429 protein-coding genes, 10 tRNA genes, 1 other RNA gene and 2 riboswitches (1 of these 442 cut by a window edge) are annotated in these 461373 nt (G+C 69.3%); of the genes, 223 read left to right on the forward strand and 217 right to left on the reverse strand.

The features are described 5' to 3' along the window. Window positions 1-663: 663 nt before the first annotated feature. Entirely contained in the window at window positions 664-1455 is a 792-nt protein-coding gene (locus CXQ92_RS01765; RefSeq protein WP_104164766.1) for a BTAD domain-containing putative transcriptional regulator, read from the reverse strand. 421 nt (window positions 1456-1876) lie between these two features. Here CXQ92_RS01765 and CXQ92_RS01770 point away from each other — a divergent pair, with 421 nt between their 5' ends. From CXQ92_RS01770 to CXQ92_RS01785, 4 genes are all read left to right on the forward strand, one after another. Beyond that, window positions 1877-3424 (forward strand): hypothetical protein, encoded by a 1548-nt coding sequence (locus CXQ92_RS01770; protein WP_104164768.1) that lies wholly within the window; start codon window positions 1877-1879, stop codon window positions 3422-3424. 47 nt (window positions 3425-3471) lie between these two features. Next, window positions 3472-3771, forward strand: a complete 300-nt coding sequence (locus CXQ92_RS01775; protein ID WP_104164770.1) for a hypothetical protein — start codon at window positions 3472-3474, stop codon at window positions 3769-3771. A gap of 125 nt (window positions 3772-3896) precedes the next feature. Next, window positions 3897-4919 (forward strand): non-homologous end-joining DNA ligase, encoded by a 1023-nt coding sequence (gene ligD, locus CXQ92_RS01780; RefSeq protein WP_104164772.1) that lies wholly within the window; start codon window positions 3897-3899, stop codon window positions 4917-4919. Window positions 4920-5003: 84 nt separating this feature from the next. Then, window positions 5004-5387: a response regulator transcription factor gene (locus CXQ92_RS01785; protein ID WP_104164774.1), complete on the forward strand. Its 384-nt coding sequence runs from the start codon at window positions 5004-5006 to the stop codon at window positions 5385-5387. Window positions 5388-5403: 16 nt separating this feature from the next. On the opposite strand, the gene CXQ92_RS01790 is transcribed toward CXQ92_RS01785, so the two are convergent. Further along, window positions 5404-5895: a hypothetical protein gene (locus CXQ92_RS01790; protein WP_219815671.1), complete on the reverse strand. Its 492-nt coding sequence runs from the start codon at window positions 5893-5895 to the stop codon at window positions 5404-5406. Window positions 5896-6143: 248 nt separating this feature from the next. Beyond that, window positions 6144-6632: a hotdog fold thioesterase gene (locus CXQ92_RS01795; RefSeq protein ID WP_104164776.1), complete on the reverse strand. Its 489-nt coding sequence runs from the start codon at window positions 6630-6632 to the stop codon at window positions 6144-6146. A gap of 181 nt (window positions 6633-6813) precedes the next feature. Between CXQ92_RS01795 and polA the strand changes: the two genes are divergently transcribed. From polA to rpsA, 3 genes are all read left to right on the forward strand, one after another. Then, on the forward strand, window positions 6814-9462 hold the full coding sequence (gene polA / locus CXQ92_RS01800; protein WP_258069784.1) for a DNA polymerase I: 2649 nt from the start codon (window positions 6814-6816) through the stop codon (window positions 9460-9462). A gap of 86 nt (window positions 9463-9548) precedes the next feature. Next, window positions 9549-10865 carry a GNAT family N-acetyltransferase gene (locus tag CXQ92_RS01805; protein WP_104164779.1) on the forward strand — a complete coding sequence of 439 codons (1317 nt, stop codon included), beginning with the start codon at window positions 9549-9551 and terminating at the stop codon, window positions 10863-10865. Window positions 10866-11151: 286 nt separating this feature from the next. Next, on the forward strand, window positions 11152-12630 hold the full coding sequence (gene rpsA, locus CXQ92_RS01810) for a 30S ribosomal protein S1 (RefSeq protein ID WP_104164781.1): 1479 nt from the start codon (window positions 11152-11154) through the stop codon (window positions 12628-12630). 178 nt (window positions 12631-12808) lie between these two features. On the opposite strand, the gene CXQ92_RS01815 is transcribed toward rpsA, so the two are convergent. After that, complete coding sequence (locus CXQ92_RS01815; protein WP_104164783.1) at window positions 12809-13954, reverse strand: class I SAM-dependent methyltransferase; 1146 nt, start codon at window positions 13952-13954, stop codon at window positions 12809-12811. Window positions 13955-14028: 74 nt separating this feature from the next. Further along, complete coding sequence (locus tag CXQ92_RS01820; protein WP_258069657.1) at window positions 14029-15696, reverse strand: RecQ family ATP-dependent DNA helicase; 1668 nt, start codon at window positions 15694-15696, stop codon at window positions 14029-14031. 123 nt (window positions 15697-15819) lie between these two features. On the opposite strand from CXQ92_RS01820, the gene coaE reads away from it, so the two are divergent. The 5 genes from coaE to CXQ92_RS01850 all read left to right on the forward strand — a co-directional run bounded on the left by coaE (window position 15820) and on the right by CXQ92_RS01850 (window position 22137). Beyond that, window positions 15820-16794 carry a dephospho-CoA kinase gene (gene coaE, locus CXQ92_RS01825; protein WP_104164784.1) on the forward strand — a complete coding sequence of 325 codons (975 nt, stop codon included), beginning with the start codon at window positions 15820-15822 and terminating at the stop codon, window positions 16792-16794. 82 nt (window positions 16795-16876) lie between these two features. Then, window positions 16877-18952: an excinuclease ABC subunit UvrB gene (gene uvrB, locus CXQ92_RS01830; protein ID WP_104164786.1), complete on the forward strand. Its 2076-nt coding sequence runs from the start codon at window positions 16877-16879 to the stop codon at window positions 18950-18952. A 257-nt stretch (window positions 18953-19209) separates the two neighbouring features. Further along, the gene (locus CXQ92_RS01835) at window positions 19210-20298 is read left to right on the forward strand and encodes a TerC family protein (protein WP_104164789.1); all 1089 of its coding nucleotides are present in this window, start codon (window positions 19210-19212) and stop codon (window positions 20296-20298) included. Window positions 20299-20670: 372 nt separating this feature from the next. After that, entirely contained in the window at window positions 20671-21555 is an 885-nt protein-coding gene (locus CXQ92_RS01845) for a YhjD/YihY/BrkB family envelope integrity protein (RefSeq protein WP_104164793.1), read from the forward strand. 27 nt (window positions 21556-21582) lie between these two features. Further along, the gene (locus tag CXQ92_RS01850; RefSeq protein ID WP_146067356.1) at window positions 21583-22137 is read left to right on the forward strand and encodes a potassium channel family protein; all 555 of its coding nucleotides are present in this window, start codon (window positions 21583-21585) and stop codon (window positions 22135-22137) included. 76 nt (window positions 22138-22213) lie between these two features. On the opposite strand, the gene CXQ92_RS01855 is transcribed toward CXQ92_RS01850, so the two are convergent. The 3 genes from CXQ92_RS01855 to CXQ92_RS01865 form a co-directional block, all read right to left on the reverse strand. Continuing rightward, window positions 22214-23479, reverse strand: a complete 1266-nt coding sequence (locus tag CXQ92_RS01855; RefSeq protein ID WP_104166608.1) for an alpha/beta fold hydrolase — start codon at window positions 23477-23479, stop codon at window positions 22214-22216. 83 nt (window positions 23480-23562) lie between these two features. Beyond that, complete coding sequence (locus CXQ92_RS01860; RefSeq protein WP_104164797.1) at window positions 23563-24039, reverse strand: GNAT family N-acetyltransferase; 477 nt, start codon at window positions 24037-24039, stop codon at window positions 23563-23565. Window positions 24040-24096: 57 nt separating this feature from the next. Continuing rightward, a complete protein-coding gene (locus CXQ92_RS01865) occupies window positions 24097-26640 on the reverse strand; it encodes an RNA helicase (protein WP_104164799.1) in 2544 nt (847 codons plus the stop codon). Between the two features lie 49 nt (window positions 26641-26689). Here CXQ92_RS01865 and CXQ92_RS01870 point away from each other — a divergent pair, with 49 nt between their 5' ends. Continuing rightward, window positions 26690-27463, forward strand: coding sequence for a trans-aconitate 2-methyltransferase (locus CXQ92_RS01870; protein WP_104164801.1), 774 nt, complete (start codon window positions 26690-26692; stop codon window positions 27461-27463). A gap of 13 nt (window positions 27464-27476) precedes the next feature. Here CXQ92_RS01870 and CXQ92_RS01875 read toward each other — a convergent pair whose 3' ends face one another. Then, window positions 27477-28127, reverse strand: a complete 651-nt coding sequence (locus CXQ92_RS01875) for an MBL fold metallo-hydrolase (RefSeq protein ID WP_104166610.1) — start codon at window positions 28125-28127, stop codon at window positions 27477-27479. Window positions 28128-28255: 128 nt separating this feature from the next. On the opposite strand from CXQ92_RS01875, the gene CXQ92_RS01880 reads away from it, so the two are divergent. The 13 genes from CXQ92_RS01880 to secG all read left to right on the forward strand — a co-directional run bounded on the left by CXQ92_RS01880 (window position 28256) and on the right by secG (window position 42734). Next, on the forward strand, window positions 28256-28633 hold the full coding sequence (locus tag CXQ92_RS01880) for a GntR family transcriptional regulator (RefSeq protein WP_219815672.1): 378 nt from the start codon (window positions 28256-28258) through the stop codon (window positions 28631-28633). Window positions 28634-28718: 85 nt separating this feature from the next. Then, a complete protein-coding gene (gene uvrA, locus CXQ92_RS01885) occupies window positions 28719-31631 on the forward strand; it encodes an excinuclease ABC subunit UvrA (protein ID WP_104164803.1) in 2913 nt (970 codons plus the stop codon). A gap of 75 nt (window positions 31632-31706) precedes the next feature. After that, a complete protein-coding gene (locus CXQ92_RS01890; protein WP_258069658.1) occupies window positions 31707-32381 on the forward strand; it encodes an HAD hydrolase-like protein in 675 nt (224 codons plus the stop codon). After that, window positions 32368-33036 carry a 1-acyl-sn-glycerol-3-phosphate acyltransferase gene (locus CXQ92_RS01895; RefSeq protein ID WP_104164805.1) on the forward strand — a complete coding sequence of 223 codons (669 nt, stop codon included), beginning with the start codon at window positions 32368-32370 and terminating at the stop codon, window positions 33034-33036. The genes CXQ92_RS01890 and CXQ92_RS01895 overlap by 14 nt, the downstream gene beginning before the upstream one ends. A 93-nt stretch (window positions 33037-33129) precedes the next feature. Continuing rightward, a complete protein-coding gene (gene uvrC / locus CXQ92_RS01900) occupies window positions 33130-35166 on the forward strand; it encodes an excinuclease ABC subunit UvrC (protein WP_104166616.1) in 2037 nt (678 codons plus the stop codon). Between the two features lie 108 nt (window positions 35167-35274). Continuing rightward, a complete protein-coding gene (gene rapZ, locus CXQ92_RS01905; protein WP_104164807.1) occupies window positions 35275-36174 on the forward strand; it encodes an RNase adapter RapZ in 900 nt (299 codons plus the stop codon). After that, window positions 36174-37199 carry a uridine diphosphate-N-acetylglucosamine-binding protein YvcK gene (yvcK, locus tag CXQ92_RS01910; RefSeq protein WP_104164809.1) on the forward strand — a complete coding sequence of 342 codons (1026 nt, stop codon included), beginning with the start codon at window positions 36174-36176 and terminating at the stop codon, window positions 37197-37199. The genes rapZ and yvcK overlap by 1 nt, the downstream gene beginning before the upstream one ends. A 10-nt stretch (window positions 37200-37209) precedes the next feature. Then, window positions 37210-38190, forward strand: coding sequence for a DNA-binding protein WhiA (gene whiA / locus CXQ92_RS01915; protein WP_104164811.1), 981 nt, complete (start codon window positions 37210-37212; stop codon window positions 38188-38190). A 114-nt stretch (window positions 38191-38304) separates the two neighbouring features. Then, on the forward strand, window positions 38305-38934 hold the full coding sequence (locus tag CXQ92_RS01920; RefSeq protein ID WP_104120802.1) for a superoxide dismutase: 630 nt from the start codon (window positions 38305-38307) through the stop codon (window positions 38932-38934). 273 nt (window positions 38935-39207) lie between these two features. After that, the gene (gene gap / locus CXQ92_RS01925; protein ID WP_104164813.1) at window positions 39208-40218 is read left to right on the forward strand and encodes a type I glyceraldehyde-3-phosphate dehydrogenase; all 1011 of its coding nucleotides are present in this window, start codon (window positions 39208-39210) and stop codon (window positions 40216-40218) included. Window positions 40219-40230: 12 nt separating this feature from the next. Then, window positions 40231-41481, forward strand: coding sequence for a phosphoglycerate kinase (pgk, locus tag CXQ92_RS01930; RefSeq protein ID WP_104164815.1), 1251 nt, complete (start codon window positions 40231-40233; stop codon window positions 41479-41481). Window positions 41482-41613: 132 nt separating this feature from the next. Further along, a complete protein-coding gene (gene tpiA, locus CXQ92_RS01935; protein WP_104164818.1) occupies window positions 41614-42429 on the forward strand; it encodes a triose-phosphate isomerase in 816 nt (271 codons plus the stop codon). A 53-nt stretch (window positions 42430-42482) separates the two neighbouring features. Next, on the forward strand, window positions 42483-42734 hold the full coding sequence (secG, locus tag CXQ92_RS01940; protein ID WP_043445180.1) for a preprotein translocase subunit SecG: 252 nt from the start codon (window positions 42483-42485) through the stop codon (window positions 42732-42734). A gap of 92 nt (window positions 42735-42826) precedes the next feature. Here secG and pgl read toward each other — a convergent pair whose 3' ends face one another. The 6 genes from pgl to tkt form a co-directional block, all read right to left on the reverse strand. Next, window positions 42827-43645 (reverse strand): 6-phosphogluconolactonase, encoded by an 819-nt coding sequence (gene pgl / locus CXQ92_RS01945; protein WP_104164820.1) that lies wholly within the window; start codon window positions 43643-43645, stop codon window positions 42827-42829. After that, window positions 43635-44579, reverse strand: coding sequence for a glucose-6-phosphate dehydrogenase assembly protein OpcA (locus CXQ92_RS01950; protein ID WP_104164822.1), 945 nt, complete (start codon window positions 44577-44579; stop codon window positions 43635-43637). Before CXQ92_RS01950 ends, pgl begins: the two co-directional genes overlap by 11 nt. Beyond that, window positions 44576-46120: a glucose-6-phosphate dehydrogenase gene (gene zwf / locus CXQ92_RS01955; RefSeq protein ID WP_104164824.1), complete on the reverse strand. Its 1545-nt coding sequence runs from the start codon at window positions 46118-46120 to the stop codon at window positions 44576-44578. Before zwf ends, CXQ92_RS01950 begins: the two co-directional genes overlap by 4 nt. Before the next feature lie 2 nt (window positions 46121-46122). Further along, window positions 46123-47772, reverse strand: a complete 1650-nt coding sequence (locus tag CXQ92_RS01960) for a glucose-6-phosphate isomerase (protein WP_104164826.1) — start codon at window positions 47770-47772, stop codon at window positions 46123-46125. Between the two features lie 5 nt (window positions 47773-47777). Next, complete coding sequence (gene tal, locus CXQ92_RS01965) at window positions 47778-48887, reverse strand: transaldolase (protein ID WP_104164828.1); 1110 nt, start codon at window positions 48885-48887, stop codon at window positions 47778-47780. Window positions 48888-48951: 64 nt separating this feature from the next. Continuing rightward, window positions 48952-51138 carry a transketolase gene (gene tkt, locus CXQ92_RS01970; RefSeq protein ID WP_104164831.1) on the reverse strand — a complete coding sequence of 729 codons (2187 nt, stop codon included), beginning with the start codon at window positions 51136-51138 and terminating at the stop codon, window positions 48952-48954. Between the two features lie 342 nt (window positions 51139-51480). On the opposite strand from tkt, the gene CXQ92_RS01975 reads away from it, so the two are divergent. Beyond that, window positions 51481-52425, forward strand: coding sequence for a heme o synthase (locus CXQ92_RS01975; protein ID WP_104164833.1), 945 nt, complete (start codon window positions 51481-51483; stop codon window positions 52423-52425). 92 nt (window positions 52426-52517) lie between these two features. After that, window positions 52518-53417: a dihydrodipicolinate synthase family protein gene (locus tag CXQ92_RS01980; RefSeq protein WP_104164835.1), complete on the forward strand. Its 900-nt coding sequence runs from the start codon at window positions 52518-52520 to the stop codon at window positions 53415-53417. A 26-nt stretch (window positions 53418-53443) separates the two neighbouring features. Here the strand turns inward: CXQ92_RS01980 and CXQ92_RS01985 are convergent, their stop codons facing one another. From CXQ92_RS01985 to CXQ92_RS01995, 3 genes are read right to left on the reverse strand one after another with little or no spacing between them, the layout of a single operon-like run. Then, a complete protein-coding gene (locus CXQ92_RS01985; RefSeq protein WP_104164837.1) occupies window positions 53444-54415 on the reverse strand; it encodes a heme A synthase in 972 nt (323 codons plus the stop codon). A 4-nt stretch (window positions 54416-54419) separates the two neighbouring features. Next, window positions 54420-55205: an ABC transporter permease gene (locus tag CXQ92_RS01990; protein WP_104164839.1), complete on the reverse strand. Its 786-nt coding sequence runs from the start codon at window positions 55203-55205 to the stop codon at window positions 54420-54422. Continuing rightward, entirely contained in the window at window positions 55202-56146 is a 945-nt protein-coding gene (locus tag CXQ92_RS01995) for an ABC transporter ATP-binding protein (RefSeq protein WP_258069659.1), read from the reverse strand. The genes CXQ92_RS01990 and CXQ92_RS01995 overlap by 4 nt, the downstream gene beginning before the upstream one ends. Window positions 56147-56349: 203 nt before the next feature. Here CXQ92_RS01995 and CXQ92_RS02000 point away from each other — a divergent pair, with 203 nt between their 5' ends. From CXQ92_RS02000 to CXQ92_RS02025, 6 genes are all read left to right on the forward strand, one after another. Then, entirely contained in the window at window positions 56350-57171 is an 822-nt protein-coding gene (locus CXQ92_RS02000; RefSeq protein WP_104166620.1) for a metalloregulator ArsR/SmtB family transcription factor, read from the forward strand. Next, complete coding sequence (gene sufB, locus CXQ92_RS02005; protein ID WP_104164841.1) at window positions 57171-58643, forward strand: Fe-S cluster assembly protein SufB; 1473 nt, start codon at window positions 57171-57173, stop codon at window positions 58641-58643. Before CXQ92_RS02000 ends, sufB begins: the two co-directional genes overlap by 1 nt. A 2-nt stretch (window positions 58644-58645) precedes the next feature. Next, a complete protein-coding gene (gene sufD, locus CXQ92_RS02010) occupies window positions 58646-59983 on the forward strand; it encodes a Fe-S cluster assembly protein SufD (RefSeq protein WP_104164843.1) in 1338 nt (445 codons plus the stop codon). Beyond that, on the forward strand, window positions 59983-60342 hold the full coding sequence (locus tag CXQ92_RS02015; RefSeq protein WP_104164845.1) for a non-heme iron oxygenase ferredoxin subunit: 360 nt from the start codon (window positions 59983-59985) through the stop codon (window positions 60340-60342). Before sufD ends, CXQ92_RS02015 begins: the two co-directional genes overlap by 1 nt. Window positions 60343-60410: 68 nt before the next feature. After that, a complete protein-coding gene (sufC, locus tag CXQ92_RS02020) occupies window positions 60411-61172 on the forward strand; it encodes a Fe-S cluster assembly ATPase SufC (protein ID WP_104164847.1) in 762 nt (253 codons plus the stop codon). 67 nt (window positions 61173-61239) lie between these two features. Next, window positions 61240-61569, forward strand: a complete 330-nt coding sequence (locus CXQ92_RS02025) for a metal-sulfur cluster assembly factor (RefSeq protein ID WP_104120512.1) — start codon at window positions 61240-61242, stop codon at window positions 61567-61569. A gap of 158 nt (window positions 61570-61727) precedes the next feature. On the opposite strand, the gene CXQ92_RS02030 is transcribed toward CXQ92_RS02025, so the two are convergent. The 3 genes from CXQ92_RS02030 to CXQ92_RS02040 are packed head-to-tail and all read right to left on the reverse strand — an operon-like array spanning window position 61728 to window position 63716. Beyond that, window positions 61728-62393 (reverse strand): energy-coupling factor transporter transmembrane protein EcfT, encoded by a 666-nt coding sequence (locus CXQ92_RS02030; RefSeq protein ID WP_258069660.1) that lies wholly within the window; start codon window positions 62391-62393, stop codon window positions 61728-61730. Next, window positions 62390-63082: an energy-coupling factor ABC transporter ATP-binding protein gene (locus CXQ92_RS02035; RefSeq protein ID WP_258069661.1), complete on the reverse strand. Its 693-nt coding sequence runs from the start codon at window positions 63080-63082 to the stop codon at window positions 62390-62392. The genes CXQ92_RS02030 and CXQ92_RS02035 overlap by 4 nt, the downstream gene beginning before the upstream one ends. Continuing rightward, window positions 63075-63716, reverse strand: coding sequence for a biotin transporter BioY (locus tag CXQ92_RS02040; RefSeq protein WP_104164853.1), 642 nt, complete (start codon window positions 63714-63716; stop codon window positions 63075-63077). The genes CXQ92_RS02035 and CXQ92_RS02040 overlap by 8 nt, the downstream gene beginning before the upstream one ends. A gap of 167 nt (window positions 63717-63883) precedes the next feature. Between CXQ92_RS02040 and CXQ92_RS02045 the strand changes: the two genes are divergently transcribed. From CXQ92_RS02045 to CXQ92_RS02070, 6 genes are all read left to right on the forward strand, one after another. Further along, complete coding sequence (locus tag CXQ92_RS02045) at window positions 63884-65482, forward strand: ABC-F family ATP-binding cassette domain-containing protein (protein WP_104164855.1); 1599 nt, start codon at window positions 63884-63886, stop codon at window positions 65480-65482. A 774-nt stretch (window positions 65483-66256) separates the two neighbouring features. Then, entirely contained in the window at window positions 66257-66799 is a 543-nt protein-coding gene (locus CXQ92_RS02050) for a hypothetical protein (protein ID WP_146067357.1), read from the forward strand. Window positions 66800-66801: 2 nt separating this feature from the next. Continuing rightward, window positions 66802-68142 (forward strand): glycosyltransferase, encoded by a 1341-nt coding sequence (locus CXQ92_RS02055; RefSeq protein ID WP_104164859.1) that lies wholly within the window; start codon window positions 66802-66804, stop codon window positions 68140-68142. After that, window positions 68132-70006 carry a polysaccharide deacetylase family protein gene (locus CXQ92_RS02060; RefSeq protein WP_104164861.1) on the forward strand — a complete coding sequence of 625 codons (1875 nt, stop codon included), beginning with the start codon at window positions 68132-68134 and terminating at the stop codon, window positions 70004-70006. The genes CXQ92_RS02055 and CXQ92_RS02060 overlap by 11 nt, the downstream gene beginning before the upstream one ends. 131 nt (window positions 70007-70137) lie before the next feature. Further along, complete coding sequence (locus CXQ92_RS02065; protein ID WP_181033518.1) at window positions 70138-71853, forward strand: polysaccharide deacetylase family protein; 1716 nt, start codon at window positions 70138-70140, stop codon at window positions 71851-71853. Window positions 71854-71948: 95 nt separating this feature from the next. After that, window positions 71949-73544, forward strand: coding sequence for an endo-1,4-beta-xylanase (locus CXQ92_RS02070; RefSeq protein WP_258069662.1), 1596 nt, complete (start codon window positions 71949-71951; stop codon window positions 73542-73544). Window positions 73545-73623: 79 nt separating this feature from the next. Here CXQ92_RS02070 and CXQ92_RS02075 read toward each other — a convergent pair whose 3' ends face one another. The 4 genes from CXQ92_RS02075 to CXQ92_RS02090 form a co-directional block, all read right to left on the reverse strand. Then, the gene (locus CXQ92_RS02075) at window positions 73624-74637 is read right to left on the reverse strand and encodes an NAD-dependent epimerase/dehydratase family protein (RefSeq protein WP_104164866.1); all 1014 of its coding nucleotides are present in this window, start codon (window positions 74635-74637) and stop codon (window positions 73624-73626) included. A 308-nt stretch (window positions 74638-74945) separates the two neighbouring features. Further along, window positions 74946-75773, reverse strand: coding sequence for an SURF1 family protein (locus CXQ92_RS02080; RefSeq protein WP_104164868.1), 828 nt, complete (start codon window positions 75771-75773; stop codon window positions 74946-74948). After that, on the reverse strand, window positions 75774-76013 hold the full coding sequence (locus tag CXQ92_RS02085) for a hypothetical protein (RefSeq protein ID WP_104166622.1): 240 nt from the start codon (window positions 76011-76013) through the stop codon (window positions 75774-75776). A gap of 52 nt (window positions 76014-76065) precedes the next feature. Further along, window positions 76066-76491, reverse strand: a complete 426-nt coding sequence (locus tag CXQ92_RS02090; RefSeq protein ID WP_104164871.1) for a DUF3099 domain-containing protein — start codon at window positions 76489-76491, stop codon at window positions 76066-76068. A 206-nt stretch (window positions 76492-76697) separates the two neighbouring features. On the opposite strand from CXQ92_RS02090, the gene CXQ92_RS02095 reads away from it, so the two are divergent. Both CXQ92_RS02095 and CXQ92_RS02100 read left to right on the forward strand, forming a co-directional pair. Continuing rightward, a complete protein-coding gene (locus CXQ92_RS02095) occupies window positions 76698-77435 on the forward strand; it encodes a beta-ketoacyl-ACP reductase (protein WP_258069663.1) in 738 nt (245 codons plus the stop codon). Window positions 77436-77477: 42 nt separating this feature from the next. Then, entirely contained in the window at window positions 77478-78227 is a 750-nt protein-coding gene (locus tag CXQ92_RS02100; protein ID WP_104164875.1) for an SDR family oxidoreductase, read from the forward strand. 25 nt (window positions 78228-78252) lie between these two features. Here CXQ92_RS02100 and serB read toward each other — a convergent pair whose 3' ends face one another. Continuing rightward, window positions 78253-79137, reverse strand: a complete 885-nt coding sequence (gene serB / locus CXQ92_RS02105) for a phosphoserine phosphatase SerB (protein ID WP_104164877.1) — start codon at window positions 79135-79137, stop codon at window positions 78253-78255. A gap of 190 nt (window positions 79138-79327) precedes the next feature. Between serB and CXQ92_RS02110 the strand changes: the two genes are divergently transcribed. The 4 genes from CXQ92_RS02110 (at window position 79328) to CXQ92_RS02125 (ending at window position 82548) form a co-directional block, all read left to right on the forward strand. After that, on the forward strand, window positions 79328-80113 hold the full coding sequence (locus CXQ92_RS02110; protein ID WP_104164879.1) for an ABC transporter ATP-binding protein: 786 nt from the start codon (window positions 79328-79330) through the stop codon (window positions 80111-80113). A gap of 37 nt (window positions 80114-80150) precedes the next feature. Continuing rightward, the gene (locus CXQ92_RS02115; RefSeq protein WP_104164881.1) at window positions 80151-80981 is read left to right on the forward strand and encodes an RNA methyltransferase; all 831 of its coding nucleotides are present in this window, start codon (window positions 80151-80153) and stop codon (window positions 80979-80981) included. Between the two features lie 101 nt (window positions 80982-81082). Next, entirely contained in the window at window positions 81083-81340 is a 258-nt protein-coding gene (locus CXQ92_RS02120) for a type B 50S ribosomal protein L31 (RefSeq protein ID WP_104164883.1), read from the forward strand. A 95-nt stretch (window positions 81341-81435) separates the two neighbouring features. Then, window positions 81436-82548, forward strand: a complete 1113-nt coding sequence (locus CXQ92_RS02125; protein WP_104164885.1) for a biotin/lipoate A/B protein ligase family protein — start codon at window positions 81436-81438, stop codon at window positions 82546-82548. Here CXQ92_RS02125 and pepN (CXQ92_RS02130) read toward each other — a convergent pair. Both pepN (CXQ92_RS02130) and glgC read right to left on the reverse strand, forming a co-directional pair. Then, window positions 82533-85145, reverse strand: coding sequence for an aminopeptidase N (gene pepN / locus CXQ92_RS02130; protein ID WP_104164887.1), 2613 nt, complete (start codon window positions 85143-85145; stop codon window positions 82533-82535). The two genes, CXQ92_RS02125 and pepN (CXQ92_RS02130), sit on opposite strands and share 16 nt — an antisense overlap. Window positions 85146-85282: 137 nt before the next feature. After that, window positions 85283-86527 carry a glucose-1-phosphate adenylyltransferase gene (gene glgC / locus CXQ92_RS02135; RefSeq protein WP_104164889.1) on the reverse strand — a complete coding sequence of 415 codons (1245 nt, stop codon included), beginning with the start codon at window positions 86525-86527 and terminating at the stop codon, window positions 85283-85285. Window positions 86528-86661: 134 nt separating this feature from the next. On the opposite strand from glgC, the gene glgA reads away from it, so the two are divergent. Further along, on the forward strand, window positions 86662-87855 hold the full coding sequence (gene glgA, locus CXQ92_RS02140; protein ID WP_104164891.1) for a glycogen synthase: 1194 nt from the start codon (window positions 86662-86664) through the stop codon (window positions 87853-87855). Between the two features lie 527 nt (window positions 87856-88382). Here the strand turns inward: glgA and CXQ92_RS02145 are convergent. Then, window positions 88383-89129, reverse strand: coding sequence for a hypothetical protein (locus tag CXQ92_RS02145; RefSeq protein WP_104164893.1), 747 nt, complete (start codon window positions 89127-89129; stop codon window positions 88383-88385). A 371-nt stretch (window positions 89130-89500) separates the two neighbouring features. Here CXQ92_RS02145 and CXQ92_RS02150 point away from each other — a divergent pair, with 371 nt between their 5' ends. Continuing rightward, on the forward strand, window positions 89501-89785 hold the full coding sequence (locus CXQ92_RS02150; protein WP_104164895.1) for a trehalose-phosphatase: 285 nt from the start codon (window positions 89501-89503) through the stop codon (window positions 89783-89785). Window positions 89786-89824: 39 nt separating this feature from the next. Here the strand turns inward: CXQ92_RS02150 and CXQ92_RS02155 are convergent, their stop codons facing one another. Together CXQ92_RS02155 and CXQ92_RS02160 are read right to left on the reverse strand one after the other, a co-directional pair. Further along, window positions 89825-90253, reverse strand: a complete 429-nt coding sequence (locus CXQ92_RS02155; RefSeq protein ID WP_104164897.1) for a hypothetical protein — start codon at window positions 90251-90253, stop codon at window positions 89825-89827. Window positions 90254-90480: 227 nt separating this feature from the next. Next, entirely contained in the window at window positions 90481-90861 is a 381-nt protein-coding gene (locus tag CXQ92_RS02160; RefSeq protein ID WP_104164899.1) for a hypothetical protein, read from the reverse strand. Window positions 90862-91325: 464 nt separating this feature from the next. Between CXQ92_RS02160 and CXQ92_RS02165 the strand changes: the two genes are divergently transcribed. Continuing rightward, a complete protein-coding gene (locus CXQ92_RS02165; RefSeq protein WP_104164901.1) occupies window positions 91326-91601 on the forward strand; it encodes a hypothetical protein in 276 nt (91 codons plus the stop codon). A 27-nt stretch (window positions 91602-91628) separates the two neighbouring features. Here CXQ92_RS02165 and CXQ92_RS02170 read toward each other — a convergent pair whose 3' ends face one another. Further along, window positions 91629-92465 (reverse strand): GAF and ANTAR domain-containing protein, encoded by an 837-nt coding sequence (locus CXQ92_RS02170; RefSeq protein WP_258069664.1) that lies wholly within the window; start codon window positions 92463-92465, stop codon window positions 91629-91631. Window positions 92466-93463: 998 nt separating this feature from the next. On the opposite strand from CXQ92_RS02170, the gene CXQ92_RS02175 reads away from it, so the two are divergent. Continuing rightward, a complete protein-coding gene (locus CXQ92_RS02175) occupies window positions 93464-94654 on the forward strand; it encodes a glutamate--cysteine ligase (protein ID WP_258069665.1) in 1191 nt (396 codons plus the stop codon). A gap of 16 nt (window positions 94655-94670) precedes the next feature. Beyond that, window positions 94671-96059: a M20/M25/M40 family metallo-hydrolase gene (locus CXQ92_RS02180; RefSeq protein ID WP_104164906.1), complete on the forward strand. Its 1389-nt coding sequence runs from the start codon at window positions 94671-94673 to the stop codon at window positions 96057-96059. 396 nt (window positions 96060-96455) lie between these two features. Here CXQ92_RS02180 and CXQ92_RS18025 read toward each other — a convergent pair whose 3' ends face one another. Further along, a complete protein-coding gene (locus CXQ92_RS18025; RefSeq protein ID WP_181033519.1) occupies window positions 96456-96752 on the reverse strand; it encodes a hypothetical protein in 297 nt (98 codons plus the stop codon). 358 nt (window positions 96753-97110) lie between these two features. On the opposite strand from CXQ92_RS18025, the gene CXQ92_RS02190 reads away from it, so the two are divergent. Next, window positions 97111-98436, forward strand: a complete 1326-nt coding sequence (locus CXQ92_RS02190) for a hypothetical protein (RefSeq protein ID WP_181033520.1) — start codon at window positions 97111-97113, stop codon at window positions 98434-98436. A gap of 651 nt (window positions 98437-99087) precedes the next feature. On the opposite strand, the gene CXQ92_RS02195 is transcribed toward CXQ92_RS02190, so the two are convergent. The 4 genes from CXQ92_RS02195 to CXQ92_RS02210 form a co-directional block, all read right to left on the reverse strand. Further along, entirely contained in the window at window positions 99088-100002 is a 915-nt protein-coding gene (locus tag CXQ92_RS02195; RefSeq protein WP_104166626.1) for a DUF1963 domain-containing protein, read from the reverse strand. A gap of 430 nt (window positions 100003-100432) precedes the next feature. After that, a complete protein-coding gene (locus CXQ92_RS02200) occupies window positions 100433-101479 on the reverse strand; it encodes a Clp protease N-terminal domain-containing protein (RefSeq protein WP_104164908.1) in 1047 nt (348 codons plus the stop codon). Beyond that, on the reverse strand, window positions 101476-101721 hold the full coding sequence (locus CXQ92_RS18570) for a hypothetical protein (protein WP_104164910.1): 246 nt from the start codon (window positions 101719-101721) through the stop codon (window positions 101476-101478). Before CXQ92_RS18570 ends, CXQ92_RS02200 begins: the two co-directional genes overlap by 4 nt. A gap of 155 nt (window positions 101722-101876) precedes the next feature. Further along, entirely contained in the window at window positions 101877-102152 is a 276-nt protein-coding gene (locus CXQ92_RS02210; protein WP_146067360.1) for a hypothetical protein, read from the reverse strand. A gap of 412 nt (window positions 102153-102564) precedes the next feature. Here CXQ92_RS02210 and CXQ92_RS17750 point away from each other — a divergent pair, with 412 nt between their 5' ends. The 3 genes from CXQ92_RS17750 to CXQ92_RS02220 all read left to right on the forward strand — a co-directional run bounded on the left by CXQ92_RS17750 (window position 102565) and on the right by CXQ92_RS02220 (window position 105055). Further along, entirely contained in the window at window positions 102565-102765 is a 201-nt protein-coding gene (locus CXQ92_RS17750; protein WP_146067361.1) for a hypothetical protein, read from the forward strand. 695 nt (window positions 102766-103460) lie between these two features. Then, on the forward strand, window positions 103461-104213 hold the full coding sequence (locus CXQ92_RS02215; protein ID WP_219815673.1) for a DUF72 domain-containing protein: 753 nt from the start codon (window positions 103461-103463) through the stop codon (window positions 104211-104213). 434 nt (window positions 104214-104647) lie between these two features. Beyond that, window positions 104648-105055, forward strand: coding sequence for a RidA family protein (locus CXQ92_RS02220; RefSeq protein WP_104164914.1), 408 nt, complete (start codon window positions 104648-104650; stop codon window positions 105053-105055). A gap of 361 nt (window positions 105056-105416) precedes the next feature. On the opposite strand, the gene CXQ92_RS02225 is transcribed toward CXQ92_RS02220, so the two are convergent. Next, window positions 105417-106646, reverse strand: a complete 1230-nt coding sequence (locus tag CXQ92_RS02225; protein WP_258069666.1) for a GGDEF domain-containing protein — start codon at window positions 106644-106646, stop codon at window positions 105417-105419. Between the two features lie 379 nt (window positions 106647-107025). Here CXQ92_RS02225 and CXQ92_RS02230 point away from each other — a divergent pair, with 379 nt between their 5' ends. The 5 genes from CXQ92_RS02230 (at window position 107026) to CXQ92_RS02245 (ending at window position 109392) form a co-directional block, all read left to right on the forward strand. Next, the gene (locus tag CXQ92_RS02230) at window positions 107026-107397 is read left to right on the forward strand and encodes a DUF6226 family protein (protein ID WP_146067362.1); all 372 of its coding nucleotides are present in this window, start codon (window positions 107026-107028) and stop codon (window positions 107395-107397) included. A 133-nt stretch (window positions 107398-107530) separates the two neighbouring features. Continuing rightward, entirely contained in the window at window positions 107531-107860 is a 330-nt protein-coding gene (locus CXQ92_RS02235) for a hypothetical protein (protein WP_104164920.1), read from the forward strand. A gap of 344 nt (window positions 107861-108204) precedes the next feature. Further along, window positions 108205-108333: a hypothetical protein gene (locus CXQ92_RS18575; protein WP_258069807.1), complete on the forward strand. Its 129-nt coding sequence runs from the start codon at window positions 108205-108207 to the stop codon at window positions 108331-108333. Then, entirely contained in the window at window positions 108284-109039 is a 756-nt protein-coding gene (locus CXQ92_RS02240; RefSeq protein ID WP_104164922.1) for a GAF and ANTAR domain-containing protein, read from the forward strand. The genes CXQ92_RS18575 and CXQ92_RS02240 overlap by 50 nt, the downstream gene beginning before the upstream one ends. Window positions 109040-109107: 68 nt before the next feature. Further along, window positions 109108-109392 carry a hypothetical protein gene (locus tag CXQ92_RS02245; protein WP_104164924.1) on the forward strand — a complete coding sequence of 95 codons (285 nt, stop codon included), beginning with the start codon at window positions 109108-109110 and terminating at the stop codon, window positions 109390-109392. Window positions 109393-109755: 363 nt separating this feature from the next. Here the strand turns inward: CXQ92_RS02245 and CXQ92_RS02250 are convergent, their stop codons facing one another. Genes CXQ92_RS02250 through CXQ92_RS02265 form a run of 4 tightly spaced genes read right to left on the reverse strand, consistent with a single transcriptional unit; the run spans window position 109756 to window position 113667 of the window. Then, window positions 109756-110520, reverse strand: a complete 765-nt coding sequence (locus tag CXQ92_RS02250; protein WP_104164926.1) for an SDR family NAD(P)-dependent oxidoreductase — start codon at window positions 110518-110520, stop codon at window positions 109756-109758. Beyond that, complete coding sequence (locus CXQ92_RS02255) at window positions 110504-111238, reverse strand: FadR/GntR family transcriptional regulator (RefSeq protein ID WP_104164928.1); 735 nt, start codon at window positions 111236-111238, stop codon at window positions 110504-110506. The genes CXQ92_RS02250 and CXQ92_RS02255 overlap by 17 nt, the downstream gene beginning before the upstream one ends. Further along, a complete protein-coding gene (locus tag CXQ92_RS02260) occupies window positions 111216-112196 on the reverse strand; it encodes an NAD(P)-dependent oxidoreductase (RefSeq protein WP_258069785.1) in 981 nt (326 codons plus the stop codon). Before CXQ92_RS02260 ends, CXQ92_RS02255 begins: the two co-directional genes overlap by 23 nt. Then, the gene (locus tag CXQ92_RS02265; protein ID WP_104164930.1) at window positions 112189-113667 is read right to left on the reverse strand and encodes a four-carbon acid sugar kinase family protein; all 1479 of its coding nucleotides are present in this window, start codon (window positions 113665-113667) and stop codon (window positions 112189-112191) included. The genes CXQ92_RS02260 and CXQ92_RS02265 overlap by 8 nt, the downstream gene beginning before the upstream one ends. Window positions 113668-113814: 147 nt before the next feature. On the opposite strand from CXQ92_RS02265, the gene CXQ92_RS02270 reads away from it, so the two are divergent. Further along, window positions 113815-115320: a GntP family permease gene (locus tag CXQ92_RS02270; protein WP_258069667.1), complete on the forward strand. Its 1506-nt coding sequence runs from the start codon at window positions 113815-113817 to the stop codon at window positions 115318-115320. A 405-nt stretch (window positions 115321-115725) separates the two neighbouring features. Here the strand turns inward: CXQ92_RS02270 and CXQ92_RS02280 are convergent, their stop codons facing one another. Beyond that, window positions 115726-116064 (reverse strand): Lsr2 family protein, encoded by a 339-nt coding sequence (locus CXQ92_RS02280; protein ID WP_104164933.1) that lies wholly within the window; start codon window positions 116062-116064, stop codon window positions 115726-115728. Window positions 116065-116469: 405 nt separating this feature from the next. On the opposite strand from CXQ92_RS02280, the gene CXQ92_RS02285 reads away from it, so the two are divergent. Further along, complete coding sequence (locus CXQ92_RS02285) at window positions 116470-116865, forward strand: phage holin family protein (protein ID WP_104164935.1); 396 nt, start codon at window positions 116470-116472, stop codon at window positions 116863-116865. A gap of 75 nt (window positions 116866-116940) precedes the next feature. Further along, on the forward strand, window positions 116941-118011 hold the full coding sequence (locus tag CXQ92_RS02290; protein WP_181033523.1) for a hypothetical protein: 1071 nt from the start codon (window positions 116941-116943) through the stop codon (window positions 118009-118011). Between the two features lie 174 nt (window positions 118012-118185). Here CXQ92_RS02290 and CXQ92_RS02295 read toward each other — a convergent pair whose 3' ends face one another. Then, window positions 118186-118914 carry a hypothetical protein gene (locus CXQ92_RS02295; RefSeq protein ID WP_104164938.1) on the reverse strand — a complete coding sequence of 243 codons (729 nt, stop codon included), beginning with the start codon at window positions 118912-118914 and terminating at the stop codon, window positions 118186-118188. 883 nt (window positions 118915-119797) lie between these two features. On the opposite strand from CXQ92_RS02295, the gene CXQ92_RS02305 reads away from it, so the two are divergent. Next, on the forward strand, window positions 119798-121276 hold the full coding sequence (locus CXQ92_RS02305; RefSeq protein WP_104164942.1) for a glutamine synthetase beta-grasp domain-containing protein: 1479 nt from the start codon (window positions 119798-119800) through the stop codon (window positions 121274-121276). A gap of 156 nt (window positions 121277-121432) precedes the next feature. On the opposite strand, the gene CXQ92_RS02310 is transcribed toward CXQ92_RS02305, so the two are convergent. Further along, window positions 121433-121852, reverse strand: a complete 420-nt coding sequence (locus CXQ92_RS02310; RefSeq protein ID WP_146067364.1) for a hypothetical protein — start codon at window positions 121850-121852, stop codon at window positions 121433-121435. A gap of 270 nt (window positions 121853-122122) precedes the next feature. Further along, window positions 122123-122671: a TetR/AcrR family transcriptional regulator gene (locus CXQ92_RS02315; RefSeq protein ID WP_104164946.1), complete on the reverse strand. Its 549-nt coding sequence runs from the start codon at window positions 122669-122671 to the stop codon at window positions 122123-122125. Between the two features lie 57 nt (window positions 122672-122728). On the opposite strand from CXQ92_RS02315, the gene CXQ92_RS02320 reads away from it, so the two are divergent. After that, on the forward strand, window positions 122729-123580 hold the full coding sequence (locus CXQ92_RS02320; RefSeq protein WP_258069668.1) for an SDR family NAD(P)-dependent oxidoreductase: 852 nt from the start codon (window positions 122729-122731) through the stop codon (window positions 123578-123580). On the opposite strand, the gene CXQ92_RS02325 is transcribed toward CXQ92_RS02320, so the two are convergent. Both CXQ92_RS02325 and CXQ92_RS02330 read right to left on the reverse strand, forming a co-directional pair. Beyond that, window positions 123559-124206 carry a response regulator transcription factor gene (locus CXQ92_RS02325; protein ID WP_104164947.1) on the reverse strand — a complete coding sequence of 216 codons (648 nt, stop codon included), beginning with the start codon at window positions 124204-124206 and terminating at the stop codon, window positions 123559-123561. The two genes, CXQ92_RS02320 and CXQ92_RS02325, sit on opposite strands and share 22 nt — an antisense overlap. Beyond that, on the reverse strand, window positions 124203-125351 hold the full coding sequence (locus CXQ92_RS02330) for a sensor histidine kinase (RefSeq protein WP_104164949.1): 1149 nt from the start codon (window positions 125349-125351) through the stop codon (window positions 124203-124205). Before CXQ92_RS02330 ends, CXQ92_RS02325 begins: the two co-directional genes overlap by 4 nt. Before the next feature lie 159 nt (window positions 125352-125510). Between CXQ92_RS02330 and CXQ92_RS02335 the strand changes: the two genes are divergently transcribed. The 4 genes from CXQ92_RS02335 to CXQ92_RS02345 all read left to right on the forward strand — a co-directional run bounded on the left by CXQ92_RS02335 (window position 125511) and on the right by CXQ92_RS02345 (window position 128264). After that, on the forward strand, window positions 125511-126020 hold the full coding sequence (locus CXQ92_RS02335) for a DUF6326 family protein (protein WP_258069669.1): 510 nt from the start codon (window positions 125511-125513) through the stop codon (window positions 126018-126020). A 27-nt stretch (window positions 126021-126047) separates the two neighbouring features. Further along, on the forward strand, window positions 126048-126185 hold the full coding sequence (locus CXQ92_RS18030) for a hypothetical protein (protein ID WP_181033524.1): 138 nt from the start codon (window positions 126048-126050) through the stop codon (window positions 126183-126185). Between the two features lie 540 nt (window positions 126186-126725). Continuing rightward, entirely contained in the window at window positions 126726-127469 is a 744-nt protein-coding gene (locus CXQ92_RS02340; RefSeq protein ID WP_181033525.1) for a universal stress protein, read from the forward strand. Between the two features lie 468 nt (window positions 127470-127937). Next, window positions 127938-128264, forward strand: coding sequence for a hypothetical protein (locus tag CXQ92_RS02345; RefSeq protein ID WP_104164953.1), 327 nt, complete (start codon window positions 127938-127940; stop codon window positions 128262-128264). A 113-nt stretch (window positions 128265-128377) separates the two neighbouring features. Here the strand turns inward: CXQ92_RS02345 and CXQ92_RS02350 are convergent, their stop codons facing one another. After that, window positions 128378-130507: an acyl-CoA dehydrogenase gene (locus CXQ92_RS02350; protein WP_104164955.1), complete on the reverse strand. Its 2130-nt coding sequence runs from the start codon at window positions 130505-130507 to the stop codon at window positions 128378-128380. Beyond that, the gene (locus CXQ92_RS02355) at window positions 130504-131295 is read right to left on the reverse strand and encodes a TetR/AcrR family transcriptional regulator (RefSeq protein WP_104164957.1); all 792 of its coding nucleotides are present in this window, start codon (window positions 131293-131295) and stop codon (window positions 130504-130506) included. The genes CXQ92_RS02350 and CXQ92_RS02355 overlap by 4 nt, the downstream gene beginning before the upstream one ends. A 64-nt stretch (window positions 131296-131359) precedes the next feature. Here CXQ92_RS02355 and CXQ92_RS02360 point away from each other — a divergent pair, with 64 nt between their 5' ends. The 6 genes from CXQ92_RS02360 to CXQ92_RS02385 all read left to right on the forward strand — a co-directional run bounded on the left by CXQ92_RS02360 (window position 131360) and on the right by CXQ92_RS02385 (window position 138205). Then, on the forward strand, window positions 131360-132673 hold the full coding sequence (locus CXQ92_RS02360; RefSeq protein WP_104164959.1) for an acetyl-CoA C-acetyltransferase: 1314 nt from the start codon (window positions 131360-131362) through the stop codon (window positions 132671-132673). 2 nt (window positions 132674-132675) lie between these two features. After that, window positions 132676-134052, forward strand: coding sequence for a 3-oxoacyl-ACP reductase (locus CXQ92_RS02365; RefSeq protein WP_104164961.1), 1377 nt, complete (start codon window positions 132676-132678; stop codon window positions 134050-134052). Continuing rightward, window positions 134049-134957, forward strand: a complete 909-nt coding sequence (locus CXQ92_RS02370) for a MaoC/PaaZ C-terminal domain-containing protein (RefSeq protein ID WP_104164963.1) — start codon at window positions 134049-134051, stop codon at window positions 134955-134957. The genes CXQ92_RS02365 and CXQ92_RS02370 overlap by 4 nt, the downstream gene beginning before the upstream one ends. A gap of 154 nt (window positions 134958-135111) precedes the next feature. After that, window positions 135112-136062 carry a serine protease gene (locus tag CXQ92_RS02375; RefSeq protein ID WP_258069670.1) on the forward strand — a complete coding sequence of 317 codons (951 nt, stop codon included), beginning with the start codon at window positions 135112-135114 and terminating at the stop codon, window positions 136060-136062. 110 nt (window positions 136063-136172) lie between these two features. Continuing rightward, entirely contained in the window at window positions 136173-137453 is a 1281-nt protein-coding gene (locus CXQ92_RS02380) for a kynureninase (protein ID WP_104164965.1), read from the forward strand. An 11-nt stretch (window positions 137454-137464) separates the two neighbouring features. Further along, window positions 137465-138205 carry a M50 family metallopeptidase gene (locus CXQ92_RS02385; RefSeq protein WP_258069671.1) on the forward strand — a complete coding sequence of 247 codons (741 nt, stop codon included), beginning with the start codon at window positions 137465-137467 and terminating at the stop codon, window positions 138203-138205. 2 nt (window positions 138206-138207) lie between these two features. Here the strand turns inward: CXQ92_RS02385 and CXQ92_RS02390 are convergent, their stop codons facing one another. Continuing rightward, window positions 138208-138528, reverse strand: a complete 321-nt coding sequence (locus CXQ92_RS02390; protein WP_104164967.1) for a hypothetical protein — start codon at window positions 138526-138528, stop codon at window positions 138208-138210. 256 nt (window positions 138529-138784) lie between these two features. On the opposite strand from CXQ92_RS02390, the gene CXQ92_RS02395 reads away from it, so the two are divergent. The 5 genes from CXQ92_RS02395 to CXQ92_RS02415 all read left to right on the forward strand — a co-directional run bounded on the left by CXQ92_RS02395 (window position 138785) and on the right by CXQ92_RS02415 (window position 144169). Next, window positions 138785-138868, forward strand: a tRNA-Leu gene (locus CXQ92_RS02395). Between the two features lie 168 nt (window positions 138869-139036). Next, entirely contained in the window at window positions 139037-140788 is a 1752-nt protein-coding gene (locus tag CXQ92_RS02400) for an alkaline phosphatase D family protein (protein ID WP_104164969.1), read from the forward strand. Between the two features lie 350 nt (window positions 140789-141138). Then, on the forward strand, window positions 141139-141501 hold the full coding sequence (locus CXQ92_RS02405) for a cupin domain-containing protein (RefSeq protein ID WP_104166640.1): 363 nt from the start codon (window positions 141139-141141) through the stop codon (window positions 141499-141501). Between the two features lie 162 nt (window positions 141502-141663). Continuing rightward, the gene (locus CXQ92_RS02410; RefSeq protein WP_104164971.1) at window positions 141664-142965 is read left to right on the forward strand and encodes a M20/M25/M40 family metallo-hydrolase; all 1302 of its coding nucleotides are present in this window, start codon (window positions 141664-141666) and stop codon (window positions 142963-142965) included. A gap of 28 nt (window positions 142966-142993) precedes the next feature. Continuing rightward, complete coding sequence (locus CXQ92_RS02415) at window positions 142994-144169, forward strand: acyl-CoA dehydrogenase family protein (RefSeq protein ID WP_104164973.1); 1176 nt, start codon at window positions 142994-142996, stop codon at window positions 144167-144169. Between the two features lie 45 nt (window positions 144170-144214). Here the strand turns inward: CXQ92_RS02415 and CXQ92_RS02420 are convergent, their stop codons facing one another. Continuing rightward, entirely contained in the window at window positions 144215-144448 is a 234-nt protein-coding gene (locus tag CXQ92_RS02420; protein WP_104120479.1) for a DUF5703 family protein, read from the reverse strand. 40 nt (window positions 144449-144488) lie between these two features. Here CXQ92_RS02420 and CXQ92_RS02425 point away from each other — a divergent pair, with 40 nt between their 5' ends. Continuing rightward, window positions 144489-144755 (forward strand): hypothetical protein, encoded by a 267-nt coding sequence (locus tag CXQ92_RS02425; protein WP_104164975.1) that lies wholly within the window; start codon window positions 144489-144491, stop codon window positions 144753-144755. A gap of 52 nt (window positions 144756-144807) precedes the next feature. Here CXQ92_RS02425 and CXQ92_RS02430 read toward each other — a convergent pair whose 3' ends face one another. Continuing rightward, window positions 144808-145734 carry an aldo/keto reductase gene (locus CXQ92_RS02430; protein ID WP_104164977.1) on the reverse strand — a complete coding sequence of 309 codons (927 nt, stop codon included), beginning with the start codon at window positions 145732-145734 and terminating at the stop codon, window positions 144808-144810. 50 nt (window positions 145735-145784) lie between these two features. On the opposite strand from CXQ92_RS02430, the gene CXQ92_RS02435 reads away from it, so the two are divergent. Further along, complete coding sequence (locus CXQ92_RS02435; RefSeq protein ID WP_104164979.1) at window positions 145785-146609, forward strand: undecaprenyl-diphosphate phosphatase; 825 nt, start codon at window positions 145785-145787, stop codon at window positions 146607-146609. 23 nt (window positions 146610-146632) lie between these two features. Next, on the forward strand, window positions 146633-147907 hold the full coding sequence (gene mshC, locus CXQ92_RS02440; RefSeq protein WP_104164981.1) for a cysteine--1-D-myo-inosityl 2-amino-2-deoxy-alpha-D-glucopyranoside ligase: 1275 nt from the start codon (window positions 146633-146635) through the stop codon (window positions 147905-147907). Between the two features lie 51 nt (window positions 147908-147958). Here the strand turns inward: mshC and CXQ92_RS02445 are convergent, their stop codons facing one another. Continuing rightward, window positions 147959-148816 carry a PAC2 family protein gene (locus CXQ92_RS02445; protein ID WP_258069786.1) on the reverse strand — a complete coding sequence of 286 codons (858 nt, stop codon included), beginning with the start codon at window positions 148814-148816 and terminating at the stop codon, window positions 147959-147961. Between the two features lie 136 nt (window positions 148817-148952). Between CXQ92_RS02445 and CXQ92_RS02450 the strand changes: the two genes are divergently transcribed. The 18 genes from CXQ92_RS02450 to CXQ92_RS02535 all read left to right on the forward strand — a co-directional run bounded on the left by CXQ92_RS02450 (window position 148953) and on the right by CXQ92_RS02535 (window position 169891). Further along, on the forward strand, window positions 148953-149741 hold the full coding sequence (locus CXQ92_RS02450) for an HAD family phosphatase (RefSeq protein ID WP_258069672.1): 789 nt from the start codon (window positions 148953-148955) through the stop codon (window positions 149739-149741). After that, complete coding sequence (locus CXQ92_RS02455; protein WP_104164983.1) at window positions 149738-150904, forward strand: site-2 protease family protein; 1167 nt, start codon at window positions 149738-149740, stop codon at window positions 150902-150904. The genes CXQ92_RS02450 and CXQ92_RS02455 overlap by 4 nt, the downstream gene beginning before the upstream one ends. A 95-nt stretch (window positions 150905-150999) precedes the next feature. Then, window positions 151000-152070: a tRNA (adenine-N1)-methyltransferase gene (locus tag CXQ92_RS02460; RefSeq protein WP_181033526.1), complete on the forward strand. Its 1071-nt coding sequence runs from the start codon at window positions 151000-151002 to the stop codon at window positions 152068-152070. A gap of 136 nt (window positions 152071-152206) precedes the next feature. Further along, a complete protein-coding gene (gene arc / locus CXQ92_RS02465; RefSeq protein ID WP_104164987.1) occupies window positions 152207-153964 on the forward strand; it encodes a proteasome ATPase in 1758 nt (585 codons plus the stop codon). A 77-nt stretch (window positions 153965-154041) separates the two neighbouring features. Beyond that, entirely contained in the window at window positions 154042-155607 is a 1566-nt protein-coding gene (gene dop / locus CXQ92_RS02470) for a depupylase/deamidase Dop (protein WP_104166646.1), read from the forward strand. A 46-nt stretch (window positions 155608-155653) separates the two neighbouring features. Then, window positions 155654-155863, forward strand: a complete 210-nt coding sequence (locus tag CXQ92_RS02475; RefSeq protein ID WP_104166648.1) for a ubiquitin-like protein Pup — start codon at window positions 155654-155656, stop codon at window positions 155861-155863. A gap of 3 nt (window positions 155864-155866) precedes the next feature. Then, complete coding sequence (prcB, locus tag CXQ92_RS02480) at window positions 155867-156694, forward strand: proteasome subunit beta (RefSeq protein WP_104164989.1); 828 nt, start codon at window positions 155867-155869, stop codon at window positions 156692-156694. A 3-nt stretch (window positions 156695-156697) separates the two neighbouring features. Then, entirely contained in the window at window positions 156698-157432 is a 735-nt protein-coding gene (prcA, locus tag CXQ92_RS02485; protein WP_104164991.1) for a proteasome subunit alpha, read from the forward strand. Next, window positions 157432-158793, forward strand: coding sequence for a Pup--protein ligase (gene pafA, locus CXQ92_RS02490; RefSeq protein WP_104164993.1), 1362 nt, complete (start codon window positions 157432-157434; stop codon window positions 158791-158793). Before prcA ends, pafA begins: the two co-directional genes overlap by 1 nt. A 172-nt stretch (window positions 158794-158965) precedes the next feature. After that, window positions 158966-159940 carry an FKBP-type peptidyl-prolyl cis-trans isomerase gene (locus tag CXQ92_RS02495; RefSeq protein WP_104164995.1) on the forward strand — a complete coding sequence of 325 codons (975 nt, stop codon included), beginning with the start codon at window positions 158966-158968 and terminating at the stop codon, window positions 159938-159940. 31 nt (window positions 159941-159971) lie between these two features. Further along, window positions 159972-160367 (forward strand): FKBP-type peptidyl-prolyl cis-trans isomerase, encoded by a 396-nt coding sequence (locus CXQ92_RS02500; RefSeq protein WP_104164996.1) that lies wholly within the window; start codon window positions 159972-159974, stop codon window positions 160365-160367. Between the two features lie 120 nt (window positions 160368-160487). Continuing rightward, entirely contained in the window at window positions 160488-162476 is a 1989-nt protein-coding gene (locus CXQ92_RS02505; protein ID WP_104164998.1) for a YafY family protein, read from the forward strand. Between the two features lie 9 nt (window positions 162477-162485). Continuing rightward, window positions 162486-162848: a hypothetical protein gene (locus tag CXQ92_RS02510; protein WP_104165000.1), complete on the forward strand. Its 363-nt coding sequence runs from the start codon at window positions 162486-162488 to the stop codon at window positions 162846-162848. A gap of 37 nt (window positions 162849-162885) precedes the next feature. After that, the gene (gene tatA / locus CXQ92_RS18580; protein WP_258069673.1) at window positions 162886-163278 is read left to right on the forward strand and encodes a Sec-independent protein translocase subunit TatA; all 393 of its coding nucleotides are present in this window, start codon (window positions 162886-162888) and stop codon (window positions 163276-163278) included. A 69-nt stretch (window positions 163279-163347) separates the two neighbouring features. Then, window positions 163348-164133, forward strand: a complete 786-nt coding sequence (gene tatC, locus CXQ92_RS02520; protein ID WP_104165002.1) for a twin-arginine translocase subunit TatC — start codon at window positions 163348-163350, stop codon at window positions 164131-164133. Window positions 164134-164234: 101 nt separating this feature from the next. Next, the gene (locus CXQ92_RS02525) at window positions 164235-167057 is read left to right on the forward strand and encodes an RNA helicase (RefSeq protein ID WP_104166650.1); all 2823 of its coding nucleotides are present in this window, start codon (window positions 164235-164237) and stop codon (window positions 167055-167057) included. Window positions 167058-167105: 48 nt separating this feature from the next. Continuing rightward, window positions 167106-168746 carry an amidohydrolase gene (locus CXQ92_RS02530; RefSeq protein WP_104165004.1) on the forward strand — a complete coding sequence of 547 codons (1641 nt, stop codon included), beginning with the start codon at window positions 167106-167108 and terminating at the stop codon, window positions 168744-168746. Window positions 168747-169165: 419 nt separating this feature from the next. Continuing rightward, window positions 169166-169891 carry a polyprenol monophosphomannose synthase gene (locus CXQ92_RS02535; protein ID WP_104165006.1) on the forward strand — a complete coding sequence of 242 codons (726 nt, stop codon included), beginning with the start codon at window positions 169166-169168 and terminating at the stop codon, window positions 169889-169891. A gap of 68 nt (window positions 169892-169959) precedes the next feature. Here the strand turns inward: CXQ92_RS02535 and CXQ92_RS02540 are convergent, their stop codons facing one another. The 4 genes from CXQ92_RS02540 to CXQ92_RS02555 form a co-directional block, all read right to left on the reverse strand. After that, complete coding sequence (locus CXQ92_RS02540; RefSeq protein ID WP_043445375.1) at window positions 169960-170307, reverse strand: RNA polymerase-binding protein RbpA; 348 nt, start codon at window positions 170305-170307, stop codon at window positions 169960-169962. 206 nt (window positions 170308-170513) lie between these two features. Further along, window positions 170514-171446, reverse strand: a complete 933-nt coding sequence (locus CXQ92_RS02545; protein ID WP_104165008.1) for an SPFH domain-containing protein — start codon at window positions 171444-171446, stop codon at window positions 170514-170516. A 74-nt stretch (window positions 171447-171520) separates the two neighbouring features. Next, the gene (locus CXQ92_RS02550; RefSeq protein ID WP_104165010.1) at window positions 171521-171997 is read right to left on the reverse strand and encodes an NfeD family protein; all 477 of its coding nucleotides are present in this window, start codon (window positions 171995-171997) and stop codon (window positions 171521-171523) included. 102 nt (window positions 171998-172099) lie between these two features. Beyond that, on the reverse strand, window positions 172100-172990 hold the full coding sequence (locus CXQ92_RS02555) for a putative RNA methyltransferase (RefSeq protein ID WP_104165011.1): 891 nt from the start codon (window positions 172988-172990) through the stop codon (window positions 172100-172102). A gap of 71 nt (window positions 172991-173061) precedes the next feature. Between CXQ92_RS02555 and CXQ92_RS02560 the strand changes: the two genes are divergently transcribed. Continuing rightward, a complete protein-coding gene (locus tag CXQ92_RS02560; protein WP_104165013.1) occupies window positions 173062-175107 on the forward strand; it encodes a S9 family peptidase in 2046 nt (681 codons plus the stop codon). An 18-nt stretch (window positions 175108-175125) separates the two neighbouring features. Here CXQ92_RS02560 and CXQ92_RS02565 read toward each other — a convergent pair whose 3' ends face one another. Next, window positions 175126-175782 (reverse strand): peptide deformylase, encoded by a 657-nt coding sequence (locus CXQ92_RS02565; RefSeq protein WP_104165015.1) that lies wholly within the window; start codon window positions 175780-175782, stop codon window positions 175126-175128. 156 nt (window positions 175783-175938) lie between these two features. On the opposite strand from CXQ92_RS02565, the gene CXQ92_RS02570 reads away from it, so the two are divergent. Further along, window positions 175939-178326, forward strand: a complete 2388-nt coding sequence (locus tag CXQ92_RS02570; RefSeq protein WP_104165016.1) for an excinuclease ABC subunit UvrA — start codon at window positions 175939-175941, stop codon at window positions 178324-178326. On the opposite strand, the gene CXQ92_RS02575 is transcribed toward CXQ92_RS02570, so the two are convergent. The 4 genes from CXQ92_RS02575 to cls all read right to left on the reverse strand — a co-directional run bounded on the left by CXQ92_RS02575 (window position 178316) and on the right by cls (window position 181989). After that, entirely contained in the window at window positions 178316-179617 is a 1302-nt protein-coding gene (locus tag CXQ92_RS02575; RefSeq protein WP_104165018.1) for an alpha/beta fold hydrolase, read from the reverse strand. The genes CXQ92_RS02570 and CXQ92_RS02575 overlap by 11 nt on opposite strands. Window positions 179618-179698: 81 nt before the next feature. Next, window positions 179699-180163 (reverse strand): Clp protease N-terminal domain-containing protein, encoded by a 465-nt coding sequence (locus CXQ92_RS02580; protein WP_104165020.1) that lies wholly within the window; start codon window positions 180161-180163, stop codon window positions 179699-179701. An 11-nt stretch (window positions 180164-180174) separates the two neighbouring features. Beyond that, complete coding sequence (locus CXQ92_RS02585; RefSeq protein WP_104165022.1) at window positions 180175-180393, reverse strand: hypothetical protein; 219 nt, start codon at window positions 180391-180393, stop codon at window positions 180175-180177. A gap of 111 nt (window positions 180394-180504) precedes the next feature. Further along, window positions 180505-181989, reverse strand: coding sequence for a cardiolipin synthase (cls, locus tag CXQ92_RS02590; protein ID WP_104165024.1), 1485 nt, complete (start codon window positions 181987-181989; stop codon window positions 180505-180507). A gap of 347 nt (window positions 181990-182336) precedes the next feature. Here cls and CXQ92_RS02595 point away from each other — a divergent pair, with 347 nt between their 5' ends. After that, window positions 182337-183173 (forward strand): alpha/beta fold hydrolase, encoded by an 837-nt coding sequence (locus CXQ92_RS02595; RefSeq protein WP_258069674.1) that lies wholly within the window; start codon window positions 182337-182339, stop codon window positions 183171-183173. Between the two features lie 49 nt (window positions 183174-183222). Here CXQ92_RS02595 and CXQ92_RS02600 read toward each other — a convergent pair whose 3' ends face one another. Further along, a complete protein-coding gene (locus CXQ92_RS02600) occupies window positions 183223-183438 on the reverse strand; it encodes a transcriptional regulator (protein WP_104165028.1) in 216 nt (71 codons plus the stop codon). A 521-nt stretch (window positions 183439-183959) separates the two neighbouring features. Between CXQ92_RS02600 and CXQ92_RS02605 the strand changes: the two genes are divergently transcribed. Continuing rightward, window positions 183960-184493: a universal stress protein gene (locus CXQ92_RS02605; protein WP_104165029.1), complete on the forward strand. Its 534-nt coding sequence runs from the start codon at window positions 183960-183962 to the stop codon at window positions 184491-184493. A gap of 35 nt (window positions 184494-184528) precedes the next feature. Here the strand turns inward: CXQ92_RS02605 and CXQ92_RS02610 are convergent, their stop codons facing one another. Further along, window positions 184529-184705, reverse strand: coding sequence for a CsbD family protein (locus CXQ92_RS02610; protein WP_104165032.1), 177 nt, complete (start codon window positions 184703-184705; stop codon window positions 184529-184531). 719 nt (window positions 184706-185424) lie between these two features. On the opposite strand from CXQ92_RS02610, the gene CXQ92_RS02615 reads away from it, so the two are divergent. From CXQ92_RS02615 to CXQ92_RS02630, 4 genes are all read left to right on the forward strand, one after another. Further along, window positions 185425-185919, forward strand: a complete 495-nt coding sequence (locus tag CXQ92_RS02615; protein ID WP_104165034.1) for a universal stress protein — start codon at window positions 185425-185427, stop codon at window positions 185917-185919. Window positions 185920-185995: 76 nt separating this feature from the next. Continuing rightward, window positions 185996-186862 carry a lycopene cyclase family protein gene (locus CXQ92_RS02620; RefSeq protein WP_181033528.1) on the forward strand — a complete coding sequence of 289 codons (867 nt, stop codon included), beginning with the start codon at window positions 185996-185998 and terminating at the stop codon, window positions 186860-186862. Between the two features lie 426 nt (window positions 186863-187288). Then, window positions 187289-188836 carry a DUF4389 domain-containing protein gene (locus tag CXQ92_RS02625; protein ID WP_258069675.1) on the forward strand — a complete coding sequence of 516 codons (1548 nt, stop codon included), beginning with the start codon at window positions 187289-187291 and terminating at the stop codon, window positions 188834-188836. A 51-nt stretch (window positions 188837-188887) separates the two neighbouring features. Continuing rightward, window positions 188888-189787: a hypothetical protein gene (locus tag CXQ92_RS02630; protein ID WP_104165039.1), complete on the forward strand. Its 900-nt coding sequence runs from the start codon at window positions 188888-188890 to the stop codon at window positions 189785-189787. Window position 189788: 1 nt separating this feature from the next. Here the strand turns inward: CXQ92_RS02630 and CXQ92_RS02635 are convergent, their stop codons facing one another. Together CXQ92_RS02635 and CXQ92_RS02640 are read right to left on the reverse strand one after the other, a co-directional pair. Then, the gene (locus tag CXQ92_RS02635) at window positions 189789-190655 is read right to left on the reverse strand and encodes a universal stress protein (RefSeq protein ID WP_104165040.1); all 867 of its coding nucleotides are present in this window, start codon (window positions 190653-190655) and stop codon (window positions 189789-189791) included. Further along, on the reverse strand, window positions 190652-191146 hold the full coding sequence (locus tag CXQ92_RS02640) for a universal stress protein (RefSeq protein ID WP_258069676.1): 495 nt from the start codon (window positions 191144-191146) through the stop codon (window positions 190652-190654). The genes CXQ92_RS02635 and CXQ92_RS02640 overlap by 4 nt, the downstream gene beginning before the upstream one ends. 205 nt (window positions 191147-191351) lie before the next feature. On the opposite strand from CXQ92_RS02640, the gene CXQ92_RS02645 reads away from it, so the two are divergent. Further along, a complete protein-coding gene (locus CXQ92_RS02645; protein WP_104165042.1) occupies window positions 191352-192041 on the forward strand; it encodes a response regulator transcription factor in 690 nt (229 codons plus the stop codon). On the opposite strand, the gene CXQ92_RS02650 is transcribed toward CXQ92_RS02645, so the two are convergent. Further along, complete coding sequence (locus CXQ92_RS02650) at window positions 191989-193608, reverse strand: GAF domain-containing sensor histidine kinase (RefSeq protein WP_104165044.1); 1620 nt, start codon at window positions 193606-193608, stop codon at window positions 191989-191991. The two genes, CXQ92_RS02645 and CXQ92_RS02650, sit on opposite strands and share 53 nt — an antisense overlap. 260 nt (window positions 193609-193868) lie before the next feature. Between CXQ92_RS02650 and CXQ92_RS02655 the strand changes: the two genes are divergently transcribed. Then, entirely contained in the window at window positions 193869-194264 is a 396-nt protein-coding gene (locus CXQ92_RS02655) for a pyridoxamine 5'-phosphate oxidase family protein (RefSeq protein WP_181033529.1), read from the forward strand. On the opposite strand, the gene CXQ92_RS02660 is transcribed toward CXQ92_RS02655, so the two are convergent. The 3 genes from CXQ92_RS02660 to CXQ92_RS02675 form a co-directional block, all read right to left on the reverse strand. Beyond that, entirely contained in the window at window positions 194194-195117 is a 924-nt protein-coding gene (locus CXQ92_RS02660) for a universal stress protein (RefSeq protein WP_104165048.1), read from the reverse strand. The genes CXQ92_RS02655 and CXQ92_RS02660 overlap by 71 nt on opposite strands. A 994-nt stretch (window positions 195118-196111) precedes the next feature. Beyond that, window positions 196112-196540, reverse strand: a complete 429-nt coding sequence (locus tag CXQ92_RS02670) for a hypothetical protein (RefSeq protein ID WP_181033530.1) — start codon at window positions 196538-196540, stop codon at window positions 196112-196114. Further along, the gene (locus CXQ92_RS02675) at window positions 196537-196776 is read right to left on the reverse strand and encodes a hypothetical protein (RefSeq protein ID WP_104165054.1); all 240 of its coding nucleotides are present in this window, start codon (window positions 196774-196776) and stop codon (window positions 196537-196539) included. Before CXQ92_RS02675 ends, CXQ92_RS02670 begins: the two co-directional genes overlap by 4 nt. Window positions 196777-196998: 222 nt before the next feature. On the opposite strand from CXQ92_RS02675, the gene CXQ92_RS02680 reads away from it, so the two are divergent. The 11 genes from CXQ92_RS02680 to CXQ92_RS02730 all read left to right on the forward strand — a co-directional run bounded on the left by CXQ92_RS02680 (window position 196999) and on the right by CXQ92_RS02730 (window position 208224). Then, the gene (locus tag CXQ92_RS02680; protein ID WP_104165056.1) at window positions 196999-197268 is read left to right on the forward strand and encodes a BON domain-containing protein; all 270 of its coding nucleotides are present in this window, start codon (window positions 196999-197001) and stop codon (window positions 197266-197268) included. A 206-nt stretch (window positions 197269-197474) separates the two neighbouring features. After that, a complete protein-coding gene (locus tag CXQ92_RS02685; protein ID WP_146067366.1) occupies window positions 197475-197921 on the forward strand; it encodes a hypothetical protein in 447 nt (148 codons plus the stop codon). Further along, entirely contained in the window at window positions 197918-198109 is a 192-nt protein-coding gene (locus CXQ92_RS02690) for a hypothetical protein (protein ID WP_104165059.1), read from the forward strand. The genes CXQ92_RS02685 and CXQ92_RS02690 overlap by 4 nt, the downstream gene beginning before the upstream one ends. Window positions 198110-198300: 191 nt before the next feature. Then, window positions 198301-198428, forward strand: a riboswitch (SAM riboswitch). A 136-nt stretch (window positions 198429-198564) separates the two neighbouring features. Beyond that, window positions 198565-200226, forward strand: coding sequence for an ABC transporter substrate-binding protein (locus CXQ92_RS02695; protein ID WP_104165061.1), 1662 nt, complete (start codon window positions 198565-198567; stop codon window positions 200224-200226). Beyond that, the gene (locus CXQ92_RS02700) at window positions 200227-201159 is read left to right on the forward strand and encodes an ABC transporter permease (protein ID WP_104165063.1); all 933 of its coding nucleotides are present in this window, start codon (window positions 200227-200229) and stop codon (window positions 201157-201159) included. It begins immediately after the preceding gene. Beyond that, window positions 201156-202070, forward strand: coding sequence for an ABC transporter permease (locus CXQ92_RS02705; RefSeq protein WP_104165065.1), 915 nt, complete (start codon window positions 201156-201158; stop codon window positions 202068-202070). Before CXQ92_RS02700 ends, CXQ92_RS02705 begins: the two co-directional genes overlap by 4 nt. Further along, window positions 202067-203809, forward strand: a complete 1743-nt coding sequence (locus CXQ92_RS02710; protein WP_104165067.1) for an ABC transporter ATP-binding protein — start codon at window positions 202067-202069, stop codon at window positions 203807-203809. The genes CXQ92_RS02705 and CXQ92_RS02710 overlap by 4 nt, the downstream gene beginning before the upstream one ends. Beyond that, window positions 203806-205275, forward strand: a complete 1470-nt coding sequence (locus tag CXQ92_RS02715) for an LLM class flavin-dependent oxidoreductase (protein WP_104165069.1) — start codon at window positions 203806-203808, stop codon at window positions 205273-205275. Before CXQ92_RS02710 ends, CXQ92_RS02715 begins: the two co-directional genes overlap by 4 nt. 9 nt (window positions 205276-205284) lie before the next feature. Continuing rightward, entirely contained in the window at window positions 205285-206562 is a 1278-nt protein-coding gene (locus CXQ92_RS02720) for an acyl-CoA dehydrogenase family protein (protein ID WP_219815674.1), read from the forward strand. A 44-nt stretch (window positions 206563-206606) separates the two neighbouring features. Then, window positions 206607-207179, forward strand: a complete 573-nt coding sequence (locus CXQ92_RS02725; RefSeq protein ID WP_104165071.1) for an MOSC domain-containing protein — start codon at window positions 206607-206609, stop codon at window positions 207177-207179. 181 nt (window positions 207180-207360) lie between these two features. Continuing rightward, window positions 207361-208224, forward strand: coding sequence for a helix-turn-helix domain-containing protein (locus CXQ92_RS02730; RefSeq protein WP_181033531.1), 864 nt, complete (start codon window positions 207361-207363; stop codon window positions 208222-208224). Window positions 208225-208228: 4 nt separating this feature from the next. On the opposite strand, the gene CXQ92_RS02735 is transcribed toward CXQ92_RS02730, so the two are convergent. Further along, on the reverse strand, window positions 208229-209092 hold the full coding sequence (locus CXQ92_RS02735; RefSeq protein ID WP_104165075.1) for a helix-turn-helix transcriptional regulator: 864 nt from the start codon (window positions 209090-209092) through the stop codon (window positions 208229-208231). 205 nt (window positions 209093-209297) lie between these two features. Here CXQ92_RS02735 and CXQ92_RS02740 point away from each other — a divergent pair, with 205 nt between their 5' ends. From CXQ92_RS02740 to CXQ92_RS02755, 4 genes are all read left to right on the forward strand, one after another. Beyond that, complete coding sequence (locus CXQ92_RS02740; protein WP_104165077.1) at window positions 209298-209543, forward strand: LapA family protein; 246 nt, start codon at window positions 209298-209300, stop codon at window positions 209541-209543. After that, window positions 209543-210619: a glutaminase A gene (glsA, locus tag CXQ92_RS02745; RefSeq protein ID WP_258069677.1), complete on the forward strand. Its 1077-nt coding sequence runs from the start codon at window positions 209543-209545 to the stop codon at window positions 210617-210619. Before CXQ92_RS02740 ends, glsA begins: the two co-directional genes overlap by 1 nt. A gap of 69 nt (window positions 210620-210688) precedes the next feature. After that, window positions 210689-211117, forward strand: a complete 429-nt coding sequence (locus CXQ92_RS02750; RefSeq protein WP_104165079.1) for a DUF3054 domain-containing protein — start codon at window positions 210689-210691, stop codon at window positions 211115-211117. Window positions 211118-211151: 34 nt separating this feature from the next. Further along, a complete protein-coding gene (locus CXQ92_RS02755) occupies window positions 211152-211433 on the forward strand; it encodes an Lrp/AsnC family transcriptional regulator (protein WP_104165081.1) in 282 nt (93 codons plus the stop codon). Window positions 211434-211461: 28 nt separating this feature from the next. Here CXQ92_RS02755 and trpD read toward each other — a convergent pair whose 3' ends face one another. After that, a complete protein-coding gene (trpD, locus tag CXQ92_RS02760) occupies window positions 211462-212523 on the reverse strand; it encodes an anthranilate phosphoribosyltransferase (RefSeq protein WP_181033532.1) in 1062 nt (353 codons plus the stop codon). A 147-nt stretch (window positions 212524-212670) separates the two neighbouring features. On the opposite strand from trpD, the gene CXQ92_RS02765 reads away from it, so the two are divergent. The 4 genes from CXQ92_RS02765 to CXQ92_RS02780 all read left to right on the forward strand — a co-directional run bounded on the left by CXQ92_RS02765 (window position 212671) and on the right by CXQ92_RS02780 (window position 216965). Continuing rightward, window positions 212671-213309 (forward strand): heme-copper oxidase subunit III, encoded by a 639-nt coding sequence (locus tag CXQ92_RS02765; RefSeq protein ID WP_104165083.1) that lies wholly within the window; start codon window positions 212671-212673, stop codon window positions 213307-213309. An 85-nt stretch (window positions 213310-213394) separates the two neighbouring features. Further along, window positions 213395-214186, forward strand: a complete 792-nt coding sequence (locus CXQ92_RS02770; RefSeq protein ID WP_104165085.1) for a c-type cytochrome — start codon at window positions 213395-213397, stop codon at window positions 214184-214186. Between the two features lie 69 nt (window positions 214187-214255). Further along, window positions 214256-215278 carry a ubiquinol-cytochrome c reductase iron-sulfur subunit gene (locus CXQ92_RS02775; RefSeq protein ID WP_104165087.1) on the forward strand — a complete coding sequence of 341 codons (1023 nt, stop codon included), beginning with the start codon at window positions 214256-214258 and terminating at the stop codon, window positions 215276-215278. A gap of 1 nt (window position 215279) precedes the next feature. Further along, complete coding sequence (locus tag CXQ92_RS02780) at window positions 215280-216965, forward strand: ubiquinol-cytochrome c reductase cytochrome b subunit (RefSeq protein WP_104165089.1); 1686 nt, start codon at window positions 215280-215282, stop codon at window positions 216963-216965. Between the two features lie 115 nt (window positions 216966-217080). Here the strand turns inward: CXQ92_RS02780 and CXQ92_RS02785 are convergent, their stop codons facing one another. The 6 genes from CXQ92_RS02785 to CXQ92_RS02810 form a co-directional block, all read right to left on the reverse strand. Continuing rightward, window positions 217081-217872, reverse strand: coding sequence for a GntR family transcriptional regulator (locus CXQ92_RS02785; protein WP_104165091.1), 792 nt, complete (start codon window positions 217870-217872; stop codon window positions 217081-217083). Between the two features lie 113 nt (window positions 217873-217985). Then, a complete protein-coding gene (locus CXQ92_RS02790; RefSeq protein WP_104165093.1) occupies window positions 217986-218387 on the reverse strand; it encodes a cytochrome c oxidase subunit 4 in 402 nt (133 codons plus the stop codon). After that, on the reverse strand, window positions 218384-220111 hold the full coding sequence (gene ctaD, locus CXQ92_RS02795; RefSeq protein ID WP_104165095.1) for a cytochrome c oxidase subunit I: 1728 nt from the start codon (window positions 220109-220111) through the stop codon (window positions 218384-218386). The genes CXQ92_RS02790 and ctaD overlap by 4 nt, the downstream gene beginning before the upstream one ends. Continuing rightward, on the reverse strand, window positions 220111-220983 hold the full coding sequence (gene coxB / locus CXQ92_RS02800) for a cytochrome c oxidase subunit II (RefSeq protein ID WP_104165097.1): 873 nt from the start codon (window positions 220981-220983) through the stop codon (window positions 220111-220113). Before coxB ends, ctaD begins: the two co-directional genes overlap by 1 nt. Before the next feature lie 170 nt (window positions 220984-221153). Beyond that, the gene (locus tag CXQ92_RS02805; RefSeq protein ID WP_104165099.1) at window positions 221154-221534 is read right to left on the reverse strand and encodes an iron-sulfur cluster assembly accessory protein; all 381 of its coding nucleotides are present in this window, start codon (window positions 221532-221534) and stop codon (window positions 221154-221156) included. A 157-nt stretch (window positions 221535-221691) separates the two neighbouring features. Next, window positions 221692-223116 (reverse strand): dipeptidase, encoded by a 1425-nt coding sequence (locus CXQ92_RS02810; protein ID WP_104165101.1) that lies wholly within the window; start codon window positions 223114-223116, stop codon window positions 221692-221694. A 107-nt stretch (window positions 223117-223223) separates the two neighbouring features. Between CXQ92_RS02810 and CXQ92_RS02815 the strand changes: the two genes are divergently transcribed. Beyond that, window positions 223224-223814, forward strand: a complete 591-nt coding sequence (locus tag CXQ92_RS02815) for a DUF3043 domain-containing protein (RefSeq protein ID WP_104165103.1) — start codon at window positions 223224-223226, stop codon at window positions 223812-223814. Window positions 223815-223895: 81 nt separating this feature from the next. On the opposite strand, the gene CXQ92_RS02820 is transcribed toward CXQ92_RS02815, so the two are convergent. Further along, window positions 223896-224978: a quinone-dependent dihydroorotate dehydrogenase gene (locus tag CXQ92_RS02820; protein WP_104165105.1), complete on the reverse strand. Its 1083-nt coding sequence runs from the start codon at window positions 224976-224978 to the stop codon at window positions 223896-223898. An 86-nt stretch (window positions 224979-225064) separates the two neighbouring features. On the opposite strand from CXQ92_RS02820, the gene CXQ92_RS02825 reads away from it, so the two are divergent. Continuing rightward, window positions 225065-226099: an alpha/beta hydrolase gene (locus CXQ92_RS02825; protein ID WP_104165106.1), complete on the forward strand. Its 1035-nt coding sequence runs from the start codon at window positions 225065-225067 to the stop codon at window positions 226097-226099. Window positions 226100-226112: 13 nt separating this feature from the next. Here the strand turns inward: CXQ92_RS02825 and CXQ92_RS02830 are convergent, their stop codons facing one another. The 3 genes from CXQ92_RS02830 to leuA all read right to left on the reverse strand — a co-directional run bounded on the left by CXQ92_RS02830 (window position 226113) and on the right by leuA (window position 229480). Beyond that, entirely contained in the window at window positions 226113-226913 is an 801-nt protein-coding gene (locus CXQ92_RS02830) for an isoprenyl transferase (protein WP_104165108.1), read from the reverse strand. After that, complete coding sequence (recO, locus tag CXQ92_RS02835; RefSeq protein ID WP_104165110.1) at window positions 226910-227656, reverse strand: DNA repair protein RecO; 747 nt, start codon at window positions 227654-227656, stop codon at window positions 226910-226912. Before recO ends, CXQ92_RS02830 begins: the two co-directional genes overlap by 4 nt. A gap of 81 nt (window positions 227657-227737) precedes the next feature. Then, a complete protein-coding gene (gene leuA / locus CXQ92_RS02840) occupies window positions 227738-229480 on the reverse strand; it encodes a 2-isopropylmalate synthase (RefSeq protein WP_104165112.1) in 1743 nt (580 codons plus the stop codon). 228 nt (window positions 229481-229708) lie between these two features. Here leuA and CXQ92_RS02845 point away from each other — a divergent pair, with 228 nt between their 5' ends. Continuing rightward, window positions 229709-231667 carry a M13 family metallopeptidase gene (locus CXQ92_RS02845; protein WP_104165114.1) on the forward strand — a complete coding sequence of 653 codons (1959 nt, stop codon included), beginning with the start codon at window positions 229709-229711 and terminating at the stop codon, window positions 231665-231667. A 74-nt stretch (window positions 231668-231741) separates the two neighbouring features. On the opposite strand, the gene CXQ92_RS02850 is transcribed toward CXQ92_RS02845, so the two are convergent. The 5 genes from CXQ92_RS02850 to CXQ92_RS02870 form a co-directional block, all read right to left on the reverse strand. Further along, window positions 231742-233304: an LCP family protein gene (locus tag CXQ92_RS02850; protein WP_258069678.1), complete on the reverse strand. Its 1563-nt coding sequence runs from the start codon at window positions 233302-233304 to the stop codon at window positions 231742-231744. Between the two features lie 154 nt (window positions 233305-233458). Further along, window positions 233459-234388, reverse strand: a complete 930-nt coding sequence (gene era / locus CXQ92_RS02855) for a GTPase Era (RefSeq protein ID WP_104165116.1) — start codon at window positions 234386-234388, stop codon at window positions 233459-233461. Beyond that, window positions 234375-235685, reverse strand: coding sequence for a hemolysin family protein (locus tag CXQ92_RS02860; RefSeq protein WP_104165118.1), 1311 nt, complete (start codon window positions 235683-235685; stop codon window positions 234375-234377). Before CXQ92_RS02860 ends, era begins: the two co-directional genes overlap by 14 nt. Beyond that, window positions 235682-236155 (reverse strand): rRNA maturation RNase YbeY, encoded by a 474-nt coding sequence (ybeY, locus tag CXQ92_RS02865; protein ID WP_104165119.1) that lies wholly within the window; start codon window positions 236153-236155, stop codon window positions 235682-235684. Before ybeY ends, CXQ92_RS02860 begins: the two co-directional genes overlap by 4 nt. After that, window positions 236152-237186 (reverse strand): PhoH family protein, encoded by a 1035-nt coding sequence (locus CXQ92_RS02870; protein ID WP_104165121.1) that lies wholly within the window; start codon window positions 237184-237186, stop codon window positions 236152-236154. Before CXQ92_RS02870 ends, ybeY begins: the two co-directional genes overlap by 4 nt. 456 nt (window positions 237187-237642) lie before the next feature. Here CXQ92_RS02870 and CXQ92_RS02875 point away from each other — a divergent pair, with 456 nt between their 5' ends. Next, a complete protein-coding gene (locus tag CXQ92_RS02875; protein WP_104165123.1) occupies window positions 237643-238632 on the forward strand; it encodes a GerMN domain-containing protein in 990 nt (329 codons plus the stop codon). Between the two features lie 23 nt (window positions 238633-238655). Here CXQ92_RS02875 and CXQ92_RS02880 read toward each other — a convergent pair whose 3' ends face one another. The 3 genes from CXQ92_RS02880 to hrcA form a co-directional block, all read right to left on the reverse strand. After that, on the reverse strand, window positions 238656-239420 hold the full coding sequence (locus CXQ92_RS02880; RefSeq protein WP_104165125.1) for a 16S rRNA (uracil(1498)-N(3))-methyltransferase: 765 nt from the start codon (window positions 239418-239420) through the stop codon (window positions 238656-238658). Between the two features lie 2 nt (window positions 239421-239422). Then, window positions 239423-240553, reverse strand: a complete 1131-nt coding sequence (gene dnaJ / locus CXQ92_RS02885) for a molecular chaperone DnaJ (protein ID WP_104165127.1) — start codon at window positions 240551-240553, stop codon at window positions 239423-239425. A 118-nt stretch (window positions 240554-240671) separates the two neighbouring features. Beyond that, a complete protein-coding gene (hrcA, locus tag CXQ92_RS02890; protein WP_104165129.1) occupies window positions 240672-241685 on the reverse strand; it encodes a heat-inducible transcriptional repressor HrcA in 1014 nt (337 codons plus the stop codon). Window positions 241686-241861: 176 nt separating this feature from the next. Here hrcA and CXQ92_RS02895 point away from each other — a divergent pair, with 176 nt between their 5' ends. Both CXQ92_RS02895 and CXQ92_RS02900 read left to right on the forward strand, forming a co-directional pair. Then, window positions 241862-242725: a DUF3097 family protein gene (locus CXQ92_RS02895; RefSeq protein WP_104165130.1), complete on the forward strand. Its 864-nt coding sequence runs from the start codon at window positions 241862-241864 to the stop codon at window positions 242723-242725. A gap of 79 nt (window positions 242726-242804) precedes the next feature. After that, complete coding sequence (locus CXQ92_RS02900; protein WP_104165132.1) at window positions 242805-243221, forward strand: DUF4870 domain-containing protein; 417 nt, start codon at window positions 242805-242807, stop codon at window positions 243219-243221. A gap of 42 nt (window positions 243222-243263) precedes the next feature. Here CXQ92_RS02900 and hemW read toward each other — a convergent pair whose 3' ends face one another. Then, complete coding sequence (gene hemW, locus CXQ92_RS02905) at window positions 243264-244493, reverse strand: radical SAM family heme chaperone HemW (protein WP_104165133.1); 1230 nt, start codon at window positions 244491-244493, stop codon at window positions 243264-243266. A gap of 30 nt (window positions 244494-244523) precedes the next feature. Then, window positions 244524-246377: a translation elongation factor 4 gene (gene lepA, locus CXQ92_RS02910; RefSeq protein ID WP_181033533.1), complete on the reverse strand. Its 1854-nt coding sequence runs from the start codon at window positions 246375-246377 to the stop codon at window positions 244524-244526. 245 nt (window positions 246378-246622) lie between these two features. Between lepA and CXQ92_RS02915 the strand changes: the two genes are divergently transcribed. Next, window positions 246623-247153: a type II toxin-antitoxin system PemK/MazF family toxin gene (locus CXQ92_RS02915; RefSeq protein WP_104165137.1), complete on the forward strand. Its 531-nt coding sequence runs from the start codon at window positions 246623-246625 to the stop codon at window positions 247151-247153. 221 nt (window positions 247154-247374) lie between these two features. After that, window positions 247375-247635, forward strand: a complete 261-nt coding sequence (gene rpsT / locus CXQ92_RS02920; protein ID WP_104120398.1) for a 30S ribosomal protein S20 — start codon at window positions 247375-247377, stop codon at window positions 247633-247635. A 96-nt stretch (window positions 247636-247731) separates the two neighbouring features. Here the strand turns inward: rpsT and holA are convergent, their stop codons facing one another. From holA to CXQ92_RS02960, 8 genes are all read right to left on the reverse strand, one after another. Beyond that, window positions 247732-248745 (reverse strand): DNA polymerase III subunit delta, encoded by a 1014-nt coding sequence (gene holA / locus CXQ92_RS02925; RefSeq protein ID WP_258069679.1) that lies wholly within the window; start codon window positions 248743-248745, stop codon window positions 247732-247734. Window positions 248746-248833: 88 nt separating this feature from the next. Continuing rightward, on the reverse strand, window positions 248834-251413 hold the full coding sequence (locus CXQ92_RS02930) for a ComEC/Rec2 family competence protein (protein WP_104165138.1): 2580 nt from the start codon (window positions 251411-251413) through the stop codon (window positions 248834-248836). Continuing rightward, window positions 251410-252345, reverse strand: coding sequence for a ComEA family DNA-binding protein (locus CXQ92_RS02935; RefSeq protein ID WP_104165140.1), 936 nt, complete (start codon window positions 252343-252345; stop codon window positions 251410-251412). The genes CXQ92_RS02930 and CXQ92_RS02935 overlap by 4 nt, the downstream gene beginning before the upstream one ends. Before the next feature lie 80 nt (window positions 252346-252425). After that, window positions 252426-253295, reverse strand: coding sequence for a DegV family protein (locus CXQ92_RS02940; RefSeq protein ID WP_181033534.1), 870 nt, complete (start codon window positions 253293-253295; stop codon window positions 252426-252428). 54 nt (window positions 253296-253349) lie between these two features. After that, window positions 253350-255848, reverse strand: a complete 2499-nt coding sequence (gene leuS, locus CXQ92_RS02945; RefSeq protein WP_104165143.1) for a leucine--tRNA ligase — start codon at window positions 255846-255848, stop codon at window positions 253350-253352. A 301-nt stretch (window positions 255849-256149) separates the two neighbouring features. After that, on the reverse strand, window positions 256150-257667 hold the full coding sequence (gene glpK / locus CXQ92_RS02950; protein ID WP_104165145.1) for a glycerol kinase GlpK: 1518 nt from the start codon (window positions 257665-257667) through the stop codon (window positions 256150-256152). 69 nt (window positions 257668-257736) lie between these two features. Continuing rightward, a complete protein-coding gene (locus CXQ92_RS02955; protein ID WP_104165147.1) occupies window positions 257737-258480 on the reverse strand; it encodes an MIP/aquaporin family protein in 744 nt (247 codons plus the stop codon). A 139-nt stretch (window positions 258481-258619) separates the two neighbouring features. Then, entirely contained in the window at window positions 258620-260311 is a 1692-nt protein-coding gene (locus CXQ92_RS02960) for a glycerol-3-phosphate dehydrogenase/oxidase (RefSeq protein ID WP_258069787.1), read from the reverse strand. Between the two features lie 266 nt (window positions 260312-260577). On the opposite strand from CXQ92_RS02960, the gene CXQ92_RS02965 reads away from it, so the two are divergent. The 5 genes from CXQ92_RS02965 to CXQ92_RS02985 are packed head-to-tail and all read left to right on the forward strand — an operon-like array spanning window position 260578 to window position 264663. After that, window positions 260578-261486, forward strand: coding sequence for a sugar-binding transcriptional regulator (locus tag CXQ92_RS02965; RefSeq protein ID WP_258069788.1), 909 nt, complete (start codon window positions 260578-260580; stop codon window positions 261484-261486). Between the two features lie 57 nt (window positions 261487-261543). Next, the gene (locus CXQ92_RS02970) at window positions 261544-262371 is read left to right on the forward strand and encodes an aldo/keto reductase (RefSeq protein ID WP_104165151.1); all 828 of its coding nucleotides are present in this window, start codon (window positions 261544-261546) and stop codon (window positions 262369-262371) included. After that, window positions 262371-263243 (forward strand): alpha/beta fold hydrolase, encoded by an 873-nt coding sequence (locus CXQ92_RS02975; RefSeq protein WP_104165153.1) that lies wholly within the window; start codon window positions 262371-262373, stop codon window positions 263241-263243. Before CXQ92_RS02970 ends, CXQ92_RS02975 begins: the two co-directional genes overlap by 1 nt. Continuing rightward, the gene (locus CXQ92_RS02980; RefSeq protein ID WP_104165155.1) at window positions 263240-264385 is read left to right on the forward strand and encodes a glycosyltransferase family 1 protein; all 1146 of its coding nucleotides are present in this window, start codon (window positions 263240-263242) and stop codon (window positions 264383-264385) included. The genes CXQ92_RS02975 and CXQ92_RS02980 overlap by 4 nt, the downstream gene beginning before the upstream one ends. Continuing rightward, window positions 264382-264663, forward strand: coding sequence for a hypothetical protein (locus CXQ92_RS02985; RefSeq protein ID WP_104165157.1), 282 nt, complete (start codon window positions 264382-264384; stop codon window positions 264661-264663). The genes CXQ92_RS02980 and CXQ92_RS02985 overlap by 4 nt, the downstream gene beginning before the upstream one ends. A gap of 17 nt (window positions 264664-264680) precedes the next feature. Here the strand turns inward: CXQ92_RS02985 and CXQ92_RS02990 are convergent, their stop codons facing one another. Next, window positions 264681-265415: a TetR/AcrR family transcriptional regulator gene (locus tag CXQ92_RS02990; protein ID WP_104165159.1), complete on the reverse strand. Its 735-nt coding sequence runs from the start codon at window positions 265413-265415 to the stop codon at window positions 264681-264683. A 160-nt stretch (window positions 265416-265575) separates the two neighbouring features. On the opposite strand from CXQ92_RS02990, the gene CXQ92_RS02995 reads away from it, so the two are divergent. Together CXQ92_RS02995 and CXQ92_RS03000 are read left to right on the forward strand one after the other, a co-directional pair. Beyond that, entirely contained in the window at window positions 265576-266283 is a 708-nt protein-coding gene (locus tag CXQ92_RS02995; RefSeq protein ID WP_104165161.1) for a DUF2306 domain-containing protein, read from the forward strand. A 226-nt stretch (window positions 266284-266509) separates the two neighbouring features. Next, complete coding sequence (locus CXQ92_RS03000; protein ID WP_258069680.1) at window positions 266510-266665, forward strand: hypothetical protein; 156 nt, start codon at window positions 266510-266512, stop codon at window positions 266663-266665. Window positions 266666-266751: 86 nt separating this feature from the next. Here CXQ92_RS03000 and CXQ92_RS03005 read toward each other — a convergent pair whose 3' ends face one another. The 13 genes from CXQ92_RS03005 to pyrR form a co-directional block, all read right to left on the reverse strand. Continuing rightward, complete coding sequence (locus tag CXQ92_RS03005) at window positions 266752-268977, reverse strand: primosomal protein N' (protein ID WP_104165165.1); 2226 nt, start codon at window positions 268975-268977, stop codon at window positions 266752-266754. A gap of 25 nt (window positions 268978-269002) precedes the next feature. Beyond that, window positions 269003-270214, reverse strand: a complete 1212-nt coding sequence (gene metK / locus CXQ92_RS03010) for a methionine adenosyltransferase (RefSeq protein ID WP_104165167.1) — start codon at window positions 270212-270214, stop codon at window positions 269003-269005. Between the two features lie 46 nt (window positions 270215-270260). After that, complete coding sequence (gene coaBC, locus CXQ92_RS03015; RefSeq protein WP_104165169.1) at window positions 270261-271472, reverse strand: bifunctional phosphopantothenoylcysteine decarboxylase/phosphopantothenate--cysteine ligase CoaBC; 1212 nt, start codon at window positions 271470-271472, stop codon at window positions 270261-270263. Window positions 271473-271500: 28 nt separating this feature from the next. After that, window positions 271501-271761, reverse strand: coding sequence for a DNA-directed RNA polymerase subunit omega (rpoZ, locus tag CXQ92_RS03020; protein WP_104119687.1), 261 nt, complete (start codon window positions 271759-271761; stop codon window positions 271501-271503). A gap of 45 nt (window positions 271762-271806) precedes the next feature. Further along, complete coding sequence (gene gmk / locus CXQ92_RS03025; RefSeq protein ID WP_181033535.1) at window positions 271807-272376, reverse strand: guanylate kinase; 570 nt, start codon at window positions 272374-272376, stop codon at window positions 271807-271809. 10 nt (window positions 272377-272386) lie between these two features. Further along, window positions 272387-272725 (reverse strand): integration host factor, actinobacterial type, encoded by a 339-nt coding sequence (gene mihF, locus CXQ92_RS03030; protein WP_043445530.1) that lies wholly within the window; start codon window positions 272723-272725, stop codon window positions 272387-272389. Window positions 272726-272897: 172 nt separating this feature from the next. Beyond that, on the reverse strand, window positions 272898-273746 hold the full coding sequence (pyrF, locus tag CXQ92_RS03035) for an orotidine-5'-phosphate decarboxylase (protein ID WP_104166666.1): 849 nt from the start codon (window positions 273744-273746) through the stop codon (window positions 272898-272900). Beyond that, the gene (gene carB / locus CXQ92_RS03040; protein ID WP_104165173.1) at window positions 273736-277044 is read right to left on the reverse strand and encodes a carbamoyl-phosphate synthase large subunit; all 3309 of its coding nucleotides are present in this window, start codon (window positions 277042-277044) and stop codon (window positions 273736-273738) included. The genes pyrF and carB overlap by 11 nt, the downstream gene beginning before the upstream one ends. After that, complete coding sequence (gene carA / locus CXQ92_RS03045; RefSeq protein ID WP_104165175.1) at window positions 277044-278282, reverse strand: glutamine-hydrolyzing carbamoyl-phosphate synthase small subunit; 1239 nt, start codon at window positions 278280-278282, stop codon at window positions 277044-277046. The genes carB and carA overlap by 1 nt, the downstream gene beginning before the upstream one ends. Next, a complete protein-coding gene (locus tag CXQ92_RS03050; protein WP_258069681.1) occupies window positions 278279-278857 on the reverse strand; it encodes a hypothetical protein in 579 nt (192 codons plus the stop codon). Before CXQ92_RS03050 ends, carA begins: the two co-directional genes overlap by 4 nt. Continuing rightward, window positions 278845-280224 carry a dihydroorotase gene (locus CXQ92_RS03055; protein ID WP_258069682.1) on the reverse strand — a complete coding sequence of 460 codons (1380 nt, stop codon included), beginning with the start codon at window positions 280222-280224 and terminating at the stop codon, window positions 278845-278847. The genes CXQ92_RS03050 and CXQ92_RS03055 overlap by 13 nt, the downstream gene beginning before the upstream one ends. Further along, a complete protein-coding gene (locus tag CXQ92_RS03060; protein ID WP_104165177.1) occupies window positions 280221-281246 on the reverse strand; it encodes an aspartate carbamoyltransferase catalytic subunit in 1026 nt (341 codons plus the stop codon). Before CXQ92_RS03060 ends, CXQ92_RS03055 begins: the two co-directional genes overlap by 4 nt. Beyond that, on the reverse strand, window positions 281243-281830 hold the full coding sequence (gene pyrR / locus CXQ92_RS03065; RefSeq protein ID WP_104165178.1) for a bifunctional pyr operon transcriptional regulator/uracil phosphoribosyltransferase PyrR: 588 nt from the start codon (window positions 281828-281830) through the stop codon (window positions 281243-281245). Before pyrR ends, CXQ92_RS03060 begins: the two co-directional genes overlap by 4 nt. A 96-nt stretch (window positions 281831-281926) precedes the next feature. Between pyrR and CXQ92_RS03070 the strand changes: the two genes are divergently transcribed. Beyond that, complete coding sequence (locus CXQ92_RS03070; protein WP_104165180.1) at window positions 281927-283204, forward strand: PrsW family intramembrane metalloprotease; 1278 nt, start codon at window positions 281927-281929, stop codon at window positions 283202-283204. A 205-nt stretch (window positions 283205-283409) separates the two neighbouring features. On the opposite strand, the gene nusB is transcribed toward CXQ92_RS03070, so the two are convergent. The 13 genes from nusB to CXQ92_RS03135 all read right to left on the reverse strand — a co-directional run bounded on the left by nusB (window position 283410) and on the right by CXQ92_RS03135 (window position 296277). Further along, window positions 283410-283820 carry a transcription antitermination factor NusB gene (gene nusB, locus CXQ92_RS03075; protein ID WP_104165182.1) on the reverse strand — a complete coding sequence of 137 codons (411 nt, stop codon included), beginning with the start codon at window positions 283818-283820 and terminating at the stop codon, window positions 283410-283412. Beyond that, the gene (efp, locus tag CXQ92_RS03080) at window positions 283817-284380 is read right to left on the reverse strand and encodes an elongation factor P (protein WP_104050627.1); all 564 of its coding nucleotides are present in this window, start codon (window positions 284378-284380) and stop codon (window positions 283817-283819) included. The genes nusB and efp overlap by 4 nt, the downstream gene beginning before the upstream one ends. Window positions 284381-284513: 133 nt before the next feature. Further along, complete coding sequence (gene aroB / locus CXQ92_RS03085) at window positions 284514-285608, reverse strand: 3-dehydroquinate synthase (RefSeq protein ID WP_104165183.1); 1095 nt, start codon at window positions 285606-285608, stop codon at window positions 284514-284516. Further along, window positions 285598-286212 carry a shikimate kinase gene (locus CXQ92_RS03090; RefSeq protein WP_104165185.1) on the reverse strand — a complete coding sequence of 205 codons (615 nt, stop codon included), beginning with the start codon at window positions 286210-286212 and terminating at the stop codon, window positions 285598-285600. Before CXQ92_RS03090 ends, aroB begins: the two co-directional genes overlap by 11 nt. Continuing rightward, complete coding sequence (gene aroC / locus CXQ92_RS03095) at window positions 286212-287420, reverse strand: chorismate synthase (RefSeq protein ID WP_104165187.1); 1209 nt, start codon at window positions 287418-287420, stop codon at window positions 286212-286214. The genes CXQ92_RS03090 and aroC overlap by 1 nt, the downstream gene beginning before the upstream one ends. A gap of 32 nt (window positions 287421-287452) precedes the next feature. Beyond that, window positions 287453-288334 (reverse strand): shikimate dehydrogenase, encoded by an 882-nt coding sequence (locus CXQ92_RS03100; protein WP_104165188.1) that lies wholly within the window; start codon window positions 288332-288334, stop codon window positions 287453-287455. Further along, complete coding sequence (gene mltG, locus CXQ92_RS03105; RefSeq protein ID WP_104165190.1) at window positions 288335-289579, reverse strand: endolytic transglycosylase MltG; 1245 nt, start codon at window positions 289577-289579, stop codon at window positions 288335-288337. Beyond that, a complete protein-coding gene (gene ruvX / locus CXQ92_RS03110; RefSeq protein ID WP_104165192.1) occupies window positions 289576-290193 on the reverse strand; it encodes a Holliday junction resolvase RuvX in 618 nt (205 codons plus the stop codon). The genes mltG and ruvX overlap by 4 nt, the downstream gene beginning before the upstream one ends. Before the next feature lie 8 nt (window positions 290194-290201). After that, window positions 290202-292880 carry an alanine--tRNA ligase gene (gene alaS, locus CXQ92_RS03115; protein WP_104165194.1) on the reverse strand — a complete coding sequence of 893 codons (2679 nt, stop codon included), beginning with the start codon at window positions 292878-292880 and terminating at the stop codon, window positions 290202-290204. Window positions 292881-293054: 174 nt separating this feature from the next. Then, window positions 293055-293336 carry a hypothetical protein gene (locus tag CXQ92_RS03120; protein ID WP_258069683.1) on the reverse strand — a complete coding sequence of 94 codons (282 nt, stop codon included), beginning with the start codon at window positions 293334-293336 and terminating at the stop codon, window positions 293055-293057. 24 nt (window positions 293337-293360) lie between these two features. Beyond that, window positions 293361-293735, reverse strand: a complete 375-nt coding sequence (locus CXQ92_RS03125; RefSeq protein ID WP_104165195.1) for a DUF948 domain-containing protein — start codon at window positions 293733-293735, stop codon at window positions 293361-293363. Between the two features lie 158 nt (window positions 293736-293893). Further along, on the reverse strand, window positions 293894-294520 hold the full coding sequence (rpsD, locus tag CXQ92_RS03130) for a 30S ribosomal protein S4 (protein ID WP_043445565.1): 627 nt from the start codon (window positions 294518-294520) through the stop codon (window positions 293894-293896). Between the two features lie 287 nt (window positions 294521-294807). Next, window positions 294808-296277: a replication-associated recombination protein A gene (locus CXQ92_RS03135; protein WP_104165197.1), complete on the reverse strand. Its 1470-nt coding sequence runs from the start codon at window positions 296275-296277 to the stop codon at window positions 294808-294810. 95 nt (window positions 296278-296372) lie between these two features. On the opposite strand from CXQ92_RS03135, the gene CXQ92_RS03140 reads away from it, so the two are divergent. Next, a complete protein-coding gene (locus CXQ92_RS03140; RefSeq protein WP_104165199.1) occupies window positions 296373-297080 on the forward strand; it encodes an acVLRF1 family peptidyl-tRNA hydrolase in 708 nt (235 codons plus the stop codon). Window positions 297081-297121: 41 nt separating this feature from the next. On the opposite strand, the gene rpe is transcribed toward CXQ92_RS03140, so the two are convergent. The 5 genes from rpe to CXQ92_RS03165 form a co-directional block, all read right to left on the reverse strand. Continuing rightward, the gene (rpe, locus tag CXQ92_RS03145) at window positions 297122-297784 is read right to left on the reverse strand and encodes a ribulose-phosphate 3-epimerase (protein ID WP_104165201.1); all 663 of its coding nucleotides are present in this window, start codon (window positions 297782-297784) and stop codon (window positions 297122-297124) included. Between the two features lie 34 nt (window positions 297785-297818). Then, window positions 297819-299390, reverse strand: a complete 1572-nt coding sequence (locus tag CXQ92_RS03150; RefSeq protein ID WP_104165203.1) for an RsmB/NOP family class I SAM-dependent RNA methyltransferase — start codon at window positions 299388-299390, stop codon at window positions 297819-297821. Further along, on the reverse strand, window positions 299387-300331 hold the full coding sequence (gene fmt / locus CXQ92_RS03155; RefSeq protein WP_104165205.1) for a methionyl-tRNA formyltransferase: 945 nt from the start codon (window positions 300329-300331) through the stop codon (window positions 299387-299389). Before fmt ends, CXQ92_RS03150 begins: the two co-directional genes overlap by 4 nt. Next, window positions 300328-300945 (reverse strand): peptide deformylase, encoded by a 618-nt coding sequence (gene def / locus CXQ92_RS03160; RefSeq protein WP_104165207.1) that lies wholly within the window; start codon window positions 300943-300945, stop codon window positions 300328-300330. The genes fmt and def (CXQ92_RS03160) overlap by 4 nt, the downstream gene beginning before the upstream one ends. Before the next feature lie 93 nt (window positions 300946-301038). Beyond that, entirely contained in the window at window positions 301039-301914 is an 876-nt protein-coding gene (locus CXQ92_RS03165; protein ID WP_104165208.1) for a cytochrome, read from the reverse strand. A gap of 194 nt (window positions 301915-302108) precedes the next feature. Between CXQ92_RS03165 and CXQ92_RS03170 the strand changes: the two genes are divergently transcribed. The 5 genes from CXQ92_RS03170 to CXQ92_RS18585 all read left to right on the forward strand — a co-directional run bounded on the left by CXQ92_RS03170 (window position 302109) and on the right by CXQ92_RS18585 (window position 302930). After that, window positions 302109-302182, forward strand: a tRNA-Gly gene (locus tag CXQ92_RS03170). A gap of 52 nt (window positions 302183-302234) precedes the next feature. Continuing rightward, window positions 302235-302305 (forward strand) — tRNA-Cys (locus CXQ92_RS03175). 33 nt (window positions 302306-302338) lie between these two features. Further along, window positions 302339-302410, forward strand: a tRNA-Val gene (locus CXQ92_RS03180). Window positions 302411-302439: 29 nt separating this feature from the next. After that, window positions 302440-302513, forward strand: a tRNA-Gly gene (locus CXQ92_RS03185). Between the two features lie 165 nt (window positions 302514-302678). Next, a complete protein-coding gene (locus tag CXQ92_RS18585; RefSeq protein WP_104166670.1) occupies window positions 302679-302930 on the forward strand; it encodes an antitoxin in 252 nt (83 codons plus the stop codon). A gap of 101 nt (window positions 302931-303031) precedes the next feature. On the opposite strand, the gene zapE is transcribed toward CXQ92_RS18585, so the two are convergent. Continuing rightward, window positions 303032-304066: a cell division protein ZapE gene (zapE, locus tag CXQ92_RS03195; protein ID WP_104165210.1), complete on the reverse strand. Its 1035-nt coding sequence runs from the start codon at window positions 304064-304066 to the stop codon at window positions 303032-303034. Window positions 304067-304317: 251 nt separating this feature from the next. Between zapE and CXQ92_RS03200 the strand changes: the two genes are divergently transcribed. Continuing rightward, window positions 304318-305235 carry a sulfurtransferase gene (locus CXQ92_RS03200; RefSeq protein ID WP_104165212.1) on the forward strand — a complete coding sequence of 306 codons (918 nt, stop codon included), beginning with the start codon at window positions 304318-304320 and terminating at the stop codon, window positions 305233-305235. Next, the gene (locus CXQ92_RS03205; RefSeq protein WP_104165214.1) at window positions 305232-305672 is read left to right on the forward strand and encodes a SufE family protein; all 441 of its coding nucleotides are present in this window, start codon (window positions 305232-305234) and stop codon (window positions 305670-305672) included. The genes CXQ92_RS03200 and CXQ92_RS03205 overlap by 4 nt, the downstream gene beginning before the upstream one ends. Here CXQ92_RS03205 and CXQ92_RS03210 read toward each other — a convergent pair. Further along, window positions 305656-306924 carry a S9 family peptidase gene (locus CXQ92_RS03210; RefSeq protein ID WP_104165215.1) on the reverse strand — a complete coding sequence of 423 codons (1269 nt, stop codon included), beginning with the start codon at window positions 306922-306924 and terminating at the stop codon, window positions 305656-305658. The two genes, CXQ92_RS03205 and CXQ92_RS03210, sit on opposite strands and share 17 nt — an antisense overlap. A 97-nt stretch (window positions 306925-307021) precedes the next feature. On the opposite strand from CXQ92_RS03210, the gene CXQ92_RS03215 reads away from it, so the two are divergent. From CXQ92_RS03215 to CXQ92_RS03325, 23 genes are all read left to right on the forward strand, one after another. Continuing rightward, window positions 307022-307510, forward strand: coding sequence for a hypothetical protein (locus CXQ92_RS03215; protein ID WP_104165217.1), 489 nt, complete (start codon window positions 307022-307024; stop codon window positions 307508-307510). A gap of 14 nt (window positions 307511-307524) precedes the next feature. Beyond that, window positions 307525-307950: a peptide-methionine (R)-S-oxide reductase MsrB gene (gene msrB / locus CXQ92_RS03220; protein WP_104165219.1), complete on the forward strand. Its 426-nt coding sequence runs from the start codon at window positions 307525-307527 to the stop codon at window positions 307948-307950. 228 nt (window positions 307951-308178) lie between these two features. Further along, the gene (locus tag CXQ92_RS03225; RefSeq protein ID WP_104165220.1) at window positions 308179-309543 is read left to right on the forward strand and encodes a DUF6421 family protein; all 1365 of its coding nucleotides are present in this window, start codon (window positions 308179-308181) and stop codon (window positions 309541-309543) included. Next, a complete protein-coding gene (locus CXQ92_RS03230) occupies window positions 309540-310247 on the forward strand; it encodes an SDR family oxidoreductase (protein ID WP_104165222.1) in 708 nt (235 codons plus the stop codon). Before CXQ92_RS03225 ends, CXQ92_RS03230 begins: the two co-directional genes overlap by 4 nt. A gap of 7 nt (window positions 310248-310254) precedes the next feature. Then, window positions 310255-311334 carry a low specificity L-threonine aldolase gene (locus tag CXQ92_RS03235; RefSeq protein WP_181033536.1) on the forward strand — a complete coding sequence of 360 codons (1080 nt, stop codon included), beginning with the start codon at window positions 310255-310257 and terminating at the stop codon, window positions 311332-311334. A gap of 62 nt (window positions 311335-311396) precedes the next feature. After that, the gene (locus tag CXQ92_RS03240; RefSeq protein WP_104166674.1) at window positions 311397-312023 is read left to right on the forward strand and encodes a DUF3000 domain-containing protein; all 627 of its coding nucleotides are present in this window, start codon (window positions 311397-311399) and stop codon (window positions 312021-312023) included. Window positions 312024-312089: 66 nt separating this feature from the next. Continuing rightward, window positions 312090-313397 (forward strand): HRDC domain-containing protein, encoded by a 1308-nt coding sequence (locus CXQ92_RS03245; protein WP_104165224.1) that lies wholly within the window; start codon window positions 312090-312092, stop codon window positions 313395-313397. A 106-nt stretch (window positions 313398-313503) separates the two neighbouring features. Further along, window positions 313504-314742 (forward strand): acetyl-CoA C-acyltransferase, encoded by a 1239-nt coding sequence (locus CXQ92_RS03250; protein WP_104165226.1) that lies wholly within the window; start codon window positions 313504-313506, stop codon window positions 314740-314742. Then, a complete protein-coding gene (locus CXQ92_RS03255; protein ID WP_104165228.1) occupies window positions 314739-316865 on the forward strand; it encodes a 3-hydroxyacyl-CoA dehydrogenase NAD-binding domain-containing protein in 2127 nt (708 codons plus the stop codon). The genes CXQ92_RS03250 and CXQ92_RS03255 overlap by 4 nt, the downstream gene beginning before the upstream one ends. Window positions 316866-318313: 1448 nt before the next feature. Next, the gene (locus tag CXQ92_RS03260; RefSeq protein ID WP_104165230.1) at window positions 318314-319372 is read left to right on the forward strand and encodes an Ldh family oxidoreductase; all 1059 of its coding nucleotides are present in this window, start codon (window positions 318314-318316) and stop codon (window positions 319370-319372) included. A 29-nt stretch (window positions 319373-319401) separates the two neighbouring features. Further along, complete coding sequence (locus tag CXQ92_RS03265) at window positions 319402-320451, forward strand: sialic acid TRAP transporter substrate-binding protein SiaP (RefSeq protein WP_258069684.1); 1050 nt, start codon at window positions 319402-319404, stop codon at window positions 320449-320451. Beyond that, window positions 320448-321062 carry a TRAP transporter small permease gene (locus tag CXQ92_RS03270; RefSeq protein WP_104165232.1) on the forward strand — a complete coding sequence of 205 codons (615 nt, stop codon included), beginning with the start codon at window positions 320448-320450 and terminating at the stop codon, window positions 321060-321062. Before CXQ92_RS03265 ends, CXQ92_RS03270 begins: the two co-directional genes overlap by 4 nt. Before the next feature lie 10 nt (window positions 321063-321072). Continuing rightward, window positions 321073-322353, forward strand: coding sequence for a TRAP transporter large permease (locus tag CXQ92_RS03275; RefSeq protein ID WP_104165234.1), 1281 nt, complete (start codon window positions 321073-321075; stop codon window positions 322351-322353). A 33-nt stretch (window positions 322354-322386) separates the two neighbouring features. Continuing rightward, complete coding sequence (locus tag CXQ92_RS03280) at window positions 322387-323691, forward strand: enolase C-terminal domain-like protein (RefSeq protein ID WP_104165236.1); 1305 nt, start codon at window positions 322387-322389, stop codon at window positions 323689-323691. Between the two features lie 20 nt (window positions 323692-323711). Further along, the gene (locus CXQ92_RS03285) at window positions 323712-325199 is read left to right on the forward strand and encodes an aldehyde dehydrogenase (NADP(+)) (protein WP_104165238.1); all 1488 of its coding nucleotides are present in this window, start codon (window positions 323712-323714) and stop codon (window positions 325197-325199) included. After that, window positions 325196-326395 carry a fumarylacetoacetate hydrolase family protein gene (locus tag CXQ92_RS03290; RefSeq protein WP_104165239.1) on the forward strand — a complete coding sequence of 400 codons (1200 nt, stop codon included), beginning with the start codon at window positions 325196-325198 and terminating at the stop codon, window positions 326393-326395. The genes CXQ92_RS03285 and CXQ92_RS03290 overlap by 4 nt, the downstream gene beginning before the upstream one ends. After that, window positions 326392-327105 carry a GntR family transcriptional regulator gene (locus tag CXQ92_RS03295; protein ID WP_104165241.1) on the forward strand — a complete coding sequence of 238 codons (714 nt, stop codon included), beginning with the start codon at window positions 326392-326394 and terminating at the stop codon, window positions 327103-327105. Before CXQ92_RS03290 ends, CXQ92_RS03295 begins: the two co-directional genes overlap by 4 nt. 48 nt (window positions 327106-327153) lie before the next feature. Next, window positions 327154-327903 (forward strand): SDR family NAD(P)-dependent oxidoreductase, encoded by a 750-nt coding sequence (locus CXQ92_RS03300; protein WP_104165243.1) that lies wholly within the window; start codon window positions 327154-327156, stop codon window positions 327901-327903. 36 nt (window positions 327904-327939) lie between these two features. Beyond that, complete coding sequence (locus CXQ92_RS03305; RefSeq protein ID WP_104165244.1) at window positions 327940-328806, forward strand: fumarylacetoacetate hydrolase family protein; 867 nt, start codon at window positions 327940-327942, stop codon at window positions 328804-328806. Window positions 328807-328940: 134 nt separating this feature from the next. After that, window positions 328941-329888, forward strand: coding sequence for a zinc-binding dehydrogenase (locus CXQ92_RS03310; RefSeq protein WP_258069685.1), 948 nt, complete (start codon window positions 328941-328943; stop codon window positions 329886-329888). Continuing rightward, window positions 329885-330652, forward strand: coding sequence for a 2-dehydro-3-deoxy-D-gluconate 5-dehydrogenase KduD (gene kduD / locus CXQ92_RS03315; protein ID WP_104165248.1), 768 nt, complete (start codon window positions 329885-329887; stop codon window positions 330650-330652). Before CXQ92_RS03310 ends, kduD begins: the two co-directional genes overlap by 4 nt. 61 nt (window positions 330653-330713) lie before the next feature. Next, window positions 330714-331391: a bifunctional 4-hydroxy-2-oxoglutarate aldolase/2-dehydro-3-deoxy-phosphogluconate aldolase gene (locus tag CXQ92_RS03320; protein ID WP_258069686.1), complete on the forward strand. Its 678-nt coding sequence runs from the start codon at window positions 330714-330716 to the stop codon at window positions 331389-331391. After that, window positions 331388-332350, forward strand: a complete 963-nt coding sequence (locus CXQ92_RS03325; RefSeq protein ID WP_104165251.1) for a sugar kinase — start codon at window positions 331388-331390, stop codon at window positions 332348-332350. The genes CXQ92_RS03320 and CXQ92_RS03325 overlap by 4 nt, the downstream gene beginning before the upstream one ends. Window positions 332351-332858: 508 nt before the next feature. Here CXQ92_RS03325 and CXQ92_RS03330 read toward each other — a convergent pair. Then, a complete protein-coding gene (locus tag CXQ92_RS03330; protein WP_181033537.1) occupies window positions 332859-333911 on the reverse strand; it encodes a hypothetical protein in 1053 nt (350 codons plus the stop codon). Between the two features lie 1033 nt (window positions 333912-334944). Here CXQ92_RS03330 and CXQ92_RS03335 point away from each other — a divergent pair. After that, window positions 334945-335091 (forward strand): hypothetical protein, encoded by a 147-nt coding sequence (locus CXQ92_RS03335; protein WP_181033538.1) that lies wholly within the window; start codon window positions 334945-334947, stop codon window positions 335089-335091. Between the two features lie 10 nt (window positions 335092-335101). Here the strand turns inward: CXQ92_RS03335 and CXQ92_RS03340 are convergent, their stop codons facing one another. From CXQ92_RS03340 to ileS, 6 genes are all read right to left on the reverse strand, one after another. Next, entirely contained in the window at window positions 335102-336586 is a 1485-nt protein-coding gene (locus tag CXQ92_RS03340) for an MFS transporter (protein WP_104165256.1), read from the reverse strand. Window positions 336587-336873: 287 nt separating this feature from the next. Continuing rightward, window positions 336874-337839 (reverse strand): aldo/keto reductase, encoded by a 966-nt coding sequence (locus tag CXQ92_RS03345; RefSeq protein ID WP_104165258.1) that lies wholly within the window; start codon window positions 337837-337839, stop codon window positions 336874-336876. A gap of 61 nt (window positions 337840-337900) precedes the next feature. After that, a complete protein-coding gene (gene ndk, locus CXQ92_RS03350) occupies window positions 337901-338317 on the reverse strand; it encodes a nucleoside-diphosphate kinase (protein ID WP_104165259.1) in 417 nt (138 codons plus the stop codon). Between the two features lie 70 nt (window positions 338318-338387). Beyond that, complete coding sequence (locus tag CXQ92_RS03355; RefSeq protein ID WP_258069687.1) at window positions 338388-338834, reverse strand: DUF4233 domain-containing protein; 447 nt, start codon at window positions 338832-338834, stop codon at window positions 338388-338390. 8 nt (window positions 338835-338842) lie between these two features. Beyond that, complete coding sequence (locus CXQ92_RS03360; RefSeq protein ID WP_104165263.1) at window positions 338843-340246, reverse strand: folylpolyglutamate synthase/dihydrofolate synthase family protein; 1404 nt, start codon at window positions 340244-340246, stop codon at window positions 338843-338845. Then, on the reverse strand, window positions 340239-343547 hold the full coding sequence (ileS, locus tag CXQ92_RS03365; protein ID WP_104165265.1) for an isoleucine--tRNA ligase: 3309 nt from the start codon (window positions 343545-343547) through the stop codon (window positions 340239-340241). The genes CXQ92_RS03360 and ileS overlap by 8 nt, the downstream gene beginning before the upstream one ends. 394 nt (window positions 343548-343941) lie before the next feature. Here ileS and CXQ92_RS03370 point away from each other — a divergent pair, with 394 nt between their 5' ends. Further along, complete coding sequence (locus CXQ92_RS03370) at window positions 343942-345270, forward strand: cytochrome P450 (protein WP_104165267.1); 1329 nt, start codon at window positions 343942-343944, stop codon at window positions 345268-345270. Between the two features lie 40 nt (window positions 345271-345310). On the opposite strand, the gene CXQ92_RS03375 is transcribed toward CXQ92_RS03370, so the two are convergent. The 5 genes from CXQ92_RS03375 to CXQ92_RS03395 all read right to left on the reverse strand — a co-directional run bounded on the left by CXQ92_RS03375 (window position 345311) and on the right by CXQ92_RS03395 (window position 349844). Further along, window positions 345311-346105: an SDR family oxidoreductase gene (locus CXQ92_RS03375; RefSeq protein WP_104165269.1), complete on the reverse strand. Its 795-nt coding sequence runs from the start codon at window positions 346103-346105 to the stop codon at window positions 345311-345313. A 70-nt stretch (window positions 346106-346175) separates the two neighbouring features. Continuing rightward, window positions 346176-346826 carry a low molecular weight phosphatase family protein gene (locus tag CXQ92_RS03380; protein ID WP_104165271.1) on the reverse strand — a complete coding sequence of 217 codons (651 nt, stop codon included), beginning with the start codon at window positions 346824-346826 and terminating at the stop codon, window positions 346176-346178. A gap of 84 nt (window positions 346827-346910) precedes the next feature. After that, complete coding sequence (locus CXQ92_RS03385; protein WP_104165273.1) at window positions 346911-348335, reverse strand: FAD-dependent oxidoreductase; 1425 nt, start codon at window positions 348333-348335, stop codon at window positions 346911-346913. Continuing rightward, complete coding sequence (gene trxB, locus CXQ92_RS03390; protein WP_104165274.1) at window positions 348328-349314, reverse strand: thioredoxin-disulfide reductase; 987 nt, start codon at window positions 349312-349314, stop codon at window positions 348328-348330. Before trxB ends, CXQ92_RS03385 begins: the two co-directional genes overlap by 8 nt. A gap of 59 nt (window positions 349315-349373) precedes the next feature. Continuing rightward, window positions 349374-349844 (reverse strand): arsenate reductase ArsC, encoded by a 471-nt coding sequence (locus CXQ92_RS03395; RefSeq protein ID WP_104165276.1) that lies wholly within the window; start codon window positions 349842-349844, stop codon window positions 349374-349376. 292 nt (window positions 349845-350136) lie between these two features. On the opposite strand from CXQ92_RS03395, the gene CXQ92_RS03400 reads away from it, so the two are divergent. The 3 genes from CXQ92_RS03400 to CXQ92_RS03410 all read left to right on the forward strand — a co-directional run bounded on the left by CXQ92_RS03400 (window position 350137) and on the right by CXQ92_RS03410 (window position 352504). After that, window positions 350137-350421, forward strand: a complete 285-nt coding sequence (locus CXQ92_RS03400; RefSeq protein ID WP_258069789.1) for a helix-turn-helix transcriptional regulator — start codon at window positions 350137-350139, stop codon at window positions 350419-350421. 43 nt (window positions 350422-350464) lie between these two features. Next, the gene (locus CXQ92_RS03405) at window positions 350465-350887 is read left to right on the forward strand and encodes a low molecular weight phosphatase family protein (protein WP_219815676.1); all 423 of its coding nucleotides are present in this window, start codon (window positions 350465-350467) and stop codon (window positions 350885-350887) included. 81 nt (window positions 350888-350968) lie between these two features. Further along, a complete protein-coding gene (locus tag CXQ92_RS03410) occupies window positions 350969-352504 on the forward strand; it encodes an arsenic transporter (RefSeq protein WP_104165280.1) in 1536 nt (511 codons plus the stop codon). A gap of 14 nt (window positions 352505-352518) precedes the next feature. On the opposite strand, the gene CXQ92_RS03415 is transcribed toward CXQ92_RS03410, so the two are convergent. Together CXQ92_RS03415 and CXQ92_RS03420 are read right to left on the reverse strand one after the other, a co-directional pair. After that, complete coding sequence (locus tag CXQ92_RS03415; RefSeq protein WP_104165282.1) at window positions 352519-353856, reverse strand: MFS transporter; 1338 nt, start codon at window positions 353854-353856, stop codon at window positions 352519-352521. Between the two features lie 135 nt (window positions 353857-353991). Further along, window positions 353992-355509: a SulP family inorganic anion transporter gene (locus CXQ92_RS03420; RefSeq protein ID WP_104165284.1), complete on the reverse strand. Its 1518-nt coding sequence runs from the start codon at window positions 355507-355509 to the stop codon at window positions 353992-353994. A 146-nt stretch (window positions 355510-355655) separates the two neighbouring features. Between CXQ92_RS03420 and CXQ92_RS03425 the strand changes: the two genes are divergently transcribed. From CXQ92_RS03425 to CXQ92_RS03435, 3 genes are all read left to right on the forward strand, one after another. Beyond that, complete coding sequence (locus CXQ92_RS03425; protein WP_258069688.1) at window positions 355656-356078, forward strand: MerR family transcriptional regulator; 423 nt, start codon at window positions 355656-355658, stop codon at window positions 356076-356078. Between the two features lie 280 nt (window positions 356079-356358). After that, a complete protein-coding gene (locus CXQ92_RS03430) occupies window positions 356359-358380 on the forward strand; it encodes an acyltransferase family protein (RefSeq protein ID WP_258069689.1) in 2022 nt (673 codons plus the stop codon). Between the two features lie 125 nt (window positions 358381-358505). Beyond that, complete coding sequence (locus tag CXQ92_RS03435) at window positions 358506-358886, forward strand: hypothetical protein (protein ID WP_104165290.1); 381 nt, start codon at window positions 358506-358508, stop codon at window positions 358884-358886. A gap of 77 nt (window positions 358887-358963) precedes the next feature. Here the strand turns inward: CXQ92_RS03435 and CXQ92_RS03440 are convergent, their stop codons facing one another. Next, a complete protein-coding gene (locus tag CXQ92_RS03440; RefSeq protein WP_104165292.1) occupies window positions 358964-359368 on the reverse strand; it encodes a MerR family transcriptional regulator in 405 nt (134 codons plus the stop codon). A 176-nt stretch (window positions 359369-359544) separates the two neighbouring features. On the opposite strand from CXQ92_RS03440, the gene CXQ92_RS03445 reads away from it, so the two are divergent. Both CXQ92_RS03445 and valS read left to right on the forward strand, forming a co-directional pair. Then, window positions 359545-361068, forward strand: coding sequence for a SulP family inorganic anion transporter (locus CXQ92_RS03445; protein ID WP_104165293.1), 1524 nt, complete (start codon window positions 359545-359547; stop codon window positions 361066-361068). A gap of 87 nt (window positions 361069-361155) precedes the next feature. Then, window positions 361156-363780, forward strand: coding sequence for a valine--tRNA ligase (gene valS, locus CXQ92_RS03450; RefSeq protein ID WP_104165295.1), 2625 nt, complete (start codon window positions 361156-361158; stop codon window positions 363778-363780). Window positions 363781-363845: 65 nt separating this feature from the next. On the opposite strand, the gene CXQ92_RS03455 is transcribed toward valS, so the two are convergent. Further along, complete coding sequence (locus CXQ92_RS03455) at window positions 363846-364463, reverse strand: DsbA family protein (protein WP_104165297.1); 618 nt, start codon at window positions 364461-364463, stop codon at window positions 363846-363848. 210 nt (window positions 364464-364673) lie between these two features. Between CXQ92_RS03455 and CXQ92_RS03460 the strand changes: the two genes are divergently transcribed. Further along, the gene (locus CXQ92_RS03460; protein ID WP_104165298.1) at window positions 364674-366149 is read left to right on the forward strand and encodes a glyceraldehyde-3-phosphate dehydrogenase; all 1476 of its coding nucleotides are present in this window, start codon (window positions 364674-364676) and stop codon (window positions 366147-366149) included. A 54-nt stretch (window positions 366150-366203) separates the two neighbouring features. On the opposite strand, the gene clpX is transcribed toward CXQ92_RS03460, so the two are convergent. The 5 genes from clpX to CXQ92_RS03485 all read right to left on the reverse strand — a co-directional run bounded on the left by clpX (window position 366204) and on the right by CXQ92_RS03485 (window position 370920). After that, entirely contained in the window at window positions 366204-367496 is a 1293-nt protein-coding gene (gene clpX / locus CXQ92_RS03465; protein ID WP_104165300.1) for an ATP-dependent Clp protease ATP-binding subunit ClpX, read from the reverse strand. Window positions 367497-367658: 162 nt separating this feature from the next. Further along, complete coding sequence (locus tag CXQ92_RS03470; RefSeq protein WP_043445666.1) at window positions 367659-368333, reverse strand: ATP-dependent Clp protease proteolytic subunit; 675 nt, start codon at window positions 368331-368333, stop codon at window positions 367659-367661. A 46-nt stretch (window positions 368334-368379) separates the two neighbouring features. Next, complete coding sequence (locus CXQ92_RS03475) at window positions 368380-369006, reverse strand: ATP-dependent Clp protease proteolytic subunit (protein WP_306738385.1); 627 nt, start codon at window positions 369004-369006, stop codon at window positions 368380-368382. A 247-nt stretch (window positions 369007-369253) separates the two neighbouring features. Next, a complete protein-coding gene (gene tig / locus CXQ92_RS03480; RefSeq protein WP_104165304.1) occupies window positions 369254-370777 on the reverse strand; it encodes a trigger factor in 1524 nt (507 codons plus the stop codon). A 69-nt stretch (window positions 370778-370846) separates the two neighbouring features. Beyond that, a tRNA-Pro gene (locus CXQ92_RS03485) sits at window positions 370847-370920 on the reverse strand. Between the two features lie 114 nt (window positions 370921-371034). Here CXQ92_RS03485 and CXQ92_RS03490 point away from each other — a divergent pair. Further along, window positions 371035-371105, forward strand: a tRNA-Gly gene (locus CXQ92_RS03490). A 55-nt stretch (window positions 371106-371160) separates the two neighbouring features. On the opposite strand, the gene CXQ92_RS03495 is transcribed toward CXQ92_RS03490, so the two are convergent. Beyond that, a complete protein-coding gene (locus CXQ92_RS03495; RefSeq protein ID WP_104165306.1) occupies window positions 371161-372042 on the reverse strand; it encodes an Fpg/Nei family DNA glycosylase in 882 nt (293 codons plus the stop codon). Then, on the reverse strand, window positions 372035-372505 hold the full coding sequence (locus CXQ92_RS03500; RefSeq protein ID WP_104166680.1) for a ribose-5-phosphate isomerase: 471 nt from the start codon (window positions 372503-372505) through the stop codon (window positions 372035-372037). The genes CXQ92_RS03495 and CXQ92_RS03500 overlap by 8 nt, the downstream gene beginning before the upstream one ends. 217 nt (window positions 372506-372722) lie before the next feature. Between CXQ92_RS03500 and pepN (CXQ92_RS03505) the strand changes: the two genes are divergently transcribed. The 4 genes from pepN (CXQ92_RS03505) to CXQ92_RS03520 all read left to right on the forward strand — a co-directional run bounded on the left by pepN (CXQ92_RS03505) (window position 372723) and on the right by CXQ92_RS03520 (window position 377073). Next, entirely contained in the window at window positions 372723-375275 is a 2553-nt protein-coding gene (gene pepN, locus CXQ92_RS03505; protein WP_104166682.1) for an aminopeptidase N, read from the forward strand. Window positions 375276-375355: 80 nt separating this feature from the next. After that, entirely contained in the window at window positions 375356-375835 is a 480-nt protein-coding gene (locus CXQ92_RS03510) for an OsmC family protein (protein WP_104165307.1), read from the forward strand. Between the two features lie 111 nt (window positions 375836-375946). Further along, a complete protein-coding gene (locus CXQ92_RS03515) occupies window positions 375947-376582 on the forward strand; it encodes a mechanosensitive ion channel family protein (RefSeq protein WP_104165309.1) in 636 nt (211 codons plus the stop codon). 62 nt (window positions 376583-376644) lie between these two features. Further along, window positions 376645-377073: a globin gene (locus CXQ92_RS03520; RefSeq protein WP_306738475.1), complete on the forward strand. Its 429-nt coding sequence runs from the start codon at window positions 376645-376647 to the stop codon at window positions 377071-377073. Window positions 377074-377106: 33 nt separating this feature from the next. Here the strand turns inward: CXQ92_RS03520 and CXQ92_RS03525 are convergent, their stop codons facing one another. Continuing rightward, entirely contained in the window at window positions 377107-377763 is a 657-nt protein-coding gene (locus CXQ92_RS03525; RefSeq protein WP_104165312.1) for a hypothetical protein, read from the reverse strand. After that, window positions 377760-378233 carry a thioesterase family protein gene (locus CXQ92_RS03530; RefSeq protein ID WP_104165314.1) on the reverse strand — a complete coding sequence of 158 codons (474 nt, stop codon included), beginning with the start codon at window positions 378231-378233 and terminating at the stop codon, window positions 377760-377762. The genes CXQ92_RS03525 and CXQ92_RS03530 overlap by 4 nt, the downstream gene beginning before the upstream one ends. A gap of 186 nt (window positions 378234-378419) precedes the next feature. Between CXQ92_RS03530 and tesB the strand changes: the two genes are divergently transcribed. Continuing rightward, window positions 378420-379340, forward strand: coding sequence for an acyl-CoA thioesterase II (gene tesB / locus CXQ92_RS03535; protein WP_104165316.1), 921 nt, complete (start codon window positions 378420-378422; stop codon window positions 379338-379340). 105 nt (window positions 379341-379445) lie between these two features. Here the strand turns inward: tesB and ettA are convergent, their stop codons facing one another. The 3 genes from ettA to ssb form a co-directional block, all read right to left on the reverse strand. Beyond that, window positions 379446-381128, reverse strand: a complete 1683-nt coding sequence (gene ettA, locus CXQ92_RS03540; protein ID WP_104165318.1) for an energy-dependent translational throttle protein EttA — start codon at window positions 381126-381128, stop codon at window positions 379446-379448. A gap of 117 nt (window positions 381129-381245) precedes the next feature. Beyond that, window positions 381246-381410: a hypothetical protein gene (locus tag CXQ92_RS18590; RefSeq protein ID WP_258069690.1), complete on the reverse strand. Its 165-nt coding sequence runs from the start codon at window positions 381408-381410 to the stop codon at window positions 381246-381248. 413 nt (window positions 381411-381823) lie between these two features. Further along, entirely contained in the window at window positions 381824-382414 is a 591-nt protein-coding gene (gene ssb / locus CXQ92_RS03550) for a single-stranded DNA-binding protein (protein ID WP_104165321.1), read from the reverse strand. A gap of 239 nt (window positions 382415-382653) precedes the next feature. On the opposite strand from ssb, the gene CXQ92_RS03555 reads away from it, so the two are divergent. Next, window positions 382654-383634 (forward strand): glycosyltransferase family 2 protein, encoded by a 981-nt coding sequence (locus tag CXQ92_RS03555; protein ID WP_104165323.1) that lies wholly within the window; start codon window positions 382654-382656, stop codon window positions 383632-383634. Here CXQ92_RS03555 and CXQ92_RS17760 read toward each other — a convergent pair. The 4 genes from CXQ92_RS17760 to mptB form a co-directional block, all read right to left on the reverse strand. Beyond that, the gene (locus CXQ92_RS17760; protein ID WP_146067369.1) at window positions 383540-384307 is read right to left on the reverse strand and encodes a hypothetical protein; all 768 of its coding nucleotides are present in this window, start codon (window positions 384305-384307) and stop codon (window positions 383540-383542) included. The two genes, CXQ92_RS03555 and CXQ92_RS17760, sit on opposite strands and share 95 nt — an antisense overlap. 139 nt (window positions 384308-384446) lie before the next feature. Further along, window positions 384447-384519: transfer RNA gene (locus CXQ92_RS03560), tRNA-Arg, on the reverse strand. 68 nt (window positions 384520-384587) lie between these two features. Then, complete coding sequence (locus tag CXQ92_RS03565) at window positions 384588-385007, reverse strand: DUF3224 domain-containing protein (protein ID WP_104165325.1); 420 nt, start codon at window positions 385005-385007, stop codon at window positions 384588-384590. Window positions 385008-385056: 49 nt separating this feature from the next. Further along, window positions 385057-386577, reverse strand: a complete 1521-nt coding sequence (gene mptB / locus CXQ92_RS03570; RefSeq protein ID WP_181033539.1) for a polyprenol phosphomannose-dependent alpha 1,6 mannosyltransferase MptB — start codon at window positions 386575-386577, stop codon at window positions 385057-385059. A 260-nt stretch (window positions 386578-386837) separates the two neighbouring features. On the opposite strand from mptB, the gene orn reads away from it, so the two are divergent. From orn to def (CXQ92_RS03590), 4 genes are all read left to right on the forward strand, one after another. Beyond that, window positions 386838-387440: an oligoribonuclease gene (orn, locus tag CXQ92_RS03575; protein ID WP_104165327.1), complete on the forward strand. Its 603-nt coding sequence runs from the start codon at window positions 386838-386840 to the stop codon at window positions 387438-387440. 127 nt (window positions 387441-387567) lie between these two features. After that, a tRNA-His gene (locus CXQ92_RS03580) sits at window positions 387568-387640 on the forward strand. A 152-nt stretch (window positions 387641-387792) separates the two neighbouring features. Continuing rightward, window positions 387793-388965: an acyl-CoA dehydrogenase family protein gene (locus CXQ92_RS03585; protein WP_104165329.1), complete on the forward strand. Its 1173-nt coding sequence runs from the start codon at window positions 387793-387795 to the stop codon at window positions 388963-388965. Between the two features lie 5 nt (window positions 388966-388970). Beyond that, the gene (gene def, locus CXQ92_RS03590) at window positions 388971-389543 is read left to right on the forward strand and encodes a peptide deformylase (RefSeq protein ID WP_104165331.1); all 573 of its coding nucleotides are present in this window, start codon (window positions 388971-388973) and stop codon (window positions 389541-389543) included. 29 nt (window positions 389544-389572) lie between these two features. Here def (CXQ92_RS03590) and CXQ92_RS03595 read toward each other — a convergent pair whose 3' ends face one another. Next, window positions 389573-390865 (reverse strand): MFS transporter, encoded by a 1293-nt coding sequence (locus CXQ92_RS03595; RefSeq protein ID WP_104165333.1) that lies wholly within the window; start codon window positions 390863-390865, stop codon window positions 389573-389575. Window positions 390866-391427: 562 nt separating this feature from the next. Further along, window positions 391428-391826, reverse strand: an RNA gene (gene rnpB / locus CXQ92_RS03600) — RNase P RNA component class A. An 80-nt stretch (window positions 391827-391906) separates the two neighbouring features. Between rnpB and CXQ92_RS03605 the strand changes: the two genes are divergently transcribed. Continuing rightward, window positions 391907-392668, forward strand: coding sequence for a YaaA family protein (locus tag CXQ92_RS03605; RefSeq protein WP_104165335.1), 762 nt, complete (start codon window positions 391907-391909; stop codon window positions 392666-392668). A gap of 8 nt (window positions 392669-392676) precedes the next feature. Here CXQ92_RS03605 and CXQ92_RS03610 read toward each other — a convergent pair whose 3' ends face one another. The 3 genes from CXQ92_RS03610 to CXQ92_RS03620 form a co-directional block, all read right to left on the reverse strand. Then, the gene (locus tag CXQ92_RS03610; RefSeq protein ID WP_306738388.1) at window positions 392677-393648 is read right to left on the reverse strand and encodes a reverse transcriptase-like protein; all 972 of its coding nucleotides are present in this window, start codon (window positions 393646-393648) and stop codon (window positions 392677-392679) included. After that, the gene (locus tag CXQ92_RS03615; protein ID WP_104165337.1) at window positions 393645-394394 is read right to left on the reverse strand and encodes a zinc ribbon domain-containing protein; all 750 of its coding nucleotides are present in this window, start codon (window positions 394392-394394) and stop codon (window positions 393645-393647) included. Before CXQ92_RS03615 ends, CXQ92_RS03610 begins: the two co-directional genes overlap by 4 nt. An 86-nt stretch (window positions 394395-394480) precedes the next feature. Then, entirely contained in the window at window positions 394481-395323 is an 843-nt protein-coding gene (locus CXQ92_RS03620; RefSeq protein ID WP_258069791.1) for a Nif3-like dinuclear metal center hexameric protein, read from the reverse strand. A gap of 171 nt (window positions 395324-395494) precedes the next feature. Here CXQ92_RS03620 and msrA point away from each other — a divergent pair, with 171 nt between their 5' ends. From msrA to epsC, 3 genes are all read left to right on the forward strand, one after another. After that, complete coding sequence (msrA, locus tag CXQ92_RS03625) at window positions 395495-396019, forward strand: peptide-methionine (S)-S-oxide reductase MsrA (protein WP_104165340.1); 525 nt, start codon at window positions 395495-395497, stop codon at window positions 396017-396019. Between the two features lie 111 nt (window positions 396020-396130). Further along, window positions 396131-397066 (forward strand): cysteine synthase A, encoded by a 936-nt coding sequence (gene cysK, locus CXQ92_RS03630; RefSeq protein WP_104165342.1) that lies wholly within the window; start codon window positions 396131-396133, stop codon window positions 397064-397066. A gap of 45 nt (window positions 397067-397111) precedes the next feature. After that, window positions 397112-397699, forward strand: coding sequence for a serine O-acetyltransferase EpsC (gene epsC, locus CXQ92_RS03635; RefSeq protein ID WP_104165343.1), 588 nt, complete (start codon window positions 397112-397114; stop codon window positions 397697-397699). 77 nt (window positions 397700-397776) lie between these two features. Here epsC and gndA read toward each other — a convergent pair whose 3' ends face one another. Next, a complete protein-coding gene (gndA, locus tag CXQ92_RS03640; protein WP_104165345.1) occupies window positions 397777-399213 on the reverse strand; it encodes an NADP-dependent phosphogluconate dehydrogenase in 1437 nt (478 codons plus the stop codon). A gap of 229 nt (window positions 399214-399442) precedes the next feature. Here gndA and rlmN point away from each other — a divergent pair, with 229 nt between their 5' ends. Beyond that, window positions 399443-400669 carry a 23S rRNA (adenine(2503)-C(2))-methyltransferase RlmN gene (rlmN, locus tag CXQ92_RS03645; RefSeq protein WP_258069691.1) on the forward strand — a complete coding sequence of 409 codons (1227 nt, stop codon included), beginning with the start codon at window positions 399443-399445 and terminating at the stop codon, window positions 400667-400669. 100 nt (window positions 400670-400769) lie between these two features. Beyond that, window positions 400770-400845, forward strand: a tRNA-Val gene (locus tag CXQ92_RS03650). Between the two features lie 90 nt (window positions 400846-400935). Here the strand turns inward: CXQ92_RS03650 and CXQ92_RS03655 are convergent. The 6 genes from CXQ92_RS03655 to CXQ92_RS03680 form a co-directional block, all read right to left on the reverse strand. After that, entirely contained in the window at window positions 400936-401967 is a 1032-nt protein-coding gene (locus tag CXQ92_RS03655; protein ID WP_104165349.1) for an acyltransferase family protein, read from the reverse strand. 402 nt (window positions 401968-402369) lie between these two features. Next, window positions 402370-402582 carry a hypothetical protein gene (locus CXQ92_RS03660; RefSeq protein WP_146067370.1) on the reverse strand — a complete coding sequence of 71 codons (213 nt, stop codon included), beginning with the start codon at window positions 402580-402582 and terminating at the stop codon, window positions 402370-402372. A 46-nt stretch (window positions 402583-402628) separates the two neighbouring features. After that, complete coding sequence (locus CXQ92_RS03665; RefSeq protein WP_146067371.1) at window positions 402629-403225, reverse strand: hypothetical protein; 597 nt, start codon at window positions 403223-403225, stop codon at window positions 402629-402631. A 115-nt stretch (window positions 403226-403340) separates the two neighbouring features. Continuing rightward, window positions 403341-404276, reverse strand: a complete 936-nt coding sequence (locus CXQ92_RS03670) for an NAD-dependent protein deacetylase (protein WP_104166688.1) — start codon at window positions 404274-404276, stop codon at window positions 403341-403343. 23 nt (window positions 404277-404299) lie between these two features. Next, window positions 404300-404764, reverse strand: coding sequence for a redoxin domain-containing protein (locus CXQ92_RS03675; protein ID WP_104165355.1), 465 nt, complete (start codon window positions 404762-404764; stop codon window positions 404300-404302). A 3-nt stretch (window positions 404765-404767) separates the two neighbouring features. Beyond that, window positions 404768-405187, reverse strand: a complete 420-nt coding sequence (locus CXQ92_RS03680; RefSeq protein WP_104165356.1) for a DUF3052 domain-containing protein — start codon at window positions 405185-405187, stop codon at window positions 404768-404770. A 348-nt stretch (window positions 405188-405535) separates the two neighbouring features. Here CXQ92_RS03680 and aceE point away from each other — a divergent pair, with 348 nt between their 5' ends. From aceE to fabF, 6 genes are all read left to right on the forward strand, one after another. Next, on the forward strand, window positions 405536-408289 hold the full coding sequence (gene aceE, locus CXQ92_RS03685; protein ID WP_104165358.1) for a pyruvate dehydrogenase (acetyl-transferring), homodimeric type: 2754 nt from the start codon (window positions 405536-405538) through the stop codon (window positions 408287-408289). A gap of 115 nt (window positions 408290-408404) precedes the next feature. Next, window positions 408405-409721 (forward strand): CdaR family transcriptional regulator, encoded by a 1317-nt coding sequence (locus tag CXQ92_RS03690; RefSeq protein WP_104165359.1) that lies wholly within the window; start codon window positions 408405-408407, stop codon window positions 409719-409721. Between the two features lie 78 nt (window positions 409722-409799). Beyond that, complete coding sequence (locus CXQ92_RS03695) at window positions 409800-410765, forward strand: ACP S-malonyltransferase (protein ID WP_104165361.1); 966 nt, start codon at window positions 409800-409802, stop codon at window positions 410763-410765. Further along, window positions 410762-411817 (forward strand): beta-ketoacyl-ACP synthase III, encoded by a 1056-nt coding sequence (locus CXQ92_RS03700; protein WP_104165363.1) that lies wholly within the window; start codon window positions 410762-410764, stop codon window positions 411815-411817. Before CXQ92_RS03695 ends, CXQ92_RS03700 begins: the two co-directional genes overlap by 4 nt. Window positions 411818-411893: 76 nt before the next feature. Next, complete coding sequence (locus CXQ92_RS03705; protein ID WP_104118510.1) at window positions 411894-412139, forward strand: acyl carrier protein; 246 nt, start codon at window positions 411894-411896, stop codon at window positions 412137-412139. A 116-nt stretch (window positions 412140-412255) separates the two neighbouring features. Continuing rightward, window positions 412256-413491: a beta-ketoacyl-ACP synthase II gene (gene fabF, locus CXQ92_RS03710; RefSeq protein ID WP_104165365.1), complete on the forward strand. Its 1236-nt coding sequence runs from the start codon at window positions 412256-412258 to the stop codon at window positions 413489-413491. Between the two features lie 71 nt (window positions 413492-413562). On the opposite strand, the gene CXQ92_RS03715 is transcribed toward fabF, so the two are convergent. The 6 genes from CXQ92_RS03715 to CXQ92_RS03740 form a co-directional block, all read right to left on the reverse strand. Further along, window positions 413563-414066, reverse strand: coding sequence for a DUF3145 domain-containing protein (locus CXQ92_RS03715; RefSeq protein WP_104165366.1), 504 nt, complete (start codon window positions 414064-414066; stop codon window positions 413563-413565). Window positions 414067-414291: 225 nt separating this feature from the next. After that, a complete protein-coding gene (locus CXQ92_RS03720; protein ID WP_104165368.1) occupies window positions 414292-415224 on the reverse strand; it encodes a tyrosine recombinase XerC in 933 nt (310 codons plus the stop codon). Window positions 415225-415375: 151 nt separating this feature from the next. Next, on the reverse strand, window positions 415376-415999 hold the full coding sequence (locus CXQ92_RS03725; protein ID WP_104165370.1) for a methylated-DNA--[protein]-cysteine S-methyltransferase: 624 nt from the start codon (window positions 415997-415999) through the stop codon (window positions 415376-415378). Window positions 416000-416092: 93 nt separating this feature from the next. Further along, window positions 416093-417292 (reverse strand): DNA-processing protein DprA, encoded by a 1200-nt coding sequence (gene dprA, locus CXQ92_RS03730; protein WP_104165371.1) that lies wholly within the window; start codon window positions 417290-417292, stop codon window positions 416093-416095. Beyond that, a complete protein-coding gene (locus CXQ92_RS03735; protein ID WP_104165373.1) occupies window positions 417289-418824 on the reverse strand; it encodes a YifB family Mg chelatase-like AAA ATPase in 1536 nt (511 codons plus the stop codon). Before CXQ92_RS03735 ends, dprA begins: the two co-directional genes overlap by 4 nt. After that, window positions 418824-419189, reverse strand: coding sequence for a YraN family protein (locus CXQ92_RS03740; RefSeq protein WP_181033540.1), 366 nt, complete (start codon window positions 419187-419189; stop codon window positions 418824-418826). Before CXQ92_RS03740 ends, CXQ92_RS03735 begins: the two co-directional genes overlap by 1 nt. Before the next feature lie 183 nt (window positions 419190-419372). Between CXQ92_RS03740 and CXQ92_RS03745 the strand changes: the two genes are divergently transcribed. Beyond that, on the forward strand, window positions 419373-419675 hold the full coding sequence (locus CXQ92_RS03745; protein ID WP_146067372.1) for a hypothetical protein: 303 nt from the start codon (window positions 419373-419375) through the stop codon (window positions 419673-419675). 24 nt (window positions 419676-419699) lie between these two features. On the opposite strand, the gene CXQ92_RS03750 is transcribed toward CXQ92_RS03745, so the two are convergent. From CXQ92_RS03750 to ffh, 13 genes are all read right to left on the reverse strand, one after another. Continuing rightward, complete coding sequence (locus tag CXQ92_RS03750) at window positions 419700-420026, reverse strand: DUF2469 domain-containing protein (RefSeq protein ID WP_043445771.1); 327 nt, start codon at window positions 420024-420026, stop codon at window positions 419700-419702. A 7-nt stretch (window positions 420027-420033) separates the two neighbouring features. Then, window positions 420034-420786 (reverse strand): ribonuclease HII, encoded by a 753-nt coding sequence (locus CXQ92_RS03755; RefSeq protein ID WP_104165379.1) that lies wholly within the window; start codon window positions 420784-420786, stop codon window positions 420034-420036. Continuing rightward, complete coding sequence (gene lepB, locus CXQ92_RS03760) at window positions 420783-421631, reverse strand: signal peptidase I (protein WP_104165381.1); 849 nt, start codon at window positions 421629-421631, stop codon at window positions 420783-420785. The genes CXQ92_RS03755 and lepB (CXQ92_RS03760) overlap by 4 nt, the downstream gene beginning before the upstream one ends. Before the next feature lie 85 nt (window positions 421632-421716). Continuing rightward, complete coding sequence (gene lepB, locus CXQ92_RS03765; protein WP_104165382.1) at window positions 421717-422394, reverse strand: signal peptidase I; 678 nt, start codon at window positions 422392-422394, stop codon at window positions 421717-421719. A 9-nt stretch (window positions 422395-422403) separates the two neighbouring features. After that, window positions 422404-422763 (reverse strand): 50S ribosomal protein L19, encoded by a 360-nt coding sequence (gene rplS / locus CXQ92_RS03770; protein WP_104166690.1) that lies wholly within the window; start codon window positions 422761-422763, stop codon window positions 422404-422406. A gap of 214 nt (window positions 422764-422977) precedes the next feature. Then, complete coding sequence (gene trmD, locus CXQ92_RS03775) at window positions 422978-423766, reverse strand: tRNA (guanosine(37)-N1)-methyltransferase TrmD (protein ID WP_104165384.1); 789 nt, start codon at window positions 423764-423766, stop codon at window positions 422978-422980. Next, the gene (gene rimM, locus CXQ92_RS03780) at window positions 423766-424368 is read right to left on the reverse strand and encodes a ribosome maturation factor RimM (protein WP_104165386.1); all 603 of its coding nucleotides are present in this window, start codon (window positions 424366-424368) and stop codon (window positions 423766-423768) included. The genes trmD and rimM overlap by 1 nt, the downstream gene beginning before the upstream one ends. A 135-nt stretch (window positions 424369-424503) precedes the next feature. After that, window positions 424504-424749: an RNA-binding protein gene (locus CXQ92_RS03785; RefSeq protein ID WP_104119805.1), complete on the reverse strand. Its 246-nt coding sequence runs from the start codon at window positions 424747-424749 to the stop codon at window positions 424504-424506. Between the two features lies 1 nt (window position 424750). After that, window positions 424751-425155, reverse strand: coding sequence for a 30S ribosomal protein S16 (gene rpsP, locus CXQ92_RS03790; RefSeq protein ID WP_104165388.1), 405 nt, complete (start codon window positions 425153-425155; stop codon window positions 424751-424753). A 154-nt stretch (window positions 425156-425309) separates the two neighbouring features. Then, on the reverse strand, window positions 425310-426209 hold the full coding sequence (locus tag CXQ92_RS03795) for a VOC family protein (RefSeq protein ID WP_104165390.1): 900 nt from the start codon (window positions 426207-426209) through the stop codon (window positions 425310-425312). A gap of 54 nt (window positions 426210-426263) precedes the next feature. After that, window positions 426264-427331 (reverse strand): amidohydrolase family protein, encoded by a 1068-nt coding sequence (locus tag CXQ92_RS03800; protein ID WP_258069792.1) that lies wholly within the window; start codon window positions 427329-427331, stop codon window positions 426264-426266. Between the two features lie 63 nt (window positions 427332-427394). Then, window positions 427395-428102: an alpha/beta fold hydrolase gene (locus CXQ92_RS03805; protein WP_104165392.1), complete on the reverse strand. Its 708-nt coding sequence runs from the start codon at window positions 428100-428102 to the stop codon at window positions 427395-427397. 62 nt (window positions 428103-428164) lie between these two features. After that, window positions 428165-429748, reverse strand: coding sequence for a signal recognition particle protein (ffh, locus tag CXQ92_RS03810; protein WP_104165394.1), 1584 nt, complete (start codon window positions 429746-429748; stop codon window positions 428165-428167). Between the two features lie 184 nt (window positions 429749-429932). On the opposite strand from ffh, the gene CXQ92_RS03815 reads away from it, so the two are divergent. Then, the gene (locus CXQ92_RS03815; RefSeq protein ID WP_258069692.1) at window positions 429933-431375 is read left to right on the forward strand and encodes a glucose-6-phosphate dehydrogenase; all 1443 of its coding nucleotides are present in this window, start codon (window positions 429933-429935) and stop codon (window positions 431373-431375) included. A gap of 21 nt (window positions 431376-431396) precedes the next feature. Here the strand turns inward: CXQ92_RS03815 and CXQ92_RS03820 are convergent, their stop codons facing one another. The 5 genes from CXQ92_RS03820 to ftsY all read right to left on the reverse strand — a co-directional run bounded on the left by CXQ92_RS03820 (window position 431397) and on the right by ftsY (window position 435499). After that, window positions 431397-431879 (reverse strand): SRPBCC family protein, encoded by a 483-nt coding sequence (locus CXQ92_RS03820; protein ID WP_104165395.1) that lies wholly within the window; start codon window positions 431877-431879, stop codon window positions 431397-431399. Beyond that, the gene (locus CXQ92_RS03825; RefSeq protein WP_104165397.1) at window positions 431876-432241 is read right to left on the reverse strand and encodes a helix-turn-helix transcriptional regulator; all 366 of its coding nucleotides are present in this window, start codon (window positions 432239-432241) and stop codon (window positions 431876-431878) included. The genes CXQ92_RS03820 and CXQ92_RS03825 overlap by 4 nt, the downstream gene beginning before the upstream one ends. A 194-nt stretch (window positions 432242-432435) precedes the next feature. Then, window positions 432436-432774 carry a P-II family nitrogen regulator gene (locus tag CXQ92_RS03830; RefSeq protein WP_043445797.1) on the reverse strand — a complete coding sequence of 113 codons (339 nt, stop codon included), beginning with the start codon at window positions 432772-432774 and terminating at the stop codon, window positions 432436-432438. Further along, the gene (locus tag CXQ92_RS03835) at window positions 432771-434111 is read right to left on the reverse strand and encodes an ammonium transporter (RefSeq protein ID WP_104165399.1); all 1341 of its coding nucleotides are present in this window, start codon (window positions 434109-434111) and stop codon (window positions 432771-432773) included. Before CXQ92_RS03835 ends, CXQ92_RS03830 begins: the two co-directional genes overlap by 4 nt. Before the next feature lie 197 nt (window positions 434112-434308). Then, window positions 434309-435499 carry a signal recognition particle-docking protein FtsY gene (gene ftsY, locus CXQ92_RS03840; protein WP_104165401.1) on the reverse strand — a complete coding sequence of 397 codons (1191 nt, stop codon included), beginning with the start codon at window positions 435497-435499 and terminating at the stop codon, window positions 434309-434311. Window positions 435500-435574: 75 nt separating this feature from the next. Here ftsY and CXQ92_RS03845 point away from each other — a divergent pair, with 75 nt between their 5' ends. Beyond that, window positions 435575-436939 (forward strand): MFS transporter, encoded by a 1365-nt coding sequence (locus CXQ92_RS03845; protein WP_104165402.1) that lies wholly within the window; start codon window positions 435575-435577, stop codon window positions 436937-436939. Here the strand turns inward: CXQ92_RS03845 and smc are convergent. Next, entirely contained in the window at window positions 436936-440541 is a 3606-nt protein-coding gene (gene smc, locus CXQ92_RS03850; protein ID WP_104165404.1) for a chromosome segregation protein SMC, read from the reverse strand. The genes CXQ92_RS03845 and smc overlap by 4 nt on opposite strands. A 230-nt stretch (window positions 440542-440771) precedes the next feature. Here smc and CXQ92_RS03855 point away from each other — a divergent pair, with 230 nt between their 5' ends. Genes CXQ92_RS03855 through CXQ92_RS03865 form a run of 3 tightly spaced genes read left to right on the forward strand, consistent with a single transcriptional unit; the run spans window position 440772 to window position 445374 of the window. Beyond that, a complete protein-coding gene (locus tag CXQ92_RS03855) occupies window positions 440772-441797 on the forward strand; it encodes a 3-oxoacyl-ACP synthase III (protein ID WP_104165406.1) in 1026 nt (341 codons plus the stop codon). Next, window positions 441791-444412, forward strand: a complete 2622-nt coding sequence (locus tag CXQ92_RS03860) for an alpha/beta fold hydrolase (RefSeq protein ID WP_104165408.1) — start codon at window positions 441791-441793, stop codon at window positions 444410-444412. The genes CXQ92_RS03855 and CXQ92_RS03860 overlap by 7 nt, the downstream gene beginning before the upstream one ends. Further along, a complete protein-coding gene (locus CXQ92_RS03865) occupies window positions 444409-445374 on the forward strand; it encodes an NAD(P)-dependent oxidoreductase (protein WP_104165410.1) in 966 nt (321 codons plus the stop codon). The genes CXQ92_RS03860 and CXQ92_RS03865 overlap by 4 nt, the downstream gene beginning before the upstream one ends. A gap of 154 nt (window positions 445375-445528) precedes the next feature. Here CXQ92_RS03865 and CXQ92_RS03870 read toward each other — a convergent pair whose 3' ends face one another. The 5 genes from CXQ92_RS03870 to CXQ92_RS03890 form a co-directional block, all read right to left on the reverse strand. Continuing rightward, on the reverse strand, window positions 445529-446383 hold the full coding sequence (locus CXQ92_RS03870) for a C40 family peptidase (protein WP_104165411.1): 855 nt from the start codon (window positions 446381-446383) through the stop codon (window positions 445529-445531). Window positions 446384-446385: 2 nt separating this feature from the next. Next, window positions 446386-446595, reverse strand: a riboswitch (cyclic di-AMP (ydaO/yuaA leader). Between the two features lie 108 nt (window positions 446596-446703). Further along, complete coding sequence (mutM, locus tag CXQ92_RS03875) at window positions 446704-447666, reverse strand: bifunctional DNA-formamidopyrimidine glycosylase/DNA-(apurinic or apyrimidinic site) lyase (RefSeq protein WP_104165413.1); 963 nt, start codon at window positions 447664-447666, stop codon at window positions 446704-446706. Then, window positions 447667-448413, reverse strand: a complete 747-nt coding sequence (gene rnc / locus CXQ92_RS03880; protein ID WP_104165414.1) for a ribonuclease III — start codon at window positions 448411-448413, stop codon at window positions 447667-447669. A 73-nt stretch (window positions 448414-448486) separates the two neighbouring features. Further along, entirely contained in the window at window positions 448487-448690 is a 204-nt protein-coding gene (gene rpmF / locus CXQ92_RS03885; RefSeq protein ID WP_043445822.1) for a 50S ribosomal protein L32, read from the reverse strand. A 2-nt stretch (window positions 448691-448692) separates the two neighbouring features. Next, window positions 448693-449259, reverse strand: a complete 567-nt coding sequence (locus tag CXQ92_RS03890) for a DUF177 domain-containing protein (protein WP_104165416.1) — start codon at window positions 449257-449259, stop codon at window positions 448693-448695. A 117-nt stretch (window positions 449260-449376) separates the two neighbouring features. Here CXQ92_RS03890 and CXQ92_RS03895 point away from each other — a divergent pair, with 117 nt between their 5' ends. After that, entirely contained in the window at window positions 449377-449961 is a 585-nt protein-coding gene (locus CXQ92_RS03895; RefSeq protein WP_104165418.1) for a YdcF family protein, read from the forward strand. Window positions 449962-449983: 22 nt separating this feature from the next. Here CXQ92_RS03895 and coaD read toward each other — a convergent pair whose 3' ends face one another. Beyond that, window positions 449984-450454: a pantetheine-phosphate adenylyltransferase gene (gene coaD / locus CXQ92_RS03900; protein ID WP_104165420.1), complete on the reverse strand. Its 471-nt coding sequence runs from the start codon at window positions 450452-450454 to the stop codon at window positions 449984-449986. A gap of 78 nt (window positions 450455-450532) precedes the next feature. Here coaD and CXQ92_RS03905 point away from each other — a divergent pair, with 78 nt between their 5' ends. The 5 genes from CXQ92_RS03905 to CXQ92_RS03925 all read left to right on the forward strand — a co-directional run bounded on the left by CXQ92_RS03905 (window position 450533) and on the right by CXQ92_RS03925 (window position 454720). Further along, window positions 450533-451768, forward strand: coding sequence for an aminotransferase class I/II-fold pyridoxal phosphate-dependent enzyme (locus CXQ92_RS03905; RefSeq protein WP_104165422.1), 1236 nt, complete (start codon window positions 450533-450535; stop codon window positions 451766-451768). Next, window positions 451765-452589, forward strand: a complete 825-nt coding sequence (locus CXQ92_RS03910) for a spermidine synthase (RefSeq protein ID WP_258069693.1) — start codon at window positions 451765-451767, stop codon at window positions 452587-452589. Before CXQ92_RS03905 ends, CXQ92_RS03910 begins: the two co-directional genes overlap by 4 nt. A gap of 123 nt (window positions 452590-452712) precedes the next feature. Further along, window positions 452713-453054: a hypothetical protein gene (locus CXQ92_RS03915; RefSeq protein WP_104165424.1), complete on the forward strand. Its 342-nt coding sequence runs from the start codon at window positions 452713-452715 to the stop codon at window positions 453052-453054. Between the two features lie 176 nt (window positions 453055-453230). Next, complete coding sequence (locus CXQ92_RS03920; protein WP_104165426.1) at window positions 453231-453833, forward strand: hypothetical protein; 603 nt, start codon at window positions 453231-453233, stop codon at window positions 453831-453833. Window positions 453834-453955: 122 nt separating this feature from the next. Continuing rightward, the gene (locus CXQ92_RS03925) at window positions 453956-454720 is read left to right on the forward strand and encodes a YcnI family protein (protein WP_104165428.1); all 765 of its coding nucleotides are present in this window, start codon (window positions 453956-453958) and stop codon (window positions 454718-454720) included. 68 nt (window positions 454721-454788) lie between these two features. Here CXQ92_RS03925 and rsmD read toward each other — a convergent pair whose 3' ends face one another. The 7 genes in view from rsmD to CXQ92_RS03960 are tightly spaced (at most 38 nt apart) and all read right to left on the reverse strand, a layout consistent with a single transcriptional unit that may run on beyond the window. Then, a complete protein-coding gene (gene rsmD / locus CXQ92_RS03930; RefSeq protein WP_104165430.1) occupies window positions 454789-455361 on the reverse strand; it encodes a 16S rRNA (guanine(966)-N(2))-methyltransferase RsmD in 573 nt (190 codons plus the stop codon). A 37-nt stretch (window positions 455362-455398) separates the two neighbouring features. Further along, window positions 455399-456442, reverse strand: coding sequence for a sulfate/molybdate ABC transporter ATP-binding protein (locus CXQ92_RS03935; RefSeq protein ID WP_104165431.1), 1044 nt, complete (start codon window positions 456440-456442; stop codon window positions 455399-455401). Continuing rightward, on the reverse strand, window positions 456439-457284 hold the full coding sequence (locus CXQ92_RS03940) for an ABC transporter permease (protein ID WP_258069694.1): 846 nt from the start codon (window positions 457282-457284) through the stop codon (window positions 456439-456441). Before CXQ92_RS03940 ends, CXQ92_RS03935 begins: the two co-directional genes overlap by 4 nt. Further along, window positions 457274-458059, reverse strand: a complete 786-nt coding sequence (modA, locus tag CXQ92_RS03945) for a molybdate ABC transporter substrate-binding protein (RefSeq protein ID WP_104165433.1) — start codon at window positions 458057-458059, stop codon at window positions 457274-457276. The genes CXQ92_RS03940 and modA overlap by 11 nt, the downstream gene beginning before the upstream one ends. A 5-nt stretch (window positions 458060-458064) precedes the next feature. Next, on the reverse strand, window positions 458065-458469 hold the full coding sequence (locus CXQ92_RS03950) for a molybdopterin-binding protein (RefSeq protein WP_104165435.1): 405 nt from the start codon (window positions 458467-458469) through the stop codon (window positions 458065-458067). A gap of 38 nt (window positions 458470-458507) precedes the next feature. Then, entirely contained in the window at window positions 458508-460739 is a 2232-nt protein-coding gene (locus tag CXQ92_RS03955; protein WP_104166700.1) for an ATP-dependent DNA helicase RecG, read from the reverse strand. A 13-nt stretch (window positions 460740-460752) separates the two neighbouring features. After that, window positions 460753-461373, reverse strand: partial view of a DAK2 domain-containing protein gene (locus CXQ92_RS03960; RefSeq protein WP_104165437.1) — the 3' portion only. The gene runs 324 nt beyond the window's last position; 621 of the gene's 945 nt are visible here — the last part of the coding sequence; its start codon lies beyond the right edge, outside the window — the gene reads right to left on this strand; it ends in the stop codon at window positions 460753-460755.

Genomic DNA, 461373 nt, shown 5'->3' on the forward strand with positions numbered 1-461373 from the left:
CCGGGGTACATTGAGGCCATGGCCAGCGAAGCGATGATCCTCGACGTCGACGGGCCGGACGGCGTGCGGGCCGTCCGGGTGTCGAGCCGTCCCGGGCTTGTGAAGACTGCTCTGCACGAAGGCGCGAAGCAACGCCGATAATTGGTGATCAATCAGTACTGGTCCGTCCCACGGCAGTTCATTTCTATAGGTCGATCCAGCCTCGCTGAGCGTCGGCGCGTTGGCGGCTTTATTCCTTATGGCGGCCGTTGAAAAAGCAGGTAAGTGGGTTGTCGAAGGTTTGCCCGTCGCCTCGCGGAGGATTAGAAATTGGTTGCGAGAACTATTCTCCGATCACGAGGAGGGTACAGCGCCACTCGCCTTGGCGAACGCTGCCCCGCACAATGAAGCATACGAAATGATCTTTGCGGAGCCCGAGAATGCTTCTATTCGATAGTTTCGGTATGGAAGTGGAAACAGGTGATTACTCCTATCACCTCACATCATTGGTTAGGATCAGCTGATGGCCCCGGAGCATCTCCAGCAATTCCGATCGTGAACACTTCGGTCATCCGCAAATGGCAGGAGCCCCGTCATCCGCACGGCTTCCGGGCGAGGATAAGCTTTCACCAAGCATCTGGACGCGGCGTCGGTACCATGGCTACCTCTGATCCATCTATAGTGCTACAGACGGTGCGTCAGTGGCTTTCCGCGCTGCCGGGCGCCACTTATCGTGACTGAGGGCGCTTTCCGTGTGGTCGATTGTCCGTCAAGCGCTCGGGATACGAGCAGAGTCAGTGATTCGGAGGGGCGAAGGCCCATATCCTCATCAAGTTGCGTCTGATATCTCTGATAGGCGCGAACAGCGGCGGCGGGGTTGCCATGCTGCAGCTCGGCTGTGATGAGAAGTCGCACGGCTTCCTCATAGAGCGGTTCAATCTCCAAGGCAGCTTCTGCCGCCGCGCCTGCGGTTTCGCAACTGCGCTGGTCTAAATGCGTCTTCGCGATGATGGTGCAGGCGCGGAGGCAATCCCGTTGAAGCCGGTTCTGTTCAAGCATTACCCAGTCGTCGTACCAGCCCGGTAGCAGCCGTGCGTCACGCAGATCGCGCAGCAGGGACGCAGCCTTCACCTCTGGCCGCAGTGGCTCAAGGTCCGCGATTTGGGCTTGAAGCCTGTGGAGGTCCACGTCGACCTGGTCGCTCAGGGACAGGATGGGACCGTCATTGACGAGCAGTCCCGGAATCTGTCGAGTAACGACGTGCACACTGACCCGCAGGCTCTCCAAGGCCCTGGCGTCCGGATGGTCCGGCCACAGTAATCCTACGAGGTAACTTCGCAGGCACGGACCCTTGATGGCGAGAGCGGCGATAAGGCGCTGTTGCCGAGTTGCAACATGAACAAGGACGCCGTGGCGGTGAAGCCGCCACGCCCGAAGCAATTCGAGCCTCAGGACCCTGCAATCGGTGTAGTCCATGGGAACCTGATTTCGGTTCATAAGAACAAGAAACGGTGCGCTGATAACCATCCTCAATCGGATGGGTCGTGTCAATAGTAGAGGCTCTATCTCACCCTGTTCGCGTCACCCTGCTTCTACCATCGTTGTTCGAGAATGAATTTTCGAGAACAAATTCTACGATCACCTCCAGAAGTGTCAACAGCCGCCAACGATGTTGGTCAGATTTTTTCTCAGGGTATTTTTCAGAACATCCTCTGGGGGTATCATCCTTGTCGCCTGCGACCCTGGTTACGAGCAATGTCGACCGGGCCCCGAGCAGGTCCGGACTTTGCTGGGCGTCATCCGATCTGGTTGATAACGCAGCTGTAACGGCCCGTCGCTAGCGTGCGGAGAGCTGAGGCGATAGTGGGTATCACTGCACATAGCCACGGAGGTCGTGATGGTGGACGTATGGAAGCTGAACGGAAGGCGGCGACGGAACACCGATAACTTCGGGTGGACCCTCGATCCGACGGATCAAGCACTCGTCGTGAGTCGGAAACGGGCCAACGACCAGGAGTGGTTGCCGGACGCTCTCTGCGGCGAGGTCGGTCGAAGACTCCTCCTCGCCGAACTGCAGTTCAGTCGCTGGATGGTTCGACGCGTGGAGAAAGTCAGTTTCGATCAGGATCGTAACGTCACGCGCAGGCTCACGGTCGACTTCAATGTGCCGGACTACGCTCCGCTCTTCGTCGACAAGGTGGGTAACCGGTTCTGGCTCGTACCCCTGTCGCTCATGCGACGGCGCACGCTGGTGAACATGCGGATCACGGACGAGAACGATCACGTCCTGCCGACGCCGGGGATTCGTCTTGCGCAGCAACTCGACGAGTCGATCCTCGTCGCAGCGACCGCCACCGTGGCCCCTGGGCTCGACGAGCCGGACAAGGTCCGCGCCTTCACCCGTGAGCTCGTCGCAGGGTCACGCCGTCAGACGAAGGAGGCAATGGCGCTCTTCGAGGGCACAAAGCCAGGCTCGGAGGGTGAGGTCCCGCCACACCTGGTGCCACTCGTAGAGAGTCCTATCGTCCGAGCTGTTGTTCACCTCATCCGACGGAACTTCTCCTTGTACGTCTTCCTTCCCGTAGGCCAGCGGCATCGGCTGATAAACCTTGAGTTCAGCGAGCCCACAGGATGGACCCGGATGACGCCGCGCCTGAGCGCCGATGAGGAGGTGACACTGTATGTTCACGATGACCGACCGGCCATAGGGTCAGACGCCATGCGTAAGTGGCGGTTTCAGCAGGCGGGGCGGAAACTATCGACGGGTCTCCCTGCGGCCTTGGGACTACTGCCCACACGGATCCGGGTCCAGGTGCCGGGCGCCGAGAATGCGGCGAGCTACCACCTTGAGCTCACTGCCCCTGAAGGAGTGGAAGTCGTCGAGGCGCGCCTGCTGGCGGGACGACCGAATGGGGGACGACCGGATGATACTCACGTGCGCTATACCTCAGACCACGTCGTAGGGCACACGGCGACCGTGGGCCTCCATGCGGTCGAGGTCCCCAACGGTTCGCTCTGCCAGGCGCAGGTGGATTTCAGAGTCACATCGCGAGGTTGGCTCACCAATGCCGTCTTCTCGTGTGGGTTGGTTGCGGTGGTGCTGGTCTCCCTCGTGGTGCAGGCGTTGTCCGGCGGAACGTCATGGTCCACGGGCCAGATCACGAACATCATCGCACTGCTCATCACCACCGCTGCGGCGGTCGGTGCGGTGATCGCCCATTCGACCTTCTCGGGCGTTGCGGCCCGGATGGTGGCACGCCTCCGCGGTCTGGCCGCCGTGGCGGTCGCGCAACCGATCGTCGCTGCAGGGGCGCTGGCATTTGCGGAAGAGGTGGATGGCACATCGACGGTCCGACTTGACGGCGGCACGCGCGCTGTACTTGTGATAGCCACCTGCGCGGCACTCGTTGTCTGCGCATTGATCGTGATGGCCCTCGTCTTGTGAGCCTGAGATACGAACGCCGGGGCCTCGAAGTGGCATCACCGTGGGACATGACGGACGATAACAAGGAAGAGGAGCTCAAGCCGGACACCTTCGTGGCAGCACTCGACAAGTACGAATTCACGCGGTCTGCCATCGGGATCCTCTCGGCAGAGGGATGGCATGAGCGCTATGAATGGACTGATGACAAACAGGACGCGGTGGTCAAGGCGCTCGAGGACCTGGCGCCGAAGTCACCGGGGGAGCTTTCGACACGTGCGACGGACTGGCAGGATTCGGTGGGCGATGTCGGCGATGCGTGCCCTCACAGGGCACAACCCCGACAGCGCCGCGTCCTAAGCCGTCGATGATTTGAGTCATCGGCTTCGGATGCTGCGGAAGAGTGCCGTACCGGCGGGTCCGCCCGCCTTCCCCGGCTGAACGTGCGCAACCGCCCACCCGGCGCCGCCCGATCCAGCCGGGGTACATTGAGGCCATGGCCAGCGAAGCGATGATCCTCGACGTCGACGGGCCGGACGGCGTGCGGGCCGTCCGGGTGTCCAGCCCTTCCCGTGTCCTGTGGCCGCAGGCGGGGCTCACCAAGCTCGACCTCGCGCGGTACCTCGTGGACGTCGCGCCCGCGTTCCTCCGCGCGAACGGCGGGCGGCCGGTGTCGCTGCAGCGCTTCGGCGGCGACGTGGACGGCGACTTCTTCTTCAGCAAGAACCCGCCCAAGGGCGCCCCCGACTACGTGCGCAGCGTGGTGGTCACCTATCCCAGTGGACGCTCGCACCCGCAGCTCGTCCTCGACGAGCCCGCGTCCGCGGTCTGGGCGGCCCAGATGAACACCGTCGTCTTCCACCCCTGGGCCTCGCGGGCGGACACGCCGGACCTACCCGACGAACTGCGCATCGACCTCGACCCGCAGCCGGGCACCACCTTCGCCGACGTCATCGCCGCCGCCCACGCGCTGCGGGCCGTCCTCGGCGAGGCGGGCCTGGACTGTTTCGTGAAGACCTCGGGCAACCGCGGCCTGCACGTCTTCGCCCCGATCGAACCGGTGCACGAATTCCTCGAGGTCCGCCAGGCCGTCATCGCCGCCGGACGCGAACTCGAGCGCCGCATGCCGGAGAAGGTGACGACGGCCTGGTGGAAGGAGGAGCGCGGGGCCCGCATCTTCGTGGACTACAACCAGGCGAACCGCGACCGCACCATGGCCGGCGCTTACAGCCCGCGGGCCCTGCCCCACGCCCCGGTGTCCTGCCCTGTGACGTGGGACGAACTGGACGGCGTCGACCCCGCGTCCTTCACGATCGCGACCGTGCCGGACCGCCTGAGAACGCTCGGCGACCCGTGGGAGGACCTGCACGCCCAGCCGGGCAGCATCGACGCACTCCGCGGCTGGTGGGACCGCGACGTCGAGAACGGCCTCGGCGAGCTGCCGTTCCCGCCCGACTTCCCGAAGATGCCCGGCGAGCCCATGAGGGTGCAGCCGAGCCGGGCGCGCACCCGCGACTGAGCACCCGTCGTCGGCCGCGTCGAGGAGCAGCCCACGGGGTGCTGAGGGCGGCCCTGGCGGCCCGCACCGGAGTAAACTCGGGGGATGACCACCACAGATTCCCCCCGCACCGCCGTGGTCATCGAGGACGACGACGACGTCCGGGATCTGCTGCACACCGTCCTGACGGGATCAGGTTTCCGCGTGCACACCGCACCTGCGGGACTGGCCGGCGTGGAGATGGTCCGTCGGCTCAGGCCCGACGTCGTCACCCTCGACGTCGGACTGCCGGACATCGACGGGTTCGAGGTAGCGGGACGGATCCGGCGCTTCTCGGCGACGTTCATCGTCATGCTGACCGCGCGCGCCGATCCGTCCGACGAGAAGCGTGGCTACGAGGCGGGCGCCGACCGCTACCTGCGCAAACCCTTCCGCCCGGCCGAGTTGCGCCGGCACATCCAGGAGGGGCTCGCGGCGCAGGGGGCCTGAGCCCGCACGCCGTGGCTCAGTGGCTCCGCGCCCCCGCCGTACTCGTCAGGTCGGGCCGGTTCAGGGCATCGGAGGCGAGGCCTGTCACGGTGGCGAAGACGGCCTTGTGCAGATTGTCCACGACCTTCTCGCCGAAGGGCCACAGGGACGGCGCGGCCCCCGCGCCCGTCGCGTTCTCGAGCGTCTGGTCGAAGGCGAGGCGGACCACCGTGTGGGCTGCCGTCGCCGGAGCACCCCGGATGCCCGTGACGGACCAGACGCCGCGCAGCGCGCCCAGCGTGGCGCCGGTCAACCAGTGCATGGCGTGGTTCCAGACCGGGTAGTGGGCGGTGTTGCTCGTCGGGCGGCCGCAGAGGATCCGCAGCGTGCGGGCGGGGATGTGGGAGTCGGGCCGGCCCGTGACGCGCTGCTCCACGAGTTCGCCGACGGTCATGGCTGCTGTGCCCAGGAGGCCGGCGGCCGCGCCGCGGAGGGCGGCCCGGGCGAGGGCGGGTCGGCGGCCGCCCACTAGTCGTCGCCCCCTCGGGCGTCGTCGCCGAGGAAAAGGCTGCCGACGGCGAGGAGGGCGGCGGGAGTCTTCAGCGTCCTGTCGGCCATGGGGCCTCCGTTGGATCGGTCCGATCATCGGGCGGCCCGTCCGGTCGCCTACGCACCACGGTAGGGAGGGCTCCGCGCCACGGCAATGAACGGGTCGGGCCGGCGCGGGGGTTGCGCCCGTCGGGCAGGCCCTGTCCGGGGAGGACCGGCGCGGCCCGGTCAGCCGCGGTCGTCGCGGATCATGTTCGTGATGCGGGCCGTGGAGAGCCTCCGGCCCTGCTCGTCCGTCATCACCACCTCGTGCGTCGTCAGGGTCCTCCCGAGGTGGATGGCCGTGGCCGTGCCCGTAACGAGACCCGAGGTGATGCTGCGATGGTGGGTCGCGCCGACCTCGATCCCGACGGCGTGCCGGCCCGGGCCGGCATGGATCCCGGCCGCGAAGGAGCCCAGGGTCTCCGCGAGCACCACGTGGGCGCCACCGTGCAGGATGCCGGCCACCTGCTGGTTGCCCTCGACCGGCATCATCGCGACCACGCGCTCGGCGCTCATCTCCGAGAAGACGATCCCCATCTTCACGGTGAGGGCACCGACCCCGTAACGGCCCAGCCACCCGTGCATCCCGGCGGGGATCCCGGCGGCGACCAGTTCGGCCAGGCGCTCCTCGGACGGTGGCTGGACGGCGTCGGGCCGGGTGCGGTTGTCTGTCATGGGAACTAGGCTGGCACCTGTGAGTGAAACGACCAAACCTGCTGCCACCCTGACCATCGCACCTCCCGTGGAACACGCCGCCGGGACATCCACGGCGGCACCCACGACGGCGGGCGCGCAGGCTACGGAGCGCCGCAGCGACGGCTCACGCAACAGGCTCCTCGTCATCGACGGCCACTCCATGGCCTTCCGTGCCTTCTACGCCCTGCCGCCGGAGAACTTCTCCACCGATACCGGCCAGCACACCAACGCGGTGTACGGCTTCACGGCGATGCTCATCAACCTCATCAAGGACCAGCAGCCCAGCCACGTCGCGGTGGCCTTCGACCTCGACACCCCCACCTTCCGGTCGGAGGAGTACACGGAGTACAAGGGCGGCCGTTCCAAGACGCCCGAGGAGTTCCACGGGCAGGTGGACCTCATCATCAAGGTCATGGAGGCCATGCGCATCCCCACCATCTCGATGGACGGCTACGAGGCGGACGACATCCTCGCCACGCTGGCCAGCCAGGCGGCGGCCGCCGACTGGGACGTCCAGGTGGTCAGCGGTGACCGCGACGCCTTCCAGCTCGTCAACGACCGAGTCACCGTGCTCTACCCCAAGCAGGGCGTCACCAACATCCCGCAGATGGACGCGCAGGCCATCGAGGAGAAGTACTTCGTCCCGCCGCACCAGTACTCGGACCTCGCCGCGCTGGTGGGGGAGAGCGCCGACAACCTGCCCGGTGTGCCGGGGGTGGGTCCGAAGACGGCGGCCAAGTGGATCAAGCTGTACGGCGGCCTCGAGGGCATCCTCGAGAACCTGGACAAGATCGGCGGCAAGGTCGGGGACTCGCTGCGGGCGAACATCGAGGACGTGAAGAGGAACCGGCGCCTGAACCGCCTCCTCACGGACCTCGTCCTGCCGGTGGACCTGGCGGCCATGGTCTCGCAGCACCCGGACCGCTCCGCCGTGGAGGACCTCTTCGACTCGCTGCAGTTCAACACGCTGCGCAAGCGCCTCTTCGACCTCTTCGGTGAGGAGGAGAGCGAGGACGAGGCGGACGAGCAGCATGCCCCCGCCCACGAGATGCTCCAGGACGCCGCCGGCCTGACGCACTGGTTCAACGCCACCAACCAGGCGCAGGCGTCCCTCGCGCTGGCGACGGAGACGACGGCGGGTGCCACCGACGTCGTCGGGATCGCCGTCGTCACGAGCCTCCACGCCGCGTTCATCCCGCTCGAGCAGCTCGACGCCGACGCCGAGACGGTGCTCGGGGCCTGGCTCTCGGACCGGGATGCGCCCAAGATCGTCCACGACTTCAAGACCGTGTTCAAGCTGCTCTCCGCCCGCGGGTTCCTGCTCGCGGGGGAGGTCGACGACACCGCGATCTCCGGGTACCTCATCCAGCCGGACCGCCGCAGCTACGACCTCGCGGACCTCGCCCAGTACCACCTGCGCCTGTCCATCACGGCGGCCGCCACCAACTCCTCGGGGCAGCAGGCCCTCGATCTCGGAGGCAACGACGTCGCATCGCCGGCCGTGGTGGCCGCCTACGCCGCCCTGCAGCTCAGCGAGCACTTCGCCGGGCAGCTCGTCGAGCGCGGCGCGAACCAGCTCCTCGGCGGGCTGGAACTGCCCCTCGCCGAAGTGCTGGCCCGCATGGAACTCACGGGTGTCGCCGTCTCGGTCGAGGGGCTGGACCGGCTGTACGACGACTTCTCGACGACGATCAGCGCGGCGGGGGCGGAGGCCTACCGGATCATCGGCAAGGAGATCAACCTCGGCTCGCCGAAGCAGCTGCAGGCCGTCCTGTTCGACGAGCTCGGGCTGCCGAGGACCAAGAAGATCAAGACCGGGTTCTCCACCGACGCCGACGCCCTGACCGATCTCATCACCAAGACGGGCCACCCGTTCCTCGAGCAGCTCCTCGCGTACCGCGACGCCCTGAAGCTGCGCCAGACCGTGGAGGGCCTGCGGAAGGCGGTGGGGGACGACGGCCGCATCCACACCACCTACCTGCAGACCATCGCGGCGACCGGCCGGCTGTCCTCGACGAACCCGAACCTCCAGAACATCCCGGTGCGCTCCGACGAGGGGCGTCGCATCCGTGAGGTGTTCGTCGTCGGGCAGGGCCGGAACGGCGAGAAGTACGAGAGCCTCATGACGGCCGACTACTCGCAGATCGAGATGCGGATCATGGCGCACCTCTCCGGCGACGAGGGGCTCATCTCCGCCTTCCAGGAGGGCGAGGACCTGCACCGCTTCGTCGGCTCCCACATCTTCGGCGTCGCGCCCGAGGAGGTCACCAACGCCATGCGCTCGAAGGTCAAGGCCATGTCCTACGGGCTGGTGTACGGGCTGAGCTCGTTCGGGCTCTCGAAGCAGCTCAACATCTCCGTGGACGAGGCGCGCACGCTCATGCGCGACTACTTCGAGCGGTTCGGCGCGGTGCGCGACTACCTGCGGGGGATCGTCGAGCAGGCCCGCAAGGACGGCTTCACCTCCACCATCGAGGGGCGGCGCCGCTACCTGCCGGACCTCTCCAGCGACAACCGCCAGCTGCGGGAGATGGCCGAACGCGCCGCGCTCAACGCACCCATCCAGGGATCCGCCGCGGACATCATCAAGAAGGCGATGCTCGGGGTCGACGACGCGCTGACGCAGCGCGGACTGGCGTCCCGCATGCTGCTGCAGGTGCACGACGAACTCGTCCTGGAGATCGCCGAAGGGGAACGGGACGAGGTCGAGGCGCTGGTCCGCGAGGAGATGGGCGCCGCCGCGGACCTCTCCGTCCCCCTGGACGTCTCGGTGGGGACCGGGGCGAGCTGGCACGACGCCGCGCACTGATCACCGGACCCGCGACAGGTCCCCCCTCCGGTCCGCCCGGCGTCGTGCTGGTGCAGGCCTGCGGCGTCCGTCTAGGCTGGTGGACTGTGAGCCAGTACACAGCCCCTGCCCAGACCGCCCACCAGCCGGACCTCCGGACCGAGATCTTCACCGTCGGCGCCGACGAGGACGCCTCGACGGACGGCCGCTTCGCGAAGTGGCTCGACGGCGAGAGCATCGGCTTCCACGAGGGGACGCTCGATCCCGAGGACGTCCCGCACTACCTCGCGGCGTACCAGGCGGACCAGCGCGTGCTCTGGGGAGTGCATGACAACGCCCAGCCGGCCGAGGCCCTCGGCGCGGGCCACCCGGTCGCCACCTACGGCACCATGGTGCATGCGCTCAACGTCGGTGCCGCGCAGCTCGACGTCCACCAGATCACCGCGGTCACGGTCCGTCCCAGCCACCGGCGCAACGGGATCCTGCGGTCCATGATGACCCGCGACCTGCGCGAGGCGAAGGAGCGCGGACTCCCGCTGGCGATCCTGACCGCCTCCGAAGCCACCATCTACGGGCGCTTCGGCTTCGGCTGCGCCACGTTCACGCAGAGCATCGAGGTCGACGTGCGCGAGCGTTTCGAGGTCACGGCTCCGAGGACCGGCACGACGGCGCTCGTCGCCCGGGAACACGCCGTGAACCTCGCCGAGACGATCTTCGAGCGCTTCCAGGCCGTCACCTTCGGCTCCGTCGGCCGGCAGTACGCCGTCGCCCGGCGCATCTCGGGTGCCTGGGGCCGTGAGCGGCCCGTCGAGGACCGCGCCGTGCGGATGGCCGTGCACTACGACGCCGCAGGCGAACCCGCCGGATTCGTGAGCTACCGCTTCGCGGGCTGGGAGACCACGCCGTACACGATGAAGGTCGTGGACCTCGTGGCCTCCACGCCGTCGGCCTACCTTGAACTGTGGCGCTACCTCGGATCGCTCGACCTCGTGGAGCGGATCACCTGGGACGGCGCGCGCCGCGACGACGCCCTGCCCTGGGCGCTGCGCGACCGGCGCTGCTACCAGGTCAAGGGCACCGACGACGTGCTGTGGGTCCGGCTGCTCGACGTACCGGCGGCCCTCGGGAAGCGGTCGTACCGGGGGAGCGGCAGGATCGTCCTCGAGGTGCTGGACGACCACGGCATCGCCGACGGCTCCTACGCGCTGACCGTCGTCGACGGAGCCGGGGACGTCGAGCGGGTCGAGGCCGCCCCGGACGTCACCGTGACCGTCAACGCGCTGGGGTCCCTGTACCTCGGCGGGGTGCCGGCCTCCACGCTCGCGGCGGCCGGAGGACTGACGGCCCACACGGACGACGCCGTCGACGTGCTCGACACCCTGTTCGGACGCGCGCAGGAGCCCTACTGCATCACGCACTTCTAGGGCCCGCCACGCGCCTGTGCACCGTGCCGACCCGCCACCTCCGGGGCTCTGCGCTGCTTTGACGGTGTTGGACCCCGAGGCTAGACTGGACAGGCGCGTGGTGCGCTCTGATAGTTGCCGGTGCTGAACCGGCGGGCCATGAGAACGCACCAACATTCCTGGACCTCACCGAGGTCCTTTCCCATTCGTCCACATCCGGACACAGGAACCCGCAGCCGGCGTTGCCGGCACCGCGGGGGCCGGCGTGACCGGAGCAAGTAATCATCCACAACGGAGCCCCAACTACATGACCATCACCACCACCGAGAAGCAAGGTGCCCCCGTAGTCGCGATCAACGACATCGGCACCGCTGAGGACTTCCTCGCAGCGATCGACGCGACCATCAAGTACTTCAACGACGGAGATCTCGTCGAGGGTACCGTCGTCAAGGTCGACCGCGACGAGGTCCTGCTCGACATCGGTTACAAGACCGAGGGTGTCATTCCTTCCCGCGAGCTTTCCATCAAGCACGACGTCGATCCCGGGGACGTCGTCTCCGTGGGCGATCAGGTCGAGGCTCTGGTTCTCACCAAGGAAGACAAAGAAGGCCGCCTGATCCTCTCCAAGAAGCGTGCTCAGTACGAGCGCGCCTGGGGCGACATCGAGAAGGTCAAGGAAGAGGACGGCGTCGTCACCGGCACCGTCATCGAGGTCGTCAAGGGTGGCCTCATCCTCGACATCGGCCTGCGCGGCTTCCTGCCCGCGTCCCTCGTCGAGATGCGTCGCGTCCGCGACCTGGCTCCGTACATCGGCCAGCAGATCGAAGCGAAGATCATCGAGCTCGACAAGAACCGCAACAACGTCGTGCTGTCGCGTCGTGCGTGGCTCGAGCAGACCCAGTCCGAGGTGCGTTCCACGTTCCTCAACAAGCTCGAGAAGGGCCAGGTCCGTCCGGGCGTCGTCTCCTCGATCGTCAACTTCGGTGCGTTCGTGGACCTCGGCGGCGTCGACGGTCTCGTGCACGTCTCGGAGCTGTCCTGGAAGCACATCGACCACCCCTCCGAGGTCGTCGAGGTGGGCCAGGAAGTCACCGTGGAGGTCCTCGAGGTCGATCTCGATCGCGAGCGCGTCTCCCTGTCGCTGAAGGCCACGCAGGAAGATCCCTGGCAGACCTTCGCCCGCACGCACGCCCTGGGCCAGGTCGTCCCCGGCAAGGTCACGAAGCTCGTCCCCTTCGGCGCGTTCGTCCGCGTCGAGGACGGCATCGAAGGCCTCGTGCACATCTCGGAGCTCGCCGTCCGCCACGTCGAGCTGGCCGAGCAGGTCGTCTCCGTGGGTGACGAGCTCTTCGTCAAGGTCATCGACATCGACCTGGAACGCCGCCGCATCTCGCTCAGCCTCAAGCAGGCCAACGAGGGCGTCGACGCCGACAGCACCGAGTTCGATCCCGCGCTCTACGGCATGGCCGCCGAGTACGACGAAGAGGGCAACTACAAGTACCCCGAGGGCTTCGACCCCGAGTCGAACGAATGGCTCGAGGGCTACGAGAACCAGCGCGCTGCCTGGGAAGCCCAGTACGCCGAGGCACAGTCCCGCTGGGAGTCGCACAAGAAGCAGGTCGTCCAGCACGCGTCCGACGACGCCGCTGCGGCGAACGAGCCCGTCGAGTCGAACTCGACGAGTTACTCGTCCGAGCCCGTCGTCGCCGATGCCGGGTCCGGTTCCGGGACGCTCGCTTCCGACGAGGCGCTTGCCGCTCTCCGCGAGAAGCTGACCGGGGCGTAAGCTCCCGCGTCGACGCAGTACCGTCGAAGGCCCCCGTCCTCTGGATGGGGGCCTTTCCCGTGTGCGGGGTGCGCTCCACGGTGCCGGGTGTGCAGGTGTGGTGGGTCCGGGGCGCCACGACCCACCGGAGGTGCGCAGTCGAGGCGGGCCCGGACGCATGCAGACGTCGCCGGCGACCTTAGCGGCGGGTCGACGCCGTGACGGTGAAGCGGGACGAGCGGTCGAGCTGCCGCGTGGTGCCGATGACCCGCTCGAGGACCGGCCGGTAGCGGAGATGGCTGTTCCACACCGTGATGAGCTCCCCTCCGGGTGCCAGGACGCGCGCGCACGCATCGAAGAGCCGGTGGGCGACGCCGGCGTGCACCGTGCTGCCGAGGTGGAAGGGCGGGTTGAGGACGATCAGTCGCGCCGAGGCGTCCGGCAGCGCGGAGAGGGCGTCGTCCCTGCTCACGGTGATGCGGTCGGCCACACCGTTGGCAGCCGCCGTCGCAGCAGCGGACGCCGTCGCCGACGCGGACTGGTCCGTGGCGAGGACCCGGAGGTCCGGATGGGTCAGCGCCAGGAAGGCCGCGATGGCCCCGTTGCCGCAGCCCAGGTCGACGACGTCGACCGTTGCCGCCGCGTGCGTAGGGAACGGCCGGAGCCGGCGCAGGTGGGGGAGCAGCAGGCGTGTGCCGGGATCGAGCGCCGGCCCGCCGAACGTGGCCCCGTAGGCGAGGAGCTCGAGCGGACGGGCGAGCCCGACGTCGTGCCGTGCGCGGCGTGGGAAAGAGGACGCGCCCACCGGACGGGGGGCCGACGCTGTGAGGACCCGCGCCTTCTGCCGGGCGAGGCCCGCCGTGACGTCGCCGAAATGGCGGCCGAGGATCGCGTTCATCGAGAGGGACATGTGCTTGATGCGCCCTGCGGCCAGGACCACGACATCCGGCCGGGCATGGGCGGCGATGGTCCAGGCGATCTCGTCGAGCTCCTCGAGGGAGCGCGGCAGGCGCAGGAGGACGGTCGACACGCCGTCGAGCAGTCCCGCGTCGAGGGCGAGGGACCGGTAGGTGCCCTGGAGCCCCTGGTCGGCTGCGTTCAGCGCCAGTGCCCGCTCGTGGACCACGCCGTCCTGGAAGGCGCGGATCCCGCTCCGGCCGGAGAGGTGCGCGGCGCCGAGCGTGAGCGCCCCGTAGGCGTCGTTGATGGTCGCGATGTCTCCGGGGAGGCGGAGCCGTTCCGCGGACGTGTCGAGGAGCAGGCGGTCCGCGGCATCCACGGCCACCAGCTCGGGGGTGTCCAGGTCGGGTCGGCGGCGCAGGCGGTCGAGGCTGAACGGGGTCACCGGATCAATCCTAGGTGCCGTCCCGGCCCGGGCTCACGCCGGGACGGGCCGGCCACGGTTCCGTGCCCTCCGCCCTACGCCGTGGGGGCCACCGCGGTGAGGAGTTCCTTGTCCAGGACGAGGTCGACCGACAGCGTCTTGTAGCCCTCCGAGTCGAACAGGACGGTGATGACGCCGTCCTCGTAGCCCATGACGGTGCCGGTTCCCCAGTCGGGATGGTCCACCGGGCTGTCGATGTCGAAGGGGACGTCCTCGTCGTCGGGAGCCGGCGCCGCTGACGGCTCCGGGAGCCCGACGGCGTCCTCGCGCCGGGCGCAGTTCCCGCAGTTCCCACAGGCCTCGGCGAGGTCCTCCCCGAAGTAGCCGAGCAGGAACTGGCGGCGGCAGCCTCGCGTCTCGGCGTAGCGTCGGGCCATCTCGACGCGTGACTGGTCGATCCGCTCGCGGATCTCGGCCTGCTCCACCCCGCGCCTCACGGCGTCCTCAGCGGTCATCTTCCTCGCGCGGTACCCCTTCGCACCCTCCGCGATGCATTCGGACGCCTCGAGCAGGTTGAGGAGGCCGGTCAGCTTCCGGGGTGACAGGCCCGACAGCTCCTTCAATTTCTTGATCCTGACCGGCCTGGCCTGGGCGGCGATGAGCAAGTACAGCTCACGCAGCTGCGTGCGGTTGACGGACCTCGCGGCGAAGAAGCGCCGCAGGGACAGGTCCTCCGGGCGGTAGTGCAGGATGGCCCGGGCCTCGCCTCCGTCGCGCCCGCCCCGGCCGATCTCCTGGTAGTAACTGTCCAGTGAGTCCGAGATGTCCGCGTGGACGACGAAGCGCACGTCCGGTTTGTCGATGCCCATGCCGAACGCCGTGGTGGCCACCACGACGTCGACCGTGCCGTCGAGGAACGCCTCGTGCACCGCCTCGCGCTCCTTCCTGAGCTTCCCGGCGTGGTACGAGTCCGCGCGCACCCCCTTCTCCTGCAGCTCGGACGAGAGCCTGTCGGCGGCCTTCTTCGTCGCGACGTAGACCAGGCCCGGCCCCGCGAGCCCGAGGACCTGGTTGCGCACGGCGCGGAGCTTGTCCTCCTCCTCCACGTGGTGCACGGCGTCGAGGAAGAGGTTCGGGCGGTCGAAGCCCTCCACGAGGACCACCGGGCCCACCAGGCGCAGCCGATCCACGATCTCGTTCTGCACGGGGTGGGACGCCGTGGCCGTCAGGGCGATGACGGGGGCGCCCAGGTCGCGGAGGAGGTGCCCGAGCTGCAGGTAGTCGGGGCGGAAATCATGCCCCCACGACGAGACGCAGTGCGCTTCGTCGACCACCACGAGGGAGATGTCGAGGGCCCGGAGCCGCGCGGCGACGTCGTCCCGCGCGATCTGCTCCGGTGCGAGGAACAGGAACTTCGCCCGCGTCGCCTCGCCCTCGGCCGCGGCGGACCAGGCGTCCTCCACCTCGCGCTTCGTCAGGCTCGAGTTGATAACGCGGGCGCGGGTCGTGCCGGTGTGCTCGTTGATCGACGCCGCCTGGTCGTGCTGGAGCGCGATCAGCGGCGAGACGACGAGGGTGACCCCCGGGAGCGTCATGGCGGGCACCTGGTAGATGGCCGACTTGCCCGAGCCGGTCGGCATGACGCAGAGGACGCTCCGGCCGGTGAGGAGCGCGCTCATGGCCTGCTCCTGGCCGGGGCGCAGCCGGTCCCAGCCGAAGGCGGAGGCGGCGGTTTCCTGAAGGTCCTGCAGCGTGATCGTCACGATCCTCCTCGAACAACATAAGTAGGCTTAGCGTAGGGGGATGCTCCGACATTTCTCGTGGTGGGCAGCTCCGACGGGGGGAGCCTTGACAGCGCGCGGCGTGGCGCGGACTAGGGTTGGCTCATGCTGCGTATCGGACTCACAGGGGGCATCGCCGCGGGGAAGTCGGCGGTGGCCCGCCGCTTCGCCGAGCTGGGAGCCGTCCTGGTGGACGCGGACGTCCTGGCCCGTGCGGCGGTCGAGCCGGGGTCGGAGGGGCTCCGCGCCGTCGTGTCCGCGTTCGGGCCGGGGATCCTCGACACCGACGGTGCGCTCGACCGGCCCGCGCTGGGGCGCCTCGTCTTCGCCGACGCGGCCGCCCGCGAGCGCCTCAACGCCGTCGTCCATCCGCGCGTGCGGGCCGCGGCCGCGGCCCTCATCGACGGAGCGCCGGAGGACGCCGTGGTCGTCGAGGACATCCCGCTCCTCGTGGAGACAGGGCAGGCGTCACGCTTCCACCTCGTCGTCGTCGTCGATGCCCCCGATGCCCTGCGGATCGAACGGATGGTGGAGCGGCGCGGGATGGAGCGGGGTGAAGCCGAGCGGCGCATCGCGGCGCAGGCGTCCCGTGAGGACCGGCTCCGCGCGGCGGACGCCGTGATCGTCAACGATCGCGGCGTCGACGAGCTCCTCGCGGCGACGGACGGCGTGTGGCGGACGCGCATCGTGCCGTTCCGCGACAATCTGGCGGAGCGGAGGCCCGCGGACGGACGCGCGACGCGCCCGACGACGGGCCTCGCGGGGACCAGCGGACTCACCAACCGCGTCCGCGGGAAGCTGGACGCCGTCCTCCCGCCGGGTTGTTCAGTCGACCCGGACGAGGTCCCGGTCGACGTCCCGGACGAAGCGCGCGCCGTCGACGCGCAGGCGTCCCTTCGGGTCACCGTCCCGCGCGCCGGGGACGTCGGCGCGGCGTCGGACGCGGTGGCCGGGGCGGGATTCCCGAGGGACGAGCGCGCCGCCGGCCACGGAGGCGGACCGTCGACGGCGCTCCATCGGGCGGCCGACCCGGCGATCGACGTGACCGTGACGGTCGGCCCGGAGACGACCCCCGCCTGAGGTCCGTGCGAGGTGCCCGGGGGCTTTCAGCCGCGAGCAGATCGGCGGGGGAAGTGTCGGTGGCAGGGACTACCGTTGAGACATGAGTCTTGCGCAGGAAATCAAGCGTGTGGTCGCCCCGTTCGAGGTCATCAGCGAGTACACGCCGGCGGGCGACCAGCCCACGGCCATCAAGGAACTGGCGGAGCGCATCAACGCGGGGGAGAAGGACGTCGTCCTCCTCGGCGCCACCGGCACCGGCAAGAGCGCCACGACCGCCTGGCTGATCGAGCAGGTGCAGCGCCCCACCCTGGTCATGGTGCAGAACAAGACGCTCGCCGCGCAGCTCGCCAACGAGTTCCGGGAGCTGCTGCCCAACAACGCCGTCGAGTACTTCGTCTCGTACTACGACTACTACCAGCCCGAGGCCTACGTCCCGCAGACGGACACCTTCATCGAGAAGGACTCCTCCATCAACGAAGAGGTCGAGCGCCTCCGGCACTCCGCGACCAACGCGCTGCTCACGCGCCGCGACGTCATCGTCGTCGCCACGGTCTCCTGCATCTACGGCCTCGGCACGCCCGAGGAGTACATCAACAAGATGGTGACGCTGCGCCGCGGCGACCAGATGAACCGGGATGCACTGCTGCGGCAGTTCGTGGGCATGCAGTACACGCGGAACGACATGGACTTCCACCGCGGCACGTTCCGGGTGCGCGGTGACACCGTGGAGATCATCCCCATGTACGAGGAGCACGCGCTGCGGATCGAGTTCTTCGGGGACGAGGTGGAGAACATCTACACCCTCGACCCGCTGACCGGGAACGTGATCCGCGAGGAGGAGGAGATGTACGTCTTCCCCGCCTCCCACTACGTCGCGGGCGAGGACCGCATGACGCGGGCGATCAAGGACATCGAGGACGAACTGCAGCAGCGCCTGGCGGAACTCGAAGCGCAGAACAAGCTGGTCGAGGCCCAGCGCCTCCGCATGCGGGTGACGTACGACCTCGAGATGATGCAGCAGATGGGCTTCTGCAACGGCATCGAGAACTACTCACGGCACATCGACGGCCGCGACCCCGCCTCGGCGCCCCACTGCCTGCTCGACTACTTCCCCGACGACTTCCTGCTGGTCGTCGACGAATCGCACGTGACCATCCCGCAGATCGGTGCCATGTACGAGGGTGACTCCTCGAGGAAGCGGACCCTCGTGGACCACGGGTTCCGCCTGCCGTCCGCGATGGACAACCGCCCGCTGAAGTGGGACGAGTTCCAGGACCGCATCGGGCAGACGGTCTACCTGTCCGCCACCCCGGGCAAGTACGAGCTGGGCAAGGCCGACGGCTTCGTGCAGCAGATCATCCGCCCGACCGGCCTCGTCGATCCCGAGGTGGTCGTCAAGCCCACCAAGGGCCAAATCGACGACCTGCTGGACGAGATCCGGAAGCGCGTGGCGATCAACGAGCGCGTCCTGGTCACCACGCTCACCAAGCGCATGGCCGAGGACCTCACCGGGTACCTGCTCGAGCACGGGGTGAAGGTCGAGTACCTCCACTCCGACGTCGACACGCTGCGCCGGGTGGAGCTGCTGCGCGAACTGCGTATGGGGACCTTCGACGTCCTGGTGGGCATCAACCTGCTGCGCGAGGGGCTCGACCTGCCCGAGGTGTCGCTCGTCAGCATCCTCGACGCGGACAAGGAGGGCTTCCTCCGCAGCGCGACGTCCCTCATCCAGACGATCGGACGTGCAGCACGCAACGTGTCCGGGGAGGTCCACATGTACGCGGACCGCATCACGGACTCGATGGAGCGCGCGATCGACGAGACCAACCGGCGCCGGGAGATCCAGGTGGCCCACAACCTGAAGCACGGCATCGACCCCACGCCGCTCAGGAAGCGGATCGCCGACATCACCGACACGATCAACCGCGAGGACGCCGACACCCGCGCCCTGCTCGAGGAAGCCGGCAAGTCCCGGAAACCGAAGAAGGGCGCCGGGCGCCACGCAGGCCTGGCATCGGTTCCCGCCGAGGACCTCACGGACCTGATCCAGCAGCTCACGGACCAGATGCACGCGGCCGCCGCCGAGCTGCAGTTCGAGCTGGCCGGGCGCCTGCGCGACGAGGTGGGCGACCTGAAGAAGGAGCTGCGGCAGATGCAGTCCGCCGGGCACGCCTGAGTCCAGGCGGGCCGCTGGTCGCGGCCTGCAGGACCTCCAGCACCGTGTCAAGAAGGCCGGCGGAGGAGCACTTAGGGGGCTGGTTCGTCGGCCTTCCCGCTCGCCGGGTAGCATTATGCCGACGTGAGGGAGTATCCCTAAGCGCTACGGACGTCAGCACGCGGGGCACAACTGCCCCGCCGGGCGTAGCGGCCGGCCGGCTCGACCCGGCGGCGGAGAGACTCACGGCGACCCACAGCACCCCCGGAAGGTACTTCATGCCCGCATTGCCCGTAGCGTTCGAGGTCGGCACGTTCATCGTGCTCGGCCTGATCCTGCTGTTCGATCTGCTGCTCGTGGTCAAGCGCCCGCATGAGCCCTCGATGAAGGAAGCGGGACTCTGGGTCGCGTTCTACGTAGGCCTCGCCCTGGTGTTCGCCGCCCTGATGTTCGTCTTCACCGGGCCGGAGTACGGCGGCCAGTTCGTGGCCGGCTGGATCACCGAGTACAGCCTCAGCATCGACAACCTCTTCGTGTTCATCATCATCATGGCGCGCTTCTCGGTGCCCCGGAAGTACCAGCAGGAGGTGCTCATGGTGGGCATCATCATCGCCCTGGTACTGCGCGGGATCTTCATCGCCCTCGGTGCCGCCGTGATCGAGAACTTCAGCTGGATCTTCTTCATCTTCGGCGCTTTCCTCCTCTACACCGCCTACAAGCAGGCCACCGACGGGGGCGAGGACGAGGCGGACGCCGGTGACAACAAGCTCATCGCGAAGCTCCGCTCGGTCCTGCCGATGTCCGACTCCTACGACGGCAACAAGATCCGCACCGTGGTCGACGGCAAGAAGGTCTTCACGCCGATGCTGATCGTCTTCGTGACGATCGGCCTTACCGATCTCCTGTTCGCCGTCGACTCCATCCCCGCGATCTTCGGCCTCACGCAGAGCGCCTTCATCGTGTTCACGGCGAACATCTTCGCGCTCATGGGCCTTCGCCAGCTGTACTTCCTGCTCGGCGGCCTGATGACGCGCCTCATCTACCTCAAGCACGCGCTCTCCGTGATCCTCGCGTTCATCGGCATCAAGCTCATCCTGCACGCCATGCACGTCAATGAACTGCCGTTCATCAACGGTGGCGAGCACATCGAATGGGCCCCCGAAATCCCGACCTTCGTGTCACTGGCCGTGATCGTCGCCACCATCGTGGTCGCCGTGATCGCCAGCCTCATCCGCTCCAGGGTCACCGGCACGGCCACCGACGAGACCACGAACGAGGCCACGCACGGCGCGTCGGACGCCCCCGCGGTCGACGACGGGCTCGCCGAGGCTGCCGACGAGGCCGAGGTGCAGGGGCCCCGCCGCTAGGCTCCACCCGCAACCCGCGCGAGACGAAGGGACCCCGCACACCGCGTGCGGGGTCCCTTCTGTGTGCCGGCCGTCCCGGGGAGGAACGGCGGTGGCCTCGACAGCGGGACGGGCTTCTCACCCTGTCCACGTGATGCGGCGCCCGCCGTGGGGTCGTCCAATGGTGATGACCACGGAGTCGTTCCGGTCCCGCCGCTCGATGGCAGGACCGGAACCACCCGCCCCACGGACGACGCGGAGGACGATGTGGCCTCGAACCACAGGAAGCAGATCGCAGCACTCATGGCGGGAGGCCCATCCGCCCCGCCCTTCGGCGAGCATGACCCGGCCCTCGGGTCCGACGTCGAAGACATCGTGGAGTGAGGCGGGGCAGTGCCGATCCAGTTGCAGGCGAACAGGCTCATGCGGGCCGGCGTGCGCTCGACGGCGGGGCGCGTCGTGGTGCGCTCCCTCCGCGACCTCCGCGACCTCGAGCTCTTCGATCGGGCGATGACGCTCGCGGCCCAGGCGTTCACGTCCATCCTGCCGATCCTCATCGTGACCGGTTCGTTGCGGGGAAGCGTGAACCCGGAGGCGGACTCGCTCTTCGCCGAGAGTCTCAGCCTCGACCAGGACACGGCAGAACTCGTGCAGCAGTCCATGCCGGACCCTGCCGAGGGAATCACCTTCACGCAGGTCGCCAGTGTGTTGCTGCTGCTCATCGCCGCGACCGCCTTCACCCGGGCACTCGAGCGCTGCTTCCGCAAGATCTGGAAAACACCGAAGGTGGGCCTCCGTTTCGCCTGGCGCTGGGTCGCTGCGATCATCGCCATCGTCATCGGGCTCCTGCTGATCATCACCACCCGCAGCGTCGTGCGTGGCACGGGCGCCATCTCGGTGCTCGGATTCACCCTGGAGGCGGCGATCTGGTGCCTGCTGTGGTGGATCGCCTCATGGCTCGTGGTCAACCGCACCGTCAGCCTGCAGGCACTCCTGCCGGGATCGATCCTCGCCGGACTGGGAATCGCCGGGGCCACGGCAGTCGGCCGCGTCTACCTTCCCCGGGTCTTCGCGGCCTCGGCCGACGAGTTCGGTGTCCTCGGCCTGGCCTTCTCGTACATCGGATGGCTGTTCGTGCTCATGGCCGTGCTTCTCGCCTCGCTGACCGTCGGGCGCGTCGTCCACCTCGCCATGATCGGGCGACTGTGGAGCCACTCGGGTGAGAGGGCTGCACCTCCCACGGCATCGAACAGCCGCCACCGACATGGCTTGCGGTAGCTGGAATCGTGAAACGGCGCCTCCGCCGTGACTGATCCCGATCCGCGGGCAATGTCGCCGGCGAAGCGACGTCGCCTCATCGCGCTGGGACTGCTCCGCGCTCTCGGATCGGCGGTCGTGTTCGTCGCGCTCTACTTCCTCCTGCCCCTCGACCTCGTCACCGATGCGCCAGTGGTCACGCTCGTCATCGCGTTGCTGCTCCTGGTCGGCGTCACCACGTGGGAGGTGCGCGCGATCACCCGGGCGGCCTACCCGCGAGTCCGAGCCACCCAGTCGCTCGCCGTCACAGGATCCCTGTACCTGCTCGTGTTCGCCATCACCTATTTCGTGATGGCCGGCACCGAGCCGGACACCTTCGGCGCTCAGGGCCTGACCCGCCTCGACACCCTCTACTTCACGGTCACGATCTTCACCACCGTCGGCTTCGGGGACATCTCGCCGTCGAGCCCGCCGGCGCGCCTCGTCGTCATGGTCCAGATGCTCCTCAACCTGCTCGTGCTCGGCGCCGGGATCCAGGTTCTCCTCGGGGCGGTGCGGCGAGGACAGGAGGGACGGGCGCCCGTTTCGGACCCTGACTCCTAGGCCCTGCCGGACGTCCGCGGGAACGGATCCGGGCGAGCTCGGACGGTGGCCCGGGCGCGGGCGACGAGGTTCTCCGCTAGCTGCGCGCCATACCGAGCAGCCGCTCGAACATCGCCTCGCCGTCGTCGGCGATGCCGTCGTGGTGGAACTCGTCCGTCTCCCAGACTGCCAGGTTCCGTACCGACGCCGCCGTCGCCAGCGACAGGTCCCTGTCGACGTAGATGTCGTGGCGGTACACGGCGGCCGCGGCCGGGACGGTGTTGGTCGCCAGGACGTCCGCGTCGTACAGCGGTCCCCAGTCGGTCTTCCCCGCGAGGACGTCGGCGACCGCCCGCAGCGGGCGGAGCGCCGGGTCCTCCTCGAAGTACCACGGGTAGACCATCTCTCCGGTGAGGAGGACCTCGTCGGCATCGTCCCTGAACCCGGGGTACTCCTCGAGGACCCGCGCGGCGGACCACGACGAGGCGAGCCCCTGGCAGTAGATCGACTCGTGCAGCAGAGCGTAGAGCGGCTGCGCCGCCCGGCTCACGACGGCGTGGACCTGCTCGAGGAACGACGCCGACAGGCGCGGCCCGTCCGCCGTCGTCGTGAACGCGTCCTCCAGCAGGTAGTGGAGGCCGTGGACGCGCGTGTTGCCGCCGAGGAAGGAGCCGACCATTTGGAACCGCCGCACCGTGAGCCGCTCACCACTCGGGAGGAACTCCTCCACGCGGTCGAGGTGGCGGGCGATGCGCGTGACGCGGTCCCGATCCTCCGGGTACCACCCGAAGTACTCGGCGTTGCGTTCCTCGACGCGCGCGAACGTCGCCCGGTACACCCGGTCGGGCGAACCCGCCAGGGGTGCCAGCCCGCCGGTGATCAGCGCCCGTTCGACGCCCTCCGGCGCCTTCGAGAGGTACGTGAGGGTGCAGAAGCCTCCGTAGCTCTGCCCGAAGACCGTCCAGGGTCCGCTGCCCAGCCGACCACGGATGAGTTCGGCATCGGCGACGATCGAGTCGGCGCGGAAGTGGGCGAGGTAGTCGGCCTGGGCCTGCGGGGTCCGCAGGACGCCGAGCGTCGCGGCGTCGGCCGGCGTCGAGAGCCCGGTGCCGCGCTGGTCGAGCATGAGGATCCGGAAGTCCCGGGCCGCGGCCTTCATCCAGCCCGAGAGCTGCGTGGTGCGCACGCCCCGGCCGCCCGGGCCGCCCTGCAGGAACAGGAGCCAGGGGAGCCCGGCCACGTCGTCGTCGGCGTGTTCGGTGGAGGAGTACTCGCGGGCGAACACCTCGATGCGGGGGGACGCCGGGTCCGCGTGGTCGAGCGGGACCCGGAACACGTGGCCGGTGGCGCGCAGGCCCCGCATGACGGCGGTCCTGCCGACGGCGTGCTCCGCGGTGTGATCGGGAGCGGTCCCATCCGGGGCGTCCCGCCCGGCGGCCGGCCCGGTCACAGGGCGGCGACGTCGGCGAGCGCATCGCCCGTCAGCCGGAACGTGCTCCACTCGGACTGCGCCGCCGCGCCGAGGCTCTCGTAGAAGCGGATGGACGGCTCGTTCCAGTTGAGCACCGACCATTCCACGCGGGCGTAACCGCGTTCGGTGGCGATCCGGGCGAGGTTCGCCAGGAGCGCCTTCCCGTACCCCGCTCCGCGTGCCTCGGGCCGCACGTAGAGGTCCTCGAGGTAGATGCCGTTGACGCCCTCCCAGGTGGAGTAGTTGAGGAACCAGAGCGCGAAGCCCTGGACCTCCCCGCGGACCTCCGCCACGTGGGCGTAGATCGTGGGCCGCTCACCGAACAGGGCCGCTTCGAGCGACGCAACGGTGTTCCGGACGGCGTCCGGCTCCCGCTCGTAGAGGGCCAGGTCATGGATGAGCTGGAGGATGATCGGAACGTCCGCCGGCCGTGCTTCCCGAATGGTAGTCATTCCTCCAGCCTAGCCAAGGTGCAGGGCCGGAGGCGGCGCGGCCGGTGCGGGGCCGGGTCAGCCGGCCGCCGGCCCCCCGACACCGAGGATCCTGACGACCGGGCTGCCGGCGTCGTCGGATGCTGCGAGGTCGATCTCGGCGTTGATGCCCCAGTCGTTGTTGCCCTCCGGGTCCTTCAGGATCTGCCGCACCTTCCACGCGGTGGGGGTCCTGGTGATGAGCAGGAGGTTCGGCCCGCGGGCGTCGGGGCCGTCGTCGATGTCCTCGTAGTCGCCGAAGTAGCCGTCCAGGGCCTCGGCCCAACGATCGGCGGTCCAGCCGGAGTCGGCGTCGAGCGCGCCGAGCGCGGCGTCCTGCTCGTCGGCGAAGAGCTTGACCCGCTGGAACATCTCGTTGCGCACCATCACGCGGAAGGCCCGTTCGTTGGACGTGACGGACGGCGGCTCGTCCGGCAGGTCGACGGCGTCCACCGCGGCGGACGGGGTGAGGCCGGCCGCCAGCTGCGTCCACTCGTCGAGCAGGCTGCTGTCGACCTGGCGGACCAGTTCCCCGAGCCACTCGAGGATGTCGCTGAGGTCCTCGCGCAACGCCTCGACGGGCACGGTGTGGCGCAGCGCCTTGTAGCAGTCGGCGAGGTAGCGCAGGAGGATCCCCTCGGACCGGGTGAGGGAGTAGAACGCCACGTACTCGCCGAAGCTCATGGCCCGCTCGTACATGTCCCGCACCACGGATTTCGGGGCCAGCTCGAAGTCGCCGAGCCACGGCGCGGACGCGCGATAGACGTCGAACGCCTGCTGCAGCAGTTCCTCGAGGGGCTTGGGGTAGCTGACCTCCTCGAGGCGCGCCATCCGGGCGTCGTAGTCGATGCCCTCGGCCTTCATCGCGGCCACCGCCTCGCCGCGGGCCTTCTTCTCCTGCGCGTTGAGGACCTGGCGGGGCTTCTCGAGCGTGGCCTCGATGACCGAGACCACGTCGAGCGCGTAGCCCGGCGCCTCCGGGTCGAGCAGTTCCAGGCTCGCCATCGCGAAGGGGGAGAGCGGCTGGTTGAGGGCGAAGTTGGCCTGCAGGTGCACCTTGAGCCGTACGCGGCGGCCGTCCGGCTCGGGCTCGGGGAGCTTCTCGACGATGCCGGCGGTGACGAGTTCACGGTAGATCCCGATGGCCCGGCGCATGAGCGTGAGCTGGGACGCCCGTGTCTCGTGGTTCTCGGTCAGGAGCCGCTTGGTGGCCGTGAAGGGGTCGCCCGGCCGCTCGAGGAGGTTCAGCAGCATGGAATGGCTGACGGAGAACGACGACGCCAGGGGATCCGGAATGCTCTCCACGAGCCGCTCGTAGGTGGGCTTGCCCCAGGAGACGAAGCCCTGCTGGGGCTTCTTCCGCACCACCTGGCGCAGCTTCTTCTGGTCGTCGCCGAACTTCGACACCGCCTTCGCCATGGCCTTGGCGTTCTCCACGACGTGCTCGGGTGCCTGGACGACGACGGTGCCCGCGGTGTCGTAGCCCGCGCGGCCGGCGCGGCCCGAGATCTGGTGGAACTCCCGCGCGTTGAGCAGGCGCGTGCGGACGCCGTCGTACTTGCTGAGGGCGGTGAGGAGCACGGTGCGGATCGGCACGTTGATGCCCACGCCGAGGGTGTCGGTCCCGCAGATGACCTTGAGCAGGCCGGCCTGGGCGAGCTGCTCGACGAGCCGCCGGTACTTGGGCAGCATCCCGGCGTGGTGCACGCCGATGCCGTGGCGCACCAGCCGGTTGAGGGTCTTCCCGAAGCCGGCGGAGAACCGGAAGGTCGCGATCAGCTCCGCGATGCGGTCCTTCTCCTCGCGGGTGCAGACGTTGACGCTCATGAGGTTCTGTGCGCGTTCGATCGCCTCGGCCTGGCTGAAGTGCACCACGTAGACGGGAGCCTGCCGCGTGGACAGCAGTTCCTCGAGGGACTCCTGGATGGGCGTCTCGACGTAGTAGTAGTGGAGCGGGATGGGGCGCTCCACCGAGGTGACGGTCGCCGTCGCCCGGCCGGTGCGCTCGGTGAGGTCCTTCTCGAAGCGCGTGACGTCGCCGAGGGTCGCCGACATGAGGAGGAACTGGGCCTGCGGGAGTTCGAGGAGCGGCACCTGCCACGCCCAGCCGCGCTGAGGGTCCGAGTAGAAGTGGAACTCGTCCATGACCACGGTGTCGACGTCCGCCTGGGCGCCCTCCCGCAGCGCGATGTTGGCGAGGATCTCCGCGGTGCAGCAGATGATCGGGGCGTCCTGGTTCACGCCGGAGTCGCCCGTGATCATGCCGACGTTCTCCGGTCCGAAGATGTCGCACAGTGCGAAGAACTTCTCGGACACGAGGGCCTTGATCGGTGCCGTGTAGTAGCTGGTGCGGCCCTCGGCGAAGGACTTCAGGTGGGCGGCGATCGCGACGAGGGACTTCCCCGAGCCGGTGGGCGTCGCGAGGATGACGTTGTTGCCGGAGACCAGTTCCATCGCAGCCTCGTCCTGCGCCGGGTACAGGGTCAGGCCGCGGCCCGTCGCCCAGCCGGTGAAGGCCTCGTAGACCGCGTCCGCGGTGAGTCGGCCGTCGTCGTGCCGGGGGAGGTGCTCTTGGATCGTCATGATCCGTTCAGCCTACCGGTGCACGGTTCGGCGGAGGTTAGGGTGGGCCATGCGCTGGGATCCTGGACTGTACGCCCGCCACGCGGGACATCGTGGGCGGCCGTTCTTCGACCTCGTCGCGCGGGTGGGACATGATGCTCCACGCACCGTCGTCGATCTCGGGTGCGGCCCCGGCGATCTGACGGAGACGCTCGCCCACCGCTGGCCGGACGCGCAGGTGACCGGTCTCGACGCCAGTGTGGAGATGATCGACGCCGCGCGGCAGCGGCCGGCGCTGCCGAACCTGCGGTTCGAGGTCCGCGACCTGCGCGACTACACGCCGGGAGGCGACGACGTGATCGTCACGAATGCCGCGCTCCAGTGGGTGCCCGGTCACGCCGGCCTGCTCAGTCGATGGGCTCGGGCGCTCCCCGAGGACGGCTGGCTCGCAGTCCAGGTCCCCGGCAACTTCTCGGCACCGTCGCACGCGCTGATGCGCGACCACGCGGCGAGCCCGCGGTGGGCCGCCCGGCTCGAGGGCGTCCTGCGCCACGACGATGCCGTGGGCGGGCCCTCCGACTACCTCGGGCTCCTGCTCTCCGCGGGACTGCAGGCGGATGTCTGGGAGACGACGTACGAGCAGGTGCTTCCGGGGGAGGACGCCGTCCTCGGCTGGGTACGCGGCACCGGCCTGCGGCCGATCCTGGACGCGCTGTCCGCGGACGAGGCCGAGGAGTTCGAGGCAGGCTACGGGGAACTGCTGCGCCGGGCGTACCCCGCCGGGGAGCACGGCACGGTGTTCGGGTTCCGCCGCATCTTCGCCGTCGGGCACCGGTCCCCCTGACGGGTCGCCGCGGTCACCAGCCGCGCTGCTTCCACTCCATGAGCGATCCGCGCTCCGCGCCGAGCGTGGTGCCCCGGCCGTGGCCCGGGTGCACCACGGTGTCGTCGGGCAGGTCGTCGAAGATCCGCGTCACCACGTCCTCGTACAGGGACGCGAAGCGGTCGGCGTCGCCCTGGGTGTTGCCGAGGCCGCCGGGGAACAGCGAATCGCCGGTGAAGAGGTGCGCAGGCCCGTGGGGGTCGCGATACAGGAGCGCGACGGACCCGGGGGTGTGGCCGCGGAGATGGATCGCCTCCAGCTCGAAGCCCTCGAAGGAGCCGACGTCGTGGTGCTTCAGCGGGACGTCCGTCGGCACGGCGATGTCCGCGACGTCGTCCTCGCCGGCCGCGGTGCGGGCCATCGTCGCCTCCCGGACCTCCGCCAGCGCCCTGACATGGTCCCAGTGCGAATGCGTGGTGACGATCAGCGCCACGCGGGCCTCGGCGTCGGTGTCCTCCTGCGCGTCGGCGAGGAGCCCGAGGATGGCGGGGGCGTCGTCCGCGGCGTCGATCAGCACCTGGGCGCCACTCGACTTCGAGGTGAGCAGGTACACGTTGTTGTCCATCTCGGACACGGAGATGGTGCGGATCGTCACGTCGCTGAGGTCGTGCAGGGGCTCGGTCATGAGCACAGTGTAGGCAGGGCACCTCGGGCACCGGGGGGAACGACCCCGGGGTCGGGCCGCGGCGGCGGTAGGGTCTCAGGAGGACGGGCCGCCCAGGGCCCTCGGACCCGCGATGGAAGGGACAGGGCATGGAGCAGGGCATTCCGCGGTGGCTCAGGCTGGACGAGAAGAGCGCCGTGCCGCCGTTCGAGCAGATCAAGCAGGCCGTCCTCGGCGCCGCCCACGCGGGCAGGGCTCCCGTCGGCACGCGCCTGCCGCCCGTGCGCGGACTCGCCACCCACCTCGGAATCGCCGCGAACACCGTCGCCCGGGCCTACCGCGAGCTGGAGCAGGCCGGCGTCGTCGAGACCCGGGGCCGGGCCGGCACCGTCATCGCCGCAGGAGGCGATACCGCCCGCCGGCGCGTGGCCGACGCCGCCGACTCGTTCGCCGACGTCGTCCGCTCCGCCGGGGTGCCGGAGGCCGAGGCCGTCGCCATGGTGAGGGCGGCATTGCGCCGAGGGTGAACGGCACGCGCAGGGGCGCCGTACCAGCGCGGATCCGGGACTATTCGAATATGCTTTCGAACGGTTTTTCTCCTACAGTTATCTGGTGTCTATAGCAAATTCTCTTGAGCAGCACGCCCACAACCCGGAGCCCGCTCCCCAGGACCTGTCCCGGCTGATCGTCAAGGGTGCACGCGAACACAACCTGCGGAACGTCGACCTCGACCTCCCGCGTGACGCCATGATCGTCTTCACCGGCCTGTCCGGATCGGGCAAGTCCTCGCTCGCCTTCGACACCATCTTCGCGGAAGGGCAGCGGCGCTACGTCGAATCGCTGTCCGCCTACGCACGGCAGTTCCTCGGGCAGGTGGACAAGCCCGACGTCGACTTCATCGAGGGCCTCTCGCCCGCGGTCTCGATCGACCAGAAGTCCACCAGCAAGAACCCGCGCTCCACCGTGGGCACGATCACCGAGATCTACGACTACATGCGCCTGCTGTGGGCGCGCGTGGGACGTCCGCACTGCCCCGTCTGCGGCGAGCCGGTGGCGAAGCAGACCCCCCAGCAGATCGTGGACCAGCTCCTCGAACTCGAGGAGGGGACGCGCTTCCAGGTCCTCGCGCCGGTGGTCCGGGCACGCAAGGGCGAGTTCGTCGACCTCTTCCAGGAGCTCACGGCCAAGGGCTACTCGCGGGCCCGGGTGGACGGCAAGCTCATCCAGCTCAGCGACCCGCCCAAGCTGGGCAAGCAGTACAAGCACACCATCGAGGTCATCATCGACCGGCTCGTGGTGAAGAGCGGTATCCGGCAGCGCCTCACGGACTCCGTGGAGACGGCCCTCAAGCTCGCCGACGGCCGCGTCCTCGCCGAATTCGTGGACCTCCCCGAGGACGACGCCAAGCGCCTGCACGCCTTCTCCGAGCACCTGGCCTGCCCCAACGAGCACCCGCTGGCCATCGACGAGGTCGAGCCGCGTTCCTTCTCGTTCAACAACCCCTTCGGCGCCTGCCCCGCCTGCACGGGCATCGGGACCAAGCTCGAGGTCGACGAGGAACTCGTCGTCCCCAACCCCGACCTCAGCCTCGCCGAGGGCGCGATCGCGCCGTGGTCGCTCGGAACGGCGACCCTCGAGTACTGGACGCGGCTGCTCGAGGGCCTCGCGTCCGAGCTGAACTTCGACGTCAGGACGCCCTGGCGCAAGCTGCCGGACCGCGCCCGCGAAGCCGCGCTGTACGGCAAGGACCACAAGGTCGTCGTGCAGTACAGGAACCGGTTCGGCCGGGAGCGGAAGTACAGCACGGGCTTCGAGGGCGCCATCCAGTACATCCAGCGCAAGCACACGGAGACGGAGTCCGAGGCCTCGCGGGACCGGTACGAGGAGTACATGCGGGAGATCCCGTGCCCCACCTGCGGCGGTGCCCGGCTGAACCCGGCCTCGCTCTCGGTCCTGATCAACGGCCGCAACATCGCCGAGGTCTCCGCGATGCCGATGCGCGACTGCGCCGACTTCCTCGACAACCTCGTCCTGACCGGCCGTGAGGCGCAGATCGCCAACCAGGTGCTCAAGGAGATCCAGGCGCGCCTGACGTTCCTCCTCGACGTCGGCCTCGAATACCTCAACCTCGAGCGCGCCTCGGGCACCCTGTCCGGCGGCGAGGCCCAGCGCATCCGGCTCGCCACGCAGATCGGCTCCGGCCTCGTCGGCGTGCTCTACGTCCTCGACGAGCCGTCCATCGGCCTGCACCAGCGGGACAACCGCCGGCTGATCGAGACCCTGACGCGTCTGCGGAACCTCGGCAACACGCTCATCGTCGTCGAGCACGACGAGGACACCATCGCCGAGGCCGACTGGATCGTGGACATCGGCCCCGGCGCAGGCGAGCACGGCGGCGAGGTGGTGCACTCCGGCCTCCTCGAGGACCTGCTCACCAACGAGAGGTCACTGACCGGCGACTACCTCTCGGGGCGCCGGAAGATCGAGATCCCGGCGAAGCGCCGGAAGATCGACCGCTCGCGCCAGCTGAAGGTGGTCGGCGCGCGCGAGCACAACCTCGTGAACGTCGACGCCACGATCCCGCTCGGGGTGCTCACCGCCGTCACCGGCGTCAGCGGCTCGGGCAAGTCCACCCTCGTCAACGACATCCTCTACAAGGTGCTCGCCAACAAGCTCAACGGCGCGAAGCAGGTGGCCGGACGGCACAAGCGGATCGACGGGCTGGAGCACCTCGACAAGGTCATCCACGTGGACCAGAGCCCCATCGGCCGCACCCCGCGCTCCAACCCCGCCACCTACACGGGCGTCTTCGACAACATCCGGAAGCTCTTCGCCGAGACCACCGAGGCGAAGGTCCGCGGCTACCTGCCCGGGCGCTTCTCCTTCAACGTCAAGGGCGGCCGCTGCGAGGCGTGTTCCGGTGACGGCACGCTGAAGATCGAGATGAACTTCCTGCCCGACGTCTACGTCCCCTGCGAGGTGTGCCACGGGGCGCGGTACAACCGCGAGACGCTCGAGGTGCACTACAAGGGCAAGACCATCGCCGACGTCCTGGACATGCCGATCGAGGAGGGGGCCGAGTTCTTCGCGGCGTTCAGCCCCATCGCCCGGCACCTCAACACCCTCGTGGAGGTGGGCCTCGGCTATGTGAGGCTCGGGCAGCCCGCCACCACGCTCTCCGGCGGCGAGGCGCAGCGCGTGAAGCTCGCGAGCGAGCTGCAGAAGCGCTCCAACGGGCGGAGCATCTACGTCCTCGACGAGCCGACCACGGGCCTGCACTTCGAGGACATCCGCAAACTCCTCCTGGTGCTGCAGGGCCTCGTGGACAAGGGCAACACCGTCATCACGATCGAGCACAACCTCGACGTCATCAAGAGCGCGGACTGGGTCATCGACCTCGGGCCGGACGGCGGCTCCGGGGGCGGACAGATCATCGCGACCGGCACCCCGGAGCAGGTCTCGAAGAACGAGCGCAGCTACACGGGCACCTTCCTCAAGGAGGTCTTCGCGAAGGCCGCCGGGTAGCGTCTCCCGGCGCCCGCTCTCCGCGGGAGGGCATGGGTGACGCCTGCCCTCCCGCTGCTATGGCAAGCTTGGCCGGTGGCAATTACGCGTTCCCTGATCCTCTTCGACCTCGACGGAACGCTCGTCGACCCCGCAGGAGCCATCACCGGAGGGATCAGTTCCGCCCTCGAGCACCACGGATTCCCCGTCCCGCCCGACGACGCCCTCCAGGCGATGGTCGGGCCGTCCCTCGTCCACTCGCTGACCGCGACCGCCGGGGTGCCCGCAGCGCGCGTCCCCGACGTCGTCGCCACCTACCGCGCCGGCTACCTGGCCACCGGGATGGCCCGGAGCCGCCCCTACCCGGGGATCGCGCGGTGCGTGGAAGCACTGCTCGACGGCGGCGCGACCGTCGCCGTCGCCACCCAGAAGCCCGAGTGGCTCGCCGAGGAACTCCTCGCCGTCCAGGGGCTCCGACACCTCTTCTCCTCCGTCCACGGCTCGCCGCGGGACGAGGCCACGACGGCCGGCGGCAAGACGCCCATCATCCGGGCCGCCCTCGAGTACCACGGGTACGACGCCGGGCACGCGCGCCGCGCCGTGATGGTGGGCGACCGCCGCCACGACGTGGAGGGCGCCGCCGCGAACGGCCTGGCCTGCATCGGGGTGACCTGGGGCTTCGCCGCGCCCGGCGAGCTGCAGGCCGCCGGCGCGGCCGCCGTCGTGGACTCCGCCGACGCCCTGCTGGAGGTGCTCCGTGGGCATCTATGACCTGACGCGCAGCACCACGCGCGGTCTCATCGCCGGCCTGTGCCGGCCCACCGTCGAGGGGCTCCACAACGTGCCGGAGGACGGCCCGTTCATCGTCGCCCCGAACCACCTCTCCTTTCTGGACAGCGTGCTGGTGCAGGCCCTCACGCCCCGGCCGGTCGCGTTCTTCGCGAAGGCCGAGTACTTCACCGGGACCGGGGTGAAGGGCGCCCTCATGAAGGGGTTCTTCGAGGGTGTGGGGTCCATCCCCGTGGAACGCGGCCAGCAGGCCGCCAGTGTCCAGGCCCTCAGGACGCTGCTCGACCTCCTGGAACAGGGCGACGGCGTCGGCATCTACCCGGAGGGGACCCGCTCGCGGGACGGGCGGCTCTACCGGGGGCGGACCGGCGTCGGCTGGCTCGCGCTGACCACCGGAGCACCCGTGCTGCCCGTCGGCCTGATCGGCACCGACGCGCTGCAGCCGGCGGGCGGGAAGGGCATCCGGCCCCAGCACTTCACCCTGCGGATCGGGGAGCCGCTCGTCTTCGCGAAGACCGGGCCGGGGCATCCGCTGCCCGCGCGCCGGGGCGCGACCGACGCCATCATGGACGGCATCGCCGCACTCACGGGCCAGGAGCGCGTGGCCTCCTACAACCAGAGTCCCCCCGCCGAGTAGCTCGGCATTCTCCAACCGCTGCAGACCGCCCGAGCAGCGGTGAGCGGAGCACCGAGTGGGGCCGTGTCACCCCGCGGCCATAGGATGAAGGACGTGGCGAACCCAGTAACCTACCGGCCGAAGACAGGCGAGATCCCCCTCGACCCGGGCGTCTACCGCTTCCGGGACGAGCACGGCCGGGTCATCTACGTGGGCAAGGCGAAGAACCTCCGCTCGCGCCTGAACTCCTACTTCGCCAGCCCGCAGGGACTGCTGGCGAAGACGCGCCGCATGGTGTTCACCGCGGCGAGCGTCGAGTGGACCGTCGTCGGGAGCGAGCTCGAGGCGCTGCAGCTCGAGTACACGTGGATCAAGGAGTTCAATCCGCAGTTCAACGTGATGTTCCGCGACGACAAGTCCTACCCCTACCTCGCCGTGACCATGGGGGAGAAGTACCCCCGCGTGCAGGTCATGCGCGGTGACAAGAAGAAGGACACGCGGTACTTCGGGCCGTTCTACCCCGCGAAGGCCATCCGCGAGACCGTGGACACGATGCTCCGCGTCTTCCCGGTCCGCACCTGCAGCACCGGCGTGTTCAAGCGCGCGGAACGCACCGGCCGGCCCTGCCTCCTCGGGTACATCGACAAGTGCTCGGCGCCGTGCGTGGGACGCATCAGCCCGGAGGACCACAAGGCCCTCGCCGGCGAGTTCTGCGATTTCATGTCCGGTGAGGCGAAGAAGTTCATCGCCGGCCTCGAGCGGAAGATGGCCGAGGCGGTCGCCGAACTGGACTACGAGTCCGCCGCCCGCCTGCGCGACGACATCGCTGCCCTCCGCCGGGTGTTCGAGCGCAACACGGTCGTGCTCAGCGAGGACACCGACGCCGACATCTTCGCCCTCAAGGAGGACGACCTCGAGGCCGCGGCGCAGGTCTTCCACGTCCGGGGCGGCCGCATCAGGGGCCAGCGCGGCTGGGTCGTGGAGAAGGTCGAGGACATGGACACCGCGGACCTCGTGGAGCACCTGCTGCAGCAGGTGTACGGCGAGGGAAGCAGCAGCAACGAACAGATCCCCCGCGAGGTCCTCGTCCCGGTCCTGCCCAGCAACGAGGACCAGATGCTCGAGTGGCTGCGCGGCCTGCGGGGAGCCCGGGTGGAGGTGAGGGTGCCGCAGCGCGGTGACAAGGCCACCCTCATGGGCACCGTCGAGCAGAACGCCGCGGACGCCCTGCGCCTGCACAAGAGCCGGCGGGCCGGCGACATCACCACGCGCTCCGCCGCGCTGCAGGAGCTCCAGGAGGCGCTCGACCTGCCGCAGCCGCTCATGCGCATCGAGTGCTTCGACATCTCGCACGTGCAGGGCACCAACGTGGTGGCGTCCATGGTGGTCGTCGAGGACGGCCTGCCGCGGAAGTCCGAGTACCGCAAGTTCTCCATCACCGGGGACGCCGCACGGGACGACACCGCGTCCATGTACGACGTCGTCCACCGCCGCTTCCGGAACTACCTCGCGGGCAAGGACGGCGGGCCGCGTGACGCCGCCGCTCCCGACCCGGACGTCGACCCGGTCGACGACGACGCGTCGGTCCTCGAGCACCCCGACGTCGACGAGCAGGGTGTGCCCCTCAGGGACACGACGACGGCGATCACGCGCAACCGGTTCGCCTACCCGCCGAACCTCGTCGTCGTCGACGGCGGGCCGCCCCAGGTGGCGGCCGCGTCCCGCGCCCTGCAGGACCTCGGGATCGACGACGTCTTCGTGGTGGGTCTCGCGAAGCGCCTCGAGGAGGTCTGGGTCCCGGACAGCGAGTTCCCGGTCATCCTCCCGCGCGCGTCGGAGGGCCTGTTCCTGCTGCAGCGCATCCGCGACGAGGCACACCGCTTCGCGATCACGTTCCACCGCCAGAAGCGTGGGAAGTCCATGACGGCGTCGGCACTCGACGACGTCGCGGGGCTGGGACCGGCCAAGCGCAAGGCCCTGCTGAAGCACTTCGGGTCGGTCAAGAAGATCCGCGCCGCCACCGTCGAGGAGCTCGTGGGCGTGCCCGGGGTGGGGCCCGCCCTCGCCCGGACCATCCGCGCGTCGCTCACCACGGACGCGGCGGCCGCTCCGGCCGTGAACATGACCACGGGCGAGATCATCGAAGATTAGCTAGGCTGAGGAACGGCGGCCAGGTGCCGCCGGGAACGCACGCGGACATACACCCCAGGGAACGCCGGACCACCGGGAGCCCCGTCGAACCGGAACGGATCCATCACGATGACTGAGGCCATGAGCCTGACGCCGGTCAAACCCACCGAATCCGAGTTGCTGGTGGTGACCGGCATGTCGGGCGCCGGGCGCAGCACGGCCGCCAACGCGCTCGAGGACCACGGCTGGTACGTCGTCGAGAACCTCCCGCCCCAGATGCTCACTACGCTGACGGAGCTCGTGGCGCGCACCCCGCAGTCGATCCCGAAGCTGGCCGTCGTCGTCGACGTGCGCGGCAAGGAGCTCTTCAGCGACATCAAGGCGTCCCTGGACGCCCTCCGGGCCGCCGGCGTGCACCACCGCGTCCTCTTCCTGGACGCCGACGACAACGTGCTGGTGCGGCGCTTCGAGCAGGGCCGGCGGCCGCACCCCCTGCAGGGCGACGGCCGGATCCTGGACGGCATCGCCGCCGAGCGCGAGGTCCTGAAGGAGCTCAAGCACTCGTCCGACGTCGTGATCGACACGAGCCAGCTGAACGTGCACGCCCTCGCCACCGCGGTGACGGAGCTGTTCTCCGATGCCGGGCCCATCGTCCTGCGCCTCAACGTCATGAGTTTCGGATTCAAGTACGGACTCCCCGTGGACGCCAACTACGTGGCCGACGTGCGCTTCATCCCGAATCCGCACTGGGTGCCCGCACTGCGCCCGCAGACCGGGCTCGACGCCCCGGTCAGCGAGTACGTGCTCGGGGCGCAGGGCGCGGAGGATTTCATCGACCGCTACGTGAACGCCCTCGTCCCCGTCCTGGACGGGTACCGCCGCGAGAACAAGCACTACGCCACCATCGCCGTCGGCTGCACGGGCGGGAAGCACCGCTCGGTGGCCGTCACGGAGGAGATGGCGAAGCGGCTCGCGCAGCTGCCCGGTGTGCAGGTCTCGGCCCACCACCGCGACCTCGGGCGTGAGTAGTGGGGGTGGTCTCCGGAGCGCTGCCGCTCGTCCCGCCGGCCTCCCGCCGCTCGGGTGAGGGCCAGGGCGCCGGCCCGTCCGTCGTCGCCCTCGGGGGCGGCCACGGGCTGTCCGCGTCCCTGTCCGCGTTGCGTCTGCTGACGCAGGAGCTGACCGCGATCGTGACGGTCGCCGACGACGGCGGATCCTCCGGGCGGCTCCGGCGCGAACTCGGGGTGCTGCCCCCGGGAGACCTCCGGATGGCGCTGGCGGCCCTGTGCGACGACACCGACTGGGGCCGCACCTGGCGCGATGTCATGCAGCACCGCTTCTCCTCCCGGAACGGCGCGGAGGGATCCCTCCACGACCACGCCATGGGGAACCTCCTCATCGTCACGCTGTGGGAGCTGCTCGGCGATCCCGTCGCCGGCCTGCAGTGGGCCGGCGCCCTCCTGGGTGCCCGCGGCCGGGTCCTGCCCATGGCGAGCGTTCCCCTGACGATCGAGGGGGACGTGCTGAGCGAGTCCGGCGGGTCACTGCACGTCACGACCGTCTCGGGGCAGGCGAAACTCGCGGTCGCGGCGGACACCGGCAACGTGAGCAACGTGCGGCTGGTCCCCGACGACGCCCCGGCGTGCCAGGACGCCCTGGAGGCCGTGGAACTGGCCGACTGGGTGGTCCTCGGCCCCGGCTCCTGGTACACCTCCGTGCTGCCGCACCTGCTCCTGCCGGACCTCCGTGATGCGCTGTGCCGCACCTCCGCCCGGCGGTGCCTCACCATGAACCTCAGCAACGACACCCGGGAGACCCTGGGCATGAGCGCCATCGACCACCTCAGCGTGATCTCACGGTACGCGCCGGAGCTGACGGTCGACGTCGTTCTCGTGGACCCCTCGGTGGTGTCGGACCGGAGGGAGTTCGAGAGAGCCGTCGCCGGGATGGGCGGGCGCGCGGTCTTCGGTAGAGTGGGAGTTTCGACCGGCAAACCCGTGCATGATCCGCTGCGGCTGGCGACGTCCTACAACGACATGTTCGGGGAGATCTAGGAGTGTATCTGTGGCCCTGACCGCCGACGTCAAAGAGGAGCTGTCACACCTCGACGTCAAGAAGTCCTCGGTGCGCAAGGCCGAGGTGTCCGCACTGCTGAGATTCGCCGGCGGCCTCCACATCATCTCCGGCAGGATCGTCATCGAAGCCGAGGTGGACCTGGCGTCCACGGCCCGCCGACTGCGGGCCGCCATCGCCGAGGTGTACGGCCACAACAGCGAGATCATCGTGGTGACCGGCGGGGGCCTCAAGCGCGGCAACCGGTACGTGGTGCGCGTGGTCCGCGACGGGGAATCCCTCGCACGCCAGACCGGGCTGCTCGACAGCAGGGGCCGGCCCGTCCGCGGCCTGCCGTCCGCCGTCGTCAACGGGTCGACGGCGGATGCCGAGGCGGTGTGGCGTGGAGCGTTCCTGGCGCACGGCTCCCTCACCGAGCCCGGACGGTCCTCGTCCCTGGAGGTCACGTGCCCGGGCCCGGAGTCGGCCCTCGCCCTCGTCGGGGCGGCCCGCCGGCTCGACATCGCCGCGAAGGCCCGTGAGGTGCGGGGCGTCGACCGCGTGGTCATCCGCGACGGCGACACCATCGCAGCCCTCCTGACCCGCATGGGCGCGCACGACGCCCTCATGGTGTGGGAGGAGCGCCGCATGCGCAAGGAGGTCCGCGCCACCGCCAATCGCCTGGCGAACTTCGATGACGCCAACCTGCGCCGCTCGGCCCAGGCCGCCGTCGCCGCCGGCGCCCGCGTGGAGCGAGCCCTCGAGATCCTCGGGGAGGGCGTCCCCGAGCACCTGCGCTACGCGGGCGAGTTGCGCGTCGCCCACAAGCAGGCGAGCCTCGACGAACTCGGCCGGCTCGCGGACCCCCCGATGACGAAGGACGCGATCGCCGGGCGGATCCGTCGGCTGCTCGCGATGGCGGACAAGAAGGCCACGGACGTCGGGATCCCGGGGACCGATGCGAATGTGACCGCCGACATGCTCGACGAGTGACGCGAATGCATAGGATGGAACAGCAAGCCCGCTTCTGATCAGCGGGACGCCTGCCGTCCGGACCCATGGGTCCACCGACCGCGCGGGTACCGAGATCACTACATGGAGGACTACGTGAGCGAATACGTACTGCCGGATCTTGACTACGACTACGCCGCCCTGGAACCGCACATCTCCGGCCGGATCATGGAACTGCACCACTCCAAGCACCAGGCCACCTACGTCAAGGGCGCCAACGACGCCCTCGCGCAGCTCGCCGAGGCCCGCGAGAAGGGAGCGTACGGCACCATCCCGAAGCTCTCCAAGGACCTGGCGTTCCACGTCGGCGGTGTCATCAACCACAGCATCTTCTGGAAGAACATGTCCCCCGAGGGAGGCGACAAGCCCGAGGGCGAGCTCGCCGCGGCCCTGGACGACGCGTTCGGCTCCTTCGACGCGTTCCGCGCGCACTTCACCGCCGCGGCCACCTCGCTGCAGGGCTCCGGCTGGGCCGTCCTGGCCTACGAACCGCTGGGCAGGAACATCGTCATCGAGCAGCTCTACGACCAGCAGGGCAACGTGCCCGTGGGCACCATCCCGCTGCTGATGCTCGACATGTGGGAGCACGCCTTCTACCTGGACTACGTCAACGTGAAGCCCGACTACGTGAAGGCCTGGTGGAACCTCGTGAACTGGGCCGACGTCCAGACGCGCTTCCAGGCAGCACGCACCGGGGCATCCACCCTCATCACGCCGGGGGCGTGACCGCCCCGGCGTCCCGGTCGGTGGGCACCGCGCCCTCCGGTCGGGCCGCCGGCGTCACGAGTGCGTGCCGGGGGCCGCGCTGAGTAGAGTTGGAGCGGTGCAGGGCTTCGGTCCCGGCACCGCTCCGGCGCACGCCGCCTGTGCAGGACCCGCAGGACCAGCAGGACCCGAGAATTTCGGCACGAAGGTGTGCCCGGTACAGATTTATCCGTCGCCGGCATCGCCCGAGAGGGGTCAGCAAGGCGGCACCACCTATGAAGGAGATGGAAACCAGTGACTACTCGCGTTGGAATCAATGGCTTCGGCCGCATCGGCCGCAACTACTTCCGTGCGGCCCTCGAGCAGGGAGCGGACCTCGAGATCGTCGCGGTCAACGACCTCACCAGCCCCGAGGCCCTCGCGCACCTGCTGAAGTACGACTCCGTCACCGGACGCCTGAAGGCATCCGTCGAGGTCGACGGCGGCGACCTCGTCGTCGGCGGCAAGCGCGTGAAGGTCCTGGCCGAGCGCGATCCTGCGAACCTGCCCTGGAAGGACCTCGGCGTCGACATCGTCGTCGAGTCCACCGGGTTCTTCACCAAGGCCTCCGACGCGCAGAAGCACATCGACGCCGGGGCGAAGAAGGTCCTGATCTCCGCTCCCGCCTCCGACGAGGACCTCACCGTGGTGCTCGGCGTCAACGACGGCGACTACGACCCCGAGAACCACCACATCATCTCGAACGCGTCGTGCACCACCAACTGCCTCGGCCCCCTCGCCAAGGTCCTGAACGACTCCTTCGGGATCGAGCGCGGCCTCATGACGACGATCCACGCCTACACGGCCGACCAGAACCTGCAGGACGGCCCCCACAAGGACCTCCGCCGCGCCCGTGCCGCCGCGATCAACATGGTCCCCACCTCCACGGGTGCCGCCAAGGCCATCGGCCTCGTGCTCCCCGAGCTGAAGGGCAAGCTCGACGGCTACGCCATCCGGGTCCCCGTGCCCACCGGCTCCGCGACCGACCTCACGGTCACCCTGGGCCGCGAGGTCACGGCCGAGGAGGTCAACGCCGCCTACAAGGCTGCCGCCGCCGACGGTTCGCTCAAGGGCTACCTCTCCTACACCGAGGACCCCATCGTGTCCTCGGACATCGTGACCGACCCGGCGTCCTGCATCTTCGACTCCGGCCTGACCAAGGTCCTCGGCAACCAGGTGAAGGTCGTCGGCTGGTACGACAACGAGTGGGGCTACTCGAACCGCCTGGTCGACCTGACCGAAATCGTCGCCGCCAAGCTCTCCTAGGCGGTCCCGCCCATGGCATACGCATCACTGGACGACCTCCTCGCCGAAGGGGTCCGGGGACGCCGCGTCCTCGTCCGCTCCGACCTCAACGTCCCCCTGGAGGGCGAGGTGCCGGATCTGTCGGTCACCGACGACGGCCGCGTGCGCGCGTCCCTGCCCGTTCTGCGCAAGCTGAGCGAGGCCGGGGCCGCCGTCATCGTCATGGCCCACCTCGGCCGGCCCAAGGGTGCCCCCGAGCAGAAGTACTCGCTCGCGCCGGCCGCCGACGTCCTCCGGGACCTGGCGGACTTCCCGGTCACCCTCGCGCCCGACACCACGGGGGAGGGCGCCCGCAGTGCGGCCGCCGCCCTGTCCGAGGGGGAGGTGCTCCTGCTGGAGAACGTGCGCTTCGACGCCCGCGAGACCAGCAAGGACGACGCCGAGCGCGCAGCCTTCGCCCGGGAGCTCGCCGACCTGGCGGGACCTGACGGAGCCTACGTGGACGACGCCTTCGGTGCCGTGCACCGCCGGCACGCGAGCGTGTACGACATCGCGGCCCTGCTGCCCTCCTACCAGGGCGACCTCGTGAAGGCCGAACTCGTGGTCCTCGAGAAGCTGACGAAGGATCCCCAGCGGCCCTTCGTCGTCGTGCTCGGCGGGTCCAAGGTGTCCGACAAGCTCGCCGTGATCGAGAACCTGATCGGTACCGCCGACCGTATCCTCGTGGGCGGCGGCATGGTGTTCACGTTCCTCGCCGCCCAGGGCCATAAGGTCGGGGCGAGCCTCCTGGAGGAGGACCGGATCGACGTCGTGCGTGGCTACCTCGAGCGCGGAGCCCGGGACGGCACGCAGTTCGTGCTGCCCACGGACATCGTCGTGGCCGAGAAGTTCGCGGCCGACGCGCGGTCCGGCGTGGCCGCCGCGGACGCCATCGAGGCAGGCACCTTCGGGGCCTCCGGGATCGGGCTCGACATCGGGCCCGCGACGGGTGAGGACTTCGCCGCGAACATCGCCGAAGCGAGGACGGTGTTCTGGAACGGACCCATGGGGGTGTTCGAGTTCGACGCCTTCGCAGGCGGCACGCGCGCCGTCGCGCAGGCCCTCGTCGACGCCCAGGCGAACGGCGCCCTGACCGTGGTCGGCGGTGGCGATTCCGCCGCAGCCGTGCGCGGCCTAGGATTCGCCGACGAGCAGTTCGGGCACATCTCCACCGGCGGCGGCGCCAGCCTCGAGTACCTCGAGGGCAAGGAGCTCCCCGGACTGACCGCCCTCGCCCGCGACTAGCGGGACGGTCCGGGTCGGGCCGGCAACGGCCGTGACCAGCCGCCCGTCCGCGGGCGTACAGGAATGGCGGGATCCGCACGGCGTCTGCTGCGCGGATCCCGCTGCCATGGAACGAACAGATGGAGTACCACGATGACCACCTCGACCAACGGCGTCTTCGACCGCCGCCCGCTCATCGCGGGCAACTGGAAGATGAACCTCGACCACATGCAGGGCATCACCTTCCTGCAGAAGCTGGCCTGGACCCTGACGGACGCCGGCCACGACTTCTCGCGCGTCGAGGTGTCGGTCTTCCCGCCGTTCACCGACCTGCGTGGCGTCCAGACCCTGGTGAAGGGTGACACCCTCGACGTCGTGTACGGCGGGCAGGACCTCTCGCCGGAGGACTCCGGTGCCTACACCGGTGACATCTCGGGGCAGTTCCTCGGCAAGCTCGACTGCACCTACGTGCTCGTCGGCCACTCCGAGCGCCGGACCATCCACTCCGAGTCGGACGAGCTGCTCAACCGCAAGGTGCATGCGGCCTACCGCCACGGGCTGGTCCCGGTGCTGTGCGTCGGCGAGGGCCTCGAGGTCCGCCAGGCCGGGACGCACGTGGAGCACACCGTCGAGCAGCTCCGCCAGGGCGTCGCGGGACTGTCCGCCGAGCAGGCGGCAAGCCTCGTCGTCGCGTACGAGCCCGTCTGGGCGATCGGCACGGGAGAGGTGGCCGGTCCCGAGGACGCGCAGGAGATGTGCGCGGCCCTCCGCGCCGAACTCGGCTCGCTGTTCGACCCCGAGACCGCCGCGAAGACCCGCCTCCTGTACGGCGGATCCGTGAAGTCGGCCAACGTGGCGAGCATCCTGCGGGAGCGCGACGTGGACGGCGTCCTGGTGGGCGGTGCGAGCCTCGACGTATCCGAGTTTGCTAGTATTGTCAGGTTCGAACAGCATCTGGTGACAGACTAAGTTCCGTGCGCCGGCCGCTCCATCGAGCGGCTACCGAGCCTTGAAAGGGCCCCGTGGAAATCCTTCGTATCATCCTGCTCGTCCTGCTCGGGATCACCAGCCTCCTGCTGACCCTGCTGATCCTGCTCCACAAGGGGCGCGGCGGTGGCATGTCGGACATGTTCGGCGGCGGTATGACCTCGAGCATGGGATCCTCCGGAGTGGCCGAGCGGAACCTCAACCGCTTCACCGTGGCGCTCGGGCTGGCATGGGGCGTCGTCATCGTCGCCCTCGGCCTCATCCAGCGGTTCGCCGGCGAGTCCTAGGGACTCCCGCACTCCCTGTTCGACGACGAAGCCCCCGCTTCCAGCTGGAAGCGGGGGCTTCGTCGTCGGGGCGACCCTTCGGTCCCGTCGTCTCAGTCGGACGTCTCGTCGTCGTCGTGGTCGATGAGGCGACCGGGCAGTTTCTGGGCGGCGTCCTGGTCGATCAGCCACAGGGTCTTCTTCAGGCCCCGCGCTCCGGCGGCGGGAACCTGCACGTGTCCGGCCCCGGCCAATGCCAGGCCCACCGCGCCGGCCTTGTCGCTGCCGCTGACCGACAGCCACACCTCCTGCGCCGTGTTGATCGCCTCGAGGGTCAGCGAGACGCGCTGCGGCGGCGGCTTCGGCGCATCGGCGACACCCACCGTCGTCGCGCCGCGCGTGCGGATCCCGGCGAGCTCGGGGAAGAGGGACGCCACGTGCGCATCGGGACCGACGCCCAGCAGGAGCACGTCGAAGCGGGGCAGGCGGGGATCGGGCTGCACGAGGTCCTCGTCCGCGGCGCGTTCCGCCTGGGCAGCGGCTGCCAGCTGCTCGGCGTAGTCGACGGCGGCGCCGTCCTCGTCGGGGAACTCGTCCTTCGTGCCGAACTCGTGGATCTTCACGGGGTCGACGGCGATGCGGTCCAGCAGGGCCGTGCGCGCCTGGACGGCGTTGCGCTCGGGGTCCTCGGCCCGGAGGAAGCGCTCATCCCCCCACCAGAAGTGCACGTTGGCCCAGTCCACCGCGGTGTGCGCCGGCGACTCCGCGACGGCCTCGAGGGCAGCGGTGCCGATCGAGCCGCCGGTGAGCACCACCGTCGCCGTGCCCCGCTCGCTCTGCACGTCCACGAGGCGCGTGATCAGCCGGGCGGCGACGGCCGCAGCCAGGGAGCCCTGGGTGGGATGGATACTGACTTTCGGTTCAGCGCTCACTCGTTCGTACACTCCTCAGGTTGGTCCGGGCAAGGCCTTCGGTGATGACTTCGCCGAACACCTCGTCGGGGTCGAGGCGCCGCAGCTCCTCGGCCAGGCAGTCCCGCAGTCCGCGGCGCGGCAGGGAGATGCGCTGGACGGGCTGATGCGGCTGGTACAGCTCCGCGACGTCGTGGCCGGGGCGGTGCAGTTCGATGTCGCCGCCGCTCCGTGTCAGGCGCACGCGCTGGAGGCCGGTGCCCGTGGGTCCGGCGACGATGGTGACGGGGGCGTCGAGGGCCTTGGTGAGCCAGGCCGCCAGCAGCACGGTACTGGGGGAGTCGCACGCGCCCTCGACGGTGACCGCGGTGACGGGCTGGTCGCCCTGCAGCTGGTCCAGGACGGCAGCGAGCTGGATGCGCCAGTTGGTCAGGCGGGTCCAGGCGAGGTCCGTGTCGCCCGCCGCATAGGTGCTGCTGATGTTGAACAGCGCCGCCGTCGGGTCCTTCTCGTTGGCCGAGTCGGTGATCCGGCGGTGCGCGATGCTGCCGATCGAGGTCTGCGACGCGGCGTCGGGCACCCCGTGGGGCCACCAGGCGACGATCGGCGCGTCGGGCAGGAGGAGGGCTGAGACGAGCGACTCGTTCTCCTCGGAGAGCTCGCCGTAGCCGCGCAGGACGACGACCTCCGACGCCCCGGCGTCGCCGCCGACCCTGATCTGGGCGTCGAGGCGCGTCGGCTCGTCGGGGGACTCCCCGGCGAGGACGATGATGCGGCAGGGATGCTCCCGGCTCGCCTGGTTGGCGGCGTCGATCGCCTCCTCCTCGTAGCCGGAGCGGGTGATGACCACCAGCGTCAGCACGCGCCCGAGCGCGACGACGCCCCCGCTGTCCCGCAGGGCCATCAGTTCCTTCGACACCTTCGAGGTGGTGGTGTCGGGCAGTTCCACGATCATGGCCTTCTCCAGGTTCGTCCATCGGCTGCGAGCAGCTCGTCGGCGGATGCGGGTCCCCAGCTGCCCGGCACGTAGGCCTCGGGCTGCGCGTCGAGCGAGGCCCAGTACTCCTCGAACGGGTCGAGGATCTTCCAGGACAGCTCCACCTCCTGCTGGCGCGGGAAGAGCGGAGGCTCGCCGAGCAGGACGTCGAGGATGAGGCGCTCGTAGGCCTCGGGGCTCGACTCCGTGAACGAGTGGCCGTAGCCGAAGTCCATGGTGACGTCGCGGACCTCGGTCTGCGTGCCCGGGACCTTCGAACCGAAGCGGATGGTGACGCCCTCGTCCGGCTGCACACGGATGACGACGGCGTTCTGCCCGAAGTCCTCGTCGTGGTGGTCCTGGAACAGCAGGTTCGGTGCCCGCTTGAACACGACGGCGATCTCGGTGACCCTGCGGCCGAGCCGCTTGCCGGCCCGCAGGTAGAACGGCACCCCGGCCCAGCGGCGTGTGTGGATGTCCAGGCGCAGCGCGGCGAAGCTCTCGGTGGTCGAGTCGGCGGAGATGCCGTCCTCCTCGAGGAACCCGTTCACACGCTCCCCGCCCTGCCAGCCGGCCTCGTACTGGCCGCGGGCCGACCGTCCGGTGAGATCCGAGGGCAGGACGACGGCGGCGAGGACCTTCTCCTTCTCGGCGCGCAGGTGGTCCGCGTCGAAGGAGATCGGCTCCTCCATCGCCGTGAGCGCGAGGAGCTGGAGCAGGTGGTTCTGGATGACGTCGCGGGCCGCCCCGACGCCGTCGTAGTACCCGGCCCGGCTGCCGATCCCGATGTCCTCGGCCATGGTGATCTGCACGTGGTCGACGTAGTTCGCGTTCCACAGCGGCTCGAAGAGCTGGTTCGCGAAGCGCAGCGCGAGGATGTTCTGGACCGTCTCCTTGCCGAGGTAGTGGTCGATCCTGAACACGGAGTCCGGGGGGAACACCTCCTCGACGATGGCGTTCAGCTCACGGGCGGACTCGAGGTCGTGGCCGAAGGGCTTCTCGATGACCACGCGGCGCCACTGTCCGTCGTCGGGCTGCGCCAGACCGTGCTCCGAGAGCTTCTGGCACACCGTCTCGAACGCGTTCGGGGGGATGGACAGGTAGAAGGCGTGGTTGCCGCGCGTCCCCCGGCTCTGTTCCAGCTCCTCGATGGTCTCCCGGAGGTTCTTGAACGCCTCGTCGTCGTCGAAGTTGCCCTGGACGAAGCGGATGCCCGCGGAGAGCTGCTCCCACACCGTCTCGTTGAACGGTGTCCGGGCGTACTGCGTCACGGACTCCCGCACCTGCTCCACGAACTCCTCGTTGGACCATTCGCGGCGGCCGAAGCCCACCAGGCCGAAGCTCGGCGGCAGGAGCCCCCGGTTGGCGAGGTCGTAGATGGCGGGCATCAGCTTCTTGCGGGCGAGGTCCCCCGTCACCCCGAACAGGACGAGGGACGAGGGACCGGCGATCCGGCTCAGCCGCCGGTCGCGCGGATCCCGCAGGGGGTTGGCGGCTCTCGCCGTGGTGCTGTCAGGCATGCTCACCCGTTCTCGTGGTGACCCTCGCCGGATCCGGTGAGGGTGGAAATGGCGTCCCGGAGCTGTGCGACACCCGCCGTGCGGTCCGTCAGATGGAGGCGGAGCACGGGGCGGCCGTGGTCCGCGAGCACCTGGGCGTCCCCGGCGGCCTGCGCCGTGATGAGCTCCCCGAACGTGAAGGGGCGCTCGGGGATCGCGAGGTCGGCGCCGGCCACGCCGGTCAGCTGCAGGTACACGCCGATCGGCGAACCGCCCTTGTGGTACTGACCCGTCGAGTGCAGGAAGCGCGGGCCCCAGCCGAAGGTGACCGGCCTGCCCGTGACGGCGGCCAGCGGGGCGCGGACGCATTCGAGGTCCGCCTGGCCGTGACGGTCCAGGTAGGCCTGCACGGAGAGGTAGCCGTTCCCGGGCAGGGTGGCGAGCAGCGCCCGGAGCGCCTCGGCGACCGTTGTCGAGGCGCCGAGGAGCTCGGCGTCCCCCCGGACCTCGACCGCCCCGTCGACGAAGGCGGCCGGGGCCGGCTCCGGCTGGGCGTCCAGCAGGCCGCGCGCGGCCGTCTTGGCGGCCTCGACGTCGGGCTGGTCGAACGGGTTGATGCCCAGCAGACGGCCGGCGACGGCGACCGCGTACTCCCAGACGAACATCTGGCTTCCGAGGGCGCCGCTGACGGTGACGCGCGTGCCCTCGGCGAGCTCGTCGCCGGGGGCCTCGTCGATGGGGGCGAGGACCACGGGGAGGACGTCGTCCGCCACCTCCGCCAGTTCCGGGGCGTCGCCGGCGGCGACGACGGGGAGCAGGCCGGTGCCGAGCTTCCCGGTCGATTCGGCGATGAGCTGTTCGGCCCAGTCGGCGAAACCTGGCAGCCCCGAGCCGGCATCCGCGAAGACGATCTTGTCCCGCAGGGGGAGGGTCCCGCCCAGGACAGCGCCGAGCTGCAGCCCCACGTTGTCCTCGACGTCGTCGCCCAGGAACTCCGCGCTGTCCTCCGCGTCGGTGAGCAGCGTCTCGATGTCGGCACCCGCCAGGCCGGACGGCACCAGGCCGAACGCGGTGAGGGCCGAGTAGCGGCCGCCGACCTCCGGGTCGGCGGTGAAGACCTTCCGGTAGCCGGCCTTCCTCGAGGCCTCGTCCAGGGGCGACCCCGGATCGGTGACGATGACGATCCGCGAGGCCGCGTCGATGCCGGCGTCCGTGAACGCCCGCTCGAACACCCGGCGCTGCGAGTCGGTCTCGACCGTGGAGCCGGACTTCGAGGACACGACGATCGCCGTGCGCTGCAGGTCCTCCTCGAGGGCTGCACGCACCTGATCGGGGTCGGTGGCGTCCAGGACCACGAGCGGGACGCCCGCTTCCTTCGTGATGACCTCCGGCGCGAGCGAGGATCCGCCCATGCCGCACAGCACGATCCGGTCGACGCCCTCGGCCGCGAGGTCGGCGCGGAGCGCCGTGATCTCCGGCAGGAGGGCGCGCGAGCCTTCGAACAGGTCGATCCACCCGAGGCGGACCGACGCCTCGGACTCGGCGTCGGTGCCCCACAGCGTCGCGTCCTTCGCCATCAGGCGGGAGGCGAAGCGGTCCTTCACGAGGGCCGGGACGGCGGTCTCCACGGCTGCGAGTGCGGCACCGGTGGCGGTGAGAGCGAAGGAGCCCATGGGGATCAGCCCTCCGCTGCGTCGAGAGCGGCCTGCACGGTCTCGAGGAGCTCGGTCCAGCTGGCCACGAACTTGTCGAGGCCCTCGGTCTCGAGCTGGTCGACGACCTCGTCGTAGGAGATGCCGATCGCGTCGAGCCGGTTCAGGGTCTCGTTGGACTCGTCGTAGGTGCCGGTGACCGTGTCGCCCTCGATGACACCGTGGTCCGCCGTGGCCTCGAGGGTCTTCTCGGGCATCGTGTTGACCACGTGAGGCGCGACGAGGCCGGTGACGTAGAGCGTGTCCGGGAGGTTCGGGTCCTTGACCCCCGTCGAGGCCCAGAGGGGGCGCTGCGCGTTCGCCCCTGCGGCCTCCAGGACCTGCCAGCGCTCCGAGGAGAACTGTTCCTGGAAGATCTGGTAGGCGAGCCGGGCGTTGGCGAGGCCGGCCTTGCCCTTGAGCGCCGTCGCCTCGTCCGTGCCGATCGCATCGAGGCGGGCGTCGATCTCGGCGTCCACCCGCGAGACGAAGAAGGACGCGACCGAGGTGATCTTCGAGAGATCGTGGCCGTTCTCCCGGGCCTGCTCGAGGCCGACCATGAAGGCGTTGATGACGGCGCGGTAGCGCTCGAGGGAGAAGATCAGGGTGACGTTGACGCTGATGCCGGCGGCCAAGGTGGAGGAGATCGCCTCCAGGCCCTCGACGGTCGCCGGGATCTTGATCAGGACGTTGGTGCGCTGCACCTTGGCGTGGAGCCGCTTGGCCTCGGCCACGGTGCCCGCGGTGTCGCGGGAGAGCCGCGGGTCCACCTCGATGGACACGCGACCGTCGGCACCGTTGGTGCGCTTGGCCTCCGCGGCGAAGATGTCGCAGGCCTGGGCGACGTCGTGGGTGGTGATGTCGAAGACGGCCTGGTCGACGTCGGCTCCGGCTTCGGCGAGGGCGCCCACCTGGGAGGCGTAGGACTCGCCCTTCTTGAGGGCGGCCGCGAAGATGCTCGGGTTGGTGGTGACGCCGACGACGTTGCGGTCCTCGATGAGGTGCTTGAAGGCGCCCGAGTTGATGCGCTCCCGGGAGAGGTCGTCGAGCCAGATGGAGACGCCGGCGGCCGAGAGATCAGCTGTGGGGGTAGTCATGGTGTGTGCTCCTTGTCCGCTGCCGCGGAAGATGTGTGCTGGACGGTTGGAACGGGTGGGGTGGTTACTGCTGGTCGCCGGTCTCGGTGGCGCGGTGGCCCGACGGCAGGGCCGGGGAGCCGTTGGGCGCCAGGGGATTGGCGGCGACAGCCTCCAGGGAGTCCTTCGCCGCCGCCACGACGGCGTCGGCGGTGATGCCGAACTCGCGGTAGAGGGTCTTGTAGTCGGCCGAGGCACCGTAGTGCTCGAGGGACACGATGCGGCCGGCGTCGCCGACGATCCCGTGCCAGCTCTGCGCGACGCCCGCCTCGACGGACACGCGCGCCCGGACGGTGCGGGGCAGGACGCTCTCGCGGTAGCCGGCGTCCTGTGCGTTGAACCATTCGAGGCACGGCATGGAGACGACGCGTGCCGCGATGCCCTGCGCCTCGAGGGCCGTGCGGGCCTCCACGGCGAGCTGGACCTCGGAGCCCGTACCGATGAGGATGACGTCGGGGGAGCCGTTCGTCGCTTCGGCGAGCACGTAGCCGCCCTTCGCGACACCCTCGGCCGAGCCGAACGTCCCGCCGTCGGCGGCGCCCTCGCCCCGCTCGTAGGTGGGGATGTTCTGGCGCGTCAGGACGAGCCCTGCCGGGTTCTCCGTGTTCTCCAGGATGGTGCGCCAGGCGACGGCGACCTCGTTCGCGTCGCCCGGCCGGACGACGTCGAGCCCGGGGATGGCGCGCAGCGAGGAGAGCTGCTCGACGGGCTGGTGCGTGGGGCCGTCCTCGCCCAGGCCGATGGAGTCGTGGGTCCAGACGTAGATCGCCGGGACGCCCATGAGGGCGCCGAGGCGTACGGCGGGACGCTGGTAGTCGCTGAAGATGAGGAAGGTGCCGGAGAAGGCGCGGGTGCTGCTGTGCATCACGATGCCGTTGACGATCGCCGCGGCGGCGTGCTCGCGGATGCCGAAGTGCAGCACGCGGCCGTACTGGTTGCCGGACCAGGACTTGGTCTGGCGGCTCTCGGGGATGAACGACGGCGATCCCTCGATCGTGGTGTTGTTCGACTCCGCGAGGTCGGCGCTGCCGCCCCACAGTTCGGGGAGCGCGGGGCCGATCGCGGTGAGGACCTTGCCGGACGCGGCACGGGTGGACATGTCCTTGCCCGCCTCGAACGTCGGCAGGGACGCCTCCCAGCCCTCGGGGAGCGTGCGGGCCTGGATGCGCTCGAGCAGAGCCGTCTCCTCGGGGTGCGCGGCCGTCCAGGCGTCGAAACCCTCCTGCCAGGCGCTGTGCGCCTCGGAGCCGCGACGGACGACGCCGCGGGCGTGCTCGAGGACCTCGGGGTCGACGTCGAAGTGCTTCTCCGGGTCGAAGCCGAGGGCCTCCTTGAGGGCTGCGACCTCGTCCGAGCCGAGGGCCGAGCCGTGGATCTTGCCGGTGTTCTGCTTGTTCGGCGCCGGGTACCCGATGATGGTCCGCAGCGACACGATGCTCGGCCGGGAGGTCTCGTTCTTCGCCGCAACGAGCGCGGAGTACAGCTCCGCGACGTCCTCCACGTAGGCGCCGGTCTTCGTCCAGTCCACGCGCTGCGTGTGCCAGCCGTAGGCCTCGTAGCGCTTCAGGACGTCCTCCGTGAAGGAGATGTCGGTGTCGTCCTCGATGGAGATGTGGTTCTCGTCGTAGAGCACCACGAGGTTGCCGAGCTGCTGGTGGCCGGCGAGCGAGGACGCCTCGGACGTCACGCCCTCCTGCAGGTCGCCGTCGGAGGCGATGACCCAGATGGTGTGGTCGAAGGGGCTGGTGCCCGCGGGGGCGTCGGCGTCGAACATGCCGCGCTGGCGGCGCTGGCCGTAGGCGAAGCCGACCGACGTCGCGAGACCCTGGCCGAGCGGACCGGTGGTGATCTCCACGCCCTTGGTGTGGCGGTACTCGGGGTGGCCCGGGGTGAGGGAGCCCCACGTGCGCAGGGCCTTCAGGTCATCGAGCTCGAGGCCGTAGCCCGACAGGAAGAGCTGGATGTAGAGGGTGAGCGAGGTGTGGCCGGGGGAGAGGACAAAACGGTCGCGTCCCGTCCACTCGGGGTCCGAGGGATCGTGCCGCATGAGCTTCTGGAACAGGAGGTAGGCCGCCGGCGCGAGGCTCATGGCCGTTCCCGGGTGTCCGTTGCCCACCTTCTCGACGGCGTCCGCCGCCAGGATGCGGACCGTGTCGACCGCCTTCTGGTCGAGTTCGGTCCAGGTCAGTTCCTGCTCTTGCGTCTGCGGCACGTTTCCGGGCCCCTCTCAGTCCGGAACGGCCGGCGACGGGGACGTGCCTTCAGGCACGCCGTCGGGCTGGCCGTTCACCATTGAATGCTGCGATTGTCGAGCCCGTCGGGACAGCACTGCGCCGGGACCGCTTGTTCCGGGCACACTTCCGCAGCGGGCTTTCCAACCCACACTATCCCGTCCGGCCCGCCACGGGACGTGGGTGTCGAACAAAGTCGTCCAGCACGATCCGTGGTGGCGCGGAGGGCCTGATGGACGGGATCCCGCCGCCGATTTCTACAGGGCGTAAAAGGGTATGATGGACCTTGTCTTTTACCCCGGAAAAAACGAAAGTGTTGCCTTGTGAACACCCAGCAGGCTCCTGCTCCGGCACGTTCCCCGCAGGCCCGTCAGGGTTTCGGTCGCAAAGCGAAGGCCTATCTGGCGCTGACGAAGCCTCGCGTGATCGAACTTCTCCTGGTGACCACCCTTCCCACCATGATCTTCGCGCAGGGCGGGTTCCCGCCGGTCGGCCTGATCCTGGCGACCATGATCGGCGGCGCCCTCGCGGCAGGGAGCGCCGGGGCGTTCAACTGCTATATCGACCGCGACATCGACAAGCTGATGCACCGCACGGAGAACCGACCCCTGGTCACCGGTGAGGTCACGCCGCGGGAGGCGCTCGTCTTCTCCTGGATCCTCGGCGTCGTGGCGATCGCCGTGCTCTGGTTCGGGGCCAACCCGCTCGCCGGCATGCTGGGCGTCGCGGCGATCTTCCTCTACGTGGTGGTCTACACGCTCGTCCTCAAGCGGCGCACGTCGCAGAACATCGTCTGGGGCGGAGCAGCGGGCTGCATGCCCGTCCTCATCGCCTGGGCCGCGGTCACCAACGCCGTCGAGTGGCCCGCCGTCGTGCTGTTCCTCATCATCTTCCTGTGGACGCCCCCGCACTACTGGCCCCTGTCCATGAAGTACAGCGACGACTACAACGCCGCCAACGTGCCGATGCTCGGGGCGATCGCCGGGGCCCGCGCGGTCTCCGTCCAGGTGGTCCTGTACGCCTGGGCCATGGCGGCCTGTTCGCTCCTGCTGGTCCCGGCCGGCGCAGGCTGGGTCTACACGGTCGCCGCGGTGGCGGGCGGCGCCTGGTTCATCCGGGAAGCCCACCGGCTGCACTCGCTCGCCCACCGCGGAGAGCTGCACCCGAAGGCCGCGATGAAGGTCTTCCACGGCTCGATCAGCTACCTCACGGTCCTCTTCCTCGCCCTCGCCATCGACCCCTTCGTCGGCCCGGCAGTCCTCGCCTGAGGCGGCACCGCCGACTACCGGGTGCCGGTCACGGGGACCGGATCCCGGTAGTGCCGGCACGGATCGGCACTGCCGGCCCTAGGCTTGCACCCATGGACTTCACAGGCCTGATCGCCTACCCCCTCACCCCGTTCCTGCCGGACGGCTCCGTCTCCTACACGGACCTCCGCATCCTCGTCGACGGACTCTCCTCCTTCGGCGTCGACGCCCTCGCGGTGCTCGGCTCCTCCGGGAGCTTCGCCTACCTCGACCGCGGTGAACGGGCCCGGGTGGCGCGCACCGCCATCGAGGCCGTGGACGGCAGGCTCCCCGTGGCCGTGGGCATCAGCTCGGTCGGCACGCGCGAGGTACTCGAGGCCGCGACGGACGCGCAGGCCGCCGGAGCGGCCGGCCTGGTGCTCTCACCGGTCTCCTACGTACCGCTCACCGACGACGAGGTCCTGGCGCAGGTCCGCGCGGTGGACGACGCGACGGATCTGCCGATCTGCCTCTACAACAACCCGGGCACCACGCAGTTCGACTACTCGCTGCAGGTGGTCGCCGAGCTGTCGTCGCTGCCGGACGTCGTCGCGTTCAAGGACACCGCCGCGGACGCCGGGACCTTCAATGCCCGGCACTCCGCACTGTCCCGGCTCGTCACGGCACCGCTCAGCCACGGCGTGAGCGGGGACCTCCTGATGATGACCGGCGAGGTGTCGGCCGATGCCTGGCACAGTGGGCCGGCGGCGCTGCTGCCGAACTACTACTCCCGGCTCCGGGCGGCCGTCGTCGCCGGTGACCGGGCGGAGACCGAGCGTGTCCGGCGCGTCCTCGCGCCCCTCGTGGACCACGTCGCGGGACTGCGCAGGATCAGCGGCCTGCACCTCCTGGCCCGCGCCTGCGGCATCGCCGCGGGGGATCCCCGCCCGCCCCTGCTGCCGAGCCCGGGCTCCGAGCTGCGCGAACTGGGACGGCTCCTCGACGTCCTCGAGGCGGAGTTCGACGACGACTGACCCGGACGTGGGGTGCGGCGCTTCCGCTAGGAGACGGCCTGCGGCACCCTGGTCGCCGCCGCCGTCCCCGGCAGGGTCCGGGTCGTGGTCCCGGTGTACTGCGCGTGGACGGCCGCGGACATGAGCAGCGACGCGCCGAGCATGTGCAGCGCCACGAGGGCGATGGGCAGGTGCAGGAAGTGCTGCACGTACCCGATGGCGCCCTGCACCAGCACCACCGCGGCGAGCAGCACGACCGCCCTGCGCAGCTTCGCGTGGACGCCGGCCCGGTAGGCGACGACGACGGCGAGGGCCACCGTGGCGACCAGCAGGTACACCGGGAGGGCGTGCAGGCGCGTCATCAGGTCGGAGTCGAGGCCATTGCGGGCGGCACCGTGGTCGCCGGCGTGCGGGCCGGATCCCGTCACGACGACGCCGAGCAGGATCGTGATCGACGTCAGCACGGTCGAGGTCAGGAGCAGCTGGCGCAGCAGCGGCGGCGCGGCGGGCGGGCGCCCGGTCCGATACTGGTCCGTGTCGATCCGTGCACGGTTGACGAGCACCGTCGCGACGGCCACGAGGATCATGGAGACCACGAAGTGGAGGCCCACCACCCAGGGGTTCAGGTCCGTCCACACCGTGATGCCGCCGATGACCGCCTGCGCGGGGATGCCGAGGAAGAGGCCGATCGACAGGCGGAACAGGTCCTTGCGCTGCCGCCGCATGCCGAGCACGGAGACGATCATGGCGACGGCGATGACGACGAGCACGAAGGTCAGGAGCCTGTTGCCGAACTCGATGACGCCGTGGAAGCCCATCTCCGGCGTGGTGACGATCGAGTCGGCCGTGCAGCGCGGCCACTCCGGGCAGCCGAGTCCGGACGCGGTGAGGCGTACGGCCCCGCCGGTCACGACGATCGCGATCTGCGAGACGAGGGAGGCGACGGCCAGCCGTCGCACCACAGGGGTGGTGGTGCGTGGGAGGGCGCCCGTGAGGCGGGAGAGCGCGGGAAGAGTCATGCTGTCAGCTCCATTTGAACCAGCGGATGGCCGCCAGGCTAGCGAGGGCGGCCCAGGCCAGGAGCACGAGGCACGCGATGGGATCGAACACGCCGTCCGCCAGGGCGCTCCGGAGGCCGTCGCCCAGGGCGGCGGAGGGGAGCACCGAGATGAACGGTTCGGCAGCGTCGGGCAGGCTGGCCGCCGGGATGATCACGCCGCCCGCCGCCGCGAGCAGGATCCACACGAGGTTGGTGACCGCGAGCGTCGCCTCGGGGCGGAGCGTTCCGGCGACGAGGAGCCCGAGCGCGGTGAAGGCTGCCGAACCGAGGAGCAGCAGCAGGGCCGCGGGCAGGATCCCCGCCGGCTCCGGCGTCCAGCCCATCAGGGCTGCGGCACAGCCGATCACGACGAGCTGCACGGCGAGGACGACGGCGACCGCGACGGCCTTGCCGAGGATCAGCCCCGACCGGCCGAGCGGCGTCGTGGACAGGAAGCGCAGGACGCCGTAGCGGCGGTCGAATCCCGTGGCGATGCCCTGGCCCGTGAAGGCCGTGGACATCGTGCAGAGGGCGAGGACGCCCGGAGCGGCGACGTCGATCCGGTCCGCCCCGTAGGCGTCCAGCAGCGGCGTGATGACCAGCGCCGCGAGCGCCAGGAGCGGCAGCACGATCGCGAGGACCAGCTGCTCCCCGTTGCGGAGCATCGCCAGGGCCTCGTACGCGCCATGGCGCAGGACCCGGGTGGGCAGCGGGGCCGCGGCCCCGCGGGCCGCCGGGGTGCCGGCGGGGACCGGTGCGGAGAGGGTCATCGGATGCTCCGTCCGGAGATGTCGAGGAAGACGTCCTCGAGCGAGCGCGGTGCCATGGAGATGCCCGTGGGCATCACGCCGCAGGCGACCCACCACCCCGCCAGGCGGGCGACGTCGTCGGCCGTGAGCGGTCCGCGGAGGACGTACTGTCCCGGCTCCGTCTCACGCTGGAGCAGATGGGGGAGGAGATCGGGCGGGAACGACAGCCCGGGCACGGTCTCGAAGCGCAACTCGCGCGCGCCGTCGGCGTCGGCCGTGAGCTCGGCGACCGTGCCCTCGGCGACGGTGCGGCCGCCCTCGAGGATGTAGACGTAGTCGGCGAGTCTCTGCGCGTCGTCGAGCAGGTGTGTGGTGAGGATGACGGCCAGGCCGTCGGCACGGAGTTCCCTGATGAGCTCGAACACGATGGTGCGGGACTGCGGGTCGAGGCCGGCGCTCGGTTCGTCGAGGAAGACCACTTCGGGGCGTCCCACGAGGGCACAGGCGAGGGCGAGGCGCTGCTTCTGCCCGCCGGAGAGGCGCCGGATGGAGACGGCCCCGAACTCGTCGAGGCCCAGGCGCTCCGCCAGGGCGTCGACGGGCAGGGGATCGGCGTACATGGACGCGACGTGGCGCAGGAGGGCCAGCGGGCGCACCGACGGCGGGAGTCCGCCGTCCTGCAGCATCACCCCGACGCGCGCCCGCAGGTGCGGCGTGGCCCGGGAGGGATCGGCGCCGAGGAGGCTGACCCGGCCGCCGTCGGCGCGCTGCAGGCCCTGCGCACATTCGAGGGTCGTCGTCTTGCCGGCGCCGTTGGCTCCCAGCAGGACCGTCACGGCGCCGTGCTCGGCCCGCAGACTCACGCCGTCGAGCACGCGGACCATCCGGCCGTCGAGGGCCCCGACCGGGCCGAAGTCCTTGACGAGACCATCGATCTCGAGGGCGGGGGAAGATGTCGGCACCCGATTATTCTACGGCAGGTAGTAGGCGGGACGGCGGGCCCGATGGGTAGCCTCGCCTAAGTGGTGGGGCGGAATACATTAGGTCATGCTTATGTTGTGTATTTTGTCGCCGACGGAGGGAATGGACCGTGACCGCATCGCCCCGCGCCGCCGTTCCGGCGGCCGTCCCTCCTGACGTCCCCACGTCGGCGCGCACCGCCCAGATCGTCTCGCCGGACACCGACGAGCGTACGCGCGACCGGGTCCTGTCGGCCGTCCTCGAACGCGGCCCTGTCAGCGCGGCCGAGCTCGGCGACCGCCTCGGGTTCACGCCCGCCGCCATGCGGCGCCACCTCGACGCCCTCTCCTCCGACGGCCTCATCGAGGTCAAGCGCGTGCGTGGATCGACCACGGGCGCGGGACGCCCGGCCCGGCGCTATGTCCTCAGCCGGCGCGGCCAGGCCAAGATGGGCAACGACTACCTCGACATCGCCGTCGCTGCACTGGCGCAGCTCGGGGAGGCGGCGGGCCCGGAAGCCATCGAGGAGTTCGCCCGCACGCGGTTCGCCGGCATGGAGGAGCGCTACCGGCCGATCGTCGAGGCCGCGGGCCCCGACCTCGCCGCGCGGGCCCACGCCCTCGCCGGCGCCCTGACCACCGACGGCTTCGTCGGATCCACCAAGACGGTGGGCCTGCCGCCGGCGGGCGCACCGCGGACCGTCCCGGCGGCGACCCGCCCCGTGATGCTCAGCGTGCAGCTCTGCCAGGGGCACTGCCCCATCCAGGGACTGGCCTCGGCCTTCCCGGCGTTCTGCGACCAGGAGACCGGCGTCTTCGCCCGCCTGCTCGGCGTCGACGTCCGGCGGCTCTCCACCCTGGCCGGCGGCGGGCACGTCTGCACCACCCACATTCCCCTGGGACGCACGACGGCGGCCCCGGCCGTGCCGGTCGGCCCGGACGCCCCCGGACCCGCGAAGGCGGATCCGGGGACCGCCCAGCCCAGCAACCCAGCAACGTTATCCATCCATCAGCAAGGAAGGCCGTGATGACGGATCAAGTAGACCGCAAGCCAGCTGCATCGGCAGTGCCGGAGTCGGTGATCAGCGACATCCTCGAGAAGAACCCGGAGCTCGAGGGCATCGGGACCTACCAGTACGGCTGGGCGGACAAGAACGAGGCGAGCGACAACGCGCGCCGCGGCCTCAGCGAGGAAGTCGTCCGTGACATCTCCGCGAAGAAGAACGAGCCACAATGGATGCTCGATCTCCGCCTCAAGGGCCTCAAGTACTTCGACCGCAAGCCCATGCCCGCCTGGGGCGCGGACCTCTCCGGCATCGACTTCGACAACATCAAGTACTTCGTGCGTTCCACCGAGAAACAGGCGAACACGTGGGAGGACCTCCCCGAGGACATCCGCAACACGTACGAGAAGCTCGGCATCCCCGAAGCCGAGCGTGCGCGCCTGGTCTCCGGTGTCGCCGCCCAGTACGAGTCCGAGGTGGTCTACCACCAGCTGCGCGAGGACCTCGAGCGCCAGGGCGTCCTGTTCCTCGACACCGACACCGCGCTGCGGGAGCACCCCGAGATCTTCAGGGAGTACTTCGGCACGATCATCCCCGTGGGGGACAACAAGTTCGCGTCGCTGAACACGGCCGTCTGGTCGGGCGGTTCGTTCGTGTACGTGCCCAAGGGCGTCCACGTGGAGATCCCCCTGCAGGCCTACTTCCGCATCAACACGGAGAACATGGGCCAGTTCGAGCGGACGCTGATCATCGCGGACGAGGACTCCTACGTGCACTACATCGAGGGCTGCACCGCCCCGATCTACACCTCCGACTCCCTGCACTCGGCCGTCGTCGAGATCGTGGTCAAGAAGGGCGCCCGCGTCCGCTACACCACCATCCAGAACTGGTCGAACAACGTGTACAACCTGGTGACCAAGCGCGCCATCGCCCACGAGGGCGCCACCATGGAGTGGATCGACGGCAACATCGGTTCCAAGGTCACCATGAAGTACCCCGCCGTGTACCTCGTCGGAGAGCACGCCAAGGGGGAGACCCTGTCCATCGCCTTCGCCGGCGAGGGACAGCACCAGGACACCGGGTCGAAGATGGTCCACATCGCGCCCAACACCAAGTCCTCGATCATCTCGAAGTCCGTGGCCCGCGGCGGTGGTCGTGCCGCCTACCGGGGGCTCGTCCAGGTCCGCGAGGGCGCCAAGCACTCGGCCAACACGGTCCGCTGTGACGCGCTGCTCGTCGACACCATCTCGCGCTCGGACACCTACCCGTACGTGGACATCCGCGAGGACGACGTCACCATGGGCCATGAGGCCACCGTGTCGCGCGTCAGCGAGGAGCAGCTGTTCTACCTCATGTCCCGCGGGCTCCCCGAGGACGAGGCCATGGCCATGATCGTGCGCGGCTTCATCGAGCCGATCGCCCGGGAACTGCCCATGGAGTACGCGCTCGAACTGAACCGGCTGATCGAACTGCAGATGGAAGGGGCCGTGGGCTAGGAATGGCTGACACCACCCAGATTTCACCCGACACCACGTCCGAGGGAGAGCGGACCGAACTCGGACGGTCTGCCGACAAGGCACGCATAGGTGCTCCCTCCGGCACTGTGGACACCCGCGCCGTCATCGACGGCTTCACCGAGGAGGGCGAGAGCCTGCCCGGGGGCGACGACGGGGTCGAGCAGCTCGGCTTCAAGAAGCACAGCCACGGTAACGCGCCCGTGATCCCGGAGGCATCCCGCGGCGAGCGCCGCCGGTCCTTCGACCTCGCCGACTTCCCCGCCCTGACGGGCCTCGAGGAGGACTGGCGGTTCACACCGCTCAAGCGCCTGCGGGGCCTCCACACGGACGCCCTGACCGGCGCGGCCCCGGCCGTCGCCGTCACCGGTGCCGGCAACGTCACCGTGGAGACGGTGTCCCGCGATGACGCCCGCCTCGGCTCGACCGCCACGCCGGAGGACCGCGTCTCGGCCGCCGCCTGGAACTCCTTCACCGAGGCCACGGTCATCACCATCCCCCGGGAGACGGTGGCCGACGGCGAGGTGATGGTCGGCGTGACCGGGACCTCGCCCGCCGCCGCCGCGCAGCACGTCCTCATCCGTGCCGAGGCCTTCTCCAAGGCCGTCGTGGTCCTGGACCACACCGGGTCGGTGACGCTCGCCCAGAACGTCGAGATCATGGTGGGCGACGGCGCGGAACTCACGGTCGTCAGCGTCCAGGAATGGGACGACGACGCCGTGCACGTGTCCTCGCAGCAGGCGAAGGTGGGACGCGACGCACGCTACAAGCACGTCGTCGTCAGCCTCGGCGGCGACCTCGTGCGCCTCACGCCGTCGTCGATCTTCACCGCGCCCGGCGCCGAGGTCGAGATGTACGGCCTGTACTTCGCCGACGCCGGCCAGCACCTCGAGCAGCGGCTCCTGGTGGACCACGCCGTCCCGAACTGCAAGTCCCGCGTGACCTACAAGGGCGCCCTGCAGGGCCAGGACGCGCACACCGTCTGGGTCGGGGACGTCCTCATCCGCAAGGCGGCCGAGGGCACGGACACCTACGAGACCAACCGCAACCTGATCCTCACGGACGGCGCGCGCTCGGACTCGGTCCCCAACCTCGAGATCGAGACGGGCCTCATCGAGGGTGCCGGCCACGCCAGTGCCACGGGCCGGTTCGACGACGAGCACCTCTTCTACCTGATGGCGCGCGGCATCCCCGAGAAGGCCGCCCGCCGCCTCGTGGTGCGCGGCTTCCTCACCGAGGTCATCCAGCAGATCAAGGTCCCCGCGCTCGAGGAGCGACTCTCCGAGTCGGTCGAACGCGAACTCGCTGCAGGCAACCTCTGATGGCCGAGGCACCCCGCGGTGAACTGATCTGCAGCGTCGACGACATCCAGGTCAAGCAGGCGCTGCGCGTCCTCATCGACGACTACCCCGTCGTCATCGTCCGCGACTCCGACGGCGAGATCCACGCCCTGGGCGACACCTGCTCGCACGCGGACATCTCGCTGTCCGAGGGCGACGTCGAGGGGTGCGCCATCGAGTGCTGGGGCCACGGCTCCCAGTTCGACCTCCGCAGCGGTGCCCCGCTGCAACTCCCGGCGTACGAGCCCGTCCCGGTCTTCGCGCTGGAGATCCATGACGGCGACGTCTACGTCGACGTCACGACGGTCACCAACGGAGCAGCCGCACCCCAGTTCGGCTAGCGGCCGCCGCACCTCCCACCTACTTCCTGCACACCTCCTGGACAGCCAGGCGAAGGAGAAAGAACACGATGTCCACACTTGAAATCAAGGACCTGCACGTCAGCATCGACACCGAGCAGGGCAACGTCCCGATCCTCAACGGCGTCACGCTGACCATCAACACCGGTGAGACCCACGCGATCATGGGCCCCAACGGCTCCGGCAAGTCGACCCTCGCGTCGACCATCGCCGGCCACCCCCGCTACAAGGTCGACAGCGGCACGATCACCCTCGACGGTGAGGACGTCCTGTCGATGAGCGTCGACGAGCGGGCCCGGGCCGGGTTGTTCCTCGCCATGCAGTACCCGGTCGAGGTGCCCGGTGTCACGATGACGAACTTCCTGCGGACCGCCAAGACGGCCCTCGACGGCGAAGCACCGAGCCTGCGCCACTGGACCAAGGACGTCAAGACCGCCATGGCGCAGCTGCGCATCGACGCGGACTTCGCCCAGCGCAACGTCAACGAGGGCTTCTCCGGTGGCGAGAAGAAGCGCGTGGAGATCCTCCAGCTCGAACTCTTCCGCCCCAAGTTCGCGATCCTCGACGAGACCGATTCTGGCCTCGACGTCGACGCCCTGAAGGTCGTCTCCGAGGGCGTCAACCGCGAGCACGCCAAGGGGGAGATGGGTACGCTGCTCATCACCCACTACACGCGGATCCTGCGCTACATCAAGCCGGACTTCGTGCACGTGTTCGTCGCCGGCCGGATCGCCGAACAGGGCGGGCCGGAACTCGCGGACCGCCTCGAGGACGAGGGCTACGATCGATTCACGGCCCAGGTCGAGGCCTAGGACCACAGCATGACCCGGCGCGTCCTGCGCGCCGACCGCAGAACACCAGCCCGAGAGGAAGAGTTCGATGAGTGATGTGCAGCAGGCGCAGACCGCGCTGGATGACATCGAGGAAGCGCTGCGGGACGTGATCGACCCGGAGCTCGGCGTGAACATCGTCGACCTCGGTCTCCTGTACGGCCTGAAGTACGCGGAGGACGGCGCCCTCCTGATCGACATGACGCTCACCACGGCGGCCTGCCCGCTGACCGACGTGCTCGAGGAGCAGGTCGGCCAGGCGCTCGACGGCGTCGTGGACGAGTGGCGCCTGAACTGGGTGTGGATGCCGCCATGGGGTCCCGAGAAGATCACCGAGGACGGCCGCGACCAGATGCGGGCCCTCGGCTTCAACATCTGAGCGGTTCGACGGCAGCACGGGAGGGCGGTTCCAGCACTGGCTGGGACCGCCCTCCCGTCGTCCGTCGGGGTGTTTCGCCCTGGTGCGCGGGGTCGTGCACCGCGGAGGCAGGTCCTGACCCGCCTCCCACCGAGGCAGCGGCCGCCGGCCGGTGGAGACTACATTCCCGGCGCGGGCGCGGGATCCTCTTCGTCGTCTCCGTCGTCGTGGTCCCCGAGGCCCCGTGCCGTGAGCGCCTCGCCCGTCCTGTGCGCGTACGCGACCGCGCCGATCACGAGGGGAGTCACCGCGACCCGCGGGTTGCGTTCGAGGCCGCGTGCCTTCGCCGCCTCGCGGACATCGACGAACAGCCCGGCCAGGTAGGGGATGCTGCGCAGCATGACGGACAGCGCGAGGGCGAAGCGCTCCGGCTGCGCGCCCACGACGCGGAAGGGGCGGGCCAGCCGGGCCACGCCGTCGAGGATGTCCTGCGTGGGCGTCGTGAGGGTCAGGGCCCGCGCCGCGAGGAGGCAGGCGACGATCCCGCCCGACACGCCGAACGCCACGGTCCACCCCTGCAGCCACCCCTGGTAGAGCGCGAGGACGACGAGGACCGGTGCCGCCGGCAGGAGCATCCTCAGGATCCGCACGGGGGACAGGCGTGCCCCGACCACCAGGGCGCCGACGGTCAGGACCAGCGCGACGGCGGTGACGAACGGCGAACGCCAGGCCAGGACGATGCCCGCACAGCCGAGGGACGCCGCGGCCTTGACGGGGAGCGGCGTGCGGTACAGGAAGCCACGGCCGGGCTCGTAGAGGCCCATCGTGCTGCCGAAACCCCTCACGTGCCGCGCACCGGCCGTCCGACCAGGGAGCGATAGTACGCCACGGCCTCGGCAGGCACGCCGTCGAAGACGACGGCACCGCCGTCGACGACGAGGGTCCTCTCGGCCTCCAGGGCGAAGTCGAGGTTGTGGGTGGTGAAGACGACCTGCTGCTCCAGCCCGGCGATGATGTCCCGGACGAGGGCGTCGTTGCGCAGGTCCAGGAGCGTGGTCGGTTCGTCGGCCACGAGGATCCGTGGCTCCACGGCGAGCACGACGGCGAGCGCCAGGATCTGCCGTTCGCCGCCGGAGAGGTCGTAGATGCTGCGGTCGGCGAGGTGGTGCACGCCGAAGCGCCGCAGGACGTCCTCGGCCTGCCGGCGGCGCTCGGCGGAGGGGAGCTTCCGGGCGCGCAGGGACAGCTCCACGTCCTCGCGGCCCGTGGGCATGACGAGCTGCGAGAGGGGATCGGTGAACACGAAGCCGACGGTCCGGCGGACCGCGCGGCCCTCCTTCCGGGTGTCCCGGCCGAAGACGCCGACCGAACCGCTCGACGGGACGAGCAGGCCGTTGATGAGCCGCAGGAGGGTCGACTTGCCGGATCCGTTGGCGCCGATCACCGAGACCCGCCGCTCGCGCAGCGTGAGGCTCGCCTCGAGGATGGTCCGTCCGCCGTCCACGCGCACCTGCGCCCCCGCGAACTCAATCACGGGGTGCGCGCCCGGCGAGGAGCCGGGGGAAGGCGCGGTGCACCGACACGGCGATGACCGCGGCCAGGATGTTCTTGAACACATCGCCTGGCAGGTAGGCGGCGTCGACGATCACGGCATCCCGCAGGGGCAGCCCCGCGTTGACCACGAGTCCCGCGATACCGAGCGGGTGGATGGTCACCAGGCTCGCGGCGAGGCACGCCAGGAAGAGGAGGGGTGCCCGGAACCGCTGCCGGCGCAGGACGACGACGGCGAGGAGACCCGCGACGAGAGCCGCGAGGGGGAAGGCCACGAGGTACCCCGCGGACGGGCCGGCCAGGACGCCGAAGCCTCCGCTGAACCCGCTGAAGACCGGCAGGCCGATCAGCCCGGCCACCAGGTAGAGCAGGACGGCGGCCGTTCCACGTGCGGGCCCGAGGACGATCCCTGCGAGCATGACGCCGAGGGTCTGGAGCGTGATGGGAACCCCGAGCGGCCCCACCGGGATACCGGGTAGGATTGCGAGGGCGGCAATGAGGGCGGCGAAGACCGCGACCAGTGAGAGATCGGTGGCATCCCACCGTCGTCCGGACCGTCGTCCGGGTGATGGACTGCTCCGGACCGGCTCGGCGGCGGTCTTCTCGGCTGGCTGCATGGCACACGCTCCTTCAGCGGACCGGAGTCGCACCGGCTGATCCGGTGATTTGTCGACTTCCTCCAGCCGTCACTGCTTCTGTACCGAGACTAGCGCCGGTCATCAGGGGATCCCTTGTGGGATTCCTACAACAAACGCCGTCTCCGGCACCATTGAAAGGCCTCACCGTGATTAGCGTATCCAAGCTGGAGCTGCGGGCGGGTGCCCGCCTGCTCATGGACGATGTCTCCTTCCGCGTGGACAAGGGCGACAAGATCGGCTTCGTCGGGCGCAACGGCGCCGGCAAGACGACCCTCACGAAGGTCCTGGCGGGCGAAGCACTCCCCGCCGGCGGCACGGTGACCCGTTCCGGCGAGATCGGCTACCTGCCCCAGGACCCGAGGACGCCGAACATGGAGCAGCTCGCGCGCGACCGCATCCTCTCGGCCCGCAACCTCGACGAGGTCGTCGGTGAGCTGCGCCAGGCGCACGAGGACATGGCCAGCGACAAGACGTCGGTGCGCAACAAGGCGATGGCGCGCTACGACCGCATCGAGTCCGCCTTCCTCGCGGGTGGCGGGTACGCAGCGGAGGCCGAGGCGGCGTCCATCTCGTCGAACCTGTCACTGCCCGAGCGGATCCTCAACCAGCCCCTCAAGACGCTCTCCGGCGGCCAGCGCCGGCGCGTCGAGCTCGCCCGCATCCTCTTCTCCGGTGCCGAGACCATGCTCCTCGACGAGCCCACCAACCACCTCGACGCCGACTCCATCGCCTGGCTCCGGGAGTTCCTGAAGAACCACCAGGGCGGCCTGATCGTCATCAGCCACGATGTCGAACTGCTCGAGGCGACCGTGAACAAGGTTTTCCAGCTGGACGCCAACCGGGCGACCATCGACATCTACAACATGGGCTGGAAGCGCTACCAGCTGCAGCGGGAGACCGACGAGCGCGCCCGGAAGCGCGAGCGCGCCAACGCCGAGAAGAAGGCGCACGTCCTCATGGACCAGGCCAACAAGATGCGGGCGAAGGCCTCGAAGGCCGTCGCCGCCCAGAACATGGCCAAACGCGCCGAACGGCTGCTCGGCAACCTCGACGCGGTCCGCACCTCGGACCGCGTGGCCGCGCTGCGCTTCCCCGACCCGTCCCCCTGCGGCAAGACGCCGATGACGGCGGAGGGTTTGAGCAAGTCCTACGGTTCGCTCGAGATCTTCACGGACGTGGACCTCGCGATCGACCGTGGCTCTAAGGTGGTGATCCTCGGACTCAACGGTGCGGGGAAGACGACTCTCCTGCGGATGCTCGCCGGCGTCGACACCCCGGACACGGGCAAGGTCATCGCGGGCCACGGGCTCAAGGTCGGGTACTACGCGCAGGAGCACGAGACGCTGGATACGCAGCGCACCGTGCTCGAGAACATGAAGTCCTCGGCCCCGGACATGCAGGACGCCGAGGTGCGCGGCATCCTCGGGTCCTTCCTGTTCTCCGGGGACGACGTCGACAAGCCCGCGGGCGTGCTCTCGGGCGGCGAGAAGACCCGCCTCGCCCTGGCGACGATCGTGGCGTCCTCGGCGAACGTGCTCCTCCTGGACGAACCGACGAACAACCTCGACCCCGCAAGCCGAGCAGAGATCCTCGGGGCCCTCAAGAACTACAGCGGTGCCGTGGTCATGGTCAGCCACGACGAGGGCGCCGTCGACGCGCTCGACCCCGAGCGGGTCGTCCTGCTGCCGGACGGCGTCGAGGACCTCTGGAACGACGACTATCTGGAGCTCGTCACCCTCGCCTAGCCGTACCGGGACCAGCGACGTCCTCGCTGCGCACCCCGCGAGCGGCGGCCTCCCGCGAGCGGCGGTCTCCGGCCGGGCGGTGACGTCCCGCGCCCGTATCCCGGCACGGTCCGCGGCGCCCCTCCCGCCCGCCGTCGCGCCCGGGCGACCCCCGTCGGATGTGTCCTGACCGGCCCGGCCGGTGTCACGCCCGAGGGTCGGCGGGCCCCACCCGACCCTCGGGCGGGGGTCCCTTCGGACGTCCGCGAGCCACGTCTCGGGTGGGTTGGCCCATGCCTCGGAAACGCCCTTCCTCCGTGCAGCCGGGGGCAGTCGCCGCGCCCCTCCGCCGCGCCACGCCACGTCCCGCCCTCGAATTCGGCGACGCCTCGAGTCGCTGCCACCGCCCTCCGGGGGTCACAGCTACGGCCCGCGCGCGGCATTTCCCATAGGTACTCTCAGAAACCTTTTCGAGTATCGGCTACTCGTGTTTGGCCTTTAGGGGATACGTAACTTGGTCGTACCACCGGGCTGTGCAGCAGCTTTCCAAGGTCCAACTCTGAGGAGACTCTTCATGATCCCCCTCGATCGCAATGAAAACTCCGGGACGAACTCGGCGGGAGGCGCTGACACCGCCTCCCTGCGCCGTCGTCCTGCGGTTTCGGAAAGCGGAGTGCCGTTCGCGCTCCCCACCCGCCAGCCGCCGGGAACCGTCGCTCCCTTCGCCGGCAGGACCGGCGCGCCGGGCCCGAGCGCCGCAAGGATGCACATGCTCGCAGCAGGGGAGGAAGACCGATGACAAGTGTCGCCAGCATAGGCGTGGCCGCACCCGGGACTTTCGGCCGGGACGGTGCGATGTTCGAGGGCCTGCTCGACTTCGTCGCGCAGTTGAGCCTCGTGTTGTGGACCGTCGTGGTCGTCACCGTGATGATCCGTTTCGTCGGGATCCGCATCTACCGTCGTCGATACCGTCTGGCCGGTGCCGCGCCGGTGGACTCCGTCGCGGCGGAGCCCGCCGCGTCGCACCCCACGGCCGAGATCGACGCGATCCGGCCGACCGCCGGGCAGCAGGCCCAGACCGCACCGGTCGCCCACGGCCCGCTCACCGCTACCACCGCCGCGAAGGACGCAGCGCTCGTGCCGGCGGAGCCCGTCGAGAGCGGGCTGGTCGACGTCTCCTCGACCGGGGCGTTCACGGATGCCGTCGAGGTGGTCCTGCTGCCGGACAGCGTGCCGTCCAGGGTCACCCCGTCCGTCCAGATGCCACTCCACCCGCCCCGTAGCCGACACCCTGAACCGCGGTCCCCCGCGCTCGCGACCCACTCCGTCGAGGCCTGAGGATGGACATCGCGCTCGTCATCTTCTGGCTGTTCGCCGGCGTCAGCATCCTCTATGTGGTGCATTTCGGCCTCTATCTCGTGGGCGCGAATTTCTACGATATCTGGCAGCAGCGGCGGAAGGGCCTCAGCGGGGTCCAGGTACCGGTGGCGTACGAGCCAGAGTGCGCGGCGACCGCCATCTGGAACCGGCGTGCGGCACCCGAGGTGCCGGGCCTGGTCTCCGTCGTCATCGCCGCACACAACGAGGAGGCGGTGATCGTCCGGACGCTCGACTCCGTCCGGCGCAGCACCTACCGCTCGCTCGAGGTCATCGTCGCCGACGATGCATCCTCCGACCTCACCGGACGCCTGGTACGCGACTACCAGGTGCGGCATCCCGGGATGGACCTGCGCCTGATGCGGATGCGCAAGAACGTCGGAAAGGGCGCCGCGCTCAACGCGGCGCTCCGGCGGTATGCTCGCGGCCAGTTCGTCATGACGCTCGACGCCGATTCGATCATCCAGCCCGACGCCATCACGAACGCCCTCTCCTACTTCGACGACCCCTACGTCGCCGGCGTGGCCGCCAATGTCCAGATCCTGGAGGAGACGACCGCCCTCGGCATCCTGCAGCGGTTCGAGCACATGATCGGCTACCGCTCGAAGAAGCTGTACTCCCTGCTGAACTGCGAGTTCGTGGTCGGTGGGGTCGCCTCGACGTACCGGATGCGTGTCCTGCGCAAGGTCGACTTCTACGACACCGACACCCTGACCGAGGACATCGGCCTGAGCACGAAGATCACCAGCCTGGGCAATCGGCGCTTCCGCATGATCTTCGGAGCCGACGTGGTCGCGAAGACCGAGGGAGTGCTGACGCTCCGTGCCCTCGCGAAGCAACGTTTCCGCTGGAAGTACGGCAGCCTGCAGAACCTGATCAAGTACCGGGGGATGATGCTCAACCCGCACCGCCGGTACACCCGTACGCTGACCTACTACCGCATGCCGATGGCGATGCTCAGTGAGTTCACACTGCTCGTCTCGCCCCTGGCATGGACGTATGCGGTCTACTGGTCGCTGGTCACCCAGACGCCCGCCCTGATCATCGGCGCCTACCTGACCATCACCGCCTACACGCTGCTGACGGTCTGGATGGACGAGAACCTGACGAGGCGCGAGCGCGCCCGCTTGTCCATCTACGCGCCCACGGCGTATTTCCTGTTCTACATCATGGATCTCGTGCAACTGACCGCTGCGGTCCGCTGCATCGCGCGCTCGCGCGGCCTGGTCAAGCGTCCCGAGATCAACACCTGGAAGTCCCCGCAGCGGGCCGGGAGCACGGCGGTGGTCGCTCGTGCCGCATAAGCGCCGGCGGTTCGTCCGCATACTGCTCAACCCCCTCGTCGTCGTCTCACTGGTCGTGGCGCTGATGACCGCGGGGTGGCTGGTGTACACGGGCGGGCAGAGCATGATCGCCCAGGCGCGTCCCGGGGCGAACCTGCTCCCGCCCCTGAGCCCGTCGGCCGAGGCCACCCCCGGGTCGTCAGGGACGCCGACGGTCACTTCCGCGCCGTCACCCAATACGCTGTCGGTCCCCGACACCTCGTCCGCCACCGACACGCCGTCGACCGTCGACGCGGTGGCAGGCTGGAGCGTCGGCCACAGCGCAGACGCCGCCGCCACCTTGAACCTCGTCGACGGGCAGGTGGACGACCAGGCACTGAAGCTCGACGTCGGACGGTACGCCTCGGGCGACGTCACGCTGACGAGTCCGCGGGTGGAGGTCGACCCCGGGGAGACCTACCTGTTCAAGGCGTTCGTCTCCACCGACACGCATTTCACGCTGCTGGCGCGTCAACATCACACCGACGGGAGCACGACTCTCAGGCAATTGCCGAGCGTCCTCGAGCGGCCGGGCAACGCCCCGTTCTCCGTGAGCGACGCGTTCGACAGCGGGGACACGGTGACGGCGGTGGAGTACGTGTTCCGCCTCGCATCCGAGGGCAGTGTCCGGGTCGAGGGTGCCTACCTCGAGGCGGCGGAGGACGTCGCTCTCCCGCCCAGCACGCCGGCCGCCCCCAACCTCATACCCAACCCCGAGCTCGTCAGTCCCACACCGGGGGTACCCGCGTCATGGTCCCCCTACGCATCCGGGCCGTCGACCGTGGAGTCCGGGCGCGGTGACGACGAGGACGGCCCGTTCCTCTGGACCCGCATCACGAACTACAAGAGCGGTGAGGCGAAGTGGCAGTACCAGCCGGTTCCTGTGGCACCCGACCGGCGGTTCGAGTTCGGCGCGACCTACCGGTCCGAGCGTGAGGTGGACGTGCTCGCCGAGTTCGAGCTCGAGGACGGCGGACGCGTGTTCCGCAACCTGGCGACCGTGCAGCCGGCGGGGGAGTGGACGACCATCGGGGAATCGTTCCAGGTCCCCGACAAGGCGAAGACGGTCATGGTCACCCTGGTGTCCCACGGCGACGGGACCACCGCAGTGCGCGACTACTCGCTGACCGACATCACCAAACCGGGACCCCTCCGGTGGGACAAGCCGATGGTCTCCATCACCTTCGACGACGGCTGGGAGTCGGTCTACGACCGTGCCCTCCCGCTCCTCGACAAGCACGGCTTCCGGTCCACCCAGTACGTCAACCCCACGTCCCTCGAGACACCGAATTTCATGACAGCCGCCGAGGTGCGCGGCCTGCACGAGGCCGGACATGAGATCGCGGCACACAGCTACTCCCACGTCGATCTCACCTCGATCAATGCCGAGCGGCTGGAGGAGGAGATGCGAAGGAACGAGGAGGCGTTGAACGACGCCGGCCTCGGCACCGACAACCTCGCTCCCCCCTTCGGACGGTCCGACCCCCAGGTCGACTGGTATGCGAGCCAGTACTTCACGACCGTGCGGGGGACGGACGTGGGTATCAACACCCGGCAGAGCATCGATCCGTCCGATCTGAAGGTCTTCTACGTGACCGACGAGACCACGCCCGAACTGCTGCGCGAAGCGCTCGCGGAGACGGACCGCGTGAACGGCTGGCTCATCCTCGTCTATCACCAGATATCCACCCCCGAGTCGACCGGCACGCAGGACGACGACACCATCGTGGCGGACCAGAGCACCATCACCAGCGACGCCCTCGCTGCACAACTGCAGATCGTCGACGACAGCGGCATCGAGGTGCAGCCCGTCACTCAGGCGTTCGACCAGTTACAGGACCAGTAGTTCCCGCTGGTGGGATCCACCGCCGTCGGCCCAAGAGAAGAACGGAGAAGTTCATGACTAGATCCACATCTGGATCCTGCTTGGCGCGGGGGCGAGCCGGATTGCTGACCATCATGGTGGCGTTGGGGGCGATGGCTTCCACGCTGCTGACCCCCGGGGTGGCGAACGCGGTGGTGAACAACCCAGCGCCCTCGGCGCTGGTGTCGTTCACCTTCGACGACGGTTTCCGCAGCTCCATCACGGCGGCCGCGCCGACGCTCCAGAAGCATGGTCTCACCGGCACGAACTACGTGGTCACCGACTGCGTGGGCATGACGACCGTGCCGAACACCTGCCGCGCGGACGGCAGCGTGCCGTACATGACCTGGACGCAGATCAGGCAGCTGCAGACGCAGTACGGCTGGGAGATCGGATCGCACGGCAAGGACCACCAGTGCCTCGCCTCGACCGGCGACGTCTGCCAGGCCAACAAGCTGACCCCGGCCCAGATCGACGCGCAGATGGCGAACAGCAGGGCGGCCCTTGCCGCCCAGGGCATCACCGCGACCGCCTTCGCCCCACCGTACGGCGACTACGACCAGACGGTCCTGGCGAAGGTCGCCAAGTACTACTCGTCGATGCGCGGTTTCGCCGACGAGGGCGTGAACCTCTGGCCGCTCAGCGATTACCTCGTCCAGAACGTCGCGGTCGAGGAGGGCCTCGACACCGTGGCATCGCTCAAGGCGAAGGTCGATCAGGCCATCGCGGGCAAGACCTGGGTGGTGTTCACGTTCCACGACATCGTCCCGAACCCCAGCACCAATCCGGGCGACTACGAGTTCGGCACCGCCGAACTGGACGAGCTCGCCGCGTATGTGAAGACCAAGGTGGCGGCCGGACAGATCAAGAACGTCAACGTCTCCCAGGGCATCGTGACCGGCTCTCCGAACAAGATGCCGAACGCCAGCTTCAATGCCGGCATCGGCGAGGGTTGGCGGACGGACGCCCCGACGCGCGTCACGGCCGACGCCGGAGGCAACGGCAGCTATCCCGACCCCGCCCGGTCGGTGAAGCTGGTGTCGGGCACGGGCCCGACGCACCTGTTCTCCCCGCAGGTCGCCGTCACGCCGGGGACGAACTACCTGTACAAGACCTTTCTGAACGTCTCCGCGCTGACCTCGGGCGAGGTTGCGTTCTACGTCGACGAATACAACGCGGCCGGAGCCTGGGTTTCCGGGCAGTACCGTAAACGGGAGAACTCCCGATGGGTGGAGTCGCTCAACTTCACCTATACGCCGAGTTCGACGAACGTGGCGAAGGCCAGCCTCCAGGTGATCGTCGCAGGGACCGGCATCACGGCCTACCTGGACAACGTCGAGCTGCTGGAGCTCATCGGGGGCACCACACCGCCGCCGGTCACCAACCTCGTGGCCAACGGCACCTTCGACGCCGGCCTCGGCGGCGGGTGGAGGTCCGACTCCGCGACCGGTGTCGTGGCGGACGGTGCGGGCAACGGCGCCCCGGCCAACCCGGTGAACTCCGTGAAGTTGCAGGGCGGCACGACCAACAGGCACCTGTTCTCGCCGCAGGTCAACGTGACGCCGGGCAACTACAACATCTCCGCCTACCTCAACATCAAGACCCGCACCGCCGGTGAGGTCGGCTGGTACATCGACGAGTACGACGCCAACGGCAACTGGATCTCCGGGCAGTGGAAGCTCGCCAGTACCGCGATCGGCGTCTCCAACGTCGCCCTGACCTACTCACCGAGCACGACGAACGTCGCCCGGGCGAGCGTGCAGGTGTACGTGACCAGCAACTCCGGGGTGCTCGCGTACGTCGACGACGTGCGCTGGTGGCGGCCCTGACACTCGGACGCCTGCCAGCACGGACAGTGCTGGCAGGCTGTCTTCTGCTCGCGCTCGCGGGCTGCACGCCCGACGACCCGGAACCGGAGCCCGACGTGATCGTTGACCTGATCGACGAGGACTGGCAGCACACGCCGGGAGTGGCGTCCGACAGCGGAGGGCTGCAGGTCACGGCCACGGCGCGAAGCATCGTCGATCAGGACGGTGGAGGAGGGCAGCCGAACCCGCCGCTCAATCTGGCCGGCACGCATCTGGTGGCGGACGGAGACTTCTCCCTCAGCGCGTCGCTCACCGACGTGATCGCCGACGCCTCGTGGACCGTCTTCGACAGTCCGCCGGTGATCGCCGACGAATTCCGGCTGGAGCCATCGGGCCTGCGGCTCACCCTCCTCGACGACGACCTCGAGATCGCCGTCTTCGACGGTTCCCCCCAGGAGGACGTCACCAGCCCCCGGCCGGCGCACGAGGAGCACGTGACGGTCCGGGATCCCGAAGCCACGCTGGTGGTACGCCGGTCCGGCGACACACTCGAGATCGAGAGCGGTGGAGAGACCGTCTCCTCCCTGCCCCTCGGAGCGGTGTTCGAATCAGGGAAGCTCTGGCTGGGACTCTCGAGCGAGGGCGGCTCCTTCCGCGTCGGTTCCTTCACCGCGACCGCTCTGGACGGCGGCACCCTCACGACCGCGGAGCCGGCCGTGGTCCAGGCCGAGCAGGAGCCGGACGGGCTGCAGGCCCTGGCCTCGCAGAAGAGGCCGGATTTCACGATCGGCGCCGCGGTGGCGCTCGGCCCGCTCGCCTCGGACCCGGACTACGCCAGGGAGTTCGTCGGCAACTTCGGCGCGCTCACGCCGGAGAACGCGATGAAGCCGCAGTTCCTCTCGCCGCAGCAGGCCGTGTACACGTTCGAGGAGGCCGATGCGATCATCGCGATCGCCGAGAGCAAGGACCTGGCGGTGCACGGCCACACCATCGCCTTCACCGAGGCGATGCCCCGCTGGATGCAGGAGTTGCCCACCGGCACGGAGTGGGAGCGCCGAGCCAGCGCCGAGGCACTGCTCGACTACATCACGACCGTGGTGACCCACTTCAAGGGCCGCATCGACTCGCTCGACGTCGTCAACGAACCGTTCGACGTGGACCAGGGCACCAGCTACCAGCAGAACATCTGGTACCGGGTCTTCGGGCCCGGCTACCCGGCGGTCGTCTCCCAGGCCGTCTACGAGGCGGATCCGGACGTCAAGCAGTTCATCAACGAGAACGGGGCCGACGTCCCGGGGTACCGCCAGGACGCCCTGCTCAAGCTCGCCCTCGACACCAACGCGCAGGGCGGGCACATCTACGGCGTCGGCCTCCAGGCCCACGTCTACGACCTCGAGACCGACGCCATCTCAACCGAGGATCTCACGGAGACGCTCGAGAACTTCGGGGATGCCGGGCTGCGCGTCCGGATCTCGGAGAACGACGTCACCGACGGAGAGGGGGTCGACGCTCAGGCGGAGCAGTACGCCACGGTGCTGGAGACCTGCATGCGCTCGCCTACCTGCGTCTCCTACACCACGTGGGGCGTGGACAACCGCTACAACTGGTGGGTCGACGACGACGGTGAGCTGCAACAGGGCCGGGACTTCCTGTTCACGGACGGGGAGACGACCCCCGCGTACGACGCGATGAGGCGCGTGCTGGGCGGCTGAGCGTCGCGGTGGCGCCGCCGCCTTGACGCCGCCGCCCTGACGTCGACGGGGATCCTGGGCGGTCGTCGGTGGGCCCGTCTCAGTGGACGGCCTCGGCGTGGTGCACGGCCTCGGCGTGGATACCGTTGGAGGCGGTGGAGAGGATGTCCTTCGCCACCTTGAGGATGATGGTGTCGATGGACGCGGTCGGTCGGAACCGGATGAGGCGTGACGCGAGGGCGATGTCGGGGGACCGGCGTCGAACGTCCTCGTGGCCGGGGCCGTAGACGTCGTCGTACGGAATGAAGCTGATCATGCTGCGGCTGCCCAGGAGCCTGATCGTCCGCTCGGCCAGCTCGATGATCGACACCTCCTGGGTGCTACCAAGGTCGGTCGCGAGCCCACGGGCGGCCGGCTGCTCGGCGATGCGCACGATCGCCGGGACGACGTCCCCCACATAGGAGAAGCAGCGAGTCTGCCGGCCGTCACCGTGGACGGTCAGCGGGTCACCCCGCAGCGCCTGCTTCACGAGCGTCGGCACCACGCCACCGGATCGGCCTCCCTGGCGGGGACCCGCCGTATCGAAGAGCCGGACCACGGACACCGCCAGACCGTATTCCCGCCCGTAGGCCTGGGCGAAGGCCTCTTCCGTCGCCTCCGCGGCGACACCCGCCCACCGGGGGGTCAGCGGCGAACCGAGGATGCACTCCGCATCCCCGGACAACCGGCCGGAGACGTGCCTTCCATGGATGTCGCCGCTGGACACCACGATCAACTCGGAACCCGCATCGAGGCAGGCGTCGAGGACCGTCTCGGTGCCATGGACGGTGGAGCGAAGGCCTGCGAGGGGGCGATCCGTGTACGCATGCGCCCCACCGGCGGTCGCCAGATGGAACACCCGGTCCACTCCGCGGATCGCCCTGCCGACCGCAGCCGTGTCCAGGGTGCTGCCCTCGTGGAACGTGAAGGTCTCATGGGCCAGGCACGCACCCAGATTCTCGAGCCTGCCGCGGGAGAGATCATCGAGCACGGTGACGGCGTCCCCGGCGTCCAAAAGGTATTCGGCGAGGTGGCTGCCGATGAAACCAGCGCCACCGATCACGGCGGTTCTCATGGCCCGTTCCCCCTGGGTGATTCGGCGATTCCAGCAACGGAGCGGCGGACGATGGCGCGAATCGTAGGACCCGGACCACACAGCGCCGTGCTGCACTGCTTCTCGGCAGCATCCTATGAACGGTCGTGCCCGGGGGCACGAGTGCGTTCCACTCGATTCCGGGTGGGGACTCCTGCACGAACCACCCGTCGTCCTGGGCCGACTACCCGGCCGTGCTCCGAGGACGGTCGACGACCTTCGTCAGCGCAGTGCAGGAGCGGGGGTTCCTGCGACCCGACCACCGCGTCGAGGCCTTCGCCGGCGTGACCCTAGCGGATTCCCCGGGCGTCGAGGATGGCGTCCTCCTCCTCCTCCGAGGACGGGCGACGACGCCGGCGGGCCGGGCGATCCGGAGCGGTGCCGTCCCGTTCGGCGTCGCTCCTGCGCTGCTGCCGCGCCGCGTACCCGAGGCCCACGAAGGCGAGGACGCCGAAGGCGAACCACTGCAGGGAGTAGGAGAGATGCGGCCCTTCGTCGATGGACGGCTTGGGTGCGGCGATCGGGGTCTGGGCCGCTGCCGGCCGCTCCAGCGCGACCAGGCCGTAGGCGGCGTCCTGCAGGGGGTACTCCACGCTCTCCGCGAGCGACGGAAGATGGATCGATGCGATCTGCCCCTCGGGTGCGCCCCGGTTCACCTCCGGCTCGCCCGGCCGAATCCGTGCGGTGACCTCGACCTCCCCCGCGGGCGGGGCCGGCACCACGTCCGGGCGTCCTGCTTCAGCGTTGCCGATGGGCAGCCAGCCGCGGTCGATGATGACGGCGGTCCCGTCCTCGAGCCGCAGGGGAGTGAGCACCTCATACCCCGGCTGACCGTTGAGCGGCCTGTTGCGCACCACGACCTGGTGTTCGACGTCGTACGTCCCGGTGAAGGTCACCGGCGTCCATTCGCGGGCGGGATCGAAGGTGTCGAAGCCGTTCGCCCCCGGTACATAGCGCTGCGGCGGGGCATCGTAGTTCGCCTCGATGCGCTGGATGTCCTCCACGACGGCCTCCCGCCTGTCCAGCTGCCATCGTCCGAGCCCCACGCAGCCGGCGGCCAGCACCATGACCATGGCCAGCCAGCCGAGCCAGCGGACGGAGAAGAAATAGCGGAACACCTAGCGGGTCTCCATCGGTCGGTCGGCGGTCAGGGGGAGGGTCTCCTTCCAGAGCCCGCGATCCCGGAGGTACTCCTCGAACCACTCCACGTGCTCAGGGCACGACGCCCAGGCCTTCTGTCGCTCGGGGGTGTGGATGCGCGGGTTGTTCCACAGCAGCTGCCACTCGGCGTCGTTCCGGCATCCCTTGCGGGAGCAGACGGGAGGCCCTCCCTCGGCCGGTCCCGGCGCCCCGAACAGACCGAGGCCCGCGGCCGGACGGGCGGCAACGGGCCGGGGAGTGGACGGCAGGTCAGCCACGGGCGTCGGGCCCGCCGTGGCCTGCATCCTGGGGCCCGCGACGTGCCGGGTCCGCGGAATCGTCGATGATCTCGCCACTGAGGACGTCCTCGCCGTCGTCAGGGCCGGCGTCGACGACCTTCACCTCGATCTCCCGCACCGGGGCGCGGTCGATCAGGGCGTCGCTGTGGCGGATGTTGCTGGTGTCGCTGCCGCCGTTCGCGACGATCACGGCGAAGTACGGCAGGAACACCGCTCCCGCGATCATCACCCACTGCAGCCACACGTACGGGACCACGAAGACCAGGATGAAACACACGAGACGGATGCCCATCGACACCGAGTAGCGGATCATTCGCGTACGCATCTCGTCGCTGTGTGATTCCCGTGCGTCGGAGATGCTGTGGACGTCTGTGTTGTGCTTCGTTTGCTTACTCATCACACTCCAAAAAGAATCCCTCTATTGTCTCATTCCGGGCCCCGTTCCCGAAGTCGAGGGATGCGCCGTTAGGATCGTCGGGACAGTCTGACCGATGGCCACGGGGGAGGTCCGAGAGGGCTGGGACGCCCGTCCGGAGCGCTTGCGCGGTGGTCGGCAGGAACAACATGGACCCCTTCCGGCCCGCAGACAGAGGAGTTACCCCCTTGGCACCTGATGCAGACAGCAGTACGACGGCCTCCGGCCGCAGCGTCCTCATTACCGGAGGCAACCGCGGGATCGGCCTTGCCATCGCCAAGGTATTCGTAGCCAACGGCGACAAGGTTGCCATCACCTACCGAAGTGGTGAGATTCCTGAAGGGATGTTCGGCGTGCGGGCCGATGTCACCAGCGAGGAACAGATCGACGCGGCGTTCACGCAGATCGAGGCCGAGCACGGACCGGTGGAGGTGCTCGTCGCGAATGCCGGCATCACACGCGACACCCTGCTCATGCGCATGACCGAGAGTGACTTCACGGACGTCATCGACACCAACCTGACCGGCGCGTTCCGCGTGGTCAGGCGGGCGTCGCGCGGCATGATCCGCCTCCGACGCGGCCGCGTCATCCTGATCTCGAGCGTCACGGGCCTGTACGGGGCGCCGGGCCAGATCAACTACTCCGCCTCCAAGGCCGGGCTGATCGGCATCGCCCGTTCCCTGACGCGCGAGCTCGGCTCGCGGGGCATCACGGCCAACGTCGTCGCCCCGGGGTTCATCGACACCGACATGACGGCGGAGCTGCCCGAGGACACGCGGAAGAGCTACCTCGCCACCATCCCCGCCGGCCGCTTCGCGTCGCCCGACGAAGTGGCGGGCGTCGTGTCCTTCCTGGCCGGCGATGCCGCCGGCTACATCTCGGGTGCCGTCATCCCCGTCGACGGCGGACTCGGCATGGGCCACTAGGCCACCCCCGCCCCCACCACCCAGCCCACCAGAAGGAGAACCATGGCCACCCTCGAGGGAACCACAGCAATCGTCACCGGATCGTCCCGCGGGATCGGCGCCGACGTCGCGCAGCAGCTCGCTGCGCAGGGCGCCGCCGTCGTCGTGAACTACCGTCAGAAGGCGCCGCGCGCCAACAAGGTGGTGGCGGGGATCGAGACGACCGGCGGCCGGGCCGTCGCGGTCGGTGCGGACCTGACGACGCCGGAGGGTCCTGCGGCGCTGGTCGATACTGCAGTCTCGACCTTCGGTGGGCTGAACCTGCTGGTCCTCAACGCGTCCGGCGGCATGGAGACGGGCCTGGGGGAGGATTATGCGCTGAAGCTCAACCGTGACGCGCAGATCGCCATGCTCGAGGCCGCCACGGAGGTGATGCCCGCGGGCTCACGCGTCGTCTTCATCACGAGCCACCAGGCGCACTTCATCGAGAAGGTCGAGACGATGGACGCCTACGAGCCGGTCGCGCGCAGCAAGCGGGCCGGCGAGGACGCCCTGCGCGCCCGCATCCCGCAGCTCGACGAGAAGGGGATCTCCCTCGTCGTCGTGTCCGGCGACATGATCGAGGGCACGGTCACGGCGACGCTGCTGGACCGCGCCACCCCCGGAGCCATCGAGGCGCGCCGCCAGGAGGCGGGCCGCCTGTACTCCGTCGCGGAGTTCGCGACCGAGATCGTCCGGATGGTCACGGCGGACGTCCCCACGGGCCACACGGAGTATGTGGGCGGCGCCGAGGACTTCCTCGCCAAGAGCTGACCCGCAGCCTCGTCCAAAGCCCGGGCTACAGCCCGGCGAAGTGGCGGACGACGTCCAGGTCCGGAAGGTCGAGGGCGACGTCCGCCGCTGCACGGACGGCAGGCTTCGCGTTGAACGCCACGCCGAGTCCCGCTGCGCCCAGCATGTCGAGGTCGTTCGCCCCGTCGCCGACGGCGATCACCGCCGCAGGCTGCACGCCCGCGCGCTCGGCTTCGGCGCGGAGCGTGCGCTCCTTCTCGCGGCGGTCGACGACGGCGCCCGCCACCCTGCCGGTCAGGGCGCCGTCGAGGATCTCGAGGTCGTTCGCCTTGGCGAAGGACAGGCGGAGGCGCTCGGCGAGGGGTGCGAGGACCTGCGAGAAGCCGCCGGAGACCACGCCGACGCGATGGCCCGCGCCGAGGTACGCGGCGACGAGGTCCTCCGCGCCGTCGCTCAGCTCGATGCGCTCCACGACCTCGCCGATCACGGTGGCAGGAAGCCCCTGCAGCGCGCGGACCCGGTGGTGGAGGGACTGGGCGAAGTCGAGCTCACCCCGCATGGCAGCCTCGGTCACCGCCGCCACCTCCGCCTCGCGGCCCGCATGCGCGGCGAGCAGCTCGATGACCTCCTGGCGGATCAGCGTCGAGTCGACATCCATGATCAGCAACTTCGGTCCGGGAGCGTACGTGGGGGCCGGGACGAGCGCGGCGCCGACGCCGGAGGCGGCCGTCCACCGTGCCAGCCCGGCGCGCACCTCCGAGGCCCGCGCGGTGAGCTCGACGCCGAGGGTCAGCACCGTGTAGGTCGGGGTCGCCGCGGTCGCGGTGTCCGTGACCTCGGCGCCCAGGCCGCGCAGGGCGCCGAGCAGGTCCTCCCGGTGTCCGCCGTCGAGCCGCCTCGCATAGGCGACCACCCGTGCCGTGTCCCGCATGCTCCCGCTCCTGTCCACGCCGGTGCCGGCGTCCGTGTCTCGTGGGGTCCCGATCGTGGCGTCCTGCCCGCCGCCGGAGCCGGCAGCCGGGCCGGCAGGCGGGCCCCACGGGCCACCGGTAGAGCACAAGCGTCGTGGGCGGCCTGCCGGTTTCGCCACGGGGCCGCTCCTTAGCCTAGTGTCTAGGACCATGAGTGACGTTCTGGAACTGGCGGGAGTAAGCCTCGTCAGGGGTGGCAAGACCCTGCTCGATGAGATCGACTGGCAGGTCAACGAGGGCGAGCGCTGGGTGGTCATGGGCCCCAACGGTGCGGGCAAGACCACCCTGCTGCAGCTCGCCGGCGCGCGGCTCCACCCCACCCGGGGCGTCGTCGGGATCCTCGACGAGGTCATGGGTGCGGTCGACGTCTTCGACCTGCGGCCGCGCATCGGCCTCGCGTCGGCGGCCCTCGCCTCGCAGGTACCGGATCACGAGACCGTCCTGAACGTCGTCGTGACGGCTTCCTACGGTGTCACCGGACGGTGGCGCGAGCAGTACGAGCGACTCGACGAGCGCCGCGCCTTCCGTCTCCTCGACACCTGGGGCATGTCCCGCTTCATGAACCGCCCGTTCGGTTCCCTCAGCGAGGGGGAGCGCAAGCGCGTGCAGATCGCCCGGGCGCTCATGGCGGACCCCGAACTCCTGCTCCTCGACGAACCGGCGGCGGGCCTGGACCTCGCCGGACGCGAGGACCTCGTGCAGCGGCTGACCGAGCTCGCCCTCGACCCCGAAGCACCCGCCATGGTGCTGGTGACGCACCACCTCGAGGAGGTGCCGCCGGGCTTCACGCATGCCCTGCTGCTGCGCGACGGCGTTGTGGTGGCGGCAGGCCCCATCGCGGACGTGCTGACCGAGCAGAACCTGAGTGCCGCGTTCGACGTCCCCCTGAAGGTCAGCGAGGAGAACGGCCGCTACAGCGCCGTCGCCCGGGCGTGAGCAGCGCAGGCCGCCGCGCGCCCCGGCACGCTCCCTGATGCCCGTCATCACGCTCGATGCGGTCGACGACCCCCGGCTCTCGGACTACCGCGACCTCACCGACGTGCAGCTGCGCCTCGCCAGGGAACCCGCGGAAGGTCTCTACATCGCAGAGAGCTCGAAGGTGCTCCGGCGCGCCGTCGACGCCGGGCACGTCCCGCGGTCCTTCCTCCTGGCGCCGAAGTGGCTCCCCGACCTGGCCGACGTCGTCGCCCGCTTCCCGTCCGTGCCCGCGTTCGTGGCCCCCGAAGCCACGCTCGAGGCCATCACGGGTTTCCACCTGCATCGCGGCGCCCTCGCCGCGATGCACCGGCCGGCACCCCGGGCACTTGACGAACTGCTGACCCCGGCCCGGCGCGTCGCGATCATCGAGGACATGGTGGACCACACCAACCTGGGTGCCGTGTTCCGGTCCGCCGCAGCGCTCGGCGTCGACGCCGTGCTGCTCAGCCCCCGCAGCGCCGATCCGCTCTACCGGAGGGCCGTGCGCGTCAGCATGGGCAGCGTCTTCCAGGTCCCGTGGGCCAGGCTGACCTCGTGGCCCGGGGATCTCGCCGCCGTGCGCGCCGCCGGCTTCACCCTCGGTGCCCTCGCGCTGGGTCCCGGGGCCGTCCCGCTCGGTGCGTTCCCGGCACGGGACCACGAGCGGCTCGCCCTCCTGCTGGGCACCGAGGGGGACGGCCTGAGCGACGGCGCACTGGCGGAGGCCGATGTCGCCCTGACCATCCCCATGCACGGCGGCGTGGATTCGCTGAACGTCGCCGCGGCGGCGACCGTGGCGTTCTGGGAGTGCCGGTCCGACGGCGGCGGCGCGCGCCCCGCGCTTTAGCCTCGCGGATGCTCCTGCGCTAGTATGGATAGCTGGCGCTGTCGCCACCCTTTCAAGTTCCCGTGCCTGGCAAAATCCAGGCAACCAGAGAAGGTAGTCCCGTGAAGTCTGATATCCACCCCAAGTACCAGTCGGTCGTGTTCCGCGACCTGGCCTCCGACAAGGCGTTCCTGACCAAGTCGACGGTCGGCTCGCCCAAGACCATCGAGTGGGAAGACGGCAACACCTACCCCCTCATCGAGGTCGAGATCTCCTCGGAGTCCCACCCGTTCTACACGGGCAAGCAGCGCATCATGGACTCCGCCGGTCGCGTGGAGCGCTTCAACGCCCGCTTCAAGGGCTTCGGCGCCAAGAAGTAGTCCAGCTCCTCCCGAGCACCGGACCCACGGTCCCACGAGGAAGCCACGCCCATCCGGCGTGGCTTCCTCCCGTTAACGCACCACGGAAGGCACCCATGGAACAGGCACCGGAGCAGGCACCGGAACAGGCACCGGAACAGGCACCCGGCGCGGAGCGCCTGCACGGAGAATTCAAGACCCCGGGCGGCAAGCTCACGGCCGTGGACCTCAGCGTGCAGGGCGGGCGCCTCACGGGCGTGTCGGTCAACGGGGACTTCTTCCTCGAACCCGACGAGGCGCTGCTCGACATCAACGCCGCGCTGGAGGGGCTCCCCGCGGACACCGCGCCGGGTGAGCTGGCCGCGGCGATCACCCAGCGCCTCGACCCGTCGGCCGTGCTGTTCGGCTTCTCGCCCGAGGCCATCGCCACCGCGGTCCGCCGCGCCCTCGGACGGGCCTCGAGCTTCGCGGACCACCAGTGGGAGATTATACCTCCCACCCCGCTGTCCACGGCCATGCATGTCGCGATGGACGAGGTCCTCACGCGCGACGTCGGCGCGGGCTCCCGCAACCCGACCCTCCGTTTCTGGGAGTGGCAGGCGCCGTCGGTGGTGATCGGCAGCTTCCAGTCCATGCGCAACGAGGTGGATCCGGCGGGTGCGGACCGGCACGGGGTCACCGTGGTGCGCAGGATCAGCGGCGGCGGTGCCATGTTCATGGAGCACGGCAACGCCATCACCTACTCCATCTACGTGCCGCAGTCGCTCGTGGACGGCCTGAGCTTCGCCGACTCCTACCCGTTCCTCGACGCCTGGGTGATGGACGCCCTCCAGCGGCTCGGCATCCAGGCCTGGTACCAGCCCCTGAACGACATCGCCACGGAGGTCGGCAAGATCGGCGGCGCGGCGCAGAAGCGGCTCGCCAACGGCGGGATGCTGCACCACGTGACCATGAGCTACGACATCGACGCGGACAAGATGCTCGAGGTGTTGCGCATCGGTCGGGAGAAGATGTCCGACAAGGGGACGAAGAGCGCGAAGAAGCGTGTGGACCCCCTGCGCCGCCAGACGGGGCTGACCCGCGAGGAGATCATCGGCGTCATGATGGACACCTTCCGCGAGCGTTACGGCGCGGTGGAGGCATCACTCTCCGACGACGACCTCCGCCGCGCCGAGGACCTGGTGGAGCACAAGTTCGGGACCGAGGAGTGGCTCTACCGCGTGCCCTGAGCCTGCGCCCGCAGCGACCGCAGGAGATGGTCGCGTTCCTCCACGACGATGCGCCGCAGGGCCGCGGGTGCGTCGGGGTTCGCGTCCAGCCAGGCGTCGGTCCGCAGGACCACGGGGTGCCGTCCGGGCTCGCCGTCGAGGTCCTGGTGACCCGGGTACAGGCCCCGGACGATCCTGCTCGCCATCTCGATGCCGCGGGTGTCCCAGACCCCGCGGAGCGCCCCGAAGTAGGGCTCCCGGTACGGGTCCAGGAGTGCGTGCGAGCCGAGCATGAACCCCTCGATCGCCGCGCTGAGCAGCTCGTTGGACAGACGGTCGCCGTGCACCGCTTCCGCCCACGTTGCCTTCTTGATGGCCGCATCGGGGATCGCGGCGGAGGCGAGGGTGAAGCCCACGCGGCCCGACGCCGTCGGGTCCGCCGTCCGCTCGGCCTCCAGTTCCCCGGGCCGGACACGCTGCTGCGCGGCGAGTCCCTGGAGGAGGAGCCAGCGGAGTTCGGCGTCGAGGCCCAGTCCGTCGATCCGCTCGTCGCCGTCGAGCACGGCGCGCACGACGTCGACGGCCCGCCCGGCGCTGCGGGCGGCGGCCGCGAGCGCCCTGGCCCAGGCGAGCTGGAGGTCGGAACCCGGCTCCGCGGTGCGCAGGCCCTCCGCCAGGAAGTCGCTCAGCCGGTCCCGCAGCGCCGGGCGCTCTCCCGCGGGGGCGAAGCGTTCGATCGCGGTGCGGGCGTTGGCCAGCAGGACCTGCAGCATGCCCACCCCGCCCTCCACGGGCGCTGCGAGCATCACGGCGGACAGGTAGGAGCTCACCGGCAGGCGCGCGTCCCTCGTGGTGGACCACAGGGCGGTGAGGCACGTGGCCCGGGCCAGGGGGTCCTGCACGCGGTGGATCGAGGTCAGGAGGGTGGCGAGGGAACGCTCGTCGAAGGACAGCTTCGCGTAGGTCAGGTCGTCGTCGTTGACCAGCAGGAGGTCCGGCTGGTCCGCCCCGGCGAGCGCCGGCACGGCGGTCCGGCCGGCCTCGACCGTCACGGGCTCCGCTCGCGTCCGCACGAGCCATCCCTCGGTGTCGAAGGAGTACAGGCCTACCCGGATACGGTGCGGCCGGGGCTCGTCCAGTCCGGTCACAGGGTCCACGGCATCCTGGACGATCGTGACCCCGGTGAGGATGCCGTCGTCGGCCGTGACCTCGGCGGCGAGGGCGGGGACACCGGAGGTCTGGAGCCAGGACCGCGACCACGCGGCGAGGTCCTGCCCCGTCGCGAGGGCCAGGACGTCGAGGAGGTCAGTGAGGTTGGTGTTGCCGTACTCGTGCTTGCGGAAATACTGCCGGGCGGCGGTCGTGAAGTCCTCGCGGCCCACGAAGGCCACGAGCTGCTTGAGCACGGAGGCGCCCTTCGCGTAGGTGATGCCGTCGAAGTTCTGCTTCGCGGCCTCGAGGTCCGGGATGTCCGCGACGATCGGGTGCGTCGTCGGGAGCTGATCCTGCACGTAGGCCCACGCCTTCCGGCGGTTCGCGAAGCTGACCCACGAGGTGCTCCAGCGCGTCGCCTCCGCTACGGCGAGGGCGCCCATGTAGTCGGCGAAGGACTCCTTGAGCCAGAGGTCGTCCCACCACGACATCGTCACGAGGTCACCGAACCACATGTGGGCCATCTCGTGCATGATCGTGTTGGCCCGGGCCTCGCGCTGCGCCTCCGTGGCCGCGGACTGGAACACGTAGTTCTCGGTGAAGGTCACGAGCCCGGGGTTCTCCATGGCGCCGAGGTTGTACTCCGGGACGAACGCCTGATCGTACTTGCCGAAGGGGTAGGCGTAGTCGAACAGGTCGTGGAAGAAATCCAGCCCGCGTCGGGTGGTGTCGAAGATCTCGGCGGCGTCGAAGGACGGGGCCAGGGAGCGGCGGCAGTACAGGGCCAGCGGCACCTCGAGGCCCTCACCGGCCGTGCCCGCCGCACCGGTCCAGGAGTCGGTCTCCCGATGGTAGGGGCCCGCCAGCACGGTGGTGATGTAGGTGGAGATACGCCGCGTGGGCGCGAAGGTCCAGCGGGCGGCCGCGGCGTCGGATGTGTCGCCGAGTGGCTGGACGCCGGTCTCGGCGCCGTTGGAGGCGACCGTCCAGTCGGCGGGCGCGACGACGCTGAACGTGAAGGTGGCCTTCAGGTCCGGTTGCTCGAAGTTCGCGAAGACGCGGCGTGCGTCGGCGGGCTCGTACTGCGTGTACAGGTACGTCTCGCCGTCGGCGGGATCCACGAACCGGTGGAGTCCCTCGCCGCTGGTGCTGTAGCGGGCCTGGCCCGTGACGGTCACCGTGTTGTGCTCGGCGAGGTCGTCGAGCAGCACGCGGGCGCCGTCGCCGGCGGTGGCGGGGTCGAGTACCCGACCGTTCACCTCGAGAGCGGTGACCTCGCCGATGAAGTCGAGGAACGTGGACGCTCCCGGCTCGCGGCAGGAGAACACCACGGTCGTCGTCGTGGGGCAGGTCCCCTGGGCGGCATCCCTGGCCCGCGAGAGATCCAGGTGGACGGTGTAGCTCTCGGTCTCCAGCAGCGCCGAGCGGGCGGCGGCTTCGTCCCGGGTCAGGTTCTCGTTCTCCATCCGGTCATTCAATCACGCGTCCGCGCCCGGTCCCCGCGGACGATCGCCCCCTGGAACCCGGGAGATCGGGCCCGCCCCGAGACGTGACGAGGCCCCGGCGGTGCCGGGGCCTCGTCACGTCTCGGGGCAGCTACCGATCAGTCCGACGGGATGATCTGGCCCTTGCTGACGATCGTGAGGCCGGAGTTCGTGACGGCGAAGCCGCGGCGCCGGTCCAGGTCCGCGTCGACGCCGATCCTCACTCCGGCGGGGATCCGGACGTTCTTGTCGATGATGGCCCGGCGCACCACCGCTCCGGCTCCGACGTTGACCTTGTCGAGCAGGACGCTGCCCGTCACCTCGGCGGCTTCGTCGATGAACACGTCGGTCGCGAGGATGGAGGTGTTCACCGCGCCCCCGGAGACGACGACGCCGGCGGAGACGATCGAGTCGTGGGCCTCGCCGGATCGCCCGGAGGCGCTGCGCACGAACTTGGCCGGCGGCGAGACGCTCTGCCGTGTGTAGATGGGCCACTGCAGGTTGTACAGATTGAACAGCGGCAGGGGCGAGATGAGGTCCATATTGGCGTCGTAGTACGAGTCCATGGTGCCGACGTCGCGCCAGTACTGGCGGTCTCGGTCGGTGGAGCCGGGGATCTCGTTGGTCGTGAAGTCGTAGACGGCGGCGTCGTTGCGTTCCACGAAGTAGGGGATGATGTCCCCGCCCATGTCGTGCTTGGTGTCCAGGCGCGCGGCGTCGTCCTCGAGCGCCTTCAGCAGGGCGTCGGTGGTGAAGACGTAGTTGCCCATGGAGGCGAGGAAGCTGTTGGGGTCGTCCGGGAGGCCGGGCGTGCTCTTCGGCTTCTCGACGAACGCCGCGATGCGCCCGGGATCGTCCTGGTCCACCTCGATCACGCCGAACTGGTCCACGAGGTCCATCGGCTGGCGGACGGCCGCGACGCTGACCGACGCCCCGCTCTTCACGTGCGCGTCGACCATCTGCTCGAAGTCCATCCGGTACACGTGGTCCGCGCCGATCACGACGACGATGTCCGGCTGCGCGTCGTGGATCAGGTTCAGCGACTGGTAGATCGCGTTCGCACTGCCGAGGAACCAGCTCTTGCCCCGGCGCTGCTGCGCGGGAACGGAGGCGATGTACTGCTGGAGCTGCGTGGACATCCGCCACGTCTCCGAGATGTGCCGGTCCAGGCTGTGGGACTTGTACTGCGTGAGTACAACGATCTGGAGGTAGCCGGAATTGACGAGGTTCGACAGCGCGAAGTCGATGAGCCGGTAGCTGCCGGCGAACGGCACGGCCGGTTTCGCCCTGTCCGCCGTGAGCGGCATCAGGCGCTTGCCTTCGCCGCCCGCCAGAACCACGGCAAGTACTTTCTTTGGTGCCACTTCAGACCCCCCGCTCTTCGTTGAGTGTTCTGCCTGCTCGATAGGTGGTCGATCAGCGTTGGTACACACAGCCCGGAACCCTTCCGGTTTCTTCACACTAGAGGACAGGGGACGCACTGCACTACGTTGGGGGAGTGCGAGTAGACATTGTGACCAAGGAGTTCCCGCCCGAGATCTACGGTGGAGCGGGGGTACATGTCGCCGAGCTCAGCAGGGTCCTCGCCCCGCAGGTCGATCTCCGGGTCCACGCGTTCGGGGCGCCCCGGCCGGGGGAGTACCACGGCGCCTCCGTGCTCTCCTACGGCGTGCCGGAAGGCCTCGCCGGAGCCAATCCGGCCGTCCAGACCCTGGGCACGGACCTGCAGATGCTGGGCGCGATGGCGGGTGCGGACCTCGTGCATTCCCACACCTGGTACGCCAACATGGCCGGGCACCTCGCCTCCCTCCTGCACGGCATCCCGCACGTCCTCAGCGCGCACAGCCTCGAGCCGCTGCGCCCCTGGAAGGCCGAGCAGCTCGGGGGCGGCTACGCGGTGTCCTCCTGGGTGGAGAAGACGTCCTACGAGGCGGCGGCCGCCGTGATCGCCGTGTCCGCCGGCATGCGGGCGGACATCCTGCGCAGCTACCCCGACGTCGACCCCGACAAGGTCCACGTGGTCCACAACGGGATCGACGTCGCCCAGTGGTCCCGCGACGAGGACGACGACGCCCTGCGTGCGCACGGCATCGATCCCGACCGCCCGAGCGTGGTCTTCGTGGGCCGCAATACGCGGCAGAAGGGTGTGCCGTATCTGCTGCGTGCAGCGGCGCACCTGCCGGCGGACGTCCAGCTGGTCCTCTGCCTCGGAGCCGCGGACACGCCCGAGCTGGCCGCCGAGACCGAGGTGCTCATCTCCGAGCTGCGGGAGAAACGGGGTTCGGTGGTACTCATCGAGAAGATGCTGCCGCGCCGGGAGGTCGTCCAGATCCTGAGCCACGCCACCGTCTTCGCGTGCCCCTCCATCTACGAGCCCCTCGGGATCGTCAACCTCGAGGCGATGGCGTGCGGCGCTGCCGTCGTCGCGTCGGCGACCGGCGGCATCCCCGAGGTGATCGACGACGGCGTGACCGGCACCCTCGTGCCCCTGGAACAGGTACAGGACGGCACCGGGACGCCGCTGGATCCGGAGCGGTTCGTCCAGGACTTCGCCGCCGCGCTGAATGCCCTCGTGGGCGATCCCGCGCGGGCGTCCGCGATGGGCGCCGCGGGTCGGCAGCGGGCGGAACGGCACTTCGACTGGGGATCGATCGCGGAGACGACCCTCGGGGTGTACCGCAGCGTCCTCTGATCCCGTCGACGTGGTGTTGCTGCCCGGTTCCGAGGAGGAGGCATCCCCTGCTCGTCGTCGAAGTTCACGCCCCGGTCCACGGGTCGGCAGACACGAACCGGATCGCCCGCATATCCATCCTGTCCAGCTGCGACGAAAAGCTGTGAACACAGGTATCCGCGGGCGACGAGCCAGGGCACCCGATGTGGAGTCTGCAGGTCTATCCGCCCGCCCCGAGGCCGAACGAGACGCGCTCCCGCATCGAGGAGGGGCTGGCCCAGGCGGCGTCGTGGTCCCTGGAGAGACATCTCAGCGAAAGGATCCTTTGACCGGACGGGCGGTGAGGTCCGACGGCGGGTTCGCGAACCAACATCGGCCGTGGATCACCGCGTTGGACGGCCGGCTTTCCGCACCGCGACGTGGCGTGCCAGATGGGGCAACCCGCCTCGCATCCCCTGCGTATCGGGACACTGAGGCTATGAGACGCCCACGTGGGTTCGGAGAAGGAGCCGGAGCCCATGGGCGGGATCACCCATCGCATCAGCTGGTCACATGTCGGACCTGAACACGATCGAGTCGAAGACGGCGCGTGCCTCGCTCGTCAGCTCCGGATTGATCGATTCGTGGAATTGGGTCACCCAGATCACTGCGCGCTGGCCGTCCAGGTCGACCACCCGGTAGGTTTCGCGTTCATCCTGACTCGAGTACCAGCGTGAGCATTCGTTCGAGAATCCTGAGTGGAGGCAGAACTTGTCGCGGTCACAGGCGGTGATGTCCACGTCGCCCTCGATGGAGTGGTCGAACTCGAAGCCGGAGTGATCGCCCACCATGACCTCGACGGGAGGGGTGCTGGCCGTCGACGTCTGCGCCGTCATGGCGTCGACGAAGGCCTCGGCCGACGGACCGACCTCGACGAGCGCGCCCACCCACGCGCATGAATCCGTCGGCACATAATCCGCGGGCCACCAAGCCACGACGACGGCCCCTTCATCCGGGTGATCCGGGTCGTCCTTGGACAGGACGTCACCGCCGTCGCTCAGCCAGCCGTCCGGGACGGTGATCTCGAAAGGCTCCGTGTAGCTGGTGACGAGGTATGTGCCGGCGTCGATGTCGCCGCTGTCCGGCAAGGGTGGGACCGCGCCAGCCTCCGTCGTCGGAGAACTGGTGGACGGGAGGGAGGCGTCGTCGGGTGCAGACTCGCACCCGCCGAGGCATCCAATCAACGCGATAGCCACCAGGAGCAGGAGATGGCGCGACCGCTGAGCGGCCTTTTCGAGGGGTGTCAGGGAGCTCATCGATCCACCAGGCCGCTACAGGGTGCTGTGAGGCCCCGCAGCCGGATGACCCCGCGGGCGGCACGAGATGGGATGCCGTCGCCTCAAGTCTCCTCCGGCACAGAACCCAGGACAATAAGAGTCGGACGGAGATCAGTCTCGACTCATGCACTCCGCCGAAATGACGGGAGCGCCCTGAAGCAGTGTCGAGAAAACGCCGAATTCGAGGCCTCTTTTCACCGCCCTGGTCCGACGAGCCCAGAAATCTGGCGGTGGCCTACGGCTCGTAACCCGTGGGTTGCAACACACCAGGACGAGACACCACCAGCTCTGTGAGTCCCAGCGCTTTATGGTTGATCGCCTGATTCCGCGGACGATCCTTCATCGGGAAAGTGGGGCTGCTGGACGATGTCGAAGGCATCTTCGTCGAAGACAAGTCCCTTGCAGTCACCGTGCATTGGCGTCGTGCACCGGACCGGGATGGTGCCGTCAAGCTCGTCGCCCCGCTCATCCAAGAAGTGATTGACACGTACGCGCTGCGCCACGAGCCCGGTAAGTTCGTCGAGGAGCTTCGGGTCACCGCGCCTCTCCGTGCATTGGCAACGTTGGAGCCGATCGTGCGCAGCCTTCTCCAGCAGCCCTCCAGTGGCAGCCACGAGAGCCAGGAGGAGCAGTGAGCGACCGGCTCAGGGACATGCGCGATGGTGGACGCCGGGCTATCCGACAAGGCATCCACCCGCTTCCAGAATCGATTCCGCGATGACCCACTGACCGACGACGCATACGGCTATGAGTCCACTTCCGAGAATGTAGGTCCCGACGCGCGAGCCCTTGCGCATGTGATGCGCGTTCGGCGTCGTTCCAGCCCGCCAGATGCCGATGAGGAGCAGCATGCAGGGAAGCATCGCGATCTGCATGGGAATACCCCTGCCGCTGCGGTCATATTCTCCGTCGTAGGGCATCCGGGTATCCCATGGAACATCGAGAAGAACGAAGCCAGCGATTGCAACACAGGCTACGAGAGCAATCGGGCTGAGGGCGCGAAGGAATTTGGTGGCCTTCTTGCCCAGCCGCAGGTCCTCCGTAGTGAATCCCTCTGGCGTGGACCCATCCCCGGCGCCAAGGTTCGCGACTTCGCTCACCATCTCCTCGTTCGAGCCCGGCGCAGGTTGTTTCCTTCGAGCTCAAGAGAGGAGGGTACTGCTTACTGCTAGAAGTGGCTCCGGTGTGACGGATATACCTGGCCCCACTTCATGACGCGCCCCGACAGTACTACCGGCGAAACGACCACCCGATGAATGAACTCCGAGCGGTGGAGGATCGTCAGTCGCGTCGGATGGCCCACGGTGTTTCTATGCCTGTTCGGGAGCAGCTACTCGGATGCAGCAGCGGAGACGCGGGCTTTCCTGCCAGCAGCTTCTACGGCGGCGGCGATACCGAGCATCATTGCCACGCCAACGGTGGTACCGAAAGCGAGAAGTACAGCTCCCACCATCCACAGCCCGGTCACGTCCGTCGCGGCGGCCGTCGTGATCCACGCGAACGTGAAGGACGCTGGAAGGACCAGGAGGGCGACGGCGACATGCAGGAGACGGTAGGCGAACCAGACCACCACGATGCTGCAGAGAAAAGCTCCGACGCCCTGCCACACCGCGTATGGGCCGCCCATTCTCCCGGTCGCCGCGTCGTACTGGTACTCGGTATCCCAGGCGAACCAGCCGCACCAAAGCCCGGCCGACAGAACGGCGATCAACGCTACTGATGCCCATTGCTGTGCAGCGGGCCGATCACGATTCCGAGTCAAGTGCATGCTTCACACTAAGCCGGGCACCGGGCGCTCACCGACAACCTCGAGTCGCGACTTGCATTTATCCGCGACGGCCCTGATCAGCTCGCGGGCGGAGCCATAAGATCATGGCTCAAATCCCCTCCAGTGGAGGATCCGGTTTGCGGACCCCGACGATCAATCGAACCGTACGGCGGCTCTGGCGGGTCCTCCTCAGCCAGGTCAACCAGCGCCTCGCCGTGATGGGCGGCCACGAGGGTCGAGGACCAATGCTCGTTGAAGGTTGTCCGGGTCCTTCGTGGAGGCCAACCGCTCCACCGCACCGTACAACGTGAGAACTTCGCTGAGCGGCAGGTCCTCGGCCCTCACTACACCTATGGTCGTCATACTTCATCCGGACACGCAGCCCAATCAGCGAGAGAGGCGGCGAAATGCTCGCTCGCTGGACCATCGTTCACGGGGTGACGGCGGGGCGTGCAGTGCTAGTTGTCGTTTCCTCGTGCGTCGTCGCCCTGGTCGGTATCGATGCCGTTGTTGTCGTCGTAATTGCCGGTGTCGTAGCGGGGTCGTCGCTATCGTTACTGCCGAGGTCGCATCCTCCGAGGAAGAGGCTGGAAGCCGCAAGGAATGCTGCGATCGTCGAGCTTTTCTTGGTGGCCATGAAGTTTCTCCATTCGGTGGTGAGGCAGTGGTTGATGGTGGTGTGATGCCCTCGAACTGTTGGTGCGGATTCTTCAGTCGAAGTGGGTGTCGGGTCCCTGATGGTTGATGGTGACGACGAGTTCATGGGCGAGGTCGCGGAGTTTGACCTGACGGTGGCTGGACGCTGACTTCATGATGGCGACCGCCGCGGTCTGGCTGCACTTGTTCTGGGCCATGATGATGCCGGCGGCGAGGTCGATGACGGTCCGGGACTGGAGCGCGGCGTTCAGATGCCCGGTCTTCTCCGCGAGCGTGGCGATCCGTACGGCCAGACGCAGGGAACGGGAGGCTTCCCGCGCGAAGAACCCCGCGGCGTGCCTGGCCTCGGCGGTGAACGTGTTCGACGCTGTGGAGTACAGGTTCAGTCCGCACTTCGCCTCACCATCGAGAGGGATCGGCACGCCGAGGATGGACGACGCGCCGTGGCGGGTCACTTGTGCCAGGTACTCCGGCCACCGCTGATCGGTCCTCGTGTCAGGGACATGGACCGGCTGGTCGGTCCGGGCAGCGGTCAGGCACGGCCCATCGCCGTAGGAGTACTGCAGCTCATCGAGCCGCCGGGCCTCGGGACTGCTACTGGCGATCGTCACATTGGTCCGTGGTCGAAGGAGCGTCACCCCGCAGAACACGTCGTGCCCGGCGAGGTGTTCGGTGGCGGCCCGGGCGAGGCTGTCGAGGAAGCTTTCGACGTCGGTGCTGTCCAGGACGAGGTCCTGCAGGTAGATCGCCGTGTGGGCAGGTGTTCCCGGCAGGAACTGCTCATATTCGTCCTCGAAGAGATCATCGAATTCGTGCTCCGCGAGAACGGGACGATCAACTGCGGCCGGTGCTGCGGACGGTGCTGCGGACGGTGCTACGGACGCTGTCACGGAGAGTGCCGCTGGGGGAGCCGGGAGGGGGGGTCTCGGCTGGAGGCACGAGAAATTTGTTGTCGTTGATGATGCTTCCTCGGAGGACGTTGACGGTGTACCCGCGCCAGGGAAGTCCGGGCGGGCCACCGATGGCGCACCGCTTACTGCTGAACGACTTTCCTACGCTACCGCCGGTCACAGTCATCAGCGGGGGCTGCCCGGACGAAGCAATCCATTGACTTCCGCCAGCACGTCGTGGCAGCCGGGTACCAACCAGTGGCCGTTCCACGAGGAGTAACCCGCACCGGCCCGACCGACACGACAGAAGCAGTAGTGAACCGCACACTGGTTGGCACCAACGCCACCGGGATCGTGCGGGTCGAGTAGCTACTGTCCCTACGGACCAGCGCGAAGCCATCGAGGTCCAGGCACGGTGAAGGCCTACTCTTCGCCGGGTTCGGACTTCGACGCCCGGCATCGGCGTCAGGATCTGCTTCCGCACCTTCGCCGCGGTAATGAGCCAGCACTTCGTGAGCGCAGTTCACCCGGTCCACTCCGCTCCTGAATTTCGATCCACAACGAACGGGGGGCTGCACCGACGATCTCGACCAGCGGAATGATCGTTTCTGTGCCGCCCTAGCGGGCTGCTCGTGACTGTGGTGAGCCTCGTCCTGATGCTGGCAGCCGAATCCAGAGTGCCGATGACGGCTGTTGTCCAGGCCTTTCATGGAGGCGATGACATCGCCTCACGCCTGCACGGTGGCGGCAAGGACGGTCCGCTGGACGCGTTCACTCTTGTGCATGGAGAAGAACGATCCTGCCGTCAAGGAACAGCGTTGCAGCGGGTACACCTGGATTGCCCTTTCGGCGGCCCACTGCCGTGCGTACTCTGAGGACATCGAAGGCGTGGTTCCAGCGGGCTGGTGGTTGTGGGTTCTTGTAGGAAGCTTGTTCATGCTTCGATGGCGGCCGGTCCGCGCATCTTCGGGTCGGCGGCCTTCCTCAAAGGAATTGCCGTGAATTCAACAACGAGTAGGCAGGGTGTCCGTCCCGTTGGCAGCGGTCGAAGGACCTTCGGCGTCGAGGAGGAATTCCTGCTGGTCGACCCCGGGACGGGCCAGCCGGCACCTGTGGCAGAGCAGGCACTTCGGCGCAGGTCCAACCGTCAAGGGTTCGTCGCCGGCCCGGTCCTGACTCCGGAGGTCCAGCAGGAGCAACTTGAAGTTGTCAGCCCTGTATGTACCACCTTGCAGGAGATGGCTGGAGCAATCAGGGAGGGCCGCGGTCTGGCCGATGAGGCCGCACGGTCGGTGGGCACCAGGGCGGTGGCGCTGGCGACCAGCCCGGTCGCGGTCACTCCGACACCGGTGCCGCAGCCCCGCTTCCTGGAGATGGCCGCCCGGTTCGGGCTGACTTTCCGGGAACAGCTCACGTGCGGCTTCCATGTCCACGTCGGCGTTGACTCCGGCGCGGAAGGGGTAGCGGTGCTGGACCGCATCCGTGTGTGGCTGCCGGTCCTGCTGGCCCTGAGCGCGAACTCCCCGTTCTGGCAGGGAGACAACAGCGGCTACGCGAGCTTCCGCTACCAGGCGTACGGCCGGTGGCCGACGTCGGGACCCTGCCGGCGGTTCGGATCCGAACGGGCGTACCGAAACCATGTCCAGTCATTGCTGGCTGCCGGCGTCCTTGTTGACGAGGGCATGGTGTACTTCGACGCCCGCCTCTCCCGCCATCATCCGACGGTCGAGGTGCGCATCGCCGACGTCTGCCTGGAACCCGAACACGCCACGACAATCGCCGCCCTCGTGCGGGCACTCACGGAACGAGCCGTCCAGGAATGGCGGGCCGGAACCCCTGCCCCGCATCGGTCAGACACGCACCTGCGTCTCGCGGCGTGGCACGCCAGCAGATCCGGAGTAGGAGGCAACCTCCTCCACCCGGTACTGAACACCCCGTGTCCGGCTGTCGAAGCGGTCGAGGCCCTCCTGGCTCATGTCCGCCCCGTCCTGGCAGGAAGCGGCGACGACGAGCAGGTGGCCCTGGGCATCTCGCAGATCCTCACCGCAGGCACGGGCTCATGCAGGCAACTCGAAACGATGGCGAACAGCCAGAGCTTGGCCGCGGTGGTGGCGGACGCCGTCGAACGCACCCAGGGCACCTCCACCGCCACGCAGTCCCGGTCCCCTCGCTGCAAGACACCTGACTGATTCGATTGGATCAACGATGAATGCTGACGGAAACGTTCGACACTACATCGACGCCCACACGCCGCTGCTCGTGGACAGGCTCACGGAGTGGGTCCGCATCCCGTCCGTGGCGGGCGTCCCGGAGCGCAAACACCACCTCACCCGGTCCGCCAACTGGCTCGCGGGGGAGCTGCGGGGGGTGGGTTTCCCGACCACGGAGATCTGGGAGGGGGCAGAGGGTCCCGCGGTTTTCGCTGAATGGTCCGGCAACCCCGGGGGCCCGACCATCCTGATCTACGGCCACCATGACGTGCGCGCGGTCAAGGAGGAGAACTGGGACCAGACCACTCCGTTCGATCCGGTACTTCGCGACGGCAGGCTCTACGGCCGAGGAACTTCAGACGCCAAAGGACAGGTCATGGCTCACGTCTGGGGACTCCGGGCCCACCTCAGTGTCACGGGACGCACCACTCCGGCAGTGAACCTCAAGCTGATCGTCGAAGGGGAGGAAGAGGCCGGCTCTCCCGGCCTGGCCGAACTTCTTCAGGACCACCGCGCCGGCCTTGATGCGGACGCCGTGGTCTTCTCCGACACCCTGCTGTGGCACGCGGACCATCCCGCTATCTGCACCAGCATCCGCGGCATGCTCGGCGCACATATCGAGGTCTACGGGCCCCTCACCGACATTCACAGCGGTGCCGTGTCCGGGCCGGCCCCCAACCCGGCCCTTGAACTCAGCAGACTGCTTGGGCAGTTGCACGACGACAAGGGAAGGATCACCTTCCCGGGATTCTACGACGACGTCGAGGACATCACCCCCCGCCGCCGGGCTGAACTGGCCGCACTGCCTTTCGACCCGCAGGACTGGCTGAAGCGCTCACACACACGCAGTATCTCGGGGGAGTACGGATACTCGGTACTCGAACGGCTGTGGGAGCGCCCGTCGTTGGAAGTCATTGCACTGGCGGCCGGGGACCCCATCGGTGTGCAACGTGCGGCCATCCCGTCCATGGCGTCCGCAGACCTGAGCATCCGCACCGTCGCCGGGCAGAACATCCAGGACGTGGCAGGGCAGGTGCGGCGCTGGGTGGAGGAGAACATCAGTGCCGGCTACGCGTACGAGCTGTCTCTTGACCTCGAGAATGCGCAGGAACCGTACCGGACTCCGGACTGCCTGGTGCTGGATACTCTCTCCACGGCAATGGCCCACGGTTTCCAGACGGAGGAGGTGGGGCGGATGGGAAACGCCGGCGGCGGACCCGCGGAGATACTTTCCCGCGCACTGGATGTACCCGTGGTCTTCTTCGGTACCGGACTTGTGGAAGACAACTGGCACGACAGCGACGAGAGCGTCAGCATCGACATCCTGAAATCCGGCGCCGCGACGCTGGCCTTCCTCTGGGAGGAACTCGGCCGACGGACCTGAACGTGGTGTCGGATCTGGCGCGTAGCGATACAGACACCGGACCCGTCGGCGGGTTCACTCACACGCTGCTGCCTGGACGGTCAAGGCAATATGCGCGAGGACCCAAACACTTCTAGCTCTGGAGATCGAAGTCGAGGCGCCGCGATTCAGCCGGGGACCAAGCCCTCCACGAGCTCCCTGATGCCCCTGAGGCGAGACGCGATGATCGACGACGATCCTTTCGCCTGAGTCCATCCAGCCAATCGCCGCGACACTGCAGGGACTGGCCCTCAATTGCTCCAAGGAGCGCTGCGCAGAGGCATTGCTCAACGCACTCACCGACCCGGCGTGAGAGCCGACGAGGTGGCGTCAGGACCGGGGAAGAATCTTCGTGCACGGATTTCGCCCTGGTTCCGATCAGCCGTCGTCGCCGTCGTCGCCGTCGTCATCGCTCGTGTCGTCGCCGTCGCCGTCGCTGTCGCCGTCGCCGTCGCCGTCGCCACCGTCGTCACCGTCGTCGCCGCTGTCGCCGTCGTCGCCGCTGTCGCCGTCGTCGCCGCTGTTGTCTTGTTGGTTGTCTTGGTTCTGGGAATCGTCTTGTTGCTCCTGGTTGTTGGTAAAGCCCTCATCCTGGGGTGGGTTGTCACAGCTCGTGAGGGCAAGGGCGATCAGTGTGGCGAGAACAGCAAAAAGCTTTGGCAGGCGGGTTCTCATGGAGATTCCTCTTCGTTGTAGTGGTGAGGTCTTTGGCCAGTGAGGTCGTATCGCTACTGCTCGTCAGCGCTCCTGAACCGTGATTGCTGACTGGCAGGATCGCGATGGAGGTTCCCCTCGAGCCACGCTATGCACTGACCATGAGAAGGACATGAGACTTCCACCAGCTCCGTGATGTGAGTGGGGCACCAGCAGCGCCACTGCTCCCCGCGCAGCAGAGCCGGACTCGTGCGTGGTGTGGGGTTGTCGGTCGCTGATCCGAGTGCCTGCGTCCGACCTCTCTCATGCTCTCCTCATCTGCCGTTTGTAGGCTTCAGCAGTAGAGAAGCTGGTGAACGCGACGATGAAGGGGGTAGGGATGAGCGCCGTGGAACAGGAATCAGATCCCGGTATGGTGCGCGCGGCGGAAATGCGAAACGACCCGACGCTGGCGAGGGTCTTCTCGACCTCGGGTCGATCGCCGGTTGAGGCCCCACTGAGTGCCTTGATCGTGGGAACGGGCCGGGACCGGGGTGCTTTGGCTGCCGCCCGGTCACTGGCTGCTGCCGGATGGCGTGTGGGGCTCGGGACTCCGGAGGGCGGCGGCATGGCGGGAGCATCACGAGCCGTGATGGCGCGGCACACTGTTCCCCGTCCACGCGGAGACGGTGAGGCGTTCGTGCTCGGGGTCAGGGCTGCCGTGCGGGCCGGGCGCTACGCGGTGGTCTTCGGTTCCGGAGACGACTGGATGGCCGCCGTTTCCACTTATCAGCGCCTAATTCCGGCGCTCAATCCCCACCCTCCGGCGAGCGTCGTCTCGGATGCCTTGGACAAGGTCCGGCTCGCTGAGCATGCTGCCGCAGCGGGCTTATCCACTCCCGTGATTCGTGATGCCAACGAGGCGGGCGTCCAGTCCTGGCGCGGCCCGGTCGTCGTCAAGAGCCGTGCCCACTGGAACCCGGGACAAACCCGGCAGACCCGCATGGAAGCGAGAACTTATTCCACGATCAGCGCGGCCGAACCCCGGATTCGTGATCTGCAGGCGGCAGGTGCCCACCCCGTGCTTCAAACGCCGATCGTGGGGCGGTTGAGCGCTCTCATCGGGATTTTCGACCGGGGACGCCTCACCGCGCGGGTGCAGCAGGAAAGTACGAGGTTGTGGCCCACACCCAATGGGGTCTCGACGCGGGCAGTCACGGTGCCGATCGATGAGTCGCTTGTCTCCCGCGCGGAACAGCTTCTGCAAGGACTGGGCTGGCGGGGCCTGGTCGAACTCCAATTCCTCATCGACAGTGCCAACACCTATCACCTCATCGACCTCAACGGCCGCTTCTTCGGTTCCATGCGACTCGCGGAGACCGCCAGACCCGGGCTGATCGATCTGTGGGGTCGCCTCACGCTAGGAACCGAACACCGGGGGCTCCCGGACGGAGTGCCCGGACTTCGTTACGCCTGGACGGCAGGAGATCTTCGCCGCGCCATAGTTGAGCGGCGCGGCGGGTACATCCGCGATGTCGCCGACACCCTCCACTGGGCCGCCACCTCACGGCACAGTGTGTGGGAGGTCTCCGACCTTGGCCCCACCATCGAGCTGATCAAAGCCCGCCTCTCAAGACGTCAACACTCCGCTGACACCACTACTGGTTTGTTCGTGAGGGAGCGGGAAGTGTCGGGTTCGAGCGCAGAGCGAGACATGCGTGCGTGAAAAGAAATGCCTCCGCGGTGAGGTCCCGTAAGAAGCTGCGGTCAGTGGTGATGGCTGGCGCGTTGCCTGCCCGGAGTAGGTCTGAGATAACCCTGCCCGGAATCGGTCGAGGAACTTCAGGGCTTCCTCTGGTGAGTTGAGGTCGACCGCCAGCGCATAGACACCACTCAGGTCCAATACGGGCATCACGGAACTCATCGTCTCCTGAGCTGCACAGTGCTGTACGGGGATCTGCCGGGCCCGTGCAAGCGGTCCGGCGGCGTGCGCCGAGCACCTCGGTAGACTCACCAGCACGACCAGAGAATTCAGCTGCGGTCCCCTGTGCTGCACTATGCTCTGGCCTCGGGCTGTGATCCCGACGCGTATCGAACGTCCATCCGAGGTGTCCCGGGCTCTCAAAACCAGCCCCTTGAGCTCGAGTTTCTCGAGTACGTTGCCTATGGTCCGCGTCAGTCAAGCGGGCGGCAGTACTCAACAAGCGGATGGTCGTCCATTGTGCCGCATTCGTGTCCACCCTCTCTCTGTCCCTTATCCACCATTACCTTCACAGACTATGACAGGTTCAAGTGGCCCCACGCGGTCTTCACTCAAGCTCCTATGGTCATTTGTCCGGCCCGGGCCGAGGAGGGGGGTTCTCACGGGTCTTGGCCGTCAGTCGGTGCGGATGAGGCACCAGGCCCGTTCGAAGGCCCGTGCCTGGAGGTCGGATTCACGGACCCAGACTTCGAGGTTGCCCGCATCGCCGAACCATCCTGCGAGGGCCGTCCACGACTCGATGTCCAGGATCAGCCGGTACTCGTCCCCGGGCTCCAGCGGCAGGACGCCCGGGAGGATGTCGTCGACAGCGGTGATCCGGCCGCGGTGGCTGTGGCCGTAGGCATGACTGAACGGTATGGGTATCCCCTTCGGTGACCCGGTGCGCTGGGCGAGCCACCCCTTCTGCAGGTCGAGCTCCAGGGCTTCGATCAGTTCGAATCGGTCCTGAGGCCCGCCGGCGACATCCGCGGCGGAGGGCAGCGTGAAGCCCGGCATCGGCAGGCACAGCTGGCACACATCGGTGGGGGTGTCCAGGTCCTCCGGTGGGTCGATCAGCACCGAGCGGTCGGGAGTCTGCACCCAGCGGACCTGCCATCCGCGGGCAGCGCCGTCGGCGGGGTCGTAGCCGAAGGACTCGAGGTCGTGGAAGACCTCGAGTACGCCGTCGGTGGGGAGTCCCTCGCGCAGCTGTCCCGTGGGCCACGCCGCCTTGCCCACGGCGTCGGTGGTCGCACCCAGGTCGCCGAGGTGGATCGTGGCCACGTGGGCCAGTGCCTTGCCGTCGGTGCGACGGGGCCACTCCTCCAGGGGGCCGACCGCAGGCCCGCCCAGCCAGGACAGCCACCCGCCGTCGGGCCACAGCTCGCGGAGCTCGGCCTCACTCGGGTCTCCGGGCTCGAAGGACTGCTCGCTGAAGACCGGAGAGAAGACGGCCTCCTGCAGCAGCTCGCCGGCGCCCTCGGCCTTCAACCACTTCTCCACCTGACCATAGGGTCCGTGGATCGGCCCTGTCGGGACTTTCTTGGTCATCCGGCTCATGGCTCCTATCGTTGCCCTTCCGTGGAAAAGGTGAAGCGGGGGCAGTGGCCCCGCTCCGCATTAGATCACTGTCGGATCAGAGGTTCACGCCACAACGGCGCAGGAGGTTCACGCCGAGGTGGCGCTGGGTGCTGGGTGCTGAAGGACTATCGGTGGACTCACTAGCGCGTGGTCCGGTTGCTGGCGGCGTTGGCCCCAGCGACTTCACGCGGATCATCCGACTGGTGATGCACTTCTGGTGGATCCGAGCTGGGATCTGGACATGGATCTGGTAGATCCTATGGCCTCAGCCTTCCGGACGCTCCTCTCGGCTCCGGTGAGGGTGATCTGCTCGGCGCTGTGGTGCCACCGCTACCCGGGTATTCCTGATCGAGTGGTTGGACCTTGAATATTGTTTCGGGTCGGGATCGTGCCGGGGTGATCAGGTTCGGCGGAAGGTGCGGCTGATGGAGCCGCTGATCTGGGAGAGTCTGACCCAGATCAGGAAGCGTTGGAGGGGTCGCAGCCCTGGGCTGAGGAGGGATCGCCAGCCCCGGCGTCGGGCCCAGGTCATTGCGGTGCTCAGTTGCGTTCCGCCCGTGGTGGGCGTGAGGTCGAAGGACGTGATGATCGGCAGGCTCGTCGTGGAGTCCGGGTGTGTGAAGCGCCAGCTGATGTGTGTGTGCTGGTCCGCTCGGATGAGCTCGAGTGTCCTACGGCGGAACTTGTCGCTGACCTTGAGTGGTTTGCCGTTTGGGTGGGTTGTCTGCGCGTATGCCGTCCACACCCCGCCTACCTGCGCCCTCTGGTCGCCTGGTTCGGCGGTGGTGGTCGGTTCGGCAGTAGAGTCGGTGGTGTTGGTGGGACTTTCGACGGTACCGATGGCTGGTTCCCATTCGGGTATCCGAGCCGGGTCGGACAGGAGAGCCCAGACGTCCTCGACTGGTGCTGGGATGAAGGACTCGCAGACTCCGCTGAGCTTGCCTCGGTGAGGTGCACGGTCCTCTTCACCTGTCGTCACCATCGCCGGGTTGCGGGCGAGTTCAGTAAGGACCGCGGCCGGTGTCGTGTTGAGCCGCCGCAGCAGGTCCGCGATCAGCCCGCTGGGTTCATTCATCAGTTCGCGCAGAACTGCGGAAGCATCCGCGGTCCGGCCCTTCCTGCCGGCCCGACCAATGAGGTCCGAGGCGCGTTTGGACCACGCATACCCACCCGTCTCGTGGAAGACGATGTCCCCCGAGGGTGGCAGGTCGGCACTGATGCCAAGGGACGCGATCTGGTCCTTCTGATGTTCCTCCACGGCGGCGCGAGCAGTATGCACGGTGATGCCCAGTTCGCGAAGGACCTGGCCGGCGGGCTGGTCGTTGAGTACCAGGGCCAGGAACAGGTCCTCGAGGTCCGCTTCACGCGAGCCCCTCCGGGAGGCTTCCTCCATCGCGATCAACGAGAGGCTCTGGCTGGTCGTCGCATACCGGGTGAATCTACTCATGCTCGCCTCCTGGGGCCGAGAATCGAAGGATCAACGCGCCTGGCGTACTTTTTATGGACCGCCTGGCGGGTAACCCCGAGGGCATCCGCAATAACCTGCCAACTCATCCCGGCACGCAGTGCGGCCTCCACCTGGCGAAGCTCCAGGGAGTCCGCCAGAACACGCAGGGACGCCACCGCCCGCAGACCAGCACGAGGATCAGAAGTATCCGCCGCGGTTACCGCAACGTGTGATGACTCCATGATGTCAACCTAAGTTGCTTCAACGAGCGTTGTCAACGCAGGTTGCGATCCTGGGCAATCATGAGTGCGGTGAGGACCGTTCACGGGGCGGTTCGGCTACGGTCCTCGAAGCGCCCGCCTTTGTTGCTCGCTATGCCCCGTTGTCGGGCTTAGCGTTAGCGGCGGTTCCGTGTCCGGGCGTACCGGCGGGCGATGTCGTTCAGGGCGAGGGTGGCGATGATGATCGATACCGCGACGGCGGCCAGGCCGATGTAGGGCCCGGTGAGCATTGCCATCGGCGAACGCGCGTCGGTCAGGATTCCGATCCCGCCGATCGCTCCGGCCACCCAGAACATGGCGACTGCGACGACCGCGATGATGGACGGCAGAGCGCCCCGGTTGTGCCTGAGCCAGTGTGCCGGCCGCGCCTTTTGAGTCCCCATGAGTGCCATGGTCCAAGTCTCCGGTGACACGATCACCAGGAGACCGACGGACACGTCCCGGAAGGGTCACGGTTCGTGCGGCCTATGACAGATGTTCGGCACACCGATCCCCAGGTGGGGCGCCTCTCGCATGCCGGAAGGAAGCGGCAGCTCACCCAGAGGTGGACGGCTTCGAGCTCCACCCTTCGGGCTCCACCCGCCCTCAGATGGATGACCGGCACGACGGGTGCTGCCGGTGCCACTCAGACCTGTCACAGACACCGGTCATCACCACAAACAACCGGCAGAAGACTTTTTACAGGGCATCCACCAGCGAGTGCTGCGCCCATTCGTGCTACATCGCCGTCACGACCGGTGCAAGACCTTACGACGGCGCCCGCCGAGACTGCCGAAGGCGTTCGGAAGGGCCTACCCTCGGGACATGGAACCACCCTCCAAAGATCATCACCTGCAGGACCTGGGCAGCACCGACGGGACTGACCCGGCCGATTCCGGCCAGGTTCAGAACGATCCACCAGCCGACGCCGACCCGTCGCCCGAGACCCTGGCCGGGAACCTCGGGTTCGAGGGCTCGGCGGACAGCCCGACGGGTGATGACCGTTTTACAGGCGGCTCGCATTGACTTGAGACCGGGGCTGCGAGGGTATTCGGGCCAGAGTCACCGAGAATCTGGCGTTCGCGGAACCACGCCCCACCCCGGGTGTCGGTGTGTGCGGGGAGGGATTCCGGTCCTCGCTCTCGGCTGTCTCCGCCGCACCGGTGGTTCCCACGGACGGGACAATTCGCTCCTGCCCCTTTGCGTCGAGGGGTACCTTGGAGACCAGTTCGATGAGCTTATCGAGGGTCCATGAGTGCTGTGCCACAGCGCTCAGGTGTCCCATCGAATTGTCTCGCATCCCTACTGCTGTCATTTTGATGCCGCTCTCGTTCGCCGTGGCGATCGCCTTCACCTTCCCCGCTTCCTCGGGCTCCGCGAGGTCGTGCTTCTTGGCCGTCAGTCGCGAAAGGCACGACCATGACGGACGCTTCCGGCAGCCATCGCCCGCGCATCCTCGAGCAGAATCATGACGAAACTGTCAACGGACGGCAACGCATCAGTTGCACTGGGTACACCGAACGCAACTGAGCAGATCGACTCGGGCGATGTTGCTCCAGGGTCCCTTACGGCTTTCGCAACAGAAGCGTTCGAGGGTCTACATACGATGCAATGTCGGGCCGCTGGCTCGTTCCTTTTGGGGATGTTGTCCAGGGCGTGGATGACGGCACCTGCTACGTCGCGATGGTGGGAGCGAAGGGCGCATCAGTAGTGTGGGGAAGGTGAGCGAAATCCGCATTGGCACCTCCGGCTGGAGTTATGACCACTGGAACGGCATCTGCTATCCGCAGGGAACCCCGCCGGCGAAGCGCTTAAACCATTACGCGGCACGCTTCGACACGGTGGAGCTGAACGCCAGTTTCTATCGCTGGCCGCGCGATACGACCTTCGCCGGGTGGCGGCGTCGCCTTCCCCCCGGGTTCGCGCTGTCCGTGAAGGCGCCCCGCGGGCTGACGCACGGGAAGAAATTGTACGCGCCGGAGGTCTGGATCGAGCGGGTCGCCCGCTGTTGGCATGAGCTGGGCGACCGTCGGGCCGTCCTGCTCGTCCAACTCCCGCCGGCGCTGGAGCGCGATGACGCCCGCCTCGACTACTTCCTGTCCCGCGTGCCGGGGTGGATTCGTGTAGCGGTGGAGTTCCGCCATCCGAGCTGGGACGACGACGCCGTCTACGGCCTGCTCGGGCGCCACCAGGCCGCCTACTGCGTGATGAGCGGCGCCGGGCTGCCGTGCATCCTGAAGGCGACGGCGCCCTTCGTGTACGTACGGTTGCACGGACCGGACCATGAGCATCTCTATGCGGGTTCATACTCGGACGCGGACCTGCGCTGGTGGGCGGACCGGATCCTAGGTTGGCACGGCGACGGCCGGGACGCGTATGTGTACTTCAATAACGATGGCGGCGGCAACGCGGTGCGGAACGCGGAGACGCTACGGGCACTGGTCCGAGCAGGAGACCCGCCTACCGGCAGGTGACCCGCTCATCCAGTCGATTTCCCGTGCCACTCCGACGCAAGGATGACCTCAGGAATCCTCTCGCAGGCGTCCTCGTAGTGGCTTCTTGGAACAGATCGCGCTAACGAGCGTCGAAGAAGCTGATCCGACCGCTATCGGGGGCCACCTGCAGCTTCCCTTCGTCTCTCACCACTGGATAGGAAGCCTTTCTCACTCGGTCGAGCGGGAGATGGCAGCACCTTAGGCGACATCGGGGTGGGTGCAGACGGGCGCGGTGGATTTCTTTCGGCTTCCGCCTGGCCGGAGAGTCGTTGACGCGAAAGGTGCTGCACATGTCGGCGAGTTCGATGGGGATGCTCCTCCCCGTCAGCGGAGGCCATATTGGCTGCAGGTTCAGAACAAGCTCGACGAAGTGGGAGGCTAGGGGTCATCCACATGACAGAAAGTAAAGCTCGATGGCTTCCGCTGTAACCCTGATCCGCTCGACCGCCCTTTCTGACAGGGTGCAGTACGCCTATGCGGCTACTGCACCAGCTGATGTACGGCTGGTGTTCCTCGCAGGATCGTGTCCTCTCGATGAAGCCGGTGTCACGGTAGGCGAGGGTGACTATGCGGTGCAGGCGGCTAAGTGCATCGACAACCTGCTGGTGGCATTGGATGAAGCCGGCGCGACTCTCGAGGATGTGATCAGCACACGCGTCCTCGTGGCAACCACCGATCGCGCCGACCTGATGACCGCGTGGGGTGTTGTACGCGACAGGTTCGACGAACACGACGTGCCAAGCACGCTACTAGGCGTGACAGTTCTTGGGTACGAGCACCAGCTCGTAGAAATTGAAGCCGTAGCTGCCGTCCGTGACTGATGCATAGCGGCGCCCCTTGAAGCGATCCGCCGATGGGCGCTCGGTCGGTGTCAGCTGATGGCTTGTTGAGCAAGGCGCAGAACATGGTCGGTCATGTCCGGGTCAGCGGGTTCGGCGGTGGAGAGGATCAGTGAGGCCACAAGAGGTCCGTTGACTGCTGTCACCCTCAGTGCACGCTGCCAGGGAGAGGACTGCGGCTACGATGACGCTCTTGTGCAGCCTGAAGATTTCGACGCCACGAACACTGAGCTAGCCAGGGTGCGGCAACCCTACCAGTGCAGACCCAGAGTGCTTCGGTGAGCGGTGCAGCGGCCGACCTTGTTTCGCGTTGCTCATGTAGGCCCGCGAGTTTCTTCCCTTTTCAGGGCTGGTCGGGCGATGGAGTGTTCGTGTGGGGGCCGGTCGTGGACCTGTCATCGAGGGACTGGGGTCGTTGGGGTGACCGGGCGCGTTCGTGGTGGGCGGGATGGGCTTGGAGCGCACGATCGCGGCCGGCGGTTTTCGCTTCGTAGAGCGCAGTATCAGCGGCAGCGATGGCGGTCTGCAGTCGGTCGGGTCCGGGTGGGAGGGCTGCTATCCCGTAGCTGATGGTCGGCAGGGGGAAGTCGAAGGCGGGTTGCATGGAGCGCAGGGTCCGGCTGATCTGGCCACTGACCAGTTCTCCGGTGTCCGGGGTTGCACCGGGCAGCAGGAGGATGAATTCTTCTCCGCCGTAGCGGCCGACCAGATCTGTTGACCGGATGGCGCGGGTGCACGCTGCCGCTGCGGCCTGGAGGACGGCATCTCCTGCAGGATGTCCGTAGGTGTCGTTGATCTGTTTGAAGTGGTCCATGTCGGCCAGGATCAGGGTGCACGGTGTGTCTCTGGAATGCGGCCGCCGGATCTCGGCGGTGGCGAGGTCGAGGAACCCGCGCCGGTTCAGAATCCGGGTGAGGTCGTCGTGGCTGGCCTGGGCTCTGAGGTCACGGAGGGCTTGTTCGGTGCTGAGCGTGGCCATGGTGAAGGACACGATGAGCAGCAGCACGATGGTGAACATGGTTGTCGGTACCGTGCCGAAGTAGGTGGTGAACGCGTAGGAGTCGGGCCCTGCCACCAGGAAAGTGATCCACCGGCCGAAATAGTAGAGGCCGAGAAGGCCAGAGGCTACGCCCAGCGGGCGTTGGGTCGTGGTGATGTCCGGCTTCAGCCGCCAGGTCTCGACGGAGGCCAGCGCGATGTAGAAGGTCATGAAGCCGAGCAGGAACCCTCCTGCGGACCACGTGTTCGTCGAGGGACTGTCGAGGGCGGACGCGAGGATCGTGATGATCGGCGGTGCAAGGATCAGCCAGCGCCGTGGAGGCAGTGCCCGCAGCACTCTCGCCCCGCCCCACACGCAGGCGGCTCCTGCGACGAGGAGCGCGTTGCCCGTGGGATTGGCCCACACCTGATGGTGTGTCCCGTCGAGCAGGTAGAGGGCCGTCCCGGTGAGGAAGCAGGCAATGGCCGCACACCACCACTTGCTGTAGGTCGATTGTTGCTGGCGGACACTGACTCCGTAGAACAGCACCAGCAGGGTCAACGCGATCAGCCCGAACGCGACCTGGAGGGTCACCACATCCAGTCTCACCCGACCTCCCGTCCTGTCAGGTCCACCACGACCCCACGAAAGTGATCCGGCCAAGGATCAGACAGGTGATCAGCGGGGCGATCGGGTCGCTGGTCGGGCATGGCTTCGGTGTCCTTTCCCCACTGATGGTGGGCATCAGTATTCCACTAGCCAGTTACCAGGGGTCGTGTGGGGAGCGCAGGCTCCACGTCCCGCACGGTTACACCGACCTGCCGAGGAACAGGGTGAGATCTACGAGCCGACCATGCGGAAGTAGTGATCGGGGGCGGCCGATCACTGACTCAGCGGCCGTGTCCCAGTCAGGATCATTACGGACTTGGAAGGGAGTGCTTCGATCGAGTCTCAGCGACGTTAGCGTATGGCGATGAGTGAGTATCGACGCCCTCAGTTCCCGGTCGCAACCTACCTCAGCGAGCAGGGCGACGTGATTGACTACGGCCATCGGTGGAAAGACCTTCCTCCGGATGAGGCGTATTCGCGAGCGGAGGAGGACATCCTCGACGCAATCCGTATCGTGCCGAACGATTCGGACGAAGCGCCTCTCACTTCTGTCCTCACTCCGTTCCCCGGCGTGTTCCTCCATGCCGGTTCACTCCACGATTTCCACTTTCCTGACTGCGGATTGGATGCCTGCGATGAGGACGTGGAGGCGGTTGCCACAGAACTGGAGTGGACCGTACGCTCGGTGGTCTCCGGCGGGTACTCAGAACGTTTCGACCCATGGCCGGCGCGCTGAATTGAAGGATCGCTCACTGCTCGATTCCAGCGATACGAGTACGGGAGGGGTGCCCATATCCAAGCGAGTCAGTACCCTCTCGGGTATGACCGCTTGCTCCGTATTGCGTTGTCTGGAGTCGGGATCGACTTCGGTGACTTTGGCGCCCTACTCGGGCCGCGAAGTGCCGGTCTGCGCCGCGCATAAGGCGAGGCTGGACGACGGCGCCCCCTGGACGGCCAATCCCGGTACGCCGACGGGAGCTTTGAGGGAGGCGGCTGGTTCCGTTGACGTCACGATTCTGATGGGCCAGGACCTCCCGGACGAGCCACGGGTGAAGGACCTTGGTCTGAGTCCGACCATCGGCAGCGAGATCGGTTTCTCGGTGAGCCTGGTCATCGTTACACCGGAGGGTGAGCAGCAGGTCACCTTCTGGCTGACCGAGGATCAGGGTAGGTTGCTTGGATCCTGGCTCAGCGAGTAGCACTGCGGTTCCCGCGGGTGGATCGTCGCCGGGACGACCTCCAGGCGATGTTTCTCAGTCTGCCGAGGGAACCCGAGCCTCGATCGTTCTGTAGGCGTAGCCGTCCTGATCAACGACCTCCCACTCGAAGTCGACAGTCTCTATTTAGAACTGGAGTTGACGCCGCAGTCCTGCTCTTCATCGGACAGGAACTACCCACCACACTTCGATATTCGAACCTTATCCTGCTGGTAGCGCACTCCTGGTAGGCAGCGCGGGGAACAGGCTCCGCGGGAAACTTCTCCCAGTGGTGCGGGTGCGGCTGTACAGTTCGTAGCAGATGTTGCGTGAGCGGGGATTTGTCCGTGAGCGGAACTATCGGGTTGAGCAGCCAGCCCCTTCCCGGCAGGGTGCGACCCCTGTGCAGGACAGTTGAGGCCCTCCATGAATACCTCCGCACCCTCCTCCTCATCGTCGTCCCCGCTCCCGCCTGAGTTGTTGGCGATTTTCGGGCGAACCAACGGTCACCTCCTCACAGAGCAGACCGCCCACAACGCGGTCGATGGCTTGGCCGAGATCGCCCGCGACATCATCGGCGCCGCCGAGGGCGCCGGCGTCAGCCTGATCAACACGGACGGCACCCGTATGAGCGTGGGCGCGACCGACCCGCGCGTGCTCGAAGCCGATGACCAGCAGTACGAGCTCGGCCAAGGACCCTGCATGAGCGCCTGGGTGTCGGGTGAGCCCGTGTACATCGCCGACACCCACACCGATCAGCGGTGGCAGAAGTGGACGACCGCGGTGGCACCCCTTGGTGTCCGCTCCTGCCTCAGCGTGCCCCTGCTGGACAAACCGACAGGCCTCGGGGCGATGAAGGTCTACTCGAACACCGTCGACGCGTTCTCGGGCAAGGACCGGCGGCTGCTGATCAACCTCGCCCGCTCCGCCGCGACCCTCCTCGACCATATCCAGGCCAGCGACACCCCCCAGCGGATCAGCAACGACGTCAAAGCGTCCCTGGCCGAACGGGACACCATCGGAGTCGCCCGCGGCATCCTGATGGAACGCCTTGATGTGGACCGGCAGGCAGCCATGAACCACCTGATCGACCTCGCCACCGACGCGAACACCACCATCGGCTTCATGGCTGCCATCATCAGTGAACGTCAGGACGACACCGAGCCCACCCCTGATCCGTGATGTCCAAGCACACCCCTGAAGAACAACGACAGCGCACACTGCACGCCATCCACAGCAGTGGACTCGGGGTGCAGAGCGTATGGGTCCGCTACTTCTCGTTCACCGGGGACGTCGACGAGTTCGAGGTCGACGCCTACCTCAACGGGCTGATCACCCTGACACCCCTGGATCGGGACCTCGTGTCCCTTGCGGTCAACGAACTCATCGCCGAAAGACTCCCACCGACCGCCCCCTACAGCAACGACTCCGAGGACCCGGACGAATCGGATACTCTGGTCGCCCTGGATGTCCTCGATGACCGGGAGAACGGGAATGAGGACGGCGGAGGGCCGGGCGCATCGGGCAATACATAGAACGATACGCCGCGGTCGGCGTGAGGAATCGTTCCACCTCGCTTTGGCTACAGGGGCACCTCAGGGGTTCTGTCGCTATCGACTTCTCCCTGATGAACCAGCACGCGTTCGGTTCTCGCCCCGGACCCTGGCAGAGAACCGCTCTTTGCCGTTCCACCAGGGGATTCCGTGCCATACAAACCCAGTCACACCAATTCTGGCGTGCCTCGCCGACTTCCTGACAGGTTCTCGAACCTCGCACCGACGCGGCGAAAGAAGCACACCGCCACGCCTGCCAGGATGACCACGGCAACCGAGCCGATCGTCGGGTAGCCCGGAGCACCACGAGGCGACTGCTCACATCCGCGCCGCGTCGCCGGAGGCTCAGGAGATCTGCAGGCCACCGTTGATGTCGTAGGTGGCGGCGGTGATGTATCCGGCGTCGGGTCCCACCAGGAAGCAGATCAGAGCGGCGATGTCGTCGACGGTACCCACCCGGCCCATCAGGATGTCCCTGGACATGTCCTGCTTGCGTTCCTCGGTGAGGGTGCCGCCCATGATATCGGTGTCCACCGGTCCGGGAGCGACGGCGTTGACGGTGATGCCGTGTTCGCCCATCTCACGCGCCAGCGCACGGGTGAAGCCGATGATGCCGGCCTTCGAGGCGCTGTAGGCCACCTTCGAGTAGGTGCCGCCGCCCCGCTGCGCCGAGATGGAGGAGATGCTGACCACGCGACCGAGCTTGCGTTCGATCATGCCGTGCAGGACACGCTGCGTGACCAGGAACGTGCCGGTCATGTTGACCGCGAACACGCGGTCCCAGGCTTTCTTGGTCTCCTGCATGAACTCGGTGGGAGAACTGATCCCGGCAAGGTTCACCAGCGCGACGATGGGCGGCACCGAGGCTTCGACGGTGGTCAGTGCTGCATCGACCGACGCCTCGTCGGAGACATCGGCTGCAACGCCGACCGTCTGCACGCCGTGTCGCTGTGCGATCTCCGACGCGGCCTCTTCGGCCGCTGTGCCGTCGATGTCGAGGATCGCGATGGACCAGCCGTCGCGGGCCAGCCGGTCGGCCGTCGCGCGGCCGATGCCGCGGGCCGAGGCCGCACCGGTGAGGACTGCTGTGCGTTCAGTCGGAAAAGTCACGTGAGCTCCTGGTGTTGTTCTTCTGGTGGATGAAGTGTTCGTAGTCGTCGTACGTCTGGTTGATGTGGTCCTGCATCGCCTTGCGCGCCACCTCCGGGTTCCGGGTACGGATCGCCTCCAGCACCAGCGCGTGATGGGCGATGGCGTGTTGCTGCACCTCACGGAAGGACGAGGTCTCCCGCCGCATCGTGTACAGCAACTGGCTGAGCGGTCCGAGGATCACCGGCAGGAACGGGTTTGCCGAGGCCCTGAAGATCGCCTCATGGAACGCGATGTCCGTCGCGGTGACAGCGTCGAGGTCGTTCGCCTCGTGGGCCGCCTGCAGCCCGGCATCCGCTGCCTCCATCACGGCCAGGTCCTCGTCGGTAGCATGCATCGCGGCCAGCTCGGCGGCACCGGTCTCCACCATCCGCCGGATCTCCAGCAGACGCAGCGCGACATCGGGGGAATCGGCGGTGGTCGACACGTACCTGAGGATGGCCTTCACGTCGGTCCACTGGGCCGCAGGATTCACGTAGGTCCCGAGGCCCCGCTTGATCTGCACCACGTGCTGCGCCTGGAGCTGCTTGAGCGCCTCGCGCACCGTCAGCCGGCTGACATCGAGGAAAGCCGCGAGGTCGTTCTCCGGGGGGAGTGTCGCGCCGGGAGGGTATGTGCCGTCGATGATCTGTCCGAGGATGTCATCGAACACCGATTCAGCGAGCGGTTTCCGTGCCATCGGTGTCCTCTCCATCGGCGCCCGTTCCGGTGGCGTGCATTCCGATGGCGTCCACTGCGGCGGAACGCCGCTGTGGCGCGACCACCCTGATCACCGACGAATCGTCGGCGTTGCCCAGGCCCTGCGTCTGCCCGAGCAGGAACAGCTGCTCGGCCGCCGCAGCGACCGGCGCGGCAAGTCCTGCCGTCCGGGCTGCCTTCCCGACAATGCCGAGGTCCTTGACGAAGATGTCCAGCCGGCTCAGTACGTCGGCGTCGCCGTCGTATCCCTGCACCATGCGCGGTCCGCGGTTGGAGAGCATGAACGACGCCGCTGCTCCCGTCTCCAGTGCAGCCAGGGCCTGCAGCTGGTCCAGCCCGAGCGCGTCGGCAAGAGCCAGGGCTTCGGCGGCCGCGGCGATGTGTACGCCGCAGAGCAACTGGTTCACCGTCTTCATGGCCTGGCCGTCGCCGGCCTTGCCGCCCACGACCATCAATGTCGAGGCGAGCCGCTCGAGCACCGGACGGGCGGTGTCCAGGGCCGACGGATCGGCACCCACCACGATGAGCAGATCGCCTTCGCCGGCCCGCACCGGCCCGCCGGACAGCGGTGCGTCGACCAGCGCCACACCCAGGGCCCCGAGCCGCTCGGTCCAGGAAGCGACGGCGTCCATCCCCACGGTGCTGGTCATCACGACGACGGCGCCCGGTGCGAGGACGGGCGCCACCCCGTCGTCCCCGAAGAGGACACCCTCCACCTGGGCTGCGTCACGGACCGCAAGCAGGACGATCCCGGCGTCGACGACTGCGTCGGCGGCCGTCCTGGCGCAGGTCAGGCCGGTCTTCTCGGCCCTCTCCCGCGAGGACGGCATCGGGTCGTACCCGGTGACGGTGAACGCGCCGGCCAGCCGGGTCGCCATCGGCAGGCCCATCGCACCGAGGCCCAGGACGGCGACCTTCGTGTGTTCGGAATCAGACATCATGGGAGGCACCCGTCGTTGAGGCGGAACTCGTCGCGGGGGAGCGGAGGATCTCCACCACGTCGGCAAGGGAATCATCGGTGCCGACGTTGCCGGCGAAGACGACGAACGGGATGGAGCGCGCCGGGCCGTCGGCCGGTTGCCAGAGGGACACGATGCCCGGCAGCATCGGCCCGCGCACCAGCGCACGGCGGATCGACAGCCCGTGCGCGGCGACGTCGGAGGAGGTGATGCCGCCCTTGGCGATGACGAAGCGCACAGGAGCCGTGGCGATGGTGGACCGGACGACGTCGACCACTGCCCGCGAGATGGTGCGGGCGAACTCGAGGCTCTGCTCCGGATCGTCGGACCGGACCAGACGGCGGCTGGTGTGCAGGACGACCTCGCTGGTGGAGAGGCCTTCGACGACGGCCCGCACCGCCTCAACCACCGCTGTGTCCCGCTCTGCGGGATCGAGGACGGCTTCGACGTCGAGCTCCACGAGTCGGGCCTCGGGCCGCCGCGCCACCAGTGCGTCCAACTGCCGGGTGGTCAGTCCCACGTGCGAGCCCACCACGACCAGTCCACCCGAAGCGGGGGCGTCGTGGCCGGCGAAGACGTCCGCGGCCGTCAGTGGTGGGCGCTCGCGCTGGCCGATCCGTGCACGGACGAACGGCGGGCCCACCCGATAGAGCAGCTTCTTACCGCGACGTTCCGATTCCTCGAGGCCCAGGGCGAGTGCCCGGAGGTCGTCCTCGGTGACGGCGTCGACCACGATGGGGACGGCATCGGCTGCCCGGGCCAGGGCGTCGGCGATGCCCTCCGCACCGGAGCGGATGATCGACAGGTCGAGCCGGATGACGGCGTGGGCCGAACCGCCGGTCTTTTCGGCCACGTAGTCGCCCAGGTCCGACGACACGAACCCGAAGGTGGCATCCCGGGCGAATTCGGTGTCGGCGACGGGAACGACGGCGCCGTCGTCGCCCCGCAGGTAGTGGACCCCGCCGATGGTGATGCGGCCGGCGTCGGGAAAGGCCGGCACCATCACGACGCCGTCGGTCCCGGTGCCCGCGAGCGCCAGTAGAGTGGCGCCGATGACGTCGGTCTCGAGCGGGAAGTGGCCGCGGAGGGTCGAGTCGCTGCGGCTGACGAACCCGATGGTGACTCCCGCAGCCGCGGCGGCGGTGAGGGAGTTCGTGACGATCTCCCGATTGCGCGACGCCGTGGTTTCCGGGTCGAGGCTGCGGGTGTTGGTGAGGACGTACACCGCCGGTGCCGGTGCACCGTCGATGCGCTGGTCGAAGGCCCACGCGAAGTCGCTCGGCTCCCAGGAGGTGAGGACCGGCAGGTTGGCGACGGACTGCGTGCCGGTCGGGTCGTCGTCGAGAACTACCAGGATCCGCCCGGAGGCCTTGACGGCGGCGGCGATCACCGCCGGTTCGATGGCGCGGACGGTCGGGTAGCCGCTGAGCAACTCTTCTTCGAGTATCACTGATTCGCACTTTCGTCACCGGGTATCCGCCACAGAACACTTGTCAGATGTCATATGTCCAGTGCTAGTGTGACATGCAGCACAGTGCCCGTCAAAGTGCCGAGCAGGTCAGTGCTACCCACCTGAGAGGGCAACGAGGCTTGCTCAGTGACCGAGGAGCAGTACGTGGATATACAACTTCTTTTGGCGCTCGTCCTGGGTATCGCCACCATCATCGTGTTGGTGCTGAAGACCCGGCTTGATGCGTTCGTAGCACTCTTGATCGCGGCCCTGGTGACCGGCATGGTGGCCGGCCAGGCGCCGCTGGATATCGTTTCGTCGATCACGACGGGCTTCGGCAACACCCTGGCGTCGATCGGTATCGTGATCGGCCTGGGCGTCGGGATCGGCAAGATCCTCGAGGTCTCGGGGGCCGCCAATTCGTTGGCCCTGGCCTTCCTGAAGCTCTTCGGCAAAGGCCGCGAGCCGTGGGCACTGGGCAGTGTGGGCGCTCTGGTGTCCATCCCGGTGTTCTGTGACTCCGGCTACGTCATCATGAACCCCTTGGCCCGTTCGATCGCCCGGGTCAAACGCGCCGGGTACATCACCCTCGCGCTGGCCCTCGGCTGCGGCATGACGCTGACCCACCACATGGTGCCACCGACGCCCGGCCCGCTGGCCGTCGCCGGCATCCTCGGGGCTGACCTCGGAGCGTTGATCCTTGCGGGTCTCGTCTTCACGGTCCTGCTGTTGCCCATCGTGGTTTTCTACGCCAAGTGGATGGGGCCGAAGATCGAGCCATCCATGAACGAATCGGTCCGTGAGGCCGTCTACGGCACGGCTCACGCCAGGACCGGAGGCCGCGGCGGGACTGCTGTTGCGGAGCACGACGGCGGCGCCGGCGCTGGTGACGATACTCCGTCGATGGACGTCGACAACACCGCCCTCGGTACACCTCCCACGGGCGCCAAGCCTCACCGGGTCGGCGCTTTCGTTGCATCGCTGCCGTTGCTGGTCCCGTTGCTCCTGATCATCCTCAACACGGTCAGTGGTGCGATCGACCAGTCCAACCAGGGCGTCGTCGGCACGGGGGAGTACACCCCGTCGTCCTGGGCAATCCCACTGGCGTTCATCGGCAATCCGGTGGTTGCGCTGATCATCGGCGTCATCCTCGCCGTCTACGTCCTGCTGCCACGCTGGACTCCGCGCGCAAAGGTGCAGGGCTGGTTCGCCGAGGCAGCTGCCTCGGCCGGCCTGATTCTTCTCATCACCGGTGCAGGTGGTGCACTCGGCCAGGTGCTGCGTAGCTCGGGTGTGGGCGATGCCCTCGCAGAGGCCATTGCCGGTACTCCACTGCCGGCGTTCCTGGTGCCGTTCCTCATCGCCACCCTGGTCCGCATCGCTCAGGGCTCGGGCACAGTGGCCATGATCACTGCCGCATCGGTGACGGCGCCGCTGGTGGGTTCGCTCGGCATCGACCCCATCGTCGCGGCCCTGGCATGCACGGCAGGTTCGATGGTGTTCAGCTACTTCAACGATTCCTACTTCTGGGTCGTGACCCGCTTTGCCGGCCTTGACGGCGTCGCAGCGCTCAAGGGTTGGTCAGGCATCACGACGGCGGTGTGGGCCGGTTCGATCCCACTCCTGTTCATTGCCAACGCGATCCTCGGCTGATCCAACGGGATCCACCGACGGTGGCCGGGCGGCTCGGAGTTGTAACCGAGCCCCCGGCCACTGCTGTTGGACGGGTCATCCGTCAGTACCCCGGCACCAGCAGGGCGAACCGACTTCCACGAAGATCTCGCCACGTGACGAGAGGTCGATGCTGCACCCGTGCCGGCTCCTCGATGACTGCCCTCGAGCTCCCCGACGACGAGGACCTGTTCGGGCGCGGCCGGCCCGTCGAGTGCTGGCGGGACCTGCTGGAAGGCCACCAGGAGTAGCTGCAGCGCACCGAGCGGGAGATGGCGGCCGCCGTCGGACTCGTCCGCCACGAGGCGGATCCTGGCATGACTCGCATCCGCCCCATCGGCCGGGCCTCACCGTTCATCGGACTACGTGGAGCCGCCGGTAGGGGGTCTAGTGCGCTTCGTTATAGGCGTCGAGAATGGACTGGGTGATACGTCCCCGGGTGCTGGGGTTGTAGCCGTTGTCCTGTGCCCACTGGCGGATCTGCTGGGTGTCCTCACGCTTGGACCGGTTCGTGGACGCCCTGGACGTCGAAGCTTTCTGGCCCTTCCGGCCGGTCGCCTTGCGCGCCTTGTCCACGTACTCGGTGAGGGTTGAGCGGAATCTCTCCGCGTTGTCCGTGGTCAGGTCGATTTCGTACTCCGTGCCATCGACCCCGAAACGGACGGTTTCCTGGGCGATCTCCCCGTTGAGGTCATCGACCAGTTCGACCTGTACGCGCTGTGCCATTTTTTGTTTCTCCTGAAATCATCGAGATGAATTAGTGAACCTTATTCATCGACTCTATCGCGGCGCGAATATGTGGCGCACATCCTTGAATTACCTGAAAATCATCTGTGACTACTCGGATACGCGCGAGAAGTCACAGCAGGTGCGTGACCAGAAGTCGGTCGAAAGCCCGGGATGTCTTATTGAGAGCTCTGACATGACAAGCACAAAGTTCCCTCGACCCGCGGTCAGCGGAGGGCCGTTGCGGTTCACCGCCCCACCGGTGGTCGCCACGTACTGGCCCACCTGGTCCCAATCGGTAGAACTGCCCACCCCGCTCGATCAGATTCACCCGGAGTGGGCGACGCGTGATCGCTCGAGAGTCTGGAGTCTGGGACGAAAAGCTCGACAAGATCGGACCTCGGAATGATTCGTTTCTTGATACACATTCTGATCAATCTCGTGACGGCAGCGATCGGGCTGCTCCTCGCGGGTTGGATCGTCCCCGGTGTGGAGCTGCAACCGACCGGTTTCATCGTTGCTGTGGTCGTCTTCGCCCTCGCCCAGGGTGTGCTCGGACCGTTCGTGTTCAACGTCGCCAGGCAATACGCGTCGGCCATCCTTGGAGGAATTGGGCTGGTCACCACGCTGATCGCTCTGGCAATCGCGTCCTTGTTCGATGGCGGGCTTTCGATCAGCGGCTTCATGGCGTGGGTGGGCGCCACCCTCCTGGTCTGGATTGTGACTGCTCTCGGCGGGTGGATTCTGGGGTGGCTGTTCATCACCCGCCGCCTCGGAGAAAAGAGTGAGGCCGCCCAGTAGCCGAGCCGCACCACTCTCGTCCTCATTGTTCTCGCGTTGTTCTCCATGGCGCAGCTCGCCTGCGACACTTACCGCATGATCGATGAGCCCACAGGTTGGCAGGAAGTTCCTAGCCCGCAATGGCTCATCCTCGTCAATCTCACGGAACCGATCGCCGTCATCCGGCGAAGCGGCGAATTTGATAGGACGATTACCTGGCCCGATCTTCCCGTCGGGTTGCTCGGCCTTCATGTGAGGATCGTGCCCGCCCCTGACGGCGCCTGGGTCCTCTACATGCCCGTCGAGAAGGCTGGATATGAAACATCGCACAACGGGGCGACGGCCCTCCACATCTCACCCGATGGGATTCTCACCCCTTTCTCCGACCTCGGTCACGTCCATTGCCTCGGTACGACCCGGCACGGTTTGTGGCTCTCGATCGGGCACTGGGACGCCGACGTAGACTCGGAAGCAGATTGGCTCACCGACCGTGACCTCCTGGTCCTGGACGCGAATGGAGGAACTCACCGTTTGACCGCCGACCGGATGCCTGCTGCCGCCTTCGAGGATGACCAGTCAGCGCACCTGGTGGTCTATACGTCGGCTCCTGACGCGTCTCACGATGGGCACGGCGGCGCCTCGTACACCTACCGCTTCTCACAGATCGACCTGCCTGCCGGCGCTCTTCCCTCGACGCTTCACATCACCGAGAACCAGGCCGTCCCCGTCGAGGACGACGACATGCCGGGGAGATCCAGAGACGAGGGGCCTGGAACGCATCCCATCACCATGGATGATCCTCGTGCCTCATGGACCCTGGTTGAGCTTCCATCCGAGCAGAAGAAGGCTGCGATCGAGGCGGTCTGCACGGAGTTCGCCCATCTCGACTCGTACTGGACAGCGCCCTCGGGAGCCAGGACTCCACTGTCGGACGGCCTCAGCGGGACGCGTGTCGACGTCGTCGGTGAGTGGCCCGCCACCCGGGTCGAGGTGAGCTTCATTCACCCCCACTATCCGGAAGGGCGACTACGGCGGGCCTACCGGGTCTTCGACGACGCGGGCCGCATCAAGCCAACAGAGTTCGCAGCGATCCACCTCATGGAGGACCTGGATACCCGGGATCTTCCCCCGGTCACGAACGCGCACAACACCATCCTGGACATCTGAGTCCGTCCCTACGGCAAGCAAACTACTCGACCCTGTCCCGAGTTCGCTCCGATGGCACAGCTCCGGAACCGTCCTGTGAATCACAACGACGACCGGCGTGTTCCTGGCAGCGCTGATTCGAGACCCAGGGAGCGGCGATGTGTCTGGCCTGTGTCCAATGGGCCTCTTGCCCCGTCACGGAAGGAAAGATCCATGCGAGGTATCACCTGTTGATCCACGCCCATAGTCGCGCGCGGCTCCAGCTGCGGAGTCTCGACGGAAGGCGCTCCCCGCTATCCACGCTCCGGCTCCTGCTACGAGCAGAGCGCCGAGCGGCTGCGTGGGAAGCGTTGCACCGGTGGTCGCAAGCCCCAGAACGACCCCCAGGACGTAGAAGATGAGCGCGGACACGATCCACAGCCCGCCGGCACCCTTCGGGAGAGTGCCGGAACGCCAGATAGCGACGCCGAGGAGTAGGTTGCCCACCAGCGCGAGCAGGAGGCCCAGGAGGAACGTCCCCGTCAAGGCATCGGGAAACTCCACCTGCATGACGTCGGGCATCCCCGACAGGTATGCCCGACCAAGGGCCGGTGTTGCGAACGTGGAGATCACTGCCGGCACCATCAACAACGCATGACCGAGGACGGTCACGACCATGGCGGGCAGGGCCAATCGGCCCGTACTTGCGGGAGCCAAATAGCAGCCCAGGGCGAATACGCCGAAGATGGCCAGTATTGTGCCGCCGGTGCTGCCGATGAGGTGACTGGCGAGGTAGGAGGGGGAGGTGACAAACTGCGCCCATGCCTCGGGATCGGTTGTCTGGTCGGGCTGGGCCTTGATGGAGGACCATGCGGTGAGCAGCCCGTAAGCGGGCAAGGTCACCAAACCGGCTTTCACCCACTTGACGCTCAGTCGGGATCGCATGAGGGGTACTTCCTTACTTTCGGTTGTCGGTTGTTGTGATCGACACCCGCCGGGGACGAGGTTCCCGAGGACCGGCCCAAAGCCGGCACTGCCGATCCCCGATGACACCGAGGCGAGGCGGCGTAGCCACCTTCTTCGATGAACTCGCTCACGCACCCGACACACCCGGCATCTTGGTGTCCGGTGGTGATGAACCAGGGGCTGGAGGTCATTCCCCTGACGGGGTAGGTGCTGTTCGCCATGATGGCGCTCTTCTCGATGATGGGAGCCGCCCCTCGATCAGCGGCGTGTGACGACGATACGCCCAGGGGAATGGCGGTGCGAGGACCCGCCGGGGTGAATCTGCGAGACCGGTGCATCCTGCGCGCGACCCGGCGATCCGACGTCAGAGCCCCGGTCGACATCTCCGACCTGGGCGCCGTCGCATCCAGGACTGACTCGCATGATTCGTTGCGGAAGCAGGTCGAGTAGAAGCCCGATTCCCCACAGTGGGAACGAGTAATTTCGCCTTCCCCTTGACCTTTCCCTCCCTATCCGTGATCAACTAGTCAGCAGGCTTACTAGTTGGTCAAGAAGCCGGCCAATGCTTGAGCCTCTCGGGCAGGAGTCGGGATCGTCTGGTGCATCAATCCGACTCCTGCCCCTGTTCCTACCCTCGACCCCTCCTGCCGGCGAGAAATCACCGGCGACCATGCGAAGGTCGAGCGTGCCAGGAACCTCGAAGCTGAAGACCACGCTTCGATCACGGGCGGCCGGCCATGCCAGGAGGACACGGGGTGTCACCGGCTCGACAAGCGGCCGGCGCTTCTCGCAGGTCCGACCGGTCACGGTAGCGCTTCTCTTGGCGCTGGTGGAACGCACCGTGGCGCTGGTAGTAAGGAGTATGACCATCGACGCGTTCGAACCTCACCCCATCGTCCGCCTGCTCGGCAAGCCCTCGGTCGACTTCACCGGCGGCGACCTCGTGCGGGCGATCGAACAGTTGGGGCTGCACCAGGTGAACCTGCGCTACGTCGGCGGCGACGGGCGCCTGAAGACTCTGGCCTTCCCCATCAATTCGCGCGAGCACCTCATCGAGGTGCTGACGCGGGGTGAGCGTGTGGACGGCTCGAGTGTCTTTGCCGGTACCGATACCGGTAGCAGTGACGTCTACATCGTTCCGCGTCACCGCACCGCCTTCGTCAATCCCTTTGGAGAGCGGTCCTCGCTCGACGTGTTGTGCTCCTTCTATGACGAGTTCGGGAAGCCGCTGCCCTACGCGCGCGAGCAGGTTGTGCGTCGTGCTGCCGAGGTGCTGACGCAGGAGACCGGCATGACGCTCGAAGCCTTCGGCGAGTTGGAGTACTACCTCGTGGACGAGCCCGAGCGCATCTACCCCGTCGAGGAGGAGCGCGGCTATCAGGAATCGGGACCTTTCTCCAAAGGAGAGGAAATCCGAGAGAAGGTGCTGGGTCACCTCTGCGCCATGGGGGTCCCGTTGAAGTACGCCCACGGCGAAGTCGGCAACATCCTCGAGGACGATAGGCAGCTGGTCCAGCACGAGATCGAGCTCCAACCCGTGCCCTTGGAGCAGGCAGCCGACAACCTCGTCCTGGCGAAGTGGGTGGTGCGCGAGGTCGCCCATGCTCACGGTCTCGAGGTGACCTTTGCCCCGTCGGTGAGCGGCGAGGGTGCAGGGAACGGCCTGCACATCCACAGTCGGCTGGTGCACGACGGCGCCAGCGCCATCGTCGGCAGGAAGGGGATCAACGACACGGGGCGTCGCCTGATCGCCGGCTACCTCTCGGCAGCCAGAGCACTGACCGCATTCGGTAACACGGTCCCCACGTCCTACCTGCGATTCACCGACGGTGGCGAGTCGCCCGAGGGTATCTGCTGGGGTGAGAGAGACCGCTCCGGTCTGGTCCGGGTCCCGCTCGCCTGGGGCGGGGATGTGCTGGCCGGGATGGTCGCCCACGCCAATCCTGGCAGCACCGAGCCCGTCCCCGAACCCGCCACGCACCCCCAGACCGTCGAGCTCCGGCTCGGCGACGGCTCCGCCGACGTGCATCTGCTGCTGGCCGGCATGGCCGTCGCGGCGAAGCGCGGGCTGGGTGATCCCGGGAGCCTGGAGCTGGCCGAGCGGCTCAGCACCGCCAACCACGACGACTTCGAGCAACTGCCGACCTCGTGCGCGGAGTCGGCCGACGTGCTCGAGGCCGAGCGCGAGATGTTCGAGGCCGACGGCGTCTTCCCCGAGGCGCTCATCGACGCCTTGCTCGTGGGCCTACGCGACGCCGACGACGACACACCGGACGGGGAGCTTGCGAAGGACGAGGCTGCTCGGGAGGAGCTCATTCGTCGTTACTGGCACGTCGGCTGAGCTCGCCTGGTTTCCTAGAGGCCCGCCCTGAGGCTCGGGCGACGGGTCGGTGCCCTGCATCGACGGATCCGCGGTCTTGCTGCACGGCCGTTTCGACCCCCGGTGGAGCGGCCAAACCGGCTACCGTGCATCGCCGCGCAACGAACTGCTTGCACGTCAGGCCGAGCAGCGCTCCTGCAGCTGCCGGGCTTTGCGCACCACACTGATCAGTGATTCGTCGCCCTGCCGGAAGTTCTCTACGGCATCACGGAGCTCAGTGATCTGGCTGGAAAGCTCCGGCGGGGCTGTTCGGGCGATCTCATCGATCTCGAGCAGCAGTCCCAGCGGGTCTGTGCCTAGCTGTTCAGGTGCTGTGCGCACCATGTCGACGATGCGAGCACATGCATCGTCGACGGTGTCGACGGCCGCGTCGGTGGCCGGCTCGCCGGAGGGTGCCGAACTCATCGGTGATTCTGCAGCGGGTTGCCGGGCATCGGGTGGTGGATCGGCGAACGAGCAGCTCGTGAGGACCAGCAGCACGGCGGTCGTGGACAGGGCGCGGGCCACCCTGGATCGGGTAGCACGCAGCGTCGGCACGACGATTCTCCTGGTCGGATCAGTAACGCGGTCAGTCAACGCATCATGAGCGTCCCATCCTACTGTTGATCACCCCGAAACTGTCCCGCACCTGATCTCGGAGTCAGAGATTCGCCCCTGCAGGACCTGACGCATACTCGAAGATCTGCGTCTCCATCCACGGGCTCCCATGACGCGACACCCAGCTGTACCAGGTGAGCGGGCGCTGATCCGCTCCGTGGGTACACTGCTCGCCATACCTGCTACGCCGAGCACACCTCGGCGCCAGGGTCAGCTCGTACTGAAGGCGCGCAGCACTCGGTCGACATGATCTTCTGCCCAGGAGTGGTCGAGGGCCCCGCTGCGTAACAGCCAGCGGTGAAGGAGAGGTCCGAGAAGGAGTTCCGCTGACTCATCGGCTCTCTTGACCCCACTGTGCCGGAGACGTTCGGCGACTGCCTGCATCTGGGGTTCGAGCAGTATCTCGCGGTATTGGGTCGCCAGAGTCATGTCGGTCTGGATCGCGGCCGTGACTGCACGTAGCAGCGGCTCCGCCACCGGATCGGAAAGCTCGGCAATCGTCTCCTGTACCAGCCGGATGAGGTCGTTCTCCAGATCGCCGCTGTCCGGCACAACGAGGATGCCGTCGGGGCTCTGGCTGCGCGCCAGGAGGGCGTCGAACAGGATCGCCCCTGTCGACGGCCAGCTGCGGTAGAGCGTCTGCTTGCCCACGCCAGCCCGTGAAGCCACACCTTCCATCGTGAGCCTGGCGAAGCCTTCATGCGAAGCGAGAGAGAGCACCGCTTCGTGGACGCGAGCACGCGTTCTTCTACTGGCCATCGACCCACCCTAGCTCAAGAACGAGACGGATCGTCTCGTTTTGGGTATCCTGCGACCATGACAACCTCGCAGACCTGGATGATCACGGGAGCCGGACGCGGGCTCGGGCGCGCCATGACGCTTGCCGCGTTGGAAGAAGGACATACGGTGATTGCCACCGTCAGAGGCGAGCACTCCCTGCCCGCGCACGACCGGCTGCGCGTCAACCGGCTCGACGTCCGCGACCGCTCCGCCGCGGCGGCCTCCGTCGACGTCGCTGTCGCGGAATCCGGGCGCCTGGACGTTCTGGTGAACAACGCCGGCTACGGTCTTGTCGGAGCGATCGAGGAAGCGTCCGAAGAGGAGGTCCGGGAGCTCCTCGACACGGATCTTCTCGGGCCCCTGTGGCTCTGCCAGGCTGCGCTTCCCGTGATGCGGAAGCAGGGGGTAGGCCATATCGTCCAGATCTCGACGGTCGGCGCCGTGGGGACGATGCCTACTCTCGGTCTTTACAACGCGGCGAAGTGGGGCCTCGAGGGATGGACCGAGGCGATGGCCGCCGAGGTCGCCGCCTTCGGGGTCCGGGTGACCATCGTCCAGCCCGGCTCGATCGACACCGATTGGGCCGGCAGCAGCATGCGGTTCGCGGAACCGATGCGCCCCTACGACGACCTCCGCAGGACTCTCTTCGGGACACCCGAGGTCCCGTGGCCGGTCGACGGTACCGCCGGAGGGACAGCACCTGCCGACATCGCCGCAGCGGTCCTCGCCCACGTTGCCGATAACGACGCCGGTAGGCTCCGACTCCTTGCCGGTGACGACGCGCCCGGCCAGGTGCAGGCAGCGTTGGAAAGGCGCCGACAGGACTACGCGCTCGACCCGCGCTGGGAACCGATCGAGCGGGGAGCTCAGGTGCGGCCGGTCTCGTGAGCCCACATGGCGAGCTCGACCCGATTACGCGCGCCGAGCTTGCGCATCAGGCTGGCCAGATGGGTCTTGACGGTGCTGGGACTGATGTGGAGATCGGCGGCGATCTCACTGTTGGTTCGGCCCTGCGCCACGGTGAGGAGCACTTGCTCCTCACGGGACGTGAGCGGTTCCATCGGCTGCGCGGATGGTCCCTTCTGCGATCTGGCAAACGCCGCAAGGAGGCGGACGGTGACGCTGGGAGCGATCAGGGCATCACCATCGGCTGCAGCGTGGATCGCCTGGGTCAGCAGCGCAGGTCCGGCGTCCTTGAGCAGGAAGCCCCGGGCACCGGCCTTCAACGCCCCATGGACGTACTCGTCGAGGTCGAAAGTGGTGATCACGATGATCGGCAGGGGGTCGGCGACCTCGGGTCCGGCGAGCTGGCGGGTGGCTTCGATACCGTCCATCAACGGCATGCGGATGTCGAACAGGCACACGTCCGGGTGCAACTGACGCGCCAGGCCCACCGCCTGTCGCCCATCGGTGGCGGTGCCCACGACCTCGATGTCGGGCTGGGCGTTCAGCAGCATCGTCAGGCCGGTGCGCACAATGTCCTGGTCGTCGGCGACAAGCACCCGGATGGTCATCGGGGAGCGCCCGCTCGGGGCAGCATCGCCTCGACCCGCCAGCCACCGCCCGCGCTCGGGCCGGCGTGGAACGTGCCACCCAGCAGCGTGGCGCGTTCCCGCATACCGACCAGGCCGTAACCCGACGCGCTGCCGCCGGCTGCACTGATGGCACCATCGTCATCGACCGTCAATTGCACCCGCTCGGCGTCACCCACGACACGCACGGCAACCCGCGTCGCGTAGCGGGCGTGCCTTCGCGCGTTCGTGACCGACTCCTGGGTCAGGCGGTAGAGCGCGGCCCCGACCGCGGGGCTGAGATCGTCGAGTTCACCGGACAGCTCCACGTGGACCTGTGGCCCTCCCTCGGCTCGACCGGCGAGACGCCCGAGGTCGGCCACGCCACGGCGTGGCGCGAAGTCCGCCCCCTCGGAGGCGCGCAGGACACCGACCATGGTGCGCAACTCGGTCAGCGTTCGCGAGGCGGCGTCCTCGATGACGGCAAGGACCTCAGTGGCACGCTCGGGGTGCGACGTTGCGACGGCACGTCCGGCCTGGGCCTGGATGGCGATGCCGGAGACGTGGTGGGCGACCGTGTCGTGGAGGTCACGTGCCAGCTGCTCGCGCTCCCGGGCTTTGGCCTCGTCGATGTCGCGAGTGCGCGTGTACGCGTGGTAGCGGATTGCAGCGCCCAGCGCTGCGGCGAACAGGAAGAAGGCGTATGCAGCCACCGTATCTGCCGGGCTGGTCAGGTCGGCGACGTGGGTGATGACCAGCCAGACCAGGATGACTCCCAGGCCGATGGCGGCCTCACGGCCGGCTCCCCACCGGAACAGCGCGTAGGTCAGGACGAGCACGCCCGAGATGCTCATCAGCAGAGGAGCCTCCTCGCCCGCGAGGATCCTCGCGACGTCGACAGCCGTCAGAGTGCCGAAGGAGATCGCGACCGCCGCCAGGGGGTGAGTGCGCCGCCACCACAGGGGAGCAAGGACCACGAATACGACGGCGAGCACCAGCGGGCGCGACGTCAGGTCCTCGCGGAGCACCACCTCCACCACGGACCACGCCAGGAGCACCGCGACGAGCGCCCCGTCCCGCCACACCCGCCGCGGGGGGTCCGCAGGTCGAGGCTCCGACCACAACGAGCGCAGTACCTTCGTCACCATCTGTCCAGCGTAGGGCCAGCGCGGCAGCGGCGGATCAGCCGAAAGCACGAGGGAGAGACCATGCCATCGGCCGGGCGAACTCCGGCCTCCGGGACGATGTGCGGGCCGCCGGGCTCAGCGATCGTGGAACTGCCGATCCCCACTACAACAACGGAGCCCATGATGAGAACACGTCAACCCACCATCACCGCACTGGAGAACCAGCGGATCCCGGTGCAGGCCAAGCTCGCTGCCGCCTGGACCAGCTTGATGTTCTTCGTTATCTACGTCGACTACTTCCACCTCTACAAGCCCGGCGCCATCGACCAGATCCGGGGTGGCGAGATTTTCGAGTTCGACATCACCCCGACGTTGTTGACCATTTTCGTCGCGGTCATAGGCATCTCGGCCCTGATGATCCTGCTCTCCATGACGCTGCCCACCGGGGTGAACCGCGCCACGAACCTCGTCGTGGCATCGCTCTACATCCCCGTCATGGTGTTCAACGCGGTAGGTGAGTCCTGGGAATGGGCCTCCTTCTACGGCCTTTCCATCGGAATCGAGGTGCTGATCCTGGCCTTCATCCTGCGCTCCGCCTGGACCTGGCCCCACACCGCACCGTCAGCGACCATGCCGACCATGCCGACCAGCCCGGACCGTGAAGCCGTTCGCGCCCAGCAGCAAGCGTGACCCCAAGAGCAGTCCACGACGACGCGCTTGATCACGGACTGGACCGGCCTGGCCGGGGCCGTGACCGAGCGCGTCGGCGGGTTCTCCCTCGGCCTGAGCCGACACCTGGGCATCGCCGCCACCACCCCGAAACATCGGCGGCCACGCGTCGCCCTTCAGGGGTGATGATCCCGGATCAGGGACTAAAGGCCCTGACGAGGTTGGTTCTTCCCGGCAACAATCAATGGGTGACCTGCATCTGGCAAGGCAGTGATGAACGTCCAAGCCGCAGAGGGACCCAAGAGCACAGTGATGTGGGTGAGTTCCTTTCGTGGACACGTCAACGAGCAGGACACCACAAATGAAGGCTCAACACGGCAACACCAGCCGGCAGCGAGCAGGTAGCGCTCCGACGAGTTCCGGACCCCTGTGCGTCGCATTCCTGCGCGACCTCGGACAGGTCCGGGTCCCGGTCCGGGTGCCTCTCCGGGGGCGGAACTCGGTGACGCCGCCTTGGCGTCGCGCCCGCGGTGGACACGCAGGGGTACCGGTTGTCGTCCAGGGCGAATTCGGTGGGTTCCCGTGCTGACAGCTTCGCGTGCCTCTGATCGAGTCCTGGCGCCCCCGATTGACCTGCCAGGAGTCCTGGTCGCGGTGCGCGCCCCGTTGTTCGGCTATTGGTGTCTTCAGTGGGCTGCGTGCCGGGCACGGGAGTCGGGTGTTCCGGTGACCCTGATCCACAGTGTTGCCGCCGCCGATTCACTGCCTCGTGGAACCTGCGACGCTGATGCTGTCCGCGCGGGTAGCTCGCTGCTGCGACGTGAAGCGTCTCGCCTGTCGTCCGGATTTCCGGCACTGCAGGTAGACGTCGGCCTCTACCGTGGCAGCTTCGTCCAGGTGCTGGTCGGGTTGTCCGCGAGTGCGTCGCTGCTGGTGGTCGGCGCGGACCGGGTTGCTCTCGGCCCTGGTGGGGTTCAGGATCCGGTGGTGCTGGGGGTCGTGTCAGGGTCTCTTGCTCCTGTCCTGGTGGTGCCGGCCAGCCCGCGGGGGGTCGGCACCCATCAGAGGACCGTCACGGGTCATGTGGTGGTCGGGGTCGATGGATCGGCGCAGTCCTCCGTGGCACTGATGTACGCGGCGGCCGAAGCCGACCGGCTTGGTGCGGCCCTGCGGGTCATCATGGCGCTGAAGTCGGGATCGGCGGAGTCCAGGACACTGATGGACGGCGCTTCCGCATCTCTTTCGAAAGTGCAGACCGACTTTCCTCACCTTGCCGTGAGCTGGATCGTGGACGTGCTGCGCAGCCCTGTTCATGCCCTGATGCGGCACAGCCGGGACGCCGTGTTGCTGGTGGTCGGCTGCCATGGCGAGGGCGCCAGGGCCGGGAGGAAGCCGGGCTCGGTGACGCGCACCTTACTCCTGTGTCCGCCGTGCCCGACGCTCGTCGTACCCGCCACCGAGAGCCCCTGACTCCCGAGCAGCGACGGTCCGGTACCAGCGTTCGTATCGTGCGGCACGTGCAGGATGCTGCGAACCTCGCTGCCGCGATCCGTGATCGGCCCGCCCTTGTTGTCCACGCCGATCACTTCCTGAATCCTTCGCCCATCAGGTACGCGGAAGGTCGTCCTTCGCCGGAGGGTTTCTGGGCGGACACCTACGACTACGCGGCCCTGTGCGACCAGGGAGCAATCGCGACCCCGAGCATCGTTCGATGCGCCGCTGTATCGGTGGTCAGCGCCTCTATTTCGAGGCCGTACGACCTCGGGAACGTGCCACGGTCATCGTGGACCACCGGGATTCCACCGCACCGGGGATCATTCCCTCCGACGCGGTCCCGGCTCTCCGGTGACAGGACATCGCATTCGAGAAGAACGATGATTGCACGATGACCGGTCACCAGGTTGCGCTGATTCGCAGTGTCATCGGAGTTCTGGCCTTATGACAGCGGTCGCCGTGGCATTCGGTGGCCTGGAGGCGGCTCTGCTGGCGGCGTGGCATTTACTTACCGCCCGGAAGAAGGGGAGTCCGCCTGGTCGCTCGAAGCAGTGGGTCGATGCAATGGCGGTGTCCCTTTGTCTGATGGCACTGCTCATCGCGGGGATCTGCCTTCACGCCGGGTCCGTCGCCAGGGTCGGCGGCCCGGCGATGTTGTTGGGGCTCCTCGGTTCCGTTGCCTTTGTCGCCGTCGTGATCGTTTCCAGGAGCAGGGCACTCGCCTGCGTGCTGGACGCGGACGGCACCGTCTCCCGTGTCAGGTCAGGCTGATCCATGGATGCTGAGGACCTCCCGGTGAGGGCGGAGCCTGGAAGCTCCACCTCACCGGGAGGTCCTCGTGGGTCATCCGGCCCGACCGCTCGTGACCTCGGGCCGCCGTACCGTCAACCCGCGGCAGGCGTCGACGCTGTCTTCCGGGCCTTCTTCGCCTTCTTCTCCCGGGCCTCACGGGCCAGCAACGTCTTCTCATCGATCGGCGCGTCGCCGCTGGCCCGCCGACGCCGCATGTACTCGGCGGCCTCCTCCTGGCGTTCCTGCTCCGCGCCGCCGGCGATCGCCGAGCGCAGGTGCTCCTGGCCGTAGCCGAACGCCTGCACGAGGTCGAGGGCGTGCGGACGGATCTTCACCAGCAGGCGGTTGATGTAGCCGTCGAGGGTGCGGGCACGCTGCGCGGAGAGTCGCCCGTTCATGAGGAACCATGCCAGGTCCTTCTCGATCAGGCACAGGCCGAACAGGTCGCGCAGGCGCGTGAGGACCTGTCGCGTGCCCGGGTCGGTGATCCTGTGGAGGCCGCGTGTGAATGCCTCCCACTGCAGCAGTTCCGCGTGGGCGTGAGCCACCTCGATGAGCTCGTTCTGGTGCTCGTTGAAGAGCGCGGCGGCCTTCTCCTGCGACATCCCCTTCGCGGCGCGCAGGGCGGCGGCGAGATCGACGACGCGGGACTGCACGCGATCGGTCAGCAGCTCGCGCTGGGTGTCCTCGTCACGCAGGGCGATGGCCGACTTCTTGCCTGAGCCCGTATCCGCGAGGGTCTGGGCGACGCGGCGCAGGCCCGAGCGGTGCAGCGTCCTGCCGGCGGCCTGCGACACCGCATAGCGGGCCAGGACACCGAAGTCCACGCCCGTGAACTCCTTGGCGTAGTCCGTCAGGAGTCGCTTGGCCACGAGCTGCAGCAGGACGTTGTTGTCTCCCTCGAAGGTCACGTACACATCGAGGTCCGCGCGCAGCGAAGTGAACCGGTTCTCTGCCAGGAAGCCCTGCCCGCCGGTCGCCTCGCGGCACTCCTGCAGGGTGTCGAGTGCCAGCCAGGTGCTCAGGGGCTTGAACGCGGCGGCGAGGGTCTCGAGGTCCTGGCGGTCCTCGTCGGTGTCGAGCTCACCGGAGAAGACGCCGTCGAACTTCTCGAGGAGCTCCTCGTGCGCGAAGGATGCGGCGTAGGTCGCGGCAAGGCGAGGCAGGAGCCTGCGCTGGTGCCGCTGGTAATCCATCAGCACCTCTTCCTTGAGGTTCGAGGACGCGTTGAACTGGCGGCGCTGGGTCGAATAGGTGATCGCGGCGGTGAGGGCGAGCTTGCTCGCCGCGACCGCCGCGCCGTCGAGCGAGACGCGGCCCTGGACCAGGGTCCCGAGCATCGTGAAGAAGCGGCGTCCCGGAGATGCGATGGGCGAGGTGTACGTGCCGTCCTCGGCGACGTCGCCGTACCGGTTCAGCAGGTTGGTCCGGGGGATCCGGACGCCGGTGAAGTGCAGGCGGCCGTTGTCGATGCCGTTGAGGCCACCCTTGATGCCGTCATCCTCTCCGCCCACGCCGGGCTTGAAGGACCCGTCCTCGTTGCGCAGCTCCACATAGAAACCGTGCACGCCGTGGCTGACGCCGTTGGTGACGAGCTGGGCGAACACGACGGCCGCCCGGCCGTCGATGGCGCCGTTGCCGATGTAGTCCTTCCAGGCTGCACGGAAGGGCGTGTCGATGACGAACTCGTCCGTGGAGGGATCGAAGGTGGCGGTGGTGGCGATGCTCGCGACGTCGCTGCCGTGGCCCGTCTCGGTCATGGCGAAGCAACCGGGGATCCGCATGTCCATGATGCCCGGGAGCCATGCCTCGTGGTGCTTCTCGGTACCGAGGTGCATGACGGCTGAGCCGAAGAGACCCCACTGCACGCCCGCCTTGATCTGCAGCGACGGATCCGCGACGACGAGCTCCTCGAAGCCCGCGACGTTTCCACCGTGGTCGTCGTTGCCGCCCAGGGCCTTGGGGAACGCGCGGTGGACGGCCTGCTGCTCCACGAGGTAGTGGAGCTGGTCGAAGCAGCGCAGCCGGTGATCGGTGTGGGTGAGGCCCTCGATCTTCTGGACCTCGGGGCGGCCTGCGAGGTCCCGTGCGGTGCGGCGGATGTGTGCCCACCGGCCGAGGAGCAGCTCCCCGAGCTCGGCGGTGTCCACGGTGGCCTGCTCGTCGTCCTTGATGTCAGCCGAGGCGGGGATCTGCTGCGGCCGGGTGATGGTCTGGGTCATGGCGTGTCCTTCGCGCGTTGGCGGGTTGGGGAATGGGGGGCCGCCGGTGGCACGAGTGCCTCGTACCGGCTGATGCCGTCGAAGAGCCAGCCGGTGATGTGCCGGGCCATCTGCTCCTCGGTCGGTTTGTCGGGGGTGTCGGGGGAGGAGAGCCAGTGCTCACCGGCGGCCCGGACCATGCCGATCGCGGCGGCGGGCCAGTACTCCGGTGCGGCATCGTCGGGAGCCGAGGGTCGGTCCGGGGAGAGCAGGTAGCCACGCATGGGACGCGCGATCATGTCGGTGACCGCGGCGAGGAAGTGCGCGAGGGTGTCCTGGCCGTCGATCGCCGTGGAGGCGGTCGAGGAAGCTGCGGTGGACGTCGCCGACGGTTCGGCGACACCGACGCGCGTGACGAACGCATAGACGCTGGGTGAGGTCCGGGCCATCTGCAGGTAGGCGAGCACCATGGCATAGAGGCCCTCCCGAGGGGTGGGTGCGGCCTTCGCAGCGTCGAGCACCTTCTGCTGCATCTGGCCGATGACCACTTCCGCCATGGCCCGCTGCAATCCGGTCTTGTCCCCGAAATAGCGGTAGTACACGGACTTCGAGGTCTCGGCCGCTGCGGCGATGTCCTCCATGGAAGCCCCGGGACCGAGCGCGTCGACGGCCCGCCTCGCGGCCTTGATCAGCTGCCGCCGCCGCTCGGCCCGGTGCCCTTCCCATCGACTCGACCGGCCGTCCTGGACGGGGGCCGCGCGGCCGGCATTCTTCGCGGAGGCACCCTTGAGGGCATGGGCTAGCTTCATGATACCCAGCGTATCAGGTACGCTAGGTATCGGTAATCCACCTTCTCGCACCAGGAGCACTCCCATGGCAGATCAGGCCGGGGCGCAGACCGCCGCCCTCCCACCGCGCACGGCAGTCGTCATCGGCGGCAACCGCATCCCCTTCGCCCGTTCCGGCGGCGCCTACGCCTACTCGTCCAACAAGGACATGCTCATCGCCGCGCTGGACGGCCTCGTGGCGCGTTTCGGCCTGCAGGGCGAGCGCATCGGGGAGGTCGCGGCCGGTGCCGTCCTCAAGCACTCGCGGGACTTCAACCTCACGCGGGAGGCCGTCCTCGGTTCGGCGTTGTCCCCGGAGACGCCCGCCTACGACCTGCAGCAGGCCTGTGCCACGGGCCTCGAGACGGTCGTCGGCCTCTCGAACAAGATCAGGCTCGGCCAGATCGACTCCGGCATCGCCGGCGGCGTCGACTCCGCCTCCGACGCCCCGATCGCCGTCAGCGAGGGTCTCCGCCGCGTGCTGCTCGACCTCTCCCGCGCCAAGACGACGCAGCAGAAGATCAAGGTACTCGCCACGCTCCGTCCGAAGGACCTCTCGCCCAACGCACCGACCACGGGTGAGCCCCGGACGGGCCTGTCCATGGGGGAGCACCAGGCCCTGACCACCGCGGCCTGGGAGATCACGCGCGAAGCGCAGGACGAACTCGCGTACCGCAGCCACCACAACCTCGCCGCCGCCTACGACCGCGGGTTCTTCTCCGACCTCATGACGCCGTACCGGGGCCTGACGAAGGACGCCAACCTCCGGGCGGACACCTCGCTGGAGAAGCTGGCCACCCTGAAGCCCGTCTTCGGCAAGGGCCTCGACACTCCGGCCACCATGACCGCCGGCAATTCCACCCCGCTCACGGACGGCGCCGCCGTCGTCCTGCTCGGCAGCGAGGACTACGCGCGGGCCAACAACCTCCCGATGCTCGCGACCATCGTCGACGCAGAGGCGGCGGCAGTGGACTTCGTCACCGGCGAGGAGGGCCTGCTGATGGCCCCCGTGCACGCGATGCCCCGTCTGTTGCAGCGCAACGGATTCACCTTCGACGACTTCGATTTCTTCGAGATCCACGAGGCCTTCGCCGGGACGGTCCTCAGTTCCCTCGCGGCATGGGAGGACCCGGACTACTGCAAGCGCGTCCTCGGTCTCGACGGCGCCCTCGGCAGCATCGACCGCTCGAAGGTCAACGTCAATGGGTCCTCCCTCGCCGCAGGCCACCCGTTCGCGGCCACGGGCGGGCGCATCGTCGCCTCGCTCGCCAAGACCCTCTCCGAGAAGGGCGGCCGCGGCCTCATCTCCGTCTGCGCCGCCGGCGGCCAAGGCGTCGTCGCGATCCTCGAGGCGAGGTAGGCATGACCGACAACTACCTGAACCTCGTGAACAGCCCCCTGCCCGGCAAGATCGCCAAGGCCCTCGGCCTGCCGCGTCCCTCCGTCCTGCGCCGCTACACCCCCGGGGAGTCCATCGCGTCGAAGCCGGTGCTCGTCACCGGATCGGGTGCCGGGGCCGAGGCGCTCGCCGACGTCCTGCTGAGCTGGGACGTCGAAGTACGGCGCCACGTCCTGCCGGGCGAGAAGCTCAGCGCCGCCGTCGTCGTGCTGGACCGGGCGGCCTCGCCCGCGGATCTCGCGGCACCCCTGCTCGAGCTCGGGCAGGCGCTCAAGGTGCTGGTGCCGGGCGGTCGCGTGGTGGCGGTCTTCCGCTCCTCCGCGGACACCACGGACCCCGCAGTGGCGGCGGCACGGCAGGGCATCGACGGCGCCATCCGGTCCGTCGCCCACGAACTGCGCGGTGGAGCCACGGCCAACGGCATCATCCTGCGCGGGGACGCGACGACGACGGATGCCACCACGCTCGGCGCCCTCCGGTTCTTCCTGTCCGGCAGGAGTGCTTACGTCGACGGCCAGTTCCTCGAGGTATCGGGGACGCCGGCCGAGAGCCTCGCCGGACTCGCGGCCGCCACGACGGCGGTGGGGGAGGGCGTGCCCGACCGACCGCTGGCGGGCAAGACCGCCGTGGTCACGGGAGCGGCCCGCGGCATCGGCGCGAAGATCGCCGAGATCCTCGCCCGGGACGGAGCCCGCGTGGTCGCGGTCGACGTCCCGGCGGCGGGCGAGCAGCTCGCGCAGGTCGCGAACCGGGTGGGCGGGACGGCCCTGCAACTCGACATCACCGACCCCGACGCGGCGGCACGGATCCTCGAGCACGTCGGGGGGCGCTACGGCACCCTCGACGTCGTGGTGCACAACGCCGGCATCACGAGGGACAAGCTGCTGGCCAACATGGATGCCTCCCGGTGGGACTCGGTCATCGCCGTCAACATCGCCTCCCAGCTGCGCATGAACGAGCAGTTCATCGCTTCATCGGTCTTCTCCACGACAGGGCGGATCATCAGCCTCGCCTCGACGAGCGGGATCGCCGGCAACCGCGGGCAGAGCAACTACGCGGCGTCGAAGGCCGGCGTGATCGGCATGGTCCGGGCGCAGGCCGCCTCCTTCGACGGCGCCGGCCGGACCGTCAACGCCGTCGCCCCCGGCTTCATCGAGACGGACATGACGGCGAAGATCCCGCCCCTCACCCGCCAGGTGGCCCGCCGGCTGAGCAGCCTGCAGCAGGGCGGCCTTCCCGTGGACGTGGCCGAGGCGATCGCCTTCCTGGCCTCCGACGCCGCGGCGGGCATCAACGGGCAGGTTCTCCGGGTGTGCGGGCAGAACCTCGTGGGCGCATGAGCGGGACACCCCGCGAGGAGGTGATGCTGCCCGGTGTGCCGGCCCTGCCCGGGCTCTACCGCCAGGCCCTCGGGCTGGCCGCTCGGCGGAGGATGCTCCGGGCGGCCGTCGCGCCCGCCGTCCCCGCCGTGCAGCACCGCGCGGACGGCGTCCGGGTGGACCTCGGTGCGCTCACCCGGTTCCAGCAGCTGCTCGGGTCCGCAGCGCGGGACGCTGTGCCGTCCGCCTACGTCCACACGCTCGCGTTCCCCGTGGCCATGAGCGTGCTCGCGCGACCCGACTTCCCGCTACCCCTGCTCGGCATGGTGCACCTCAGCAACGAGGTGTACCAGGAGCGCCCGATCGACGCCGCCGAGACGTTGGACGTCGTGGCCTGGGCGGAGCACCTGCGCCCGCACGCGGCCGGCACGCAGGTCGACGTCGTCATCGAGTTGCGTATGGGAGCCGAGCTCGTGTGGACCGGGCGGTCGGTCTACCTGGCGCGCGGTGTCCGGCTCGACAGTGCAGGCTCGGACGGGCGCCGTGACGAGGACAGGCCGTCCTTCGCCGTGCCCACGCCCACGGGTGTCTGGCGGCTCGGCGCCGACACGGGCCGGCGGTACGCCGCGGTCTCGGGCGACTGGAATCCCATCCACCTCAGCGGGCTGACCGCGAAGGCGCTCGGGATGACGACGGCGATCGCGCACGGCATGTACCTCGCCGCCCGCATGGTGGACCAGGCCGTCCCCGCGCCGTCCGGAGCCCTGCAGTGGCGCATCGATTTCGCCACGCCGGTGCTCCTGCCCGGGAGCGTGACGACGTCGTTCACGCGGGCCGGTGACGAGTCCGGGCGCCGGACGGACGTGGTCGGGTGGTCCGCGAAGCGCCGCCGCCCCCACTTCACAGGCTGGGTGCGCGCGGAATAGTTCCATGCCGGCCGGGCCCTGTCCAGACACACCGTGATTTTCGGGGGCAATCCGTGGAAAATCGGTCGTTCGACTGGGCAGGCGCCCGCTCGTCGGGGCAGACTCCGACTACCAGCCCCCGACGGCTGCCCCACTGTATGGAAAGAGGAGTCCCGTGAACTCTCGAGGTCTCAAAGCAGGGCTGATCGCAGCCTCGGCCCTGATGGCATCAGCGCTGATGACAGCCGGTCCCGTCCAGGCAGCACCCTCCACCGACGCCGCCACCGTGTCCCACACGCAGAACGAAGGCCAGGCCGCCCTTGACGCCTACTGGACGGCGGACAGGATGGAGAGCGCCAAACCCGCCAACACGATCAACTCCGGATGGGCCGCCGAGGGCCGCTCGGTCATGCCGAAGGCAGGACAGCAGTCGGTGGCGAAGGCACCCAAGGAACCCCTCGTTGAGGCGCGTGCCACCGCGCAGTCGCCGGTCCCGCGCATCGGGAAGGTGTTCTTCACCCAGGGCGGACAGAACTACGTCTGCTCCGGCAACGCGGTCCAGAGCGGGAACCAGAGCGTCGTCGCCACCGCAGGACACTGTACGCACGATCTCTCGACCGGGTGGGTCACGAACTTCGTCTTCGTCCCCGGTTACAACAACGGCGCCGCGCCCTACGGCAAGTTCACCGCGCGGTCACTGCACCCGACCAGCGAGTGGGTGGCCCGCAACGACATCAGCTATGACGCCGCCTTCGCCGTCATGAACACGCTCAACGGCAGGACGCTCTCCGCCACCGTCGGTGCATCGAGCATCGGTTTCAACATGGCGCGCGGCCTCACCTACAGTGCCTACGGCTACCCCGCGGCCACGCCGTTCAGCGGCGAGCGCCTCCTCAGCTGCTACGGGAAGGCCTCGGCGGACCGCATCGGCGGCACCCAGTCCCAGGGCATCCCCTGCAACATGACCGGTGGTTCCTCCGGCGGCCCGTGGTTCATCGGCTCCGGCTCCACCGGGACCCAGAACTCGGTCAACAGCTTCGGCTACAGCACCCAGAGCAACGTGATGTACGGCCCGTACTTCGGCAGCTCCATCCAGTCCGCCTATTCCACGGCGGCCAGCCGGTAGTCCAGCCGGTCAGCCAGGAGTGCACGGGCGGTTCCCTCACGGGGGACCGCCCGTGCCTCGTCCGGCCCCGCCCCGCCGCCCTCGTCCCCGCCGCCCCTAGACTTAGGCGCATGACCGGCTTCGACCTCTTCACCCGCGCGGCGGAGCTCGACGCCGCTGACCCCCTCGGCAGGCACCGGATGCTGTTCCTCGGCACCGACGACCACACCGTGCTCTCGTACCTCGACGGCAATTCCCTGGGGCGTCCCCTCGCCGCGACCGCGGACGGCCTGGCGTCGTTCGTCCGGGACCAGTGGGGCGGTCGCCTGATCCGCGGCTGGGACGAGGGGTGGCTCGGGCTGGCGGAACGGATCGGCGACCAGCTGGGCCGCGTGGCGCTCGGGGCGGCCGCGGGCCAGTGCGTCGTGGCCGATTCGACGAGCGTGATCCTCTACAAGCTCGCCCGGGCGTCGGTGGCCGCCCGCCCCGGGCGGACGGAGATCGTCATCGACCGCGACAACTTCCCGACGGACCGGTTCATCGTCGAGGGTATCGCCCGCGAGCGCGGCCTGACCCTCCGCTGGATCGACGTCGCGTACGACGGCGGTGCGACGCCCGCGGATGTCGCCGCCGCCGTCGGCCCCCGGACGGCGCTCGTGCTGCTCAGCCACGTCGCGTACCGCTCCGGGTTCATCGCCGACGTGCCCGCCATCACGAGGATCGCCCACGACGCCGGCGCCCTCGTCCTGTGGGACCTCAGCCACTCGGTCGGGTCCGTTCCGGCGGACCTCGATGCCTGGGATGTCGACTTCGCGGCGGGCTGCAGCTACAAGTACCTCAACGGTGGGCCCGGAGCGCCGGCGTGGGCGTATGTCGCGAAGCGGCACCTGCCGACCCTCGACCAGCCGATCCTCGGCTGGCTGGGCAGCGCGGACCCGTTCGCCATGGGCTCCGCCTACCAGCCCGCCGACGGCGTCCGGCGCCTGGTCTCGGGCACGCCCCCGATTCTCGGGATGCTCCCGATGCGCGACATGCTCGCCCTGATCGAGGACGTCGGCATGCCGGCCGTCCGGGCCAAGTCGGAGGACCTGACCGCCTTCGCCGTCGATGCCGTCGACGCCGTGCTTGCCCCGTACGGCGTTCTCCTCGCCTCGCCGCGTGCCGCGCAGACCCGCGGCGGCCACATCACCATCGACCACCCCGATTTCGCCGGGATGGTGCCGGAGCTGTGGCGGGACGGCGTCATCCCCGACTACCGCAATCCGAACGGGATCCGGCTCGGCCTCTCGCCCCTGTCGACGTCGTTCCACGAGGTCGCCGTCGCCGTCGCGGCCATCGCCGCGCGCCTGGAGCAGGCGGCCCAGGGGTCCGACGCCGAGCGACTGGACCCGGCGGCACGCGGGGCCGGGTAGGGGGAACGGCAGTGGAGACCCTGCCGGGGCAGCTCTGGGAGCGGATCACCGACGGCTTCCTCAGGGTGGCTCCTCCCGCGATCGGCGCCGTCGGACTCGTCGCGATCGTGCTGGTGGCCGTGGCCCTCTCGGTGCCCCGTCGCTCGTGGCGGGTCTTCGGGCTCTTCGTCACGGTGGTCCATGAGCTGGGCCACGCGACCGCCGCCCTGCTGACCCTGCAGCGCGTCACGGGGATCACGCTCCGCCTCGACCATTCGGGAACCACGACGAGCCTCGGCCGTCGGGGCTGGCGGGCGGCCTTCACGACCTTCTGGGGCTACCCGGTGCCCGCCGTCGTCGGCTCCCTGCTCCTCTGGGGTGCCGCGCACGGCTGGGCGCCGGCGGCCCTGTCGATCAGTGCGGTGGTCCTCGTGGCGGCGCTGGCCCTGATCCGGAACGGGCAGGGGGTGCTCATTCTCGGCGGCAGCGCTGCCGTGTCGCTCGGCCTCGTCTGGTTCGGGGGAGCGGCGGCCGCCGGCTACGCCTGCCTGGTGCTCGGCGTCGCGCTGCTGGTCGGCGCGTGCCGCGACTGGGTGAAGGTGGTGCGGGTCCACCGACGACGGCGGGACCTCGTCTCCTCGGACGCCCACCTGCTCCGCGTGGCGATCCGTATCCCGTCGCCGGTGTGGCTCGGCATGTTCGCGCTCGTCATCGGCGCAGCCGTGGCCCTGTCCTTCACGCCGCTCGCGCTGATCGCCGGGGCGTCATCCTGACCTCAGCCGTCGCCGCGGCGGAGGTGCCCTGAACTGTAAGGGGCTCCCTGCTGCCGGCAGAGATCGTCGTAGAGCTCGTTGACGGCCTGCGAGATGCAGTCCCGCTCGTGTGCCGGGAGCTCGATCAGGCCGTGCAGATAGGCGGTGACCTCGTACTCGTCCACGCCTCCGCCCATGCTGAAGTAGTGCTCCCACAGGTCGCCGATCGAGATGTTCGCGCGTTCCATGGCGTCGCTGGTCAGGGCGTGCTGCTCCCGGTCGCGTTTCTCGTGCGGCTCCGTGTCGTGGTCCCGGTCGGAATCGGTTTGGTCTTCGTGGTCCATGTGGTTCCTTCCTTCCACTCCTGGCGCTGCGGGCACCGGTCAGTCCTCGCTCCAGCATAGGCGTGGGGCGACGGCGGCGGGCAGGGTGCGGTTGATGTTGCCCTTTCCCCGGCAGTACGTATGGCTGCCGCCGTCGACCGGATCCATGGGGGATACGGTGGTCGCCCTCCTAGCGCCCGCCGATTCAACAACCCGGGTGAAGTCGTGTTAGAGTATTTCTCGTTGCTTTCGCCGGTTTCTACGGTGAAAACCACCCGCGCGGGTGGCGGAATGGCAGACGCGCTAGCTTGAGGTGCTAGTCCTCTTATTGAGGGTGGGGGTTCAAGTCCCCCTCCGCGCACAAAGAAAACCCCGGTTCGCCGGGGTTTTTTTGTGCCCTCGACCTTGTGGAGGCGGATCCGACCACGCGAGTGCCGACTTCGGCCATCCGTGGGCCTGCGGTTCGCATGGTGATCTGCAATGCAAGCTCTTCTGTATCAACCTGCGTGCCGAAGGGTAGAACATACGTATGACACCAAATCCTCTGGTCCTCGGCCCCATACTGCGGTACGTCGACGAAACCTCGGCCAGTATCTGGGTGGAGGTCGGTGCCGCGGCTCGCGTCGTCGTCCGGGCCGCCCGGCGATCCTGGGAAGCACGCACCTTCGCGGTCCACGGGCACCATTACGCGCTCGTCGAGGTGGACGGACTCGAGCCGGGAAGCGTCACCGCCTACACGGTGGAGATCGACGGACACCAGGCCTGGCCGGACCCCGGATCCGTTCCCGAATTCCCGCCGTCGAGCATCGCGACACGCACCCCGGGGAAGCCCCTGCGACTGGCCTTCGGGTCCTGCCGCACGAGCGTCCCCCACACCAAGGAGGGCAATCGGACTCACGGCATCGACGCCATGCGTGCGTACGCGCTCCACCGGACGAAGGACGACAGTTCACCGCGGCCGGACCTGATGCTCTTCCTCGGCGACCAGGTGTACGCCGATTCCACCAGTGAGGAGATGCAGCAGTTCATCCGCGGGCGGAGGGACATCGAGGAGGAGCCCGGCGCCGAGCTGAAGGACTACGAGGAATACGCCCACCTGTACAACCTGGCCTGGTCCGACAGTGCCAACCGCTGGTTGCTGTCCACCCTTCCCAGTGCCATGATCTTCGACGACCACGACATCCGTGATGACTGGAACGCCTCCACCTCCTGGAAGCAGGAAATGGAGGCCACCTCCTGGTGGCAGGACCGGATCGTCGCGGGCCTGGCGTCGTACTGGGTGTACCAGCACCTCGGCAACCTGTCACCGGACGGGCGTGCCGAGGACCGCATCTGGCAACGGATCGTCGACCATCACGACGCCGCCGAGCTCGACCTGAGCGAGGAGCTCGACGCCTTCGCCGACCGGGCGGACAAGGACCCGGCCAGCTACCGCTGGAGCTACTGCCGCGACTTCGATGACACGCGCCTGATCGTGGTCGACTCCCGCGTATCCCGCGTGCTGACACCCGATGCGCGCTCCCTGCTCAGCGAGGAGGAGACGGCGTGGCTGGATCACAGGATGGTGGGCGGATTCCGGCACCTGCTGGTGGGAACCTCGCTGCCGTTCCTCCTGCCGCTGGGGCTGCATCACATCGAGTCGTGGGACGAGGCCCTCGCTCAGGGTGCGTGGGGCGCGCTGGGCGCACGGCTGGGCGAGAAACTGCGGCAGGGCATGGATCTCGAACACTGGGCCGCCTTCCAGAACAGCTTCCGCGCCGTGGCCCTCATGGCGACGGACGTGGCGGACGGCAACCGGGGCCCGGCACCGGAGACGGTGACCTTCCTGTCGGGAGACGTCCACTTCTCGTACGTTGCGGAGGTGGACAGGACGTCGGGCAGCCGTATCCTCCAGGTGGTCTGCTCCCCGATCCGCAATCCGCTGCCGCGGCTCCTGCGCTCCTCCACGGCCATCCTGTCCTACGCCGTGGCGGCACCTCTCGGGGCACTCGTGGCGCGCTCCGTGAAAGTTCCCGATCCACCGTTCCGCTGGCGGAACATCAGGGGACCGTGGTTCGACAACAACCTCGCGTCGCTCGAGGACACCGCGGACGGGCTCACGCTGTCGTGGCAGTCGGGCACGGTGGACGGTGACGACCATCTCCACCCCCGGCTCAAGGAGGTTGCCGCCATGACAGTGCCGCGGCGTGGGTCCGGAAACGTGCCGGGAGGGGAAGCTGTGCCCGAGGCAGCGCTCTCGACGTCCAGGGGCAATTGGGCACGGAGAGGACGGCGCAAGTAGGGATCATGCGCCTCCCCGTGCTGCCGCCGGAACGGCGCAGAACTCGAGATCGGGTCCGATGTGCTCTTGACCCCTCGGGACGGCAGGTTCATTCTGGTCCCACAAAACAGGCAGAACCAGCTGGATGTCCCCGCCCGAAGCCGTGTGCAGGGGCATCGCCTGAGCTGCGCAGACGTCATCGGAGGGTGAGACTGAGCTGCGCAGACGTCACCGGAGGGTGAAACGACATCGCCGCCTTCTCGGAATGGATGCACATTCTCCCCACGGTGCACGGACCGGACGAGCGGCCCCGGAGCAGCCGCCGGCGCTTCACCACAACGAACGATCACTACGACCCACAGGAGGTCACGATGCCTGGTTTGATTCGGAAGAGCCTTGATGCGCCCGAGGAGACGCGTCCCTTCGAGGGCGACTCGGGCCAGCTCCAACTCGTCGATTCGGAACGGGGCCCGGTGGGCCGCGCCACCTTCCATCCCGGCTGGCACTGGTCCGAGCACGTCAAACCGATCGCGAAGACCGACAGCTGCCAGGCCGCCCACGTGGGCTACTTCGTGTCCGGCCGGATGAGGGTCGTCATGAACGACGGAGAGGAGATGGAGTACGGGCCGGGTGATTTCGCCGCCATGGCCCCCGGGCATGACGCCTGGGTGGTGGGAGACACACCGTGTGTCTTCATCGACTGGCAGGGGTTCGCCGACTACGCCAAACCCTGAATCCGGGAACGCAGCACGCCCCGAAGACACGTGCCCTGCACCAGTCAGGCCCTGGTCGGACAGATCCGGCCGGGGCCTTCTCGTGTCTGCAGGCAGGTCGGCCGGACCCGGGGGGCGGGCGCTCGGTAGGCTGGAGTCGCAACCGCTACCGAGGAGGACCACGTGGGCATCACACCCGAAGATGAAGTCGTCAGGATCTGCCAGGAACTGATCCGCATCGATACCTCGAACTTCGGGGACAACGCGGGCCCGGGGGAGCGGAAGGCCGCCGAGTACACCGCCGGACTCATCGAGGAGGTGGGACTCCCGACCCAGCTGTTCGAGGCCGCTCCAGGCCGCACCTCCGTTCTCGCCCGCATGGAGGGCACGGACTCCTCCCTGCCCGCGCTCGTGGTGCACGGCCACCTCGACGTCGTCCCCGCGCAGAAGGAGGACTGGGCGGTCGACCCCTTCGGCGGCGAGGAGAAGGACGGTCTGATCTGGGGCCGCGGCGCGGTGGACATGAAGGACATGGACGCCATGATCCTGTCCGTCCTGCGGTCCATGCAGCGCGACGGCATCAAGCCCAAGCGGGACCTCATCTTCGGGTTCTTCGCCGACGAGGAAGCCGGCGGGGCCTACGGTGCGTCCTGGCTCGTGGACAACAAGCCGGAGGTCTTCGAGGGCGCCGCGGAGGCCATCTCGGAGGTGGGCGGGTTCTCCGCGACGATCGGCGGCCAGCGGACGTATCTCCTGCAGACGGCGGAGAAGGGCATCTCCTGGCTGCGCCTGGTGGCCCACGGCCGCGCCGGTCACGGTTCCCAGATCAACACCGACAACGCCGTCACCGCCCTGGCGCGGGCCGTCACGCGCATCGGCGACCACGCCTGGCCCATCGAGCTGACGCCCACCACACGCCAGTTCCTCGACGGCGTCACCGAGCTGACCGGCGTCGAATTCGACCCCGACAACCCGGACGTGCTCCTCAGGGAGCTCGGCACCGTGGCGCGTTTCGTCGGGGCGACCCTGCAGAACACCGCCAACCCGACGGTGCTCAAGAGCGGCTACAAGCACAACGTGATCCCCGGGACCGCCGAGGCGCTGATCGATGTGCGCACGCTGCCCGGCCAGCAGGACCAGGTGCTGGAGATCATCCGCGGGCTCGCGGGCGACGGCGTCGAAGTGAGCTACGAGCACAAGGACACCTCGCTCGAGGTGCCGTTCGCCGGCAACCTCGTGGACTCGATGATCGACGCCCTGCACGCGGAGGACCCCGGCGCGAAGGTCCTCCCGTACACGCTCTCGGGCGGCACGGACAACAAGTCGCTGAGCCGCCTCGGCATCACCGGCTACGGCTTCGCGCCCCTGCAGCTGCCCGACGAGCTCGATTTCACGGGCATGTTCCACGGCGTGGACGAGCGCGTGCCCACCGACTCGCTGCGCTTCGGTGCGAAGGTGCTGGCCCGTCTGCTCACCACCTACTGAGCAGGATCCGACCACCCCGGGAGGCGCCATGACCACCACGACGACGGCTCACGGCATCGGGCAGTTCCTGCCGGAGGATCTGCTCGAGCGGTTCCGGGGACGCGCCGCCGGCTACGACGCCGCGAACACCTTCTTCACCGAGGACTTCGAGGAGCTGACCGCGCTCGGGTACCTGCGCCTCCTGACGGATACACCGCCGGGCGACGCGGGCGGGATGGCGCTGGCCGCCGCAGCCCAGCGGCGGCTCGCCGCGGCCGCCCCCGCCACGGCACTCGGCATCAACATGCATCTGGTCTGGACGGCCGTCGCCGGCCTCCTCGCGGACCGCGGCGACTCCTCGCTGCGGTTCGTCTTCGACGACGCCGCGGGAGGAGAGGTCTTCGCGTTCGGCGTCTCGGAGCCGGGCAACGACGCCGTCCTGTTCGACTCGCTGACACGGGTGGAACGCCTGGCGGACGGCGGGTACAGCTTCACCGGCACGAAGGTCTTCACGAGCCTCTCACCCGTGTGGACCCGCCTCGGGATCTTCGGGAAGCTCGAGGGCGGGAACCGCGGGGACGACACGATCCTCCACGCCTTCGTCCCCCGCGGCACCCCGGGAGTGGAGACCCTCGAGGACTGGAATCCGCTGGGGATGCGCGCCACGCAGTCCAACACGACCCGCCTGGCCGGAGTGAGGGTCCCCCCGGACGCGGTCTTCCGCACCCTGCCGGTGGGGCCGAATGCGGACCCGCTGGTCTTCGGGATCTTCGCGGCGTTCGAGACGCTCGTCGCGTCCGTCTACCTCGGGATCGCGGACCGCGCCCTCGAGCTCACGGTGGACGCCATGACGCGCCGCCGGAGCCACGTGGGGGACCGCGCACTGTCCGACGACCCTGTGCTGCGGAACCTGCTGGCCGGGCCCGCCATGCGGCGGACCGGCGCGGAGGCGGAACTCCGGCAGGTCACGCGGGATCTGGACGCACGGGCGGGCGAAACGGCGCAGTGGTTCGCGCGCCTCGTGACGCTCAAGACGCATGCGGTGGAGGCTGCGGTGGCCGCCACCACGGCAGCGCTCCACGTGGGTGGGGGGTCGGGGTTCTCGGCGTCGTCGGAGACTGCCCGCCTCCACCGCGACGCGCTGGCCGGGCAGTTCCATCCGTCGACGGAGGAGTCCGCGCGGGCCACGGTCGCGACCGCGCTGCTGGGTCCGCCGTCTGGCTGACGGGCCCACCCACCTGCTCGGGACCTCCTCGAAGCAGGGGGGGGTTCAGGCGGTGCGTTCGACGCGGAGCACTTTCCGCCGCAGCCAGTACCGTCGGCCGCCCCCCATGTAGATGCAGCTGCGCTCGAGTTCCCACTTGCCGTACTCGGCGTGCTCGGCGACGAGTTTGCGCGCGGCCGGCAGCGGTTCCCCGGCGTTCACCGTGAGGACCAGGTACTCGTACTGGCGGCCGTAATCGCGCTCCCGGACGGCTGTGGCGTTCAGAAAATGTTCTCGCATATCCCTCCAATTCGGTCCACTTTACCGATAACGTCTAGCCATGAGCATAGATCCGCGTGTCGCGCTCCAGTCCCTCGTGACAGCCCTCGAAGAGCACCTTGCGGCCTCGGCATCACGACGGCGCGAGGACGATCCGGCCGTCGAGGCGGCCTACGTGGGGATCGCCGATGCGTTCGAGGTCTACGAGGAGGCCCTCTACGACGCCTTCGGGGAGGTCACCCCCCTCGAGATCTACGAGGAGGCGGACGACGAGGACGACGACGCCGAGTATGCGCCGGACCTCGTGGAAGCCGAAGTGGAGAACTGACTCCTCAGAACTGACCCCTGAGGCCCGACCCCTGAGGCGGAGACCTCGTGCTTCAGGCAGAAACCTCGTCAAGGACCGCAGCGATGGGTTCCGCCACGGGCGAGCCGCTGGTCTGCAGGATCTCCTTGAGTTGCTGCGGCGTCCGGGCGCCCACGATCGCCGAGGCAACACCGGACCGGTGGAGGAGCCAGCGCAGGGCGAGTTCGTGGGGCTGCAGATCCAGTCCGCGCGCCGCCGTGCACAGCGCCTCCGTGATGCGCTGGGGTTTCCCGGCGAGGTAGGGCTCCACGTACGGCGCCCACACATCGGAGGCTCCACGTGACTCCGTGGGGATCCTGCCGCGGTACTTGCCGGTCAGGACGCCGCGGCCCAGCGGCCCCCAGGCGAACACCGCAGCCCCGAACGCCTCCGCGGCGGGGAGCACGTCCCGCTCGGCGCCGCGGTTCACGAGCGAGTACTCGACGTCGTTGACGAGGAGCGGGAAGGACGCCGTCGCGGCCGCGCGGGCGAACTCCCAACCTGCGTAGTCGGAGACGCCGACGTAGCGCGCCCGACCGGTCACGTAGGCCGCTTCCAGCGCGCTCAGCGTCTCCTCCAGCGGCACGGCGGAGTCAGGGGATGGCGCGAGCCACACGTCGACGTGGTCCGTGCCGAGCAGCGACAGGGAGGCGTCGAGCGAATCGAGCAGACCCCGGCGCGAGGCGTCGAGGCGTCGGCTCCCGGTGCGGGTGGTGCCGCCCTGCACCACGAGGACGAGCTCCGAGCGGGCCACGGTGTCGCCGACGAAACCGCCCAGTATTGCCTCCGCCTGGCCCTCGCCATAGCGTGCCGCGGTCTCGATGAGAGTGCCGCCGGCATCGGCGAAGAGGCGGAGCTGCTCCCGGGCGGCCTCCTCGGACACTTCCTGGCCCCAGTTCATGGTGCCCAGCCCCAGAGCGGACACGGTCAGGCCGCTCATCCCCACATTTCGCCGTTGCATGAGGCCAAGCCTAAAGCCTGCCACCCGCCGCATGGCTTAGGGTCGTAAGAGTGAATTGGATAGAAGCGATCATCCTGGGGTTCGTCCAGGGCCTCACCGAATTCCTACCCATTTCATCGAGCGCACACCTGCGCATCGTGGGCGAGTTCCTCCCGAACGCGGAGGACCCGGGTGCGGCGTTCACCGCCATCACCCAACTCGGCACCGAGACCGCCGTCGTCGTGTTCTTCTGGCGGGACATCGTCCGGATCGTCAAAGCCTGGTTCGGCGCGCTGAGGGGCACGGTTCCGCGGAACGACCCGGACGCGCGCATGGGCTGGCTGGTCATCATCGGCAGTGTGCCGATCGTCGTGCTCGGGCTCCTGTTCCAGGAGCAGATCGAGGGCTCGTTCCGCAGCATGTGGATCGTCGCGACGATGCTGATCGTCTTCGGCATCATCCTGGCTATCGCCGACGCCGTCGGACGGCAGACACAGGACCTCAGGAGCCTCACCTACCGGCACGGCATCCTGTACGGACTGGCTCAGGCCCTGGCGCTGATCCCCGGCGTGTCGCGCTCCGGCGGCACCATCACCGCCGGGCTGCTCATGGGCTACACCCGCGAAGCCGCGGCACGCTACTCGTTCCTGCTGGCCATCCCCGCGGTGTTCGGCAGCGGCGTGTTCCAACTCGTGAAGAGCTATGACGAGACCGGTCCGTACGGGCTCGCGGAAACCGCCCTGGCCACCGTCGTGGCCTTCGTCGTCGGCTTCGCCATCATCGGCTGGTTCCTCCGGTACGTCACGACCCGCGGCTACGGCCTCTTCGTCTGGTACCGCATCCTGCTCGGCCTCGCCCTGTACGTACTCCTCGGCTTCGGCGTCATCAGCGCCTGACGGCGGGCCGTAAGGTTGACAGTGTGATTGCGTGGAATTCGACCCCTGTTCCAGTACTCGACGGCACCCAGTCGGGTATCAGCCTGTTCGACACGGCGCTCCAGGGGCCGGCACCCCTCGGGAACCTCCCCGAGCAGAGTCTCTACGTCTGCGGCATCACCCCCTACGACGCCACGCACCTCGGCCACGCGTCGACCTACGTGGCCTTCGACCTCCTCAACCGGACCTGGCGTGATGCGGGCTCCACGGTGCGCTACGTGCAGAACGTGACCGACGTCGATGACCCCCTCCTCGAACGGGCCACCGCCATGGGCGTGGACTGGCAGGACCTCGCCGCCGACCAGATCGCCCTGTTCCGTGAGGACATGGAGGCCCTGAACGTCCTGCCGCCGGATCACTACATCGGCGCCGTGGAGTCGATCGACTGGATCGTCCCGATCGTCGAGAAGCTGGTGGACCGCGACCTCGCCTACACGGTGCCGGGGGAGGGCGGGGAGCCCGACGGCGACGTCTACTTCTCCCTCGACGCGGCAGCCGCCCTCGACCCGGACGACACCGCCCGCTGGTTCCTCGGGCAGGTCTCGCACCTCGATGTCGAGACCATGCTCGCGCTGTCGGCCGAACGCGGCGGCGACCCCCGGCGGCCCCACAAGCGCAACGCACTCGATCCCCTCCTCTGGCGCGTCGCGCGGCCGGGGGAGCCGAGCTGGCCCGCCGGGTCGCTCGGCGAGGGCCGGCCGGGCTGGCACATCGAGTGTGCCGTGATCGCCCAGCAGTTCCTGCCGGCCCCGTTCACCGTGCAGGGCGGAGGTTCGGACCTCGTCTTCCCGCACCACGAGATGAGCGCCTCGCATGCCTGGGCTGCCGGCGGCACACCCCTGGCGCAGCACTACGCCCACGCCGGGATGGTCGGTTACGACGGCGAGAAGATGAGCAAGTCGCGCGGGAACCTGGTGCTCGTGTCGAGGCTGCGCCAGGAAGGCGTGGACCCGGCGGCGATCCGTCTGGCGATCCTCGCCCACCACTACCGCGCGGACTGGTCGTGGACGGACGGCGTCCTCGACGCCGCGATCCGCCGTCTCGCCACGTGGCGCCGGGCGGCTCGGTCCGCGACGGAGCAGGACGTCGTGGAGGTCCGGGACCGTGTGCGGGCGCACCTGGCGCACGACCTCGATGCGCCGTCCGCGCTGGCCGCGATCGACGCGTGGGCCGCGGCGCAGCCCGCGCGGACCGGCGGCTGGACCGGTGGACGTGCACTGGGAGACGTCGTCGACGCCCTGCTCGGCGTACGGCTCTAGGCGTACCTGCTTCAGGCGTAGCTGCTCCGGGCGTACCGGGCGGCGGCCGGCCTACTGTTCGCGCCGGCGCTTCTTCAGGTACCGCTCGAACTCGCGGGCGATCGACTCGCCGCTGGCCTCCGGGAGGTCCACGGTGTCCTTCGCCTCCTCGAGCTGGCGCACGTAGGCGGCGACCTCGGGGTCCTCGGTGGCGAGCTCATCGACCCCGCGTTCCCAGGCCTCCGACTCCTCCGTGAGGACGTGCGTGTCCACAGCGATCTGCAGGATCTCCTCGAGCTTGTTCAGGAGTGCGAGCTGCGCCTTCGGTGAGGGCGACTGACCCACGTAGTGCGGCACAGCGGCCCACAGGGACATGGTGGGGATGTCCGCGAGCAGGCCCATCTCCGCCAGCACCCCGACGATCCCGATGGGACCCTCGTACGTGGACGGCTCGACGTCGAGGCTCTGCCGGACGAGGTCGTCGTCGGACGTGACGGTCACGGGGATGGGACGCGAGTGGGGTACATCCGCGAGGAGAGCGCCGACCAGGACGATGCAGTCCACGCTGAGCTCCTTCGCCAGCGCGACCAGCTCGGCGGTGTAGGCCCGCCATTTGTAGGAGGGCTCCACGCCGTTGACGAGGATCAGGTCGACATTCGAGTGAGGCACGACGGTCTTGCTGATACGCGTGTTGGGCCACTTGATGCGGCGCTGTCCCGAGGAGTTCCGCTTGATCATGGGGCGGGTGAACTGGAAGTCGTAGAACTCGTCGGCGTCGATCGTCGAGATGCGTTCACTGCCGAAGAAGCGCCCCATGTACTTCAGTGCGTCGCTGGCCGCCTCACCGGCGTCGTTCCATCCCTCGAAGGCCGCGAGCATGATCGTGATCCTGCGCTCGGGCTCGTCCGCGTCCTGGAACAGATCCTGCACGCCGACCGGCTGGTTCTCTTCGAAGCTATCCACGCTCTCACCCTAGACCCCGGTGCGCGGCCATGTCAGGCGGGCTCCCGCCGCCCCGGGGGCACGGCGGCGGGTCCGCCCGGGCCGCCACCGTAGACTTGGAGGCATGGCAACCCACCCCACCGGCAGCACGCACATCCTTGCCCCCGACGAGGCCGACGACGGGCAGGCGGCCGTCGCCGGGAACTCCGGGGGCCTGCGCGGCGTGCTCTGGGACATGGACGGAACCATCGTCGACACCGAGCCGTACTGGATCCGGGCCGAGAAGGACCTGGTCGAGGCGCACGGCGGGACCTGGACGGACGAGCAGGCCACCACGCTGGTCGGCCAGGCCCTCGAGTTCTCCGCCGGGCAGCTCCAGCAGGCCGGGGTGGACCTCGGCATCCGCGACATCATCGACCACCTCATCGGGCGCGTGGCGGCCGACGTCAGCAGGGCCGTCCCCTGGCGTCCGGGAGCGCGGGAACTGCTCGCCGCGCTGCACGCCGAGGGCATCCCCTGCGCGATGGTCACCATGTCCGAGACCCTCCTCGCGAGCGCGGTCGCCGCACACCTGCCCGAGGGGACCTTCACCCACCTCGTCACCGGGGACCGCGTGAGTGCCGGCAAGCCCGACCCGGAGTCCTACCAGCTGGGCTTCGACCTGCTGGCCGCCGACCACCCGGGACTGCACAAGCACCAGGTGGTCGCGATCGAGGACTCCCTGCCCGGGGTGACCGCCGCCCTCGCCGCCGGGCTCACCACCCTCGCCGTCCCGCACTTCGTGCCGCTGCCGCCCGACCCACGCCGCACCGACTGGGACACACTCGCCGGACGCACGCCTGCGGATCTCGCGGCTCTGCTGCCCGCGGCCGACGCCGAGGACGAGTTCGAGGACAGCGAGGACGTCGCGTGAGCGGAGTCCAGGACGCACCGCGGCAGGAGAAGACCCCCGGCCTGCCGCTCGGCCGGATCGCCGGTGTTCCCGTGGTCCTGGCGTGGTCCTGGTTCGTGATCACGGCCTTCATCGTGCTGGTCTTCGGACCGCGCGTGGGCCAGCTGATCCCCGGGATCGGCGCCGGCGCGTATGCCGTCGCCCTCGGGTATGCCCTGCTCCTCGCGGCCTCCGTGCTCGTCCACGAACTGGCGCATGCCCTCACGGCCCGCGCCTTCGGCTGGCCCACCACGCGGATCGTGCTCAACCTGTGGGGCGGACACACCCAGTTCGCGAGCTTCAACGCCTCTCCGGGACGGTCCCTCCTCGTCGCCCTCGCAGGGCCCGCCGCGAACTTCGTGCTCGCAGGTCTCGGCTGGGTGATCCTCCAGGCGGTGGCACCGGGCGGTGCCGCCTACCTCCTGACGACCATCCTCGTCTGGGCGAACCTGCTCGTCGCGGTCTTCAACGTGCTGCCGGGGCTGCCCCTGGACGGCGGGCGGCTCGTCGAGAGCGCGGTCTGGCGGGTGACCGGGAGCCAGGAGAAGGGCACCGTGGCCGCCGGCTGGGCCGGACGCATCCTCGTGGTCCTGCTGCTGGGCGGCGTGGTCGGCGTGCTGCTGGTCCAGGGCCGCGGTCCCGACCTCACGTTCATCCTCATCGCCGTGGTCATGGGAGCGTTCCTGTGGATGGGTGCGACGGCCGCCATCACGAACGCGCGGATGCGCCTGCGCCTCCCCGCGATCAGCGCGGGCCGACTGCAGGAACCCGCCGTCGGCGTTCCGGCGGGCACCAGCGTGCTCGCCGTCCGGCGCATCCTCCGGGAGAACCCGGGTGTCTCGGTCGTCCTGACCGGGGCCTCCGGCGTCCCCGAGGCCGTGGTCGACGACGCCGCGCTGCTCGCCGTCCCGGACGAGGCCGCGGCCGACACGCCCGTCAATGCCGCCGCACGCCGCCTCGCCGCCGGCGCCTACGTCCCGGAGTGGGCGGAGGGACAGGAGCTCGTGCAGTTCCTCGCGCGGCTGGAGGGCAACCAGTACGCCGTCGTGAACCGCTCGGGCGCGGTCACCGGCCTGCTCCACCAGCGGACGGTGGTGCAGGCCATCACCGGCAAGAGCGCCCTGGGAACCCCGCCCGACGCCTGACCGGCGGCCGCGCTCCAGCCCACCCGCCCCACCTCCTCACGAGTCATCCCGCCTCATTCATGCCGGCCCCGCCGGCCCGCGCCGAAGGACCACCCATGAGCACCACCCCCACACCCGAAGCATCCGCCGACCCGCACGGCGCAGCAGCCCGCCGCGGGCCGTTCCGCGCCGGCGAGCGCGTGCAGCTGACCGACGAGAAGGGCCGGATGAACACCATCACCCTCACACCCGGTGGCGCATTCCACACCCACAAGGGCTTCCTCCAGCACGACGCGCTCATCGGCGCCACCGAGGGCACCATCCTCGAGAACACCACCGGTCAGCTGTACCAGGCCCTGAGGCCGCTCCTCTCGGACTTCGTCCTGTCCATGCCGCGCGGCGCGGCCGTCGTCTACCCGAAGGACGCCGGGCAGATCGTCACGATGGCCGACATCTACCCGGGCGCCCGCGTGGTCGAGGCCGGCGTGGGCTCCGGCGCACTGTCCATCTCGCTGCTGCGGGCCGTGGGCGACCACGGCTACCTGCACTCCTTCGAGCGCCGCGAGGAATTCGCGGACATCGCCCGCGGCAACGTCGAGACCATCTTCGGCGGGCCCCACCCGGCCTGGCAGATCACGCTCGGCGATTTCCAGGAACAGGTCCTCGCCCAGGAGGCCCCCGGATCGGTGGACCGCGTGGTGCTGGACATGCTGGCCCCCTGGGAGTGCCTCGACGCCGTCGCCACGGTCCTGGCCCCCGGCGGCGTCTGGATCAGCTACGTGGCCACGGTCACCCAGCTCTCCCGCACCGCCGAGGCCATCCGGGCGGACGGCCGCTTCACCGAGCCCGAGGCCTGGGAGTCGATGGTGCGCGGCTGGCACCTCGAGGGCCTCGCCGTGCGTCCCGACCACCGCATGGTCGCGCACACCGGGTTCCTCCTCACCACCCGCCGCCTGGCGGAGGGCGCCACCGGCTTCACCCCGAAGCGCCGGCCGTCCAAGACGGGCTTCAGCGAGGAGGACCTCAACGCTTGGACGCCGCAGGCCGTGGGGGAGCGCGACGTGTCCGACAAGCGGTTGCGCCGCGTCGCCCGGGATGCGGCGTCCACCATCCAGCGCGGGTCCCTACCCGCCGAGGAGGCCCAGGCCCGCCGCGACGCGATCGCCGACGGCGGCACCGTCGAGTAGGCCCGCCCACGGGCGGCGGGAAGAGACCGGCCGCCCTCGTGCGTTGTCACCTCGCAGCAACAGTACGCATGGCGGACAGACGTCTGCGCTAAGGTCGAAAGACAGCCGAAGGTCGAACCGAAGGTGGCGAACCGAAATGCCGGAATCCGATGACCACGCTCCAGCCGCCGGATCGCGCGAGCCGGCCTCCCCTCTCGTCGACCACTCCTCCGCGCAACGCCAGCTGAACGTCCTGCGGGACAAGCTGCGCCAGATCGACCGCCAGCTGGGGTCGGCCACCCAGAACAACGGGAAGCTCGTCGCGGCGCTCGAGGCCGCGCGCACCGAGATCGTCCGGCTGAAGGCGGCCCTCGAGAAGGAGGGCGCGGCCCCGTTCAGCTTCGCCACCGTGATGCAGGTGAACCCGAAACGCCCTTCCGAGCCCGGCACCACCACCGAGGCGACGGTGCAGGACACCGCGGACATCCTGCAGTCGGGGCGGAAGCTCCGGGTCACCGTCAGCCCGCTCATCAACGTCCGCCAGCTCGCTCCCGGCCAGGAAGTGCTGCTGAACGAGTCCCTGACCATCGTCGCGGCGCTCGGCTTCGAACGCGCCGGGGAGATCGTCACCGTCAAGGAGCTCCTGGGCGCGGACCGCGCGCTCGTCGTGGGGCGCACGGACGACGAACGCGTCATCAAGCTCAGCGGCCCCCTGCAGGCCGAGAAGATCCGCGTGGGCGACGCCCTCGCCGTCGACACGAAGTCCGGCTACGGCCTGGAGAAGGTGCCGCGCAGCGAAGTGGAGAACCTCGTGCTCGAAGAGGTCCCGGACATCGCGTACGGCGATATCGGCGGCCTCGGCCCCCAGATCGAGCAGATCCGCGACGCCGTCGAACTCCCGTTCCTGCACCCCGACCTCTACCGGGAACACGGACTCAAGCCGCCCAAGGGCATCCTCCTGTACGGACCGCCGGGCTGCGGCAAGACCCTGATCGCGAAGGCCGTCGCCAACTCGCTGGCCGCCCGCGCGGCCGAACGCGCCGGCGTCGAGCAGATCCGCAGCTACTTCCTCAACATCAAGGGCCCCGAGCTGCTGGACAAGTACGTCGGCGAGACCGAGCGCCACATCCGCCTCATCTTCGCCCGCGCACGGGAGAAGGCCTCGGACGGCAGCCCCGTCGTCGTGTTCTTCGACGAGATGGACTCCCTCTTCCGTACCCGCGGTACCGGTGTGTCCTCCGACGTCGAGACGACGATCGTGCCGCAGCTGCTCAGCGAGATCGACGGCGTCGAGAAGCTCGAGAACGTGATCGTCATCGGTGCCTCCAACCGCGAGGACATGATCGACCCGGCCATCCTGCGGCCGGGGCGCCTGGACGTGAAGATCAAGATCCAGAGGCCCGACGCCGAGGGCGCCGCCGAGATCTTCGCGAAGTACATCACGGCGGACCTGCCGCTGCACGCGGACGACCTCGCCGAGAACGGCAACGACCCCCAGACCACCATCGCCGAGATGATCCGGCGCACGGTCGAACAGATGTACTCGACGGACAAGTCCAACGAGTACCTCGAGGTGACCTACGCCAACGGGGACACCGAGATGCTCTACTTCAAGGACTTCAACTCCGGCGCGGTCATCCAGAACGTCGTGGACCGCGCCAAGAAGTACGCCATCAAGGACCTCCTCCTCGACGGCAGCAAGGGCCTGCGCATCGAGCACCTGATGCGGGCCGTGGTGGACGAGTTCCGCGAGCACGAGGACATGCCCAACACGACGAACCCGGACGACTGGGCGCGCATCTCCGGCAAGAAGGGTGAGCGCATCACGTACATCCGCACCATCGTGCAGGGCAAGGCCGGCCAGGAGCCGGGCAAGTCGATCGAGACGACGGCGAACACGGGCCAGTATCTGTGATCGTCACGGGTGGACGGGGAGCCGGACGGCCGGGGGAGCTGCCCGCCGTCGGTGACGGTGTCTCCGTCCACCGTGTCATGGGGACCGAGACCGAGTACGGCATCATCGCGCCGGCCCTGCCGTCGGCGAACCCCACGCTGCTGTCCTCGCAGGTGGTCAACGCCTACGCCGCCACGCTGCGCGAGGGGCTGGGCAACCTCGTGGGCACGCGCTGGGACTACACGGACGAGACGCCGCTGACCGATGCCCGCGGTTTCCGGATGGACCGCGGCAGTGCCCACCCGAGCCAGCTGACGGACGAACCCGTGGAGCTCACCGCCGAACAGATCGCCCTCGAGCGCGGGGAGCCCGCCGAGGTCGCCGTGCTCATGAACCTCGTGCTCAACAACGGCGCCCGGCTCTACGTGGACCACGCCCACCCGGAGTACTCCTCGCCTGAGGTCACCAATCCCCTCGACGCCGTCCTCTGGGACCGCGCCGGGGACCATGTGGCCGTCGCCGCGATGGACCGCATCAGGACCACTCCCGGCTTCTCGCCCGTGATCCTCTACAAGAACAACACCGACAACAAGAGCGTCTCCTACGGCTCCCACGAGAACTACCTCGTCCCCCGGAGCGTGCCCTTCTCGAAGCTCGCAGAAGCGCTCATCCCCTTCTTCGTCTCGCGCCAGGTCATCTGCGGCGCCGGTCGCGTGGGCCTCGGCCCCGTGAACCAGGAGCCCGGCTTCCAGATCAGCCAGCGGGCCGACTTCTTCGAGAACGAGATCGGCCTCGAGACGACCGTGCGGCGCCCGATCATCAACACGCGGGACGAGCCCCACGCGGTCGCGGAGAAGTACCGGCGGCTGCACGTCATCATCGGCGATGCCAACCTGAGCGAGGTGTCGAACTACCTGAAGGTGGGGACCACCGCCCTCGTCCTGTCCCTCATCGAGCAGGGCCTCGCGCCGGTGCCCGAACTCGAGGACCCGGTCGAGGCGCTGCGTGCCATCAGCCACGACCCCTCGCTGACGGTGGAGGTCAGGCTGAAGGACGGGCGGAGCCTGACCGGGCTCCAGCTGCAGGAACTCTACTGCGACGCGGTCCTGGCCGCGCTGCCGGCGGACGCGGACCGGCAGACCCGCGACGTCGTCGACCGCTGGCAGGCGCTGCTGGCGACGCTGCGGCGCGATCCGATGGAGGCGGCCCGCGAGGTCGACTGGATCGCGAAGCTGAAGGTCCTGGAGGCGTACCGGGCACGGGACGGCCTGGCATGGACGGATCCCCGGCTCGCGCTCATCGACCTGCAGTACGCCGACCTGCGGCCCGAGAAGGGCATCTACCAGCGGCTGGCCCGCCGGGGCGACGTCGAGCTCCTCGTCGATCCCGCCGACGTCGCGCGGGCGGCCGTCGAACCGCCCCGGGACACGCGCGCCTACTTCCGCGGCCGGTGCATCGCCGAATACCCCGCAGAAGTGGTGGGCGCGAGCTGGGACTCGCTGATCTTCGAGCTCCCGGGGGAGCGGCGGCTGCAGCGTGTCCAGACCCGCGAACCGCTGCGCGGCACGGAGGCGCTCACCGGGGCGTTGTTCGATGCAGCCACGGATGCCGAGGATTTCCTCGCCCGATTGTTGAGCGGCCCGGATCGGCGCGTGGCACCATAGGAGCCTGACCACCGAATTGATGACGACGACGGAAAGGGTGGATACCGTGGCGACACAGGACCGCAGAAACACCAGCGGCGCCTCCTCCGCAGCGGAGGAGGAGGACCTCCCCGACGCCGCCCCCGCGGCTCCCGCGGCGGCGCAGGATTCCGGCCAGACCCAGGGCGTGGACGACCTCCTCGACGAGATCGACGGCGTCCTCGAGTCCAATGCGGAGGAGTTCGTCCGCGGCTTCGTGCAGAAGGGCGGCCAGTAGCGGATGCTTCCGGATGATGCCGCGGCAGCGGTCCCGCGGGCCGCCTCGACGTCCTTCGCCGACTACCTGGGCGCGCACCATCCGGGCATGCTGCCGTCGAACCGGACCCTCGGACCGGTCACGGCGACCTCCGACGCCTCCCATCTCGCCCCGCACGCGACGACGATCGTGTCGCTCACCTTCCCGGGCGGCGTGCTCATGGCCGGCGATCGTCGGGCCACGATGGGCAATGTGATCGCCAGCCGCCACATCGAGAAGGTGTTCCCCGCGGATCGCTCCTCGGTGCTCGGGATCGCCGGCAGCGCCGGCATCGGCGTCGACCTGGCGCGGCTCTTCCAGGTGGAGCTGGAGCACTACGAAAAGATCGAGGCGACCATGATGAGCCTGGACGGCAAGGCCAACCGCCTCGCCGCGATGGTCCGGCAGAACCTCCCGATGGCCATGCAGGGCCTCGCCGTCGTGCCGCTCTTCGCCGGCTTCGACACGGACCGGCACCTCGGGCGCCTCTTCTCGTTCGACGTCACGGGAGGCCGCTACGAGGAGCACGAACACCACTCCATCGGATCCGGCTCGGTCTTCGCCCGTGGGGCCCTGAAGAAACTGTGGAACCCACGACTCGACGAGGCGTCCGCCGTCCACGTCGCGGTCGAAGCCCTCTACGACGCCGCGGACGACGACTCCGCGACCGGCGGACCCGACATCGTGCGCGGCCTGTGGCCCGTGATGTACGTCGTGGACGCGGCCGGCACGCGTCGCGTCCCGGAGCGTGACCTCGAAGCCGTCGCGCACACCATCATCGACGCCCGTTCCTCCGCGGGCCGGGAGGCATAGGCCATGACCCAGCAGTTCTACGTCTCGCCCGAACAGCTGATGAAGGACCGCGCCGACTTCGCGCGCAAGGGCATCGGGCGGGGCCGGTCGGTGGTGGTGATGAGCTGCCGGGACGGCATCGCCCTCGTCGCCCAGAACCCGTCGCCCTCCCTGCACAAGCTCGGCGAGATCTACGACCGCATCGCCTTCGCGGCGGTCGGCAAGTACAACGAGTTCGAGAGTCTCCGCCAGGCCGGGGTCCGCTACGCCGACGTCCGCGGGTACTCCTACGCGCGCGAGGACGTCACGGCGCGCGGGCTCGCCAGCGTGTACGCGCAGAGCCTCGGTGCCGTGTTCACCGCCGAGAGCAAGCCCTTCGAGGTGGAGCTCGTGGTCGCCGAGGTGGGGCGCGTCCAGGACGCCGACCATCTCTACCGCCTCACCTTCGACGGCTCGATCGCCGACGAGGCCGGGTTCGTGGTCATGGGCGGCGCGGCCGACGCCGTCGTCGGCGCCCTCCGCGGCACCTGGTCCGCGGACGTGGGCCTGACCGACGGCGTGCGGGCCGCCGCCCGCGCCCTCGCGACTCCCGCGGGGGCCGACAGCGACCGACCAGGCACTCCCGCCCTCGATCCCTCCGTCCTCGAGGTCGCCTTCCTCGAACGCGACCCGGACACCCTGCGGGGAAGCCACCGCGCGTTCCGCCGGATCGGCGGACCCGAACTCGAGACCATGCTCCAGGGCGGACAGGACAGCTGATGGACCGGCGCATCTTCGGGGTCGAGACCGAGTTCGGCATCTCCTACTCGGGGCCCAACTCCCGCCCGCTGTCCCCCGAGGAGGTGGCCCGCTACCTCTTCCGGAAGGTCGTCAGCTGGGGCAGGTCCTCGAACGTCTTCCTGACCAACGGGTCCCGGCTGTACCTGGACGTCGGGTCCCACCCCGAGTACGCGACGGCGGAGTGCGACGACCTCGCGCAGCTCGTCGCCCACGACCGCGCCGGCGAGCTGATCCTGGAGGATCTCGTCTCCGAGGCGCAGCGGAAGCTGTCCCATGAGGGCTACGACGGGCGGATCTACCTCTTCAAGAACAACACCGACTCCGCCGGCAACTCCTACGGCAGCCACGAGAACTACCTCATCCCGCGCAAGCTCGAGTTCGCCCGGCTCGCCGACATCCTCATCCCGTTCCTCGTGACACGCCAGCTGCTCGTCGGGGCCGGCAAGGTCCTGAAGACCCAGACCGGGTCCATCTACGCCTTCTCGCAGCGCGCGGACCACCTGTGGGAGGGCATCTCCTCCGCCACGACCCGCTCGCGGCCCATCATCAACACCCGGGACGAGCCGCACGCCGACGCCGAGCACTACCGTCGGCTGCACGTCATCGCCGGCGACTCCAACATGTCCGAGACCACCACGCTGCTCAAGGTGGGCTCCGTGGACCTGCTGCTGCGGATGGTCGAGGCGGGGGAGCTGATGCGCGACTACCGGCTGGAGAACCCGATCCGCAGCATCCGCGAGATCTCCCACGACCTCACGGGCCGACAGCTCCTCAAACTCGCCAACGGCCGCCATATGACCGCGCTCGAGATGCAGCGCGAGTACCTGGCGAAAGCGACGGCGTTCGTGGAGCAGGACGGCGCGCACAACCAGCACGTGCCCGCCATCCTGGACCTGTGGGAACGCGTCCTGGACGCGGTGGAGACGGGGAACACCGCGCGCATCGACCGGGAGGTCGACTGGGCGATCAAGAAGAAGCTGATCGACCGCTACCTGGCGCGCTCCGGCGACGACCTCGATTCGGCGAAGGCCGCCCAGCTCGACCTCACCTACCACGACATCTCCCGCACGCGCGGCCTGTTCTTCCTCCTCCAGGCCAGGGGGGAGGCCGCCCGCGTCGTCGAGGAGACGGCGGTGAAGGAGGCGGTGGACGTCCCTCCGCAGACCACCCGGGCACGACTCCGCGGAGAATTCGTCCGGCGCGCCAAGGAGGCGAACCGCGACTACACGGTCGACTGGGTGCACCTCAAACTCAACGACAGGGCGCAGCAGACCATCCTCTGCAAGGACCCCTTCGCCTCCGTCGACGAGCGCGTCGAGGCACTCCTGCAGCAGCTGTGACGGCGAGGGCGCTGCCCGCCGGCCTCCGCGGCCGTGCCCATCGTCCCGTCCGCAGGGTCCTGTCAGGGTGCTGGCGGGACATTCACAGGAGCAACCCGGCCCCCGTTGCCGTTAGGCTTGTCAGGGCCCTTTGTTCCACGGGCGGACCGGACACCAACCCGAAAGTAGCTTCGTGCGAAAAGTACTCACAACCTCCCTTGCACTCACGCTGTTCCTGTCAGCCTGTGGCGGGCCCACGACGGACGACCTGACGGGGGACTCGTCAGGGGACGCGTCGGGGACGTCGGCCGGCGCCGCCGAGATCCTCGAGTCGGTCGCCGTGACCGGCGGAACCGACGAAGAGGCACCGACCGTCGAGTTCGACGAACCACTCGACATCACCGGTGTGGCCGTGAAGACCGTCGTGGAGGGAGATGGGGACGCGATCGAGGCCGGCGAGCAGGTGCGCTACCAGCTCGTGTCGCTCAATGCCGAGGACGGCGAGGTCCTCGGTGACACCTACAGCCAGGGCGACCCCCAGGTCCTCCCCGTCGACGACATGCTCAAGGAGCAGGACGCCGAGCTGTACGAGGTCCTGACGGGTTCGAAGGTCGGCGCGCAGGTGGCCTACACCCGTCCCGCTCCCGAGCCCGCGGAGGGCCAGCAGGCGACCCCGGAACAGCTGATCGTCCTGAAGGTCATCTCGGCCGAGCAGCCTCCGCCCGAGCCCGAGGTCCTCTCACCGGAAGACGTCAAGAAGCTCGACGACGACGGCCAGCTGCCCACGTTCACCTTCGATGACAAGGGCGCGCCCACGGTCACCATCCCCGACAACGAGCCCTCGGAGGACCTCGTGGTGAAGGTCCTCAAGGAGGGTACGGGCGAGGAAGTGACCGAGGCCGATACCATCACCGCCAACTACAGCGGATGGCGCTGGGAGGACGGCGAGCAGTTCGACTCCAGCTACGAGCGCGGCGAGGCCGCCGAGTTCCCGCTCACCGGAGTGATCGAGGGCTGGACCAAGGGCCTCGCCGGGCAGAAGGTCGGTTCCCAGGTCCTCCTCGTCATCCCCGGAGCCTGGGGCTACGGCGACCCGGCCCCCGAGGGACGCCCCTCCGGCACCCTCGTGTTCTACGTCGAGATCACCGGCAAGACCGCCGCCGAGTAGCACCACCCACCACCGAACCCGAGGAGTACCCATGTCATTCGGCCACCGCCAATTCGACCGCCAGAAGCCCGAGATCGACTTCCCCTCCCACGACGTCCCCACCGACCTCGTGATCGAGGACATCATCACGGGGACGGGTGACGAGGCGAAGCCCGGCAACACCGTGTCCACCCACTACGTCGGCGTGGCCTTCTCCACGGGCGAGGAATTCGACGCCTCTTGGAACCGGGGCGCCCCGCTCGACTTCAAGGTCGGCGTCGGGCAGGTCATCCAGGGCTGGGACCAGGGACTCCTCGGCATGAAGGTCGGCGGCCGCCGCCGCCTGGAGATCCCCTCCCACCTCGCCTACGGCGCCGGCGGCGCAGGATCGGCGATCGGCCCCAACGAGGCGCTGATCTTCGTCGTGGACCTGCTCGGCGTCCGCTAGCACCACCCGCGCGGCCGCGACCCGGCGGCCGCGCCCCCGCACCACCACACGGAAGGGACGTACGTCGACCACGGTCGGGGTACGTCCCTTCCGCCGCTCCCGTGAAGGTAGGGTTTCACCGTGTCCGCAAAACGTACCGAACGCCTCCTCACCCTCGTGATCATGCTCCTGTCGAGCCGCCGCGGGTTCACGAAGGAGGAATTGTTCGAGGAGATCGACCTGTACCGGGAGGCGACGTCGGTCGCGGCCCGCGAGAAGCTCTTCGACCGCGACAAGGCCGCCCTGCGCGAGCAGGGCATCCCGCTGGAGGCCTTCAGCGAGGACGCCCTGTTCGACAACGACAACACCGTGCAGCGGTACCGGATCAGCGCCGAGGACTACCGGCTCGGCGGCGTGACCTTCCTGCCCGAGGAGTACGCCGTCCTCAACCTCGCCGGCGGCGTCTGGGACCAGGGTTCGCTCGACTCCGCGGCGTCCCGCGCCCTCCGGAAGCTCAGCTCCCGCAGCATCGACGGCGGCATCGAGCTCACCCCGCTCATCCAGCCCCGCATCACCACGGACGCGCCCTACTGGGACACCGTGTGGCAGGCCCTCACCTCCCGCGCCCCCCTCCGGTTCCCGTACCGCGCCGCGAGCACGGGTCGTGAGGAGGTACGCACGGTGCACCCCTGGGGCATGGGCGCGCGCTTCGGCCACTGGTACGTGGTCGGCTTCGACACCACCCGCAAGGCCGAGCGCTTCTTCCGCCTCTCACGCATGACCGGCGAGCCCGTCATCCTGCAGGGGACGTTCGAGGTCCCGCCGTCCTTCGACATGAACCAGACGCTGTCCTCCCTGTCGCGCAGCGAACCCGACCGCACCGCCGTGATCGCGGCGCGGCCCGGCTCCTGCCAGGTGCTGCGCGTCCGCAAGGACACCGAGATCGTGCAGACGGGGGAGGAGTGGGACGTCCTCCGGGTGCCGTATGCGGCATCGAGTCCCATGGCCGCGACCATCGCGGGGCTGGGCACCAATGCCCGGGTCGAGGAGCCCCCGGAACTGGCGGCGGAGGTCCTCCGGCTCCTCGACGGGGCCCACGAGGCGGCCCTCGGGGCGCCCGAACACCTCGAGATCACCGGACATGCCCGCCCGGCGCCCCGCCGCAAGTCCTCCTCCCAGGACCACCTGCTGCGCCTGCTCGACCTCGTCCCGTACCTCCTGGCGCATCCGGGGGCGGACGTCGGGGACACCGCGCGCAGGTTCGACGTGACCGAGAGCCAACTCACCAAGGACCTCGACCTGCTGTTCGTCAGCGGACCGCGCCACTACCCCGACGGGCTGATGGACGTGAACATCGAGGACGACAGGATCTACCTCACCAACGCGCGCGACCTCGCCGAGCCCGTGAAGCTCAGCATGGACGAGGCATGCTCCCTGATCGTGGGACTGCAGGCCCTCCGGGAGCTCCCCGGCATGAGGAACAACGAGGCGATCGTCAGCGCCCAGACCAAGCTGACCGCCGCGACCGGCGACGCGGCGCGCATCGGGACGGCCGTGGCCACCAAGCTCACGGAGGACGACGTCGACCCTACGCTCGAGGTCCTGCAGGCCGCCCTGCACTCGAACGTGCGCGTGGACGTGGACTACTTCGTGCCGACACGCGACGAGATCACGCACCGCCTCCTCGAACCGGTCCGCATCTTCCTGCACCAGGACACGTGGTACCTCGAGGCCTGGAGCGTGGACTCCGACGGGCTGAGGAACTTCCGGCTGGACCGCATCCAGCGGGCCACCCTGACGGAACAGCCGGCCACCGCGGCCCTGGACGAGGAGTTCCTCGCCCGGGACCGCCGGAGCGTCTCGCCCTACCGCTCCGGCGACGCCGATCTCACCGTCACGCTGCTGCTCGAGCCCCGGGCCCGCTGGATCGCGGCGCAGTACAACGCCGACGCCGTGCAGGAGCTCGGCGAGGACCGACTGGTGGCGCGCCTCAAGATCGCGTCCAGCACCTGGATCCCGGGCCTCGTGGCCGGCCTCGGAGGGTCGGCGGCGGTCATCGCTCCGCCCGAACTGCGCGAGGAGACCCTCCGCTGGCTCGAGGCCGCCCGCGCGCACCAGCCACTGGCCTAGACTGGGGTCATGCTCTGGTGGATGTGGATCGTGCTGTGGGTCGCGCTGGTGGCCGTCAGCGTGATCTTCCTCGTCGTCGTCGGCTTCCGCGTCTTCCGCCGCGGAATGCGAACACTCCGTGAATTCGGGGAAGCCATGGACCGCCTGCAGGTGGACGCGCCCTCCGCCGACGCTGTCGACGACGGAGCCGCAGCGGCCCGCCCGGGAGCGCCGGGCATCCCCGTCCCGGCCGTCTTCACGGCTCCGGCGACGGTCCGCGCGGCCCGGGACCTGGCGAGGACCCGCCGCATCGACGACCGCCGCGCGCGCCGCGTCGCGAAGCGGGCCGAGCGCGAACAACCACAGCTCCTGCAGGACATGCCCCACCTGTGAACTAAACTCGAGGGTGAACCAACGAGAGGAAATGGGCATGAGGCTCGAAGGCTGGCACATCGTCATCATCATCGTTCTTGCGATCGTCCTGTTCGGCGCGCCGAAGCTGCCCGGACTGGCACGGAGCGTGGGACAGTCCCTGCGGATCTTCAAGTCCGAGGTGAAGCAGATGAAGGACGAGAACAACACGGGTGAGACCGGCACGGATCCCGTGGAGGGCCGGGTGGTGAACACTCCCGCGCCGCACACCACCGCGCAGACCTACACGCCCACCTACCAGGCGCCTGCTCCGCATCCCGTCCCGCCGCAGGGTGCTGCGCAGCAGCCCCACACCACGTCCCCGGCCACCGATGCCCGGGTCGCCGGCACCGACGCCCAGGGTTCCGCGGGTCCGTCGCAGCAGAGCGGTAGCTCGCACACCAGCCAGTAGGCAGGATCTCCTTTCGTGTCACCCGCATCGGCGCGCAAGCGCGGCAGGAAGGCCAACCCCGAGGGGCGGATGGCCCTGAAGGAGCACCTGCGCGAGGCCCGTAACCGGCTGTTCAAGTCCGCGGTCGCGGTGATCGTCGCGACCGTGCTGGGCTTCTTCGTCTACGAGCCGGTCCTGCGCGCCCTGGCCGCCCCGATCATCGCGATCAACGAGCAGGAGGGCCGCACGGCGTCGCTGAACTTCGACAGCGCGGCCTCCCCGTTCGACCTCCTCATCCAGGTCTCGGTGTTCCTGGGCCTGGTGCTCTCCAGCCCGGTCTGGCTGTACCAGCTGTGGGCGTTCATCACGCCGGGGCTGAAGACCAAGGAACGCCGGATCGCGCTGGCCTTCATCGCCGTCGCCTTCCCGCTGTTCCTCGCCGGCATCGCCCTGGCGTGGCTGATCCTTCCCAACGCCGTGCGGGTGCTGACCGAGTTCACGCCGGAGGACTTCTCCAACTACATCAGCGTCTCGGTGTACTTCGCGTTCGTGCTGCGGCTGATGCTGGCCTTCGGGATCGCGTTCCTGCTCCCCGTGGTGTTGGTGGGCCTGAACATGGTGGGCCTGATCTCCGGCCGGCAGGTCCTGAAGGCCTGGCGCATCACCGTGTTCCTGGTCTGCCTGTTCGCCGCGATGGCGGCGCCCGGCGGAGACGCGCTGAGCATGTTCTACCTCGCGGTGCCACTGCTGCTGCTGTTCTTCCTCGCGATCGGACTGTGCCTGCTCAACGACAAGCGGCGGGCCCGCCGCACCGCGGCCCGCGAGGCCGCCGTCGACGCCACCGCCGACACCGCCACCCCCCTCGACGCCCTCTAGGCCGAGGCACGCGGGAACGCCCTCCGGCAAGCGAGGTCCCCGGCCGGGCCCGCCGCCGGGCACCGCGTGCCCGGTACCTGCGGAGCGTCTAGGCTGGAATGATGAACACCCCCGCGGAGAGATACGCAGCTGCAAGGGCCCGCACGAACCACTCCCGGACGCAGCTGTTCCATTTCGAACAGACCCTCGACTTCGAGCTCGATCCGTTCCAGCGGGAAGCGTGCACCGCACTCGAGGCCGACAGGGGAGTGCTCGTCGCGGCACCCACCGGGGCCGGCAAGACGGTGGTCGGCGAATTCGCGGTCTTCATGGCACTGCAGCACGGCCTCAAGGCCTTCTACACCACGCCCATCAAGGCGCTCAGCAACCAGAAGTACTCGGAGCTGGCCGCCGTACACGGCAGCGACCGCGTAGGACTGCTCACGGGGGACACGAGCATCAACGGTGATGCCGACGTGATCGTGATGACCACCGAGGTGTTGCGCAACATGCTCTACGCCAATTCGGACGCCCTGGACAACCTCGGGTACGTGGTGATGGACGAGGTGCACTACCTGGCGGATCGCTTCCGCGGCGCCGTGTGGGAGGAAGTGATCATCCACCTGCCCACCGAGGTGAAGCTGGTGTCCCTCAGCGCCACCGTGTCCAACGCGGAGGAATTCGGCGCATGGCTCGACACCGTGCGGGGGGACACCGACGTCGTCGTGTCCGAGCACCGGCCCGTTCCCCTCTGGCAGCACGTCATGGTGGGCCACGACCTGGTGGACCTGTTCGCCGGCGACATCGCCTTCGACGAGGCGGCGCCCGCCGGGGCGGAAGCCGGCGCCCGCGACCAGTACGACGTGAACCCCGAGCTGCTCGAACTGGCCAGCAGCGAGATCCGGATGAACCAGCGCGCGGGGTGGGGTGCCGGCGGCCGGCGCGGCAGGCAGCGCAACGGCCGGGGCGGGCCGCCCCCGACGACGATGGTCCGCCGGGCCACGAGGCCCCAGGTGATCGCGGCCCTGGACCGCTCGGACCTGCTCCCGGCCATCACCTTCATCTTCTCCAGGGCCGGGTGCGAGGCCGCCGTCACCCAGTGCCTGCACGCCGGCCTGTGGCTCACCACGGAGGACGAGCGCGACGAGATCAGCGAGACCGTCGACGCCGCCACGATGGACATCCCCCGGGACGACCTCGAGATCCTCGGGTTCTGGACGTGGCGCGAAGGCCTCATCCGCGGCTTCACCGCCCACCACGCCGGGATGCTGCCGACCTTCAAGGAGATCGTCGAGAAGCTGTTCGCCGCGGGTCTCGCCAAGGCCGTGTTCGCCACCGAGACCCTCGCCCTCGGCGTGAACATGCCCGCCCGCACCGTGGTGCTGGAGAAGCTCGACAAGTTCAACGGTGAAGCCCACGTGAACGTGACGGCGGGGGAGTACACCCAGCTCACGGGCCGGGCCGGGCGGCGTGGCATCGACGTCGAGGGCCATGCCGTCGTCCTGTGGCAGCCCGGTACGGACCCGGGAGCGGTGGCGGGCCTCGCCTCACGGCGCACCTATCCGCTGAACTCGAGCTTCCGCCCCACCTACAACATGAGCATCAACCTCATGGCCCAGTTCGGACAGGAACGGTCCCGGGAGATCCTCGAGACCTCCTTCGCGCAGTTCCAGGCGGACCGCTCCGTGGTGGGGCTCGCGAAGCAGGTGCGCAGCCGTGAGGATTCGCTCAAGGGCTACGAGAAGTCCATGACGTGCCACCTCGGGGACTTCCGCGAGTACGCGAACCTGCGGCGCGAACTGTCCGAGCTCGAATCGAGGGCGTCCCGGGACAGGTCCCGGACGCTGCGCTCCGCGGCCGAGTCCTCCCTCGAATCCCTGCGGCCCGGGGACGTGATCGACGTGCCCGGCGGGCGCAGCCAGGGGTTCGCCGTGGTGCTGGACGGCGACACGTCGAGGGAACCCCGCCCCACGGTCCTCACGCTCGAGACGCAGATCCGCCGCGTCGGCGTGCAGGACCTCGACGGGCCCGTCGAGGTGCTCTCCCGCATCCGCATCCCCAAGCACTTCAGCGCGCGCAGCCCGAAGGACCGGCGCGACCTCACCTCGTCCCTCCGGAATGCGCTGCAGGAGAACCGGCCGCCCCGCCAGGGTGCCGACCGGGTGTCCGCCGGGTACTCGGCGTCGGCAGCCGCGGAGGAACGCGCGATCACGGACCTCCGTCGCCGACTCCGCGCCCATCCCTGCCACGGCTGCAGCGAACGCGAACAGCACGCGCGCTGGGCCGAGCGCTGGGGGAAGCTGCGCCGCGAGACGGACAGGCTCGCCGGCCAGATCCGGGGCCGCACGAACACGATCGCCAAGACCTTCGACCGCGTCTCCGAGGTCCTCGGGCACTACGGCTACCTCGAATACACCGACGACGGCGTCGTCGTCAGCGCCTCCGGCCAGAAGCTCCGGCGGATCTACGGGGAGAAGGACCTCCTGATCGCCCTGTGCATCGAGGAGGGCGCGTTCAGCGACCTCGACGCCGCCGAGCTCGCCGCGGTCATCACCGTGCTCGTGTACCAGGCCAAGCGCGAGGAACGGGGCCTGCGCCCGGTCATGCCGAGCGTGGCGCTGGAAGGGTCCGTCGAGACGATCATCCGCCGGTGGTCGCAGCTCAACGACGTCGAGGAGCAGCACCGGCTCCCCGTCACCGGAGAACCGGAGCTCTCGCTCGTGTGGCCGATGTTCAAGTGGGCGCAGGGCCGGTCCCTCCAGGCCGCCCTGAGCGGGACCGAACTGGCGGCCGGTGACTTCGTGCGCTGGTCCAAGCAGGTCATCGACCTCCTCGACCAGCTCGCGAAGGTGCCCGACCTCCCCGGGAACCTGCAGCAGACCTGCAAGCGCGCGATCGCCCTGGTCCGTCGGGGCGTGGTGGCATACTCGAACATCAGCGAGTGAGTCCCCGCCGTCGGACACGCCCTCCACAGAAAGCCACCCAGCACCTCCATGCCAACTCCTGAGCGCCCCACGCCCGTCCTGTACCGCAACGGGTCCGTCTACAGCCCCGCCGACCCCTTCGCCACCGCCATGCTCGTGGACGGCGGGACGGTGGCGTGGGTCGGAACCGAGCACGCCGCCGCCAACCTCACCGGCCCGGGCGTCCGGACCGTGGACCTCGACGGCGCCCTCATCGCCCCCGGGTTCGTGGACGCACACACGCACACCACCGAGACGGGCATCGCCCTCGGATCGATCGACCTCACGGGGTGCCATTCACTGCAGGAACTGCTCGATGCCGTGTCGGCTGCGGCGTCCTCCGGCGCCTCCACGATCCTCGGGTTCGGCTGGGACGAGTCCCGGTGGCCGGAGAACCGGGTGCCGACCGCCGCGGAGCTCGATCGCGCCGGCGACGGCGCCCTCGTCTACCTCGTGCGCGCCGACATCCATTCGGCCGCCGTCTCGGGCGCGCTGGCGGCGGGCCTCGGCCTCGCGGGCACGGACGGCTGGGACGACGGCTTCGTGGTCCGGGACGCCCACGAAGCCGCCCGCCGGGCCACCCGGAGCCTGTCGGCGGAGCAGCGGCGCACGTACCAGCAGGCGGCCCTGCTCCATGCCGCCTCCCGCGGCTACGTCGCACTCACGGAGATGGCCGCCCCGCACATCGCGCCCCTCGAGGACCTGGAGACACTGCTCTCCATCGACGGCCCGGCACGCGAGCTGCCGTTGCCCGAGGTCATCCCCTACTGGGCGCAGCTGACGTCCTCGCGGCAGGAGGTGCGCGAGCTCATGCTGGGCTTCGGCGGACGCCTCGCGGGTCTCGCCGGGGACCTCAATGTCGACGGGTCGATCGGTTCCCGCACCGCGGCCCTCCGCGACCCCTACGGCGACGCGCCCGGGAGCCGGGGCACCCTCTACCTCAGCGCGGACGACGTCGCCGGTCACCTGCTCGCCGCGACGGCCGAGACGGTCCAGGCCGGCTTCCACGTCATCGGGGACGCCGGGCTCGACGTCGTCCTGCAGGGTCTCGAGCGGACAGCACGGGAACTGGGTGTGGACGAGGTCCGCCGCGCCCGCCACCGCCTGGAGCACGTGGAACTCGCCGACGACGCCGCGATCGCCTCCCTGGTGCACTACGGCGTGGCCGTCAGCGGTCAGCCGGCCTTCGACGCTCTCTGGGGCGCCGAGGACGGCCTGTACGCCCAGCGGTTGGGGGAGCGGCGCACGGGCATGAACCGTTTCGCCTCGCTCCTGTCCGCGGGCGTGCTCGTGGCACTGGGTTCCGACAGCCCGGTCACGCCGCTCGACCCCTGGGCCTCGGTGCGGGCCTGCCTCCGCCACAGCAACGCCTCGGAGACCATCTCGGCGCGTGCCGCGTTCATCGCCCACACGCGCGCGAGCTGGCGGCTCGCCGGACGCAGCCCCCTGATGGGACAGCTCGCGCCGGGGACCCCCGCTTCCTTCGCGGTCTGGAAGGTCGACGAGTTGATGGTGCAGACACCGGACAACCGGGTGCAGTCCTGGAGCACCGACCCCCGGGCGGGCACGCCGCTGCTGCCGGCGCTCGATACCGAGAACGCACCGGAGTGCCTGGAAACCGTTCACGACGGGCACCGCCTGTACATCGCCAGGGGCTTCGCGGACGCCTGACGCCGCGCCCGCCACCTCACATCCGGTGGAGGAACCGAACAGCCCTCTGACCTGCACCGGAACACGTTTCCGCAGGTCAGGGGGTTGTTGACACGTCCTCCACAGCACGTAAGCTCTTGAGAACGGGTTAGAGGAACTCCTGCGGGAGGGAACCTGGCTGGTCTCCGCAAAGCGCAACGCATCGGCCTTCTCTTATGGCGCGCGTTGCCCATCTCACCGGAGCCGGCATTCGAAGGGCAGGTCCACACGCCAGTAGAAAACGATGGCCGTACACTGCGGGCACCGGTACGAAGGTGTGCGGACCTGCCCGAGTGCTCTCCCCGAAGGCCTTGCCGCCCCGGTCGCCTATACTTGCAGACTGGCTCCGCGTCCGGAGCAGTCCTGCGCGATGCGCATCCCGATGGAAAGGCCCCACCTGCGTGCGAGTCGTCACGATCATCCCCACGTACAACGAGATCGAGTCGCTGCCGGTGACCCTGGCCCGCCTGCGCGCCGCCGTGCCGGCCTCGGACGTGCTCATCGTGGATGACAACAGCCCGGACGGCACGGGTGACCTCGCCGACCGGGCGGCCGCCGCCGACGACCAGGTGCACGTGCTGCACCGGACGGGCAAGGAGGGCCTGGGGGCCGCCTACATCGCCGGGTTCCGCTGGGGCCTGGAGCGGGACTACGACGTCCTCGTCGAGATGGATGCCGACGGCTCCCACAGGCCCGAGCAGTTGCAGGGCCTCCTCGACGCGGTGCACCGGGCCGACCTCGTGATCGGCAGCCGCTGGGTCCGCGGCGGCAGCGTCGTCAACTGGCCCCTGCACCGGAAACTCCTCTCGCGCGGTGGAAGCACCTATTCGCGGCTCATGCTGGGCCTGCCGGTGCGCGACATCACCGCCGGCTTCCGCGCGTTCCGGCGCTCCACGCTCGAGGCGCTCGACCTCGCGGCGGTGGACTCGGTGGGCTACGGCTTCCAGGTCGACATGACCTTCAGGGTCGCGCGCCTGGGCCTGACCATCGTCGAGGTACCGATCAGCTTCGTGGAGCGGGAGCTCGGGGACTCCAAGATGAGCGGGAACATCGTCGTCGAGGCGATCGCCAACGTGACCCGGTGGGGCCTCCGGGCACGCTGGGCGAAGCTCAGCGGCCGGGCCTGAGACCGGGACGACAGCACAAGAAAGGCACCCGCCGCGGCGGGTGCCTTTCCCTTCGGAGCGTGTGCGGCCTAGGCGGACCGGCGCTCACCGCGACGCTCGCGGAGGATCGTCAGGCGATCCTGCAGGATCTGCTCGAGTTCCTCGACCGAACGGCGCTCGAGGAGCATGTCCCAGTGGGTACGCACCGGCTTGTCGTTCGAGGTGTCGGGCTTCTCGCCGTCGACGAGGAGGGCTTCCTTGCCGGTCTTCGAGACCCAGGTCGCCGGGATGTCGGCCTCGGAGGAGAACGTGACGAACACCCGTTCGCCGTCCTCGCACCGGTACTCCACGCGCTGTCGGGGAGCGGGCTCGACGCCGGACTCCGTTTCCATCGACTGCGCACCGAGGCGCATGCCGCGCAGGCTGCGATCGCTCATGTTGTTCTCCTAGTCACCCTTGCCCCCGTCGCCGGGGACCATTGCCGCTGTTGTTTCACCGGACGTATCGACCGGTCCGTGCCGCCGGCACAGGCCGGGACCGTCGCCGCCGGAAGGCGACGCGGAAGCTGTCTGCATAACACCGCGCGCCTCGGTGTTGTTCCTGCGGGCGCACGGGTAAACATCTAACTATACAGGGGAGCCGCTCACGTGCGGGTCGCGAGCTCCGGTCCGTCGGACGGCGAGTCGGGTGTGGTGGTGCCCAGGACGTTGCCGATGCCCTTCAGCGCCTCGCCGACCTCGCTCGGGATGATCCAAAGCTTGTTCGCGGAGCCGTCGGCGAGCTTCGGGAGGGTCTGCAGGTACTGGTAGGCGAGGAGCTTCTGCGTCGGATTCCCCTTGTGGATGGCGTCGAACACCTTGTGGATGGCCTGGGCCTCGCCGTCCGCCCGGAGGATCGCCGCCTTCGCGTCGCCTTCGGCCGCGAGGATCGCGGCCTGGCGCTGGCCTTCCGCCGTGAGGATCTGCGACTGCTTGGTGCCCTCCGCGGTGAGGATGGCCGCGCGGCGGTCACGCTCGGCGCGCATCTGCTTCTCCATGGAGTCCTGGATGGAGTGGGGCGGGTCGATGGCCTTGAGTTCCACGCGTCCCACCCGGATCCCCCACCGGCCCGTCGCCTCGTCGAGGACGCCGCGGAGCTGGCCGTTGATCTGGTCGCGCGAGGTCAGGGCCTCTTCGAGGTTCAGGCCGCCGACCACGTTCCGGAGGGTCGTCGTCGTCAGCTGTTCGACGGCCTGGATGTAATTGGCGATCTCGTAGGTGGCCGCGCGGGGGTCGGTGACCTGGAAGTACACCACGGTGTCGATGGACACCACCAGGTTGTCCTCGGTGATCACCGGCTGGGGCGGAAAGGAGACGACCTGCTCGCGGAGGTCGAGCAACGGCAGGAGCCGGTCCACGAACGGGATGAGGATCGTGAGTCCGGGATTCAGCGTCCGCTGGTACTTGCCGAGGCGCTCGACCACTCCCGCGCGCGCCTGCGGGATGATCCGCACGGACTTCACGAGGATGACCAGGACGAAGATGATGAGGACGATCAGTAGGAGGGTGACCCCGATCGTTCCTGCGGAGGCGTTCATGTATCCCCTTTGTTGTGGTGGGTGCGCTCCGCCCGGCCGTCCGGCCGGAGAGCGTGACAGCTAGCGGCGCGCGTTCACGGCTCGGCGACCGGAGGGGCGGGGCGCTCGGATGCGGGCTCGACGACGGCCGTGGCGCCGTCGATCCTCGCGACGGCCAGGCGGGCCCCGACCGGGAGGGAGGCGCCGTCGGCCGACCGCGCCGTCCAGGTGTCCCCGCCGATCTTCACGGTGCCGGAGTGCGCGGTCACGGGCTCGAGGGCGACGGCCGCGGCACCCACGAGGCGGTCGATGTTGTTCAGCTGGTCCTCCGGGCCCCTCTTGAGATGGCGGACCGCCACGGGCCGGACGAGCAGGATCATCAGGAGGGACACGACCGCGAAGACGACGATCTGGAGGACGAGGCCCGCGCCCATGAAGTAGGCCACCAGGGCAGCCATCGCTCCGACGGCGAGCATGATGAAGAGCAGGTCGAGGGTGAGGGTCTCCACCACGGCCAGTCCCAGGAACAGGACCAGCCAGAAGATCCAGCCGTTGGCGATCATCCAGTCCATCGAGCAATCCCTCCCCTTGGCGCACCTGATCGGAGCGCTGTTCCCATCATGGCAAACGGGTCCGCCATAACCTAGGGATCGGTGGCCCCGATCGCGGAGTTGTTACCCATCCGTGCCGTCGGCGGGAAGGGTACCGCACCCCTCGACGCCCCCGGCCCGTCCGGCGAGGGCGAGGACCTGCACGGTGAAGCGCGCAGCCACCTCCACCGGGGCGCGCTGCCCGTCGGGCGTCGTCGTGCCCGCCGCGCCCGGGTGGTGCGCGGCGGGGCCCATCACGAGCGCCGAGCGGGCGAGGTCCCGCGGCAGGGTCATGGTGTAGTCGAGGTCCTCGCGTCGCGTCTCCACGAGGGCGCCGTGGAAGGCCGCCCGCACGTCGTCGGCCTTCTGGGCCGGCACGGACAGGAGCGGCCCCACCTCCTCGAGGCCGGCGAGGTGACCCGGCCGCGGGGTGACGACCACGAGGCGGCCGCCGGGTGCCAGTACCCGCACGAACTCTCCGACGTTCCGCGGCGCGAAGACGTTGAGGAGCACGTCCACCGACGAGTCGGCCAGGGGGAGCGGTCGCCAGACGTCCCACACGATGCTGACGCCGCCCGGAAGGCGCCTCGCCGCGCGGCGGAGGGCGATCTTCGAGATGTCGAGCGCGACGGGGAACAGACCGGGCACCGCCGCGGCGAGGCCCTCCAGGTAGTAGCCCGTCCCCGCCCCGGCGTCGAGCGCCACCGCCGGCGCCCCTGCGCCCTGCACGGCGGCCGCGACCACCGATTCGCGCAGCGGCGCATAGTGGCCCGAGCCCAGGAACGCCTCCCGGGCCTCGACCATCTCGGCCGTGTCACCCTCGAACGGGGAGCCCTTGCCGGTCAGCAGGTTGACGTAGCCCTGGCGTGCCGCATCGAAGCGGTGTCCGTGCTCGCAGGCCAGGGTGCGGCCGACGTCCTGCAGCGCGCGCGTGCAGACCGGGCAGGTCAGGAGGTGCGGGGGGAGTGCGGGCATCGTCCCATCCTAGGCAGGGGACCGCGGCTTACCCGTTGACTCAGGCCACTGTTTCGGGTCTGATCGGGAGGGTGAAACCTGACCAGATAGAACTCCTGACCACCACCGGCGCCCCGACCCTCCACCCGGACGGCACACGGCTCGTCGTCGCCGCGACCCGCCCGGACCTCCGCGCCGACTCCTACGTCGGCCAGCTGTGGGAGATCCCGCTCGACGGCGGCCCCCGCCGTCGTCTGACCCGCGGTTTCCGCGACACCGAACCGCGCTACTCGCCCGACGGCGAGCTCCTCCTGTTCCTCCGGGCGGTACCGGAGGGCAAGACCCAGCTGTTCGCCGTCCGTGCCTCGGGCGGGGAGCCCGTTCAGGTGACGGACCAGCCCCTCGGGGTGGGCCGGTTCGACATCTCCCCCGACTCGCGGACGGTGGTCTTCGCCGCGCGGGTGCCCGAGCACGGGCGTTACGGGACGGTCGACGGCGTCGGTGCCGGGCTGGAGGATCCGCGCCTGGTCACGCAGTACAAGTACCGGATGAACGGCCTCGGCTACGTCACGGACAAGCGCTCGCAGCTGTTCTCGGTGGCGATACCCCATCCGGATGCGGAACCCTTCGTCGCGGCGGTGGGCCGCCTGAAGGAGCAGCACAAGGAAGGCCCGGGCGCCCTCGAGGACGAGGGCGCCGTCCCGAAGGCGACCCGGCTCACCACGGCCGACGCCGACCACGTGGAGCCCGTCTTCTCCGCGGACGGCCGCAGGATCTTCTTCACCGCTGCACTCCAGCCGGACGCGGACTTGACGCTCGTGACCGACGTCCACTCGATCGACCTCGACGGCGGGGATTCCCGGCAGCTCACGAACCAGGGAGGGGACACGCGCCTAGGCTGCGGCGCACCGCGTCCGAGCGCCGACGGGACCTCGCTGTTCTTCCTGGCCACGGACCTGTCGCCGTCGGGCCTCGACTTCGTCGCCCGCAACACGGCCCTCTACGTCCTGCCGCTGGGGGACCCGCAGGACGTCCGGCGGCTGAGCGATCCGGAGACGATCGACTTCGGGGACGTCCAGGAGATCATGCCGGACGGCCCCGACTCCGTGCTCGTGTTCAACCGCTCCCGTGGGATGGGGGAACTCCTGCGCGTCTCCGCCGGCGGGGTGTCGGACACCCTCGTCACGGGGCCCACCGTCGTCGACGGGGCCGCATCGACCGGCAGCACCGTCGTCGTCTCCTACACCGACCCGGGGACGTCCGGGGACGTCGCCGTCGTCGAGGGCGGCTCCCTGCGCACCGTGTCCGACTTCTCGGCCGCCCTGCGCGCCGACACGCGCGTCGGCGAGCTGCAGGAACGCACCTACACCGGGCCCGACGGCACCCCTGTGCACGGGTGGGTCGTCCTGCCCGAGGGCGAGGGACCGCACCCGGTGCTCCTCGTCATCCACGGCGGACCGTTCGCCCAGTACGGCTGGGGGTACTTCGACGAGGCCCAGGTGTACGCGGCAGCCGGCTACGCCGTCCTGCTGTGCAACCCGCGCGGTGCGTCCGGCTACGGCCAGGCCCACGCACGCGTGATCAAGGAGGCCATGGGTACCGTGGACCTCGACGACGTCCTCGCCTACGTCGACGGCGCGCTCGCCGACTTCGAAGCCCTGGACAGGGAGCGGCTCGGCGTCATGGGCGGCTCCTACGGGGGCTACCTGACGGCATGGACCATTGCCAACGACCACCGCTTCCGGGCGGCCATCGTGGAGCGGGGCTACCTCGATCCGCCGTCCTTCGTCGGCTCGTCCGACATCGGCTGGTTCTTCTCCGAGGAGTACACCGGCACCGATCCGGCGCACGTCGCGGGGCAGAACCCGTTCGCGAAGATCGCCGACGTGCGGACGCCGGCGTTCGTGATCCACTCCGAGGAGGACCTGCGGTGCCCGATCGAGCAGGCCCAGCGGTACTACACGGCCCTGAAGAAGCAGGGCGTGGAGACGGAGCTGCTCGTGTTCCCGGGGGAGACGCACGAGCTGTCCCGGTCGGGGTCGCCGTGGCACCGTAGGCAGCGCTTCGAGCACATCCTCCGCTGGTGGGCGAAGTACCTGCCCACGACGGCGAACCCTCCGGTCGTCGCTGACCGGTAGGAGTGCGGGCCGGCGGGGTCAGAAGCCGAGTCCCCGCCGCGCCTCGTCGACCGTCGGCTGGGCCCACCGATGGTGCTCCTGGTTGGCGGTGAGCGAGCGCAGGATCGCCCGGTCGAGGTAGAGCATCCCGTCGAGGTGATCCGTCTCGTGCTGGACGATCCGCGCCGGCCAGCCCTGGAACCCCGTGGTGACGGTGCGGCCGTCCGGCTGCGTGTAGGTGGCCTCGATGCGGTGGTGTCGCTCGACGACCGCCTGGTAGCCGGGCACGGAGAGGCAGCCTTCGTAGAACGCATCACGCTTGTCCTCGACGGCCGCGTAGCGCGGGTTGATGAGGACGGTGAAGGGCAGGGGAGCGCGGGTCCGCGCCGCGGCGACCACCGGATCGGCGGTCCCCTGGTCCTCGAGGACGGCGATCCGCAGGGGGATGCCGATCTGCGGTGCGGCGAGGCCCACGCCCGGTGCAGCGTGCATGACACGGCGCATGGTGGCGATCAGCCGGACGAGGGTGCCGTCGTCGAGTTCTCCCTCGTAGTCCTGCGCGGGACGGCGCAGGACCGGGTGGCCGGCGGCGACGATCGGCGGGAGGTCCGCGGCGAGGACGGACTCGACGTGGGCTGCGATCGCCTCCCGCGGCAGCGGGGCGACGACAGGGGTCCGTGGAGCATCGGCGGTCATCCCTCCAGCAAAGCACAGACGCGGACACGAACGGGCGCCCGGCCCATTGCCCGGGGACGGCGGGAGGACCGAGAATCGGAGATGCCGCGCCGAGCCCGACGCCGCGGTGCCCGGCGGGATACCGGAACGGGCTCTCACACGGTCATTGGAGGCCCCATGAGCACCATCACCACCGACGTCGACCCGACAGCGGCGCATGCGGCGGACAGCCACGACCTCATCCGGGTCCGGGGTGCACGGGAGAACAACCTGAAGGACGTCACGATCGAGATCCCGAAACGCCGGCTCTCCGTCTTCACCGGCGTCTCGGGGTCGGGCAAGAGCTCCCTGGTCTTCGAAACCATCGCGGCCGAGTCGCAGCGGATGATCAACGAGACGTACAGCGCGTTCGTGCAGGGCTTCATGCCCTCGCTCGCCCGGCCCGACGTCGACGTGCTCGACGGCCTGACCACGGCGATCATCGTGGACCAGGAGCGCATGGGAGCGAATCCCCGGTCCACCGTGGGCACCGCCACGGACGTCAACGCCATGCTGCGCATCGTGTTCTCCAGGCTGGGACAGCCGCAGATCGGCTCGCCGCAGGCCTTCTCCTTCAACGTCGCCTCCATCAGTGGGGCCGGCGCCGTCACGATGGAACGCGGCGGCACCACCGTGAAGGAGCGTCGCAGCTTCACCGTCACCGGGGGGATGTGCCCGCGCTGCGAGGGGATGGGATCCGTGACGGACGTGGACCTCACCCAGCTCTACGACGACACCAGATCCCTTGCCGGGGGAGCGCTGACCATCCCCGGGTACAGCATGGAGGGCTGGTACGGGAGGATCTACGGCGGCTGCGGATTCTTCGACGCGGACAAGCCCATCCGCGAGTTCACGGAGCACGAGCTGAAGGACCTGCTCTACAAGGAACCGACCAAGATCAAGGTCGACGGCATCAACATCACCTACGAGGGTCTGGTCCCGAAGATCCAGAAGTCGATGCTGTCGAAGGACCGCGAGTCGATGCAGCCGCACATCCGCGCGTTCGTGGACCGCGCCATCACCTTCACCCGGTGCCCCGCATGCCACGGCACCCGGCTGAGCGAGGCCGCTCGTTCCTCGAAGATCGGCGGCATCAGCATCGCCGATGCGTGCGCCCTGCAGATCAGCGACCTCGCCGCCTGGGTGCGGGGGCTCGACGAGCCGTCGGTCGCGCCGCTGCTGTCGGCGCTGGGGGAGACCCTCGACTCCTTCGTCGAGATCGGGCTCGGCTACCTCAGCCTCGACCGTCCGTCCGGCACGCTCTCCGGGGGCGAGTCCCAGCGGACCAAGATGATCCGCCACCTCGGGTCCTCGCTCACGGATGTCACGTACGTGTTCGACGAGCCGACGATCGGCCTGCATCCGCACGACATCCAGCGCATGAACGACCTGCTGCTGCGCCTGCGGGACAAGGGCAACACGGTGCTGGTGGTCGAGCACAAGCCCGAGATGATCGCGATCGCCGATCACGTCGTCGATCTCGGCCCGGGTGCCGGCACGGCCGGAGGGAGCGTCTGCTTCGAGGGGTCCGTGGAGGGCCTGCGCCGCAGCGGCACGCTCACGGGCCGCCACCTCGACGACCGCGCCGCCCTGAAAGCGTCGGTGAGGCCGCGGCACGGCGCACTGGAGATCCGGGGGGCGTCGGCGCACAACGTGCGCGACGTCGACGTCGACATCCCGCTGGGCGTCCTCTGCGTCGTCACGGGCGTGGCCGGATCCGGCAAGAGCTCGCTCATCCACGGGTCGGTCTCCGGGCGGGACGGCGTGGTCGCGGTGGACCAGGGGGCCATCAAGGGCTCGCGCCGCAGCAACCCGGCCACCTACACCGGGATGCTCGAGCCCATCCGCAAGGCGTTCGCGAAGGCCAACGGCGTGAAGCCGGCCCTGTTCAGTGCCAACTCCGCGGGCGCGTGTCCCACCTGCAACGGCGCAGGGGTCATCTTCACGGACCTGGCCATGATGGCGGGCGTCGCGACGACCTGCGAGGTGTGCGACGGCAAGCGGTTCATGGCCGAGGTGCTGGACTACACCTTGGGCGGCAAGGACATCAGCGAGGTCCTCGCGATGCCCGTCTCGGACGCCGCGGCGTTCTTCGGGACCGGCGAGTCGAAGGTGCCCGCCGCCGCGGCGGTACTCAACAGGCTGTCCGACGTCGGGCTGGGGTACCTGAGCCTCGGGCAGCCGCTGACGACGCTGTCCGGCGGCGAGCGCCAGCGCCTGAAGCTGGCCACCCACATGGGGGAGAAGGGCGGCATCCTGGTCCTGGACGAGCCCACCGCTGGGCTCCACCTGGCCGACGTCGAGAACCTGCTGGGCCTGCTGGACCGCCTGGTGGACGCCGGGAAGTCGGTCATCGTCATCGAGCATCATCAGGCCGTCATGGCGCATGCGGACTGGATCATCGACATGGGCCCGGGGGCCGGCCACGACGGCGGCGCCATCATCTTCCAGGGCACGCCGGCCGACCTCGTCACCGCACGCTCGACCCTCACCGGGCGCCACCTGGCGGAGTACGTCAAGGACTAGCGTCGCGCTCGCGGGCCGCGGAGACGGCGTCGAGGATCCCCTGGGCGGTCTGCGCTGCGTCCTGTTCGGTGCCGAGCAGCGAGCCGTGCGTCGCCCCCTCGATGACGCGGTGCAGGGAGTCGCCCGACAGCGCGGCGAGGGCGTCCTGCGACGCGGCCCACCCCGGCCTGGTTCCACGGCCCGCCGACAGCACGACCAGGGGCTTGCCGTCGAAGGTCCGCAGCTCCGCGGCCTGGTCCACCGAGGACCCGGCGAGGAGGTACTCGTCGACCGTGCTCCGCAGGTGGTCGGCCGACTCCACACCGAGGAGGCGGCCGACTCCGAGCCGACCACCGGCGGCGACGAGCGCGGAGATCCGCTGCGTCGTGTCACCGGGGTCCGCCGCTCGCGCCGGGTCGGGAGGCGGATCCGATGCCGGCGCGGTCGAATCGACCAACACCAGACCGGCCACCTCCTCGGGGTAGCGGGCGGCGAAGGTGAGGGCATACAGACCGCCGAAGGAATGGCCTGCCAGCACGTAGGGGCCGGGCTCGTCCCCGAGCTGCAGCAGCGTGTGCAGGTCGGCGGCGACCCGCGCGCCGTCCTGCGGGACGTCCGACGGGTCGCTCCGCCCTCGCCCCGCGCGGTCGTAGACACAGACCCGGGTCTCACGGGCCACGGCGGGGGAGACCAGGGCCAGGTCCGACGACGCCAGGCCCGCGCCCGGTTCGATCACCACGGTGGGCCCGCCGGACCCGGTGCAGTGCAGGTACAGGCGGTGCCCGCCGACGTCGATCAGCCGGCCCTGCTCCGGGATGCTTCCGGCACGGACGGCGCCCCGCACGGTCTCGTACCCGCCGGTCAGTGACGCGAGGACCAGCAGCGCGATCACGGGGTAGAGCAGCATGCGGGCGCCCCTGCTCCGGAGCTGCCGGTGGATCCTCGACGCCGTCCAGATCATCAGCACCAGGAGGGCGGGAGGCCAGATCCAGGCGAGCGCTTCCCGCATCGGGGCACCGAACACGATCAGGAGCAGACCGCCCAGGCCCATGAACACCGCGGGAACCCCGGCCCACCCCTGCGGCTGGTCGGAGAATCCCACCGACAGCACCGCCACCAGGGCCCACCCGAAGGCGAACCCGAGGAGCAGGGCCCCCGTCACGCCGCTTTCCGTCGCCGGGATGAAGGGAGCGGCCGCCAGCACCAGGGCAAGGAGGAGCCCCGCCCCCGACGCGCCGGCCACCAGCCACCCGAGGCGCGCCTTCCGGAGGGGATCGGGGCGGTGCGAGGCAGTCAGGGCATCTCGGTCCATCGCCCGAGTGTACGTACGGTCCCCTCGACGTGCATCCTCCCGAAGACGTCCTCTCCGAGGCGTCCGCGGCTCCCGCGCGTCCTACCGGGCGAGGGCCTGCAGATCGGCGCGGCTGATGCCGAGGCGGTCGATGGCGCGGGCGGTGGTCCCGTAGTCGAGCCGTGCGGCCGCCGCGATGATGTCGACGGCGCGCAGGGGCGCTCGCCGTGCCCGGGCACTCCTGCGCGCGTCCTGGAACACGGCCTGGGCGGCAGAGGTGCTGTGCAGGGCACCCCGCGGTTCCTCGTCGATGGGAGTGCTGGTTCCGGCGACGCCGAGGGATCCCAGGGCATCCGCATGCACGGCGATCACGGCGGCGCGGAACCGCGGCCCGTCGAGCGGGAGGGGGGCGAGCTCGGAGCGGTCGAGGTCTCCGCGATCCAGCGCGGCGATGACCAGGTGTTCGGCGCCCATCACCGGGTCTCCCAGGTCGTGCGCGATGCGTTCTGCGGCGGTGAAGAGCGACTTCATGAAGGAGACGTCGGAGACTGCGGTTCTGATGCCCATGATGATCCTGTTCAGTCGTAGGAGGGTCGGCGATGGCCGGGGGAGAGCCTCTTGTGTGCAGCCTGTGCGCTGAGGTTCAGCGCAGCACCGATCTGGGCCCAGGTCCATCCCTGGGCCAGGGCCTCGTCGACCGCGGAGCGCTCGAGGGATGCGGCGAGCCGGCGCAGGGCGACGACAGCAGCGAGAGCGTCCGCCGGTGTTTCGGGAGGAGGCGGCGAGGTGAGGTCCATGACATCAACTTATGTTGATGAGATCGGGGTGTCAACATTTGTTGATGACCGGGGTTCCCGTAGGAGGAAGTCCGCAGCACGGCGGGGGAGTACCCCTGGAGTGGTTGCCGGTCACTCCAGGGCCGATGTGAGCCGCGCGACACCGTCGAGGCTGGTGGACGAGAGCGGTTCCCGTGCCCACTCGTCGCGGGTCAACTCACTCGACACGGACCGGTAGTGCTCCTCGACCTCGCGCATCCGTTGCACGAAGACGCGGCCACGCACCAGGAGCGACACTTCGAGATCGAGGTTGAAGGAACGAATGTCCATGTTGCTGGACCCGATGACCGCGATGTCGTCGTCGATCGACAGGTGCTTCGCGTGCAGGATGTACGGCGCCGGGTAGCGGAAGATCCGCACCCCGGCATCGAGGAGCTCCCCGTAGTAGGAACGCTGGGCGTGGAAGACCGGACCTTGATCACCGATCTCCGAGACGAAGAGCTGGACATCGAGGCCGCGCTGGCAGGCGGACGTGATGGCGTACATCATCGCCTCATCGGGGACGAAGTACGGGCTCGTGATGATCACTCGTCTCGACGCCCCGTACATCAGGGACAGGAACAGGCGCAGGTTGTTCTCGGTCTCGTAGGACGGTCCGCTCGGCACCACCTGGCATTCGATGGCATCCGTGGACCGATCGAAGACGGCACTGCGAACAGGCAGATTCGCAGTCGGCGACGCCGGATCGAGCTGTTCCCCGGTCTCGGTCAGCCAGTCCGAGTGGAACACGGCGTTCAGACCGGCCACCACCGGTCCCTCGAGCCGAGTCACCAGCTCCTGCCACTGCAGACCGCGTCTGATGTTCTTCGGAGCGTTGTAGCTGCGGTCGATCAGGTTCTGCGAGCCCATGAAGCCCACCCGCCCGTCGACCACCACCAGCTTCCGGTGGTTGCGGAGGTCGGGCCGTTGATACTTGCCCTTCAGTGGCATGACCGGCAACATGTAGCTCCATTGCACGCCGATGCGGTCGAGTTCAGCGAAGGTCTCCTTGCTGTGCACTGTCCTCGCGGAGGAGACGTGGTCGGCGAGCAGGCGCACCGTGACGCCACGGCCGACGGCGGCTTCCATCGCTGCGAAAAAACTTCTGGTGGTGTCGTCGAAGGACACGATGAAGAACTCCACGTGCACGAACCGCGCTGCAGTGTCGATCTCCGCGGCCATGGACTCGATGGACTGTCGATAGTCGCCCAGGAGAGTGCCGGTATTGCCGCCGACGACCGGGATGCCGCCCAGCAACTGGTTCTGTCGGGTGACATTGGCGAACCACTCCGGCCAGCTGTCGCGTTGCGGGGTCAGGTCGAGTCCTTCAGCAGCCGCAGCGATCAGAGCGGTGATCCGCTTCTGTTCCGCGCGGCGTCGCTTGGGCAGTTTGGGCGAGCCGATGACGAGGTAGACCACTACGCCGACGACCGGGAGCAACACGATGGCCAGAAGCCATGCCATTGCCGCCGTGGGCTTGCGCCGCTTCGGAATGACGATGAGCGCAACGATACAGACGGCAAGGTGTGTGAGCACCCCGATGATCCACACGAGGTTCGTGCTGAGTACCGGATCCATCAGTCCGCCTCTCCGTGGTCGGTGATGAGGTACCGCCGTCGAGGGATCATCGGTCCACGCTAGGGTGATGCGCCGCCTCTCACATCACCCCCGGGGAATGACGTGGGACGCCGGCTCGGGCGCTACCGTCGACGCATGGTGGTCGGTGATCCACGAGGGAGCACTCATGCGGGCTGCGCTGGGCCGGGTGCTCGCCGCTGCCGTAGCTGCCGAGGTGAGGTCCGCGCCGACCCTCGCGACCCTTCCGCTTCCTTCTCACCCCCGGAGTCGACATGACGACCGACGTGCCAGGCCTACCCGGATCCCGACGCAGGGGACGAAGGCCGCCCAGGCGGGCGGCCTCCGCGTTGGCGGAACGCTGGACGAGGATCGACGGGGTCGACGTCTTCTACCGGGAATCACCGGCCCGGCCCGACGCGCCCGCCATGATGCACGTGCACGGCTTCGGCCTGTCCGGCCGGTACCTACTGCCGACGGCGGAACGTCTCCGCGACGAGTTCCATACCCTGGTCCCCGATCTTCCGGGGTTCGGACGCAGCGGGAGGGCGGTGGACCCCCTCGACGTGCCGGATCTCGCCCACGCGGCCGCCAGGTTCCTCGATGACCGTCACGTCACGTCGGCCACGCTCGTCGGCAATTCGATGGGCTGTCCGGTCATCTGCGAGTTCGCCTACCGCTATCCCGAGCGCCTGGACCGGGCGGTCCTCGTCGCGCCGGCCGGGGGAGCGTACAACCAGCCGCTACGACGCGCCGTGCGGCAGCTCGCTCGCGACGGCGTACGCGAGCCGGTCGGGATGTTGCGCGTGGCAGCCCCGGACTACCTCCGATTCGGCGTTCCCAGCACCGTCAGGATGTTCCGCGCCCTCACCCGATACCCGTCCCTCGATCGGTTGCTGGCCTTGAAGGTCCCGACCCTGGTGGTCATCGGCGACCGGGATCCGCTGATGCCGAGCCCCGACCGGGTCCGCGAGGTCGCGAGCCGCACGGACAACCACGTCCTCGTGGTGATCATGAAAGGGGCTGCGCACGCGATCAATTTCAGCAACCCGGGCGAACTCGCTCACGTCATCCGCCAGTTCATGGCAGATCAACCGATCGTCGACGATCCTGAGGAGCCTGGGTACTCCGAGTCCTATGAGATCCACCGTGGGACCCTTCACCCGCACCATGGATCACAGACCTAGCGACAGGTGGAGAGTTGTCGGCCCGGCGCTGCGACGGGGGTCGGCAGAACTACCGCCGGCCGTACCTCTTGTGGACGGCCTGCTTGGACACCCCGAGGCTCTGCGCGATGGCTTCCCACGAGAGCCCGGACTGGCGAGCACTACGGACCAGCCCGGCCTCACTGCGCGCCACCTCCCGCTGGAGCTCGGCGACGATCCGCAAAGCCTCCGCCGGCCCCTTACCATCCATCGATCCGACAAGCGTCTTCATCCTGTCCACCTCCATTCGTCAATGATAGTTGACGAATGGAGGTGGAGGCAATCGAGCGGCTCATCAGGCCGCCGGGAATCGATCCTGCGCGAGGACCCTGCCGATCCGCTGCGAACCGGCCATGGACGCACGCATGGGGGCACGCATGGAGCCGGCCCTCCGATGCAGCATGTGACTCCACGCAGGTCGGTCGGGTGGTCACCAGTGCGGAAATATCCGGCAGTGGAGAAGCCGGCGGGAACCCCTCTCGAGGCTTTTCCTGAATCGCCGATAATCTACATTATGTCAACTAATAGCAAGCGACACCTCTACCCCGGCGGAGTCCCGACAGCATGCGCATCGCGATCCTCGCCCGGACACCACGCCTCTGAGCAGACGGTTCGAGTGGCAGTAGGATCCACGGGTCCGATCATGACCTCGGCCACCCCTCGCGGGGTGGATGGGGACGAAAGGCCCTACGTGGAAGGACTGACAGCGGAGATCGTGCAGAGACAGAGCATTTCATGCCACCGTTGTGATTCAGAAGGAGAAGCGTCGTGAGCCCTGCGCCCGCCTCACAGATCGTTGTCGGTGTCGATGGATCAGAACAATCCGTCGCCGCACTGCGGTTCGCCCGGAAGTTGGCTCCCGTCCTCGACGCGACCATCCGCGCCGTCGCAGCATGGGACGACCCCGCTGAGTACCCCGCATATGTCCCCCTCGGCCGCAGCGAATACACCCACGCCGCCCGCAGGGAACTGGACGAGGCCCTGGCTGCCGCCTTCGGAGAGGACGCTCCCCCGGGCCTCGAGGCGTCAGTGGTCTTCGGGCACCCTGTGAAAACCCTCGTGAAGGCCTCGCGGGACGCCGCCCTGCTCGTCGTGGGCAGTCGCGGACATGGGACGTTCAGGGGGCTACTCGTCGGCTCCATCAGCAGCGCCTGTGTGGCCCACGCCCACTGCCCCGTCCTGGTCGTCCGTCCGCCGACTGATGCGGGACAGCAGGATGAACCGACCGGCCGAACCGCTTCCGACGCTGGTTCACCGCACTCGTCGTCGCACGCACCGATGGACCGTTACGCCAACGAGTGAGCAGGAGCGGCCCACTGCGTGGCCACGCCCCGCCGCTAGTGCTTCCGGAAGGCGTCCCGTACCTTCTCGGCAGCCTGCCTCAGGTCCGCCTTGACCTGATCCCTCTTCCCCTCTGCCTCGAGTCGCTCGTCTCCGGTCGCCCTGCCGGTGGCCTCCTTGGCCCTGCCGGCAAGCTTCTTCGCCGCATTCGTGATGCTGCTGCGCAGGCTCATGGTGTTCTCCTTCGGCGTGCACGCCCGACCGCCTGTCGAGGGATCACGATCGCGTGCGGCCCATCGTCCGGCTCAGTGGCCGGACCCCGACTGCACCACGAAGACGCTTCCTGATCATCGGGTTCGCGGGAGGTCGACTTCCAGCCCCGAACCGCGTGGCGAGCACGGTCATGGCGGGTGTCGACACTTCCCGGCTGCGGGAGCCTGACCTGAATGCTCACCCGTTCCCCAGGAGTGGCCCTGAACCGGGCCGGTTCGCGGTCGCGCAGAAATGCGACGCACATGGATCCTGGACCGTCCGGGACGCCACCCGGTGCTTGCCGGCCGGCACTGCCCTGTGGACTCTCACCGGCGATGTACTGCTCCCTCACATGTCACGAACTCCCGCACCCGATTGTGCGCCGGGTTCGCATCACGGCCCGGACGATCCTTGCTGTCCGTCGAGATGCAGATCACCCGGCAATTGTTGCCGGGATGCTCCATACCCATCAGGGTCTTTGGTCCCTGATTCACGGTTGCCTCCTACCGGCCTACTCGGCGGCCCGTCTCATGGGAGGTGGCATCGAGCCATGTTGGAGGTTGCAGCGAGTGAGCTCCAGGGCCACAAGGACTGCCTCCCGCTGCTCATAGGACGAAAGCCCCTATCGCCCCCTGCAAGCGATGGGCACGCTTCAGGCAGCACCACCACCCTGATCGCAGCGAGCCCGAGGAGAAACCCCATGAGCACAGCAGCCGGCCCTCGAATCGTCGTCGGCGTCGACGGTTCGCAGCAGTCCGTCGAGGCGTTGCGGTACGCTCAGCGGTTGGCACCCGTTTTCGACGCGACGATCCTGGCGGTCGCGGCGTGGGACTACCCGGCCGAATACCCCGGGTACGTTCCGCTCGGCACCAGTGAGTTCGCCGACGCCGCGAAGATCCACCTGGAGCATGCCATCACCACGGCCTACGGAGAAGATGTCCCGAGCGGCCTCGAGACCACGGTGATATTCGCCCACCCCGGCAAGGCTCTCGTTCAGGCCTCCCGCGACGCCGCCCTGCTCATCGTGGGCCGGCGGGGTCACGGAACATTTCGCGGGTTGCTCCTGGGCTCCGTGAGCGCCAGTTGCGTCTCCCACGCCCACTGTCCGGTCCTCGTCGTTCATGAGGTGACGGAGAGCGAGCCACGGGAGGGCAACGCGGGCAAGGGCAAGGTAACCGAAGACGCAGACGCTTGAGGATCCCGCCACCGCCCTCCCGGCGTCGTCGGCGCGTCCTGGCCGGATGCGGGGCCCGTCGGGCGAGCATGTCGTCGTGAGTCGTGAACCTGCGCAGTTCGACATGATCGTCGCCGGCGGTGGACTGGCCGGACGAAGCCTCGCCTACTTCCTGAGCGGGCACCCCGGCCTGGGCGAGATGCGGATCCTGCTCGTCGACGACAGCCGTCACTACCAGCACCGGTCCATCATCTACTGGTACGACGGCGTCCTTCCGCTGCGGCTGACCCCCTCGGTGAGCTACACGGCCTCCTACTGTTGTGACAGCACCACCCCACCACCCGGTGCGACTCCTCCCCCGCTCATGACCGGTGAGATCCGGCAGGTCCGGACCGCGAGCGAATCCTTCGACCCGTCAGTGGCCACCTTCATGGATTTCAGGTCGGGCGACGGCCGGCAGCCTGTCCGCCTCCACTGCCTCCTGCCGGTGTCGACACGCGAAGCGTTCGTGGAGACGACGAGGATCACCCGTGGTGATGCACCGGCCCTGGGCTGGCCCTTCGGAACGGCGGCCGCGGCATACCTCCGCAACACCTGTGGAGTGACGGACTTCTCCACGCTCGCCGTCCAGCGAGGGGTGATCCCGCTCGGTCTTCGTCGCCAGTCGTCGCGAGGACGACATCTCTACGTTGGCACGGCCTCCGGGATCATCAAGGCGACGACGGGGTACGGCTTCACCCGCATCCTCCACCAGGCCGAGCGCGTCGCCTCGTCGTTCGCCGCGACCGGCTCGCCGAGCGGACCCGACCCCCCGCGCCGCTTCCACTTCTACGACAAGCCCGTCCTCAAGATGTGGCTGCACGACCCCGACTCGGCAGTCCGCTCTCCTGTCGCACCACGCAGCGCCCATGGGACTGTCACCGGCGATTGCAGCGGCCGCCGCAATGGTGACGAAAGTCCCTAGAGTACCGACCCACCCCGCAGGACACTGGGACGCAACCCTTTCGGGAGTGGTCGTCGTGCGACGCCGGCGAGAAGCACACGGGAAGCATCAACCGGTCGTCGACCACTTCACGAACGAACGAAGGACAGATGAATGAGCTCGACAGAGCGACCGATTGCCTCAACAATCCCCGCACCTCCCCCTATCCATCTCGAACCCTCCACCGAAGACGAAACTTTCAGGCCCATTGGTCTCAGGCCCAGCGGATCCGACCTCAAACGCCTGATGGAGCGTCGGCGGGAAGCAGAGCGCAAGCTTGCCCTGCATATCCAGAAATACCGGGAGACGCACCCGCTCCCCTCGAAGGAGTAACCCGGAAGCTCGCGCCCGTGCCGGAGTAAGGGGTGCTCCTTCCTCATCCAGGTACCACCAGGGAGGACGCCCGCCATGAGTTCGAGTTCGTTGAGTACCACTCCCCCGCCCGCTCGGACGCCCATGCGGGCAGGACCGTTGATCATGGTCCTCCTCGGCGCTTTGCTCGTCTCGATAGCAGCGGGCCTTGCATTCGGCGGACTGCTCGTCAGCGCTCTCGCCGGCTTCCAGCGGGGTGGGCAATTCCTCACCACATCCACGGAACGCTTCGACTACGACTCCTACGCGCTGACCACCCGGCTGCAGGACGTCCAACTCGATACCGACGAGGGCGTCCTGCCCGCGGGTATCGCGACGATCCAGCTGGCGGCCACGGGCGTGCCCAGCACCGAGGCGGTCTTCGTCGGCGTGGCACGGCAGGCCGACGTCGACGCGTACCTGTCGTCGGTGCAGCACACAGAGCTGACCGATGTCCGGACCGACCCCTTCCGCGCCGGCTACCGCGAGATCCCGGGCTCCTCGGCTCCGCGCCCACCCACCGAACAGACGTTCTGGACGGCGTCGGCCTCCGGTACCGGTACGCAGGTGATCTCCGTGGACGTGCGTTCCGGGAGCTGGGCGGTGGTGGTGATGAACGCCGACGGCAGCCAGGCCGGCGTCGTCGATCTGCAGGCAGGCCTCCGGTCGAGCCTCTTCGCGCCCGTCGGCTTGACGATGCTCCTGATCGCGGGTCTTCTGGTGCTGGTCGGCGTCCCACTCATCCTGATCGGGGCGAACGCCCTCGGAAAGGGGATCGATCCGTCCCTGGCCGCCGACGAGAACCGGCGTCGGGGGCTCCCGGAGGACCTCCACCGCACCGCGTCGGACGACCCCGCGCGTGACTTCCTGGCCCACCCGGCCCGCCTCACGGGCTACCTGCAACCCCGACTCTCCCGGTGGCTGTGGCTGGTGAAGTGGTTCCTCGTGATCCCGCATCTGGTGGTGCTGTGGCTGCTCTGGACTGCGTGCTTCGTGAGCACGGTGGCCGCCGGCGTCATGATCCTGTTCACCGGGCGCTACCCGGCAGGCCTGTTCGCCTTTGCCGTGGGGGTCTTCCGCTGGACGTGGCGCGTGCAGTTCTACGCCTCCGCGCTCGGAACAGACCTGTATCCGCCCTTCACCCTGGCCCGCGTACCGGACTATCCCGCCGATTTCGAGGTCCCCTACCCGTCCAGGCTCCACCGCGGCCTCGTCCTCGTGAAATGGTGGCTGCTGGCCCTCCCGCACCTCCTCGTCGTCGCTGCCCTGACGGGTGCCTGGTCGACGACCGTCGTCGTCATACCCGGCTCCGGCGACGTGGTCCGGACCACCGCGCCGTCACTGCTGGGCCTGCTGGTGATCGTCGCCGGGGTCGCGCTCCTGTTCACGGCCCGCTATCCGGCGCCGCTCTTCGGCCTGGTGATCGGCATCCACCGCTGGACCTATCGCGTGGCAGCCTATGTGTTCCTGCTCCGTGACGAGTATCCGCCGTTCCGCCTGGATCAGGGACCGGAGGAGCCGGAAGCCCGGCCACGCGCCACCGCCGGTTGGGGGACAGCACGAAGGGAACCACCGCCGCCCCCCGCCCGACCGCCCGGCCTCTGACCGTCCGCGACACCTCCCACCCACCGATCACGACGGAAAGGCCCACCGATCATGACCCCCACTCACCCCCACGAGATCATGGATCTCTCCCTCCTGCAGCGTGGAGCGGAGGGCACCGCCGTACTGGGCCACAGCACCCCCGTGAGCGTGGAGATCCGCGCGACCCGCCGCGTGCGGGTGACCTCCGTCCAGTTCACGCTCGTGCACTCGCTGGAACTCACGCAGACGCGTGGGAACCAGTTCGGCGGAACCTACCATGCCGCCGAGCGCAGCTCGAGGGACATCGGGAGCACCCTGGTCAGCGCGAACACCACCCTGCGCGAGGGCGAGTCGTGCTTCGAGGTGGGTCAGCTGATAGTGCCCGCCGAGGCGATCCCCACTCTTCACGGGAAGCTCGCGCTGTCCGGCTGGTCGGTGCGTGCCCGGGTGTCCTCGGAGGGCAACGGGGACGTCGTCCGCTCCCATCCGCTGGTCGTCCAATCGGACGGGAGCACAGCCGACGTCGACCCCGGCGTCGACCCGACGGACGGGCGCCGCGCCGCAACGGATCTGCACGTGTCCGAGCTGTCCACCCATTCCGTGCATCCGGGGGTGGAGGTGTCCGGCGTCGTGACGGTCAGCGACTCCAGGGCACGCACCCTGAGCATCAGTATCGTCATGCAGGAGGAAGTCATGTACTGGGCCGGCCAACGTGCCCAGAAGGAGCACCATGCCGGCAACTTCCTCATCGAGGAGACGGTGATCGATGAGGTCCGCGTCCCCGCGCACGCGGCCAGGCGCTCCGTTGTACCGTTCACCCTCACGGCCGGGACCGTCCCCGCTCCGACGGTCACCTCGCCCGTCCTGCGGGTGCGCTGGTTCCTGCGGGCCGCACTCGAGGTGCCGTTCAGGCGCGATCCGGAAGTGACGGTGCCCCTGGCGGCGAGCACCAGGATCCATTCACGGGCCTGACCTACCGCACGACGACGACGTTGCCGCTCGCGTGGTGCAGTACCGCGTGGACCGTTGACCCGAGCCGGACGCCCAGCGTATTGCGGCCCTTCGCTCCGAGCACGACACAAGCGGCTTTCCGGGCCTCCTCCACGATGCTGCCGGGAACGGAGGCCGCGAGGAGGAGGTCCCGTTTCGTCGTCAGCCCCGCGTGCTCGCCGAGCAGCGCGGAAGCCTGTTCGAGGACCGGATCCTGCTCCTGGGCACGCGAAGAAGCCTCCGCCTCCCCACGCCGGTGAGGGCCCCCGACGTGCAGGAACCGGAGTGACTTGTGCAGGGTGCGGGCCAACTCAGCGGCAACCAGCACCGCGCGGTCGCTCTCGGGGGAACCGTCGACGGCGACCAGGACGGTGTCGTGCGTAGGACGGGCATCACGGACGACCGTGACGGGACACGACGCGGTGGAGACGAGATGGAGGCTCACCGAGCCGACCAGCAGACCGGAGAAGCCGCCGAGGCCACGCGTTCCCGTGACGAGGAGGGAGGCCTCCTCCGAGAGCGTCGTCAGGACAGCAGGGGGGGCGCCTGTCACCATCCGGTCCTGCACCTCGAGATCCGGTTCGGAGCGCCGCGCCAGTTCACGTCCTTCCGCCACGATCCGGTGTGCTTCCCCACGCAGCCCGCTGTCCTCGATACCCGCCACCGGTCCGAGCCGGTCGGTGAAGTACGGCCAGATGAAGGCATGGACGACGACGAGCGGCAACTGGGCCACCCCGGCATAGCGTGAAGCCCACAGGAGAGCTCTCTTCGATTCGTCGGACCCGTCGTAGCCGACCATCACCGGCTTGCCCTGACGGAATCCCGAGGTACCGCCCGTGGTGGAGGTCATGCCGAGGCGGTGGCGGGCCGGGCCGCGGCGCGCTCGCCGTCGGATGCGGGGAGCGCGCCGTGCGCGATGACGACCGGGCAGGCGGAGCGCTCCGCGACGGCGGAACTCACGGAGCCGAGGAGGAGTCCCACGAACCCGCCGTGACCCCGCGATCCGACGACGACCATCGATGCCTTCCGGCTCTCCTCGATGAGCACCTGGGCCGGGGCCCCCTGGAGGACCCGGCGCTCCAGCGGGCAGGGTGCCTCACCCTGGAACGCTGCCGACAGCGCGTCGTCGAGTGCCTTCCCGGCCAGTTCGTCGGGGTTCCAGGTGATCGGGGCGAAGCTGCCGAACCCTATGGGGTACCGCCACACCGTCACGGCCCGAATGACGTCACCGGCGAGCGGGACGAGGCTTCCTGCGAGTTCCAGTGCGGCGATCGACTGCTCCGACCCGTCGACGCCGACCACGATGACGCGGGATCGGCGGGGTGGGGGTGTCATGTCCATGATGGGGTTCTGCTCCTTCGCCGCCGGTGAACGTGCGCCCCGTCATCGTCTCCGGCCCCTCGTGGGCGAGATAGGGCCGAAAGACCCACCCGATTGGGGGCCATTGTGCCCTGACCGCGATCGCGGCACCGGGTGATGATGGTCCTTGGACACGAGGCAGCCGGACCGGTAGCGTCGGGCGCGTCGACGACGTCGGAGGTTGGAGATGGACTACCCCGCGACCGGTGGGCATCCGGAGGAAGCAACGGTGTTCCTCCTCGATGACCATGAGCTGGTCCGGCGTGGTTTGCGCGAGCTGCTGGAGAGCGAGGGTTTCTCCATCGTCGGAGAATCCGGATCCGCGGAGGAGGCGGCCCGGAGGATCCCTGCCCTGTCACCGGACATCTCGATCCTCGATGCGAGGCTGCCCGACGGCACGGGGATCGAAGTGTGTCGTGACGTGCGCTCGGTCGACCCTTCGCTGGCCTGCGTGATCCTGACCAGTTACGACGATGAGCAGGCGCTGCGGGGCGCCGTACTCGCGGGTGCCGCCGGATACATCCTCAAGGAGATCCTCGGGTCCGACCTCGTGGAGAAGGTCCGCCGTGCGGCGTCCGGTCAGTCATTGTTCGCCGCCGGGGTGACGGAACGGATCACCTCCGGACTCCTGGACACCCCTGCGGAGGACCCGCGGCTGACGGGCCTGACGAGTCAGGAGAAGAAGGTACTGACGCTCATCGGGGCCGGGCTGACCAACCGGGAGATCGGCACGGAACTGTTCCTGGCGGAGAAGACCGTGAAGAACTATGTGTCGTCCTTGTTGTCGAAGCTGGGGTTCCAGCGCCGCACCCAGGCAGCGGTGTTCATCTCCCGCCCGTCGGATCCGTTGTCTCCGTCGAATTCAGAGGGATCCTGAGGTGGACCTCGGTCCCCGCACCGGGTTCACTGAGGATGGAGATCGTGCCGTCGCACAGCTCCGCGCGGCGCTTCATATTGGTGAGGCCGCTGCTGCGGGTGGGGTTCTCGAACCCACGGCCGTCGTCGGTGATCCTCAACTCGAGGTGTTCGCCGATCGCTCGCAGCGTGACCGTGATGGTCTGCGCGTCGGCGTGGCGCAGCGCGTTCGACAGCCCCTCGAGCAGTACGGCTCGGACATGATCGGCTCGCTCGTCATCCAGCGCCGCGTCGAGCGGGCCGGACAGCTGGAGGACCGGCGCGAGGTCGTGGCCGTCGAATGCATCCGCCACGAGGGAGAAGATGGTGGAGGTGAACGTCGGGGTGACCTGCGGAACCGTGCGCAGCGAGTAGATGGTGTCACGCAGTTCCCGGATGGTCTCGTCCAGCTCCGTCGTCACCGCCGAGATGCGGTTCAGGGCCTCCATGTCCGGCGTGTACTTCCGCAGGCTCTGGATGCTCAGGCCGGCCGCGAAGAGCCGCTGGATCACCAGGTCGTGCAGGTCACGCGCAATCCGGTCGCGGTCGCCGAAGACTGCCTCCTGTTCCCGCTGGCGATGAACACGCAGCAGTTCGAGGGCCAGGGACACGTGGGATACGAAGGTGGTCATCATTTCGTGGTCAACGTCGGAGAACGGCGACCCGCCCGGTGAGCGGCCGACGACGAGGAATCGGCGGTTGCCGTCGCCCGGGAGCTTGCTGCAGAGCGCCGTCCCGATCATGCCTTCCGGGGCGCCGGGAAGCACCTGGGCGAATTCGTCCGCGTCCAGGACGATCGGCGACAGCGTGGTCGGAAGCCTGTCGAGCAGCGTCGGATCCAGGCTCGACTGGCCGAGAAGGGCCTCGACCTCGACACCGTCCACTGCCTCGCAGCCCACTCCGCGATGGTTGCCGAAATCCCTGAGGACGGCCGCGAGGATACTCTGCGAGGCATTCAGCGCGTGGGTCGCGAGGATGTCCAGATCATGGCGCGATTCGTCATGCTGGCCGAGCAGTTCCCTCACGGCATTCAGTCCGCCCTCGAGCCAGCGGGTGCGTCGATTCGCTTCATCGAAGAGCCGCGAGTTCTCGATCGCGACCCCGGCAGCCGAGGCGAGCGCCACGACGAGCTGTTCGTCGTCGACGGAGAAATCCGCACCTCCGTTCTTCTCGGTCAGGTACAGGTTGCCGAAGACGCGGTCGTGGATACGGATCGGAACGCCGAGAAAGGACTTCATCGGCGGGTGGTCCGACGGATAGCCGTAGGCGAGGGGATGTTCGCGCAGATCGGACAGGCGGAGCGAGTGCGGCACCGAGATCAGCAGACCGAGGATCCCGTGCCCTGTCGGGAACTGGCCGATCCGCCGGATCTCGTCGTCCTCCAGGCCGACGGTGGTGAAGTGACCAAGGGTACGGTCCGGGCCGATGACTCCAAGGGCTCCGTAGCGGGCATCGACGAGTCGGCAGGCCGCCGAGATGACGCGTTCCAGCACGGTGTCGAGCCCGAGGTCGTCCGCTATGGCCGCAAAGGCAGCGAGTAGGTCTTCCATCCCGGCCAACGCCGTCGTCCGAGGGGACACTCCGTTGGGCAGTTCTTCAGAATAGGTGACCACGTGCCGCACTCCGTACTGTCGACGTGTGGCCCCGCCCCCCAGGGACCCACGATCCGTCCACTTTGAATGAGACCTGACCGGCGGGCCGGGAAAAGGGTCAGAGTGCCCTATCCGGCCTGTGGGCCACTTCGTAGTGTCGATCTATGGAAGCCGAGAATACACCTACGGAAATCCTTCCAGCGCACGAATGCTGGAAATTGCTCCGGGATGCTCCCTTCGGGCGCCTCGCCCTGTGCATCCAGGGGGTTCCGGGCATCTTCCCGGTCAATTTCGTCGTGGAACACGGCACGATCGTCTTCCGGACCTCGGAGGGGACGAAGTCCCGATTCTCCGAGAAGGCGCCGGTCGCTCTCGAGGCGGACGGTTTCCTCAACGGGGGCGCACTGGTGTGGAGTGTGATCGTCCACGGACAAGCAGCGACCATCAACCAGACGGGGGAACTCATGGACACGGTCACCTTGCCGCTGCATCCGTGGGAGATGGGCCGTAAGGACCGCTTCATGCGACTGGTGCCCGAGACGATCACCGGACGCTCATTCGCTCCTCTGCACGCGGCGGCGCATTCACGGACGGCTCGGGCTCACGACGAGTGAGGACCAGGGTGGGACAGGGTGGATCGAGGAGCAGCGTATGCGTGACCGAGCCGAGCGACATCGCTGATCGCGCACCGCTCCCATGGCGGCCGATGACCAGCAGATCGCAGCCGGAGCCGTAGAGCGCGAGAGCCTCGACCGGCGTATGCAGGTCATCCACGATCCAGCTCACGAGGAGATCCGGATAGCGCGTGCGCACGGCCAGGAGCATAGGCGACGCACCGACCGCCATACGCTGCGGTGACGACCCCAGTGCGGTCACCACCGTCAGGACCACGCCTGCCCTGTGGGCCTCCTCAGCCGCTCTCATGAGGGCGGCCCGCGACACGTCCGAGCCGTCCACCCCCACGACCACTCCCCCTCTGGCCTGCCTGGAGTCCATCCGATAGCCGTGCCCCGGTGGCACGACGGCGACGGGCGTCGCGGAGTTCAGCGCCACCTGCAGCGCTACGGAGCCCTTGAACTCGCCACTGGACGGATCGCGCCGGTCCGCACCCACGACGATCATGGGCGCGGCGGCGGACAGGCCCAGCAGCGCCTCGACGACGTCACCGCAGTGGAGGTACGTGCTGACCCGCAGTCCCGGATACCGGTGGGCGACGCGCGATCCCTCGCGACTGACCATGACGCGCCCGGCGATCACCTCGTCGCCGTACAGGCGGCCGGGCGGCATCAGGGACGGGTCCGCGATGGCGTGCAGCACCGTCAGCGGAGCCTCGAGAGCCGCCGCCCGCGCGGCAGCCCATTCCACCGCGGTGCGGTCCGCCGCGGAATCGCGCACCGCGACGAGCATCGGCTCGGAACGCTGGATCGAGGGTGTGGTTGCTTCCGCCTCCGGGAGGACCGTGGTCATGATGCATCCTTAGCCTGCTGATTCTGATCGGGAACGACGACTGCCCCCACGCGCATCCTTCCTGGCGCCGACCACGGCCGGCGGACCGACCCGCAGGGCGGCCGTGAATATCCGGCGTCGCGGGGAGGTGAGGCACCGTCCCACGATCACAGATCCCGGGAGCGCTGATCAGGGCCTTTGGACCCTGATACGGAGGGCGAAGTGTTTGTAGCGTCGACAGAAAGCACCCCTCAGCCCCGGAAGCACCTGGTGCGACGCGCGATCGGACGACCCCCAGGGACGAAGGAGGACACGGTGTCGGCACCGCCATGTCAGGACACCATCGCCAGCAGCTTCCTCGAGCACGCAGGATTCCAGATCGGTCTCACCGAACGGAGTACCCAGAGTGGGCGGACCGTCCTCGCCAACGGACCAGCCACCCGCGTCGACGACCCGGCCTTCCTCACCACCCTCTGGAGCAAGGTCTCGGAGGAGCCGTGGGCGCCCGGCATGCGCGACCTCTTCTACGAAATGGCCCCCACCCGGATGCGTGACCGCCGCCTGTCGACCGCCCGTCAGCCCCCGGCAGCCACGTCGACCATCCGGATCGGGAGTCAGGAATCATCCGCAGTCCATCCCCTACGACGGCGGACGCGAAATGATGCATTCTGGACAAAGGACACATCATGGACACGAAGGCCATCCGTGAACGGGCAGTCCGGCAGGAGCGTCCTCGTGGACTGGTGCCGGTCTGCCTGACCTGCGGCTCGGACGAGGCCCTCGTCTATTCCGCCTACTCCGAACAGGTAATCCTCCCCAACGGTCGCACCCGATACGCTCGGGCGAGATACTGCTGCGCCCACTGCGGATGCCGTCGCGATCACGAGGTTCCGTCGAGCTGGCGCCCACCGGGCTGGTTCTGGTGCACCTGAAAGACCAGCGAGCGCGGGGCCCACCTCGGTGCACCCCGCGCTCGCCGTTGAACCCAGGGTGCACCTGTCCGTTGCCCCGCACCCTAGGGTGCGGGCGGTATGACCCCCAGAGGGAAGGGCGCGGGTGCGGTCCCCTGCGCGGTCAGACGCGCGGTGATCGACTCGGGGCGAAGATCGGTCCGCACCGAGTCCCAGGCCTGCGCTCCGCTCAGGTCGAGAACGACGTTCGTTCCCGGTGACAGGGTGGCTGCCCGTCTCACCACGAGGTCGAGGGCGTGCAGATTGACCGCAGACACGCAGCCGTGCACGAGGATCTGCACGATGTGCGCTTCGGCGTCGGCGCTGACGAGGATCTTGAGCTTCCGGTTGGAGGCCGAGGGGTGCATCGCCATCGCGCGCCGCCGCATCGTCTCCTCGGACTCGGCACCGAGGGCAGTGGTCCCTCCCCGACGGTAGGCGGTCCTCGCCGATCCCCGGGTCACACCGCCGGCAGCGATTGGACGCCTCCTCACCGGTCCAGCATCTCTGCGTGGTCATCCCATCGGATGCTGCCCTGCCCATCCGCGCTGTACCCGCCGAGTTCCTGTGCCCGACGACGCGCCTTCAGGAACACGAGCTCCTCGCCGGAGAACCAGTACTCCCCGTGGTCGTCCGCGTGCAGGCTCTCGCCGATGCTTGCTTCCACCCGATTCACCAGAGTGCGCGGCAGGACCAGGCATCCCGGGTTCGCGAGAACCCACTGCTGCACTCCAGGATCGATCCTCGTCCAAATTGAACTGATGTTGGTCACTGTGCGAACCTCTCGGATCGGTGTCTCGCTTTGCACGAACATCACACGCGAGTCATCAACCGACTACTAGGGCCTAAAGTCCCATCCGGCGTCGTCCTCCGCCCGGACCCGCGGGCCGGGACGGCCGGGGAAGGACCTTGGACCCTGCACGGGAACCGGTGCCCGGCGCACAGTGGACGGATGACGACGTCGGTCGACAACCACCTCGTCGAGGATGGAGGAGGACGCGGGGCGAGCAGTCCCGCATCACTCGAGGATCTGCTGCGCCACGCGGTTCGCCGCGCGGCCGACTGCGCGATCCTGGACATCACCGTGACGGAGGGCATCGTGGTGCTTTCCGGAATCGCCGTGCGCCGCGAAGACAAGTCACGCGCAGGCTTCGCCTGCTGGTGCGACCCGGCCGTCCGCGCCGTCTACAACAACCTGACCGTCTCCTCGGGACCCACCTGACCACCTCACGCGACGCCTGACACGCCAGCCGATCGGGCACAGCGGCCCTGCATGCCCTCCGTGGCGCGGCCCAGGATGACGCGCATGCACATCGGCCGCCGCGCAGATCATCGCGACGTCCTATTCCCCCGGGCTCGCGACCGTACAGGCTTTCGGCATGTTCAAGGACATCCGGAGGGCCATCGGGCGTCGACCTCCTGGCGTTGATGGCCATCGTCGCGACAGCCGTCACCGGCGAGTACCACGCAAGCATCGTCGTCGTGCTGATGATCGCCTGCGGGCAGGCACTGGACGAGTTCCGTCCGCACGCGCCCAGACGCAGCTACGGGCACTGCTCGAGCGGGCACCCCGCTCGGCTCACCCAGGCGTTGGAGCAGCTCGCGCGGGCCCGGAGCGTCGCCTTCGACACGACCGGCACCCTGACCTCCGTCACGCCACTGGTGGGCGGGATCGTCCTCGCCCCGACGGCGGGCCCCCTCACCGAGGACGAGGTCCTCGCGCCGAGGTCGCGGGGACCGCGATCGCCGTCGGCAAACGCCGCTTCGTGGAAGGCATCGTCGGGCGCGTCCCTGACCCTCCCGTGGCACCGGGGGAAACCGCCGTCTACGTGGGGGCGACGGGATCGACGGCGGCCGGCGAATAGGCGGAGGTGATCATCACCGTCGACGACCTCGCGAAAGTCACAGAGGCCGTGACCATCGGCAAGCGGACCCTGCGCATAGCGCTGCAGAGCATCGGCATCGGCATCGCCCTGAGCCTCGTGTTGATGACGGGCGCCGCCCTGGGACTCGTCCCCCCCACTGGCCGGCGCGTTCGGCCAGTGGGGGCATCGATCTCCTGACCATCCTCTACGCGCTGCGCGCGCCCCAGGGGCCGGCGCCCGCAGCACGTGGCGACATCTGCCGGCGGGCCGACGCTTCCGATCGTGATACCCGGCCTTATCCCCGGGCGCTGCCGGGCCCGCGCATATTCGTAGTCACATAACTTCTTGTTGACCGAATCGATCGAGGGGCATGCTTATAGTAATTGCAGCTTCAAGAGACGCGGCCGCCAAGCTCCGACTAGGCCGCGCACCAACCCCATGTTCGTGGGTGGTTCGGATGACGAAGCGGCCTTCGCCTTGGCACTCAGTGCCGGTCCGGCGCGGGCAAGAGCACTTCGAAAGGCACTCATCATGAGCTGTACCGCCTTCCCCTAGCAGGATCCCGGCGCCTTCTGCGCGTCTTCCCCTTTTCTTCCCATTCCCTGCGTAATGCGCTGTGCGCTGCGCCGGAACGCCTTTCCGAGGAATTCTCCATGAATGCATCCGTACTTCGTCCTGCCCGAAATCGAAACTACTTCGGACATGTCACCGCCCTGTCCGCCGTCGGCCTCCTCGCCCTCCTTACCGGTTGCGCCGGGCCGGCGGGCCCGTCCGCCGTCACCGACGGCGAGCCGGTGGCCGGCGGCGTCCTCGACGTGTCCATCTCGGCCGAGCCGGGGTGCCTCGACGGGCACGGCATCTCGGCGACGCAGCAACAGTTCCTGGGGCGCCTGATCTACGACAACGTGGTGACCCTCGACGAGAACGGGGAGATCGCGCCGTACCTCGCGGAGTCCTGGGAGGTCTCGGAGGACGGCAAGACGTACACGTTCCGCCTGAAGCAGGGCGTCACCTTCAGCGACGGCTCCCCCTGGAACGCGGAGGTCCTCGGGCAGAACTTCGAGCACATGAGGGACCCCGCCACGAAGTCGCCCCTCGCCGCCGCGTACATCGCCCCGTACGTGGACGGCACGGTGATCGACGAGTACACCTTCGAAGCGCACCTCGCGTACCCCTACACGCCGTTCCTCTACACGCTCGCGCAGTCCTGGCTCGGCATGAACTCGGGCAAGGCCATCTCCGAGTCCCCCGAGACGCTGTGCCAGGAGCCGATCGGCACCGGACCCTTCACCGTCGCCGACTACAAGCCGGGCCAGAGCATCAGCTACACCAAACGGGACGGCTACGACTGGGCGCCGGAATGGCTGGACGGCGACGGCGAAGCGCACCTCGACGGTGTGGAGGTCACCCTCGTCAGCGAACCCGTCATCCGCCACCAGTCCCTCGTCTCGGGGCAGTACGACCTGACCGAGAACCTCGCGCCGCAGAACGCCGCCGCGGTCCAGGCGGACCCGGACTTCACGTACGAGAACCTCGCCCGGACCGGCAACCCCTACGTCCTCAACTTCAACCTGAGCCGTGCGCCGTTCGACGACCTCGCGGTCCGGCAGGCGTTCGCCGCCGCCGTGGACACGGGAGCCGTGACCGAGAGCCTCGGCTTCGGCACCTACACCCCGATCGACGGCTTCCTCTCGAAGGAGAGCAAGTACTACGACCCGTCCGTGGAGGGCGTGCTGACCCACGACCCCGAGCGGGCGAACCAGCTGCTCGACGACGCCGGCTGGACCGGGCGGGACGACGAGGGCTTCCGCACGCGGGACGGGAAGCGGCTCACGGTCGAGGTGCCCACGGTGGAGAGTTCCACGCCGAGCCCGCTGCTCGTGCAGCTCCAGGGTGAGGCGCGGAAGGTCGGCTTCGACCTCCGGATCATCCAGCTCCCCCAGGCGCAGCTCACCGAACTCCGCTACGCCGGCGACTACGACGCCCTGGCCGGGGTGTGGCACACCAACACCACCGACGTCCTGTTCATCCGCTACCACTCCTCCGAGATCACAGGTGAGCGGATCGGTCAGAACTCCTCGTACGTGAACGACCCGCAGCTCGACGCGCTGCTCTCCGCGGCCCGCGAGGCCGATGACGGACCCGCCGCCGAGGAGGCGTACTCGAAGGCGCAGCACCGGCTGCTCGAGATCGTGCCCGGCGTGCCGCTCTACGAGAATCCGAGCCAGTTCGCCTACGCGAACACCCTGCACGACGTCGCCGTGGACACCTCCCACCCGGTGCCCGTCCTCACGTACGCCTGGAAGGCCGAGTAGATGGCCGTGCTCCGGCGCGTCCTCACGCGGCTCGCCGTCGGGATCGGTGTCCTCTGGGGAGCCGCGACGCTGACGTTCCTCGCGGTCTACCTGATCCCGGGCGACACGGCGCTGCTGATCCTCGGAGGACCCGATGCACGGCCCACCGCCGAGACGCTCGCGCAGGTCCGTGCCGACTACCTGCTCGACCAGCCCTTCATCGTCCAGTACGGCAGCTACCTCGGAAACCTCCTCCAGGGGGACCTCGGACAGTCCTACCGGTTGCGCCTGCCCGTCACGGAAGCCATCGGGCAGCAGATCGGCGCGACGGCGGCGCTCGCTGCTGCCGCCGTCGTCGTGGCCCTGCCGCTGACGTTCGCGGTCGCGATCCTGTCCGCGCACCGGGCCCCCTGGATCCGGTCGATCGTCTCCGGCATCGAAGTGGTCTTCGCGGCGACGCCGACCTTCATCATCGGCTTCGCGCTGCTGATCGTCTTCTCGTTCACGCTGCGCTGGTTCCCCATCGGCGGGAACCAGGGGCCCGCCGCCCTGGTCCTTCCCGCCCTCACCCTCGCCCTGGCGATCTTCGGGACCCTCTCGCAGGTCCTGCGGAACGAGCTCGAGGACGTCCTGGAGCAGCCGTTCATCCTGACGGCCCGCTCCCGCGGCATGCGCGACCTCCCGGTGAGGATCCGCCACGCCCTCCGGCACGCAGCCATCCCCGTGATGACCATGTCCGGGTTCGTCGTCGCGGCCCTGCTCGGCGGGTCGGTGGTCGTCGAGACCCTCTTCAGCCGGCAGGGCATCGGATCACTCACCCTGGCGTCGGTCTACAACAAGGACCTGCCGGTCATCATCGGGATCGTGCTCCTCGCGGCCGCCGTCTACGTCGTCGTGAACCTCGTCATCGACCTCCTGTACACGCTCATCGACCCGAAAGTGGTGACCGCATGAGCATCGCCTCGCGCACCATCGCACCCGCCGTCCCCTCCGCAGCCGCCCCGCCGGCAGGGATCCCGGCGGCCCCTGTCGGGACCCCGCGGACGCGGCGCCGCCGGTGGCGGGTGCGTCCCGGCATCCTGGCAGCCTCCGCGTTCCTCCTGTGGCTGGCGGCGGCGGTCCTGGCCCCCGGCCTGCTCGCTCCGGCCGACCCGTACGCCGTGGACCCGGCCAGGAGTTTCGAGGCGCCCGGCGCTACCGCGTGGTTCGGCACCGACGACTCCGGCGCCGACAACTACACGCGGATCGTCCACGGAGCCGCCACCTCGCTGTACATCGGCGTCGGCGCGACCGCGATCGGCGTGGTCGGCGGGACCGCCATCGGCCTCCTCGCCGGGCTCAACGGGCGGCTCGTCGAAGCCTCGGTGATGCGCTTCCTCGACGTCACCCTCGCCATCCCGGAGATCCTCCTCGCCCTCGTGGTGATCGGCATCATCGGCGGAGGGACGGAGAACGCGATCCTCGCCATCGGTGCCGGCAGCATCGCCTACTACGCACGGATCACGAGGGCGCAGACACACCTCGTCCGGCGGTCGGGCTTCGTCGAGGCCGCCCGCACCCTCGGCCTGCCGGCGTGGCGGATCCTCGTCACCCACACCGTGCCGAACGTCCTCAAGCCCGTCCTCGTCCTCGCCACGATCGGCATCGGCTCGGCGATCGGGGCCGGGGCGTCCCTGAGCTTCCTCGGACTCGGCACGCCTCCCCCCGCCCCCGAATGGGGAGCCATGCTCTCGGCCGGCCGCAACTTCATCTCGAACGCACCCTGGATGATCACCTTCCCCGCAGCGTTCCTCGTCGCGACAGTCCTGTCCATCACCGTGATCGGGCGCGAGCTCCGACGCCGTGCCGAAGGGAGGCTCACATGAGCCCCACCGCCCTGACCACCCCCGCCGGTTCCACCCCGACCACCGCGGCGGACACTCCCGTCGTCGAACTCGAAGGGCTCTCCGTGGCCTTCGGTCGCGGCATCCACCGCCGGGAGATCATCCACGACCTCAGCCTCTCCATCCGACCGGGCGAATGCCTCGCGCTGGTCGGCGAGTCCGGTTCCGGGAAGTCCGTGACCGCGCGCACCCTCGTGGGACTCACCGGCCCCGGTGCCGACGTCCGCTCCCGCGCGCAACGCTTCCGCGGCCGCGACGCCTCCGCCTGGGGTGAACGCCAGTGGACCCGCGTCAGGGGGAAGGAGGCGGGGTTCATCCTGCAGGACGCGCTGTCCTCCCTCGACGCCCTGCGCACGGTCGGCGACGAGGTGGGAGAGGTCCTGCGCCTGCACGGAGACCTCGACCGCGGTGCCCGCCGGCAGCGCGTCGTCGGACTCCTCGCCTCCGTGGGCGTCCCCGACCCGGAGGTCCGCGCCGGGCAGTACCCGCACGAGCTCTCCGGCGGACTCCGCCAGCGCGCCCTGATCGCCTCCGCGATCGCCGCGGACCCGGGCTTCCTCATCGCGGACGAACCCACGACGGCGCTGGACGCCACCATCGCGGCGCAGGTCCTCCGCCTGCTCGGCGACCTCAAGGGAGGCAGCACCGCGATGCTCGTGGTCAGCCACGACCTGGCCGTCGTCGCGGACCTCGCCGACCGCGTGGCCGTGATGCGCGACGGCGTGATCGTGGAGGAGGGCAGCGTCCAGGCCGTCCTCGAGGACCCCCGGCACCCCTACACGCAGGGATTGCTGGCGGCCATCCCGTCGCGCTCCTCGCGCGGACGGCGCCTGACCGTCGTCGGATCCGACCAGGGACACGGACACGCCCGCTCGCAGCCCGACGGCGGGCAGGGCATCGCGGCCCCCCGGGAGGCCCCCACGCCGGGCCGGCCCTCCCTGACGGTCGAGGGGATCACCAAGGCCTTCGGCGGGCCCGGCCGCGGCCGCCGCACGGCGGTCGACGGCGTGTCCTTCACGCTGCACCGGGGCACCACCCTCGGGATCGTGGGCGAATCCGGGAGCGGCAAGAGCACCGTGGCGCGCATCGCCCTCGGCGTCGAAGCACCCGACGCCGGGACGGTCCACGTCCGCGGACGCACCTGGGGCGAGCACCGGGCGTCGAGAGACCTCGTGGCCCGCCGCTCCGTGCAGATGATCTACCAGGACCCGCTGCAGTCCTTCGATCCCCGCAAGACCGTGCGGCAGGTGATCGGACAGGCCGCCGCCGCGGCCGGGACCCCGCGGACCGCACGGGCCGGACGCGTCCTCGAACTGCTCGACCTCGTCGGACTGCCCGCCGACCGGGCCCGTGCCCGACCGCTCGACCTGTCCGGCGGCCAGCGGCAGCGGGTGGCCATCGCCCGCGCCCTGGCCGCCGAACCGGAGGTCATCATCTGCGACGAACCCGTCTCTGCACTCGACATCACCGTGCAGGCCCGCATCCTCGACCTCCTGACGGACCTGCAGGACCGCTTCGGGCTCAGCTACCTGTTCATCTCCCACGACCTCGGCGTCATCCAGCACATCAGCCGCGAGGTGCTGGTCCTGAAGGACGGCGTGGTCCTCGAGCACGGGCCCGTGGCCGAGGTCTTCGACCAGCCAGGGCACGAGTACACGCGCCACCTCATCAACGCCATCCCCGAACTCCCCGCCGTCCGGAAGGACCTGTTCCGCCCATGACACGCCAGATCGCCTTCAACCTCTTCGAGATGAACTGCGTGGGACACATCTCCCACGGTCTCTGGGTGCACCCGGAGAACAACCGCCACCGCTTCAACGACCTCGACTTCTGGGTGGAGACCGCGAAGATGCTCGAGGCCGGGCTGTTCGACAGCGTCTTCCTCGCCGACGTCGTCGGCGCGTACGACGGCTACCGCGGGGGCCCGGAGACGGCCCTGCGCGAAGCCGTGCAGATCCCCAGCAACGACCCCCTGCTGGTCATCCCGGCGATGGCCGCGGCGACGACGCACCTCGGCTTCGCGGCCACGTTCTCCACGACGTACGAACCGCCGTTCGCCTTCGCCCGGCGCGCGTCCACCCTCGACCACCTCACCAAGGGACGGTTCGCCTGGAACATCGTCACGTCCTACCTCCCCAACGCGGCCAGGAACTTCGGCCTGGCGGACGAGGTGGAGCACGACCAGCGGTACGCCATCGCGGACGAGTACCTCGAGGTCCTGTACAAGCTGTGGGAGGGCTCCTGGGACGACGACGCCGTGATCGAGGACCGCGAGCGGCGCATCTACACCGACCCGTCGAAGGTCCGCTACATCAACCACCGCGGACAGCACTTCTCCGTGGCCGGACCGCACCTGAGCGCACCCTCCCTCCAGCGCACGCCGGTGCTCTTCCAGGCCGGGAGCTCCGTCGCGGGCAAGGCCTTCGCGGCGCGTCACGCCGAGGGCGTGTTCGTGGGCGGCCGTGACGCCGCGGCCTACCGGGACAACGTGGCCGACCTGCGTCGTCTCGCCGTCGCCAACGGCCGGGGCGCCCATCACATCAAGACGTTCGCGAGCGCCGTCGTGATCGTCGGCAGGACGTCGAAGGACGCCCGGCGCAAGGCGGACGAGTACCGTCGACTCTCCAGCGCGGAAGGCTATCTCGCCCACGCGGGAGGCGGCGGCATCGACCTCGCGGCCTACCGCCCCGACGAGGTGATCGACGACATCCTCGCGCGGGAGGACCGGCCCGGCCGTGACCGGCAGCCCAGCAACCGGCGGCACCCGGCGGGGACCACGGTCGGCGAGGCCCTCGAGCGCATCACGCGCTTCGACCGCGGGCCCTTCGTGGCCATCGGCACACCCACGGAGGTCGCCGACGAGATCGAGCGGTGGGTCGAGGGCACGGACCTCGACGGCTTCAACCTCCGCCAGTTCCTCACCCCGGGCACCGCGGAGGACTTCGTCGAACTCGTGGTCCCCGAACTGCAGAAGCGCGGCCTGTACCGCAGGTCGTACGAGGAATCGACCTTCCGCGAGCGACTGTTCGGGCGCGGGTCCGCACGGCTCTTCGACGAGCATCCCGGCGCGCGGTACCGCAACGGGGCCAACCTCGGCCACGGCGCTGCGCCTCTCGACGTGCCCCTGGTCGGCGGCATCCCGCCTGGACCTGCCGGGACCATCCCGCCCGCGCCGTCCTACGCCTAGGAGTCCATCGTGCCCACCACGACCACCCATCAGTCCCTGACGAGCGAGCCTGGCCCGGCGGCCACCCCGCCGACGACCGCAGCCCTGAGGGAGCGGTTCCGTCCGCTCTTCGACACCATCGCCGCCGGAGCGGCCCGCCGGGAGCAGGACCGCGTGCTGCCCTTCGACGAGGTCGCGGCCCTGAAGGAGGCGGGATTCGGCGCCCTGCGCATCCCCCGGGAGTACGGCGGATCGGGGGTGTCCCTACGGCAGCTCTTCACCCTCCTCACCGACCTGGCGGCGGCGGACTCGAATCTCACGCAGCTGTGGCGCGGCCACTTCGCCTACGTCGAGGGGACACTGCTCCAGCCGCCGTCGGCGCACCGGGACCGGTGGCTGTTCGACATCGCGGCGGGGACCATGGTCGGCAACGCCTCGAGCGAGCTCACCGGCACGTCGCTGCGGGACATCCGGACGGCCCTGACGTCCCCGGGCCCACCCGACGGCGCGTCGACGCTCACGGGCACCAAGTACTACAGCACCGGGAGCCTCTACGCCGACTGGATCGCCGGCAGCGCCGTGCACGACGGCGAGCGCGTCGGGTACGCGGTCCGGGCCACGGCCCCCGGCGTGGAGCGCATCGACGACTGGGACGGTTTCGGCCAGCGGCTCACCGGCAGCGGCACCACCCACTTCACGGAGGTGCGCGTGGACCCGCGGAACGTGCGCCCCTTCTCCCCCGACGCGCCGAGCCATGTCCACGCGTTCTTCCAGCTGGTGCTCGTCGCGTCGCTCGCCGGGATCGCCCGGGCCGCGGCCGACGATGCGGCAGACTTCGTCCGGCCCCGCACGCGGTCCTACATCAACGCGACCACGGCGCTGCCGCGCCAGGATCCGCAGGTACTGCAGGTGGTGGGCGAACTGGGCAGCCGCGCGTTCGCGGCCGAGGCCGTCGTCCTCGCGGCCGCCGACCACCTGGACACGGCCTACGAGCGGCTTCGGACCGCGATGCCCTGCGACGGGGTCGACGACGGGACCCCCGGGCGGCAGGCTGCCCGGGCGGCGGTGGACGAGGCCGACCTGGCGGTCAGCCGGGCGCAGCTCGTCGCCGTCGCCCAGTCACTGCTGGCGGCCACCGAGCTGTTCGAGGTCGGCGGGGCGTCGGCGACCTCGACGGGCCGGGCGCTCGACCGGCACTGGCGCAATGCGCGGACCATCGCCTCCCACAACCCCGCCATCTACAAGGCACGCTCGCTGGGCTACTGGGCGGTCCACGGGGAGCGCGAGCCGCAGCCGGCCGGTGTCTGAGCCGGAGCGGCGACGCCACGAGCGGGACCGGCTAGCGTGGGACCATGACGCACGAGTTCCGGTACGACGTCGACATCCTGCACCTGCTCGTCTCGCCGGACCACGCCTACTTCGGGCGTGCCCGGGACGGGGCAGCCGATGTGGCCACCGTCGATGCGGACCGCGCGGAGGTGGTGGCGGGTAAGGGCATCGCGGGCGACCGCTTCTTCGGAAAGGCCGCCCACATGGATGCCGCCGTGACGCTGTTCTCCATCGAGTCGCTCGAGGCCATCGCGGCGGAGCTCGGAGCGGCCCCCTTCGATCCACTGCTCCCGCGCCGCAACGTGGTCCTCAGGGGTGCCGAGCTCACCCCGCTGATCGGTGAGGACTTCACCCTCGAGAGTGCGGGCGGGAGCGTCTCCCTCCACGGCGGCCGGCACGCCCACCCCTGCGCCTGGATGGACCGCGTCCTGGCGCCGGGTGCCCATCGGGCCATGCGCGGCCGGGGTGGCCTCCGGTGCCGACCGCTGGACAGCGGAACCCTGTATCGGGGACCGGCCGTCCTGGTCAGCCCGGTGCCGCTGGACGCGGCCCGGGCACACATGGCGGCGGTGCGGAGTCCCTCCCGGCTGCCCTAGGGAAGGCCGCTGTCCTGCTTCCCAGGCACCCGGGTTGACCAGCGACCGATGCCGTTCACCCACGGGAGGTGATCCGGAAGCGCGCTCCGCCGTCGCACTCTGGGAAGGATCCGCCAGGAAAGGACCGGGCGTCGCAATTCCTCGCCGTCGCGCTGGAAGGGCGCCGGGGAAGGAGCGACCAGTGCCGGCACGCCCCGCCCGCAGCGTCACCGACCGGTCACGGACGATCGGCGACCTGACGATCAGCAGCCTCCCCGGATCGGCCGTCCCCGCCCTGCAGGCACGGGAACCCACGGGCCGGAGGCTCCAGGCCGTCATCCCCCTCGACGGGTCGATCACGCTGAGCGGGCCGGTGGGACCACTGCTCGCCCTCCCGCAGGGGGCGCTCGCCGTCGTTCAGGGTGACCTGCGTATCGCGGACGACGGCCGGGACCCCGCACTGATCCTCCTCCTGCGCCTGCCGGTGCACATCCTTGCGGCGCGGGGATTACGCCTGCGCGGCGGTGTGGCACGAGCCTGCCCGGGCAGCTCCCTCTTCGCGCCGCTCGGGGAGTTCGCGCACGCCCTGCTGCGGTCGGGTCCGGCCCTGCGGGATACGACGACGTCCAGGGCAACCGAGCGCAGCCTCGTGGAACTCCTGACGGGCGCCCTGCTCGAGTCCGACCCGCCGCGGACCGACGGCGCCGCACTCAGGGCGCTCCTCCGCGAGCGCGCCGTGGGCGTCGTCGACCGGCGGTTCGCGGATCCGTCGCTGCGCCCGGCAGGAATCGCGCGGGAACTGAACGTGTCACTGCGGCATCTCCAACGCAGTTTCGAGGGCTCCGGCACCACGCTGGCCCTCGAGATCAGGCGCGCCCGCAGCGAGTACGCCGCGCTCCTCCTGACCACCCTCACCGGTCCGGACCGCTCGGACCCGCGCATCGCCCTCCGCGCCGGCTTCTCCTCGGCCGATCAGCTGCGCACCGCCTTCGAAGGGCATTTCGGCGTGCCGATGGCGCACTACCGCCACGCGCGCGCCGCGGAGGTCCTCCCGGCCTCCGCCTGACGCGTCACGGCGGCGTCCCGATGGGGACGCGTGGGCCTGCCGGGGGTCCGGACCGTCGCAGCTCCGAGGGTGGGACGCCGAACCTCGCACGCACCCGCGAGCGCAGTTCGAAGGCGGACGAGAAACCTGACCGCCGGGCCACCTCGCTGACCGTGAGCTCACGCGAGGCGGGTGCGGTGAGCAGCACGAAGGCGTTCTCCGTCCGCCGGTTGCTGATCTCCGTGGCGATGGTCGTCCCGCTTCCCTCGAAGCAGCGCTGCAGGTGCCTCAGCGAGACGCCGACACCGGCCGCGATGGCCGCCGGTGTCAGCAGGGCATCGCTGAAGCGTTCATCGATGAGATCGATCGCCGCGCGCCGCACCCGGCGGCGCCGTTCCGGCCGTGGGTCCGCCTCCTCGTGCGCGTCGCCGTACACCGCGACCACCAGGTTCTCGAGGACGCGGGCCGCGACGACGTCGCTGACTGGACCGGTGTCCTCCGGCCCCTCCGCGAGGGAGGAAGCGAAGGCGGCGACAGGGCCGGCGAGTGCCCCACCCCGCTTCTCGCCCCGGCCAGCGCGGACCGGGACGCCACGCTCGCACAGCCTGGATGTGGTGACGAGCACATGGACCCAGCGCGTGGGGACCAGGCTCTCCAGGACGACGCCGAGCGGTTCCGCGAGCAGGACGGCCTCCCCCGGGTGGATGGCCAGAACGGACCCGTCCGGCACCCGTGCTTCTGCACGTCCGCGGACCAGGAAGCCGAGGTAGGTCATGCCCTGCAGCTCGGTCCCGATCACGGAGAGCCTGGGTGCCGACTGCGCTGTCGTCGCCACGGTCATGGCCCCGACGCGGCGGACCTTCCCCCCGTGGACCAGCTCCTCCCACACGGTGCCACCTCCCGTCGCGGTTCCACGACTCCGGCCAGCTTCTGCCACCTGCCAGACGGTGCCCACACCCCGCACGGGTGATCCGCGCCAGCACGGGAGCAAATCGGCGTCCGTCGATGATCAGCGCCCGAGGCGTCGGGACATACTGGGAGCCGGTCGGCTCGGCGAGCCGACCGGCCACGACCCATCGAGAAGAGCGATCGTCATGACAGACCGCAACAGGGCCAAGGGTACGACCGCGGCGAAGCCTGGGGGGCACCGGCTCACCGTGGGCCGGATCGTTGCAATCGCCCTTGCCGTTCTCGCCGTGATCTTCATCGCCCAGAACAGGCAGGACACGAGCGTCTCGCTGCTGTTCGTCACGGTGACGCTCCCCCTGTGGATCACGCTCACGTGTGCCACCGTCGTCGGCATCGCCGTGGGGTGGCTGCTCAACCGTCGGTCGGCCTAGTGACGTCCCTGGACGGCGGCGACCTCGACCTCCTCAACCCGGTTCGTACTGCCGACCCGCCCGGTGACGCGCCCTTCACCTCGACGGGCCGCCTTCCCTCCCGTCCGACAGTGACCGGTCTCCTGCGCGACGCCCATGCGACCTATGCCACGCTCGACGACGGCACGGTGGCCGACTACATCCCGTCGCTCGCCGCCGCTGATCCGGGCCGGTTCGGCATCAGCGTCTGCGGGGTGGACGGCACCTCGTTCTCAATCGGCGATGCACAGGACGCGTTCTCCATCCAATCGGTCTCGAAGGCCTTCACGTTCGCCCTGGTGTGCGGGGCCATCGGTCATACCACCGTCCGGGAGGCGGTCGGGGTGAACAACACGGGACTGGCGTTCGATTCGGTGATGGCGCTCGAACTCAACGGTGGCAGCCCCAGGAATCCGATGGTCAATGCCGGGGCGCTCGTCATGATCAGCCTCGTCCCAGGGGACTCCGCCGCCGCCAAGTGGCAGTTCCTCCAGGAAGGCATGTCCCGGTTCGCCGGCCGGCGGCTGCTGCTCGACGTCGAGGTCTACGAATCGGAGGCGGCGACCAACCACCGGAATCGTGCGCTCGCGGCCCTGCTCAGGAGCTATGGGCACATGTCATACGATCCCCTGCTCACCACGGACATCTACACCCGGCAGTGCTCGCTCCTCGTCTCGGCCAGGGATCTCGCCGTGATGGGCGCGACGCTGGCGGACGGCGGGGTCAATCCCCTGACGCACGAGCGGGTCGTCGACCCTTCCGTCTGCCGGGACACCCTCGCCGTCATGGCCGCCTCCGGCCTGTACCAGCGCTCGGGCGACTGGCTCTACGAGGTCGGGCTGCCGGGCAAAAGCGGCGTCTCCGGCGGCATCGTCACCGTGGCACCGGGCAAGGGCGGCCTGGCAGCCTACTCCCCGCGACTCGACGCGGCCGGTACCAGCATCCGGGGGCAGCACGCCATACGGAGCCTGTCCCGAAGCCTCGGCCTCGATCTCTTCGCGTCCGCTCCGGTAGCCGGCCCGGCAGCCTCGGGTACACCGTCCGAACGCACCACCTGAACGCACCACCTGAGCCTCCACGTCACCGGTGCCGGGAAGCACATGGGCGTCAGCCACTAGGCTGATGCCATGCCCCGCAGCGCCTCCCTCCGCCCCGCCGACCCGTCGTCGTCCCGGCCGGCACCTGCCCGCAGGACTTCGATCGTCTGGGGAGTCGCCGACGTCGTCCTCATCCTCGTCTTCGCGGCGTCCGGACGCCGCACGCACGAGCACGGCGTCACCGTCGCCGGCGTGCTCGACACCGCCTGGCCGTTCCTCCTCGCCTACGCCGTCGCGACCGTGGCCGTCCGCGCGTGGCGGGCGCCGGGCGCACCCTGGCCCATCGGGGTGGTCCTGTGGCTGGTGACGGTCGCCGGCGGCCTGGCGGTGCGGGCGCTGTCGGGCGGCGGGGTCGCGCTCAGCTTCCAGATCGTCACGCTGATCGTCCTCGGTGCGTTCCTGCTGCTCCCGCGCATCGTCCTCCGCGCGGTCCGGCGCCGCCGCCGGCCGGTAGCGTAGGTCCGATTCCCCTTCCTGTCCCGAAAGGCATGCCATGATCACCGCATTCGTCCTCATCCAGACCGACGCCTCCCGCATCCCCGAGAGCGCACAGGCGATCTCGGAGATCGCCGGCATCAGCGAGGTGTACTCGGTGACGGGCGAGTGGGACCTCATCGCCATCGCACGCGTGAGCCGCCACGAGGACCTGGCCGACGTCATCGCCGACCGCCTCTCCAAGATCGAGGGCATCCGCTCCACGACGACGCAGATCGCCTTCCGCTCCTACTCCCAGCACGACCTCGACGCAGCCTTCAGCCTGGGGTTCGACAGCTAGGAGCCAACCGCGGCGCCCGGCACGACGGTCAGTACGAGCGGCTGACCTCGACCCAGCGCTCCAGCACGGCCGCAGCGGCACCGGAATCGATCGATGTCCGCGCACGCTCCATGCCCGCCGTGATGCGGTCCACGAGGCTTCCCTCCGCGGCCGGGTCCAGCGCCACGAGGCCGGCGGCGGCGTTGAGCACGACGGCGTCCCGGACGGGCCCGGTCAGGCCGCCCAGCACCGACCGGACGACCGCCGCGTTCCCCGCGGCGTCGGTGCCGCGCAGCGCGTCGACGGGGACGACCTCGAGCCCGAAGTCCCCGGGGTGCACCTCGTGGGCCTCCACCTGCCCGTCGCGGACCTCCCACACAGTGGAGGACCCGCTGGTGGTCAGCTTGTCCCTGCCGTCGTCGCCCCGGAAGACGAGGGCGCGGATCCCCCTCGCCGCGAGGACGCCCGCCATCAGGGGCGCCATCCTCGCGTCCGCACACCCGAGCGCCTGCGCGCTGACGCCGGCCGGGTTGCTCAGCGGCCCCAGGAAGTTGAAGGCCGTGGGGACACCCAGCTCCCGCCGCGGCACCGCCACGTGCTTCATGGACGGGTGGAAGACCTGCGCGAAGCAGAACGTGATCCCGGCCCGTTCGGCCGTCCTGGCGACGTCCGCCGGTGGCAGATCGAGGCGGACCCCGAGTTCCTCGATCACGTCCGCCGCGCCGGATGCGGACGAGGCGCCCCGGTTCCCGTGCTTGACGACCCTCGCGCCCGCACCCACGGCCACCAGCGAGGACATCGTCGAGATGTTGAGCGTGCCCAGTCCATCACCGCCGGTCCCGACGATGTCCAGCGTGGGACCGTCCACCCGGATCCGGTGGGCCCTGCCGAGCATCGCCTCGACGAGCCCGGCGAGCTCGTCGACGGATTCCCCCTTGGCACGCAACGCGATCAGGAAGCCTGCGATCTGGGCATGACTCGCCTCACCCGCCATGATCGTGTCCATCGCCCAGCGGCTCTGTCCCACACTCAGATCCGCCCTCGCGAGGAGGGACGAGAAGATCGACGGCCAGGTGGGCTGCACCGCGGCAGGGCTCGTTGTCGGGATCACCGTCCAAGATTATCTACGAATTGTAGAAAGTCATCCCGGGGAACTTCCGCGGAATCACGGGCGTAACACGTCCCCCGCCCCGCCACGGCCCTCGCGACGGCCGTTTCGCGTTGGTGATCGCGCTGATCTTGGGGACATAATGAGTCTGTGACATCTGCGACCCAAGCCCCCAGCGCCGCCCCGCATCCCGCTCTGAACCGCCCCAACATGGTCTCCGTCGGAACCGTGGTGTGGCTGTCCAGCGAGTTGATGTTCTTCGCCGGCCTCTTTGCCATGTACTTCACCCTGCGCTCCACCTCGGGCGAGATGTGGGCGATGGAGACCGAGAAGCTGAACGTCCCGTTCGCGCTCGTGAACACCGTCATCCTGGTGTCGAGCTCGTTCAGCTGCCAGTTCGGCGTGTTCGCCGCGGAGCGCCTCCAGCCCCGCAGGACGGGCGGGCTCTTCCAGTTCTCCCGCTGGGGCATGGTCGAGTGGTTCCTGCTCACGTTCCTCCTGGGCGCGATCTTCGTCTCGGTGCAGGCGTACGAGTACGCCGAGCTGGTCGCGGAAGGCGTCGCCCTGAGCTCCAACGCCTTCGGATCGGCCTTCTACATCACCACCGGCTTCCACGGGATCCACGTGGTGGGCGGCCTCGTCGCCTTCCTGCTGATCATCGGCCGCGCATTCATCGCCCGCCAGTTCGGGCACTTCGAAGCCACCTCCGCCATCGTCACGTCCTACTACTGGCACTTCGTCGACGTGGTCTGGATCGGCCTGTTCATCATCATCTACTTCCTCCAGTGACTCCTCCTGTAGGCTCTTCTACTAGAGGTAGAATTCACTGAAGAATCTCCGCAGCGCTCGCATCGAAAAAGGCAGGAACCACCCCGTGAAGGCACTCTCCCAGAGGCGGCGTCACCCACTCGCAGCGTTGGCGCTGCTCCTGATGGCACTCCTCCTCACCGGCGGAATCTACGCCGCAGCCAGTACCGCCAACGAGGCGCAGGCTCAGACCACGACCTTTACTGCCGACGACGTCGAAGAGGGCAGCAAGCTGTTCTCGGCGAACTGTGCCTCGTGCCACGGCATGGGCGCCACGGGGTCGGACGCCGCACCGTCGCTCATCGGCGTCGGCGCAGCCTCCGTCGACTTCCAGGTCGGCACGGGGCGCATGCCCATGCAGATGGACGGCCCCCAGGCGCAGGCCAAGCCGGTCCAGTTCACCGAGGAGCAGATCAGCCAGATGGCCGCGTACGTGGCCTCGCTCGGCGCCGGTCCCTCGATCCCCTCCGAGGAGATCCTCGACGCGTCCGAGGGCGACCCCGCCCACGGTGGGGAGCTGTTCCGGGTGAACTGCGCGATGTGCCACAACGCTGCAGCCGCCGGTGGCGCCCTGACCCGCGGCAAGTACGCCCCGTCCCTCGACGGCGTCAGCGAGAAGCACATCTACGAAGCCATGGTCACCGGCCCGCAGAACATGCCGGTCTTCAGCGACGCCAATGTGAGCCCCGAGGACAAGCAGGACATCATCGCCTTCCTGAAGACGATCGAGGAGCAGGGCTCCCCGGGCGGAGCGGATCTGGGCTCGCTCGGACCGGTCTCCGAAGGCCTGTTCATCTGGGTCGCCGGGCTCGGCGTCATCATCGCGTTCACCGTGTGGCTCACGTCGCGCTCCTCCTGACCATCCGGGAGCGCCGCGTGAACGAATCAATTACAGACTCGCAGTACCTAATGAAAGATAAGAGGGATCATGGCCGACTCTAGTCACGGCGCTCCCGGAAGCTCGGTCACCGTTGCGACGCCAGGGCGGGCGCTGGACGAGTTCGAGAACCCGGGCCTTCCGCCCCACCGCCCGCGCCTCGCGGACCGGGATCCGCGTGCCGAGAAGCGTGCCGAACGCCAGGTCGCCCTGCTGTTCTTCATCTCCGTCCTCGGGACGCTGCTGTTCTTCGCGGGGTACTTCCTCGTACCGCTCGACGAGACCATCGCGCGGCTGCGGCTCCAGAACCTGATGCTCGGTCTGGGGACCGCTTTCGCGATGCTGGGCATCGGCGTCGGGATCGTCCACTGGGCCAAAACACTCATGCCGGACCACGAGGTCACGGAGCAGCGTCACGAGATCCGTCCGGAGCAGGACCGCCGCGACGCCGAGAAGATCGTCAACGACATCCTCGACGAGTCAGGCATCAAGCGGCGTCCCCTCATCCGGAACACCCTCCTGGGGGCCGCTCTCCTTGCTCCGCTCCCGGCGATCGTCATCTTCCGCGACCTGGGCCCCCTCCCGGGGAACGTGCTGAGGCAGACCATGTGGGACACGGGTGTCCGCCTGACCCGCGATCCCAGCGGCACGCCGATCCGCGCGTCGGACGTGACCATCGGTTCGGCATTCCACGTCATCCCCGAAGGACTGAACGAGGCAGAGCACAAGCTCGAGGAGAAGGCCAAGGCCGTCGTCCTCCTCATGCGCCTCGATCCCGAAGAGCTCAACCCCTCCCCCGGGCGCGAGAACTGGGCGTACGACGGCATCGTCGCGTACTCCAAGATCTGCACCCACGTCGGCTGCCCCGTGGCACTGTACGAGCAGCAGACGCACCACCTGCTGTGCCCCTGCCACCAGTCCACCTTCGACCTCGAACAAGAGTGCAAGGTGATCTTCGGTCCGGCTGCGCGTCCGCTGCCACAGCTACCGATCGAGGTCGACGACGAGGGCTACCTCGTCGCGTCCAGCGATTTCCAAGAACCCGTAGGACCTAGTTTCTGGGAGCGAGGCTGACATGAGCAGCTCAACCGCGGCACAACCCTATGCGCCGAAGACACGCACGGGTAAGGTCACCGACTACGTCGACTCACGGGTCGGCGGCTCCGGAATCGTCAAGGAGTTCGGGCGGAAGATCTTCCCGGACCACTGGACCTTCATGTTCGGCGAGGTGGCACTGTACACGTTCGTCATCCTGCTGCTCACCGGCACGTTCCTCACCTTCTTCTACGATCCCTCGATGGCCGAGACGCACTACGAGGGCAGTTACCTGCCCCTCCGCGGCGTCGAGATGTCCGTCGCCTACGCATCCTCGCTGGATATCTCCTTCGACGTCCGTGGCGGGCTCCTGATGCGCCAGATCCACCACTGGTCGGCCCTGCTCTTCGTCGCCTCGGTCGCGGTGCACATGCTGCGCGTGTTCTTCACCGGGGCCTTCCGCCGCCCGCGCGAGTTCAACTGGGTCGTCGGCTGCACCCTGCTCATCCTCAGCCTGGCTGCCGGCTTCACGGGGTACTCCCTCCCCGACGATCTGCTCTCCGGCAACGGGCTGCGCATCATCGACGGCGTCATGAAGGCCATCCCCGTGGTCGGAACCTACCTGAGCTTCTTCCTCTTCGGAGGGGAATTCCCGGGCACCATGATCATCGGCCGACTCTATGTGCTGCACATCCTCCTGATCCCGGCGGTCATCCTGCTGCTGATCGGTATCCACCTGTTCATGGTGGTGCTGCACAAGCACTCGCAGTTCCCCGGCCCCGGCCGGACGAACACGAATGTCGTCGGCTACCCCGTCGGCCCCGTGTACGCCGCGAAGGCCGGTGGATTCTTCTTCATCGTGTTCGGTGTCCTCGCCGCGATCTCCGCAGCGTTCACGATCAACCCGATCTGGAACTACGGCCCGTACGACCCCTCCCCCGTGTCCGCCGGTACCCAGCCCGACTGGTACATCGGCTGGGTGGACGGCGCGCTGCGCCTCATGCCCGGGACGCTCGGTGACAACTTCGACTTCGAGTTCCTGCTCCCCTTCCCCTGGGGCGTCAACACGCTGTCCCTGAACGTCCTGATCCCCGCCCTTGTCCCCGCCATGATCGTGTTCACCGCGATGTTCGCCTGGCCGTGGGTCGAAGCCTGGGTCACGAAGGACAAGCGGGAGCACCACCTGCTCGACCGTCCCCGCAATGCCCCGACCCGCACCGCGATCGGCGTCGCAGGAGTCACGTTCTACTGCGTCATGTGGGCGGCCGCGAGCTCCGACCTCATCGCCACGCACTTCATGGTGTCGCTGAACGACGTCACGTACTGGCTGCGCTTCCTCGTGATCTTCGGTCCGATCCTCGCGTTCATGGCGTCACGGCGGATCTCCCTCGCGCTGCAGCGCAAGGACCGCGAGATCGCCCTCCACGGCCGCGAGACCGGACGCATCGTGCGCCTGCCGCACGGCGAGTTCATCGAGGTCCACGAACCGGTGGACGACTACAAGCGGTACAAGCTGACCGCCTTCGAGTCGCCCGAGGTCACGGTGCCGAAGCCGGACGAGAACGGCAAGATCTCGCTCCTGGACAAGGCCCATGGCCGTGTGTCCCGCTTCTTCTTCGAGGACCGTGTGGCACCGGTGACGCCGAAGGAACTCGAGGCGTCGCACGGAGATCACCACGGCGAGGTCGCCGGCGCGAAGGACCGCGAGTCCATCGCCAGTCACTAGCGGCCAACCCCCGGCAGGCTGACAGAAGGACCCGGACGTCACCGTCCGGGTCCTTCTGCGTTCCCGTGGGCTTCCTGGAGCGTGCGCCCCAGCGGCTCAGGACGGCCGGCTGGGGCTAGTGAAGGCGTTGGGCGCTGTAGGCGCGCGGCGTGCGGACGCCGGGGCGCTGCAGGGGCACCCACAGCTTGTACCGGTCGGCGCGGTAGTAGGAAACGGAGTAGTCGACCATGGTGCGGGCCACGTACGCGTGCCGCTGGATCCTCAGCAGGGGCGCGTTCATCTCCACGTTGAGCAGGCGCGCGATCGACGGCGAGGCGGCCGTCGCCTCGATGGTGTCCTCGCCCCACTCCATGACCAGCCCGTACTTCTCGCTCAGGACGTTGTAGAGAGACGTGGGTGGAGGATCGTCCAGGATACCCGGCACGCGGTGGGACGGGATGAAGTTCTCGTCGACGCTCATGGGCTCACCGTCGGCGAGGAGCTGGCGTCGAAAGCGCACCACGGGCTGCCCGATCTCGATCCGGAGTTCCCGCGCAACGAGGGGCGAGGCCCCCTGCTGCTCGAAGCTGAGGACCCGCGCGTCGGGGACCATCCCCCGGCGGATCATCTCCTCGGTGTAGGACGTCATCTTCATGTGCAGATCCATCTTGCTGCGCGCGACGAAGGTGCCGAGACCCACGACGCGCTCCAGCACCTCCTCGGCGACGAGGGCGTCGATGGCGTGACGGACCGTCATCCGCGCGACCCCGTAGTAGCTGCCGAGAGCCCGTTCGGACGGTATCCCCGCTCCGGGTTCACCGAACCGGCGGATGTAGCGCCTGAGGCTCTCGCGCAGCTGCACATGCTTCGGTGTTGCTGATGCGTCGTCGAGCGGTTCGGCGTCGAAGCGTCGCGGCACCACGGCCATACATTCCATCTCCTGTGATCGGGGCGTCGGACGGCACTACGACTGTACGACGCCAGACGAACGAAAGGGAGCCCGCACATGGCGGGCTCCCTTTCGGATTACGGGGGTTCGGATCAGTGGGCGTGGTACCCGCGGCTGTATTCGTATACCCAGCCGACCAGGGCGATCACGGCGAGCCCCATGCCGATGTAGAGGATCCAGAAGCCGACCGCCAGGCCGGCGAAACTGGTCGCGGCGGACAGGCCGAGCACCAGGGGCCACCAGCTCCACGGGCTGAAGTGCCCCTGCTCGCCGGAACCCTCGTGGATCTCCGCGTCGAGTCGGTCCTCCGGGCGGTCGCCCACGCGCTTGCCGGTGAAGCCGAGATAGAAACCGATCATCCCGGAGAGGCCGGCCGTGAGGTACAGACCGAGGAACCCGACCGGCTCCATCCATTCGACCATGAACCCGTACACCGTGCCCACCAGCAGGAAGAACGGCGTCAGGTAGGTGAAGAGCTTCGTCTCGATCCTCATGCGTCAGCGTCCTCTCGGTCAGCGGCACCCATGAAGCTGGCGGCACTGTCATCGGGGGTGTGCGTCTGCTGCAGCTCGGGGTGGTGCAGGTCGAGTGCGGGGCGCTCGGACCGGATGCGCGGCAGTGAGGTGAAGTTGTGACGCGGCGGTGGGCATGACGTCGCCCACTCCAGCGAGGCGCCGAAGCCCCACGGGTCGTCGACCTCGACCTTCTTGCCGGTCCGCCAGGTGATGTACACGTTCCAGAAGAACGGGATCAGCGAGGCGCCGAGCACGAAGGAGCCGATGGTGGAGAACTGGTTCATCGCCGTGAAGCCGTCCTCCGGCAGGTAGTCCGCGTAGCGGCGGGGCATGCCCTCGACGCCGAGCCAGTGCTGGATGAGGAACGTGGCGTGGAAGCCGAGGAACAGCATCCAGAAGTGGATCTTGCCGAGGCGCTCGTTGAGCATCTTGCCGGTGAATTTGGGCCACCAGAAGTAGAAGCCCGCGAACATCGCGAACACGACGGTCCCGAAGACCACGTAGTGGAAGTGCGCGACCACGAAGTAGGTGTCGGAGACGTGGAAGTCCAGCGGCGGTGACGCCAGGATGATGCCCGTGAGCCCTCCGAAGAGGAACGTCACGAGGAAGCCGAGGCTCCACAGCATCGGCGTCTCGAACGTGATGGACCCGCGCCACATGGTGCCGATCCAGTTGAAGAACTTCACGCCGGTGGGTACCGCGATGAGCATGGTCATGAAGGCGAAGAACGGGAGCAGCACGGCGCCGGTGACGTACATGTGGTGCGCCCACACGGTCACGGAGAGTGCCGCGATGGCGATCGTCGCGTAGACGATGCCCTTGTAGCCGAAGATCGGCTTGCGACTGAAGACCGGGAAGATCTCGGAGACGATGCCGAAGAACGGCAGCGCGATGATGTACACCTCGGGATGGCCGAAGAACCAGAAGAGGTGCTGCCAGAGGATGGCTCCACCGGCCTCCGGGTCGAAGATGTGGGCGCCGAAGCGACGGTCGGCGCCGAGCGCGAACAGCGCGGCGGCGAGCGGCGGGAAGGCCATCAGGACGAGGATGGAGGTGATCAGTGCGTTCCAGGTGAAGATGGGCATGCGCCACATGGTCATGCCCGGGGCGCGCATGCAGATGATCGTGGTGATGAAGTTGACGGCACCGAGGATGGTGCCGAAGCCCGACAGCGCGAGACCGAAGACCCACAGGTCTCCACCCACGCCCGGCGAGAACGTCGTGCTGGACAGCGGCGCGTAGGCGAACCAGCCGAACGACGCGGCACCCTGCGGGGTGATGAAGCCGGAGACGGCGATCGTGCTGCCAAAGAGGAAGAACCAGAAAGCCAGGGCGTTCAGGCGGGGGAAGGCGACGTCGGGGGCGCCGATCTGGAGCGGCATGATGACGTTCGTGAAGCCCGCGAACAGCGGGGTCGCGAACATCAGGAGCATCACGGTGCCGTGCATCGTGAACAGCTGGTTGTACTGTTCCTTCGTCTGCAGGACCTGCATACCCGGCTCGAACAGCTCCGCCCGGATGATGAGGGCCATGACGCCGGCGAAGCAGAAGAACACGAAGGACGCGATCAGGTACATGTACCCGATGGTCTTGTGGTCGGTCGAGGTGATCCAGTTGACGACGATGCGTCCCTTGGACCTCGGAACTACACGCGGAGCCGCGACGGTGCCGGCTTCCTCAAGGGTGTATTCGAAGGTGGACATCAGCTGCTGCTCCTGGCTGGGTCGGTATCGGGATCGTCCTCGGGATAGGAATCACGGTCGTACTCGTCGCCGAGCTGGCCGTCCTCGAGCTGCGCCATCCGCGCGTCGAACTCCTCCTGCGAGACGACCTCCACGTTGAAGAGCATCTCCGAGTGGTACTGGCCGCACAGCTCGGCGCACTTGCCGGCGAACACCCCCTCCTTCGTCGGAGTGAGGTTGATGTAGTTGGTGCGGCCCGGGTACAGGTCGCGCTTCATCAGGAATCCGGGGACGAAGAACGAGTGCTGCACGTCGCGTGCGTTGAGCTGGAGCTCGACGGACTGGTTGACGGGCAGGTACAGGGTCGGCAGGTTCTCGGGTACGCCCTCTTCACCGTTCAGGTTCCCCTGGACGCCCGTGGAGTACTTGTCTTCCTTGACGTAGTTGAAGTCCCACGACCACTGCTTGCCGCGGACGTCCACGATGACGTCGGGATCCTCGACGCGGGCGTCGATGGTCGCGATGTCGCGCTCCGTGAAGTAGAAGAACACGAGGACCATGAACAGCGGGATGGTCAAGTAGAAGATCTCGAGCGGCAGGTTGTAGCTGATCTGCCGGGGGTACCCGGTGTCGTTCTTGCGGCGACGGTACGCGACCATGCACCAGATGATCAGGCCCCACGTGATGATGCCGACGACCATGGCCGCGATCCACGAGTTGACCCACAGATCGGTGATGGCCCCGGTGTGGTTGGTGTTGTCCCGGTCTGCCGGAAGCCAGCCCCTTTGGGCTTCTGCCGAACAGCCGGTCAGTAGGAGGGCGCCGACCAGCGAGATGCTGGAGATCTTCGTGATCCTGACGCGCTTGCTACCGGTTCGGTCCTGCGAAATCACAGACGGACCTTCCTTTTCTACGTGCGTTGCCACCCGCCCGTGAAGCGGCCCGGGGTGCACATCCAGTTTTACTACTCACTGTAGAGCTTACCCGGAAGACCCGCGATCCGGTGACACGCAAAAGGCCCGGAACACACCTCGTCGGTGACGTTCCGGGCCCTGTCGGCGTGCTAGTGGAAGGAGTCCCCGCAGGCGCAGGATCCGCCCGCGTTGGGGTTGTCGATGGTGAAGCCCTGCTTCGAGATGGTGTCCTCGAAATCGATCGATGCGCCCGACAGATACGGGACGCTCATCTTGTCCACGATGACCTCGACGCCGTCGAAGTCGCGGACCGCGTCACCGTCGAGGACACGCTCGTCGAAGTACAGCTGGTAGATCAGGCCGGAGCAGCCGCCGGGCTGGACCGCGACGCGCAACCTGAGGTCGGTCCGGCCTTCCTGCTCGAGGAGGCTGCGCACCTTCCCTGCCGCGACGTCGGACAGGTTGACCTCGTGCGCCGTGAGTTCCGCGGAATCCTGGACGGATCCGGTGTCGGTGGTCGATGTGCTCATGGTGTTTCTCCTCGCTCGGACCCCACCGTGGTGTGTCCGCTCTCAGTGCCGTCCGCGGTATGGCGCGCACGGCTTTCCTTCATCGTACGCCGGGCCCGCACCAGTGATAACGGACGGCGGGGCGGAAACATTTCCGCCCCGCCGCGTTCTTCACCGTTCAGCTGCGGGTGAGTCCGCCGTCGTTGATGCGGGCGAGGAGGATCGCCTCGGCCAGGACCGCCTTCCGGAACTCGTCGAGGTGCAGTGATTCGTTCGCGCTGTGCGCACGGGAGTCCGGGTCCTCCACGCCGGTGATGAGGATCTGCGCGGACGGGAACAGCTCGGTGAGGTCGGCGATGAAGGGGATCGAGCCACCCATGCCCGCCTCCACGGCCTGGACGCCCCAGGCCTCCTCGAGCGCCGACAGGGCGAGCCGGGATGCGGGTTCCGTGGTGTCCGTCCGGAAGGGGCTTCCCGTCTCCCCCGGCGTGAACGTCACCCGGGCGCCGAACGGTGCGTGGGCTTCGATGTGGGCCCGGACGGCCTCCATCGCGGCCCGGGGGTCCTGTCCGGGGGCGAGCCGCAGGCTGAACTTGGCGCGGGCCCGCGGAAGGAGCGTGTTGGAGGACAGTGCGACGGACGGGATGTCCATTCCGATGATGGACAGTGCGGGCTTGTGCCACAGGCGGGAGGCGATGGACCCGGTCCCGGCGAGGCGTACGCCGTCGAGCACCGAGGCATCCGCCCGGAAGTCGTCCTCGTCGTAGTCCACGTCCGCGTGGTCCCCGCCGTGCAGGCCCGCGATGGCGACGTCGCCGGCGTCGTCGTGCAGTGTCGCGATCAGCCGGGACAGGAGCGTCGGGGCGTCCAGCACGGGGCCGCCGAACATGCCCGAGTGGACGGCGTGGTCGAGGACCTGCACCTCGATGGTGCCGTCCACGAGTCCCCGCAGGCTCGTGGTCAGGGCGGGCACGCCCACCTTCCAGTTGCTGGAGTCCGCGACCACGATGACGTCGGCCTGGAGGTCGTCCCGATAGGTCTCGAGGAAGGACCGGAAGGTCGGCGAACCGGCTTCCTCCTCCCCCTCGATGAACAGGGTCACGCCCACGCCGAAGGCGTCGCCGAGCACTTCGGTGAGCGCCCCGAACGCGCCGATGTGCGCCATGATGCCCGCCTTGTCGTCGGCCGCGCCGCGGCCGTACAGCCGGCCGTCGCGCTCCGTCGCGACGAACGGCTCGGACTCCCAGAGCGCCGGGTCCCCGGGCGGCTGCACGTCGTGGTGGGCGTAGAGGAGGACGGTCGGCTGCCCGTCGGCCGCGGCGCGGCGGGCGACGACGGCGGGACCGCCCGGCGTGCCGTCGTTGTCGACGCGCAGGATGCGGACGTCGTCGATCCCCACGCCGCGGATCAGGTCCGCGACCGCCTCGGCGCTGCGGTCGAGCTCGTGGGCGTCGAATGCGTCCCAGGCGATGCCCTGGATGGCGACGAGGCTCGAGAGCTGCTCGACGATGCGGGGAAAGGACGCGTCGACGCTGGCGCGGAGCCGGTCGCCGACACGCGGGGAATCGTGCGGGTGGTCGGTCGGGGTGTTCACGGAAGTCATGCCAGAACCCTACACACGCCGCACCCGGAGGTCGGAGGCCGGCGCCCCGCCGGGAGCGGTGGTCGGGGCTCGGCCTCCGGCGGGCGCGGACCCGGTATCCTGAAGGGGTGTTCGGACGAAACAAAGAAGCCCCCTCTGCCCAGGAAGCCGTTGACAGCGCTTCAAACACCCCCGAGGCGCAGCGCGCGCAGCGAAAGGGCGCGCCCACGCCCAAGCGCAGCGTGCAGGAGGCCGCCCGCAAGCGGCCCCTCGTGCCCAATGACCGGAAGGCGGCGCGCGACCAGAGCCGCACCACGGTGCGGGACGAGCGCGCGAGGATGCGGCGGGCGCTCGACACCGACGACGAGCGCTACCTCCCCCTGCGCGACAAGGGCCCGAACCGCCGGTACATCCGCCAGTTCGTCGACGCCCGGGTGAACATCGGCGAGTTCCTCATGATCGCCGCACTCGTGTTCGTGATCCTCAGCTTCTTCCAGTCCCTCGCCGTGCAGAGTGCGGTGCTGATGGCGTTCTGGGTCCTGATCGTCGCGGTGATCGTGGACTGTGTCCTGCTGCGCCGCAAGCTGAAGAAGAAGCTGACCGAGAAGTTCGGGTCCCCCAACCAGGGCGACCTCTGGTACGGCGTCACCCGCGCCCTGCAGCTCCGGCGCCTCCGCCTGCCCAAGCCGCAGGTCCGCCGGGGCCAGTACCCCGCCTGACCGTTCGACACGCACCGTGCAGGTGCGGTGCACCACCGAGAGCCGGGCCCGCGGGCCCGGCTCTCTCGCGTCCACCGCAGCTCAGGCCGGTGAGGTGCGCCGGGCCCGCAGCAGTCCGCGATTGATCCTGCGCGCCCAGAACGGACCCTCATAGAGGAACGCCGTGTACCCCTGGACCAGCGTGGCACCTGCCTCGAGCCGCTCCAGGACGTCGTCGGGCGTCTCGACGCCGCCCACGGAGACGATGGCCAGGTGGTCGCCCACGGCGGACCGGAGCCGGGTGAGGACCTCCAGCGAGCGTGCCTTCAGGGGCGCCCCGCTGAGGCCGCCGACGCCCATGGCCATCACGGTGGCGGGGTCGGTGGCGAGATTCTCGCGCGTGATGGTGGTGTTGGTGGCGACGATCCCGTCGAGGCCGAGGTCCAGGGCGAGGGCGCCGACGTCGTCGAGGTCCTGGTCCGTGAGGTCGGGGGCGATCTTGACGAGGAGCGGCACATGCCGACCCGCCGCGCTGTCCGCCGTGCTGCGCACCGCCTCGAGCAGCGGGCGGAGCGATTCGACGCTCTGCAGCAGCCTGAGCCCCGGCGTGTTCGGCGAGGACACGTTGACCACGAGGTAGTCGGCCACGGGGGCGAGCTGCTCGGTACTCACGAGGTAGTCGGCGACGGCGTCGGCGATGTCGACCTTCTTGGTCTTGCCGATGTTCACGCCGACCACCGGCCGCTGCTGTCCGCCGGAGCGGCGCGTCAGCCGCTGTCGGGCCGCCCGGAGGCGGGGAGCGGCGGCGACGGCGCCGTCGTTGTTGAAGCCCATCCGGTTGATGACGGCCCGGTCCTCGACGAGCCGGAACAGGCGCGGCGCAGGGTTGCCCGGCTGGGCCCGGCCGGTGATGGTGCCGATCTCCACGTGGCCGAATCCCAGCGCGGTGAGGGCGAGCACTCCCCTGCCGCCCTTGTCGAAGCCCGCGGCGAGTCCGAACGGCGAGGGGAACTCCACGCCGAAGGCGGTGGTGGCGAGGCTCGGGTCGGGCGCGCAGAGACGGCGCAGGGCCCAGCCGACCGGTGTGAGGTCGACCGCCCGGATCAGGGCGAAACCGATCCTGTGGGCCCGTTCGGCGTCCATCCCGGAGAAGACGATCCTGAAGAAGGTCGGGTAGAAGCGCATGGCACCAGAGTTCCACGCTGCCCCGGCGGGCGCCAACTCGACAGGAGGACCCGGCGCCCGGCGGGGCGCGCCGGTAGGGTCGGGGCATGGACGAGAGCTGGTCGGTGGACATCCTGGGCGATCCCTTCCGCGCACTGACCCTCCCGCTCGAGCCCGACGACGAGGGCGCGCGGGTGGCGACCCTCGTGGCGTACGAGCCGGAGGCGTCGCCCGGTGCCCGCAGCGGACCATCGAGCCCCACCCGGGCCGTGCTCTACATCCACGGTTTCAGCGACTACTTCTTCCACGCCGAGCTCGCCGAAGCGCTCTCCGCGCGGGGCTGGGCGTTCTTCGCGCTGGACCTGCACAACTACGGCCGCAGCCTGCTGCCGGGCCAGACACCCGGCTTCGCCCTGTCCCTCGAGGAGTACGACCCCGACATCGAGGCGGCACTGGCCGCGCTGCGGGCGCGGCTGGCGGCGCGCGCGGGAACCGGGATCGACCCGGAGGTCGTCCTGATGGCGCACTCCACCGGCGGGCTCACCGCGACGCTGTGGGCGGCCCGCAACCCGGGGAGGATCGCGGCGCTCGTCCTCAACAGTCCGTGGCTCGACACCCAGGGCAGTACCCTGCTGCGCACCGCCGCGCAGGGCCTCCTGGAGACCCTCTCGCGCCGTCGGCCGAAGGCACGGCTGCGCCTTCCCGCACTGGGGTTCTACTTCAGGAGCATCAGCGACACGCTCGACGGCGAATGGCGGATCGACCCGGTCTGGCGGCCCGAGACGGGCTTCCCCATCCGGGCCGGGTGGCTCGCGGCGGTCCTGGCGGGCCACAGGGCCCTGGCCCGGGGCGTCACGGTGGATGTTCCGGTCCTGGTCCTGTGCTCCACGGCGTCGGTGATCGGCGCCACCTGGAACGAGTCGATGCTGGAGTCCGACATCATCCTCGACGTGGTGCCGATGGTACGCCGGGCGGCGGAACTCGGGCACGACGTCACCATCCGGCGCCTGCCCGGCGCACTGCACGACGTCTTCCTGTCCCGACCCGAGGTCCGCGGCGCCGCGGTCCGGGCGGCCGCCGGGTGGATGGACGCGCGGGTCCCCGTGGGGTACCGGACGCCGGGGCGGCCCCTTCCCGGCTGACACCGCCGACGCGTCAGGAGGACACCCGGTCCGCCGCCTGGTCCACCGCTCCGCCGTACCGGCGGTCGCGCGCGGCGTACTCCTCGATGGCTCGCCACAGGGTGCGGCGGTCGACGTCCGGCCACAGCGTGTTCATGAAGACCATCTCCGCGTAGGCGGACTGCCACAGCATGAAGTTCGACAACCGCTGCTCACCCGAGGTGCGCAGGAACAGGTCGACGTCGGGGAGGTCCGGCTCGTCGAGGTAGCGCTGCACGGTCTTCTCGCTCACCGACGAGGCCTTCAGGGTGCCGGCCGCGACGTCCTCGGCGATGGCCCGCGCGGCGTCGGCGATCTCCGCGCGTCCGCCGTAGTTGACGCACATCGTCAGGGTGCAGGTCGTATTGCCCGCGGTGTGCCGCTCGGCCTCCTCCAGTTCGCGGATGACCGACTGCCACAGCTTCGGCCGGCGCCCCGACCACCGGATCCGGACCCCCCACGCGTCGAGCTGGTCGCGCTGGCGCCTCAGAACGTCCTTGTTGAACCCCATCAGGAACCGCACTTCCTCGGGGGACCTCTTCCAGTTCTCGGTGCTGAAGGCATACACGGAGACGTGGCGGACGCCGATCTCGATCGCGCCGGCCATGACGTCGAGCAGGGCCGCCTCCCCGGCCTTGTGCCCCTCGGTGCGGGGCAGGCCGCGCTCGTTGGCCCAGCGGCCGTTGCCGTCCATGACGATCGCCACGTGGTCGGGGACGAACTGGCGCGGGATGGACGGTGCCTGCTCACCGCTCGGGTGGGGCCACGGCGCCACGGGTCGGGCCGGGTTCTTCATACACGCTCCACATGTTTGAGGGAGGCGACCCCGCGTTCGAGGTGCCATTGCAGGAAGGCGGCGATGAGACCGGCGGCCTCGCGCCGCGCGCCGGCCTCCGACGCGTCCGCGACCGACCAGTCGCCCGTGAGCAGCGCGCCGAGCAGCTCCATGGTCGCGGGCGCCGGCGAGGCCGAGCCGGGCGGCCGACAGGCCGCGCAGACCGCGCCACCGAGCGGCGCGGAGAAGGCCGAGTGGGGGCCCGGTGCACCGCAGCGGGCGCAGTCCGTGAAGCTCGGGGCCCACCCCGCCGTCGCCAGGGCGCGCAGCAGGTAGGAATCGAGGATGAGCTCCGAGGGGTGCAGGTCGCGGCTCAGGGCGGAGAACGCCCCGGCGACGAGCGCGTACTGCGCCCCTCCTGCCTCTCCGAGGTCCGTGAGGCGTTCGGCGGTCTCGGCGATGGCGGTGGCGGCGGTGTAGCGGCCGTAGTCCGAGGCGATGCCGTGGCCGTAGGCGCCCTTCGTCTGGGCCTGGGTGACGACGTCGAGGTTCCGTCCGTGCGCGAGCAGGAGATCCACGGCCATGAACGGTTCCAGCCGGGAACCGAACTTGCTGCTGGTCCGGCGGACGCCCTTGGCGACGGCACGGACCTGCCCGTGCTCCCGCGTCAGGAGGACGATGATGCGATCCGCCTCACCGAGCTTGTAGGTGCGCAGAACGACACCTTCGGTGCGGTAGGTGCGTGATGCTGACGAGGAGGGCACTGGACCATTCTTCCACCTGCCACCCCCGCAGGTCCGCTCGGCGCGGGACGGCGGGGGCGGCAGGTCGGGGCCGGACGGGGTTCAGGCGGCGTCGCGGATGGCCCGGTTGACCGCCGAGACGACGGCCTTCAGCGCGGCCATCGTGGTGTTCGCGTCGATACCGACGCCCCACAGCACGCGTTCACCGACGGCGCACTCCACGTAGGCGGCGGCACGCGCGTTGCCGCCCGAGGACAGGGCGTGCTCGGTGTAGTCGAGGACACGGACGTCCACGCCGTCCTGGCCGAGGATGGTGAGCAGGGCATCGATGGGACCGTTGCCCTGGGAAGCCTTCCGCTGCTGCACGCCGTCGACCAGGAGCGTCGCGACCAGCTTGAACGAGCCGTCCTCCGCCGTATCCGTGTTGACCGAGGTGAGCTCGTAGTGGCCCCAGGCCTCCGAGCCACCCTCGGTGCGCGTGGGCAGGTACTCGTCCTGGAACACCGACCACAGCTGCGCACCGCTGACCTCGCCGCCCTGGGTCTCCGTACGGCGCTGGATGACACCGGAGAACTCGATCTGCGCGCGGCGCGGCAGGTCGAGGCTGTGCTCGTTCTTGAGCAGGTAGGCCACCCCGCCCTTGCCCGACTGCGAATTCACCCGGATGACGGCCTCGTAGGACCGGCCGATGTCCTTGGGGTCGATCGGCAGGTACGGGACGGCCCACGGGAGGTCGTCGACACCGACGCCGGCGTCGGCGGCGTCGCGCTCCATGCTCTCGAAGCCCTTCTTGATGGCGTCCTGGTGGGAGCCGGAGAAGGCCGTGAACACGAGGTCGCCGCCGTAGGGGGACCGCTCGGGCACGCTGAGCTGGTTGCAGTACTCGGCGGTGCGCCGGATGCCGTCCATGTCGGAGAAATCGATCTCCGGGTCGATGCCCTGGCTGAACAGGTTCATGCCGAGCGTCACCAGGTCCACATTGCCGGTCCGCTCGCCGTTGCCGAACAGGCACCCCTCGATGCGGTCGGCGCCGGCCAGGTACCCGAGTTCCGCCGCGGCCACCCCGGTGCCGCGGTCGTTGTGGGGATGCAGCGACAGGATGATGCTGTCCCGGTCCGTGAGGTTGCGGCTCATCCATTCGATGGAGTCCGCGTACACGTTCGGCGTCGCCATCTCCACGGTGGCGGGCAGGTTCAGGATCACCTGCCGGTCGGCGGAGGCCTCGAACACCGCTGAGACCTCGTTGCTGATGCGTGCGGCGAACTCGAGCTCGGTCCCCGTGAAGGATTCCGGGGAGTACTCGTAGGTGATCGCCGTGCTGCCCATGTTCTCCTCGAACTTGCGGCACAGCCGGGCGCCTTGGAGGGCGAGGTCGATGATGCCGTCCTGGTCCTGGTTGAACACCACGCGCCGCTGCAGCACCGAGGTGGAGTTGTAGAGGTGCACGATCGCACGGTCCGCCCCCTCGAGGGACGCGTAGGTCCGCTCGATCAGGTGTTCGCGCGACTGCGTCAGGACCTGGATGGTGACGTCGTCGGGGATGCGGTCCCCCTCGACGAGCTGGCGGACGAAGTCGAAATCGGTCTGCGACGCCGACGGGAAGCCGACCTCGATCTCCTTGAAGCCCATCCGGACGAGCAGATCGAACATCTTGTGCTTGCGTTCGGGGTTCATCGGGTCGATCAGGGCCTGGTTCCCGTCGCGGAGGTCGACGGCACACCAGCGGGGCGCCTTCGTGATCACGCGGTCCGGCCAGGTGCGGTCGGGCAGTTCGACGGTGATCTGGTCCTGGAAGGGGCGGTACTTGCCGAACGGCATACCGGAGGTCTTCTGTGCGTTTCGCATGGGGAAATCGGCCCTGTCTATGGGAACTGAGTGTGTCGGCGGCCGGGCGACGCGAACACCGCGGCGAGGGGTGGCCAGTGGCTCTGAGTCCTAGTTGGCCTCGCCGCGGCACCGAAGAAGAGTTCTCTGTGCACGCACAGTGCCACGATAGCACGGCACATAGGATGGCTCCCGGGGGCGCTCGGACGAGTGCCGGCCCGCCGCACCACGAGGAATCAGGAAGCCATCATGACGATCAGCACCTTCCATCCGGCCACTCTCGACACCACCATCCGGCCCCAGGACGACCTCTTCCGGCACGCGAACGGCGTGTGGCTGAAGGACACGGTCATCCCCGACGACCGACCGCTCACGGGCTCGTTCACCGCCCTGCGCGATGCCTCGGAGCTCGCCGTCCGGACCATCATCGAGGAGGCCGCGGCGCAGGCGGCGGACGGTTCCACGGAGGGGCTGGACGCGAAGATCGGCACCCTGTACGCGGACTTCATGGACACGGCGCGCATCGAGGCCGAGGGTACCGCGCCGATCGTGCCCCTGCTCGAACGCATCCGGGCGGCGGCCACGGTCGAGGACCTCGTCGACCTCAGCGCCGGCCTCACCCGCTCCGGCGTCCAGGGCTTCGTGGCGCCGTACGTGAGCAACGACGCCGGCAATCCCGAGCGCTACCTGCTGCACCTGTACCAGTCGGGCCTCGGCCTGCCCGATGAGTCCTACTACCGCGAGGAGGGTTTCGCCGAGACCCGCGACAGGTACCGGGAGCTCCTCGCGCAGCTCTTCGAACTCGGCGGGACCACTGATCCGGCCGGCGCCGCGGCCCGCGTGCTCGCGCTCGAGACGCGCCTCGCGGCGTCGTCGATGGGGTCCGTGGAGCGGAGGGACCCGCAGAAGACGTACAACCTGGTGCAGCACGACGCCGTCGCCGGGCTGTCGGACCATCTCCTCCCGTGGCTGCGCATCATCACCGACACGTCGGACCAGGCTGCGGAGCTCGTGGTGAACCAGCCGGAGTTCGTGCGCGGACTCGACGCCGCGCTGCGCTCCGAGGACCTCGGCACCTGGCGCGAGTGGCTCCAGAGCCGCGTCCTGCTGCACGCGGCCGACTACCTCGACGAGCGGTTCGTCGATGCCGCCTTCGCGTTCTACGGCACGCACCTCGCAGGGACTCCCCGCATCAAGGACCGCTGGAAGCGTGGCGTCGCCCTGGTCGAGGGTGCGGTCGGCGAGGCGATCGGGCAGCGGTACGTCGAACGGCATTTCCCGGCGACGCACAAGGCCGCCATGCTCGAACTGGTCGGCAACCTCATCGCCGCCTACGAAGCGAGCATCACGTCCCTGGCGTGGATGACGGACGAGACGCGGGAGCGCGCCCTCGAGAAGCTCTCGCAGTTCACCACGAAGATCGGCTACCCGGAGACGTGGATCGACTACGGCCCGCTCGAGGTGCAGGCATCCGACCTCCACGGCAACGTGCTCCGCGCCGCCGAGTTCGAGCACCGCCGGCAGCTCGACAAGCTGGGCGGACCGATCGACCGCGGCACCTGGCTGATGACACCGCAGACCGTCAACGCCTACTACATGCCCACCATGAACGAGATCGTCTTCCCGGCGGCCATCCTCCAGCCCCCGTTCTTCGACATCGAGGCCGACGACGCCGTCAACTACGGAGCGATCGGTGCGGTCATCGGCCACGAGATCGGCCACGGCTTCGATGACAAAGGGGCCCAGTTCGACGGCACCGGGCGCCTGCGCAACTGGTGGAGCGAGGCGGACAGGACCGCGTTCGACGCCCTGACCGGGCGGCTCGTCGCCCAGTACGCGGCGCTCGAACCGTCCGAGGTCGCGGGACAGACCGTCAACGGCGAACTCACCCTGGGCGAGAACATCGGCGACCTCGGCGGGCTCGGCATCAGCTACCGCGCGTACCTGCTGAGCCTCGGGGGTGCTCAGGCGCCGGAGATCGACGGACTGACCGGGACCCAGCGCTTCTTCCTCTCCTGGGCCACGTGCTGGCAGCAGAAGATCCGGCCGGAGGAGGCGAAGCGCCGCCTGACCGTGGATCCGCACTCCCCCAACGAATTCCGCTGCAACCAGGTGGTCCGGAACCTGGAAGAGTTCCACGCGGCCTTCGGCCTCGGAGCGGAGGACCGGCTGTGGCTGGAGCCCGAGGACCGCGTGCGGATCTGGTAGGCCGCACCGCAGGGAACCGACCGGCCCCGTGTCCCCCGGACGCGGGGGCCGGCCTGCGTCCCGGGGAGCCTTCCCTACAGGCCCGACGAGGACTGGCAGGTGACCTCGTCCGCGGTCTGTCCCTCCAGCGCGCTGCCGAGCGGCGGCACGACGACCCTGGAGCCCGTCGCCAGGTCCGCACCGACGAGCAGTTGGAGCCCGGCCGCCGACTCGTCGAGGGTGACCTGGCTCTGCGGCACGCCGAACCGGGCGGCGAGATCCGCCGCGGCCGCCTCGTAGCCCGAGCTGAAATAGACCTGCGACAACTCCGCCGGCACGGACGGGTAGGGTGCGGCCTGCGTGTACCCGGCCGCAACGAGGATCTTCTGCACCTCGGCCGCCCGCTCCGGGTCCGAGGTAGCGTTCACGACGAGGACCGGGACCGACCCCGGATCGACCACCGGGGCCTCCGGGGTGGCGGGTGCCTGCGTGGTGGGTGCCTGCGTCGCGGGAGCGGTCGGCGTGGCCGAGGGTTCCGCTTCGTCCTCGGTGAGGCCCCGGTCCTCGCGCAGCGCGTCGAAGAGCGGCGCGGCCGCCTCCTCGTCGAGCACGAGGCGGTTGGGGTCCTCGACCCACTGCTCGGTGGGGACCGTCACGAAGGCGATGTTGCCGAGGTCGACGTCCTTCATGCGGTCGGCGATCTTCAGCAGTTCCACGGGCCTCGACAAGCCCTCGTCCACCGTGAGGTTGCGTGTGACGGTGTCGGCGATCGCATAGAGACGGGGCAGATTGGTCAGGGTGCCTTCGGCCCGCACCTTGCGGGCCATGGAAGCCATGAAGGACTGCTGCGCCGCGATGCGCCCCGTGTCGCCCCCGTCGCCGAAACTGTGGCGCGTCCGCAGGAAGGCCAGGGCCTGGTCCCCCTCCACCTCGCTGGTCCCTGCGGGCAGGGTCAGACCGGAGTACTCGTCGTCCACGGGTTCCTCGACACAGACCTCGACGCCGCCGAGGGTGGAGGACAGCTCCTTGACCGCATCGAAATCCGCCATCATGAAGTGGTCGATCGAGAGTCCGGTCAGATTGTTGATCGCAGCGACGGTGCATCCGGGACCGCCCTCGCCGAGCGCGCCGTTCAGCTGGCCGAGATCCATCGCCGGGGAGGCCTCCCCCGTCTCGGGGTTCACGCAGCTGGGTAGGGGCACCAGCAGATCGCGGGGGAACGAGACGACGGCGACGTCCTCCCGGTCGGCGGAGAGCGTCAGCAGCATCATGACGTCCGAATTGCCCTCCCCGGCCGAGTCGTCCTCGCTGCCGAAGAACTTCCCCGAGTTGCCCGTCCGCGTGTCCGTGCCGAGGATGAGGATCTGGACGGGGTCAGTACTGGAGTCGACGGGAAGCGCCGATTCCCCGTTCTGCCCCAGGTTGAGCGGGGAGGTGGCGACGTTCGACTGCAGGCGGAACACCTGGACCGCGACGAACACCACGGAGGCGAGGAGCACGGATGCCATCACTATGGCCCCGACGGCCAGCCCGCGGTGCCGCCTCCCGCGGCCCAGGTGCCGTCCGGCCGGGGCCGTGTCGACGGACGCATCACCCGGGACCGCCGCGGGGGCGTCGCCGGCGCTCTGCGCGCCATCGCTGGATGGTCGGCGGGTCATGCCGGGGCTCCTTCAGGTGCTTGGTCGGACGTACGGGACGGCGGCCGGACGGCGCACCGGTGCACGGTGGCAGGTGAGAAAGTCGGTCGGCCGGATGGGCCTGCAGGCGGAGTGTCCCGGCGGTCCAACGAGCGGTGCCGGGAAGTAGTGCCCGCTAGAACCCTAGCTTGACGAGCTGCTTGGGATCGCGTTGCCAGTCCTTGGCCACCTTGACGTGGAGGTCCAGGTAGATCCTCGTCCCCAGCAGGGCCTCGATGCCCCGGCGCGCGTTCATCCCCACCTCACGGAGCCGTGCCCCACCCTTGCCGATGATGATGGCCTTCTGCGACGGACGTTCCACGTACAGGTTGACGTGGACATCGAGCATCGGATCGTCGTCCCTGCGCCCCTCCCTCGGGATCATCTCCTCCACCACGACGGCGAGGGAATGCGGGAGTTCGTCGCGGACGCCCTCCAGGGCGGCCTCGCGGACCAGTTCGGCCACCATGACGGCTTCCGGTTCATCCGTCAGCTGCCCGTCCGGGTACAGGACGGGGGATTCGGGCATGTGCCTGCTGAAGACCTCGGCGACGGTGGCCACCTGGAATCCGTCGGCGGCGGAGACGGGAACGATGTCGGCCCACCCGTCGGCACCCGCCACCTCGGTGCCGAGCTTCGCGACGGCGAGGAGCTGTTCCGTGAGGGCCTGCCGGTCCACGAGATCCGTCTTGGTGACCACCGCGATCAGGGGCTTGCGGTTCAACCGGGCCAGCTGCTCGGCGATGAAGCGGTCGCCGGGACCGATCTTCTCGTTGGCGGGGAGGCAGAAGCCCACGGCGTCCACCTCGGAGAGGGTGTCGGCGACGAGGTCGTTGAGCCGCTGGCCCAGCAGCGTGCGGGGGCGGTGGAGTCCGGGGGTGTCGACGAGGACGATCTGCGAGTCCTCGCGGTTCACGATCCCCCGGATGGTGTGGCGGGTGGTCTGCGGCTTGGCCGAGGTGATGGCGACCTTCTTCCCCACGAGGGCGTTCGTGAGGGTCGACTTGCCTGCGTTCGGCCGTCCGACGAGCGAGACGAATCCGGCCCTGTGCTTAGCGTCGCTCATTGTCAGCCTCTATCGTCTCTCGTTCGTCGTGCGCTGTGTGCTCGGGCGGCAGGCGGTAGGTGATCACGTGGGAGACCCTGTTGCGGCGCCCCTCCACGCGTTCGGCCCGCAGCCCGATACCGTCAATTGTGACCTCTGATCCGACGATCGGCACCCTGCCCAGGGTCTTGGCCAGCAGGCCGCCGACCGTGTCCACCTCTTCATCGTCCAGGTCGATCCCGAAGAGCTCACCGAGGTCGTCGATCCCCATGCGGGCGCTCACCCGGTACTCGCCGCCGTCGAGCTGTTCCTGCTCCGGCACCTCGGAGTCGTACTCGTCCACGATCTCGCCGACGATCTCCTCGATGAGGTCCTCGAGCGTGACCAGACCGGCCGTGCCGCCGTATTCGTCGATGACGATGGCCACGTGGGTGGACTCGCGCTGCAGTTCGCGCAGCAGGTCGCCGACCGGCTTGGACTCCGGGACGTACCGCGCGGGTCGGCAGTCGGCGTCGACGGGACGGGAGAGGTTCGACGCGGGCCGTCCGTGGAGGTTCGCCACGACGTCCTTCAGGTACAGCAGCCCACGGATGTCGTCCGAGCTCTCTCCGATGACGGGGATCCGGGAGTAGCCCGAGCGGATGAAGAGGGACATGGCCTGGCTCAGCGTCGAGCCGGACTCGATGGTGACCATGTCGGTGCGCGGGACCATGACCGAGCGGACCTTGGTGTCCCCGAGTTCGAACACCGAGTGGATCAGCTCCGCCTCGTTGTCCTCGATCATCTCGGCGTCGGACGCTCGGGAGAGGAGTTCCCTGAACTCCTCCTGCGTGAAGAACGCGGCTTCGTCGCGGGCTGCGCCCGGTGTGATCGAGCTGCCGATGCGCACGAGCCACCTGGGAATCGGGCCGAGGATCACGCACAGGAAGGACACGAGCCCGGCCGTCAGGCGGACGACGGCCGGAGCGTGGGTGCGCCCCAGCTGACGGGGTGACACACCGACGATCACGAAACCGATGGCGGCCATCACAGCGGTGGCGAGGAGTCCCGCCAGCCAGATGCTGTCGAGCAGGTCGTGGAAGAGGATCGCGACGGCGACGGCACCGGCCATCTCGAACCACACCCGCCAGAACCGGAGGGCGTGCATGTGGGCGACGGGCGCGTCGAGGATGCGGCTGATCGACCCCCTCCGGGACTCCTGCACGAGGGCCTCGCCCTCCTGGCGCGGCAGGTAGCTGAAGGCCGCCTCGGCGGCCGTGACGAGGGCGGCCGTGAGCGCGAAGAGCAACCCCATCAGTGCGAGTAGCCAGATGGTCAAGCGCGCGTCTCCTGAGGGGCGTTACCGCCGAGGAAATCGGACAGGAGCTGGCGCTGCAGACCGAACATCTCCTTCTCCTCCTCGGGTTCCGCGTGGTCGTAACCGAGGAGGTGGAGGACCCCGTGGGTCGTCAGCAGCAGCAGCTCCTCATGCGTGCTGTGCCCTGCGGCGGCGCCCTGCGACGCCGCGACCTCCGGGCACAGGACGATGTCACCGAGGAGCCCGGCCGGCGTCACCCGGCCCGGCGTACCCGGTCGCAACTCGTCCATGGGGAAGGAGAGCACGTCGGTGGGACCGGGCTCGTCCATCCACTCGACGTGCAGCTTCTCCATCGCGGCGACGTCCACGAGGATGACCGACAGCTCCGCCTCGGGGTGGACGAAGAGCGATTCGAGCAGGAAGTTCGCCAGGCGGACGAGGGACGCTTCGTCGACGTCGTGCCCGGACTCGTTGTTGACCTCGACGCTCATCGGACGGCCGCCGGCCGGCCGGTGTGCGCCTGGGCGGCGCGCTGGGTCTCGTCCCAGGTGCCGTAGGCGCTGACGATGTCCCCGACGAGCCGGTGCCGGACGACGTCGGAGGCGTCGAGCTCGCTGAAGTACACGTCGTCGACGTCGCGGAGGATCTCGCTGACGACGCGCAGGCCCGAGCTCGTGCCGCTGGGCAGGTCGACCTGGGTGATGTCGCCCGTCACCACCATCTTCGAACCGAAGCCGAGGCGCGTGAGGAACATCTTCATCTGTTCCGGGGTGGTGTTCTGGGCCTCGTCCAGAATGATGAACGCGTCATTGAGCGTCCGGCCACGCATGTAGGCGAGCGGGGCCACCTCGATGGTGCCGGCCGCCATCAGGCGCGGGATGGAGTCGGGGTCCATCATGTCGTGCAGCGCGTCGTACAGGGGGCGCAGGTACGGGTCGATCTTGTCGTTGAGGGTTCCCGGCAGGAATCCGAGACGCTCCCCCGCCTCGACGGCCGGCCGGGTCAGGATGATCCGGTTCACTTCCTTGTGCTGCAGCGCCTGCACGGCCTTGGCCATCGCCAGGTAGGTCTTGCCGGTACCTGCCGGACCGATGCCGAACACGATGGTGTTGCGGTCGATCGCGTCGACGTAGGTGCTCTGGTTGAGGGTCTTCGGGCGGATCGTCCTGCCGCGCGAGGAGAGGATGTTGACGGACAGCACCTCCGCCGGGCGGGCAGCGCTCTGCGTCTTCAGCATGCTGACCAGCTGCTCCAGGACCTGGGGCGAGACCGGCGCGTTGTTGGCCGCCATGGAACGGACCTCCGCGACGAGCCGCTCGGTCCGCAGCACGTCGGCCGAGGGACCGGTGATGGTCAGCTCGTTGCCGCGGGCATGGAGACCGACGCCGGGGAAGGAGTCCTCGATCAGCCGCAGCGCCTCGTCGTTGGATCCCAGCGCCTGCACCATCTGCTCCGTCGAGTCGAAGAGGAACACCCTGGTGTCGAGTCCTGCCGCGTTGATGCCTGTTGAAGTTTCGCTCATACCTCGGCCGTCCGGCCTTCGATCGCCCCTCATCCGAATTGTCGTACTGGTGTCGTACGGGTGGTTCCGTCCCGTGTCCGCCCATGGGGCAGGGATGCCAATGATACGCCACCCCGCCTGTCCCGGTCCTTCCGTCAACATGTCCCGTGCGCTCCCCATTCCCCGGGAGGGGCCGGAATGCAAGCCGTTTCTCGGGCTGCCCCTCGGCCGCCCGTCGGTCCCGGAATTCATAGCGAACAGGCCACGGCTTCGTATCGATCAGGTTTCAGTCATCCCCAGTGTCGATATTCGACCCGGCACCGCTGCCGCCCTGTGCCAAGCTGAAACAGGTCCACCCTGAGCAGTCCGCCACCGCCCGCGCCAGGGTCGGAGCCGCCGGAGCACACCCCGGGACCACACCACCTGTTGCCGGGAACCACCGATCGTCCCGCGCGCATTCGACGGAAGGAGGCAAGCATGAACCACCAGGACCCGCTGAGGAAGAACCGGCTGGGGCTCGGCGGCATCCTCCTGGCCTCCGGTGCCGTGCTGCTGGGGACCGGCGCCTTCCTCCTCCCCGATCTGGGGCTGCCGTCGAGCAATGCGCAGATGGCTCCCCTTCCCGATCCCCGCGCGACGACGACGGACGAGCGCGCCGCCACCGATCCACCCGATGAGGCCTCGGGGCGGGGCCCCACCGAGGGCCCGTCGGACACCGCCCGACCGCTCGTGCCCGTCTACTGGCTCGGCGCCGACGACGGCGCCGAGCGGCTCTTCCGCGAGTACCTGGCCGCGCCGGAGGATTCAGCCGGCGATCCGATCGCGGATGCCGTCCGGCTGATGACCTCGGCGCAGCCCCTCGATCCCGACTACCACTCGTCCTGGCGGGCGGCTTCGAACGTCAGCTCATCCGTCTCGACGAAGAACGTCATCACCCTCGACATCTCCTCCGACGCCTTCCCGCGGCGCCTCGACGAGGAGCAGGGGCGGCTGGCACTGCAGCAGCTCGTGTACACGGCTACTGCGGCGGCCTCGGACGCGGGGCTGATCGCGGGCGGCGAGGCGAGCTCGGTCGTCGTGCTGGTCGACGGCGCGGCGGATCACCGTGCCTTCGGGTCCATCGACCTGGGCGGGGAATGGACCCGGGATACCGCGACCCTCGCGCCACTGTGGATCATCGATCCGCAGGAGGGTGTGCAGGTCGACTCCGGGAGCCTGACCATCCACGGGATCGGCCCGGCCTCGGAGGACGAACTGGCCTGGCGGATCGACCGAAGCGTCGACGGATCGGCGGAGGGTGGCACGGAACTCTTCCGGGACGGTTCCGTCGACATCACCCCCCAGGACGGCGCCCCGGGTGCCTACTCGTTCCCGGTGACCCTGCCACCGGGGCGGTACGAGATCACCGTCTCGGTTCCCTCGGACGACGGGGAGTCGGCGGACTCGAAGACCGTCGTCGTCGACTAGCGGACGGACTCGCGCGACGCGGACTACCAGCGCCCGAGCAAGTGGTTCAACAGCACCAGGGCCGCAGGGCCGGCCGTCGAGGAGCGCAGCACGTGCGGGCCCAGGCGCGCAGCATCGGCTCCGGCGGCGCGCAGCTTCCCCAGTTCCGCCTCACTGATCCCACCCTCCGGTCCGACGACGACGGCCGTCGAGGTCCCGTGCGACGGCCCGCCCGCGAGCAGCGCGGACACCTGGTCGGCGAGCGGGAGGTCGGCGTCCTCGTGGAGGACGATCATGCGGTCGACGGTCTCCGCCCACGCGGCCAGCCGCGACGTGTCCATCACGGCATGGACCTCGGGCACGAACGAGCGCCGCGACTGTTTCGATGCCGCCGACACGAGCGACACCCACTTCTGCCGGCCCTTCTCGGCCTTGTCGCCGCGCCAGCGCACGATGCTCCGCTCGGCATGCCAGGGCACGACGGCGTCGATCCCGAGTTCCGTCGCCGCCTCCACGGCCTGCTCGTCGCGTCCGCCCTTGGCGAGGGCCTGGACGAGGATCAGCCGGTGCCGCGGTGCGGGCTCCTGGCCGGCCGTCTCCACGGCGACCTCGACGGTCCCGCTCCCGACGGCCGTGATGACGCCGCCGATCCGGAAACCGGCACCGTCGGAGACATCGAGGTGCTCGCCCGCGCCGAGGCGGCGGACGGTGGCAGCGTGCCGCCCCTCGTCCCCGCCGAGCACGAAGACACTGCCGGGGGTCGCCGCACGGACCGCCTCACCCGGTCCGAAGAACAGGGGACGCGTCATGGTCAGCGGTTCCCGAGCCGCTCCCGCAGGCGGGCGAAGACACCGGAGCCGCTGCTGGCCAGCTGGCCGTCGGTGTACTCCTCGTTGCGCAGTTCGGCCAGCTTGCGCAGGAGCTCCTCCTGCTGCGGGTCCACGTTGCGCGGGGTCTCGACGTTGAGGTGGACCCGCAGGTCACCCCTGCCCTGGCTCCGCAGGTGCGTGACGCCGAGTCCCCGCAGGGTCAGGATCTCGCCTGGCTGCGTGCCGGGCTTGATATCGAGCTCCTGGTCGCCGTCGTAGGTGTCCAAGTGCACCGTGGTGCCGAGCGCCGCCGCCGTCATGGGGACGCTCAGTGTCACGTGCAGGTCGTCGCCGTCGCGCAGGAAGGTGGAGTCGGTGGCGACCCGGATCTCGACGTACAGATCGCCCTGCGGTCCGCCGGCCGTCCCGGCCTCGCCCTGGCCGGCCAGCTGGATGCGCGTGCCGGTGCTGACGCCCGCGGGGACCTTGATGGTCAGGGTGCGGCGGGCGCGGACGCGGCCCTCGCCGCTGCACTCGTGGCAAGGGCTGGGGATGACGGTGCCGAAGCCCTGGCAGGTGCCGCAGGGGGCGCTCGTCATGACCTGGCCGAGGATCGAGCGGACGGCCCGCTGGACCTGGCCCGACCCGCCGCAGATGTCACAGGTGCGGGGTGAGGTGCCGGGCTGGCAGCAGCTGCCGTCGCAGGTGGGACACGTCTCCGCGGTGTCCACCTCGATCTTCTTGTTGGTGCCGAAGACGGCGTCCTTCAGATCGATGCGCACGTTGATGAGCGCGTCCTGTCCCCGACGCGTCCGCGAGGGGGCGCCGGCCTGCTGGCCACCGCCGCCGAAGAAGGTCTCGAAGATGTCCTGGAAGGCGAAGCCCGAGCCCGAGTACCCGGCGCCGTAGCCGCTGTCCGTCCCGTTTTCGTTGCCGGTGGTGTCGTAGACCCGCCGCTTCTGGGGGTCGGACAGCACCTCGTAGGCGTGGCTGACGCGCTTGAACTCCTCCGACGCGTCCGGACCCGGGTTCACGTCGGGGTGGAGCTTCCGGGCGAGCTTGCGGTACGCCTTCTTGATTTCCTCCCCGGTTGCACCCTGCGCTACACCGAGGACCTCATAGTGATTACTCACTCGTACACATCACTTCCTGTTGAACGTTCTGTCATCTGCTCGCCGGCTGTGCCGGCGGAAAGGCCGTGGTCGGCCGTGGGCGGCCATCGACTACCCAGAACCGCTGCCCGCTCCCGTGTTATTCCTCGAGGATCCTCGAGAGGTAGCGGGCGACGGCGCGCACCGCCGCCATCGTCGTCGGGTAGTCCATGCGGGTGGGGCCGAGGATCCCGAGCTTCGCTCCGGCATCCGGTCCGTACCCTGTCGCCACCACGGAGGCCTCCGACAGCCCTCCGTAGGGGTTCTCGCTCCCGATCCGCACCGAGATGCCGCGCGCGTCGTATTCCATCTCCGACAGCAGCCTCAGCATGACCACCTGCTCCTCGAGAGCCTCCAGGACGGGGCCGATGCTCAGCGGGAAGTCCCCGGTGGAGCGGGCCAGGTTGGCCGTCCCGGCCAGCAGGATGCGATCGTCCCGCCCGAGCCCGGCGAGCTGTTCGAGTGCCCTGACGATCGTACCCCCGTGGGCACGGAGGCCTGGAGGGAACTGCGAGAGGGCGAGGCCGAGCTCACCCGGGAGCGCCGCGAGCTTCACGCCCGACACGGCGGACAGGATGCGCTGCTTGAGCTCGGCGAGCTCGGACTCCTCGATGTCCGCGTGGGTCCGTACGATGCGCTGCTGCACCGTGCCGTTCGTCGCGATCAGGACGACGAGGATCTGCTGCGGGGCCAACAGCACGCATTCGATGTGCCGCACGGACGCCCCGCCGACGCGGGGGAACTGGACGACGGCCACCTGGTGGGTGATCTGCGCGAGCAGCCTCACCGTGCGGTCCATGACGTCGTCGAGGTCCTCGGCACCCTCGAGGAGGGTCTGGATGGCCTTCTTCTCCGGCGCGGACAACGGCTTGACCTCGGAGATGCGGTCCACGAACAGGCGGTAGCCCTTGTCGGTGGGGATGCGTCCCGAGCTGGTGTGCGGCGCGGTGATCAGGCCCTCCTCCTCGAGGACGGCCATGTCGTTGCGGATGGTGGCCGAGGAGACGCCGAGCCGGTGGCGGTCCACCAGGGCCTTGGACCCGACGGGCTCCCGGGAGTGGACGTAGTCCTCGACGATGGCCCGGAGCACCTCCAGGCGTCGCGGTTCACTCATTCCTGTGTCACCTCCGGCTCCGTTCCTCCCCTGGGCTCGCGTGGCAGGCGGGTACCCCCACGGTTAGCACTCGACACGCCCAAGTGCCAAGTCTAGTACGTCCGCTTCGATTGTTAGCATTGGGATCCCGGGCTGCGGCAGACCGTCGGAGCCCCCGTGGGAAGGACACACCCGGGATGGACTACGGCTGGGGAGCCCGCGACCTAGCGGCCCCGAAGCGGGTGGAACTCGCCGATGTCCCCGTGGAGAAGGACATGGTCCTCGAGGACGTTCAGAGCGGATTCGTGGGCGCGGTGGTCCGCGTCGAGAAGTCCGGCGGTCTCCACGTGATGGTGCTCGAGGACCGGCGCGGCAAGACGCGCACGTTCCGGCTCGGCCACGGCTTCCTCCTCGACGGACGCCCGGTCCACGTCGTCGCTCCCGTCCCGGGCGCCGCACGCACCGCCGCCCGCACCGCCAACCGCACCGCCTCCGGCTCCGTGCGGGTGGAGAACGCGAGGGCCAGGACCGCCCGCGCGAGCAGGATCTGGGTGGAGGGCCAGCACGATGCCGAGCTCGTCGAGAAGGTGTGGGGCGACGACCTGCGCCTGGAGGGGATCGTCGTCGAGCCGCTGCACGGCGTGGACGACCTGGAAGGCGCCATCCGCGCCTTCGGCCCCGGTCCGCAGCGCAGACTCGGCATCCTCGTCGACCACCTGCTCCCGGGCACCAAGGAATCCCGGATCGCGCAGCGGGCGATGACCGCTCCCGGGGCCCGCGGCAACGTGCTGATCGTCGGCCACCCGTACGTGGACGTCTGGCAGGCCGTGAAGCCGGCGGCGCTGGGCCTGGCGGCCTGGCCCGTGGTCCCCCGCGGCCAGGACTGGAAGACGGGCATCCTGGCCGGTCTCGGCTGGCCCCACCACGACCAGGCCGCCGTGGCCAACGGATGGAAACGCATCCTCGGTCGGGTCAGCACCTACGCGGATCTGGAGCCTTCCCTGCTGGGCCGGGTCGAGGAAGTGATCGACTTCCTCACCGCGGCTCCGGGCGGTTCCTGAGCCGGGCGGTCCCGGCCACCACGTATCCTTGGATCACACTCCGGGGGAAGTTCTTCGACAGCCAGCAAAGGAATCCACGTTGTCCAATACCGCCGACCGCCAGCACCACGGACGGAGCGAGTCGCAGCCCGCATTCGAAGGCACTCCCGCGAACGCCCTTCCCCTGACGGCGTCGGAGGATCGCCAGTTCGCGACCCTGGCCCACTTCGGAGGGATCCTCGGATTCATCCCCTCCCTGCTGATCTTCCTCATCTTCAAGGATCGCGGCCCGTTCACGGCCCAGGAGTCGAAGGAGGCGCTGAACTTCACGCTCCCTCCCACGATCCTCGCGCTGATTACCTGGCTGCTCTCCCTGGTGCCGGTCGTCGGCGGGGTGTTCGCCGTCGCCAACGCCCTCATCTGGCTGACGATCACCGTCTTCTCGGTGAACGCCGGCATCCAGGTGAACCGCGGCCGGCCCTACCGCTACCCCCTGAACCTGCGCCTCATCCGCTGAACCACCGACCCGTTCCGGATGGGTCGGGGGGCGGCCACCGGCTCAGTCGGGCAGCAGCCGGCGCACGACGGCATCCGCGAGCAGCCGACCCCTGAACGTCAGGACCACGCGACCCGCGAAGGCCGCCGCCGGCTCGACGAGCCCGTCCGCGATCAGGCCCGCGACGGCCCGACGGCCCGACGACGTGAGGGTGTCGGCGGCAAGCCCCTCCCGCAGGCGCACCCGCAGCATCACGTCCTCGACGTAGCGGTCCTCGTCCGACAGGACCTCGCGTCCGGCCGCCGGGGAACGGCCCGCCGCCAGGGCGTCCGCGTAGGGGCGTGGGTGCTTCACGTTCCACCAGCGGGTGCCGCCGACGTGCGAGTGAGCTCCCGGGCCCGCTCCCCACCAGTCACTGCCGCGCCAGTAGGCCAGGTTGTGCCGGCAGGCGTCGGCGGGGGTGCGCGCCCAGTTGCTCACCTCGTACCACTGCAGCCCGCCCTCGGTGAGCATCTCGTCCGCGAGGGCGTACTTGTCGGCGTGGTCGTCGTCGTCGATCGGCGGCACCTGCCCGCGGCGGATGCGCGATGCGAGCTTCGTCCCGTCCTCGATGATGAGGGCGTAGGCGGAGATGTGGTCGGGGCCGTAGGACAGCGCCGTGGCCAGGGATGTCCGCCAGTCCTCCAGGGACTCCCCCGGGGTGCCGTAGATCAGGTCGAGGCTGACCTTCAGCCCGGCCTCCCGGGCCCATTGCACGGCCTGCGGGACGCGCTCCGGGGAGTGGGTCCGGTCGAGGACCGCCAGGACGTGCGGCACGGCGGACTGCATGCCGAAGGAGATCCGGGTGAAGCCGGCCTCCCGAAGGACCCCCAGCGATTCCGGCGTGACGGAGTCCGGGTTCGCCTCGGTGGTCACCTCGGCGTCGGGCGCCAGTCCCCACCGGTCACGGGCCGCCCGGAGGATCGCCGCGAGGTCCTCCGCGGGGAGCAGCGTGGGCGTTCCGCCCCCGAAGAAGACCGTCGCCAGTGGCCGTGGCGGCACACCCGAGGCTTCGAGCGCCCGGGCGCCGAGGGCGAGTTCCGTGAGGACGGAGCCGGCGTACGCGTCCTGCGATGCGCCGCCGCCGAGCTCCGTGGCCGTGTAGGTGTTGAAGTCGCAGTAGCCGCACCGGACGGCGCAGAACGGGATGTGGACATAGAGGCAGAAGGCGCGGTCGACGGCTCCCCGCGCTGCGGAGGACGGCAGGACGCCGTCCTCCGGTGCCGGCAGGCCGAGCGGCAGGACACTAGGCATGACGTCCCGTCCACCCGGAACAGTGGCGCATCACTTCTTGGCTTTGTCCTTCGACTCGTCGGAGGACAGGGCCGCGATGAAGGCTTCCTGGGGAACTTCCACGCGCCCCACCATCTTCATGCGCTTCTTGCCCTCCTTCTGCTTCTCGAGCAGCTTGCGCTTGCGGGTGATGTCGCCGCCGTAGCACTTGGCGAGGACGTCCTTGCGGATCGCGCGGATGCTCTCCCGGGCGATGATGCGGGCCCCGATCGCGGCCTGGATGGGGACCTCGAACTGCTGGCGTGGGATCAGCTCGCGGAGCTTGCCCGTCATCATGACGCCGTAGGCATAGGCCTTGTCGCGGTGGGTGATGGCACTGAAGGCATCCACCTGCTCGCCCTGGAGGAGGATGTCCACCTTGACGAGGTCGGACACTTGGTCGCCGTCGGCCTTCCAGTCGAGGGACCCGTAGCCGCGGGTCTTGGACTTCAGCAGATCGAAGAAGTCGAAGACGATCTCCGCGAGCGGCAGCCGGTACCGGATCTCGACGCGCTCCTCGGACAGGTAGTCCATGCCGCCGAGGACACCGCGGCGCTGCTGGCAGAGCTCCATGATGGCGCCGACGAACTCGGACGGTGCGAGGATGGTCGCCGACACCATGGGCTCGCGCACCTCGGCGATCTTGCCCACGGGGTACTCGCTGGGGTTGGTCACCTTCAGCACGCGCTTGTCCTCGAGGGTGACCTCGTACTCCACGTTCGGTGCGGTGGAGATGAGGTCGAGGTTGTACTCGCGCTCGAGGCGCTCGCGGGTGATCTCGAGGTGCAGCAGCCCGAGGAAGCCGACGCGGAACCCGAAGCCCAGCGCGGCCGAGGTCTCGGGCTCGTAGACCAGGGCGGCATCGTTCAGGGTGAACTTCGCGAGGGCATCGCGCAGCACGGGATAGTCGGTGCCGTCCAGCGGATACAGACCCGAGAAGACCATGGGCTTCGGATCCTGGTACCCGCCCAGCGACTGGGCGGCCGGCTTGGCCAGGTTGGTGACGGTGTCGCCGACCTTCGACTGGCGGACGTCCTTGACGCCCGTGATCAGGTAGCCCACCTCGCCGACGCCCAGACCCTTGCTGGGCTTGGGCTCGGGGGAGCTGACGCCGATCTCGAGCAGCTCGTGGCTGGCCCGTGTGGACATCATCTGGATGCGCTCGCGCGGGCTGAGCTTGCCGTCGACGACCCGCACGTAGGTGACCACGCCGCGGTAGGTGTCGTACACGGAATCGAAGATCATGGCCCGGGCCGGGGCGTCCGGATCACCGGTCGGTGACGGGAGGTCGCGGACGATCTTGTCCATGAGGACCTCGACGCCCATGCCGGTCTTGCCGGACACCCTCAGCACGTCCTCCGGCTCGCCACCGATCAGGCTCGCCAGTTCCGCCGCGTACTTCTCGGGCTGGGCGGCCGGCAGGTCGATCTTGTTCAGCACCGGGATGATCGTGAGGTTGTTCTCCATCGCGAGGTACAGGTTCGCGAGGGTCTGGGCCTCGATGCCCTGCGCCGCGTCGACGAGCAGGACCGCGCCCTCACAGGCCGCGAGGGACCGTGACACCTCATAGGTGAAGTCCACGTGGCCGGGTGTGTCGATCATGTTGAGGGCATAGGCGGTGCCGTCGACCTCCCAGGGCAGGCGCACCGCCTGGGACTTGATGGTGATGCCGCGCTCGCGCTCGATATCCATCCGGTCGAGGTACTGCGCCTTCATGTCCCGCTGCTCGACGGCTCCCGTGAGCTGCAGCATGCGGTCCGCCAGCGTGGACTTCCCGTGATCGATGTGGGCGATGATGCAGAAATTCCTGATGATCGCCGGATCGGTGGCGGCAGGCACCGGAGCGGTGCGGGCCATGGGTGACACGTAGCTTCCTCACTCTTGCGGAACAGGGTCTCTTGCAGGGTCTCTCACCAAACCGGGTCCGGCGTCCGACGGCCGGGCGGGTAGGCCTCGGGTCCGGGCCCGCCGGTCCACGGAGGCCTCCCCTAGTGTCCCATGACGCCGCACGGCTGCGGCAATCGTCCGCACCGGCTGCCGTGTCTCTGCCGCGGACCGCCGCTCGGACCGCCGGTCGCCGACGCCGACGCCGTGCTCGCTAGGATTCGACCATGGCGATCACCCTGCGTTCCCTCCTGGTCCTCGCGAACCGCGTCGTCCGCGCCGCCGCCAGCACCACGCCCGTCGAGCGGGAGGACGCCCCTGTGCGGCGGCGGCCGGCCCGACGTCCGGGGATGTCCCCGTCCCGGCCACCCCGGAGCGATCGGCGGACGGCCCTGGGTGCGTACTCCCCCACCGCGGACGGCAAGCCCGACCCCGGGGAGATCGTCTGGACATGGGTGCCGTACGAGGACGACCCGTCGCAGGGGAAGGACCGGCCGGTGCTGCTGGTGGGGCGGGAGGGCGGAATCCTGCTCGGGCTGATGCTGACCAGCCGGGACCGCAACAACGCCGGCGATCACGATGACCGCTACGTCGACATCGGAACGGGGGCATGGGACCGGCAGGGGCGCCCGAGCGAGGTGAGAGTTGACCGCGTGCTCCGCATCCTGCCCGGAGACGTCAGGAGGGAGGGCGCCGTCCTCCCTCGCCGGCAGTACGAACAGGTGGTCGCGAGGGTCCCCGAGCACCTGCTCGACTGACCTGCAGGTGCTCGGACGCGCCCGGCGCAGCCGCCGGAACCAGCGGCCGACGCCGGACCGCTCGGGTTGCGTGCGGGTTTCTGCTAATCTGTATAGCTGTGTGTCCGCGCAGGTCTTCGGGCACTTTGGCCGATCGCCACACGGTATCCCCACGCCGCTCAGTCTTCGGTTGGCCGAAATACCCTCACGACCAGTCCGCAATACAAAGAAAGTTTTCATACGTGGCAAATATCAAGTCCCAGAAGAAGCGCATCCTCACCAACGAAAAGGCGAGGCAGCGTAACAACTCGGTCAAGTCCGAGCTCAAGACCGCCATCCGCGCCGTGAACACGGCCGTCGAGGGTGCGGACAAGGACGCTGCCGCTACGGCGCTGCAGGCAGCCAGCCGCAAGCTCGACAAGGCCGTCACCAAGGGTGTGCTGCACAAGAACAACGCAGCGAACCGCAAGTCCGCGATCTCCAAGAAGGTCAACGCGCTCTAAGCTGCGGAACCTTCGACGAAGGGCCGGCTCCTGACGGGGCCGGCCCTTCGTCGTTCCTCCGGAGCCGTCGGCGCCGCCGCCCGGCGGGACGCCCGGTCAGCCGTCCCCGAGCGCGATGACGGTGACGGCGCGTTCGACCGCATAGACGGGGTCCCGCGACTCGCCCTTCACCTGGGCGTCGGCCTCCGCGAGGGCCCGGACACACCGGACAAGGGCGTCGGCGCTGAAACGCTGCGCTTCCTTCCGTGCCTGGTCCACCTGCCACGGCGCCATCCCCAGGTCCTTGGCGAGCTGCATGGAGGAGCCCCGGACCCCGTGGACCTTCGCGACGGCCCGGACCTTCATCGCGAGGGCGGCGACGATGGGGACGGGGTCGGCGCCCGTTGCGAGGGCGTGGCGCAGCATCGACAGCGCCTGCGCCGTGCGTCCCGCCAGCGCCGCGTCGGCCACCTTGAAACCCGTCGCCTCGACGCGACCCCCGTAGTACTTCTCCACCGTCTCGACGGTGACGTCGCCGGTCATGTCGGCCATGAGCTGCTGGCAGGCGGCCGCGAGCTCCGGCAGCTGGGATCCGACGGCGGCCACGAGCGCCCGGACGGCATCGGGGTCGATGCGTCGGCGTGCGAGGCGGAACTCCGTGGTGACGAACTCGGCCTTCTCGCCATCCTTCTTCAGCGGCTGGCAGTCGACGACGGTGGCCCGGGCGGCCTTGATCGCGTCCAGGAGCTTCTTGCCGCGGTTGCCGCCGGAATGGCGCAGCACCAGCACGACGTCGGGTGCCGGGTCGGCGAGGTAGGACAGCGCGTCGAGCAGGAAGGCGTCGCTCATCTGCGCCAGCCCCGCCACCTCGATGATCTTCCAGTCCCCGAAGAGTGACGGGCTGGCCTGCATGGCCAGGTGGCCGGCCTCGTAGGATCCGGCGTCGAACCGGACCAGCTCGGCTTCGGGCTGGGCCGTCCGGACCTGCCGGCGGATGGACTCCGCCGCCTTCGACGCGAGGTAGTCCTCCGGGCCCGCGAGCAGGACGACTCCCGCCGGTTGCACGTCACGCCAGGAGGCTGTCTGCTGATGGGCGGCGCCGGTCCGGCCGGCCGGTGATCTCGTTGCCACGTGGCGAGGTTCCTTCCTTCGAAACACCTCCTACTGTTGCACGGCGTCGACGCGCCTCAAAGTCGCCGCCCTCCGGGTCCCGGACGCGTCAGCGGAGCGGTCGGACCTCGACGGTCGCGCCGACGACGTGCACCGTGAAGGAGCCCAGCTCGTCCGTCCGGGCGACCGTGATCCCTGCCCGGCCGAGCGCGTCGAGGATGCCCGGATGCGGGTGGCCGTACTCGTTGTCCTTCCCCGCGGAGATGAGCGCCAGGCGCGGGCCGACCGCGTCGATCACCGCCGTGCCCCCGTTCCTCGCCCCGTGGTGCGCGATCTTGAGGATGTCGACGCCCCTGTCCGCCAGGCCGGGGTCGACGCCGAGCAGCGCCGCCGCGGCGTCCTCCTCGAGGTCGCCGGTCAACAGGATCCTGACGGGGCGGGCGGGCGACGGGACCTCGACGTCCAGGACCGCGCTCGCGTTGTTCTCCTCCGTCAGGTCCGCTGCCGCCGTGGGCCAGAGGACGCGGACCCGGAGCGGGGCGAGGTCGAGGCTGGTCGTGGTGTCGAGCCGCTCGGGTTCGACGCCGCCCGCCGCCGCGGCCTCGGTCAGTTCCGAAGGAAGGCCGGCTTCGCCGCTGGAGTAGTAGAGGGCCGACAGGGCCCGTCCGCGGAGGACGCCCTCGACGCCGCCGTAATGGTCGTCGTGCAGGTGCGTGATGACGAGGGCATCGATGACCTCAACGTGCAGGGTGTCCAGGCAGCGGTCCATGGCGTCCGGGTCCGGCCCGGCGTCGACGACCAGTGCGTGGCCGGGCGTCGTCTCCAGGACCATGCCGTCGCCCTGGCCGACGTCGCACATCGCCAGATCCCATTCCCCGGCGGCGGGTCCCGCCCTCACCCGGACGATCGCGGCGGCGGCCACGCACAGGACCAGGACCGCGAGGACCACCGCCGTCGTACGCCGGCGGCGGGCCCCCACGGGAGCAACGGCCGACTCGAGCCCCGGGGACGGGGCGCGGTGCGGGATCGACCGGCCCAGAGGCGACCGGTGTCGGCGGGGACCGGTACTTCCCCGGGTGGCGCCCGGAGGTTCCCGCCGGGCGAGGATCAGCAGGACCGTCAGCGATACGGCCGCCGCGGCGACCGCTCCGGGTACCCCCGGGAGCCACGGCACCGCTGCCCCCGGGCCGTGGGACAGCACCTCCGCCACGCCGGCGACCCACCGCGTACCCCACTGGGCGGAGGCGATCAGCGGGGGTGCCAGGACCGGCGCGACGACGAGCGCCAGGACGGCGAGCATGCCCAGCAGGGTGATCGCGGGGACGGCCGGGGAGGCGAGGACGTTCGCGGGCAATGAGTACAGCGGGAGCGAGGGTTGGATCAGCACGAGGACGGGTGTGCAGAACAGCTGTGCGGTCAACGGGATCGCCAGCAGTTGCGCGGCGAGTCGCGGCATCACCCGCTCGAGGGTCGCCGACACCCGTGGTCCGGCGAGGACGAGTCCCAGGGTCGCGGCGACCGACAGCACGAAGGCGTAGGACACGGAGAGCCAGGGATCCGCGGCGAGCAGGACGATCACGGACAGCATCAGGAGGGTCAACGACACCCTCCCGCGCCCGGACAGGACGGCCACGACACCGATCGAGCCCATCACGGCGGCGCGGAGGACACTCGGTTCGGGCCGGACCAGCATCACGAACCCCGCGAGGGCGACCACCGCTCCCACGGCCGCCGCCGGACGCGGGGCGCGGACGAGACGCAGGGCCAGGAAGGTGAAGGCCACGACGTAGGAGCAGTTCGCCCCGCTCACGGCCGTCAGGTGCGTCAACCCGGTGGTCCTCATGGCGTCCCCCAGGACGGGGTCCAGACCGGTCCTGTCACCGAGCGCCATGCCCGGCAGCAGCCCTCCGTCGCGGTCGTCGTGCAGGGAGAGCTCCCGGAAATGCGTCCTCAGACGATCGGTATAGCCCAGCCACCCGCCCGCCTCATCGATGGTCGGTGGACTGGCGGGCAGGAAGACCGCAACCGCCCTGCCGACACGATCGGAGGGCTTCGCGGTTCCCAGTACTCGCACCGTGTCTCCGGTCCCCATCCCACCCCACTGCTCCGGCGCGAGGACCGCGACCGGTGTCCTGGAGGCGAATCGTCTCCCCTGCAGGACGCCCCCGATCACGTCGGCATCCACCAGATAGCGATCCCCGCCGCCGAAGGCACCCTGCGGCAGGAGCATCGGCTCGCCCGAGATCCGCAGGACCGCCGTGAACGGCACGCCGGCCTGCACCGCCCGGTCGACCGGCCCGGATTCGGCGCGGGCGAGGCTGCCGCCCGCAGCCAGCAGGACGAGCGCCAGAGCAGCGGCCGGGGGGAGGGCCTGCGCGGATACCACCGCCCACGTGGGAGCCCGCCCCCGAGGGACCAGGAGGAGCACACACCCGAGAACGAGGCCGGCCGCACCGGCGAGGAGGCCTCCTGCCGTCGCGCCGGGCGCTCCACCGTGGATGGCGGTCGCGGCGGCGATCCACGCCGCTGCGGCGGAGGGCAGGAGCCTCAGATCGCCTCTCCAGCGCGGAAGGCGCCGCCCGTCCGACACCGCACCACCCGACTCGGCGCCGTCCGATGTGGCGCCGGGAGGCAGGTCTCGCCCCGACCCGCCGCCGAGGGCGGCACGGTGTCCGGTCGCCCGGCTCACCGGACGGCGACGAGGGGCAGGATCCCCTCGAGCAGCGCGGGACCGATGCCGGGGACGGCGTCGACGTCGGCAGCCTGGACGAAGGGGCCGTGCTCGTCCCGCCAATCGATGATCCGCTGGCCGAGGACGGGTCCCACCCCGGGGAGCGTCTCGATCTCGGCCAGTGTGGCGGTGTTGATGTCGATGGTCCCCGACAGCGCACCGGCAGCGTCGCGGGCACCGCCCGCCGTCGGATCCGGTGGGTCCCCGGACCCGTCCCGCGGGGACGCGGGAGCCGGAGGCTCCCCCACGACGGGGCGGGGCTCCTCGCCCACCGCCAGCAGATGGATGTGCTGGCCATCGGCCGGAATCCCGGCGAGGTTGATCCCTTCGAGGTCGGCCTCCGGGAGGGCGCCCCCCGCACGCTCGATGACCTCGACGAGGCGGGTGCCGGCGGGAACCGTGATGACCCCGGGGGACGCCACCGCCCCGGTGACGTACACGATCACCGGCCCCTCCCCTGCATCGGCACCGGACGGGACACCAGGCCCGGCGCGACCGCCCGGCAGAGTGCTGCCGCCCGCTGGAGCGGACGCCCCCTCGGCAGGGCCGGGGCTGCCCCCAGGGCCGGGTCCGCTGTCCGCAGGACCGGCGGCGCTCCCCTCACGCGAATCGGTGGGCCCGGCATCGAGCTGTACCGAGACGGCGGCGGCGGAGGGTTCGGAGCTGCGGACGAGGAAGAGGGCCGCTCCGACGGCCAGCGCGACGCCGAGGAACACGAGCGCGGCCGAGCGCGCGACACGCCACTGGACACCCCCGGGATGGCGGGGCACCCCCTCGTCGGCATCGGCGGGACCATGACCGTCGGTGCCGCCATCGGGCTCGCCGAGCGGAAGCGGGCGGGGCGACCGCGCCCCGGCGTCCCCCGCTGTCGGCCATCGGTGCTTTCCCATGCAGCCACCCTAGGAACGGGGAGGAACGTCCCCGAGGGCCGATGCCGCTATGTGGACATCTCGGCAGGTCCCCGCGTGTGTCAGTCGAGCCCGGGCTGCTCCGCACTGACCGTCACGGCCACGACGCCGAGACCGGCGTGGGCGGCGAGGACCGCGGGGCAGGGTGCCAGGGAGACCCGGCCGGCCCCGAGGGACAGCTCGAGCCGCCCGACGAGGGCTTCACCCTCCTCCTCGTTGCCGAAATGATGCACGGTCAGCAGGGCTCCCGCACCCCGTCGCGCGACGTCGGCCTCGGCCAGTTCCTGCAGCCGCTGGATCCCCCGGGCGGCTGTGCGCATCCGCTCCAGCGGCACCAGGCGACCACCCTGCACATGGAGGATCACCCGGACGGAGAGCAGTGTCCCGAGCCATCCGGCCGCGCCGGTGACCCGTCCACCGCGCCGCAGCTGCTCGAGGCTCGGGACGTAGAAGTAGAGCGCCGACCCGCGGGCAGCCATCGCCGCGGCGGCGGCCGAGGCCTGCAGGTCACCGCTGCGGCGTGCCGCCGCCAGGGCGGCGAGGGCCGCCCTGCCCTGCGCCATGGCGGCCGTCCGCGTGTCGATGACCTCGACGGGCAGCGCCGCCCGGGACGCCGCGAGACGCGCCGCGTCCGCCGTTCCGGACAGCAGCCCCGAGAGGTGCACGGACACGATGCCGTCGTAGCCTTCGTCGTCGAGCCGGCCGTACAACCGGTCGAACTGGCCGGGCGACGGACGCGAGGTGCGCACGTCCTCGCCGGCCGCGAGGGCCATCATCAGCGGGGCCGTGACGTCGTCGTACTCGCCGGTGAGGATCTCGTCGCCCACGAGCACCGGCATGGGGACCACCTCGATCCCCTCGGCGGGCGCCCCGGGCAGGCGCCAGCCGGGCGGGAAGCCCGCGGCGGAATCGGTGACGACGGCTATGCGCACAGCGCGTCCCCCACCGATCCGCCGCCCGTCGATGCCCGGCTCATCGGGGTCCCATCAGGCCGGGACGATGTTGACCAGCTTGGGCGCGCGCACGATGACCGTCCGCACGTCGCGACCGTCCAGGACGCGCTGCACCTGCTCACTGGCCAGCGCGAGCGCGCGCAGGGCGTCCTCGTCGATGTCCGGCGAGACCGTCAGGCGGTCGCGCACCTTGCCCTGCACCTGCACGACGGCGACCACGCTGTCCTGCGTCAGCAGGCCGGGATCGACCACGGGCCAGCCCGCCGTCGCCACGGTCGCCTCGTGGCCGAGCCGCTCCCACAGATCCTCGGCCGTGTAGGGCGCGAACAGGCCGAGGATGACGGCGACGGCCTCCGTCGCCTCGCGGACGGCTGGATCCCCGCCACCCACCCCGGAGTCGATGGCCTTCCTCGTCGCGTTGACCAGTTCCATCAGCTTCGCGATGACGACGTTGAACTTGTTGGCCTCCATGAGCTCGGAGGCGTCCGCGACCGTCCGGTGGGTCACGGAGCGCAGTGCCCGGTCACCCGCCGCCGGGTCGGCGCCGACGGCGCTCGTCACGTCGCCGCCCAGCCGCCAGGCGCGGGCCAGGAACTTCGCGGAGCCCGACGGCGACACGTCCGCCCAGTCGACGTCGTCCTCCGGCGGGGAGGCGAACACCATGGTCAGGCGGACGGCGTCGACGCCGAAGCGGTCGAGCTGCTCGCCGAGGTCCACCCCGTTGCCGAGGGACTTGCTCATGGCCTTGCCGCCGTTGAGCACCTGGCCCTGGTTGAGCAGGGCGCTGAAGGGTTCGGTGAAGGAGACCATGCCGAGGTCGAACAGGACCTTGGTGAAGAACCGGCTGTAGAGCAGGTGGAGGATGGCGTGCTCGACGCCGCCCACGTACTGGCCCACCGGCAGCCAGCGGTTGACGGCCTCGGTGTCGAAGGGTGCGGTGTCCAGGTGCGGATCGATGAAGCGCAGGTAGTACCAGGACGAGTCCACGAACGTGTCCATGGTGTCGGTGTCCCGCCGCGCGGCACCCCCGCAGGACGGGCAGGCCACGTCGACCCACTCCTCGACGGCGGCCAGCGGCGAGGTCCCCTTCGGGGCGAGGGATTCCCCGCGGAGTCCCTCGGGGAGGGTGACGGGCAGCTGGTCGTCGGGGACCGGGACCTCCCCGCAGGACGGGCAGTGGATGATCGGGATCGGCGTCCCCCAGAAGCGCTGCCGCGACAGCAGCCAGTCGCGCAGCCGGTAGTTGATGGTGTGCTCGCCGGTGCCCTGTGCCTCGATCAGCTCGACGGCGCGGCGGATGGCGGTCGCCTTGTCCAGGCCGGTCAGCTCCCCCGAGTTGACGAGGATTCCTTCGCCCGTCGTCGCGATCCCGGTGGCGGCGGCGTCCTCCGCGCCGGTGTCGACGACGGTGCGGACCGGCAGGTCGAAGGCCCGCGCGAAGTCGAGGTCACGCTGATCGTGGGCGGGGACGGCCATGATCGCGCCGGTGCCGTAGTCGGCCAGCACGTAGTCCGCGGCCCACACGGGCAGCTTCTCGCCGTTGAGGGGGTTGACGGCGTAGCGGCCGGTGAAGACGCCGGTCTTCTCCCGCTCGGTGGCCTGCCGTTCGATCTCCGAGAGTCCCTTGACCTGCTCGCGGTACGCGTCCAGGGCGGCCCGGTGCTCCGGGGTGACCAGGTCGAGCGCCAGGGGGGCATCCGCGGCGACGACGAAGAAGGTCGCCCCGTACAGGGTGTCGGGACGCGTCGTGAAGACGGTGACATCGGTGTCCGGCAGGTCGCCGTCGGCCCCGATCCGGAAGCGGACGTGGGCCCCCTCGGACCGGCCGATCCAGTTGCGCTGCATGGCGAGCACACGCTCCGGCCAGTGGCCCTTCAGCTGCTCCATGTCGTCGAGCAGGCGGTCCGCGTAGTCCGTGATCTTGAAGTACCACTGGTTGAGGCTCTTCTTGGTGACCATGGTCCCGCACCGGTCGCACGCACCGTTGATGACCTGCTCGTTCGCCAGCACCGTCTGGTCCTTCGGGCACCAGTTCACCGGCGAGTCCCGGCGGTACGCCAGTCCCTTCTGGAAGAACCGCACGAACAGCCACTGCGTCCACCGGTAGTACTCCGGGTCCGAGGTGTGCAGCCGGCGGTCCCAGTCCGCGCTGATCGCATAGCGTCGGAACGAGTTCGCCTGGGTCTCGATGTTCGCGTACGTCCACTCGGCCGGATGCGCGTTGCGCTTGATCGCCGCGTTCTCGGCCGGGAGCCCGAACGAGTCCCAGCCGATCGGGTGCAGGACGTCGAACCCCTTCTGCCGGTAGAAGCGCGCGGCGACGTCGCCCATGGCGAACGCCTCGGCGTGGCCCATGTGCAGGTCGCCCGACGGGTAGGGGAACATGTCCAGCACGTAGCACCGCTCGCGCGAGCCGTCGTCGACCGGGGCGAACGCCCGGAGCCTGTCCCAGACCGCCGGCCACTTCGCCTCGATGGCCGGGAAATCGTAGGTGTTGTCGTCCGGCTGAGCGACCTCGGGGTTGCTGCTCACTGTATGTTGGCCTGTCCTGTCGGTGGAACGTGGTTCTGCGGTGATGCGTCACTGCCTGGCTCGTGCTGCGACCCGGCGGCGCGACGACGGGGGCGGTCCTGCGCCGGACACACAAAAGCCCCTCGCAGACGGGAGGGGCTGGCCGCACGGCGGAGACCGTACGGCTACGTAAGGAGCATGATGCGCAGCATGCCTTCACTTTAGCAGTGCACGCCGAACGGCGCCCGGCCGGGGCGGCGCGCGGGAAGGGCACCCCCGCCCGTCGGACCGACGGACCGGGGATGCCCTCGATGCACCCGTGCTAGCGCACGTCCTCGTCGATCCAGTCGAAGGTCTTCGTGACGGCCTTCTTCCACATGCGGAGCTGACGGTCACGCTCGGCGTCGTCCATCGCCGGGTCCCAGCGCTTGTCCTCGGCCCAGTTGGTGGCGAGCTCGTCGGTGTCCTTCCAAAAGCCGACGGCGAGGCCCGCGGCGTAGGCGGCGCCGAGGGCCGTGGTCTCCGTGACCTTCGGGCGGATGACAGGGATGCCGAGGATGTCGGCCTGGAACTGCATCAGGGCGTCGTTGGCGACCATGCCGCCGTCGACCCTGAGGTCCTCCATGTTCACCCCGGAGTCGGCGTTGGCCGCGTCCAGCACCTCGCGGGTCTGGAAGGCCGTCGCCTCCAGTGCGGCGCGGGCGATGTGGCCCTTGTTGACGAAGCGGGTCAGGCCGACGATCGCGCCGCGGGCGTCGGAACGCCAGTACGGTGCGAAGAGGCCGGAGAACGCAGGGACGATGTAGACGCCGCCGTTGTCCTCGACCGTCGTCGCGAGCTGCTCCACCTCGGGGGCGCTCCTGATGATGCCGAGATTGTCGCGGAGCCACTGGATCAGCGAACCGGTGACGGCGATCGACCCTTCGAGCGCGTAGACCGGCTTCGCGTCCCCGAGCTTGTAGCAGACGGTCGTGAGCAGGCCGTTCTTCGAGTGGACGATCTCCTCGCCGGTGTTGACGATCATGAAGTTGCCGGTGCCGTAGGTGTTCTTCGCGCCGCCCTTCTCGAACGCCGCCTGGCCGAACGTCGCTGCCTGCTGGTCACCGAGGATGCCGGCGACGGGCACCTCGCGGAGGAGCTGCGAGGTGTGGACGGTGCCGTAGACCTCCGAGGAGGACTTGATAGCGGGCATCATCGAGAGCGGGACGCCGAAGTCGGCGAGGATCGACTCGTCCCAGGACAGGGTCTCGAGGTCCATGAACAGGGTGCGGGAGGCGTTGGTGACGTCGGTGATGTGCACGCCGCCGTCGGTGCCGCCCGTGAGGTTCCAGGTGACCCAGGAGTCCGTGTTGCCGAACAGGAGGTCGCCGGCCTCGGCCTTCGCGCGGGCACCGTCGACGTTGTCGAGGATCCACTTGATCTTGGTGCCGGAGAAGTAGGTGGCCAGCGGGAGTCCGACCTTCGCCTTGTAGCGCTCGACGCCGCCGTCCTTGGCGAGGTCGTCGACGATGTTCTGGGTCCGCGTGTCCTGCCAGACGATGGCGTTGTACACGGCCTTGCCGGTGGTCCTGTCCCAGACGACGGCGGTCTCACGCTGGTTGGTGATGCCGACCGCGGCGATGTCGTGGCGGGTGAGGTTGGCCTTGGACAGCGCGTTGCCGATGACCTCGCGGGTGTTGTTCCAAATCTCGGCGGGATCGTGCTCCACCCAGCCGGCCTTCGGGAAGATCTGCTCGTGCTCCTTCTGGCCGGAGGACACGATGTCCCCCTTGTGGTCGAACACGATGGCACGGCTCGAGGTGGTGCCCTGGTCGATGGCGATGACGTACTGCTGCGACATGTCTTACTCCTTCATTGGATGACGACGTGGAGAAGCGGGCGGCCGTAGGGCCGCCCGAGGCAATGCTCTCTAGGCTGCGGGCGGGAAAGAGACGTACTGGATGACGATGCCGGCGAGGACGCCGCCGATGATCGGTCCGACGACCGGGACCCACGCGTAGCCCCAGTCGCTGCTGCCCTTGCCCTTGATGGGGAGCAGGGCGTGGGCGATACGGGGGCCGAGGTCGCGGTTCGGGTTGATGGCGTAGCCGGTGGGACCACCGAGCGAGGCACCGATGCCGACGACGAGGAGTGCGACGGCGAGCGGGCCGAGGCCGGACGGGGTGTTGCCGAAGGACAGGATCACGAACACGAGGACGAACGTGCCGATGATCTCGGTGACGAGGTTCCAGCCGTAGTTCCGGATGGCGGGACCGGTCGAGAACACGCCGAGCTTGTTCGCGGGCTCCGGCTCCTCGTCGAAGTGCTGCTTGTAGGCGAGCCAGCAGAAGACGGCGCCGAGGATCGAGCCGAGCATCTGTGCGGCGAGGTAGCCCATGGCGTTGACGAAGTCCTTGTCCACGCCGGGGGCGAATTCAGCGACGTCGGGGTTCACCCAGAGGCCCATGGTGACGGCGAAGTTCAGGTGGGCGCCGGACAGCGCGGCGACGTAGACGCCGGCGAAGACGGCGAGCCCCCACCCGAAGTTGACCATGAGAAAACCGCCGTTATTGCCCTTGGTCTTGGCGAGCGCGACATTCGCGACCACACCGGTGCCGAGCAACAGCAGCATGAATGTGCCGAATGTTTCGGCGACGAATACGTCCAGAGACATCTTTGACTCCTTTGTCTATTCACTTATCGACGGGTGCCGCCGCCTCGACGGCACCCGTTCGCTTCCCCCCGGCAACCACTGCCGTTGGCACTGCACCGCTGCTGGAAGCAGCGGCTCGACCCCGATGCGGCGGGTGCCGCTACGGCGTCAGGTTCTTGAGATGCACCCGGTGCGCGTCCGCGAGGACCTTCTCGGCGAGCTTGGTCTCGGCTGCTGATCGCGCTGCATCCCACCCCAGCAGGGGCGCCAGGGTGTCGGCGAGTTCTGCGAGCAGATCAGCGGTGACCAGTCCCCTGAAGGCGAGCGAGGTCCGGCGGATCAGGACGTCGATCAGGTGTCCGACCTGCTCGTTCTCCACCATGTAGGCGAGTTCGCGCGTGCTGAGCTCCTTCGTGGAGTGGAACATCCTGTCGGGGCCGTCCGCCAGGTACTCGATGACGTCCGTCGCACGGGTCCCGTAACGGGTCAGCAGCACCTCGACCCGTGCTTCGTCGACTCCGGGGCGCACGGCCTTCCTGACCCAGGCACGCTCCGCGGCCTCGTCGGTCGGGAAGTCCAGGCCGCCGCCTATGGCGACGCCCGCGGTCGAGGTCTTGCGGGGGGCGCCGAGCGCGGCCAGCGTCTCGTCGGCGAGGTGCTCGGACAGTGCACGGAAGGTGGTCCATTTGCCGCCGACGAGGCTGAGGGTGGTGACCTTCCGCGTGCCGAGCGTCTCCTCGCGCTTCTCGATGCGGTAGTCGCGGGAGACGAAGCCTGGCTGCGTCTCGTCGTGCCGCGGCAACGGACGGACGCCCGAGAAGCTGTAGACGATGTGATCGTTGGAGACCTTGATGTCCGGGAAGACGTGTCCGATCAGCTCGAAGAAGTAGTCGATCTCCTCGTCGGTGCATACCGCCTGCTCGTCGACGTCGACGTCGATGTCCGTCGTGCCGACCAGGACGCGGTCGCCCATGGGGTAGATCAGGACGATCCGGCCGTCGACGTGCTCGAAGAAGATCTCGGTGCCGTTGCACGCTTTCAGCAGCTCGGGGTGGTCGAGCACGATGTGCGAGCCCTTGGTGCCGCCCATGAAGCGGGTCTCCGTACCGAGCGTGGCGTTGGTCCCGTCCGTCCACGCTCCGGTGGCGTTGACGACCACGTCGGCCTGGAAGGAGAACGTCTCGCCCGTGAGTTCGTCACGCAGCAGCACGCCGTCGTCGCTCGTCCCGATGGCGCTGACGTAGTTCGCGGCCCGGGCGGACGGGTTGGCGATCTTCCCGTCACGCAGGACGTCGAGGGTCAGGCGCTCGGGGTTGTGCACCGAGGCGTCGAAGTAGGTCGCCGCGTACTTGATGTCCTTGCGGACGTCGGGCATGGCGGCGAGGGCCTTCTTGCGGCCGACGAACGAGTGGCGGGGCACATTGCCGCCGTCACGCGAGAAGAAGTCGTACATGGTCAGGCCGGCCTTGATGAGCACGGCGCCCCGCTCGACCTGCTTGCCCTGGCGGTGCGTCAGGAAACGCATCGGGGCGGAGAGGATCCCGGAGAACGTGGTGTAGATGGGGATCGTGGTCTTGAGGGGCTTCACGTAGTGGGGGGCGATCCGCAGGAGGGCGTTGCGCTCGACGACGGATTCCCGGACGAGTCGGAACTCGCCGTTCTCGAGGTAGCGGATGCCTCCGTGGATCATGTGCGAGGACGCACCCGAGGCACCCTGGCAGTAGTCGCCACGCTCGACGAGCGCGACATCGATCCCCTGGAGTGCGAGGTCGCGGAACGTGCCGACCCCGTTGATGCCGCCGCCGATGATCAGGACCGTGGCCCGGGGGTTGTCCCGGAGCTCCTGCACCACCTTGCGGGTCGATGTCGTTGTGCCTTCACCGTTGATCCGGTCGGCTGGAATGCTCAAGGTACTACTCCGTAACGTCAATGTCGGGATTGGTTACTGCACTCCTCATTCTTCGAGGACTGGGAATAGCAGTCAACCGCATTGCACAAACGTGCAGTGCAGTCCACACTGACGGGATGACGTCGACGAGGGGCAGCGCGGAAGCAGACGATCCGGCCCGGGAGCGGTCGCCGGGATCCCGGTCGAGGGACGCCCTGCGGGCCGCCCAGATGTACTACCTGCAGGACCTGACCATGAACGCGATCGCCCGGGAACTGCGCACCTCCCGGTCCACCGTCTCGCGGCTGCTCTCGATGGCACGGGAGACCGGCCTGGTGCAGATCCAGGTCAACAACCCGTCCGACCGGGCACCCGCGCTGGAGCAGCAGATCCGCCGCCGCTTCTCCGTGGAGGCCCATGTGGTCCCGGTGGCGGATTCGGTCAACGACTCCGAGGTGCTCGACCGCGTCGCGATCCAGGCCGCCAGGACCATCGGGCCCCTCGTCGACTCCAACGCGATCATCGGCGTCGCCTGGGGCTCGACCCTCAGCGCTGTCAGCCACCACCTCACGCGCAAGCAGACCCACGACAGCACGATCGTCCAGCTCAACGGGGCGGGCAACACGCAGACCACGGGCATCACGTACGCGAGCGAGATCCTGCGCCGCTTCGGGCAGGCCTACGGGGCGCGCGTCGAGCAGTTCCCCGTGCCCGCGTTCTTCGACCACGCGGCGACGAAGACGGCCATGTGGGATGAGCGCAGTGTCCGGCGGATCCTCGACCTGCAGCGCCGCATGACCATGGCGATCTTCGGTGTCGGCTCCATCGGCGCGGGGGTCCCCAGCCACGTGTACAGCGGCGGGTACCTCGACCGCGAGGATCTCGACACCCTGGAGAAGGACGAGGTGGTCGGCGACGTGGCCACCATGTTCTTCCGGGCCGACGGCAGCCACCGCGACATCCTCCTGAACGGGCGCAGCACGGGACCCGATCTGGACGCCCTGAGCCGGGTCCGGCGGCGCATCTGCGTGGTCTCGGGCGAGTCGAAGATCGACGGCCTGCGAGGCGCCCTCGCCGCGGGCCTTGCGTCGGATCTCATCCTCGACGAAGGCTCGGCCCGCCGCCTCCTGCACGCCTAGCTCCCCGCACGGCCGGATCCGGGCCCCGGGCCCCGGCGGTCTCGGTAGAGTTCACCCATGGACTCCTCCGTTCCCCGCGCGCCGCTCGCCGACGGCCACTCGATCGACGTGATCGGGTACGGCGTCTACAAGGTGCCGCCCGAGAACACCGGGGACCTCTGCTCGACGGCGCTCGCGGCGGGGTACCGCCTCCTCGACACGGCGGCCCTGTACGGCAACGAGTCCGGCGTCGGCGCCGCCGCGCAGGCCTACTCCGGCGAGCGCGAGGACCTCTTCATCACCTCCAAGGTGTGGAACGACGACCACGGGTACGATGCCACCCTGCGCGCCTTCGACGCGAGCCTGCGGCTGCTGGGCCTCGAGTACCTCGACCTGTACCTCATCCATTGGCCCTGCCCGTCCAGGGACCTGTACGTCGAGTCCTGGCGGGCCCTCGAGCGGCTCCGGGCCGACGGGCGCGTTCGGTCCGTCGGCGTCTCCAACTTCCAGCAGGACCACCTCGAGCGCCTGCTCGCCGAGACCGGGGTGGTCCCGGTCCTCAATCAGATCGAGCTGCACCCGTACCTTCAGCAGCGTGCACTCCGCTCCTTCCACGATCAGCACGGGATCGCGACGCAGGCCTGGAGCCCGCTCGGGCGCGGCAACGTCCTCGACGACCCCGCCATCGGACGGATCGCGGCGGAACTCGGACGGACGCCCGCGCAGGTGATCCTGCGGTGGCACCTGCAGCACGCCATCCTGACCATCCCGAAGGCCAGTTCACGCGAGCGGATCAGCTCCAACCTGGACATCTTCGGGTTCGGGCTCGACGACGGCCAGGTCGCGGCACTCGACGCGCTCGAGCGCGACCAGCGCTTCGGGTCGCACCCCGACAGGGTGAACTGATGCGGCAGGCGGTCGTCCGCACCCTGGCGTGGGAGGGAACCCTCCAGCGGATCTGGGACTTCCCGGCGATCGAGGAGCCCGGCGTCCTGCCGGGACCGCCGCTGGTCATGGTGCACGGATTCCGCGGCGACCACCACGGACTGCTGCGCCTCGTGGAGGAACTGCCCGGCCACCGCGTCCTCCTGCCGGACCTGCCCGGCTTCGGCCAGGGCCAGGAACTGCCCGGCACGCACGACGTCGGCACCTACGCGCGGTTCATCACCGACTGCACACGGCTCCTCGTCCCGGGACCCCGCGTGCTGCTCGGGCACTCGTTCGGCTCGATCGTCGCGGCGGAGGCCGTGGCGCTCGCCCCGGACCTCGCAGCGGCCCTGGTGCTGGTCAACCCCATCAGCGCTCCCGCCCTCGAGGGCCCGAGCCGCATCGCCTCCCGTGTCGCGGAGGCCTACTACGTGGCAGCGGACCGGCTGCCCGAGGCCGCGGGCCGGGCCCTGCTCTCGAATCCCGTGATCGTCCGCGGCATGAGCATCTTCATGGCCAAGACGAAGGACCGGGCGCTCCGCCGCTGGATCCACGGCCAGCACCGCGCGTACTTCAGCTCCTTCGCCAGCCGACGGGTGGTGCTCGAGGCCTTCCGCGCCTCCATCTCCGGGACCGTCCGGGACCGCGCGAGCGCCCTGGAGCTTCCGGTCCTGCTCGTCGCGGCGGCGGAGGACGACATCGGGTCGGTGGAGAGCCAGCGGAACCTCGCAGCGCTGATGCCGGCTGCGACCCTGGAGATCCTCCCCGCCGTCGGCCACCTCGTCCACTACGAGAAGCCGCGCGAGGCGGCGCTCCTGATCGGGAGATTCCTGGAGGCCGTGCCCGCATGAGGATCCTGTTCGACGCGCGCTTCACCCGCACCGACCACCACGACGGCATCAGCCGGTACGGGGCGAGCCTGATCGCCGCGCTCGCCGCGACCGACGACGTCGTGATGCTCATCAGCGACCGCCGCCAGCTCGCCCTCCTCCCGGAGGTCCCGCACGTCCTGATCAACAGCCCGCTCTCCCCCGCCGAGCTGTTCGTCGCCGCACGCCTCAACCGGCTGGAGCCCGACGTCGTCGTCTGCCCGATGCAGACCATGGGATCCTGGGGCCGCAGGTATCCCCTGGTGCTCACGCTGCACGACCTGATCTACTACCAGAACCCGACGCCGCCGTCCTTCCTGCCGCTGCCCGTCCGCGCCCTGTGGCGGCTCTACCACCTGGCGTACTGGCCCCAGCGGCTCCTGCTGGACCGTGCGGACGTCGTCGCCACGATCTCCGCGACGACGGCGGAGCTGATGCACCGCCACCGGCTGACCCGCCGGCCCGTCCTGCTCGTGGGCAACGCACCCCAGCCGACGCTGCGGCGTCGCGACCCCGAGGCACGGCGGTCGGCGTCGCTGCTCTACATGGGATCCTTCATGCCCTACAAGAACGTCGAGACGATCGTCCGCGCCATGCATACCCTCCCCGGGCACACGCTGCACCTGCTGAGCAGGATCTCGCCCGCACGCCGGGCGGAGCTCGAGGCTCTCGTGCCCGCGGCGGGGCGCGTGGTCTTCCACGACGGCGTGACCGACGCCGAGTACGAGGATCTGCTCGCCGATTCCACGGCGCTCGTGACCCTCTCCAGGGCCGAGGGCTACGGCCTGCCGCTCATCGAGGCGATGGCGGCCGGTACGCCCGTGATCGCCAGTGACCTCCCGATCTTCCGCGAGGTCGGCGGGACGGCAGCACTCTTCGTGGACCCCGACGATCCCGGGGCGCTCGCGGACGCCGTCCTGTCCCTCGACGAGCCCGGCCGCTGGGCCGAGGCCTCCCGGGCGGGGCTCGAGCGGGCGGCGACGTACTCGTGGGCGGAATCCGCCGACCAGCTCCGGGACGCCTGCCGCCGCGCCGTCGAGGAGTTCACGCGACGACGGGCCCGGCCGATCCGCCTGCCGTCCCGCACGTCAGCGGGCACGGCGCCCGAAAGGATCGGTCCATGACGGACCTGCAGTGCCCCGCCACGGCGATCCTGCTCGGCCTGGGCGCCGAGCCGCCACCCTGGCTGGGCCGCCGCAGGATCGCCGACCGCTTCGAGCTCGCGGATCCCTGCGACGTAGCGGGCGTCGTCGAGGAGACCGCCGACCGGTTCCGGGGCGAGACGTTCCTCATCACGGCACCGGCCGAGGCCATCGCGCTCGCCCTCCGCCGCCGCGGACTGCAGGGCGGACCGCCGCTCGTGGTGGACGTCGACTCGGAGGGCTGGCGGCTCGCGCCCTGACCGGCGGGAACCATGCACTACGTCCGCGCCGACGTCCAGCCGCGGGCATGGAGGCCCTCGATGCCGTCCAGCAGCAGGTCGAGGGCGAACTCGAACTCGTACTGGTCATCGCACCCGCGCCCGACCACGCCGTCGTCGTGCGCCGAGGCCATCGCGATCCGGAGGACGTTCGGGAACCGGCGCGCCAGCTCGGCGAGCTGGGCCGCATCGGGCTGTGCCGAGCCGGACGCGGTATCGACCCGCGCGTCCTCCGCGACCGACGGGCCGGCCGCAGGTCCGGGTGCGTCGAAGAGTTCCTGGGTGAAGCCCCACATCCGGCTGCCCAGCGCATGCATGACATGGTGCGTGAGATCGACCGAGAACCCGCGGTCGAGGAACATGCCGATGAACGAGTCGGTGTAGGCGAGCACGGCGGGGGTCCTGGTGGTCCGGGTCTCGAGGACCTGGCGTGCCCAGCGGTGGCGCTGCAGCACGGTCCGGGCCGAGAGGATCCTGCTGCGGACGGTGGTCTTCCACGCCTGCCCCTCGAGCGGCGGATCGATCTCGGCCACGATCATGTCCACCATGCCGTCGAGCAGGTCCTCCTTGCTGGAGACGTGCTTGTAGAGCGCCATCGGGACCACCCCCAGGTCCTCGGCGAGGGTCCGCATGCTCAGCCCGCCCACGCCCTGCTCGTCCGCGAGGGCGACGGCGGCGCCGAGGACCGCGTTCCTGCTCAACCGCGTGCGCGACGTCCCGCGTCCTGCCATCATCGACCATCCCCCGTTCCCGACCGCTCAGCCCTTGACGGGTGTACAACGTACACCTAGGGTGATGCCCATGAAGTGTACGCCGTACACTCTACGCCGGGTCGGCAGTCCACCGCTACCGCCCGGGCATTCCCGGAGGGCAGCAGAGAAGGGCAGGACGGCCATGACGAGAACCCGGCAAGCCGACGAGACCGCGACCGGGCTACGTAGCACACCCTCGCGCCGACGGGCGTGGCTGGTGCCCGCTGGGCTGATCCTGCTGGGCCTCATCCCCGTGCTCGCCGGCGCCGCCCGCCTCACCGAACTGACCGGCGGGGCCGAGATCACCGAGCGGAACGCGCGCTTCGTCGAGTTCCCCGTGCCCGTCGTGCTGCACATCCTGGGCGCCACGCTGTACACCCTGCTCGGGGCCTTCCAGTTCCTGCCGTCCCTGCGGCGGGGCAGGCGGACCTGGCACCGGAGCGCCGGGCGGATCCTCTTCCCGGCAGGACTGGTGGCGGCGCTCACCGGCCTGTGGCTGGCCTGCTTCTCCGCGCTCCCGCCCAGTGACGGCCAGCTCCTCCTCGCCTTCCGGCTCCTCTTCGGCACCGGGATGGTCCTCAGCCTCCTCCTGGGCGTCCGCGCCGTGGTCCGCGGGAACATCAGGGCCCACGGCGCGTGGATGACCCGCGCCTACGCGATCGGCCTGGGCGCGGGCACCCAGGCCCTGATCCTCATCGTCCCGGAGGTCCTCGACAGTCCGCCCGGAGTGACGCCGAGGGCCCTGCTCATGGGTGCCGGATGGACGGTCAACCTGCTCGTGGCGGAGGTCGTCATCCGCCGGCGGGACCGGCAGGCTTCCCCGCTGCGGTCATCGGAGGCAGGACGCTGACCTTCCCGCCGGGCAGCGGCGGAGCTACCGTTAATGCGGAGGTCCGCATGGAGGAATTCGACCAGCTGCTTGCCGATGGACGGGCGGCGTACGGGCGCGGGGACTGGCAGGCCGCCTATCAGCAGCTGGAGCAGGCACGGCTCCGATTAAGGCGTCCAGCAACGTCCAGGACAACATCGACCTCCCCTGGGGCAGCTACCTCTACGCGATCTCCACGGTCCACTGCATGAGCGTCTCGCTCGGACTCGGCGGCGACGGGCTCGGCACCGTGTGGGGTGAGCAGCGCGCACTGGCGATGCTGGCCGAGGCCGGCTTCCGGGACGTCGAGTCGAAGGGCGTCGAGTCGGATCCGTTCAACGCGTACTTCACCGCCCGGAAGTAGCCCAGGTCGGATGATGCCGGTGGTCCGGGACATCCCGGACCACCGGCATCGCGCGGTGAGCCCTCCGCGGCCCGGCGGGCAAGGGGTCAGAGCACGTCGAGTGCGTCGAGCCTGATGTGGACCGGGTCTCCCGTCCGCCTGGCGGACAGTGCCGCCCGGCGGGCCCGGAGCAGCTTCGTGATGCCGGCGGCTGCCCGGTAGGAGAAGAAGAGCAGCATCCGATGGCTGCCCTGTCCCGCCAGCGCCTCCGCAGGGGCCGGGACTCCCCGGTCGGCGCCGCGCTTCGGGCCTGCGAGGGCCCGGGCAGCCGCCACGGCGTCCCGGCGGACATCCGGCGGGACCGGCGCGGGGCCGACGACGCGCACGGCACCTTCGGTGTCCAGCCCGTCGAGGAAGTGGGTGAGGGCTTCCCTGGTCCCCGTGAGCACCGCGTACCGGACGCCCGGTGGTAGTCCGAGTTCGTGCCGCTCGGCCAGTTCGCGGGCCGCGGCGCCCGCAGGGTCCCAGCGGACGAGGTGGCCGACGGCGACGTCGTCGTCGCCCGTGATCACCACGGTCCCGCCCGCGGTGGAGGGGCGCGCGAGGATCGCAGCGGAGAACCAGCGGCGCAATGCGTCCTCGCCGGCGCGCATCGACTCGCGGCTGAGCAGGGCGTTGCCGTCGAGGAGGATGACGGCCGCGTACCCTCCCGCGGCCACGGGTTCCGCCCCGGGGGTGGCGACGACCACGGCGGGCACGTCCCGGACGTCGTCGACGATGTGCTCGCCTGCCGAGGAGATGACCGGGACGCCGGGGAACGCGCGTCCCAGTTCCTCGGCCGTCCGCGTGGCGCCTGCGACGGTGGCGCGCATCCGGCCGCCGCCGCACTCCGGGCAGGTCCAGTGGTTGTCGGGGCGCCCGCACCATCGGCAGGCCGGCGGCGCGTGGCGGCTGGGCTGTGCCAGCGGCCCGGCGCAGACCGTGCAGCGTGCGGCGTGGCGGCACCGGTCGCAGGCCAGGGCCGGGGAGAAGCCCGTGCGGGCGACCTGCAGGAGGACGGGTCCGGTCTTCAGCCCCGCCTGCGCCGCCGCCCAGGCGGCGTGGGGGATGCGGGCCTGGGCGGCGAGCGGATCCCGTTCCATCTGGTAGGCGTCGGCGGCGTGGATGACGCGGGGCGCCGCTCGGCGGACCTCGTTGCGGTCGGCCTGGATGGCGTGTGCCCAGCCGGTGTCGACGAGGCGTTGCGCCTCGGTGGTGCGGCCGAACGAGGAGAGCAGCATCGCGGCTTCCTCCTGCTCGGCGCGCAGCAGCAGGACGTCGCGGACGTGCTGGTACGGCGCGCGCTGCTCCACGTGCTGGTCGTCGCCGTCGTCCCACAGGCAGACGAGCCCGAGGTTCCGCACGGGCGCGTAGGCGGCGGACCGCGTGCCGACGGCGACGGTCGCCGACCCGTGGAGGAGGCGCAGGAAGTTTCGGTACCGCGGCGTCGCGCCGTCCTCGCCCGTCAGCCGGGCCACCGCCGACGCCCCGAGGCGGGCCACGAGTGAGGCTTCCACGCGGGCGAGGTCCCGCTGGTCGGGGACGACCACGACCGCTCCCCTGTCCGCGGACGCGGCCGCCGCGACGGCGTCGGCGATCTCCTCGTGCCAGGCCGTGGCACCGTACCCGCCGAGACTCGTCAGGACCGCGCGGGGCGACTCCCCGGAGCGGAGGTGCTGCAGGTAGGAGAGCCCGTTCGTGTAGCGCAGGAAGCTGCCGGAGGACGGCCGTCCCACGGCGACGGGCAGCATACCCGCCGGGGCAGCGGGGTCGGAAGGGTCGGCAGCGTCGGTGGCGGATTGGGAAGGCTGCGGCGCGGTCTCCCCGGCACCGCCCGGGTCGTCGAACTCGGCCTCGACCCGCGCCATGCGCGGAGGTACGGCGGACCGCAGGACGTCGCTCACGGTCCCGACCGAGCGCGCGGCGACCGCCGTCGCCAGGGCGAGGACCTCGGGGGTGAGGACCTGCTGGGGGGAGACGACCTTCGCGAGCGGAAGGAGGGTCGCCGCCGTACTGGCCTCCTGGACCCGCTCCGCGAGGAAGCCGGCATGCTCGCGCCCGGCGAAGCGCACCTTCACCCGGACGCCGGGCTGCGCCTCGGCGTCCATGGCGGCGGGGACCGCGTAGTCGAAGAACCGGTCGAGGTGGGGAAGCTGCGCGTCGAGGATGACCCGGGCGATGGGCAGCGACGACGCCCGCTCGGGATCGGCCTGCGGCAGCCGGGCCGCGCCGAAGCCGTGCAGCAACGACAGCTGCCCGTCCGTCGCGTCGGGCACACGGGTGGTGTGCGTCATGATGCTCCGGCCGCCCCCTCCCGTGTCAGGCGTTGAAGTAGCTCCTGAGCTTGTCCACGCGGTCGATGCGCTCCCAGGTGAAACCCTCGTCCTCGCGACCGAAGTGCCCGTGGGCTGCGGTGCGCTGGTAGATGGGGCGCTTCAGATCGAGGGCGTTGATGATGCCGAGCGGACGGAGGTCGAAGACCTCGCGGATCGCCGTACCGATCCTGAGCGGATCGACGGTCTCGGTGCCGAACGTCTCCACGTAGATACCGACCGGCTGCGCCATGCCGATGGCGTAGGCGATCTGGATCTCCGCCCGGCGGGCGAGGCCGGCCGCCACCACGTTCTTCGCGACCCAGCGCATGGCGTAGGCCGCGGAGCGGTCCACCTTCGACGGATCCTTTCCGCTGAAGGCGCCACCGCCGTGACGGGCCGTGCCGCCGTAGGTGTCGACGATGATCTTGCGGCCCGTCAGTCCGGCGTCGCCCACGGGGCCGCCGATGACGAAGGCGCCACCGGGGTTGAGGATGTGGCGGACCGACGACGCGTCGAGGTCGGAGTCGGCCAGGACCGGGGTGACCACGTGCTCGACGAGACCGGCACGCAGTTCCTCGAGGGACACCTCGGCGGAGTGCTGGGAGGAGATGACCACGGAGTCGATCGAGACGGGGCGGTCGCCGTCGTACCCGACGGTGACCTGGGTCTTGCCGTCCGGGCGGAGGTACGGGAGGGTGCCGTCCTTGCGGACGGCGGTGAGGCGCTCGGACAACCGGTGCGCGAGCCAGATGGGGGCGGGCATGAGCACGGAGGTCTCGTCGCTCGCGTAGCCGAACATGATGCCCTGGTCCCCCGCGCCCTGGGCGTCGTAGGGGTCGACGCCCGTGCCCTCGCGGGTCTCGAGCGACGTGAAGACGCCGGAGGCGATCTCCGCGCTCTGCTGGCCGATGGACACCGACACACCGCAGCGGGCGCCGTCGAAGCCGTTGGCCGAGGAGTCGTAGCCGATGCCGAGGATGGTCTCGCGGACGATCTGGGGGATCTCGACGTAGGCCTCGGTGGTGACCTCCCCCGCGACGTGCACGAGCCCCGTGGTCACGAGGGTCTCCACCGCGACGCGCGAATCCGGATCCTGCTCGAGCATCCCGTCGAGGATGGCGTCGCTGATCTGGTCGCAGATCTTGTCGGGATGGCCCTCGGTCACCGATTCCGACGTGAAGAGGCGCAGGGGGGAATCGATGCTGGGAGAATTCACGTGCTCACTCTACTTGGTCGGAGGGACAGTCCGGCCCGTGGGGGGATCAGCGGGACAGCAGGCGCGCGGCGTGGGCGATCACGGCGTCGGCGACAGCCCGCTTCGAGCCCTGCACTGCGGGTGATTCACCCCCGTCCGCGTCGAGGATGGTGACCTCGTTGGTGTCCTCGCCGAACACCCGGTCCGAGCCGACCACGTTGAGCACCAGGAAGTCGCACCCCTTCCGGGCGAGCTTCGCGCGGGCGTGCGTCAGCGGATCGGCCGAGGGGTCCCCCGTCTCGGCCGCGAAGCCGGCGATGACCAGCGGCTGCGCACCGGCGTCCCGGGCGAGCACGGCCTCGCGGAGCACGTCGGGGTTCCGGACGAGGGTGATGACCGGGTCCGTCCCGTCGTCGTTCTTCTTGATCTTGGTGGCGGTGACCTCGGCCGGACGGAAGTCCGCGACGGCGGCGGCCATGACCAGCACGTCCGTGGCGGGCAGTGCGCCCAGGACGGCGTCGCGCAGCTGGAGGGCGGACTCGACGCGCACCACGTCGCAGCCGGCGGGCGGTGCGACCTCCGCATGGGCCAGGACGAGGGTCACGTGGGCACCCTGGGCGAGGGCCGCCTCCGCCAGCGCCATGCCCTGCTTGCCCGAGGACCGGTTCCCGAGGAACCGTACCGGGTCGAGGGCCTCGCGCGTCCCGCCGGCGGAGATCGTGACACGCTTGCCCTGCAGGCTGCCGCTCCCGGAGGGTGCGGCGGCGGCCAGGGCCGCCGCGAGGATGTCCGCCGGTTCCGGGAGCCGGCCGGGGCCGGAGTCGGACCCGGTGAGGCGCCCCGACGCCGGCTCGAGGACGGTGACGCCGCGCGACCGGAGCGTGCGCACGTTCGCGCGGGTCGCCGCGTGCTGCCACATCTCGGTGTGCATCGCCGGCGCCATGACCACGGGGCCGCGCGCCATGAGGAGCGTGCCCGTCAGGAGGTCGTTCGCGAGTCCCGCAGCGGCCCGCGCCAGGACGTCGGCGGTGGCCGGCGCGACGACGACGAGGTCGGCTTCGTGCCCGAGGCGCACGTGGTTCACCTTGTCGACGTCGTCCCAGACGCTGTTGCTCACGGGGTGGCCCGAGAGCGCCTCCCAGGTGGCCGTGCCGACGAAGCGGGTGGCGGCGTCGGTGGGGACGACCGTGACGTCGTGGCCCGACTCCGTGAAAAGACGGAGGAGGGATGCGGCCTTGTAGGCTGCGATCCCTCCTCCGACACCGAGGACTACGCGCACCGGCTGTCCGTGCTCGGGGCTGCCGGGACTACTCGGACTGTTCCATGGGCGCGGACACCAGCATACCCTCGTTGATCTCGCGCAGGGCGATGGAGAGGGGCTTCTCGTTCAGCCGGGTGTCGACGAGGGGGCCGACGTATTCGAAGAGGCCTTCGTGGAGCTGGGAGTAGTACGCGTTGATCTGGCGGGCACGCTTGGCCCCGTAGATCACGAGGGCGTACTTCGAGTCCGAGGCCTCCAGCAGAGAATCGATCGGCGGGTTGATGATGCCTTCGGGCTGAGTTGACACAGAGTTCTCCAAAAAATAAGGCGGGACCGGCCGGATCAGCGCGCTTCAGCGCTCCAGCGGACGCAGTCCCATCAGTGATACGAGCTCGTCTGCCGCATGCTCCACGGTGTCGTTGACGACGGTGTGGTTGAATTCCGGCTCGGCGGCAAGTTCCAGTTTAGCGGTTTCCAGCCGCTGCTGCTGTTCCTCGGCCGATTCGGTGCCGCGTCCCTCGAGCCGGCGCACCATCTCGTCCCAGCTGGGGGGCGCGAGGAACACGAAGTTGGCCTCGGGCATGGTCTCCTTCACCTGGCGTGCTCCCTGCAGGTCGATCTCCAGGAGCACGGTCCGACCCTCGTCCATCGCGGCCTGGACGGTCCGGCGCAGCGTGCCGTAGCGGTTGCGGCCGTGGACCACGGCCCACTCGAGCAGCTGCTCCTCGGCCACGAGCCGGTCGAACTCGTCCGGGGAGACGAAGAAGTAATGCACGCCGTCGACCTCCCCCGGGCGCGGCGGGCGGGTGGTCGCCGACACCGACAGCCACACGGCGGGATAGTTGTCCCGGATGTAGGTCGAGACTGTTCCCTTGCCGACCGCCGTCGGGCCGGCCAGGACTGTCAACCGGGGCTGTGACACTACCGTTTCCTTACTTTCTGGCCGAGCCAGACTGGTGTTGTTCGAGATACGTGACGAGGGCCTTGCGCTGGTGGATCCCGAGGCCGCGCACGCGGCGGGTCCCCGCGATGCCCACCTCCGCCATGATGGCGGCCGCGCGCACGTCGCCGACGCCGGGTAGGGCCTTGAGGAGATCGAAGACCTTCAGGCGGCCCACGGCGTCATCGCCGTCGGGATTCTCGATCACGTCCGCCACGGAAAGCTTACCGGTCCTCAGCCGGGACTTGATGTCCGCACGGACCGCCCGCGCCGCCGTTGCCTTCTCGCGCGCCCGTGTTCGTTCGTCGTCCGTCAGTGGCTTCAGGCTCAAGGGTGCTCCCTACGCTGGACGGCACCACGAATGGCGGCGACCGCTCGTCGTGTGGCTGGGTCAGGTGGATCGACGGACACGCCTGCGCGTCGTCCGGGGTCGGTGGGGCCCGGCAGGCCCGGTGGAACGAACCTACCGGGCGTACGCCTCCGAAATCAATGCGCCGTCGCGGTCATGCGAGCCCGTCGCGCGTGCGCTCCGCCTCCGCCCGCAGCGTCGCCGCGTCGGGGCCCGCGGCGAGGATCGCACGGCTCGAGGTCGGCAGCACGAACGGCAGGGCCGCGCCGAACGCGGCCTCCAGCTCATGGCGCCCGGCGCCCTGGGCGCCGACCCCGGGGGCGAGGACGGGGCCGTTGAGGGAGGGCAGATCCAGGCCCAGCCGGTGCGCCGCGTCGCCGATGGTCGCGCCGATCACCAGTCCCACGTGTCCGGGTCCGGGGCCGGCGTTCTCGGCGGCGGCCGCATGCGCGATGGACCGTGCCACGGACGCGGGACCGCCGGCGTGCTGCACCGAGCGCCCTTCGGAATTCGACGTCAGGGCGAGGACGAACACTCCGCGTCCCGTCGCGGCGGCGAGGTCGAGGGCGGGCCGGAGGGACTCGAACCCCAGGTACGGGTTCAGGGTGACCGCATCGGCGGCCAGCGGCCGACCCTCCCCCAGCCACGCCTCGGCGTAGGCCCGCATGGTGGAGCCGATGTCACCGCGCTTGGCGTCCGCGATGGTCAGGACACCGGCGTCCGCCGCGCGGGCCAGCAGCGCCTCGAGGACCGCGAGTCCGCGGGCACCGTGCCGTTCGTAGAGCGCGACCTGCGGCTTGAGGGCCGCGGCGACGGGACCGACGGCGTCGAGCACCGTGAGGGAGAACCGCTCGAGGCCCGCCGGGGAGTCCTCCAGCCCCCAGGCCGCCAGCAGCCCGGGGTGCGGGTCGATGCCGACGCAGAGGCTCCCCCGGGCCGCCCGGGCCGCCGCGAGCCGCTCCCCAAAGGGCGCGCGGGCGGCGGCGCCTGCCTCAGGAGGCATCGCGGGCCGCGGTGGACGCCCGGAGGTTCGCCGCATGCTCCTGGAGGCTCGTCACCGACCACTCGTAGGAGCGCATGGCTTCGATCGCCTGCACGGCGGCCCCCACCTCGGGGATCGTCGTGATCACCGGGAGACCGTAGGAGGTCGCGGCCGCCCGGATCTCGTAGCCGTCGCCGCGCGCCTGGCCGCCGGACGGCGTGTTGATGATCATGTCGATGCCGCCCCCGGTGATGAGGTCGACGACGGTGCCCTCGCCGTGGGCCCCCGTACCCTCGGCGACCTTGCGGACCGTCGTCGCCTGGATGCCGTTGCGCCGCAGGACGTCCGCCGTGCCGCCCGTGGACACGATCTCGAAGCCGAGGTCCACGAGCCGCTTGACCGGCATGACGATGGCGCGCTTGTCCCGGTTGGCGACGGAGACGAAGACCTTGCCCTGCACCGGCAGGGCCGCGTTCGCCGCGGCCTGGCTCTTCGCGAAGGCCGTGTCGAAGTACTTGTCGATGCCCATCACCTCACCGGTGGACCGCATCTCGGGACCCAGCAGGGAGTCGACCACCGTGCCCTCGGGGGTGCGGAAGCGGCTGAAGGGCAGCACGGCCTCCTTGACGGAGACCGGCGCGTCCAGCGGCAGGGAGCCGCCGTCGCCGGTGGCCGGCAGCAGCCCGCGCTCGCGCAGCTCCGGGACCGTGACCCCGGTGCCGATCAGGGCGGCACCCTTGGCGAGCTGCACCCCGGTGGCCTTCGAGACGAAGGGCACGGTCCGGGAGGCGCGGGGGTTCGCCTCGAGGACGTACAGGACGTCGGAGGCCAGCGCGAACTGGATGTTGATGAGCCCGCGGACGCCGACGCCCTCGGCGATGGCGAGCGTCGCCTCCCGGACCCGCTGCAGGACATCGGCTCCGAGGGTGATGGGCGGCAGCACGCACGCCGAGTCGCCGGAGTGGATGCCGGCCTCCTCGATGTGCTCCATGATCCCGCCGAGGTACATCTCCGTGCCGTCGTACAGCGCGTCGACGTCGATCTCGATCGCGTCCTCGAGGAAGCGGTCGATCAGGACCGGGTGCGCCTCGGTGATCTCCGTGGCGTTGGTGATGTAGCGCGAGAGGTTCGCCTCGTCGTAGACGATCTCCATGCCCCGGCCGCCGAGCACGTAGGACGGACGCACCAGCACCGGGTAGCCGATGGCGTCGGCGATCTCCTTCGCGTCCTCGAAGGACACCGCGGTGCCGTTCTTGGGGGAGATCAGGCCGCCGGCGTCGAGCACGCGGCTGAACGCACCGCGGTGCTCGGCGAGGTCGATGGCCTCGGGGGACGTGCCGAGGATGGGGATCCCGGCGTCGGCGAGTTCCTGGGCGAGCTTCAGCGGCGTCTGTCCGCCGAGCTGGACGAAGACGCCGAGGACCCCGCCGGTGCGCTGCTCGGCCGCGATGACCTCGAGGACGTCCTCGAGGGTCAGCGGCTCGAAGTACAGCCGCGTGGAGATGTCGTAGTCCGTGGAGACCGTTTCGGGGTTGCAGTTGACCATGACCGTCTCGTAGCCGGCCTCCCGCAGCGCCATCGTGGCGTGGACGCAGGAGTAGTCGAACTCGATGCCCTGGCCGATCCGGTTGGGCCCGGAGCCGAGGATGATCACCGAGGGCTTCTCGTGCTGCGCCACCTCGTCCTCCTCGTCGTAGGACGAGTAGTGGTAGGGCGTGTAGGCGGCGAACTCCGCCGCGCAGGTGTCCACGGTCTTGAAGACCGGGCGGATACCGAGCGCGTGCCGCACCCCGCGCACCACGGCCTCGGGCGTGGAGGTGAGGGAGCCGATCTGGTCGTCCGAGAACCCGTGCCGCTTGGCGCGCCGCAGCACGTCCTCCGTCAGGTTCGGCGCCGAGCGCACCTCCTCCGCGATCTCGTTGAGGAGCACGAGCTGGTCGAGGAACCACGGGTCGATCCCCGTGGCCTCGTACAGCCGCTCCACCGTGGCGCCGCCGAGCAGGGCGCGCTGCACCTGCGACAGCCGGTCGGTGGTGGGGCGTCGGGCCGCCTCGACGAGGGCGTCGACGTCCCCGGCGGGGACCGGCGCGAAGGACAGCTGCGACCCCTTCTGCTCGAGGGAGCGGAGGGCCTTCTGCAGGGCCTCCGTGAAGTTGCGGCCCATCGCCATCGCCTCGCCCACGGACTTCATGGTGGTGGTCAGCGTGGGGTCCGCGGCGGGGAACTTCTCGAACGCGAACCGCGGCACCTTGACCACCACGTAGTCGAGGGTCGGCTCGAAGGACGCCGGGGTCTTCAGGGTGATGTCGTTGGGGATCTCGTCGAGCGTGTAACCGAGGGAGAGCTTCGTCGCGATCTTGGCGATCGCGAACCCGGTGGCCTTCGACGCGAGGGCGGAGGAGCGCGAGACGCGCGGATTCATCTCGATGACGACGACGCGGCCCGTGTCGGGTTCGATGGCGAACTGGATGTTGCAGCCGCCGGTGTCGACGCCGACCTCGCGGATCACGGCGATCGAGATGTCCCGCAGCCGCTGGTACTCGCGGTCGGTGAGCGTCAGGGCCGGCGCCACCGTGATGGAGTCGCCCGTGTGCACGCCCACGGGATCCACGTTCTCGATGGAGCACACGACGACGACGTTGTCGTTCCTGTCGCGCATCATCTCGAGCTCGTACTCCTTCCACCCGAGGATGCTCTCCTCGAGGAGGACCTCGCTCGTGGGGCTGTACTGCAGGCCCTGGCCGACGATCCGGCGCAGGTCCTGCTCGGTGTACGCCAGGCCGGAGCCGAGGCCGCCCATGGTGAAGGACGGCCGGACCACCATCGGGTAGCCGAGGTCCTCGGCGGCCGCCAGGGCCTCGTCGATCGTGTGGATGATCGAGGACCGGGCCGATTCCGCACCGCACCGCGCCACGACGCCCTTGAACTTCTCGCGGTCCTCGCCGAGCTCGATCGCGGCGATGTTCGCACCGATCAGCTCCACGCCGTACTTCTCCAGGACGCCGTTCTTGTCGAGGGCGATCGCCGTGTTCAGCGCCGTCTGGCCGCCCAGGGTGGGCAGCAGGGCGTCCGGGCGTTCCTTCGCGATGATCTTCTCGACGACGTCCGGGGTGATCGGTTCGACGTACGTCGCATCGGCGAACTCCGGATCGGTCATGATCGTGGCCGGGTTCGAGTTCACGAGGATGACCCGCAGGCCCTCCTCGCGCAGGACGCGCAGCGCCTGCGTTCCCGAGTAGTCAAATTCGGCGGCCTGCCCGATGACAATCGGCCCGGAGCCGATCACGAGGACGCTCTTGAGGTCGGTTCTGCGGGGCATCAGTTCTCTTCCTGGGTTGTGCCGGGGTGTGTGCTGTCGTGGCCGGGCCGGGCGCCCGGGCGGTCCTTCTGGGACCGCATCAGGTCGATGAAACGGTCGAAGAGGTACGCCGAATCGTGCGGACCGGCCGCCGCCTCGGGGTGGTACTGGACGGAGAAGGCCGGGATGTCCAGGCACGCGAGTCCCTCGACGACGTCGTCGTTCAGGCACACGTGGCTGACCTCGACGCGCCCGTAGCTGCCGGCGGGCGCCTCGACGGGGCCGTCCAGCGGCGCGTCGACGGCGAAACCGTGGTTCTGGGAAGTGATCTCGACCTTGCCGGTACGGCGGTCCAGGACGGGCTGGTTGATCCCCCGGTGGCCGTAGCGGAGCTTGTAGGTGCCGAAGCCGAGCGCGCGGCCGAGGATCTGGTTGCCGAAGCAGATGCCGAAGAACGGCACGCGTGCATCGAGCACGCGCCGCAGGAGGTCCACCTGCGCGTCGGCCGTCGCGGGGTCGCCGGGCCCGTTGGACATGAAGACTCCGTCCGGCCGGGCGGCCATGACGTCGTCGAACGTCGCGGCGGCCGGCAGGACGACCGTGCGGACGCCGCGCTGGGCGAAGTGCCGGGGCGTCATCGTCTTGATGCCGAGGTCCAGGGCGGCGATGGTGGCCACCGTCCCCCCGGTCCAGCCGTGGTCGGCGGGTTCGACGACGTACGCCTCGTCGATGCTGACCTCCTCGGCGAGCCGCGAGCCCGCCATGGACGGCTGCGCGAGGACCTGGTCGAGGAGGCGGTCCGCGGGCAGGGCGGCATCCGCGCCGGAGAAGATCCCGGCACGCATGGCGCCGCGCTCGCGGAGGTGCCGGGTCACGGCGCGCGTGTCGACGCCCTCGATCCCGACGATCCCCTGCTCGCGCAGCTGGTCGTCGAGGCTCTGCTCGGAGCGCCAGTTGGACGGACGGCGTGCCGCGTCGCGGATGACGTACCCGGCCACCCAGATGCGCCGCGACTCGGCGTCGTCGGCGTTCACCCCGGTGTTGCCGATGTGCGGTGCCGTCTGGACGACGAGCTGACGGGCGTAGGACGGATCGGTGATGGTCTCCTGGTACCCGGTCATGCCGGTGGCGAAGACCGCCTCGCCGAGCGTGGTGCCCTCGGCCCCGTAGGCGCGGCCGCGGAAGGTGCGGCCGTCCTCGAGGACGAGCACTGCGGGTGCCTGTCGGTGGACCGGGGCCGTTGTTGGAGCGTGGCTCACAGGTGTTCCCTGCCTTCGGGGGTCGGTGGAGTGCGGTCGGAGGTGGAGTCGGTGGTGTCGGCGCGGGTGGTGCCCGGGGGCGCTGGGCGGACCGGGACGAGAGCGGCGGTTGCGGCGAGGAGCTGGGCCTTGTGCGCGGCGTGGCGCGTGCGGAACCCGGTGTCCACGCCGAGGGTGCCGAGGCGCCAGGTGAGGATCACGAGCCCCTCCTTCTCGACGAACTTGCCCGTCATGCCGCCCGCGAGCTGCACCGAGGTGAGGTCGCCGCGCGGGATGAAGACGGTACGGGCGCCCGTACGGGTGATCAGGATGCCGTCCTCGTGGACGGAGGCGACGGCGTTGCCGCGCAGGCCCAGCCCGTGGACCGCGATGCGGTCGAGCCAGTCCCCCGCCGTCGTCGTCGCGACGTACTGCCCCTCGGCCTCGTAGAGGACGGGTCCCAGGTCCGCGGACGGTTCCGGGGGCTCGGGGACGTCCGACTGCCGACGCAGCCGGTTGCGCCACCCGAGTCCCATGAGCGTGACGATCACGGCGATGATGCCGAGGGTCAGGGCGACCCAGCCTAGGGATTCCATGCGGCTGCCCCTTCGGTGGCGGGCGTTCCGGACGCGGGTCGGGGGGAGGCGAGGCGCCCGTCGAGGACGGTCGGGTGCCCGGCGTAGAAGGTGGCCCGGACGCTGCCGGGCAGTTCGAGGCCGCGGAAGGGGCTGTTGCGGCCCTTGGTGGCCATCGTGGACGGATCGACGGTCCAGCGCGCGGCCGGATCGACGAGGATCAGGTTCGCCGGCTCCCCCGCGGCGATCGGCCGGCCCTGGTGTCCGAGCCGGCCGATGCGGGCCGGGCCGGTCGAGGTGACCCGGGCGAAGCCCTCCCAGTCCAGCAGGCCGGTCTCCACCATGGTGTGCTGGACGACGGACAGGGCGGTCTCGAGACCCGTCATGCCCATGGCGGCCTGCGCCCACTCGCATTCCTTGTGCTCGCTCGGGTGCGGTGCGTGATCGGTGCCGATGACGTCGATCGTGCCGTCGGCGAGGGCCGCACGCAGCGCGTGGACGTCGTCGGACGTGCGCAGGGGCGGGTTGACCTTGTAGACCGGGTCGTAGCTGCGGACGAGCTCGTCGGTCAGGAGCAGGTGGTGCGGGGTGACCTCGGCGGTGACATCGATGCCGCGGGCCTTCGCCCACCGGATGATCTCCACGGATCCGGCCGTGGAGACGTGGCAGACGTGCAGGCGGGAGCCGACGTGCTGGGTGAGCAGGACGTCGCGGGCGATGATGCTCTCCTCCGCGACGGCCGGCCAGCCGGCCAGGCCGAGCACGGCCGAGACCTCGCCCTCGTTCATCTGGGCGCCCTCGGTGAGGCGCGGTTCCTGCGCGTGCTGCGCGATGACGCCGTCGAACGCCTTGACGTACTCGAGGGCGCGGCGCATGAGGACGGGGTCGTGGACGCAGATGCCGTCGTCCGAGAAGACGCGGACGGCCGCCCGGGATTCCGCCATGGCGCCGAGTTCCGCGAGCCGCTCGCCGCCCAGGCCGGCGGTCACCGCCCCGACCGGGCGTACCTCGACCCAGCCGGAGGCGAGGCCGAGGCGGTACACCTGCTCGACGACGCCGGCCGTGTCGGCCACGGGAGAGCTGTTGGCCATGGCGTGCACGGCGGTGAATCCGCCGAGCGCGGCGGCGCGGGAGCCGGTCTCGACCGTCTCGGCGTCCTCCCGGCCGGGCTCGCGGAGGTGGGTGTGGAGGTCCACCATGCCGGGCAGGGCGATCAGCCCCTCCGCGTCGACGGTCCCGGCGTCCGACGGTGCCTCCGCCGTCGCTGCGGCGCCCACGGCGGCGACGACCCCGTCGCGGACGAGGACGTCCTGGACGTCGCCGCCCAGGACGGCGGCGCCCCGGATGAGGTAGGCGGAGGGGATGGGGTCGGTGGTGCGGGTGGTCACAGGGTGCGGCCTTCCAAGATCAGGGCGGTCGGGTCGTCGGTCTCGTCGTCGTGCTCGTCGTGCGGGTCCCCCGAGAGGAGGAGGTACAGCGCGGCCATGCGCACGGAGACGCCGTTGCGGACCTGGGCGAGGACGGTGGAGCGGGGCGAGTCCGCGGCGGCGGAGGAGATCTCGAGGCCCCGGTTCATGGGCCCGGGGTGCATGATCACGGTGTCGTCCAGGCCCATCGTGTCCAGCAGTGCGAGCCGCCCGTCGTCGAACCCCCAGCGCCGTGAGTACTCGCGGGTCGAGGGGAAGAACGCGGCGTTCATGCGCTCGGCCTGCAGGCGGAGCATCATGACGGCGTCGGGCCGCTGGGCGAGGGCGTCGTCGAGGTCGTAGAACACGGTGCAGGGCCAGGACGCGATACCGACCGGGAGCAGGGTGGGCGGGCCGGCGAGGAGGACCTCCGCGCCGAGCGTCGTCAGGAGCCAGACGTTGGAGCGCGCCACCCGGGAGTGGAGGACGTCCCCGACGATCAGGACCTTCATGCCGGCCAGGGTGCTCCCGGCACTGGGCATGCCCCCGAGCCCCGCCCAGTGCCGGCGCAGCGTGAAGGCGTCGAGCAGGGCCTGGGTGGGGTGCTCGTGCGTCCCGTCCCCGGCGTTGACGACGGCGGCGTCGATCCAGCCCGACGCCGCGAGCCGCGCCGGTGCGCCCGAGGCCGGATGGCGGATGACGACGGCGTCGGCGCTCATGGCCTCCAGGGTCTGCGCCGTGTCCTTCAGCGACTCGCCCTTGGACACCGAGGATCCCTTGACCGCGAAGTTGATGACGTCGGCGGAGAGGCGCTTCGCCGCGGCCTCGAAGGAGATGCGGGTGCGGGTGGAGTCCTCGTAGAAGAGGTTCACCACGGTCCGGCCACGCAGCGCGGGGAGCTTCTTGATCTCCCGCTCCCCCACCGCCGCCATCTCCTCGGCGACGTCCAGCAGCCGCAGGGCGTTCCTCGCGGAGAGGTCCTGCGTGCTGAGCAGGTGCTTCACGCGCGGTCCTCGATGACGACCTCGTTCACGGCGGAACCGCCGATCAGGTCGATCTCCGCGAGATGCACCCGCACGCGTTCCCGGGACGACGTCGGGAGGTTCTTGCCCACGTGGTCGGCGCGGATGGGGAGTTCGCGGTGCCCCCGGTCCACGAGGACCGCCAGGCGGACGGCGCGTGGTCGGCCCAGGTCGGCGAGGGCATCGAGGGCCGCCCGGATGGTGCGCCCCGAGTAGAGGACGTCGTCGACGAGGACCACGACCTTGTCGTCGATGCCCGACGGCGGCAGCTGGGTCGCGAGGGGCGAGCGCGTGGGGTTGCGGCGGAGGTCGTCGCGGTACATGGTGACGTCGAGCTGACCCGTGATGAGGTCCGGGTCCACCGAGGAATCCACGGACGCGATCTTCTGGGCGAGGCGCTGGGCGAGGGGGAAACCCCTGCGGGGGATGCCGAGGAGCACGAGGTCACGCGAGCCCTTGTTCGCCTCGAGGATCTCGTGGGCGATGCGCGTGAGTGCCCGGTCTATGTCTGCTGCTGCGAGAACAACGCGCTTGGTGATGCCGGATTCCGAGGCAGGCATGGTCATAACACGCTTCCTCCTTCCCCGCCTCACTGGACGGAACTTAAAGGGTGGCTGCGGCTTCAAAACTACCACAGCGGCGCTTGCCCCTAGGGTTGGAGCATGGCGATGAACAACCAGGGCTACGGCCCACCGGCCGGCCCCGACCGCATGCGGCAGGAGCAGCAGTGGCACGGGCGACGCGATCAGGGATGGTGGGGCGACACCACCGAGCGGCACCCCCGGGCGGCCCCGATGCGTGGTGCCGGCGACCCCTTCCACCCGGTGTGGAACCGGCCGCCGCGACGCCGCCGCGTGCTCGACGTCCTCCTCGTGCTCGTCGCGGCCCTGGTGGTCGCGGGCGTCCTCCTCGTCCTCTCGCTGTCCCTCGGGCCGTCGGCCTTCATCCTCTGCGGGATCCTCGCCCTGGTGCCGCTGGGCATCTGCCTGCTCGGGCTGCGCTGGATCGACCGGTGGGATCCCGAACCGCGCGGGGCCCTGCTCTTCGCGTTCCTGTGGGGTGCCGGTGCGTCCGTCGCCGTGACCCTGCTGCTCGGCACCTATGTGGTGGAGCTGCTGGGGGACGCGCTCACCACGACGCCCACCGACGTGATCGGCCCGGTGCTGCAGGCCCCGCTCGTGGAGGAGTTCGCCAAGGGCCTCGGTGTGCTGATCCTCGTGTACACGCGCCGGAGCCACTTCGACGGGCCCGTGGACGGCATCGTCTACGCCGGCACCGTCGCGGCGGGCTTCGCGTTCACCGAGAACATCCTCTACTTCGGCTCCGCCGTGATGGACTCCGGCAACGCCGGCGCCCTCGTGGGGGTGTTCGTCCTGCGCGGGCTGTTCTCCCCCTTCGCCCACGTCATGTTCACCGCGCTGCTCGGCTTCGTGCTCGGCTACGCGCTCACCCGCGGCGGCGGGAACGCCCGGATCCTCGGCGCCTTCGTCCTCGGGCTCCTGCCGGCGATCGCCGGGCACATGCTGTGGAACGGGGGCACCATCCTCCTGTTCGACAACTTCTTCCTCTTCTACTTCGTGGTCCAGGTGCCTCTGTTCGTCGCCGCCGTGATCGCCGTCGTCCTCCTCCGGCGCGCCGAGCAGCGCCTCACCGAGGCCCGCCTCGGCGACTACGCGCAGGCGGGGTGGTTCACGCCCGAGGAGGTGCAGATGCTCGCCACCCGGCCCGGGCGGTCACGGGCCCTCGCCTGGGCGCAGTCCGTCGGGGCGAAGGAGGACATGCGCGCGTTCATCCGGACGGGGTCGCGCATCGCGTACACGCGCCAGCGGATGCTGGGCGGACGGCGCGACGGCGACTACGTGGCCGAGGAGCGCGCCCTGCTGGCCGAGGCGTCGCAGCGGCGGGCCCGGATCTTCCAGCTGGCCTCGGCCGCCCGGTAGGCGCGGGCGCCGGTGCCGCACCGGTGCCGCACCGAGCCACGTTCGGGGCTCGGTGCGCAGCTTTGGTCGGTGTCCGACGGCGACATCCACGGCACCGGCGCACCGAAGGTCCGGGTCCGGGTCCGGGTCCGGGTCCGGGAACACGGAAGCTCCCGGAGGCCGTCGACGGCCTGCGGGAGCTTCCGGGGGGATTGCGAGGGGGCGCTCAGGCGAGCAGGGTCGGCTTGAGCTGCTGCAGCCGCCCGAGGAGGCCGTTGACGAACTTCGGCGACTCGTCGGTGGAGAGCATCTTCGCGAGCTCGACGGCCTCGCTGACCGCGACGCCGTCGGGGACGTCGTCGTTGTAGAGCAGCTCCCAGCTGCCGATCCTCAGGATCATGAGGTCGACCGCCGGCATGCGGTCGAGCGTCCACCCCTGCGAGTAGGTGCTCAGGAACTCGTCGATCTCCTCCTGGCGCTCGAGGACGCCCTCGACGACGTCCACCGTGTAGTCCGCGATGACCATGTCCGTCTTCTCGCGGCGCGCACGGATGACCTCGAGGGCCGGCATGTCGCGCTGCGCGGACTCGAAGAGGATGTCCAGGGCCCGACGCCGGGCCTTACTGCGTGCGCTCACTCGTTGACGCGTCCCAGGTACTCGCCCGTGCGGGTGTCGACCTTGACCTTGGTGCCGGTGCCGAGGAACAGCGGGACCTGGATCTCGTGGCCGGTCTCGACGGTGGCGGGCTTGGTGCCGCCGGTGGAGCGGTCGCCCTGCAGGCCGGGTTCCGTGTAGGTGATCTCCAGCGTCACGGAGGCGGGCAGCTCGACGTACAGCGGGGAGCCCTCGTGCATGGCGATCGTGGCCATCTGGCTCTCGAGCATGAAGTTCGCGGCGTTGCCGACGGTCTTGCCCGGGACCGTGATCTGGTCGTAGTCCGTGGTGTCCATGAAGACGAAGTCCTCGCCGTCCTTGTACAGGTACTGGTAGTCGCGGCGGTCCACGGTGGCCGTCTCGATCTTCAGGCCGGCGTTGAAGGTCTTGTCGACCACCTTGCCGGAGAGGATGTTGCGGAGCTTGGTGCGGACGAAGGCGCCACCCTTGCCGGGCTTGACGTGCTGGAATTCGAGGACGTTCCAGAGGTTGCCTTCGAGCTTCAGAACAGTGCCGTTCTTGATGTCGTTCGTGGTCGCCACAGATTCACTTTCGTCGGGTTCTCGGATGGATCGGCCGGCCGGGGCACAGCGGGCGCGCGGAGGCGCGCCAAAAGTCCAGAGACCAGTCTACCCCGTGCGCCACGGGGACCCCGCGGAGGCGGTCAGGGAGGGGTCAGGACGCGATCTCCTGGTAGGCCGCGAAGAGCAGTGAGGTGTCGGGGACCTCGAGCATGCCCGGCTTGCCGATGCCGTCCAGCACCACGAAGCGGAGGAGGTCGCCGCGGGACTTCTTGTCGCGGCGCATCCCGTCCAGGAGCGAGGCCCAGCGGTCACGCCGGTAGGTGACCGGCAGGCCGAGGGACTCGAGGATGCTCTTGTGGCGGTCGGCGTCCGCGTCGCTGAGCCGTCCGACCATCCGCGAGAGTTCCGCGGCGAACACGAGGCCCACCGAGACCGCCGCGCCGTGGCGCCACGAGTACCGTTCGGCGAGCTCGATGGCGTGGGCGAGGGTGTGGCCGTAGTTCAGGTACTCGCGGCGGCCCGAATCCCGCAGGTCCTCGGAGACGATGTCCGCCTTCACGCGGATGGCACGCTCCACGAGGTCCCGCAGCACGGGCGAGGCCGCGTCCGTCGCGGCGGCCTGGTCCTGCTCGATCAGGTCGAGGATGACCGGGTCCGCGATGAACCCGCACTTGACCACTTCGGCCAGTCCGGTCACGAGCTCGTTCTTCGGCAGCGTGCCCAGCGCGTCGAGGTCCACCAGGACGGCGGCCGGCGGGTGGAAGGCTCCTACGAGATTCTTGCCCTCGGCGGTGTTGATGCCGGTCTTCCCGCCGACGGCGGCGTCCACCATGCCGAGCAGGCTCGTGGGCAGGTGCACCACGCGGACCCCGCGCAGCCAGGTCGCCGCGACGAATCCGCCCAGGTCGGTCACCGATCCCCCGCCGACGGTGACCACGGCGTCCGAGCGCGTGAAGTCGTTCTGGCCGAGGACCTGCCAGCAGAAGGCGGCCACCTGGATGTGCTTGCCCTCCTCCGCGTCGGGGATCTCCGCGGTCACGGCGGTGAAGCCGGCGTCGGCGAGTTCGTCGCGGACGGTGTCACCGGTCGCACGCAGCGCCCGCGGGTGGATCACCAGGACGCGCCGCACGCGCTCCCCGAGGATCGCGGGCAGCCGCCCGAGGAGTCCGCGGCCGACGACGACGTCGTACGCGTCGCCGGGCGTGCTCCCGGTGACCGGGATGATGGTGGGGGTCTCAGTGTCCATGGGGTGTCGTCCCGCTCTCGTGGTCCAGGTGGTGTGTCGAGTCGTGTGTCGAGTCGTCTGTCGTGGGGGCGCTGTCGCTGCGCGGACCGTCGCTGCCGTGCAGGGCCGGCAGGGCCCGGAGCACCGCCGCGGTGACCGCGCGGACGGAGAGGCCACGGGTGTCGACGACGGCGGTGGCCAGCGCGGCGTAGACGGGCCGCCGCTCGTCGTAGAGCTCCTGCCATCGTTCCGCCGGCCGCCCGGCCAGCAGCGGCCTGCCGGAATCCGCCCCGATGCGCGGGAGTACCGCCGCGAGGTCGGTGTCCAGGAACACGACCGTGGTGTCCTGCAGCAGCTCCCGCGTCTGCGGGTGGAGGACGGCGCCGCCGCCCAGGGAGACGACGGCGTCCTCGGTGAGGGCCGTCCGGACGACGTCCGCCTCGATGGCACGGAAGGCCTCCTCGCCCCGGCGGGCGAAGATCCGGGCGATGCTGCCGTGCCGCTCGACGATCACCCGGTCCGTGTCGATGAACCGCGCGCTGATCCGCTCGGCGAGCATCCTGCCCACCGCCGATTTGCCGACCGCCATGGGGCCCACGAGGACGACGGGACGATCCCGCTGCATCAGGCCCCGGCGGAGTCCAGGAACTCCGGGATGTTCTCGAGGTAGCTGCGCAGGTTGCGGGCGGTCTCGGCCAGGGAGTCGCCGCCGAACTTCTCGGTGACCGCCTCCGCGAGCACGAGGGCCGTCATCGCCTCGGCGACCACGCCGGCTGCGGGGACGGCGCACACGTCCGAGCGCTGGTGGTGCGCACGGGCGGCGGCGCCGGTGCTGACGTCGACGGTCCTCAGCGCCCGGGGCACGGTGGCGATGGGCTTCATCGCGGCGCGGACGCGGAGCGTGTCCCCGATGCTCATGCCACCCTCGATCCCGCCGGCGCGGTTGCTGGCCCGGACGATCTTGCCCTCCTCGTTGCGCACGATCTCGTCGTGGGCCGCGGTGCCGCGCCGCGCGGCGGTGTCGAAGCCGTCGCCGACCTCCACACCCTTGATGGCCTGGATGCCCATCAGGGCCGCAGCCAGGCGTGAATCGAGCCGGCGGTCCCAGTGGACGTAGCTGCCGAGGCCCGGCGGGAGTCCGTAGGCGACCACCTCGACGACACCGCCGAGGGTCTCGCCCTCCTTGTGGGCGGCGTCGACCTCCGCGACCATCGCATCCGAGGTGTCCCGGTGGAAGCAGCGCAGCGGATCGGTGTCGAGGGCGATGACGTCGCCCGGCGTCGGCAGGACGGCGTCCTCCGGCACCGAGACGTATCCGACGGCCACGGTGTGGCTGACGAGGCGGATCCCGAGGCCTTCGAGGAACTTCGCGGCGACGGCGCCGAGCGCCACCCGGGTCGCCGTCTCGCGGGCGCTGGCGCGTTCCAGGACGGGACGGGCCTCGTCGAAGCCGTACTTCTGCATGCCGGTGAAGTCGGCGTGCCCGGGGCGCGGCCGGGTCAGGGGGGCGTTGCGGGCCGAATCGGCGAGCTCCGCGGCGTCCTGCTCCCCCAGCGGGTCGGCGGACATGATCTGCTCCCACTTGGGCCATTCGGTGTTCGCCACCTCGATGGCGACGGGGCCGCCCTGGGTCAGCCCGTGCCGGACGCCGCCCATGATGCGCACCTGGTCCCGCTCGAACTTCATGCGGGCACCACGCCCGTACCCGAGCCGGCGACGGGCCAGCGCGTCCTGGATGTCGCCGCTCGTGATACCCACCCCCGCGGGCATGCCCTCGATGATGCCGACCACGGCGGGGCCGTGCGATTCTCCTGCCGTCAACCAACGCAACATGGCTTCCATACTGCCATGCGGCGCAGTCCACCTCAGCGCCGGATGCCACCCACTGCGTCATACATCACGCGCAGGACGCCGGAGCGGTCCCCACCGGCCCCGGGGAAGAACAGTGCCACCTGCTCGACGGCCTGGTGGATCAGCATGTCGAGGCCGGGCACGATGCGCCCGCCGGCATCATGCCAGGCCGCCGCGAGCCGGCTCGGCCAGGGGTCGTAGGCGACGTCGAGCAGCGTCCCGCCGGTGCGGAAGCCGGCCTGCGCCGTGAGCTCCCGGGCGAGCGGGTCCGCGGCGCGCGGCGGCAGGGTCGAGATGACGACGTCGGACGCCGGCACCACCTCGGCCGCCAGCGACCACGGGACGAGGGCGACCTCCACGCCGAGGGCCGCACCGATGCGCGGGAGGTCCGCCGCGGCTGTGGGACGGCGGACGAGCACGGACACCGCGTCGGCCCCCAGCTGCGCCAGTCCGGCCACGGCGGCGGCGGCGGTGCCTCCGCCGCCCAGGACGACGGCGCGTCGTGGCGTCACGACGCCGGCCGCCGCGAGGGCGTGGGCCACCCCGGCGACGTCGGTGTTGTGGCCGGTGAGCGTCGGGTGGGGACCGTCGCCGACGACGACCGTGTTGACGACGCCGAGGACGGACGCCGGCGCCGTCGTGACGTCGACCAGCCGTGCGATCGCGCCCTTGAGGGGCATCGTCACGGACAATCCGCGCCACGCGCCGTCGGCACGCACGTCGTCGACGAACGCACCGATGCGCGCCTCATCGACGTCGATCGCGGAGTAGGAGCAGTCGATGCCGAGCGCCCGGTACGCCGCCCTGTGCAGCAGGGGGGACTTCGTGTGCGCGATCGGCGAACCGATCACGGCGGCCCGGGATCCCCGGGCCGCGGTGGTCCCGGCCGGTACCACCTACTGGCACCGTCCGGGATTGTCGCCGCACCAGGCGTCGTACTCGGCGACGTAGCGCAGGTGCTCGGCGTAGGTCTCCGAGAACTTGGTCTCCCCCGTGTCGAGGTCGACCGTCACCCAGAAGTAGAACGGGACGTCCGCGGGATTGACGGTCGCGTCGATCGCCTCGTCGCTCGGAGAGCCGATCGGCCCCTTCGGGAGTCCCGGGTTGGCGTACGTGTTGTACGGGTTGGAGGTGTCGTTCTTCTCCTCCTCCGTCAGCTGATAGGTGCGCGTCCCGAGCCCGTAGGTCACCGTGGCGTCCGACTGGATCAGCCCGTTGGTCTCCGTGTTGCCCGGCGTCAGCCTGTTGTAGATGGACCCGGCGACCGTGGCGTAGTCGCCTTCCTGCGCTTCCGCCTGCACGATGCTCGCCACGGTCAGGATCTCGTACTGCTCGTCCGGGTCGGTGACGCCGTCCTGGGTGAGCCGGTCGGTCGTCGCCGTGATCAGCTCGGTGACGATGTCCGTGGCGGTCGCCTCGACGTCGAAGCGGTACTCGCCCGGGTGCAGGTACCCCTCGAGGGAGAGGGCCTGGGCCGGGAGCCCGAACTGCGCCGGGTCCTCGGCGAGGGCGTCGAACTCCGCACGCGGGATGCCCGTGGACTCGCTCAGGATGTCGAAGACCTCGCCCTGCCGCAGGTCGCGGGCGATCGCGGCATAGGAGACCATCGTCGGGTCCTCGCCGAGAAGCGCCTCGGCGGCGGCGGCGGACGACATCTGCAGGCGCATCTCGTACTCGCCGGGCTGGACCTCACGGCCTTCCGCGATGGCGCCCAGCGCCTCGACGAACGTCCCGGAGTCCGCGACGATGTCGGCGGTCTCCAGTCCGGTCCCGATCGCCAGCGCACCGGCGCCCTCGGGGACGGTGAAGACCGTCTCCTCACCGCCCGGGCCTGCGTAGTCCGTGACCTCGTTCAGGCCGAGGGCGTCGCGCAGCATGAGGGCGGCCCCGTACACCGTGCCGGCGAACAGGGCGAGGACCACGAGCATGACGACGGTGCGGCGGACGCGGCGGCGCCGCTTCGCCTTCGAGGTCTGCCGCTTGCTGCCGTGGCGCGGCACGTCCTGCGCCACGAAGAACTCCTCGACGGGCTCGGGATGGGCGTAGGAGTCCTCGTCGTAGTAGCCGTCGTCGGGGTGGTCTGCAGAGTGGTCCGCCGCATCGTCTGCGGCGCCCTGGGGTGCGGAATGGCGGTCGCTCACGACTCGGATTCCCTCCTGCTGGGCGAACTGTGTCTGATGACTGGCTCCTCTGTAGGGGTCAGCAGCGGGCCCTGGGCACCCGTCGCTGCTCGCACAGGAACCGGATCGCCCACATCCCGTCCACGTGAACGTTGCGTGTCGATGGCGTGCTGGAGTATTTCGACGGCAGCCACCTGATCTACCACCTTACGATGATCACGGCTGCCGAGACCAGCGGCATGCAGCGAACGGTGGGCCGACACGGTGCTCAGCCTCTCGTCCACGAGGCGTACCGGTACCGGATAGGACTGCCGGGCGAGTTCCTCCACGAGGAGGGCGGCGTACTCCCGCGCCATCTCCGCGGACGCGCCTTCCCGTCCGCTGAGGTTCTTCGGGAGTCCCACGATGATCTGCACGGCGCCGCGCTCGACGGCGTCCCTGACGAGGATCCGGACGTCGCTGTTCTTCCGCGGGTCGCGCTTCAGTGTGCGGATCGGCGTGGCGATGAGGCCGTCGCGATCGCACCCGGCGAGGCCCACACGGACCTGCCCGACGTCGACGCCGAGTTTCGGGCCGAAGGGGTAGGGGGGGCCCTCGGGAGTGCCCGACGCCGCTCCTCCGCCGTTCTCCTCCACGGGGGCCGTCAGCGCTCCGCCACCGCTGTGCGGATCGCCGCCAGCGCGTCGGGGATCCGCGTGGGGTCCGAACCGCCGCCCTGCGCCACGTCGTCCTTGCCGCCGCCGCCGCCGCCGAGGATCTTCGCGGCGATCCGCACGAGGGCACCGGCCTTGACCCCGGCGGCCCGCGCCGCCTCGTTGGTCGCGACCAGGACGAGCGGGCGGTTCTGCGCGACGCCGGTCGCAGCGACCACGGCGGGCTCGGACCCGAGGCGGCCGCGCAGGTCCAGCACGAGGGTCCTCAGTTCGTCCGCGCCGCCGATCTCGCCGGCGTCGTGCGCGACCAGGCGCACGCCGTCGACGTCCACCGCGGTGTCGACGAGCGACCCCGCGGCCAGGGCGAGCTGCTCCCGGCGGAGCCGGTCCAGTTCCTTCTCCGCGGCCTTGAGCTTGCTGAGGGTGGCCGACAGGCGTTCGGGCAGCTGGGCCGAGGGCACCTTCAGCATGTCGGAGAGCTCGGTGACGAGCGCCCGTTCGGCGGCGAGGTGCCGGAACGCGTCCAGCCCCACGAGGGCCTCGATGCGCCGGTTGCCCGAGCCGACGGACTGCTCGCCGAGCAGCGTCAGGCTGCCGATGAGCGACGTCGAGGGCACGTGCGTGCCTCCGCACAGTTCGCGGGAGAACTCGGCGTTCATCTCGACCACGCGCACCGTGTCCCCGTAGGCCTCGCCGAACAACGCGGTGGCGCCGAGCGCCTTCGCGTCCGCGAGGGACATGATCCTGGTCTCGACCTCGTAGTTGTTGCGGATCGCGATGTTCGAGACCTCCTCGATCTCCGAACGGGCGCCGGCACTGATGCCCTCACCCCAGGAGAAGTCGAACCGCAGGTAGCCGGCCTTGTTGAAGGAGCCGCGCTGCAGCGCCTCGGGGCCGAGGATCTCGTGGAGGGCCGCGTGGACGATGTGCGTGCCCGAGTGCGCCTGCTCCCCTGCGTGGCGGCGCCGGCGGTCGACGGCGGCCGTCACCACGGCACCCTGGAACACCTCGCCCTCGCGCACCACGGCGCGGTGGACGCTCAGGCCCTTGACGGGACGCTGGACGTCGAGCACCTCGACCACGAAGCCGTCGCCCGTGACGAGTCCGACGTCGGCCGCCTGCCCGCCGGCCTCGGCGTAGAACGGGGTCTGGTCGAGGACGAGTTCGATCTCGCTCCCCTGGAGGGCGCTCGGGACGGACTGGCCGTGGTCCAGGACGGCGACGATCGTGGCCTCCGAGGTCAGCTCGTCGTAGCCCGTGAAGACGGTCTGGCCGCGGCCGAGGAGTTCGGTGAACACGGAGAGGTCGACGTGGCCGGCCTTCTTGCCGCGGGCGTCGGCCTGGGCGCGCTGGCGCTGCTCGAGCATGAGCGAGCGGAAACCCTCGGCGTCGACGGCGAGCCCGGCCTCCTCGGCCATCTCGAGCGTCAGGTCGATGGGGAACCCGTAGGTGTCGTGGAGCGTGAAGGCGTCCTGGCCCGACAGGGGACGCTCCTCGGAGAGGGATTCCCGTACGGCCTCCTCGAGGCGTGCGGTGCCCGACGCGATGGTGCGCAGGAACGCCTTCTCCTCGGCGTAGGCGATCCGGCTGATGCGCTCGAAGTCGGCGTCGACCTCCGGGTAGACGCCCTTCATGGCGTCCCGCGAGGCGGGGAGCAGCTCGGGCAGGCAGGCCTTCTCGACGCCGAGGAGCCGCATGGCGCGGACCGCGCGGCGGATGAGCCGGCGCAGCACGTAGCCCCGGCCCTCGTTGGAGGGGGTCACGCCGTCGGTGATGAGCATGAGCGAGGAGCGGATGTGATCGGCGACCACCCGGAGGCGGACGTCGTCGGTGTGGTGCGGGTCCTGCGGGGACTCGGAGCTGGTGTACGTCTTCCCGCTGAGCGCCGCGGCGCGGTCCAGGACGGGACGCACCTGGTCCGTCTCGTACATGTTCTCGACGCCCTGCAGGATCATCGCGAGGCGCTCGAGCCCGAGGCCCGTGTCGATGTTCTTCTTGGGCAGCTCGCCGAGGATCTCGAAGTCGTCCTTGCCGGTGCCCTCGCCGCGCTGGTACTGCATGAAGACGAGGTTCCAGATCTCCACGTACCGGTCGTCGTCGGCCTCCGGGCCGCCCTCGGCGCCGTAGGCGGGCCCGCGGTCGTAGAAGATCTCCGAGCAGGGACCGGCGGGGCCGGGCTGGCCGGTGGACCAGTAGTTGTCCTTCTTGCCCATCTTCTGGATGCGCCCGGCCGGGACGCCGACCGCGTCGCGCCAGATCTCCAGCGCCTCGTCGTCCTCGTGGTACACCGTGATCCACAGCTTCTCGGCGGGCAGGCCGAACCCGCCGTCGGCGACGTCGCTGGTCAGCAGCTCCCACGCCATGCGGATGGCATCGGCCTTGAAGTAGTCCCCGAAGGAGAAGTTGCCGCACATCTGGAAAAAGGTCCCGTGCCGGGCGGTCTTGCCGACCTCCTCGATGTCGCCGGTGCGGATGCACTTCTGGACGCTCGTCGCACGGCTGTACGGAGGTGTCTCGCGGGCGGTCAGGTACGGGATGAACGGCACCATCCCGGCGACCGTGAACAGGAGGGACGGGTCTGAGGAAATCAGCGACGCCGAGGGCACGACCGTGTGCCCGTTCTTCTCGAAGTAGCTCAGCCAGCGGCCGGCGATCTCGTGGGACTTCATGGGGTCAGATCCTTCAGTGGGTGGTCCGGGCGCCCGGACGGGGAAGTGGGACCCGGCGCGGTCGCGCGGGTCACGGTCGGAGGCGGGGCGGGGTCCGCCCTGCCGCTCGATCGCACGGGACCGGCAGGGCACGACGACGGCGGACGGACTCCCCGGCGCCGGCAGTGCTTCGTCCTAGCGGAGGGAGCGGCGCGTCGCGGGGACCGCGTCCGCGGCGGCGTCCCTGGCGGCGGCAGCCTCGGGTGCCGGCACGCCGAGGGCGGAGCGGAGGTCGTCCTCCCGCTCGGTCATGGCCGAGCGCAGGGCATCGGCGAAGTCGGCGATGCTGTCGCTGATCTGCCCGACCGCCCGGTTCAGGCCCTCGGGGCCGAGGTTGGCCTTGGCCTGGGTCACCTTGCGCACCGCGACCACGCCGATCGTGATGCCGGCTGCCAGCCAGAATGCTCGTCTGATCATTGTTGTCTCCGGTTCGTCGTTGGGTTAGCGGCTGCGGCGTCGGCGTGCGGGTGAGGTCCGGCCGGCGAAGGCCGAGCGGACGCCGTAGGAGAACGCCGAGACCTTGATGAGCGGGGAGCCGACGGTGGCGGCGATCAGCGAGGACAGCGCGGAGAGGTTCGCCGACGCGTCGGAGACGTTCGAGGTGATCCCGTCCACCGTCTTCAGCTGCCGGTGCGTGGTGCTCACGGTGCTCGTGACCTCTTCGATCAGCGGCGTCGTCTCGTCGGTGACGGTGCGGATGGCCGTGCGGAGCTCGTCGAACACGCGTCCGAGCTTCCAGATCGGAACGGCCAGCAGCAGGACCAGGACGGCGAACACGCCCGCGGCTATCAGGCCAGCAATATCTCCACCTGACATGGGCGGTCTCCTTTACGCATGGGGGCACCGCCGGAAGGGGCGGGAGGGAATTTCGTGCTCCTAGTACCTTACAGAACGAAGAGCCCGCGGCGGGTGCCGCGGGCTCTTCGGCCACGCTTGTCGTTCAGGACCGCGGGGGGACCCGCGGACGTCGACGTCTAGCGTGCGTAGTACTCGACGACGAGCTGCTCTTCGCAGGTCACGGGGACCTCGGAGCGCTTCGGGCGACGCACGAGGCGCGCCTGGAGCTTGTCGAGCTGGACGTCCAGGTAGCCGGGGACGGCGGGGAGGACGTCGCGGTGCGCACCTGCGGCGGCAACCTGCAGGGGGACCATGGTCTCGCTGCGGCTGTGCACGTGGATGAGCTGGCCTTCGGCCACCCGGAACGACGGGCGATCGACGCGGGCGCCATCGACCATGATGTGGCGGTGGACGATGAGCTGACGGGCCTGGGCGCTCGTCCGGGCGAACCCGGCACGGAGCACGAGGGCGTCGAGACGCATCTCGAGCAGTTCGATCAGGTTCTCACCGGTCAGGCCCGAGGTACGGCGCGCTTCCTCGAAGACGCGCGCCATCTGCGCCTCGCGGATGTTGTACTGGGCGCGCAGGCGCTGCTTTTCGCGCAGGCGGACGGCGTAGTCGCTGTCCTGCTTGCGGCGCGCGCGGCCGTGCTGGCCCGGCGCGTACGGCCGGCGCTCGAGGTACTTCTCGGCCTTGGGAGTCAGGGCGATGCCGAGGGCACGCGAGATGCGGACCTTCCGGCGGGCACGTGTGTTGTTAGCCACGTCTACCTTTCGATGTTTTTGCGGCGAAGAAGCGGACCTGCGCCACGGGGGCGTCCGCACTTCCGGTGTCGCTGGCCTCCACTTGCGGAGAGCCGGGATTGGCCGCTTCCCGGTACTACAGTCCGCCGCGACCCTGGTCTGCCACCCGCACGCAGCAGCAGGAACCTGCTGCAGGGCGCGGGGGAAGGCTGGTACACGACGACTTGCCAGTCAGCGTCCAATGCTAGCAGCGCGAGGGCCGGCGGACCGAATCCCGTCGACCCGACCGCCGTACGGGGGTCCCGTCCTCACTTGCCGCGGATGATCCGTCGGAGTCGCGACAGCCGGGAGCCGATGTCCCGTTCGACTCCCCGGTCCGTCGGCTCGTAGTAGTTCCGGCCCACCAGATCATCCGGCGCGTACTGCTGCAGCGCGATGCCGTGCGGCTCGTCGTGGGAGTAGACGTAGCCCTTCCCGTGACCGAGCTGGGAGGCGCCGGGGTAGTGCGCGTCCCGCAGGTGCGCCGGGATGCCCTGGCCCCGACCCGCACGCACATCCGCGATGGCGGCGTTGATGCCGTTGTAGGCGGCGTTCGACTTCGGCGCGGTCGCGATGTGCACCACTGCCTCGGCGAGGATGATCCGGGCCTCGGGCATGCCGACGAGCTGCACGGCCTGGGCCGCGGCGACCGCCGTCTGCAGCGCCGTCGGGTCCGCCATCCCCACGTCCTCCGACGCCGAGATCATCAGCCGACGGGCGATGAACCGCGGGTCCTCGCCGGCCTCGAGCATCTTCGCCACGTAGTGCAGGGCGGCGTCGACGTCGGACCCGCGCAAGGACTTGATGAACGCACTGGCGACGTCGTAGTGCTGGTCGCCCGCGCGGTCGTACCGCAGGGCGGCGACGTCGACGGCCTTCTCCGCGTGCTGCAGCGTGACCGGCACGGGCAGGACCTCCCGCCCCTCCTGGTCGTCGTCGTCCTCGTCGTCGTCGGGCGAGCCGGGCCGCCCGTGCTCGCCCGCCGGGGCATCGCGCTCGGACTGCGCGACGCCGGCGGCCGCCTCCAGGGCGGTCAGGCCGCGCCGTGCGTCGCCCGCGGCCAGGCGCACGAGATGCTCGAGGGCCTCCTCCGACAGCTCGACCGTCCCGGCGAGTCCGCGGTCGTCGCCGACGGCCCGCTGGAGCAGGCCCCGGATGTCCGCCTCGTCGAGGGGACGCAGGGTCTGCAGGAGCGACCTCGAGAGGAGGGGCGACACGACCGAGAAGGACGGGTTCTCCGTGGTGGCCGCGATGAGAACCACCCAGCCGTTCTCCACCCCGGGCAGCAGGGCATCCTGCTGGGCCTTGTTGAAGCGGTGGATCTCGTCGAGGAACAGGACCGTGGTCTGCCGGTACAGGTCGCGGGAGGTCAGGGCGTCGTCCATGACGCGGCGCACGTCCTTGACGCCGGCGGTGATGGCGGACAGTTCCACGAACTTCCGGCCCTGGCCGCGTGCGATCACGTGGGCGAGCGTCGTCTTGCCCGTCCCGGGCGGGCCCCACAGGATCACGGACGACGGCGCGGCGTGGGCGCCGGGATCGTGCTCCCCCGCGAGCGTCCGCAGCGGCGATCCCCGGCCCAGCAGGTGCTGCTGGCCGACGACCTCGTCCAGGCTGCGTGGTCGCATCCTCACGGCGAGCGGGCTGCGCGGCCGCAGGCCCGCCGGACCGCGCGTGCCGCCGGCGGGAGCGTCGTCCGACTCGTCGTCGTCGGCCGCGGCACTGAATAGATCATTCACGGCCCCAACGTTACTGTGGGCCACTGACGCGCAGCACCCGCCGAGGCCCCTCCCGACGGATGGCGGCCGGTCGCCCACGTCGCGAGAGGAAGCCGATGTCCCCCAGCAGGTCCGTCCTCGTCGAGGCCGAGCGCCTCGAGGGGTGGCTCGCACGCTTCGAGGTCCGCAACGGCCCCTTCGGCGCGGAGGCCGTCCCGGGCCGCGCGGACGGCTCGGTCACCGTGACCGCTGCGAACGGCTGCATCGCGGTCCTGACCCCGCCCCTGCCGCCGGGCACACTCCCGCGCCCCGTACCGGGCCCTGCATCGAGCCCGGTATCCGACGGGCCCGTGGACAGCGCAGGGCTCGTCGCGGACCTGCTCTCCGCGGTCGACCCGGCCGGCACGGTGGGGATCCTGCTCATCCGGCGCGGCGGCTACTCCGTGGGCGTCGCGCGGAACGGCGGGATCGTGTCCTCGAAGACGGGCACGCGCTACGTCCAGGGCCGGACGGCAGCGGGCGGCTGGTCCCAGCAGCGGTTCGCGCGGCGACGGGCCAACCAGGCCGATGCCCTCGTGGAGGAGACCGCGGCCCGCGCCGCCGTCCTCTTCGGAGCCCACCCGCCGTCGTGCCTGCAGCTCGGCGGCGACAGGACCCTGGCGACGAGTGCCCTCGGCGAGCCCGTCCTCTCACGGTTCGCGGGCCTCCCGCAGGTCCCGTTCCTCACGGTGCCGGATCCCCGCTTCGCTGTCCTCAAGGAGGCGGCACGCACCGCCCTGTCCGTCCGGATCACGGTGACCGACCCGCCCGCGGAAACCACCTGATCGGGAGCATGACACCGACCGCGACGCCGTCGGGCGGCGCCTCAGCCCTCCCGGACCGCTGCCGCCCGGAGCGCGGTGATCGCGGCAGCGGCGTCGTCCGCCCCGTAGACCGAGGAACCGGCCACGAAGACCGTGGCCCCCGCGTCGGCGGCGCGCAGGATCGTCTCCTCCGTGATGCCCCCGTCCACCTGGATGGCGAGCGGCCGGTCCGCACCCCGGACGGCCTCGGCGGCGCGGCGGATCTTCGGCAGGGTCAGGTCCAGGAAGGACTGCCCGCCGAACCCCGGCTCCACCGTCATCACGAGCAGCAGGTCGAGCTCACCCAGCATGTCCAGGTAGGGCTCCACGGGCGTGGCCGGCCGCAGCGCCATGCCGGCCTTCGCGCCGGCATCCCGCAGCTCCCGCGCCAGCCTGACCGGTGCAGCCGCGGCTTCCGCGTGGAACGTCACCGACGCGGCACCGGCTTCCGCGTAGGCGGGCGCCCAGCGATCGGCGTCCTCGATCATGAGATGCACGTCGAGCGGCAGCGGGCTGACCGCCTGGATCCTCCGGACCACCGGCAGTCCGAGCGTCAGGTTCGGCACGAAGTGGTTGTCCATGACGTCCACGTGCACGGCGTCGGCCGACGCGATGCGCTGCAGTTCGGCCTCCAGGTTCACGAAGTCCGCCGAGAGGATGCTCGGATTGATACGGAGATGCGTCACTGCCGTTCCTTTCGTTGCCTCTGCCCTGACGTCCTCAGGGATTCTTGCGGATCAGCGCGAGGTACATCGCGTCCGTGCCGTGCACGTGGGGCCAGAGCTGCGCACTCGTCCCGTGCCCGGCATCGAGCGCTCCCCCGACGCTCACGGCGTCGAGCGCGGCTCCCGCATCGAGGCGCTCGAAGCCGGGGCGCTTGCGCAGGCAGTCGTCGACGACGGCGTCCGTCTCCGCGTGGTGCGGCGAGCAGGTCACGTAGGCCACGACCCCGCCGGGGGCGACGGCGTCCAGGGCGGAGGTGAGCAGCTCACGCTGCAGGGGCGCCAGGCCCACGAGGTCCGAGGGCTTCCGGCGCCAGCGTGACTCGGGACGGCGGCGCAGGGCGCCCAGGCCCGTGCAGGGCGCGTCGACGAGCACGCGGTCGTAGCCCTCCGGCTGCTCCCGCCCGACGTCGCGCCCGTCCCCCACGCGGACGGTCCAGGAGTCCTCCGGCAGGGGCCGCAGCGCCTGCCTCACCAGCTGGGCCCGGTGCGGGACCGGTTCGTTCGCGGTCAGGTGCACGCCGTCGTCGAGTCCGATCGCCGCCAGCAGGGCGGTCTTCCCGCCGGGGCCCGCACACAGGTCCAGCCACTGCTCGGGGCCGTCCGCCCGGCGTCCGTGGAGGTCGACGGCGGCCAGGGCCCGCGCCACGAGCTGCGATCCCGTGTCCTGCACGCGAAGGGTGCCCGCGGCGATGCCGGGGAGCCTGCTGACGTCGCCGCCCGAGTAGGAGGCCGATCCCGGGGCCAGCCGGCCCGGCTCCGCCCCCTCCTCGAGGGCGTCGTCGAGCGTGCCGAGCCCCGGCAGGGCGACGAGGTGGACCACGGGCGCCGCATTGTCGGCGGCCAGCAGGGCATCGATCTCCGAGACGTCCCGGCCGTGGGCCACGAGCGCCTGGCGCATCGCGCGGACGATCCACTCGGGGTGGCTGTAGGTCAGGGCTGCGATGGCGGTCGGGTCCGTCAGGTCCTCGACGAGGACGGCGATCCAGCCGTCCAGATCATGTGCCGTGACCTTGCGGAGCACGGCGTTCACGAGCGAGGAGGGTCCCGCGCCGATCACGGCGCGGACGAGGCCCACGGTCTGGTCCAGCGCCGCGTGGGCAGGAACCCGCATCGCCAGGAGCTGGTGCACGCCGAGCCGCAGGGCGTCCAGGACGGCAGGGTCGAGCTGGTCCAGCGGACGGTCGACGCAGCGGGCCAGCACGGCGTCGTAGGTGCCCTGCCCGCGCAGGGCTCCGTAGGTGAGCTCCGTCGCGAAGCCCGCGTCGCGACGGTCGAGGCGGTGCCGGCGGATGCTGGTCGGCAGGACGAGGTTCGCGTAGGCGTCCTCGCCGGCGACGGCGCGCAGGACCTCGAACGCGACGAGGCGTGCGGGGTCCGCGCGGCGGGTGCGCTGGGATGGCGCGGCCTGGGAGAACTGCCGGTCGCCGCCTCGGTTCCGTTCCCGGCCCTGGTCGTCGCGACGCCGGGTGCCACCTCCCTGACCGGTACCCTGATCCTTGCCCGCGGCGCCCCGGCTGCGCTCACCGCGCCCGCCGGATCCCCTGTTCGTTCCTCCGGTCGTACTCACTCGAACACCAGCTCTCCGCGCGTCGCCGCGCCCCGGGCCCAGTCGAGGGCTCTCATCATCTTCTTCCCGGCCGGCTGCAGGTCCCCGAGGACCAGCGCGTGGGTGCCTGTCCCCACCAGGACCTGCCGGCCGACGACGTCGATCCGGCCCGGCGGGACGGTGGGCCGCCCGCCGTCCGCGAGTCGTTCATCGCCGCCCGGTGGGGTGACGGGTCCGAGCTTCACCCGCTGCCCGTCGAGCGTGCTCCACGCCCCGGGTTCGGGGGTCACGGCATTGATACGGCGGCGCACGGCGACGGCCGGCTGCGACCAGTCGATCCGCGCGTCGTCGATCGTGAGCTTGGGGGCGAGGCTGGCCTCACCCGTCTGGGGAGTCGCCGTGACCCGGCCCGCCTCGAGACCGGAGAGCGTCTGCACGAGCAGGACCGCGCCGCTGTGGGACAGGCGGTCGAGGACCTCGCCGCTCGTGGCGCCGGGGTCGAGCGTCTCCGTCATCACGCCGAAGACGGGTCCGGTGTCGAGACCCTCCTCGAGGAGGAACGTGCTCGCACCCGTGACGTCATCCCCTGCGAGGACCGCGTGCTGCACGGGCGCGGCACCCCGCCAGGCCGGGAGGACCGAGAAATGAAGGTTGATCCAGCCGTGCCGCGGGGCGGCCAGTCCTGCCGGCGGGACGATGCCGCCGTACGCGACGATCGCCGCGGCATCGAGGCCGAGGGCACCGAGCTGCGTGATCAGTTCCGGGGTGAAGCGGTTCGCCTTGAGGACGGGCAGCCCGAGTTCCTCGGCGACGGCGGCGACCGGGCTCGGCGTCAGGACCTTCCGGCGTCCCACGGGTGCATCGACCCGCGTGAGGACCGCGGCGACGTCGAAACCCGCGTCCACGAGCGCCCGCAATGACGGCACGGCGACCCCGGGCGTCCCCGCGAAGAGGATCCTCATCGGGCGGTCCGGTCCGCGGCGCCGGCGCGCCGACCGGCCACCGGCGTCACCGGCGTCGGGGGGCGGGTGAAGCTCGATCCGAGGGACCGTGAGCGTTCCACCGCCGTCCGTGAGGTGACCTGGTTGTAGTCGCCACTCCGGATGGCCCTGAGCGCATTCTTCCGGTCCTCGCCCGCGAGCCGGTCGATGTACAGCGTCCCGCGGAGGTGGTCGGTCTCGTGCTGGAAGGCGCGCGCGAGCATGCCCGTGCCCTCCACCGCGACGTCCGCTCCGGATACGTCCTTGCCCGTGACGCGCGCCCAGTCGGACCGGTCGACGAAGCTCCCGAGGCCGGGCACGGAGAGGCAACCCTCGACGTCGGACTCCCCCTGGGAGGCGCCGCCGACCTCGAGCACAGGGTTCACCACGTGCCCCTGGACGCCGTCCACCCGGTAGGTGAAGACCTGGAGCCCGATGCCGACCTGCGGCGCCGCGAGCCCGGCCCCCTGCACGTCGATCATCGTCTCGGTCATGTCCTCGACCAGTCGCGCGAGGTCGGGCCCGAACTCGGTGACCTCCGCGGCGGGGGTGCGGAGGATCGGATCGCCGATCATGCGGATACTCAGGACGGCCATCGGTGCTCTGTTCCTCGCTTCGGTCACTTCGGATGCTTCGGAGTCCCCGTCAATCCTAGTGCCGCGCGGTCACGGCCGGGATCAGGCTGTACCTCAGGCGGGCAGGGCGGGTTCGGCGGGGACGGACCGGCTGGGCGGCGGACCGAGAGGCAGCAGCGCGCGCCCCGCCTCCTCGGCGTCGAGCCCCGCTTCCCACGCCCGGCGGAGTGCGCAGAACCGCAGCCAGTGGTTCTTCAGCACGGACGGGTTGGCCCTCATGGCCCGCACCTCGGTCTGGCCCACGGCCACCCCGAGGAGCAGCGGCTGGTCCCCGTGCGCCCACGGCCGCCATTCGCCCTTCCGGGGGTCGACGAGGGACTCCTCCGCCTTCATGCCCGCCACGAGCTGCATCACCACCTTGTCGTCCAGCGCCTTCACGAAACCGTCGCGGTCGGTGTTCTTGGTCTTGTAGTCGATCAGGCACGTACGTCCACCGATCGTCGCGACGAGGTCCAGGGTTCCCGCATAGCCGAGTTCGCTGTTCCAGACCGTCAGCTCGGGCTCCACGGGACGGACGTCGTAGAGGTCCCACCACTCGTCGAACCGCTGCGCGAAACCGCCCTCGCCCTGCTCCTCGAGGGCGAGGCGGGCTGCGTCGAGCTCGTCGGGACGCCCGAGGGCTCGCAGCGCCACCTGTTCGCAGTAGTGGTGCACCCGCGTGCCGCGCAGGGCGGCCTCGTCGCGATAGCGCTCCGCGGCCGACGCGGCCTCCCTGACGGCGGTGCGCAGCTCCGAGGCGTTCCCCAGGGCTGCCGGCAGGCGGGGGTCCCGCGAGAGGGCACTGGCGGCCATGTGGCCGTACCAGCCGCCGAGGGAGGTAGGGAGCTGCGAGATGACGGTGGTGATGGACGGGACGGCGGGCTGCTCCGACGTGGAGCGGGCGTACATCCGGCCGTGCGGTGTCGCGTGGGCGAGGAGCGGGGCGGTCATGCCTCCAGTCTCTCAGGTGGCTCCGACACGTCCGGTGACGGCCCGGACCGGTCCGGGCCGTCACCGGACGTGTCGGCGCCCCTGCCGATTGGACGAACCCCCGAACGTCCTATAGAGTTTTCTCTCGTTGGAAAACGAAGAAACACCGCGAAATGTACGGCATCGAGCGGAGGTTTCGGGTTTGTTCTTCTTTTGCGGACGTAGCTCAGCTGGCTAGAGCACCACCTTGCCAAGGTGGATGTCGCGGGTTCGAATCCCGTCGTCCGCTCGCAAGTCCCTGTATGGCCGGATCCGTCCGGTGGTCGGAGCGATCCGATCATGGTGGGGTGGCCGAGAGGCGAGGCAGCGGCCTGCAAAGCCGTATACGCGGGTTCGAATCCCGTCCCCACCTCGGTGCAGAACGAGCAGAAACACCCATGGCAATGGGCGATTGGCGCAGCGGTAGCGCGCTTCCCTGACACGGAAGAGGTCACTGGTTCGATCCCAGTATCGCCCACTACGGCGCCCCCTCGGGGGCGCTTTTTTGCGGACGTAGCTCAGCTGGCTAGAGCACCACCTTGCCAAGGTGGATGTCGCGGGTTCGAATCCCGTCGTCCGCTCTCAGGCCGGTTGTCGGCCCTGGCCCGGTCCTGGCGAGGACCGGGCTTTTTTTGTGCTCCGCCGTCGGCGAACCGGCCGTTCCCCGTTCCCCTCTCCTTCCGGTCCTGACCTATGCTGGGTGCAGCGGAAACGGACTGCGTTTCCACGACCGAAAGGAGGTGTCCGTGGGTTTATTTGACGGGCTCAAGGGCAAGGCCGGCACCCTCGCGGGTAAGGCGACCGAACTGATTGGCGACAATTCCGACAAGGTGAAGAACGGCATCGGGAAGGCTGGCGGCTTCGTCGACAGCAGGACCCATGGCAAGTACTCACGCCACATCAACGGAGTGCAGACGAAGGCTTCGGAGATGGTCGACAAGGTCGACAAGAAGGACGGCAAGGGCGGCTTCGGCCCCACCTCCCCGCCGGCCGTGTAGTACCCAGCCTGGCAATGAGGAAGCGCCGGTCCCGCCGAGAGGCGGTACCGGCGCTTCTTGCGTCGAGGCCCTGACCGGTCGTCCCGTCGGCCCGTCCGGGGCTAGGACGCCACGTCGCTGCCCTGTCGCGCGAGGGCCGTCAGGCGGGAGACCGCGCGGTAGTACTTCTTCATGTAGCCGCCGTGCATCATCTCCTCGGTGAAGAGATGATCGAAGGTCGTGCCGCTCGCCATGATGGGCACGTCGCGGTCGTACAGCCGGTCCGCGAGGACCACGAAGCGCAGCGCGACCGCCTGTTCCGTGATCGTCTCCACGTTGTGCCAGGCCACGGCGTCGATGCCGTCCAGCATCTGCCGGTAACGGCTGGGGTGCACGTCCGAGAGATGCCGGAGCAGATCCCCGAACTCGTCCTCGGCGAGGACCCCGCCCGCGTAGGATGCGACCCTCTCGCGCAGACCGGCGTCGTCCATCGCGTCGGGGGCCTGCGGCAGGCCGCGGTGGCGGAAGTCCTCACCGTCGATGCGGGCCACGTCGAACTGGTCGGCGAGCACCTGGATCTCCCGCTGGAAGTCCTGGGCGGCGAACCGCCCGTCCCCCAGGGACCCCGGCAGGGTGTTGGACGTCGCGGCGAGCTTGACCCCGGCGTCCGCGAGCTCGCGCATCAGCCGTGACATCAGGACGGTGTCGCCCGGATCGTCGAGTTCGAATTCGTCGATGCAGACCAGGCTGTAGCTGCTCAGCGCGTCGACGGTCTTGCGGAAACTGAGCGCCCCGACCAGGTTCGTGTACTCGACGAACGTGCCGAAGGCCTTCGGCCCGGACGACGCGTGCCACAGGGACGCCAGGAGGTGGGTCTTGCCCACGCCGAAACCGCCGTCGAGGTAGATACCCGCCCGCGTCTCGGGCTTCTTCCCTCCGCCGAACAGCTTGCGGAGGCCCGACGGCTTCGGCTCGTCCACGGAGGACGCGAAGTCGCGCAGCTTCGAGACCGCGGCCGCCTGCGACGGCTGTTGCGGATCCGGACGGTAGGTGTCGAAGGACACCTCACCGAAGCGGGGTGACGGGTAGAAGCCACCCAGCAACTCATCGACGGAGACCCTGGGACTGCGCTCTGTGAGGTGTTCGATGACTGGCACGGACGTGGACCGCTTTCTCTCTCCGGCTGGTGGTGGCGGCGGCACGCCCGCAGGGTGCCGTTCCGCAACGCAAGACTACGGCACCCCCGTCCGCGTGATGCCCCCGGGGCCCGCACCCGACGGCCCTTGACGCGCGGCCGTCCCGGAAGCATTTGCCCGGCCGCGTCGTTAGGCTAGAGGAAACCACGCCCGCCCGTCCTCAGGACGTCGCGGTCGTGCCCGGACAGCTGACAGCTACGCGAAAGGCCGCAATGACCCTGGCTCCCGATCCGCAGGACAAGTTCGCCGAGTACGCCCACCCCGAGCGGCTCGTCTCGACCGACTGGCTCACCGCGAACCTCGGCGCTGAGGGGCTCGTCGTTGTCGAGTCCGACGAGGACGTCCTGCTGTACGAGACGGGTCACATCCCGGGGGCCGTGAAGGTCGACTGGCACACGGAGCTCAACGACGAGGTGACGCGGGACTACATCGACGGTGAGGGCTTCGCACGCCTGATGGCGTCCAAGGGCATCTCGCGGGATTCCACCGTGGTCGTCTACGGCGACAAGAGCAATTGGTGGGCCGCCTACGCGCTCTGGGTCTTCACGCTCTTCGGCCACGAGGACGTCCGCCTGCTCGACGGCGGCCGGGACAAGTGGGTGGCGGAGGACCGTCCGCTGACCACGGACAAGCCCGGGATCACTGCTGTCGACTACCCGATCGTGGACCGGGACGACGCGTCGATCCGCGCCTACCTCAGCGATGTGCTCGACCACCTGGGCAACCCGCTGATCGACGTCCGTTCCGGCGACGAGTACACGGGTGCCCGCACCACCATGCCGGCCTACCCGGAGGAGGGTGCCCTGCGCGGCGGCCACATCCCCACCGCCCGCTCCGTCCCGTGGGCGCGGGCCGCCGCCCCGGACGGGACCTTCCGTTCCCGCGCCGAACTGGACGCCATCTACCGGGACGAGGCGGGGCTGCAGGACGGCGACGACGTCGTGGCGTACTGCCGGATCGGGGAGCGCTCGAGCCACACCTGGTTCGTCCTCACGCACCTGCTCGGCTTCGACAGGGTCCGCAACTACGACGGCTCGTGGACCGAGTGGGGCAACGCCGTCCGCGTGCCCATCGTCCGCGGCACCGAGCCCGGCGAGCTGCCGGCCGGATCGCGGACGTCGGCACGATGACCGCGGAGACCGTCCCGGCGAAACTCGCCGAGATCATCGACGACTTCCAGGCCCTGTCCGAGCCGGACCGCCTGCAGCTCCTCCTCGAGTTCTCCACCGGGCTCCCGGGGCTGCCCGCGCGGTACAGCGACCACCCCGAGCTGCTCGAGCAGGTGGTCGAGTGCCAGAGCCCGCTGTTCCTCACCATGGAGATCGGCGGTGGACCGGAGCGGCCCGTCCACCTCTTCTTCTCGGCGCCCCGGGAGGCCCCGACGACGCGCGGGTTCGCCGGCGTCCTGCTCGAGGGGCTCGACGGCCTGCCGGCCGCCGAGGTCCTCGCGGTGCCGGACGACGTCCCCGACCGCCTCGGCCTCACCCGCGCCATCACTCCCCTGCGAATGCGCGGCATGTCCGCGATGCTGGGGCGGATCAAACGGAATATCAGGGACGCTCAGTAGCCGCCGGGTCGGGCATCTTCCCGCCGGGGAGGGTCCGGCCGAACAGGAGGCCGTCCAACCAGCGTTCGACGACGGACTCCCACCGCTGCGGATCCACGTTCCATTCCTTCGTGTGCCGGGCCCGGTGGAACCGCTCGAGCGTGACGAAGGCAGGATTCTTCGCCGCGAGCTCGGCCGAAGCGCCGATGGGGACGAACTCGTCGTCCTCGCTGTGGAGGATCAGGGTGGGCAGGGTCAGCTGCTCGGCACGCGTGATCCAGTCCATGCTCTTGAGGTCCAGCGGGGCGGCGAGGCCCGTGATCCTCCGCGCACGTTCGCTCGCCAGGAGGTACTGGCCGAGCCGCCCCACGGGGGCGGGGATCCGGTTGAGGGCGGCGTGGTGGGCGAGCACCTCCATCCAGTTGATCACCGGCCCGTCCAGGACGAGCGCGGTGATCCGGCTGCGGTGGCGTGAGAGGTCCGCGGTCTGCAGGACGATCGCCCCGCCCATCGACCACCCGAAGAGCACCACGTCGCGGGCGCCGTGCGTCATCGCGAAGTCGATGGCGGCGTCGACGTCGTGCCATTCCGTCATGCCCAGGCCGTAGCGGCCGTCCGGTGCCGCGGGGGCTTCGCCGTCGTTCCGGTAGGAGATGACCAGACTGGTCATGCCCAGGCGTCGGGCCGGAGCGAGCGCGCGCAACGCCTCCGCACGCGTGGCGCCGCGGCCGTGCACCATGATCGCCCAGGTGCCGGACGGTGCCTCGGCGCGGACCAGCCAGGCGGGGGCGGCCCCGCCCTCGACGGGGATGTGCACCTCCTCGTCCGCGAAGCCCACCGCGGACGGCGAGGGGTAGACGGCGCCGCTCCACCAGCCGCGCGTGGCCGCGGCGAGGTCGCCCGCGTCCACCCTGTCGACGCAGCGTTCCACGGTGCCCTCACGGGGGACGTAGGACCGGATGGCACCGATGCGGGCATGGCCGGCCCCGCGGTCGAAGTAGAGGCTGTAGGTCCCCTCCACGGTCGTGTCGTCGGTGGCGGGGAGGATGACCGTCTGGCTGCCGGCGGATCCGACGACGGCGAGGATGTCGAGGTTCTCGTCGCGGGCGCGCGCCGGCGTGACGACCTGCCGCGCGAAATACACCGCGAGTCCCGAGACGGCTCCGGCCGCGGAGGATGCGACGGCCGCCCCCGCGCCCACGCCGAGCGCTGTCCACTTGAGCCACGGTGCGGTCCCCTGCTGCGCGGCGGCCGGCGGCGTCATCGATGTCATGGTTCCATTTCTACCCTGCGGCGCCGAGGGTCGTCGATTCACAGCCGCCGCGGGTCCCCCTCGGATGGCGAGCAGGACCGCGCAGTACAGTGGCGCCATGACGCAGACAATCCTCGTGCTGAGCGAAGAAGCACTGACCGGCCCGGATCTCCGCAACCTGCAGACCCTGCGCGGAGAGGACGAACTGGTGGAGATCGTGGTCCTGATCCCCGAGGACGCGAACGAATCGGTGCTGGGAGAGTTCTTCCGCCACCTGAGCCTGTTAGAGGTGGGCGAGGCGTTCCGCACCTTCTCCGCAGACGACCGCCGCCACGACGAGGCCACGGCCCGCGAGGCCCTCGAGACCTCGCTGCAGCTGCTCCTGGACGAGGGCTTCACGGCCCGCGGGCGGACGACGAGCGAGAATCCCGTGGACGCCATGATCCAGGAGGCGAAGGCGAGCGGAGCCGCCCAGGCGGTGGTCATCACCCGCCCCCACGCCGTGGCGGACACCTTCCATACCGACTGGGCCAGCAAGGCCCAGGCCAAGCTCGGCATCGCCGTGCTGCACCTGTACTCGGGGTCGGGATTTATTGGTGACTCGTAGGCGTTGCAGAAGCTATGACCACTGAACGTGAGAGCTACCGGCCAGAGATCGAGAAGTCCGACGACGAATGGCGGCAGGAGCTGACTCCCCAGGAGTTCCAGGTCCTGCGGAACGCCGGCACCGAGCGCCCGTACACGGGCGAGTACTACGACGCCAAGACGGCGGGCACCTACGAGTGCAGGGCCTGCGGTGCCGAACTGTTCACGAGCAACGAGAAGTTCGACTCGCACTGCGGGTGGCCCTCCTTCTGGGCACCGCTCGCGGAAGGCACCGTCCGTTACCTGCACGACCGCTCGCTCGGCATGGAGCGCATCGAGGTGCGGTGCACCCGCTGCGACTCGCACCTCGGGCACCTGTTCAAGGGCGAGGGCTTCGACACGCCGACCGACCAGCGCTTCTGCATCAACTCCATCTCCATGAAGCTGGTTCCCGCGGAGTAGCCACCAGAGCGCCCTGGTGCGCGGGTGGTGCAGGAAGGTCGGTCCTCCGGGGCCGGCCTTCCTGCGTTCCAGGTGCTGTGAAGGCCGGCTGGCCCTCCTGTGCTTCGAACTCATGCTGAGAGCAAGAAAGTCTGATCCTCGGGCCGCTTGTGGCTAAGAGTTCCTGTTCAAGTTGCTAGGCTCCCCCATACGCACCACCCGTCGTCCCGGCCGGAGAAAGCAGGAGCCATGACCGTCACTCCCCTCGTTCGAGCGAACCGCACGCCGCAGCACACCGACGCCTGGAAGGCGCTCAAGGCCGCGGCCCACGAGCTGCGACTCCTGCAGGTCAAGGACGGGTCCATCCCGGATGCCGAGCACCACGCGGCGGCCTCGGACCACACCCTCCGGATCATCGCCGCCGTCGAGGAACTCGCACCCCTGTTCCCCCACGACGCCGACTACCTCGCCCGCACCGTGACGGCCTTCGAGGCGTGGCGCGCCGGCGGCTTCGCCGTCCCCGACTTCCTCGAGCCGCTGCTCGCCTTCCAGCCGCAGCTGGACCGCACGGACGGCCTGCAGCACCTGGTCGTCTTCCCCATGTACACCCAGAACGGCAGCACCAACCGGCTCGTCGAGGCCGTCCTCGTCGAGGTGCTGTGGCCGGAGTTCGTCGCCGAGCTCGAAGCAGGTGACTACTCCAATGCCCTCTTCGTCCCGATCAGGTTCCTCGACTTCACGGACGGCTACAGCACGAACTCCGCGGTGCTCTTCCCCGAGACCGTCGCCGTGAGCCGGACCCCCACGTTCACGTGGGGCGCCATCTTCGCGGACCGCGAGGCCGCGCGTTTCCGGCGGGTGGTCCGCGCCGCCGCCGGGATCACGCGCCTCGACCTGCCCGGCGAGGCGCTCGAGCTGCTGGAGGACCAGGCGCTCGCGGAGGAGACCTTCGTGATGTGGGACCTCATCCACGACCGCACCCACATGCGCGGCGACCTGCCGTTCGATCCGTTCATGATCAAGCAGCGCATGCCGTTCTTCCTGTACTCGCTCGAGGAACTGCGCTGCGACCTGACGGCTTTCCGCGAGTCGGTGCGGATCGCCAAGGACGAGGACGCCTCGCCCGAGGCCCGCAGGCACGCCCGGCTCGTGCAGTACGCCGTGATCTTCGACCGCATCTTCCGCTTCAGCATCACGGGCACCCGGGTGCGCAACTACGACGGCCTCGGCGGCCAGCTCCTGTTCGCGTGGATGCACCAGCACCGCGTCCTCCACTGGACGGACACCAAGCTCACCATCGACTGGGACGAGGTGGCCGACGTCGTCGTCGCCCTCGGCGAGCAGATCGAGCAGCTGTACTGGCGGTCCATCGACCGCCCCAAGATCGCGCACTGGCTCGCCGCCTACGAGCTGGTCTCGGCCACCGTCACACCGCATCCCGCCTCCGTGTGGGCGAAGGGACCGGACGCGCTCGAGCTTCTCGGTCCGCCGCGTGCGCTCACCGACGCCGTCCTCGACGACGAGTTCCCCCTGTCCATGTTCTTCGAGGCGCTGGAGCGGAAGATGAAGCCCGTCATCGAGTCCACGGCCGGCATCACGGCGGACGCGGCGTGAGCGACGACGTCGGTACCCGCACGGCCGTCGTCGCCGGCGCCACCAGCGCAGCCGGCGTCGCCCTCACCCGGCGGCTGGTCGCGGACGGACTGACCGTCGTCGCCGTCGGGTCCCATGCCGGCCGCCTCGAGGCGGCGTTCGCGGACCTCGACGGCGTGGACCGGCGGGTGTGCGACCTCACGGACGAGGCCGCGGTCCTGGCCCTCGCCGACCGCGTGCGCACCGATCACGGCGGCGCCGACGCCCTGTTCCACCTCGTCGGCGGCTGGCGTGGCGGCAAGGGCATCACCACGCAGACCGCCGAGGACTACGGCTTCCTGCACCGCTCGGTCTTCGTGACCCTGTTCAACACGAGCCGGGCGTTCTACGACCAGCTGGCAGAGCACGGCGGCCGGCTCGCCGCCGTGTCCGCCACGGCCGTCGCCGCGCCCACCGCGGCCAACGCGTCCTATGCCGCGGTGAAGGCCTCCGTCGACGCCTGGGTCCAGGCCGTCGCCGACGGCTTCGCCCGGGACGGCACGACGGCGGCAGCGACCGCGGTCGTCGTCAGGGCCCTCGTGGACGACGCGATGCGCGGGCAGCACCCGGAGCGGGCGTTCAAGGGCCACACGCACGTCGACGACCTCGCGGCGATCCTCGCCGGCCTGGCCGGGGCGCCGGCCGCGGAGGTCAACGGGACCCGCATCGACGCGGTTCGGGGATAATGGGACGGTGACCGACACCCTGACTCCCGTGGCCCCGCCCGCTCCCCTGCACGACCGCACCCAGCGCAGCTTCGCGTCGGACAACTACTCGGGGGTGCACCCCGAGGTCCTCGCGGCCATCGCCGCGGCGAACGAGGGGCACCAGGTCGCCTACGGCGAGGACCAGTACACCGCGCGGCTGCTGGAGGTGATGGAGCACCACTTCGGCGAGGGGATCTCCATCTACCCGGTCTTCAACGGCACCGGAGCGAACGTGCTCTCCCTGCAGTCGATGCTGCCGCGCTGGGGTGCCGTGATCTGCCCGCAGACCGCCCACATCAACGTCGACGAGAACGCCGCACCCGAGCGCGTGGGCGGCATCAAGCTCCTGACCGTGCCCACGCCGGACGGCAAGCTCACGCCCGAGCTGATCGACCGCGAGGCCTGGGGCTGGGGCGACCAGCACCGCGCGCAGCCCTTGGCCGTCTCCATCACGCAGACCACGGAGCTCGGGACGCTCTACTCGGTCGCCGAGATCAAGGCCATCGCCGACCACTGCCATGCCCGCGGGATGCGCCTCCACATGGACGGCGCCCGGCTCGCGAACGCCGCAGCGGCGCTCGGCCAGCCCCTCCGGGCCTTCACACGCGACGCCGGCGTGGACATCCTGTCCTTCGGCGGCACCAAGAACGGCCTCATGTTCGGCGAGTGCGTCGTCGTGCTGAACCAGGAGGCGTCCACCGGGCTCGAGTACCTCCGCAAGCTCAACATGCAGCTCGCGTCGAAGATGCGCTTCGTCTCCGCCCAGCTCATCGCCCTGCTCGACGGCGACCTGTGGCTCCGTTCGGCGTCCCACGCGAACGCCATGGCGGCCCGCCTGACGGAGGGGGTCCGGGGGATCCCCGGCGTGACCCTTACCCAGGAGACCACCGCGAACGCGGTCTTCGCGATCCTGCCCCCCGGCGCCGCGGACCGCATCCGCGAGAGCTTCAGGTTCTACGACTGGGACCAGGCCACGGGCGAGGTCCGCTGGATGTGCTCGTTCGACACCACCGAGGAGGACGTCGACGCCTTCATCGACGCCATCCGCCGGGAGGCGTCCGCCTGACGGTCCCGGCGCGCCGCCGCTGCGCGCCCGCCCCCAGGGCATAGCCTGCGGGAGTGAGTGCAATCGGTGGCGTGTCGCAGCTTCCTGCCGAGTTCCTCGACGCCCTCGCGGGCCTCCGGCGGGCGGCACGCCGCAGCGAGATCCGCCTCGAAGAGGTTCCCGCACCCTCCCGCCTGGCCCCCTTCGCCGTCGCCCTCGGTGCCGAGGTGTTCGAGGCGACCCTCCCACCGCTCACCCCCGTCCACGGTCCGGCACGCTCCCTCGTCGTCGCGCCCGATCCGGAGGAACTGGCCACGGGCCGCTTCATCCTCCTCTACGACCCCGCGGGCTCCGAGGTGTGGAACGGCCGGTTCCGGATCGTGACGTACATCCGCGCCCAGCTCGAGGCGGACATGGGCAACGACGCCCTGCTCGGCTCCGTGGCCTGGACCTGGCTCGTGGAGGCCCTGCAGAACCGAGGCGCCCGCCACCACAGCGCGGGCGGCACCGCCACGAGGATCCTGTCCGAGAGCTACGGCATGCTGGGGGACCGCCCGGACACCATCGACATCGAACTCCGGGCCTCCTGGACACCCGACACCTCCGACGTGCAGCGCCACCTCGAGGCCTGGACGGACATGGTGTGCACCTTCGCCGGCCTGCCGCCCCTGCCCGCCGGCGTCGCCCACCTTCCGCACCGACGGTCCTGAGGCCGCGTGCGAGACGCGGGAGGGGCCGTCGGGCCGCGGAATGCTCCGGGATAGACTGAAAACACCATGAGTTCCCACACTTCCGAACAGACGGACCGCATCGAAGCATCCGATCCCGCCGACACAGGCATCCCCGAATCCCTCGCCCTCACCGAACCGCGCGACGGCGTGCCCCTGGTCATCGACACCCAGGCCGGGCTCGAACGCGCGGCGGCGGCCCTCGCGGCCGGGACGGGGCCGGCGGGTGTCGACGCCGAGCGGGCCTCGGGCTTCCGGTACGGGCAGCGCGCCTTCCTCGTGCAGATCCGCCGCGAGGGAGCGGGCACCTGGCTCATCGACCCGGAGCCCTTCGACGACCTCCGCATCATCGACGAGGCCCTCGACGGCGTCGAGTGGATCCTGCATGCCGCCAGCCAGGACCTGCCCTGCCTCTCGGAGCTCGGCATGTGGCCGGACCGGCTCTTCGACACGGAGCTCGCGGCGCGGCTGGCCGGACTGCCGCGGGTGGGTCTCGCCGCCGTCATCGAATCGCAGCTCGGCTTCAGCCTGGCCAAGGAGCACTCGGCCGCGGACTGGTCGAAGCGGCCGCTCCCCGAGCCCTGGCTCCGCTACGCGGCGCTCGACGTCGAGGTCCTCACCGAACTGCGCGACAAGCTGGCCGCGCTCCTCGAGCAGGACGGCAAGCTCGGGATCGCCGAGGAGGAGTTCGAGCACATCCGCCGGACTCCCCCCGCGGAGCCGCGCGTGGACCCCTGGCGCCGCACCTCCGGGCTGCACCAGCTGCGCGACCGGCGGCAGCTCGCCGCCGTGCGGCAGATGTGGCTCGAGCGGGAGGACCTCGCGCAGCGCCGCGACGTCGCTCCCGGCCGACTGATCCCGGACTCCGCCATCGTCGCCGCGGCCAAGGCCATGCCGACCACCGTCCCCCAGTTGCTGGCGACCAAGGGCTTCCACGGCCGGGCGGCACAGAAGGAGGCCCCGCGCTGGATCCGGTGCCTCAGTGAGGCGGGGAAGCTCACCGACCTCCCGCCCCTGCACGTCTCCTCGAATGCTCCGCCCCCACCCCGCGTCTGGGCGGAGAAGGACCCCGAGGCCGCTGCCCGGCTGCAGACCGCCCGGCCCCGCGTGACGCAGCGCGCCGAGAAGCTGGGGATGCCGGTGGAGAACCTGCTGACGCCGGACTACCTGCGCCGTCTCGCCTGGCGCCCGCCCGCGGAGATCTCGCTCGAGTCCGTCGCGGCGGCCCTCGCCGATCTCGGTGCACGTCCGTGGCAGATCGAGCAGGTCGCCGCGATCATCACGGTCGCCTTCCTCGACCCGGATCCGCTGCCCGCCAAGGGTGGACAGGGAAACCAGGACGCGGCTGCCGACTAGCCGATCTCACCCGGGCGGCCGCTTGCACGCTATGTTACTGACCAGTAACATGTTCGCGGATCAACATCTCGAAGAGGAGTACCAGGTGAGCCCAGAAACCGGGACCATGCCCACGGGCAGAACGGCACGCGCGTCACGCGCCGTCCGCGACGTCGTCTTCGTCGACGGAGTACGGACCCCCTTCGGCAAGGCGGGCGACAAGGGCATCTACGCCGGCATGCGCGCCGACGACCTCGTGGTGAAGTGCATCCGCGACCTGCTGCGCCGCAACCCGTCCCTGCCGCCCGAACGCATCGACGACGTCGCGATCGCGGCCACCACGCAGACCGGCGACCAGGGGCTCACGATCGGCCGGACGGCCGCCCTCCTGGCGGGGCTCCCCCGCACCGTCCCCGGCTTCGCCATCGACCGCATGTGTGCGGGCGCCATGACGGCCGTGACCACCACGGCGTCCGGCATCGCGTTCGGTGCGTACGACGTCGTCATCGCCGGCGGCGTCGAACACATGGGCAACCACCCGATGGGCGCCGACGCGGATCCGAACCCGCGCTTCATGTCCGAGCGCATCGTGGACCCCGCGGCCCTGAACATGGGCAACACCGCCGAGAACCTCCACGACCGCTTCCCGGGTATCACGAAGGACCGCACGGACGCCTACGCCGTGCGCAGCCAGCAAAAGCTCGCCGCGGCCTACGAGGACGGGCGCATCCAGCCCGATCTCGTGCCGGTCGCCGGGAAGAAGACCGGCGCGGGCTGGACCCTCAACAGCGTCGACGAGCCCCCGCGTCCCGGCACCACCGTGGAGGACCTCGCGACGCTGCGGACGCCGTTCCGCGCCCACGGGCGCGTCACCGCCGGCAACGCCGCCGGACTGAACGACGGCGCCACCGCGGCCCTCCTCGCCTCCGCCGACGCGGCGGCGGAACTGGGCCTGCCTGTGCGGATGCGCCTGGTGGCCTACGCCTTCGCCGGTGTCGAACCGGAGGTCATGGGCATCGGGCCCGTCCCCGCCACGGAGAAGGCGCTGCGCCAGGCCGGGCTGGACATCTCCGACATCGGCCTGTTCGAGATCAATGAGGCTTTCGCCGTCCAGGTCCTGAGCTTCCTCGACCACTTCGGCATCGACGACGACGACCCGCGCGTGAACCGCTACGGCGGCGCCATCGCCGTCGGGCACCCGCTCGCCTCCTCCGGTGTGCGCCTCATGAACCAGCTCGCCCGCCAGTTCGAGGAGGACCCCTCGGTCCGCTACGGCATGACCACCATGTGCATCGGCCTCGGCATGGGCGCGACCGTCATCTGGGAGAACCCCCACCACGAGCACTACGGACAGGATGCAACATGAGCTTCGAACGCTACGACGAACTGGCCGCGCTGGTTCCCGCCGAGATCGTCACCCACTCCTATGTCCAGGACATCACGCTGCCCGAGGGCGCCGGGGTGCTCGCGCTCATCACCCTCGACAACGACCTCGACCACGCGAAGCCCACCACCCTCGGGCCCAACACGCTGATCGAGTTCGGCCGCACGCTCGAGGGCCTGAAGTACCGAGCGGCGCGCGGGGAGATCTCCGCCGTCGCCGTGACCGGCAAGCCCTACTTCCTCGTCGCCGGCGCGGACCTCACCACGGTCAAGAGCGTCAGGTCGGAGCACCTCGGCCGCCTCATGGCCGAGCTCGGCCACGAGGCGTACGACCTCCTCGCGGACCTGGGCGTGCCGAGCTTCGCCTTCATCAACGGCGTGGCCCTGGGCGGCGGCCTGGAGATCGCCCTCGCGGCGACCTACCGCACCGTCTCCTCGGGCGCCAGCGGCATCGGCCTGCCCGAGGCCTTCATCGGCCTCGTCCCGGGCTGGGGCGGCGTCTACCGCCTCCCCCGCCTCATCGGCCCGGCCAACGCGGTCAAGGTCATGATCGAGAACCCGCTGAGCAACAACCGGAGCCTGAACGGCCGGGCCGCCTACGACCTCGGAATCGCGGATGCCCTCTTCGAGCCCGCCGACTACATCGAGCAGTCCCTCCTCTGGGCCGCCCGGGTGGTCAACGGCGGTGAGGCCGCGGACGCCGTCGAGCAGCGGCGTGCCGGTCTCGCCCGGTACGACGACGCCGAGTGGTCCGGCGCCGTCGCGGCAGGCCGTCGATTCGTGGAGGCGAAGACCAGCAACGCCGCTCCGGCGCCGTCGCGGGTGCTCGACCTGCTCGAGGCGGGCCTCACGCTGTCCCGGAAGGAATCGGCGGCTGCCGAGTGCACGGCCCTCGCCGAACTCATGCAGACGGCCGAGTTCCATGCCACGGTGTACGCCTTCCTGGATCTGGTGCAGAAACGCGGCAAGCGCCCCGCCGGCGCCCCGGACCGGAAGCTCGCCCGCCCGGTCTCGAAGGTCGGCGTCGTCGGGGCCGGGCTCATGGCGAGCCAGCTCGCGCTGCTGTTCGCCCGGCAGCTCAAGGTCCCGGTGGTCCTCACGGACATCGACCAGGCCCGCGTGGACAAGGGCGTCGCGTACGTCCACGCGGAGATCGACAAGACGCTCGAGCGCAAGCGCCTGACGCAGGACGCCGCGAACCGCACCAGGGCACTCGTCTCCGGCTCCGTGTCGAAGGACGTCTTCGCGGACGCCGACTTCGTCATCGAGGCTGTCTTCGAGGAGATGTCGGTCAAGAAGCAGGTCTTCGCGGAGGTCGAGGCCGTCGTCTCGCCCGAGTGCATCCTCGCGACCAACACGTCCTCGCTGTCCGTGGCCGAGATGGCCGCGGACCTGGTGCACCCCGAACGCGTGGTCGGCTTCCACTTCTTCAACCCGGTGGCGGCCATGCCGCTGCTCGAGGTGGTCCGCGCACCCAAGACCGACGACGCCGTGCTCTCGACCGCCTTCGTCCTCGCGAAGGGCCTGAAGAAGAACGCGGTCCTCGTGCAGGACGCGCCGGCGTTCGTCGTCAACCGGATCCTCGGCCGCATGTTCGGCGAGATCACCGCGGTCTTCGACGAGGGGACGGACGCGGAGACCGCGGACAACGCCCTCCGGCCGATGGGCCTGCCCATGACGCCGTTCCGGCTGCTCGCCCTCGTGGGCCTGCCCGTCGGGCAGCACGTGCAGGAGTCGCTGCACACCGCGTTCGGCAACCGCTTCCACGTCTCCGCGAACCAGCAGAAGCTGATCGATGCCGGCGTGAAGGGCCTGTGGGAGAAGCAGGAGGACGGCTCCTCCGTGGTTCCCGAGCAGACCCTGGCGCTCATGGACCGCGGAGACAGCCCGTCCTCCTCGGAGGAGGTGCTGCGCCGCACGCAGGACGCCCTGGCGGACGAGATCGGGCGCATGCTCGACGAGGGCGTCGTCGCGGCCCCCGAGGACATCGACCTCTGCATGATCATGGGTGCCGGCTGGCCCATGCACCTGGGCGGCATCACCCCCTATCTCGATCGCGTCGGCGCGTCCGAGCGCGTTCTCGGGAAGCGGTTCCACCAGGGCTGACACAGCGCCCGGCATCGGCCCTGCGCAGTGTCTGACGGACAGGAAAGGCCCCGATCAACAGGTCAGGGCCTTTTCCGCTTGTTGTACCTCTTGCATCGGGGTGTAGGCAGGGGTGGCGCATCGGAGACGGGGCGAGGGTCGCGGTTCCCCGGTAGTGAATTTCTCCAGGCGCCCTCCACGAGTGGTCAGGCGAGCAGTAGTTCGGCCCGTCGTGAGCGTCGCGCGTAGGGGTATGCCGGAGTACTGTGATCGCCCGGCGCACGGCTCAGCGATGTCGGCGGGTGGGCCGTCTCTCCAGACCGTGCGCTTATTCTCCCTGGTGTTCGCGTTCGTGCGGGCTGCTGCTAAGGCAGGGAGGCGCGGTGGATCTGTAGGTGTGGCGGTCGGCGTACTGATCCCGGGGCATGCCGGGCCCCGGGACTGCTGTTGGGAGGCGCGGTCGTCCTCCAGCCGGGGAGTTCCTTCATGTGGTTGCAGGCTTCACACAGCCCGGCGCCGTGGGCGAGGCTGGTGGGCCCATCGTCACGCCAGGGGACGATGTGGTCGTAGTGGCGCACCACAGTACGGGGTCCTGCACAGGGGGTCGCGGGCCTGGATGAAGCTGCGCTGCCCGGCCGGGAAGAGCCGGGCTCGGGACTCGGCAGCCACCAGTTCCCCGCTACCGGGGGCGGTGTGGAGGCGTCGGAGCAACACCTCGAAGCTCTGCCCGTTCTTTGCTGCCTGCCCCGAAATCTGTCCTGCTCGCCCGGTGGTGAGGAGGTTCCGGGCCCAGCCAGCCAGGACGATCCCGCAGCCGGGAAGCCGGGTCGGGTCACTCTCACCCTGGAACAGGGTGCAGTCCGTCGTGATCAGCTTCACCTCGACCCGGGAGGACCCTTTTGGGGTGCCGGTAGTTCGCTCCACCAGTGCGTCGGCCGTGGCCTGACCACGGCTCCGCTCATCCCCGCCGCTCGTTCAGCGTCGGCGTGCCGGGTCAGCTCCGCATGCACCGCAACCCCCCTCAGTGACCGGCAGCAGGGCCGTCAGATAGGTCGGGGTGTCCGGAGCCGGCCGTAGACTCACCCCCAGCACGCCCTTACGGAGGAAGATGCCGAGGTGGCAGTGCTCATCGGGCGAAGTCAGCTCGACGCCGGCTTCTTCTCCTCCCGCTGGGGCCGCGCAACACGCACGGAACGCGTGTATCTCCGAGCCATCGCGCACGACGGGGACACCGGGTCCCGCACCCGTCGGATCGCTCGACGACTCGGCGTCAAAGTCACCGTACTCGGCCCAGCCCGAGCACAGCTTGTCCACAAAGGCATCGTCCCCCCGTGGTGCGGGGGTGGTCACCGGGCGGCTTTTGTCTTTCCCACCAGTGGTGAAACGTTTTCATGGTCGTCAGTGGTTGTGATCTGACGCACTATGCATATAGGATCACACCACTTCCTATATACGAAGGGGGTTCGCTGATGAGCACCCATCAGCTCTTTCCTCCGCAGGACCTTGTTCGCTTGGCCACCGACGCACTGGAGGCTCGTGGCGTTCCGCACCAGGACGCAGCCCTCACTGCGCGCTCCCTGGTTCAGGCGGACCAGCGTGGCATTTACTCGCACGGATTGCTCCGTCTCCCCTTGTACTGCGAGGCGCTAAGGCTGGGCGGCATCAACCCGGTACCCAGCCTGAAGTTCTCTCGAAACCAGGGCAGCGTCGCAGTACTCGACGCAGACGCTGCACTGGGTCAAGTCGCCATGCAGGCTGCTGTGGATCGCGTCATCGACGTTGGTCGCAGGGAAGGTATCGCTGCCGTCGCCGTCCATAACAGCAGTCACTATGGTGCCGGGGCGTTCTGGAGTGATCAGCTCGCAGAGGCGGGATTCATGGCCTTCATCACCTCATCCACCGGACCAGTGGTTGCACCCCACGGTGGAACCAGCAAGGTCCTCGGCACGAATCCGTTGACCTTCGGCGCACCCAGCGCGTCCGGGTGGCCGCTCACGGCCGACCTGGCAACTAGCAACGGTGCTTATGGCAAGGTGATTGCCGCGAAGAATGAGGGCACACAGTTGCCGGAGGGTTGGGCGGTCGACGCCGCCGGCAACCCGACCACGGACCCACAAGAGGCGGAAAAGGGATCGATGATCCCCTTCGGCGGCCACAAGGGCTCCGCAGTGGCCGTTCTGCTCGAGGCATTCGCGGCATCCCTGACAGACGCTACGTTCGCTTTCGAGACTGTCGACATCTGGTCCAACCCGGCGTCGCGAATGAATAACGGACACCTGGTCGTCGGCCTCGACACGGCTGCCTTCGCCGGCAGCGCACGGACGGCGGCGAGGGTAGCTATCCTTCAGGACCGCGTACGCAGCTCTGGTCCTGCAGGCCGGCCCGTGGATGCCCCGGGAGATCCAGAACGTCGGCGCGAGGCGGGTGCTGCAGACGCTGTTTCCTTGCCGCTCTCGACCATCGATCAACTGACCTCCCTAGCCGACGAGCTGTCCCTCTTACCCCTTTCATCCCGACCAGCAACCTGACCATCAGTATCTTTCGGAAGGATTCAGCAATGAAGCTCGAAACTAACCCCACCAGCAATTCCGCAGGTTCCCACGCCAACCGGAGGATGGTCCTGAGCGTTGCCGCGGCGGCCGCTCTACTGCTGTCCGGATGCGGTGTCGGCACGGCCGTCGATCGGGACAGTGTGGAAGAAGTAGATACGAACGCCAAGACTCTCCGGCTGGCGCACGTCTACGATGCAGGGCACCCGGTTGAGGAATGCGGCGTCGCCACCCTCAAGGAGGAGTTGCAGGGAAGCGGCCTGCAGATTCAGAGCTTCCCATCCGCCCAATTGGGCAACGAATCCGAATTGCTGGAACAGGTTGCCTCCGGCAGCCTCGACATGGCCGTGGCGGGTCCGTCCTTCCTGGGCGTCTGGGAGGAGAACGCGGCCGTTCTCGACGCGGCATACCTGTTCGAAGACGTGGACCACTTCGTGGAGACAGCTAACGGCGAAGTAATGCAGACTGTGTTCGACGATCTGTATGAATCCTCCGACATCAAGGTGCTCTCCAACTGGTACTACGGAACCCGCCACGTGACAGCGAACAAGGAGATCAGTACCGCCGCCGACTTCAACGGTCTAAAGATCCGGACTCCCAACGCGCCCCTGTACCTGACCAATATCAGTGCCATGGGTGGCACTGCGACCCCCATGGCACTTGACGAGGTGTACCTGGCGCTTCAGCAGGGTGTCATTGACGCGCAGGAAAACCCGGTCCCCACCATCTCCACAGCGAAGTTCAATGAGGTCCAGGACTACATCAACCTGACCGGCCACATGATCCAAGGCGTCGAGATCACGACAGGGCGCACCGTGTACGAAGGTCTGTCCGACGAGGAGCGCACCGCACTCGAAGGCGCCATGCAGACCGCCGCAGACGCCACCCGCGAATGCGTCGAGGAGCAGGAACAGTCCATCCTCGAGGAATGGAAGACCGGCAGCGGCATCCAGGTCAACGAAGACGTCGACCGTGAATCTCTTGCCGCTTCAGCAGGGGAAGTCATGCGCGAACAGCCTTGGGGTGACCTTTACGAGCAGATCCAGACGGCGCGATGAGCGAAGAGGTCGGCTCGTATCCAACCTCGGGCAATGAGAACAACCTCGCTACCGGGCTACGGGTTCCGCAGGAACCCGACGACCCGGACTTTCCGGAGCAACGAAACAGCCCGTACCGGTATCTCGTCGTCACCGAGAGGCTCGCTGCCTGCACGTTCCTCGTGGGCACGCTGGGCCTGATCATCCTGCAAGTCGTCAGCCGCTACATCTTCAACTCGCCGTTCAGCTGGACCGAAGAGCTGGCGCGGTTCGGCTTACTGTGGTTCACCTTCGTCTCCGCCGGATTCGTGATGGCGCGCCGTATCCACATCGCGGTCGATATCGTCGCAAGCAAATTGGGGCGAAAGGGAACGGTCGTCCTCGACACCTTTGCCCTGGCCATGGTGATCATCGCCTCGGGGATGATGGCTTTCGCCGGGGCGGAATTTGCCGCCGAAGCGGCGCGCCTTCAGGCCCCGGCGACGTCATTGCCAATGAGTCTGGTCTACAGCTCGGCGGTGGTGGGATTCACGCTGATCTGTTTCCACGCCCTGGTGCACATGTACCTGAATATCCGCCATCCGGAGCTCGTGCCGGACGCGATGGAAAACCTCGAACGGGAAGCGGTCTAGGAAACCCGATATGACTCTACTTATCATGGTGATCAGCCTGCTGCTGCTCCTCGCCCTACGGGTACCCGTCTCATTCGCACTCCTGATCCCGTCCCTCGGATATGTGCTTACGGACCCCTCGGTACGTCTCGGTACCGCTGTCCAGCAGACCGTTTCGGGAGTCGATAGCTTCTCCATCCTCGCGGTTCCAATGTTCATTCTGTTGGGGAACCTGGCCAATGTCTCCGGCGTGACCGACAAGCTGTACGACGCCGCTGTAGCGGGGATCGGGCACCTCCGGGGCAGTCTGGGTTACGTGAACGTGGCCACCAGTTTCGGATTCTCTTGGATGAGCGGGGCCGCGATTGCAGACGCGGCAGCGATGGGCCGCGTCCAGGTGCCGGCTATGGTTCAGCGCGGCTACAAGCGTGAATTCGCGCTAGGAGTCACCGGGGCCTCGAGCCTGATCGCTCCCATGATCCCGCCGAGCATCCCAGCCGTGATCTACGCGGTCACGGCAGGGGTGTCCGTCGGAGCGCTCTTCATGGCGGGAATCGTTCCCGCGCTGATCCTGGTGACCGCGCTGTGCACCACAGTATGGATCCTCATGCGGAAAAGGAACGAACTCCGTCTGCCCAGATCGACATGGGCCCTTCGCGGCAAGACAGCCCTTGCGGCCGTCCCGGCCCTCGGCTCTGCCGTCGTGATCCTCGGCGGCATCCTCAGCGGCATCTTCACGCCCACGGAAGCCAGCGGCATCGGAGTCATCTACATCGCCATCCTGGCCGTCGTCTATAAGGCACTCACCTGGCGGAAGCTGTACCGCACCCTGCTGACCACCGTCGAGACCTCCGGCTCGGTCCTCCTGATCGTCGCAGCTGCGGCGCTGTTCGGGTGGGTCCTTGCCCGGGAACAGGCACCACAGGTCGCCGCGAATCTCATCCTGGAGATCACGAACCAACCGATCGTGTTCCTGATCCTCGTCAACGTGTTGCTCCTCCTGGTGGGCTGTGTCCTAGAACCGACGGCCGCGATCCTGATCCTGGTCCCCGTGCTTCTTCCCGTCGCTGAAACCTTCGGGATAGACCCAGTCCACTTCGGCATCATGGTCATCTTCAACCTCCTGATTGGGCTGATCACCCCACCCGTGGGACTGGTGCTGTTCGTCCTCTCAAGTGTCACCAAGGCACCGGTGCCTGTCGTGATCAAGGGAATCTTGCCGTTCTTCGCTCCCATGGTTGTGACCCTGCTGCTCATCAGCTTCGTTCCGGCCGTCACGCTCGCTCTGCCGGTACTGCTCGGCTTCCTCTAGACCGCCTCCTCCTGACCTTCAAGGAACCTCCTCATGTCAAAGATTGAATCTGTCCGCACCACCGATGTCCGCTTTCCCACGTCACTGGAACTCGACGGCTCGGACGCCGTCAACGTCGACCCCGACTACTCGGCGGCTTACGTTGAAATCAAGACCGACGACGGCGAGAGCGGGTACGGGCTCGTCTTCACCTGCGGCCGCGGCAATGACATCGTCACCGCCGCCATGGACAGCTACGGCGAACTCCTCGTTGGCCGGGACACCGACGAACTGGTCAACAACCTCGGAGATTCCTCCCGCCGTCTCATCCATGACTCCCAAATGCGCTGGCTCGGCCCCGAAAAGGGTGTATCCCACATGGCGTGCGGCGGGTTGATCAACGCCATGTGGGACATCCGGGCACGCCGCGAAGAGAAACCGCTGTGGCTGTTGCTCAGCGAAATGTCCTCGGAAGAAATCATCAGCGCCGTGGACTTCACCCACATCCGTAATGCCCTCACCCCCGAGGATGCCGCCGACATCCTGCGGGAAGGACAGGTGGGCAAGGAAGCACGCATCGCCGAACTCACGGCACACGGCTACCCCGCCTACACCACCACCCCAGGCTGGCTCGGTTACAGCGACGAGAAGCTGGTCCGGTTGTCAAAGGAAGCCGTCGCCGATGGTTTCGGCATGATCAAGCTCAAGGTTGCCGGCAGCATCGAGGATGATCGCCGGCGGCTGTCCCTAGCGCGAGAAGCAGTAGGACCGGACGTCCGAATCGCGATCGACGCCAACCAGCGCTGGGAGGAGCAGGAAGCCATCGACTGGGTCAACCAACTCCAGGACTTCGCGCCCTACTGGATCGAGGAACCGACGAGCACTGACGACATCCTCGCCCACGCTGCCATCCGCAAAGCCGTCCACCCCATCAAGGTCGTGACCGGTGAAGCTGTTCACAACCGCATCATCTTCAAGCAAATGCTTCAGGCCGGGGCCATCGACATCATGCAGATCGATTCGACCCGGGTGGCCGGTGTCAACGAGAACATCGCGAACCTGCTGCTCGCGGCACGTTTCGAGACCCCGGTCTGCCCGCATGCCGGAGGGGTCGGGTTGTGCGAACTGGTGCAGCACTTCTCCTTCTTCGACTATGCAGCCATCACCGGCACGATGGAGGACCGCGTCATCGAGTTCGTCGACCACCTCCATGAGCACTTCACAGAACCGGCAGTTGTCTCCAATGGCCGGTACCAGGCACCCAAGCTTCCCGGTGTCGGAGCCGAGATGCTGCCCGAATCCACCTCACGCTGGTCGTACCCAAACGGTGCCGTGTGGCAGGAACTGAACGCCCGCTGAAGTCTCGGAAGGACATTTCCATGAGCACATCCACCCTGACCATTGCCACCACTGCCGAACAGGTGGACCGCGCCGCGCGGCAAGCCCACGCCGCGTTCCTCAGCATCGCCGACGAATCGCCCTCGACGCGTGCTGCCCGACTGAACACGATCGCCGATGCCCTCCGCGCCCATTCACAGGAACTGGTCGCCCTCGCTGCCACCGACACGAATCTTGCCGAGGTACGTCTCCAGGGCGAAGTGAAGCGATCCGCATTCCAGCTCGACCTGTTCGCCGATGAGGTCCGCACCGGGGTCGCCCTCGACGCCACCGTGGACCATGCCGATCCGGACTGGGGCATGGGTCCACGACCGGACATCCGGAGGGTCAATGTGCCGCTCGGCGTGGTCGGTGTCTTCGGGGCGTCCAACTTCCCTTTCGCGTTCAGCGTCATGGGTGGCGACAGCGCCTCCGCCCTCGCAGCCGGATGCGCCGTACTGCATAAAATCCATCCGGGACACCGGAAGCTGGCGCTGCGGACCGGGGAAATCGTGGTCGCCGCATTGGCCGACGCCGGCGCCCCGGCGGGCCTGTTCTCGCTGGTCGACGGTCGCCCGGCCGCGGAGGCGCTGGTGGACCATCCTCTCATCAAGGCCATCGGGTTCACGGGTTCCACAACCGGAGGCCGCGCGCTCTTCGACCGGGCCAATGCGCGACCCGTACCGATCCCCTTCTACGGGGAACTGGGCAGCATCAACCCGGTCTTCGTGTTGCCGACCGCCTGGGACTCCCGGGCCGAAGAAATCCTCACCGGTTACGCCGGATCCTTCACCATGGGCATGGGACAATTCTGCACCAAACCCGGCGTGCTCTTCGTCCCGGATTCCGCGTCCGAGGAGCAGCTGCGCGACACCCTGGGGACGGCGCTCGACGAGGCGCCGCTGGCCAAGCTCCTCACCCCCGGCCTGCGCAAATCCTTCGGCAAGGCACGCGACGAGGTAGCTTCGTTCGCCGGGGTCCGGGCCCTGGTATCGGGTACTGACAGTGAAATACCGACACCGACCGTCCTGCTGGTCGATGCGGAGTCCGTCGCCTCGGACCCAGAGGTGCTGCACCGGGAAATGTTCGGTCCTGCAACCGTGGTTGTCAGATACCGCGACGTCGCCGACCTGCCGGCACTTGCAGCGCAGATGGAGGGACAACTGACGGCCACCATCCACGCGGACGAGGGCGATCCGTCCGGGGAACTGCTCTCCACGCTGACCGGCATCGCCGGCAGAGTGCTGTGGAACGGTTGGCCTACAGGTGTCACGGTCTCCTATGCGCAACAGCACGGCGGCCCGTACCCTGCGACGACGGCACCGGGCACGACTTCGGTCGGCACCGCCGCGATCAACCGCTTCATGCGTCCGGTGGCCTATCAGGATGTGCCCGACGCTGCCCTTCCACCGGCGCTGCAGAACGTAAACCCTTGGGAAATCGCTCGTCGGGTGAACGGAAGCATGGAACCAGCAGGAGGAACCCCATGACGCTGGTCGAGCCAGAAGCAGTCCTGCCCCAGGACACCCCGGAGGCCCTGCTCATCGGACGCCTATGGGATCCGGAGACGAAAGGTCCCCGACCCGTCCTGGTCCACGAGGGAAATCTGATCGACCTCTTCGACCATACGCAGACGGTGTCCGCTCTGCTCAATCGCAGCGATCTTCCCACCGTGCTGCAGCAGGCACAGCGTAAAGGTGCCCGCTGCTGGGATCTCCGCGATGTCCTGAATCCACCGGTCGGGAGCAGCAACGAAGCACCACACCTTCTCTCGCCGGTGGATCTGCAGGCCGTGAAAGCCTGCGGTGTCACGTTCGTGGACAGCCTGATCGAGCGCGTCATCGAAGAACGCTGTGCCGGTGATCTGACACTTGCGGAGCAGATGCGCGCACAAGTGCTGGGATCGATCGGTGGGAGCCTTGCCGGGGTGCGGCCTGGTTCCGAGGAAGCCAAACGAGTCAAGGAATTACTCGTCCAGGAAGGCTTCTGGTCGCAGTATCTCGAGGTCGGTATCGGACCGGACCCGGAGGTCTTCACCAAAGCGCCTGTCCTCTCGACAGTCGGCTATGGCGTGCGCATCGGCATTCCCTCCTTTTCCTCCTGGAACAACCCCGAACCCGAACTGGTGCTCATGGTCGACAACCAAGGGCAGATCCGCGGCTGCACGTTGGGCAACGACGTGAACCTGCGCGATGTCGAGGGGCGGAGCGCCCTCCTGCTCGGGATGGCGAAGGACAACAACGGGTCAGCCGCGCTCGGACCCTTCATCCGATTGTTCAACGACTCCTACACGCTGGATGACGCCCGGCAGGAAACGATTCGGCTCACGGTACGTGGCATCGACGGGTACACGCTCACCGGGACCAACAGCGTGCAGCGGCTGAGCCGGCCCTTTGAGGAGCTCGTGGGCGCGGCCTATGGTCGACACCACCAGTACCCTGACGGATTCGCCCTGTTCACCGGGACGCTCTTCGCCCCGAACGAGGACAGGAACGCTCCCGGCATGGGCTTCACCCACGAAGCCGGCGATATCGTCGAGATCAGCAGCAACCGGCTCGGCTCGCTTATCAACACAGTGCACCCAACCGAGGACCTTGAACCGTGGACGTATGGCATCGGCAACCTCCTGGAGTACCTCTTGCATGACGCAAACACCCGGCACCCGGCCCCTGCTGGGACACCATGACTGACAACTCCCTCGACCTCGAATCCCGGGCGAGGCCCTCGGTCGACGTCTATGCGGCGTTGCGGGCCAAGGTCCTCGACCTGCAACTACCACCCGACGAGAAAGTGAACATCGATGCCCTCGCCCGGGAGTTCGGGGTGTCACAAACACCCGTCCGGGAAGCACTGAGCCAACTCGAGGGCGACAAGCTCATCATCAAGACCCCGGGCAAGGGGTACCGGACAACCCAACTCCTGGGCATGGCCGAACTCCGCGAGCTCTTCGAGTTCCGTCTCATGGTGGAGCCTTGGGCGGCCCGGGTGGCAGCGGCGAACCGCTTGAGCAACCCGGCCCGCCTGCTGCAGAAATCACTGTCGAGCTTCGAGGACGGCATGGAAACGGAGCCCAACGTACGACACCTCCTCGTGGCGCACGACACCCAGTTCCATGACAGCATCCTGAGCGCCAGCAGCAACCAGTTCGCACTGCACGCCTACCGCGCCACACATTGCCACCTGCACCTCTTCCGCCTCCACCCAGCGGACTACCAGGGACGACAGACGGTGGGGGAACACCGCAGCATCGTCGACGCCGTCGGGGCCTGCGACCCGGACGCAGCCGAGGCCGCGATGCATGCCCACCTCATCGGCGCGTACCACCGCTTCGCGGAGGCGTTCTCCCAGGACTCCGGAAAGGGCCTGCGGGTTCCTCCGCCAGCCAAGCTCTGCTGATCCGTCCGCCTCTACAGGCTTCCTTTCCACCACCTAAAGGGGTGCATCATCGATTCGTTCACCGGCGTTCGAGCCATTGTCACAGGTGGGGCATCCGGCATCGGTGCAGCCGTGACCACAGCACTCCTCAACCGCGGAGCGCGCGTCGCCGTCCTTGACCTCCATCCGGTCGGCCTGCCCGAAGCTGCGCTGGGCCAACAGTGCGACGTGAACGACCGCCGATCCGTTGACGCTGCCGTGGCAGCGGTTGCGAACTCCTTTGGCGGGATCGACGTCGTCATCAACAACGCGGGCATGGGCGCCATCGGTACGATCGCGGACAATGACGACGACGACTGGCTGCGCGTTCTAAGCGTGAACGTCGTGGGCATCGCGCGAGTGTCGGCGGCCGCGCTACCTTACCTGAGGCAATCGGACTGTGCCGCGATCGTCAACACCGGATCCATCGCCGCCACCCACGGCCTTCCTCAACGCGCCCTGTACTCAGCAAGTAAGGGAGCCGTCGATGCCCTTACCCGCGCCATGGCTGCGGATCATCTGCGCGAAGGTATCCGGGTCAATTGTGTGAATCCCGGTACAGCTGACACGCCCTGGGTGAATCGCCTACTGGGCGCGGCGGCCGACCCGGATGGTGAGCGCCAGGCGTTGGAAGCCCGGCAACCCCACGGCAGGCTCGTGGCCGCCGAGGAGGTAGCAGCCTCGATCATGTTCCTGGCCGATCCCGCCAACGGATCCACCACGGGGGTCTCGCTCGCTGTGGACGGAGGCATGCACAGCCTTCTCCTGCGCCCCACCTAAGTCACTACTGAACCACTACGAGCCAGGAGAACTTCTATGGACCTGATGAGACTGGGCGAGACCGGACAGGAAATGCCGGCCGTCCGGGTAGGAAGAACGTACTACGATCTGAGAGGAATAACACGGGACATCACGGGTGCCGCACTCGATGCCGGCCTCATCGGGCAGGTGCGCGCCGCTCTCCAGAGCGGCTCCCTGCCGGAGCTGAAGGACGCTACGTCCTTACGGGTAGGGCCTCCGATCTCCAGTATCGGAGCCGTGATCTGCGTCGGCATGAACTACGCAGCGCACGCCGCCGAGACCGGCGCCCGCCCGCCTGCGGCGCCCGTTATCTTCTTCAAGCACCCCAACACCGTTGTCGGCCCGAACGACGACGTAGTCCTCCCGCCTGGCGCCCAGAAGGTCGACTGGGAGGTCGAACTGGCGGTGGTCATCGGCAAGCGTGCCTCCTACCTGCAGAGCTACGAGGAGGCACTGGACTGCATAGCCGGGTTCACCATCAGCAATGACGTATCCGAACGGGACTACCAGCTCCAGCATTCCGGGGGACAGTGGTCAAAAGGCAAATGCGCCCCCACGTTCAACCCGCTCGGCCCTGCGCTGGTTCCTGCTGCCGATGTACCAGACCCTCAGTCGCTACGGCTGTACTCCAAGGTGAACGGCGAGGAACGACAAAACTCGACAACCGCCGACATGGTCTTCAGCGCGGCCGAAATCATCCGGGACCTCTCCCACTACATGACGCTCGATCCAGGGGACATCGTGAATACGGGAACTCCCCAAGGCGTGGCCCTCTCAGGACGATTCCCCTACCTGGCCCGGGGGGACAGCATGACAATCGGCATCGAAGGACTGGGCGAGCAGCACCAACAAGTGGTAACGCACGAACACTCTCCCCGCTAATCCGCGCCACCCGCCATGGCGTACCCGCCCCCTCCACCTTCGTTAGGACCAACCCCATGACTGCTGCAACTTATACGGGAGCACGAACCTTCACCACCGCGGCGCCCACTGTCGCTCCTCCAGGACCGGGCCAGGTGCAAATCGCCGTGGCCTACACGGGCTTGTGCGGCACGGACCTGCATATCTTCCACGGGGACATGGATGCACGGGTCACGATGCCCGCAGTGATCGGGCATGAGATGTCGGGGACGATTGCCGCCTTGGGTGAGGGCGTCACCGGGTGGTTTGTCGGGCAGCCGGTGACGGTCATGCCTACGCTCTCCTGCGGGTCCTGCCCTGCATGCCGTCGCGGAAACACCCATGTCTGCCATAACTTGAATTTCGTCGGCATCGATTCTGAAGGGTCGATGCAGAACACCTGGAACGTTCCGGCCGAGATCCTGATCGCCCTGCCCGAAGGCCTCGCACTCGACGAGGCGGCGCTCATCGAGCCCACCGCGGTCGCCGTGCACGATGTCAGGCGTTCCAAGCTCGTCGCCTCGGACTTCGTCGTCGTCATTGGCGGCGGCCCGGTCGGTCAGCTCATCGCCTCCGTCGCTTTGCGGCAGGGCGCCCGGGTCGTGTTGGTCGAGTTGGACGCCGGCAGGCGGGAGACCGCGAAGGGATTCGGCATTACCGCGCTCGATCCGCGCGAGGAGAGCCTCGTCGACTATGTACTGCGGGAGACGGGTGGGGCGGGAGCGGACGTGGCGTTCGAGGTTTCCGGGGCGGCGGCCGGCGTCAATTCGGCCGTCGAGGTCCTGGCGACACGGGGGCGGCTCGTCATGGTGGCGATCCACCCCAAGCCGAAGGAAATCGACCTCCACCGTTTCTTCTGGCGCGAGCTGGAGATGTTCGGTGCCCGCCTGTATCAGCGTGAAGATTTCGAGGAAGCCGTGCGGCTGGTAGCGGACGGTGCGATCCCCGCCCGTCAGCTGATCTCCCGAGTCGTGTCACTGGATGATGTCGAGCAGGGCTTCCTCGCCCTCGAATCCGGTGGAGTCATGAAGGTCCTCGTGGATTGCCGCGAGGCGACGGCATGAGCACGACGAACCCATTCGACCTGACCGGGAAGACCGCTGTTGTCACAGGAGCCCGGCGGGGCATCGGGCTGGCCATGGCCGTGGCCCTCGCCGAAGCCGGCGCCGACATCATCGGAGTCTCCGCGAACCTCGAAGCCGAAGGTAGCACCGTCGAGCAGCGTGTCACCGCACTCGGGCGCGACTTCGCGGCGATGCGCGCGGACTTCGCCGACCGCGCTGCGGTGCGCGCACTCGCCGCGGACCTGATCGCGGCCGGCCCTATCGACATCCTGGTGAATAACGGCGGCACGATCGCCCGCACGCCTGCCGCCGAGCACCCGGACGAGCTGTGGGATCAGGTCATCCAGGTCAATCTTTCAAGCCAGTTCATCCTCAGCCGGGACGTCGGACAACAGATGCTTGAACGGGGCAGCGGAAAAATCATCTTTACCGCCTCGCTGTTGAGCTTTCAGGGCGGCATCAACGTTCCCGGCTACACGGCGTCGAAGTCCGGCATTGCGGGCCTGACCAAAGCTCTCGCCAACGAGTGGGCGTCACGCGGCGTAAACGTGAACGCGATAGCTCCCGGCTACATCGCCACCGATAACACGCAGGCGCTCCAGGATGATCCGGACCGCGAGAAAAGCATCCTCGAGCGGATTCCCGCAGCGCGGTGGGGGCGCCCCGAAGACCTCGGAGGCGCTACGGTGTTCCTCGCCTCTCATGCATCCGATTACGTCAACGGCGTCGTCCTCCCCGTCGACGGCGGTTGGCTCGGCCGCTGACGCCTCCCTGTCCAGTCCGTCCTCGCCATCGATATCCCGCACACCGAATGAAGGGCTTGTCTTGTCCCCCACCGAACAGCCGCCGGTCGGCGTAGAACGCATTGCGGCATCTCGGATCCTGCAACAGACCGCGACCATAGCCGTCCTACGGGCACCTCACGCGCGCGCCTATGCGCCTGTCGTGGAAGCACTGGTTCGCGGCGGGGTGCTCAGCATCGAATTGACCCTGAGCACGCAAGGGGTTTTCGAGGAACTCCCGCTACTGCAGGAACGATTCGGTAGCACCGCTGAATTCGGCATCGGCACCGTCACCACGGTCGACGAGGCCGTACGGGCAATCGACGCCGGTGCAGCCTATCTGGTCACTCCCATGACCGACACGGCACTCATCGCCGCAGCAACGCAACGCGGCGTCGCCATCTACCCCGGCGGACTGACCCCCACCGAGCTGTTCAACGGGTGGTCGGCAGGCGCAACAGCGGTAAAGGTCTTTCCCGCATCAGTGGTCGGAGCCGGATACGTGTCCATGCTGCGGGGCCCGTTCCCCGGCATTCAGGTGGTCCCCTCCGGAGGCGTTGATCTCGACGACGCCGGCGCCTGGATGAAAGCCGGAGCGCTGGCAGTCAGTCTGGGCGGCCCGCTCCTCGGCGACGCCTTCAAGGGCGGAGACCTGGGGCAGCTCACCCAACGCGCAATCCGGCTGCGGGGCGTCGTCGAGGAAGCACGGGCCGCCCTATGAGCACCACCATTCCGGCTCCGTACCTTGTGACCATCGGGGAGACGATGGCACTGCTCACCGCGGAGCATCCCGGGCCGCTCGCCCACGTCTCCTCGATGAGTCTTGGGATCGGCGGATCCGAATCAAACGTCGCCATCGGTATGCAGCGGCTCGGCGGGAACGCCGTGTGGTGCGGCCGAACAGGAGCCGATTCCCTGGGCCAACTCGTACGGCGTGAAATCCGAGCCGAGGGCGTCACCGTTCGTGCCAGCGAGGACCCGGACGCACCCACGGGCCTGATGCTCAAAGAACGCCGGACGATGTCCACACAGAAGGTGAGCTACTACCGTTCGGGCAGCGCCGGTTCCAGACTCACTCCTGAGGATCTGGATTCCTCACTCATCACGGGAGCCGCGATCCTTCATGTCAGCGGCATCACGCCTGCTCTCTCACCCTCCGCGGCACGCACCATCAACACAGCCATCGAGATTGCCCGGTTAGCAAGCGTTACGGTCTCATTCGACCTCAACTACAGGGCCAACCTGTGGACGGCGACGGACGCCGGACGCTCGTACAAAGAACTGATACCCCTCGTCGATATCGTTTTCGCCGGCGACCAAGAGGCAGCCCTTGCCGTCGGCCCAGCCGCCGACCCCGCTGACCTCGCCCAACGGCTGGCCGACCTCGGCCCTTCGCAGGCAATCATCAAATTGGGTAACAAAGGCGCCGTCGCCAGTATCGACGGCGAACTGCACCACCAATCCGCCGTACCCATCGAACCCATCGACACCGTCGGAGCCGGTGACGCTTTCGTCGCCGGATACCTTACCGAACTGATGACCGGCAAGAGCCCGGCGCAACGACTCGAGCTCGCAGCCAAGACAGGAGCATTCGCCTGCCTCGCCTATGGTGACTGGGAAGGACTCCCAACACGCTCAGAACTCGCACTCCTCTACCAAGACGAATCAGTTACACGGTGAGGAGTTCCTGCGTATTGAGGTGACAGGACACGCCCCGATTCTCATTTGTCATGAGTGTCAGGCGTGCTCCGTCGCCGTGTCCACCTCTAGAGGCTGCCGGAGACGCCCGGTCCTGTGCCAGGCTCATACATGGATGAGGTACTGAGAATGCAACGGCACGCCGACCTCGTCGATGCCGACCCCGACGGTTTGGAGGGATTGTTCGATGACGAGTACCTGAGCCCTGGTCGTCGACAAGCTCCGCCGGGCCGCGCGCAACTACACCGTCGAGATCCTGATCCGCGGCAGCAAGGACGACCACACCGTCCACTACTCCCTCGGTCGATCGGAGTCGCCGACGGCCGTCTCCACCTACACGGATGAGAACCTGTCGGCTGCGGAGCGACGTGCCCTGCATGCGGCCGACGATTTCACCGCAGCGTTCGACCAAGTCGGCTCGAACGACTGCGGAGAGGGGCGTCGTCAACATTGGTTGACTCAAGGTGGGTCATCGGTGACTTCTTACTCACTACATAGTTGCCATATTGACGTCGAGACGATACCTACTGACTCTTCTCGTTTCCACAATCCAAAACCCGCAGAAGAGAAAAATTTCGTACCACTCCAGCACCAACACGACTTGCGGCCGAAAGAACATCAGACCGAGAACAAAGATGCAGGCCGCGCCCAAAAACATCAGGCCGAAGATGATCTTGTAGGTAAGCCGCGAATGATCGTCGGCGGGCGCCGAAGAATGTTTCGGGTCCGCCTGCGCTGCCTGTTGGGGCCACCCGTGGCTTGCCACCACCACCAGCAACGAGGCGATCATGAGGATCGCTGCGATAGCGTGCACTTCGAGCTGAAACGGTCCCATGGTAATTCCGGGCAGCTCGACGTGGTCTGCGGGGCCGAACCACAGCTGCCCGTACGTCAGGCCGACGAACAAGAACGCCACCACTGTCGTGCAGATGACCGTTCGCTTACTCCATCCGCCGCGCTTGAATAGGTCACGGGTGCGGCGGGACTGTTTCCACTCGTTCCACACCAGCCAAGCGCACAGCAGAGCAACTGCGGTCAGGGCTGCCCGCAGGGACCAGCCGTACTCCTCGGCGGTGAACGCCAGCTGAGCGTTCTCGGGGGCAGCTGGCCGCTCTCCCGTGAGTGCGCCACTGGTCTTCAAAGCCTCCAGGGCCTCTTCTCGATCGCGCAAGTCGCCCATGATGGTATCAAGCCCGGCTGGTACCAGTGCCACGAAGACGGCAAAAAAGCCGGCTGCGTTGAGCGCGAAGTCCTCGAGCGCGAACCGGCCGCGGTAGGCCACCATGCATGCGGCGGTAGCGATGAGCACCCCGACGAAAACGTCGCGGACCGCGCCTCCGTAGTATGCGCTGATTGAAACTTCGAAACTTCCGGCCTTCACCGCATGGAAAAAAGTGACCGCAAAGAGAAGTGCGGGAAGACCGATCATCATCCACCGCAAGAGGTTGTAGGTGATCCGCATGTCTTCGTAGTCGTGCTGCGATATAACTACCGTGCCTCGTGCCCCAGTGGAAGGAACCGCATCCTGGGTCGGATGTACCATGCCCGCATCCTGCTCCCGCCGCAGATCAGCGTCAAGAGCGTGCACCACCTCAGTGAAGGGCCGACTACCTAGCTCAGCGGTCGGGCAAACGGGAGAATCTCCACTCCCTCGTTTCAGGAACTTGATGGAACGATGAACCGTAGCCGGGTCTCATGGTGCAAAGGCGACGATTCTGCCTATGCAGTTCCGCCGACAGGGTCGTCTTCGTCGAACGGCGTGGAAGAGAAGAAGATCCTCGGCCGCCCGAGTTTCGCGGTCACCGGTCGCACACGGAGGTGAAGGGTAGCGATAGTGCGGTGATGATCAGATGAGCGTGGCACGGAGATTCGGGCACGGATCACTCCGATTTTCGGAGAGCAGTTCAACTTTCTGTCCGTCCACTGCTTCCGGACCTGTATAGGTCGGTGTGCACCAGCTGCGATGCGCTGCCAAATGACCAACTCTGGTTAGGCGAAGGCGTCAGGTCCGCGACTAGGGCACCACACTCGCGGTGTAGCACAACCAAAGCAGGACTGCTTTATCTTCTTCAGATCCACCCCGAAAGATCTGTTCCCTGTCCCGGTGCAGGTCTTGAGTTGCTTGAGTAAGTCCTGGGCATAGGTTCTGCTCATTCCTCCCGACACGGAACCTAGTGAATCGCCTAAGTTCTCGCCAGAAACGGCGTCACAGGCAACTCCAATAGCATCAGCCGCCTCACGCGCGTCATCTGCCGCCCTCGAGACGTTCTCCATTCCGTCCTGCACTTTGGCCCAACGAGGCGAAGATTGTGCGGAGGGAGCAACTTTCCTCACGGCCTCTTCACTGACGTTATGTTGCGCAATGAGCCGTTTCAGGTCATCCTGGCTCATCGCCACCTCATCCCTGTCCTACCCACGACCCTAGGACCATCGTCTGCTGCCGTTCGGCCCAGTCTCACCGTGTTGCTGCTGCAAGCCGAGACCCCCAGCGCGACAAGGGGGACCAGTAGGAGACGCCTGAGCCGGAAAAATAGGCCGAGGAGGTCCTGCTGCCCTACACGCACTTCTTTGTCCTGATGCGCTCCGACAAACGTCTGGCAGCCGTCATGGCGCTCGGCATCGATGGAGCGAAGCTCATGAACCTTGACCGGTCCGGCATCGACTGGCGACTTGATCCGCGCCTGCCGCAGGGAGTAGGAAAAGTTTCCCCGTCGATCGGATAGGAGCGGGACATCAGGCCCGGTCCGCCCCACTGCGAGCCTCGCGGAGGGCCCCGGGAGCAGCGGGCGTGCCGTCAACCGCGCAGTGCGTCGGATGATCGGTCTCCGGCAGGGCGGGGTTCCGGATGGTGACAGCCGCAAGAATGCCGCTGAGCACCAGGACGACCGCGCCGATCATGCAGGCGGCGTCGAAACCTGCCTCGAACACTTGCGGGTTGCTGTAGGCGTCGCCGGTCAGGCCCACGGCGGCCGGCAGGACAGCGATTGCCATCAGGCCCGCGGCCCGCGCCACAGCGTTGTTCACGCCGGAGGCCAACCCGGCCTGGCGTTCCGGCACAGCGGACAGCGCGGTCGATGTCAGGGGAGCAACGAGCAGCGACAGGCCGAGGCCGAGCACGATCACCGACGGCAGCACGTCCAGAAGGTAGGACGCACCCGGACCGATCCGTAGCATGAGGACAAGTGCCGCAGCACACAGCAGTGGTCCGACAGCCATCGGCATCCTCGGCCCGATCCGGGAACTGAGCGCCCCTGCGCGGGGTGACAGGACCAGCATCAGAGCCGTGATGGGGAGCATGGCGGTCCCGGACGCCAGCGGGCTGAATCCCGCCACCACTTGGAGGTGGACGACGAGCAGGAAGAAGATGCCGCCGAACACGGCGTAGATGAGGAAGGTGACGGCGTTCGCGGCGCTGAACTGGCGGTTACCGAAGATCCGTAACGGAAGCATCGGATGCTCGGAGCGCCATTCGACCACGAGGAAAGCCACGGCGGCGGTGAGGCCGAGGGCTCCTGACGCGAGGACCGCTGGAGAGCCGACCCTTTGGGTCGGCGCCTCGATCAGGGCGTAGGTGGTTCCCGCGAGCGCCAGCGCCCCGAGGACGGCTCCGGCGATATCGAGCCGGCCCGTCGCGTCGGTGTCGCGCGTCTCGGGGACGTGCCGGGCGGCGATCCAGATGACGGTGGCGGCGATGGGCACGTTGATGAGGAAGATCCAGCGCCAGGAGACGCTCTCCACGAGCCAGCCGCCGAGGAAGGGTCCGATGGCGGTGGCCACACCGCCCAGTCCGGACCAGGCGCCGATGGCTCGTGCGCGGTCCTCACCGGCGAAGCTGGCCTGGATGATGGCAAGACTGCCTGGCGTGAGCAGTGCCCCTCCGACCCCCTGCAAGGCGCGGGCCGCGATGAGCAGGCCGGCGTTCGGTGCCAGCCCGCAGAGCAGGGAGGCTACGGCGAACCACACGACACCGACGATGAAGATACGCCGGCGCCCGAACCTGTCGCCCAGGGAGCCGCCGAGGAGGATGAAGGAGGCAAGCGTCAGGGTGTATCCCGTGACCATCCACTGAAGGGCTGCGAAGTCCGTGCCCAGGTCCATGCCGATCGTCGGCAACGCGATGTTCACGACCGTGGCGTCGATCCCCGCGATACCCGACCCGAGCACTGTTGCCAGGAGGATCCACCGGCCGGACGCCGTCCTCACGCGGATCTCGCTCATGGTTCACCATCCGTCCACGCCCCGCCGAGCCGCGGGCACAGGGAACAGTGTGGCACCGTCGTCGTGCCCATGCCATCGCCGTGCGATCGGCTGAGCTTTCGACCTCGTACATCGTGTGCCGCGCCGCCGGCTGTGTGCGGCATGGTGGACCATCACCCCGACGGGGCGGCCTGCCGAGCACGAAGCCCTCCCGCGGGAGTGAGGGCTTCGTCGTCCGCGACCGGGACAGCAGCGCCGGACCGGTCGGCATAGGTGTTGATCGTCCCGGGCGGCTCCGCCGATCGGGCTCAGGCTGCCGGGCGCGGGAAGATCCGGTCCAGCGCGGCGAGGTCCTCGTCCGACGGCGTCCAGTCGGCTGCCGCCGCGTTCTGCCGCACCTGCTCGGGCGATGTGGCGCCCGCGATCACGGAACCGACCGACGGCTGGGCCGCGAGCCACGAGAAGGCCACCTGGACCTCGGTGAGGCCGCGCCCGGCCGCGAAGGCGCCGAAGGCTTCGAGCTGGCCCCAGTCCGCTGTCTCGAGCACGTTCTTGCGTGAGTGGGTGAGTCTGCTGCCGGCGGGTACCTCGTCACGCCGGTACTTGCCGGTGAGCAGGCCGTTGGCGAGGGGGAAGTACGGCAGGATGCCCAGTCCGTAGGCCTCGACGGCGGGGACCACCTCGCGTTCGAGGCGTCGGTCCAGCAGGTTGTAGGGGTTCTGCGCGGAGATGAAGGGCGTGTACCCGCCGCTGCGTGCCGTGAACTCGGCCTCGGCGATCTGCCAGCCTGCGAAGTTGGAGTGCCCGAGGTAGCGCACCTTGCCGCTCGTCACGAGGTCGTCGAGGGCCGCGAGGGTCTCCTCGATCGGCGTCCGTGTGTCCGGCGCGTGGTACTGGTACAGGTCGATCCACTCGGTGCCGAGGCGCCGCAGGGAGGCCTCGGCTGCGCGGATGATGTAGCGGCGGGATCCGCGGGCACCCCAGTCGGGTCCGTTGACGCCGTCCATGTCGAGGCCGAACTTCGTCGCGAGGACGACGTCGTCGCGCCGCCTGCCGAGGGCCTTGCCGAGCTGTACCTCGCTGATGCCCGGTGCCCTGCCGTACATGTCCGCGACGTCGAACAGGGTGATCCCGGCGTCGATCGCTGCATGCACGACGGCGTCGGTACCCTCCTGCGACTCGGAGGTGGTGCCGGCCCGGCCCAGGTTGTTGCAGCCGAGCCCGACGGTGGAAACGCTGAGCCCCGAGGAGCCCAGTCTGCGATAGGTCATCATGCCCCTAACCTACCAACACCGTTGCCCCAGGCACATGACCCGGGGCAACGGTGGACGCGCGTCAGGCGAACCAGATGCCGATCTCCCGTGCGGCGGACTCGGCCGAGTCGGAGCCGTGCACGAGGTTCTGCTGGACCTTCAGTCCCCAGTCGCGGCCGAAGTCGCCGCGGATGGTGCCGGGCGCCGCCGTCGTCGGGTCCGTGGTCCCTGCCACGGAGCGGAACCCTTCGATGACGCGCTCGCCCTCGAAGACGGCGGCGACGATCGGGCCACTCAGCATGAACTCGACGAGCGGCTCGTAGAACGGCTTCCCGACGTGCTCGGCGTAGTGCTCCTCGAGCAGCTCGCGGGTGGCGTGCACGCGCTTCAGTTCGACGATGGTGTAGCCCTTCGCCTCGACGCGGGACAGGACGACACCGGTCAGGCCGCGGGACACGCCGTCGGGCTTGACGAGGACAAGGGTGCGCTCAACGCTCATGGGGACTCCTGGGGTGCGTGCGCCGTCGCGGACGGCGCGGATGGAACAACTGGTACCGGGGTCGACTCTACTAAAGGCCCTGCTCTTCGGGGTTCGCCCTCTCCCACTCCGCCTGCAGCCGGTCCCGCTCCACGTTCTCGCGGTCCACGCGGATGCCCTGCCGGATCCCGTACAGCCAGGTGAGGGCGAACGCGAGGCCGACGACGAACATGACGGGTTCGAGGAAGCCCCCGGCGATGAGGACGAGCTGGAGGATCCAGCCGAGCGCGATGCCCCACTTCCTCGTCAGGACGGCGCAGGTAAGCACCAGCACCACGCTGAGGAGGAGCCCGGAGGTCAGGATGAGGGCCGGGGAGATCTCGTCGCGCCGCAGGCCGAAGACAGCGAGCGTCGCGAAGAACACCACGAACGCCTCGAGGCAGAGGACCGTCGAGGCGAACAGGACCTTCGTGGACCGCCGCTTCTTCGGCATGCCGGGCCGCCACTCGCGCTGCGCCTTGGTCATGCGTCGTGCCATGCGTGGGCCTACTTTCCCAGGAGCGTGCGGGTTTCCCCGACCACCGTGATGGATCCGGTCACGAGGACGCCCCCGGAGAGGTCGTTGTTCTCCTCGGCCTTCATCACCGCCCACTCCAGGGCGTCGTCGAGCCCGGGGAGGATGGTGATGTTCTCCTCCGCGAACCCGGCCGACAGGGCTGGCTGCAGGAGATCGGCGGCGGGGACGGAGCGGGGCGACGTCGACTGCGTCAGGCAGACGTCCTCGAGGATGCCGCCGAGTTCCTCGTGCAGTTCGGCCAGCATGCCCGCCACGTCCTTGTCCTGCAGCGCTCCGACGACGAGGACGAGCCGGCTGAAGTCGAACGCCTCGTTGATGCCCTTCGCCGCGGCCCGCGCCCCGGCGGGGTTGTGCGCTGCGTCCACGATGATGCTCGGCGCGGTCCGGACCACCTCGAGGCGGCCGGGCGAGGTGACGGACCTCAGCCCGTTCCGGACGAGCTCCGTCTCCAGCTCGCGTTCTCCACCCCCGAGGAACGCCTCGACGGCCGCGACGGCGACGGCCGCGTTCTCCGCCTGGTGCTCGCCGTGCAGGGGTACCAGCAGCTCGCCGTAGCGGCCGGCGAGCCCGGTGAGGGACACCACCTGGCCACCGACCGCGACCGTGCGGGATTCGACGCCGAACTCGACCCCTTCGAAGCGGAACTCCGCCCCGACCTCGCGGGCCCGCTCGAGGAGGATCTGCGCGGCGTCGCGGGGCTGGATCGCGCTGACCAGGAAGGAGCCGGGCTTGATGATGCCGGCCTTCTCGAGGGCGATGTCCTCGACGGTGTCGCCGAGGAGCTCCGTGTGGTCGAGGGAGATCGGGGTGACGACGGCCACCTGTCCGTCGCCGACGTTCGTGGCGTCGGTGATCCCGCCGAGTCCCACCTCGATGACGCCGACGTCGATCGGCTCGTCCGCGAAGATCGCGAACGCGAGGATGGTGACGCACTCGAAGTAGGTCAGGCGGGGTTCCCCGGCGACGAGGAGTTCACCGTCGACGATGTCCAGGTAGGGCTTGATCTCGTCCCAGACCCGGACGAACGTCTCGTCCGGGACGGGCTCCCCGTCGATGCTGATGCGCTCCGTGACCCGCGAGAGGTGCGGGCTCGTGAAGCGGCCGGTCCGCAGATCGTGCGCCAGCAGGATGCTCTCGATCATGCGCGCGGTCGAGGTCTTCCCGTTGGTACCGGTGATGTGGATGATCGGGAACGCCTTGTTGGGCTCGCCCAGGATCTCCATCGCCCGGTGGAGCGGCGCCAGGCGCGGCTCCATCCTGTTCTCCGGGGCACGCCCGAGGAGCTCCGCGTACACGCTCTCGACCGAGAAGGCGTCCAGTTCGGCGCTGCTCCCCGTGCCGTCGGTGCCGTCGATGCCGGTCGTGTCATCCATGCTGCTGCTCCTGCTTCTCGACAGTGATGGTGAATTCGTCGCCCGCGTCGGCGACGGCCTCGATGCGCAGCTCGAGGGTCAGGGTCTCGGCCTGGATCAGTCCGGCGTTCGCCTCGAGCGCGCCGACCTGCTCGGCGGCGACGCCGACGGTGGTCCGGATGCGGTCGCTGATGTCGAGATCGGCGTCGCGGCGTGCCTGCTGGATGGCGCGGATCGCATCGCGGGCCGTCCCCTCCGCAGCCAGCTCGGCGGTCACCTCGGTGTCCAGCACCAGGAACCCGCCGCCGGGCAGGACCGTCACCGCCTTCGAGGCGGCATCGTTGCCCTCCACCACCGTGTCGAGGGTGTACTCGTGCGGCTCGAGGGCGAGGCCGCCCGCGGTGACGCCGCCGTCGTCGTCGACCTGCCAGTCCCCGGACTTCGAGGCCTTGATCACCGTCTGCACGTTCTTGCCGAGGCGTGGTCCTGCCGCGCGGGCGTTGACCACGAGCCGCTGGGTGATGCCGAACTCGGCCGGCTCGGCATCGGCCGCGTCCACGAGGCGCACGCCCTTGAGGTTCAGCTCGTCGGCGATGATCGTCGCGTACTGCCCGGCGAGGTCCGCGGCGCCGGGCGCGACGACGGTGAGCTCCCGGAGCGGGAGCCGCACCCGGAGGTTCGCCGCCTTCCGCAGGCTGGAGCCGACGGAGCAGACGGACCGCGTGCGGTCCATCTGCTCCACGAGCTCCGGGGCGGCCGGGAACGACGCCGTGTCGGGCCAGTCGGTGAGGTGGACGGACCGGCCGCCGGTGAGGCCGCGCCAGATCTCCTCGGTGACGAGGGGCAGCAGCGGGGCGGCGACCCGGCAGACGGCCTCGAGGCACGTGTAGAGGACGTCGAACGCGTCGGTGTCCTCGTCGAAGAAGCGCTGGCGGCTGCGGCGCACGTACCAGTTGGTGAGGGTGTCCAGGTACCGGCGCAGTGACTCGCAGGCGTCGCTGATCGTGAAGGCGTCGAGCGCCCCGGTGAGGTCGCGGACGAGGTTCCCCGTGTTGGCGAGGATGTAGCGGTCGATCGGCTCGTTCAGGAGCGCGGCCGCCTCCGGCGTCACCGTCCTGGCCTCGTAGCCCTCGCCGCCGTTCGCCGCGTTGGTGTAGAGGCTGAAGAAGTGCCACACGTTCCACAGCGGCAGGATCACCTGGCGGACACCGTCGCGGATACCCTGCTCGGTCACAACGAGGTTCCCGCCACGGAGGATCGGGGAGGCCATGAGGAACCAGCGCATCGCGTCGGAGCCGTCCCGGTCGAAGACCTCGGAGACGTCCGGGTAGTTGCGCAGGCTCTTGGACATCTTCTGCCCGTCGGAGCCGAGCACGATCCCGTGGCTGATGACGTTGCGGAACGCGGGCCTGTCGAACAGGGCCGTGGACAGGATGTGCAGCATGTAGAACCAGCCGCGGGTCTGCCCGATGTACTCGACGATGAAGTCGGCCGGGTTGTGCGTGTCGAACCACTGCCCGTTCTCGAACGGGTAGTGCACCTGGCCGTAGGGCATGGACCCGGAGTCGAACCAGACGTCGAGGACGTCCTCGACGCGCCGCATGGTGGAGCGACCGGTCGGGTCGTCCGGGTTGGGGCGCGTGAGCTCGTCGATGAAGGGCCGGTGGAGGTCCACCTCGCCCTGCTTGTTCAGGGGCAGGCGCCCGAAGTCGGCCTGCAGCTCGGCCAGCGACCCGTAGACGTCGGTGCGCGGGTACTCGGGGTCGTCCGACTCCCACACGGGGATGGGGCTGCCCCAGAAGCGGTTGCGGCTGATGGACCAGTCGCGCGCGTTGGAGAGCCATTTGCCGAACTGGCCGTCCTTGACGTTCCCGGGGATCCAGGTGATGTCCTGGTTCAGTTCCACCATGCGGTCGCGGATCTTGGTCACCTCGACGTACCAGGAGGACACGGCGCGGTAGATCAGCGGGTTGCGGCAGCGCCAGCAGTGGGGGTAGCTGTGGACGTAGCTGGACTGGCGCACCAGGCGCCCCTCGGACTTCAGGACACGCGTGATGTGCCGGTTGGCCTCGAAAACCTGCAGGCCCACGATCTCCGCGAGCGGTCCCTTGCCGAACATGGGCAGGAACTTCGCGCCCTCGTCGACCGAGAGGATCACCTGGATGCCGGCCTCCTCGCAGATCTTCTGGTCCTCCTCGCCGTAGGCGGGCGCCTGGTGGACGAGGCCGGTGCCGTCGGTGGTGGTGACGTAGTCCGCGGCGAGGATGCGGAAGGCGTTGCGGTAACCGCCCTCCTCCGGGTCCGCGAGGTAGTCCCAGAGCGGCTGGTAGGTGAGGCCTGCGAGCTCGGTGCCGAGGTGGCGGGAGGTGACGGCGTCGCGCGCGGCCGCGGCATCGGCGAAGCCGAGGTCCTTGGCGTAGTGGCCGAGGAGCTCCTCGGCGATCAGGTACCGCCCGCCCTCGTCCTCGCGCCGGCCCTCGACGACGACGTAGCTGATGTCCGGTCCGACCGCGAGCGCCGCGTTGGTGGGCAGGGTCCAGGGCGTGGTGGTCCAGGCGAGGGCCTGCACACCGGCGAGGTCCTGCGAGAGGGCCGAGTCACCGGGGAGGATGGGGAACGTGACCGTGACGGTCTGGTCCTGGCGGTCCTGGTAGACGTCCTCGTCCATGCGCAGCTCGTGGTTGGACAGCGGCGTCTCGTCGTTCCAGCAGTACGGCAGCACGCGGTAGCCGTTGTAGGTGAGGCCCTTCTGGTGCAGGGTCTTGAAGGCCCAGAGGACGGACTCCATGTACTCGGGGTTGAGCGTCTTGTAGTCGTTGTCGAAATCGACCCAGCGCGCCTGGCGGGTCACGTAGTCGCGCCACTCCCCCGCGTACTTCATGACGGACGCGCGGGAGGCGTCGTTGAACTTGTCGATGCCCATCGCGAGGATCTGCTGCTTGTCGGTCATGCCGAGCTGCTTCATCGCCTCGAGTTCGGCGGGCAGACCGTGCGTGTCCCAGCCGAAGCGCCGCTCCACGCGGCGTCCGCGCTGCGTCTGGTAGCGGCCCACCAGGTCCTTGGCGTAGCCCGTGAGGAGGTGGCCGTAGTGCGGCAGGCCATTGGCGAACGGCGGTCCGTCGTAGAACACGAACTCGTTGGAACCGTCGACGCCGGCGTCGCGGTGGTCGATGGACGCCTGGAAGGTGCCGTCCTCCTGCCAGTAGCGGAGGACTCGCTCTTCGAGCTCGGGGAAGCGCGGGGAGGCGCTGGTCCCGGCGGAGGGGGTGCCGCCGTCGTCGGGCGACACTGCTTTGGGGTAGATCTGCGGCATGGGTCTCATCCTGTGTGCGGCGGCGTCGGGTGGTGCAGGAGTCCTGCCGTGAGGACGGGACCTGTCTCCCGCCACCGGTTGCCTGACCGGCCGCGAGGGTCCAGGACCCGCGGTACCACCTCACTTGCCGCCGTCGTCCGCCGTTCCGCTCATCGCGGTCGCGCGGGCCGGGCTGCCGCTCGTTTCCAGGCTGTGACGGGCTCCCCGTCCGGTTCTACGGGCCGCCTCGCAGGAGGCCGGCCTTTCTTCCGGAAGCTCACCGGTGATGGCCGGGTCGACGCTTGTGCATCCAGTCTATCCCGGCTCCGAAATCGTTGTCGAAAGGGCCGAAGCACACCCGGTGCCGCCGGCGCACGCGCCGAAATCCGTTGTGGTGGGCTGTGCGGCTTGGCAGGGTGGAAGGATGACATCACCCGCCCTGCCCACCGCGTCCGCCCCGGACACGGCCCGCCTGCTCCTCGGCGTGCTCCTGCCGACCTTCGTGAAGGGCCCCATCATCCGGCGCCCGTGGGCGGTGGGACTCGCAGCGCGCCTCGACCTGGACACCAGGGCGGCGGGGATCGTGAGGAGGATCCATGCCAAGCACCCGGATGGTCCGCTGATGCTGAGGCTGCCGATCCGCAAGCAGGCCATCGTCCTGGCGCCGGGCGACGCCAACACCGTCCTGGCGCAGTCCCCCGACCCGTTCACCGCGGCCAGCAGCGAGAAGCGTGCGGCGCTCTCCCACTTCCAGCCCTCCAACGTGCTGATCACGCGTGGTCCCCTCCGGACGGTGCGCCGCGCCCTGCAGGAACAGGTCCTCGACACGGACCACCCCGTACACCACCTCGCCGACCGGTTCGTGCCCGTCGTGGAGGAGGAGATGCGGCAGGTGCTGGCCGACGTCGTCCGCAGCGGATCCCTGCCCTGGGACGACTTCCAGGACGCGTGGTACCGGGTGGTGCGGCGCGTGGTGTTCGGCGACCACGCGCGCGATGACAAGGACCTCACGGGCATGGTGATCCGGCTGCGCAAGGACGGGAACTGGGCGTTCATGAAGCCGGTGCGGAAGAAGACGCGCCGGCGCTTCCTGGCGCGGATCAACGAGGAACTCGCGAACGCCGAGCCGGGAAGCCTCGCCTCCGTGATGGCCGGCGCGCCCAAGGGCGACGGCGCGGAGCCCGCCGACCAGGTACCACAGTGGCTCTTCGCGTTCGATCCCGCCGGCATGGCGACGTTCCGTGCCCTGACCGTACTCGCCACCCATCCGGAGGCGATGGCCGCGGCTCGGCGGGAGGTCGACGGCGACACCTCGGGACGCCGGCTCCTCCCCTACCTGCGGGCCGGCATCCTCGAGTCGCTGCGCCTGTGGCCCACCACCCCGATGATCCTCCGGCAGACGACGCAGCCGGTGCAGTGGGAGCAGGGGCTGATGCCGGCCGATTGCGGCGTCCTGATCTACGCGCCGTACTTCCACCGGGACGAGCGTTCCCTGCGCAGCGCGCACAGCTTCTCGCCCGAGCGCTGGCTGACCGAGGAGGACGACGGCTGGCCGCTGGTTCCCTTCAGCGGCGGACCGGTGGTCTGCCCGGGCAAGCAGCTGGTGCTGCTCGTGACGAGCGCTGCCCTGGCGGCGCTCGTGGCGGGACACGACTTCCAGGTGGAGGCAGGGCAGGCACTCGACCCGGCCCGACCCCTGCCGGGGACCATGGACAACTACAGCGTCCGGCTGGGCGTCTCTCCCAGGGCCTGACCATCGCCCCAGGACAGGATCTGCGCTGTCCGTTCGGGACTCAGGCGCGGAGGACCTTGTGGTTGGCGGCCTGGGCGAGCGGCCGGAGGACGAGGTGGTCGATGTTCAGGTGGTGCGGCGCATTGAGCGTGAACGCGACGGCGGCAGCCACGTCGTCGGCGGTCAGGGGGTACTCGACCCCGGCGTAGACCTGGTCGGCCGCGCCCTGGTCGCCGCCGAGCCGGTTGAGGGAGAACTCCTCGGTGCGCACCATGCCCGGGGACACCTCGATGACGCGGACGTTGTGCTCGGCCTCCTCGAGGCGGAGCGAGCGGGCCATCGACTCCTGCGCCGCTTTCACGCCGCAGTATCCGGCGCCGCCCTCGTAGGGTGCGAGCGCCGCCGTGGACGTCAGGAACAGGACGCTCCCCTGGCCGCCGTCGCGCAACGCCGGGAGCAGCGCCCGGGTCATGCGCATGGAGCCGAGCACGTTCACATCGTACATCCACTCCCAGTCCTCGGTCCTGGCCTCGGCCACCCGCTCCGTTCCGAAGGCACCCCCGGCGTTGTTGACCAGCGCATGGACCGGGCCGGTCGCCGTGACCTCGGCCGTGAAGGCGTCCACGGACGCCTGGTCGGTGACGTCGAGGGCCAACGGCGTCGCCCCGGTCTCTTCGGCGAGCGCCTGCAGGCGGTCGAGCCGTCGGGCGGCTGCCACCACGTCCCAGCCGTCCCGGCGGAGGGCGCGGACGGTGGCGGCGCCGATCCCGGAACTGGCGCCGGTGACGATCGCGCGCAGGGCGGAAGGGGCTGGGTCAGCGGGGGCGCCGAGCGGCGCCCTGGATGTCTCGGTCATGGGCCCACTGTAGCCAGTGGGGGCCGGGCACACCCGTGCCGCGCCTGCACCGGGCTCGACCCCGTGCCGGTCAGGGCACGGTGACCAGCGTGGAGGCGAGGTTCCGGACGCGCGTCGTGAGCACCTCGCGGACGGTGCGCACTCCGTCCAGGTCCATCGTCGCCGGATCCGAGATCTGCCAGTCCTCGTACTTCTTCCCCGGGTAGATGGGACAGGTGTCTCCACACCCCATGGTGATCACGACGTCCGCTGCCCGCACCACGTCGTCGGTCAGGGGCTTCGGGAACTCCTCACCGAGGTCGAGTCCGATCTCCTGCATGGCGGTGACGACGTTCCCGTCGAGGTGCTCGGCCGGCATCGATCCGGCGGAGCGGACGTTGATCGATCCCCGGGTCAGGTCCTTCAGCAGGGCCGCAGCCATCTGCGAGCGTCCGGCATTCTGGACGCAGACGAAGAGGACCTCCGGGACTCCGCTGGGCCGCTTGCCCTCGGCGTGGGCGAGCGCGGAGAGACGATCGCGGGCAAATCGACGCGTGATGATCGGCAGGTAGGTCCTGACCTTCGCTGTACGGGCGAGAGCCGTGTAGGACTCGAAGACGTAGCGCTCGACCATCTCGGGACCGAACACTCCGTCGAAGGATGCGGCGAGTTCGTCGGAGATGCGGTGGAGGAGGTGCTCATGGCTGCCGGTAGGGGCCTCAGGGATCGGTGACGTGCTCATCGCGCTGTCCTTTCTGGTGCACTGACCGGCAGGCGGGGCCGCCCGCCGGTTTCTCTCCTGTCCCCCTGCCCGCTGTGAGGCGGATCAGTAGTCAGGGTCACCCGACCGCCCGTGGGCGGTCCCGGTGGGGAAGCCGATGCTGACGAGTTGCGGTACGCCGCAGCATCCGGCATCGGCAGTGCCCTCGGGTTCCGTCGCCGCGGCAGCAGGGGTGTCGCAGGATCCCCCGAGGTCGGTGCTGCAGACTCCCGTCTCGGGCAGCTCGAGCTGGAGACGGGACGCGGCCTCGGTGTCGCCGGCGAGCGCCGCGGCGACGGAGCGGACCTGCTCGTATCCGGTGGCCAGCAGGAAGGTGGGGGCCCGTCCGTAGGACTTCATGCCGACCAGGTAGAAATCCTTCTCCGGGTGCGCCAGGACGTCCGCGCCGTGGGCGGGGACCGTCCCGCAGGAGTGGAACTCCGGGTCGATCAGCGGCCCGAGCGCCCGCGGTGCTTCCACTGCGGGGTCCAGTTCGAGCCGGAGTTCGCGCAGCATCCCGAGGTCCGGGCGGAATCCGGTGGCCGGGACGAGGACGTCGACCTCGACGGTGCGGTCGCCGTCCGGCGTCGACGCCGTCACGGCGAGACGCGTTCCACGTCGGGCGAGGCCGGTGACGGTGAAGTCCGTGACCAGTTCGACGACGCCGTCGCCGACGAGGGTCTTCAGGCGGCTACCGAGGGCGCCCCGGGCGGGCAGCCCGTCGAGGTCCCCGCCGCCGTAGAGGCGCTGGGCCGATCCGCTGCCACGGACGGCCCACAGGATCCTGGTGCCGGGCTCGTTCCCGGCGACCTGACCGAGATTGATCAGCGTGTTGGCGGCCGAGTGCCCCGCGCCGACGACCATCGTCGTCTTCCCCGCGAAGCGCGCCCGCTCGGTTCCGACGACGTCGGGCAGCGCGGAGGTGACGAGGTGGGCCACGGCGTCCTCGCCGGGTGCCTGCAGTCCTGCCTGGCCGAGCGGGTTGGGCTGACCCCACGTGCCGGACGCATCGATGACGGCACGCACCGTGTGATCGATGGTGCCCTCGGGGCCGGTGACTCGGACGAGGAAGGGCGTCGTATCGCGGCCCTGGGTGCGGGTCTTGTCCATCCCCAGCCGGGTGACGGCCGTGACGGTGCTGTCGAACCGCAGCGTCCGGGCGATGGCCGGGACGGCGGCGAGGGGTTCGAGATAGGACTCCACCAGGTCACGCCCGTACGGCAGGGCGGTCCGGCGTGGCTCGGCCCATCCGGTGGGCTCGAGCAGGCGACGGGCTGCGGGGTCGATGTCGTACTGCCAGGGCGAGAACAGGCGGATGTGAGCCCACTGCCGGATCGAGGCACCGACGCTGTCGCCCTGTTCGAAGACGATCGGGGTGAGCCCCCGCTCGAGGAGGTTGGCCGCCGCGGACAGGCCGATCGGTCCGGCGCCGATGACAGCGACCGGGAGGTCGGTCGCGATGGTGGTCGATGCGTCGGTGATGTCAGGCATGGGCGGTCTCCTCGATGAGTGCGGTGGCGATGCTGGGGGCGTCCTCGAGTGCGGCGAGGTACCGTTCGGCGTCCAGGGCTGCGGCGCAGCCGGAGCCTGCGGCGGTGATGGCCTGCCGGTACCGGTGATCCACGGCGTCGCCGCAGGCGAAGACGCCGTGGAGGTTCGTGAGGGTCGTGGGCGAGTCGACGACGATGTACCCGTCGTCGTCGAGGGTGACCTGTCCGTCGACGAGATCCGTGCGCGGAAGGTGGCCGATGGCCACGAAGATCCCGGTCACAGCCATGGTGCGGGCATCACCGGTCACGGTATCCGAGAGGGTGACGCCGGTGACTTTCGCATCCCCATGGATGGCGGTGATGGCACTGGTGTATTCGAAGCGGATCCTCTCGTTGTCCAGGGCCCGCTGCGCCATGATCTTCGACGCACGCAGCGCAGAACCGCGGACGACGACGGTGACCGTGTCCGCGAAGCGGGTGAGGAACAGGGCTTCCTCCATGGCGGAGTCCCCGCCGCCGACGACGATGATGTCCTTGCCGCGGAAGAAGAACCCGTCGCAGGTCGCGCACCAGGACACGCCCCGGCCGGACAGGCGCTTCTCGTCGGGCAGGCCGAGTTCCCTGTAGGCGGAGCCGGTGGCGAGGATCACCGCGGGCGCCTGGTACGTCGTGCCGCTGAGGGTGGTGACGGTCTTGAGGTTCCCGGTCAGCTCCACGCTCGCGGCGTCGTCGTACTCGATCACGGCGCCGAAGCGTTCGGCCTGCCGGCGGAGATTCTCCATCAACTCGGGGCCCTGGATACCGCTGGTGAAGCCGGGGAAGTTCTCGACCTCCGTCGTGTTCATCAGCGACCCACCCGCGGTGACGGCACCCGCGATGACCCTGGGCGCCAGGCCGGCCCGGGCGGCATAGATCGCCGCCGTGTACCCGGCGGGGCCGGAGCCCACGACGATGATCTTCTCGCTCTGGACGTCCGTCATGGCAGTGCCTCTCGAATCGGGGGTCGTGCTGGTGTGCCGCTCCATGTGCTGCGGCGAGGTCAGGCCGTGGTACTGGTGCCCGGTGTTCCGGCGCCGGTGGGCAGTAGTTCGCGGATGAGCTGCTGGATGCGTCCCTTGATCTCGTCGCGGATGGGACGGACCGAGTCGACACCCTTGCCTGCCGGATCCTCGAGGACCCAGTCCTCGTACCGCTTGCCGGGGAAGTAGGGGCACTCGTCCCCGCAGCCCATGGTGACCACGACGTCGGAGGCCTTCACGGCGTCGGTGGTGAGGATCTTCGGGGTCTCGGCGGTGATGTCGATGCCCTCCTCCTTCATCGCCTCGACCGCGGAGGGATTGACCTGGTCGGCGGGCTGCGAACCGGCGGAGAGGACCTCGATGCGCCCCTCGGACAAGTGGCTCAGGTACGCGGCAGCCATTTGTGACCGCCCGGCGTTGTGGACGCAGACGAACAGGACCGAGGGCTTCCTGTGATCGGCGGTCGTCGTAGCTGCTGTCTCGGTGCTCATGATGGTCCTTGCTTCTTCGCCTCGTGCCGGAGGGCCGGGCGTCTGGATGGAGAGGAGGAGCCGAGCCCCGGGTCCGACACCTCGTGTACCGGCATCCCACCAAAGATCGACTGGCTTCGATGTCGAGTATGCGGAAATACATCGATGAATGTCAATGCACAGGTATGCTGAGCCCATGACCACCATCTCCGAGCCCGGAACAGCGGGCCTCGCAGCAACCGAACCGGCCCCCGCCTCGCTCCCCGGCGCAACCGAGGAGGGTCGCTGCTGCGTGCCTTCCGGGACTCCTGCGATGAGTGCGGATCGCGCCGAGGAACTCGCGAAGCAGTTCAAGGCCGTCGCCGACCCGAACCGGCTGCGCCTGGTCTCGCTCATCTCGGCGAGCGCCGCCAACGAGGCGTGCGTGTGTGACCTCACCGAGCCGTTGGATCTCGGCCAGCCGACGGTGTCCCATCACCTGAAGATCCTCGTCGACGCCGGCATCCTGCACCGCGAGAAGCGAGGTGTCTGGGCGTACTACTCCCTGGTGCCCGGGGCCCTGAACTCCCTCGCCGGCGTCCTCATCGAGACCCGGTGACACCCCCTCACGCCGCTGCCCTCCACCACGAATCGAGACCCCTGTGAGCTTCAAAGCGGACAAGCCCTCCGTCCTGTTCGTCTGCGTCAAGAACGGCGGCAAGTCCCAGATGGCGGCCGGCCTCATGGACAAGGTCGCCGGCGACTCGGTGACGACGGCGTCAGCGGGGTCGAAGCCGGGCTCCGCCGTCAATGCCCTCTCCGCCGAGGTCCTGGCCGAGGTCGGGGTCGACATCAGCCGGAACACCCCGCGCCAGGTCACCGCCGAGGACCAGGGCCGGGCGGACGTCGTCGTGATCCTCGGCCCCGAAGCGCAGATCGACGAGGTCGACGGCACACGCTACGAACGGTGGACCACCGACGAGCCCAGCGAACGCGGGATCGACGGCATCGACCGCATGCGCCTGGTCCGCGACGACATCCTGGCACGCGTCACCGCCCTGCACGCCACCCTCACCACCCCGTAGCGCTCCCCCGCCTGCTGCACTTCCCCGCTCGTCCCTGCCCTGGTTCTTTCGTGAGTTCCTCCTGCTAGGAGTCCTGCTGCCATGACCGTGGTCGCCATCCTGATCTTCCTCGCCACCCTGACCCTCGTCATCTGGCAACCCAAGGGCCTCGGCATCGGCTGGTCCGCTCTCGGCGGGGCCGCGGTCGCGCTCCTCACCACCGTCGTGAGCCTGTCGGACATCCCCATCGTGTGGGACATCGTCTGGAACGCGACCTTCGCGTTCGTGGCGATCGTGATCATCTCGCTGATCCTCGACGAGTCCGGATTCTTCACCTGGGCCGCGCTGCATGTCGCCCGGTGGGGGCGGGGCAACGGCCACCTGCTGTTCACCCTGATCGTCCTGCTCGGAGCAGCGATCGCGGCAGTGTTCGCCAACGACGGAGCGGCGCTGATCCTCACCCCGATCGTCATCCAGATGCTGCTCGCCCTGAGGTTCCCGGCCAGGGCGTCCCTCGCGTTCGTCATCGCGTGCGGGTTCATCGCCGACGCCGGCAGCCTCCCCCTGGTCGTGTCGAACCTGGTGAACATCGTCACCGCGGACTTCTTCGACATCAGCTTCGCCCGCTACGCGCTCGTCATGGTCCCGGTCGGCCTCGTGTCGGTCGCCGCCAGCCTCGGGGTCCTCCTCCTGTTCTTCCGGAAGGCCATCCCGCGCCACTACGACGTCGCCGTCCTCGCGACCCCGAGATCCGCGATTGCGGACCCCCTGACCTTCAGGACCGGGTGGGTGGTCCTCGGTGTCCTGCTGATCGGTTACTTCGCCGCGGAACCCCTGCACATCCCGCTCTCCGCCGTCGCCGGCCTCGGCGCCGTCGTCCTCATGATCGTCGCTTCCCGCCGACCCGCCTTCCTCTTCCCGCGCACGAGCACCCTCGTCGGCGCCCCCGACACGCAGCACGGAGCACCGGGATCACCGCACGCCGCGGATCGGGCGGAAGACCTCGACTACGAGACCGCGGGGATCGGGCGCCGGACCACGACCGGCCCCCTCGCATCCGCTGCCTCCCACGCGGGCCCCGCCGACGCCAACGGAGACCTGCAGGCGTCGGCTGACGGGACAGCGGCGGTGCCCGCTCCGGCGGCCCGGATCTCGGTGCCGCGGATCCTGAGGGAAGCGCCCTGGCAGGTCGTCCTGTTCTCCCTCGGCATGTACCTCGTCGTGTACGGGCTGCGGAACCAGGGCCTCACCGACGAGCTGGCCGGCGTCTTCTCGGCCGTCGGTTCCAACGGCGTCCTGATCACCGCCCTGGGCGTCGGTGTCATCGTCGCTGTCCTCGCGTCCCTGATGAACAACATGCCCACCGTCCTCATCGCGTCCCTCGCGATCGGGTCCGCCGGCGCCACCGGCCTCACGCAGGAGGCGATGATCTACGCCAACGTCATCGGCTCCGACCTCGGCCCGAAGATCACACCCATCGGCAGCCTCGCGACCCTCCTGTGGCTCCACGTCCTGGACCGCAAGGGCATCCACATCGGCTGGGGCCAGTACTTCCGCACCGGCATCGTGCTCACCATCCCGGTCCTCGTCATCACCCTGCTCGCGCTCGCGGGATGGCTCACCGTCGTCGGCGTCTGACCCTCCTGCGCATTTCAGGCCAGGTATGGGGCAGGCGTCACGTCGTCCGGTGGACGCCAGGACCGCCCGGCGTAGGGCAGCACAGAGCGACCGTCCCGACCGTGACGGGGATGAGCGCGGCGATCAGGCTGGGGGCTGTGTAGCTGCCGGTGATGTCGCGGCCGATGGAGAAGAGGACCGGGCCGAGGGCTGGAGCCGACATTGATCGAGGTGATGATGCCGCGGATGCCGCCGATGCTGTCCGTGCCGAAGTAGTGCGCGAGAGCGATCGGTTCGATGGCGCGGATCGCACCGCCGGCGGCGCCCAGGATGAGCCCGTAGACGACGGCGAGGCCGAAGCCGGTGATCAGGGGCAGGAAGCAGAGCGCTGCGGCGAGAAGCCCCATGGATCCCGTGAGCGCGTGGCGCGGATCGAGCCTGTGTGCCACCGCACCGACGGTCAGGGTCGCGAGGATCGCGGTGACGGTCTGCGGGATGAAGTTCGCGGCCGCTTCGGTGGTGCTCAGCCCCTGAGTGGTGAGGATGGACACCTGATGGAAGGCCAGGGCGGTCGACAGCATGCCGGTGGCCGCTAACGCTGCGGCGATGACCCAGAAAATCGGTGTTCGGACGGCGTCCTTCGTCGCCCACACGGTAGAACCTGATGACGGTTGATGTTCGACGTCGGGCTCGGCCGACATCGCCTGCGGTGTCGGCAGTGCGTGCAACGGTCGAGTCAGCGGATGCGGTTGCGGGTGGTCCTGGTGGCGGGGCAGGAACAGGATCATCGGCAGGACGATGACGAGCACGGCAATGGATTGGATACGCCAAGCCAGGGCGATGCCACCGCTGCTGACAAGACGTTCGACGAGGATCGGGGTCAGGGAGATCCCGGCGGACCCGATTGCGGAGACCAGTCCGACGGCGAGCCCGCGCCGGTGGTGGATGGCCTTGACGACGGCAGTGGTCGCCGCGAGGGTCAGCGTTCCCTGCCCGGCCATGCGCAGGATCACGAAGCCCGCAGTGAGCCCATAGATGTCGCTGACGAAGCTCAAACCCAGCAGGGCGATGGCGAATGCGGTCACTGCAACAAGAATGACCTTCCGGGCACCCCACCTGTCGATGCCGCGACCGATGAACGGCAACGCAACGGCGCCGGCGAGAGTGCCGAGGAGGTAGCTGAAGGAGATGTCCGTGCGGGACATCCCGAGCTCCTCGATGAGCGGGTCGGTGAGCGGGGACAGGCCGGCGGTCTGTCCGGGTGCTGTGGCGGCGCTGATGAGCGCTCCGGCGGCAACAACTCCCCACCATGAGCGGCGGGGAGTTGTTGTCGGTAGTGCACGTGCTGTGGTGGCCCCGTTGACTGCGGGCATCGGTTGTCTTTCCTGCGGAGTACGTGTGGGTCGAAGGTCTGTGCCGTGTGCTTGCTTCGACCCTATCGACCAGCCGGGCCGCGGGATGGTTCAGGTCGACCGGTGGCAATCCGCCCGGGGCCGGCCCTTCTGGTGTCAGTGGCCGCCGCCGAGGTGCCCACCGAGGCGTTCGCGGATGGCGAGGCTCGCGATGTTGAGGCCCTCGATCTGGACGCTCTTGCCGTAGCTGTCGTACTTGGCGGTGATCGCGTCCAGCGCGGCGATGGTCGATGCATCCCAGAGGTGGGATCCGTACATGTCGATGACGATGGTGTCCGGGTCCTCGGCGTACTCGAACTGCGTGTAGAGGTCATTGGAGGAGGCGAAGAACAACTCACCTGACACCTCGTACTTCGCGACGGGTACGCCGAAGTGTTCCTCTACGGTCCGTTCGACCGTGACGAAGTGCGCGACCCGGCGGGCGAACGCGACCATGGCCACGAGGACACCGACGATGACGCCGATGGCGAGGTTGTGCGTCCAGACCGTCACGATGACCGTGGCGAGCATGACGGTCGTCTCGCTCTTGGGCATCCGCTTCAGCGTTCCGGGCTGGATGCTGTGCCAATCGAACGTGGCGATGGACACGAAGATCATCACCGCGACCAGGGCGGCCATCGGGATCAGGGCGACCACGTCACCGAGGGCGACGACGAGGACGAGGACGAACAGTCCGGCCATGAACGTGGAAAGCCTTGTGCGCGCTCCGGAGGCCTTCACGTTGATCATGGTCTGGCCGACCATCGCGCAGCCGCCCATGCCGCCGAAGAACCCGGTGATGATGTTCGCCGCGCCCTGACCCCACGATTCGCGGGTCTTGTTCGACCGGGTGTCGGTGACGTCATCGACGAGCTTCGCGGTCATCAGCGATTCCATCAGACCGACCACGGCCATGCCGGCCGCGAACGGGGCGATGATCTGGAAGGTCTCGAGGGTCAGCGGCACGTTCGGGAAGAACAGGAACGGCAGGCTCTCGGGCAGCTCGCCTTTGTCTCCCACGGTGGGGACGGTGATCGCGAAGACGACCGCGGCCGCGGTGACGACGACGATCGCGACCAGGGGTGCGGGAACCGCGCGGGTGATACGCGGCAGCAGGAAGATGATGACCAGTCCGACGGCGACCATCGGGTACACGAGCCAGGGAACCCCGAGGAGCTCGGGCAGCTGGGAGGTGAAGATCAGGATGGCCAGGGCGTTCACGAAGCCCACCATGACGGAGCGGGGGATGAACCGCATGAGCTTCGCGACCCCGAGCACGCCGAGAAGCACCTGGAAGACTCCGGCCAGGATGACCGCGGCAATGAAGTGATCGATTCCATGACTGGCCACGAGCGGCGCGATGACCAGGGCCGTCGCGGCTGTGGCCGCGGAAATCATGGCGGGGCGGCCGCCGAGGAACGCGATGGATACCGCCATGGTGAAGGAGGCGAACAAACCGATCCGCGGGTCGACACCTGCGATGAGGGAGAACGCGATGGCCTCGGGAATCAGTGCCAGGGCGACGACGAGGCCGGCGAGGACCTCGGTGCGCAGGAGGCGCGGCGCGCGCAGGGTCCGCCGGACGGATTGGCGGTCCTCGGGCGTCAACGGCGGAGCGGTGGTGGCAACAGCCATGGGAGTCCCCTTCCAGGGATCAGGAGGGCGCATTGGCTGCCCTCGGTGGTGAAGAAGGTGGGGACGCGACGCTGCGTCCGGGAAGAAGGAAGGGGCCATCAGGCCCATGCTTAACTGTACTCTAACGTAATGGTAGAGTTGGGCGTGTGGGGCAGGCCAAGCGATCAGGAGGATTTTCCGTGCATATCGGTGAGCTCGCAGATCGGACAGGCCTGTCCCTGCGCACGCTGCGCCACTATGACGAGATCGGACTCCTCCGCCCCAGCGGGCGCACCGATGGAGGGTTCCGGGTCTACTCGGAAGACGACTCCACCAGGCTGACCCTTATTCGTCAGGCACGTGCCCTGAAATTCAGCCTCGAGGAAATCGGTGAGCTCCTCGACGTCCTCACAGCACGCTCGGGCTACCACGGGCTGGTGAATCTCGACGCGATGGAAACCCTGCTCGGGGAAGCGCGCCGGCGCCGGACAAAACTCGCGGCTGACCTCGACCGCGCCGATGACCTCATCATCCAGGTATCCACCAATCTCCAGCACCCCTTTCAGCCCGCGGTTCAGCAGCCGGGGTAGACACCACAGCCTCAGGATCAGCGGCAGATCCGGGACCCTCGTCGCCGACCCCGGCCCTCATGCTGCGGGCGGCCTGCGACCCCGATGCCCTCGGCCACCACTCGTGGTCGCCTTACAGCCCCCGCAACGACTCACCCGGCACGATCACCCGGTCCCCACCACGGGTAGGAGACACCTCTTGACGACATCGCACACAGTCCGACAACCCGGAACACCACCCAGTCCCGGGCGCCTCCCTACAGCTACGCCGGCCGATTCGTCGGGCATTTTCCGGCCGGAGGTGCAGGGCCTCCGCGCGGTCGCCCTCGTCCTGGTCGTGGTCTATCACGTGTGGCTGGGACGGGTATCGGGCGGAGTGGACGTCTTCCTGCTCGTCTCCGCGTTCCTCCTCACCGCCTCATTCGCCCGCCGCTCCACGGCGGGCCCGCTGGGGTTGCGCACGTACTGGACGCGCGTGTTCGGGCGGCTCCTGCCGCCGGCCGCGGTCGTCCTGCTCGCAACCGTCCTTGCATCGATCGCATTCTTCCCGCAGGTCAGGTGGGGCACTCTGATCGAACACGCCTGGGCGTCGCTGCTGTATGTGCAGAACTGGGACCTGGCGTTCGGCGCCGTGGACTACCAGGCAGCCGACGCCGCGACGGCCAGTCCGTTCCAGCACTTCTGGTCCCTGTCCATCCAGGGCCAGGTGTTCGTCCTCTGGCCGCTGATCCTGGCCGGCTGCATCCTCGCCGCCCGGCGCACCCGGTTCTCCTTCACCGTGGTCGCAGGAACGGTCTTTTCCCTGATCTTCGCCGTGTCGCTTGCCTTCTCGGTGCACCAGACGACGACGAACCAGGCCTTCGCGTACTTCGACACCCGGGCGAGGCTGTGGGAGTTCGCCGCCGGATCCCTGCTGGCCCTGGCCCTGCCCCACCTGAACCTGAACCGACTGACCCGGCTGGCCCTGGGCTGGGCCGGCATCCTGATGATCATCGCCTGCGGCCTCGTCGTGCAGGTCGAGAACCAGTTCCCCGGCTGGATCGCCCTGATCCCCGTCCTCGGTGCCGCCGCCGTCATCGCCGCCGGCCCACAGGGACAACAGCCCCGTCACCCGCTCGGCATCGACCGGATCCTCAGTGCAGCACCGGTCCTGTCGGTCGGGCGGATCTCCTACGCCCTGTACCTGTGGCACTGGCCGATCCTGATCACCTACCTCGTCACCACTGGAACCAGCGCCGTGTCCCTCGGCGAGGGCGCCCTGATCATCGCCCTGTCCGCGGCCCTGTCGTGGGGCACGATGCGCCTGGTCGAGCGTCCTTTGCAGGGCTGGTCGTGGGTGCACCGCCGCAAGCGACGCAACGCCCTGCTCACCGTCGGCTGCGCCCTGATCGTCGCCGTTCCCCTCTCCGGCTGGGAGACGCGCATCAGCATCAAGGAGGAGCAACTCGCACAGCAACCGGCGGCGCTGAACCCCGGAGCGCAAGCGCTCCTCTCACCCGAGGAGCACGCGACCCTACCGGACGCCGCGCTGGTGCCGGCCGCCACAGATCTGGGCGCTGAATGGGGCAAGGCGGGGCCCTCCTGCGAAGGCGGATACCGGCCTCAGGACGAGGCGCTGGAGACTTGCCACCAGATCGAACCCGACGGGCAGGCAACCCGTACGGTCGTCGTCCTCGGCGACTCGCACGCCAACCAACTCATGCCCGCACTCACCCACATCGCCGAGAAGAACCAGTGGCGGATGATCACCCTGCTCCGCAACGCCTGCCGCTACGGAGCGGAGTCCGACACCCGCGATGACGCATGCAATGCGCGCAATGACGCCGCCCGCGAGTACGTGCTGGACCTGCAGCCCGACGCGGTCATCACCCACGGCACCCTCAGCACGGCCGAGGAACCGCACGAGCTCCTCGTCCCGGCCTGGGAAGAAGGCATCGGTGTCTTCCTCGAGGACGGCATCGAAGTCCTCGCCATCCGGGACAATCCCCGCTTCCCGATCAACATGTTCGAATGCGTCGAGCTCCACGGGCAGGACGCACCGCAGTGCAACACCCCCCGCGGTCAGGCGCTCCTACCCGTCAATCCGGTCGAAGCGATCGCGGCCCGGGAACCGCTCGTGCATTCATTGGACCTCACACCGGCATACTGCACCGACACCACCTGCCCGGCCGTCGTCGGCAATGTCTTCGTGTACATGGACCTGGACCACCTCACCCGCACGTACGTCGAAACTCTCACCGATTACTTCGAGGACCAGCTGTTCGCGACCACCGGGTGGACGGCCACCGCACCGCGCACCCCCAGCCAGAAGCCTGCCCTGTAAAGCGCAGGACGCCCCTAAGGACTCGAGGCCCTCGCACAGAAAGCCAGAGAACCCATAGTCAGAACCCCGTCACCAAGTGGAGGACAACCATGGAAAGCCAAAAGACCGCCCCGACAACAACTCTTATGGACCTGAAGGACACATCGCTCACCAGCGGCGTTCCTGAGGACGTGATCGAGAACCTATTGCTGCTGCACATCATCGAACCGGTGACCATCGACCCAGGCGAGGGCCCCCTGTTCGGCGTTGACCAGACCATGCTTCTGGAAATCCTGACGCACATGGACGTGCTCAACTTCAGAATCGAGGAGATGCGAGACATGGTCCGAGCCGTCGACACCCTCTGCGCCGCCCCCCACTCAGAGCTCGCCGCACGCTACAGGATCAGACTCGGCGCCTTTGCCTACGCACTGTCGCGTCGCACCGTCGTCACCGACGCCCAGGCCCAGGCTCTGACCCGCATCACCAATCTTCTTGGCAGCCGCTACCCTTGGCTGACCGCCTGACCCCACCGCGGTAGGCGATGAGCACATGGCTGGTGCGGACGCCGCCGATGACGCCGCGATGATGCCGGGGTATTGGGTCAGTAGCGGGTGAGGACGTCGATGAACTCGTCGGCGCGGGCGAGGGTCTCGACCATCTTGGCCCGCCTTTCGACGGCCGTGTCCCGGAAGGCGGCAAGGCGTGCGCGCAGCTCATCGGCCGCCGCCGGGTCCGTCTCCAGCTGCAGGGCGTCCAGGACGGAGAGGAGGTCCGTCATCTCCTCGAGGGTGAAGCCCAGTGGCTTCATCCGGCGGATCACCATCAACCGCTCGAGGTCGTTCTCGGTGTAGACGCGGAACCCGCCTTCGGTGCGGGACGTCGCCGGGAGGATACCGACCTCGTCGTAGTGACGGATCGTTCGCAGGGACAGGCCTGTGCGCTCGGCCAGCTCGCCGATATGCATGGTCCGGCCCGCCTCGGCGACCTCCGGTGTCGCATCACTCATCCGTGCTTCCCTTTCCATGCCTGCTACAACCTCACGTGACGTTAAGTTAGAGTTTAACGGTTACTGCGGCATCCCGCGGTTCTTCTGTACGCCGGCGTACAGCCTAGCTCCCCTTCCCGAGCGGCGAACCAGCCGTCTCCCGCCGCCCTGTACTCCAACGCACGAAGGATCCCGCCATGTCAGCAGCCGCACCCACTGCGAGACCAGAACTCACCCCGGTCGAACGCCAGTCGGTCGCCCGAACGCTTCGGAACCCGCGTCTGCTGAAGACCGAGGTCCTCGCCGGCCTCGTGGTCGCCCTCGCCCTCATCCCGGAGGCCATCGCCTTCTCGATCATCGCCGGCGTCGACCCGCGGCTGGGCCTGTTCGCCTCGTTCACGATGGCGGTCTCCATCGCCTTCCTCGGTGGACGCCCGGCCATGATCTCCGCAGCGACCGGCGCGATCGCCCTGGTCATCGCCCCGCTGGTAGCCAGCCACGGCGTGGACTACTTCATCGCCGCAGTGATCCTCGGCGGTCTCTTCCAGGTGATCCTCGGCGTCACCGGCGTCGCCCGGCTCATGCGGTTCATCCCCCGCTCCGTCATGGTGGGCTTCGTCAACGCCCTCGCCATCCTCATTTTCATGTCGCAGGTCCCCGAGCTCGTGGACGTACCCTTCCTCGTGTATCCGATGGTCGCCGTCGGCCTGCTCATCGTCTTCGGACTGCCGCGCCTCACCAGGGCGGTGCCCGCACCGCTGGTCGCCATCGTGGTCCTGACCGTGTTCGCGGTCCTCGCCAACGTGCTCGTCCCGACCGTCGGCGACAAGGGTGAGCTGCCCGAGAGCCTGCCGTCCCTGTTCTTCCCGAACGTGCCGCTGACCCTCGAGACCCTCCAGATCATCGCCCCGTTCTCGCTGGCGCTGGCCGCCGTCGGGCTCCTCGAGTCCCTCATGACCGCCAAGCTCGTCGACGACATCACCGACACCCGCTCCAACAAGACCCGCGAGTCCTGGGGCCAGGGCACGGCGAACATCATTACCGGGTTCTTCGGCGGCATGGGCGGCTGCGCCATGATCGGCCAGACCATGATCAACGTGAAGGCCTCCGGCGCCCGCACCCGGATCAGCACGTTCCTCGCCGGGATCTTCCTGCTCGTCCTCGTCGTCGTCCTCGGCGGCATCGTCGCCCTGATCCCGATGGCCGCCCTCGTCGCTGTCATGATCTTCGTGGCCATCGCCACCTTCGACTGGCACAGCATCCAGCCCGGAACGCTGAAGCGGATGCCCAAGAGCGAGACGACCGTCATGCTCGCGACCGTCATCGTCACCGTATGGACCCACAACCTCGCCATCGGCGTCGGCGTCGGCGTCCTCGTGGCCATGGTCGCGTTCGCCCGCCGCGTGGCGCACTTCGTCACCGTCGAACGGACCGAGACCACCGTGGACGGGGACCGGCACGCCACCTACACGGTCGACGGCGAACTGTTCTTCGCGTCCTCCAACGACCTCTACACCCAGTTCGAGTACGCCACAGACCCCCACCGGGTCACCATCGACCTGCACGGATCCCACCTCTGGGACGCCTCCACCATCGCCGCGCTGGACGCCATCACCGAGAAGTACCGCACCCACGGCACCGAGGTCACGATCGTCGGACTCAACGAGGCCTCCACGATGATGCGTGAACGTCTGGGCGGGAAGCTCGGCGCCGGCCACTGACCGGCCGCGCCGGGAGCAGCCGGCGTACTTCCGGCATGGAAGCCACCGGCGTGCCGGAGTCCGCGGACAGTAGGGAACAATGGAGGAATGGCCGATACCACCCAGGGCACAGACACGCCCTCCCCCCAGCCCGTTTCCGTCCCCGACAAGCCCGTGCTCGAGGGCCTCGAGGAGAGACTGTCCCGCCAGTGGCGCGAGGACGGCACCTACGCCTTCAAGCGTGACACGACGCGCGAGGACGTCTACTCGATCGACACTCCCCCGCCCACCGCTTCGGGATCGCTCCACGTGGGGCACATGTTCTCCTACACGCAGACCGATGTCATGGCGCGGTTCAAGCGCATGCGCGGCGCCAACGTCTTCTACCCGATGGGCTGGGACGACAACGGACTGCCGACCGAGCGCCGCGTCCAGAACTACTACGGCGTCCGCTGCGACCCCTCCGTGCCGTACGACGCCGACTACCGGCCCCCCGCCGAGCCCGCGAAGAACCAGCGGGACTTCGACGCGGTCTCGCGGAAGAACTTCATCGAACTCTGCGAGGAGCTGGCGGTCGAGGACGAGTTGGTCTTCGAGAACCTCTTCAGCACCTTGGGCCTCTCGGTGGACTGGGACCTGACCTACCGGACCATCGATGACACCTCACGCGCCGTCTCGCAGCGCGCCTTCCTCGAGAACCTCAAGGCCGGGGACGCCTACCTCGCCGAGGCGCCGACGCTGTGGGACGTCACCTTCCGGACCGCGGTCGCGCAGGCCGAACTCGAGGACCGCGAGCAGCCCGGCGCCTACCACCGCATCGCGTTCCACGCCCCCGACGGCTCGCGGATCCACATTGAGACCACGCGCCCCGAGCTGCTGCCCGCCTGCGTGGCCCTCGTGGCGCACCCCGACGACGAGCGCTACAAGCCGCTCTTCGGCACCACGGTCACCAGCCCGCTGTTCGACGTCGAGGTCGAGATCAAGGCGCATCCCCTGGCGAAGCCCGACAAGGGCAGCGGTATCGCCATGATCTGCACGTTCGGCGACCTGACCGACGTCACCTGGTGGCGGGAACTGCAGCTGCCCACCCGCGCCGTCGTCGGCCGCGACGGCCGGCTCCGCGCCGAGGCACCCGAGTGGATCACGACCGAGAAGGCCCGCGAGAACTACGGCCGGCTGGCCGGCAAAACCATCTTCAGCGCCAAGGAGGCCGTCGTCGCCCTGCTCCGCGAGAGCGGGGACCTCGAGGGCGAGCCGAAGAAGATCATGCACCCGGTCAACTTCTACGAGAAGGGCGACAAGCCCCTCGAGGTCGTGACCAGCCGCCAGTGGTACATCCGCAACGGCGGGCGCGACGCCGGCAAGCGGGAGGCGCTGATCCAGCGGGGTCGCGAGATCGATTTCCACCCCTCCTTCATGCGGTCCCGCTACGAGAACTGGATCGAGGGACTGAACGGCGACTGGCTCGTCTCGCGACAGCGCTTCTTCGGCGTCCCCGTCCCCGTCTGGTACCGCCTCGATGGCGACGGCGAACCGGAGTACGAGGACCCGATCATCCCGGCCCTCGAGTCCCTGCCCGTCGATCCGGCCGCCGACCCGGCTCCCGGGTTCGAGGAATCCGCCCGCAACCGGCCCGGCGGCTTCATCGGCGACAGCGACGTGCTGGACACCTGGGCGACGTCGTCCCTTACCCCGCAGATCGTGGGCGGCTGGGCGCGGGACGAGGATCTCTTCGGGAAGGTGTTCCCGTTCGACCTGCGCCCGCAGGGGCACGACATCATCCGCACCTGGCTGTTCTCGACGGCGGTCCGCGCGGATGCGCTCCAGGACTCGGTGCCGTGGAAGCATGCGGCCCTGTCCGGCTGGATCCTCGACCCCGACCGCAAGAAGATGTCGAAGTCCAAGGGGAACGTCGTGGTCCCCACGGACGTCCTGGAGCAGTTCGGCGCTGACGCCGTGCGGTACTGGGCCGCGTCGGCGAAGCTCGGCGCGGACACCGCCTACGAGGTGAACCAGATGAAGATCGGCCGGCGCCTGGCGATCAAGCTGCTCAACGCCTCGAAGTTCGTCCTCAACCTCGGCGTCACCGAGGCGTCCATCGGCTCCGGTGCACTGGACCGTGTCTCGAACGCGCTGGACACCTCCCTGCTCGTCCAGCTCCGCACGGTGACCGAGCAGGCCACGGCAGCCTTCGAGAAGTACGACTACGCCCGTGCCCTCCAGCTCACGGAGTCCTTCTTCTGGACCTTCACGGACGACTACGTGGAACTGGTCAAGGACCGTGCCTACGGCGACGCGGGTGACGCCGGGACGCAGTCGGTCCAGGCCGCGCTGGCGACGACGCTGGACGCCCTGCTGCGCCTGTTCGCGCCGTTCCTGCCGTTCGCCACCGAAGAGGTCTGGAGCTGGTGGCGCGAGGGATCGGTGCACCAGGCGGCCTGGCCCGGCGCCGACGCGCTCACGGCCCTGCCGGACACGGCCGACGCCGGCGTCCTCACCTCCGTGGCCCTGGCCCTCGGGGGTATCCGCAAGGCCAAGTCCGAGGCCAAGGTCAAGCAGCGCACCGAGGTGGAGCGCGCCGTCGTCACGGCGTCCGCCGCCCAGGTGGGGCAGATCCGTGCGGGCCTGGCAGACCTCCTCGCGGCCGGCAACGCCCGGGACCTCCAGGTCGTCGAAGGGGACGGCGCACTGAGCGTCTCCGACGTCGAACTGGTGCCGCAGCCCGCGGAGTAGCCACCCGACGCAGGAAGGGGCCCGCCGGTGGGCGGGTCCCTTCCTGCGTTCGGGCCGACCGGAGGCTAGTCGAACCGCGGGCTCTCCGTGCGGGAGCGCTTGAGTTCGAAGAATCCGGGGAACTCGGACATCAGGACGGCGCCGTCGAAGATCCTGCCGGCCTCCTCGCCACGGGGGATCCTGGTGAGGACCGGACCGAAGAACGCGGTGCCGTTGAAAGCCACGACGGGCGTGCCGACCTCGTCGCCCACACGGTCGATGCCGTCCTTGTGGGACGCGCGCAGCCGGGCGTCGTACTCGTCGGTGTGCGCGTAGGAGGCGAGGTCGGCCGGCAGGCCCACCTCGTCCAGCGACTCCCGGATCACGACGTCGAAGTCCCTGTTCTGGCCGATGTGGATGCGGGTCCCCATCGCGTCGTACAGCTTCTTGATGTACTCGTCGCCGTGCAGCTCGGCTGCGGCGATGATGACGCGCACCGGGCCCCAGCCCTGCACCATCATGGCCTGGTACTCCTCGGGGAGGTCCCGTCCTTCGTTGAGGACGGACAGGCTCATGACGTGCCAGGCGACCGAGATGTCACGCACCTGCTCCACCTCGCCCATCCAGCGGGACGTGATCCAGGCGAAGGGACACAGGGGGTCGAACCAGAAATCGGCCTTCTCGACGGTCGTGGACGCGCTCATGGGGTGCTCCTTGCAGGGTTGGTGAGGCCGAGGCCTTTCCGGGTGCAACCCGCCCCGGCGGCCCGCTATTCCGGCCGAATTGGTGCAGGCCCGCAGGAGGCGGTCTAATGAGAGGACACGACCAGTCGAGGATGCCTGGCGCTATCCCTGCGTCGCCATCGGGCTGGATGAGCTCGCACCGGCCACCCCGGTGCGGAAAAGGATGCCGCTGTGCAGCACCACAGGACCGAGACCCACGACACCTGGCTCGAACGCGAGGCACTCGCCGAAGCCATGATCCCGCTCATCGGACGCCTGTACCGCGAGAACAATGTCGTGACGAGCATCCATGGACGCAGCCTCATCAACAAGTCCACGATGAACATCCTCAAGGCGCACCGCTTCGCGCGCCGCATCACCACCGAGGAGCTCCTGCTCGAGGACACCGCTCCCCTGCTGCAGGTCCTCGTCGACCTGGACCTCGGAGCAGCAGCGATCGACATCGGACGCCTCCGCCTCGCCTACGACCGCGCCGGGGACGACCTGACCCTCGAGGAGTTCCTTCGCGCGGAGCTCGCAGACATCGTCGGCCATGGCGGGCGCGACGAACGCACGAGCACCGACGTCGTCCTGTACGGCTTCGGGCGGATCGGGCGCCTGGTGGCCCGCCTCCTCATCGAGAAGGCCGGCGGAGGCCACGGGCTGCGGCTGCGCGCCGTCGTCGTCCGCCGCGGCTCGGACAACGACCTCGCCAAACGCGCGAGCCTGCTGCGCCGCGATTCGGTCCACGGGTCCTTCGAGGGGACCATCCAGGTGGACGAGGCGTCGAACACGATCACCGCCAACGGGATCCGCATCCAGGTGATCTACTCCGACGATCCCGCGACCATCGACTACACGGCGTACGGCATCCACGACGCCATCGTCGTGGACAACACGGGCCGCTGGCGCGACGCCGACGGGCTGTCCCAGCACCTGAGGAGCCGCGGCGTGGCCAAGGTGCTGCTGACCGCGCCCGGCAAGGGCAGCCTGAAGAACATCGTGCACGGCATCAACCACGCCGCCATCGAGGACACCGACCGCATCATCACGGCCGCATCCTGCACCACCAACGCGATCACGCCCGTCCTCAAGGCGGTCAACGACCGCTTCGGCGTCATCCACGGGCACGTGGAGACCGTCCATTCCTTCACGAACGACCAGAACCTGATCGACAACTTCCACCGCGGCGACCGGCGCGGGCGCTCGGCGGCACTCAACATGGTCCTCACGGAGACGGGAGCGGCGACGGCGGTGGCGAAGGCGCTGCCCGAACTGGCGGGCAAGCTCACCGGCAGTTCCATCCGCGTGCCGACCCCGGACGTCTCGATCGCCATCCTCAACCTGACCCTCGAGCACGGGACCACGAAGGAGGAGGTCAACACCTACCTCCGCGAGATGTCCCTCCACTCGGGCATGCGGAAGCAGGTGGACTACATCGACAGCCCGGAGGTGGTCTCGACGGACTTCGTCGGGTCGCGACGCACGGGCATCGTCGACGGCCTCGCGACGATCGCCGACGGCACCTACCTCGTCCTGTACGTCTGGTACGACAACGAGTTCGGGTACAGCTGCCAGGTGGTGCGGGTGCTGGAGGAGATGGCTGCGGTGCATCCGCCGTCGTACCCCGTCGCCGCCCTCGACGCCGCGGTGGCAGCGAACCCCTGACCGGCGGACATGCGAAAGGCCCGGCCGTCCGGCCGGGCCTTTCGCATGGGACGATCAGGCGGACTTGTTGCGGCGCTTGGACGCCACCTCGTGCGAGATGAGGGTGGGTTCGGCGCGCTTGGCGACGACGTCGTCGGTGATGACCACCGTCGCGATGTCCTCGCGGCTGGGGAGGTCGAACATGACCGGCAGGAGGACTTCCTCCATGATGGCGCGAAGGCCCCGCGCGCCGGTCCCGCGATCCAGCGCGAGGTCGGCGATGGCCTCGAGGGCCTTCGGTTCGAGGACGAGCTCGACGCCGTCGAGCAGGAACATCTTCTGGTACTGCTTGAGCAGGGCGTTCTTCGGCGCGGTCAGGATCTGCATCAGGGCCGGGCGGTCGAGGTGGGTGACGGTGGTGATGACGGGCAGCCGGCCGATGAACTCGGGGATGAGGCCGAACTTCAGCAGATCCTCCGGCATGACGTCCCCGTAGCTCGCCTCCTCGTTCTTCAGGGAGCTCAGCGGGGCGCCGAAGCCGATGCCCTTGCGGCCCGCACGTGAACCGATGATCTCCTCGAGACCGGCGAAGGCGCCGGCGACGATGAAGAGGACGTTCGTGGTGTCGATCTGGATGAATTCCTGGTGCGGGTGCTTGCGCCCGCCCTGCGGCGGAACGGAGGCGACGGTGCCCTCGAGGATCTTCAGCAGCGCCTGCTGGACGCCCTCGCCCGAGACGTCACGCGTGATCGACGGGTTCTCGCTCTTGCGGGAGATCTTGTCGATCTCGTCGATGTAGATGATGCCCTGCTCGGCCTTCTTGACGTCGTAGTCGGCGGCCTGGATCAGCTTCAGCAGGATGTTCTCCACGTCCTCGCCGACATAGCCCGCCTCGGTGAGTGCCGTTGCGTCGGCCACGGCGAAGGGCACGTTGAGCCGCCGGGCGAGGGTCTGCGCGAGATAGGTCTTGCCGCATCCGGTGGGCCCGATGAGCAGGATGTTGGACTTCGCGATCTCGACGTCCTCGGTCTCGACGGCGTCGGCCAGGGTACCGGCCGCGCGGGGCCCGTTACCCGACTGGATGCGCTTGTAGTGGTTGTAGACGGCGACGGCGAGGGAGCGCTTCGCGGGCTCCTGGCCCACCACGTACTCCTGCAGGAAGTCGAAGATCTCGCGGGGCTTCGGGAGCTCGAACGTCCCGAGGTCGGCGACCTCGGACAGCTCCTCCTCGATGATCTCGTTGCACAGGTCGATGCACTCGTCGCAGATGTACACGCCGGGGCCCGCGATCAGTTTGCGGACCTGCTTCTGGCTCTTCCCGCAGAAAGAGCACTTGAGCAGATCCGTGCTCTCACCAATGCGAGCCATGGTCCAGTCCCCTTAGGTATATCGCGATTGCTATCACCACTCTAGGCCACCCGGGCGCGGGAGCCAGTATCAAAAGGCCCGTGGTGCCATGCGGCACCACGGGCGCGGAACGGACCGGGCGGCGGGATCCGGGCCCGGTCCGCCCCCGGATCCGCCGTCCTGCTACGGGGTGTTGATCTTCGGCGGGGTGATCTTCCGCGAGGTCAGGACCTCGTCGACCAGTCCGTACTCGACGGCGTCGGCCGCGGTGAGGATCTTGTCGCGCTCGATGTCGATGTTGACCTGCTCCGAGCTGCGACCCGAGTGGAGGGCCAGGGTGTCCTCCAGCCAGGTGCGCATGCGCATGACCTCGTTGGCCTGGATCTCCAGATCGGAGGCCTGCCCGCCCTGTCCTCCGGAGAGGGCCGGCTGGTGGATCAGCACGCGCGCGTTCGGCAGGGCCAGCCGCTTGCCCGGGGCTCCCGCGGCCAGCAGGACCGCCGCGGCACTGGCAGCCTGGCCGAGGCACACGGTCTGCACCTCGGGCCGGATGAACTGCATGGTGTCGTAGATCGCCGTCATGGCCGTGAACGAGCCGCCGGGCGAGTTGATGTAGAGCGTGATGTCGCGCTCGGGGTCCGTGGACTCGAGGACGAGCAGCTGGGCCATGACGTCGTCCGCTGAGGCGTCGTCCACCTGCGTGCCGAGGAAGATGATGCGGTCCTCGAACAGCTTCGTGTACGGGTCCTGGCGCTTGAAGCCGTAGGGCGTGCGCTCTTCGAACTGGGGAAGGATGTAGCGGCTGGTCGGCAGGTTCTGCGCCGTCGATCCCGCTGCTGCCTGGAATTCGTGGTTCATGGTGTCTCCTGTAGGACGACTGGTGAAGATAGGGGCTGGGCGCGGACTAGGAGGTCTGGTCGGTTCCGCCGCCGCCGGCCACGGAGCCCGAGTGCGCGGAGATGTGGTCGAAGAACCCGTAGTCGAGGGCCTCCTGGGCCGTGAACCACTTGTCGCGGTCGTTGTCCTTGAGGATCTTCTCGACCGTCTGACCCGTCTGCTCCGCCGTGAGCTCGGCCATGACGCGCTTCATGTGCAGGATCAGCTCGGCCTGGATCCGGATGTCCGTCGCGGTTCCGCCGATGCCGCCGGACGGCTGGTGCATGAGGATCCGGGCGTGGGGGGTGGCGTAGCGCTTGCCCTTGGTGCCCGAGGAGAGCAGGAACTGGCCCATCGAGGCGGCGAGGCCGGTGGCCACCGTGACGACGTCGTTGGGGATGAACTGCATGGTGTCGTAGATCGCCATCCCGGCGGTCACCGAGCCACCCGGCGAGTTGATGTAGAGGAAGATGTCGCGCTCGGGATCCTCGGCCGACAGCAGCAGGAGCTGAGAGCAGATGGCGTTCGCGTTGTCGTCGCGGACCTCCGAACCGAGCCAGATGATGCGCTCCTTGAGGAGCCTGTTGTAGATGTAGTCGTCACGACCGCCCATCTCGGGGCCGGCCATGCTCGGGGTGCTTGGTTCGGTTGCCATTGACGTTAACCTCTCACTCTGGCGGGCCGCTGCCGCTTCGGCCGACCCGTCCGTTTGTCTCTCCTTGGACACTAACCCGCTGGCGTGACGAATTGCTCCCGCTCCGGGAACTGTTCGCTGACGGCGCACGGTCGCGCCGCGGCCCTCCGGATGCCGTTCGCCGAGGGCTTTCGCCCGTCTCCTCAGGGCTTAAAAAAACAGCGGTGCCGCCGCCCGGAGGCTGCGGCACCGCTGGTTGCACTGCTGGCTACTCGGAGGCCGCCTTCTTGCGCGGCGCCCTCTTCTTCTTCGGTGCCTCTGCGGCCTCGGGCTCCTCGGCAGCCTCCGGCGCTACGGCCTCGGGGGCTTCGGTCCCGGTCTGCTCGACGTCGGCCACGTCGCCCTCGGGCGCCTCTGCGACCTCGGTCGCCTGGCCGTCCTCGACGACGTCCTGCTCGGTCTCGAGGTCCTCCGCGCTGATGGTCTCGGTGTCGTCGCCGACGGGCCGGACGAACTCGCTGAGGTCGACGGAGGCGCCGTTGGTGTCGGTGACCGTGGCGTACTCGAGGACCTTGGCGAGGGCCTTGCGGCGACGCACCTCTCCGACGATCATCGGGACCTGGCCGCTCTGGTCCAGCATCTGGGCGAACTGGTTCGGCTCCATGCCGTACTGACCGGCCGTCGAGACGATGTAGTCGATCAGCTCGGCCTGGCTGACGCCGACCTCTTCCTTCTCGGCGACGGCGTCGAGGATGACCTCGTTCTGGAAGGCACGCTCCGTGTTCGTGCGGATCTCCGCGCGGTGCTCCTCGGTGTCGTGGTCCTCGCCGGCGCTGTGGGCGTTCTCGCCGTTGAAGTGCTGCTCGAGCTGCTCGTCGATGACGCTCGCGGGGACCGGCACGGCGACGAGCTCGACGAGCTTGTCGAGGACCTTGTCGCGCGCCTCGACGCCCTGGTCCATCAGCTTGGACTCGGAGGCCTGCTTCGACAGATCGGCGCGCAGCTCCTCGGCGGTGTCGAACTCCGACGCCAGCTGGGCGAACTCGTCGTCGACCGCGGGGAGCTCGCGCTCCTTGACCGCCTTGACGACGACCTTGACCTGCGCGTCGGCACCTGCGTGCTCGCCGCCGGCCAGCTTGGTCTCGAACGTGGCGTCCTCGTCGGTGGAGAGTCCGGTGACGGCCTCGTCCATGCCCTCGAGCATGGTGCCCGAGCCGATCTGGTAGGACAGGTCCTGGGCGGAGTCGACCTCGTCGTCGCCGACCGACGCGGTCAGGTCGATGGTGAGGAAGTCGCCGTCCTGGGCGGGACGGTCCACGGCGGTCAGGGTGCCGAAGCGACCGCGCAGCTCGTCCATGGCCTTCTGGATGTCCTCGTCGGAGGCCTCGACGGGCTCGACGGTGACCTCGATGCCCTTGTAGTCGGGCAGCTCGATCTCGGGGCGGATGTCCAGTTCGACGCTGAACGTCAGCTGGCCGTCCTTCCTCGCGGGATCGGGGACCTCGGTGATCTCGACCTCGGGGCGGCTGAGCGGGCGGATGCCCGTCTCCTGCACGGCGCTCTGGTAGAACCCGTTGAGGCCGTCGTTGATGGCGGTCTCGATGACGTAGCCGCGGCCGACGCGCTGGTCGATGAGCTGCGTGGGAACCTTGCCCTTGCGGAATCCTGGAACCTGCACCTGGGTCGCGATGGTCTTGTAGGCCTCGTCGATGCTGGGCTTCAGTTCCTCGAAAGGTACCTCGACGTTCAGCTTCACCCGGGTGGGGGAAAGGGTTTCAACAGCGCTCTTCACAGCGTAGGACTCCTGAAATGATTGGGATTGGTTCTGCAGCGGAGGCACTTTCCTCATCACACAACAGAGTCGGGGTGACAGGAGTTGAACCTGCGACTTCCTGCTCCCAAAGCAGGCGCTCTACCAAGCTGAGCTACACCCCGTAAGTGCGAGTGCCAGTCTACGCACCTTTACGCTGACCTCGCACATTTGGCGATAGCGCGCCGGCTGTGATGTAGTTATAGGCGTTCCACGGGGCACCGAAAGGCGCCCGTTGCGGGGATGTAGCTTAATGGTAAAGCCTCAGTCTTCCAAACTGATTACGCGGGTTCGATTCCCGTCATCCCCTCTTCTCCCGGCCCTGGAGGCCGCATCACCCGGACCCTGGGTCCGGGTTCTTTTCTTTAAACCTCCTGGCACCGCGGGCACCAATAGACGTTCCGGGCCGCCATCACCGCGGTGAGGATGGGGGTCCCGCAGCGACGGCACGGCTTGCCCGTCCGCTTGTAGACGTAGTGCGGGGCCGAACGCTTCGGCCGCCCGTTCCGCGCCTCCGGGGTCGTCGTGACGATGCGCCCGTCCCGGACTCCGTCCTTCATCAGTCGCACCGTCTCGGCCCAGAGGCCTGCCGCTTCGTCGTCGCGGACCTGCTTGCCCGGTCGCCATGGGTTGATGCCCTGGAGGAACAGCACCTCGGCCCGGTAGATGTTGCCGATCCCTGCGATCACCGCCTGGTTCATCAGCTGGGTGCCCACGGGGGTGATGCTGGACAGGAGTCTCTGCGCGAACCGCGTGCCGTCCGATCGCGGCTGGAGCGGGTCGGGACCGAGTTTCGCGCGGGCCGCCTTCTCCTCGGCCCCCGTGATCACCTCGCACGCGGTGGGTCCCCGGAGGTCCGCCCAGCCGTGCGCCGACACGAACCGGACACGGACGGCGCCGACAGGGGCGGGAGGGCCTGCGTAGCCGAGGGCGACGCCGTCCTCGGAGGGCTGCTCCGACTCCCCCACCCGGCGCGGGGCTCCGATGCTCGAGGCCCCGCGGAACGTCTCGTCGCCGCCGAAGGTCCACGCCCCGTACAGGCCGAGGTGCACGCGCAGGACGCGGCGGTTGTCGAACCGCAGGAACATCTGCTTGCCGTGCGCGAGCGCGCTGACCAGCGTGGCGCCGTCGAGCTGCGCGGCTCCGTCGGCGAAGCGTCCCTGCGGGCTCGAGACGGCGAGGCGCTCACCGGTGAAGACGGAGCCGAACTGCCGGGCGAGCCGGTGGACCGAGTGGCCCTCAGGCAACGCTTCCCGTTTCCTCGAACCGGGCCACCTGAGCGATCCTGCGGCTGTGCCGCTCGGCGCCGCTGAAGGGCTCGGAGAGGAACGCCTCGATGATCGCGGTCGCCTCCTCCACGGAGTGCTGCCGGCCGCCGACCGCGACGACGTTCGCGTCGTTGTGCTGGCGTGCCAGGCGTGCCGTGTCGAGGCTCCAGGCGAGGGCGGCCCGGACGCCGCGCACCTTGTTCGCGGCGATCTGCTCGCCGTTCCCGGAGCCTCCGAGGACGATCCCCAGGGCCCGGGTGCCCGCAGCCTGGTCCGCGACGACGGCCCGCGCAGCGTCGATGCAGAACGAGGGGTAGTCGTCCTCGGGATCGTAGGACGTCGGACCGTGGTCGACGACGTCGTAGCCTGCCGCGGTGAGGTGCGAGAGCAGGTGGGCGCTCAGCTCCATGCCGGCGTGGTCGGTGGCGAGGTGGACGCGCATCATGATCGGTTCCTTCTGGATGGTGCCGGGGAGCGGACGATGGTCACTGCGGGAGATGTCCGCGCAGCAGGACGGGAGGGTTCCAGCCTAGACCGCGGGGCCGGAGGGGTCGACGTGCGCGGCCGCGCCGGGTGGAGTGAGAGAATCGAACCGCTGCGTAACCCCCATCACATGCGGAGTATCCGTATCCCACCCCTGGAGGCGATCCTTGCCCGGTCTGAACCTGACGCGCGACGAAGCACGCACGCGCGCCGATCTGCTCACCGTCCACTCCTACGAGGTCACCCTCGACCTCACGCGCGGCGAGCGGGTGTTCCGCTCGACGACGGTGGTCTCCTTCGACGCACGCCAGGGCGCCTCGACGTTCATCGACGCCGTGACGGACACCGTGTACCGGGTGGAGCTGAACGGCGTCGCACTGGACCCGGCGGAGGTCGCCGACGGCGTCAGGATCCAGCTTCCCGTGCTGGCCGCCAGCAACGTCCTCGTGGTCGAGGCCGACATGCTCTACATGAACACCGGGGAGGGCCTCCACCGGTTCACCGATCCCGTGGACGGGGAGGTCTACCTGTACACGCAGTTCGAGGTCCCGGACTCCCGCCGCGTGTTCACCGTCTTCGAGCAGCCCGACCTGAAGTCGACGTTCCGCTTCTCGGTCACCGCGCCCTCGCACTGGGACGTCATCTCGAACACCGCCACCCCGGATCCCGTCCAGGCGGGATCCGACGCCGACGGCGGCGCCGCCTCCACGTGGTCCTTCGAGCCCACACCGGTCATGTCCTCCTACGTGACGGCGCTGATCGCGGGGCCCTACCAGTCGGTGCGCAGCGAGCTGACGAGCTCGGACGGCCGCACCATCCCGCTCGGGGTGTTCGCCCGCAGGTCCCTCATGCAGTACCTGGACGCGGAGAACATCTTCGCCCTGACGCGCCAGGGCTTCGCGTTCTACGAGGAGCAGTTCGGCGCCCCGTACCCGTTCGCGAAGTACGACCAGCTGTTCGTGCCCGAGTTCAACGCCGGCGCCATGGAGAACGCGGGCGCCGTCACCTTCGTCGAGACCTACGTCTTCCGGGGACGCGTCCCCGACGCGACCGTCGAGCGGCGCGCCATCACGATCCTCCACGAACTGGCCCACATGTGGTTCGGCGACCTCGTCACCATGCGCTGGTGGAACGACCTCTGGCTGAACGAGTCCTTCGCGGAGTTCATGTCCACCCTCGCGGCCGCCGAGGCCACGGAGTTCGAGCAGGCGTGGACCACGTTCGCGATCCTCGAGAAGGGCTGGGCCTACCGCCAGGACCAGCTGCCCTCCACCCATCCGATCGTCGCGACGATCAACGACCTCGAGGACGTCCAGGTCAACTTCGACGGCATCACCTACGCGAAGGGCGCGTCGGTGCTCAAGCAGCTGGTGGCCTGGGTGGGCCAGGAAGAATTCATGCAGGGCGTGCGCCAGTACTTCGCGAAGCACTCCTGGAAGAACACCGAGCTGGTGGACCTGCTGTCCGAGCTCGAGGCAGCCAGCGGCCGCGACCTGAAGGCGTGGTCCGCCCTCTGGCTGGAGACCGCCGGCGTCAACACGCTCCGCCCCGAGTTCACCACGGACGGGACCGGTACGATCACCTCGTTCACGATCCTCCAGAGCGCGGTCGAGGCGTTCCCGACCATCCGGCCCCACCGCCTCGCGGTCGGCTTCTACGACCACGACGACGACGGCGCGCTCGTCCGGGTGCACCGGCTGGAGCTCGACGTCGACGGCGAGCGCACGGAGGTCGCGGATCTCGTGGGACGCAGGCAGCCGGCCCTCGTGCTCCTGAACGACGACGACCTCGCCTACGCGAAGATCCGCCTCGACCCGGCGTCCCTGCGCACCTCCGTGCGCCACGTCAGGGATTTCCGGGACTCCCTCCCCCGCACCCTCGTCCTCGCCTCGGCGTGGGACGCGGCCCGCGACGGCGAGACGCCGGCACGCGACTACGTGGAGCTCGTGCTGCAGAACATCGGGGCGGAGTCGGATTCGTCCGTGGTGCTCGTGCTGCTCCGGCAGCTCGCCTCGACCCTCGCGTTCTACGTCACCCCGGAGGACCGGGAGCCGATGGGCGACGCCGCGGCGGACAGCCTGCTGGAGCTCGCCCTCGCCGCCGAGGGAGGCTCCGATGCCCAGCTGCAGTTCACGAAGGCCTTCTCGGCCCACGCCCGCACGGCCCCCCAGCTGGACACCGTCGCGGCGCTGCTCTCCGGTGAGCGCGTCCCCGAGGGGCTCAGCGTGGACCAGGACCTGCGGTGGGAGCTGCTCACCAGCCTGGTGGCCGGCGGGCGCGCCGGGGAGCAGGAGATCGACGGGGAGCTCGCGAAGGACTCGACGGCCACCGGCCAGCTCGCGGCGGCCGCGGCCCGCGCGGCCGTGCCGACGCCGGAGGCCAAGGAGGCCGCCTGGGCGGCACTCGTCGATTCGGCGGACCTGCCGAACGCCGCGCAGCGGTCCATGATCGGCGGGTTCACGCGCGTCCACGACCGGTCGCTGCTGGAGCCGTTCGTCGGGCGGTACTTCGCCTCCATCCAGGAGGTCTGGGCGACCCGCACGCACGAGATCGCCCAGCAGATCGTCGTGGGCCTCTACCCGTCGCTCCTGACCACGCAGGACACGCTGGACCGCACCGACGCCTTCCTCGCCGCGCTCGGCGACGAGTCGCCGTCGCTCCGGCGCCTCGTGCTGGAGAGCCGGGACGGCGTCGTCCGCGCCCTGAAGGCGCAGGCCGCCGACCGCTAGGTACTCGCCGGCGGGGAGGACCATCGTCCTCCCCGCCGCGCGTTCCGCGCGGTCCGGGGCGCCGGCGCTAGGGTCGTGTCATGAACCTGCAGGAACACCACTACACGGCGCGCGTCCGCTGGACCGGGAACCTCGGCACCGGGACCTCCGGATACCGTGCCTACAGCCGCGACCACGAGGTGGACGTGGACGGCCCGGGCCTCCTCCTGGGGACGGCGGACCCCACGTTCCACGGGGCGAAGGACCGCTGGAATCCCGAGCAGCTGCTGCTGACCGCCGTCGCGCAGTGCCACATGCTGTCCTATCTCCACGTCGCGGTGAGGGCCGGCGTCGTCGTTACGGGCTACCGGGACACGGCGACGGGCACCATGCGCCTGAACCGGGACGGCAGCGGCGAGTTCACCGGGATCGTGCTGCACCCCGCCGTCGACCTGCAGGACGCGGGCCAGAGCGGCCTCGCGGATTCCCTGCACGCGGAGGCGAACCGCCTGTGCTTCATCGCGCGGTCCCTGAACTTCCCGGTCCATCATGAACCCACTTCCGGCGCGGGCCCGGGCTGAGGACGACAGGACCACAGGGCAACCCCCCTCCGCTGTAGCCTGTTAAGGCATCCCCGCGCCTACCGCGCCCACCTCCGGCGGACCCCGGATGCCCGCACGAAAGCGATTCCCATGACATTCCTCACCTCCCTCGGCTACAGCGGCCAGGTCATCTCCGCGCTGGTCATCCTGCTCGGCGCCCTGATCCTGTGGCTCGTGATCCGCGCCGTGATCAACCGCTCGGTCAAGCGCGTCCAGAGCGGCTACAGCGTCTTCAAGAAGCCGCACTTCAAATGGGCCCAGCCCGCGCTGCGCCCCTTCGACGGCGCCCGGCGCGTCCAGCGTGCGGAGACGATCGGCGGCCTGCTCTCCAGCGTGGCGGCCCTGACCATCGCGATCATCGCGGGCCTGATGGCCATCGACACACTCGGCTTCAACATCGGGCCCATCCTCGCGAGCGTCGGCATCGTCGGCATCGCCATCGGTTTCGGTGCGCGCGAGGTGATCCGCGACGCCTTCCTCGGGTTCTTCATCACGATCGAGGACCAGTACGGCATCGGCGACACCATCGAGGTGGGAGAGACCGTCGGCGTGGTCCAGTCCCTCGGCCTGCGCATCACCCGCATGGTCGATAAGGACGGAGCCATCTGGTACGTGCGGAACGGCGACATCACCAAGGTGGGCAACCGGTCCCAGGGCGACTACGTGGAGCCGACCCCCGAACCCGCCGTCCCGGCAGCACCCGCCCTCGTCCAGGAGCAGTCATGAGCGCGCAGGAGAACCCGGCACAGACACCGGACGGGACTCCCCCCGCAGGGGCACGGACGGCCCTGCCCGTGGAGCGGCTCGTCGCCGCCGGGCAGGGCTTCACCCAGCCGCAGTACACGGACAACTTCTACGAGGCCGTCGGAGGCCACCCCACGTTCGTACGGCTGGTCGACGCCTTCTACGACGGCGTGGCGGCCGACGACGTGCTGCGTCCCATGTATCCGGAGCAGGATCTCGGTCCGGCGAAGGAGCGCCTGCTGCTGTTCCTCGAGCAGTACTGGGGCGGGCCGAAGACCTACGGTGAGCAGCGGGGCCATCCGAGGCTCCGCATGCGACACATGCCGTTCCGGGTGGGGCCGCAGGCACGCGACCGGTGGCTGCAGCACATGCGCGCCGCCGTGGACACCCTGGACCTCGCCCCCCTGCACGAGACGACCCTGTGGGACTACCTCGAGCGCGCCGCGCATTCGATGGTGAACGCAGCGGACTGACGTCAGCCGGCGCTGCGGACGAACGTCAGCCGGTCAGAGGACGGCGGCGGCGCGGACGAGGACGTGGCCGCGCGCAGTGCTGACACGTGACCAGCGCCCGTTCGTGTGGACGGTCGCCGACGTCCCGGGCTGGAGGAAGCCGAGGCTGAACGCGCCGAAGGCCGCCCCGGCCGGGACCGCGCCGGGCACCCCCGCCAGGGGGCGCCCCCATACCGCGATCCTCGCGCTGCTCACCAGGGGTGCGCCCGCGCGCTCGGGCAGGCTGCGGGCCACCTCCCCGATGCCCTGCTGCGCAGCCTGGTCGAGGACCTCGGCCGCCACGGTCCCCGCCGCTTCCCATCCCGACCGCGGAGGAAGGACGCCTGCCCAGTTCTCGGTGACCGTCACGGTGGGGACGGGGAACAGGACGTCGCCGTCGGGCATGCGGGCGAGCCGGTCGAGGACCGAGCCGAGCGCGACCGTGGTGTCGACGTCGGCCTCCTCCGCGAGGGCCATGGTCCTGAGCCCCAGCACGGTGGGGACGGCCTCGCCGAGCACGGTGGGGCGGAGCGTGCACACGTATGCGGCGAGCACCCGGCCGGCGCCCACGAGCCTCATCCCGCCGTCGTCGTTGGCGCGGGCACGGGCGGTGAAGGTGCGGAGGTCGGCGACGGTGTGCGGGTCCGCGAAGCGCAGGGACGAGGAGGTCATGCCCGCGTGCCGCCCCGCGCACGGCGGAAGGGAACGGGCGGTCCCTGCCAGGACAGGAGGATGGCCTTCTGCGTGCCGGACAGCCTCACGGGACGACCGGTGCTGCGGCTGACCATCACCATGGTGGTCGCGGCGATCGCACTCACGGTGCTCCCGTCCACCGCCACCCGGTCCCGGACCGCGTAGCCGAGGTCGAAGCTGGAGCCGCCCACTGCGGTGACCCAGAGATCGACGGCGGCCGGCTCCATGCTCACGGTCAGCGGCGAGCGGTACTCGATCTCCTGGCGGCCCACGAGCGTGTAGTGGTCGGGGTCGATGAGCTCCATGAACGACCCCTCGGGCCGCGGCTCGTGCATCAGCGACAGGCGCGCGTCCTCGAGGAACTGGAGGAAGCGGACGTTGTTGACGTGGCCGTAGGAATCCTCGTCGCCGAACCGCAGCTGGAGGGGGAAGGTGTGCACCGGGGACATAGCGCCATCCTCTCAAACCCGGCCACCACCCGACGATTCGCCGTGGCCCGCTGATCCGGGTGTGAGGAACACCATGGGCGGGGCCGCGTGCCCGTATTGAGTGCGCATGGAGCGGCGTCTACTGTCAGTAGATGCCCGGGAGCGCACCGCTTCCCCCGCCCCCGCCCTACGAGGAGACACCGAACCATGGCAGAACACGCGCCAGCATCAGAGGCACCGGCGCGGGGAGCGCAGGCGAAGGACCCCACCCGGGCCCTCCTGGATCTGCTCGACCTGAGCAGCGCGGAGGGGGCGCAGACGGACGAGGAGATCTTTGTGGGGAGCTCCGCCCGGCAGCCGAGCCGGCGCGTCTTCGGCGGCCAGGTGCTCGCGCAGTCGCTGATCGCGGCGATGCGGACGGTCGAGCCGACGCGGGACGTCCACTCCATGCACGGCTACTTCCTGCGGGCGGGCGACGCCGACCAGCCCATCACGTTCGGCGTCCAGCGCCTGCGTGACGGGCGGTCGTTCTCCGCCCGCCGCACGCACGCCTACCAGAACGGCGTGCCCATCCTGTCCATGATCGCGTCCTTCCAGGAGCCCGACGAGGGCATCACCCACCAGGACACGATGCCCGCCGGCATCCCCGACCCCGAGAGCCTGCCGTCGACGGCCGAACTGCTCGGCGCCTTCGACCACCCTGTCGCGCAGGCGTGGGCCTTCGATCGCCCGTTCGACATCCGGCACGTCGACGCCCCGCTCTACCTGTCCAACGAGGGGTCACGGGAACCCCGGAACGCGGTATGGATGCGGAGCCTCGGACCCATGCCGGACGATCCGAACATCCACCGGGCCGCCCTCGCGTACGCGAGCGACTACACCCTGCTCGAATCGATCCTGCGACCGCACGGCCTGAGCTGGATCCATCCCGGCATGAACGTGGCAAGCCTCGACCACGCGATGTGGTGGCACCGACCCGTGCGGGTGGACGACTGGCTGCTCTACGTGCAGAGCTCCCCCAGTGCGTCCGGCTCGCGCGGGCTCGCCGCCGGCCGCATCTACGATCGCAGCGGTGCACTGGTCGCGAGCGTGGCCCAGGAGGGCATGGTCAGGATCCCGCCCGGCTGACCTCCACGCCTGCACCACCCAGGAAAGAAGGGACACGGCCGGAGCCGTGTCCCTTCTGCTGTCCGCTTCCGCCGGTCAGCTGCTTCCGGCCGGTGCGGGCTCCTGCTAGTCGCGCGTGAGGCGGCGGTGCGTGACGCGATGCGGCTTCGCGGCGTCGGCTCCGAGCCGTTCCACCTTGTTCTGCTCATAGGCGTCGAAGTTGCCCTCGAACCAGTACCAGTGGTCCGGGTTCTCCTCGGTGCCCTCGTAGGACAGGATGTGGGTGGCCACCCGGTCGAGGAACCAGCGATCGTGCGAGACGACGACGGCGCAGCCGGGGAACTCGAGCAGGGCGTTCTCGAGGCTCGAGAGCGTCTCGACGTCGAGGTCGTTGGTCGGTTCGTCGAGGAGCAGCAGGTTGCCACCCTGCTTCAGGGTCATCGCGAGGTTCAGCCTGTTGCGCTCACCACCGGAGAGGACACCGGCCTTCTTCTGCTGGTCCGGTCCCTTGAAGCCGAACGCCGACACGTACGCGCGCGAGGGCATCTCGACCTGGCCCACCTGGATGAAGTCGAGGCCGTCGGACACGACCTCCCACAGGCTCTTGTTGGGGTCGATGCCGCCGCGGGACTGGTCCACGTAGGAGATCTTCACCGAATCGCCGATCCGCAGTTCGCCGCCGTCGAGGGGTTCCAGACCCACGATGGTCTTGAACAGCGTCGTCTTGCCGACGCCGTTCGGGCCGATGACGCCGACGATCCCGTTGCGCGGCAGCGAGAAGGACAGGCCGTCGATGAGGATGCGCTCGTCGTATCCCTTGCGGAGGTCGTGCGCCTCGATGACCTGGCTGCCGAGCCTGGGGCCCGGCGGGATCTGGATCTCCTCGAAGTCGAGCTTCCGGGTACGCTCCGCCTCCGCCGCCATCTCCTCGTACCGGTTCAGGCGCGCCTTGGACTTCGTCTGGCGTCCCTTGGCGTTCGACCGGACCCATTCGAGTTCCTCGGTCAGGCGCCGGGAGAGCTTCTGGTCCTTCTTGCCCTGCACCTCGAGGCGCGCGCGCTTCTTCTCGAGGTAGGTCGAGTAGTTGCCCTCGTAGGGGTACAGGTGACCGCGGTCCACCTCCGCGATCCATTCGGCGACATGGTCGAGGAAGTAGCGATCGTGGGTGACGGCGAGGACGGCGCCGGCATAGGACTTCAGGTGCTGCTCCAGCCACAGCACGCTCTCGGCGTCGAGGTGGTTGGTCGGCTCGTCGAGGAGGAGCAGGTCCGGCTTCTGCAGCAGCAGCTTGCAGAGCGCCACCCGGCGGCGCTCACCACCGGAGAGGACACGGACGTCGGCCTCGGGCGGCGGGCAACGGAGGGCGTCCATGGCCTGCTCGAGCTGGGAGTCGAGGTCCCACGCGTCCGCGGCGTCGATGGCCTCCTGCAGCTTGCCCATCTCGTCGAGCAGTGTGTCGTAGTCGGCGTCCGGGGAGGCCATCTCCTCGGAGATCTCGTTGAAACGCTGGATCTTCCCGAAGATCTCGCCGACGCCCTCCTGGACGTTGCCGAGCACGGTCTTCTCCTCGTTCAGCGGTGGCTCCTGCAGGAGGATGCCGACCGTGTACCCGGGGCTGAGGCGCGCTTCGCCGTTGGACGGCGTATCCATGCCTGCCATGATCTTCAGGATGGTGGACTTACCCGCACCATTCGGCCCCACGACACCGATCTTCGCGCCAGGGAAGAACGACATGCTGACGTCGTCGAGGATTACTTTGTCGCCAACGGCCTTGCGGGCCTTGCTCATTGTGTAGATAAATTCCGCCATGCACCTAAGGCTAGTGGTTGGCCGGACCGATCTCACACTCGGGTGATCCGGGCGGGTGACCATCGGGCCGCCCGGGTCCCCGAATCGGCGCCGCTTAGGATCGGCGCCCTCCCCGGATCAGCGCTGGTCACCGACGAAGCACAGGCCGGAGGCGAGCGCGGGAAGGACCGCGACGGTCACCGTCCCTTCGCCCACCTCCCCGAAGACGCAGCTCCCGTCGATCAGACCGGCGCCCTGGATCGCGTCGACGTCCAGCCCGGTGGGCGTGCTGTCGATGGACACCTCGACTGATGCCGGAGCCGCGCCCGCCTCCGCGAAGCCCCGCTCGATGGCGGCCCGGACCCCCTCACGGGTGACCGCGTCTCCACCACTCGCCAGGCTGGTGAGCTCGCTTCGACAGCGCGGGCGATGCCCGGCGTGTCCCCGTCCGGAGCGGCCGGTGCGGACGCCGAGGAGGGCGTCGCGGATACGCCGTCGCCGGGCGACGTCGGGGCCGGGCGGAGTTCCGCTGCCCCGGAAGTGGGTGCGGTGCCCGATGGGTCCGGCGCCCCGACGGGCCTCTCCGTGCAGGAGGTGAGGCCGAGGGTCAGTCCGACAGCGAGCGCCACGATCACCCGAACCGTTCGGTCGGGCCAGGTATGAGGGAAGTCAGCAGGCACCCGCTCATCCTGCCACCGATCGCCCGTCGGCCCCGGCTAGAACGGGACGGACTCCTCCTCGCGGGCGTCCTCGTCGCCGCCCGCCTCCTCCGCCGGAGGACTGTCCCCCGTGCCCGAGCCGTCGTCGTCCCGATCCGCGTCGACACCCGGAGCCGGCCCGAACAGCTCCCCCGTGGCCGCGTCCATGCCGGCGGGAAGGGCGTCCCCGGCCGGATCACCGCCGGCGGGATCGTCCGGGCCGGCGTCGGTGTGCGCCTCGCTGCGGTCGGCCGTGGTGCGCTTGAAGTTCGCGGTGCCCCACATGAGGTCGTGTCCGGCGGTGTCGGCGTCGATGTCGACGGACGTCCCCGTCCGGCCGTCCGCGTTGATCCACGGGCGCACCTTGAGCCGACCGGTGACGATCACACGATCGCCCTTCTTCAGGCTGGCGCCGGCGTTGGTGGCGAGCTGGCGGAACATGGATACCGAGTACCAGTTCGTGTGTCCGTCCACCCAGGCGTTCGACTCCCTGTCGAAGCGGCGGTCGGTGGAGCACATGCGGAACCCGGCGACGGCCAGTCCGCTCTGCGCCGAGGTGAGCCGCACGTCCGTGGCGACGTAGCCCCGCACGGTGATGATGTCGGTCATGATTCGTCCTTCCGTAGATCCCGGTAGGCGGCGTCCGGTGCCGGCCCCGACCAAGTCTTCGGACGGGAAGCCTCCGACGGGGAGGCTGTCGGCCCTATGTGGACAACCACCTTCGAAGTGTGGCGAACCCCCATCTGGCTCCTGGCATCGACGGGGTCATTTCGGAGTCCGGGCTCGGAGTCCCCATAGGATGGAGCAGCGGAGGTGGCATCGGAGCCCCTGCCCTAATCGAGGAAACGATGCTGAAACACGATTACCAGGCGCAGGTTGCAATCATCATGCGGACCAAGAATCGGGGCACCCTGCTCGAGCGTGCGGTCACGGATGTTCTGGCACAGACGTACCGGAACTGGTTTTTGGTAATCGTCAATGATGGCGGGGTCGCTCCCGACGTCGAGCGGGTGGTGGCGCGGCACTCGGCGCGACTCGCGGATTCCGTGCTTGTCCTCCACAATCCGACATCGCTCGGTATGGAAGCGGCGTCCAACCTCGGGATTCGCGCATGCGATTCGACGTTCATCGCGATCCATGACGACGACGACGAATGGCGGCCCGACTTCCTCGCTACCACTGTCGACTACCTCGAGTCCTCCGACGACGAGGGAGTCATGGTGCGCACGGAAGTGGTTTACGAAGAGATCACCGGCAGTACCATCGAGGTCGTAGGACGGGAGATCCTCGAACCGGAGCTGACGAGGATCACGCTCTCGGCCCTCATTCACCACAACCGGGGTGTCCCTATCTCCTTCCTCTACCGGCGCCGGGCCCATGACGAGATCGGTTTCTACGACGAGGCGCTCGAGGTGGTGGGCGATTGGGAGTTCCACCTCCGTTTCGCCCGGAGGTACTCGATCGGGTTCATCGACGGGGAACCGCGCGCCTACTGGAACCAGCGGCTCGGTGTGAGCGGCGATCTTGGCAACAGTGTTCTCGACCGGGCGGAAGATCACCGGGGCTTCGATGAACTGGTGCGGGAGAACTACCTCAAGCAGGACGTGGCCGACCATGGCCTCGGGATGATGATGTACGCCAGCTCCATGCATCGGGAGCTGCTCCATACCCAACGTCAGATCCAGGACCAGCTGCACCAGCAAGGACACCGCCTGATGCAGCTGGAGGCTGCCGTCAGTGACGCCTCGCTCGTGAGCCTCCTCCGCCGCCGCTATCGAAGGCTGAAGGACCGGTTCGCAGGGAGATCTGTACCACCCGTAGGAGGATGAGCGCCATCACGCCCAGCTCCCCCGCCGTCTCGACCAGCGCGAAAATACTGTTGGCTCGCTGGCTGATGCCGGATTCGACGGCGATGTGGACCATGTCGATGAGAACCGCGAAGAGGGCCAGGACGACCATCAGGGCAAGCAGGCTCCAGGAATCCCGCCGGACGCTGTGGGAACTCGCCGCATGCGCGAGAACTAGCACCATTCCGAGGATCGCCGCCTCGGCCGCCCATACCAGGAGTTCACCGAGGTCCACGGGCCGGAGATTCAGTACGGACGGTAGGGACAGTGCGGCCGCGAGGTGCTCGCCTCCACGCTCATGGAGCAGGAAGAAATCATCGACCGCGAGCCCTGCGAGGACGAGTGCCCAGGCGCCGTACGCCCAGCCTGAACGGAGCCGGAGGGCGAGTGCTACCAACAGGAGCGAAGCGATCACCAGGACCCCATGGCCCGCCAGTTCGGCGTAGGAGCCGTCAAGGTCCCCGTTCCACCGGGGATCGTCGAAGCCCGGGACCCGGCGCAGGTGCTGCACATTCCCGAGGAGCACACCGAAGCCCACGGCGAAGAGGATGCCGGCCACCAGCCACGTCGGGAGGCCCGCGCGGACAACGAACGGCAGAGACACCCCCTCCCGTTCGTCCGTCCTGACCACGTTGTTCTCTCCTTCGGCTTCCACCGCACTCACCGTCTGATACATGGCGTTCCGGAACCGACTCCCGAAGCCACCTCGAGGACTCCTGCAGCTCGCGCTCCCCGGCAACTCACTGACGATTCAGGCGAAGGGCCGGACGCCTCGGCGTCCGGCCCTCATGCTGTGCCCCCGGCAGGATTCGAACCTGCGACCAGAGGATTAGAAGGCCCCTGCTCTATCCCCTGAGCTACGGAGGCAGTCAGGCCAGTTTACTATGGGCGGTCCGGCGCGGGTCCGACCGCGATCGCGGGCCTGCCCGGAAGCCCTATTCGGTGTCGGCGGGGAAGCTGACCCTCAGTTCCAGCCGGTGCTGCCCGTCCGGGTCCTGGGAGTAGATGGCCTTGCCCGCGATGCCGCGGAGCCCGTCCGTCCCGGAGCCGGGGATGATGTGCCCCGAACTCGCGGCATCGGCGCCCTCGGCGACGCCCCAGTGCTGCACCGTCATGGCGCCCGTCCGGTCCCCGACGGTCCCGACGAACTGTTCGGACGCGACGTAGCCCGCGCCGACGTCGTTCCCTGCCATCAGCAGTTCCGCCGTGCTGGTCCCGGTGATCTCGCCCTCGAAGACCTTCGAGGCCCGAACGCGGGAGAGCTCGCCCGTGCCGCCGGGCTCCGAGTACGGCTCGGCATCCCAGTGGGTGATCTCGAACTCGCCGTTGTACGTCGTCGTTCCTGTTTCAATCATCTGTTCAGTATCGCCGTTCAGGGCCGGTCCCGCATGCCGGGATGCGGGGTCAGTGCGTCAGGCCGGGCGTGGACGGCCGATACCGCCGGAGGAACAGGACCTTGGTGCTGCGGTCGATGAACACGAGATAGAGCGCGAATCCGAGCGCGATGACGGCCGCGATCTGACGCGCCATCGTGAGACTGAAGTCGAAGTACGGGAAGATGTCGAGCTGGTCCGAGATGGCGTACACCATGAAGAACGCGACCGTGAAGTAGAGGAACTTCACCTGCCAGTCGTCACGGATGCCGGTGACCGCGAAGAGCGGGATCAGCCAGACCACGTACCAGGACTGGATCATCGGCGCCAGCAGCACGATGGCCGCGAACGCGATGGCGAGCCGGTGGACGAGGCGGCTGTGGTCGCCGCGGAAGATCTGGAGGGCGATGATCGCGAGCGAGGCCACCCGGGCGAGGGTGTGGAAGGCGCCGGCGAGGTCCCAGCCGGGCAGGCCGACGGCGTCGCCGAGCGAGGCGATGACGAGGCCGATGAAGCCGACCGGCGCGTACCAGATCCAGACGCTGCCCGGGGTGCTGAGGGCGCCGACCCAGCCGAACCCGAAGGTGTTCACCAGCCCCATGATCCAGAGGAGCCCGAGCGACATGCCGGCGGTGAGGAACCAGTAGAGGAACCGGCGTGGCCAGGAGGCACCCCTGCCCGCCCACATCAGGCCGACGAAGGGCAGGAAGATCAGCGTGATCGGCTTGATGCCGATCGAGAGCGTGATCAGGAGGATCCCGAGGACGGGCCTTTTCGTCGCTGCCAGGTACAGCCCCGCCAGGGCGAGGCCGATCATGAGCGAATCGTTGTGGATGGCCGCCACGAAGTTGATGAGGAACAGCGGGTTGGCGGCGGTGAGCCAGAGGGCGCGATTCGCGTTGATGGAGTGGAGGGCCGCGAGCTTGGGGATGACGTAGACGCACAGGGCCACTCCCACGAGCGCGACGACGCGGAACAGGATGATCGAGGTGTCCGGGTGGCCGCCCGTGATCCTGACGATGCCTTCCTCGATCCAGAGGAAGACAGGCCCGTAGGGTGTGGGGCTCTGCGCCCACAGGTCGTCGGCACCGATCTGCAGGTAGTTCGAGATCTGCGAATACCCGTCGACATAGGGGTTGAGCCCGGCCACCATGACCTGGCCCTGGGCGATGTACGCGAAGACGTCGCGACTGAAGAGCGGTAGCGCGGCAGCGAGCGGGATGGTCCACGCGACGATGGCGGTCATCAGGTACGGCCTCGTGTCGTCCGACCAGCCGTTCAGTCGCTGTCCCAACCGCAGCCAGGAGCGGACGAGGAGCATGCCGCCGAGCGCCAGGAGGAGCACGGAGAGCACGGCGCCGGCAGGCTCGAAACGGAGCCAGATGATGATCGGGGTACGCCTCAGTTCGGCGGACGCGAGCGACAGCCAACCGACGCCGAGCGACCCCATCCACATGAGGAGTGATCCGACGAATCCCTGCACGATGGCTATGTTCGGTCGGTCCGGTCCCTGCTGCGTCGCGACGTCGGAGAGCGGGACCTGGGAGGGCATCGGGGAAATCCAATCGTCGGCAGGCAGAAGTCGGCGTCGAACGCCCCGTCCTCGGGCCGTCGGCCGGTGACGACCCGACGGCGGGCGGCCCGCGAGCGGTGCCCTTACCGGAAGCGGCAGGGTTTCCCAGATCTCCCCGCAGCCCTGAGCGAACTGTTCGAATATTAGCACCGGGCCCCGAGCGCGACCCTGTACGAGCCGCGGTGAGGGCGTGCAGGGTCGGGCACGGAAGCAGGGGTGCCGGGCGGTACATTGGTCGAATGCCGATATCGAATGACCCCATCGTCTGGATCGACTGCGAGATGACGGGGCTGGACCTCATCAACGATGCCCTGATCGAGGTCGCCGTCCTCGTGACGGATTCCGAGCTCAATGTGCTCGGGGACGGCGTGGACGTGGTGATCAAGCCCACACCGGAGGCCGTCGCCCAGATGGGTGACTTCGTGCGGACGATGCACACGACGTCGGGCCTGCTGGAGGAGCTCGACGGCGGCATCACCATGGAGGACGCCGAGCAGCAGGTCCTCGCGTACATCCGGAAGTGGGTCCCCGAGCCCCGCAAGGCCCAGCTGGCAGGCAACTCGGTGGGCACGGACCGGAACTTCCTCGTCCGGGACATGCCGCTGGTCGTCGACCACCTGCACTACCGCGTCATCGACGTGTCGACCATCAAGGAACTGGCCCGTCGGTGGTACACGCGCGCCTACTTCCAGGCTCCCGCGAAGACCGGCGGCCACCGGGCCCTGGGGGACATCGAGGATTCGATCAGGGAACTGCGGTACTACCGGTCGGCGGTCTTCGTGCCGTCCCCCGGGCCCGACTCCGCCACGAGTAAGAACATCGCGCGCACCATCGCGTCCTGAGGGCTCCGGCGGCGCCCCCGCGGCGTTGTCAGGACCACACCGAAAAGTGTGTAAACTTGTATCCGCTGCCTTCCACGGACAGCCCGGCGGGGTCACCCGGCACCGGGGTGCGCTGTGGAGACACATGGTGGGTATAGCTCAGTTGGCAGAGCGCCTGGTTGTGGTCCAGGAGGTCGCGGGTTCAACCCCCGTTACTCACCCTCAGTCGTCAGGGATGATCCTGACCACGTATGCCGTCCCGGAGATCGTCCGGGGCGGCATACGTCATTCAGGCCCCATCAAGCCCAAGCCCTGGAGAACGGCCGTCCCGGCCTGCGCCTTCACGGCTGCGAGCATCCGAAGGACCCACGTCATGGAACGCACAGTGTTCGAAGAAGATCACGAGCTCTTCCGCGATGTCGCCCGCGAGTTCAACGACCGCGCCGTCGCTCCCCACTACGCCGACTGGGACCGGCAGCACCTGATGGACCGCTCGGTCTGGACCGCGGCGGGCGAGCAGGGACTGCTCGGGCTCGCCGTCCCCGAGGAGTTCGGCGGAGCCGGGATGCCGGACTACCGGTTCCGGACGGTGCTGGACGAGGAGTTCGCCCGCAGCAATCACCTCGCCGTCGGCCTCGCCTTCCACCTGCACGACGATCTCGTCCTCCCGCACCTGCTCGCCTACGGTTCGGACGACCTCAAGGAGCGGTGGCTGCCGGGCATGGTCTCCGGTGAGATCGTGACGTCCTGCGCGTGGACCGAGCCGGGAGCCGGCAGCGATCTCCGTGGCATCCGGACCAGGGCGGTACGCGACGGCGACGACTGGCTGATCAGCGGTCAGAAGGTGTTCATCGGCAACGGGATCAGCGGGGACGCGTCCCTCGTGCTCGCGCGGACGGATGGCAGCTCCGGACGGGGCTCGAGCGACTCGTTCTCCCTGTTCATGGTGAGCAAGGGCGAGGGCTATGCGCCCGGCCGCCAGCTGGACAAGATGGGCCTCCGCGCATCCGACACTGCCGAGCTCTTCTTCGACGACGTCCGCGTACCCGGCGCCGATCTCGTGGGCGAGGTGGGCCAGGGCCTGCGCTACAGCCTCGAGCAGATCCCGCAGGGCCGCCTCGGCATCGCCGTCGCCTCCGCTGCGCTCGCGCGCGCAACCTACGAGCAGACGCTGCGGTACGTGACCGAGCGGAGTGCGTTCGGCGAGCGGGTGCTCGATTTCCAGAACACCCGCCACGTGCTCGCCGACATCCTCACCGAGGTGCAGGTGACGGAGACCTTCGTCGATCAGGCGGTGCTGGCCTTCAACGCCGGCGCACTGACGCCCACGGGCGCCGCCCAGGCCAAACTATGGGCGAGTGAGCGGGCCAAGTCCATCACGGACCGCTGCCTCCAGCTGCACGGCGGGTACGGCTACATCCTCGAATACCCGGTCTCGCAGGCGTTCCTCGCCGCGCGGCTGCTGACGATCTTCGGCGGGACCAGCGAGATCATGCGCGAGTCCATCGGCCGATCGATCGCTGACCGCCCCACCCAGAACAGGTAGGTTCCATGACCGTCCACCCCATCACGATCGCCGGCGAGCCGGTCCTGCACCGGCGCGCCCTCCCCGTGGAGGCGTTCGACGACGCGTTGCGCACCCTCATCGCCGACATGTTCGAGACGATGGACGTCGCCAACGGGGTGGGCCTCGCCGCCCCGCAGATCGGCGTGGGGTTGCGTGTCTTCGTCTACGGGATGGAGAACGACGACGACGTCGCCCCGCGCGGTGTCCTCGTCAACCCGACGCTCGTGACCTCGAAGGTTCCCGGATCCGATCCCGATCCTGAGGACGAGGCGGAGGGCTGCCTGTCCGTCCCGGGCGAGTCCTTCGCCCTCAAGCGGGCCGACTGGGCGCGGGTGTCCGGGTTCGACGGCGACGGCGTGCCCGTCGAGTTCGAGGCCACGGGGTGGTTCGCCCGCTGCATGCAGCACGAGTACGACCACCTGGACGGCAGGCTCTACGTGGATCGCCTCGACAACCGGCAGGGACGCAAGGCGAGCAAGGCGATGAAGAACAACGGCTGGGGCGTGCCCGGCCTCACCTGGCTGCCCGGCGTGGACCCGGACCCGTTCGGTCACTAGCAGGACCGGATCGGGGTCGGGTTCCGGCGTCAGGGCTTCCTCGCCGCTTCGACCCGGGCTGCCGGAGCCGGGGCCTGGGCGAGGTCCTCCAACCGCTTCACGCCGCGCAGGGGGCCCAGCAGCGCCACCAGCGGAGCGGTGCACGCGATGAGGACCCCGATCAGGACCGCATCACGGATGCCGACGGTCTCCGCCAGGACTCCCGCCAGCAGGCTGGCGAGCGCGAGCATGCCCCAGCTCACCGTGCGCGACGCAGCCCCGAGACGGCCCATCATGTCCGGCGGGCACACGCGCTGGCGGAAGCTCGTACCGACGACGATGTTCCAGGAGACACTGGCGCCCATCACGAACATGCCGAGGAGTCCCCAGAGCATCCCGGCGCCGGGCGTGAGGATCAGGAGGGAGGCGTAGCCGAGCACGCCGGGCACCATGGACCAGCGCCACAGCGGCCCCGACCCGAAGCGCTCGCCCAGGGAGTTGGCCGTGACCCCGCCGACGGCTCCTCCGACGGACGACGCGGCCAGCAGCAGGCCCAGCCACAGTTCCGACTCCCCCAGGGTCCTCAGCACCAGCAGCACGAGCAGGGACGCGGAGATGTTGCCGCCGAGGTTCCAGAGCGCGGCGTTGAGCAGGAGGGCGCGCAGCGGGGCCGTGCTGAAGGTGTAGCGCAATCCGTCCCACATCTCCCGGACGATCCGAGGATCACTCCGCGGGCGGACCACTTCCTTCACATCAAGGCGCTGGATGGCCGCAAGCGCGATGACCGACGTCGTCACCTGAACGATCAGCGTGTTGGAGGCGCCGACCGCACCGGTGAGCCACCCCCCGGCGGAGCGTCCTGCCGCGTCCGCCGCGGCACCGGACCCGGTGATCAGGCCGTTGCCCTCCATGAGCTCGTCCGGGGTGACGGCCTGCTGCACCAGGGCGGCGTCCGCCAGCTGGAAGAAGACGCCGGCCACACCCGCGACGAAGGCGGCGGCGAACAGCAAGGGAGTGCTGAGGAAACCCCACCAGTAGCCGACGGGCAGGAGGGCGAGGACCAGGACGCGGACGGAGAGGGACGCGAGCATCACCGGCTTACGCGGCAGCCTGTCGACCCACACGCCGATGAGCAGCCCGCAGAGGAGCCAGGGCAGGAAGGTCATGCCGGCGAGGGCGGCGACCTCGAAGTTGCTGGCATCGAGTTCCACCGCGGCGATGACGGGCAGCGCCACCGCTGCGACGGCGTTGCCGAGCACACCGAACGTGCTGGAGACCATCAGCGCGCGGAAGTTCCCGTTGCGCACCAACAGGTGTCGTTCGGCAGCGCCCCCAGTGCTCATCCGATCACCCTAAGCCAGAGCTCCTCGTGTGACAGGCAGGCCGTGACCACTTGCCGGCCGATGGTTCATCGGGTCTTGACGAGTTCCCGGAGACCACCGATAATGTTTCGCCTGGGCAACGGAAAAGTGGGACCGTTGTTCCCGATTCCTCCCTCGGCTTAGCCGGGGCCCTGCGATTGCAGCGTGATCGGCGGAAGCGCACCATGGAGGTGGGAGTGCGTCCCGCGGTCGTTCCCCCAGCAGTATCGCGGTCGACGAGCTCCCGAGGCGGCTATAGACGCCGGGCGGTCCCCCTACCTCTTGAGACCGGGTACGGGGGACCGTTTAATGACGGTGACCGCGCAGCCGGGTCGAGGCGAACGGGCCGACCCCGAGCCCCAGCAGAAGGCCGACCCGTTCATACCGCAGCGCTTGCGTACGAGACCCGCAGCGATGTTCACACAGTAGGACGAGCGGGGTCCCGCGACAACGTATGACGCGCCGGAGACCGTGCCGTGCTTCCGGATCGCACGGGGACCGCATCCGATCCGGGGAGCCGGCCGATGGGTGGACGGCAAGTCGAGGGATGGGTCGACCGATACGCCGGGTTCTGTCATCGCGCGCCGTCACCGACGCGCGAGTAGCGACCATCCATCTACGGACGCCGTTGCCGACGCCCTCCAGCGGCCTACCCGTGCACTCGGGCGGGCAGCCCTCGAGCGCGCACTGTCTGGCCTTGCTCCGGGTGGGGTTTACCGAGCCGCGCCGGTCACCCGGCACGCTGGTGGTCTCTTACACCGCCTTTTCACCCTTACTGCCCGCGCCGGCCGAAGCCTGCGGCGGGAGCGGTCTCTTTTCTGTGGCACTGGCCTGCGGGTTACCCCGAGTGGGCGTTACCCACCACCCTGCCCTGCGGAGCCCGGACGTTCCTCGGTGGAGCGGGTGCTCTCGCACCGTCCAACGCGGCCGCCTGGTCGACCCATCCAGCTCCCATTCTAGGTGACCGGGACACCGCCGGCTGCCGCGCACGGACGGCCTGCCCGGGTTGGATACAGTGGATCGGTGCTGATCCTGCTCCCCCCGTCCGAAGGCAAGTCCGCAGCCCGTACGGGTGCACCGCTCCACCTGGACGACCTCCACTTCCCCGAACTCAACGACGCGCGCAGGGCCGTGCTCGGCGCCCTGAGGGCCGCCAGTGCTGCAGACGACGCGCATGCGGTCCTCGGCGTCGGGGCATCCCTCGCCGAGGACGTGGCGAGGAACCTGGTGCTCGACGTCGCGCCCGCCGCTCCCGCCCACGACATCTACTCGGGGGTCCTGTACGACGCCCTCGGCTACGCCGGGATGACCGCCGTACAGAGACGCAAGGCACGGGAGCAGTGCGTCGTCGTCTCCGCCCTGTGGGGAGCCGTGGCGTTCGGCGACCGAATCCCCGCCTACCGCCTGTCGATGGCGGTGGACCTCCCGGGCACGGGGCGGCTCGCCACCTACTGGAGGAAGCACCTCGCGGCTCCCCTGGCGCTCCACGCGGGCGACGGCCTGATCGTCGACTGCCGGTCCAGCACCTATGCGGCGGCCTGGACCTCGCCACCGCAGCAGAGCGCCGCCGTCAACGTGTTCCAGATCCGGGACGGGAAGAGGACGGTCGTCTCGCACTTCGCGAAGCACACGCGGGGCGAGCTCGCCCGGCACCTGCTCACGCGCCGCGGCGCCGTCCCCGCGACGCCGGCTGCCCTGCTCGGGGCGGCCCGCGAGAAGTGGACGGCCGACCTGCAGCCGGCCACCTCGCGGAAGCCCGCGCAGCTCGACATCGTGCTCGACTGACGCCCCGCTCAGTCGGCGACGAGCTCCACCTCGAACCCCTCGGCGTTCTCGAGGTACGCGGCGTAGTGGTCGGGGCCGCCCGCGAAGGGATGACGGTCGGCGAACAGCAGCGACCAGCCGTGACTGGCTGCGCGGCGGACCAGGAGGTCGACGTCGGCGCGTGAGCCCGCGCGGAACGCGAGGTGGTTCACCCCTGGATGACGGCGGTCGTGGCCGCCCGCCGCGACATCCGGGCCGCTCTCCAGGACCACGTAGAACTCCTCGGAGCCGAAGCTCACGCCGTTCTTCCACGACTCCCTGCGGGGGAAACCGAGCCGCTCGAGCAGCCAGCCCAGGCTGGCGTCCGCCGCGGGAAGATCCCTCGTCCATACCTCGACGTGGTGCAACCGACCCGCACGGCGGGGCGCCTCCTGCACGGGGGCGTCACGCGCCGTCGAGGGTGCGCTCGACGCCGCGGTCGAGGCCCCGGCGGTGGCGCGGGGCTTCCAGTCGACGCCGGCCATCCCGGCATCCATCGCCTCGTTGGAGAGCCGGTCGGCGTCCTTGTTCCGCTCGCGCGGGATCCATTCGTACGTCACGCGCCGCGGATCCAGGACCTTCCGCGCCCTCGCCGCCAGGACGCGCATGTCCGCGTGCTTGATCTGCCAGCGCCCCGACATCTGCTCGACGACGAGCTTGGAATCCATCTTCACGTGCACGGCCGCCTGCGGGTTGATCTCCCGGGCGAGCTCCAGCCCGGACACGAGTCCGGAGTACTCGGCGACGTTGTTGGAGGCCTTGCCGATGTAGGCCGCCTTCTCCACGAGGATGCGGCCCGTGTCGGGATCGCGCACGAGGGCGCCGTATCCGGCGTGTCCGGGATTGCCCCGTGACCCGCCGTCGGCCTCGACGACGAGGCGCGCGGGGAGGTCCTGCCGCACGTGGTCCTGGGCCGCGTCCTGGTCCTGCGCATAGGGGTCGAACAACTGCTGATCCGTCACGGCTGCTGGTTTCCCCAGTCACTCGAGCGGACGAGGATGCAGCCCGAGTCGGGGCAGAGGACGACGTCGTCGGGCGCGGCCGCGGAGATGTCGGCGAGATCGCCGGGGCTCAGTTGCATGCCCGATCCCTCGGACTTGCCGTGGAAGAGCCGCGCGGCACCCACGCCGCGACGGGCGAGGATCCGCTCGTAGATCGTCAGGAGCCCTGCGTCGAAGGTGGCGGCGAGCTCGTCCCGCTGCGCCTGCACCCGGGCGCGCTGGGCATCGACGTCGGCCAGTTCGGCGTCCCGGGCGTCCTCGAGGGCCTTGAGCTCGGCGCGGACGCCGTTCGTGCGCCCCTGCACCTCGGCCTGCGCGGCCCGCGCCGTGTCCACCCGCTCCATGACATCGAGCTCGACGTCCTCGAGGTCCGACCGCCGCTTCGTGAGGGTGGCGACCTCGTGCTGCAGCGCGGTGAGGTCCTTCGAGGTCCCGGTTCCGCTGTTGAGCCGCTTCTCGTCGCGTTCGAGCCGGTTGACGACGGACTGGACCTCGTCCTCCGCGCGGGTGAGCTCGCGCTGCAGGTCCCCGAGCTCGGTCGTCGCCCGGACGAGTTCGGCGTCCACGTCCGCCACCCGGCCGGCGACGATCCCGATCTCGGGATTGCTGCGCGCGGCGGCGGCCTGGCGGGCGAGCTTGTTGAGGGTCGAATCGAGGGCCTGCAGGTCGAGCAGGCGGAGTTGTTCCTCGGGTGCAGCCTTGGCCACGGTAAACCTCCAGGATGGGTCGGATGGGGCACGACGAGCGGGGGTGGGCGTCGTCCCAGCCTAGGCCACGCCGCCCGGGGCGGCGGTCAGTGACCGGGTGTGAGGACGAAGTCCCACGGGTCGGTGTTGACCCCGCTCACCCGGATGTCCGTGGTGAAGCCCTGATCGGTGAGGACGCCGGCGAGGGCTTCGGCGGCGGGCGTCAGCCACAGCCACTCGCTGCCGAAGTGCGAGACGTCGATCAGGTAGGGCGTGGCACCGGCCGCTGCCTCCCGAACCTCCGACGCCGGGTGGTGCCGGAGGTCCGCGGTCACATAGACGTCGGCCCGGCTCGACCGGACGCGGTCGAACAGGGAATCGCCCGCGCCGCCGCAGACGGCGACCCGCCGCACCAGCGCGTCCTTGTCGCCGGCGACCCGCACACCGCCCGCCACGGCGGGAAGGATGGAGAACACCACTTCCGCGAAGTCACCGAGCGTCACCGGCGATCCGAGGTTCCCGACCCGGCCGATGCCCTCCTCGGGCAGCCCGTCCGCCGCCGGGGTGAGAGGCTGCACGTCCTGCAGGCCGAGGGCGTCCGCCAGCACGTCGGACACTCCGCCCACCGCGCTGTCGCCGTTGGTGTGGACCGTGACCAGGGCGCAGCCTGCCTCGATCAGCCGATGGATGGCTTCCCCCTTGAACCCCGACGCCGCGACGGAGGAGACGGGCTTGAGAAGCAGCGGGTGGTGGGACACGATCATCGTCGCGCCCCAGTCGAGGGCCTCGTCGAGGACGGCCGCCGTGGGATCCACGGTGAAGAGGATCCTGTCCGCCCGCTTCCCCGACCGGCCGGCCACGAGCCCCACCTCGTCCCAGTCCTCCGCGAGGCTCTCGGGCCATAGTTCCTCGATGGCCAGGAGTACGTCGCCGACGGTCGGAGCATGCATGCCCGGTGGTTCGGGTGCGTCGATGCCGGACGGAGCGACGCCGGAGTCGTGCTCGTTCTGGTCCATGACACCAGTAATACCCGCCGAAGCAGGGCCCGCCAAGTCCGCCCCGTCCACCGGCGGCGGAACAGGCGCGGGAATCATCGGCACGTGGCGCGCATTGACACAGTCATGAAGACTTTTGTGCTTGGAGGGGGCTGCTTCTGGTGCCTCGATGCCGTCTACCAGAAGACCCGCGGCGTGACGGAGGTCGTCTCCGGATACACCGGCGGCCATACGAGGCACCCGGACTATGACAGCGTGTGTTCGGGGATCACGGGACACGCCGAGGTGGTCGCGGTCAGCTTCGACGAGGACGTCGTGCCCGAGGACGTCATCCTGGACATGTTCTTCGTGTCCCACGACCCCACCACCCTCAACCGGCAGGGCTACGACGTCGGAACCCAGTACCGCAGCGTCATGTACTACCAGGACGCCGCGCAGAAGGAACTCTTCGAGGACGCCATCCGCCGCAACCAGGAGAACTGGAAGAACCCGATCGTCACGGAGGTCAGCCGGCTCCCCCATTTCCACGTCGCCGAGGACTGGCACCAGAACTACTACGCGAAGCACCCCGAGCAGGGCTACTGCCAGGTGATCATCAACCCGAAGCTCGCGAAGGCCCGGAAGTATTACGCCCAGTGGCTGGCCGCGTAGGAGCACCGGCGCCCGGCCGTTAGGCTGACCGCCGGTGCCCCGGGGCGCGCCCGCGCCGCCCCACCCACGACGACTCCCCGTACGCTGAACCCCCGAAAAGGCAGGCTCCCCATGGCAAAGATCTACGACGACGTCACCCAACTGGTCGGGCGCACCCCCCTCGTCCGCCTCAACCGGCTGACCGAGGGACTCGGGGCGCAGGTCGCCGTCAAGCTCGAGTTCTACAACCCCGCCAACAGCGTCAAGGACCGCATCGGCGTCGCCATCATCGACGCCGCCGAGAAGGCGGGCGCCCTGCGCCCCGGCGGCACGATCGTGGAGGGGACCTCCGGCAACACGGGGATCGCCCTGGCGATGGTAGGGGCGGCCCGCGGGTACAAGGTGGTGCTGACCATGCCGGAGACCATGTCCACCGAGCGGCGCGTCATGCTCCGGGCCTACGGCGCCGAGATCGTCCTCACCCCCGGATCCGAGGGCATGCGGGGCGCCGTCGACCGCGCCAAGGAGATCGTGGCGACGACCGAGAACGCCATCTGGGCCCAGCAGTTCGCGAACGCGGCGAACCCCGAGATCCACCGCACCACCACCGCCGAGGAGGTCTGGGAGGACACCGACGGCGAGGTGGATATCTTCGTGGCCGGTGTGGGCACCGGCGGGACGATCACCGGCGTGGGCCAGGTCCTCAAGGAGCGCAAGCCCGGCGTGCAGATCGTCGTCGTCGAGCCCGCCGACTCGCCCATCCTCAACGGCGGCGCCCCCGGCCCGCACAAGATCCAGGGCCTCGGCGCCAACTTCGTCCCGGACAACCTCGACCGCGACATCTACGACGAAGTGATGGACGCGACCGTGGAGGACTCCGTGCGGGTGGCCCGCGCGCTCGGTACCCAGGAGGGCATCCTCGGCGGGATCTCGTCGGGGGCCATCGTCTGGGCGGCGCTCGAACTCGCGAAGCGCCCCGAGAACGCCGGTAAACTCATCGTGGCCGTGGTGTGCGATTTCGGCGAGCGCTACATCTCCACCATCCTGTTCGACGACATCCGCGGCTGATCCCGCCGCGACGTCCGTCCCAACCACTCCACGAAAAGGTAGCCGGTGAGCTTTCTAGAACGACTGCGTGAGGACCTCGAGACCGCGCGCACCCACGATCCGGCTGCGCGTGGCCCGTTCGAGACCACCGTCGTGTACTCGGGGCTGCACGCCATCTGGGTCCACCGCCTGACCCACCGCATGTGGCGCGACGAGAGGCTCCGATTCCCCGCTCGCGCGCTGGCCCAGCTGGCGCGCGCCCTCACCGGCGTCGAGATCCACCCGGCGGCCACCATCGGTCGTCGGTTCTTCATCGACCACGGGATGGGGGTCGTGATCGGGAGCACCGCGGAGATCGGCGACGACGTCATGCTGTACCAAGGCGTCACCCTGGGCGGACGCTCGCTCGAGAAGGTCAAGCGCCATCCCACCATCGGGGATCGCGTCACGATCGGCGCGGGCGCGAAGGTCCTCGGGCCCATCACCATCGGTGCGGGCAGCGCGGTCGGCGCGAACGCCGTCGTGGTCAAGGACACGCCCCCGGACTCGATCATCACCGGCATCCCGGCGACGTTCCGCCACCGGGACTCGCGCCGGGAGACACAGCCGGCCGTCGATCCCGCGGAGTACGTGGACCCGGCCATCTACATCTGACGCGGCACCGTCGGACGACGAGAGCCCCGGACCGAGGTCCGGGGCTTTCGTCGTCCGTGCCATCGCTGACGGCCCGGTCAGTGGGTGTCGACGGCCTCGATCTCGGACTTGTCCTCGCCCCACAGCGTGTGGAAGGTGCCCTCGCCGTCGACCCGGTTGTAGGTGTGCGCGCCGAAGAGGTCGCGCAGGCTTTGCGTCAGGGCGGCCGGCAGGCGCTTGCGGCGCAGGCCGTCGTAGTAGGCCAGCGACGCCGAGAAGACCGGTACGGGGATGCCCAGCTGGACGGCGGTGGCGACCACGCGGCGCCAGGCCGGCACGGCGCCGGCGATCGCCTCGGCGAAGGCGGGGGCCAGCAGGAGGTTGGCCGGGCGGTCACTGCCGGCGTACGCCTTCATGATGTCGTCGAGGAGCTCGGCGCGGATGATGCAGCCGGCCCGCCACAGGGACGCGATCTCGTCGAGCCTCAGGTCCCAGCCGTACTCCTTCGCCGCGGCCGTGAGCATGTCGATGCCCTGCGCGTAGCTCACGAGCTTCGAGGCGTACAGCGCGAGTCGGACATCCTCCACGAACGTGTCCGGGAGCTCCACCGTCCCCTCATGCCCCTGCAGGACGTCCTGGGCCTGGAGGCGCTGCTCGAGCTGGGAGGACAGGGCGCGCGCGAAGACGGACTCGGCGATGCCCGACGTCGGGCTGCCCAGTTCCAGCGCCGACACGACGGTCCACCGGCCGGTCCCCTTCTGCCCGGCGGCATCGACGACGACGTCGACGAACGGCCTGCCGGTGCGCGCGTCCGTGTGGCCGAGCACCTCGGCGGTGATCTCGATGAGGAACGAGGACAGCGTCCCGGCGTTCCAGTCCGTGAAGATCGTCGCCTGGTCGGCCGGCTCGATGCCGGCGCCGGAGCGCAGGAGGTCGAAGGCCTCCCCGATGACCTGCATGTCCGCGTACTCGATGCCGTTGTGCACCATCTTCACGAAGTGGCCGGCGCCGTCCGTGCCGATCCAGCGGCAACAGGGCTCCCCGTTGTACTTGGCGGAGATCTTCTCGAGCATGGGACCCAGCGACTCGTAGGCCTCGCGGGACCCGCCGGGCATGATGGACGGGCCCAGGAGCGCACCCTCCTCCCCGCCGGAGACACCCACACCGACGAAGTGCAGGTCGTGCGCGGACAGGGCCGCCTCACGGCGGCGGGTGTCCTCGTAGTGGGAGTTGCCGCCGTCGATCACGATGTCCCCGGGCTCCAGCAGCGGCACCAGCTGCTCGATCACGGAGTCCACCGGCTTGCCGGCCTTCACCATGATGAGCACCCGGCGGGGCTTCTCCAGCGCGTCGACGAGTTCCTGCATGGTCTCCGTGCGGATGAACTCGCCGTCCCCGCCGTGCTTCTCCAGCAGGGCGTACGTCTTCTCGTTGGATCTGTTGTGCAGGGCCACGGTGTAGCCGTTGCGGGCCAGGTTGCGGGCGAGGTTGGCTCCCATGACTGCCAGGCCCGTGACGCCGATCTGTGCGCTCAATGTGTTCTCCGTCGTTGGTCGACTGCATGCAACGCGCTGCATGTGCCGGTGCTTCGGGCGCGTTCCCACGCGGCTCCTCCGGTCGCTTTCACACTATTACCGTCGCGCTGCGCGCCGCCACACCCGCGGGCCCCCGCGGCGTTATGTGTCGCCCGGCTCACGCATTCCGTGAGCTGTCCACCGTGCCCCCGGCTGGGACGCTGGTGCCATCCGTGAAAGAATGATAAGGATGTCCGACGTTACCGTTACCCCTCCTGCCCTTGCCCCCGCCTCCTCGCGCCCCCAGGTGCGCCCCGAGGTGGAGGGCGCCCAGCCGATCGTCGCCAGCGACGGCAGGCCGCTCCTGCAGTTCAAGTCCCCGCGGGTCAGCCAGCCGCCGGTACACCTGGCGGACCTGACCCTGCCGGAGCGGCAGGAGCGGTTGAAGGAACTGGGACACCAGGGCTTCCGCGCCAAGCAGCTGTCCACTCATTACTTCTCGCACTACAGCACCGACCCCGCGGAGATGAGCGATCTGCCGAAGGCCGGGCGCGAGGAACTGGTCGCGGCCATGTTCCCGCCGCTGCTCACCGAGGTGAAGCGCCTGACCACGGACAACGGCGACACCATCAAGTTCCTGTGGCGCCTCTTCGACGGCGCCCTCGTGGAGTCGGTGCTGATGCGCTACCCGGGCCGGGTGACGCTCTGCGTGTCCTCCCAGGCCGGCTGCGGCATGAACTGCCCGTTCTGCGCGACCGGCCAGGCGGGCCTGACGCGCAACATGTCGACCGCGGAGATCGTCGACCAGGTGGTCGCCGCGAACCGCGCCCTGGCCGAGGGCGCCCTCGGCGACCTGCGCACGGACGGCGGGCACGACGCCGACCGCGTCACCAACATCGTCTTCATGGGCATGGGTGAGCCGCTGGCGAACTACAAGCGCGTCATGGCCGCCCTCCACCGCTTCGTGGACGACTCCCCCGAGGGCCTCGGCATGTCCGCACGCAACATTACGGTGTCGACGGTCGGCCTCGTGCCGGCGATCAACAAACTCGCCGCGGAGTCCCTCCCGGTCACCTTCGCGCTGTCCCTCCACGCGCCCGACGACGAGCTCCGCGACGAGCTGATCCCGGTCAACACGCGCTGGAAGGTCGACGAGGCGCTGGACGCCGCCTACAACTACTACCGGGTCACCGGGCGGCGCGTCAGCATCGAGTACGCGCTCATCAAGGACATGAACGACCACCCCTGGCGCGCGGACCTGCTGGCGAAGAAGCTCAACCAGCGCGGGCGTGGCTGGGTGCACGTCAATCCGATCCCGCTCAACCCCACGCCCGGATCCATCTGGACGGCCTCCGAGAAGAGCGTCTCCACCGAGTTCATCAACCGGCTGCGGGACGCCGGTATCCCGACGACGCTCCGCGACACCCGCGGCAAGGAGATCGACGGCGCGTGCGGCCAGCTCGCCGCCGAGGAGTAGGCGTGCCAGGATTGGCGCGGACGATCGGCGAGCCGGTATAGTCGATCCTCGTGATGCCGCCCTGACCGGCCCTGGCCGATGGCCCGGTGTCACGGGATGAGGGTCTTTAGCTCAGCTGGTAGAGCGCCACGTTTACACCGTGGATGTCATCGGTTCGATCCCGGTAGGACCCACCACTCGAAACCCCGCCATTCCTGGGACGACTCCCGGGACGGGCGGGGTTTTCTGCTGCCCGCGTCATTCCCGGGCAGCAGGAAACCCCGCGATCAGGTGGCGCGTGGCATCCCGAGAAACACCTGGGAGAGCGGTGTCCGATGGAGGATCATGGCGACAGCCCACGGCAGGACCAGCGCCGCAACCAGCACCCAGAACGACCTCTCCGTGTCCGGTACGGCAAGGAGCCACAGAACGTAGGTGTGGGTCAGCACCACCATCAGGCAGCCCGCAGCAAACCTTTCGGACAGGACATGGACCGATCCGGGCAGCAGGGGAAAGACGCCCTCGAGCATCAACAAGAGGCCGACGGTGATCAGCACCGCTACGACAACACTGAGAACCGGCGTGCCGAGCTCGCCGTACTTCATGTCCAGTGGTGCCGACACCCCGGCGACGACAGGCACGACCCCCACGACGAGGCACACCGCCCCGACCCGGACCGGCCCGCGCACCCGACTGCGGAGGTGCTGCAGTGCCTGACCCGCGAGCATGAAGACGAGCGCGGCGCCGGCCACCCCGATGGACAAGGGCAGCGGGGCGAGGACCTCCCTGAACACGTGCGTGACGACCGCAAGACCGACGATGAGCGCGGTCCGGAGGACGAGGGGGACACGCTCTAGTGCCCGGAACATGAGGGCCGAAAGAAACAGCGCGGTCATGAACCAGTACGCACCGAACGGTCCCGCGTTGAGGGACCCGCCCATGAGAGGCAGGATCACGGCTTCGGGTGCCAGCGACCCGCGCTGACGAAGGATGCCGACATGAACGATCAGGGTCACGGCCAACCATGCCAGGTACGGCGTCATGATCGTCCGGAAGCGTTTCTTCGCCTCCGTCACCTCCGCCCGTCGAGCACCCGGCCTCCGAGTCCTCCAGAGGTATCCGGCGAGCAGGAAGAACACAGGGACGTGCCACGTGTAGAGCCCCGCGTCGACGAGCGGACCCGACCAGACATGCCCGGCGACGACACCGACGACCGCGAGGACACGCAGAGCGTCAATGGCTCCGGATCGGGTCGCTGTGGCGCCTGGTGCTGGTGGGCGCAGGGTCGCCACGTGCTCCTCCCGGTCGAAGTGGTCCATCCCAAGGTAAGCGTCGCCCCTTGAGGTGCGGGTTCACAACCTTCGCTGCCGCAAAGGTGAAGTAGCGCTTTCGTCGTCGCCGTGTCTACGGTGCCGGACAGTTCCAGACGGTCCCGGAACCGACCGAACGCGTCGGTACAGCATACGAGAGGAGCCCCGCACGGGCGGGGCTCCTCCTGCGTTCCAGGTGCACGGCTGCAGTCAGCGAGCGGCCTGGAGTTCGTGGGCCTGGCAGTCCTCGCAGAAGAGTGTCTCGCAGACCTCTCCGCAACACTGGCAACGGTGCTCTGTGTAGCTCATAGGTGCGACAGTAATGGCTCGGCCGGTGCACCACCCGAGAAGCGGGTACTCGACCTGCACACCGCGGGGACAAGTAGTCCGGGGTCCCCGCGGCGGCGACGGTCAGCGCTTCTTCAGAACGGCGATCAGCCTCCCGGCCAGGACGATGAGCATCAGGGACGCGCCGACCACGAAGAGAAGGGCGAGCCACAGAGCCGGCCCGCCGTCGTCGTCGACGCCGAGACCCAGCCTGCGGGCGGCGATGCACAGCGCGATCATGCTCGCGCCCGCCACGAAGACCGCCGTCCTCCGATCCCACCGCCACTGTCCCAGCACGCCGTCCACTCTAGCCGCAACCTGACCGCAACGGGCTCGCGCGCTCCTACCGCTGCGCCTCGACCACACCGACCGGCCTGCCGTCGGCGAAGGTGACCACGTAGTCCTGGCCCATGATGCCGACGACGCACTCCTGCGCCCCGGTGAGGCGGCAGTCCTCGCCCGCATCGGGCGACGTCGGCGGGTCCTCGAAGATCGGTTCGAGGAGCTCGGGCGCGATGCCGGGGGGCGTGGGCTCGAAGAACGGTATCGACCCGGGCCGCAGGCAGGTATGGGGATCGGCGGGGTCGGTCCACCAGGCGCCCTCCTCGGTGATCGGGCACTGCGGGGAGGGAGGCGGAGGCGGGACCTCCGACAGGAGGTCGCCCTCCGGTCCGGCGTCGACGGGAGGCGGAACCTGGACCGTCGTCGTGGTCACCGGAACCACCTCGACCGGGTCCTCGGTGGATGCGCCTACGGCAGGAGGACCATCCGCGGTCCCGGGGACCGCAGGAATCGCCATCGACGGGGTGGTCGCCGCGCCGGGGCCTGCCACGGCGTGGTCCGCGACCGTCCCGCCCTGGACGTCCAGCGCCAGGGGTGTCGCGACCAACGCCGCGGCGGATCCGAAAGCCAGCAGAAGAGATCGTGTCGTGTGCCGCATTGTTCCACCTTGCTTGAGAGACCTGATGGACCGACGCTACGGCGGTGCGTGCGGTGCCGACACCGAAGCCACTACTCGGACGGAAAGTTGACTACCTGGGGACGCAGTGCTCTCCCTACGGCTGCGTCAGGTCCGGGAGCCGTCCGGCGAGGTAGGTGAGCGCCTCGGAGACACCCGCCTCGATCTTGAGCGAGGCGAACTCGTCCCCGCGCGTCCATCCGCGGTTGATGATGACGACGGGCTTGCCCGCCTTCGCCGCGTGGCGGACGAACCGCAGCCCACTCATCACGGTCAGCGAGGACCCGGCCACCAGCAGCGCGGCGGCGGCATCGACCATGGCGTACGCGTCGGCGACGCGGCCCTTGGGCACGTTCTCGCCGAAGTACACGAAGTCGGGCTTGAGCATGCCGCCGCACGCGGGGCACGGGGCCATCAGGAAATCGCCGGTGTCGTCCACGTCGGCATCGGCGTCGGGGGCGATGTCCCCGGCGCCGGACTCCCGCTCGAGGTAGCCCGGATTCAGTGCCTCGAGGATCTCCGCGATCCGGGACCGCGCAAAGAGGGAGGCGCACTGCAGGCACACCACGCGGTCGAACGTCCCGTGCAGGTCGATGACGTTGATGCTGCCGGCCGAGGAGTGGAGCCTGTCGACGTTCTGCGTGATGAGGCCGGACAGCAGGCCCCGCTGCTCCAACCGGGCGACGGCGGCGTGCCCCGCATTGGGGTCGGCCCGGCGGAGGTGCCGCCACCCCAGGTGGTTTCGCGCCCAGTAGCGGCGCCGGAGCGCCTCGTCACCGACGAACTGCTGGTAGGTCATCGGGTTCCGGGGCACCGACTGCGGGCCGCGGTAGTCCGGGATGCCGGAGTCGGTACTGAGCCCGGCACCGGTCAGCACGACCAGTCGCAGCCCGCCGAGCAGGGCGACGGCCTCGTCGAGGGGGCCGAGCTCGGCCGGCTGCAGCGCCGGGAGGACCGACGCCGGGGGCTCGCGCACGAACCCCGTCAGCCCGAGCCCCGGGTTCGATTCCGGTCCGGGCAGGTCGTCACGCATCCGCATGCCGCCGCCCGGACCGGTCACAGGGCCGCTTCGACCGAGCTCAGCGCCTGGGCGTAGTCAGCGATCGGCCGGCCCTGCCCATGGGGTGAGGACACGACGGCACGGACCACGCCCGCACCATCGAGCACGTAGCTGACGCGTTCGGCGTAGCCCTGCTCCTCGTCGAACGCCCCATAGGCGCGCGTGGTCGCGCCGTGCGGCCAGAAATCGGCCAGGAGGTCGAAGGAGATGTCATTCGCGTCGGCGAAGGCCCGCAGCGTGTACTTGTGGTCCACCGAGACCGCCACGAGCGTGACGCCGGCGGCGTCGAACAGTTCCAGACTGTCCCGGAGCTGGCCGAGCTCGTCGGTGCAGACGCGGGAGAACGCGAAGGGGAAGAAGACGACGACGGAGCCGCCGACGAGGGACGACCGCGTCACGGTCTCGCCGAACTGGTTCGCCAGGGCGAACCCGGGTGCCACCGTTCCGACGTCGAGGGGCACGTCCTACTGCTTCCGGCGGTTGACGAGCCGGGTGGCGGCCCATTCCTTGGACACACCGGCGGAGGACGTGGAGTGCAGTCCTGCCGTCGGGGCGGCTTCCTGGATGTCGGCGGGCGGTACGTATCCGGGCCGGCCCGACTTCGGGGTGAGGAGCCAGACGACCCCGTTGCCGCCCAGCGAGGTCAGGGCGTCCACGAGAGCGTCCACCAGATCGCCGTCGCCGTTCCGCCACCAGAGGAGGACACCGTCGACGACGTCCTGGTCGTCCTCCGTGAGCAGTTCGGACCCGATGCCGTCCTCGAGGGTTTCGCGGAAGTCGAAGTCGACGTCGTCGTCGTACCCGAGTTCCTGGACAAGATCCCCCTGCTTGAAACCCAACTTGCCTGCCACGTCGACCGCGGTGGCGGCTTCAGCCTCGCTCACTTGTCTCCTCCTGGAAAGACGGGACTGTCGCCCGACGGGTCCTGCTATAGATGTGCATGTCTACCAGCCAACACCTTTCTGCGCCCAGCATCAAGCCAGCGGGCGGATTTCGGGTGCGGCGCCGCCGCGCACGCCCGGCTCTCCTGCGGGGGACGCCCCCTACACGCCCTCGGCGTAATCTGTCCGGCGGCCCGGCTCCCGCTACGCATCGGGCGCACGGCGGCGATAGAGTAAGGCACTATATGGCCTGGGTGGCTTACGCCGGGCATACATCTCTGCGCGGGCCTACGAGCCGTGTGCAGGCATAAAGCGACACAGACAGAATCTGTGGAAGTGGAGAGACATCACGTGGCTGCAGAACAAGGTACGGCGGACATCCTCAGCGGTCTGACCGTTGGCAAACCCGACGGGGACCCCGAGGAGACCGCCGAGTGGATCGAATCCCTCGACGAGCTGATTCGCGTCCAGGGCACCGAACGTGCGCAGTACATCATGCGCTCGCTCCTCCAGCGGGCCGGCGCCCAGTCCGTCGGCGTGCCGATGGTCACGACGACCGACTACGTCAACACGATCCCGGCGGACCAGGAAGCGGAGTTCCCGGGCGACGAGGAGATCGAGCGCAAGTTCCGCGCCTGGATGCGCTGGAACGCGGCCGTGATGGTGCACCGTGCGCAGCGCCCCGAGATCGGCGTCGGCGGTCATATCTCGACGTACGCCGGCGCGGCGACCCTCTACGAGGTGGGCTTCAACCACTTCTTCAGGGGAAAGGACCACCCGGGCGGCGGCGACCAGATCTTCTTCCAGGGACACGCCTCCCCCGGCATGTATGCGCGTGCCTACCTCGAGGGACGCATCACCGAGGAGGACCTCGACGGGTTCCGTCAGGAGAAGTCGAAGGAGGGCCACGCCCTCTCCTCCTACCCGCATCCCCGCCTGATGCCGCACTTCTGGGAATTCCCGACCGTGTCGATGGGCATCGGCCCCATGAACGCCATCTACCAGGCGCAGTCGAACCGCTACCTGCACAACCGCGGCCTGAAGGACACCTCGGAGCAGCAGGTCTGGGCGTTCCTCGGCGACGGCGAGATGGACGAGCCCGAATCGCGCGGCCTGCTCCAGCTCGCCGCGAACGAGAACCTGGACAACCTCAACTTCGTGATCAACTGCAACCTGCAGCGCCTCGACGGGCCGGTCCGCGGCAACGGCAAGATCATGCAGGAGCTCGAGGCCTTCTTCCGCGGCGCGGGCTGGAATGTCATCAAGGTGGTCTGGGGCCGCGAGTGGGACTCGCTGCTCGCCAAGGACCACGAGGGCGCGCTGGTGGACATCATGAACCAGACGCCCGACGGCGACTACCAGACCTACAAGGCCGAGTCCGGCGGCTTCGTCCGTGACCACTTCTTCGGCAAGTCGCCCGAGACCAAGGCCATGGTCGAGGACCTCACCGACGCCGAGATCTGGAACCTCAAGCGCGGCGGCCACGACTACCGCAAGGTGTACGCGGCGTACAAGGCCGCCACCGAGTTCAAGGGCAAGCCGACGGTGATCCTGGCGAAGACGGTCAAGGGCTACGGCCTGGGCCCGCACTTCGAGGGCCGCAACGCGACCCACCAGATGAAGAAGCTCACCAACGCCGACCTGAAGGCGTTCCGCGACCACCTGCGGATCCCGGTCACCGACGAGCAGATCGACGACGACCTCTACAACGCCCCGTACTACCACCCGGGCGCCGACGCACCCGAGATCAAGTACATGCTCGAGCGCCGCCGTGAGCTCGGCGGCTTCGTCCCCGAGCGCCGGACCAAGCACGCGGACGTCGTGCTGCCCGGCGACAAGGCGTACGAGACCGCCAAGAAGGGGTCCGGGAAGCAGATGGCCGCCACCACCATGGCGTTCGTGCGCATCCTGAAGGACCTCATGCGCGACAAGGAGTTCGGCAAGCGCATCACGCCGATCATCCCCGACGAGGCACGCACCTTCGGCATGGACTCGTTCTTCCCGACGGCCAAGATCTACAACCCCAAGGGCCAGAACTACCTGTCCGTGGACCGCGACCTCGTCCTCGCCTACAAGGAGTCCATCCAGGGCCAGATCCTCCACGCCGGCATCAACGAGGCGGGATCCATGGCAGCCTTCACGGCCGCTGGCACCGCCTACGCCACCCAGGGCGAACCGCTGATCCCGATCTACGTCTTCTACTCGATGTTCGGTTTCCAGCGCACCGGCGACTCCATCTGGGCCGCAGCCGACCAGATGGCGCGGGGATTCATCATCGGGGCGACCGCCGGACGCACCACGCTGACCGGTGAGGGCCTCCAGCACGCCGACGGCCACTCGCCGATCCTCGCCTCGACGAACCCCGCCGTCATCACGTACGACCCGGCGTTCGGCTACGAGATCGGGCACATCGTCCGCGACGGGCTCAACCGGATGTACGGGGACATCGGCGACAAGCCGGAATCCTTCCGCAACGTCATGTACTACATCACGGTGTACAACGAGCCGTTCCAGCAGCCCGGCGAGCCGGAGGAACTGGACGTCGAGGGCCTGCTCAAGGGCATCTACCTCCTGAAGCCCGCGAAGGTCGACGGACCGAGGACCCAGCTCCTCGCCTCCGGTGTCGCCGTTCCGTGGGCCCTCGAGGCGCAGCAGATCCTCGCCGACGAGTGGGGGGTCTCGGCCGACGTCTGGTCCGTGACCTCCTGGAACGAGCTGCGCCGCGACGGCCTGGACGCCGAGGAGGAAGCCTTCCTCAACCCGGGCGCCGAGGCACGCAAGCCGTTCGTCACGCAGCAGCTCGAAGGCGCCACGGGTCCGATCGTCGCGGTCTCCGACTTCATGAAGGCCGTCCCCGACCAGATCCGGCAGTTCCTGCCGAACGAGTTCGCGACCCTCGGAGCCGACGGCTTCGGCTTCTCGGACACCCGCGCGGCGGCACGCCGGTTCTTCAAGATCGACAGCCACTCCGTCGTGGTCCGGGCGCTCGAGATGCTCGCCCGCCGCGGCGAGGTCGACGCCAACGCGCCGAAGGAAGCGATCGAGAAGTACCGGCTGCTCGATGTGAACGCCGGAACCACCGGCAACACGGGCGGCGACGCCTAGGTCCTGGTTCCCCTGGGGGCGACGGCGGGAGCAGTGCCTACTGCGCCCGCCGTCGCGCTTTTTGTAGCCTTCACACAAATGGGAGGCCACGGGCCGGAGACCGTATGCTCGGAGGATGCCGCAGCTTGACGACGTCCCTCCCAGCGTCCCGACGACGGGAGGGGCGACGAACGCGGGCGCCGCTCCCCCGGATCCGGCGACCGTCGAGAAGCTGCGCACCACCATCGGGTCGCTGTCCACCGCGACGCTGCGGCAGCTCGACGCCGACCTGCCGTGGTACCGCGGACTGCGGCCCGACGAGCGCTCCGCGCTCGGGATGGTGGCGCAGAAGGGCATCGCGTCCTTCGTCAACTGGTACCAGAAGCCCGTCTCACCGGCCTGGGTCCTCAGCGACGTCTTCGGCACGGCGCCCACGGAGCTCACCCGCTCCATCAGCCTCCAGAAGGCCCTGCAGCTCATCCGCGTGGTGGTGCAGGTCGTCGAGGACCACGTGCCCTTCCTCGCGCCCGCCGCCGACCAGGGGCCCCTGCGTGAGGCCGTGCTCCGCTACTCGCGCGAGGTCGCCTTCGCCGCGGCCGACGTCTACGCCCGGGCCGCCGAGACCCGCGGATCCTGGGACACGCGGCTCGAAGCGCTCGTGGTGGACGCCATCCTGCGCGGCGAGAGCTCGGACGCCCTCCGCTCCCGGATCGCCGCCGTCGGGTGGAAGTCCCAGGCCCGCATCACGGTGATGGTCGGCAGCGCCCCGCAGGAACCCAACGCCGGCTTCCTCAACGAACTCCGCCGCGTGACCGGTCGGCTGGCCGAGGACGTCCTCGTGGGTATCCAGGGAGAGCGGCTCATCCTCGTGCTGGGCGGTGTCCGCGACGCGGACAAGGCGTATCCGAGGATCAGCGAACTCTTCGGCGACGGCGCCGTCGTGTTCGGCCCCGAGGCGGAATCGCTCGTCGCCGCGAGCAGCTCGGCCCAGGCGGCCTTCGCCGGGCTGACCGCCGCCCGCGCCTGGCCGGGAGCACCCCGGCCCGTCTCCTCCGAGGACCTGTGGCCGGAGCGCGTCATGTCCGGCGACGACACCGCGCGGCGCGCCCTGATCAGGATGATCTACCGCCCGCTCCTCGCGGCCTCGAACGGGCTGGAGCAGACATTGTCCGCCTACCTCAGCCTCGGGCACTCGCTGGAGGCCACCGCGCGGTCCCTCTTCGTGCATGCGAACACCGTCCGGTACCGGCTCCGCCGGGTCTGCGACGTGACCGGCTGGGATCCTCTCGTCCCCCGCGAGGCGTACGTCCTCCAGACGGCGCTGGTCGTCGGCCGCCTCGCTCCACCCCAGGCGGCCGGCCCGGGAGCGGTGCCCGCAACGGGGCGTGCGGCACGTGCCGCACCCGCCGACCAGGGAGCGACGACGGCCGCCCCGCGCGCGGCGTCCTTGTAGACTTCCCACAAAGACCATTAGTGAGCTTGGTTCGGCCGAACACCCGATAATGCTCCGCCCATTTGGAAAGCTGGAAGAGTGCTTGCAATTGCCTGCCCCGGACAGGGCTCACAGACACCGGGCTTCCTGAGCCCCTGGCTCGAGCTCCCGGGAGTCCGCGAGCACCTGGAACAGCTCAGCGACCGTGCCGGCACGGATCTCATCCGTCACGGCACCGTCTCCGACGAGGAGAGCATCAAGGACACCGCCGTCGCCCAGCCGCTGATCGTCGCGGCCGGCCTCGTCACCGCGCGCCTGCTCCTCCAGGACCACCCGCTCACCGCGGCCACCGTGGTCGCAGGGCACTCCGTGGGTGAACTGACCGCCTCGGCCGTCGCGGGAGCGCTCAGCGAGGACGACGCCGTCGCCTTCGTCCGTGTGCGTGCCAATGCCATGGCCCAGGCCGCCGCCGCCCTGCCGACGGGCATGAGCGCCGTCCTGGGCGGCGATCCCGACGAGGTGGCCGCCGTGCTCGCGGACCTCGGGCTCACTGCCGCGAACGCCAACGGAGGCGGGCAGGTCGTCGCCGCCGGGACCTTCGAGCAGCTGGCGGCCCTCGCCGACGCTCCCCCGGCCAAGGCCCGCGTCATCGCCCTGAAGGTCGCCGGGGCCTTCCACACCGCTCACATGGCCCCGGCCGTGACGGCCCTCGAGGTACTGCGCCCCAGCCTCACGCCCAGCGACCCGCTCGCCACCCTCGTGTCCAACTATGACGGCCGGCCGGTCGCCGCCGGGGAGGGCAACCTGGACAGCCTGATCGCGCAGGTGTCGCGCCCGGTGCGCTGGGACCTCTGCATGGAGTCGATGCAGGCGATGGGTGTCACCGGGATGGTCGAGCTGTCGCCCGCGGGCACGCTGACCGGCCTGGCCAAGCGCGGAATGCGCGGTACGGCGGCACTCGCAGTAAAGTCGCCCGAGGACCTCGACGCCGCCCGCAGCTTCATCACGGAGCACTCGCGGACCCCGGACCTGGATCCGTCCCTTACCTCCGAAGGACCTCAGTGAGCATCACCGCCATCAAGCAAGCCCCCCTCCGCGAGCACACCCGCATCCTCGGCGTCGGCGCGTACCGGCCGGAGGTCATCGTCACCAACGAAGACGTGTGCCAGTGGATCGACTCCTCCGACGAGTGGATCCGGCAGCGGACCGGCATCGTCACCAGGCACCGTGCGCCCCGCGATGTCAGCGTCATCGACATGGCGGAGGCCGCCTCCCGTGAGGCGCTGGAAGCCGCGGGGATCGACGCGTCACAGCTCGGCGCCGTCCTCGTCTCGACGGTGACCCACCCCTACGCCACGCCGTCGGCGGCCGCGCAGCTGACCGACCGGCTGGGGGCGACGCCGGCACCGGCGTTCGACATCTCCGCCGCCTGCGCCGGCTACTGCTACGGCATCGCGCAGGGTGACGCCCTGGTGCATGCCGGCACCGCCGAGTACGTCCTCGTGGTGGGCGTCGAGAAGCTCTCCGACTTCATCGACAACGCCGACCGCACCATCTCGTTCCTCCTGGGCGACGGCGCCGGAGCCGTGGTGATCGGCCCCGGCGACACCGCGGGCATCGGCCCCTCCGTGTGGGGATCGGACGGCAGCAAGCACGAGGCCATCCGCATGAACCGATCCCTCATCGACGTGCGCGACTACGCCATCGGTGCCGTCGCCACGGACGCGGAGCGCGAGGCCGACGCCGACCGCCAGAGCCTGTGGCCCACCATGGTCCAGGACGGCCCCACGGTGTTCCGCTGGGCCGTCTGGGAGATGGCCAAGGTCGCCCAGAGAGCCCTCGACGCGGCCGGCGTGACCGCGGACGACCTCGCGGTGTTCCTCCCCCATCAGGCCAACATCCGTATCATCGATGAGATGGTGAAGCAGCTGAAGCTCCCCGAGCACGTCTACGTGGCGCGGGACATCGTGGACGCCGGCAACACCTCGGCAGCCTCGATCCCCCTCGCCATGCACCGCACCCTCAAGGAACAACCGACGCTCAGCGGGAAGCTCGCCCTGCAGATCGGCTTCGGCGCGGGCCTCGTGTTCGGCGCGCAGGTCGTCGTCCTCCCCTAGTTTTCAAGCCCAGACCGCGAGAGTGCGGTTTGACCATCCCCGCCGGTGCACCGGCAAGAACAGAAAAGGAGCCACCATGGCTAGCAACGAAGAAATCCTGTCCGGTCTCGCCGAGATCGTCAACGAGGAGACCGGTCTTGCCCCCGAGTCCGTGGAGATGGACAAGTCCTTCACCGATGACCTGGACATCGACTCCATCTCGATGATGACCATCGTCGTCAACGCCGAGGAGAAGTTCGGCGTGCGCATCCCGGACGAGGAAGTCAAGAACCTGAAGACCGTCGGCGACGCCGTCAACTTCATCTCGGGCGCACAGGCCTAGTTCCTGCGGTTCCGAGCGCTGCGGCCGCTCCCGGCGTCCCCGCCGTGAGCGGCCGTACTCGTAATCCCCCCCGCCCCGGTCGTGCCGGCGCACCTCCCAGCTTCGAAAGAGTGACCATGCCACGCAAAGTCGTCATCACCGGACTCGGTGCCACCACCCCTATCGGCGGGGACGTCCCGACCATGTGGGCCAACTCCCTCAAGGGGGTCTCGGGCGCACGGACCATCGAAGCCGACTGGGTGCAGAGGTACGAGCTGCCGGTCACCTTCGCCGCCCAGATCACGACCCCCGCGTCGGAGGTCCTCACCCGGGTCGAGGCCAAGCGGATGGACCCCTCCACCCAGTTCGCCGTCGTCGCCTCCCGCGAGGCGTGGCGGGACTCGGGCATCGAGGAGGTCGACAAGGATCGCCTGGCCGTCGCCTTCGCCACCGGCATCGGCGGCGTGTGGACGCTGCTCGACGCCTGGGACACGCTGCGTGAGAAGGGCCCCCGGCGGGTCCTACCGATGACCGTGCCCATGCTGATGCCCAACGGTCCCGCGGCAGCCGTCAGCCTCGACCTCGGCGCCCGCGCCGGCGCCCACACCCCGGTGTCCGCCTGCGCCTCCGGCACCGAGGCGCTGCACGTCGGCCTCGACCTGATCCGGTCCGGCAAGGCCGACGTCGTCATGTGCGGTGGCGCGGAGGCCGCGATCCACCCCATGCCGATCGCTGCGTTCGCGGCCATGCAGGCGCTGTCCCGGCGGAACGACGAGCCCGAGCTGGCATCGCGCCCCTACGACACGGACCGTAACGGCTTCGTCATGGGCGAGGGTGCGGGCGCACTCGTCATCGAGGCCGAGGAGCACGCCCTGGCCCGCGGTGCCCGCATCTATGCCGAGCTTGCCGGCACCTCCGTGACCGCGGACGCCTACCACATCACCGCCCCCGATCCCGAAGGCCTGGGCGCGACCCGCGCCCTCAAGGCGGCCCTGTTCGATGCCCGCGCCCAGGCGGAGGACGTCGTCCACGTCAACGCGCACGCCACCTCGACGCCGGTCGGCGACAAGCCCGAGTACACCGCGCTGAAGGCGGCCCTCGGCAGCCACGTGCATGACGTGGCGGTCTCGGCGACGAAGTCGCAGACCGGTCACCTGCTCGGGGCCTCCGGTGCCGTGGAAGCCGTCATGACGGTCCTCGCCATCCACGAGCGCAAGGCCCCCGTGACGATCAACCTCGACAACCAGGACCCCGAGATCCCCCTCGACGTCGTCACCGCCCCGCGCGACCTGCCTCAGGGCGACATCGTCGCCCTGAGCAACTCCTTCGGGTTCGGCGGCCACAACGCCGTCATCGTGGTCCGGAACGTCTGACCCCGGACAGCAGGAAAGGCGCCACCCGCGCGGGTGGCGCCTTTCCCGTGTGTGGGAGCGTATCCGGGCGGTCAGCCCACCTGATGCAGCCAGCGCACGGGGGCACCCTCGGCGGCGTGGCGGAAGGGTTCGAGTTCCTCGTCCCACGACTCCCCGAGTGCGAGGGACAGTTCGTGGTAGACGGCGGCGGGATCGCCGGCTCCCGCCTCGTAGGCGTAGCGGATGCGGTCCTCGGTCACCATGATGTTGCCGTGGACGTCCGTCGTGGCGTGGAAGATCCCGAGCTCGGGCGTGTGCGACCACCGGCCGCCGTCAGCACCGGCGCTCTGCTCCTCGGTGACCTCGTAGCGCAGGTGCGCCCAGCCACGGAGGGCGGAGGCGAGTTGCGCGCCCGCTCCCTGGGGGCCGACCCAGGAGAGCTCCGAGCGCAGCATTCCGGGCGCGGCAGGCTGCGGTGTCCACTCCATGTCGATGCGCTTGTCGAGCACCGAGCCGATCGCCCATTCGACATGGGGGCACAACGCAGTAGGGGCTGAGTGCACGTACAAGACACCGCGCGCCATCACAACAGACATTCCATCCTCCATAGCTGTAGGTACGTCTTCCCCAACGACCTGCAACGGATGATGACAGTGCGATGAACCTGGCAGAGCTTCCCGAGACCCTCCCGCGATACCACGCGGGATCCGCCTGACTCCTGCTCATTCTGCACGAGAGGAGTGAATTTCGCCACTTCGGCGCCCGCGCGCCCATCCCTTGGACAGGGTGCGTCGGGCGCGGCGCCCCCGGGCGTCGGTGCGTCAGGCCCTGGGATGCGCCTGTTCGTAGCTGCGGCGGAGCCGGTCGACGGATACATGCGTGTACAGCTGCGTGGTGGCCAGGCTGGAGTGTCCGAGGATCTCCTGGACGGCACGGAGATCGGCACCGCCGTCGAGCAGATGGGTCGCAGCGCTGTGGCGCAGGGCGTGCGGCCCGCGCGCGGCGGTGTCGCCCAATGCGTCGAGGGTCGTCCTGACCTGGGCTCGCACGGCGCGCGGGTCGATGCGTCCTCCGCGCCGTCCGAGGAAGAGGGCGGGACCGCTCTTCGACGTCACCCACTGCGGCCGTCCGCGGCGGAGCCAGTCGTCGACGGCGTGCGCGGCAGGGACGCCGTAGGGGACGGTGCGCTCCTTCGCTCCCTTGCCGAGCACGACGAGCGTCCGTCGCTCGGTGTCGAGGTCGTCGATGTCGAGACCCACCAGCTCGCCGACCCGGACACCCGTCCCGTACAGCAGCTCGAGCATCGCCCGCAGTTGCAGCTCGTGCGGGTCCCCCGGCCCGGTCCGCTCGGCCGCGTTCGTGAACATCGCGGCGGCCTGCGGCTGGCTGAGGACGGCGGGCAGGCTGCTGGTGCGTTTGGGGGCGCGGAGGCGGAGGGCCGGGTTGGCGGGGATCAGTTCCTCGCGGACCGCCCAGTCCATGAAGGTGCGGACGGATGCGGCGCGCCGGGCGATCGTCGCCCGGGACAGCCCCGCGGTGTCGAGCGCACCGAGCCACGCGCGGAAGTGCCGCAGTTCCAGCTGCACCAGCGTGGTGACGCCCGAGTCCCCCGCGTGCAGCAGGAAGAGTTCGATGTCCTTCAGGTATGCCCGCACGGTGTGCTCCGAGCGGTTGCGCTCCCGCGTCAGGTAGTCCCCGAATCCTTCGACGCCCGCGCGGAGCTCGCCCGCCAGTACCGCACCGCTGTCTGCCATGAAATCCTCCGCTCCCCAGTATCCACGGCATCCCGCGTCCCCTGGGTGCTCCGACCCGGCGGGGCGTCCGCGGTTCCGGCGGCGGCCGGCCGGATCGCCACCGCGACCCGCCTCGGCCCGGCGGTCCGGACCACCACGGCCCCGGGCCGGATCACGGCCGGATGTCTGCCGCGGCCACCGGATCGGGAGGCGCACTGTGGGCGCGTTCCAGCTCCAGCAGTGCGGTCTTGGTCGCGGTCCCCGCGGCATATCCGACCACGGCGCCGGTGCTGCCGACCACCCGGTGGCCCGGCACGATGATCGATACGGGATTGCTGCGCACTGCCGCCCCGATCGCGCGACCCATGCGGGGGTTGCCGAGCCGGGTGGCGAGGTCGCGGTAGCTGCGGGTCTCTCCGTAGGGGATCGCCCTCAGTGCGGCCCAGACCCGTAGCTGGAAGGTCGTGCCGTGGAGTTCGACCGGGGACCCGAAGGCGCGCCGCGACCCTGCGAAGTACTCACCCAGCTCCCGGTCCGCCCGGAGGAGCAGAGCGACGGTAGCGGCGGGAGGTGTGATCGCCCGGTCCTCTGCTGTCGGCGGGGCACCCCGCCCGCCGAGCTGATCAGCGACGACGCGGTGCCCGAGACGCACCGGGTCCGGCGCCGGGGCGTGCCCCGCGTGATAGAGACCGACGATCGCTCCGGCACCGGCGACGATCACCAGGGGCCCCACCTGTGACTGGAGCTCATGGTGCCACCGGTCGGTCCCCGGGTCGGCGGGATGGGTGCTGGTCATGGGAGTCCTCCTGGGGAGTGGGGTCTGGACGGCGGGGTCTCAGCGGCGGTGTCGGCTGCAGCACGCGCCGGTGGGTTCGGCAGTGCGACGGCGTCAGGGTCTCCGGCGGCACCACCCGCCACCGGCCCTGACGGCGAGTCCTGCCAGCTCGAGTCGCGCGAGTCCGCTGATGACCTCCCGCGTGGAGAGACCCGCGACGACGGACAGCCTGTCCACCGTCGTCGGCGCCCGCACAGGGAGGCCGTCCAGCAGCAGCAGGTCCGGGATGGTCAGGCCGTCGTGGTCCAGGACGGGAGCGGCGTCGGCTCGAGCCCGGTCGCCGAGCGGTTCGGCGCCGAGGGGGCCGGCGAGCTCGACGACGTCGGCGGCGTCCGTGACGCATACCGCCGTACCGTCCCTCAGCAGGCGGTGGCACCCTGCGGAGTTCGCCGACTGCACGGAGCCCGGTACCGCTCCGACCGGCCGGCCGAGCCCGGCGGCATGATGGGCCGTGTTGAGTGCCCCCGAGCGCCACCGCGCCTCGACCACGACCATGACCGCGCTGAGCGCCGCGATCAGCCGGTTGCGCTGGAGGAACCGCCAACGCGTCGGGGAGCTGCCGGGCGGGACTTCCGAGACGAGGACCCCCTGGTCGGCGATCGCACGCAGCAGGTCCTCGTTCCCGACCGGATAGTACCGGTCGATACCGCAGGCCAGGATGGCGATCGTGGCCGCGTGGTCCCCACCCCCTGTGGTGGCGAGCGCGGCCCGGTGCGCCTGAGCGTCGATGCCGTAGGCGCCGCCGGAGACGACGGTGTAGCCGCGGGTGGCGAGTCCCGAGGCCAGGTCGGCGGTGACGAAGGAGCCGTAGGCGGTGCTGTCCCGCGACCCGACCAGGGCGGCGAGACGCGCGGACGGCGGCATCTCGTGCCGGCCCCGCACCCAGAGGCACAGCGGTGCCGCCTGCTGCAGGTCGTCCAGCGCCGCCGGCCAGTCGGCGGACTCCGGGACGACGAGGCGTCCGCCGAGCCGGTCCAGGGTCGCCAGATCCCTCTCGGGTGCGAGGTCGCGGAGGCGCGGCGCCCATCGTTCCAGCCCGTCCTCCAGGGGGCGGCGTCCGCCGTGCGGTACGTCCAGGGATTCGCCCAGCCGGCGGTGGACGTCCACACCCACCCCGGTCTCGCGGCGGGCGATGCGCAGGGCATTCCGGGGTCCGACGAGCGACACCAGGGCCAGGCCGACGGTGTCCGAGGGTTCGAACAGTCGTGACAGTGCGGCCCTGGCCAGACGGAGATCCTGCTGCGCCCCACTCACGCGGCACGCTCCTGCAGGCGGAAGCCGAGGGCGGTGACGACGTCGTCCGCGTCCGGACGGGAGCGCCCCCCGAGGTCCGCGATGGTCCACGCCACGCGCAGGACCCTGTCCCACCCGCGCGCACTGACGAGGTTCCGGTCCAGCGCCCGGTCGAGCGAGGCCGTGACGGCCCGCGGCAGCGCCAGTTCACCCCGGAGGATCCGGCCCTGGACCTCCGCGTTGGTCGCGTAGTTCCATCGGAGGAGGCGTTCCCGTTGGGCGGCACGCGCCTCGGCGACCCTGCCGGCGACAGCGGCGGAGGTCTCCGGCGACCGTACGTCCACGTAGTCGGCCATACTCAGACGCTGGACGGCCAACTGCAGGTCGACGCGGTCAAGCAGCGGCCCGGAGAGGCGGTTGAAGTATCTCCGGCGCTGTTGCGCGGTGCACAGGCAGTCGATCCCCTTGCCGTTCGCTAGACCGCAGGGGCAGGGGTTCAGGGCCAGGACGAGCTGGAAGCGGGCGGGGTATGACGCCGTACCGGAGGCCCGGTGCAGGACCAGCCTGCCGCTCTCCAGCGGCTCGCGCAGCGCCTCGAGGACGCGCCTCTCGTATTCCGGCGCCTCGTCGAGGAACAGGATGCCCCGATGCGCCCGGGATGCTGCCCCCGGCCTCGGGATGCCGCTGCCACCCCCGATGATGGAGGCGGGTGTCGCCGTGTGGTGCGGGCTCTCGAAGGGCGGCTTCCGCACGAGCTCGGTGCAGTGCCGCTCGCCCGACAGACTGTGGATCGCCGTCACCTCCATCGCGTGGTCGTCCTCGAGATCCGGGAGGATGCCCGGCAGTCGCTCCGCGAGCATCGTCTTGCCGGCGCCGGGTGGTCCGACCATCAGGAGGTGGTGCGCCCCTGCGGCAGCGATCTCCAGCGCGAACCGGGCCTCGTGCTGGCCCGCGATGTCGGAGAGATCCCGGGTGGGACCGGACCGGACCACCGGCAGGACCGGTTCACTGCGGACGGAGGGTTCGGGAAGCGCGACCCGCGCTGCATCCGCCCCGAAGGCCAGCGCCACCTCGGCGAGCGTGCGGTAGGACCCGACCTCGGCGGCGGGGACCAGAGCCGCCTCCGGCGCGTTCTCCTCCGCGACGACGATGCGATGGTGCCCGGCCTCCACGGCAGCCATCACGGCGGGCAGCACCCCGTGGACCGGCCGGAGCTGCCCGTCCAGTCCCAGTTCGGCGATGAAGACCGTGGACCCGACACCACGGACGTCCCCCGCCGCTGCCAGCGCCGACATGACGATGGCGAGATCGAAGGACGACCCGCGCTTCGGCAAGGATGCGGGGATGAGGTTGACCGTGATCTTCCGGCGGCTGAGCGGCACGCCGGCATTGCGGGCCGCGGCCCTGATCCGGTCCTTGGCCTCGTTGAGCGACGCGTCCGGGAGGCCGAGCAGCACGAACGCAGGCAGGGTCTGCCCGATGTCCGCCTCGACCTCGACGACGTGCCCGTTCATGCCGACCAGGGACACGGCGTAGGTCCGTCCGAGCGCCATCAGATCACGGCCCGCACGTGTTCGATACGCGGCGCTCCCGTGCCGTCGTCGAGCACGCCGACGGCGTCGATGCGGAAGCCGCTGAACCGCAGGTGGTGCGCGCGGGCCCACTGCGAGGCGAGCCGGTAGAGCCTCTCGAGCTTGGTGGCCGTGATGGCCTCGAGGGGCTGCCCGAAGTCGTCCGAGCTGCGCGTCTTGACCTCCACGATCACGAGGGTGGACCCGTCCACCGCCACGAGGTCGATCTCCCCCGCCGGGCATCTCCAGTTCCGGTCGACGATCGTCAGACCGGCCCGCTCCAGGAAGGCGGCGGCTACCGCTTCCCCTCGACGCCCCAATTGATCCTTCGCCACCATGGCTGTCACCTCCGTCCCCAAGGCTCGTCGAGGGAGGGAGTCCCGGAGCTGCGGCAGGCGGCTATGTGGACAACCGGGCGACGCCGTCGCCCTCGGCGGTCGGAACACTGGCGGACGGCCGCGCGTCGGCCTAGCGTGGGGGTGCAGCGGCAGCCGGCCGGCGGCCGCGCCCGACGACGGATGGAGGACACCGTGTCAGAGCAGAGGAACGTCGTGCCCGGTGGGAGCGAAGCGGACCTCCAGGAGCAACGGACCCCGGCCCAGGACGCCGGGGCGGGGACCAGGGCTCCGGCCGGCAGCGGAACGGGAGGCTCGGAGGCCGACCGGCAGGAACAGGACACGCCCCTCGAGGCCGGGGCCACCGCGGACGGCGTGGGGATCGCTGGCGAAGGGACGGGCGGCTCGGAGGCCGACCGCCTGGAGCAGGCCGCCGACGTGCCGCTCGATGCCGAGGACGCCTTCCCGCGCGGAGGCGGGGAGGACGACGGGTCCTGACGCCGTCAGGACCCGCGGCGGGCGTCAGTTGCCCAGCGTGCCGTCCTTGGGCAGGGCGATGTCGTCAGACTTGGCGAGCTCCTCGACGTTGACGTCCTTGAAGGTGATCACCCGGACGTTCTTCACGAAGCGGGCCGAGCGGTACACGTCCCACACCCAGGCGTCCTGCAGCGTCAGGTCGAAGTACACCTCACCGTCGGCCGAGCGCGCCTGGAGGTCCACGTGGTTCGCCAGGTAGAACCGGCGCTCCGTCTCCACGACATAGCTGAACAGCCCCACCACGTCGCGGTACTCGCGGTAGAGCTGGAGCTCCATGTCGGTTTCGTAGTTCTCAAGATCCTCGGCACTCATTCGATCATCATCCTCCACTTTCCATACGGGCTGCGTCGGGCCGCTCCAGGCTTCCCAGACGCCAGGTCCTTCGGTGGTACTCACTCGGCCCGGCCGAGTCGATGGCCGCACGGTGGCTCTCCGTCGCGTAGCCCTTGTTCACGTCCCACCCGAAGTCCGGATGATCGGCGGCGAGGGACACCATCAGGGCATCGCGCTCCACCTTCGCGAGCACGCTGGCCGCCGCGACGCTCAGGCACTTCAGGTCGGCCTTGATCCGCGTGTGCACCGGGGCTGTACAGCCGGCCGGATCCACCTGCTCGACCGCGGCGTACTCGCCGTCGCCCGTCCCGAAGAGCACCCCCTGGGACCGCGCGGACAGCCAGTCGTGGTTGCCGTCGAGGATGACGACGTCGGGGGTCACGGTGTCGAGGACGGAGGCCCATGCCCTGCTCCCGGCCGCGCGCAGCGCGGACATCAGTCCCAGGGCGTCGATCTCGGCCGCCGAGGCATGGCCGACGGCGGACGCGACGGACCAGCGGCGGATGCGGGGCACCAGCGCCTCGCGCTCCGCCGGAGGGAGCAGCTTGCTGTCCCGCACCCCCCGCAGCGGGGCGGGCGCGCCGAGGTCGACGACGACGATGCCCACCGACACGGGTCCGGCGAGGGCCCCCCTGCCCACCTCGTCGCATCCGGCCACGTAGCGGTGACCCGCGGAGGCGAAGGACTTCTCGACGCTCAGGGTCGGGGCGGTGGAGCGCTTCCTGCGCAGGGCCGTCATGGCCCCGAGGGTGAAGGGGTGGGACCAGGGGTGGGCTGCGCGCCGGGCTGGGGATCGGGCACGCCCTCGAACACGTCCGAGGGCGTGGCGAGGAAGCCGAGGCGGCTCAGCGGCCAGGCGATGACCGCGGCCTTGCCCTCGACGTCGTCGATCGCCACGAAGCCCGCGCCGGTCTTGTCCTGGTTGGCCCGCGAGTCGGCGGAGGCGTTGCGGTGATCCCCCATCACCCAGAGCCTGCCGTCGGGTACGACGACGTCGAACGGCAGGTCGGAGGGGTTGGCGCCCGGGTACAGGTAGGGCTCGTCGAGCGGCTCACCGTTGACGGTGAGGCGGCCCTGGGCGTCGCAGCAGACGACGTGGTCGCCCGGCAGCCCGATGACGCGCTTCACCAGGTGCTGCTGGGACTCGTCGGGGGCGAGCCCGATGAAGATGAGCGCTTCCTTGAACCAGCTGACCTGCGCGTCGGCCTGGGCGGGGAGCCAGTTCCCGGTGTCGCTGAAGACGACGATGTCCCCGCGCTGCAGGTCGAAGGGCTGCGGCACCAGCTGGTTGACGAAGATGCGGTCGTCGATCTCCAGGGTCTCCTCCATGGAGCCGGAGGGGATGAAGAACGCGCGGAAGAGGAACGTCTTGATGAGGAACGAGAGCACCAGCGCGATCACGATGATCGTGCCGATCTCCTTCAGCCACGCGCCGAAGCCGCGATCGCGGTCCTTGCCGCCGCGCTGCCGCTCCCGGGGGGCGTCGGGCACGGTACCGTCCGCGGACGGTGCGTCGGGACCGGACGCCGGTGGTGCAGGGGCCTCGGCCCGCGAAGAGGACTTCCTGCGGAAGCTCCGTGCCATGTGAACAGTTTCCTCTGTACTCGTGATGACCGGCGGCCGCCGGTGCGGGGAACGGTTTCCGACGGGCGACCTGGCCACCGGGACGTCAGCCGGACGGTCGGTCGATCGGGCCGGACCGGTCCAGTGGCCAGACTAGCTGAAAGGCCCGCCCGATGATCCGATCCTCGGCGACGAGCCCCCCGCCGGGTGCGCCGAGCAGGGACCGCGAGTCCATCGACGCCGACCGGTGGTCACCGAGGAGCCAGAGCCGCCCCTCGGGGACGACGACGTCGAACCTCGTGGTGCTGGCGGCGTCGCCCTGATGGACGTACGGCTCCTCGAGGGTGTCCCCGTTCACCGTCAGTGATCCGTCCCCGCTGCAGCACACCACGTGGTCCCCGCCGACCCCGATCACGCGCTTGACGTACGTGGTGTCGCTGCCCGCCAGCCCGAGCCATTGCCCCGCGCCGGCGAGGACCTGCTCGGGAAGGCTCCGCGGGTCCGTGATGGGGTCGAAGGACCCGCGGCCGTCGAACACGACGACGTCGCCGCGCCGGAAGTCCGAATCCGCGAGCTTCTCCACGAGCACGCGGTCGCCCTCGGTGAGCAGGGGCTCCATGGACGCGGACGGGATGAAGTAGACGTCCAAGAGGAAGCCGCGCACGAGTCCGGTGACCAGGACGGCGACCAGCACGACGGAGAACACGAAACGCCAGCCCACGGAGCGGGGCCGGCGTTTCGGTTGCCCTCCGGCCGGGGACCGGGGAGCGGGCGTTTCATGCACCAGAGGAGGTTACTTGACCGTCTTGGGGTCGCGCTTCTCCTTGATCTTCGCTGCCTTGCCGCGCAGTTCGCGCATGTAGTACAGCTTGGCGCGGCGCACGTCGCCCTTGGAGACAACTTCGATCCTGTCGAGGACCGGGCTGTGGACGGGGAACGTACGCTCCACGCCGACACCGAAGCTCACCTTGCGGACCGTGAAGGTCTCGCGGATGCCGTCGCCCTGGCGGCCGACGACGAAGCCCTTGAAGATCTGAACACGGGTGTTCTTGCCTTCGATGATGTTGACGTGGACGTTGACGGTGTCGCCGGCGCGGAAGTCGGGGACGTTGTCGCGGAAGGATCCGGCGTCGACTGAGTCGAGAATATGCATGGTCATGCTCCTGGTGGACGCCACAGGTCATCCACGTTGGTCACGGCGGTCAAGGACAGGGCGCACGGCCCGGGCGATACCGCCGAAGTAGGTTTTCCGGCCGATCCGATGATTCGGTGGTCGGTGTGTTGAACTGTTGGCCGCACGCCCCCTGTGGCAGGGTCCGGCCCAGTGGACACAAAGCACGATTATTCCACAGCGCGGACGCCAACCGTTAATGCTGCGGTCTCGTGAGCCTGCCGTCGACGACGTCGAAACCCGCCGCGCGCAGCGCCGTGAGGTCGGCCTTCCCGAGGGCGGCGACATCCACCCGGCCGAGGAGGTCGGGCCGCCGGTCGGCGGTGCGCTGGAACTGCTCGAGCCGCCGCCACTGTGCGATCTTCGCGTGGTTGCCGCTCAGCAGCACCTCGGGGACGTCACGGCCGCGCCAGGACGACGGTTTGGTGTACACGGGGTACTCGAGCAGGCCGTCCGCGTGGGATTCCTCCACGAGGGATTCCGGGTTGCCGACGACGCCGGGGATGAGCCGCGCGACGGCCTCGACCATGGCGAGCACCGCCACTTCCCCGCCGTTGAGGACGTAGTCGCCGAGTGACACGGGCCGGACGTCGAACTCCTCGCGGGCCCAGTCCACCGCGCGTTCGTCGATGCCCTCGTACCGGCCGCACGCGAAGACGAGGTGGTCCACCTCGGCGAGCTCATGGGCCATCGCCTGGTCGAACACGGCGCCGGCCGGGGACGGCACGATGAGGACGGGCCGGGAGCCGGCAGGAGCCTCGGACCGGACCGCTTCGAGCGCCTGCGCCCAGGGTTCGGGCTTCATGACCATGCCGGCGCCTCCGCCGTAGGGGGTGTCGTCGACCGTACGGTGCCTGTCGGTCGTGAACGCGCGCAGGTCGTGGATCCGCACGTCCAATACGCCGTCCTGGCGCGCCTTCCCGATGAGGGACAGGTCGAGAGCGGCGAGGTACTCCGGGAAGATGGAGACGACGTCGATGCGCACTAGTCGCGTGTCCGGCCCGGCGCAGGGTGGGGCGAGTCGGCGGCCGGGTCGCGCGCGACGTCGTCGCCGTCGTCGGGCGCCTGGTTGGAGCCCGGGGTGTTGAGGTCGAAGAGGCCTGTCGGCGGCACGATGGTCAGGAAACCGGCCTCCGGGTCCACCTCGGGCACGATCGACGTGACGAACGGCACCAGCGCTTCGTGGCCGTCGGCGAGTTCGACGACGAGGAGGTCCTGAACCGCCATGGTACGCAGGGCGGTGACCTTGCCCACGGACGTCCCGTCGACACGGGCATCGAGGCCGACGAGCTCGTGCTCGTACCAGGCGTCGTCGTCGTTCTCCTGGGCACCGGCGGTGTCGACGAAGAGCTGGGCGCCGCGCAGGGTCTCGGCCTGGTTCCGGTCCGCCACCTGCTCGAAGCCGACGATCAGGATGTCCTTGTTCCACCGCGCCTTGACGACCGTGAGTTCGGTGACGGCGGCGCCCTCCACGCGGAAGGTCCCGCCCGGCTCGAAGCGGTCCTCGGGGGCGTCGGTGAAGAGCTGCACCGTCACCTCTCCACGGATGCCGTGGGGCTTCCCGATCCTGGCTACGAGTACGTCCATCGTGGTGCTCCTGCTTTGTCTGGCTGATACATGGGTACTACCTGGGTACTGCATGGGTGGACGGAAACGGCCCCACCACCAGGTCCTGGTGGTGGGGCCGTTCAGCATGCTGTATGCCGTGAAGCTCGGGGCCGGTCAGTCCCGGCGGCGGTCGGTGTCGACGACATCGACCCGCACGGGCTCGCCGTCCGCGAGGGCCGACACCACGGTGCGCAGGGCGCGGGCGGTGCGCCCCTGGCGGCCGATCACGCGACCGAGATCCTCCTGGTGCACGCGGACCTCGAGCGTCTCGCCGCGGCGGTTGGTCTTCGCGGAGACCCTGACGTCGTCAGGGTTGTCGACGATGCCGCGGACGAGATGCTCCAGAGCTTCGGCCAGCAAGTTACTCTGCCTCGGTGGCTTCCGCGGCGGCGTCGTCGTTCTTCTTCGCCTTCGGGGTGATGGCCTCGGGGACGATCACGGAGCCCTTCTCGGGGGCGACGAACGCCTCCTTGGCGGCCTTGGTCCTCAGGGTGCCTTCCTGGCCCTTGAGTCCCTTGAACTTCTGCCAGTCACCGGTGATCTTGAGCAGGACGGAGACCTGCTCGGTGGGCTGCGCGCCGACACCGAGCCAGTACTGCGCACGCTCGGAGTTGATCTCGATGAACGAGGGCTCCTCGGTGGGGTTGTACTTGCCGATCTCTTCGAGGGCACGGCCATCACGCTTGGAGCGTGAGTCCATGACGACGACGCGGTAGAACGGTGCGCGGATCTTGCCCATGCGCTTGAGGCGAATCTTTACGGCCACTTGTGTGGTCACTCCTTGTAAATGAAAAGGGGCGAACCCGTCATCCTGCTCCCGTGGGGCGGGCCATTCATGAGGGTTCAAAGGACACAATGCACGCGCAGAGAGAGGGGCTGCACGGATCGAGTACGGAACCATTGTGCCAGACGGCCGTTCTTTAGGCGATTCCGCCCGGCGCGGCGTCGACGGCGACCCTCAGCCGGTTCCGCCAGGGGTCCTCGAAACGCAGTTCGGCCCCCGTGTGGTGGTTCGCGACGCCCGCATGGGCCAGGCGGTCCGCCAGTGCCCCGACCTCGTCCTCCGACGGTACCCGGATGAGGACCTCCCCGAGGCCGAGGGTGTCCTTCCGCGGACCTGCGCCCCGGCTGTTCCAGACGTTCATCGCCATGTGGTGGTGGTACCCGCCGGCGGAGACGAACAGGGCCTGGTCGTGCCATCCCGCCGTGCGCTCGAAACCGAGGACGTCCACGTAGAAGTTCTGGGCCGTCCCGACGTCACCGACTTGCAGGTGGACGTGGCCCACGCCGGCCGCCCTGGACTCCGCCTGTGACACGGCGTCCTCGGTGAGGTGCCGCTCGATGTAGTCCCGCGGGGGCAGGGGGAGGTTGTCCATCACCACCGAGCGGGTGCCGCGCCCGTCGCTCGTCCAGTTCCAGCTGTCCCTGGGCCGGTCGACGTACAGTTCGATGCCGTTCCCCTCGGGGTCGGTGAAGTAGAACGCCTCGCTCACGAGGTGGTCTGCGCTGCCCACGTACGCACTGAGGGGATGCCGCGCGGCAGAAGCGACGGCGGCGGCCAGGTCCGCGCGGTCCGCGAAGAGGAGGGCGGTGTGGAAGAGGCCGGCGTCCCCGCGCTGGGGCAGGTGCAGGTGAGGGGCCGATTCGAGGCGGAGGACGGCGCTCCCCCGCCGCCCGAGGACGACGGCGTCCGTCCCGTCATCGATCACCTCCAGGCGCAGCGCGGCCGTGTAGTAGCGGGCCAGTCCGGCCAGGTCGCCGACCTTGAGCGTCAGCGGTCCCATGGCGGTGTCGGTGGGCAGCAGGTCCTGCACGGGCATGTCGGCTCCTCGGAGTAGAAGGTCTCCCCCCGTCCAACTCATTGAAGCTTCAACTTATTCCGGCGGTGTTCTCGCCATGACCTCTCCGCGCAGTACCACGGCCCGGAGGGAGGCGAGGGTACCCACGTCGAGGCGCGGATCTGCCGCGCAGACGACGGCGTCGGCGCTCGCACCCTCCTCGATCGCCGGGAAGCCCAGCCAGGCGCGGGCGGACCAGCAGGCCGCGTCGAGGGCCGCGGCCGGGCCGAGGCCCGCAGCGGCCAGTGCCGTCACCTCGTCCGGGAGCCGGCCGTGGGCGATGACGCTGCCGGCGTCGGTGCCCGCATAGACGGCGATCCCGGCGTCGTACGCCCGCCGGACCATCGCCTCACGCCCGCCCCACAACCGGCGCATGTGCGCCGCGTAGTCGGGGTACTTGCCGGCCGCGCCGTCGGCGATGGCAGGGAAGGTGTCGATGTTGATCAGCGTGGGGACGATCGCCACGCCCTGCTCCACGAACCGGGGGACGTGGCGCGGGAGCATGCCGGTGGCGTGCTCGATGCAGTCGATCCCGGCGTCGAGCATGCCGTCGAGTGTCTCCGCCGCGAAGCAGTGGGCCGTCACCCGGGCACCCTCCGCGTGCGCGGCGTCGACGGCGTCCTTCAGGGCCTCGGGAGGGAAGGCGGGGGCGAGGTCGCCGAGGGAGCGGTCGATCCAGTCCCCCACGATCTTGACCCACCCGTCGCCGCGCCGCGCCTGCTCCGCGACGGCCCCGGCCAGGTCCGCGGGCTCCACCTCGACGGCGTAGTCGCGGAAGTAGCGCTGCGTCCGTGCCACATGCCGGCCCGCGCGCACCAGGCGCGGCAGGTCCGCTCGGTCCTGCACCCACCGCGTGTCGTTGACGACGCCCGCATCGCGGATGAGCAGCGTGCCCGCATCGCGGTCCTGCAGGGCCTGCTGCTCCGCCAGCTCGTCGGGCACCCGTCCGCGCCGGTCGAGGCCGACATGGCAGTGCGCGTCCACCAGGCCGGGCAGCACCCACCCCTCGATGGTCCGGAGCGGACGGCCGGGCGGACGCCGGAAGGTGAAGCGGCCCTCCTGCACGTAGACGTCCGGCACCGTCCGCGTCGGCGACAGCAGCACCGTCCCGGTGAGATGCAGGAACCCGGGTCCGTCACGCACCAGAGGACGGTCCGGCGACGGTCCTCATGCGGCGGCCTGGTGCCGCCCGGCGCGCAGGAAGGACCGGATGAGCGCATCCCCCTCGGCGGTGTCGTGCGGCCGGTGTCCGCCGGGTGCTACCCGGTGGATCGCGCCGGTGCCGGCGAGGTACTCGGCGACCTCCTCGTAGAGGGGTTCCCACCCTCCGGTCAGCACCAGGGTCGGCACGCCGGGGACGATGGCCAGCGGTGCCTCCCAGGGAGGGCTCTGGAGACGGAGCCTCGCGGCGTCGCGCCGGGCCTCGGTCGTGGCGGGCGTCCGAGCATCGTCGTCGACGACCTGCCGCGCGAAGGCACGGAGGACGTCGTCGTCGGACATCGCGTGGCGCTCCGCGAAGAGGGGCTTCATCAGCGCGATGTGCGCCGCCGTCGCCGGGAGCTCCGCCGTGAGGGAGAAGCACGCCGGCTCCACCAGGGTGAGCGAGCGCACCAGGTCGGGACGCTCGACGGCGAGCATCATGGCCGCCACGGCGCCCTGGGCATGGGCGACGACGTGTCCCCCACCGCCCAGGGCGTCGGCGACGATCTCCTGGTCCCGGTCATGATCGGTGGCGGCGGGCTCCTCGGTGGCCGAGAACCCGTGCCGGCGGACGTACAGGCAGTCGAAGTCGATGGACAGGCCGTGCTGCCGGGGCCACGCCGCGGCACCGAAGGGACCGCTGCCGTGCACGAACACCACGCGCTCGGCGCCCATCACAGCCCGATACCCATCAGTGAGGGCCTCGGCAGGTCGGATCCTCGCAGGCCACGCGCGCGCTACTTCCCGAGGAACTTCTCGAAGCCCTTGGGGAGGTTCATCGCCGACGGGTCGAAGTCCTGCTGGCCGCCGAAGGCGGCACCGGTGGGCGTGGCCGTGCGTGCGGCGGCGCGCCGCGCCTCCGCTTCCTGCAGCTCCTGCGCGGCCTTCGCGGGGTTGCCCGAGCGCGGCTTCTTCTTGCCCTTGGCGGCGGCTGCCTTGGTCTTGCGCGGGCCACCGAAGCCTCCCGGACCGGCCATGCCCGGCATGCCCGGGATGCCCCCGCCCGAAGCCATCTTCTTCATCATCTTCTGTGCCTGCGTGAAGCGCTCCAGGAGGCCGTTGACCTCGGAGACGTGCACGCCGGAACCGCGGGCGATCCTCGCGCGGCGGGAGCCGTTGATGATCTTCGGGGCGACGCGCTCGTGCGGGGTCATCGAGCGGACGATGGCCTCCACGCGGTCGATCTCGCGCTCGTCGAAGTTCTCCAGCTGCTCCCGCATGTTGGCTGCGCCCGGCATCATCATGAGCATCTTCTTCATGGAGCCCATGTTGCGGATCTGCTGCATCTGCGCGAGGAAGTCGTCGAGGGTGAAGTCCTCCTGGTCGGCGAACTTCTTCGCCATCCGGGCGGCTTCGTCCTTGTCCCAGGACTGCTCGGCCTGCTCGATGAGGGTGAGGACGTCACCCATGTCGAGGATGCGGGAGGCCATGCGGTCGGGGTGGAACAGCTCGAAGTCGCCGAGCCCTTCACCCGTGGAGGCGAACATGACCGGCTTGCCGGTGACGGACGCGACCGAGAGGGCGGCGCCGCCGCGGGCGTCGCCGTCGAGCTTGGTCAGGACGACGCCGGTGAAGTCCACGCCCTCGTTGAAGGCCAGCGCGGTGTTCACGGCATCCTGGCCGATCATCGCGTCGATGACGAACAGCACCTCGTCGGGGCTGATCGCCGCCCGGATGTCGGCCGCCTGCTGCATGAGCTCGGCGTCCACGCCGAGGCGACCGGCGGTGTCGACGATGACGACGTCGTGCAGGCGGGCACGTGCCTCGGCGACACCCTGGCGGGCGACCGCGACCGGGTCGCCGGTGGCGGCCTCGAACTCGGAGCTGACGCCGGGGTGCGGCGCGTAGACGGGCACGCCCGCCCGCTCGCCGTTGACCTGGAGCTGGCGGACGGCGTTGGGGCGCTGGAGGTCGCAGGCGACGAGCAGCGGACTGTGGCCCTGGCCCTTGAGCCACTTGGACAGCTTGCCCGCGAGCGTGGTCTTTCCCGCGCCCTGGAGGCCCGCCAGCATGATCACGGTGGGCGGGTTCTTCGCGAGCCGGATGCGCCGGGTCTCGCCGCCGAGGATCCCGACGAGCTCCTCGTTGACGATCTTGACGATCTGCTGGCCCGGGTTCAGGGCCTGCGAGACCTCGAGGCCGAGGGCGCGTTCCTTGACGGCGGCCGTGAAGGCGCGCACCACGGGAACGGCGACGTCGGCGTCGAGCAGGGCGCGCCGGATCTCGCGCACCGTGGCATCGATGTCCGCCTCGGTGAGGCGGCCCTTGCCGCGGAGATTCTTGAAGGTCGCAGTCAGCCGGTCGGAGAGTGAATTGAACACGTGCCGTGCACTACTTTCATCGGGGACTTTGGAGACTCAACTCCCAAGGGTATCAACTGGGGGCGCTCGGGAGCTCGGCGTCCCGCCCTCCGACGCCTCCTGCCCCGCCGGACCGCCGCGCGCAAACCACGACGCACCCCGCCGGCACAGGACACCCCGGGGGCAGAAGTGGCAAGGTGAGGAGGTGGATACTTCCTCGCTCGCAGAGCACGACACCATTCCCGCCGACGCCGACACCCGCGTCAGGACGCTCCTGATCCTCGGCGCCTCCGGCGACCTGACCGGGCGCCTGCTCCTGCCGGGACTCGCACGGCTCATCCGCCTCGGACGCGCCGACGGCCTGAAGCTCGTGGGCGCGGGTTCCGACGACTGGACCGACGAGCAGTGGCGTGAGCGGCTAGACAGCTCCTTCGCCGTCGCCCGCGAGAAGGCGGACGACGCCGGACGGGCGTCGCTGCAGCAGGTGCGCGACGACAGCCGGTACCACCTCCTCGATGTCACGAAGGACGGGCTGGCCGACCTGGTGCAGGGCCTCGAGGGTCCCGTGGCCATCTACTTCGCGCTGCCCCCGGCCGTCAGCCAGCTCGCCTGCAGCGCGCTCGGGCCGGGCTCCCTGCCGACGAGCACCCGTCTCGTGATGGAGAAGCCCTTCGGCACGGACCAGGCCAGTGCGCACCGCCTCAACGAGAAGCTCTCGAAGCTGGTGCCCGAGCAGAACATCCACCGTGTGGACCATTTCCTCGGCAAGGCGACGGTGTTCAACATCCTCGGCCTGCGGTTCGCCAACCGCATCCTGGAGCCGGTCTGGAACAACCTGCACATCGAGAAGGTCGAGGTGATCTTCGACGAGGACCTCGCGCTCGAGAACCGGGCCCGGTACTACGACGGCGCGGGCGCGCTCCGCGACATGATCCAGAGCCACCTGCTGCACGTCATGGCGCTCCTGGCCCTGAACGCGCCGTCCACCCTGCACGAGAGGGACCTCCGCGACCACATCGGCTCCGTCCTCCGGGCCAGCACGGTGGACCTGGACAGCCCGGGCAGCAGCCGGCGGGCACGCTACGCGGCGGGCACGATCGGCGACCGGGAGGTCCCCGACTACGCCGCCGAGCCCGGCATCGACCCCGAGAAGGGCACGGAGACTCTCGCGGAGATCACCGTGTCCATCAACAACGAGCGCTGGTCCGGCGTACCGTTCGTCCTCCGCTCCGGCAAGGCGCTCGGCGTCAAGCGCAAGGAGGCCGTGATCACCTTCCGTCCGGTGAGCCACCTGCCCGTCGGGTTCACGGGCCAGGACGCGCCGACGAAGCTGCGCATCGGGTTCGGCCCCGACACGCTGCAGCTCGAGATCGACGTCAACGGGCCCGGGGACATCTTCTCCCTCGACCGGGCGACCCTCAGCGCCGACCTCAACGAGACGGACCTGCTCCCCTACGGTGAGGTGATCGAAGGTGTCCTCGCCGGCGATCCGACGCTCTCGGTCCGCGGCGACACCGCAGAGGACTGCTGGCGCATCGTGGAGCCGGTCCTGAAGGCGTGGTCGGAGGGCCGTGTGCCCCTCGAGGAGTACCGGGCGGGCTCGGACGGGCCGGAGGGGTGGCCGTCCTCGCACGGCCGGAAGGAATAGGGCCGCACGAGGCCCGCCCGCTCAGACCGTCGCGCGACGCAGCAACTCGTCGAGCTGCTCGTACGCTTCGGACAGACCGCCCTCCATCCCCGACCGCACCATGCCGTCGCGGGCCTCCATGCTCGGGTAGACGGCATGGGCCGTCAGCCGGGTCCTGCCGCCACCCACGTCCTGGAAGGTCAGGAATTCGATGCTGACGACGTCCGGGTAGCCGTCGTACTCGAAGGTCTGGATCGCGAAATCGTTCTCCCGGACGGTGTGGAAGACACCGCTGAACACGTGGTCGACGCCGTCCGGACCGGTGTGGGTGTAGCGGTAGCTGCCGCCGGTCCGGAAGTCGTACTGGTCGATGCCGAGGCGGAGACGCCGCGGGCCCAGCCACTGTGCAACGAGGTCGGGCTCCTTGTGGGCGCGGAACACCTCCGCCACGGGATGGTCGAACTCGCGGTCGAGGTCGATGAAGGGGAGGCCCTCCGGGACGGTGAGTGTCAGGGCGTTGCTCATGACGAGTCCTTTGCCTGCGGGCCGCGTGCCGCGGCCTGGGTGGATAGCACGGCGTCGAGGCTGCGGAACTGCTCCTCGTGGATCAGCCGGTACTGGTCGATCCAGGCGGTGAGCGCCTCCAGTCGTGCGGGGTTCAGGTGGACGGGCCGGCGCTGGGCGTCGCGCGTGCGCGTGACGAGTCCCGCCTGCTCAAGGACCTGGATGTGCTTCGAGACCGCCTGCTTGGTGATCGCGAAGGGTTCCGCCAGTTCGTTGACCGTGGCCGGGCCCCGGCTGAGCCGGGCGATGATGCGGCGGCGTACGGGATCGGCAAGTGCCAGGAAGGCGATGTCGAGGCGCTCGTCGTCGGTCACGGGGTCCACTCCTGAAGTTGCACTTCCTCATTGATCACTGTCCCTTTAATCAATGTATTCGTTGATCAATGAGAAGGTTGTCCAAGGATATGCCCGATGCCCAGTGACGGCAAGAGTGCGCGGACGCAGAACGCCCGGCCGGATTGCCCGGCCGGGCGTTCTGAGAAGGTGCGTCCTGTGCTCTTCGTGCGGCGGGGCCTGCCCTACAGGGCGGCTTCCCCCCGTTCGCCGGTGCGGACGCGCACGGCCTCCTCGACGGGGATGACCCACACCTTGCCGTCCCCCGCGCGGCCGGTGTTGGCCGTGGAGACCAGGACGTCGACGATGTCGGTCACCCACGCATCGGCGACCAGGACCTCGACGCGCGCCTTCTGCAGGAGGTCCACCGTGTACTCCGCCCCGCGGTAGACCTCGGTGTGACCGCGCTGGCGGCCGTAACCGCTCGCCTGGCTCACCGTGAGGCCCTGCACGCCGTAGTTCTCCAGGGCCCCCCGGACGCCGTCGAGCTTGTCGGGCCGGACGATTGCTGTGACGAGTTTCATGAATGCGCGCCTTCCGTGACGTCCTGCTGTGCGGAGTTCTGCTTGCTGCTGTGCTTGGCGCCCTGCTGGCTGACCACCTGGTCGGCGAACGGGTGGAAGGATCCACCGACACCGAGCCCGCCGAATTCGTAGGCGGTCTCCGCGTGCTCGGTGAGGTCGACGCCGGACACCTCGTCGTCCGAACTGATCCGGAAGCCGATGGTCTTGTGGATGGCGAGGCCGATGATCGCGGTCATGATCGCGGAGAGGGCGATCGCGATGGCCGCGGCGACGATCTGCGCGACCAGCTGGCCGGCGCCGCCGCCGTAGAAGAGGCCGCCGCCCTCACCCTCGACGGGCAGCATGATGAACCCGAGGGACAGGGTGCCGACGATGCCGGCGACGAGGTGGACGGCGACGACGTCGAGCGAGTCGTCGAACCCGAGCCGGTACTTGATGCCGACGGCGAGCGCGCAGACCGCGCCGGAGACGATGCCGAGGCAGATGGCGCCGACGGGGCTGACGTTCGCGCAGGCCGGGGTGATGGCCACGAGTCCGGCCACGATGCCGGACGCGGCGCCGAGCGAGGTCGGGCGTCCGTCACGGATGCGCTCGGTCATGAGCCAGCCGACCATCGCGGCAGCAGGGGCTGCCATGGTGTTGACCCAGATCAGCCCCGCTTCCTCGGCCGATCCGGCCGCGCCGCCGTTGAAGCCGAACCAGCCGAACCACAGGAGTGCGGCTCCGAGCATCACGAACGGGATGTTGTGCGGGCGCTGCGCCGGGTCCTTGCCGAATCCCTGGCGCTTGCCGAGGATCACGGCGAGCACGAGGGCCGCCACGCCGGCGCTGATGTGCACCACGGTGCCGCCGGCGAAGTCGACAGCCTCGCCGACCGCGCCTCCGACGGCGCCGTCGGCGCTCAGGAGACCCCCGCCCCACACCATGAACGCGAGCGGGCAGTAGACGAGGGTCACCCAGATGGGGACGAAGATCACCCAGGCACCGAACTTCGCGCGGTCGGCGATGGCACCGCTGATCAGGGCCACGGTGATGATGGCGAACGTCGCGCCGTAGCCGGCGCCGATGAGGTCCTCGGTGCCGATGAGTCCGCTCATGCCGAACGAGGCGAACGGGTTACCGAAGAGCTGGGCGACGCCGTCGCCGCCGGTCATGGAGTAGCCCCAGAGGACCCACACGATCCCGACGAGTCCGACGGCGATGAAGCTCATCATCATCATGTTCAGTGCGGCCTTGGCGCGGGTCATGCCGCCGTAGAAGAAGGCGAGCCCGGGGGTCATGAGTAGTACGAGGGCGGCTGAGATCATCACCCAGACGTGGCCTGCTGTCAGATCCATCAAACACGATCCTTCCAAAGGGGCGGGGACTTCCCGCTCCTCCAGAATGCGATGGACGTGTTTCGATCCCGGGGGCATCGCGTTGCGCGCAGGTTACAGGGCGAGCGCTGGAGTAAAGACCCCGTGTCGATCGTGTTTCCTGCAGGTTTCCCGGCTCCCCGGGCCTTGACGCGGGGCAGGTCGCAGCCCGCTCCGCTCTAGCTGAGGAGGGCGTCGACGAACCCCTCGGCGTCGAACGGCGCGAGATCGTCCGCACCCTCGCCCAGACCGATCAGCTTCACGGGAACGCCGAGGCTGCGCTGGATCGCCACGACGATGCCGCCCTTGGCGGTCCCGTCCAGCTTGGTGAGCACGATGCCGCTGATGTTCACGACCTCCGCGAACACGCGGGCCTGGCTGAGGCCGTTCTGGCCGGTCGTGGCGTCCAGGACGAGGAGCACCTCGTCGACGGTGCCCTGCTTCTCGATCACGCGCTTGACCTTGCCGAGCTCGTCCATGAGGCCCACCTTGTTCTGCAGGCGCCCGGCGGTGTCGATGAGGACGACGTCGACCTCCTGCTCGATGCCGGTCTTGACCGCCTCGAAGGCGACGGACGCGGGATCGGCGCCGTCGACGTCGGACTTGACCGTCGGCACGCCGACGCGCGCGCCCCAGGTGGCCAGCTGCTCGGCGGCGGCCGCACGGAACGTGTCCGCGGCGCCGAGGAGCACGTCCTTGTCGTCGGCGACGAGGACGCGCGCGAGCTTGCCGACAGTGGTGGTCTTGCCTACTCCGTTGACGCCGACCACCATGACGATGGCCGGGCGGTCCGCGTGGCGGTGGGTCGCCAGGGACCGGTCCATGGTGGGGTCGACGAGCTTCACGAGTTCCTCGCGGAGCATGTCCTTGACCTCGGCCGGGCTGCGGCTGCCCGCCACCTTGACGCGCTCACGCAGCGCGTCCACGAGTTCCATGGTGGGCTCGGTGCCGAGGTCCGCCATGAGGAGGGTCTCCTCCACCTCGTCCCAGACGTCCTCGTCGATCCTGTCCCGGGACAGGAGGGCGAGCAGGCCCTTGCCGAGGGCGTTGTTGGACCGCACCAGGCGGGCACGCAGCCGTGCGAGCCGCCCCTGCACCGGGTCGACGGTGTCCAGGCTCGGGGCCGGCGCTTCCTCCAGGCCGCTGAGGTCGTTCGGGACGAGCACGTCCGTCGGGAGTCCGTCGGGCCGTTCCAGGACGTCCGTGGACGTGGCGCCGTGCGCCCCGCCCTCCACCTGGTCGTCGGGGTCCCGGGGCGAGGAGTACAGGCCGGGAGGGGTCCGTCTGCCGCGCACGAGGACGACGGCGAGCGAGCCGAGCACGGCGATCGCGAGGATGACGAAGATGACAGGCAGGAGGATGTCGTTCACTGATCCACCTTCTCACACGGCCCTGCGCGCACGGATTGAACCCCGGCGCCGGGGCGGTGACAGAATGCGAGGACCATGGCCGGATTCCCTCGCGTACCCAAGCGCTCCCCCTTCCGCATCCCCCGTCTGGGACACCGGACCGGGGACGGTACCGCACCCGTCGGGGAGCGGCAGCGGATCCCGCGGGAGATCAGGGTCCTCATCGCGGCCGCGTTCGTCATCGCCATCGGGTTCGGCCTCGTGGCGCCGATCCTGCCGCAGTTCGCGCAGAGCTTCGACGTCGGCGTCACGGCGTCGGCGGTGATCGTGAGCGCCTTCGCGTTCACGCGCCTCGTCTTCGCACCCGCGGGGGGCCGGCTCGTGGAGCGGCTCGGCGAACGGCCCGTCTATATCGTGGGGCTGCTCATCGTGGCGCTGTCCACCGCCGCCTGCGCCTTCGCTGCTGACTACTGGCAGCTCCTCGTCTTCCGCGCCCTCGGCGGTATCGGCTCCACGATGTTCACGGTCTCCGCGATGGGCCTGATCGTGCGGCTCGCCCCGCCGGCCATCCGCGGCCGTGTCTCCGGCGCGTATGCCACAGCGTTCCTGCTGGGGAGCATCGGCGGTCCGATCGTGGGCGGCCTGCTCGCCCGCTTCGGCCTGCGGGTGCCGTTCCTGGTCTACGCGGCGGCCCTGCTGGTCGCCTCCGCCGTCGTCTTCTTCCAGCTGAAGGACACCTCGCTCTCGGACCGCACGGCGGCGCGCGGAAAGCCGGCCCTGACGGTGCGTGAGGCGGTCGCGGACTCCGGGTACCGCGCGGCGCTGGCGTCCAGCTTCGCGAATGGCTGGTCCTCCTTCGGCGTCCGCATGGCGCTCGTGCCGCTCTTCGCGGATGCGGTCCTCGGAGCGGGCACGGAGATCGCCGGCATCTCCCTGGCCTTCTTCGCCGCGGGGACGGCGCTCGCCCTCACGGTGTCCGGCGGGCTCGCCGACTCGCTGGGCCGGCGGCCGCTCGTGATCACGGGCCTCCTCGTGAACGGGGCCGCGATGATCGCGCTCGGCTTCTCCGGGAACGTGGTCGTCTTCCTCGCCCTGTGCGTCGTCGCGGGCCTCGGCACGGGTATCCTCAATCCCGCGCAGCAGGCGGCGGTGGCGGACGTCGTCGGCAACGACCGCAGCGGCGGCAGGGTCCTCGCGACCTTCCAGATGAGCTCCGACTTCGGCGCGATCCTCGGCCCGATCCTCGCCGGCCTCATCATCGACCAGCTCGCCTTCGGCTCCTTCGCCCTCGCCTTCACCGTGACCGGGGTCCTGACCGCCCTCGCCGCCGGGGTGTGGATGCTGTCCCGGGAGACGCTCCCGCGGACGGAGCGCACGGCGCCGGACGGGCCCGCCGGCGACGACCCGGGCGCCCGCCGCGCCGGCCCGTCCGCGGAGGAGCAGGGCACCCCGGGGTCCTAGCCGAGGGCGTCCTGCCTCGCGACGCCGATGCGCTGGCTGATGACCGTGGACACGCCGTCGCCGCGCATCGTCACGCCGTAGAGGGCGTCGGCGACCTCCATCGTACGTTTCTGGTGGGTGATGATGATCAGCTGGCTCGACTCCCGCAGCTCCTGGAAGATCGTGATGAGCCGCCCGAGGTTGGTGTCGTCGAGGGCGGCCTCCACCTCGTCCATGACGTAGAACGGGGAGGGCCGGGCCTTAAAGATCGCGACGAGCAGCGCGACGGCGGTCAGCGACCGTTCGCCGCCCGAGAGCAGCGACAGCCGCTTGATCTTCTTGCCGGCGGGGCGGGCCTCGACCTCGATGCCGGTGGCGAGCATGTCCGCCGGGTCCGTGAGCACCAGCCGGCCCTCGCCGCCCGGGAACAGGGTGGCGAAGACGCGCTCGAACTGTTCGGCGGTGTCCCGGTAGGCAGCCGTGAAGACCTGCTCCACGCGCTCGTCGACCTCCCGGATGATGTCCAGGAGGTCCTTCCGGGTCGCCCTGAGGTCGGCGAGCTGGGTGCTCAGGAACTGGTGCCGCTCCTCGAGCGCCGCGAACTCCTCGAGGGCGAGGGGGTTCACCCTGCCGAGCGCGGCGAGATCCCGTTCGGCCCGCTTCAGCCTCTTCTCCTGCTCCTGGCGCACGAACGGGACGCCCTGAGGCACGGGGTTGCCGTCGTCGTCGACCGGTGCGCGCAGCGCGGCCCACTTGTCCTCCGTCGCCGCGTCCCCCGGTACGGGCAGGTGCGGCCCGAACTCGTCCACGAGGTGGTCCGGGGTGAGGCCGAGCTCCTCGATGGAGCGGTTCTCGAGCGCCTCGATCCTCAGGCGCTGCTGGGCGCGGGCGAGCTCGTCCCGGTGCACCGAGTCCGTGAGCCGTGCCAGTTCGACGCCGAGGGCTGCGTTGGACCCCCGCACCTCCTGGAGGTCGGCATCCTGCTGCGCGCGCAGCCGCTCGGCGGCGTCACGCTGGTCCGCCGCAACGGCCACGGACCGCGCCGCGCGCTGCTCCGCCCGCCGCGCCGCCGCGGCGACCGCCACGGCCCGGACGGCCCGGACCTCACGGATCCTCGCCTTCTCCGCCGCCTCCTCCCGTGCGCGGCGTTCGGACTGCGCCGCGCATTCGAGCGATGCGGCCCGGTTCGCGAGCGCGGCGAGCTGTTCCTCCCGGCTGCGCAGGGCGAGGCGGGCCTCGAGCTCGGCCTGGCGGGCATCCACCGCGGCGCGCCGCAGGGCGTCGCGGTGCTCGCTCGAGGGCTCGGCCTCCACGGGCTGCTCCTGGAGGTCCGACAGCCGCTCGGCGGCCTCCCGCAGCCGTGTCTCCTCCTGCGCGAGATTGGCCTCGGCCGCACGCACGAGGACGGCCAGCCGCTCGGCCTCCCCGCCCGCGGACCGGAGCTCGCCGTGCAGCCGGCCGAGCTTCTCGGCGACCGCGGCCATCCGCGCGTCGGACTCGTGCAGTCGCTCGAGCGCGGCGTCGACGCGGTGCTGCGCTTCCTGCCGGCGGGTCCGCGCCGCGGTCAGGCGGAACCGGAGCCGGTCGGCGGCGGTGGAGGTCCGGGCCAGCTTCTCCTCCGTGTCCTCGACGGCGGCCCGCCGTTCGAGGTATCCCGCCGCACCCGGGGTGCCCCCGCGGGCCGTGTGGCGGGACAGGACGTCGCCGTCGTGGGTGACCGCCGTCCGGGCGGTGCCGTCCTCGACGGCACGACGCGCCGCCCCGAGATCCGCGACCACCACCACGCCGTCGAGCAGCGCGGCCACGGCCGGCTGCAGCGCGGGCGGGGCGGTCACGAGGGCGAGCGCGGGGACGACGGCGGAGCCGGGTCCCGGTCCCGCGCCCGCCTTGTCCGGCCGGGTGGCCGCACCGGGTCCGGAGGCGACGACGAGCGAGACCTGGCCGGCGTCGTCGCGCTTCATGAGCTCCACCGCCCGCTCCGCCGCCGCGATGCTCCCGACGGCGACGGCGTCGGCGGAGTCGGCGAGCGCCGCGACGACTGCCTTCTCGAAGCCCGGCACCACGTGCAGGAGCTGGGCGAGCGGCTCCAGCACGCCGTCGAGCCCGGCGGCGAGGAGGGCCGCGGAGCCGTCGCGCTGCTGCAGACCCTCGCGCTGCGCCTCGAGCCGCGCGGCCAGGGCACCACGCTCCCGCTCCGTGGCACGCTCCTCCTCCACGAGCGCTGCCACGTCCTCGGTGAGGGAGCGGAGGACCTCCGACGCCGCCTCGTACTCCGCATCGAGGCCCTCCTCCCCCTCCTCGTCCGCCGCGACCCGGCCCTCGAGCGCCTGGAACTCGCGCTCGGCGGTCCGCCGTCGTTCCTCGGCCGCGGTGATGGACGCGCGCAGGCGCCCGAGCTCGGCGACCGCGGACTCGACGCGGGAGCGAGCCGCGCCCACCGCGCCTGCGAGCCTGGCGTCTCCCTCGCGCCGGTCCGCGGCGGCCCGCAGGAGGAGCGCGAGCCTCGCATCCTCGGTGGCCGATGCCTCCTCCGCGGTGCGACGGGCCGCGAGGGTCTGCTCGAGGGCGTGGCCGAGGGAGGCCACCTCCTCCTCCAGCCCGGCGACCTCCGCCCGGACGCGCCCGGCCTGCCGGTCGAGGTGGTCGGGATCTCGCCCCCGGTCCGGCTCGACTGCCTGCCCGAGGAGGTGTCCGCGGTCCTCGGCGCGCGTGGCCAGGGCGCCGAGCTTCTCCCGGGCGCTCGAGAGCGCGTACCAGGCCTCGCGTGCCCGGTCGAGCGCGGGGACGGACGCGGCCGCGGCCTGCTCGAGGTCCGCCTGCCGCTCCTGGCCGACGCCGAGCAGCGTCCCGATCTCGTCGCGGCGCGCCTGCAGGGCGGCCTCGGCCGCGGTGTCCCGCTCGAACCCGGCACGCAGGGCCACGAGCTCGTCGGCGAGCAGGCGCGACCGCGCGTCCCGCACCGCGAACTGCACCTGCTGGGCCCGCCGGGCGACCTCGGCCTGCTTCCCGAGCGGGGTGAGCTGGCGGCGCAGCTCCCCCGTGAGATCGGACAGCCGTGCGAGGTTCGTCTCCATCGCGTCGAGCTTCCGCACGGTCTTCTCGCGCCGGCGGCGGTGCTTGAGGATCCCCGCGGCCTCCTCGATGAAGCCCCGCCGTTCCTCGGGTGTGGCATGCAGCACCTTGTCCAGCTGGCCCTGGCCGACGATGACGTGCATCTCGCGGCCCAGCCCGGAGTCGGAGAGGAGCTCCTGGATGTCGAGGAGGCGGCAGCTCCTGCCGTTGATGGCGTACTCGGAGCCGCCCGCCCGGAAGAGCGTGCGGGAGATCGTCACCTCGGCGTACTCGATGGGCAGGGCGCCGTCGGCGTTGTCGATGGTGAGCGACACCTGGGCGCGCCCGAGCGGGGCCCGGCCGGTCGTCCCGGCGAAGATGACGTCCTCCATCCGGCCGCCGCGGAGCGTCTTGGCCCCCTGCTCGCCCATGACCCACGCCAGCGCGTCGACGACGTTCGACTTGCCTGACCCGTTGGGGCCGACGACGGCGGTGACGCCCGGCTCGAAGTCGAAGGTGGTTGCCGAGGCGAAAGACTTGAACCCTCGCACGGTTAGACTCTTCAGATGCACGGTGGCAGGCTCTCCAGATGGGGTAGGACCTACCTAATCTACCGGAGTACACCGACGGTATCGGTAGCAGGTAGCCAGGACGTCCGTCCCGGACGCCTCCGGAATGACCGCCGCAGTATTACCAAGTAGGCTTACGAAAGTTTCAGCAGTATCCGAAGGCGTCCAGGCTGACCCATTCGTGGGTCCTTCCCGGCCACAGACCGGCGCTATCAGTTGACGAGGCAGGAAATTTGACCGGTAACGCGACCTTCCGACATGACAACACGGCCTTGCTCGCCGTCACGACTGTGGAGGCGCCGGTAGTCGTCAGTTCCGCAGAGTTCGACGAACGGCTCGCCCCCAGCCTGAAGAGGCTGCGCCTCTCCAAGCGGCTCCTCGAGCGCGTCGCGGGCGTCACCGAACGCCGGTGGTGGTCCCCCGGCTCCGACTTCGACGACGCCGCCATCGAGGCCGGCGCCAAGGCGATGGCCGAGGCGGGCATCGAGCCGGGCGAGGTGGGCCTCCTCATCAACACCTCGGTGACGCGGCGCAACCTCGAGCCGTCCGTCGCCGTGAAGATCCACCACTCGCTCGGCCTCCCCTCCTCGGCCATGAACTTCGACCTGGCCAACGCCTGCCTCGGGTTCGTCAACGGCATGACCCTCGCGGCGAACATGATCGACTCGGGGCAGATCAAGTACGCGCTGATCGTCGCGGGCGAGGACGCCCAGAAGACCCAGGAAGCCACCTTCCGGCGGCTCAACCGGGAGGACTCGACGCGCCAGGACTTCCTCAGCGAATTCGCGACCCTCACGCTCGGTTCCGGGGCCGCCGCCGCCGTCCTCGGCCCCGCGGATCTGCACCCGGGCTCGCACCGGATCCTCGGCGGCGTCTCCCGCGCCGGGACCGAGCACCACGAACTCTGCGTCGGCGGGATCGACGGCATGTACACCGACACCAAGGGCCTGCTCGAAGGCGGCCTGGACCTCGTGGTCACCGCGTGGCACGAGGCGCAGGCGGACGGCTGGGCGTGGGACTCCATGGACCGCTACGTCACCCACCAGGTCTCCAATTCCTATACCAACGCGATCATCAAGGCCGTCGACCTCGAGCGCGATCGGGTGCCGATCACCTTCCCGCACTGGGGCAACGTCGGGCCTGCGTCCCTGCCCATGACCCTCGCCCAGGAAGCCTCGTCCCTGAGATCCGGGGACCGCGTCCTGTGCCTCGGCGTGGGGTCCGGACTGAACACGTCGATGATGGAGATTGCGTGGTAGCACTCCCCGGCGTCGACCCCTCCTGGTCGACGTACATCGACGTGCCCTCGACCAGCGGGGCGGACCGCCCCGGCACCAGTCATCGCTGGCACTACCTCGACAACGGCGCCGACCTCGCCGACAGCACGGTCCGGGGGACACTGCTCTGCGTCCACGGCAACCCCACCTGGTCCTACCTGTGGCGGACCTACCTGGCGGCCGGCCGCGCCGCGGGCTGGCGCGTCGTCGCCGTGGACCAGCTCGACATGGGCTACTCCGAGCGGACGGGCGTGTTCCGGCGGCTGGCCGACCGCATCACCGACCTCGAGGACTTCGCGGCCGCCGTCGGGCTCACCGGTCCCGTGGTCACCGTGGGGCACGACTGGGGAGGCGTGGTCAGCCTCGGCTACGCCGACCGGAACCGGGAGGACCTGGCCGGCGTCGTCCTCACGAACACCGCCATCCACCAGGACGCGGACCGTCGCATCCCCGCACCGCTCAGGCTCGCCCTCGCCCCGGGCGTCCACGGCCTCGGCACCCGGACCACGAGCGCGTTCCTCGACGTGACCCTCGCCCTCGCCCGGCCCGCCCTCGCCCCGGACGTGCGCCGCGCCTTCCGGGACCCGTACCGCACCGCCGCCGACCGCCAGGGCATCGCGCACTTCGTCTCGGACATCCCCGCGGATCCGTCGCATCCCAGCTACCCGGCCCTGACCGCGACGGCCGAGGGCATCCGCAGCCTGGACGTCCCCGTGCTCATGATGTGGGGACCGCACGACCCGATCTTCTCGGACCCCTACCTGGAGGACCTCGCCCGGCGGCTCCCCCGGGCCGACGTCCACCGCTTCGAGCATGCGGGCCATCTCGTGCAGGAGGACGCCGACACGGCGTCGACGGCCCTGCAGTGGCTGGCCGAACGGTCGGTCGGGCACCCCGAGCCCCGCGCTGACGTCCCGCCGCGCGATGATGCGCCCTACGTCCCGCTCGGCCGGCGGCTCACCGACCTGGCCGCCGGGCCGGACGCCGCACGGACCGCCGTCGCGGAGATGAAGCCCTCCGGCCCGCCCCGGACCCTGTCCTGGCGGGAGCTCGACGACGACGTCGCCGCCGTCGCCGCCGGCCTGACCGCGCTCGGCTACGGTCCCGGCAGCCGCGTGAGCCTCCTCGTCCCGCCCGGCGTGGACCTGACCGTGCTCATCTACGCCTGCCTGCGCATCGGTGCCGTGATCGTCGTCGCCGACGCCGGCCTCGGCGCCCGTGGACTCAGCCGTGCCGTGAAGGGGTCGGCGCCCGACGTCGTCATCGGCATCGAACGCGCCCTGGTCGCGGCCCGCGCCTTCGGGTGGCCCGGACGGCGCATCAGTGCCGCTCCCCTGTCCCCGGCCAGGCGCAGGGCACTGCGGGTGGAGGCCTCGCTCAACGACCTGCGCGCCGCTCGCCCGGCCCGGTCCGCCGTGGAGGCGCCCGCCGCCGACGCCGACGCCGCCATCCTCTTCACCTCGGGCTCCACGGGCCCCGCGAAGGGCGTCGTCTACACGCACCGGCAGCTCTCCGCCATGCGGGACGCCGTCGCGGCGACCCTCGGCCTCGGCGAGGGTGCCTCGCTCGTCGCGGGCTTCGCGCCGTTCGCGCTGCTCGGCCCGGCACTCGGGGCCACCTCCGTCACCCCGGCCATGGACGTCACGGCCCCCAGGACGCTGACCGCGCAGGCGCTGTCCGACGCCGCGGACGCGATCGACGCGACCGTCGTCTTCGCCTCACCGACCGCCCTGCGCAACGTGCTCGCCACCGCCGGTGCGCTCACCGACGCGGGCAGGACGGCCCTCGGCCGGATCTCCCTGCTGCTCTCGGCCGGAGCGCCGATCCCCGTCCCGCTCCTCGAAGCCGTCCAGGACCTCGTGCCGTCGGCCGCCCTGCACACGCCCTACGGCATGACGGAATCCCTCCTCGTCGCGGACATCGACCTCACGGGCATCCGACGCGCGTCGGCTGACGCGCGGGACGGGCTCGACGGCGCCGGCGGCGGGGTGTGCGTCGGCCTCCCCGTGCACGGCGCCCGCGTCGCCGTCAGCCCGCTCGACGACGACGGTGCGGCGACGGGCGAGGCGACGACGGCGCCCGGGCGGACCGGCGAGATCCTCGTCGACGCCCCCCACGTCAAGGACCGCTACTTCCGGCTGTGGAGGACGCAGCGCGAGTCCGCGCGGACTCCCCCATGGCACCGGACCGGCGACGTCGGCCACTTCGACGCCGAGGGGCGCCTGTGGGTCGAGGGCCGGCTCGGCCACATCATCACGGCGGCCTCCGGCGTCCTGACGCCCGTCGCCCTGGAGCAGTCGCTGGAGACGCTCGACGGCGTCCGGCTGGCTGCCCTCGTGGGCGTCGGACCCGCCGGCACCCAGGCCGTCGTCGCGGTCCTCGAGACGGACGCCGCAGGACGGCGCCCGGCCCTGGCGGATGCTCCGCTCACGGAGGCGGCACGGGCTGCCGCGCTGAGGCACGGTGTCGGCCTCGCCGCGGTCGTCGCCGTTCCCGCCCTCCCGGTGGACATCCGGCACAACGCGAAGATCGACCGCACGCGCATCGCGCAGTGGTGCAGCCGGTTCCTCTCCGGTGCCCGCGCGGGGTCCCTGTGACGGTCCTCGTCACCGGTGCGAGCGGGATGCTGGGGCGCGCCGTCGCCGAACACCTCGTCGCCTCCGGGGAGGAGGTCCGGTGCCTCCAGCGCCGGCCATCCTCCGTGTCCGGCGCGCAGGACGTCCTGGGCTCGATCACCGATCCGGACGCCGTCGCCTCAGCGGTCCAGGACTGCCGCGCCGTGATCCACCTGGCGGCGAAGGTCTCCTTCACCGGGGCTTCCGCCGAGTTCGACCGCACCAACATCGACGGGACCCGGATCCTGCTGGACGCCGCCCATGCGGCCGGGGTCACCGACGTCGTCCACGTGTCCTCGCCGTCCGTGGCACACGCCGGCTCCTCGCTCGTCGGTGCTCCCGCCGGCCGCGCGGACCCGGCGCACGCGCGCGGGGACTACGCCCGGACCAAGGCCGCGGCCGAGCTGCTCGCCCTGGGTCGCTCGACGCCGGCGTTCCGCGTCGCCGCAGTGCGGCCGCACATCGTATGGGGCCCCGGCGACACCCAGCTGGTGGAACGCGTGATCGAGCGCGCACGGCACGGACGCCTGCCCCTGCTCGACGGCGGCACGGCCCTGATTGACACGACCTACGTGGACAATGCGGCCTCGGCCATCGTCGCGTGCCTGCGGCGCATGCATGCGGCGCAGGGCCGGGCCCTCGTCGTCACCAACGGCGAGCCGCGCCCCATCGCCGAACTGCTCGGCGGGATCTGCCGCGCCGGCGGCGTGGAGCCACCCGCCTGGTCCGTCCCGGGAGCACTGGCTCGCGGCGCGGGATCCGTGATCGAGCGGGCCTGGCTGCGGCTCGGCAGGACGGATGAGCCTCCCATGACCCGCTTCCTGGCGGAACAGCTCTCGACCGCGCACTGGTTCGACCAGCGGGATACGCGCAGCGTGCTCGACTGGCGCCCGTCCGTGAGCGTCGATGAAGGGCTCGAGCGCCTGGCGGCGTACTACCGCTGAGGCTCTCCGCCTGAGTGCGCAGGTGTCGCCGTCGACCACCCACCCCACGTGCACGACGAACACGCTCCGGATACGCGGAAGGACGGGATGCGCGATGCATCCCGTCCTTCCGACCGTCTCACTGGTGGCGCCGACCGTACGGCCGGCGGCTCAGTTAGCGGGTGTAGTAACCATCCACGGACATGGCGTTGACCGAGTGGACCACGGTGCCCTGCGAGGGGTTCAGGGCGCTGACCATCTGGCCGTTGCCGAGGTAGATCCCCACGTGGCTGCCACCGTTCTGGCTCACCAGGTCACCCGGCTGGGGGTTGCTGGTGGGCGTCATGGCAGCAAACTGGGCCCAGGTGGTGCGCGGCAGGTTGACGCCGTTCTGGGCGTAGGCCCACTGCACGAAGGCCGAGCAGTCCCAGGCACCGAAGGAGGTCCCGCCGTACACGTAGCCCGAGCCGACACCCTGCATCGCCGCTCCGACGACGCCGCCGTTACCCACAGGGGTGATCGACGGGGTGGACTGGAAGCTGACCGCGGGGGTCGCTGCCGGAGCAGCGGCAGGCGCTGCGGCGGGGGCCGCGGCGGGCACTGCAGTGGGGGCCGCGGCAGGCACGGCGACGATCGATGCCGACTGCACGGAGTACTGCGCGGGAGCAGCGGAACCGCCGAGGGAGATCGACTGGCCGGGGTAGATCACCGAGGCGGAGCCGAGTCCGTTGGCCGCGAAGAGGCTGTCGACGCTCAGGCCGTGCATCGCCGCGATGGACCCGAGGGTGTCGCCGGCCTTCACGGTGTGGGTGCCTGCGGCAGCAGTGGAGGCTGCGGCCGGCGGGGTGCTGATCTCGCCTGCGGCGTTCGCGGGAAGCGATGCGCCGAACATGATGCCCGAAGCGACGGCGACGACGGCGGCAGGCTTGCCGGCGACGGAGGCGCTTGCGGAGACGGCCCGGGATGCCGTGATGAAGGGGTTGATGCGCGTGGGGACGGCCCGGTGGCGCGCGAAATTGCTCTTGGACATGTTGATGCCTTTCCCAATGCCTGCGAAGTTAGCTGTCGGGTTCGGATGGGACATCCGGACACGCTTGCTACAGACCATCGCCCCCAGCGCTGGTCTGCGCGTGTCTTTACCCCTAGGACCCGTGATCGGGTCCGCTAGTGGTTCCCCCGCCCCTGTCGAATGTGTAGTGCGAACGGTCCGTCCTCATCGACAGGGTTAGGCAGTGTGAGGATGGGCGCCCATCCGTTGTGGATCGGACGCGAGACTAACCGTACCGGTTGGTAACACCTGTTGTCACATTTAGATCACGAGGCGAATATCACCTTTTTCTGCCTAACGGATCAGAACCGTGCCTTGCGCGGGCGCGGCTGGCAGATCGGGCACAGGTAGGACGACCTGTTCATGAACGATTCGCGGCGCAGCAGCGTGGTCCGCCCCTCGGATGCGCAGCGGCGGCATGGCCGGCCCTCCCGCCCGTAGGCCTCCAGATCGCGCGCGAAGTAACCCGATGCACCGTTCACGTTGACGTACAGGGAGTCGAAGCTGGTGCCACCGGCCGCCAGCGCCCGTTCCATCACGGAGGTGACGGCGTGGACGATGCGCCGGGTATCGGGCCGGCGCATGGTGTCCGTGGGGCGCGCGTAGTGGAATCCGGCCGCCCAGAGCGCCTCGTCCGCGTAGATGTTGCCGATCCCGGAGATGAGCCCCTGGTCGAGCAGGGCCCGTTTCAGGCCCGTCCTGCGCCCGCGGAGGCGTTCGTGGAAGGCATCCGTGGAGAAGCCGGGGTCGAGGGGATCGCGCGCGATGTGCGCGGCCTGGTGGGGAACGAGTGGCAGGTCGGAGGCGCCGAGCCCGCCGGGCAGGCCATCCGGTGTCGGGTCCAGCTCCGCGACGAACATCCCGCCGAAGATCCGCTGGTCGACGAACCGCAGCTCGCCCGGCAGGGCGGCGCCGTCGTCGTCGACGGCCGGGGAGAGCGCGAGGCGGACCTTCAGGTGCTTCTCGAGGGGGGCGTCGGGTTCCTCGACGAGGAGTTGCCCGCTCATCCCGAGGTGCGCCATCAGCGCGACGTGCGGGCGATGACCGGGTCGGGCCGCGTCCTCGAGGATCATCCACAGGAACTTCCCCCGGCGCACGACGTCGCTGACGCGGGCACCCTCGAGGGTGCCCACGAAGTCCTCGACGCCGTCGACGTGCCGCCGGAGGGATCGGGGATCCAGGACGTCCACGGATGCGATGGTGCGGCCCGCCACCCAGCGTGCGAGGCCGCGTCGGACGACCTCGACCTCGGGGAGTTCAGGCACTCAGGGTCCGTCGGGCACCGCAGTGGTGCCGGTGCTGTCGGCGGGGCCGCCGGGCGGTAAGGGGTCCAGGGGCACCGCGAGCGTCTTCCAGGACTCGGCCGCGGCCGCCTGCTCGGCTTCCTTCTTGGAGTTCCCGCACCCGGAGCCGTACTCGATGCCACCGATCAGCAGGCGGGCCGTGAACGTCCGGGCGTGATCGGGTCCCGTCCCGTCGACCCGGTAGTCGATCGTCCCGAGCCGCCGGGCGGCCGCGGTCTCCTGGATGCGGGTCTTCCAGTCGGTCCCCTCGCCGAGAACCGCCGCATCGCGCAGCAGCGGTCCGATGAGCCGCATGACCATGGCGCGGGCCGTCTCGATGCCGTGGCTGAGGTAGGCGGCCCCGATAACGGCCTCCATGGTGTCCGCCAGGATGGAGGCCTTGTCCCGCCCGTTCGTCAGCTTCTCCCCCTGGCCCAGCAGCACGTAGCTGCCGAGGTCCAGGGTGCGGGCCACCCCCGCGAGTGCCTTCGTGCTGACGACGGCGGAGCGCCTCTTGGCGAGGTCCCCCTCGGACAGATCCGGGTGGTCCCGGTACAGCGCGTCGGTGACCGCCAGCCCGAGCACCGAGTCGCCGAGGAACTCCAGGCGCTCGTTCGTCGGGATCCCGCCCTTCTCGTAGGCGTAGGAGCGGTGCGTGAGGGCAAGACGAAGCGTCCCGGCATCGATATCGACACCGAGACGCTTCGTGAGGTCTTCCGTATTCTTCACAACTGCATCAACCGATCCAGCATCGGACGGGCGCCGGCAGGCTCGAGGCCTGCCCTGCGGCGCGGGTCCGTTGTCAGACGTCGGCTACCTTGCGGCCCTTGTACTCGAGGAACAGCGGGGTGCCGGCGGAGTCGGTGACAACCTTGGCCTGGTGGGCGAGGCTGTAGGTGACGCGGCCGTTCTCGAGGGTCTTGACCAGCTTGGGGGCGGTTGCCTTCCACTGGGACCGGCGTGCGCGGGTATTCGCGCGGGACATTTTCCGTTTTGGGACAGCCACGGCTAACTCTCTTCCTTCTCGTCTGACTCTGACTTGGGTGCCGCGTTCTGCTCGGCGGCGGTGCCCGTCAGCCCGGCGAGGGCTGACCAGCGAGGATCCAAAACTTCATGGTGGTGGTCAGGATCATCATTGAGCCGGGCTCCGCATTCGGAGCACAGACCCTGGCAATCCTCCCGGCACACCGGCTGGAATGGCAGTGACGTAACCACAGCATCCCTCAACACGGGTTCCAGATCGACCGAATCGTTCTCCACCCTGTGCTGTTCTTCTTCCTCTTCCACCGACAGCGACGCGGAGTCGCTGTAGAAGAAGAGCTCCTGGATCTCCACGTCGCGGTCGAACCGCAGTGGCTCCAGGCACCGGCCGCACTCGCCGGTTACTTCGACGTTCGCCGTTCCCGATACCAGGATTCCCTCGTGCACCGATTCGAAGCGCAGATCCAGTTCCATGTCGGAACCCTCCTGCACCCCGATCAGGGCTACGCCGAAATCCTTGGGTACCGGTGCATGTTCTTCGATTGTCCGCATGCTTCCCGGACTGCGCCCGAGATCCTTGACACTGAAAGTCAAAGGCGAACTGAGATCGCTTTTAATGGTGACTCCTGTAGAACATATGACCGACGTACCATCCTAGCCTGATCCGGCGGGCAGGCCCAAAACGGGCGGGACGTCTAGGCTCGGACCGTGATGTCCGAATCCCCGCCCCCTGCACGGCGTCGACGCCTCCCGCGCCTCCTGCGCACGGCGGGTGTGCTTCTGGCGATGGGACTCACGGCCTGGCTGGTCCTCGCCTGGACACTGTTCTACGATCCCCCGCTCCGCCCGGCGGGCAGGGCCGACGCCGTCGTCGTCCTCGCCGGGGCGGCAGCGGAACGGCTTCCGCTCGGCCAGGAGCTGATCGACGACGGCGTCGCCGACGAACTGGTCCTCTCCTCCACCGGGCTGCCGGGCAATGCGGTGACCGATGCCGTCTGCGCCGAGCAGAACCCCCAGACCACCTGCTTCGTCCCGGATCCGCTCACCACGCGGGGTGAGGCGCGTGCGGTGGCCGCGCTGGCTCGGGACAACGGCTGGGACGAGATCGTCGTCGTCACCTCGACCTACCACGTGACCCGGGCGTCGACGAACCTGGGGCAGTGCTCCGAGGCGGACATCACCATGACCGGGTCGCGGCCCGAGCTCGGAGCCTCCGGCTGGCTCGCGCGGTTCGTCGAGGAGAGCACGGCGCTCGTGGCGTCGGTCGTGCGGCCGGCCTGCGCCCGCCCCGTCTGAGGACCGGGCCCGCGGGCCGGGATCAGGACGTCCGCAGGTGCTTGTTCACCGCGTCCGGGACGAAGGACGTGACGTCCCCGCCGAGTGACGCCACCTCCTTCAGGAGGGTCGAGGAGACGTGCGCGAACTCGGTGTCCGTCGGCAGGAACACGGTGTCGATGTCGGCCAGGTGACGGTTCATGGTGGCCATGGGGAGTTCGTAGTCGAAGTCGAGGCCGGACCGCAGCCCCTTCACGAGGGCGCCGGCCCCGTGCTCCCGGCAGAAGTCCGCGAGCAGGCCCTCACCCATCGGGAGCACCGTCACCCCGGGCAGGTGCGCCAGGCTCTCCGCGCAGAAGGCCATGCGCTGCTCGAGGGCGAAGCGGTACGTCTTCGCGTAGTTCGTCGAGACCGCGACGATCACCTCGTCGAACAACCGCGCGGCACGGCTGATCACCTCGAGGTGGCCATTGTGGAGGGGGTCGAAGGATCCGGGGCAGACGGCGCGGCTCATCCCCCCACGGTACCCAGTCCCGGGGTTCCTCGGCGGACCGGGCGGGCCCCCGGCGGTGGGAGCGGTGATACTGGTGGGATGACGACAGACGCTCAGACTCCTTTCCCGCGGGGTATCGGCGGGGCGCCGTGGATGCGGGCGGCGCGCGGCGCGAACCTGCTCGGCGACGACGGCCGGCTCGGCATCACGATCTTCGAGGAGGTCACGGCCCTCGCGCAGCAGCATGACGCGGTCAACCTCGGCCAGGGCTTCCCGGACGAGGACGGTCCGCGGGAGATCCTGGACGCGGCGCGGGCCGCCATCGCCGGCGGGGCCAACCAGTACGCCCCGGGCCAGGGGCTCGCCGTGCTGCGCCACGCGATCGCCGCACACCAGGAGCGCTTCTACGGCCTCACGGTGGACCCCCGGACCGAGGTGATCGTCAGCACGGGCGCCACCGAGTCCATCGCCGCCGCGATCCTCGCGTTCGCCGGCCCCGGGGACGAGGTGCTGACCTTCGAACCGTTCTACGACTCCTACGGCGCCGTGATCGGCCTCTCCGGCGCGACACACACCACGGCCCCGCTGCGCGCGCCGGACTTCCAGCCCGACGCCGCGAGCCTCGAGGCGGCGTTCAGCGAGCGCACGAGGATCGTCGTCGTCAACAACCCGCACAACCCGACGGGCAGCGTCTTCACCCGCCCCGCCCTGGAGCTGATCGTGCGGCTGGCGGAGCGCTACGACGCGATCATCGTGACCGACGAGGTGTACGAGCACCTCACCTTCGGTGTGGAGCACGTGCCGATCGCGTCCCTGCCCGGGGCGGCCGGACGCACCCTGAGCATCTCCTCCGCCGGCAAGACGTTCTCCGTGACGGGCTGGAAGATCGGCTGGCTCAGCGGACCGGCCGAGCTCGTGGCCCAGGTGCGCACCGTCAAGACCTTCCTCACCTACACCTCGGGCACGCCGTTCCAGGGCGCGGTCGCGCAGGGCCTGGCGCTGCCCGACGCGTTCTTCGCCTCGATCGCGGGCACCCTGCGGAAGAAGCGCGATCTGCTGGGCGAGGGCCTCCGCGCGGCCGGCTTCGACGTGTTCGAGCCGGAGGGCACCTTCTTCACCATGGTGGACGCCGCACCGCTGGGCATCGAGGACGCCACGGACCTCGCGCGCCGCCTGCCCGCCCTGATCGGCGTCGCGGCGATCCCCGTGGCGATGTTCTGCCACCCCGAGGGCGCCGGGCAGACCCGGTCCCTGCTCCGCTTCGCGTTCTGCAAGAAGTTCGAGGTCATCGAGGAGGGCGCACGGCGCCTGGCGACCCTGCGGGAGCGGGTGTGAGCAGCGGGTCGGCACCGGAGCACGCAGAGGGGGACGGGGAATTCGAGGTGCCCACCCGCTGGCTTCCGGGGACGGGCGCGTACGCGGAGATCGACGAGGACGCCTACATCGAGGGCGCCCTGATCCTCAGCATCGGCGGCGCGCAGCAGTCCCATGTGGACATGCTGCATCCCGGCCGGGTCTTCTACGAGTACCTGCAGCGCATCGCCAACGTCATCGACCTCGCGGCACCCCCGGGTGCTCCCCTGCGGGTCCTGCACCTCGGCGCCGGGGCCCTGACCCTCGTCCGCTACGTCCAGGCCACCCGGCCCGGCTCCCGGCAGGTGGCCGTGGACCTGGAGGCCGAGCTGATCGACTTCGTCCTCGAGGCGATGCCGCTGCCGGAGGGCACGTCCTGCGAGATCGTCGTCGGAGACGCCGCGGACGCGGTGCTCGAGCAGCCCGACGCGGCCTTCGACGTCGTCGTGCTGGACATCTTCGCCGGAGCGGACGCGCCCGCCCACCTGACCGGCCCGGACTTCGCGGCGCATCTGCTGCGGGTGTGCGCCGAGGACGGCGTGGTGCTGGTGAATGTCGGCGACGACCCCCCGCTCGCCTTCGCCCGCACCCAGAGCCGCCAGCTCTCCTCCCTCGCGCCGGCCACCGCGGTCCTCACCGAGGCCGCCATGGTGGGCGGCGAGCAGGCGGGGAACGTCGTCGTGGCTGCCCGCCGCGCGGCGTGGCCGGCCTCCTGGACCCGGGCGCTGCGTGCCGCCGGACCCCATCCCGCGGCCGTCCTGGTGGGCCCGGACCTCGCGCAGTTCGAGCAGCTTCCGACCTAGCTCGCCACGGGAGGACGGGGCTGTCAAGGAGAATTCCGCGCTGCACCGTCCCGGCGTTCCTCGTAGCCTGAAGAGGCTGAAGCAGTTTGGCTCGGACCCTTCCCGTCCCTGGGAGACCTGGCCATGAGCCACAAACTGCGCATCACCATCAACCTCGACCTCGAGCTCCGCCTGGCGCACATGGAGATCCATGGGTGCCTCACGGAGGAGAACCACCGGGCACTCCTGCCGGTCGTCAGGCGCTGCTTCCGCATCCTGCAGGAGCCCTGCGTCGTGATCGATACGAGCAAGGCCCAGCACATCGACACCGAGGGCATCGACGCGCTCCGCCGCCTGGGCGTCGGCCGGGCCGACCAGGCTGCCTTCGACTTCCCCGGGTCCTGCTCCCTGGTGGTACCGGACGACCTCCCGGTATGCCCCGCCCGTGCCCCCCGGTTCCACGGTAGCCACCGATACGCGTCATGACCGGCGGCCCGTCGGCGCCTTCCCACAGGGCCCATCCGCAGGCCGTGCCCGCACGAAGTACCCGTACAGGGGTGGCGCGGACGACGGCGGTACGCTGGTCGGGAAGGTGGGCGTGCCAGGAGTGCCGGTAGCCCCACCGATGATTCGAAGCACTTCATGACGGGGAGGAGACGCGCATGGCCGACGGCGGCCTCCCCTATCTCCGGGCCCTCACCCTCGTCTCGCTCATCCTGTCGGTGTCCGCGGCATCCCACGTCCTTGCCGCCGGGCACCTGCCGCACCTCGGGGTGATCCTGCTGCTCGGCGCGCTCCTCCTGGTCCCGGTGATGCTGCTCACCCGGCGTGCGCTCTCCTTCCGTGCGGCGCTGCTCGCCATGGGCGCCGGGCAGCTGCTCCTGCACACCCTCTTCGGCATGACGGCCGCACCCGCCGTCTGCCGGAGCTCCTCCGCGATGCCCGGCCACCACGCGGCCTTCGAGCTCGCCTGCTCGCCGGCCATGCAGGACCAGCTGGGCGCCGCCTCCGGGGGCCTCGCGATGCTGCTGCTGCATGCACTCGCCACGGTGATCCTGGCCGTCGCGGTGTCCCGCAGCGACCACGCCCTGGAGTTCCTCCGCGCATGGCTCCGTCCGCTGTTCGTCCGCCCGGCGCTCGCTCCGCCGGCTCCGGCGCGCCGCCGCCCCGTCCAGGACGTCCCTGCGCCCGTCGCCCCGCTGTCGGTGCATGCCTCGGTGCCGACGCTGCGCGGGCCGCCGCGTACCTCCGCGCTGCCGATCTGACCCCGGACGTCCCTGCGGACCCCCGGGCGACGGCGGCGCGTCCTGCGCACCACCCTCCCCAGATCCTCGCCGCTCCCCGTCTCCCCGCCGCGGGCCGGAGCGCACCCCCGAAAGGCAGTCCCATGACCTCCTCCCATGCATCCCGCGCCCTCACCACCGGCGCCGTCGCCCTCGCCACCGCCGGCCTGATGGCCGTCGGCCTCGGCGCGGCGGCCGCCCATGTCAGCGTCGCACCCACCTCCACCACGGAGGACGGCTATGCGCAGCTCACCTTCAGCGTCCCCAACGAATCCGAGACCGCCGGCACGAACAAGCTCGAGGTGCAGCTTCCCACCGAGCAGCCCTTCACCTCGGTGCGGGTCAAGCCGGTCGAGGGCTGGACGGCCGAGGTGGTCACCGGCGCCCTGCCGGAGCCCGTCACCACCGCCGACGGCGCCACCCTGAGCGAGGCGCCCCTGTCCGTCGTGTGGACGGCGGACGCCGGCGCCGAGATCTCCCAGCAGGAGTACCAGACGTTCTCGATCTCCGTGGGCCGCCTCCCGGAGGCAGGGTCCACGGTGCTGCTGCCGACCACGCAGTCCTACACGGACGGCGAGGTCTCGGAGTGGACCCAGGAGACCGTCGAGGGCGGGGAGGAGCCCGAGAAGCCCGCACCGTCCTTCGTGACCACCGCCGCTGCCGAGGGCGAGGACGCGCACGGCTCCCACGGGACGGCTGACAGCGAGGCGACCGACGAGGCCGTCGACACCGAGCAGGCTTCGTCCAGCACCGACGCCGGCACCGACACGGGCTCGACGTCGGCGGTCGCCTGGGCCGGCCTGGCCGCCGGCCTGCTCGGGCTCGCCGCGGGCGTGACGGCGCTGGTCAGGACGAAGCGCCGGGCCTAGTCCCCGCAGCTCGGGCCGGGCTCCGACCCCAAGGGTGATCGGAGCCCGGCCCCAGCCGGGTCCGCGCGTCAGTCGACGGCGGGCTCCAGGAACCAGAGGCGCGTCTCGCCGTACTTCTTGTCCGCGAACCGTTCGAGCCATACGGGCCAGTCCGGTTCCGGAGAGCGCGACGACCGCTCGACGACGACCACGGCACCCTCGGCCAGCCGCGACTCCAGGGCGCCCAGGACCGCGAGCACGCCGTCCGCCATGACCGTGTACGGCGGATCCATCAGGACGAGGTCCCACGTCACGTCCGGCGCCACGCGTTCGAGGTACGTCTCCACCTTGGACCGGTGCACGCGCACCGCCGTCCAGCCCAGCACCCTGTTCACGAGGTCGGCGTTCTTCTGCGCGACGGCGGCGGCGCGGTCGGCCGATTCGACGAGGTCCACGGTGGCCGCGCCGCGGCTCGCGCTCTCGACCCCGAGGGAGCCCGAGCCGGCGTAGAGGTCCAGCACGTGCGCACCGTGCACCACCCCGTAGGACTCGAGGCTCGAGAAGAGGGCTTCCTTCACGCGGTCCGTCGTGGGCCGGGTGCCGTTGCCCTCGACGCTGGTGAGGGTCGAGCCGCCCGCGGCTCCAGCGATGATACGGGTCATGCCGTCGACTCTATCGCCCGTCCGGCACGCGCAGGTCCTACAGCGGGTAGATGCTTGCGTCCTCGTGGCGGAACCCCAGGAACATCCGGCTGCCGGGCACGATCCCGAGGGCGACGACGTCGGACGGGGCCACGTCCGCCGCCATGCCGCCGGCGTGCAGGCGGACGAGGTCGCCACGGTGCTCGACGTCGTCGACCTCCGCTGCGATGCAGGCCGTTCCCGGCGCGGTCACGGCGCTGCGGGACACGGTGACCCGGCCCGGCCGGACGGCGAGCGCGAGGGACGTCCCCTCCGGCGCCGTGTCGGCGAGCGGCAGGACCCATCCCTCCTCCGACCGAAAGCCCTCCGCGGTGCGGAGTCCCGTCACGAGGTTCAGGCCGGCCAGATGCGCGCCGAAGGAGGTGACGGGCCGCGTCAGGACGACTGCGGTGGCCCCGGACTCCACCACCCTGCCGCCGTCGAGGATGAGCACGCTGTCGGCGAGGAGGAAGGCGTCGAGGGGGTCGTGCGTCACGATGATCGCCGAGCGGTCCACCAGGACATCCCGCAGGAGGGTCCGGATGGCAGGGGCCACGGTGACGTCGAGGGCGGACAGCGGTTCATCCAGGAGAAGCAGTGACGGGTCCGCTGCGAGCGCGCGGGCGATGGCGACGCGCTGCGCCTGCCCGCCCGAGAGCCGGCCGGGCCGCCGTCCCGCGAGATCCGCGGCGCCGACGCGGTCCAGCCAGGACAGGGCTGTCGCGCGGGCGGCGGTCCGGTCCACGCCGCGGCTCCGCGGGCCGAACGCGACGTTCTCCAGCGCGGTGAGGTGCGGGAACAGCAGCGCCTCCTGTGCCAGCAGCGATACACCGCGGTGGCGAGGTTCCACGAGCGTGCGCCGGTCGGCGCCGACGTCGAAGAGGACGGTCCCGTCCAGCTCCGCCCGCCCCATGGACGGTGCGAGCAGACCGGCGAGCAGGGTGAGCAGCGTGGACTTCCCGGCACCGTTGGGCCCCAGGACGGCGAGGGTCTCCCCCGGGGCGAGCTCGAAGGCCACGTCGAAGCCGCGCTCGGCCAGGGTCGCGGTGAAGGTGAGGCTCATGCGCGGGCCGCCTCCCGGGACGGCGCCCGCGGCGGTGCGAGGTCGCCGAGGGGCCGGACACGGTGGGCCACCCCGACGACGGCGATGGCCACCAGCACGAGGATGAAGGAGAGGGCGACGGCGGCGTCCGGGTCGGTCTCCCGCTGGAGGTACACCTCGAGCGGGAGCGTCCTCGTGGTGCCCTGGAGACTGCCGGCGAAGGTCAGCGTGGCACCGAACTCCCCGAGGGCCCGCGCGAAGGAGAGCACCGCCCCGGACACGAGCGCCGGCAGCACCAGGGGCAGGGTGATGCGCCGCAGCACGGTCCAGCGTCCGGCGCCGAGGGTGGCGCCCACGGCCTCGTACCGGGTGCCGACCGTCCGCAGGGCGCCCTCGAGGCTGAGCACCAGGAACGGCAGCGCGACGAAGGCCTGCGACAGGACGACGGCAGTGGTCGTGAAGGCGATCTCGATGCCCAGGGCGCTGAGGCTGCTCCCGAGCAGCCCCCGCCGCCCGAACGTGTAGAGCAGCGCGAGGCCCCCGACCACGGGGGGCAGGACCAGCGGCAGCAGCACGAGGGACCGGAGCAACCGCTGGCCACGGAACGAGGTCCGGGCGAGGACGAGCGCCATGGGAACGCCGAACAGGACGCAGAGCGCCGTCGCAGTGAGGGAGGTCCGCAGGCTCAGCAGCAGGGCCGCCGCCGCGCTCTCCGACGTGACGAGGGGGACGAAGTCCGGCCAGTCGACCCGCAGGGCCATCGCGACGACGGGCAGGACCACGAACAGGCTGCCGACAACGGCGACCGCGACCACCCAGCGAGGCAGGCGTGCGGCGTCCAGGGGTGCCGCCTCAAGGCGCACCGAAGCCCGCCGCCCCAAGGACGGACTGCCCCAACGGACCGGACGCGAACTCCACGAACTCCCGCGCGGTCCCGGCGTCACCGCTGCCGGCGAGGGCCGCGATCGGATAGGTGGTGCGCGCGCCGGCGGCTGCCGGGACGTCGATGCCGCGCACGGCGTCGCCCGCCGCCCGCACGTCGGTCCTATAGACCAGGCCGGCGTCCGCCTCGCCGGAGGTGACCTTCCCCAGCACATCCGTCACGGAGGATTCCTCGCTGACGGGCGTCAGGTCCACGCCGGCGGCCTCCTCGAGCTTCGCGGCCGCCGCCCCGCAGGGCACCTGCCGCGCGCAGACCACCGTCTTGACGCCGGGCTTCGCAGCGTCGACGAGGGAGGTGATCCCCGCCGGGTTGTCCGGCGGCACCGCGAGCTGGAGCGTGTTGGTGGCGATCCCCACGGGGTCGCCGTCGAGCAGGGCTCCGACCTTCACCATGGTCCTGGCGTCGGCGGAGGCGAAGACGTCGGCCGGTGCGCCCTCGCTGATCTGGGTGGCGAGATCGGACGAGCCCGCGAAGTTCAGGGTGACCTCGGCCCCCGGGTAGGCCTCCTCGAACTGCCCGGCCAGTTCCGTGAAGGGGGCCGTGAGCGAGGCGGCGGCGAACACGGTGATGCTGCCGTCGACCGCGTCACCGCCCGCGGCGGCGTCGGGGTCCGCGGTGCCGCACGCGGTCAGGGCGAGCACGACGGCGGCCCCGGCGAGAGCGGCGGTCCGGCGGAGGGCAGGCGTCAGGTACATCCCGGTCACGCCTTGCCCGCCGGGGTCTCGATGATGACCGTGGTGGCCTTGACGACGGCGATGGCGATGGAGCCCTTCTCCAGGCCGAGGTCCCGCACGGCCTCGCTGCTCATGAGGGACACCACGCGGTGCTGACCGCACTGGAGTTCCACCTGGGCCATGACGGTGTCCGTGATGATGTCCGTGACGATCCCGACGAAGCGGTTGCGTGCGGACCGGCCGATGTCCGAGGGGTCCCCGGGGAGCACGGCATTGCGGCGCGCGAGCCCTGCGAGCTCCAGGGCGTCCACCACGGCCCGCCCCGAGGCGTCCTTCGTGCTGCCGAGGAGGCCGCCGTCGATCCAGCGGCGCACGGTGTCGTCGCTGACCGCGAGGAAGCGGGCGGCATCTCCGATCCGTATCTGCGTCATGGAAAAGAGATTACCTCCTCAGACGCGGAGGACGCAGGTCAGCCCTTCTCGAGGAACGATTCCTTCTCGGGGTTCAGGTACAGCTCGATCGCCAGCGCCAGGCCCGGGGAATCGTGCAGGTCAGGATCCTCGGCGACGATCTCCTGTGCATCGGTGCGTGCCTTCTCGATGACCTTGCCGTGCTGGGTGATCTTCAGGAAGCGCAGCGCCGAGCGCCCGCCGGACTGCGACGCCCCGAGGATGTCCCCTTCACGCCGGAGTTCGAGGTCCTTCTGGGAGAGCTCGAAGCCGTCCGTGGTGGACGCGACGGCCGCCAGCCGCTCCCGGCTCGGGTGCTCCGGTTCCAGCTTCGTGACGAGCAGGCAGGTTCCCGCGTGCCCGCCCCGGCCGATGCGCCCGCGCAGCTGGTGGAGCTGGGAGATGCCGAAGCGGTCCGCGTCCATGATGACCATGAGCGTCGCGTTGGGGACGTCGACGCCCACCTCGATCACCGTGGTGGCGATCAGCAGCCGCACGGTGCCGTCCGCGAAGCGCGCCATGACGTCCGCCTTGTCCTGCGGGTCCATCCGCCCGTGGAGCATGCCGCTCGTGACGCCCTGCAGCTGCGGGATCCCGGCCAGGGATTCGAAGAGCGCGACGACGCTGGTGAGCTCCTGTGGTCCCCCGGCCTTCCGGTCCGCGGCCGGCTCCCCGTAGAGCGCCTCTGGGGCGTCGTCGTCGACCCTGCCGTTGTCGCCGATCTTCGGGCACACCACGTAGACCTGCCGCCCGGCGTCGATCTCCTCCCGGGCGCGCGCCCAGATGCGGTCGATCCACGCCGGGTGCTCCGTGAGCCCCACCTCGTGCGTCGTGATCGGCGACCGACCGGCCGGCAGCTCGGAGAGCGTGGAGGTCTCGAGGTCGCCGAAGACCGTCATGGCGACGGTCCGCGGGATCGGCGTCGCGGTCATGACCAACACGTGCGGGGAGGTGCGGGCCTTGGTCCGCAGGGAGTCCCGCTGTTCCACGCCGAAGCGGTGCTGCTCGTCGACGACGATCAGGCCCAGGTCGAAGAACTGCACGTTCTCGGACAGCAGCGCGTGGGTGCCGATGACGATCCCGGCCTCCCCCGAGGCGGCGTCGAGCAGGGATCTCTTCCGCTGCGCCGTGGACATGGACCCGGTGAGCAGCACCACGCGCGTGCCGTCCATGGCCCCGCCGAGCATGCCGCCCTCGGCCAGCGGCCCGAGCGTCCGGGTGATCGACTGCAGATGCTGGGCGGCAAGCACCTCGGTGGGCGCGAGCAGCGCCGCCTGTCCCCCGGCGTCGATGACCTGCAGCATGGCGCGCAGGGCCACGAGGGTCTTGCCCGAGCCCACCTCACCCTGCAGCAACCGGTTCATGGGGTGGCTCCGGGCGAGGTCCTCCGCGAGGGTCCGGCCCACGTCGTGCTGTCCCTGCGTCAGGGTGAAGGGCAGCCTCGCGTCGAACTGGTCCAGCAGTCCGCCCGCCTGGGGCGGGCGCGCCGTCGCCTCCTCCCGGGCGGCGAGCGCACGACGGCGGGCGAGGGCCGCCTGCAGGACGAACGCCTCCTGGTAGCGGAGTCGGTGCTGGGCCCGGTAGGCGTCCTCGATCTGCGGCGGCCGGTGCACGAGCTCGTAGGCGGTGGCGAGGCTCATGAGCTTGTCGCGGCGGGCGATCGACGCCGGGATGGGATCGTCGAGGTCGAAGAGCCGCAGGGTGTCGAGGACCACGCCCACGGCCTTGGCGATCTGCTCGCTGCTGAGCTTCTCGACCGCCGGGTAGACCGGGATGGGGCGTTTGGCGCGGGCGGGATCGTCGTCGCCCTCGTCCAGCAGGGAGTAGCGCGGGTTGGTGAGCGAGAGCCTGCCGCGGTAGATCGTGACCTTGCCCGAGAACATGGCCCGCACGCCGGGCTTGAGCTCCCGGGCTGCGGTGAAGCCGTTGAAGAAGGTGAGGTTCATGCCGCCGAGGCTGCCGTCGGCGTCGTCGGTGATGACCACCTCCAGGAGCGTCCCCTTGCGCGTGTGCATGCGCCGCGAGTTGGCGGACTGCACGCGGGCGATCAGGGTGACCTCCTCGTCCACGGGGACCTCCGCGATGGGCGTCAGTTCGCCGCGCTTGAGGTAGGTGCGCGGGAAGTGGTTGAGCAGCTCCCCCACGGTGGTGATGCCGAAGTACTTCTCCAGGTGCTTCGCCACCGGGCCGAGGCGCTTCCCGAGCGATGCGTCGAGCTCGGACGCGCTCGCCTGCCGTTCCGTGCCGGTCACGGGCCGCACCGTGTCAGGACTCACCGGCCTCGACTCCGACGGGCGGGACGGCGAGCTGGGTCACCGTGATGTTGACCGGCGTTCCCGCCTCGTGGATGAGGGCCAGCGCGGGTGCCGCGTCCGGGACGTGCACGTGGACGCGCCAGCGGTAGCCCTCCTCGACCTCCGTGACGGCGCTCATGATCACCGAGTCGCCGATCTCGTCGAGGTGGAGGCGCAGGGTGGCGGCGTCCAGGGGGCTGAGGTTGATGGTGCACATGACCTCGACGCCGTCGGCGTCCCCGCCCCGGTGGATGTGCGGCGCCTGGATGTCGTAGCCGTGCAGGCCGTCGAGGAGTTCGTCCTGCAGCTCCTCGCCGAGGGCCGCGGCGCGGAGCGCGTCGAGGATGAGGAGGAAGCCCACGCCGCCGGCGTCGACCACCTTCGCCTCGGTCAGCGCGCCGAGCTGGCTCTCCGTGTCCACCACGGCCCGCAGCGCGGACTGCACGGAGGCCCGGAGGGTGACCGTGAGCGCGTGGTTGCTGTCGTCGCCGGCGTGCCCGGAGGCGGTCTCGGCCGCCCCGCGCGCGCTCGCCTCGAGGACCGAGAGCATGGTGCCCGGCACGGGGTCGCTGAGCGCGGACCAGCTCCGGAT

Source organism: Arthrobacter sp. SX1312, from assembly GCF_002929295.1.
Taxonomy (GTDB): Bacteria; Actinomycetota; Actinomycetes; order Actinomycetales; family Micrococcaceae; genus Arthrobacter_D.

Excerpts from the sequence above, each read along its gene's own strand:
- CXQ92_RS02100 (WP_104164875.1), top strand. The coding sequence starts at position 77,478 with ATGGCCACCCTCGAGGGAACCACAGCAATCGTCACCGGATCGTCCCGC.
- CXQ92_RS02805 (WP_104165099.1), bottom strand. The coding sequence starts at position 221,534 with ATGAGCACATCGACCACCGACACCGGATCCGTCCAGGATTCCGCGGAA.
- CXQ92_RS03385 (WP_104165273.1), bottom strand. The coding sequence starts at position 348,335 with ATGCCTGACATCACCGACGCATCGACCACCATCGCGACCGACCTCCCG.
- sufC (WP_104164847.1), top strand. The coding sequence starts at position 60,411 with ATGTCCACACTTGAAATCAAGGACCTGCACGTCAGCATCGACACCGAG.
- CXQ92_RS02330 (WP_104164949.1), bottom strand. The coding sequence starts at position 125,351 with ATGGTGACGAAGGTACTGCGCTCGTTGTGGTCGGAGCCTCGACCTGCG.
- CXQ92_RS03285 (WP_104165238.1), top strand. The coding sequence starts at position 323,712 with ATGAGCACATCCACCCTGACCATTGCCACCACTGCCGAACAGGTGGAC.
- CXQ92_RS02125 (WP_104164885.1), top strand. The coding sequence starts at position 81,436 with ATGGAACAGGCACCGGAGCAGGCACCGGAACAGGCACCGGAACAGGCA.
- CXQ92_RS03455 (WP_104165297.1), bottom strand. The coding sequence starts at position 364,463 with ATGAGCGCGTCCACGACCGTCGAGAAGGCCGATTTCTGGTTCGACCCC.
- CXQ92_RS03935 (WP_104165431.1), bottom strand. The coding sequence starts at position 456,442 with ATGAGCCTCACCTTCACCGCGACCCTGGCCGAGCGCGGCTTCGACGTG.
- CXQ92_RS02565 (WP_104165015.1), bottom strand. The coding sequence starts at position 175,782 with ATGACCGCCGATGCTCCACGGACCCCTGTCGTCGCCCCGCTGCCGCGG.
- CXQ92_RS03140 (WP_104165199.1), top strand. The coding sequence starts at position 296,373 with ATGTCCCCCAGCAGGTCCGTCCTCGTCGAGGCCGAGCGCCTCGAGGGG.
- CXQ92_RS03925 (WP_104165428.1), top strand. The coding sequence starts at position 453,956 with ATGACCTCCTCCCATGCATCCCGCGCCCTCACCACCGGCGCCGTCGCC.
- CXQ92_RS03805 (WP_104165392.1), bottom strand. The coding sequence starts at position 428,102 with ATGGGCGCCGAGCGCGTGGTGTTCGTGCACGGCAGCGGTCCCTTCGGT.
- CXQ92_RS02180 (WP_104164906.1), top strand. The coding sequence starts at position 94,671 with ATGAATGCTGACGGAAACGTTCGACACTACATCGACGCCCACACGCCG.
- serB (WP_104164877.1), bottom strand. The coding sequence starts at position 79,137 with ATGCGGGACACGGCACGGGTGGTCGCCTATGCGAGGCGGCTCGACGGC.
- CXQ92_RS03250 (WP_104165226.1), top strand. The coding sequence starts at position 313,504 with ATGCCCACGGGCAGAACGGCACGCGCGTCACGCGCCGTCCGCGACGTC.
- CXQ92_RS02260 (WP_258069785.1), bottom strand. The coding sequence starts at position 112,196 with ATGTCTGATTCCGAACACACGAAGGTCGCCGTCCTGGGCCTCGGTGCG.
- CXQ92_RS01870 (WP_104164801.1), top strand. The coding sequence starts at position 26,690 with ATGCGCTGGGATCCTGGACTGTACGCCCGCCACGCGGGACATCGTGGG.
- CXQ92_RS02145 (WP_104164893.1), bottom strand. The coding sequence starts at position 89,129 with ATGAGCTCCCTGACACCCCTCGAAAAGGCCGCTCAGCGGTCGCGCCAT.
- CXQ92_RS03445 (WP_104165293.1), top strand. The coding sequence starts at position 359,545 with ATGTCAGCAGCCGCACCCACTGCGAGACCAGAACTCACCCCGGTCGAA.
- CXQ92_RS03280 (WP_104165236.1), top strand. The coding sequence starts at position 322,387 with ATGTCAAAGATTGAATCTGTCCGCACCACCGATGTCCGCTTTCCCACG.
- CXQ92_RS03735 (WP_104165373.1), bottom strand. The coding sequence starts at position 418,824 with ATGGCGCTCGGACGGACCTACGCCGTGTCCCTGGTCGGCATGAACGGG.
- CXQ92_RS02090 (WP_104164871.1), bottom strand. The coding sequence starts at position 76,491 with ATGAGTAAGCAAACGAAGCACAACACAGACGTCCACAGCATCTCCGAC.
- CXQ92_RS02875 (WP_104165123.1), top strand. The coding sequence starts at position 237,643 with ATGAACCACCAGGACCCGCTGAGGAAGAACCGGCTGGGGCTCGGCGGC.
- rplS (WP_104166690.1), bottom strand. The coding sequence starts at position 422,763 with ATGCATATTCTCGACTCAGTCGACGCCGGATCCTTCCGCGACAACGTC.
- fabF (WP_104165365.1), top strand. The coding sequence starts at position 412,256 with ATGCCACGCAAAGTCGTCATCACCGGACTCGGTGCCACCACCCCTATC.
- CXQ92_RS02935 (WP_104165140.1), bottom strand. The coding sequence starts at position 252,345 with ATGGGAAAGCACCGATGGCCGACAGCGGGGGACGCCGGGGCGCGGTCG.
- CXQ92_RS02790 (WP_104165093.1), bottom strand. The coding sequence starts at position 218,387 with ATGAGGATCGAGACGAAGCTCTTCACCTACCTGACGCCGTTCTTCCTG.
- CXQ92_RS02195 (WP_104166626.1), bottom strand. The coding sequence starts at position 100,002 with ATGACCAAGAAAGTCCCGACAGGGCCGATCCACGGACCCTATGGTCAG.
- CXQ92_RS03295 (WP_104165241.1), top strand. The coding sequence starts at position 326,392 with ATGACTGACAACTCCCTCGACCTCGAATCCCGGGCGAGGCCCTCGGTC.
- kduD (WP_104165248.1), top strand. The coding sequence starts at position 329,885 with ATGAGCACGACGAACCCATTCGACCTGACCGGGAAGACCGCTGTTGTC.
- CXQ92_RS03270 (WP_104165232.1), top strand. The coding sequence starts at position 320,448 with ATGAGCGAAGAGGTCGGCTCGTATCCAACCTCGGGCAATGAGAACAAC.
- CXQ92_RS02450 (WP_258069672.1), top strand. The coding sequence starts at position 148,953 with ATGGCAACCCACCCCACCGGCAGCACGCACATCCTTGCCCCCGACGAG.
- CXQ92_RS02895 (WP_104165130.1), top strand. The coding sequence starts at position 241,862 with ATGGACTACGGCTGGGGAGCCCGCGACCTAGCGGCCCCGAAGCGGGTG.
- CXQ92_RS02190 (WP_181033520.1), top strand. The coding sequence starts at position 97,111 with ATGAGCGCCGTGGAACAGGAATCAGATCCCGGTATGGTGCGCGCGGCG.
- CXQ92_RS02200 (WP_104164908.1), bottom strand. The coding sequence starts at position 101,479 with ATGAGTAGATTCACCCGGTATGCGACGACCAGCCAGAGCCTCTCGTTG.
- CXQ92_RS03125 (WP_104165195.1), bottom strand. The coding sequence starts at position 293,735 with ATGTCAGGTGGAGATATTGCTGGCCTGATAGCCGCGGGCGTGTTCGCC.
- CXQ92_RS02820 (WP_104165105.1), bottom strand. The coding sequence starts at position 224,978 with ATGCGCTTCTACCCGACCTTCTTCAGGATCGTCTTCTCCGGGATGGAC.
- CXQ92_RS03620 (WP_258069791.1), bottom strand. The coding sequence starts at position 395,323 with ATGCATGCTCCGACCGTCGGCGACGTACTCCTGGCCATCGAGGAACTA.
- CXQ92_RS02295 (WP_104164938.1), bottom strand. The coding sequence starts at position 118,914 with ATGCGATCCCGACTGAGCGTCAAGTGGGTGAAAGCCGGTTTGGTGACC.
- CXQ92_RS03870 (WP_104165411.1), bottom strand. The coding sequence starts at position 446,383 with ATGTCCAAGAGCAATTTCGCGCGCCACCGGGCCGTCCCCACGCGCATC.
- CXQ92_RS02635 (WP_104165040.1), bottom strand. The coding sequence starts at position 190,655 with ATGACCTCCACCACGGGCGGTACCTCGGGATTCCGTCAGGGCAAGCCG.
- pgk (WP_104164815.1), top strand. The coding sequence starts at position 40,231 with ATGGCATACGCATCACTGGACGACCTCCTCGCCGAAGGGGTCCGGGGA.
- CXQ92_RS02210 (WP_146067360.1), bottom strand. The coding sequence starts at position 102,152 with ATGGCACTCATGGGGACTCAAAAGGCGCGGCCGGCACACTGGCTCAGG.
- CXQ92_RS02345 (WP_104164953.1), top strand. The coding sequence starts at position 127,938 with ATGACAGCGGTCGCCGTGGCATTCGGTGGCCTGGAGGCGGCTCTGCTG.
- CXQ92_RS02390 (WP_104164967.1), bottom strand. The coding sequence starts at position 138,528 with ATGGACCACGAAGACCAAACCGATTCCGACCGGGACCACGACACGGAG.
- cls (WP_104165024.1), bottom strand. The coding sequence starts at position 181,989 with ATGGATCCGGTACTCAGCACGAACCTCGTGTGGATCATCGGGGTGCTC.
- CXQ92_RS02785 (WP_104165091.1), bottom strand. The coding sequence starts at position 217,872 with ATGGCCGTGGTGCCGCGACGCTTCGACGCCGAACCGCTCGACGACGCA.
- CXQ92_RS02350 (WP_104164955.1), bottom strand. The coding sequence starts at position 130,507 with ATGACCCAGACCATCACCCGGCCGCAGCAGATCCCCGCCTCGGCTGAC.
- CXQ92_RS02545 (WP_104165008.1), bottom strand. The coding sequence starts at position 171,446 with ATGAACGCCTCCGCAGGAACGATCGGGGTCACCCTCCTACTGATCGTC.
- CXQ92_RS02615 (WP_104165034.1), top strand. The coding sequence starts at position 185,425 with ATGAGCACAGCAGCCGGCCCTCGAATCGTCGTCGGCGTCGACGGTTCG.
- CXQ92_RS02970 (WP_104165151.1), top strand. The coding sequence starts at position 261,544 with ATGGACTCCTCCGTTCCCCGCGCGCCGCTCGCCGACGGCCACTCGATC.
- CXQ92_RS02810 (WP_104165101.1), bottom strand. The coding sequence starts at position 223,116 with ATGACTTCCGTGAACACCCCGACCGACCACCCGCACGATTCCCCGCGT.
- CXQ92_RS03655 (WP_104165349.1), bottom strand. The coding sequence starts at position 401,967 with ATGGACCACTTCGACCGGGAGGAGCACGTGGCGACCCTGCGCCCACCA.
- CXQ92_RS03830 (WP_043445797.1), bottom strand. The coding sequence starts at position 432,774 with ATGAAACTCGTCACAGCAATCGTCCGGCCCGACAAGCTCGACGGCGTC.
- pepN (WP_104164887.1), bottom strand. The coding sequence starts at position 85,145 with ATGGAGAACGAGAACCTGACCCGGGACGAAGCCGCCGCCCGCTCGGCG.
- CXQ92_RS03415 (WP_104165282.1), bottom strand. The coding sequence starts at position 353,856 with ATGCCCGCAGTCAACGGGGCCACCACAGCACGTGCACTACCGACAACA.
- CXQ92_RS02965 (WP_258069788.1), top strand. The coding sequence starts at position 260,578 with ATGTACTACCTGCAGGACCTGACCATGAACGCGATCGCCCGGGAACTG.
- CXQ92_RS02500 (WP_104164996.1), top strand. The coding sequence starts at position 159,972 with ATGTCATTCGGCCACCGCCAATTCGACCGCCAGAAGCCCGAGATCGAC.
- arc (WP_104164987.1), top strand. The coding sequence starts at position 152,207 with ATGCCGGAATCCGATGACCACGCTCCAGCCGCCGGATCGCGCGAGCCG.
- clpX (WP_104165300.1), bottom strand. The coding sequence starts at position 367,496 with ATGGCTCGCATTGGTGAGAGCACGGATCTGCTCAAGTGCTCTTTCTGC.
- CXQ92_RS03395 (WP_104165276.1), bottom strand. The coding sequence starts at position 349,844 with ATGAGCACCGAGACAGCAGCTACGACGACCGCCGATCACAGGAAGCCC.
- cysK (WP_104165342.1), top strand. The coding sequence starts at position 396,131 with ATGGCAAAGATCTACGACGACGTCACCCAACTGGTCGGGCGCACCCCC.
- lepB (WP_104165381.1), bottom strand. The coding sequence starts at position 421,631 with ATGGCACGGAGCTTCCGCAGGAAGTCCTCTTCGCGGGCCGAGGCCCCT.
- tatA (WP_258069673.1), top strand. The coding sequence starts at position 162,886 with ATGAGGCTCGAAGGCTGGCACATCGTCATCATCATCGTTCTTGCGATC.
- CXQ92_RS02370 (WP_104164963.1), top strand. The coding sequence starts at position 134,049 with ATGAGCGGGACACCCCGCGAGGAGGTGATGCTGCCCGGTGTGCCGGCC.
- CXQ92_RS03905 (WP_104165422.1), top strand. The coding sequence starts at position 450,533 with ATGACGACAGACGCTCAGACTCCTTTCCCGCGGGGTATCGGCGGGGCG.
- CXQ92_RS02365 (WP_104164961.1), top strand. The coding sequence starts at position 132,676 with ATGACCGACAACTACCTGAACCTCGTGAACAGCCCCCTGCCCGGCAAG.
- CXQ92_RS02995 (WP_104165161.1), top strand. The coding sequence starts at position 265,576 with ATGACGAGAACCCGGCAAGCCGACGAGACCGCGACCGGGCTACGTAGC.
- rimM (WP_104165386.1), bottom strand. The coding sequence starts at position 424,368 with ATGGACGTACTCGTAGCCAGGATCGGGAAGCCCCACGGCATCCGTGGA.
- CXQ92_RS02695 (WP_104165061.1), top strand. The coding sequence starts at position 198,565 with ATGAATGCATCCGTACTTCGTCCTGCCCGAAATCGAAACTACTTCGGA.
- CXQ92_RS03525 (WP_104165312.1), bottom strand. The coding sequence starts at position 377,763 with ATGACCTCCTCGTCCCTGCGCTTCGCGGACCCGCACACCGTCGCCGAC.
- CXQ92_RS18025 (WP_181033519.1), bottom strand. The coding sequence starts at position 96,752 with ATGAGAACCCGCCTGCCAAAGCTTTTTGCTGTTCTCGCCACACTGATC.
- CXQ92_RS02305 (WP_104164942.1), top strand. The coding sequence starts at position 119,798 with ATGACCATCGACGCGTTCGAACCTCACCCCATCGTCCGCCTGCTCGGC.
- CXQ92_RS02280 (WP_104164933.1), bottom strand. The coding sequence starts at position 116,064 with ATGGCACAGCGCGTACAGGTCGAACTGGTCGATGACCTCAACGGGGAG.
- msrA (WP_104165340.1), top strand. The coding sequence starts at position 395,495 with ATGAAGACTTTTGTGCTTGGAGGGGGCTGCTTCTGGTGCCTCGATGCC.
- CXQ92_RS03265 (WP_258069684.1), top strand. The coding sequence starts at position 319,402 with ATGAAGCTCGAAACTAACCCCACCAGCAATTCCGCAGGTTCCCACGCC.
- CXQ92_RS02645 (WP_104165042.1), top strand. The coding sequence starts at position 191,352 with ATGGACTACCCCGCGACCGGTGGGCATCCGGAGGAAGCAACGGTGTTC.
- CXQ92_RS03750 (WP_043445771.1), bottom strand. The coding sequence starts at position 420,026 with ATGAGTGCCGAGGATCTTGAGAACTACGAAACCGACATGGAGCTCCAG.
- CXQ92_RS03210 (WP_104165215.1), bottom strand. The coding sequence starts at position 306,924 with ATGACATCGATGACGCCGCCGGCCGCCGCGCAGCAGGGGACCGCACCG.
- CXQ92_RS03070 (WP_104165180.1), top strand. The coding sequence starts at position 281,927 with ATGGCGATGAACAACCAGGGCTACGGCCCACCGGCCGGCCCCGACCGC.
- CXQ92_RS03895 (WP_104165418.1), top strand. The coding sequence starts at position 449,377 with ATGTCCGAATCCCCGCCCCCTGCACGGCGTCGACGCCTCCCGCGCCTC.
- CXQ92_RS02660 (WP_104165048.1), bottom strand. The coding sequence starts at position 195,117 with ATGACCACGGTCCTCCCGGAGGCGGAAGCAACCACACCCTCGATCCAG.
- CXQ92_RS02750 (WP_104165079.1), top strand. The coding sequence starts at position 210,689 with ATGCCCCGCAGCGCCTCCCTCCGCCCCGCCGACCCGTCGTCGTCCCGG.
- CXQ92_RS03335 (WP_181033538.1), top strand. The coding sequence starts at position 334,945 with ATGCGCTCCGACAAACGTCTGGCAGCCGTCATGGCGCTCGGCATCGAT.
- CXQ92_RS02990 (WP_104165159.1), bottom strand. The coding sequence starts at position 265,415 with ATGATGGCAGGACGCGGGACGTCGCGCACGCGGTTGAGCAGGAACGCG.
- sufD (WP_104164843.1), top strand. The coding sequence starts at position 58,646 with ATGGCTGACACCACCCAGATTTCACCCGACACCACGTCCGAGGGAGAG.
- CXQ92_RS02705 (WP_104165065.1), top strand. The coding sequence starts at position 201,156 with ATGAGCATCGCCTCGCGCACCATCGCACCCGCCGTCCCCTCCGCAGCC.
- CXQ92_RS02775 (WP_104165087.1), top strand. The coding sequence starts at position 214,256 with ATGGCCGACTCTAGTCACGGCGCTCCCGGAAGCTCGGTCACCGTTGCG.
- CXQ92_RS03420 (WP_104165284.1), bottom strand. The coding sequence starts at position 355,509 with ATGGCTGTTGCCACCACCGCTCCGCCGTTGACGCCCGAGGACCGCCAA.
- CXQ92_RS03920 (WP_104165426.1), top strand. The coding sequence starts at position 453,231 with ATGGCCGACGGCGGCCTCCCCTATCTCCGGGCCCTCACCCTCGTCTCG.
- CXQ92_RS03355 (WP_258069687.1), bottom strand. The coding sequence starts at position 338,834 with ATGGCACGACGCATGACCAAGGCGCAGCGCGAGTGGCGGCCCGGCATG.
- CXQ92_RS02400 (WP_104164969.1), top strand. The coding sequence starts at position 139,037 with ATGACACCAAATCCTCTGGTCCTCGGCCCCATACTGCGGTACGTCGAC.
- CXQ92_RS03715 (WP_104165366.1), bottom strand. The coding sequence starts at position 414,066 with ATGTCTGTTGTGATGGCGCGCGGTGTCTTGTACGTGCACTCAGCCCCT.
- tpiA (WP_104164818.1), top strand. The coding sequence starts at position 41,614 with ATGACCACCTCGACCAACGGCGTCTTCGACCGCCGCCCGCTCATCGCG.
- tatC (WP_104165002.1), top strand. The coding sequence starts at position 163,348 with ATGGCCCTGAAGGAGCACCTGCGCGAGGCCCGTAACCGGCTGTTCAAG.
- CXQ92_RS02610 (WP_104165032.1), bottom strand. The coding sequence starts at position 184,705 with ATGAGCCTGCGCAGCAGCATCACGAATGCGGCGAAGAAGCTTGCCGGC.
- CXQ92_RS03290 (WP_104165239.1), top strand. The coding sequence starts at position 325,196 with ATGACGCTGGTCGAGCCAGAAGCAGTCCTGCCCCAGGACACCCCGGAG.
- CXQ92_RS02580 (WP_104165020.1), bottom strand. The coding sequence starts at position 180,163 with ATGGGCATCAGAACCGCAGTCTCCGACGTCTCCTTCATGAAGTCGCTC.
- CXQ92_RS03510 (WP_104165307.1), top strand. The coding sequence starts at position 375,356 with ATGAACCTGCAGGAACACCACTACACGGCGCGCGTCCGCTGGACCGGG.
- CXQ92_RS01950 (WP_104164822.1), bottom strand. The coding sequence starts at position 44,579 with ATGATCGTGGAACTGCCCGACACCACCACCTCGAAGGTGTCGAAGGAA.
- CXQ92_RS02850 (WP_258069678.1), bottom strand. The coding sequence starts at position 233,304 with ATGACCCGCCGACCATCCAGCGATGGCGCGCAGAGCGCCGGCGACGCC.
- CXQ92_RS03345 (WP_104165258.1), bottom strand. The coding sequence starts at position 337,839 with ATGATGACCTATCGCAGACTGGGCTCCTCGGGGCTCAGCGTTTCCACC.
- carB (WP_104165173.1), bottom strand. The coding sequence starts at position 277,044 with ATGCCCCGCAGAACCGACCTCAAGAGCGTCCTCGTGATCGGCTCCGGG.
- CXQ92_RS01765 (WP_104164766.1), bottom strand. The coding sequence starts at position 1,455 with ATGGACTACACCGATTGCAGGGTCCTGAGGCTCGAATTGCTTCGGGCG.
- rlmN (WP_258069691.1), top strand. The coding sequence starts at position 399,443 with ATGTCCGACGTTACCGTTACCCCTCCTGCCCTTGCCCCCGCCTCCTCG.
- trxB (WP_104165274.1), bottom strand. The coding sequence starts at position 349,314 with ATGACGGACGTCCAGAGCGAGAAGATCATCGTCGTGGGCTCCGGCCCC.
- glpK (WP_104165145.1), bottom strand. The coding sequence starts at position 257,667 with ATGTCGCAGCAGTACGTCATCGCCATCGACCAGGGCACCACCTCGAGC.
- CXQ92_RS17750 (WP_146067361.1), top strand. The coding sequence starts at position 102,565 with ATGGAACCACCCTCCAAAGATCATCACCTGCAGGACCTGGGCAGCACC.
- CXQ92_RS02555 (WP_104165011.1), bottom strand. The coding sequence starts at position 172,990 with ATGCCCGCACTCCCCCCGCACCTCCTGACCTGCCCGGTCTGCACGCGC.
- CXQ92_RS02050 (WP_146067357.1), top strand. The coding sequence starts at position 66,257 with ATGACAAGTGTCGCCAGCATAGGCGTGGCCGCACCCGGGACTTTCGGC.
- CXQ92_RS01985 (WP_104164837.1), bottom strand. The coding sequence starts at position 54,415 with ATGACTCTTCCCGCGCTCTCCCGCCTCACGGGCGCCCTCCCACGCACC.
- CXQ92_RS02220 (WP_104164914.1), top strand. The coding sequence starts at position 104,648 with ATGGCTTCCGCTGTAACCCTGATCCGCTCGACCGCCCTTTCTGACAGG.
- CXQ92_RS03915 (WP_104165424.1), top strand. The coding sequence starts at position 452,713 with ATGAGCCACAAACTGCGCATCACCATCAACCTCGACCTCGAGCTCCGC.
- CXQ92_RS02955 (WP_104165147.1), bottom strand. The coding sequence starts at position 258,480 with ATGTCTCTGGACGTATTCGTCGCCGAAACATTCGGCACATTCATGCTG.
- CXQ92_RS02420 (WP_104120479.1), bottom strand. The coding sequence starts at position 144,448 with ATGCGAGAACATTTTCTGAACGCCACAGCCGTCCGGGAGCGCGATTAC.
- CXQ92_RS02040 (WP_104164853.1), bottom strand. The coding sequence starts at position 63,716 with ATGCAGCCAGCCGAGAAGACCGCCGCCGAGCCGGTCCGGAGCAGTCCA.
- ligD (WP_104164772.1), top strand. The coding sequence starts at position 3,897 with ATGGCCAGCGAAGCGATGATCCTCGACGTCGACGGGCCGGACGGCGTG.
- CXQ92_RS03275 (WP_104165234.1), top strand. The coding sequence starts at position 321,073 with ATGACTCTACTTATCATGGTGATCAGCCTGCTGCTGCTCCTCGCCCTA.
- CXQ92_RS01770 (WP_104164768.1), top strand. The coding sequence starts at position 1,877 with ATGGTGGACGTATGGAAGCTGAACGGAAGGCGGCGACGGAACACCGAT.
- CXQ92_RS02740 (WP_104165077.1), top strand. The coding sequence starts at position 209,298 with ATGACAGACCGCAACAGGGCCAAGGGTACGACCGCGGCGAAGCCTGGG.
- CXQ92_RS03665 (WP_146067371.1), bottom strand. The coding sequence starts at position 403,225 with ATGCGGCACACGACACGATCTCTTCTGCTGGCTTTCGGATCCGCCGCG.
- CXQ92_RS03225 (WP_104165220.1), top strand. The coding sequence starts at position 308,179 with ATGACCGTCACTCCCCTCGTTCGAGCGAACCGCACGCCGCAGCACACC.
- coaD (WP_104165420.1), bottom strand. The coding sequence starts at position 450,454 with ATGAGCCGCGCCGTCTGCCCCGGATCCTTCGACCCCCTCCACAATGGC.
- CXQ92_RS02680 (WP_104165056.1), top strand. The coding sequence starts at position 196,999 with ATGACGACGTCGGTCGACAACCACCTCGTCGAGGATGGAGGAGGACGC.
- CXQ92_RS03200 (WP_104165212.1), top strand. The coding sequence starts at position 304,318 with ATGACCCTGGCTCCCGATCCGCAGGACAAGTTCGCCGAGTACGCCCAC.
- rapZ (WP_104164807.1), top strand. The coding sequence starts at position 35,275 with ATGACTGAGGCCATGAGCCTGACGCCGGTCAAACCCACCGAATCCGAG.
- CXQ92_RS02025 (WP_104120512.1), top strand. The coding sequence starts at position 61,240 with ATGAGTGATGTGCAGCAGGCGCAGACCGCGCTGGATGACATCGAGGAA.
- msrB (WP_104165219.1), top strand. The coding sequence starts at position 307,525 with ATGACCACTGAACGTGAGAGCTACCGGCCAGAGATCGAGAAGTCCGAC.
- CXQ92_RS03795 (WP_104165390.1), bottom strand. The coding sequence starts at position 426,209 with ATGCCCGTGCAGGACCTGCTGCCCACCGACACCGCCATGGGACCGCTG.
- CXQ92_RS02380 (WP_104164965.1), top strand. The coding sequence starts at position 136,173 with ATGACCGGCTTCGACCTCTTCACCCGCGCGGCGGAGCTCGACGCCGCT.
- leuA (WP_104165112.1), bottom strand. The coding sequence starts at position 229,480 with ATGCGAAACGCACAGAAGACCTCCGGTATGCCGTTCGGCAAGTACCGC.
- valS (WP_104165295.1), top strand. The coding sequence starts at position 361,156 with ATGGCCGATACCACCCAGGGCACAGACACGCCCTCCCCCCAGCCCGTT.
- CXQ92_RS03340 (WP_104165256.1), bottom strand. The coding sequence starts at position 336,586 with ATGAGCGAGATCCGCGTGAGGACGGCGTCCGGCCGGTGGATCCTCCTG.
- CXQ92_RS02460 (WP_181033526.1), top strand. The coding sequence starts at position 151,000 with ATGAGCACCACCCCCACACCCGAAGCATCCGCCGACCCGCACGGCGCA.
- CXQ92_RS01785 (WP_104164774.1), top strand. The coding sequence starts at position 5,004 with ATGACCACCACAGATTCCCCCCGCACCGCCGTGGTCATCGAGGACGAC.
- CXQ92_RS02315 (WP_104164946.1), bottom strand. The coding sequence starts at position 122,671 with ATGGCCAGTAGAAGAACGCGTGCTCGCGTCCACGAAGCGGTGCTCTCT.
- CXQ92_RS02355 (WP_104164957.1), bottom strand. The coding sequence starts at position 131,295 with ATGAAGCTAGCCCATGCCCTCAAGGGTGCCTCCGCGAAGAATGCCGGC.
- CXQ92_RS03255 (WP_104165228.1), top strand. The coding sequence starts at position 314,739 with ATGAGCTTCGAACGCTACGACGAACTGGCCGCGCTGGTTCCCGCCGAG.
- CXQ92_RS03325 (WP_104165251.1), top strand. The coding sequence starts at position 331,388 with ATGAGCACCACCATTCCGGCTCCGTACCTTGTGACCATCGGGGAGACG.
- CXQ92_RS01865 (WP_104164799.1), bottom strand. The coding sequence starts at position 26,640 with ATGACGATCCAAGAGCACCTCCCCCGGCACGACGACGGCCGACTCACC.
- ileS (WP_104165265.1), bottom strand. The coding sequence starts at position 343,547 with ATGAGACCCATGCCGCAGATCTACCCCAAAGCAGTGTCGCCCGACGAC.
- CXQ92_RS18570 (WP_104164910.1), bottom strand. The coding sequence starts at position 101,721 with ATGGAGTCATCACACGTTGCGGTAACCGCGGCGGATACTTCTGATCCT.
- CXQ92_RS01990 (WP_104164839.1), bottom strand. The coding sequence starts at position 55,205 with ATGACCCTCTCCGCACCGGTCCCCGCCGGCACCCCGGCGGCCCGCGGG.
- CXQ92_RS03165 (WP_104165208.1), bottom strand. The coding sequence starts at position 301,914 with ATGACCGCCCCGCTCCTCGCCCACGCGACACCGCACGGCCGGATGTAC.
- CXQ92_RS02625 (WP_258069675.1), top strand. The coding sequence starts at position 187,289 with ATGAGTTCGAGTTCGTTGAGTACCACTCCCCCGCCCGCTCGGACGCCC.
- CXQ92_RS03000 (WP_258069680.1), top strand. The coding sequence starts at position 266,510 with ATGAGCGTCTCGCTCGGACTCGGCGGCGACGGGCTCGGCACCGTGTGG.
- pyrR (WP_104165178.1), bottom strand. The coding sequence starts at position 281,830 with ATGACCATGCCTGCCTCGGAATCCGGCATCACCAAGCGCGTTGTTCTC.
- CXQ92_RS02530 (WP_104165004.1), top strand. The coding sequence starts at position 167,106 with ATGCCAACTCCTGAGCGCCCCACGCCCGTCCTGTACCGCAACGGGTCC.
- CXQ92_RS03380 (WP_104165271.1), bottom strand. The coding sequence starts at position 346,826 with ATGAGCACGTCACCGATCCCTGAGGCCCCTACCGGCAGCCATGAGCAC.
- CXQ92_RS02880 (WP_104165125.1), bottom strand. The coding sequence starts at position 239,420 with ATGACGCGTCCCCTGTTCTTCGGACCGGGTGAGGCGGTCCGTGCGGCG.
- aroC (WP_104165187.1), bottom strand. The coding sequence starts at position 287,420 with ATGTTGCGTTGGTTGACGGCAGGAGAATCGCACGGCCCCGCCGTGGTC.
- CXQ92_RS02780 (WP_104165089.1), top strand. The coding sequence starts at position 215,280 with ATGAGCAGCTCAACCGCGGCACAACCCTATGCGCCGAAGACACGCACG.
- CXQ92_RS01795 (WP_104164776.1), bottom strand. The coding sequence starts at position 6,632 with ATGACAGACAACCGCACCCGGCCCGACGCCGTCCAGCCACCGTCCGAG.
- CXQ92_RS02230 (WP_146067362.1), top strand. The coding sequence starts at position 107,026 with ATGAGTGAGTATCGACGCCCTCAGTTCCCGGTCGCAACCTACCTCAGC.
- prcA (WP_104164991.1), top strand. The coding sequence starts at position 156,698 with ATGACCCAGCAGTTCTACGTCTCGCCCGAACAGCTGATGAAGGACCGC.
- CXQ92_RS02285 (WP_104164935.1), top strand. The coding sequence starts at position 116,470 with ATGATTCGTTTCTTGATACACATTCTGATCAATCTCGTGACGGCAGCG.
- CXQ92_RS03725 (WP_104165370.1), bottom strand. The coding sequence starts at position 415,999 with ATGACCAGCACCCATCCCGCCGACCCGGGGACCGACCGGTGGCACCAT.
- CXQ92_RS02825 (WP_104165106.1), top strand. The coding sequence starts at position 225,065 with ATGGACGAGAGCTGGTCGGTGGACATCCTGGGCGATCCCTTCCGCGCA.
- era (WP_104165116.1), bottom strand. The coding sequence starts at position 234,388 with ATGAGCGACGCTAAGCACAGGGCCGGATTCGTCTCGCTCGTCGGACGG.
- CXQ92_RS02320 (WP_258069668.1), top strand. The coding sequence starts at position 122,729 with ATGACAACCTCGCAGACCTGGATGATCACGGGAGCCGGACGCGGGCTC.
- CXQ92_RS02510 (WP_104165000.1), top strand. The coding sequence starts at position 162,486 with ATGCTCTGGTGGATGTGGATCGTGCTGTGGGTCGCGCTGGTGGCCGTC.
- sufB (WP_104164841.1), top strand. The coding sequence starts at position 57,171 with ATGACGGATCAAGTAGACCGCAAGCCAGCTGCATCGGCAGTGCCGGAG.
- polA (WP_258069784.1), top strand. The coding sequence starts at position 6,814 with ATGGCCTTCCGTGCCTTCTACGCCCTGCCGCCGGAGAACTTCTCCACC.
- CXQ92_RS03360 (WP_104165263.1), bottom strand. The coding sequence starts at position 340,246 with ATGGATGACACGACCGGCATCGACGGCACCGACGGCACGGGGAGCAGC.
- CXQ92_RS01875 (WP_104166610.1), bottom strand. The coding sequence starts at position 28,127 with ATGACCGAGCCCCTGCACGACCTCAGCGACGTGACGATCCGCACCATC.
- tesB (WP_104165316.1), top strand. The coding sequence starts at position 378,420 with ATGGCAGAACACGCGCCAGCATCAGAGGCACCGGCGCGGGGAGCGCAG.
- CXQ92_RS03720 (WP_104165368.1), bottom strand. The coding sequence starts at position 415,224 with ATGGCAGACAGCGGTGCGGTACTGGCGGGCGAGCTCCGCGCGGGCGTC.
- ctaD (WP_104165095.1), bottom strand. The coding sequence starts at position 220,111 with ATGTCCACCTTCGAATACACCCTTGAGGAAGCCGGCACCGTCGCGGCT.
- fmt (WP_104165205.1), bottom strand. The coding sequence starts at position 300,331 with ATGAGGATCCTCTTCGCGGGGACGCCCGGGGTCGCCGTGCCGTCATTG.
- CXQ92_RS01980 (WP_104164835.1), top strand. The coding sequence starts at position 52,518 with ATGGACTTCACAGGCCTGATCGCCTACCCCCTCACCCCGTTCCTGCCG.
- CXQ92_RS02575 (WP_104165018.1), bottom strand. The coding sequence starts at position 179,617 with ATGGACCGAGATGCCCTGACTGCCTCGCACCGCCCCGATCCCCTCCGG.
- CXQ92_RS02155 (WP_104164897.1), bottom strand. The coding sequence starts at position 90,253 with ATGGTGAGCGAAGTCGCGAACCTTGGCGCCGGGGATGGGTCCACGCCA.
- ndk (WP_104165259.1), bottom strand. The coding sequence starts at position 338,317 with ATGAGCGTTGAGCGCACCCTTGTCCTCGTCAAGCCCGACGGCGTGTCC.
- CXQ92_RS02065 (WP_181033518.1), top strand. The coding sequence starts at position 70,138 with ATGGCTTCCACGCTGCTGACCCCCGGGGTGGCGAACGCGGTGGTGAAC.
- CXQ92_RS03120 (WP_258069683.1), bottom strand. The coding sequence starts at position 293,336 with ATGATCAGACGAGCATTCTGGCTGGCAGCCGGCATCACGATCGGCGTG.
- CXQ92_RS02755 (WP_104165081.1), top strand. The coding sequence starts at position 211,152 with ATGATCACCGCATTCGTCCTCATCCAGACCGACGCCTCCCGCATCCCC.
- CXQ92_RS03565 (WP_104165325.1), bottom strand. The coding sequence starts at position 385,007 with ATGATTGAAACAGGAACGACGACGTACAACGGCGAGTTCGAGATCACC.
- pafA (WP_104164993.1), top strand. The coding sequence starts at position 157,432 with ATGGACCGGCGCATCTTCGGGGTCGAGACCGAGTTCGGCATCTCCTAC.
- mptB (WP_181033539.1), bottom strand. The coding sequence starts at position 386,577 with ATGCCCTCCCAGGTCCCGCTCTCCGACGTCGCGACGCAGCAGGGACCG.
- CXQ92_RS01880 (WP_219815672.1), top strand. The coding sequence starts at position 28,256 with ATGGAGCAGGGCATTCCGCGGTGGCTCAGGCTGGACGAGAAGAGCGCC.
- CXQ92_RS02335 (WP_258069669.1), top strand. The coding sequence starts at position 125,511 with ATGATGAGAACACGTCAACCCACCATCACCGCACTGGAGAACCAGCGG.
- dop (WP_104166646.1), top strand. The coding sequence starts at position 154,042 with ATGGGGACCGAGACCGAGTACGGCATCATCGCGCCGGCCCTGCCGTCG.
- CXQ92_RS03370 (WP_104165267.1), top strand. The coding sequence starts at position 343,942 with ATGACATCACCCGCCCTGCCCACCGCGTCCGCCCCGGACACGGCCCGC.
- CXQ92_RS01960 (WP_104164826.1), bottom strand. The coding sequence starts at position 47,772 with ATGGGCTCCTTCGCTCTCACCGCCACCGGTGCCGCACTCGCAGCCGTG.
- CXQ92_RS02585 (WP_104165022.1), bottom strand. The coding sequence starts at position 180,393 with ATGGACCTCACCTCGCCGCCTCCTCCCGAAACACCGGCGGACGCTCTC.
- coaE (WP_104164784.1), top strand. The coding sequence starts at position 15,820 with ATGCTGCGTATCGGACTCACAGGGGGCATCGCCGCGGGGAAGTCGGCG.
- CXQ92_RS03670 (WP_104166688.1), bottom strand. The coding sequence starts at position 404,276 with ATGCGTGACGACCTGCCCGGACCGGAATCGAACCCGGGGCTCGGGCTG.
- CXQ92_RS01855 (WP_104166608.1), bottom strand. The coding sequence starts at position 23,479 with ATGCGGGGCCTGCGCGCCACCGGCCACGTGTTCCGGGTCCCGCTCGAC.
- uvrB (WP_104164786.1), top strand. The coding sequence starts at position 16,877 with ATGAGTCTTGCGCAGGAAATCAAGCGTGTGGTCGCCCCGTTCGAGGTC.
- CXQ92_RS02870 (WP_104165121.1), bottom strand. The coding sequence starts at position 237,186 with ATGAGCGAAACTTCAACAGGCATCAACGCGGCAGGACTCGACACCAGG.
- zwf (WP_104164824.1), bottom strand. The coding sequence starts at position 46,120 with ATGCCTGACAGCACCACGGCGAGAGCCGCCAACCCCCTGCGGGATCCG.
- CXQ92_RS03205 (WP_104165214.1), top strand. The coding sequence starts at position 305,232 with ATGACCGCGGAGACCGTCCCGGCGAAACTCGCCGAGATCATCGACGAC.
- CXQ92_RS03245 (WP_104165224.1), top strand. The coding sequence starts at position 312,090 with ATGAGTTCCCACACTTCCGAACAGACGGACCGCATCGAAGCATCCGAT.
- CXQ92_RS02600 (WP_104165028.1), bottom strand. The coding sequence starts at position 183,438 with ATGGAGGTGGACAGGATGAAGACGCTTGTCGGATCGATGGATGGTAAG.
- ettA (WP_104165318.1), bottom strand. The coding sequence starts at position 381,128 with ATGGCGGAATTTATCTACACAATGAGCAAGGCCCGCAAGGCCGTTGGC.
- CXQ92_RS03705 (WP_104118510.1), top strand. The coding sequence starts at position 411,894 with ATGGCTAGCAACGAAGAAATCCTGTCCGGTCTCGCCGAGATCGTCAAC.
- CXQ92_RS03555 (WP_104165323.1), top strand. The coding sequence starts at position 382,654 with ATGCTGAAACACGATTACCAGGCGCAGGTTGCAATCATCATGCGGACC.
- CXQ92_RS02915 (WP_104165137.1), top strand. The coding sequence starts at position 246,623 with ATGGCGATCACCCTGCGTTCCCTCCTGGTCCTCGCGAACCGCGTCGTC.
- CXQ92_RS02525 (WP_104166650.1), top strand. The coding sequence starts at position 164,235 with ATGAACACCCCCGCGGAGAGATACGCAGCTGCAAGGGCCCGCACGAAC.
- CXQ92_RS03585 (WP_104165329.1), top strand. The coding sequence starts at position 387,793 with ATGGAACGCACAGTGTTCGAAGAAGATCACGAGCTCTTCCGCGATGTC.
- CXQ92_RS02725 (WP_104165071.1), top strand. The coding sequence starts at position 206,607 with ATGACGCACGAGTTCCGGTACGACGTCGACATCCTGCACCTGCTCGTC.
- CXQ92_RS03835 (WP_104165399.1), bottom strand. The coding sequence starts at position 434,111 with ATGGATCTGACAGCAGGCCACGTCTGGGTGATGATCTCAGCCGCCCTC.
- CXQ92_RS03215 (WP_104165217.1), top strand. The coding sequence starts at position 307,022 with ATGACGCAGACAATCCTCGTGCTGAGCGAAGAAGCACTGACCGGCCCG.
- def (WP_104165207.1), bottom strand. The coding sequence starts at position 300,945 with ATGGCCGTCCTGAGTATCCGCATGATCGGCGATCCGATCCTCCGCACC.
- CXQ92_RS02115 (WP_104164881.1), top strand. The coding sequence starts at position 80,151 with ATGCCCGTCATCACGCTCGATGCGGTCGACGACCCCCGGCTCTCGGAC.
- CXQ92_RS02975 (WP_104165153.1), top strand. The coding sequence starts at position 262,371 with ATGCGGCAGGCGGTCGTCCGCACCCTGGCGTGGGAGGGAACCCTCCAG.
- CXQ92_RS03500 (WP_104166680.1), bottom strand. The coding sequence starts at position 372,505 with ATGCGCGTCCACCTCGCCACCGACCACGCCGGCATGGAGCTGAGCGCC.
- CXQ92_RS02165 (WP_104164901.1), top strand. The coding sequence starts at position 91,326 with ATGCTCGCTCGCTGGACCATCGTTCACGGGGTGACGGCGGGGCGTGCA.
- CXQ92_RS03470 (WP_043445666.1), bottom strand. The coding sequence starts at position 368,333 with ATGAACCACGAATTCCAGGCAGCAGCGGGATCGACGGCGCAGAACCTG.
- CXQ92_RS03260 (WP_104165230.1), top strand. The coding sequence starts at position 318,314 with ATGAGCACCCATCAGCTCTTTCCTCCGCAGGACCTTGTTCGCTTGGCC.
- CXQ92_RS03305 (WP_104165244.1), top strand. The coding sequence starts at position 327,940 with ATGGACCTGATGAGACTGGGCGAGACCGGACAGGAAATGCCGGCCGTC.
- CXQ92_RS03440 (WP_104165292.1), bottom strand. The coding sequence starts at position 359,368 with ATGAGTGATGCGACACCGGAGGTCGCCGAGGCGGGCCGGACCATGCAT.
- CXQ92_RS02430 (WP_104164977.1), bottom strand. The coding sequence starts at position 145,734 with ATGCAACGGCGAAATGTGGGGATGAGCGGCCTGACCGTGTCCGCTCTG.
- CXQ92_RS02055 (WP_104164859.1), top strand. The coding sequence starts at position 66,802 with ATGGACATCGCGCTCGTCATCTTCTGGCTGTTCGCCGGCGTCAGCATC.
- CXQ92_RS03530 (WP_104165314.1), bottom strand. The coding sequence starts at position 378,233 with ATGTCCCCGGTGCACACCTTCCCCCTCCAGCTGCGGTTCGGCGACGAG.
- CXQ92_RS03435 (WP_104165290.1), top strand. The coding sequence starts at position 358,506 with ATGGACCTGAAGGACACATCGCTCACCAGCGGCGTTCCTGAGGACGTG.
- CXQ92_RS01835 (WP_104164789.1), top strand. The coding sequence starts at position 19,210 with ATGCCCGCATTGCCCGTAGCGTTCGAGGTCGGCACGTTCATCGTGCTC.
- CXQ92_RS02710 (WP_104165067.1), top strand. The coding sequence starts at position 202,067 with ATGAGCCCCACCGCCCTGACCACCCCCGCCGGTTCCACCCCGACCACC.
- CXQ92_RS01775 (WP_104164770.1), top strand. The coding sequence starts at position 3,472 with ATGACGGACGATAACAAGGAAGAGGAGCTCAAGCCGGACACCTTCGTG.
- hrcA (WP_104165129.1), bottom strand. The coding sequence starts at position 241,685 with ATGAGTGAACCGCGACGCCTGGAGGTGCTCCGGGCCATCGTCGAGGAC.
- CXQ92_RS02845 (WP_104165114.1), top strand. The coding sequence starts at position 229,709 with ATGACGATCAGCACCTTCCATCCGGCCACTCTCGACACCACCATCCGG.
- CXQ92_RS02700 (WP_104165063.1), top strand. The coding sequence starts at position 200,227 with ATGGCCGTGCTCCGGCGCGTCCTCACGCGGCTCGCCGTCGGGATCGGT.
- CXQ92_RS02110 (WP_104164879.1), top strand. The coding sequence starts at position 79,328 with ATGAGTGACGTTCTGGAACTGGCGGGAGTAAGCCTCGTCAGGGGTGGC.
- CXQ92_RS03595 (WP_104165333.1), bottom strand. The coding sequence starts at position 390,865 with ATGAGCACTGGGGGCGCTGCCGAACGACACCTGTTGGTGCGCAACGGG.
- CXQ92_RS03400 (WP_258069789.1), top strand. The coding sequence starts at position 350,137 with ATGAGTGCGGATCGCGCCGAGGAACTCGCGAAGCAGTTCAAGGCCGTC.
- CXQ92_RS02290 (WP_181033523.1), top strand. The coding sequence starts at position 116,941 with ATGATCGATGAGCCCACAGGTTGGCAGGAAGTTCCTAGCCCGCAATGG.
- ybeY (WP_104165119.1), bottom strand. The coding sequence starts at position 236,155 with ATGAGCGTCGAGGTCAACAACGAGTCCGGGCACGACGTCGACGAAGCG.
- CXQ92_RS02240 (WP_104164922.1), top strand. The coding sequence starts at position 108,284 with ATGAATACCTCCGCACCCTCCTCCTCATCGTCGTCCCCGCTCCCGCCT.
- CXQ92_RS02075 (WP_104164866.1), bottom strand. The coding sequence starts at position 74,637 with ATGAGAACCGCCGTGATCGGTGGCGCTGGTTTCATCGGCAGCCACCTC.
- CXQ92_RS03410 (WP_104165280.1), top strand. The coding sequence starts at position 350,969 with ATGACCGTGGTCGCCATCCTGATCTTCCTCGCCACCCTGACCCTCGTC.
- modA (WP_104165433.1), bottom strand. The coding sequence starts at position 458,059 with ATGTACCTGACGCCTGCCCTCCGCCGGACCGCCGCTCTCGCCGGGGCC.
- CXQ92_RS02550 (WP_104165010.1), bottom strand. The coding sequence starts at position 171,997 with ATGGACTGGATGATCGCCAACGGCTGGATCTTCTGGCTGGTCCTGTTC.
- CXQ92_RS02325 (WP_104164947.1), bottom strand. The coding sequence starts at position 124,206 with ATGACCATCCGGGTGCTTGTCGCCGACGACCAGGACATTGTGCGCACC.
- CXQ92_RS02715 (WP_104165069.1), top strand. The coding sequence starts at position 203,806 with ATGACACGCCAGATCGCCTTCAACCTCTTCGAGATGAACTGCGTGGGA.
- CXQ92_RS03330 (WP_181033537.1), bottom strand. The coding sequence starts at position 333,911 with ATGGTACATCCGACCCAGGATGCGGTTCCTTCCACTGGGGCACGAGGC.
- CXQ92_RS02985 (WP_104165157.1), top strand. The coding sequence starts at position 264,382 with ATGACGGACCTGCAGTGCCCCGCCACGGCGATCCTGCTCGGCCTGGGC.
- CXQ92_RS03515 (WP_104165309.1), top strand. The coding sequence starts at position 375,947 with ATGACATTCCTCACCTCCCTCGGCTACAGCGGCCAGGTCATCTCCGCG.
- CXQ92_RS02570 (WP_104165016.1), top strand. The coding sequence starts at position 175,939 with ATGAGCACCATCACCACCGACGTCGACCCGACAGCGGCGCATGCGGCG.
- pyrF (WP_104166666.1), bottom strand. The coding sequence starts at position 273,746 with ATGCCTCCTGAGGCAGGCGCCGCCGCCCGCGCGCCCTTTGGGGAGCGG.
- CXQ92_RS02640 (WP_258069676.1), bottom strand. The coding sequence starts at position 191,146 with ATGGACATGACACCCCCACCCCGCCGATCCCGCGTCATCGTGGTCGGC.
- CXQ92_RS03090 (WP_104165185.1), bottom strand. The coding sequence starts at position 286,212 with ATGCAGCGGGATCGTCCCGTCGTCCTCGTGGGCCCCATGGCGGTCGGC.
- CXQ92_RS02360 (WP_104164959.1), top strand. The coding sequence starts at position 131,360 with ATGGCAGATCAGGCCGGGGCGCAGACCGCCGCCCTCCCACCGCGCACG.
- CXQ92_RS03950 (WP_104165435.1), bottom strand. The coding sequence starts at position 458,469 with ATGACGCAGATACGGATCGGAGATGCCGCCCGCTTCCTCGCGGTCAGC.
- CXQ92_RS02255 (WP_104164928.1), bottom strand. The coding sequence starts at position 111,238 with ATGGCACGGAAACCGCTCGCTGAATCGGTGTTCGATGACATCCTCGGA.
- CXQ92_RS02425 (WP_104164975.1), top strand. The coding sequence starts at position 144,489 with ATGAGCATAGATCCGCGTGTCGCGCTCCAGTCCCTCGTGACAGCCCTC.
- orn (WP_104165327.1), top strand. The coding sequence starts at position 386,838 with ATGCCGATATCGAATGACCCCATCGTCTGGATCGACTGCGAGATGACG.
- CXQ92_RS02540 (WP_043445375.1), bottom strand. The coding sequence starts at position 170,307 with ATGAGCGATCGCAGCCTGCGCGGCATGCGCCTCGGTGCGCAGTCGATG.
- CXQ92_RS02630 (WP_104165039.1), top strand. The coding sequence starts at position 188,888 with ATGACCCCCACTCACCCCCACGAGATCATGGATCTCTCCCTCCTGCAG.
- CXQ92_RS02015 (WP_104164845.1), top strand. The coding sequence starts at position 59,983 with ATGGCCGAGGCACCCCGCGGTGAACTGATCTGCAGCGTCGACGACATC.
- CXQ92_RS01860 (WP_104164797.1), bottom strand. The coding sequence starts at position 24,039 with ATGACTACCATTCGGGAAGCACGGCCGGCGGACGTTCCGATCATCCTC.
- alaS (WP_104165194.1), bottom strand. The coding sequence starts at position 292,880 with ATGAAGTCCCACGAGATCGCCGGCCGCTGGCTGAGCTACTTCGAGAAG.
- CXQ92_RS02685 (WP_146067366.1), top strand. The coding sequence starts at position 197,475 with ATGGCCATCGTCGCGACAGCCGTCACCGGCGAGTACCACGCAAGCATC.
- tal (WP_104164828.1), bottom strand. The coding sequence starts at position 48,887 with ATGACTACCCCCACAGCTGATCTCTCGGCCGCCGGCGTCTCCATCTGG.
- rpsA (WP_104164781.1), top strand. The coding sequence starts at position 11,152 with ATGACCATCACCACCACCGAGAAGCAAGGTGCCCCCGTAGTCGCGATC.
- prcB (WP_104164989.1), top strand. The coding sequence starts at position 155,867 with ATGCTTCCGGATGATGCCGCGGCAGCGGTCCCGCGGGCCGCCTCGACG.
- CXQ92_RS03755 (WP_104165379.1), bottom strand. The coding sequence starts at position 420,786 with ATGACGGCCCTGCGCAGGAAGCGCTCCACCGCCCCGACCCTGAGCGTC.
- rsmD (WP_104165430.1), bottom strand. The coding sequence starts at position 455,361 with ATGACCCGTATCATCGCTGGAGCCGCGGGCGGCTCGACCCTCACCAGC.
- CXQ92_RS02415 (WP_104164973.1), top strand. The coding sequence starts at position 142,994 with ATGACCACCACGACGACGGCTCACGGCATCGGGCAGTTCCTGCCGGAG.
- CXQ92_RS03005 (WP_104165165.1), bottom strand. The coding sequence starts at position 268,977 with ATGACGCACACCACCCGTGTGCCCGACGCGACGGACGGGCAGCTGTCG.
- CXQ92_RS03475 (WP_306738385.1), bottom strand. The coding sequence starts at position 369,006 with ATGGCAACCGAACCAAGCACCCCGAGCATGGCCGGCCCCGAGATGGGC.
- CXQ92_RS03845 (WP_104165402.1), top strand. The coding sequence starts at position 435,575 with ATGGCCGGATTCCCTCGCGTACCCAAGCGCTCCCCCTTCCGCATCCCC.
- CXQ92_RS02980 (WP_104165155.1), top strand. The coding sequence starts at position 263,240 with ATGAGGATCCTGTTCGACGCGCGCTTCACCCGCACCGACCACCACGAC.
- def (WP_104165331.1), top strand. The coding sequence starts at position 388,971 with ATGACCGTCCACCCCATCACGATCGCCGGCGAGCCGGTCCTGCACCGG.
- CXQ92_RS03375 (WP_104165269.1), bottom strand. The coding sequence starts at position 346,105 with ATGACCGAGACATCCAGGGCGCCGCTCGGCGCCCCCGCTGACCCAGCC.
- CXQ92_RS03820 (WP_104165395.1), bottom strand. The coding sequence starts at position 431,879 with ATGAGCAACGCCCTGACACTCACCGTCCCGGAGGGCCTCCCCTTCATC.
- CXQ92_RS02405 (WP_104166640.1), top strand. The coding sequence starts at position 141,139 with ATGCCTGGTTTGATTCGGAAGAGCCTTGATGCGCCCGAGGAGACGCGT.
- aroB (WP_104165183.1), bottom strand. The coding sequence starts at position 285,608 with ATGGACACTGAGACCCCCACCATCATCCCGGTCACCGGGAGCACGCCC.
- CXQ92_RS02650 (WP_104165044.1), bottom strand. The coding sequence starts at position 193,608 with ATGGAAGACCTACTCGCTGCCTTTGCGGCCATAGCGGACGACCTCGGG.
- CXQ92_RS03050 (WP_258069681.1), bottom strand. The coding sequence starts at position 278,857 with ATGGAATCCCTAGGCTGGGTCGCCCTGACCCTCGGCATCATCGCCGTG.
- CXQ92_RS03690 (WP_104165359.1), top strand. The coding sequence starts at position 408,405 with ATGCCGCAGCTTGACGACGTCCCTCCCAGCGTCCCGACGACGGGAGGG.
- hemW (WP_104165133.1), bottom strand. The coding sequence starts at position 244,493 with ATGCCTAGTGTCCTGCCGCTCGGCCTGCCGGCACCGGAGGACGGCGTC.
- ssb (WP_104165321.1), bottom strand. The coding sequence starts at position 382,414 with ATGACCGACATCATCACCGTGCGGGGCTACGTCGCCACGGACGTGCGG.
- CXQ92_RS02830 (WP_104165108.1), bottom strand. The coding sequence starts at position 226,913 with ATGAAGAACCCGGCCCGACCCGTGGCGCCGTGGCCCCACCCGAGCGGT.